The following is a 461373-nucleotide window of genomic DNA, read 5'->3' as shown; positions in this document are numbered from 1 at the left end:
TTCTCGGCGAATTCGCTGAGCACCCGCACCGGACGGTCCCGCGCCACGACGCGTTCGACCGTCACGTCGGGATACCGCTCCTGGTATCCGGCGAGGCGCTCCGACAGAACCACCTCTTCACCCGTCTGGATGCTGCTCCACAGCGGGTCCTCCGGGCTGGCGCCGAGCGACGGCTGCACACTGACATCGCTCCACACATTGACCGCGACCAGGCTCGCACCGCGGGCGGCGGCCTGCTCGAACGCCACTTCCACCGCCGCCTTGCTGCTTTCCGAACCGTCGACGCCGACCACGATCGGCCCCTCGGTCGGCGGCTGACCGTCCATGGTCCGCCCCCGCACGACCACCAGCGGGCAATGGCCGTGCGCGGCGACCGCGGAGGTGGTGGAACCGACCAGCAGACCGGTGAACTCACCGTGCCCGCGCGAACCGAGCACCACCATGTGCGCGTTCGCGGAGAGCTCGATGAGTGTCTGGCTCACCTTGCCCTCGTGCTGTTCGGTAGTGATGTCGAGCGCCTCGTCCACCGTCTGCTTGGCATGGACCCGCGCACTGCCCAGCCGGGACTTCGCCGTGTCCTCGAGTTCTTCCTTGAAACTCTCGGCCAGGTACGGCTCGGTGTAGTAAAAGGCAGGAATGTGCACCACTGTCACGATGTGCAGTGGGAGCGACAGTGCGGCGGCGGCGCGCGCAGCCCACGCCACCGCGGCCGAGGCCGACTCGGATCCGTCCACACCCACGACGATCGGCTTGATTCCGGTCATGGTCACCTTTCCTGATTCTTCCGGCTTGGCACTGCTGGGTTTACGGGGCTACCCGCAGATCTTGCGGAGCTTCTCGACCAACGCGACACGGCCCGCACGATCCGCGGCGAGCGGGGTGACGGTGAGCGTGGTGACCCCGGACTCGGCGAAGGCGGCCACCCGCTCCGCGACGTAGCTCTCCGGACCGATCAGCGACACGGCCCGCACCAGCTCGTCCGGCACCGCGGCGGCGGCCTCGTCCTTCTTACCCGACAGGTAGAGGTCCTGGATGGTCTCGGCTTCCTTCTCGTAGCCGTACCGGACCGCGAGGTCGTTGTAGAAATTCTTGCCCTTCGCGCCCATGCCGCCGATGTACAGCGCCAGGCCCGGGCGAACCCAGTCGAGCATGTGCTCGACGTCGTCACCGATGGCGAGAGCGGGTGATGCGAAGACCTGCAGCTCACCGAGGCTCGGGTCGCGCTTCGCCTTGCCCTTGGCCAACGGCTCTCCCCACACGCTCGCGGCCTTCTCCGGGTGGTAGAAGATGGGTTCCCAGCCTTCGGCGATCTCGGCGGTCAGCTCCACGTTCTTCGGCCCGAGCGAGGCGATGACGATCGGGATGCGATCACGCACAGGGTGGTTGATGATCTTCAGCGGCTTGCCCAGCCCGGTGCCCTTCTCGGCGGGCAGCGGGATCTGGTAGTACTTGCCCTGGAACTCGACCTTCTCGCGGCGCCACACCTTGCGGCAGATCTCGACGACCTCGCGGGTGCGCCCGAGCGGGGCGTCGTACTTGACGCCGTGAAAGCCCTCGATCACCTGCGGGCCGGAGGCGCCGAGACCCATCACGAAGCGGCCGTCCGACACGAAGTCGAGGCCGGCTGCTGTCATGGCGGTCAGGCTGGGCGTGCGGGTGTAGATCTGGAAGATGCCCGAAGCGAGTTCGAGTGTCGTGGTCTTGGCGGCGAGGTAGCCGATCTGGCTCACCGCGTCGAACGAGTAGGCCTCGGGCACGAACGCGATGTCGAGCCCGGCTTTCTCCAGGTCGGCGACCTCGTCGACCGTCTCGGCGAAACCGCCGCTGTAGTTCAAGCCCATACCTATGCGCACGTCGTTCCCCAATCCTGGCGTTACCTGCAACCTGTTCCTGCTTCAACCCCTGACCCTACTGCGAGCAATCGCGTCAGGGGCGTGCAGGCCTCACGACGACTACCGGGCAATGCGCACCACCGACCAGGCTGTTACTGGTCGATCCGAGCAGCATCCCCTTGAACCCTCCGCGCCCCCGGCTGCCGACCACCAGCAGCTGGGCCTTCTTCGACCACTCGAGCAATCGCGCCCTCGGATTGTCGATGTACACCTCCCGGGTGACCCGCACGTCGGGGTACTTCTCCTGCCAGCCGGCGAGGCTCTCGGCGAGAACGGCGTGTTCGTCCTCCTCGAGCCCCTGCGGCACCAGGGCTGCGGCCCGAGGGTCCTCGAACGCTTTCGGTCCGAGGTCGCTCCAGACGTGGACGGCCACCAACGGCGCGTTCCTTAGCGACGCCTCCTGGAAGGCCACCGAGATCGCCCGCTCACTGGTGGGGCTGCCGTCGACGCCGACCACGACGGGCCCGCCTGCGTGGGCGTCACCGCGGACCACGACGACCGGGCAGTGCGCGTGGCTGGTGACGTTGATCGCCGTGTTCCCGAGCAGTGCGGTGGCGGCCGCTCCGGACCCGGACGCGCCGACCACCACGACCCGGGCGTTCTCGGACAGGTCGACGAGCCACTGAGCGCTGCTGCCGATCGACAGTTCGGTGTGGACGTCGATGATGGGATTGACCGCGAACGCCTGCTCCTGCGCCTCGGCGAGAATTGCCTTGCCGCTCGCCTCCACCCACTCGTACACGCCGCCCGAATCCATGTAGGGACCGCCGAACCCGTACGGAGCGAAGTCGAGTGCGTGGATGATCTTCAGGTTCAGTCCACGTTCGGTGGCCAGTTCGGCAGCCACCCGGACAGCGGACTTCGAGGTGTCCGATCCGTCGACACCGACGACGACGCTGTTGCGGTCCCGTGTGCTCATGACTTCACACTATCCCCGGCCTCCGCTTCGCGTCTGCCGCCCTTCGCCTTTCGATGAGGGACTTAAGTCCTTGCAGACTCGGGCTCTCCGCCCGTAGCGGCGGCGGCCGACTTCGGCGATGATGAGAACGTGGGGTCATCTGTCCAACGCGAATATGACTGGGCCACAGCATTTTCCGATTCAGCTTCACCCCAGCGACGTCCGTCACAAATTTGGTATCCGAGATGAGAATTAAAGTACGTTCGGGTCATGCAACTCACACAGTTCACCGACCTCGGACTGCGGGTGGTCATGCGACTGGCCGTTGCCGGGGACGGCGAACGACCGGGGAGCCGGGCGATCGCCGAGGAACTGTCGGTGTCGTACACCCACGCCGCCAAGGTGATTACCCGGCTGGGTGAGCTCGGCATCGTCGACGCACGCCGGGGACGCGCGGGCGGTCTGGCCATCACCGAACTCGGGCGCACCGCGTCCGTCGGCTGGCTCGCCCGCCGACTCGAAGGCAATGCGGAGGTCGTCGACTGCGACGGCGCCCAACCGTGCCCGCTGCGATCGGGGTGCCTGCTGCGGTCGGCTCTCCGACGGGCGCAGAACGCGTTCTTCGAGTCGCTGGACGCCCTCACGATCGAAGACCTCACCCGGTCCCCCACCGGAACCGTGCTGCTCGCCCTCCCGCGAGTTACCGCCGCCACAACCTCCCAGATTTCTCGAACGATCGGAGAATGACATGCTCTCGCCCACCTCGACGGACGTCATCCGCGCCACCCTGCCCGTGGTCGGCGCCGCGATCTCGGACATCACGACGCTGTTCTACCGCAAGATGTTCGACGCGCACCCCGAACTCGAACGTGACCTGTTCAACCGCGGAAATCAGAAGCAGGGCGAGCAGCAGAAAGCGCTGGCCGGCGCAATCGCCGCGTTCGCGGCCCTCCAACTCGAGCCCGATCAGGCGCGCGTCGACCTCATCCTGTCGAGGATCGCGAACAAGCACGCCTCACTGGGAATCGAGCCCTCGCAGTACGCGATCGTGCACACGCACCTGTTCGCGGCCATCGTCGAGGCCCTCGGTGACGCCGTCACTCCCGAGGTCGCTGCAGCCTGGGACGAGGTGTACTGGCTGATGGCGGAGACCCTGATCGCGATGGAGGCCGGCCTCTACGCCTCGGCGGGAGTGGCGGCCGGCGACGTGTGGCGGGACGTGCGGGTCCGCGAGCGCCGCCACGAGTCCGCCGACACGGTGTCGTTCGTGCTCACGTCACTCGACGGCTCGCCGCTTCCGTCCTTCGCTCCGGGCCAGTACCTCTCCGTCGCGGTTCACCTGCCGGACGGCGCGCGCCAGATCCGTCAGTACAGCCTGTCGTCGGCCCCGTCGCGCGGCGACTGGAGGATCTCGGTGAAACGAGCAGGCGAGGTGTCGAACTTCCTGTATCACAATGTCTTCGAAGACGACGTCGTGACGGTGTCGACGCCGTTCGGCGACCTCGTCCTGCAGGACGACGACGCGCCGCTTCTCCTCGTGTCCGCGGGCATCGGATGCACGCCGATGATCGGGATGCTCAGCCACCTCGCCGACACCGAGGACAGCCGACCGATCTCGGTGCTCCACGCCGACCGGTCCGCCAGCAGTCACGCACACCGCGCGGAGCTGACCGAACTGGTGGAACGTCTGCCGTTCGCGGTGATGCACCGCTGGTACGAGGACCTGGGCGCCCGGCGGCCCGAGGGCAGCCTGCGAGAGGGACGCGCGGACCTCGGCGAGGTCACGATCGCGCCCGGCACCCGCGCCTACCTGTGCGGTCCGTTGCCGTTCATGCTCGGAATGCGCGAGGCGCTCCTCGCGAAGGACGTGCCCGCCGAGAACATCCACTACGAGGTGTTCGGCCCCGACAGCTGGTCGGCGACGGTGTGAGAACCGCGGCGGCGCCGTTCACACCGGCCAGGTGTGGACGGGGCTGCCCTCGCGCATGTTCTCCACGTACTGACGCAACATGGCGGCCAGGGCTTCCGGGCGGCTCAGACCGGCGTTCTCGTGCCGGACCACCTGCGCACGCTGCCACGACGCCCCCGTCTGCCGGGTGACGCACCGGCCCTCGATGACGCTGAGGTAGCGGTCGCGGGCCTTCGCGGACAGTCCGAACGCGGCGAGCCCCTCGTCGGCGATCGGCAGCAGCCGCCGCAGGACGAGCTCGTCGGCGCCCGCGAACCCGACACCGGGCCAGTACAACTCGGCGTCCATGCCGTACTTCGCTCCGGCATGCAGGTTCTCCTCGGCCGCGTTGAACGACATCTGCGACCAGACCGGCCGATCCGATTCGACGAGCCCACGCAGCGCGCCGTAGTAGAACGCGGCGTTCGCCATCGTGTCGAGCACCGTCGGGCCCGCGGGCAGCACCCGGTTCTCGATCCGCAGGTGCGGCTTGCCGTCGTCGCTGTCGTACACCGGGCGGTTCCACCGGTAGATGGTGCCGTTGTGCATCTGCAGTTCGCTGAGGTCCGGCACCCGGCCCGCATCGAGCTCGGCCGCCGGATCGACGTCGGAGACCTCCGGCAGCAGCGCCGGGAAGTATCGGGAGTTCTCCTCGAACAGGTCGAAGACCGACGTGATCCATCGCTCCCCGAACCACACCCGGGGCCGCACACCCTGGTTCTTCAGCTCCAGCGGACGCGTGTCCGTCGCCTGCTCGAAGATCGGGATGCGGGATTCGTGCCACAACGCCGTGCCCGCCATGAACGGCGCGTTCGCGGCAAGCGCCACCTGGGCACCGGCCAGGCACTGCGCGGCATTCCAGTGTGCGGCGAATTCGTCCGGCGCGACGCGCAGGTGCAGCTGCAGGGACGTGCACGCGGCTTCCGGGAGCACCGAATTGGCGTCCACCTTCAGCTGTTCGGCGAGCCGGCCCTCGAGCGGCACACCCTCGAGGTCGAGTTCGATGTCCTCCCCGCGCGCGGCGAAGATCTGATCGTTGAGCTGCTCGTAGCGGGGATTCGCGGTGATCCACTCCCGGCCGAGGTGCTCGAGCTGCAGCGTCGGCAGCATGCCGACCATCACCAGCTGGGCGTCGTGCCCGTGGATCCGCGCGTCCGCGACGTGCAGGGACGCCCGCAGGGTGCGTTCGAGCTCGAACGTCCCCTCACCGATCAGGGGACCCGGCCGGACATTCATCTCGACGTTGAACTGACCGAGTTCGGTCTGGAACACGGCGTCGTCGTCGATCGACTCGAGGACTGCGAGATTGGACATCGCGGGCGTCATGTCGGCGTGGACGAGATTGAACTCGATCTCCATGCCCAGCATGGGCCTCGGCGGGTCGACGTCGTCGGCGAACGCGCCCTCCCGCAGCATCCTCTCGAGCGCGTCGACGCACATGAGCACCTTCTGCCGGAACAGGCGCCGGTCTGCTCGGGTGAATGTCCGAGACGTCACTTCGCGACCCATACCACTCCCCAACTGCGCGTCGAACTGCGCTCACGGGGGAGCATATCCGTTCATCCCGCGCGAATGCGGGATGGCGGGCTAACCTCGAACCAGACGCTGGTGAGCGGAAGGACCTGAGATGACGCCTGATACCGACTCCAAGAAGAAACCAGAGTTCTCCGTGGGCACGCGCGTGAAAACGCGGCATTCGGCCGATCACGAACTGGCCGAGAAGAAGTGGCCCCTGGAGGCCGGCGTCATCGTCGACGACTTCGCCGGCGTCCAGGACATCAGCAACGATTCGTACGGCCGGGACTGGGCCGTCTCACGGCGCTGGGCGATCGCCCTCGACAGCGGACCACTCGTGTTCCGCAACGACGACGACCTCGAGCCGGAATAGGCCCTTACGCGTTGGCGCCTGCGTCGCCCCAGGTGACGGACACGCCGCGATCCTGCAGCCAGCGCCCCGGATCGATCTTGTTTCCGCTCGCGTCGTGCACCTCGAAGTGCAGGTGCGGTCCGGTGGACTGGCCGCGGTTACCGACGTGGGCGATTTCCTGCCCGGCGGTGACGCGCTGCCCCACGCTCACGGTGTAATCGTTGACGTGTCCGTAGACGGTGACGGTGCCGTCGTCGTGCAGCAGACGCACCCACAGCCCGAAACCGGACGCTGCTCCGGCGTCGATGACCTGGCCGTCGGCAGCCGCGAGCACCGAGGTGCCGATGGGCGCCGCGATGTCGATGCCGCCGTGGTGCGCTCCCCAGCGGGAACCGAAGTTGGAGGTCAGCTTGCCCGACACCGGCTGCACCGCGTGCGGCTTGACCGGGTTGACGTTGGACAGCCACTGCTGTGCCTGAGCGCCGAGGTCCGGGCCGCCGAGGTTCTGGGCGGCGGCACCGAGGTCGGCGGGCAGTTCGAAGCCGGCGGGAAGGACACCGGCCGGGATCTCGAACGGCAGACCCGGCAGGGTCTGCGCGCCGCTCGTCTCGTGGGAGTCGACGGGGGCGGCAGCAGCGTTTCCGGCGCCCAGCTGGGCTGCACCGACAACGATGGCTCCGGTGGCGGCCGCGACAGTCGCGGCCTTGATGCCCACACCCGCTCCGGTCTGCTGGTTGCGATGGCGCCCGCGCGCCGCGTCCGGATCGATCTCGAAGCGAATGGAAGACCCGTTCGCCCGGTGGTGGGAACCCACAGTAAATACCTCGTCAGTCGTCGGATTGCAGCTCTCCCCATCCGGGGTGGGCTCCTCTGTCTGGCGACGAATGTAACAAAACGATATAGGTCCGCGCCACCGTTACCGAATGTTTATGTTCGGCGCTCCTCGAGCTCGGCCTTGAAAGCGGCGTAGCGAGCGCGGTGCGGGGCACGGCGGCGAATAACCGCCCACGCGATCCCGAGCACGACGAACCATACCGGGGTGACGAGAAGAGCCTCGAGGGTGTCCGCCTCCTGGGTCAACGCCCAGATGAGGAACACGAAGAACGCCAGGACGACCCAGCACATCACCACACCACCGGGCATCTTGAACTTCGACGCCTCGTGCAGTTCGGGCCGGCGCTTCCGGTACACGATGTAGCTGGCCAGAATCATCGTCCACACGAACATGAACAGCACCGATGAGATTGTCGTCACAGTCGTGAACGCCTCGATGACGGAGTCGCCGGAGAACAGCAGCGCGATCGCCGACAGCAGGAAGGCGCACGAGAACATCAGCGCGTTGGCCGGAACCTTGCGGGAGGAGAGCCTGCCGAGCCGGGCGGGGGCGTCACCCTCCTGCGCGAGGCCGTAGACCATCCGGGACGTCGAATAGATTCCCGAGTTCGCCGAGGAGGCCGCGGACGTCAGCACGACGAACTGGATGACTCCGGCCGCGATCCCCAGACCGGCGAGGGTGAACATCGCCGTGAAGGGGCTCTCGCCCGGCACGACCTCACGCCACGGCGTGACCGAGATGATCACGATCAGCGAGACCACGTAGAACAGCAGGATGCGGATCGGGATGGAGTTGATGGCCTTCGGCAGGTTCTTCTCCGGGTCCTTCGCCTCGGCCGCGGTGGTGCCGACGAGCTCGATACCGACGAACGCGAAGACCGCGATCTGGAATCCGGCCACGAAACCCATCGCCCCGGTCGGGAACATGCCGCCGTCGTTCCACAGGTTGTCGAAGCCGGCCTCGGACCCGTTGGGCGACGTGAAGTGCGCGAACACCATCACGAGCCCGACGACGATGAGGCTGACGATCGCGATGATCTTGATCAGCGCGAACCAGAACTCGGTCTCACCGAACGCCCGCACCGTCGGCAGGTTCAGCAGCAGCAGCGCCGCGATGGCCACCAGCGCCGGGATCCACAGCTGGAGGTCGGGCCACCAGTACTGCACGTAACCGGAGATCGCGATGATGTCGGCGATGCCGGTGACGATCCAGCAGAACCAGTACGTCCACCCCGTGAAGAACCCGGCCCACGGGCCGAGCAGGTCGGCGGTGAAGTCGGAGAACGACTTGTAATGCAGGTTGGAGAGCAGCAGCTCACCCATCGCACGCATCACGAAGAACAGCATGAAACCGATGATCATGTAGACGAAGATCACCGACGGTCCGGCCAGCGAGATCGTCTTCCCGGACCCCATGAAGAGTCCCGTGCCGATTGCCCCGCCGATCGCGATCAGCTGGATGTGCCGGTTCGCGAGCTGCCGGGAGAGATGCGGCTCGCCCGCCGATCCTGCCCCCGAGCCATCACCCGGTTCCGATCCGATCGAGCCCGTCGAGGAAGTGCGGTCAGCCATGGAACACCTGCAACCCTTCTCAGTCCTTGCTGTCACCGTCCGAAAGCGTGGGTCACGTTACGCCGGGACCGCTCGCGGACCACGGTCGAGGACGGCATTACGCATCGAGGGACTTGACAGAAGCCGAGTAGCTAAGGCTAACCTCAGTTCGTTACTTCGAGGCGAGGAGCCTGCACATGATCGAGGACCTGATCGAGATCGCGTACGCCCAGGGCGCAGTCACCTGCGTGGCTCAGGCCGCCGACGGCGTCGACGAGTACGAGCTCGCGCGGGTCGATTCGGTCGCGTCCAGCGTCACGGTCACGGTGCGGGCCGACGGCAAATTCGCGAAGGCCACGAGCGTCGAGGGCTACCTCAGCCTCGGGCAGGTCGTCCGGGCATGCGGTCTCGACTACCGGCACGCCACCTCGAGTGCGCGCCAGTACATCCACTGATCAACCCAGGTGCTCACCGAAGAAACCGTCGATCCTCTTCCACGCGTCGGCGGCGGCTTCCGGGTCGGGCACCATCCCCGTGACCTTCGCCAGCGGATGCAGCACCTTCGGGCCGGCCAGTTCGTCGTTCAAGAACGTATGACCGGCGGTCGGGTACTCCTTCACATCGTGAGTCACGCCTGCCTTCGTCAGCGCCGCCTCCAACTTGGCCGCCGCGTTCCGCAGAGCGAAGTCCTTCCCGCCGTAACTGGCGACCACCGGGCACGCACCCGCCACCGCCGCCTCGAGGTCGCGCGGCAGGACCCCGTAGTTCGGGGCCGCCGCGTCGAACCCCGTGTGCAGGGTCATCAGGGCGAACCCGCCGCCCATGCAGAACCCGATGACACCGATCTTTCCCGTGCAGTCCGACGAGCCGGACAACCATTGACGCGCGGCCTCGATGTCCCCGTACGCCCGCCCCTTCCCCGAGAGCATCGCCCGCATCGTCGACACCAGACAGCGTCGCGCCCCGCCCGCACTGAACAAATCCGGCGCCAGCGTCAGAAACCCCGCCGCCGCCAGCCTGTCCGCCTGCCGACGCATCACATCGTCCAAGCCGAACGCCTCGTGCACCATCACCACGCCCGGCCACGGACCCTCACCGGTCGGCCTCGCCAGATAACCGTGCAAGTTCAGCGAACCGTCGTGCCGCGCAGCGAGGTCGGTCAAGTCGATCTCGGACATGTGCGTCTCCCGTTCCGTCGTCACTTCCAGAACATCTGCGACAACCATGCCCTCCCCATCGCGAGCGCACCACCATTCCCGCTACACTCACCTCGGTGTGCGCCCAGCGCGTGCACAGCGCCTTCGTAGCTCAGGGGATAGAGCAACCCTCTCCTAAAGGGTAGGTCGCAGGTTCGAATCCTGCCGAGGGCACTCTCCTGCCTGCGGTAGTCCTCGCCGCACACAGTCCCCGCGCCTCGGGGAGGTAACGCAGGTCACGCCGCAGGCGATACGCCGGGTAGGCCGGGACGACCCGAGGAGAGTCTCATGAACTGGGTGGACATCGACATTTTCCCACCGCCGATCGCCAACCCGCTGCACCTGTTGGCCGCGCTGACGAACAACGGGACGAGATCATGATCGGCATACTGCCCGACCTGCCGTACATGGGATTGGACTGGGAGTTCTTCTTCCCGACCAATCTGTACATCGCGTTCATCAACTGGTGGAATCCTTTCTAGCGCACGGTAGCTCGGCCGGAAGTTATCGAGGACCGTCGCTGACCTCGATAGTTCGTATCGTCGCCCCATGACCACTACAGAGAACCGCCCGGCCGCCCTGCACTCCTACTTCGCCTACCGTGACGCCCCGGCCGCTCTGCGCTGGCTGGAGCGCGCGTTCGGGTTCGAGACCACCCTCGAGTTCCCGGACGACAACGGCGGGATCATGCATTCCGAATTGCGCCGAGGCGACGCCGCCATCATGGTCTTCAGCGACGACGGCAACTACGACCGGCCTGCGCTCCGGGGCGAGACCGTCGGGCACGGCACGTATCTCAGCGTCGGCGCCGACAGCGAAGTCGACGAGGTCTATGCCACCGCCATCGAGGCCGGCGCCACCCCGGTCTGGGAGCCCGCCGACACCCAATGGGGGAACTATCGCTGTCGGGTCCTCGACCTCGAGGGCTTCGAGTGGACGTTCGGCACCCTACGCCCGGGCGAGAGCAGCGGCGACTGGCCGGAGGGCGAATGACGGTGACACGGAACCCGATCGACGCGGCACCCGCACCGGGTTGTCAGTCGATCGCGAAGAGTCGCGCCGCGTTGTCGTGGCACACCGCTCGCAGCCACGGCTCGCCGAGGTCGAATCGGGTGAGTCCCTCGAGTGCGTCGAGGTAGGGATACGGGATGTTGGGGAAGTCGCTGCCGAACACGATGCGTTCCTGCAGATCCGCCAGCCGGTGCACCTGGTCGCGCGGAAACGGTGTGGCCGCTTCGGTGTAGTCCGTGAACGTCATCGTCGTGTCGAGATACACGTTGGTGTACTGGTCGGCCAAGTCCAGGAATTCCCGGTACTCGGGCAGACCCATGTGGGCGATGATCAGGTGCAGCCTCGGGTACCGCGCCAGCAATTCGGCGATCGGGCCGGGGCCCGTGTAGGTGCCGGGCGCCGGCCCCGATCCGCAATGGATGACCACCGGAACACCCGACTCCTGCAGCACACCCCACACGGGGTCGAGGAGCGGATCGTTCGGCGAGTAATCGCCCACCTGGATGTGGGACTTGAAGACGCGCGTGCCCGACTCGACCGCCTCCGCGACATATGTGGCCGCGGACTCCTCGGGGTAGAACGTGGACGTCCGCAGACAATCGGGGGTCTGTTCGGCGAACTCGACCGACCACTGGTTCAGCCACGCGGCCATCTCCGGCTTGTGCGGATAGATCATGGACGTGAACCGCCTGACACCGAACCCGCGCAGGTGTTCGACGCGGACGTCCTCTTCGTGCCGGTAGTGGATGGGCCACTCACGTCCGGTGAGGGGACCGACCGCGTCGAAGTAACCCCACACCTTCTCCATCACGTTCGCGGGCATGAAATGGGTGTGGACGTCGATGATGCCGGGCAGCCCCAGCGCACGCCAGAACTCCTGCACCCGCAGATCCTCGGACAACAATCTTCTCCTCGACGCAGTGCCGGACGCAGAACCCCGGCGGATCAGAACAGGGGCCGCCTCAGAACAGGGTGAACGCGTCCTCGGCCTCGGGGGTGGACGGCGCGACGGCTGCCGGTGTGGGGGCCGGCGCTGTCACCGGTGCAGGCGCGAGCGCACCGGACGCGACGGCGCGCGCCGCCTCGCCGGCGAGGACGTCGGCCATCTCGTTGTAGTGGTTGCCGACGTGACCACGAACCCAGCGGAAACGCACGGGCCCGGGACGTTCGCCGATGGCCCGGTCGATGGACTGCACCAGCGCGAGATTCTTGACAGGAGCACCACCCGCCGTCTTCCAGCCCTTGCGCTTCCAACCGGGCAGCCACTCCGACGCGCACTTGATGGCGTACTGGGAATCGGACTCGATCAGCAGCGGATCGGCCCCGGGATGCGCGGTGATCGCTTCGAGCAAGGCCCGCAGCTCGGCGATCTGATTTGTCCCGGAGGGTTCGCCACCCGATTGGCTGGGACCCTCGTGATTGACCCATGCCCAGCCGATCGCCCCACCGGGGTTGCGGAGGCAGGATCCGTCGGTACTCACGATGATCATGGCTGGGACTTTACGTGCGCGCTCCGACATCCGCCGGTAGCGGTCGCCTTCGGAGTGGATACGCTGCATTCAATGACGGTTTCGCTGGAGGTGGTCGAGACCACCGTGACCGCGCGGCGTCCCCTGGACGTCGCCATGTCGTTGCAGCCGCTGCAACGCGGCAAGGGTGACCCCTGCCACCGCCGGACGGCCGACGGCTCGATCTGGCGGACGTCGGTGCAGAAGTCGGGCCCGGTCACCTATCGCCTCACCCAGACCGACCGCCACTCGGTGCGCTGTCAGGCATGGGGTGCGGGCGCCCACGAGCTGTCCGCCGGACTCGGCCGCCTCGTCGGCGACCACGACGACTGCGCGGACTTCGCCCCCGGCCATCCGATCCTCGTCGAGGCCCACCGCCGATTCCCGCAGCTGCGCCTCGGCCGCACCGACCGGGTGATGGAGGCCCTCGTGCCCGCGATCCTCGAGCAGCGTGTGCACGGCATCGCCGCGTTCGCGTCGTGGCGGCGTCTCGTGTGGAAGTTCGGCGGGCCCGCGCCCGGGCCCGCTCCGGACGGGATGCGGCTGCCCCCGACCGCGGACGTGTGGCGGCGGGTTCCGTCCTGGGAATTCCACCGGGCCAACGTCGACCCGAACCGGTCCCGGACGATCGTCCGCTGTGCGCAGGTAGCCGACCGGCTCGAGAAGATCGTCGACCTCCCCCGCGAGGAAGCGAATCGCCGGCTGATGTCCGTCCCCGGCGTCGGGATCTGGACGGCGGCCGAGGTGTCGCAGCGTGCGCTCGGCGACCCCGACGCCCTGTCGGTCGGCGACTATCACCTCGCCGCGATGGTGGGGTGGTCGCTGCTCGGCAAGCCCCTCGACGACGCCGAGATGGTGGAGTACCTGGCCCCGCTGCAGCCGCACCGCCATCGCGCCGTGCGGCTGCTGGAGGTGAGCGGGCAGGCCGTCAAACCCAAATTCGGGCCCCGCACGGCGCTCGTCGACCACACCTGGCACTGAACCGGCAGTCGCGGAGGCCACACACGCATTTCCCGCACCCATGAACACCTGTTCAAGTGTTCATACGAGAAACTAGACTTCGAAGAATCAGCTGCCGGCCGGAGGAGTCGCCGTGGAACCCGTGGCAATGCACATGAGCGACGGCCTGATCAATGCGCCGACCTCACTGCTGTTCGTCGTCGTCGCGGTGGCGGGACTGTCGATCGCCGCGTGGCGCGCGCGCTCGGAACTCGACGAACGCACCGCACCGATGGCCGGTCTCGTGGCGGCCTTCATCTTCGCGGTCCAAATGGTCAACTTCCCGATCCTTCCCGGTGTGAGCGGACACCTCCTCGGTGGTGCGCTCGCCGCCATCCTCGTCGGCCCCTACACCGGGATGCTGTGCGTCTCGATCGTGCTGATCGTGCAGGCCCTGCTGTTCGCCGACGGTGGGCTGACAGCGCTGGGAGCGAACATCACCAACATGGCGATCATCGGGGTGGTCGTCGGCTACGGCGTCGCGGTGGCCCTGCGTCCGCTCGTCGTGCGACAGCAGCGACTGCGCTTCCGCGTCCTCGGCGGACTCGCATTCGCCGCGGCACTGTGCGGAACGGTGGCGGCGTCGATGGGCTTCGTCCTCGAGTACGCGATCGGCGGTCATGCGACGTCCGGAGATTCGACGTCGCTGGGCGCGGTGGCGGCGTACATGCTCGGGGCGCACGTGCTGATCGGCATCGGCGAAGGCCTCATCACCGCCGTCACGGTGACGGCCGTCGCGAAGGCGCGCCCCGACCTCGTGTACCTGCTGCGGACGGCACCGCGACGAGTAGAGGTGCGGGCATGAGCACGTCGTCGCCGGTCTCGCTGCGCCGATTCCTTCTCGGCTTCGCGCTGGTGGCGCTGCTCGTCGCCGGCGCGGTCTCCTACCTCGCCAGCTCGAGTCCGGACGGTCTGGATGCCGCGACCACTCGCGGGTGCGAAACCGTGGAAACCGATACCGGGGAGACGCTCGTGGGTGACTGCATCGCCCAGAACGCGTCCGCCCATCCGTTGTCGGACTCGCCGCTCGCCGACTACACGGTGGGCGGCCGGTCGCATCTCACCGGGGTCGCGGGCGTGATCGGCGCGACCGCCACGTTCGTCGTCGCGGGTGGACTGTTCTGGTTGCTCGCCCGCGCGCGGCGGAACCGAACGAGCCCCTGACCGTGGGAGCCGGTCACGCCCATCCGCTCTACCTCGACGGCACGTCCCCTCTGCACCGGATGCCCGCCGAGGTCGGGATCGTCTGCGCCGTCGTCTTCGTCTTCGCGGTGGTCGCGACGCCACGCGGGGCGTTCTGGGCGTTCGCGGGGTATCTCGCGATCCTGCTCGTGATCTGGCGGATCGCCGGCATTTCGCTGCGGTGGATCGGGCCGAGGATGCTGATCGAGTTGCCGTTCGTGACGCTCGCGCTTCTGCTGCCGTTCGCCGAGGGCGGCGCACGCGTCACCGCCCTCGGACTGTCGCTGTCGGTCGCGGGCCTGTACGCGGCCTGGGGCATTCTCGTGAAGGGCACGCTCGGCGTCCTGGTCTCGCTGACGCTCGCCGCGACGACGCCCGCGCGGGATCTGCCGTTGGGTCTGGCGCGGCTGCGGGTGCCCGCGATGCTCACCACGATCGTGGTGCTGATGCTGCGCTACCTCGACCTGCTCACCGCCGAGGTCGAGCGGATGCGCACCGCCCGGCTCTCCCGCGGCGACGACCCCCGGACGTTCCGGCAGATCGGTGCCACCGCCCGGGGCGTCGGCGGATTGTTCGTGCGGTCCTACGAGCGCGGCGAGCGCGTCCACCTCGCCATGCTGTCGCGGGGATTCACCGGTTCCGTTCCCACGGCCGGGGCGCCCCCCGCGACCGCCGCGATGTGGCGGGCGGGGCTCGTGCCCGCCGTGTGCGCGGTGGGGATCTGTGTCACGGCGTGGGTGCTCCGATGACCGCGGCCGTGCATCTCGTGGGCGTCTCGTTCGCCTATCCGGACGGCAGGGCCGCGCTGCACCGGATCGATCTCACGGTGGAACCCGGTGAGCGGGTGGCCGTTCTCGGTCCGAACGGGGCCGGGAAGACCACACTGATGTTGCACCTCAACGGCATTCTGACGGCCACCGAGGGCAGTGTCACCGTGGGCGGGCTGGAACTGTCGCGGGGGGCGTCCCGGGACACGGTGCGGGAGGTCCGGCGCCGCGTCGGCATCGTCTTCCAGGACCCCGACGACCAGTTGTTCATGCCGACCGTCGCGCAGGACGTCGCGTTCGGCCCGGTCAATTTCGGGGTCACCGGGACCGCGCTCGACGAGCGGGTGCACGACGCGCTGGCGGCCGTGGACATGACGGCTCATTCGGATCGCAATCCCGCGCACCTCTCGGTGGGGCAGCGCCGCCGCGTCGCGCTGGCGACGGTCCTCGCGTGCGCCCCGGACGTCCTCGTGCTGGACGAGCCGTCGAGCAATCTCGACCCCGTCGCCCGACGGGAACTGGCCGAAGTCCTCCTGGGTATCGACACCACGCAGCTGCTCGTCACGCACGACCTGCCGTACGCCGCCCAGTTGTGCACGCGCGCCGTGATCCTCGACGAGGGACACCTGGTGGCCGACGGTCCGATCCTCGAACTGCTCGGCGACCCCGCGCTGCTCGCCGAGCATCGCCTCGAGTTGCCCTGGGGTTTCCGGCTTCCCGCGACCGACCCTCATTCGCCCGGCGAACGATCCGTGACACCGCAGATCAGGTAGCTCACGATGGGGAGACGAAGCTTCGCCCCGCACTCCCACCGGAGGTCCGCGATGTCCATACCCGAAGCCGACGCCGGGGCCGTGTCCCAGCGCATTTTCGACGCATCGCTCGGGGCGATCGACCTCCTCGCCGTCCATCTGGGCGACCGTCTCGGCTGGTACCGCAGTCTCGCGTCGGACGGTCCGGCGACCGCGGACCAACTGGCGGAACGCACCTCCACCCACCCGCGGTACGCGCGGGAGTGGCTCGAACAGCAGGCCGTGTCGGGACTTCTCACGGTCGACGATTCGGAGCCGCGGACGTTCACGCTTCCGGCCGGCGCCGCCGAAGTGCTCACCGACGAGCAGAGTCTCAACTATCTTGCCCCGCTGGCACGGATCTTCGTCGCCGCGACCTCGCAGATGCCCGAGTTGCTGGAGGCGTACCGCACGGGCGGCGGGGTGGGTTGGGCGCAGTACGGCGCGGATGCCCGTGAGTCGCAGGCCGACATGAATCGTCCGTGGTACGAGCAGGTTCTTCCCGGTGCGCTGGCATCGGTTCCCGAGGTCGACGCACTGCTCCGGACGCCCGGTGCCGCCATCGCCGACGTCGGATGCGGCGGCGCCTGGTCCACGATCGCACTCGCGCGCGCCTACCCGGACGCCCGGCTCCACGGCTACGACATCGACACCGCGACCGTCGAACTCGCGAGGTCCAATGTGCGCGAGCGGCCGGACGTCGCCGATCGGATCACGATCACCGAATCGGATGCGGCGGGAATTCCCGAGAGCAGCTACACGGCCGCGTTCGCGTTCGAATGCATCCACGACATGCCCGCGCCCGTCGAAGTACTGTCCGCGGTACGCAGGGCATTGGTTCCCGGTGGCGCGCTGATCGTGATGGACGAGGCGGTGGACGACGAGTTCTCCGCGCCGGGAAGCGACATCGAGCGTCTGATGTACGGATTCAGCCTCACCGTGTGCCTTCCCGACGGGATGAACCACACACCGAGCGCGGGCACCGGAACGGTCATGCGCCCGAGCACATTGCGCGGCTACGCCGAGGCGGCCGGTTTCGGCACCATGGACGTCCTGCCGATCGAGGATTTCGCGTTCTTCCGGTTCTACCGGCTCACGGTGTAATCCCTGGACCGACACCCCGATACGCACGTATTTTGCGGAAAGGCCGAAAACTGGGGCATCCGAAGGGGGAAGATGTCTGCAGTAGGCAGGTTACGGACGCTTTCGCCGGTCGGGGCAAGTGAAGCGCCAGGTCGAACCAGATTTGTCGTTTGTCATCCGCTACTACGCATGGGAAACACCATGAAACTGCATAGAGTGACAGCACCGGCAGCGCTGCTGATCGCCACCCTGTGTGTCGGAATGGGTACCGCGTATGCCGCCCCCACTCCCGCCGACCAGGCCGTCATCTCGCACACCAGCCTGAGCGCCGACGGCCGATCGGTCGGCACTGCACTCGACGCCGGGCACTTCACCCTGTCGCGGACGGCCGCCGCCGTCGACATCGTCAACGATTCGGGCACCTCGGTGGGCACGATCCCCCTGCGCTATTCGATCGCCGGTGTGCAGTTCGCGATCGATCCGCTCATCACCGACGCCGGCCGGTTCCTGAACCTGACACCCACGACGACCCCTGTCGCGGGAACCCTCGCCCTCACCCCGGTCGACAGGGATTCGGCGTACAACAACATGGTCCAGCAACTACAGATCGGTTGGGACAACGGCGGCGGGACCGCGACCGCGATCGGCGCAGGCATCGGATTCGTCGTCGGGTGCATCTTCCTCATCCTCGGCGGGTGCCTCCCGGGTGCCGCGGTGGGCGCAGCGATCGGCGCCGTCACGGGGATCAGCAACGCGAACCCCGCTGCGCCACCAGCGGTTTACGAATTCCTCGGAACCCCGTAGCGGGGCTTTCCGTCCGACTCCGAAGACGATTTCGGGAGGGCTATGGGTTAGTTCGCACACGGGGAGCATCACCGCGCACCCACATATGCATGTAGCCGTTCCGGTTTTCCAGCGAATATGGTCCACGCACAACGATGTTCGGTGCACTCAGGTGGGGGCCGTGTTCGTCCTACGACATGGTGGGAATTTCCATGAAACTCTTGAAAACTCTGGCATTGTCCATATTCGTCATCTCCGCGATGGCCGTCGGGGCGGGCACTGCGTATGCCGATCCCGCACCTCAGGGAATCGACTGGTCGCAGCCACTGATGACCCCGGCAGCCGACGGCGGCAGCAGCCAGGTAGCCGAACAGTTCTTCCCGGAGAACGAAGTGAAGCAGGACGCCTTCGACAAGATGACCAACGAGATCAATACCGGCTGGAACAACGCGGGCCTGCAGGGCATGGCGATCGGTTCCAACGTGGGCATGGCCATCGGGTGCGTGTCGATCTTCCCCAACTTCATCGCAGGCTGCATTGTCGGCGCAGTGGTCGGCACCATCGCCGGCGCCGTCATCGGTATCGGCGTGGGTAACCCCAATGCCCAGCCTGCCGTCGAGCAGTTCTTCGCCACACCCTGAGCGAAGAGCGAGCTGCAGCCCCGGCCTCACTCGGGCCGGGGCTGCGGCGCGTCGTCAGCCGACGACGCCCTGGACGCGCATCGTCGCGATGTCTTCCGCCGACCACCCCAGTTCACCGAGGATCCGATCGGTGTGCGCGCCGAGTGCGGGCACGTCACCCATCCGCATCTCCACATCGGAGAACGTCATCGGGGGCAGCATCGCCTTGATCGGACCGGCCTCGGTTCCGACGTCGCGCCAGCGGTCGCGCTGGTCCAGCTGCGGGTGCTCGATCAGCCCGCCCATGTCGTTGAGCTCGGCCGCCGGGATCCCGGAGTCCGCGAGCGCCTGGTCGAGAGCCGCGCTCGTGAAACGTTGAGTCTCCTCGGCGACGAGGGCGTCCACCTCCGCCCGGTGCTGCACCCGCAGCATGTTGGTCGCGAACCGGGGATGGTCGGCGAGTTCGGGTCGTTTGAACACGTCGGTCACCAGTTGCCGCCACCCGCGGTCGTTCTGGACACCGATGAGGATCTGCCCGTCGAGGGTGGGATACGAGTCGTACGGGACGATCGCCGCATGACCGAGCCCGACGCGCGGGATCTGCTTGTCGGCGTACATCTTCATGTACATCGGATGGCCCAGCCACTCCGCGGTCGCGTCGAACATCGACACGTCGATCCGCGCCCCCACCCCGGTTCGCGACCGCCGGAACAGGGCGCCGAGGACGGACGTCATCGCGTACATTCCCGCCGCGATGTCGGAGACCGGGACACCCGTCTTGGTTGCGGTGTCGGGGGTGCCGGTCACCGAGATCATCCCCGTTTCGGCCTGGACCAGCATGTCGTACGCCTTGCGTTCGCGCCGCGGTCCCGCCGACCCGTAGCCGGACATGTTCACGACGATCAGTTCCTCGTGTTCGGCGCGTAACTCGTCGGCGCCGAACCCCAGGCGGTCGGCGGCATCGGGGGCGAGATTCTGGATGAAGACGTCGGCCTTCGCAATCAGCTTCGCGACGGTGTCCCGACCCACCTCGGACTTCAGGTCGACGCCGAGCGACTCCTTCGACCGGTTCAGCCACACGAAATGCGAGGCCTGACCGAACACGGCGTCGTCGTAGTTGCGGGCGAAGTCGCCCTCGCCGACGCGCTCGATCTTGATGACCCGCGCACCCATGTCCGCGAGATGGCGGGTGGCGAGCGGAGCGGCCACGGCCTGCTCGAGTGCCACGACGGTGATGCCGTCGAGCGGCAGCAGTCCGGGATCGTTCTCCATGTCGGGATTCACCTTTCCTCTTCGGCTCCCGTGTGATTGTGATAGTGCGTGGCCCCGATCGTGTGCAGCAGTTCGTGCACGGTGTCGTCGGTGAGCCGGTACCGCATCGAGCGGCCGTCCCGCGTCGCCGACACCCACCCCTGGTTGCGGAGCAGTCGCAGCGCGTGCGAGACGGCGGTCCCGGTCATGTCGAGTGCCGCCGCCAGGTCGCCGACGCAGATGTCGGGGGCGTGGTGCAGGCACAGCAGCAGTCGCAGGCGGTTGCCGTCGGACAGCAGTTCGAATCGGTTGGCCCAGCCGTCGATGTCGGGGGTGTGCAGTGCCGCCGCAGCACGCTGAACGTCCTCGGGGTTCAGGGCGGGGGTGGCGGCCATCACGCCAGTCTACAAACGCCGCGAGGCCGCTCGACCTGGCATCCATAGGCGATTCCTCACTGTCCGTTCGGCTCTGTGACTTTGTTTCCGCACTCACACGGGTGGTCGACTGGCAGCACGCGTCACCCGATTCCCGGCGGCGGCGACGAGTCATCGAGGAGCGTGATGTGAGCGGTCTGCATCTTCCCCAGCGTGTGCGGCACCATGCCGCAGAACGGCCCGGAGCACCGGCGGTGACGTGGGGTGACACCACACTGACGTACGCGGCGCTCGACTGGCGGACCAATCGGATCGCAACCGCGCTGTCGGCGTTGACATCCGACGGCGGCCGGGTCGGGGCACTGCTCCGGATGCGCACGGAGGGTGTCGAGACGTTCGTGGCCGCCGCCAAATCGGGACTCGTGTTCGTCCCGCTCAACTGGCGACTCCCGGCCGCCGAGGCCGCCGCGATCGCGGTCGATGCCGAGCTCCGGGTGCTGATCGTCGAATCCGAATTCGCTGCCGCCGCGCACGCCGTCCGCGACGCGCTCCCGAGTGTGGTCGTGGTGGTCGTCGACGCGGCCGACGGCGACGTTCTTCCGCCCGGCACCTGGACGTGGGACCGGCTGGTCACGTCGGGCACCGCCACCGATCCGGGTCTCGGGGACGCCCCCGACGCGGAGGTGCTGCAGCTCTACACATCGGGCACGACGGGCTTCCCGAAGGGTGTGGTCGCGACGCATCGCAACCTGCACAACGAGCCGGAAGGCTTGCTGATCTACCGCTGGAAGCCCGGCTCGGTGGCACTCGACGCGATGCCGCTGTTCCACATCGCGGGTGCCGGCTGGTTGAGCACCTGTCTGTCGGCCGGCGTCCACGTGGTGCTGCTCGGCGCGTTCGACGCACGGCAGGTCGCCGAACTCGTCGAACGGCACCGGATCACCCACGCCTTCCTGGTTCCGTCGACCATTCAGATGCTCCTCGACGTGCCCGACCTCGAACGTTACGACGTGTCGAGCCTCGAACTGGTCGCCTACGGTTCGGCGCCGATCACCACCACTCTGCTCCGGCGAGCGATCGATCGCCTCGGCTGTGGATTCGTGCAGCGCTACGGAATGACGGAGACCACGGGCTCGGTCACCGCCCTCGCCGTCGAGGATCACGACCCGTCCGGGCACCGCGCTCACCTGCTGCGTTCCGCCGGCAAACCCATGCCCGGTGTCGAGGTCGAGATCCGGGACGTGGTGACCGGCGCCCGGCTTCCGGTGGGCGAGTCCGGGGAGATCGTGTGCCGCTCACGCAACAACGTCGCGGGCTACTGGCGGCGGCCGGACGAGACCGCGCAACTCCTCACCCACGACGGTTTCCTGCGCACCGGCGACGCCGGGCACATCGACGAGGAGGGCTATCTGTTCGTCACCGACCGGGTGAAGGACATGATCATCACGGGAGGCGAGAACGTGTACCCGATCGAGGTCGAATCGGTGCTCGCCGAGCATCCGGCGGTCGCCGAGGTTGCGGTGGTCGGCGTGCCGCACCGGACGTGGGGTGAGTCCGTGACGGCGGTCGTCCGGCTCGTCGATCCGGCGAACCAACCGGACGAGCAGGACCTGATCGCGTTCACCGCCGACCGGCTCGCGTCGTACAAGAAGCCGCGGGAGATCGTCTACGTCGCCGAACTTCCGCGAGGGGCGAGCGGCAAGATCCTCAAACGCACCCTGCGCGAACGGCTCCGCGCCACGGAGGTGTCGTCGTGATCGTCACCGAGGACGTGGGTACCGTCCAGCGCGAGGCGTGGGCGCGCGGCGTCCTGCCGCCGGTCGAACAGGTACGCCCCGGATTGTGGTCGATCCCGGTGCCAATGCCACGAAACCCGTTGCGCTACGTCCTGATCTACGCGCTCGCGCTGCCCGACGGACTCGCCCTGATCGACGTCGGCTGGGATTCCGAGGAGTCGTGGCGGGCCCTCGTCGACGGCATCGCCGAGACCGGGCACCACGTCACCGACGTCCGCTACGCCGCGATCACCCACCTGCATCCCGACCACTTCGGTCTCGCGCCCCGGCTGCGCGAGGTCAGCGGGGCCGCGCTCGCGATGCACGGCGCGGATGCCGCACTGCTCGGCCACCATTCACCGACGGACGTCGCCGAAGACGAACAGACGTGGAACACCCAGCTCGCTCAGCTCGGGGCCCCCACCGGCATCCTCGCGGCTGCCCGCGTCGATCTCGTTCGCCTGGGGGCGGGCGAGTCCATGGACGTCGTGCTCGGTGACGGCACCGCCCTGGACCTGCCCGGCTGGGATCTGCGGGCGGTCTGGACCCCCGGGCACACTCCGGGTCATCTGACTTTCGTCGACGACGCCCACGGGCTGATGTTCAGCGGCGACCACATGTTGCCCCGCATCAGTCCGAACATCTCCACGGTCCCCGGCGAGCTGGAGAACCCGCTGCACCGCTATCTGCTGTCGCTGCACGCCACCACCTCGATGCCCGACGGTGAGGTGCTGCCCGCCCACGAGTACCGCTTCCGGGGGATCGCCGACCGCGCCCGGCAGCTGATGGACCATCACGAGGAACGGTTCGCCGAGATCGTCGACGCGCTGGGCGTGCGCCCGGAATCGACGGCGTGGGAGATCTCGCAACACATCTCGTGGTCGCGGCCGTTCGACTCCATGTCCGACCGCCTGCTCCGCCTCGCGGTCCGCGAAACCCATGCCCACCTGCTCGTTCTGGCCGACCGCGGGAGCATCCGCTCACTCGGCGGGCACCCCGAACGCTGGACCCCGACACCGTAAGGAAGACACCCATGAGTGTGGTTCTCACCGAATTCTCCGATGGCGTCGCCGTCATCACCCTGAACCGGCCGGAGGCGAAGAACGCCGTCGACCTCGAGGTCGCCAAAGCGCTCGCCGCCGCGATCGACGAGTTCGAGGCGCGGCCCGACCTGACGATCGCGATCCTCACCGGCGCCGGGGGAACGTTCTGCGCGGGCATGGATCTGAAGGCGTTCACCCGCGGGGAGCGGCCGTCGCTGCCCGGCCGCGGCTTCGGTGGGATCACGGAGGCCCCGCCGACGAAGCCGCTGATCGCCGCGGTCGAGGGATGGGCGCTGGCCGGCGGCTGCGAACTGGCACTGTCGGCCGATCTGATCGTCGCCGCCCGCGACGCCAAGTTCGGCATCCCCGAGGTCAAGCGGGGGCTCGCCGCCGCCGCAGGCGGTCTGCTGCGACTGCCGAAGGTGCTGCCGTACCCGATCGCGATGGAAATGGCGATCACCGGCGATCCCCTCACCGCCGAGGTCGCGCACGCGCACGGACTCGTCAACCGGCTCACCGAGCCCGGGCAGGCTCTCGCCGCCGCCCGCGAACTGGCGGCACGGGTCGCCGCCAACGGTCCCCTCGCCGTGCGCGCCACCAAGCAGGTCGTCGCGATGTCCGCCAACTACACCGACCCCGACGCGTTCGCCGGGCAGCGCCGCTTCCTCGATCCGGTGTTCGCGTCCGAGGACGCCCAGGAGGGTGCGCGCGCCTTCGCGGAGAAGCGCCCACCGGTGTGGCGTGGCCGCTAGCCGCGTGATCGGCACAGCCCGCATCACGGCTTCCGTACGATGACCGCGTGGACCTGCATCTCGTCACCTACTTCGTCGCGGTAGTCGATCACGGCGGGATCACCAGGGCCGCGCAGTCCCTCTACATCTCGCAACCGTCGCTTTCGCAGGCGATTCGCACACTCGAACGCCGCCTCGGTGTCACGCTGTTCGACCGCACCGGGCGGCGTCTCGAGCTGACCGAGGACGGCCGCACCCTCGACGTCGCCGCCCGGCGCATCCTCGCCGACGTCGAGCGGGCCAAGGCCAAGGTCGCCGCGGTGCGCGAACTCGTGTCCGGCCGTGTCGACGTCGTCACCTACGCGGCGTTCTCGATCGATCCGATCGTCGACCTGGTGCGCCGGTTCCGTGAGCAGTACCCCCGCGTGACGGTCCGCATCATCGACGCCGACGGCCCCACCGGCGTCCTCGGCGCCCTGCGCCGCGGCGAGGCCGAACTCGGGGTGATCGACCTGTCCGTCGACCACAGTGCGCTGCGCTCGGTTCCCATCGGCGATCAGGAGCTGGTACTCGCCCTGCCCGGTGCCCTCGCCGAGACCCTTCCCGATCCGGTGCCCCGCTCGGCCGTCCGCACCATTCCGCTCGTTCAGGATCTCGGGGACAAGAGTGACGCGGCGCTGATCACCGACCTCGTCGGTGAGCCCGCGAATGTCGTCATCGACTGCACCCACCCGGGCGCCACGTGGGAGCTGGTGATGCGCGGCGCCGCGGCCACCGTCCTCCCCCGCCTGGTCGCCGAGGAGCAGTTGCGCGGGGTCTCGATCCGGTCGATGACACCGAAACTGACCCGCCCCGTCGGCCTCGTGCAGCGGTCCGGACCGGGATCACCGGCGGCCTCGGCGTTCGTCGCGATCGCGCAGGCCACCCGAACACCGGCACCCGAGTGAGGAACTGAGCACATGGAGTTGCGTCAGGTCGAGTACTTTCTCGCCGTTGTGGAACACGAGGGCATCAACGGGGCCGCCGCGTCGCTCGGCGTCGCACAGCCCACCATCTCGCAGGCTTTGCGCGGGCTCGAGCGGGAACTGGGTGTGCAGTTGTTCCACCGCATCGGCCGGGGCATGGTGCTCAGCGCCGCCGGGCGCAGCATGGTCGGGCCGAGCAGGCAGATCCTCCGCGACGTCACCGCCGTCGAGGACCTCCTCGCCACCTCCGACGGGGCACTCGCAGGCCGACTGGACATCATGGCCTTTCCGGCGTTGGCGATCGGGCCCCTCGTCGACCTCGTCACCGAATTCCGGCGGGCCCACCCGAATGTGACGGTCCGGTTGGGTGAACTGAAAGACGAGGCGCAGGCCGGGTCGCTGATCGAGGACGGCCACTGCGAATTCGTGGTGGCGCACCTCCCGCTCGACGACGCCCGCCTGGACGTCGTCGAACTCGGCGAACAGGAGTACTGGCTCGTGTACCCGCCTGGCACCGACCTGCCGGAAGGTCCCGTTCCGCTCGCAGCGCTCCCCGACATCCCGATGGTCTTCGTCCCCCGCGGCCACTCCGTCGCCAACGAGATCGAGGAATCGATCCGTCATGCCGGGGCACGCCCCATCCTCGCGGCGCTGTCGGATCACCGCGAGGCGCGACTTCCCCTGGTACTCGCGGGAATCGGCGGAACCCTGCTGGAACGGTCGATCGCGGAGGCGGCCCGGGACCGCGCGGTGGTCCGCCGCGCGGAGCCGACGATTGCCCGCACCTTCGGGATCGCATTCGATCCCGACATGCTCTCCCCCGTCGGCCACGCGTTCGTCGAACTCGTGCGGGCAGAAGGCTACAGCGCGAGCAGGTAGTTCTTGGCCGCGGCGTACTCCGCGACCAGGCGGTCGACGAGTTCCGCCGTCGGTTGCACGGAGCGCACGGCGCCGATCCCCTGTCCGGATCCCCAGATGTCGCGCCATGCCTTCGTTTTGGCGGTTCCGCCGCGGAAGCTCATCGCGGACGGGTCCGACACGGCGAGGTCGTGCGGGTCGAGTCCGGCGGCCTCGATGCTGCCGCGCAGGTAGTTGCCGTGCACACCGGTGAACAGGTTGGAGTAGACGATGTCGGACGCGGTGGAGTCGACGATCATCTGCTTGTACCGCTGGTCCGCGTCGGCCTCTTCGGTGGCGATGAACGCGGAGCCGATGTAGGCGAGGTCGGCGCCTGCGGCCTGCGCGGCGAGGACCGAGCGGCCGTGGGCGATGGACCCCGACAACAGGACCGGTCCGTCGAACCACTCGCGGATCTCCTGGATCAACGCGAACGGCGACAGGGTGCCCGCGTGTCCGCCGGCGCCGGCCGCGACGGCGATGAGGCCGTCGGCGCCCTTCTCCACGGCCTTCTTCGCGAACGTGTTGTTGATGACGTCGTGGAGGACGATGCCGCCGTAGCTGTGGATGGCCTCGTTGACGTCGGCGCGGGCGCCGAGGGACGTGATGACGATCGGGACCTCGAACTCGACGACGGTCGCAAGGTCCTCGTCGAGGCGGTCGTTGCTCTTGTGGATGATCAGGTTGACCGCGTAGGGCGCGGACGGTGTCTCGGGGTTGTTGGCGTCGTGCTTGGCGAGGGCTTCGGTGATGCGGGTGAACCATTCGCGCAAGACGGGCTGCGGGCGGGCATTCAGGGAGGGGAAGGAGCCGACGATCCCCGACGTGCACTGGGCGATCACCAGGTCGGGACCCGAGACGAGGAACATCGGGGAGGCGACGGCAGGCAGGCGCAGGCGATCGGACAGGACGGGTGGTAGAGACATCGGTTCTCCTGATGAGGGGGAGTCTTCTGATGCAAGCACTTCCAGTTCCCGAACAGTTCAGCACGCGCGCTGGGCGCGGACAAAGACACATCGCTGATGGTCCGATTAATCGGAACCTATGACGCTCGGCGGTAACCATAGGTTTCACCTCATCCGGTGTATCCCAGAACGACCTTGCGACGGAACGTCCCCGGTGATCGACTGGCTGGGCGGCACGGCGTCGACCACTCCGGCGTTCGCCGAGAACCGCGCCGACGTCTGGAGCCGCGTATGAGCATCGAATCCGTCACCCCGACCACAGACACCGAATCCGCCGAACGCGACGTTCTGATCAGCCGGGACGGTGCGGTCGCGACGATCACCCTGAACCGGCCCACACGGCGCAACGCCATGACCCTCGACTCGTGGATCGCGTTGCGCGAGGCACTCGGCGAACTCGCCCTCGACGACACCACCCGCGTCGTGGTCCTCACCGGCGCGGGCAGCGACTTCTGCACTGGCGCGGACCTCGACAAGCGCACACCCATGCACCCGCTGAACCGCATGCGTCAGATCAACGCGACGGCGCTGGCTGTGGCCGAGTTCCCCAAGCCGCTGATCGCGAAGGTTCGCGGCTACGCCGTGGGAGCCGGCTGGAACCTGGCGCTGCTGTGTGATCTGCTCATCGCCTCACGCGACGCGCAGTTCAGCCAGATCTTCGCCAAGCGCGGCCTGTCGGTGGATTTCGGCGGTTCGTGGCTCCTGCCGCGCATGGTGGGCCTGCACCGCGCGAAACGTCTGGTCATGCTCGCCGAGATGATCGACGCCGAGCAGGCGGATGCGCTGGGACTGGTCAGCGAGCTCGTCGAGCCGGACGAACTGGACGCCACCGTCGCCCAATTCGCCACCCGTCTCGCGGCAGCGCCGACGGTGGCCGTCATGCAGTCGACGCGGCTGATCGAGGACAGCACGACGTCGTCGCTGCGGGACGCACTCGAGAACGAGGCGCGTTCGCAAGCGGTCAATTTCGCAACCGACGCGCCCGCCGCGCTACGCGCATTCGTGGAGAAGCGTCCCCCTGCGTTCAGCGGGGAGTGGCAGGTGCCGCAACCGTGATGGTCGGGCCGTCGATCGCACAGAAGCTGTGGCAGAGCCGAGTGACGATCCGCGGCCCGCGTTCGGGATCGAACCACCGATCTATGTGCGCCCAGTGATAGGGATGTGTCATATACGGCCCGAGTAGCCCGTCCAGGTTCGCGTACTCCTGCTCCCAGACATGGGTCCACCTCGCGGAACCGGCCGATTCGTGCACCCGGCTCAGCTGCGAGGTCCCGATCGTGCGGATATGGTCCGGCATCGCCCGCGTCTCGGATTCGAATCTCTCCACTACCTCCGGGTCGACCGAATCGTCCACTGAGACAAGCAGCGTCCGGTAGACGGTCGGCTCGACATGACGTCGGGCGGGAGTGGGCACACCCGCGTAGCCGACGCTGTCGATGTGCGCGATCTCGGGCGCGCACAGCTGTGCGGTGATGTCTGGTTCGACGGCGCGCCAGTGGCATTCGTCGTCGAAGTGGAGGTGCGCGATCACGTCGCCCCCGTTGATTCCGCCGGGCAGGGTCGGTTTCACGAGAACGCGCCGAGCCCGGGGAACAGCGACCTCGCGCAGCCTGCCGGCCAACGCCGCACCGGTGGAGGCATCCGCGTCGTCGGCGAGGTGAACGAGCTTGGTCACCTTAAACATCGGTCATCGCCTCCACATCCGCCGACGAGCAGGAGACGGTGCGGCGCCGGGTGGTGAGGACCCCGTCCGTGTCGGCCCACCAGCGAAGCACCTCCGCATCGTGGCGTGCGAGAAGGCTCTGATGCCACCACGCGCGAGCACCCCGCAGAATCCAGCTGACGGTCAGGGTGTTCGACTGGTCCTCCAGCCACACCGGCGGGGAGACGAGCACGCGGTCCAGCGTCAGGCCACGCGCAGTCGCCCCGGGCGCATAACGCTCCAGGTAGTCGGCGAGAAACGCGCGAGCCCGCCCGGGCTCGACCACCATCTCGTCGACGATGTACACGATCGACTCGGCCGGCGCCATCTGCGCTCCCTTCTTCCCCCGACCAGGACGGTAGGGGGAAGAAGGGCGCGCCTCACAGAGTTGCGTCCACCCAGCGGGAGAAGACGCTAGGTCGCCGCGGTCGCGAGTTGCTCACGCAGCTTCGTCTTGAGGATCTTCCCGGCCGCCGATGTCGGTAGCTGCTCGACCACCACGACGTCGCGTACCTTCTTGTACGGCAGCACCCGCTCGGCGACGTACGCGGACACCGCATCCGGATCGATCGTCACGTCCGGCATCGGCACCACGAACGCCACCGGCTCCTGACCGACGCTGCCGGCCTCCCTGCCGACGACGGCGGCCGAGGACACGTCCGGGTGCGAGACCAGAATCTCCTCGAGCTCACGCGGATACACGTTGTAGCCCTTGTAGATCAGCATGTCCTTGGTGCGGTCGCAGATGAACAGGTACCCGTCCTCGTCCAGGTAGGCGATGTCGCCGGTGTCGAGCCAGCCGTCGACGTACTGCTGCGCCGTGATCTCCGGATGATTCAGGTAGCCGTCCGTGACCTGCGGGCCGCGGACCCACAACTTGCCGCGGGTGCCGGCCTCAAATACGGCACCGGAGTCGTCCTGGGCGCGGATCTGCACCTCGGTGTCGAACACCGGCAGCCCCACGCTGCCGAGCTTGTACGCGACGGAGCCGGTCAACGGTGCGGAGGCGACCAGGCAGGTGCCCTCGGTCAGCCCGTACCCCTCGACCACGCTCGCCGACGGGAAGGCTCGGCCCAGCGCCTCGAGCGTCACGTGATCGATCGGTGCGGCACCCGAGGAGACGACCCGCACCGAGTCGGTGTCCCGGGCCGCGGCGTCGGGGTGGGTGGCGACGGCATGCCACATCGCCGGGCTGCCGGTGATGTATGTGGCGCGGTGCGTTTCGATCAATTCCAGCATGCGGCCGGGCTCGAACCGTCCGGCGAATATCTGCGTCGCCCCGCACAGCAGGAGGAACGACATGTTGATCAGCGCGTGGGCGTGGAACAGCGGCGACACGACGACGGTCGCTCCGGCGCCGGGCACCACCCCGCGGTCCCCGAGACTCTCGACGGGGCGCAGTTCGATTCCGCCGTCGGCGGTGGCGCGCACCTCGTGGCCCGCCCGCCAAGCGATCATCTGCGTCACGTTGGCGAGGACGTTGCGGTGCAGCACCCGCACACCTTTGGACAACCCGGTGGTGCCGCCCGTGTAGGCGAGGTGGGCCACATCGTCCCCGGACACCTTCGGGGTGGACGGCGCGGTGGCGTACCCGCGGACGAACTCCTCGAACCCGAACTGACCGCGACCTGCGCCTGCGGGGAGTCCGGCCACCACGATCGTGCGGACGGTGGTGCCGCTCGCCGCCTCGGTGAGGGTGTCCAGTTGCCCGGGCTGGGTGACGGCGGCGACCGCCGCCGTGTCGACGATCTGCGAGCGCAGGCCGGGGCCGGGCTGCAGCGGGTTGACCAGGGTGACGGTCGCGCCTGCCCGCAGTGCGCCGTAGTAGGCCACGACGAATTCGATGCAGTTGCCGAGGTGCAGAAGCACCACGTCGCGTTCGGTCACCCCCGCGTCCCGCAGTGCGGCGGCGAACGCGCCCGACCGTTGGTCGAGTTCGCGGTAGGTGCACACCGTCTCGCCGTCGACCACTGCGGCCTTGTCTCCGTACAGGCCCGCCATGCCGGACGGGAACGCCGCCAACGTCAGGTCGGGGTAATGCAGTACCGGTGCAGCAGAATTCACGTTGGGTCCCTTACTCGTCAGCGAGGTGCCATGCGGATGGCACCGTCCAGGCGGATGGTCTCGCCGTTGAGGTAGCCGTTCTCGAGGATCTGGCAGGCGAGCTGCCCGAACTCGCTGGGCTTGCCCAGACGCGACGGGCCCGGCACGGACTTCTCCAGCGACGCACGCACGTCGTCGCGCAACCGGGCGAGGAGCGGGGTGTCCATGATTCCCGGGGCGATCGTGCACACCCGGATGTTGCGGCTGGCGAGGTCGCGGGCCGCGGTGACCGTCATGCCCACGATCCCGGCCTTCGATGCGGTGTAGTTGATCTGGCCGATCTGGCCTTCGAAGGCGGCGACCGACGCCGTCAGCACGACGGCGCCGCGCTCTCCGTCGATCTCCTCCTGCCGCGCCATCCGTTCCGCCCCGAGGCGCAGGGCGTTGAACGAGCCCACGAGGTTGAGCCGGATCACGAACTCGAAGTCCTCGACGGAGCCTGCCTTGCCGTCGGAGTCGAGGATACGCATCCGACGTCCGGCCCCGGCGCAGTGCACGATGCCGCGCAGGCCACCGCTGTCGTCGGCGACGTCGAGGGCGGCCGCGAACTGCTCGGAATCGGTGACGTCGGCGGGAGCGAACTGGGCGGCGCTGCCCAATTCCTTCGCTGCCGCCTCACCGTCGGAGTTCGGAAGGTCGATGAGCGTGACCTGAGCGCCTGCGTCGACGAGGCGGCGTGCCGTCGCGAGACCGAGACCGGACGCGCCGCCGGTGACCGCGGTCGAGATTCCCTTGAGTTCCATCGTGCGGGTGTCCCTTCGAAAAGTGTTGTCGGATCAGAGAAGTTCGAGAATGGTGGCGTTGGCGAGGCCGCCCGCCTCGCACATGGTCTGCAGCCCGTACCGAATGCCGTTGTCCCGCATGTGGTGGACGAGTCGGGTCATGAGGATCGCCCCGGAACCGCCGAGCGGGTGACCGACCGCGATGGCGCCGCCGAGCGGGTTCAGCCGGTCCGTCGCGGCGCCGGTCTCCGCCTGCCACGCCAGCGGGACCGGAGCGAACGCCTCGTTCACCTCGAACGCGCCGATGTCGTCGATCTTCAGTCCGGAGCGGGTCAGTGCCTTCTCCGTCGCGGCGATGGGTCCGGTCAGCATGATCACCGGGTCGTCGCCGGCGACGGCGCAGGTGTGGATGCGGGCCATCGGGGTCAGACCGAGTTGCGCGGCCTTCTCGCTCGTCGTGACGAGCAGTGCACCGGCGCCGTCGGAAATCTGCGAGGAGTTGCCGGCGTGGATCACACCGTCCTCCTTGAACACGGTCTTCAACTTGCCGAGAGACTCGAGCGTGCCGCCGCGGCGGATCCCCTCGTCCCCGGCGAGGACGTCGGAGAGCGGTGCGAGTTGCCCGTCGAACGCGCCCCGGTCCGCGGCGTGCGCCGCGAGTTCGTGGGAGCGCAGCGAGTACTCGTCCAGCACCTGACGGGAGAGCCCCCACTTCGCGGCCATCATCTCGGCGCCGGTGCCCTGGCTGAACCCGTCGACGCCGTACCGGTCGAGGACGGCCGCCGGGAAGTGCTCGCCGTTCTTGCTCGCACTGCCCATGGGAACCCGGCTCATGGACTCCACACCACCGGCGACGACGACGTCCTCGTGTCCGGCGATGACGGCGGCGGCGGCGAAGCTCACGGCCTGCTGGCTCGATCCGCACGCCCGGGTGAGGGTGGTACCCGGAACGGTCTCCGGCCAGCCGGCGGCGAGCACGGCGGTGCGGGCGACGTTGCCTGCCTGCTCGCCCACCTGGCTGACACAGCCCCAGACGACGTCACCGATCTCCTCCGGGGAGAGACCGGTACGCGCCACGAGGGCCTCGAGGACGTGTGCCGACAAATTTGCGGGGTGGATTCCGGACAGGGAACCGCCACGCCGCCCGATGGGCGTGCGGACGGCGTCGACGATCACTGCATCGCGCATGGTGTGTTCCTTCGATCTGAGGGGGTCACTCGAATCAATCACGGGCGATGTCGTCAGCACAACGACTTTCGGCCGATCACAGGGTTAGTTCGTGCCTATGCCCGCGGCGTCGCCCCGGACCAGCTTCTTGTCGCGCTCGGGGTTCGCGAAGACCAGCGCACCGACGGCGCACACGGCGGCGACGAGTCCGAGTGCCTGGAACGCGGTGGCATAGCCCGCGGCGGGCGAGGCCGCCGCGTCGACGATCAGACCCGTCGCATAGGGGGCGACGAGGCCGCCGATCGCCATGACGGCGAGGAAGACGCCCAGGGTGCCCGCGGTCTGGCGGGGCGGGCAGATCTCCGAGATCGCCGCGTTGAGCAGCGGGAACACCGATGCGGCGAAGCCGTAGCCGACGGAGACGACGAGGACGGCGATACCCGGTGCGGTGATGGACGGGAGTGCCAGCAGGATCGCTCCGCAGATCAGCACCCCGACGGCGGGGACGATGACGCGGACGACGCGAGAGGTCGAGCCGCGTGCGAGGAGACGGTCACCGATCACGGACGAGAGCAGCATCAGGATCAACCCGGCGATGCTCGGGAACGCGAACATGGAGCCGGCCTGGAGGCGGCTGTATCCGAGGCCCACCTCGAAGTACGAGGGCAGCCACGTCAGGACCACGGCAACCAGTGCGTACACGCTCATGACGAGGAACGCACCGCTGATGAACGTGCGGGTCCGGAAGATACGACCCCACGGCACCGCCGGTTCGACCACTTCACCGGCAGCGGCGGAATCGGCGCCCTTGCCGCTGCGAATGTACGGGCCCTCGCTCCAGACGGTCAGCCACACGACGCACCACACCACCCCGATGGCCGCCAGCGCGACCAGCGCGTAGCGCCATCCGAACGTGACGGTCACGAATGCGAGAGCAGGTGCGACGGCGATCTTGGCGATGGACGCGGCACCGGCGAGCAGGGCGCTCGGCAGTCCGCGCTTGGCGGGCGCATGCCACGAGTACGCCGCCGTGTGGAGCAGGGCGGAACTCGGACCCTCCGCGAGCCCGAGGAGCAGGCGGCTGACCAGCAGCACCGCGAACGACGCGACGACCACGAGCGGGAGTACCGCGACGGACCAGGCGATCGCGAGCAGCAGCAGCGCCCACCGCAGCGACATCCAGCGGTTGAGCGCACCGGCGAAGAACCCGCCGACGGTGAAGGTCAGGAAGAAGAGGCTTCCCACCAGCCCGATCTGCGAGGCGCTCAGCCCCAGCTCGTGGGCGAGGGGTTGGGCGATGATGCCGAGGACGGCCTTGTCGGCGTAGTTGACGACGTAGAGCAGCACGAGGAGCGCGGTCAGGCCCCAAGCGCGGCTGCGGGACTCGGAACCGGCGGCGACGGTCCGGTCGAGGAGGGCAGTGGAGCGGGTCACGGGGTGATCCCTTCGGAGAGCGTGGTGGCGTGGGTCACAGTGTCACGGTTCATTCAACGGACCGGGATGCCCGCGATCAATACGCACTCGGCGAAGGCACCGGCTACGTCTGCCTATGAGTCGGCAGAGGAGCCTCGCGTGCATTGGAGTGCGCTATCCGACCGATAGCCGAACGCCCCTAGCCGGGCCCCCGTGAATCGGGCATTCTCATCCCATGAGCCGCCTCGCCCAGACTCTCGATCTGACCGAGTTCCAGACCGAGATCGTCGACACCGTGCGCACCTTCGTCGATCGCGAAATAATTCCGGCCGCACAGGAACTCGAACACTCCGACACCTACCCTCAGGCCATCGTCGACAAGATGCGCGAGATGGGCCTGTTCGGGCTGATGATCCCGGAGGAGTACGGCGGCCTGGGCGAATCCCTGCTCACGTACGCGCTGTGCGTCGAGGAACTCGCCCGTGGCTGGATGAGTGTGTCGGGTGTGATCAACACCCACTTCATCGTCGCGTACATGATCCGTCAGCACGGCACCGATGCCCAGAAGAACCACTACCTGCCGCGGATGGCGACCGGTGAGGTGCGCGGCGCGTTCTCGATGTCCGAGCCCGAGCTGGGGTCCGACGTCGCCGCGATCCGCACCCGGGCCAAGCGTGACGCCGACGGCAACTACGTGATCGACGGGCAGAAGATGTGGCTCACCAACGGCGGCAGCTCGACGCTCGTCGCCGCACTGGTGCGCACCGAGGAGGGCGCCGCCAAGCCGCACGCCAACCTCACCACCTTCCTCATCGAGAAGCCCGCCGGTTTCGGCGAGGTCCTCCCCGGCCTCACCATCCCGGGGAAGATCGACAAGATGGGCTACAAGGGCATCGACACCACCGAGCTCCTGTTCGACAACTATCGCGCGGCGGCCGGCGACGTCCTCGGCGGAACCCCCGGTCGCGGGTTCTCCCAGATGATGGACGGCGTCGAGGTCGGCCGGGTCAACGTCTCCGCCCGCGCGTGCGGTGTGGCGATCCGGGCATTCGAGCTGGCCGCCCGATATGCGCAGCAACGCAGCACGTTCGGCAAGCCGATCGCCGAACACCAGGCCGTCGCGTTCAGCCTCGCCGAGATGGCGACGAAAGTGGAAGCCGCGCATCTGATGATGGTCAACGCGGCCCGCCTCAAAGACTCCGGTGAACGCAACGACGTCGCCGCGGGCATGGCCAAGTACCTCGCCAGCGAGTACTGCTCCGAGGTGACGCAGGCCAGCTTCCGCATCCACGGCGGCTACGGCTACTCGAAGGAGTACGAGATCGAGCGCCTGATGCGCGAGGCACCGTTCCTTCTGATCGGCGAGGGCACCAGCGAGATTCAGAAGATGATCATCAGCAAGGGCGTACTACGCAGTTACGCACTGTAATACGAAGGAGAAAACCCGTGCAGCGTACGGTGTTCAACGAAGATCACGACGCGTTCCGGAAGACGATTCGCGACTTCATCGCCAAGGAAGTCGCACCCGTCCACCACGAGTGGGAGGGCGAAGGGCATCCCCCGCGCGACTTCTACCGGCGCCTCGGGGAGCTCGGCGTCCTCGGCATCCAGGTGCCGGAGGAATTCGGCGGCGGCGGCGAGAAGAGTTTCAAGTTCGCCGCGGTGGTCGGCGAGGAGACGGCGGCCGCCGGCGTCACGTTCGGCAGCTACTCCGTGCACACCAACCTGATCCTGCCGTACCTGCTCGAGTACGCGAACGACGAGCAGAAGCAGCGGTGGCTCCCCGGCTTCGCGTCCGGCGACATCATGTTCGCCATCGCGATGACCGAGCCGGGCACCGGTTCGGACCTCGCGAACATCACGACGTCGGCCAAGCTGTCCGCGGACGGGTCCCATTACGTGCTGAACGGTGCGAAGACGTTCATCACCGGTGGTGCGCTCGCCGACCGGATCCTGGTGGTGTGCCGCACCGCGCCCAGCACCCCCGAGGACCGCCGGGCCGGTCTCACCATCCTCGTCGTCGACACGACGTCCGAGGGTTTCGCGGTGGGTCGCAAGATCGAGAAGATCGGCCTGAAGGCCTCGGACACCGCCGAACTGTCCTTCACCGACGTGAAGGTGCCCGTGGCGGACCGCCTCGGCGACGAGGGTGCCGGATTCAGCTACCTCACCCACAACCTCGCCCAGGAACGCCTCTCCATCGCGCTCGGCGGGTCGGCCACCGCGGCCGCGGCGCTGCAGCACGCGATCGCGTACGTCAAGGAGCGCAAGGTGTTCGGCAAGCCCGTCGCGGCGTTCCAGAACACCAAGTTCGTGCTCGCCGAGTGCGCCACCGAGGTCGAGGCGATTCAGCTGATGGCCGACCGCGCGCTCGAACTGCACGACGCCGGCGAACTCACGGTCGCGGATGCCGCGAAGGCGAAGCTGTTCTGCACCGAGGCCGCGGGCCGGGTCATCGACAAGTGCCTGCAACTGCACGGCGGGTACGGCTACATCCTCGAGTACCCCATCGCGCGGCTCTACGCGGACACCCGCGTCTCCCGCATCTACGGCGGCACGAGCGAGGTCATGAAGACGATCATCGCGAAGGATCTCGGCCTCTGACCCCACACACCAACAGTATGGGCGTACTGTTTCAGGCGAGGAGGATGACATGTGGGATCCGGACAAGTACCTCGCCTTCGCGGACCATCGCGGGCGCCCGTTCTACGAGTTGCTGTCGCGAGTCGACGCGCGGTCACCGCGCCGCGTCGTCGACCTCGGCTGCGGCCCGGGAAACCTGACCGTCAGCCTGGCCGAACGATGGCCGGACGCCGTCCTCGAGGCGTCCGACAGCTCACCCGAGATGGTCGAGGCCGCGCGTGAACGCGGCCTCGACGCCGGCAGGCAGGACGTGCGCGACTGGACGCCGCAGCCCGACACGGACGTCGTCATCTCCAATGCCGCCCTGCAGTGGGTGCCCGAACACCGGGAGTTGTTGCGTCGCTGGCCGACCCAACTCCCGTCGGGGGCGTGGGTCGCGGTGCAGGTTCCCGGCAACTTCGACGCGCCGTCGCACACGATCGTCCGGGACCTCGCCAGGAGCGAACGGTGGTCCGGGTCGCTGCCGGACGTGCCGTTCCGCGAGAGCAAGGTCGTCGACGATCCCACCGGGTACGCCGGTCTGCTCGCCGACGCCGGGTGCGCCGTCGACGCGTGGGAAACCACGTACGTGCAGCAACTGACCGGAGAAGACCCGGTTCTGGAGTGGATCACCGGCACCGCGCTCCGCCCCGTCAAGGACGCCCTCTCGGCGCCGGAGTGGGACCGATTCCGCGAAGAGCTCGTCCCGCTCCTCGACGAGGCATACCCCCGGCGACCGGACGGCAGCACGTTCTTCCCGTTCCGGCGCATCTTCGTCGTCGCCCAGGTGCAGTGATCGACCAGGTGCAGTGATCGACCGGCTCAGCCGTGGTGCCTTCGGTACGCCGCGGCCGCTCCGGGGTGCAGCGGCACCCCCGCGGTGACGATCAGCGACTGCCGGTCCAGGAACTGGCTGCCGGTCGCCTGATCCGGCACCAGTTCCGCCGCGTGGTCGATGAGCACCTCGACGATGGCGCCGGCGGCGCTGTCCGAGACGGCGGGATCGGCGAGCAGCAGGTTGGCGAGACCGATCGTCGCGACCGACGTCTGCTGTCCGTACGTGCCGGGCGGAATCAGCACCGGCTCGTAGCGCGGGCCGAACCGCTCCCGCAGCAACTCCAGTTCGGCGGACAGGTCGAGCAGTCGCAGCGGGATCCCGAGATCCGCGAACGACGGCGTGGGCACTCCGCCGGCCCACAGAACCGCGTCGACGGTGCCGTCACGCAGCGCCTGCCCCGCATCGGTCATCGACAGGTGCAGACGCGTCACGTCCCCCGGACCGGCCAGGCCCAGCACCTCGAGGATCCGTTCGCCCGTGAGCTCCGCACCGGAGCCGGTGGCACCCAGGCTGATTCGGGCGCCTCTCAGCTGCGACGTGTCCGTGATCCCAGAATCGGCGCGCACCGCGAGCTGCATGTAGTTCTCGTACACCTTGCCGATGGCGGTGAATCGGGCGCCTGCGTCCAGAGCCGACACGGCGGCGTCGGCGAGGCTCAGTGCCAGTTCCGCGTCTCCGGACGCCAGCGCCGCCAGATTGTCCATCGACCCCGCCGTGCGGACCGCGACGATGCTCATCGGCAGGGCGGCACGCTCCGCGGCCTGGGCCGTCAATTGGGCGAACTCCCAGAAGAATCCACCCTCCTCACCGGCGGCGAGTCGCAGCGGATCGCGACCGTTGTCCGAGCACGCGGCGAGCACCGACCCCGTGGCCGCGGTCGTGCCCGCGGCGACGACGCCGCGCAGAAGTGCACGTCGCGTGATCACGGCGCCACCGCCGGTTCCGGAAGTATCAGCGTCACCCGGAGCCCGTGTGGCTGCTCCGCGGCGATCGTCAGCGCCCCACCGCCGCCCTCGACGAGCGCGGTCGCGATGGACAGCCCGAGCCCGGTGCCCTGGTGCGCCGCCGCGGACCCGCGGAAGAAGCGCGACGACAGTTTGCCGATCTCGTCCTCGCGCACCCCGACCCCGTCGTCGCTCACCCGGATCTCGATTCCCGCGGCGGACCTTCCCGTGTCGATCCGGACCGTCGACCCTCGACCGGCGTAGGCGTGCGCGTTGCTGAGCAGGACGTCCAGGACCTGCGACAGGTGGCTGGACCGGAAGTCGGCGACCAGCGGTTCGGCCGGTTCCCGGAGCACGAGGTCCATCCCCGAGTCCCCGAGGGCCTCCGTCCAGGCGTCGGCGCGGTCCGCGAGGACTGCACCGACGTCGCATCCTCCGTGCGCGGACTCGTCCTCGGCGGATTCCGCGGGCGATTCGGCGACGGCCAGCGCCAGCAGTCCGTCGAGGATCCCGCCGAGCCGATCGACCTCCATCCCGGTCCGGCGGTACGTTTCGGCCCCGGCCTCGGAGACGTGCGGGCCGAGGGAATCCAACCGGATGTGCAGGGCCGCGAGGGGGTTTCGGAGCTGATGGGCGGTGTCGGCGATCAGCTGCCGCTGCGCCTGACCGGACGCCCGGACGGCGCCCGACATGGTGTCGAACGCCCTCGCGAGTTCCTGGACCTCGGGTGGCCCGCTGTAGCTGCCGGACGGCCGGCCGGTGCTGCGACGCACCCGCGGACGCGGCGACGGGACGGCGTCCGTGAGGGCGCCGACCCTGGCCGTGAGCGCCCCGAGCGGACGAACGGTCCACCGGGACAGCGCGATCGCGACCGCGGTGACCGCCGCCAGCGCGGCGAACGCCCCCGCGACGATCACCAGCCACGACGTCCGGATGGACTCACGTGCGGCGCGGGTGGACACGTCCAGGACGACGGCACCGTCCACCTGTGCTCCGGTGCCGACGGGCACGGCCGACAGGACACGGTCCGCCGACCACGGTGTCAGCGAACCGCTGATCCCCAGCTTCTGATTGCGCAGTCCCGCCGTGATCGCCGCCGCGACGTCGGAGTCGTCCGGCGACAGTCCGGCGCCCGCGCGGAGGTTGCCCCGGGCGTCGACGATGAGAACGCCTTCCCCGTACAACTCGTGGTAACGGGCCACCTCCTCCCGCAGCAGGGTGGTACTCCCGGGGGCCTGGGTCTGTCCGGCGAGGCTGGCGAAATGCGTCGCGTCCGCCTCCCTGCTCAGCCGCAGGGCCTGGGTTCTCCCGGCACTGGTGGCCAGCGCCAGCGGGACGGCGAATGCCACCACCGCGACGGCCGCGAACACCAGCAGTACGGCGAGCACACGGCGGCCCACGTCAGGCGCCCCAGCGGTAGCCGTACCCGCGGATGGTCGAGATGAGCCCCGGGCGGCCCAGTTTCGCGCGCAGCCCGGTCATGTGCACGTCGAGGGTGCGTGAGATCGCCACATATGCGTCGCCCCACACGGCATCCATCAACTGCTGTCGGCTCACTGCGGCGCCGGGACGGGTGACGAGTACCTCGAGAAGCTCGAACTCCTTGGCCGTCAACGCCACCGGAGCCCCGCCGACCTCCACTTCGCGTGCCGCCAGATCGACCACCACATCGCCTTCGGTGACCGTCTGCGCAGCCGAGGCCGCGGTCGCGCGGCGGCGCTGCGTCACGACGTCGAGCCGCGCCAGCAATTCCGCGAGCCGCGCCGGTTTGACGAGGTAGTCGTCGGCCCCGCCGCGCAACCCCCGCACCACCGACCGTTCGTCGTCGCGTGCCGTGAGGATCACCACCGGAACGTCGCTGACGGCCCGCAGCTGCCGAAGCACCTGCAGGCCGTCCGCGTCGGGGAGACCGAGGTCGAGGATCACCGCGTCCATACCGCGATGGCCGAGAAGGAGATCGGAGCCGCGCCGCATGCGCACCGCCTCGTGGCCGTGGGTGGCCAGTGCTTCCACGAGTGCGTCGCCGACTCCGTCGTCGTCCTCGACCACCGCGATCTGCACTTCTCTTCCCTTCGATCAGCTCCGCGCGTCGACCAGCTCGACGTCGTCGTCCGGGGTGTCCTCCCGGTTGGACGTCCGGTCGAGCGGCGAACCGTCCGAAGTCTCACGCATGAAGAAGTAGACGACGAGCGAGATCGCGATACACCCGGTCACGTAGTAGAAGAATAGCGATTCGTGCCCGGCCCGCTTCAGGGCGAGGGCGACGGTCTCGACCGTTCCGCCGAAGATCGCCAGCGTGAGGGCGTACGGCAGCCCGACCCCGAGCGCGCGAACCTTCGTCGGGAACAGTTCGGTCTTCACGATCGCGTTCACCGACGTGTATCCGGTGACGACGATCAGTCCCAGCATCATCAGTGCGAACGCCGCGATGGGGTTCGTCGTGGTCCCGAGCACGGTCATCAGCGGCACGGTGAGGACGGTTCCGCCGATCCCGAAGAAGATCAGCAGCTTCCGGCGGCCGATGCGGTCGGACAGTGCGCCGCCGATCGGCTGCAACACGATGAACACCAGCAGGGCCGCGAAGTTGATCCACGCCACCGTGTCCTTGGAGATGCCGGACGTGTTGATCATGTACTTCTGCATGTACGTGGTGTACGTGTAGAACGCCACGCAACCACCGAGCGTCAGGGCGCACACCAGCAGGCACTCGCGGGGGTACTGCAGCAGCATCCGGAGCGAACCTTCCTTCGGCGCATCGTCCGAGGTGTCGGTGTCACGCTTCGCCTCCACCTCGTCGGTGAACGCCTCCGACTCGTCCATCGTGCGTCGGAGCCACATCACCGCGACGGCGCCGGCGGCGCCGATCAGGAACGGGATCCGCCAGCCCCACGACTGCATGGCCTCCGCAGGCAGCGTCAGCTGCAGGATGATCTGCACACCCAGCGCGATCAGCTGCCCGGCGACGAGCGTGACGTACTGGAAGCTCGAGTAGAACCCGCGCCGGCCCGGCGACGCGACCTCGGCCAGGTACGTGGCGCTGGTGGCGTACTCGCCGCCGACCGACAGTCCCTGCAGCATCCGGGCGATCACCAGCAGCACCGGTGCGACGAGCCCGATGCTCGCGTAGGACGGCGTGACGGCGATGACGAGCGAACCCGCCGCCATCACGGTCACCGACAGGGTGAGCGCCGAACGGCGTCCGTGCCGGTCGGCGTACCGTCCCATGATCCAGCCGCCGATCGGCCGCATGAGGAACCCGACCGCGAAAACGGCTGCCGTGGAAAGCAGCTGCGCTGTGGTGTCGCCTTCCGGGAAGAACTCCTTCGCGAAGTACACACTGAACGCCGCGTAGACATACCAGTCGTACCATTCGATCAGGTTGCCGACCGAACCCTTCAAAACATTGCCGATGACTCGGCGCTCACCCGTCGATGTTGTGCTCACGCGGGACTCCTCTCGATGCCCTGGATCTCTGCGTTCACACCACAGTGGGTCACGTCACATCGATACGGAAGGGCCGCGGAGCGTTCCTAACACTCCCTTAGGGAAGAGCCCCCGTGAGTACTTATTAACCGCGGGACGTTAACAAGTACTCACGGCTGGGGTGTCCTCGCCGAGCCGCGGCGGCGCGCTGCGATAGCTCGCCGGGGTGGCGCTGAGCCGGATCGGGTTCGCCACCTGACGCACGGGCCGGTCCCGGCGGGGATCGTCGATCTCGACCACCGGATTCAGCCCGAGCCGCTCGGCGAGCGCCACGGCGTCGGCGATGTCGTTGAGCGGACCGCACGGGACACCCTGTGCGGTCAGCTTCTCGAACCACTCGTCCGCCGAGCCCGCGGACAACGCCTCGGTGATGTCCCGGACCAATTGCTCGCGGTGCGCCACCCGTTGCGTGTTGGTTGCGTACCGCTCGTCGTCGGCGAGTTCGGGAACACCGAGAACCTCGACGAGAGAAGCGAACTGACGGTTGTTCCCCACCGCCAGCACCAGCGGACGGTCGCCGGTCCGGAAGACCTCGTACGGCGCGATGCTGGGGTGCCGGTTGCCCATCGCCTGCGGGACCACTCCGGCGCCCACATACCCCGACGTCTGGTTCGCGAGGGCCGACAGCAGCGACGACAGCAGATTCACCTCGACCCGCTGTCCCTCCCCGGTGCGATCACGGTGACGCAGCGCCGCCAGGATCCCGACCGCGGCGTGCAGTCCGGTGATGATGTCGACGACGGCCACCCCGACCTTCGTCGGAACGCCGGGTTCGGGACCGGTGACGCTCATCAACCCGCCGACGGCCTGGATGAGCAGGTCGTATCCGGGCAGGTTGTTCTGGCCACCGAACCCGGTCACGGAGCAGTAGACGACGTCGGGATTGATCTCCCGTACGGCGTCGTAGCCGAGCCCGAGCCGGTCCATCGTGCCGGGAAGGAAGTTCTCGACCACCACGTCCGCCCGGGCGGCCAGTTCCCGCGCCTGCTGCAGGTCGCCGGGGTCGCGCAGATCCCAGGCGAAGGACCGCTTGTTGCGATTGACGGACTGGAAGTAGGTGGATTCGTCACCCACCCACGGTGGCCCCCACTGCCGGGTGTCGTCGCCGACGCCGGCGCGCTCGATCTTGACGACGTCGGCACCGAGATCGGCGAGCAGCATCGTGGCGTACGGCCCGGCGAGCACCCGTCCGAAGTCGGCGATCAGCAGGCCGTCCAGGGCTGCACTTCTCACCGGAACGCTGCCTCGCCCGTCAGCGCCTTGCCGATCACGAGCTGGTGCACCTCGGACGTTCCCTCGTAGGTGAGCACGGACTCGAGGTTGTTGGCGTGGCGGATCACGGGGTATTCCAGCGTGATTCCGTTGGCACCGAGGATGGTGCGGCACTCGCGGGCGATGGCGATGGCCTCGCGGACGTTGTTCAGCTTGCCCGTGCTGACCTGCTCGGGACGTGCCACGCCGCGGTCCTTCAGCCGTCCGAGGTGGTACGCGAGCAGGTGGCCCTTACCGACCTCGAGGGCCATGTCGGCGATCTTGACCTGCGTGATCTGGTAGGCGGCGAGCGACTTGTCGAAGACCTGACGGTCCTGCGCGTAGGAGATGGCCGATTCCAGGCAGTCGCGGGCGGCGCCGATCGCGCCGAAGATGATGCCGAACCGGGCCTCGTTGAGGCAGCCGAGCGGACCGGACAGCCCCTTGGCCTCCGGCAGCATCGCGGATTCGGGCAGTCTGACGTCCTCGAGCACGAGTTCCGAGGTGACGGACGCCCGCAGTGACATCTTGTGCTTGATCTCGGGCGCCGAGAAGCCGGGGGTGTCGGTGGGGACGACGAATCCGCGGATGCCGTCGTCGGTGCGTGCCCACACGACCGCGACGTCGGCGACGGATCCGTTGGTGATCCACATCTTGGTGCCGTTGAGGATCCAGTCGTCACCGTCCCGCTTGGCGTTGGTGCGCATGCCTGCGGGGTTGGAGCCGAAGTCGGGTTCGGTCAGACCGAAGCAGCCGATCGCCTTGCCGGCGGCCATGCGGGGCAGCCATTCCTGCTTCTGGTCTTCGCTGCCGTAGTGGTGGATCGCGTACATGGCCAGCGAGCCCTGGACGGACACGAGGCTGCGGATGCCGGAGTCGACGGCCTCGAGTTCGAGGCAGGCCAGGCCGTAGGCGGTGGCGCTCATGCCGGCGCAGCCGTACCCCTCGAGGTGCATGCCGAGCACGCCGAGTTCGCCCAGTCCTTCCGCCAGCTCACGCACGGGCAGTGCCGCCGCTTCGAACCATTCGCCGATGTGGGGCCGGATCTTCTCGTCCGAGAATCGGCGCACGGTGTCGCGGATCGCGATCTCCTCGGTGTCGAGCAGCGAGTCGAGGGCGAACAGCTGGGTCAGGGACTGCGGGTCGGACATTGTTCCTCCACGGGGCCGGTGGGGCTGGTGTGCAAACGTTCGCGAGAACGATTGCACGAACGATTTCGTCACGTAGACTAAGGCGCGTTCCGGCGGCCGTCAACCATGAGGCCCGCCGGCCCCCGTCCCCGAGCGCGAGGATTGCCCGTGAACCTGCCGGACCGCCCGACACGCACCTCCGGGCGTCCGCCGACCCTCCGCGAGATCGCCGAACGCGCCGGCGTCCACGTGTCGACGGCGTCCCGGGTGCTCCGTCAGCCCGAACCCGCCGACGGCTGGTCCGAAGCAGCGCTGCGGGTGCGCGAGGTGGCGGTGGAACTCGGCTACCAGCCCAACCTGTGGGCCGCGAGCCTGCGGACCCGGAAGACCACCACCCTCGGCGTCGTCATGCCGCGACTCACCGACGGGGTGGTCGCGACCATGTTCCAGGGCATCGAGGAGACGGCCACGCAGGCCGGCTACTCGGTGTTGCTGTCGAGCCCGCCCGACGATCTCGACGCCCAGCGCCGCGCCATCGAGTTCCTCGTCAGCAGGCAGGTCGACGGCCTGCTGCTCAGCAGCCTGCACAGTCCCGGCCGCGAGTTCGTCGACTCGCTGTCGGTGGGGGCGCTGCCGATGCTGCAGCTCAACCGGCACGCCGACGTCGGTCTGCCGTTCGTGTCCGGTGACGACCACCGGGGCGGCTACCTCGCCGGACGCCATCTCCTCGACCGCGGCTTCACCGAGGTCGCCGTCATCACCGGCCCCGACCACGCGAGCACGTCCCGCGACCGTCTCGCCGGTTTCCGCGACGCGCTGGCCGAGAACGGCATCGAACTCCGACCCGATCGCGTCGTCCGCTCCGACTTCGACGTGTCCGGCGGTGTCGCCGCGGCCACCGTTCTCCTGGAATCGGATTCGCGCCCCGAGGCGATCTTCACCGTCAGCGACACCATCGCGATCGGCGTCCTCGGCGTCGCCCGGGACCTCGGACTGCGGATCCCCGAAGACCTCGCGCTCGTCGGGTACAACGACATTCCGGTGGTCGCCCAGCTGCCGGTGCCGCTGACGACCGTCCGGTCACCCGCCCGCCTGATCGGCGCGACCGGTGTGCGTCATCTCCTGTCGATCATCGCGGGCAACGACGTGGAATCGGTGAAGCTCCCGGTCGAGCTGATCGAGCGGGCGTCGACAAGGAAGTGATCAGAGTGTTGCCCGCAATTCCCGCTTGAGCAGCTTCCCGCTCTGGTTCCGGGGCAGTTCGTCAACGAACACCACCTGCTTGGGCACCTTGAACGGCGCGATGCGCTCCTTGACGTGGGCGATCAACCCGTCCGGTGTCACGCCGGCCGCGTCCTCCCGCAGCACCACCACCGCGGTGATCGCCTCGATCCACTTGTCGTCCGGCGTCCCGATGACGGCCACCTCGGCCACATCCGGATGCGTGTAGACGGCGTCCTCGACCTCCCGCGACGCCACCAGGATGCCGCCGGTGTTGATGACGTCCTTGATGCGGTCGACGACGGTGATGTACCCCTCCGGGTCCCGCTTCACCAGATCGCCCGAGTGGAACCAGCCGTCGCGGAACGCCTCCGCGGTGGCGTCGGGGTTGTCCCAGTACCCCAGGCACAATTGGGGCGAACGGTAGAGCACCTCACCCGGCGTGCCGTCCGGAACGTCGTTGCCGTCCGGGTCCACCACCCGCGTCTCGACGAAGAACACGGCCTTGCCACACGACGACGGCCGCTCCTCGTGTTCCTCGGGCTGCAGCACCGTGGCGAGCGGGCCGATCTCGGACTGTCCGAAGCAGTTGTAGAAGCCGAGGTCGGGGTAGCGTTCGCGCAACCTGTTCAGCACCGTGACCGGCATGATCGACGCGCCGTACTGCGCCTTCTTCAGCGACGACAGGTCGCGGGTCTCGAGATCCGGATGTCCGGCGAGCGGCACCCACACCGTCGGCGCCAGGAACAGCGACCCGATGCGATCCGCCTCGATGCGCCGCAGGATCTCCGGGATGTCCGGGGTCTGCATCAGATTCACCGAGGCACCCACCGACAGGTACGGCAGCATGAACACGTGCATGCCCGCCGAGTGGTACAGCGGCATGCAGATCAGCGGATTGTCGCCGTCGCCCAGCGCGAGGGCGATCACGGACGACACGTACTCGTGCACGAGTCCGCCGTGAGTCATCATGGCGCCCTTCGGCTTCGACGTCGTCCCGGACGTGTACAGCAGCTGCGCCAGGTCGGTGGACGCGACAGGCACGGCGAGCACGGGTACGTCGCCGGAACCGCTGTGCGCGAGAAGCGAGTCTTCTGCGTCGCGCAGGGGAACCACGTGACGCAGGTCGAGCGCGCCCCCGACCGAGTCGAGCGTGCCTTTCAACGCCGGATCGACGAGCACGGCGGCGCTTCCGGACTGCGACACCAGATAGGTCAGCTCTTCGCCCTTCAGCGCATAGTTGACGGGGACGTGCACGAGACCCGCACGCGCGCAGGCCAGGAACCCGATCGTGTACGCGTCCGAGTTGGTGCCGTACGCGGCCACCCGCTCACCGGCCGACAGTCCGAGCGACTGCAGGTACGCGGCGGCGCGGCTGACGGCGTCGTCGAGTTCACGGTACGTCCACGTGCGGTCCTCGAACGTCAGTGCCCTGCGGTCGGGGAACTTGGCTGCCGAGCGCCGCAGCACTCCGTCGACGGTATCGGTGCGCGCATCCAGACTCATGCACGAAGGTTATAGGACGTCCAAGTACCTTGCCAGAGGTTTCGGCGCTACCGGCCGGCCGCCACCAGCATCGGCGAGTGCATGTCGTAGTACGTCACGTCGTCGGTGAGCCTGCCTTCCTCCTCGAACAACGACCGCAGATCGTCCGGCACCTCCAACTTCTCGTGCGAGCGAGCCTCCGCCTCGGACGTGAAGTACACCGCCTCGACATATCCGCCGTCGCCGTAGGTGCACAACGTTCCCCCGAGGATCTCCGGGCGCAGCTGATGAAGCTGGGGTTCGGCCTGTTCCAGCAACTCCCTCATCCGGCTCGCGTCGGTGGTATGGCCCTCCATGACCTGAACGAATGTCGCGTCGTCCGAGCCTCCACCCATCCACTCCATCACGTCCGGGCAGTCCATGAACGACACGGCACCGTCGAAGCACCGCTCGGTCTCCGCCCACCACGCGCCCTGTTCGGGACGCTCACTGTTGCGCCGGGCGGCGTCGGCCGATTCGAACCGCGCGAGCGCGATGAACGTTCCGTCGTCGCACAATCCCTGAGTGCAGCCCAGGAAGCCCGTCGCTCCCGGTCGGACGTCTTCGGTCCAGCGGTCCATGCACCGGCGTAGGCCTGCCTCGTCCGACACCTTTCCCTGAATTACCTGAATGAACATCGATGTCTCCTCCCGCGGGACGTCGCCCCGCAGTGAGAACGATCTCTGGGTGACCGACCCGTCGCGGTCCACCGTCAGCGGGCACCGACGGCCCGCGGCCGCAGCCACTGCACGCTCAATCCTTCGCCGGTTCGCTACACCACGCAATGCAGCCAGGGTCCGCCTGTGCCGCTATTTTCCCTGCCATTGCGGAGTGCGCTTGTCGACGAACGCCTGCATGCCCTCCTGGGCGTCGCACGTGACGGCGTTGGTGGCCATCGTCTCCGCCATCGCCGTGTAGGCCTCGCCCTGAGGAAGCTCGATCTGCCGGTAGAACGCCTGCTTGCCGATCTTCACGGTGAGCGGGCTGGCCTTCGTGATCTTCGCGGCGAGAGCCCGGGTCTGCGCATCGAGCTCCTCGGGTGCGACGACCAGGTTCACCAGCCCCCAGTCCGCGGCGGTCTCCGCCCCGATCGTCTCCCCGGTGAGCAGCATCTGCAGGGCGCGCTTACGTCCGATCGCGCGGCTGAGGGCCACCATCGGGGTGGAGCAGAACAGGCCGATCTTCACCCCCGGCGTCCCGAACACGGCGTTCGACGACGCGACGACGAGGTCGCACGACGCCGCGAGCTGACAGCCCGCCGCGACGGCCGCGCCCTGGACGGACGCGATGACCGGTTGGGGAATGTCCTGCACGGTCTGCATCATCTCGACACAGGTGTCGAAGATGGCCTGCTCGTCCTCGAGTGTGCGGCCGATCATCTCCTTCAGGTCGTGGCCCGCGGAGAACACCGGTCCGGCAGCCCTGATGACGACGACGCGGGTGGTGTCGTCGTCGCCCAGCTTCCGCAGGGCCGCGGTGACGTCCCGCATGGCCTCGGACGACAGCGGATTGCGCTGGTCGGGGCGGTTCAGGGTGAGGAACGCGACGCCGGTGTCCGGCTCGGCACTGATCTCGACGAAGTTCTCGGTCATGACTAATGACTACCATCCGTGAGTACTTGTCAACCGCCCGCGGTTAACAAGTACTCACGGGTGGAGCAATGCGGGCCCGCACCTCACCGAAGCCGATGCGGGTGCCGTTCGGGCCGGGTGCGGTGGCGGAGATGGCGATCTCGTCGCCGTCCTCGAGGAACGTGCGCTTCTCGTCCCCGACGACGACAGGTTCCTGACCACCCCAGGTCAGTTCGATGAACGCGCCGCGCTGGTCCTTCTCCGGTCCGGAGATGGTGCCCGACGCGAACAGGTCGCCCGTGCTGGCGGCGGCGCCGTTGACCGTGGTGTGCGCGAGCATCTGCGCCGGCGACCAGTACATCTGCGCGTACGGCGGTCGCGACACGACGTGTCCGTTCCATTCGACGGCCAGGTCGATGTCCAGGCCCCACTTCTCCTCGCCGCGCAGGTACGGCAGCGGCTGCGGATCCTGCGTCGGGGTGTCGATGCGGGCCGCCTCGAGCGCGTCGAGGGGAACCACCCAGGGTGAGACGGACGTGGCGAAGCTCTTCCCGAGGAACGGGCCGAGCGGCACGTACTCCCAGGCCTGGATGTCGCGTGCGGACCAGTCGTTCACCACGACCGCACCGAACACATACTCCGCGAACTGATCCGGGGTGATGGTCTCCCCCAGCGTCGTCGGGACGCCGACGACGAAACCCATTTCTGCCTCGATGTCGAGGCGGCGGGACGGCCCGAAGTCGGGGGCGTCCTGATCCGGCGACTTGCGCTGTCCGCACGGCCGGATGACGTCGGTGCCCGACACGATGACGGTGCTCGACCGCCCGTGGTATCCGACCGGCAGGTGCTTCCAGTTGGGCATCAGCGGCTCGGAGTCGGGGCGGAACAGTCGTCCGAGGTTGGTGGCGTGATTCTCGGACGCGTAGAAGTCGACGTAGTCGGCGACGGCCACCGGCAGGTGCATCGTCACCTCGTCGACCGCGAACACCGCGGTGTCGGCGACGTCGCCCTGCACGAGTTCGGTGATCTGCCTGCGGACCTCGGTCCAGCGGGCCCTGCCCTGCGCCATGAAGGCGTTGAGGGTGGGCTGCGCGAAGACGTCGTCACCCAGGGTGGCGGCGAGATCTACGACGGAATCTCCCACCCGCACTCCGACCCGGGGGGCCGAGTCTGCGGTCGAGAACACGCCGTACGGCAGGTTCTCGATCCCGAAGAGGGAATCGGCGGGGATGTCGAGGACGGTCATGCGTGGGCTCCTTGATCTGCGGAGGCGAGGGCGGAAGACGGCACGAGATGCAGTGCGACGAGATCCTCGAGGGGTTCGAGGATGCTGCACGTGCCGAAGGATCGGAAGGCGGTGCGAACGGTGCGGACGACGTCGGCCGGGAGGTCGCGCAGTTCGCGGGCGAGCAGTGCGCCGTCACGTTCGGCGAGGGTGGCGGCCACCTCGTCGACACCGGCGCCGCCGAGTGCGTGCCGGGTGGCGAGCAGCACGTTGAGGAAACCGTGCTGTTCGAATCCCGTGCGCGGATCGGTGTTGCGGACGGCGTGGTGCAGCCCGGCCGTGGCCTTGAACGGAACGCCCGACGCGGTGACGGCGGTCAGCGCCGACGCGAGTTCCGCCTCGTCCGGGTAGGCCTCGGCGACAACGCCTCCCGTGCGGAATTTGGCCGCGAACGAGCCACCGACCAGTGCGGCGAGGAAATCGGCCCGGCGCTCGCCGCGCGGCACCTCCACGAACACGTCGAGGCCTGCGGTCTGGGTTTCGACGGCGTCCATCGCGGCGAAGAACTCCGCGGCCGTCTGTTCGGCGGGCGCAGCGATCTCGAGCGCCACCGCGGTGGCACCGCCGATCTGCGCGAGACGGTCGAGTGCGGGTTCGAGCGTGGCCGGACCGCCGGGCAGCGTCAGGCTCAGCTCGAGCGAACCGGGCGTCAGCTCGTCGAGCCTGGCGACCGGAAAGACGAAGGGACCGACGAGATCCGCGTACGGCGCCGACCGGTGCCTGGCATGTGCGGGTAGGGCGTCGGGCAGGGGTACGTTCCCGGGCGGGAAGAGCGCGGCGTCGTCGCAGAGGCCGGCGAAGAGGGCGGAGATCACTGCTTCGGCCCCCGCCCCGCCCACGTCCACGCGTAGCCCGAGTCCTCGCAGGCCAGGGCGCCCTCGCCCAGCTCGAGCGGGCGGAACGTGTCGACCATGACGGCAAGTTCGTCGAAGAACTCGGCGCCGATGCTGCGTTCGTACGCGCCCGGCTGCGGACCGTGCGCATGCCCGCCCGGGTGAATCGAGATCGAACCCTGGCCGATGCCGGAACCCTTGCGCGCCTCGTAGTCCCCGTCGACGTAGAACATGATCTCGTCGGAATCGACGTTCGAGTGGTAGTACGGCACCGGAATCGACAGCGGGTGATAGTCGACCTTGCGGGGCACGAAGTTGCAGATGACGAAGTTGTTGCCCTCGAACGCCTGATGCGCCGGCGGCGGCTGGTGCACGCGCCCGGTGATGGGCTCGTAGTCGGAGATGTTGAACGTGTAGGGGTAGAGGCACCCGTCCCAGCCCACGACGTCGAAGGGGTGCTGCGGGTACACCATTCGCGTGCCGACGATTCCGTGCGACGTGCGGTGCTTGACGAGCACCTCCACGTCGGCGCCCTCGACCTGCAGGGTGCCGGTCGGCCCGTGCAGATCGCGCTCGCAGTAGGGCGCGTTCTCGAGCAGCTGACCGAACCGGGACAGGTAGCGCTTCGGCGGGACGATGTGGCTGTTGGCCTCCATCGCGTAGGCGCGCAACGGTTCCGGACCCTGCGGGATCCAGCGGTGAGTCGTCGACATCGGAATGAGGACGTAGTCGCCCTGCTTCGCCTCGAGCGCGCCGAACACGGTTTCGACAGTGGCGGAACCGGATTCGACGTACACCATCTCGTCGCCGATCGCGTTGCGGTACAGCGGCGACTCCTTTGCGGCGACCACGTAGGAGATGCGGACGTCTGCGTTGCCGAGGATCAACCGGCGCCCGGTGACCACGTCGGTGTCGGCCCAGACCGTGTCCGGGAACAGGTCGTGCAGCTTCAGGTGGCGCGGCTTGAGCGGATGATTGGGAGTCGTGCTCTGGTCGGGCAGCTCCCACACGGTGGCATCGACGATCGCCGACGGGATGTGGCGGTGGTAGAGCAGTGAGGAGTCGGAGGAGAAGCCCTCTTCTCCCATCAATTCCTCGAAGTAGAGCTGACCGTTGTCGTCACGGTGCTGGGTGTGCCGCTTGGGCGGGATGTTGCCCACCTGCCGATAGAACGCCATGACCGGCCTCCCTAGAAGTGCGTGTCCGTAGTAGTAAACACATTAACTAAATTACGGGCGTGATGGCAAGCACAGGTTTTCCGGGAGGCACAGCAGGGTCAGTTACGCCCGCGGACGTCGAACTGGCTGCGATTGGTGATCAGCTTGTCGAGCAGCATGACGAGAATGCGCTGCTCCGGTTCGGTGAGAACGCTTGCCCACGCGTGTTCGCGCTCGTTCTGCTCACGGTAGATCTCACCGATCTCGCTCCGGCCCTTCTCGGTGAGCGACAACTGGACGGACCGGCCGTCCCGCTCATCCGGGGTCCGCTCCATCAAACCACCGCCGACCAGCGTCTTCGTCAGATTCGAGACGGCAGCCCTGCTCATGCCGGTGAGCTTGGCCGCCGTCTTCGACTCGACGGGACCGGCCAGCCAGGTCACGAACATCAACCGGAACGCCGACCACGACAGGCCACGCGGACGGTGGATCGACGACTCCAGGTCGTACGTCACCACGTTCGACGCGCGGTTCAACGTCAGGAGGACCTGGGTGGCGAGTTCGTGCGTCGAGCCGTATTCCGTGCTCAGGCGCCGGTTCGCCAGTTCGATGAACGACCAGAAGTCGAGGCCGTCGGGCACCTCGACGGGCACCGGCGCTGCGTCATCGGTCATGGGGGAACCCTATCGCGAGCGGGTGGCGGGCCCGGTGCCCGCCACCTTCGCTTTTAGTATATCTATGAACTAGTTGATGCTGTTGCTTCTTCCAGTTCGACCGGGGCCTTCTTCGGGATCTTCAGGAACGCGAGCATGACGGCACAGATCAGCAGGCACGCGATCGGGAAGTACAGGCCGATGGTGACGTTGTCGGCGGTGGCGTTCTTTCCGATGACGTAGGGACCGAAGAATCCGCCCATCGCGGCAATGGTGTTGATGGCCGCGAGACCGACGGCTGTCTCGGCGCGGGTGAGCACCTGCGCCGCCATCGCCCAGTACGGCGCCATGTACCCGAGAACACCGACAGCCACCATCGACAGCGACGTCAACGCCAGCACCGGCGAGTGCAGGAAGAGAATGGTGCCGAACAACCCGACAGCGGCAAGAACCATCAGCCCGATGACGAAGAGCTTCCGTTCCCCCGTGCGATCCGAGTAACGGCTGATCAGCAGCATTCCGACAGCACCGACCACGAACGGGACCGCGCCGAGGAATCCGATGTTGGTGGCCGAGTAGCTCGGATCCATCTGCTTGACGATCTGGGGAAGGAAGAACGTGAAGCCGTACAGCCCGCAGGCGGCGAACAGGTTCGCGACGGCGAGGTGCAGGATCTTCCGGTTCTTGATCGCGCCGAGCTGCTCCTTCACACCCGCGTGGGTTTCGGGCTCCTGGTACTCCGCGGTGATCTCGTCCTCGAGCCACTCGGATTCCTGAGTGGTCAGGAACTTCGCCTCACGCGGCCGGTTGGGCAGGTATACGAGGACGATCAGGCCCAGCACGATCGTCGGCGCACCCTGCAGGATGAACACCCAGCGCCAGCCGCTCATGTCGAACCAGGAGATGTGGTCGAGGATCAGACCGCCGGTGAAGGACCCGATGATCATGGCGATCGGCTGCGCCATGGCCATCATTGCGATGGCCCGGGCACGCTCCCCGGAGCGGAACCAGAACGTCAAATACAGCAGCAGACCGGGGAAGAGACCCGCCTCGGCGATGCCGAGGGCAACGCGGGCCACGTAGAGCTGAGTGACACTGTTGACGAATCCCATGATCACGGTGACGATGCCCCACGTGATCGCGATGCGGGCCAGCCAGATGCGCGCGCCGAACTTCTTCAGCGCCATGTTGGAAGGGATCTCGAACACGACGTAGGCCAGGAAGAAGATCGACGCCACCGCGCCGAACGTTCCGACCGTGATGCCGAGTTCGTGCTGCATCCCCAGCTGCGCGTAGCTGATGTTGGTGCGGTCCATGTAGTTGAAGATGTACAGCAGCATGACGAACGGAAGGATCCGGTACGACACCTTCTTCAACGTTCTCGCACCGATTTCGCTGTCGGGGACAGCGGAGCGGGAAACTCCCATGACATTCTCCTATGAGGGGTGGGGACCTTGTGCGGCCTTCGCCGCGTTTCGGCCCGCGATGCGGCCCATGGTCAGAGCGTTGGCCACCGCGTTGCCGCCACCGACATACCTGAGTCCCAGGATGCCTGCTCCGGCTTCGCCCGCTGCGTAGAGGCCCGGAATCGGGCATCCTCGCACGTCGACGACGGCGGCGTTTCCGTCGATTTCCAGGCCCGCGTGGGTGCACACGAGTTCGGCGGGAAGGATCTGCGCGGCGTAGAAGGGGGCCTCGCCGATCGGGTCGGGGTTCTCGTCCGAACCCTTGTTCCGGAGCGTCCGATGCCGCAGGAAGTCCACGTCGACGCCGGCGGGTAGCTGGTCGTTCCACCGGGCGACGGTGGCGTCGAGGGCGTCGGCGGGAACCCCGATCTGCTCCGCGAGGTCCGTCAGGCTGCCGGCGCTGAACGTGCGTCCGGCCGCCACCTCGTCGGCGATCCGTTCGGGTGTCCAGTCGGCGTACCCGGGCGCGAGGTTCACGCGCGCCTTCTCGTCGAAGATCATCCAGGCGTATCCGCCCTGGGCTTCGATGATGCCCGTGGACACCGCGTAGGACGCGTCCTCGTCCATGAACCGCCGGCCGTCCCGGTTGACGTACACCCGCGACTTGGGCGGGAACCCGGACTGCCAGTGATGGAACCGCTGGAAGTAGACGGTCGGGAGCATGAGCCCCCAGCCGTCGCCCGTGACGGCGGCGTCGACGGCCCGCCCGAAACGGAGGTGGTCGCCCCGACTGCCGGGTGCCGCGACCACGAACAGCGAGTCGCCGGCGTTGTTCGCGGCCGGGTAGTAGCGATCGATGAGTTCGGGGTCCTGCGCGAACCCGCCGGACGCGACGACGACGGCGCCTGCCCGGACCTCGATGTCGTCGGCGACGACTCCGACGACTCGGCCGTCCTCCTCGATCAGCTTCTGTACGCGGGTGTTCAGGATCGCCTCGATGCCGTGCTCGCGTCGCGCCCTGTCGAGCACCTGCACGAGACCGTAACCCTGGTCTTTCGGGACGTGGCCCCGCCAGACGTCCTCGACTCCGGCCTGGCACAGGCCGGGCTGGTGAGCGTTGGCGGAGACCACCGCCGGAACCTCGACGCCGAGTTCGATCAGCCATTCGAGGGTGGGGCCGGCGTTCTCGCAGAATGTGCGGATCAATCCGGGCACCAGCATCCACTGGTTGAGGTCCATGTAGTGCTGGAAGAACTTCTCGGCGGAGTCCTCGACACCCAGACCGCGCTGCACGCTGGTGCCGGCCGCGGTGAACAGTCCCGCCGACAGTTGCGTCGAACCGCCGAGTGCGGTCTCCGACTCGAACAGCAGCACCGTGGCACCCTGTTCGGCGGCGGAGACGGCCGCGGCGAGTCCGGCTCCGCCCCCGCCGACGACGATGACGTCGAAGTCGTCGCTCATGAAAGGTTTGCTCCCGTCTCGGCAATGATGCGGTGGTACAGGCCGTTCGACACGAGGCCGCCGTCGATGGTGACCTCGCTTCCGCTCATGTACGTGGAGCGGTCGGACAGCAGGAACAGGACGGCGTCCGTGATCTCGTCCGGGGTGCCCATGCGACCGAAGGGAATGCTGTCGACCGCGGCCCGGACGAAGTCGTCCGCGCCACCGAGCAACGCCGTGCTCACGAGACCCGGATGCACGGAGTTGACGCGGATGCCCCACTGGGCAAAATTCCCGGCCGCCGACTTCGACAGCCCGGTCAGTCCCCACTTGCTCGACGAGTACGCGGGCGAGAAGTAGCCGATCTGCCCGGAGATCGACGAGATGTTGACGATGGAGCCGCCGCCGCTGTCGCGCAGGAGCGGGGCGACTGCCTTCATGCCGTAGAAGGGCCCGAAGAGGTTGATCCTCATGGTCAGTTCCCAGACGTCGTCGGGAGTGTCCATGAATTCCAGTCGGCGCGAGATACCGGCGTTGTTGACCAGTCCACCCAATTCGCCTCGGGTGTTGCGGATCTCGTCGACGACCCGGGCCCAGGCGGCGGTGTCGGTGACGTCGAGTTCGTGTGCGGACGCCGATCCCCCTGCCACCGTGATCTCCTCGACGACGGTCGAGCAATCCGCCACGTCGGCAATACATACGTGTGTTCCCCTGGCCGCGAGGGCGCGGGCGTGATTCGCACCCATGCCGCCGGCGGCTCCGGTGATCAGGACGACGCCGGGGTAGTTCACCGACTCAGACATGACGCGAACCGCCGTCGACGGCGATGCTGTGCCCCGTCACGTAACGCGCGCTGTCCGACAACAGGAACAGCAGCGGGCCGAATACCTCTTCCGGCGAGCCGAGACGGTGCAGCGGGACCACATCGAGGGCGTGCTTCAGTGCGGCGGGGTCGTCCTGCACCCACTGTGTCATCGCCGTGTCGATGTATCCCGGTGCGATGGAGTTCACGCGAATACCCTTGTCCCCGAATTCGACCGCGAGCGATTCGGTGAGGTGCGCGACCGCCGCCTTCGACGTGCAGTACGCGCCGCGTCCCTTCCGGACCCGGAGCGCCGACACGGACGACATGTTGACGATCGCACCGCCGTGTTGCATGTGGCGGGCCGCGGCCTGAGCGCCGAAGAGGACACCCTCGACGTTGACGGACAGCGTGGCACCGATCTGTTCCGGGGAGATCTCCTCCGCCAGGGCGAAGGGGAAGATTCCCGCGTTGTTGATCCAGAAGTCGATGCGGCCGAACTCCTTCAGCGCCACCTGCGCGAGAGCCTCGTGCTCCTCCGCTTTGGTGACGTCGATCCGCGCGCCGACGACGGTCCCGGCCGGATCGGCCAGGGACTTCGACGCGAGAGCGGTCGTGATCTCCTCGGCGGTGAGCTTCATCTGGTCTTCGTTGATGTCGGCGCCGACCACGTGGACGCCGCGGGTGGCGAGGCCGGATGCGAACGCCGCACCCATCCCCTGGGCTGCGCCGGTGACCACCGCGACCTTGCCTTCCATCTCCGGGTACCGCGCGGTCATCTGCGCGGTCACGGTCCGGCCGGGGTTGGTCTGGTCTGCACTTGCGGTCATGGTGTTCTCTTTCTCTGTCATCTCGAAAATGTGTTCTCGGCCCAACGGGCACTACGCAGCGTCGTCGCGCCGGATGTCGCGGCGGGCGATCCGCCACCGGTCACCGACCGGCACCACGCGATCGGTGAGGGTGGTCATCCGCACGAGTCGCGAGTCGCCACCGATCGAGGTGGCAACGATCTGCAGGTAGGCCCGCACGGTGGCGGCGCCGTCGCGAACCTCGTCGATCACGACGTTGGTCATCACGTGGCGGTGGACCTCGTTCGCGGCCCGTGCCCGGGTATGGAACCGTTCCGCGAATGCGATCAACGCGTCCGTGCCCGCCACAGGCTCCGGGTAACTGGGGGAATGGAATTCGCCGTCGTCCGTGAACGTCTGCGCCCACCCTGCGGCGTCGCCACCGTCGATGAGGTGACTCTGCCGCCCGTACAGCTGGTGCAACCGAGCGACGGTCACCGCATCGACGGACCCGGTACTACTGCTCATGGAGTGCTCCCTGGACCTGTTCCGCGTCAGTCGCGGCACTTGCCCTACTCGAAGTGTTTGTGCGATAATCGCACGCACTGTGCGATATGATGAAAGAGTAGGTGTCGCACCTCACAGACGTCAAGGAGGGTGGGCAAGACAGTGAGCACGACCGACGAACGGCCGCCGGAACATTCACGCAAAAGCGCAGTTCAGCTCGATTCGGGAATGTCGAAAACCCTCCACCACGGACTCGAGATTCTCGAGTTGCTGACGGCCCATCCGCACGGACTGTCCGTCACGGAGATAGCCGACGGGATCGACGTCCACCGGACCGTCGCGCATCGGCTGATCCGAACCCTCGAAGCACATCGACTCTGCCGGAAGGACGGATTCAAACGCGTCACGCTCGGTGCGGGACTGGTGACCCTCGCCGAACCCGTCGAGCAGGATCTGCGCACAGTGGCACGACCCGTACTCGAAGAGCTGGCCGACGCAGTCCAGGCCACCGTGCATCTCGTCGTCCGCGAGAACGCGACGGAAGTCCGGGCCCTGATGGTGGTGGAACCGCGCAGCGCGAAGGTTCACGTCGCGTTCCGTCCCGGCCAGGTCGATCCCGTCGACCGCGGTTCGGCGGGACTGGCGATCCTCGCCGCGCTCCCCGCGGTCGAGGGTGAACGCGAAGAGGTGACCGTGGCCCGAGCTAGGGGCTACGCCGTCACCGACGGCGAGGTGATCCCGTCCGTACTCGGTGTCTCCGCGGCCATTCCCGGGCGGCGCGGCGATGCACTCGCGAGCGTGGGCGTGTCGATCTTCGAGATGCCCGACGAGGAGTCGCTGGGTTCAGCGGTCGTGGACGCCGCCCGCAAGCTCGGCAACCTGCTGCGCTGACCTGTGAGTACTTATTAACGCCCGGCGGTTGACAAGTACTCACGGGTGCTCAGCGCTCGTAGCCCTTCCGCATGTCGTCGACGATGCGCGGGCGGTCGAGGGTCGAGGGCTCGAGCTCGCGACGGGGGCGGTCGCGCGGGAAGATCGCGGAGGCGGCGAGGGTCGGCTCGTCGAGGAAGCGCAGTTCGGGGGCGTCGTGGGGCAGGCGCAGGGCCGGCGGTTCGGGTCCGCGCCGGGCAAGGACGTAACCCCAGTCCCCGAAGCTCGGCACCAGCACGTGGTACGGCGTGACGGCCAGACCCGCCGACGCGACGGTCGACGTGGTGCGCCAGTACGCGTCCGGCGTCGAATAGGGGCTTCCCGACTGCACCACCATCAGTCCGCCGGAGTTCAGTGCGGCGGCGGCGAGACCGTAGAACTCGGTGGAGTACAGGCGCCCGAGCGCCGGGGTGTCGGGGTCGGGGAGGTCCACGATGACGGCGTCGAATCCCGAGTCCGGTGCGTCGCGCAACCACCGGAACGCATCGTCGAGGACCACGTGCACGCGCGGGTTCTGCAGCGCTCCCTGGTTCAGCCCGGACAGCCGGGTGTTCGCGAGTTCGATGACCGCAGGATCGAGTTCCACCTGCACGATCTCCTCGACCCCGGGCAGTCGCAGGACCTCTCGGGCGGCGAGGCCATCGCCCCCGCCGAGGATCAGTACCCGTTTCGGGTCGTCCGCCATCGCGGGGTACACCAGGGATTCGGTGTACCGATGTTCGTCGATGCTGGAGAACTGGAGGTCGCCGTCGAGGAAGAGCCGCACGTCTCCCTCACGCTCGGTGACGACGATCTCCTGGTACTGCGACCTCTCCGCGGCGACCACCGGGTCGGTGTAGAGACGTTGCCGCGACGTGGTTTCGATGCCGTCGGCGCGCACCAGCAGTACCGCGATGCAGGCGGCGGCGACGAGCAGCGCCACGACCGCGAGCAATCGGGTGCGCAGACTCAACTGCCACCGCAGCAGGATCAGCGCGACCACTGCGGCGGCGACGAGATTGACGATGCCGGTGATCGCGGCGCCGCGGATCATCCCGGCGATCGGCAGCAGGACGAACGGCCAGAGCAGGCCACCGACCAGGGCGCCTGCGTAGTCGGCGGCGTTGAGGTTTGCCAGCACCTTTCCGGTGCTCTCGGCGTCGGTGTCGCTGCGGCCCGACTGCAGCAGCGTCATCAGCAACGGCACCTCGGCGCCCACCAGCACACCGATCAGCGCGGTGGCGAGCATTAGAACGATTGCGCTGGAACCGAAGAACGTGAACGTCACGTACAGGGTCACTGCACTGAACCCGCCGACGAGTCCGAGGACGATCTCGACGACCACGAACGACGCGGCCGCGGTGGAGAGGAGCGGCTTGGCGGCGAGGGCACCCACCCCGAGTGCGGCCACGAAACCCGCGACGATCAGCGACGTCTGGGTGATTCCGCCGCCGGTCAGACTGACCGACAGTGTCAGCAGCGCGAGTTCGTAGATCAGCCCGCACGCCGCGCACGCGGCCACCGCGGCGAGCAGGAACGCCCTGGCCCGCCCGCCGAGCGCGCGGGTGGTGGAGGAATTCGGCTCTGTCGCTGTGGTGGTCACGAGATCAGGTGAGGGCGGCGGCGTTCACGAGGCCGATGGCGAAGAGGCTCGCACCGACCGCCCACGCGGCACCGCACATCTGCGGGTTCCCCACCAGACCGACGAGTTGCCCCGGCAGCAGCAGATTCATCAGGCGCAGCGCGATGACCTGCAGCAGCACCCCGAAGAGGCCGTAGACCGCGGAATCGGCCAGTCCCTGCGCGAATCCGTCGGAGCTGGTGAGGATCGCCGTGACCACGACGACGGCGAGGGCGAGGTGGTTCGACGCCAGCAGGATTGCCGCGTTGGGGTTCTTGTCGACGTACACCTGGTGCCGGAGATTGCCGGGGGTGGCGAGGTCGAGTACCGCGAAGCCGACTCCGAGGACGGCGATGCCGATGACGAAGTATGCCAGGGTGCCGAGCATGCCGACGGCGAGCAGTCCGACGTCGACCGTGCCGATTTCCGTTGCTGCCGCCGTGTAGGTGGTGTTCACGCGCTTCTCCCGAGTCGAGTGTTCTCTGTCATTTCGCGCTCCCGGATCCGCCGCTGCCGCTGGCGCCGCCCGCAGGCGAACCGGGGTTGAAACCGGGCCCCAGATAGGCGAACCCACCGCTCCGGTAGCGTCCGTCGATGTCTTCGACGCGGACGAGGCTCCCGCCACCCGGTCCGGCGCTGACCGTGACGATGTCGTCGTCGTATCGCAGGTATTCGCTGCCGCCGTCCGCCTTCCGTGCTGCCGGTTCCTCCTCGGCGACGATGTTCGAGACGGTCGTCCCCACCGGGTCGTTCGACGTGTATGTCTTCGCGTCGCCTGCGGTGTTCTGCAGGGCGTACGCGTCGGCGATGTAGTCGCGGACACCGCCTCCGCACGCGGTCGCGGCAAAAACCAGGAGCAGCATCGGGGCGAGCCGCATGCGCGCACTGAACCGGGTCACGGCTGCCACCTGCTTCGAGTTTTCACGATCACCCCACCCTTGTCTCCTGGGTACAGATGCCAGGTCTGCCAGGCCCATCCGCCGGAATGTTCACGCGTCGCGGTGAGCGCGGTCAGTGCGGTGTGGTCGCCGGGGAACGTCCCGCAGATCCACCCGTCCACCTCGGTGGCCTGGCGCCGCAGCCAGTCGGCGGTCTGCTCGAGGTGGGTGCGGTCGACGGTGTCGGTGGTCGAGTCGAACCGGTATCCGCTCGCGCTGTCGGATACCGGCAGCGGCCTGCCGCCGGCCCGGATCGCATCGCACGACACCTGTTCGGTGATCCGGCTTCCCGCGGCGGACGCCGTCACCGCGTGCGACGCCCCGAGAACTGCGAGCGTCACCCGGTCGTCACCGTGCGTGATGGTGAGTTCGGCCAGCGGAAGCGGTGTTTCGGCGTTCACGACGAGACCGAGCGCCTCGGCCGTCACATCACGCGACTCGATGTCGAGGACGTGCAGCGTCACTGCGGCGGACCGGAATGGATCACGGTGAGTTCACCGCGCGTGACGGCGCGGCCCGTCGAGACCTCCCACGACTGCGTCCGCGCCCAGCGCTCGAAGGACAGCAGGCCGGTCTTGTCGGCCGTCTCGTAGTCGGCATAGTCGACGATGCCCTGGGGCGCCGTCCCGGTGGTGCCTTCCGCGGTGAACGAGGCGGTGCCGCGCTCGATCTGCCGGTGCACCCTGTCGTCGAGGATCACGTCACCGTCCGGTTCGAGCCCCGTGCCCTCGCGGCGCATCCACAGCGTCATGTCGAGGTTGCCCTCGTCGTTCTCGACGGTCAGCCACCGCTGACCGGTCGACCCGTCGAGGAGGTGTTCGTGCCAGATGTATCCCTCTTCGTCGAGGGTGATGGTGCCGCGCACGACGTGATCGATTCCGGCGTACGTGATGATGTCGCCGACTCCGATCTTGTACGGGTCGTAGACCTCCGGGTAGTCGGCAAGCGGATCGACCCGGGCAGCGGGAGTGGCGTTCTTCCCGGCCCGATTCCGCAGGATCAGCACGATGCCCACGATCACGACGACGATCAGCAGCAGTATCAGCAGCGTGGTCAACAGTCTCTCCTGGTCAGCGGCTCCGGCACGGGAGACCGGCGCCCGGCCCCCACCGGTCAGTCACCTTACTGTGCGCCGCGCGCCCACACACCTAGCGATTGCAGAGCCAGGTAGCAAAGGCTAGCCTAACCGAACGCGCGAGCGGTGGGGCGGAGCGCTGTCGTTCACCGAGATTCGCGCGGCATACGCCCAGACGTCGACAAGACCGACAGTGAGGAACCATATGGCTATCCCGCCTATTTCGACCTACACGATCCCGGAGATTCACGAGGTCCCCGAATCGAAGGTGTCCTGGCGCCTCGACCCCCGACGTTCCGCACTGCTGGTCCACGACATGCAGAACTACTTCATCGACGCGTACGACGTGCGGTCGGAGCCGATGTCGACTGCGATGGCGAACATGGTCCGGATCCGCGAACTGTGCTCGGAAGCCGGGATTCCCGTGATCTACACGATGCAGCCGGGCGACCAGCACCCGTCGCGCCGCGGCATCCTCGCCGACTTCTGGGGCCCTGGACTGACGTCGGGTCGCGATACCGAGGTCGTCGAGCCGCTCGTCCCCCGCGAGGGCGACATCCAGGTGACCAAATGGCGGTATTCGGCGTTCCAGCGCACCGACCTCCGGCAGTTGCTCGGCCACCACGGCCGCGACCAGTTGATCGTCACGGGCGTCTACACGCACATGGGCTGCATGCTGAGTGCCGCCGAGGCGTTCATGTCGGACGTGCAGCCGTTCCTGGTCTCCGACGCGACCGCGGATTTCAGCCGTGACGAGCACCTCATGGCCCTCACCTATGCGGCGAAGCGCTGCGGTTCGGTGACCACCACGGATGCGCTGGTCTCCGCGCTTTCGCCGCTCGAAGTCGGCTGAGCCGCCCCGAAGACCCCACTCCGGCGCAGCGCTTCGTTCCGAAGCCTGCGCCGGTGTCGGATCACCACAGCCCATGTGGTTAGGCTAACCTGACACGCTGAGTAGCTGAAAGCCCGAAAGCCCCAAGCCCGAAAGCCGAAAGCATCAGGAGTGCCTGTTAGATGTCCCTTTCGATATCGTCGCCGTCCACCCTGCAGACCGGGGAGGACACGGCCGACGTCTGCTTGACCGCCGCCCAGCGCGAGCTGTGGGCCGGGCACCATCTCGACCCCACCCGGTCGGCCTTCACCACGGCCGAATACGTCGAGGTCGCGGCGCCCGTCGACATCGAAGCTCTCGCCGCGACGGTACGCACGGTGATCGTGGAGGCCGAGGTGCTCTCGGTCCGCTTCGAGGCCGAACCCGGTGACGATTCGGCCGATGTCGTCCAGGTGCACGATCGTCGCCACGCACCCGAACTCGAACGTCTCGAACTCGACCGGGCAGCCGCTCTCGAGTGGATGCGCGCGGACGTGCGCCGACCGCTCGATTACGACACGGCTCCCCTGGTGCGCACGGCCCTGATCACGACCGAATCCGGCGTGTTCTGGTACCTCCGCGCCCCGCACGCGCTGCTCGACGCGTACGGGTATTCGCTGCTCACCCGCCGCGTGGCGGCGCTGTACGCGGCCCGGCTCGCGGGCACCGAACCCCGGGCGGCAAAGTTCCCACCATTGCGGGCGCACGTCGGGGCGGCACGGGAATTCGATGCCGCGGCCCCCGACAGCGGCGCGCCGCATGCCGCCTCACGTCCGGTCGGATTCAGCGACACGGTGCGCCGGCCCGTCCCCGACCCGCATCGCTGCACGCTCGCGATCGAGCCCGCGGTGGCGAAGACCCTGCGTGACGCGGCCACCGCGCAGGCAACGACGTGGGCCGAGGCGGTCTATGCGGCCGCGGCCGCCTACCTCGGCGCCCACACGGGAGCGGAAGAAGTCCGGCTCCGCGTGCCGGTTCTGGCCCGGCAGGGCATCGAGCTGACGTCGCCCGTGACGGCCACGAACATTGTGCCGCTCCGCATTCCGCTCGACGCACGACCGACGTTCGCCGACGTGATCGGCCGGGTGGCTGCCGCACTGTCCGAGACGCGACCGTTCCAGCGCGTCCGCGACGCCGGGAGCCGCGCCACCGGCGGAGCGGTGGTGAACGTCAAACCGTTCGCCGCCAGAATCGCTTTCGGTCCCACGTCCGGGGCGGTGCATCAGCTCGCCACCGGTCCGGTGGAGGATGTGGTGATCTCCGTCTCGGGCGCCGGGGACGAGCTCACGCTCGAATGGGCCGGGAATCCCGAGGTCTACACGGACGACGAGATCCGGGACCACGCACACCGATTCGCGCACTACCTCCGAAACATCTCCGTGGCAGCAGAACCCGTCTCCGTGGTGGACGTCTGCGCTCCCGACGAACTGCCCCTGTGGTGGTCCGCCGCCGGCCTCGACCGGGCCACCGGCACGGCAGTTGCGCTTCCGGACAGCATCGTCTCCGCCTTCCTCGCCCAGGCGCGCACCCACCCGGACCGCGTCGCGGTGAACGATCTTTCGTACCGCGAACTCTCGAATCGCAGCGCCGCCCTGGCCCGGCAGCTGAGGTCGGCGGGCGCGGGGCGCGGCACCGTCGTGGCCGTCAGCCTCCCCCGCGGCACCGACCTGATCGTCGCCATCCTCGCGATTCTCCGCAGCGGCGCGACCTACCTGCCGATCGATCCGTCCTCCCCGGCCGAACGCGCGCGGTTCATCGTGCGGGATGCGCAGCCGTCGCTGGGAATCGGATCCGCCGACCTGCTCGGCGGCCTCCCCCGGATCGAGGAGGACGCGGAACAGTCCGCCGGCGGTGAACTCGGGAACGAAGTGTGCGCGGACGACATCGCGTACATCATCTACACGTCCGGATCCACCGGTGTCCCCAAGGGCGTTCCGATTCCCCACCGTAACGTGATGCGACTGTTCGACGTGTCCCGCGAATGGTTCACGTTCACCGAGGACGACTGCTGGCCCCTGCTGCACTCGTACGCGTTCGACTTCTCCGTCTGGGAGATCTGGGGTGCGCTGCTGCACGGCGGCCGCCTCGTCACGGTCGACGAGGCCACCCTGACGTCGCCGGCCGACCTCGCCGCACTTCTCGTCGACGAGGGCGTGACGGTGCTGAACCAGACGCCGTCCGCGTTCGGGCATCTCGTCGACGCTCTCGTCCGCGCGGACTCGTTCGACCGGCTACGACTGCGGTACGTCGTGTTCGGCGGTGAGGCTCTCGATCCCGCCGTCCTGCGATCCTGGTTCGCCGCGACCGGTCCGGATGCGGGAACCGAACTGGTCAACATGTACGGAATCACCGAGACCACCGTGCACGTCACCGCCACGCAGGTCACCGCCGCCGACGTCGTCGACATCGGCGTTCCGCTCGGCGACCTCCGCACGTACGTTCTCGGACCGGGGCTGCGCCCCGTGCCGCCGGGCGTGACCGGCGAGATCTACGTGTCCGGCCCCGGACTGTCCCCGGGCTACCTCGGGCGTCCCGACCTGACGTCGGGACGGTTCGTCGCCGACCCGTTCGCCCCCGGCGGGACGCGCATGTACCGCACCGGCGACCTCGCACGGTACGACGCGACAGGCGCTCTCCACTACCACGGCCGGATCGACGACCAGATCCAATTGCGCGGTTACCGTGTCGAACTCGGCGAAATCAGCGCGGCGATGACTGCGGTGCCCGACGTGCAGGCAGCGGTGGCCACGGTGCACGAGCAGACCGACGGCGACCAGCGGATCGTCGGGTACGTCGTTCCCCGGCCCGGCAGCGAGCACGACGCCATCGAGGAGGAGGTACGCGCGCACCTGGTCCGCTCCCTGCCCGGGTACATGACTCCGTCCGCACTGGTGGTGCTCGACCGATTGCCGTTGACCCACAACGGCAAGGTCGACAAGGATGCGCTGCCCGCCCCCCGTTGGCTCGGACAGGCCGGCGACACTCCGCGGACCGACACCGAAGCCTGGATCCTGCCGCTGTTCACCTCGGTGCTCGGCGCCGAGCAGGTCGGCGTCCACGACGACTTCTTCGCGCTCGGCGGAAACTCTCTGCTCGCCGCTGCTCTCGTGTCCGCGATCACCGCGGAACTGGGTGTGCCGCTGCGGGTTGCGACGGTCTTCGAGAATCCCACCGTGGCCGCCGTGGCCGCGCAGCTGGAGGATGCCGGCGAGCGGGTGTCGGCGAGCAGGCCGTCCCCGCGGGATCTCCCCGAGGGCGCGCCGGTGCCGTTGTCGCCCGCGCAGGAACGCCTGTGGTTCCTCGACAGCGCGGCCGGCGGCGGAACGTACCTGCTGGCGCTGGCCGTCGATTTCGGGGAAGGCCTCGAGCCCGACGCCCTGTCCGCGGCGCTCGCGGACGTCGTGACCCGGCATCAGTCGTTGCGGACGGTGTTTCCCCTCGTCGATGCGGTGCCCCACCAGGTCGTGCTTCCCGCCGGAAACGCGAAGGTCCGGCTCGAACGTGTCGACAACGTCGGCAACATCGAGGGGCACATCGCGGCGATGACGACGGTGGGGCTGGGGCTCACCGACCAGCCGCCGCTGCGCGCGGTGCTGTACGAACCGCAGCACACCCTGGTCCTGTTGATGCACCACATCATCGGCGACGAATGGTCGCAGTCGAAGCTCCTCGACGATCTCGCCTTCGCGTACAACGCCCGCCGCGCCGGACGGGCACCGGAGTTCACGCCGCTGCCGTTGCAGTACCCGGACGTCGCGGTGTGGCAACGCGAACGCATCGGCGCCGGACCCGAAGACGCGACCCCGCTGCTGACCGGCCAGCTCGACTACTGGCGTGGGCAACTCGCCGGTCTGCCGCTCGAGCTGGGCTGGCGCACCGACCGGCCGCGACCGGCCCTGCCCACCAACCGCGGCGCGAGCGTCCACCGTACGCTGTCGCCGTCGCTGCACGCGGCCGTCGAGTCGCTCGCCGCCGAGCGCCGAGCGAGCTTCTTCATGATCGTCCACGCCGCGGTGGCCGTGCTGCTCGAAAGGCTCGGCGCCGGTGAGGACATCGCGCTCGGCGTCCCCGTCGCCGGTCGCAGTCACCCCGACCTCGACGCCATGGTGGGCTGCTTCATCAACACGGTGGTCCTGCGGACCGACGTGTCGGGCGACCCGACGTTCGACGAACTGCTGGACCGGGTCAGGGCCGTCGACCTCGACGCCGTCGACCACGCCGACGTGCCGTTCAACCGCATCGTCGAACTCGTCAATCCCCCACGGTCGTCGGCCCGCCACCCCCTGTTCCAGGTGATGCTCTCGCACTGGAAGCAGGACGGCGCCGCGGAGCGATTCGACGGGACGACCGCCTCCGTGCGGATGCTCGACGCGACATCCGCGAAATTCGATCTGGCGCTGCGCTTCCAGGAACGTCCGGACAGCGGCGGGGTCGACGTGACGTTCGAGTACTCCACCGAACTCTTCGATGCCGCGACCGTCGAATCCTTCGCGGACCGCCTCGGCGTGGTGATCGAGCGGCTCGTCGAGAACCACGAGCAGCGGATCGCCCGGCTCGACATCCTGACCCCGCAGGAGCGGGACCGGGTGCTCGGCGAATGGTCCCATGCGGAGCACTCCATCCCGGCGCGAACCTTCGACGAGTACTTCTCGGCGCAGGTGGCGGAGACACCCGGCGCCGAGGCCCTCGCCGTCGGCGCGGGCGTGCGGCCCGCGGTCTCCCTCACGTACCGGCAGCTCGACGAACGGGCGAACCGGATTGCCCACCTGCTGATCTCGCGTGGCGCCGGCCCCGGCGACGTGGTCGCGCTCGCACTCGACCGCTCCGCCGAGCTGATCGTCAGTGTTCTCGCCGTACTGAAGAGCGGTGCCGCGTACCTGCCCGTCGACCCCACGTACCCGGCCGACCGGATCGCGCACATGCTCGCCGACGGCGCACCGGTCGCGATCCTCACCTCCTCCGTCGGTGTGCCCGACCGCACCCCGCTGGGCACCGCCGTGCCCATACTCGACCTGGACGATCCGGACCTGCAGGCGCTGCTCGCCGACCAACCGGTCACCACGCCCACGGACGCCGACCGGAGCAGGCCGCTGCACCTCGACGACGCCGCGTATCTCATCTACACGTCCGGTTCGACGGGGGTGCCCAAGGGCGTCGTCGTCCCCCACCTGGGCATCGCGGATCTGTTGTCGCTGCAGTCCGACGTCATCGGCATGGACGAGAGCACTCGGGCGCTCCACTTCTCGTCCATCAGCTTCGACCTCGCGTTCTGGCAGATCATGTGGGGTGTGCTCTCCGGTGGAACGCTGGTGGTCGCGACGGACGCCGACCGTGTCCCCGGTGAGCCGCTCGCCCGCGTCATCAACGAACACGACGTGAACTTCGTTGGCGTGCCACCATCTTTCGCCGCCGCGTTCCCGCCGGAACATCCCATCCCGGACGGCGTCGACCTCATGCTGGGCGCCGAGAAGCTCACACCCCAGCTGATCGAACGGTACGCACCGGGACGCCGGCTGTTCAACGCGTACGGACCCACCGAGTGCACGGTCAACGCCACCCTGGCCCTCGTCGAACCGGGACACGAAGGTCCCGTCCCCATCGGCGTCGTCGATCCGGGCAAGCACGCCTACGTCCTGGACCACGCGCTGCGGCCGGTGCCTCCGGGCGTGTCCGGCGAGCTGTATCTCGCGGGCGACAGCGTCACCCGGGGCTACCGCAACCAGAGCCCCAAGACGGCGGAACGTTTCATCGCCGACCCGTTCGCGGAGCCGGGCAGCCGCATGTACCGGACGTCGGATGTGGTGTGGTGGGGCCGCGACGGCCAGATCTACTTCACCGGCCGCGCCGACTCGCAGGTCAAGGTGCGCGGATTCCGCATCGAACTCAACGAGATCGAGGCCGTACTGTCCGGTGACCCGGACGTCGAGCACATCGTCGTCGTGGTCCGCGAGGACCGCCCGGGCGATCAGCGGCTGGTCGCGTACGCCACGTCGGTGCCGGGCGGCCGGATCGACCCCGACCAGTTACACCGCCGTGCCGCCAGCAGGCTGCCCGACTACATGATCCCGGCCGCGTTCATCGCCGTCGACGAGTTCCCCACCCTCCCCAACGGGAAGCTCGACCAGTCGTCGCTTCCCGTTCCGCATCTGTCACTGCAGGTGTCCGAGCGGGGGCCGCGCACGGCGCGCGAAGAGGTGCTGTGCCAGTTGTTCGCCGAGGCTCTCGGTATCGAGCGGGTCGGCATCGACGACAGCTTCTTCGACCTCGGTGGCCACTCGCTGATGGCGGCCGGATTGATGAGTGCGATCTCGAAGCGGCTGTCCGTGAGCGCGACGGTGGCCTCCCTGTTCGCGGCGCCGACGGTGGCCCAGCTGGCCGGCCGTCTCGACGACGATCACGACGCCGACGCGCTGGCCGTCCTGCTGCCGTTCCGCACCGAGGGGTCCCAGCCACCGGTGTTCTGCTTCCACCCCGCAGGCGGAATCAGTTGGGGCTACTCGGGCCTGCTGCGGCACATCGACGACGACTACCCGCTGTACGGCGTGCAGGCCTCCAACCTGTCGACGTCCAAGCGGCCGCCGGAAACGCTCGAGGACATGGCCGCCGAATACATCGAGCACATGCGGACCGTGCAGCCGAAGGGCCCCTACCACCTCCTCGGATGGTCGCTGGGCGGTGTCGTCGCGCACGCCATCGCCGGTGCACTGCAGAACCAGGGGGAGGAACTGGGCATGCTCGTCATGCTCGACTCCTTCCCGTCGGACGCGTGGGCCTCGATGCCGACGGAGCAGGACGCGCTCGCCGCGCTGCTCTACATGGTCGGCTACGACCCGGAACCGCTCCTGGCGGATGGACTCGACCGGCAGCAGGTGATCGACATCCTGCGCGGCGAGGGCAGCGCGCTGGCCGGGATCAACGAGCACACGCCGGCCGCGATGATCGACAACTTCGCGAACGCCGTGCGCCTCGAATCCGAACCCTCACAGATCGTCGTGGACTCCGACATGCTCTTCTTCACTGCGGCCAGGAATCCTGCGACCGCGGCGACGTACGACTTGTGGCGGCCCTACCTGACCGGCACCATCGTCAACCACGACCTCGACTGCGAGCACAAGGACATGACTCAGCCCCGTTGGATCGGCGAAGTCGGCTCCGTCGTGAACGAGGCTCTCGTCTCGTTCGGCTCGCGCATGAACCCCATCAACAAAGAACAGGGAGATCGATGAAAACGTCCGGAAGATACTGGCGTAGAGCCGGAATCGTGATGATGGCGGCAACCGCGCTGTTCGCGGGTGCCTGCAGCGAGTCGACTTCCGACTCGACCGACGCGGCGGGATCCGCCACCGGACAGGCCGACGCGTCGGCCTTCCCCGTGTCGATTCCGTCGGCGCTCGGCACGGCGGAGATCACGGAGGCCCCGGAACGTGTCGTCACGCTCGGCTGGGGCAGCGAGGACGCGGCACTGTCGCTCGGCGTCGTGCCCGTCGCCGTGCAGAACATGAAGTCGGACACGGGAACCGACGACGGCCTGCTGCCGTGGTCGCGGGCGAGGCTCGAAGAGCTCGATCCGAACGCGGAACCCACGTTGCTGACGGCGTCGAGCAAGGAGATGCCGTACGAGCAGATCGCGGCGCTCAACCCCGACGTGATCCTGGCCGTGCACTCGGGCGTGAACCAGGAGCAGTACGACAAGCTGTCGGCCATCGCCCCCACCGTGGCGTACCCGGAGCGTCGCTGGGCGACCAGCTGGGAGGACCAGATCACCACCGTCGGCAAGGCCCTCGGCCGGTCGGCACAGGCCGAGGCACTGGTGACCCAGACTCAGGACACCCTCGCGCAGGCGAAGTCGCAGCACCCCGAGTTCGCCGGGAAAACGGTGGCATTCGGTAGCGGCACCGAGCCGGGATCGTACAACTTCTACTTCGACACCGATCCTCGCCTGAAGATGCTGGCAAGCCTCGGTTTCACGGTCGACCCGCTTGCTCAGCAGTTGCGCGAGAGCAGTGACCAGACCAAGTTCGCGGCTCCCGTCAGCCTGGAACTGCTGCCGACGTACAACCCGGACGTGCTGCTCGCCTGGTACCTGTCGCCCGAGCTGCAGAACGAGGTCCAGTCGAACCCGCTGTTCGCCGGGATGAAGGCCGTGCGCGACAACGCCTACGTCGGCCTTACCGATCCGCCGCTGGTGTTCGCGTCGAGCTCACCGAACGTGCTCAGCATGCCGTGGCTGCTGGACAAACTGCTCCCGCAGCTGTCGCAGGCCGCGAACAACGCTCAGGCCAGCTAATTCCCAGCTGACAGCGTCACTGTGCCGCTGCCGAGAGGTCATCCTCCTCGGCAGCGGCACTGCTGTAGGTGCGCAACCCCTTCAGGGTCAGGGCGAGGACCGCCAGCACCACGATGCCGCCCGCCCCGTAGAGCAGGAACGCCTCACGCGGACCCACCGCGGCTCCGACGGCACCTGCGACGAGCGCTCCGGCAGCCGAGCCCGTGGAGATCTGGGCGCCCCACACACCGGCGACGCGTCCGCGGTATTCCTCGGGCGTCTCGGTCTGGATGACGGCGTACCGGAGGATGTCACCGAGGACGCGGCCGAATCCGTGTGCGGCGAGCCCGAGGAACGTGACCGCGATCAGCGGGACGGCGCCGACGCCGATCAGCCCGGCCGACGCGATCATGGCCGCGAGGAACACGATCAGGCCACCGCGACGAGCAGTTCCCGTCCAGCCACTCGTGAGTGATCCGGTGAGGGCTCCGACCGCGGGGGCGCTGTAGAGCAGTCCGGTCGCCGCCGGGCCGGCGTGGAGGACCTGGCTGGCGTAGGCGGGCAGCAGCACGTTCCAGCCGGTCAGCATCATGGCGCAGAACCCGACCAGCAGCGTCCCGCCGACGACGGAGTCCTTGGCGGCGTAGGTGAAGCCGCTGGCGATCGACCGCAGCGGACTCTCGGTGTTCTTGACCGGCGGCGGCAGCGACGGCAGCCTGGCGATGCAGTACGCGGTGATTCCCGAGGACACCGCGGCCAGAACGTAGTTGGTGCCCACGGACGTTGCCGCGATGATCACACCACCGATGGCTGGTGACGCGACCGTGCCGAGGTCGGCCATCACGGTCATCAGGGCACCGGCGGCGGCCATCTTGTCCTTGGGGAGCAGCGACGGGATCACCGCCATCAGCGCGGTCGCGGAGATGCCGCCGGCGAGCCCCTCGATCACGCCGCACAGGTAGATGATCCACAACTGGGGTGCGGGGAGGAACGCGTTGACCGCGAGAATAGCGAAGGCCACACCCGCTGCGGCGCGGGCGAGCGAGATGACCGGCCTGCGGTCGTACCGGTCGGCGATCACGCCTCCGAACAGGGTGCCGATGAACACCGACGAGCCCACGACGATGCTGGCCGCGCCCACTGCCAGTGTGGAATTCGTCATGTCGTACACCTGCAGCGGCACCGCCACCAGCAGCAGACCCAGACCGAAGATGGAGATTGTGCGGGCAATGAAGATATATCGGAACTCGCGACTCGTCCGTAGAGGCGTCAAGTCTATTGCGTATCGCGATAATCCGGCCATTGTCATCCATTCACATTCGGTTGCAACAGCTCTCCGTTTCGCCGTTCGCGCGGAGAGCAACTATGCTTAGGCTTCACTAACCCAGCAACCTACCCCATGTCGTCGAATCGGCTCAACGGGCCGCGGTTCGACCGACGCACCGGAGGATGACAGTGAGTTCCGCTCCCAGCACAGTTCCGACCCGCGACCGAATCCGCGCCGACGTAGCCGACGTGCTCGACGTCCCGGTCGCCGAGATCGACGATTCCGCGAACCTTCTCGACGAGGGAATGGACTCCGTGCGCGTGATGGCGCTGGTCGAACGATGGCGAGCGGACGGCGTGCAGGTGGATCTCGTGGACCTCGTCGGCGAGCCGACACTCGACGCCTGGTTCGAGGTCACGGCAGCGCGATGAACGGTTCCACCGCCTACTCTTGATCCGGCTGGTCGATCCCAGGGTCGGCCCGGACACGGGAGGATGCGAGGGGACATGGCTCACGAAACCAGCGGTGCAGGCAGGATGAGCGTACTCCGGACACCACGGTTCTGGATCGCTCCCCTACTCCTCGTCTCCGTCGTCATGTCCCTGCTCGCCGCGCTGTACATGGGGGGAATGCTCAATCCCCCCAAGCATCTCAACCACTTCCCCATCGCCCTCGTCAATCAGGACGAGGGCGACACCATGCCCAACTCCGATCCGCCGCAACAGCAGAATTTCGGCGACCAGATCGCCGCAGGGCTCGTCGAGGGTGTCGATCCGAACAAGGTCGACCTCCGGCAGATCGGGATCGCGCAGGCCCAGTCCGCGCTGGACAACGGGGAAATCTACGGCGCGATCGTCATACCGAGCGACTTCACGAAGCGCACCTTCATCCTTGCCCAGGCGAGCGTGATCCCAGGGGACGTCGAACGTCCGGTGATCACGATCTACACGAACCCCCGCGCGGGCACGATCAGCGCGAACCTCGTCCAGAACATCGGTGAGATGGCATTGGACAAGGCCAATCAGACGATGGGCGAGCAGCTCACCACCCAGGTGACGCAGCAACTCCAGGCGACCGCCCCCGACCTCCAACTGTCGGGGGCCAGCCGGCTCGTACTCGACGACCCCATCGACGTGCGGGTCGTGGCCCACAACCCGCTGCCCGACGGCACCGGTTTCGGCCTGGCGGCGTTCTACTACGCGCTCCTGATCGTCCTGGCCGGTTTCACCGGTGCGACCATCGCGAGCACCCTCATCGACGGCATGCTCGGATTCACTCCGACCGAGGTCGGGCCGCTGTACCTGCACAACGAGGCGGTCCCGATCTCACGTTTCAACACCCTGCTGATCAAGTGGGCGGTGATGGTGCTGCTGGCGATGATCGTGTCGGGTCTGTACCTGTGGATCAGCTCCGCCCTGGGCCTGCCGATCACCGACCCGCTCGCCCTGTGGGAGTACGGCGCCTTCGCGATCGCCGCCGTCGGGATCACGGCGATGTCCGTGATGGCCGCATTCGGCAACCTGGGCCTGCTCATCAACCTGCTGGTGTTCGTCGTCCTGGCGTTGCCCTCGTCGGGCGGCACGATCCCACTCGAGGCGGCGCCGCGGCTGTACACCTGGCTCGGCGAGTTCGAACCGATGCACCAGATCTATATCGGGGTTCGCGCCATCATGTTCTTCGGCGCCGCGGGCGACGCAGGGCTCATCCACGCCGTGTGGATGACCCTCGCCGGCCTCGTCATCGGCCTCGTCTTCGGTGCCGTCATCACCCGGTTCTACGACCGCAAGGGTTTGCATCGCCGCCACAAGGCGCAGACCGAACCCGAACCGGTGGACGCAGCAGGGGCGTGAGTCACGCGGGCGTGGACGACCAGGCCGTGCCGAACTGTTCGTACCAGGGATGCGGGGCGGGCATCGCCGCCAGGATCCGTTCGACGAACCGATCGGGGTCGCCGAGTTCGGCGAGTCCGACTCCGCGGCGCTCGTAGTCGGCGAATTTGTCGTGCAGTCCGGCGATCACCTTGTCGGTCACCGTCTGCTCGAACTCTTCGATGGTTGCCATCGGATGCCCCTCCTTCCGGCGAGAAGCGTCTGCGTTTCAGTGTAGTGCCGACCTGCGGGTTTGCCCTCGTCCGGCGGCGGATTATCGACTGTCGGTGGCGCAGAGCAGACTGGGCCGGTGAGAATGGTCCTGGTTCCCGACGCCGATGGTGGCGCGACGACCGTTCGCACCGATCCTGCGGGCGTTCCGATCGAGTCACCCCGTCGCCATTCGGACGTCGTGGCGGCGGTCCGCGACATCGAGCTCACCGAACATCCCCGCTGGGTCTGGACGAGTACCGCGGCCGTCTACCCGGCGCTGATGCGGGCGGGGGTGCGGGTGCGGCGCTGCCAGGACCTCGCGCTCACCCAAGCCATCCTCAGCATGCGCGACGGTGTTCCCGCGCCACCGCCGGACGAACCCGTCGACGAACGCCCCGGCCTGTTCGAAACCACACCCACCACGGATCCGGCGCAGGTGGTGGCGGACTTCGCGGAACAGCGGAAGACGATCGGTGACGATGCACGGCTCGACCTGCTGGTGGCCGCCGAATCCGCGGGAGCGCTGGCCGCCGCAGAGATGAGTTTCGACGGGCTGCCGTTCTCCAGCCGTACCCATCGCACCTTCCTCGAGGCGGCGCTCGGGCCGCGGCCGGCCGGGTACGACCTCCCGCAGCGCATCCAGGACGTGACCGTGGAGATCGGGGCAGCATTCGGCCGTCGCATCAACCCGGCGTCCCACGTCGAGGTCGTCGACGCGTTTCGCCGTGAGGGCATCGAACTCGCGTCGACCCGCAAGCACCTGCTGCGCGAGGTCGATCACCCCGCGGTGCCGCTGCTCCTGCGCCACCGGGATCTGTCGAAGCTGTTCAGCACTAACGGATGGCAGTGGCTGGACAGCTGGGTCCGCGACGACCGTTTCCGGCCCGTGTACGTCCCCGGCGGTGTGGTGTCCGGCCGCTGGGCGAGCCGCGGCGGCGGCGCACTGCAGATTCCGAAACCGCTGCGGTCGAGCGTGATCGCCGACCCCGGTCACACGTTCGTCATCGCCGACGCCGGCCAACTCGAACCCCGCATCCTGGCCGCCATGTCGGGTGACGCCCGCATGGTCGCCGTCGCGGGCGCCGACGACCTGTACGCACCGGTCGCGGCGGAGACGTTCGACGGCGATCGGGGCAAGGCGAAGGTCGCGATCCTCGGTGTCCTGTACGGCGCCACCGCAGGTGAGGCCCGTTCCCTGCTCACCCTGCTGCGCACCCGCTTTCCGGTCGCCGTCGAATATGTGGAAAGGGCGGCCCGCGCCGGAGAACGCGGCGAGGTCGTGCACTCGTGGCTCGGCCGGGCGTGCCCGCCCCCGTCCCCCGATTTCTGGTCGCACGGCGACGCGCGTTCCCGCGGCCGATTCACCCGAAACTTCGTGGTGCAGGCCACGGCATCCGAGTGGGCACTGTGCGTTCTCGCGGACCTGCGGCGCCGACTGGCCGACGACCCGGACAGCGAACTCGTCTTCTTCCAGCACGACGAGGTGATGGTGCATACCCGGGACCCCGAGTCGGCGACGCGGCACGTGCTGGGCGCGGTCGAGGTAGCCACCCGGTTGCTGTTCGGCGAGACGCGGGTGCGGTTCCCGATGGATGTGGCGGTGCGGGACTGCTACGCCGAAACGTCCGACGAGGCCTGACGCGCGCGGATTTCCGGTGTCGCCGGCGCTCTCGACATGGTGTACTGGGACGCACTGCTGGCGGGGGCGGCGAAGGAGAACCCATGACGAAGCTGGATTCGACGGACTCGAGCACCAGCGGCGAGACGCCGCGCAGATTCCGCTGGCCTGCGTTCACCATCGTGGCCATTGCGATCATCGCTTTCTTCGCGGGCGGATTCGGGGGTTCGTTCCAGGGAAAGCTCACCGAGGTCCAGAAGAACGACAACGCCGCCTACCTGTCGAGTTCAGCGGAATCGACGATCGTCACCAACGAATCGTCCAAGTTCCTCACGGTCGAAACGATCCCCGGTTTCGTGCTGTTCCACAGCGACGCTCCGCTCACCGAGCAGGACAAGGCTGCCGTCGCCCAGGCCCGTGAGGTCATCGCGGCGGTAGACGGCGTCGACGCCGAAGGGATGTCCCAGCCACAGTTCTCCGAGGACGGCACCACGGCCTCGGTCTTCGTTCCCCTCGTCGCAAAAGAGGACGGCACCGCGGTTGCCGGCGACGTGCTCGCCGCCACCGAGGAGAACGTCCTCACCGCAGCGAAGGACGCGGCGGCCGGGCTCGAGGTGCTTCCGGCCGGTCCCGGTGGGCTTCTGGTGGCGTTCATCGACGCGTTCGCCGGGCTCGACGGTGCACTGCTGGGCGCCGCTCTGCTCGTGGTCGTCCTGATCCTGCTGGTGGTGTACCGCTCCCCGGTGCTGTGGTTCTTCCCGCTCTTCTCGGCGCTACTCGCGCTCGGCCTGGCGTCGATGGTCATCTACTTCCTCGCCAAGGCGGAGGTGCTCACGCTCACCGGACAGAGTCAGGGCATCCTGTTCGTCCTCGTGATCGGTGCGGGCACCGACTATGCGCTGCTCCTGATCTCCCGATATAGGGAAGAACTGCACTTCTACCCCAGCCGGTTCGACGCCATGGTCAAGGCGTGGAAGGAATCCGCCCCCGCCATCACCGCGTCGGCGGTCACCGTCATCCTCGGCCTGCTGTGCCTGACGTTCTCCGAACTGAACTCCAACAAGAGCCTCGGGCCGGTCGCCGCGATCGGCATCGCGTGCACGTACCTCGTGATGATGACGTTCCTGCCCGTCGCACTGTCCGCGGCGGGACGGTGGGTGTTCTGGCCGCGGAAACCCAAGGTGGACGAGGCCGCGGACCTCACCACGCACGGTCTGTGGGGCAGGATCGCCGCCCAGGTCGGAAGCAAGGACCGCCCCCTCTGGATCGGTACGACGGTGCTGCTGGCCGTGCTGTTCCTCGTCGGCATCGGCAGTCTGAAGACGGACGGGCTGTCGTCGTCGGAGAACTTCACCAACCGACCCGACGCCGTCGTCGGTCAGGAGTTGTACGACTCCAAATTCGATCCGGGTGCAGGCGCGCCCGCCGTCATCGTCACCAATGCCGATCAGACGGATGCGGTCATCGCGGCGGTGAGCGGTGTGGACGGGGTGTCGACGGACCCCGGCGCCGTGTGCCCGCAGGTCGACGTCGAGAAGCTGTCCGCACTCGTCAAGTCGAACCCGGCCGCGGTGGCGTCGGCGGCCGGGCAGGGGTGTGCACCCGACTTCCTCACGGCCGCACCGATCGACGGGCAGATGGTCGTCAACGTGACACTCGCCGACTCGTACGACTCCCCGGAAGCCCTCGAAACGGTGAAACGCCTGCGCGACGCGGCGCACGCCGTGCCCGGTGCCGACGCGCTCGTCGGTGGCAGCACGGCAACCACTCTCGATGTGCAGACGGCGTCGGTGCACGACCGGAACCTGATCATCCCGATCGTTCTCGTCGTCATCTTCGTCGTGCTGGCCCTCCTGCTCCGCGCACTGCTCACGCCCATCATCCTCATCGCCACCGTGGTCCTGTCGTTCGCGGCGACCCTCGGGGTGTGCGGACTCTTCTTCACCCACGTCTTCCATTTCGCGAACGCAGATCCGGCGTTCCCGCTGTTCGCGTTCGTGTTCCTCGTGGCGCTCGGCATCGACTACAACATCTTCCTGATGACCCGGGTCCGCGAGGAAACCGAGGAACACGGCACAAAATCCGGTGTGCTGCGCGGATTGGCGGTGACCGGCGGTGTCATCACGTCGGCCGGTGTCGTGCTCGCCGCGACGTTCGCGGTGCTGGGCGTGCTTCCCCTGGTGTTCCTCGCCGAGGTCGGTTTCGCGGTCGCGTTCGGTGTGCTGCTCGACACGATCATCGTGCGCAGCATCCTCGTCCCGGCGCTCTCCCACGACATCGGCAAGAAGATCTGGTGGCCGTCGGCGCTGGCGAAGGCCAAGGACTAATACGCTTCGGCCGTCCACAGGTGGAACAGCGCGTAGGCCCGCCACGGTCGCCACGACTCGGCGAGTTCCGCTGCCTGCCTGCCGGTCCTGACCCGCAGCGCGCGTTTGAGGACCAGGTCGTCGGGGGTGAACGCGTCCGGGTCGGCCAGCACCCGCACCGTCAGATAGTCCGCCGTCCACGGACCGATGCCGGGGAGTGCGAGCAGACCGGCCCGGAACTCGGCCGGGTCGGTGTCCGCGTCGAGGCGCAGACCGTCGGACGCGGCCTCGGCCAGCGCGAGCACCGTCTTTGCCCGGGCGCCGGTGAGGCCGAGGGTCGAGCGCAACAGTTCGGGTGAGAGCGCAGCGAGCGTCTCCGGTTCGGGGAACGCGAAGAATCCGTCGTGCACCGGCCTGCCGTACGCGTGCACGAGTCGGCTGCCGAACGTCCGGGCCGCCGCCAGCGAAACCTGTTGTCCGAGAACGGTCAGAACCGCGGTTTCGAACCCGTCCACGCTCCCCAGGCGCCGCAGACCCGGTCGTAGTGCCACCAGCGGTGCCAGTTGAGGGTGACGGCTCAATGCGGCATCGATCGGCAGTGGATCTGCGTCGAGGTCGAGCCAGCGCCGGACCGCGGCGGTCAGCGCCTCGACATCTCCCGGATCCGCCGGTGTCAGGTGCGCCTCGACGTACCCGTCGGCGGGACGTACGACGACGGACACCAGCGCGGGCCCCCGCGGACCGTTCACCACCCGGGTGTGGGTTCCGTCGGGGTCGTGTCGCTCGAGCCCGGACACGGTGTGGGCGCGGAGCGCGCCCCACAACGGCGCATGGGTGAACGGATCCCGGTACGGCAGGTGCACTCTCATGTGTCCTCGAGTCCCGTCATCCGCAGCGTGATGTTCAGCCGGCCGGTCGTCAGTCCGCAGTCCGGATCGCTCGTGCCGGGAAACACTTTCGGCACTCCGTGATACGCGAAGCGCGCCTCGCCGCCGAACACGAAGAGGTCGCCCGACAGCAACTCGACGTCGGTGTACGGCTTGGTGCGGGTGGTGGTGTTGCCGAAGCGGAACACACATGTGTCGCCGATGCTCAACGACACGACGGGCGCATCGGACCGCTCCTCCTTGTCCTGGTGCATGCCCATCTTCGCGGTGTCGTCGTAGAAGTTGATCAGCGCGGCATCGGGTGTGTACCCGTCGGCCGGCTGCCCGTAGGCCGCGCTCACCGCCCGCCTGCCGAGTTCGACCAGCCAGTCGGGCACCGGTGCGACACGGCCGCCACCCGCGTCGTCGGCGGTACGCGAGTAGGCATACGGCTTCCAGTGCCAGCCGAGGCACACCGTCTGCACCGACATGCGGTGACCCGTCGGCAGTTGCGCTGCCCGCATCGGGACCGGTGCGGTGGCCCAGCGCCGGCATTCGACCACCAGGTGGCGTTGCTCGGCCGGGGTGAGCCAGTCGGGGACGTGGACGGCGCCGGGCGCCACCACGGTTCGGGGGCGGGGTATCAGGGCGGACATCACGGTCACTCGGCGTCGTGCAGGACCAGGCCGAGCGTCCGGCGGGTGCCCCGCCGGACGGTGCTGACACCGTGCCGTACCGGTCCCGTCGACCAACCGCGGGTCGAGCGCACGGGCCTGTCCCTGGTGGTGAAGATCAGCGCGTGCCCCTGCTGCAGCGTCGTCACCGTGCCCCGGGACTGGGCGCGGGGCCGCTGCTCGACGAGCATGAACTCACCGCCCTCGTGGTCCACTCCCGGACGGTCGAGGCCGATCACCACCTGCAACGGGAACACCAGGTCACCGTAGAGGTCGCGGTGCAGGGCGTTCCAGTCGTTCGCGCGGTAGCTGAGCAGGATCGGTGTGGCCCGTTTCTGACCGGCGTCGTGGCACATGTCCAGCCATTCGTCCAATGTGTCCGGCCACGGCGAGGGCTGCTTCAGCTTGGGGGCCCAGTCCCGAGCCACGGGAAGCAGTTTCGGGTAGAAGGCGGCACGCAGTTCGGCCACGACCTCCGGTAGCGGGTAGCCGAAGTACCGGTACTGTCCCGAGCCGAAGCGGTGCCGGGCCATGTCGACGGTGGACCGGAAACGCTCGACCTCCTCGTACATGTCCGCGATCCGACCGCACTCCTCGGCGGTCAGGATCTGCTCCGATTGCGCGCATCCCGCGGCATCGGTCTCGGCGTGGAGACCCTGCCAATCCAGGTCTTCCACGCGTTGTGTCACGGTAGTCATGCCGCTGCCTCCAATGTCAGCAGTATCGACTTGGCCTCCGGCCCACCCGCGTACTGGCCCATGCTGCCGTCGCTGCGGACAACCCGGTGGCAGGGAACGACGACCGGGAGCGGGTTGAGGGCGCAGGCCGTTCCGACCGCGCGCACTGCTTTCGGACTGCCCGCGGCCGACGCGACTGCGGCGTAACTCGCGGTGTGCCCGTAGTCGATCTCGGGAAGATGGTGAAGAACCTCGAGCCGAAATCCCTTGGACAGCCTGAAGTCCAGCGGGATGTCGAAGCTCGTGCGCTCGCCGAGGAAGTATTCGTCGATCTCGTGGGCCACCCGGTCGAGCCGGGCCGGTGCACGCAGGATCCGGGGGCTGATCTGCTCGGCGAGGGTCTGCAGTACGGCGTCGTGATCCTGGTTGGGGAAGGCGACCCGCACGAGCCCGCGATCGGTGGCGGCGAGCAGGAGCGAACCGACAGGAGTATCGAGTGTCCGGTACGCGACGTCGAGGAGCCCAGCTTCGGCGGCGAGGGCGGCGAGGCGCTCACGCAGATTCTGCTCGACCGCGGAGTCCGACGTGGACAGGGCGTAGACGATGTCGGGGATGTTCATGTGATGTCTCCACTCACAGAGATCGAGAGGGTCTTGCGTAGCGCCGTAATGCCGTCGGCGGCCGCCCGCCGCGACGCGTCCGGGGAATTGCCGAGGATCACCGCGATCTCGGCGTACGGCAGCCCGGCCAGGTAGTGATACGCCACCGCTGCCCGCTGCTTCATCGGCAGGGCGCCGACCGCGTTCCACAACTCGGGGTCGTGACCGCCGGGAAGTCCGCGGTCGGTGGTCTGCTCGGGAAGCTCGTCGGTGGGGACGGGCCGCCGGTCACGCGCGCGGATGTGGTCGAGCGCTTTCCGGTGGGCGATCGTGACCAGCCACGCCTCGACGTTGCTCCCCGGACGCAGCTCGGGGTACGCCCGCATCGCGGCGATGAACGTCTCCGACCAGGCGTCCTCGGCGTCCACCGGACCGACCACGGCCCGGCAGACTCGCAGCACTGTCGGGCCGTGCTCGGCCACGATGTCTTCGAACGGCTTCAGGGTCATCGGCTCAGCCGGAGTCCTGCCCGTTCCGCTTCGCGTTCGAGCAGGAACCGTTTGCGGTCGAGCCCGCCCGCGTACCCCGTCAGGCTGCCGTTGCTCCCGATGACGCGGTGGCACGGAACGATGATGCTGATCGGATTCCTGCCGTTCGCCGCCGCCACCGCGCGAACCGCGGTCGGGGTGCCGAGGGAGTCGGCCAGCTGACCGTACGTCCACGTCTCGCCGTACGGGATGGTGCGCAGGGCGTCCCACACCCGTTGCTGGAACGGGGTGCCTCGCGCGGCGAGCGGGACACTGAAGTCGGTGCGCCGGCCGTCGAAGTATTCGGTGAGCTGGGTGGTGGCCTCGTCGAATCCTGCGGTGTCACGCTCCCCGAACGTCGCGGGATTGGGCTGATGCCGGTGTTCGACCATGTAGATGCCGCTCAGCACCCCGTCGACGCTCACCAGCGTCAGAGGGCCGATCGGTGAATCGATGACTGTGTGTGCTGCGCGGTCGGCATTCACGGTGCCAATCCTTCCAGGTGTGCGGGTCTCTGAAAGGTAGACGTCTGCCACGACCGAAACGTGAGGTGCGAAATGCATCAGGCAGGATGGGCCGATGGCTCTCGTACAACTCGGCACCCGCGACCTCGTGCGTACCCTCACCGGGATCGCCCGGTGGTCGGCGGACACCGCTGAACTCGTCGTCTCCCTTCCCGGCCGGATCGGCGTCCTTCTGGACCAGGTCGAGGTGCTGATTTCCCGCATCGAGGCGATCAGCGACGGCGCCGAGATCGCGGTGGCGAAGGCGAACGCGGTTGCGGAGGCGGCGGCCACCGTGGTCTCCACCGCCGGGCACACGTCCGCGTCGGCGCAGACCCTGATCGGTCTGTACGAGCCGCTGGCGACGAAGGCCGCCCCACTGGCCCAGCGGTTCGTCGACGACCTCACCGAGGAGGAGATTCACGCCGCGATCGGATTGGTGAACCACCTGCCCGAGCTGACCCTGCGTATGGAGGGGCTGATGCCGATCCTGGCGACCCTGGACACCGTGTCGCCGGAGATCCACCAGCTCCTCGAGGAGGTTCAGGGCGTGCGTCAGGCGATCCAGGGCGTGCCCGGTTTCAAGTTCTTCCGCAAGCGGGGCGAGGCGCAGGAGGACGAGGACTAGGCGCGGTAGCCGTCTGTTCCGGCGCGTCCGACGACGATCTTCGGGACCACCGCACGCGACGACAACCGCAGCAGGGCGTCGACGAGTTCGACGATGTCGTTGACCTCGATCATCGCCTCGGGCGGGATCGTGTCGTGGATCCACGCGGACATGTCGGTGTCGACGTACGCCGGGGCGAGCGCGGTCGCGGAGACGCCGTTGCCCGACTCCTCCACGTTCAACGTCTCGGTCAGGGAGATCAGCGCGGCCTTGGTCGCCCCGTAGACGGCGAGCCCCGCTTCGGCGTACACGCCGGTGATCGATGCCAGGGCCACGACCTTGGACCCCCGTCCCGGGTTCTCCGCCGCACCGGTCCGGAGCAGCGGCAGCGACTGCTGCAGCAGGCTGAACGGCGCCCGCAGGTTGACTTCGAGGCTCTTGTCGAATCGGTGCATGGGAAACTCGCCGATGGCGCCTGCGGTTCCCACCCCGGCATTGAGGACCAGTGCGTTCAGTGAGCCGAAGGCGTCGGCGTGCGCCTCGACGACGCGTCCCGCCGACTCCTCGTCGGCGAGGTCACCTGCGACCACGACGACGTCCTTCGCGCCCGCGGTCCGCAGTTCGGCGGCCACCGACTCGAGCCGCTCGCGATCGCGGGCGGTGATCGTCAGCCCGTACCCCTGCTCGGCGAGGCGGGTGGCAATGCCCAGTCCGATGCCACGCGCGGCGCCGGTGATCAGCGCGGTGCGGCTCATACGGTCTGTCCTTTCAAGGCGCGCAGGCCGGCCGCGATGAATTCGGGCACCGCGTCGCCCGCCTTGTCGAAACCCTCACCGACGGTGGCGCCGACCCGGTAGCGGTGGTTGATGCCCTCGGCGATGACGGCGAGTTTGAAGTTCGCGAGCGCCAGGTAGAAGTTCCAGTGGACCAGTTCGCGCCCCGATGCCACGGTGTAGCGCTGCGCGAGATCGTCGGCAGACGGCAGTCGCGGGCTCGTCCAGGCCGCCGGTTCGCCGAGCACCAGGTCGAGAGCCGGATGCCGGTAGACGCACATCAGGGCGACGTCGGTGAGCGGGTCGCCGAGGGTCGAGAGTTCCCAGTCGACGACCGCCGCAACGGTGCTCACGTCGCCGGCCGCGAGGATGGTGTTGTCGATGCGGTAGTCACCGTGCACGATCGACGACTCCGACTGCTGCGGAATCGATTCGACCAGCGCGGCATGCAGTCGGTCGACGTCCGCGGAGTCCGTCGTCTTCACCCGCCCCCACTGACTCGCCCACAACGTGACCTGCCGGGCCACGTAGCCGTCCGGGCGGCCGAGCGCGCCCAGTCCGACGGCGTCGTAGTCGACGTTGTGCAAAGCGCCGAGCACACGGACCAGTTCGTCGGTGCACGCGTCGATGTCGTCGCCGGACAGCGCCTCGAGATCCGACTTGGTCCGGATCACCTGGCCCGTCACGTGTTCCACCACGGTGAACGGCGCGCCCATCACACTGTCGTCCTCGCACAGCGCGACGGTGGCGGCCACCGGGACGTCGGTGCCCTGCAGCGCCGACGTGATGCGGAACTCGCGGGCCACGTCGTGCGCCGAGGGTGTGAGCCCCGCGGTGGGCGGCCTTCGCAGCACCCACCGCGAGGAGTCGTCGAAGATGGCGTACGTGAGGTTGGACTTGCCGCCTGAGATCAGGTCGGCCCGCAACTCACCGTCGAGAGGAACGTCCGACTCGGACAGGAACTTCCGCAGCGCAACGAGGTCGAGCCCCCGATGTTCGCTCATGCGCCTGCCTCCCGTGCGGCCTTCTTCGCGGCACCCACGACACGCTTGGCGATGGCCCAGCGGTGCACCTCGGACGGTCCGTCGTAGACGCGGAACGGTCGCACCTCGCGGGACAGCCGGGCGAGGGGCAGGTCGCCGGACACGCCGAGACCGCCGCACATCTGGATGGAGCGGTCGACGATGCGGAAGATGGCCTCGGACGCGTAGGTCTTCGCGATGGACGTGGAGTTGCTCGCGTGGCCGCCCTGATCGAGTTCCCAGCACGCCCGCGTCAACAGTGCCCGGGTTGCCGCGATGTCGATCTCGTTGTCCGCGACCATCTTCTGGACCATGCCGAGATCACCCAGCTTGCCTCCGAAACCGTCACGTTGCGCGACGTGTGCCACCGCGACGTCGTGGCCGCGGCGCGCCGCGCCGAGCCAGCGCATGACGTGCGTCATCCGCGCGGGCCCGAGCCGGACCTGGGCGTAGGCGAATCCCTGGTCCACCTCGCCGAGAACCCCGCTGTCGGGGACGAACAGATCCTCGAAGAACACCTCGCAGTGCCCACCGATCATTGCCCTGTCGAGGGTGTCGATGTGACGACCCACCGTCAGCCCCTCGGCGTCGGCCGGCGTGAGGAACATCGTGGCGCCGCCGCGGTCGCCGGGCACGCCGGACGTGCGGGCGAAGATGATGAAGAACCCCGCGCCGTCGGCACCGGTGATGAAGTACTTGTGGCCGTTGATCTTCCACCCGCCCGGCACCTTCTCGGCGCGCGTGGTCAGCGCCGAGGGGTCGGAGCCCGCCCCGGGCGACGGCTCGGTCATGGCGAACGCCGACCGCATGTCGCCGTGCGCCAGCGGGGCGAGGAACCGCTCCTTCTGCTCGGGGCTGGCGATGTGCGCGAGCATGTGGACGTTGCCTTCGTCGGGTGCCCCGATGTTCAGGGCCGTCGGACCGAACAGCGAATAGCCCGCAGCCTCGAAGACGGGCGCGCGATCGGTCATGTTCAGACCGTGTCCGCCGTACTCGACGGGTGCGTGGGGGGCGAAGACGCCGGCGTCCTTGGCTGCCTTCTGCAGCTCCACGCGCAGGGTGTCGCCACCGGCCGCTGTGATGTCGCCGCCGTGCTCGTCCTCGATGGGCAGCACGACTTCGCGGGTGAACGCCTCGGTCTTCTCGACGAGCGCGGTCACCTCGGGTGCGTAGGACAGATCGATCGCCACAACTTCCTCCAGTCAGTACGGCGACTCCAGTACCGACCGATCACTCGCTCGGTCGAAGTCGTCCCCGACAATTCCACACCTTCGGAAGCCGGTCAAGACTCAGTCGGACGCGCCGACCGTGCTCCTCGCGATCGCCAGGTACCGCTCGACCAGTTCGTCGGGCGACAGCGGACCGTCCTCCCGGTACCAGGTGGACACCGCGACACACATCGTGACGACGGCACGGCTCGCGTCCTCCGGGAACGGCGTCCGGAACAGCCCGGCGGCGACTCCCTCGCGGACGATGTCGTCCAGCATCTCCTGCTGCTCGTCGCGCAGCGCGATGTACGCCTTCCGGCTCTCCGATTCCATGCTCCGCGTCTCACGGGACGCGACGAAGGCCTGCTCGCGCCGGTACATGTGGAACCGCAGCAGCGACTCGATGACCGCGTCGAATCGCTCCCCCGGTGTCGGGCCCGCCTCGGCCACAGCCGCGTGGCTGCGATCGAGGAGTTCACGCATCACCGCGTTCGTCAGCCCCACCAGCAGCGCCTGCTTGGAGGGGTAATGGTGATAGAGACCGGGGACCGAGAGCCCGGCGCGCGATGCGATCTCACGGATCGACGCGCCGTCGTATCCCTTCTCGACGAACGCCGCCAGCGCCGCGGCCAGAACCTTGGACAACCCCTGGTCGGTGTACTCACGCCAGGAACTGCCACGCTGGGTGCCCTCTACCGTCATGGGTCCTACGGTAGAACAGGTACCCGCCGCTCCCCTGCTGTGGTCGCGGGAGTTGACTAGAGTCGAACGAGGTCGCCCAGATCGACAGCCTTCTCCGACAGAGAGCCAGGGACCACCTGATGATCCACGTCCGTCACTCCGCGATCGCAGCCGTGCCCATCCACGTGGCGTTCGCGTACATCGACGACTACCGGACGGTCCCCGACTGGATGTTCGGAGTCTCGGAGTTCCGTCCGATCGGGGAATTCGACCAGGGGATGGAGTCGACCTTCGACGCCGCGATCCACATCGGCCCCAGCACCCTGCGGTCGCGGCTCGAGGTCACCGAGTGGGAGCAGGACCGGGTCATCACCCTGGCGTCGCTCGACGGCGCCGCCAACTCCTCCACCTGGGAGTTCACCGCTCACGGTGAGGACAAGACCGAGATCAGCGTCGACTTCGCGTACAAACTCCCCGGCGGTATCGCCGGCAAGGCCCTCGGTCTCATCGTCGAACCGTTCGTCGAAACGGCCGTGAAGAACACCGAGGCGACCTTGCGACACAACCTCGAGGAGCTGTACGCGAAGCGCAACCGCTAGCGGCCGGGCAGGAAAGCCAGCCGTCCGACCGTCGTTCCCTCGCCGAGTCGCGCAATGCCGTCCGCGACGTCGGTGAGCCCGAGCCGCTCGCTGATCATCGGCTTGATCTCGCCGGCGGCGGCCATCCTCGTCAGCTCGTCGTGGCACTCCCGGATCGCAGCGGGGTTGTAGGCGTTGTACAGCCCCCAGTGCAGCCCGATGATCGAGTAGTTCTTGATCAGCGCATGGTTCAGCCCCGGTGACGGGATGGTGCCACTCGCGAATCCGATCACGATGATGCGACCCTCGAACGCGATGCACTTCGTCGACTTCGTGTAGGAGTCGCCGCCCACCGGATCGAACACGACGTCGGCACCGCGACCGTCCGTGAAGTCCTTCACGGCCTGGACGAAGTCCTCACTGTGCCGGTCGATCACGAGGTCGGCCCCGAGTTCCCGCGTGTAGGCCGCCTTCTCGGGCCCGCCGACGACGCCGATCACTGTGGCGCCTGCCGCCTTACCCAGCTGCACGGCCGCGCTGCCGACACCGCCTGCCGCAGCATGCACGAGCAGCGTTTCGCCGGGCTGGATCTGCGTTCTGCGGTGCAGCGCAAACCATCCCGTCTGGTACCCGATCGACAGCGCCGACGCCTCGGCGTCGTCGAGCGCCTCCGGGGCGGGAAATGCGGTGGCCGAGGACATGACGGCCAACTCGGCGAACCCGCCGTTCGGCAGGCTCGGCATGCCGATCACCCGGTCGCCGACGGAGAACTCGGTGACACCGTCGCCGAGCCCCACCACCTCGCCGCACAGCTCCACACCGGGAGTGAACGGAAGCGGCGGCTTGATCTGGTACTCACCGCGGCACAACAGCACATCCGGGAAGTTGGCGGCCGCCGAGAGAACCTTGACCAGCAACTCCCCGGGCTTCGGTTCGAGGTCGGGGACGTCCTCGAACGTCAGAACGTCCCTCGGCTGCCCCAATTCGTGTACACGCCACGCCTTCATCGATCAGTCCTTCGGTCCACCGGCGACGTAGACGACCTGACCCGACACGAATCCGGCGCCCTCGCTGACGAAGAACGATGCGGTGTGTGCGATGTCCTCGGGCTGCCCGACGCGGTTCACCGGGATCTGCGACGCCGCCGCCTTCTTGAAGTCCTCGAAGCCGACACCCACCCGCTCGGCGGTGGCGGCGGTCATCTCGGTCTCGATGAAGCCGGGCGCGATCGCGTTCGCCGTGACACCGAACTTGCCGAGCTCGAACGCCAGTGTCTTGGTGAAGCCCTGCATACCGGCCTTGGCGGCCGAGTAGTTGACCTGCCCGCGGTTGCCGAGCGCCGAGGTGCTGGACAGGTTGACGATGCGGCCGAACTTCGCGTCCACCATGTGCTTCTGCACGGCCCGCGACATCAGGAACGCACCGCGCAGGTGCACGTTCATGACCGCATCCCAGTCGTCGACGGTCATCTTGAACAGCAGGTTGTCGCGGGTGATCCCGGCATTGTTGATCAGAATGGTCGGGGCGCCCAGTTCATTCGCCACCCGCTCGACTGCGGCAGCGACCGACGCCTCGTCGGCGACGTTCGCGCCCACGGCCAGCGCTTCGCCACCGGCGGACTTGATCGCGTCGACGGTCCCGGCACATGCCGCCTCGTCGAGGTCGAGGACGGCGACCGCGTAGCCGTCGTCGGCCAGTCGCTTCGCGACGGCGGCACCGATCCCGCGGGCCGATCCGGTGACGATGGCGGTTCTACGTTCCTGACTCACTTGTTTCCTCCATGCTGGTTGTTCTCGGACTTCGTACGGTATTTACGCAGTTCTCTTCTCGCGATGGACATTTTGTGGACCTCGTCCGGTCCGTCCGCGAGACGCAAAGTCCTCAGATGGGCATACATCATGGCGAGCGGGAAGTCGTCGGTGACGCCGGCCCCACCGTGCACCTGAATCGCCCGATCCACAATCTTCAACGCAATATTCGGAGCCGCCACCTTGATCGCCGCGATCTCCGTCCGCGCCTCCTTGTTGCCCACCGTATCCATCAGATACGCCGCCTTCAGCGTCAACAACCGGATCATCTCGATCTCGATCCGCGCCTCCGCAATCCAATCCTGAACATTCGCATTCTCACTGACCGGCTTGCCGAACGTCACCCGCGACGACGCCCGACGACACATCAACTCCAACGCACGCTCCGCCATCCCGATCGCCCGCATGCAATGGTGAATCCGCCCCGGACCCAACCGCGCCTGCGAAATCGCGAAACCCTCCCCCTCCCCCTTCAGCACATCCGCCACCGGCACCCGCACATCCGCGAAATCGATCTCCGCATGCCCCTCACGATCCTGATACCCGAACACCGGCAACCCCCGCATCACCGTCACCCCCGGCGCATCGATCGGCACCACCATCATCGACTGCTGCCGATGCGGCGCCGCCGACGGATCCGTCTTCCCCATCACGATCAACACCTTGCAATTACGATGCAACGCATTCGACGCGAACCACTTCCGGCCGTTGAGCACATACTCCTCACCGTCCCGGACCATCGACAACTCCACATTCGTCGCATCCGAACTCGCCACCGCCGGCTCCGTCATCGCGAACGCCGACGCCATCGTCCCCTCCAGCAACGGCCTCAGATACTTCTCCCTGTGCTCGGCCGTGCCGAACAACTCGAGCACCTCCATGTTGCCCGTATCCGGCGCATTGCAATTACACGCCTCCGACGCAATATGACTGCGCCCCATGATCTCCGCCAACGGCGCATACTCGAGATTCGTCAACCCCGCACCCGTCCCCGGATGCGGATGGAACAAATTCCACAACCCCCGACGCCGCGCCTCCGCCTTCAACTCCTCCAACACCGGCGGCTGGAAATGCGGATCACCCGACTCCCGCATCTGCTCCTCGTACACCGCCTCCGCCGGATACACATGCGAATCCATGAACTCCAGCAGATCGGATTGGTATTGCCGGGCGCGATCGGATAGGTCGAACAGCGACATTCGGACTCCTCGTGCGGTCGGGTCAGGACGGCTGGGCGACGAGCGTGGCCTGGTAGCGGCGCATTCCCCGGATCCATCGGTCGTAGTCGGCGCCCTTGTGCCGGTACATCTCCAGCACTTCGGGGTGCGGAAGGATCAGGAACTGTTCGGCTTCCATTGCGGCGAGCACGCATTCGGCCACCTCGAAGGGTTCGAGCACCGAACCCGCGGTGGTGACGGCGCGTGCGGCGGTGGCCGACAGGGCGGCGTCGTCGGTGAGCAACTTGGTGTTGACGCCCATGGGGCACAGGCAGCTGACGCGGACGCCCTTGTCGCCGTACGTGACGGACAGCCATTCGGCGAATCCGACGGCGGCATGCTTGGTCACCGAGTAGGGGGCCGAACCGATCTGAGTGAGCAGCCCGGCGGCCGAGGCCGTGCTGACGAAGTACCCCTCGCCGCGCTCGATCCAGCCGGGGACCAGGCGGCGTGCGGCCCGGATGTGCGCACGGACGTTCACGTCGAGGGCGAGGTCCCACACGGCGTCGTCGGGCTCGAGGTCATCCCCTGCCGCGACGCCCGCATTGGCGAAGTAGAGGTCGACGGGGCCGAAGGCATTCTCCGCGGCGTCGATGACCGAGGCGATCTGTGCATCGTCGGACGCGTCGGCTTGCACCGCAAGCGCAGCGCCGGGGTGCTCTGCGTCGATTCTTCGGACGATCGATTCCAGCGCGCTGCCGTCGAGATCGGTGACGACGACCCTCGCGCCCTCTGCGGCGAGCCGCTCGGCGAGTGCACCGCCGATTCCACCACCGCCACCGGTGACGATGGCAACCTTCTGCGCAACCTGCACGAGATTCCTCCCTCGAGGGGACACGGACGTGACCCCAGTCTTCCACAGAAATCACCTGAACCCGGTGTCGGATTCAGTTTCGCCGACCTGGTTGTCCCGCGCGCTCACGCCGTCATGTGGCGCTCAGCTCCGCTCGGGGAACCTCAGTCCGTTCGCCCAGATACGTGTCGTGGTGAACACGACGTCGTCGAAGTCGACGGGAGTGCCGTCGGTCCCGTTCACGCTGGCCACGAACACGTTGTACGCCAGCCGGCTGACCATCCCCGACAACGCCCGCGACGCCAGCATCGGGTCGAGTTCCGTGTCGGCGATGCCCCGCGCCTGCAACTCCGCGATGCCCCGCGCGTTGCGCGCGATGAACGCGTCGGCCCGCTGACGCCGTAGGTCCGCGAACGCCGGGTCGATGTGCGCGACCTGCTCGAGCAGCCCCATCAGCTTGGCGTTGCGCCGGTAGGCCTCCAGGTAGGCGCGGTTACTCGCCTCCAGGACGGCGTACGGGTCGTCGGTGTCCTGCACCCGCTTCATGCCCGGGTGCATCATGTCTTCCTGCGCCACCTCGAGCACGGCGGCGAACACCTGCTCCTTGTTGTCGAAGTACGTGTAGAACGACCCCGTCGAGCAGTTGGCTTCCTTCGTGATGTCGGTGAGCCGGGCATCGAGGTACCCGGAGCGCTCGAACACCGTCCGCGCGGCCGCCACCAACGCCGCGCGCGTGCGTGCACCACGCGGGGTCGCCGGAGGCTCCCGCAACAGATCGGTCGCCGCCATCGACGGGGCGGGCTGGTCGTCCCACTCTTCATGGACGGTGCGCGTGGTCATTTCCTACTTATACGCCAGCACGGCAGCCCCGCCCAACCCGACGCTCAGGTGATGGTGATGCCGCCGTCCACCGCGATCGTCTGACCGGTGACGTACGCGGCGGCGTCCGAAGCGAGCCAGACGACGGTCGCGGCCAGCTCCTCCGGATCACCGAGGCGACCGAGAACCAGCCGCGATTTCATCGATTCGAGGTACCCGTCCTGGTACTGGTCCGTCATCTCCGTCTCGAAGAATCCGGGAGCGATCGCGTTCACGCGAATGCCCTTGCGCGCACCCCACTGCTGTGCCAGGTCGCGGGTGAGACCGATGACCCCGGCCTTGCTCGCGGCGTACGCGGCCTGCGGAAGTCCCGCGGTGGTGAGGCCGAGCACGCTCGCGATGTTCACGATCGCGCTGCCCGGCTTCATGACCTTGCCCGCCGCCTGCGCCGCCCAGTAGGAACCGTTCAGGTTGATGTCGACGACCTGCCGGAACTGCTCCGGCGTCTCCCGCGTCGCGGGGACCGCCGTACCGACGCCTGCGTTGTTGACGAGCACGTCCACGCGACCGAACTTCTCCATGGCCTCGTCGATCATGTTCTGCGCCTGAGCCGGGTCGGCGATGTCCGTCGCGACGCACAGCGCCTGACGTCCCGCGGCCCGCACCAGTTCGGCAGTCTTCTCGAGACGGTCGGTGCGGCGTGCTGCCAGCACCACGTCGGCGCCTGCCTCCGCCGCGGCCTGCGCGAACGCGACCCCGAGGCCCGACGACGCACCGGTCACGACGACCACCCGATCGGTCAAGCTGAACTTGTCGAGAACGGACATACGAAGCGACTCCTTTGTCGTCGGGCTACGGGGTACCGGGTTCAGAGGCCGAGGTCGCGGCCGATCAGTTCCTTCATGATCTCGTTGGAACCGGCCCAGATCTTTGTGACACGGGCATCCATCCACGCACGGGCGGCACGATACTCGGTCATGAATCCGTAGCCGCCGTGAAGCTGCACGCAGTGGTCGAGGACCTCGTTCTGCACCTGAGCAGTCCACCACTTGGCCTTGGCGGCGTCCACTGCGGTGAGCTCACCGTCGGCGTGGGCGGCAACGCAGTTGTCGACGTAGGCCTGGGTCACCTCGACGCGGGTGACGAGGTCGGCGAGGAGGAACTTGTTCCACTGCAGCGAGCCGATGGGCTGCCCGAATGCCTTGCGGTCCTTCGCGTACTGGATCGTCTCCTCGAGGATCGGCGCGGCGTGCGCGATGTTCGAGACGGCGGCACCGACACGCTCCTGCGGAAGCATCTCCATCATGTGGATGAATCCGCGGTCGATCTCACCGATGATGTTCGTCGACGGCACACGCACGTTCTCGAAGAACAGCTCGGCGGTGTCGGACTCGTGCTGGCCGACCTTGTCGAGCTTGCGTCCGCGCTCGAAGCCCTCCATGCCGGTCTCGACGGCGAACAGGGTGATGCCCTTGGACTTCTTCTCAGGGCTGGTGCGCGCCGCGACGATCACCAGGTCGGCGTTGTAACCGTTGGTGATGAACGTCTTGGACCCGTTGATGATCCAGTCGTCGCCGTCCTTGACCGCGGTGGTCTTGAGCGAGGCGAGGTCGGAACCGCCGGAGGGCTCGGTCATGCCGATCGCGGTGAGCAGTTCACCGGTGCAGAACTTGGGCAGCCAGCGCTGCTTCTGCTCCTCGGTCGTGAGCTGCACGAGGTACGGCGCGACGACGTCGGCGTGAATGCCGAAGCTCGACGACACGGCGGCGCTCGCCCGCGAAAGCTCCTCGGCGAGCACCGCGTTGAACCGGTAGTCGCCGGCTTCGCTTCCGCCGTATGCCTCGGGGACCTCGAGGCCGAGGAATCCGTTGCGGCCCGCTTCGAGCCAGATCTCGCGGTCGATGAAGCGCTGCTCGATGAGCTTGTCTGCCACCGGCAGGAGGTTGCGGTTCACGAACTCCCGGGCCGATTCGCGGAATGCCTCGTGATCGGGGCCGTACAGGGTGCGTCGCATGACCGCTCCTTTTCGAAATCCAGCTGTGGTGTGTATCCACGCCCATGTAAGCGTGTGCTTATTTTCTAAGCGCTTGCTTATACTGATCGTGCGGCGCGGTATTGTCAACAGCCGCGCAGCCGAGGATGGAGAAAGACATGAGCGAATCACCGAACCAGGTGATCAGCCCGTCGAAGGCTGCCGCCCGCATCCGAGCCGCAGCCGTCGACGCGTTCGCGACCAGCGGTTACGGGGGCACGACCACCCGCGAGATCGCCGCCCGCCTCGACATGAGCCCCGCCGCGATGTACCCGCACTACCGATCCAAGGAAGAGCTGCTCTTCGCGATCAGTTACGAAGGCCACACCGCCGCGCTCGACGTCGTCGTGAGTGCAGACCTCCCCGACGAGGCGCCCTCGACGAGGCTCCAAGCACTGATCGGCGCGTTCGCGAGCTGGCAGGCCACGCACCACGCACAGGCTCGCGTCGTGCAGTACGAACTCAACGCCCTCACGCCCGAGCACTACCGCGACGTGGTCAAACTGCGCCGCGACATCACCCACATCGTCCGCGCCGTCGTCGACGCCGGGGCCGCATCCGGCGAATTCACGGTGCCCGACGGCGAAGGCGTCACCCTCGCCCTCATGTCTTTGTGCGTCGACATCTGCCGCTGGTTCCCGGCAGGCGCCTACACCGAGCCGGAGGCTGTCGCAGACCTGTACGCCGACCTCGCGATGCGCATGGTGGGTGCCGGCTAGGTATTGCCAGCTCCCACAGGGTCGGTTACTGTAGAACATGTGTTCGATTCGGGGGAATCGACAGTAACCGGGGGGTCGGTGTGGATGTAGCAGCGGTGACCGAGTTTCTGGCCGAGTTACCGAAACTCGACCGGGCCATCGACGATGCGACGCGCATCGATGTACTCCGCGCACTCGAAGAGGTGAAAGCCGCCTGCGCGGGTGTCCAAGCCCGGGTGACCGCAGACCTCGACGCCTCCATCCGCGCCGAACGAGCAGACCGCGACGTGCCGGTCGCACAGCGCGGGCGAGGTATCGCCAACCAGGTGGCGTTGGCACGACGGGACTCACCCTTTCGAGGTGGCCGGCATCTCGGCATGGCGACCGCTCTGGTCCACGAGATGCCCTGCACCTTGGCGCTGCTCGAACGAGGGGTGCTCAGCGAGTGGCGGGCAACGATTCTCGTCCGCGAAACGGCGTGCCTGACCCGAGAAGACCGCACCGAACTCGATTACGCGCTGTGCGCCGACCCGGCAACTTTGGACGGACTCGGCGACCAGGCCGTCTGCGCGAAAGTGCGCGCGGCCGCTGCAGAAGTCGACGCCGAGGCCGTCGTACGACGGGCCCGCAAAGCGGTATCGGACAGGCGGGTCACGTCCCGTCCCGCACCGGACACGATGGCCTACGTCAGCGCCCTGCTGCCGGTGGCACAGGGGGTCGCGGTGCACGCGACTCTCGCCCGTGACGCCGATTCGATCCTTGCCGCCGGTGACGAGCGCACGCGGTCGCAGATCATGGCCGACCTCCTCGTTTCTCGAGTGACCGGCGCGCCCCACACCGCGACGGCACCTCCGATCACCGTCAACCTCGTGATCTCCGACCGCGCGCTCCTCGACCGGGGGTCCGAACCCGCCTACGCGCAGGGGTACGGGCCCGTCCCCGCGGCGCTGGCGGGGCATTGGATAAATGAGGCAGTCAAGGCCACGATAGATCCGGAAACCGGTAACGAGGCACGGGTGACTCTGCGCCGCCTGTACGCGAACCCGCACTCCGGAGCCCTGACGGCGACCGAGTCCCAGGCCCGTTGTTTCCCCGCCGGGTTGGCTAGGCTGATCGATCTGCGCGATCGAACCTGCCGGACACCGTGGTGCGATGCGCCGATCCGGCACCACGACCACATCCAACCCCGCGAACACGACGGCCCGACCACCGCACACAACGGCGCCGGCCTGTGCGCGGCCTGCAACTACGCCAAGCAAGGCGCAGGGTGGAACGCCAAGCCCCACCAGCTGCCCGGCGGACTGCACAAGATCGAGATCCACACCCCCACCGGACACCGGTACCGATCAACCGCACCACCACTACCGAAACCGTTGCCGTTCCGCGAGGTTCAGATCAGCTCACCGGTGGAACGCATCCTCATCGAATACCTCCACGCGGCCTGAACATCGGGGCGCTGCGCACTACACCGAGTGACACACCTGTGCGGTAGCATCTCCGCACGCGGCCGTGGGGGTCCTGTCGAGTAGTGGGGGGATGGGAATGAGCAAAACACTGCGTCTGGAAGATGACGCAATCCAACGATGCGTCGGCATCTGCAACACGATGATCGATCAGCTCGATGACGCGCTCAAGAAGACGAACCAGTTAAGCAAAGTCTCGGGCTTCGGTGGGTTCGACTCTGCAGTCGAATTGCAGGACAAGTACCAAGACAAGCTCAATGGCGGCACCGGATCGGGGTCGGTAGTCGAGCGGCTCCGACAATTCCGTGACACCGTCATCGTAATGCGCGACACGTTCGCAGCCGGCGGTGACGCCTTCGCGGACACCGATAGCGCCATCCGGACTGCCCTCAGTACAGTTCGAGGAGACGTCGGCTGATGACCTCGGCGGCTATTAGGATCACGGTTGCGCTGGCAGCTATCGCATTGGCCGGCTGCAGCAGTAAGGCTGAGATCGGTCAATCCGAACCTGCTGCTTCTGCATCGACGACCACGCGCATACCGAGACACATCGACAATTCCGATCGACCTCAAGTCTCATTCGACCCTTGCCTCGATCTTCCCGATGCTGCACTAATGGAGGCGGGTTATGACCCGAAGAGCGAACAGAACGCCGACTTCACGCCCGACTCCTACACATTCCTGGGCTGTAGCTACGACACACCGCAAAGGCGCTACGGCTTGAACGTCCTCTCGGGAAACATCACCTTCGATGAAGAACGAGAAAAGACAAAGTCCTACGCGACCACGACCGAGATCAACGGGCGGCGAGCGCTACTCGAATGGGAACCGCAAAAGAGTGACGAATGCGCGGTTTCTGTAGAGACCTCCGGAGGAGTCTTAATCGTCTCGCGTCTAATTCTCAAAGACACCCCGGGGCCCTCCCCACAGGCGGAATGGTGCGCGGGACTCGAGGACACCGCCCGGATCATTGAGCCGTTTATCCCGAAGGGGGATTGAACGATGGCACCGAAGGACCCGCTCGCCCCCTTTTTCGACGCCGTGCTGCCGAATGGCGCCGGCGATCAGCGCCGCACCAAGCTTCAGAGATCGGCGGAGCAACTCGGGTCAGATGCGATCGACCCGCCATACATCACCACGATGGAGAGTTTCGAGGGCTGGCAGCACTCGGAGATTTATGCGAAGACCCGGGATATGGATCCGAGCATCATCGGGGATCTCGCTCAGGCTTGCCACGCCATCGTCGGTTCACTACCCATCGGCTTCGGGTTCGCCCTTCTCAAGAACACGATTGCCGAAAAATGGGAGGGCGCAGCCGCCGACGCGGCGCTCGCGGCGACAGAAACCCTTGCGGGCGCGAGTGACCAATTGACCTCGGGTGTGCAAGCGATTGGCGTGAAGCTCGACATTCTCAGCAGTGCTGCGCAGGATGTGAAAAACAGCATCCCAGCACCGATGTCGGAGCAACCACTGAGCCTTCTCCCCCTGACACCCACTGCCGCCGAAGCTCGAGAAGCAGCGCGGGATGCGGCAAGGGAAGAGGCCATTCGAAAGCTGCAGAACATCTACGTCCCGAATTACCAGGACGTGGGCACGAATGTGCCCGTCCTGCCGGCACCGCACTCACCCAACGGCAGGGCCGATTTCGTCGATCCGAACGTCGCTGCGCCGAACTCGGGCGGTACCGGTTCCTGGGGCACCACCGACAGCAAGACCTCCTCCGCGTCGGGCGAGGGCGGGGGCGATTCGTCCGCGAACGGCGAGAACCCGGCGGACGGGGAGTTCGCAGCGGATGACGCCGCGACTACATCTGCCGCGAATGCCGAAGCCGCTGCCAATCAGGGCGCCGGGGCCGGGTCCGGCTCAGCCGCACAGACTGCCGCCGCGAATGCGCAGAACGCAGCCGCTGCCGGTTCGCAGTCGGCCACGGGCACGGGGGCTGGCGCCGGGGGTTACGGCGGAGTAGGCGGAGGGTCCGGTGCCGGCGGATTGGGCATCGCCAGCTCGGCGTCGAGCGCGCGCCGCAAGAACGACAAGCGCGAGTCCGAGTCCAACTCGAGCGGTGTGGTTCCGGGTGGCCCGATTCCGTCCGGTGGTGCCGCAGCGGGCGCCGGGGCGGCTGCCGCTGCTGCGGCGGCGGCGACTCCGGTGAAACCGAGCATGAGTCGACCCGGAATGGGTATGGCACCTGGGATGATGGGTGCGCCCGGCCGAGCAGGCGGCAACGGCGACAGCGACACGGAGCACCAGACGCCGAGCTACCTCATCACCGTCGACAACGGCAACGAACTGATCGGCACACTCGACCCCGTCGCACCCCCGGTGATCGGCGCATGAACTGGCGACTGACGTCAGCCCAATTCATGTGTCTCTGGGAGGCAACCGATCTCGACCGGATGCCGTACCCACTGCAATACCGATCGGCGGCTGCGACGGAAGTTCGGTACGCCGTCCAGCAACGCGAGCTGGAGCAGTGGCGGACCGCGCTCGACGAACCGAAACTGGTCGCCGCGATCCAGGCGCTCCGGGATCCGCAACTGTCCGTCACGGTGCTCGCCCCCTCCCCCGAACTCGACTCCGGGCTTCGCCGGAGGGGCAGCATCCGTGGCCGGGTCGCCGTCGTCGCCGAACAGCTGCGCGGAGCACCGGGCCGCGGCGACATCCGGATCGACGCCGGCACCGAGGGCGTCGACTGGCTGACCACCCAACTCCTGAAAGACTTGCCCGACTGTGCGCCCGGACGAACCCCGTCTCTGACCGCGCACCCCGACGACCTCGGGAACCGCAGCAGCGGGAGTTCCGTCCTGCAGAACGCCCGAGCCTCCGACGGCACTCTCCTGCGAAGGATCGTGGGCCGGCCGCGGACCGGAATCGGATACATCTGCATCCGTGGTGCTCGCAGCGGCCTCGACGAGCCCGTTCTGGGTGAATTGACCTGGATCGACGTCGAAGCGGACGGCCGGTATCTCTATCACCAGGACGATCGTGTTCACCTGCGGTCCGCGACAGTCCGGTTGGTTCGCGACGAGCTGTCGAAACGCGTGTCAGCGGCCCTCGCCAACGCTTCGCCGACCCGCGGCTGAGCGTTACCCTTGTCCCATGACCGATCGGGACAGGGACGGGGCGGGGAAACCCCTCAATGCACGCCCCCGCGACGAACTCGGCCGCCCCCTGCCGCACGACGCCGAGGGTGTACCCCGCATCCCCGATGACCTGCGGTTACCACCCGACGAGGCGATCACCGAGGCTCAGCGGCTGCTCGACCACGGCATGCCGTTCCACGCCCACGAGATCCTCGAGGGTACGTGGAAGATCGCCCCCGAGGACGAGCGGGAACTATGGCAGGGGCTCGCACAGCTCGCGGTGGGTCTCACCCACCTGATGCGGGGCAACAAGACCGGCGCGCGGTCGTTGCTGCGCCAAGGCCACGATCGGATCCGGCATTACGAGGTGGAGGCGCCGCACGGCCTCGACATCGCCGGCCTCCTGACGTGGTCGGAACACCTCACGGACGAGATCGATCGCGTCGACCCGTTGCCGGCGACGCCCGTACCCCGATTGAGAATCCCCTGATGACTCTGCTCCCCATGTTCCCGCTGGGCTCGACGATGCTGCCCGGTCAGCAGCTCCCCCTCCACGTCTTCGAACCCCGCTATCAGGAACTGGTCCGCGACTGCCTGGACGCACCGGACGGTCCCCGTTTCGGGGTCGTTCTCATTGCCCGCGGCAACGAGGTGGGTGGCGGCGACGTCCGCCACGATGTCGGCACCATCGCGCGGATCGAATCCCACGCCTCGATCGGCGACGGGCGGTACGAGCTGTTCTGCCGCACGGAGGAACGGATCAAGGTGTCGAAGTGGTTGCCCGACAACCCGTATCCGATCGCCGAGGTGGATGTGTGGCCGGACGAGAACACCGGCACTCAGACAGCGGACTACGAATTCCCGTCCCTCATCGAGAGACTCGAATTCCTGTACGGCCTTCTCCGCCGTCTCGCGACGGAGACCGGCAACGTTCCGCCTGATGTTCCCGTCATCGGCGGTTTCCGCGGGTCGCTCGGCACGAGGCTCTACGAGATCGCCACCTACATTCCGATGGGGGACGCCGACCGCCTGCAGATCCTCGCTGCGGCCGGCGCGGACGAACGCTTGCGCGAGGTCTCCGAGGCGATCGAGAACGCCATCGAAATGGTCCAGTTCCGGCTGATGTGACCTAGCCCTCCCCGGGGTTGGTCAAGAGCACTCCGGGAAGGGTGTAGTGTTATCAATGCAACGCGGGGTGGAGCAGCTCGGTAGCTCGCTGGGCTCATAACCCAGAGGTCGCAGGTTCAAATCCTGTCCCCGCTACCAAGTGGAAACGGCTCCGGAGATTCATTTCTCCGGAGCCGTTTTTCGTTGTTCCACATCCTCCAGGACTAGAACGTATTCTTGTACGTGAGGCCTCAGGAGGGACTGTGCAGCTCGCCGACGTCGATCTCTACAACCCGGACACCTTCGCGAAGGGCGTGCCCCACGAGATGTTCGCCGTGTTGCGGCGGGAGGCACCGGTCTACCGGCACCTCGACGAGCGCGGCGTCCCGTTCTGGTGTGTCACCCGTCATGCCGACATCGTGACGGTGAACCGGGACGCCGAGACGTACTCGTCGTGGCGGGGCGCCACCTATATCGACGACCTGAGCCCGGATGACCTGGCGGGCCAGCAGTTGATGATGCTGAACATGGACCCGCCCGACCACACGGCCCTGCGGAAGATCGTGAGCAAGGGTTTCACGCCCCGCCGCATCGGCCAGCTGCACGAGATTCTCGCGCGGCGGGCCACGACCATCGTCGACGCGGTGATCGAGCGCGGCGAGTGCGACTTCGTCGTCGACGTCGCATCCGAACTCCCGCTTCAGGCGATCGCCGATTTCCTGGGCGTGCCCCAGGAAGATCGCAAGCTGATCTTCGACCTGACGAATCAGATGATCGGCTCGTCCGATCCGGAATTCCATCTCGAGGAAGGGCAGGAACGGGCGGCGGCGGCCCAGATGTTCGCGTACAGCCTGGAGATGTTCGAGGATCGGAAGAAGCACCCGCGCGACGACATCGCGACAGCTCTCATCCAGGCCGACGTGCACGGCGAGAAGTTGGGCGAACTCGATTTCAACATGTTCTTCATGCTCCTGGCGGTCGCGGGCAACGAGACCACCCGCAACGCCATCTCACACACCCAGCTGGCGCTGATGGAGCATCCCGAGGAGCGCAGGAAGGTGCTCGAGGATCCGTCCAAACTCGACGCTCTGATCGAGGAGGGGTTGCGCTGGGCCACACCGGTGATGCAGTTCCGGCGGACGGCGACCACGGACACCGTGCTGCACGACGTCGAGATCTCCGAGGGCGACCGCGTGGTCATCTGGCACATGTCGGGAAACCGCGACGAGGCGGTCTTCGACGACCCCTACACGTTCGACATCGACCGGCCCACCGGCCACTACTCTCAGCACATTGCGTTCGGTGGTGGGGGTCACCATTTCTGCCTCGGCGCCAACCTCGCTCGGGCGGAGATGAAGGTGATGCTGGGTGAGATTCTGCGGCGCATGCCGGACATGGAGCAGACCGCGCCGGCCCAGCGCCTGCGCTCCAACTTCATCAACGGGCTGAAGCACATGCCGGTGACGTTCACGCCCTCGCCCATCTGAGCAGAGCGCCGCCTTTTCTGACAGCCTGGTCGGGTGAACAACGTCGACGCAGTGGTCATCGGATCCGGTCCCAACGGACTCGTCGCGGCCGCGACCCTGGCCGACGCGGGCTGGGACGTCGCGGTCGTGGAGGCGCAGCCGACGCCCGGCGGTGCGGTGAGGTCGGCAGAACTCGTCCCCGGCTTCACCTCGGACCTGTTCAGCGCGTTCTATCCCCTGTCCACCGTGTCGCCCGCGCTCCGCGGTCTCGACCTCGAGTCGCACGGACTGCGGTGGAGTCATGCGCCCAGCGCGCTCGGTCACGCCCGCTCGGCTGCCGACGAGGACGCGCCGGTGATCCACCCGAACCCCGCGGACACGGCCGCCGACCTCGAACGCCGTCAACCTGGTGACGGTGCCGCGTGGACGGCGCTCGTCGAGCAGTGGCACGACGTCAAGGAACCCCTGCTGAGCACCCTGTTCAGCCCGTTCCCGCCCGTGCGGGGTCCGAGCCGACTGCTCCGACAACTGGGCACGGCCGAGTCGCTGCGACTGGCCCGGTTCCTCCTCCTGCCCGCACGGCGGATGGCGCATGAACTGTTCCGCAGCGAGGCGGCTCGACTTCTGTTGCTGGGTAACGCGATGCACGCCGACACCCCGCCGGACGCACCGGGCAGCGGCGTCATGGGTTACATCCTGACGATGCTCGCCCAGGACGGCGGTTACCCCGTTCCGGTGGGCGGGGCGGGCGAGTTGTCGGCCGCGATGGTGCGCCGCGCCGAGCACGCCGGTGCGCACTTCCACTACGGCGACGCCGTGACCGGGATCGACGTCCGGTCGGGTAAAGCTGTGGGTGTTCGGACGGCGTCGGGTGTCCGCTACACGGCTCGTCGGGCGGTGATCGCCGACGTGTCCGCGCCCGCCCTGTACGGGTCGCTGCTTCCGGACCACGCCGTCCCTGCCCGCGTGCGCGCCGACCTCGACCACTTCGAGTGGGACACGCCCGTGCTGAAGGTCAATTACGCCTTGTCGGAGAAGATCCCGTGGCGGTCCCCCAGCCTGAGCGGTGCGGGCACCGTCCACTTGGGCGCCGACGACAACGGGCTCGTCCGCTGGATGGCCGACCTGACCACCGGCACCATTCCGGCCAGCCCGTTCCTGCTGTTCGGGCAGATGACGACCGCGGACCCCAGCAGGTCACCGGAGGGCACCGAAAGCGCCTGGGCGTACACACATCTACCGCGGGACATCACCGACGACGCGTCCGCCGATCTGCTCGCGACGCGCGTCGACGACGTCCTCGAGGCACACGCACCGGGTTTCTCGGAGCGGGTCGTCGGACGCGTCGTACAGCGCCCGTCGGATCTCGAAGCGGCCGACGCGAATCTCGTGGGTGGCGCCGTCAACGGCGGAACGGCGCAACTCCATCAACAACTGGTGTTCCGGCCGGGACCGGGCACGTCCCGTTCGGAGACCCCGGTCCAGGGCCTGTACCTGGGAAGCGCCTCGGCGCACCCGGGTGGGGGCGTACACGGGGTGTCGGGCCTGAACGCCGCCCGCGCCGCGCTGGGCGAGGACGGACCGCGTGGGTGGCTGCGGCGACGTACCTCGCGCGCCGTGATCGACCTGTTGTCTAAGGGACCGATACCCTAATTTGTCCCGTGCCGGGGTACCTCACCGTGCAATGATCTGAGTCGTCGTGTTCGGACCACGAAGGGGCATCATGCAGCATCGAGAATCATCCTTCGCCGGCGTCGGCGGAATTCCCATCGTCTACGACGTGTGGCTCCCCGAGCGGCGCCCGCGCGGCGTGCTGGTTCTGTGCCACGGCTTCGGCGAGCATGCCCGGCGCTACGACCATGTGATCGAGCGGCTCGGGGAACTCGACCTCGCGATCTACGCGCCCGACCACCGCGGGCACGGGCGGTCGGGCGGCAAACGGGTCCATCTGAAGGACTGGACCGAGTTCACCGACGACCTGCACCAGTTGTTCGGCATCGCGTCGACGGACTGGCCCGGCACCGACCGGTTCCTCCTCGGGCACAGCATGGGCGGGTCCATCGCGCTGACCTACGCACTCGACCATCAGCAGGATCTGAAGGCACTCATGCTGTCCGGGCCTGCGGTCGACGTGACGAGCGGCACGCCGCGCATCGTGGTCGAGATCGGCAAGCTGGTGGGGCGCTTCCTCCCCGGGGTGCCCGTCGAGTCGCTCGACGCGAAGCTGGTGTCCCGCGATCCTGCGGTCGTGTCGGCCTACGAGGAGGATCCCCTCGTCCACCATGGCAAGGTCCCGGCCGGGATTGCGCGCGGGATGATCCTCGCCGCCGAACGGTTGCCGGAGCGTCTGCCGTCCTTGACAGTTCCCCTGCTGCTCCAGCACGGCCGGGATGACGGACTCGCGAGTGTGCACGGCACGGAACTCATCGCCGAGTACGTCGGTTCGGAGGATCTCACGGTGGAGATCTACGAAAACCTGTTCCACGAGGTGTTCAACGAACCGGAGAACGAGGAGGTTCTCGACGACCTCGTCGAGTGGTTGCGGCCGCGCGTGCAGGCCTGATTTCGGCGGGGGTGTTCTGCACCCCCGGACGATGGGTGCCAGGATGGGCTGATGAAACGTCACGTCAGCGCCACTCTCGACATCGCGGTCACCGACGCCACCAGTCTCGAATTCAAGATCGCGGTTGCCCGGACGCCCGGTTCGGAGTTGTCGGAATCGTTGACGTTCACCCTCGACGGTAACCGTGTCGAGGCACGGGAGATGGTGGCGGAGCACGGCACTCGCGTCCACCTCCTGGACAGCAAATCCGGATCGCTGCACGTCGAGTACTCGGCTTCGGTTGCGGGTAAAGCTGATTCGCCTCCGGTCACCGACTACGACCTGTCGAAGTATCTGCGCCCGAGCCGATATGCGGAGGCGGACAAGTTCTTCGGCTTCACCGGCGGTGAATTCAATCTGTCCAAGCCGCACCCGGAACTGCTGCAGGACATCACCACGTGGGTGGGGTCGCGGCTGCTGTACCAGGCGGGTTCGAGCAGATCCACCGACAGCGCCGTCGACACGATGCTGTCCGGGGCGGGCGTGTGCCGTGACTTCGCTCACCTCACGGTGGCGCTTCTGCGGGCCGTCACCATTCCGGCGCGGCTGGTGGCCGTGTACGCGCCGGGGTGCGACCCTATGGATTTCCATGCGGTCGTCGAGGCGTTCGTCGATGACGAATGGCGTGTGGTCGACGCGACCCGATTGGCTCCGCGTTCGGCACTGCTGCGGATCGCGACCGGTCGCGACGCCGCGGACACCGCATTCCTGGACAACCACGGAGGGGCGATCACGCTCGAGAACACCGTGGTGACCGCCGTCGTCGACGGCGAGTTCCCGTCCGACGACTACGCGACACCCACCTCGTTGACCTGACGGATCAGGTTGCGTCCGAAAGCCTTTCGGTGAGCACGCCCACCTGAATCTTCTTGGCGTCGGAGTGCACCTCGCGGCCGGCGTCGGTGACGTCGACGAACACGCCTCGCCGGTCCGCCTCACACAGCGCCCGCGCGACCAGGCCCGCCTTCTCCAGCCGGGCCACGCTCCGGGACAGGGCGCTGGGGCTGAGGTACATCTCGGCCGCCAGGTCCTGCATCCGCGGTCGCTCGCAGGTGGCGTCCATCAGTCGGTCGAGTGTCTCGAAATCACTCATGCTCAGGCCGTGAGCGTGTTGCATCTCACGATCCAATTCGCAGGCGATCGAGTTGTATCTGCTCGCGAGCAGCCGCCACGTGCCGCGCAGGTCTGCTTCAGAGCTCATGTCCCGCACCCTAGCGCGCGTACGCAAAAGGTGCAAGCGAATTAAATGCAAACGAAATTAGTGCTTGCGCATTGATTGCACGTGCATCTACATTCTCCCTGTGACTATCAGCGACGCCACCCCGGACCTCGCCCCCTCGTCGGGCGCCACCGCCACCCCGTCGACCGACCAGGCCTGGACACCCCGCCTCTGGGGCGTCCTGGCCGTGCTGTGCCTCGTCATGTTCCTCGACGGTCTCGACGTCTCGATGGTGGGTGTTGCGTTGCCCTCCATCGGAACCGAGTTGGGGCTGTCCACCACCTCGCTCCAATGGATCATCAACGGATACGTACTCGGATTCGGTGGTCTGTTGCTGCTGGGCGGACGCACCGCCGACCTCCTCGGACGCCGCCGCGTCTTCCTGATCGCACTCACCGTGTTCGCGATCGCGTCCCTGGTCGGCGGGCTCGTCGACAACGGCACGCTGCTCATCGCGAGTCGTTTCGTGAAGGGCCTCGCCGCCGCGTTCACCGCGCCTACCGCGATGTCGATCCTCACCACCACGTTCAAGGAAGGGCCCGCCCGTAACCGGGCCCTGTCGATCTTCTCCGTCTTCGGAGCGAGCGGCTACTCGTCCGGCCTGATCCTGGGCGGACTGCTGACCAGCGCCGGGTGGCGCTGGACCTTCCTGATGCCGGTGCCGTTCGCGGTCCTCGCCCTGGTCGCGGGTGCCGTCCTGATCCCCCGCGACCGCGCCGCCGACAACGGCGGACACGACATCGTGGGAGCCGCCACGTTGGTGTCGGGAATGCTGCTCGCCGTCTACACCGTCGTGTCGGCACCGGCCCGCGGCTGGGCCGATCCGCTCACGCTGGGCTCGTTCGCACTGGCCGCGGCCCTGTTGGCGTCGTTCTTCGTCGCGGAGAACCGGGTGGCGCACCCGCTGGTGCGTCTGAGCATCCTCCGGGCCGGGTCGATCGTGCGGGCGAACCTCAGCATCGTCGCGCTGTTCGGCTCCTACCTGAGCTTCCAGTTCATGATGACCATCTTCCTGCAGTCGGTGCTCGGATGGTCGCCGCTGGAGATGGCGCTGGGTCTCCTGCCCGCCGGCATCATCGTGGCGTTCGGATCGCCGTTCGTCGGACGCCTGATCGACGCGTTCGGCACGGCACGCATGATCATCGCGGCACTGACCTCGTTGAGCCTCGGCTACCTGTGGTTCCTCTTCGCGGGGAGCGATCAGCCCCACTACGCGGTCGCGATCCTGCCGAGCGTGCTGCTGCTGGGCGTCGGTTTCGCACTGGGCTTCACGTCGATCATGGCCCAGGCCACGTCGGGCGTCGACGACTCCGAGCAGGGGTTGGCGTCGGGCCTCGTGCAGACGTCCGCGCAGGTGGGCGCCGCGCTCGTGCTGGCACTCACCACCGCGCTCGTCACCGCCGGCTCGCACACGGCCACCGGTGTCAGCGGCGCCGGATTCCACCAGTTCCACTCCGGCCTCGTGCTCGTCACGGGAGTCGCGCTGCTGGGTCTGCTGATCACGGTGTCACCGCTGCTGCGCAGGGTCCTCAACCCCGCATAGGCCCGGAACGGCAGAACGGGTGGGCACGGGCCCACCCGTTCTGCCGTTCAGTCGTTCAGGCCGAGTGCCGCTTCGATTCCGTGAGCGCGCGCGACGCGAAGTCGACGGTGAGCCCGATGATCGTGCGGCTCTCCCGCAGCACCTTGCCGATCACCGGAAATGCGTGGATCTGCCCACTCCAGATGTGGGTCTCGATCTGCCGTCCCTCGCGATCGAACCTGTCCGTGATGATCTCGACGTCGGGCCGCATGATTTCGTATTCGGCGGCGGTGAGGAAGACGGGCGGGAACAGCGCCGGATCCGCGTTCACCGGCGACTGGGCACCCGGAATCTGATCGGGCCCGGCCAGCCAGCGGTCCTTCAGCTTGGCCACCTGCGACATCGGCAGGTACGCATCACGCTTCATGAAATCGGGGTCGTGATCCTCGAGGTCGAGGTTGAGCAGCGGGGAGTATCCGATGACGGCCGCCGGGCGGGTGATGCCCCGCAACGCGGCGACTTCCGCGACCTTCATCGCCAGATATCCGCCCGCCGAGTCCCCCGCGACGATCACCCTGGTGGGGTCGTCGCAGACCTTCAGCACCTCGGTGTACGCGGTCATGGCGTCCACCAGCGACGCCCCGATCGCCCCCTTGGGAAGCTGCCGGTACTCGACGGAGACGACGGGCGCACCCGAACGCGCGGCGAGCAACCCGCACAGTGCGCGGTGGGTGGCGAGCCCGCAGAACACGAATCCACCGCCGTGGAAGTAGAGGATGGTGGCGCCGTCCATCGACGTGACCGTGGGTCGCGGATGAGTGATCTTCTCGCACGGCACCCCGCCGAGCGAGATCGCCTCGATGTCGAGGCCCTTCGGCTTGGGAAGCCGGTCGATCAGCTCGTCGAGGGTCGCCAGCAGTTCGATGCCGCGGTCCGTCGTCGGCCATATCGTGAACAGCGGTTTGACGAAAGCCCTGGCAAACCAGAACGTCATGCGCGCCCGCCGACTGACATCCCAGTGCCACACGATCGATTCACGCGTTCGCATACTGCCCTCCGTTGTATCGGACGCTTGTCCAGCCAACTGGACACCCTAGGGCGATCCGGAGAGAAACGCACCCGAAACCGTCACGTCCGCTCCCCGAGACCTCCCGCCACGGTAGGACGAAGTCGCCCGTTGCCGAGCGACTTCGACGGATTTTCGTCGGATTGCCCAAGGTTCACCGAGCCAGTCGCTCCTCCAGCCGGGCAATGATCTCGGTCGCCACCTGGGTGGGTGATCCGCCCACGTCCACCACGATCGCGTCCTCGTCCGGCTCGATCGGTTCGAGCGTCGAGATCTGTGTGTCCAGCAACGACGGGGGCATGAAGTGGTCGAGCCGGGCCGTCAGCCGTTCCCCGATCTGCGCCCGCGACCCGGCGAGATGCACGAAGACGACGTTGTCGCCCCGCAGCACGTCGCGGTAGCTGCGCTTGAGCGCCGAGCAGGTGATGACCCCGGGCAGACCGTTCTCGGTGTGTTCCCGAATCCACCCCGCGACGACATCGAGCCACGGCCAGCGGTCCTCGTCGGTCAACGGCTGCCCCGACGCCATCTTCGCGACATTCGCGGGTGGGTGCAGGGCGTCTCCCTCCTGCAGGTCCCAGCCCATGGCGCCGGCGATGATTCCCGCGACCGTCGACTTCCCGGACCCGGACACCCCCATCAGCACGAGGACCGGATCCGCGGTCTGCGGCGTGCGTCCTGCAGGTTCGCGCGTACTCACGTGCATCTCACCAACCTCACTCGACATTTCTCAGCCCCCTTTAGATGAATACGCTCAGTGCGAGGACACCGGCCAGACCGGTGACGGAGATGATGCATTCCATCACCGTCCACGTCTTCAGGTTCTGTACCACCGTGACGCCGAGGTATTCCTTCACCAGCCAGAAGCCCGCGTCGTTGACGTGCGACAGGAACAGCGAGCCGGACCCGATCGCCAGCACCATCAGCGAGACGTGCGTGGAGGTCAGTTCGGCGGCGACGGGTGCGAGGATTCCGGACGCGGTGACCGTCGCGACGGTGGCCGATCCGGTGGCGACGCGGATGAGTACGGCCACGAGCCAGGCGAGGAACAGCACGGGAAGGGCGCTGTCCTTGATCGCGTCGGCGATCACGTCGGCGATGCCGGTGTCGATCAGGACCTGCTTGAATCCGCCGCCCGCGCCGACGATGAGGAGGATCCCGGCGATCGGGGGCAGCGAACTTTCGAGCGAGACGGCGATGGCCTTGCGGTCCATGCCGCCACCCCGGCCGAGGAGCGCCATCCCGGCGAGCACCGCGAGTCCGAGGGCCACGACCGGTGTTCCGAGGAAGTCGAGCAGCGCCTTCGCGGGCGACTCCGAGTCGGCGGCGACGACGTCGGCGATCGCCTTGCCCAGCATCAGGACGACAGGCAGCACGATGGCGGACAGGGTGGCCGCGAAGCTGGGCCGGCGACGCTCGGCGGCGGCCTCGGCGCCTTCCCGGTCCTCGACGGTCACGTAGAGCTCGGGGACGGGGACGTCCACCCAGCGTGCCGCCAGCTTGCTGAACAGCGGCCCGGCGATGACGACGGTGGGAATCGCGACGAGGACGCCGAGGGCGAGGGTGAGTCCGAGGTTGGCGTTCAGGGCCGCGACCGCGACCAGTGGCCCGGGGTGCGGCGGAACGAGACCGTGCATGGCCGACAGACCCGCCAGCGTGGGAATCGCGATCCGCATCAGCGACAGTCCCGAACGCCGTGCGACCAGGATGATGACGGGCATCAACAGCACGAGGCCGATCTCGAAGAACATCGGCAGGCCGATCACGGCGCCGACCAGCGCCATCATCCACGGCAGCGACCGCGGGCCCGCTCGTCCGACGAGGGTGTCGACGACGCGGTCGGCGCCACCGGAATCGGCGAGCAACTTGCCGAACATGGCACCGAACCCGATCAGGATTCCGACGCTGCCCATCGTGGCCCCGAAGCCCTCGACGAACGACTTCACCGAGTCTTGCCCACCCAGACCTGCGGCGATGCCGACGCCGACGGCGCCGATCGACAGCGCGAGGAACGGGTGGAGTTTGAGCCAGGTGATCAGCGCGATGATCACGGCGACGCCGACGACGGCGGCCGTGATCAGCCGCGCGTCGTGGCCGGCACTGTCGGCCGCTGCGAGTAGTGACGCGGTACTCATTCTGTTGCTCCAGGGAGATCGGTGATGGAATGACCCTTGTTCGTGACTCAGGTCACTCTGCCTCATAAACCATATGATTTCAAGGCCGAACGCAATTAAGTACTACTTAGAGTCTGAATCGCGCGCCAACGTGTGTTCAATGGGGCTAACCGTGGGAACATCGGCGGATGACCAACGCAGACGGCGGCGAGTACCGGCAATTGCACGAGACGGTGCTCGATCGACTGGGTAGCGACATCGTGGCCGGGGTCGTCGCACCCGGCACCCGGATCTCCGCCGACGACGTGGTCACCCAGTACTCCGTCTCCCGCACCGTCGTCCGCGAGGTGGTCCGCGTCCTCGAATCCCTCGGGCTGCTGGCCGTGCGGCGTCGCGTCGGGATCACCGTACTGGGTGAGGAGCACTGGAATTCGCTGGATCCGAGCGTGATTCGGTGGAAGCTGGCCGGCCCACAGCGATTCGAGCAGCTGTCGAGCCTGAGCGAACTACGGTCGGGCATCGAACCTCTCGCCGCGCGTCTCGCAGCGACGCGGGCGACGCCGGAACAGTGCGGGGCGCTGACGGCGGCCGTCATCGGAATGTCGTCGACGTCCCGCGCGGCGGACACGGACGCCTACCTGGCTCACGACTCCGACTTTCACCGCACACTGCTGACCGCGTCGGGGAATCCGCTGTTGCGCGCGATGTCGCAGATCGTCGTGGAGGTGCTCGAGGGCCGCACCCGGCACTCGTTGATGCCGCACGTCGCCGAGACCGAAGCCATCCGCCTGCACGGCGTGGTGGCGTCGTCCATCCAGATGGGCGATGCCGATGCGGCGGAGGCGGCCATGCGCGCGATCGTGAGCGAATCCGCGACGGCAGTCGAGCAGATGAAGGACGAAGAAGACACCCACGAGTGACGTACTCGCGGGTGCCTCCTTGGTGGCGTGGTCGGTACTACGCGGCCGAATCCGAATGCATCGCTTCGAGTTCCACGCCCTTCGTCTCCTTGACCCAGCGCAACACGAAGACGAGTGACAGCACGGCGCACACAGCGTAGAAGCCGTACGAGATTCCCAGCGAGAAGTCCTTCATGGACGGGAACGTCACAGTGATCAGCCAGTTCGCCGCCCACTGGGCGCCTGCGGCGAGCGACAGGGCGGCGGCCCGGATGCGGTTGGGGAACGCCTCGCCGAGCAGGACCCACACCACAGGACCCCAGGACATTCCGAATGCCACCACGAAGAGGTTGGCGGCGACGAGCGCGATCGGGCCCTGCAGTCCGGTCAGCTGCGGCGTCGTGACACCGTCCACGACGGTGGTGGATGCGGTGCCGAAGATGAACGCCATGGTCGCGAGCGTCACGGCCATGCCGGCGGAGCCGATGATCAGCAGCGGTCGCCGGCCCACCCGGTCGATGTAGGCGATGGCGATGAGGGTGGTGGCGATGTTGACCACCGACGTGATGACCGTGATCTGCAGTGAGCTGCCCTCGTCGAAGCCGACGGCCTGCCACAGGACGCTGGAGTAGTAGAAGATCACGTTGATGCCGACGAACTGCTGAAAGACGGAGAGTCCGATGCCGATCCACACGATCGGCATGAGGCCGAACGCGGAGCCCTTCAGATCACGGATCGACGGTTGTGTCTCACGGGCCAGCGTCGAGCGGATGCTCTCGATCTTGAGGTCCAGACCCTTCTCGCCGAGCAGGACCGCGAGGATGCCGCGAGCCTCACCGAGGCGGCCCTGGGCGATCAGGTAGCGCGGGGATTCGGGAATCGTCAGCGACAGCAGTCCGTAGGCCAGTGCGGGCACGCACATCGCGAGGAACATCCAGCGCCAGGCCTCGAGCCCGAACCACAGTTCTTCCTGCGACCCACCGGCGAGGGCGGCGAGGGCGTAGTCGACCAGGAGCGAGACGAAGATGCCCGTGACGATCGCGAGTTGCTGCAGCGACCCGAGACGTCCGCGCACCCGGGCGGGCGAGATCTCGGCGATGTAGGCGGGTGCGATGACCGAGGCCAGCCCCACACCGATGCCGCCGACGATCCGGAACGTCACCAGCATCTCGACGTTGGCCGCGAATCCGGTGCCGATGGCGCTCAGCAGGAACATCACGGCAGCGGCCCGCATGGTGACGAGGCGTCCGTACCGGTCGGCGATCCGCCCGGCCAGCATCGCTCCCGCCGCGGCGCCCAGCAGTGCCGAGGCGATCGCGAATCCGAGGAGAGCGGAATCGACCTGGAACTTGCCTTCGATCGCCGACACCGCGCCGTTGATCACCGCACTGTCGTAGCCGAACAGCAACCCGCCGAGTGCGGCGACGACCGCGATACGGACGGGAACCGAAGTGCCCTCTGCTGTGTCGCCGGGCGATTCCGCACCGGGCAACAGGACGTTTTCAGTCATGGGACTCCTCGTGAGCAAGGGGGTGATCGAGACTCGGATCGAGCCGAGGCCTGCGCGAGAGCGCATTCGTTGTGGTGTGGAACACAGTAGGCAACGGAATAGGGAACCGTCAAGATGTGAACACAAATACACGAACAACACCGCGCAAATGTTCACTAATGAACGACCTGACCGTCACGAGCGCAGAGTTCACCCCACAAACTGATGTGAGAATTCAGCGGCGAACAGTCAGGCCGGAAGCGCGGATCGCAGACCCAGCGCGACGGCACCGAGCACCTGCGCCCGGGGACCGAGTTCGGCGACGCGGATGTCCAGGGAACGGACCGCGCTGGGCACCGCGTAGCGTCCGACCACCTCACGCATCGGCCCGAGCAGCAGTTCCCCGGCCAGCGCGAGTTCACCGCCGATGACGAGACGTTCGGGATTGACGAGGTTGCACAGGCTCGCTGCGGCGACGCCGACGTGCCGTCCCGTGTCGGCGAGCACCCGGATGCAGGCGGCATCTCCGCCCTCGGCCATCGCGACGATGTCGGCGATGGTGAGGTCGGGGCCGCGGCTCGGTGCGAGCAGGCCGATCACGACGTGCGAGGCGACGAGGGTCTCGAGGCAGCCGCGGTTGCCGCAGCGGCATACCTGACCGAACTCGTCGAGTGTCAGATGGCCGATTTCGCCTGCGGTGCCGCCTCTTCCGCGGTACAGCCGGCCATCGAGGACGAGTCCGGCACCCACTCCGTCGGACAGTTTGATGTAGGCGAGATCGGTGGTTCCCCGGCCCGCTCCCCACATGTGTTCGGCGAGCACGCCGAGGTTCGCATCGTTGTCGACGTGCACCGCGGTGCCGAGATACTCCGACGCGATGGCTGCCGCGTCGACACCGACCCACCCCGGGAGGATCGACGGGCCGCCGACCTCACCGGTATCGGTCTCGAGCGGCGCCGGCAGACCCATGCCGACCGCGAGAACGGACGTACGGTCGCAGCCGAGGCGATCGAGGGCCGCGTCCAGAAGAGCGCCCGCCTGCACCACGCCGTCCTCGGCGCGGTGCCCCGCGCCGAGTTCGACGCGCTCCTCGGCCAGCACTTGGTGGGCCATGTCGGCGACGGCAACGGTGAGATGGCGGTGCCCGAAGTCGATCCCGACCGCGAGCCCCATCTTGCGGGTCAGCTTCACCGCGCGGCCCCGCTGGCCCGGGTGGTCGCCGCCGGGCACGGCGACCATCCCGGCCGCGGTCAATTCCTTGACCATGTTCGAGACGGTGGCGGGGGCCAACCCGGTGCGACGCGCGATCTCCGCCTGGGTGAGCTCACCCGACGTCTGGAGTGCGCGGACCACACGGTGCTGGTTGGCGGACTTCAGCGAGGACTGAGAACCCGGCCGCTGGGAGTCACCGTTGTCACTGTCGCGCACGACATCACCGTACCGCGCCGCTTCCCCCGCTACCGGGCGAGTGCCGCCGCCTCACGCGCGAGTCCGCTGATCCGGTCCCAGTCCTTCAGCTTCACGGCGTCGGCGGGCGTGAGCCAGGATCCGCCGACACAGCCGACGTTGGGCAGCGACAGGTAGTCGCCGACGTTCGACGTCGAGATGCCGCCGGTGGGGCAGAACCGTGCCGCCGGAACGGGTGAGTGGATCGAGCCGAGGAACTTCGCGCCACCCGACGCCTCTGCCGGGAAGAACTTGAGTTCGCGGTAGCCGTGCTCGAGCAGGAAGAGCACCTCGGAGACCGTCGCCGCACCCGGGAGGTGCGGCAGTCCGGTGTCCGTCATGGCCTTCAGCAGAGTTTCGGTGCTCCCCGGTGAGACCAGGAACTGCGCTCCCGCGTCGGCCGCCTGCGCGGCCTGTACCGGTTCCACGATCGTGCCCGCGCCGACGCAGATTTCCGGCACCTCGCTCGCGATCGCCTTGATGGCGTCGAGCGCGCAGGGCGTGCGCAGGGTCAGTTCGATCATCGGGATGCCGCCGGCCACCAGCGCGCGGGCCACCGGCACTGCGTCGCCGAGGTCGTCCACGACGACGACGGGGATGACCGGGACGCGGTCGAGGAGGGAGGGGCTGTTCGTCACTGAATACTCCTTAGACGGGTTGGGGGTGGAAAACGCTGGCGCCCTGGGTCGCCGGTCCGACAGCGGCTCGCAGGCCGGCGAAGAGTTCGCGCCCCGTGCCGACCCATTCGTCGGCACCGAGCGCACGACCGGTCGCCGGGCGGGCGGCCAGTTCCTCGTCGTCGAGGTGCACGTTCACGGATCCGGTCACCGCGTCGACGGTGAGGACGTCGCCGTCACGCACCCGCGCGAGGGGTCCGTCCGCGGCCGCCTCGGGGGTGAGGTGGATGGCCGCGGGAACCTTCCCGGAGGCACCCGACATCCGGCCGTCGGTGACCAGCGCGACCTTCCGGCCCTGATCCTGCAGAACACCGAGTACCGGTGTGAGCTTGTGCAATTCGGGCATGCCGTTGGCGCGCGGGCCCTGGTACCGGAGCACGGCGACGAAATCACCGGTCAACGTGCCCGCCTCGAACGCGGCCAGGAAGTCGAGCTGATCGTCGAAGACCCTGGCCGGAGCGGTCACCACACGGTGGTCCGGGTGGACGGCCGACGTCTTCATCACGCACGAACCAAGGTTTCCGGTCAGCATCTTGAGGCCGCCGTTGACGTCGAACGGATCTTCCGGTCCGCGCAACACGCTGGTGTCGAGGCTGATTCGCGTGCCCGGCTGCCATTCGACGCCTTCGCCGGACAGCTTCGGTTCCTCCGTGTAGCGGCGGAGCCCGGGGCCGACGACGGTCTTCACGTCCTCGTGCAGCAGTCCCGCGTCCAGCATCGACGACACGACGTAGCCGAGGCCGCCGGCCGCGTGGAAGTGGTTCACGTCCGCGGAGCCGTTGGGGTAGATCCGGGCGAGCAGCGGCACCACCGCGGACAGTTCCGACAGGTCGTCCCACGTGAGGGTGATTCCGGCGGCGCGGGCGATGGCCACGAGGTGCATCGTGTGGTTGGTCGAACCGCCGGTGGCGAGCAGCGCCACGCAGCCGTTGACGACGGCCTTCTCGTCCACGACCTCGCCGACCGGCGTGTAGTCGTCGCCGAGCGCGGTGAGACCGGTGACGCGCTTTCCCGCCTCCGACGTGAGAGCCTCGCGCAGCGGGGTCCCCGGGTTCACGAAGCTCGATCCGGGCAGGTGCAGGCCCATGACCTCCATGAGGAGCTGGTTGGAGTTGGCCGTGCCGAAGAACGTGCAGGTGCCTACACCGTGGTAGCTCGCCGCCTCCGCGTCGAGCAGTTCCTCGCGATCGGCCTTGCCCTCCGCGTACAACTGCCGCACGCGCGACTTCTCGTTGTTGGGCAGACCGGACGTCATCGGCCCGGCCGGGACGAAGATCGTCGGGAGGTGACCGAACCCCAGGGCGCCGATGAGCATTCCCGGCACGATCTTGTCGCACACACCGAGCATGAGGGCACCGTCGAACATGTCGTGGGACAGTCCGATCGCCGTCGCCATCGCGATGACGTCGCGGCTGAACAGCGACAGCTGCATGCCGTCGCGTCCCTGGGTGATGCCGTCGCACATCGCGGGGACACCACCGGCGAACTGGGCGATGCCGCCGGCTTCCATGACCGCGGCCTTCAGCTGCCGCGGGAAGTGCTCGAACGGCTGGTGCGCCGACAGCATGTCGTTGTACGACGAGACGATCGCGATGTTGGGCTTGACGAAGCTGCGCAGCGCCTTCTTGTCGGCCGGGCCGGACGCGGCGAAGCCGTGCGCGAGGTTCGCGCAGGCCAGCTTGCCGCGCGCCGGGCCGCGGTCGGCGGCCTGACGGATACGGTCCAGGTAGATCGTGCGCTCGGGCTTGCTGCGCTCGATGATGCGTTCGGTGACGGCGGCGAGGACGGGGTGCACGTCGGCCGTCGGTGTGGGTGCGTCGGTCATGCGGTGACTCCTTCGTGCCAGGCGCGGCCGTCGCGCTCGATCAGGGTGGTTGCGTCGGTGGGTCCGTTGGTGCCCGCCGGGTAGCGGCGCGGGGCGCGCTCGGACTTCTCCCAGCCGACGAGGATCTGCTCGACCCACTCCCAGGCGGCCTCGACCTCGTCGCGGCGCATGAACAGGGTCGGGTTACCCCGGACCACATCCATCAGCAGCCGCTCGTAGGCGTCGGGTGACGGACGCTTGAACGTCTCGATGTAGTTGAGGTCCAACGACACCGGCTTGAGCCGGATACCGCCGGGGCCGGGTTCCTTCGCCGTCATGTGCAGCCGCATGCCCTCGTGGGGCTGCAACTGGATCACCAGGCGGTTGGGTTCGCTGTGGCCCTCGCTGCCGGGGAACATGGGGTGCGGGACGGGCTTGAACTGCACCACGATCTCCGAGCAGCGCCGGTCCATGCGCTTGCCGGTGCGCAGGTAGAACGGCACGCCGGCCCAACGCCAGTTCTGGATCTCGGCCTTGACGGCGATGAACGTCTCGGTGGTGCTCTCCGGGTTCTCGACGTCCTCCTGGTATCCGGGGACGGCGATCCCGTCGGCGAGGCCGGGGCCGTACTGGCCTGCGACGGTGCAGCGTTCGACGTCCTGCGGGCTCATCGGCTTGAGGGCCTGGAGGACCTTGAGCTTCTCGTCTCGCACGGTCTCGCGGTCGACGTAGGTGGGCGGTTCCATCGCGACGAGGCAGAGCATCTGCAGGAGGTGGTTCTGCAGCATGTCGCGCAGGGCACCCGCCGACTCGTAGTAGCCGCCGCGACTGCCGACTCCGAGCGACTCGGCGACGTTGATCTGCACGTGGTCGATCGACGAGGAGTTCCACAGCGGTTCGAGGAACGTGTTGGCGAATCGCGTGACCAGGAGGTTCTGGACGCTCTCCTTGCCGAGGTAGTGGTCGATGCGGAAGATCTGCGACTCCTCGAACACGGCGCCGACCGCGTCGTTGACGGCGCGGGCCGAGGCGAGGTCGTGTCCGATCGGCTTCTCCAGCACGACGCGGGACTGCGCGTCGGCGAGATCGTTCAGGGCGAGGTTCTCACAGATCGGCCCGAACAGACCGGGAGCGCACGCCAGGTAGAAGACCCGGATCGAACCTTCCCGCGCGGCGAGACACTCGCTGAGGCCCGCCCAGTTCGTGGGGTCCGCGGCGTCGACGGAGACGTATTCGAGGCGATTGAGAAATCGCTCACAGGTGTCCGAATCCAGCTGATCGCCGGACACGAACCGCGCGAGTTCGCCTCGCACCTTGTCGCGGTAACCGTCGGTGTCGAGACCGGCTCGCGAGGCACCGATCACGCGGGTTTCGGCGGGCAGCTGGCCGTCCCTGTCGCGCAGGTAGAGCGCGGGAAGCAGCTTACGAACCGCCAGGTCGCCGGTTCCGCCGAACACGACGAAATCGCACGGTTCCACGGTGGTCGCTGGTGACATGTCATCTCCCTCTGAAAGCCGGATGTGTGGGCCGTCACAGACGACAGTAGGCGACCTTTCGCTTTCGATCAATACAGACTTAAGTATTTCGGCGAACAAAGATCCGGGCCTTACGTTGTCAGACGCGTGTCCGGTTGGTTGAATGGCCTGCATGCGGACGCCTCGCTCGACGACCTCCCCGGCGACGGGTGGCGACGTCTTCGCCCTCATTCGCGCAGGGCAAGCAACGACGCGCACCGAGATCGGCACCCTCACCGGCCTCTCCCGCACCGCGGTCGCGGCGCGGGTCTCCTCGCTTCAGGCGTCGGGGCTCGTCGTCGAACGCGAGGAGGGTGTCTCGACCGGGGGTCGGCCGCCGGTGAAGCTCTCGTTTCACGTTCAGGCCGGTGTCGTGCTGTCGGCGGCCATCGGCCGGAGCCGCACTCAGCTGGCCATCTGCGACCTCGCCGGCGACGTCATCGTCGCCGAGGACGTGGAGCAGGAAATCGGCACCAGCCCGGCCGAGCTGATGCCCGTCATCGCGCAACGCCTCATCGCACTGCGCGAGAGTCTGGGCGAGACCGCGGGCAGGACGGTCGGGATCGGGATCAGCCTCCCCGGAACCGTCGACACCGAACGCGGGTGCAGCCTGAACTCCCCCATGATGTCGGGCTGGGACGGCGTCCCCCTCCAGCCGTTCCTCGCCGACGTCACCGACGCACCCGTCTTCGTCGACAACGATGCCAACGTCATGGTGCTGGCGGAGCGGCGCGGAGAACGCCGCGACTTCGCCGACATGCTGCTCATCAAGGCGTCGACTGGTCTGGGCGCCGGCCTCGTGTCCGGTGGCGTCCTCCAGCGTGGCGCCCTCGGCGCGGCAGGCGAGATCGGGCACACGAAAACCGCAGCGGCACAAGGAGTCGTGTGCCGCTGCGGTGATGTCGGGTGTATCGAGGCCGTCGCCGGCGGGTGGGCGCTGGTCCGCAATCTGCAGGAGCAGGGACGCGAAGTCACCCACATCCGCGACGTGATCACCCTCGCCCTGGCCGGGGACGCCGAGGCCCGGCGGATGATCCGCGAGAGCGGACGGCAGATCGGCGAAGTGTTGTCGGGTGCGATCAACCTCCTCAATCCGGAGGTCGTGATCGTCGGCGGTGACATGGCGCAGGCCTACGACACGTTCGTCGCCGGGCTACGCGAAACCCTGTACGGCAACGCCATCGCCGTTGCCACCCAACAGCTTCAGATCCTCCCCTGGACACACGGGGAACTGTCGGGAGTCGTCGGCAGCGCCACCATGGCACTCGACCACGTCCTCAGCGTGCGCGCGGTGGACCAGCTGCTGGCGCAGCAGAAATAGGCGGCTCCGCCGCCTGTGCGTGGTTGACGAGTCCAGAGACTCGCTAACCACGCACGGGCCCGGAGGGCCTACTTGACGTCGGAACCGTGCTTGGTGAGCGGCATGATCTCGATGTTCATGTACGGGAACAGTGGAAGGTTCCACAGGATCTCGTGCAGTTCGTCGGCCGACTCGACGTCGAAGATGCTGATGTTGCTGTACTGCCCGACGATCCGCCAGATCTCGGGCCACTTGCCGGAGCGTTGGAGCTCCTGCGAGTACGCCTTCTCCTTGGCGATGGTCTCGTCCCGGACCTGCGGGTCGAGGTCGCGGGGAATGGCGACGTCCATGCGGACGTGAAAGAGTGCCATCGGGTGGTGTGCTCCTTAGTTCCTGGTCCAGGTCTTGACTGCGTCCATGTTGAGCTCGATTCCGAGGCCGGGCCCTTCGGGCAGGAACACCTGACCGTCGGCGTAGCGGATCGGTTCCTGCAGCAACTCCTCGCTGAACAGCAGCGGCCCGAACAGTTCGGTGCCGAAGTCGATGCCGGGCTCCGCGCACGCGAAGTGGATGGACGCCGCGGTGCCGATCGGGCCTTCGATGGACGTGGCTCCGTGGCAGGCGATTCCGGCTGCCTTCGCGATCGCGACCACCTCGCGGCTCTTCTTCAGGCCGCCACATTTGGTGGTCTTGAGGGCGATGACGTCCGCGGCTCCGCGCCGTGCGACCTCGAGGGCGTCGTGCGGAGTCTGCACGCTCTCGTCCGCCATCACCGGGACGGGGACGAGTCGGTTGAGCTCGGCGAGGACCTCGAGCTGCTCACCGGGCGTGGGCTGCTCGATCAGTTCGACGCCGCCTTCGACGAGGCGGGGCACGTACTTCAGCGCAGTGAGCCTGTCCCAGCGGGCGTTGACGTCGATGCGGACGCCGGCCTTGCCCTGCAGAGCCTGCGCGATCTGGACCACCCGGGCAGTGTCGACCTCGGGATCGAGCGCACCCATCTTCAGTTTGAAACTGAAGTGCCGCTTCGACTCGACGAGCCCGAGCGCCTCCTCGATGATCTCCTCGGCGGGTGCGGCGCCGAGGGCCCACGTGACGTCGACACTCTTCCGGAAGGCGCCGCCGAGCAGCGTGTGCACGGGCACACCCAGGCTGCGGGCCCAGGCGTCGTGCAAAGCGACGTCGACGGCGGCCTTCGCGAAACGGGCATTGGCGACGACTCGTTCGATGTCCGACATGATGCCGGTGATCTCGTCGACACCCCGCCCCAGCAGCACCGGGACGATGTACCGCTCGACGATCGCCTGCATCGTCTCCACCGATTCGCCGCCCCACCACGGGCCGCCGGGGACGACGCCCTCGCCGTAGCCGGTCACGCCGCCCGCGGTCGTGACGGCGACGAGCAGCAGCGGCTGCGCCGTCATCGACGTGGTGGCGAACTTGTGGGGACGCACCAGCGGCACATCGAGGATCGTCGTTTCGACGGAAACGATCGACAGGTCGGTCATCGGATCACTTTCTCTACGGGTGGAACGGGTCACGCGGGGTCGAGCACGAAGTTGTAGGTGACGTAGTTCTTGCCGTCGTCACCGGTCTTCGGGTCGAGGATGAGTTCCGGCTTGGTCGCCGACGCGACGTCGCTGTCGATCCACTCGCCGCCCTTGAAGTACAGCTGCGTGGTCACCGATTCCTTACCGGGCGCGGACACGATGAGGTGCAGGTGCGCGGGACGCCACGGGTGACCGTCCTGCGCCTCGATGAACTGACCGGTCGGGCCGTCGGTCGGGATCTGGTAGGGCGCCGGCTGGATCGTGGTTATCTCGTAGCGGCCCTCCTCGTCGGCGATGATGGTGCCGCGCAGGTTCCACTCGGGCAGGTGCGGGGCGAACTGCGAGTAGTAGCCGTCGTTGTCCGCGTGCCACAGTTCCACCTTGGCGCCTGCGAGGCCGTTGCCGTCGAGATCGGTGACCTGGCCCGAGAAGACGAGCGGGGTGATCTTCTCGTCCTCGGGACGCATCGGCAGGGTGCACTTCGACGGCAGCTCGGGAGAGTTCTCGATGTAGTACGGGCCCTCGATGCTGCCCTTGGTGCCCTTGCGGCTGCGGGCGAGAACCTCTTCGACGGAGTGCTCGATGAACACGTCGAGGAACAGCGGCCACTCGCCGCCCTCGCCGACGTCGATGAGCCACTGCTTGAAGACGCGGTACTCGGGGTAGGTGACGCCGTGCTTCAGGATCACGTCGTTGAGTGCGCCGAGCGCATCCTTGGCAATGGCCGCGAGCCGCTCCGGCGAGGTGTCGGCGGTGACGCGCTCGGCCTTGAACTTGTCGGTCGCGGCGGAGCCGGATCCGGCGGCGGTGGGGCTCTCGGTGGTGGTCATCTGTTTCTCCTTGGGCTGGGAGGGGAGCGGATTGGGCTGTATCGAGTTTTGGGCGGCGCGGTGGGTGTTCACGCGCCGAGAGTCTTGCTTCTGTACGCTCTGCGTACTACTATCACGCTGTGCGTACACCACTACTGTGCGCGCAGTCACATTGAAATGTCAACCCCGAGTCCGAATACGCACACGAATCGCTGGTGGAGGCCGCAATGACCGAGAGCGATCGCGATTACATCCAGAGCATCGAGCGTGGTTTCGCCGTGCTGCTGGCGTTCGACGCCCAACGCCCGAACCCCACGCTCGCCGAACTCGCCACGGAGGCGGGACTGTCGCGCCCCGCCGTCCGCCGGATCCTGCTCACCCTGCAGAAGCTGGGGTACGTCGCCGGCGCGGGCGGGCGGTGGTCTCTCACCCCCCGTGTGCTCAGCATCGGACAGCACTACTCGGAGTCGCACGCGCTGATCGAGGCCGCGATGCCCCGACTGCTCGAGGTGGCCGAGAAGACCCAGGAGTCCGCGTCGCTCGGCGTACTCGACGGCGCCGACGTGGTCTACGCGGCTCGAGTCCCCGTCCGGCGGATCATGAGCATCAACGTCTCCGTCGGCACCCGCGTCCCCGCCTACGCCACATCCATGGGCCGCGCGCTCCTCGCCTGGGCTCCCGCCGACGTGGTCGAGCGGGTGGTCGCCGAGTCCACGTTCCAGAAACTCGGGCCCGAAACCATCGGCACGGCAGCCGAACTCGAGCGGGAACTCGCCAAGGTCCGCGAGCAGGGATTCGCCCTGACGTCCGAGGAACTGGAGAAGGGGCTGATCTCGCTGGCCGCCCCCGTCCGCGACGCAGGCGGCACAGTGGTCGGCGTCGTCGCCTGTTCCACGTCGTCCGCGCGCAACACTCCCGCGCAGTTCCGAGAACAGGCCGTTCCGTGCGTCCTGGCCGCCGCGGCCGCCCTGAGCTCGGACATGGGCTACGCCGGCTGACGGCGTCACGTCGGTCAGACCGGGTCGAGCACGAAGTCGCAGGCGACCTCGCCGCCGGCACTGACGCCGACGAGCGACTCCACGGCGGACGCGCCCACTTCCCGCGACGCGCCCGGCGTCGGAACCAGCCGCGTCTCGAGCGGACGGAAGCCCCGCGCATGCACGATCACGTTGACGTGACCCACGTCGGCTTCGCTCCGGGCGCTGGAGAATTCGCACGGTGCGGGCTGCACGGTCGAGATGTCGAAGCGGCCACCGGCGCACGTGACGACGATGCCGCGCAGGTTGTTGCGCAGAATCTCGACGGAGTACCCGGAGTAGCAGCCGTCGGCGTCCGCGTGCCAGATCTCGAGTTCCGCCCCCGACAGTGGTTCGCCGTCGCGTGAGCGCACGACCCCCGCGATGCGGAGCGGAGTTCCCGGTTCGCCGGGGAGCGCCGCGAGGTTCGCCTTCCATGGCAGCACTCGCTGCGCGGGGAGGTAGAACTCCCGGTCGACGTGGTCGAGGCCTGCCCGGTCCACGTGAGGTGCGGTCGTCGTCGACGTCGAGGTCATCACCTGATCCGATCACTCGTACGCTGTGCGTACATTGAGAACGCTGTGCGGTCGATGTCGAGTGTGCGCGTGGTCACACGCATTCGTCAACCTCCGGTCTGTTCACATCGCGGACGGGTCGGCCGGGTGCATCTGTGGGATAATTTCCCCGCCACCGGCGGACAACGACGTTTCGCCGTCCCCGGTTCGCGCCCTCGTGCCGGCCACGTCGAATTCCCGAGGATCACATCGATGACCACGCCTCCTCGCAGCATCACCCTCCGCTTCCTGGCCGCACCCACCGAGGTGGCGACGCTCGGAGGGGCCGTCCAGGGGGGCCGGATCCTCGAATGGATCGACAAGGCCGCCTACGCCTGCGCGGTCGGCTGGAGCGGGAGCTACTGCGTCACCGCCTACGTGGGAAACATCAAGTTCACCCGGTCCATCGAGTCGGGACACCTCGTCGAGGTCGAAGCGCGGCTCGTCCACACGGGGCGCTCGAGCATGCACATCCAGTGCACCGTGTCGTCGGCCGACCCGCGGACCGGGCAGTTCACCGAGGCCAGCAACTGCCTGATCATCTTCGTGGCCGTCGACGACTCCGGAAAGCCGACGAGTGTGCCGCCGTGGCAGCCCGTCACCGCCACCGACCGAGCGGAGTCCGAAGAAGCGGTCATGCGCATCGGCCTGCGAGCCGACATCGAAGAGGCGATGAGCAAGCAGAATTACACCGACGCGGGCACCGCACCGGAATCGCTCACCCGGTTCCTCGCCGCGCCCACCGACGTCAACTGGGGCGGCAAGACCCACGGCGGAACCGTGATGCGCTGGATCGACGAGGCCGCCTACCTGTGCGGCACGTCGTGGAACGGCACACCGTGCGTGTCCGTCTACGCCGGCGGGGTTCGTTTCTACCGCCCGATCCAGATCGGTCACGTCGTCGAGGTCGACGCCCGCCTGCTGCACACCGGCGCGCAGACCATGCACATCTCGGTGCACGTGCGGTCCGGTGACCCGCGCACCCGGGAGATGAACCTGACCACCCACTGCCTCACCGTGGTCGCCGCCGTCGACGAGGACGGCGCCGCGACGGCGGCGCGGCAGTGGGTTCCGCAGTCCGACGAGGATCGCAAACTGGAGGCGCACGCCCGCGAACTCATCGCACTGCGCGACCGGGCGCGAATCGGCGCCCTGGCCTGACCCGCCCGAGTAGCGTCACGGGAAACGGTCTACCCGCGGAAGGAGCGGGGATGCCTGGGAACCGTCCACTCGACGTGCCGTTGTCCCGGCGACGCGTGCTGCAGTGGGGAGCGGGAGCCGCACTGCTCGGGCTCACCGGGGCCTGCTCCCGCGCCGACGACGCCGAGGCCGCGATCGGGCCCGACTCTCCGGATGTACGCGCGTACGCCGAGGCCGAGGAACGCCGCTTTCCCGGGGGCAGACCGGTCGCCTACGAACTCTCCGCGGCACAATCCGACGTCGACATCGCAGGTACGCGCACTGCTGCGTGGCTGTACAACACTCAACTGCCGGGCCCGATACTGCGGGCGAACGTCGGGGACAGGGTCCAGGTGCGGTGTCGCAACCAGCTCTCGGATTCCACCACGGTGCACTGGCACGGGCTGGCCATCCGCAACGACATGGACGGGGTCCCGGATGTCACACAGGCCCCGATACCGGCGGGCACAGGGTTCGTCTACGACTTCATCCCGCCCGACCCGGGCACCTACTGGTACCACACGCACGGCGATCTCCAGCGCGGCCGAGGGCTGTACGGGGCTCTGATCATCGACGATCCCGGGACACCCGCGAACTACGACACCGAGTTCGTCGTCGTGCTGTCCGACTGGTTGACCGACCGCACGCCGTCGCAGGTCTTCGACGCACTCCGCGGCGGGCGGATGGCGTCCATGCCCGAGATGACGTCGCCCGTGCTCGGCGGTGACTCCGGCGACGTCCGGTACCCCGTGTACCTGCTGAACGGGAAACCACCCGGCGATCCGACCGTGTTCACGGCGCGGCCGGGGCAACGCGCCCGCATCCGGCTGATCAACGCCGGCGACGACACCGCGTTCCGGGTCGCGCTGGGTGGCCACCGGCTGACCGTCACCGACACGGACGGCTTCCCCGTCGAACCGGTCGACACCGACTCGGTGCTGATCGGTATGGGCGAGCGATACGACGCCGTCGTCACCCTGCAGGACGGGGTGTTCCCGCTGGTCGCGGTCGCCGAGGGGAAGGGCGCGCAGGGATTCGCGGTGGTGCGCACCGGCGGCGGCGCCGCCCCCGACCCCACCGTCGCGCCCCGCGAACTGGGCCCTCCCCCACTCACCGTGGCCGACCTGAGGGCCACCGACGCCGTCCGGCTACCCGTCGTCGACCCGGGTGTCACCCTCGAGGCGTCGCTCGGCGGCGACATGAAGCAGTACACGTGGACGGTGAACGGCCAGGCCTATCCCGACCACACGCCGCTGACCGTCCACCGGGACCAGCGGGTACGGCTGGTCTACACGAACCCCACGATGATGTTCCACCCCATGCACCTGCACGGGCACACGTTCGCCGTGGCCCGGCCGGACGGCTCCGGACCGCGGAAGGACACCGTGATCGTGCTCCCCGGACAGACCGTCGCCGCCGACATCGACGCGACCAACCCGGGCCAGTGGATCACGCACTGCCACAACGACTATCACCTTGCCGCCGGAATGGCGACGATCTTCTCCTACGTGAGCTGACGCCGGACCGTCAGCCCCGGAGCGCTTCCGAGGGCGCCACGCCGTACTTCCGCCGGTACGCCGCCGCGAACCGGCCGGTGTGGGTGAAACCCCAGCGCATCGCGACCTCGGCGACCGTCGACGAACCGTCCGCGCGCAGCAGGTCGTCGTGGACGCGTTCGAGCCGGACGTCCAGCAGGTAGTCGCGGGGGCTCACCCCGACGTACTCCTGGAATCCCTCCTGCAGGCGCCGAACCCCGACACCCGCGATCTCGGCCATCTCGGCCGCCGTCCACGCCCGCGCAGGATCGGCGTGGATCTCGTCGATGACGCGCTTGACGATGCGCGGCCGGGTACCGGCACCGGCCGTCTCGTCGTCCGGGACCGCTGCCAGGACCAGCGCCGTGGTGACCGCCCCCGACAGTTGCTCGGCCACGAGAGGGTTCGTGTAGACGCCGTCCGACCGCAGCATCTGGTCCAGCAGCGACCGCACCAGGGCCAGCCAACTGGCACCGTTCTCGCTGGTCAGGTCCAGCTGCGGGGGAAGTCGCAGTCCCGGCCGCGCCAGGATCCGCGCCATCTCGCGGTGCAGGTAGTCACGGTCGATACGCACGCCGATGATCGAGCAGTCCTTGCTCCAGTCGGTGATGAGCGTCGTGGTATCGGGTGGGCAGATCGTTCCGTCCCCGGGCACGGACGACACCTCGTGCTTGCCGGTCACCGATTCCAGATGCCCCGACAGCGGCACGTTGATCGCATACGCGCCGGGATGGTCCGACTGGATCGACACGTCCGCGCCCCAGCCGATATGGGTGATCTTGACCGGCCCGAGTTCCACCGCCTCCGCGACGGTGTTGCGGGCGTTCGATCTGTTCAGCGGGGTCAGCCGATGCGGGAAGTACACGTCCGACACCACGTGCGACGCTTCGTCCCAATCTTCGGGGCGAATCAGCTTGGACGCGGGCTGCATGGCACCAGTGTGACCACGGACACCTTCGATTGCAATTTTCGGCGTGATCCAAGTCACCGCGCAAAGCGGATCACCTCCGCGCTCAGCGGATCGACGCGCCGTTCCCACGGTCGTACCTTCGTCCGTACCTCATCAGCGCCCCGGACAGGAAGGGAGGCTCCGACCATGGAGCAACGCGAACTCCGGAACATTTTCGGGCAGTTTGCCAGCGGAGTCACGGTCATCACGTGCGCCAACTCCGAGGGCCTGCCGCACGGCGCGACGGTCACCGCCTTCACCGCCGTCTCGATCGAACCGAGACTGTGCCAGATCACCCTGACCCGAAAGTCCAAGGCCTGCAACTACTTGAGCAAGGCACCCTTCGCCGTCAACATTCTCGCCGCAGACCAGGTGGACACCGCGATGCATTTCGCCGGGCGACCGCAGAACCCCGAACCCGTGTGGGCCGACGGGCCGACCGCCCCCATCATCTGCGGTGCCGCCGCCACGTTGTCGTGCCGGCCGTGGGCCGAGTACGACGGTGGCGATCACATCATCTTCATCGGTGAGATCGTCGCGGCCGAATCCAGCGGCAAGGACCCGCTGCTGTTCTACCGGAGCACTTTCCACGACCTCGGCTCACCGTCCGCGTCGGCCGCATGGAACGGATCGATGGACGATCCGAACAACGGCTGGTTCGACTCCACCACCTCCTTCACCCCATTCCATCTTCAGCCCGTCAACTGACCGCCCGATCCGAAAGGACATTCCATGACCACCACCGAAAGCGCCCCCGAGACCGCGCTCGACCCGACGAAGGTCAACCCGGCCGCAGACTGCGAGGCCAACCGCACCGCCAACTTCGCGTCGCGGCCGATGACCGGTGACGAGTACATCGAGTCGCTGCGCGACGACCGTGAGATCTGGTTGCACGGCGAGCGCGTCGAGGACGTCACCACGCATCCGGCGTTCCGCAACCCCATCCGGATGACCGCCCGCCTCTACGACTCGATGCACACCGGCGAACACGTCGACAAGGTCACCACCCCCACCGACACCGGCAACGGCGGCGTCACGATGCCGTTCTTCAAGGCACCCACCTCCGCGGACGACCTGCTGAAGGAACGCGACGCCATCGCCACCTGGGCGCGCATGACATACGGCTGGATGGGCCGCTCCCCCGACTACAAGGCCTCCTTCCTCGGCACCCTGCACGCCAACAAGGAGCTGTACTCGCCGTTCCAGGACAACGCCGAACGCTGGTACAAGGAATCGCAGGAAAAGGTCCTCTACTGGAACCACGCCATCATCAACCCGCCCGTCGACCGGCAGCTCCCGCCGGACGAGGTCGGCGACGTATTCATGAAGGTGGAGAAGGAAACCGACGCCGGCCTCATCGTCTCCGGCGCCAAGGTCGTGGCCACCGGATCCGCGATCACCAACTACAACTTCATCGCCCACTACGGCCTGCCGATCAAGAAGAAGGAATTCGCCCTCATCTGCACCGTCCCGATGGACGCGCCAGGTGTGAAGCTGATCTGCCGGTCCTCGTTCACCCAGAACGCGGCCGTGATGGGCACCCCGTTCGACTACCCCCTGTCGAGCCGCATGGACGAGAACGACACCATCTTCATCTTCGACAAGGTGCTGGTGCCGTGGGAGAACGTCTTCATGTACGGCGACGTGGACAAGATCAACGGCTTCTTCCCGCAGTCCGGATTCCTGCCCCGCTTCACGTTCCAGGGCTGCACACGCCTGGCCGTGAAACTCGACTTCATCGCCGGCATGCTGATGAAGGCCCTCGACGCCACCGGAGCCGGCGGCTTCCGCGGCGTGCAGACCCGCGTCGGTGAGGTCATCGGCTGGCGAAACCTGTTCTGGTCACTCACCGAATCCATGGCACGCAATCCCGAGCCGTGGATCGGCGACACCGTCATCCCCAAGCTCGAATACGGCCTCACGTACCGCATGTTCATGATCCAGGGCTACCCGCGCATCAAGGAGATCATCGAACAGGACGTCGCGTCCGGCCTGATCTACCTGCCCTCGAGCGCACGCGACTTCAAGAGCCCCGACGTCCGCCCGTACCTGGACAAGTACGTCCGCGGCTCCGACGGCATGACCGCGGTCGAACGCGTCAAGATCATGAAGGCGCTGTGGGATTCGATCGGCAGCGAGTTCGGTGGCCGCCACGAACTGTACGAGCGCAATTACTCCGGCAACCACGAAAACGTGAAGGCCGAACTGCTGTTCGCCGCCGAGAACCGCGGCGACGTCGCCTCCATGAAGGGCTTCGCCGAGCAGTGCCTGTCCGAGTACGACCTCGACGGCTGGACCGTCCCCGACCTCATCGGCAACGACGACGTCTCGTACTTCGGTAACAAGTAACCGAACACCCGCGCAGTCCCCGTCAGAAGCGAATCAGCTCTGACGGGGATTTGCCGTACCGCCGGCGGTACGCGGCGGAGAACCGGCCCGCATGGGTAAACCCCCATCGGGCAGCGACTTCGGAGACCGTGACACCCGGCTCCAGCGCCCTCAGGTCGGCGTCGGCGCGACTCAGGCGGATGTCGAGGAGGCATTCGGACGGGCTTCGTCCGACGTACTCGCGAAACCCTTCCTGCAACCGGCGCACACTGGTGCCGGCGAGTTCGGCCATGTCGGCCGCCGTCCAGGCCCGCGCCGGGTCGTCGTTCAACCCGTCGAGGACCCGCTTGACGATCCGCGGTCGGGGCGCGCCGCCGCGCACCTCCTCGTCGGGTGTGACGGCGAGGACGAAGGCCGACGTGATCGCGCCGGCGAGTTGCGGGCCGACCACCGGATTGGCAAGGAGGTCGGCCGGCTCCCGCAGCTGCGCGGTCAGCGAGTGGACCAGGCGAAACCAGCTGCTCTCCGATGCACCGGTGAGATCGATCTGGGACGGCAGGCGCAGCCCGAGGCGCAAGTCGGCGCCGAGAATCCGGTCGGCCTCCCGCTGGAGGTAGTCGCTGTCGAACTTGACGCCGAGCACCGTGCAATCGCCGCTCCACCGGCTGATCAGAGTCGGCTCGTCGGCCCGGAAGACCGTGGCCTGCCCCGGACGCGACACCACCGTGTCGCCCTGCGAACAGGATTCCAGTGAACCGGACAGCGGGATGTTGACCTCGTACGCACCCGGGTAGTCGCATTCGATCGACACGTCCGCGCCCCAGTCCAGCCTGCCGAGCGTGACGGGACCGAAGTCGACGGTCCGCATCGACAGCGTCATCGCACCGCCCGACGACAGATCGGTCAGGGTGTGCGGAAAATACGCACCGGCCACCGCTCTCGACGCCGCATCCCAGTCGTGGGTCTCGGTGATCGTCGATGCCATCGTCATGCACCTGCCTCGGTAAGAGTCGTTCCGACCTATTGAAGCTGCGCCGGGACGCCGAGTCGAGGATAACTGAGACCCCGATCACAACTGGTCGCGCACATCGTCCAGACCCCGCGCAGAATGGCTAGACGACCCACCGACCTGCGCAATACGTTCTCCTCCACGCCGCCATGGCCGCGAAAGTTGTTTCCGAAGAGGAGAATTGACATGACCGCCACCCTGTCTTGGATCGACGAGATCACTATGACGGAACTCGAGCGCAACCCGTACCCGGTGTACGAACGGCTGCGCGCCGAGGCGCCGCTGGCGTACGTCCCGGTTCTCGGTTCGTTCGTCGCGACCACCGCCGACCTCTGCCGCACCATCGCCAACAGCCCCGACTTCGAGGGGATCATCACCAAGGCCGGCGGCCGCACGTTCGGTCACCCCGCCGTGATCGGGGTCAACGGCGAGATCCACCGCGACCTCCGCTCGATGGTCGACCCCGCACTGCAGCCGTCGGAGGTGGACCGCTGGGTCGACGGACTCGTCCGCCCCATCGCCCGGCGTTACGTGGAGCAGTTCGAGAACGACGGCAAGGCCGACCTGGTCTCTCAGTACTGCGAGCCCGTCAGCGTCCGCGCACTCGGCGACCTGCTCGGCCTGAACGACGTCAGCTCGGACACGCTACGCGACTGGTTCCACCGGCTGTCGAACTCCTTCACCAACGCCGGGGTGGACGCGAACGGCGAGTTCACCAACCCCGAGGGATTCGTCCAGGGTGACGAGGCGAAAGCCGAGATCCGGGCGATCGTCGATCCGCTGATCGACAACTGGATCGTCAACCCCGACGACAGCGCCATCTCGCACTGGTTGCACGACGGCATGCCCGAGGGCCGGGTTCGCGACCGGGAGTACATCTACCCCACCCTCTTCGTCTATCTGCTGGGCGCGATGCAGGAACCCGGCCACGGCATGGCTTCGACGCTCGTCGGCCTGTTCACCCGGCCCGAGCAATTGGAGGCCGTCGTCGACGAGCCTGCCCTCATTCCGCGGGCCATCTCCGAGGGGATGCGCTGGACGTCCCCGATCTGGTCGGCCACCGCACGCATCAGCACCACGGACGTCACGCTCGGCGACGTGTCCCTCCCCGAGGGGTCCGTCGTCCTGCTGTCGTACGGTTCGGCCAACCACGACGCGGAGGTCTACGACGCCCCCACCCAGTACGACATGACCCGTCCCCCGCTCCCCCACCTCGCATTCGGCTCGGGCAACCACGCGTGCGCGGGAATCTATTTCGCCAACCACGTGTGCCGGATCGGACTGGAGGAACTGTTCGAGGCGATCCCGAACCTCGAGCGCGACACCGCCGCGGACGTCGAGTTCTGGGGCTGGGGCTTCCGCGGCCCCACCGCACTCCAGACCACGTGGGAGGTGTAGCCGTGACCTTCACCGTCTCGGTCGCCGCCGACACCGTGGAGTGCGGACCCGACCAATCTTTGCTGGACGCGTTTCTGCGGGGCGGCGTGTGGATGCCGAACTCCTGCAATCAGGGCACGTGCGGAACGTGCAAGCTGCGGGTCGTGTCGGGGTCCGTCGATCACCGTCGGTCGCCCGACAACACGCTTTCCCAGGCCGAACGCGAGCGGGGGTTTGCGCTGGCCTGCCAGGTGACCCCGTGCAGTGACACGGTGGTGGAACGCCTGGACACGGCGCCGGCGGGCACCGTCCACGCCCTGCGGGACCTCGTCGGCACCGTGAGCGCGATCGAGGACGTCGCCCGTGACACGCGGCGGGTTCTCGTCACGCTCGACAGCCCGCTCGAATTCTCGGCGGGGCAGTACGTCGAATTGCGGGTACCCGGCACCGGCCAGGGTCGTCAGTACTCCATGGCCAATCCACCCGGTGAATCGAAGGTGCTCGAATTCCACATCCGCCGGCAGCCGGGCGGAGTGGCCACGGACGGATGGGTTTTCGGATCGATGTCCGTCGGCGAGCGCGTCGACCTGCTGGGCCCGCTCGGCGACTTCCGCCTCGATCCGGACGACGAGGGTCCGATAGTTCTGCTCGGCGGCGGGACAGGATTGGCGCCGTTGAAAGCCATGGCCCGCCAGGCACTCACGTCGGCTCCGGACCGCGCGATCCACCTGTATCACGGCGTGCGCGAGGAGTCCGACCTCTACGACGTCGACCTGTTCCAGGAGTGGGAACGCGCGCACCCCGGCTTCCGATACGTTCCGTGTCTGAGCGACCAGTCGTGGTCCGGGCGGTCCGGCTACGTCACGGACGCGTTCGTGGAGGACTTCGACACCTGTCGCGGATACTCCGGGTATCTGTGCGGGCCGCCCGCGATGGTCGACGCCGGCGTCAAGGCATTCAAGCGCCGGCGTATGGCTCCGCGGCGAATCTTCCGGGAGAAGTTCACGCCTGCCGTCTGATCGCGGCACCGACGCACACCGGGGTTCTCCGAGACCCCGGTGTGCGCATGCCGAACACGTCCTAGTCAGTACTCGGTAAATGCCTAGTGTGATGCAGCGCACAGGCTGCAAGAGTGGAATTCATTGCCGGACCCGGGCGCCCTCGCAGGGCGCAAGCCCCCCGGAGATCTTGGAGGATCCCATGACTGAAACCCTGTACACAGCGCCGTCCGAAAACGTGCGCGCCAAGCTGGCCGACGCACTCATCGAGGACGCGGAAACCGGCCGCTACCAGGTGCGACGTAGCGTCTTTACAGACGAGGACCTGTTCGAACTCGAGATGAAGCACATCTTCGAGGGCAACTGGATCTACCTGGCCCACGAGAGCCAGATCCCGAACGTCGGCGACTACTTCACCACGTACATGGGCCGCCAGCCGATCGTGATCTCCCGCAACAAGGAGGGCGAACTCAACGCCCTGGTGAACGCGTGCAGCCACCGCGGCGCCATGCTCTGCAGGCGCAAGACGGACAACCGGACCACGTTCACCTGCCCGTTCCACGGCTGGACGTTCAACAACTCCGGCAAGCTCCTCAAGGTCAAGGACCCGCGTGAGGCCGGGTACCCGGAACAGTTCAACAAGGACGGCTCCCACGACCTCACCAAGGTCGCGCGGTTCGAGAATTACCGCGGCTTCCTGTTCGGCAGCCTCAACGCCGACGTCCCGCCGCTCGAGGAACACCTCGGTGACACCACGAAGATCATCGACATGATCGTCGACCAGTCGCCCGACGGCCTCGAGGTCCTGCGCGGCGCGTCCACCTACACCTATGACGGCAACTGGAAGCTGCAGACCGAGAACGGCGCCGACGGCTACCACGTGTCCGCCACCCACTGGAACTACGCCGCGACCACGTCGCGCCGGGAGTCGGGCGAGTCCACCAACGCCACGAAGGCGATGGACGCCGGCAAGTGGTCGAAGCAGCAGGGCGGCTACTACTCGTTCGACAACGGCCATCTGCTGCTGTGGACCAAGTGGGCCGACCCCGCCAACCGTCCGCTGAACGAGCGTCGCGACGAACTCGTCGCCGAGTACGGCGAAGACCGCGCCGACTGGATGATCGGCGTGTCCCGCAACCTGTGCCTGTACCCGAACGTGTACCTCATGGACCAGTTCGGTTCGCAGATTCGGCATTTCCGTCCGATCTCCGTCGACAAGACCGAGGTCACCATCTACTGCATCGCCCCCAAGGGTGAGAGCCGCACCGCACGCGCCGCCCGCATCCGCCAGTACGAGGACTTCTTCAACGCCACCGGCATGGCCACTCCGGACGATCTCGAGGAGTTCCGCTCCTGCCAGAAGACGTACCAGGCCGGCGCCGCACCGTTCAACGACCTCAGCCGCGGTGTCACCCACCAACTCCAGGGCCCCGACGAGGACGCGAAGAAGATCGGCATCAACCCCATCTCCAGCGGCGTGAAGACCGAGGACGAGGGCCTGTACCCGATCCAGCACGGCTACTGGGTGCAAGCGCTCACCAAGGCGCTCGACGCCGACGTTGCCGCGAACAACCGCTGAGGGAGACGAGAAACATGACCGCAGTAGCCGAAAGCACTGTCACCCAGCACGACATCGAGCAGTTTCTCTACCGTGAGGCCCGCTACCTCGACGACCGCGAGTTCGAGAAATGGATCGAGTGCTATCACCCCGACTCCGAGTTCTGGATGCCGGCGTGGGCCGACGACGGTGAACTGACCACCGACCCGATGACCGAGATCTCCCTGATCTACTACGCCAACCGTGGTGGCATCGAGGACCGGGTGTTCCGCATCAAGACCGATCGGTCGAGCGCGACGAGCCTTCCGGAACCCCGCACCGGTCACAACATCTCGAACGTCGAGGTCACCGAGCGTCGCGGCGACGTCGTGGACGTCCGGTTCAACTGGTTCACGCTCTACTTCCGGTACAACACGGTCGACACGTACTTCGGGAATTCGTTCTACACCATCGACTTCTCCGGTGAGCAGCCTCTGATCCGGAAGAAGAAGGTCGTGCTCAAGAACGACTACATCCACCACGTGGTCGACATCTACCACATCTGATTTCTTCCCCATTCTTCGCGAATCGAGCTGTTTTCCATGACTTTCCAAGTTGCACTGAGTTTCGAGGACGGGATCACCCGCTTCATCAAGTGTGACGGCGACGAGACGGTCGCCGACGCGTCCTACCGCGCGCGCATCAACATTCCGCTCGACTGTCGAGACGGGGCGTGCGGCACCTGCAAGTCGCTCTGCGAATCCGGCACGTACGACGGCGGCGACTACATCGAGGAAGCGCTCACCGACGAAGAAGCGGAGCAGGGGTACTGCCTGCCGTGCCAGATGATGCCGGAAAGCGATCTGGTGCTGCAGATCCCGACGACGTCCGACGTCGCGAAGACCGCCGCGGGCACGTTCTCGTCGACGGTCACGGAGATCCGCAAGTTCTCCGACACCACCATCGGGTTCACGATCGAGATCGCGAACCGGGACGACCTCGTCTTCCTCCCCGGCCAGTACGTGAACATCACCGTTCCCGGGACCGAAGCGACGCGCTCGTACTCGTTCAGCACCGGACCCACGTCGAAGGAACTGTCGTTCCTGGTCAAGATCACCGACGGCGGCCTGATGTCGGAGTACCTGCGTAGCCGCGCACAGGTCGGCGACGCGCTCGAGTTCACCGGCCCGATGGGAAGCTTCTTCCTCCGCGAGCAGAAGCGTCGCGCCCTGCTGCTGGCCGGCGGCACCGGGCTGGCCCCGCTGCTGTCGATCCTCGACAAGATGCGCACCGACGCCGCCGACCACCCCGTGCACCTGGTCTACGGCGTCTCGTCCGACGCGGACCTGGTGGAACTGGACAAGCTCGAGGAATACACGAAGTCCCTGCCCCAGTTCACGTTCGACTACTGCGTGTCCGACCCGGCGAGCAGTGCACCGAACAAGGGGTACGTGACCGGGCTGTTCGAGCCCGCCCACCTGAACGACGGCGATGTGGACGTGTACCTGTGCGGTCCGCCTCCCATGGTCGAGGCGGTGCGCGACCACCTGAAGTCGGAAGGTGTCACGCCGGCGAACTTCTACTTCGAGAAGTTCAACAACGCGACGACGCCGAGTGGGTCGGAGGCCTCCGCACCGCCGGCAGCCGACACGGCCGAGGCGGCCCCCGAGTACGAGATCGGCGAGGAACACCAGCCTCTGTCCGAATCGGACGCACAGTTCGACGCCCGCATGGCGCTCGAACTCGGTGCGATGGAACTGACCATCGGCCGGATGACGAAGGAACAGCTGTCCGAGTACCGGATCCTCGCCGAGACCTCGTGCGAATCGATCGAGAACGACCACTTCACGGACGCAGGCGCCTTCACCGACACCAACGCCGCATTCCACGAATTCCTGTTCCGGTGCACCGCCAACGACGTGCTCCTCGAGGCGTACAACCGCCTGGAGGTCACGCAGCTCATGACGAAGGTGCTTCGCACCGCGGACTGGGTGGACGAGCACATCCAGCACGACCACCTCGACATCGTCACCGCGTTCGAGAAGGGTGACCGGGCCGCCGCCCACGACCTGATCGTCAGCCACAGCGCGCACGCCAAGGCCACCATGTGCCGCGCCATCGAGAGGAGTGCCGTCGCATGAGTGGACTCGTCACTCCGCACCGCTTCGACGGCAAGGTCGTCGCGGTCACCGGCGCAGCGCAGGGCATCGGCCTGACGGTCGCCACCCGGCTCGCGGCCGAGGGTGCGTCGCTGATCCTGATCGACCGCGCCGAACTCGTCCACGACGTCGCGAAGGGTTTGCGCGAGAACGGCACCGACGCGCACAGCATCACCGCCGATCTGGAACAGTTCGCCGACGCAGAGGCGGCGATCGACGAGGCGCGGCAGCAGCACGGCCGGCTCGACGTGCTGATCAACAACGTCGGCGGCACCATCTGGGCCAAGCCGTACGAGCACTACACCGCCGAGCAGATCCAGGCGGAGGTGCAGCGGTCGCTGTTCCCGACCCTGTGGACGTGCCGCGCCGTCCTCCCCCACCTCATCGCGCAGGAGTCGGGCACCATCGTCAACGTGTCCTCGGTGGCCACGCGGGGTGTCAACCGCGTGCCCTACGCGGCGTCGAAGGGCGGGGTCAACGCCCTGACCGCCTCTCTCGCTCTCGAGGCCGCACAGTACGGAATCCGCGTGGTGGCCACCGCTCCCGGCGGCACCGAGGCGCCCGCTCGCCGCGTTCCTCGCGGCCCCGGAGCGGAGACCGATCAGGAGAAGGCCTGGTACCAGCAGATCGTCGACCAGACGGTCGACTCGTCCCTGCTGAAGCGGTACGGAACGCTGGACGAGCAGGCCGCGGCCATCGTCTTCCTCGCCTCCGACGAGGCCACCTACATCACCGGGACGGTACTGCCCGTCGCCGGTGGCGACCTCGGCTAGCTGCCCACAGATCTCGACCGCCTCATCGGCGGGGCGCATTGCATCGTCTCGCCGGTGGGGCATTTTTCTACCTGAATTCATTTGTGACACAGCGCACTTATGAGCAAGACCCGGTTCCCCGTCACACCCACCGAGCGGAGATCACCATGAACCCATCCACCACCCCCGACACCTGGGCGAGTCCGAGACACCGCAGTGCCGTCACCTGGGTCGTCGCGATCGCCACGATCGCGATCATCTTCGACGGCTACGACCTGGTGGTCTACGGCACCATCCTCCCGACATTGATGAACGATCCCGGCCAACTCGGCGAGATCTCCGCGCAGCAGGCCGGTGCGCTGGGCTCGTACGCGCTCATCGGTGTCATGGTGGGCGCACTCACCGCCGGCGCCGTGGGCGACTACCTCGGCCGGAGGCGGATGATGCTCGTCAACATCGCCTGGTTCTCCATCGGGATGGGACTCGCCGCATTGGCCACCAACGTCACCATGTTCGGCCTGCTGCGATTCTTCACCGGCATCGGGGTCGGCGGCCTCGTCGCCACGGCCGGGGCGATGGTGGCAGAGTTCGCGCCTCCCGGGAAGCGGAACCTGTACAACGCCATCGTCTACAGCGGCGTCCCCGCCGGTGGGCTGCTCGCGTCCCTCCTCGCCATCGTCCTGCGCGACACGATCGGCTGGCGCGGCCTCTTCTGGATCGGCGCACTGCCCATCGTGATCCTGCTTCCGCTGGCCCTCGTGAAGCTGCCGGAGTCGCCGAAGTGGCTCGTCGCCCGAGGCCACGAGGACAAGGCCCGCCGCATCTCCGAACGCACCGGCATCCCGATGCCCGGCGCCGACGAGATCGCCGCGGAACGGGCCTCGGTCGAGAAGGTCGGCTTCGCCGCACTCGCGACGCGCCGTTACGCCTGGGGCACTGCGCTTCTCGGAATGATGAGCTTCTCCGGCCTCCTGCTCACGTACGGACTCAACACGTGGCTTCCGAAGATCATGGAGGACGCCGGTTTCAACGCGAAGGGTTCGCTGTCGTTCCTGCTCGTCCTCAACGGCGGCGCGATCCTCGGCGGCCTGATCGCCTCCAAGGTCGCCGACGGTATCGGACCGCAGCGCGTCGTCGCCACGACGTTCGGTCTCGCCGCACTCGCCCTGATCCTCCTGACGCTCGGCTTCCCGCTGCCGGTGCTCCTCGCGTCCGTCGCCGTCGCCGGAGTCGGCACCATCGGCACCCAGGTCCTGATATACGGCTTCGTCTCCAACTACTACTCGACGTCCGCGCGCGGCGCCGGGGTGGCCTGGTGCGCCGGATTCGGCCGGCTGGGCGGCATCTTCGGCCCCCTGATCGGCGGAGCACTGATCAGCGCCGGCATCAGCAGCCAGGTGGCGTTCTACGTCTTCGCGGGCATCGCCGTCCTGGGCGGGATCGTGACGTTCTTCGTTCCGCGCGCACGGGTCACCCGCGCTGCGCCTGCGGCCGCCTACTCCACCGTCCAGGTGTCGTGACCGGTCAGCAGGCGCTGCAGCGAGCCGTCGTCGACGGGGTCCTTCTCCCGCGCGATCTCGTTCTGCAGGCGCACCATGTCGTCGTACGTGTCCCGCGTGACGCTGCGGAACACACCGGTCACGGTGTGGGTGAGGTCCTGGTCGGAGAGCCTCGACAGTGCGTACGCGTAGTCGGGGTCGTCGGTGTGGGCGTCGTGCACGACGATGTCGTCCCGGTCGACGTCGGCAGCCGCGACCACCTTCAGGCCGAAACCCGATCGGACGACACAGTATTCGCCTGCTCCGCCGAAGACGATCGGCTCGCCGTGGGTCAGCGGGATGAGGCGCTGCTCGGAACCCTCCTTGCGTAGGACGTCGAACGAGCCGTCGTTGAAGATCGGGCAGTCCTGGTAGATCTCCACGAACGACGTGCCGCGGTGGGCCGCCGCCTGCCGCAGCACCTCCGTCAGCCCCTTGCGGTCCGAGTCCATGGCTCGGGCCGCGAAGGTCGCCTCGGCTCCCAGCGCGAGGGAGAGCGTGTTGAACGGGTGGTCCACCGAACCCAGCGGCGTCGACTTGGTGACCTTGCCGACCTCCGAGGTCGGCGAGTACTGCCCCTTGGTCAGCCCGTAGATCCTGTTGTTGAACAACAGGATCGTCATGTTGAGGTTTCTGCGCAGGGCATGGATGAGATGGTTGCCCCCGATCGACAGTGCGTCGCCGTCGCCGGTCACCACCCATACCGACAGGTCGGGGCGCGTCACCGCGAGACCCGTCGCGATCGCAGGCGCACGACCGTGGATCGAGTGCAGGCCGTACGTATCGAGGTAGTACGGGAACCGGCTCGAGCATCCGATACCGGAGACGAACATCAGGTTCTCGCGTCGGAGTCCCAACTCCGGCAGGAAACTTCGGATCGTGGCGAGGATGACGTAATCGCCGCACCCCGGACACCACCGGACCTCCTGGTCCGATGTGAAGTCCTTGGCCTTCTGCGGTTCGTCGGTCGTGGGCACGTGAGCGGTGGCGCTCAGTCCCAGATCTGCCCCGACACGACTGATCATCTGTGTCACACCGATTCCTCCCACCGGGGTCCGGTCGATCGGTAGGTCGCCGACGCGAGCGCGCCGGTGGTCTTCGCGAGCTCGTGCTCACGCAATGTTCCGGCCAGAGCGGAGTCGATCACGTCGTGCAGTTCGTCGCCGAGGAACGCGAGTCCCCGCACCTTCGTCACCGACTGCACGTCGACGAGGAACCTCGAACGGAGGATCATCGCGAGCTGGCCGAGATTCATCTCCGGTGCGACGACGGTCCCGTAGCTGCGCAGCACCGCACCGAGATTGGCGGGCAGCGGGTTGATGTTGCGCACGTGCACGTGGGCCACCTTCTTGCCCTCGCGGCGGGCCCGCCGGCAGGCCTCACCGATGGGCCCGTACGAGCTGCCCCACCCGACGAGCAGCAGGTCGGCCTCACCCGAGGGGTCGTCGACGACCGCGTCGGGAACGGCGATTCCGTCGATCTTGGCCTGACGCAACCGCACCATGAGGTCGTGGTTGGCGGGATCGTAGGAGATGTCGCCGCTGCCGTCGGCCTTCTCGAGTCCGCCGATGCGGTGTTCGAGCCCGGGCGTTCCCGGTATCGCCATGGCACGGGCGAGCGTCTCCCGGTCGCGCGCGTACGGTGCGAATTCGCCGTCCACCGGTGGTGCCGTGTCGCAGCCGGGGTCGATCCGGTCCAGTTCGGACACGTCCGGGATGGCCCACGGTTCGCTGCCGTTCGCGATGGCGCCGTCCGACAGCAACAGCACCGGTGTGCGGTACGTGAACGCGATCCGGGCGGCCTCGACCGCGGCATCGAAACAGTCTGCGGGTGAGCGCGGCGCGATCACGGCGACCGGCGACTCGCCGTTGCGTCCGTACATTGCCTGCAACAGATCCGACTGCTCGGTCTTCGTCGGGAGCCCGGTGGACGGGCCGCCGCGCTGGACGTCGATGACGAGCAGCGGGACCTCCGTCATCACCGCCAGCCCGATGGCTTCACTCTTCAACGCCAGTCCGGGTCCGGACGTGCTCGTCACACCGAGCGCACCCCCGATCGACGCGCCCAGCGCCGCGCCGATTCCGGCGATCTCGTCCTCGGCCTGGAACGTGGTGACGCCGAGATTCCGGTGCTTGCTCAGCTCGTGCAGGATGTCCGACGCCGGCGTGATCGGATAGGTGCCGAGGAAGACGTCCCGCGACGCCAGCCGTCCCGCGGTCACCACCCCGTAGGCCAGGGCCGTATTCCCGGTGACCTGGCGATACGTTGCCGGTGGGAGCGTCGCCGCCGACACCTCGTACGTGGTCGCGAAGCTCTCCGTCGTCTCCCCGTAGTTCCACCCGGCCTTGAACGCGAGCAGGTTGCCCTCCGCGATCTGCGGCTTCGCTGCGAACTTGGTCTGCAGGAACCGCTCGATGCTGTGGGTGGGGCGGTTGTACATCCACGACAGCAGTCCGAGCGCGAACATGTTCTTCGCCCGCTCGCCGTCCTTCCGGCTCAGTCCGGCGGGTTCGACCGCGCCGACCGTCAACGTCGACATCGCCACCGGATGCACCACGTAGTCCTCGAGGGAGTCGTCGTCGAGGGGGCTCATGGCGTATCCGACCTTCGCGAGATTCCGCTTGGTGAACTCGTCCGTGTTCAGGATGATCATGCCGCCGCGCGGCAGATCGTCCAGGTTCGCCTTCAACGCCGCCGGGTTCATGGCGACCAGGACGTCCGGGCGGTCGCCGGCCGTGAGGATGTCGTAGTCCGCGATCTGGATCTGGAACGACGACACACCGGGGAGCGTGCCCTGAGGCGCCCGGATCTCGGCGGGAAAGTTGGGCTGGGTGGCGAGGTCGTTGCCGAACGCCGCCGCCTCCGACGTGAACCGGTCGCCGGTCAACTGCATGCCGTCGCCGGAGTCTCCGGCAAAGCGGATCGCCACTCGCTCCAACTTCGTGGAGTTCGCCTCCGTCGTCATGAATGCACCGAATCCTTCGACTCGTAGTCGTTCTGACCAGCAGCTTCTAACCTCACGGTACAAGCGTTCCCAGTTTTCGCCAGGAACACGCCGAAATCAGGCGTCGCGATACGGTGAGTGGTGTGAGTGACCCAGGGAACATCGAGCTCGTCGGGCGTTCCCGCGAACTCGCCGAATTGGAGGCGATGCTGCGTGAGGCGGGCGAGAACGCGCCCGTCGTCGTGGTCGTCGAAGGCGTGCCGGGCATCGGCAAGACCACTGTGATGGAACACTTCCTCGCGGTGCATCCCGACCTGCCGGCGTTCTCCGCGGTCTGCGCCCCGTGGGCGTCGGGCCATCCCTTCGGCGTCGCCGAACAGCTGCTCGGTGCCCCCGTGACGTCGAAGGACCCACTGGACGTCGCCCGCGAACTCGTCGCGGCAGTCGATCCGCCTGCCGGTGACGCGCCGTTCGTCTTCGTGCTCGACGATGCGCACTGGGCAGACCTCGCCTCGCTGCAGGCGCTGACCTCCGCCGTGCATCTGCTCGACCGACCCGCGATGATCGTCCTCGTCGCGAACTCGGAACCTCCCGACGGTATTCCCGCGGACGTCCTCGACCTCCTCGACCGGCATCGCCGGCATCGGATCCACGTCCGTCCGCTCGATGCGTCCGGCACCCGCAGACTTGCGAATACCCTTGCGCATATCGACCTTCCGGCCCCGGTGGCCCACCAGCTCGTTCAGCACACTGCGGGAAATCCGCGGCACCTCACGCAACTTCTGCAGGAAGTCGATCCCAGCGCCTGGGACCAGTGGCAGCCAGTGCTCCCGGTGCCCCGCATATTCGCGGCGAAAGTGCAGTCACAACTGTCGGCGTGCTCAGCGCCTGCCCGGGCGCTCGTCGAGTCGGCGGCGGTACTCGCCGGGGATCCCCGATTCGCCGACGCCGCCGCACTCGCCGGAATCGAGAACCCGGTGGAAGCGCTCGACGAAATCCATCGTGCCGGCCTTCTCACCGTCGGCGAGCGTCGCGGCGTGACCGTGCTGACCTTCCCGTCACCGCTCACCCGCGCCGCCGTCTACCGCAGCCTCGGGCCGATCCGACTGCGCGACCTGCACGATCATGCCGCACGGATCGTCGAGGACGAGGGCAGGCGACTGGACCATCGCGCCGCAGCGGCACCGTTCGCCGACCCGGCGCTCGCGGACGAACTGGACACCTACTCTGCGCAGAGGGCAACCGTCGGGGCGTGGTCGGCCGTCGCGGACGCATTGATCAAGTCGAGCCGCCTCACCGCGGACCGCGGCGAACGCGAACAACGCCTCATCCGGGCCGTCGACGCTCTCGTCGGTGCCAGTAACCTTCCCCAGGCACTGGCGTTCGCGCCGGAGATCGAGAGCTTCCCCGAGAGTCCGTTACGCGACGCCGTGCTCGGCTATCTCGCCATCCTCAGGGGACGACCCGCCGAGGCCGATCTGCTGCTCACCCAATCGTGGACCGCATGCGACCCGGATACCGATCCGGGCACGGCCGCACTGATCTGCCAGCGCCGGGTCCTGGACTCACTCGTCCGCTGGCACGGACCGGACCTCGTCGAATGGGCCAGCCGGGCCGTGGCTCTCGTCGATCCGGGCGATCCGTCGGCCGTCGAATCCGCCGCGATCATGGGACTCGGACTCGCTGCCACGGGTCGGATCGTGGAGGCACGAGCCGCCTACGACACGCTGTCCGCGAAGATCGCGCTCGGCGCCCAGTCCCAGCGCTTCGACATGGCCAGGGGTTGGCTCGATCTGGCGCTGGACGATCCCGAATCGGCGCGTCAGGAACTCGAGAGCGCCGTCCCCACGGCCTTCCGGATGGGCTCGACCCGCATCTCGCTGTGGGCGCAGGCCTGGCTGGCGCGAACGCAATTCGCCCTCGGCGACTGGAGCGGCGCCATCGCCACGGTCGACCGCGCGGGACACCAGCTCGAGGACGCCGCGCTCGACCTCGTCCGGCCCCTCGTGCACTGGACCGGGGCGCAGACGCACGCGCTGCGCGGAAACTGGCCCGCTGCGCACGAGCACCTCCGCCTCGCGGCTGCGAGTTCGCACGACTACCCGATGATGTTCATTCCGTCCTCCCTGGCACGCGCCCAGTGCGCCGAAGTGCAGGCCGACTACGCCACCGTCATCAGGGCGCTGGAGCCACTCACCCGTCTGCAACCGCGGGAGGGCATCGACGAGCCCGGCTTCTGGCAGTGGCCCGACGTCTACGCGAACGCGCTCGTGATGGCCGGTCGCGTCGACGACGCGGACGCCTTCCTCACCCCGCACGAGGAACGCGCCGCGGAGCGCGGGCACCGGTCGGCGATGGCTCGTCTCGGTTACGCCCGCGGTCGCGTCGCCGGGGCGCGCGGCGACATCGACGCCGCCCGGGACGTGTTCGAGACGGCTTTGACGCACCTCGATACCCTTCCCCTCCCCTACGATCGCGCCCGGGTGAACTTCGCGTACGGCCAGACCCTGCGCCGGGCAGGCAAGCGACGCGAAGCGGACGCCGTCATGCAGGCCGCCCGGGAGGGGTACTTCGCGCTCGGAGCCACCTCCTACGTGCAGCGGTGCGACCGTGAACTCAAGGCCGGGGGCCTCAACCTCAAACGCAGCCGGTTCACGCTCGAGGAACTGACTCCGCAGGAACGGGCCGTGACCGAACTCGTCGCGGGTGGCGCCAGCAACAAGGAGGCGGCCGGCGAGTTGTTCCTGTCCGTCAAGACCGTGCAGTACCACCTGACCCGGGTCTACGCGAAGCTCGGCATCCGCTCGCGCAGCGAACTCGCGGCGCAGTTCCGCGACCAGGAGTGACGTCCGGGGTGACGGGAACCTACCCCGAGGGTGCCTGTTCGGGGCCTCGTCGTCGGGCCAGGCTGGATCTCGACCGATGCAGCCGACCCACCGGAGTACCGAGATGGATGACACGATCGACGCAGTGCAAGCCGACCGCGACCTGAAGAACAAACACCGCGCCATGTGGGCTCTCGGCGACTACCCCGCCCTCGCCACCGACATCATCGCCGGCCTCGGGCCCGCCCTGGTCCGGGCGAGCCGGATCAGGCCCGGTGACCGTGTTCTCGACGTCGCGGCCGGCTCCGGCAACGCCGCCATCCCTGCGGCGCTGTACGGCGCGAGCGTCGTGGCCGGGGACCTCACCCCCGAACTGTTCGACGCCGGACGCCGCCGGGCCGCCGAACTCGGCGCCGAGGTGGAGTGGCGCGAAGCCGATGCCGAGGCCATGCCGTTCTCCGACAACGAGTTCGACACCGTGATGTCGTGCGTCGGTGTCATGTTCGCCCCGCACCATCAGGCGAGCGCCGACGAACTCGTCCGCGTCTGCCGGCCGGGAGGGACGATCGGCCTGCTCAGCTGGACCCCCGAGGGTTTCATCGGCCAGATGTTCGCAACGATGAAACCGTATGCACCCCCGCCCCCGCCGGGCGCCCAGCCCCCGCCGCTGTGGGGCCGCGAGGAACACGTCCGGGCGTTGTTCGGCCACCGCGTCACCGACATCGTGGCCACCCGGCACACCGTGCGCATCGATCAGTTCCGGTCGCCCGAGGACTTCCGTGACTACTTCAAGACCCGCTACGGTCCGACGATCGCCGTGTACCGGAACATCGCCGACGACCCCGCCCGAGTCGCCGCGCTGGACCACGAACTCGCCGATCTCGCACGTCGTTTCGACCACGGCACCGACGGCACCGTGATGAACTGGGAATACCTCCTCCTCACCGCACGGAAGTGGTAGCGAGGTCGACCACGATCGTGCTCTCGTTGCCCGGGTTGGTAGCGCCGGCCTCCTGCCACCCCGACCATGCACACGTTTCCCAGTCGGCGATTCGGGTATTGCCCGGTCCGAACTCGGTTGCTAGAGTCGAACACAGTTTCGAATAACCTTGGGGGAGGTTGGTTGTGGGGGATGTGATTGCGCCGAATCTGGCCGAGTTGCGTGCGTTCGCGGCCCGGCTGCGAGTGGTTTCCGCCGACGGGGATGCGGGGTTGGGGATCGACCTACTCGATGCGATCGAGATGCTGAAGTCGGTCGGGTGTGCGGCGCAGGCGGTGATCACCGACGACGTCGCCACCCGCATCCGCGCGGACCGGAAGGCGGCGGGGTTGCCGCGAGCGGATTGGGATCGCGGCATCGCCTCGCAGATTGCGTTGGCGCGCAGAGAGTCCCCGAACCGCGGCGGCCGTCACCTCGGTTTCGCGCAGGCTCTGGTGCACGAGATGCCCCACACCCTGGCCCTGTTGCAGACCGGTCGGCTGAACGAATGGCGTGCCACCCTGTTGGTGCGCGAAACGGCATGCCTGTCGGCGCAAGATCGGGGCATCGTGGACCGCCGGTTGTGTTCGGACCCGGCCACTCTCGACGGAGTCGGGGACCGCGGGCTGATCGCACGGGCGAAAGCATTGGCGGTCGAACTCGACGCCGCGGCGGTCGTGGCCCGGCATCGCAAAGCGGTGTCGGAGCGTCGGGTGACGACACGGCCGGCGCCGGACTCGATGGCCTACCTGAGCGTGCTGATGCCGGTCGAGCAGGCGGTGTGCTTGCAGGCCACGCTGGGTCGAGATGCGGACAGTCTCATTGCGACCGGGAACAGTGGTGGTCGTACTCGCAATCAGCTGATGGTGGACTTGTTGTTCGACCGCGGCACCGGGCAGGCGGTGGCGTCGGGGGTTCCGGTGGCGGTGAACCTCGTGCTTTCGGACGAGACACTGCTGGCGGGCGGGCACGAGGCCGCGCAGTTGCAGGGGTTCGGGCCGTTGCCGGCGGGGATCGCGCGGCGACTGGTGGCGGATGCGGTCGGTTCAGACACCGAGACGTCGTTGCGGCGAGTGTATTCGTGTCCGCAGTCGGGGGCGTTGACGGCGATGGAATCGCAGTCGCGCACGTTCCCGAAAAGCCTGAGAACGCTGATCGACCTGCGGGACCGGACGTGTCGTACGCCGTGGTGTGATGCGCCGATCCGGCACCACGACCACATTCGCTCCCGCCGAGAATCCGGTGCCACGACGGCGGACAACGGGTCCGGGCTGTGCGAGGCCTGCAACTACGCGAAGGAAGCGCCGGGCTGGACTGCCCGCCCGGTACACAACCCCGGCGGCACCCACCTCATCGACGTGGGCACCCCGACCGGGCACCACTACCGCTCGGCGGCGCCGCCGCTCCCCGACCCGGCGCATCTGCGCGCGTCATGACAGCGCGATCACGCCTGGACGACGCCGACCACCGGGGCGTAATCACATGGCGGCAACGCCCGGCTGGTGTTGTCGAGGATGCTCCCGAAGACGACGAACACGATTGTGCCCCTGCCTGTCTCGAGGGTGTTGGACAGCGTGACGATGTAATCGGCGGGCCGCTCCTGATACAGCGGCGCTCGCCCCGACTGCATGGTGGTGAGGTTCAGCCAGGCGACCTCGACGAGGTCGGCCTGCAGCGGCGACGACATTGCCGTGTTCATCCCGCTGAAGAAGACATTGACCTTCCCCGGCGGAATGACAGGGACAGGCAGGTTCTCGTCGACGGCGGGGCCGGCTACCGCGCGGGCGATACCGACCGAATCGTTCTGCTCTCCGAAGCCGGCCGGGAGGCAGTCGGCGGCGGTGGTGTCGTACAGGAATGGCTGGGCTGTGCCCTCGACGAGATGAACCGATCGGGGGAAGTAGTTGTAGCGCGGTGTGTCCGCGGCGATGCGCCCGATGGTGGTCGTGATCGACTCCGCGGTGCGGGTGCTGATCGGCATGGCGGCCGACTGGAGGGCGGCTCGCACTGCCGCCACGTCGCCGAGCGGCGGGGGTGCAGCGTGCGCCTCACCGGCTGCTGTGGAGACGAGCACACCGACACACGCCGCAAGTCCAGCAATTCGTCCACGCATGAATGGATGCTAGCGGCCACAGGGACTTGCCGAATCAGCTTCGTGAACGTCCGGCAAGTGCCAGGCTTGAGGTCATGGACAGCATCAACTCGATGGGTGATCGGTAATGGCCCGCCCGGTGCGCGTCGTCGTGCTCGGCGCCGGCTCGTGGGGAACGACGGTGGCAGGTCTCGCCGCCCACAACACACCGACCCTGCTGTGGGCGCGGAACTCGGATACTGCCGACGAGATCAACAACGAGCACCGCAACTCCCGCTATCTCGGCGACCGCCCACTCCCCGACTCCATACGCTCCACATCCGACCTGGTGGAAGCGGCCCAGGAAGCCGACGTCCTCGTGGTCGGGGTTCCGTCGCACGCCGTCCGCAGCACCCTCGCTCAGATCGCCAACGAGGTGCGGGCGTGGGTGCCGGTGCTGTCGCTGGCGAAGGGGCTGGAGCCGGGAACGCGACTGCGACCCACCGAGGTGATCGCCGAGTGCCTGCCCGGTCACCCGGTCGGGCTTCTCGCGGGCCCGAATATTGCGCGGGAGATCGTCGACGGACTCGCCGCGGCGTCGGTCGTCGCCACCCAGGACGTTCGGGTGGCCACCGCGTTGCAGCCGTTGTTCGCGTCCGCCGTGTTCCGCGTGTACCGGAACACCGACGTGCTGGGCTGCGAACTCGGCGGTGTGCTGAAGAACATCGTGGCCATCGCCTCGGGGATGGCCGATGGTCTGGACGTCGGCGACAACACGCGCGCGATGGTCCTGGCACGAGGGTTGGCCGAGATGACCCGGCTGGGTGAGGCGATGGGCGCGAATCCGCGGACATTCGCGGGACTCACCGGGGTGGGAGACCTGATCGCCACGTGCATGGCCCCGAGCTCGCGCAACCGGCGGGTGGGCGAGTTCATCGCCCGCGGCATGACGGTCGACGAGGCGGTCGCCAAGTTGGGGCAGGTGGCCGAGGGTGTGAAGACCGCCCCCACCGTGATGGAGCTGGCCCGCGACTACAACGTGGACATGCCCATCGCCGCCGAGGTCGAGGCGGTGGTCGCGGGTCGGCAGACGCCGGAGGGCGCCTACCGTGGCCTGCGGAAAGTCGCTGCCGGCGGCGAGCATGAGGTGGCGTGACCGCACAACTGCAACCGGCAGTAGCACTATCTAGACGTTTCTAAGCAATCTCCTAGAAAACTGGGGCAGACTCCTGAATGGAGGCACCCCAGCAAGCAGCGTCGTGCGGGGACGTATGCGTGAGAGAAGTAAGCGATGAGTTCACCGACCTCGGTTGGTCCCGGAGACTCGTCGGCGCGCGCGTTCCCCTTGTCACCCGCGCAAACGGGGATGTGGCTCGCGCAGCACGTCGAGCCCACGGTTCCGGTGTCGGTCGCCCAGTACGTCGACATCCACGGCGATCTCGACCGGGGCGTCCTGACGTCCGCGTGTGTCCGGGCGGCGGCCGAGTTCGAGTCGTTCTTCCTGCAGATCTCCGAGGTCGACGGGCAACCGCTGCAATGGGTGGAATCGAGCCTGGACGCTCCCGTCGGCTACCTCGATTTCCGGGATACGCCGGACCCCGAGGTGTCGGCGCACACGTGGATGCGCACCGAAACCGCCGATCCGATCGACATCCAACGTGACCGCCTGACCGTCTCGTTCCTTCTCCACGTCGGGCACCACCACTACTTCTGGTATTCGCGCGCCCACCACATCGCGATGGACGGTTTCGGGTCCGTCACGATGCTCTACCGGATCGCCGCGCTCTACACCGCCGCGGTGCACGGACTGCCGCCACCCGCGAGCAGGCCCGTCGGTCTGCGGCGCATCCAGGAACTCGAGACCGACTACCGCACCTCCGCCCGCCGGGAGTCCGACCGGGACTACTGGACCGAGACGATGCGCGGTGTCACGCACGCGAGCACCCTCGCGCGCGGATCCGCCCCGGCGACCGCCGGTTCCCGGGACGTCAGCGGAACGTTGAGCACCAAGGCCGTCGATCAGCTCGAGAAATGCGCGGCAGCGCACGGCGTCAATCCCGCGACGCTCACCGTCTGCGCGGTCGCGGGCTATCTGGCGCGAATGACCGGAGAGGACGACGTCACGCTCAGCCTGCCCGTGTCGGCCCGCACGACGGCGGCGCTGCGCCGGTCCGGCGGCATGGTGTCCAATGTGGTGCCGCTGCGCATCACGTCCGCGGGGACGGCGACCATCGGCGATCTGGTGTCCCGTACGCGACTCGTGATGTCGGGCGCCCTGCGACATCAGCGGTACCGGCACGAGGACATCCGCGCGGACCTCGGGAACACGGTGTCCGGGCCGCGACTGTTCGGCCCCGCCGTCAACATCATGCTGTTCCCCGAGGAGTTCGAACTCGGTTCGCTGCGGAGCCAATTGCATGTGCTGTCCTCGGGTCCGATCGAAGACCTCCTGGTGAACCTGTATCGGTACGGTCCCCGCGGACGTGTGCACCTAGATTTCAAGGCGAACCCGCGACTGTATTCGCAAGACGAGCTCGCGGGACACCACACGAGATTCCTGCGATACTTCCGGCACTTTCTCGACGCCGATGCCGCCCACCCGATCGGTCGACTCCCTGTCCTCACCGAGAACGAAACCGCGGCGCTGGTCCCCTTCCCCGGACCTCCCGACAGCGTCCCGGTCACGCTCGCCGACGTGTTCCGCGCCTCCGCCGCACAGCATCCGGACGCGACCGCCGTCGTCAGCGCCGGCCGCACGATCAGCTACCGCGAACTCGACGGCCGATCGGATCGAGTCGCTGCGGCGCTGGCGCGGAGTGGCGTCGGGTCCGGCGACATCGTCGCGGTGGCTCTGCCTCGGTCGTCCGACTACGTCTGCGCGGTGTGGGCCGTCGCGAAGACGGGGGCCGCCTTCCTGCCGGTGGATCCGAACTACCCGGTCCCCCGCGTTCAGCACCTGCTCGACGACTCCCACGCGGCAGTCGGGTTGACGTCCGCGGAGTACGCAACCACACTGCCGGACAAACCCGAGTGGCTACTGCTCGATGAGACAGTCGGCTCGAGTGTCCACGATTTCCCTACGCCGGCAATACGACTCGACGACGCCGCCTACCTCATCTACACCTCCGGATCGACGGGAGTTCCCAAGGGAGTCGTGGTCACCCACCGCGGAATCGCCAATCTGGTCTCCACACAGCGAACCCGGCTCGATCTCGACAGCGCGGCAAGGGTACTGCATGTCGCCTCGCCGAGCTTCGACGCCTCCGTCTTCGAGATGCTGATGGCCTTCGGCTCCGGCGCTGCTCTCGTCATCGCCCCACCCGCAGTGTTCGGCGGTGCCCCTCTGGCGCAGCTGATAGCCACCGAACGTGTCACACACGCGGTGATCACCCCGTCGGTCCTGGCGTCGATGGAACCCGGAGGAGGTCTGCGCACCCTCGTCGTCGCCGGTGAGAAGTGTCCACCGGAACTGGTGTCTCGGTGGGCCTCCCGATGCCGGATGATCGACGCGTACGGTCCGGCGGAGACCACGGTCATGGCAACGGTCAGCGAGCCCCTCGCCGAGCTGGGACCGGTCACCATCGGCCGGCCGATCCACGGAACGAGGGCCGTCGTCCTCGACCACCGGCTCCGTCCGGTCCCCGTCGGAGTGGTCGGCGAGCTGTATGTGGCGGGGACCGCCCTGGCCCGCGGCTATCACCGCAATGCCCGGCAGACGTCGGAACGGTTCGTCGCCGATCCGTACGGGCCGCCGGGCACCCGCATGTACCGCACCGGCGACACCGTCCGCTGGACCCGCGACCACGAACTCGAGTACCTCGGACGCAGCGACGAACAGGTGAACCTCCGGGGTCTGCGCGTCGAACCCGGCGAGATCGACGCCACACTCCGCCGGCATCCGGCGGTTCGATTCGCCGTCACCGTGATTCGCACGCAGACGGCCGGCGATCAGCTCGTATCGTATGTGGTGAGCGCCGACACCGTGACCGAGCAGGAGTTGCTGTCGTTCCTCACCGCCGAACTGCCCCCGCATCTCGTGCCGGCCGCCGTCGTCGTGCTCCCCCACATTCCGTTGACCCCATCGGGCAAGCTCGACCACGCCGCTCTCCCCGAGCACAGCCTCCGGTCACGTTCCCGGACCGCGCCCGACACCGAGCGCGAACGGACGCTCCACGCCCTCTTCGCCGACATCCTCGGGACGTCCGAATTCGGTGTGGACGAGTCGTTCTTCGCGCTCGGCGGCGACAGCATCATGGCGATCCAATTGGCCTCCCGAGCGCGGCGTGCGGGATTCTCGTTCACTCCGCGTGACGTGTTCGAGCAGCGGACGATCTCCCGTCTCGGCCAAGTGGCCGGAAACGACGTCGACAGACCCACCCTCGCGGAACTTCCGGGCGGCGGGATCGGCGACATGCCGCTCACCCCGGCCGCCCGATTCCTCCTCGACCGAGCAGGCGTCATCGACCGATACGCCCAGGCCGTGGTGGTGGAACTGCCACGCGCTATCGATCCCGACACGCTGGACTGTGTGATCGGCGCCGTCGTCGATCGGCACGACGCACTGCGGGCGCGCCTCGTGCGCCGCTCGGACGGGACGGCGTTTCTCACCGTGAGCCCGGCAGGCACACCGCTGCCGGAGGGCACGATCCTGCGGGTCCCGCTGTCCGCCCACGCCGACCCGGCGCAGCGGACGCGGGCAGAACACGAGTCCGCGATCCGCCGGTTGAATCCGGTTGCGGGCGTGATGATGCAGTGCGTCTGGCTCGACCCCGGACCGGAAGACACCACCCGCGCCGGGCGGCTCCTCCTCGTCGCCCATCACCTGGTGATCGACGGGGTCTCGTGGCGAATCCTGATCGGTGATCTCGCTGCAGCGTGGGCGCAGGTGGAGGCGGGGGTATCGCCCACTCTCGCACCGGTCGGCACCTCGCTGCGCCGGTGGTCGCACGGCCTGATCGAGGAGGCGCAGCGGACGGGCCGCAGGTCCGAGCTGGCGTTCTGGCGTGAGATGACCGCGTACGAGGATTCGCCGCTCGGCACCCGCCCCCGCGACGCGCGGCGTGACGTGAATTCCACCGTGGAGCGGATCCACACGGAAGTGTCTGCGACCGTCACGCACTCGTTGCTCACCGGACTCCCCGCCGCCTTCCGCTGTGAGGTCAACGACGCACTGCTCACCGCCCTCACCCTTGCCCTCGCGCAGTGGCAGCGCCGGCGGGGACGACCGGCCACCGCGCCGGTGATCCGGCTCGAGGGCCACGGCCGCGAGGAGGCGGTGCTCCCCGGCGCCGACCTTTCCCGCACCGTCGGGTGGTTCACCAGCATCTATCCGATCCGCCTCGACCTCGGGGACGTCGACCTGGACGAGGCGTTCGCGGGCGGCCGCTCCGCGAGCACCGCGATCAAGTTGGTCAAGGAACAGTTGCGTGCGGTGCCCGACAAGGGCGTCGGCTACGGGCTGTTGCGGTATCCGGGGGGCGGCGTCGGCCAGATCGCCTTCAACTACCTGGGTCGTCTCGATACCTCGGAGACCGAACGTGATTGGCGCCCGGTGCGGGACGGCACGACCCTGTTCTCGTCGGCCGAGCCGTCGATGCCGGTCACCGCGCTGATCGACATCACCGCGCTCACCACCCACGGCGTCCTCGACGCCACCTTCGCATACCCGACGGGTGCGATCGGATCCGAGGACGTGCGGGCGCTGGCCGATCTGTGGGAGCAGGCGCTGACGGCGCTCGCCGCGGTGGCGCGTTCTCCGCACGCCGGTGGCCTGACCCCGTCCGATCTGCCGCTCGTCGCCGTGGACCGGAACGACATCGACGAGTGGGAGCGGGACCGTCCAGGTCTGCTCGACGTGTGGCCGCTGACGCCGTTGCAGTCGGGCCTGCTGTTCCACGCGGCGCTCGCGGGCACGGATGTCGATCCGTATGCGATGCAGGTGATCCTGACCCTGTCCGGGCGCCTCGATCAGGATCGGCTCCGGCGCGCGTGCGTCGCTGTCGTCGCGGGACACGCGAACCTGCGCACCGCGTTCGTGCGCGACAGTCGCGGTGTCCCGGTGCAACTCGTGCTCGACGACGTGCCGCTGCGGTGGCGGCACGTCGACCTCACGGACGATGGTGCCGAGGAGATCCTGCTCGACGACCGCACCACCCGCTTCGACATGTCTGCCCCACCGCTGATTCGGTTCATTCTGCTGATGCGCGGGCCGAACCGCGCCGAACTGGCGATCACCGCCCACCACATCGTGTTGGACGGCTGGTCGATGCCGTTGCTGGTGCGCGAACTCTTCACCGCCTACCAACGCGACGAGGTCCGCACCGAGTCGCCGGATTCGAGCCCGTACCGCGACTTCCTGGAATGGCTGGCGGCGAGGGATGCCGCCGCGTCGGCGCGGGCGTGGGTCGCGGAACTCGACGGCATCACCGAGCCTGCCGCCCTGGCCGAGCCCACCCCCAGCACGTCCGAGGCGGTGCTGGATCTGAGCGAGGACGACACCCGCAAGCTGACCGCGCGAGCGACAGAACTCGGCGTCACGATGAGCACCGTGGTGCAGGCGGCCTGGGGAATTGTTCTCGGGCAGGCGACCGCCCGGGGAGACGTCGTGATCGGCGCGACCGTGTCCGGCAGGCCCGCGGACCTCGCCGGTGTGGAGCGTGCGGTGGGGTTGTTCGTCAACACTGTGCCCGTGCGGATTCCGCTGGACCCCGACATCGACACCGCCGCACTGCTCACCCGCCTGCAGGCCGACCACGTCCGTCTCCTCGAACACCAGCACCTGGGTCTGGCGGACATCCAGCAGGCGGTCGGCGTGGCGCCGCTGTTCGACACGCTGGTCGCGTTCGAGTCGTACCCCGTGGACCGCACCGCGCTGCCGGAACCCGTGGACGAACTCTCGCTGGACGGCGTTCGCGCACACGACGCCTCGCACTACGCCGTGACGCTCGCGGTGACGGTGTCCCGGACCCTGCGGCTGACGGCGAAGTGCCGGTCGCGACGGTACGACGAGAAAGCCCTGCTCGCCCGGGCCGGCCGCGTCCTCGAGTGCATCGGCAGGGATCCGCACGTCGTCCTCGGCAGGCTCGACCTCCTCGGCGATCAGGAGCGGGAGCGGGTTCTGCGCACGTGGAACGCGACGGACGCACCGGTGCCCTCGCAGACCCTGGTGGACCTGTTCGACGCGCAGGTCGCGCGTTCCCCGGAGGCCGTTGCGGTGGTCTTCGGCCCGGGTCGACTGACGTACGCGGAGATCGACGCACGGGTGAATCGGCTCGCCCGGTATCTCGTCGCGAAGGGAATCGGACCGGAAACCGTCGTCGGTGTCGCGGCTCCCCGCTCGATTCAGCTTCTCGTCGCGCTGCACGCGGTGTTGAAGGCCGGCGGCGCCTACCTGCCGATGGACCCCGAGCATCCACTCGGGCGAACGGCACTCGTCATCGACGCGGCCGCACCCGCGCTGGTCCTCACGTCCGATTCCCGGAATCGCACGGTCCCGGACGGAGTCGCCGTCGTGGATCTCGATCTGCTCGACCTCACCGGGTACGCCCCCCGATCGATCACGGATTCCGAGCGACGCGCACCGCTGCATCCGGCGAACACCGCGTACCTCATCTACACGTCCGGTTCCACCGGCCGGCCCAAGGGCGTGACGGTGACCCACGAGATGATGGTGAACCAGTTTCGCTGGGCGCAGACGCTGACTCCGCTCGACGGTTCCGATGCGGTACTGCACAAGACCCCGCTCACCTTCGACATTTCCGCGTGGGAACTGCTGTGGCCCCTGCACACCGGTGCACGGGTGGTGATCGCCGAACCCGGCGGCCACCGCGATCCCCGCTACCTCGCCCGCATCATCGCGCAGGAGTCGATCACGACTCTCCATGTCGTTCCGTCGATGCTCGACGCCTTCCTGGACCAGTGCGGGCCGCGGGCGCTCTCGACGCTGCGCCGCGTGTACTCGGCGGGCGAACCTCTGTCCGCGGCGACGGCATCGCGATTCAGGGAACGCAGTACCGCCAGGCTGTACAACTGGTACGGCCCGTGCGAGGCGGCGGCGGCGACCTCGGAGTTGTTCGACAGCAACGAGTTCGGCACCGCGGTCGCGATCGGCCGTCCCGTTCACAACATACGTACGTATGTACTCGACAGCCGGCTCCGACCGGTGCCGGTCGGGACGAGGGGCGAGTTGTACCTCGCCGGTGCGTATGTGGCGCGCGGATATGCCGGGCGCCCCGATCTGACCGCCGAACGCTTCGTGGCCGACCCCTTCGGCGCAACGGGCGGCCGGATGTACCGCACCGGCGACGTGGTGCGGTGGAACGAGTCGGGCCGGCTCGAGTATCTCGGGCGCAGCGACTTCCAGATCAAACTCCGCGGCCAGCGCATCGAACCCGGCGAGATCGAGTCCGCACTCACGTCCGACCCGGCGGTGACACACGCGGCGGTCACGGTGCACCGCGACCCGGAAACGGGAGACCGGCTGATCGCCTACGTCGTGCCCGCGGACGGTGCGGCGCCGGACGAGCGCCGGATCGTCGACCGTCTCGCCGGTCTGCTCCCGGCCTACATGATTCCCTCCGCCGTCGTTCCGCTCCCGGCGATGCCGCTGACGACCAGTGGAAAGCTGGATCGCGCCGCCCTACCGGAACCGGCGCCCGCGCAGACTGCATCCGATCCGCCCGCCACCCCCACCGAGGACGTGGTCGCGTTCGTGTTCGCGGAGGTCACCGGCAGTGGCGGGGTAGGAAGAAACGACAACTTCTTTGCGGCGGGCGGAAACTCGCTGACCGCGGCGCAGGCCGTCGCCCGCGTCGGAGCCGCGCTGGGAACGTCCGTCGACATCCGCGAACTGTTCGACCACCCGACGGTCGCTGAACTGTCCGAGTATCTCGCGAAACGAACACACGAGACCGAGCGGCCGCCCCTCGTCCCCCACGCCCCGACCGCCCACGTGCCGCTGTCCCTCGCCCAGCAGCGAGTGTGGTTCCTGAACCGTCTCGACGGCCGCTCGGCCACCGACAGCATTCCCGTCGTGCTCCGCCTCACCGGCACGCTCGACGAATCGGCCTTGTGTGCGGCGGTGGGTGACGTGATCGAACGGCACGAACCCCTGCGCACCGTCTACCCCGAGCACGACGGAATCCCCTGCCAGCACGTTCTTCCCGCCTCCGCGGTGCCGCCGTGCACGGTGCGGGAGACGACGGACCCGGTCGGCCGGGTGCGCGACCTGCTGTCGGCGGGATTCGACCTCACTGCCGAACCCCCGGTTCGCACCGAACTTCTCGCGGTCAGCGCGGACGAGTGGGTACTGACCCTCGTCGTCCATCACATCAGCGCCGACGGGTTCTCGCTGGGACCGCTCGCCCGGGACGTGATGACGGCGTATCGCGCTCGGGCGCGGGGCGACCTTCCGGTCTGGACGCCCCTTCCCGTCAAATACGCCGACTACGCCCTCTGGCAGCATGAAATGCAGGACGGACAATGGGGCCTCGCGTATTGGACGCAGACCCTGTCCCGGTTGCCCGAACTGCTCCCTCTGCCGTTCGACCGTGTCCGCCCGCCCGTCGCGACGCACCGCGGCGCGAGCGTCGAGTTCACTCTCGACGCCGAGATTCATCGGCGGATTCGTGCTCTCGCGCGCACGAACGACGCCACTCCGTTCATGGTGGTGCACGCGGCGCTGGCCGTCCTCGCGGCCAGGCTCGGCGATACCTCGGACATCGTCGTCGGCACGCCTACCGCGGGACGCGGGCCCCGCGCACTCGACGACCTCGTCGGGATGTTCGTCAACACACTGGTGCTACGGACAGACGTCGCGCTGAACGACACGTTCGCCGACATACTCACCCGCGTGCGCAACGTCGATCTCGCCGCGTACGCCCACGCGGACGTCTCGTTCGAGGAAGTTGTGGAGGCGGTCGCGCCCGCTCGATCCCGTAGTCGCAATCCACTGTTCCAGCTGGCGCTCGCCTATCACAACACGGTGCCGGTCGTGATCGATCTGCCGGAGGTTTCCGCCGAGATCGTCGAGATCGAGACGCACACCGCGAAATTCGACCTGCAGCTGACGGTCACCGAATCGGTCGACGACGCGGGCGACCCGGGACCGTTGTCGTGCGTCTTCACCTACGCCACCGATCTGTTCGACGACGCCACGGTCGCGGGATTCGCGGACCGATTCCAGCGCATTCTGCGGGCCGCGCTGGCACACCCGGCCGTCGTGATCGGCGACGTCGACGTGCGGGACGTCGCGGAGCAGCGGGCGCGGCACGACGGACCGCCGTCGTTGCCGCAACGCACCCTGCCCGACCTGATGTCCGCCGCCGCCCGGCAGAATCCGGGAGGATCGGCGCTGACCGCGGACGGCCGGTCGATGACGTATCGCGAACTCGACGCCGAGTCGAATCGGCTCGCCCGCGCCCTGCTGCTGCGTGGGGTCGGACCCGGGGCACTCGTGGCCCTCGGGGTGCCGCGGTCCGCCCTGTCCGTCGTCTCCGTGTGGGCGGTCGCGAAGACCGGTGCCGCGTTCGTGCCCGTCGACCCGCACTACCCCGCCGCGCGGGTCGAGTATCTGATGGCCGACTCCGGCGCCGCCCTCGGGCTGACCACCGCCGCGGACCGCGAGGCCCTGCCGGACGATACGGACTGGCTGGTGCTCGACGACCCGGACTTCCGAACCGAATGTCGCGGTTACTCTTCGGCCCCGGTCACCGATGCCGACCGTGCTCGGCCGCTGGATGCGCGCCATCCGGCGTACGTGATCTACACGTCCGGTTCGACGGGAAACCCCAAGGGAGTGGTGGTGACCCACACCGGTCTCGCCGACTTCACTGCGGAGCAGCGGGACCGGTATTCGGTGACGGCGTCGTCGCGCACGCTGCACGCTTCGTCTCCCAGCTTCGACGGCGCGGTGCTGGAGATGCTGCTCGCGCTCGGTACGGGCGCCTGCCTGGTGCTCGCACCGCCGACGGTCCGGGGCGACGATCAACTCACGGACCTGCTGGCCCGCGAGCGGGTCAGCCACGTGTTCACCACGCCTACGGTGCTGGCGACCGTCGACCCGCGCGGCCTGCACGACCTGCGGGTCGTCGTGGTGGGCGGCGAACCCTGCCCGCCACAACTCGTTGCGGTGTGGGCGGCGCAGCAACAGATCGCCGTGTACAACGGCTACGGTCCGACCGAGACGACGATCATGACGAGTATCAGTGATCCCATGGCGGCCGGCGAGCCGGTCACGATCGGCCGTCCGGTCCGCGGCGCCGCCGTGCTTCTGCTGGATTCGCGTCTGCACCCGGTGCCGACGGGAGTGGCAGGCGAACTCTACATCTGCGGGCCGGGCGTCGCACGCGGCTACCATCGCAGGCCCGCGCTGACCGCCGCACGCTTCGCCGCCTCCCCGTTCGCCACCTCCGGGGAGCGGATGTACCGGACGGGTGATGTGGGCCGGTGGCGTCGCGACGGGTCGATCGAGTATCTGTACCGCAACGACTCGCAGATCGAACTGCGCGGCGTCCGAATCGAACTCGGCGAGGTCGACGCGACCCTCCTCACCCATCCGGCCGTGCGATTCGCGGCGACCGATGTGCGTGAACTGCGGGACGGCGTCGACGCACTCGTGTCGTACGTGCTCCCGGCACGGAACGAGACAGTCGATCCCGATCAGCTGATCCGCTTCGCGGCGACGCGCCTGCCGACGCCGCTGGTGCCCGCGATGGTGGTCGTGGTGGACGCAGTGCCGCTCACCGTGAACGGGAAGCTGGACCGCTCGGCACTACCCGACCCCGTTCCTGCGGCCACCGAGTTCGAGGCGCCGCACACGCCCGCCGAACGGGTGGTGGCGACAGCGTTCGCCGAGGTGCTCGGACTCGACCTCGTGGGGCGCGACGAAAACTTCTTCGCCCTGGGCGGCAGTTCCCTGTCCGCCACGCGTGCCGCATCCCGGATAGGTGCCGCGCTGGAGACGACGGTGCCGGTGCGCGCGCTGTTCGACACGCCGACCGTTTCCGCGCTCGCGGCGGCCGTCGCCGAGCAGACCGACGGCGCGACGCACGTCGCCCTGACCGTGCGTCCGCGCCCCGCCCGCGTGCCGCTGTCGCCTGCGCAGCAACGACTGTGGTTCCTCGCCCGCCTCGCCCCCGGCTCCCCCGAATACACCATCCCGATGGCATTGCGGCTCACCGGGACACTCGACGTCGATGCCCTCACCGCGGCCGTCGCGGACGTGGTGGGCCGTCACGAACCGCTGCGCACCCTGTATCCCGACAACGACGGCGTCGCGTACCAGCAGTTGGTCCCGGTGTCGCGGGCCGCTCCCACGCTCCGACCGGCACCCGTGCCCCGCGGTGACGTCGGCGCGCGGGTCGCGACGTTCGCGTCGAAGGGTTTCGCGCTGGGCGCCGAACCGCCGATCCGTGCACGGCTGTTCGCCCTCGCCCCCGACGAGTGGGTGCTCGCCGTCATGATCCATCACATCAGCGCGGACGGGTTCTCGGTGCCGCTACTCGTCCGCGATCTGATGACCGCCTACCAGGCGCGGGTCTCGGGCGCGGCGCCGCGGTGGGCCGAACTGCCCGTCCAGTACACGGACTACACCCTGTGGCAGCACGAACTGCTGGGCGACCGCGACGATCCACAGTCCGTTGCCGCGCAGCAACTGTCGTACTGGAAGGACACGTTGTCGGGTGCGCCGGAACAGCTGTCCCTCCCTGCCGACCGGCCGCATCCCGCCATCGCGTCGCACCGCGGCGGCACAGTCGAATTCGCGCTCGACGACGCTCTCTACCGTGCGGTCGAGCACACCGCCACGACCCTTGCCGTCACCCCGTTCATGGTCGTGCACGCGGCGTTCGCGGTGCTCCTCGCGAGGCTCAGCGGATCCACCGACATCGTGATCGGCACTCCCGTCGCGGGACGCGGGGATCAGGCCCTCGACGAACTGGTGGGCATGTTCGTCAACAACCTGGTCCTGCGCACCCAGGTGATTCCCGCGGAAAGCTTCGCGGAACTGCTCGGCCGCGTACGAGAAGGCGACCTGGACGCGTTCGCGCACTCCACCGTTCCGTTCGAAACCGTGGTCGAGGTGCTCGATCCCGCCCGGTCACGCGCACGCAATCCGCTGTTCCAGGTGGCCCTCGCGTTCCAGAACCTCGATCACGCCCAGCTCACCCTGCCCGGACTCCGGGTGTCGGCGATGGCTCCCCCTACCCGGTCGGCCCGATTCGACCTGCAACTCACCGTGACCGCCGATCCGGACCCGTGGACGGAACGTCCCAGGCGCGCAGCCGTATTCACGTACGCCACCGATCTGTTCGACCACCACACCGTCGCGGACATCGGCGAGCGCTTCATCCGGACGTTGAGCGAGGCGGTCGCACAACCGGGTACGGCCGTCGGCGACCTCGCCCTCCTCGATCCGGACCCGGACATCCCCACCTCGGCGCCGTCCTCCGGTGAGACCCTCGTCGATCTGTTCGAGCGGCAGGTCGCCGCCGCACCCGACGCGATCGCCGTCGTCTCCGGAGACCGAACACTCACCTATCGTGAACTAGACGAACAGGTCAATCGCCTCGCCCGGCACCTGATCGGCGCCGGCGTCGGCCCGGAAGCCATGGTGGGCCTGGCGATTCGCCGCTCCGTCGATCTCCTGGTCGGAATGTATGCCGTCGCGAAGGCGGGGGCGGCGTACGTGCCGATCGACCCCGATCAGCCCGCTCAGCGCAACGCCCGGGTCATCCGGTCGTCGGCCGCACGCGCCGTCCTCACCACCGAGCGCGATCGGTTCGACCTCTCCGACGTCCTGCCCACGGAGACGCTGCTCTCCGTCATCGACCGGGTGGACCTCTCCGGTATCGATCCGTCGCCGATCTCCGACCTGGACCGGATCGCGCCCCTGCGGGCGCAGAACCCCGCGTACGTGATCCACACGTCGGGGTCGACGGGCACCCCGAAGGGTGTCGTCGTGACCCATGCGGCCGTCGTGAGCTTCCTGAACTGGCGTCAGGACACCGACCCGCTCGGCGCGGACGACACGGTGATGCTCAAGTTGCAGTACACGTTCGACGCCTCGGTCCGCGAATTCTGGTGGCCGCTGATCGCCGGTGCGCGGCTGGTGATCGCTCGACCGGACGGCCACCGCGACCCGCGGCATCTCGCCGGGCTGATCGGACGGCACCGGGTGACCGCGGGATACTTCCTTCCCTTGATGCTGGCCGAGATCCTGGCGATCCCCGACGCGGACCTCACGTCACTGCGACAGGTGTCCTGCGGCGGGGAGGTCCTGCCGCCCGGCACGGCACACAGTGTCCACGCGCGGTGCCCGGCCGCCGTGCTGTACAACGAGTACGGCCCGACCGAGACGGCGGTCGCCGTGACCCGTACGGTCGTCGAAACCGTGGACGCGACCGTCCCGATCGGCGTGCCGCAGAGGGGCGTCGGCGTGCTCGTCCTGGATTCGCGGCTGCATCCGGTGCCCGTCGGCGTTCCGGGTGAGCTCTACCTGGCGGGTGCCCAGTTGGCGCGCGGCTATCTCGGGCAGCCGGGGGTGACGGCCTCCCGATTCCCGGCAAATCCGTGGGGACCGCCCGGTCACCGGATGTACCGGACCGGCGACGTGGTGAGTCGCCGCAGCGACGGCACGATCGACTACCTCGGCCGGCGCGATCTCCAGGTGAAGATCCGCGGCCAGCGCGTCGAACTGGAGGAGATCGAGACGGCGCTGCGACACAATGCCGCCGTCGCGCAGTCCGCGGCGGCCGTGTACGAATCAGCCGGCACGGGCGCCCGGCTGGTCGGCTACGTGGTGCCGCGTCCGGGCATGGTGGTGGATACCCGTGCCGTGTCGGCGGAACTGGCGCAGCGGCTGCCCCGGTACATGGTGCCCAACCAGATCGTGGTGCTGGCGGCGCTGCCGTCGACACCGCACGGCAAGCTGGATCGGCGGGCGCTTCCGGATCCGGGTGTGCCACGGGCGCAGCGGTTCCGTCCCCCGACGACCCGCACCGAGAAACTGGTCACCGCGGTGTTCGCGGACGTTCTCGGCACAGGCCTGGTGGGCTTGGACGACAATTTCTTCGAACTGGGCGGCAACTCCCTGTCCGCGACCAGGGCGGCGTCACGGCTGCACGCCACGACTCGGGTCGAGGTCCGGCTCGACTGGTTCTTCGCCGACGCGACCGCGGAGAGCATCGCCGCGAGAATCTCGTCGAGTTTCGCCGCGGCCTCCGACACCTCCGCCGGGCTCGGGGTGCTGCTGCCGCTGCATCCGGACGGCAGTCGCGAGCCGCTGTTCTGCATCCATCCGGCCATCGGGTTGGCCTGGTGCTATGCGGGACTGAGTGCGCATCTCGGCCCCGACCGTCCCGTCTGGGGTGTGCAGTCCCCCGCCGTGACCGTGCCCGTCGAACGGTTTTCGTCTATCGCCCAGCGGGCCCATCGATACGTGGAAGAGATTCGCCGTGTGCAGCCGCGGGGGCCGTACCACCTGCTCGGGTACTCGGTCGGGGGCGTGATCGCGCACGCGATGGCCGTCGAGTTGCGCACGGTCGGCGAGGAGGTCGGTGTGCTCGCGATGATCGACAGCTACGCGTCGGCGGAGCGGGACACCCCGGCACCGACACTGCCGGAACTGCTCACGGAATTCGGCGGCGCGGCGTCGGAGCAGCTCGGGCCGGAGCAGCTGACCCGGTTGTACGAGGACTACGTCGACGTCGTCGACGCTGCCGCCGACTTCGTTCCGCGACACTTCGATGGGAGCCTGGTGTTCTTCGGCGCTGCCGGGGACGGATCCCAACCTGTTGCAGCGAGCGGGACGTGGCGACCGTGGATCGGTGGGGACGTGATCGCCCACACCGTCGACCGCCCTCACGCGCGGATGACCGACCCGGAAGCGCTGGCCGTCATCGGGCCGATCCTGGCCGGATACCTCGCGGGCGCCTCAGCCGCCGACGGGACGGAGAATCCACCATCCACCCAGGGCGAGGCAGCTCAGCGTCACGAGTAGGGACAAGGCCACCCAGACGATGCCGGGAACGCGGGTGAGCCGCGCCAGCTGATCCGCATCCGACTCCGGGGCTGCGCCGCGGGCGCGTTGCCGCTGCAGTTCGAGGACCGGGCGCGGCGCGGCGACGAGCATGAACAGGGTGATCAGATATGCCGCGGCCACCTGCTGGTCCTGCGTCCCGAACCACACGAGTCCGAACAGCAGCGCCCCCACCACCGTGAGGGAGAACAAGCCGTACAGGTTCCGGACGAGGATCAGCATGGCCGCGAGAGCCACGACACCGATCCACAGCACCGCGACCGCGTGCTGGGTGCCCAGCACCCAGGCCGCGCCGAGCCCCAGAACGGCGGGACCCACGTAACCGGCGAACGTCATGAGGACCACGCCGAGCCCGGTCGGTTTACCGGACGAGATGGCGACACCCGACGTGTCCGAGTGCAGCCGCACCCCCTTCAGCGTTCGGCCGAACAGCAGGGCGACCACCAGATGCGCGCCCTCGTGCACGATGGTCACCACGTTGCGGGTGAGCCGCCAGGCGTGCGGTTCGAGGACGAGTATCACCGCCACCACCGCCGTGACCTGAACGATCCAGGGAGCCGGCGCGGGGCTGACGGCGCTCATGCGCTCCCACAGCGATTGAATTCCAGTCATCGGCGCCGAGTGTACGGCGACCGGCTGATCACTCCCTGCGTGCCAGCTGTGGAATCAATCCGCCCGCGAGCACGTCGTCGACCTGACGTGGGGACAGCCGGTGACGCACCGGGATCTCCACGTCACGGGTCGAGTCGAACAGGGTCAGGTGGGGGCCGGAACGAATGGCCTCCCGGACCCCGTCGAGGATCAGCACGTCGTCCTGCCGGATCGTGTCGTAATCGTCCGGGTTCTCGAATTCGAGCGCGAGTACACCGAAGTTGGCGAGGTTCTGCCAGTGGATGCGGGCGAACGAGGTGGCGATCACCGCGTGCAACCCCAGGTAGCGCGGGGTGATCGCGGCGTGCTCACGCGAGGAACCCTGCCCGTAGTTGTCACCGCCGACGATGAAATGCCCGGTGGTCTTTGCCGTCTCCTCCGCGCGCGCCGGATAGGTCTCGTCCACCTGGGTGAACGTGAACCGGGACAGCTTGGGAATGTTGGAACGGAACGGCAGGGCCCGCGCCCCGGCCGGAGAGATCTCGTCGGTGGAGATGTTGTCACCGACCTTGAGAAGTACCGGGGCCTCGATGCGGTCGGGCAGGGGCGGAAACTCGGGCAGGGACGAGATGTTGGGCCCCTTCACGAGTTCGACGTGCCGAGCTTCCTCCTCGGGCAGCGGGGCCACCAGCATGGCCGTGTTGACGGTGGCCTCGTCCGGAAGCGTGATCTCCGGGTAGGGCATCCCCACTTTCTCCGCCCAGTCCCGCGGGTCGGTGATCACCCCGGTGAGTGCCGACGCGGCCGCCGTCTCGGGTGAACACAGCCACACGGAATCCTCGCGGGTGCCCGAGCGTCCCGGAAAATTGCGGGGCATCGTCCGGAGAGAATTCCGGCCGGTCGCCGGCGCCTGGCCCATCCCGATACAGCCCATGCAGCCGGATTGATGAATTCGCGCGCCCGCCACGACGAGTTCGAGCGTGGCGCCCATCTTGGTCAGGTCGGAGAGGATCTCCCGCGAACTCGGATTGACGTCGAAGCTCACGCTCGGGTCGGTCTGCCTCCCTGACACCATCGCCGCAGCGATCGCGAAGTCGCGCAGTCCGGGATTGGCGGACGACCCGATCACCACCTGGCTGACGTCCTCACCGGCGACCTCCCGGACGGGCACCACGTTTCCCGGCGAAGACGGTTTCGCGATCAGCGGCTCGATCGTCGACAGGTCGAGGCGTTCGTGCACGTCGTATTCCGCGCCTGCATCGGCGAGCAGTTCCACGAAGTCGTCTTCCCTGCCCTCGGCGCGCAGGAAATCGCGGACGGCGTCGTCGGCGGGAAAGATGGACGTCGTTGCGCCCAGTTCGGCGCCCATGTTCGCGATCACGTGACGATCCATCGCCGTCAACGTCGCGAGCCCCTCACCGTGGTATTCGATGATTCTGTTGAGCCCGCCCTTGACCCCGTGGCGGCGGAGCATTTCGAGGATGACGTCCTTCGCCGAAGTCCAGTCGGGGAGCCTGCCGGTCAACTCCACACCCCAAATCTGAGGCATCCGCAGGTGCAGGGGCTGACCCGCGATCGCCATGGCGACCTCGAGCCCACCGACGCCGATCGCGAGCATGCCCAGCGATCCCGCCGCCGGTGTGTGCGAGTCGGAACCGACCATGGTCTTGCCGGGAACACCGAAGCGCTGCATGTGGGTGGGATGAGAGACCCCGTTGCCCGGCTTCGAGAACCACAACCCGTACCGCAGGGCGGCGGTGCGGAGGAACTCGTGGTCCTCCGCGTTCTTCTCGTCGGTCTGCAGCAGATTGTGGTCGACGTACTGTGCGCTCAACTCGGTCTTGATGCGATCGAGGTGGAGCGCCTCGAGTTCCTGCATGACCAGGGTTCCGGTGGCGTCCTGGGTGAGGGTCTGGTCGATCCGGATCGAGATCTCCTCGCCCGGTTCCATCCGGCCGTCGAGGAGGTGTGCACCGATGACCTTGCGGGCGACATTGTCCGACATCGCTGATCCCTTCGTCGTACCTCCAGGATGCGCCGGAGCCACGGCGAGGGCCAGCGCCCGGAACAGGTCCGGCACTCGACAGGACAATCTTCGACTATCTAGGCAAATTCGTAGAGAGAGCTAGATTCCGCTAGTCGTTCTGCGCGCGGAGATACTTGCCGAAGTGCGGCACAGTGAATCCGATCGATCCGCGCTCGGCCGAATAGATGAGGCCCTTCTTGATCAGCCCGTCCCGCGCCGGTGACAGCGACGCAGGTTTGCGGCCGAGCTCGGAGGCGATCGCCGACGTGGCGACCGGTCCGTCGTCCCCGGAGAGGTCGGCCATCGCCCGCATGTACTCCCGCTCGGCAGGCGTCGCGCGCTCGTACCGCGATCCGAAGAACCCGACCGCGAGTTCCTCCTCCGCGGTCGGCGCGGCCACCCGCACGTCCTCCTCGGTGATCGGGCTGGCCGCGGCCACATCCCACGTCGCCTTGCCGTAGGCCTGGACGAAATAGGGGTAGCCGTCCGCGGCGGCATACAACGCGTCGAGCGCCTCGTCCGTGAACTTCACATCCTCCCGCTCGGCGGGCGCGATCAATGCCCGATCGGCCGACACCCGGTCCAGCCGGTCGATGCGGTGGTAGCTGAACAGCCGCTCCGAATAGCTCTTGGACGCCGAGAGCACCGCGGGCAGGTGCGGAAGTCCGGCTCCGACCACGATCAGCGGCGCCGCGTCCTGGCTGAGCTCGTGGCACGCCCCGCACACCGCCGAGACGTCCGCGGCGCCGAGGTCCTGCATCTCGTCGATGAACAGTGCGATCCCGACCCCGACGTCGCGGGCCAGGGACGACGCGTCGAGCAGCAGTTCCACCAGGTCGATCTCGATGTCCCCGGAATCGGCGCGCCCCTTCACGGCGGGGGCGTCGATGCCCGGCTGCCACCGCTCCCGCATACCCTTGTCGGCCGTCGCGCGCAGGGCGAACGACTTCAGGACGCCGAGGAACTCCTCCACCCGGTCGGGGTCGCGATGCGAGCCCGCGATCTCCCGAACCGCCATGTGCAACGCCGACGACAGCGGCCTCCGCAGATCCTGATCCGGGCGAGCCTCGATCTTCCCCGTGCCCCACCGCCGCGAGATGGCGGCCGACCGCAGGTGGTTCAGCAGAACCGTCTTCCCGACCCCGCGCAGACCCGTGAGCATCACACTGCGTTCCGGGCGGCCGCGCGCGATCCGCTCCAGCACCACATCGAACGCGTCGAGCTGCCTGGTTCGGCCCGCGAGCTCCGGCGGGCGTTGCCCAGCGCCGGGCGCATAGGGGTTACGGACAGGGTCCATGGCCACGAAGGTAACAACCTCTGTTGCCGAATCTGCGCTCATCTAGCGCGTGTCCTAGATCCCGCTATGAAGTCGTAGCGGGGGTGGTGACTTCAGCACCCTTCGGTGCCTATCGACGATCGCGTGTTCCCCCGAGGCTGGATGCAGCACCAGGAACAGGGAGAACACCATGATCGAATTGGACGCCAGAGCCGAGTTGGAACGACTCGCGCCATACGCCGCGACGGGCGACGAAGACGCAGTCGAAGAGGTTCTCCGCATCGCACACCCCCTCGTGCACCGCTACTGCACGAGCCGGCTCGAGTCGGTGGATCACCCGCACGCCACCGCCGACGACGTCACCCAGGATGTGTGCCTCGCGTTGATGAGCTCCCTGCGGACGTACGAGAACCAGGGGAAGTCGTTGCTGTCGTTCATCTTCGGCATCGCCGCGCACAAGGTGTCCGACGCGCGGCGACGCGCCACCCGGTTGTCCGCACCAACCACCGCGCGCGGCGCTGCCGCACATCACGTGGTGGACGTCGAGGACGGCCCCGAGCATCACGTCCTGCGCCGCGAATTGCGCGGCGAGATGGGTCAGCTCGTCGAGACCCTTCCGGTCCGGCATCAGCAGATCCTCTTCATGCGCGTCATCGTGGGAATGTCGGCCGAGCAGACGGCACGGGTCCTCGACACCACACCGGGCGCCGTCCGCGTCGCCCAGCACCGGGCACTGAGCCACCTGCGGGCGCGGATCGGGCACGGGCCCGCCCGCTGAGAGTTCCCGCTCCGTCGTTGCCAACTGCGGGGCCGAGTGGTCCGATGTATTCATGAGCGCACCCGACACAGTCCTGGTCGCGATCGGAACGAAGAAGGGCCTGTGGCTGGCCACCAGCCGCGACCGCGCCACCTGGTCGCTGTCGGGCCCACATTTCCTGATGAACGAGATTCCCAGTATCGGGATCGACACGCGGGGTGGACGCACCCGCATCCTGGTCGGGGTCCGGTCCGAACACTGGGGTCCCACCGTCGCGCACTCCGACGATCTGGGTGCCACCTGGACCGAACCGGACCACGGCGCCATCCGCTTCGGCGACGGTGACGGCGCCGCGCTCGAGCGGGTGTGGCAGCTCCGGCCCGACACGGACGGCCGTCCGGGCGTCGTGTGGGCGGGGTGCGAACCCATCTCGGTGTGGCGGTCGGTCGACGGCGGCGAGCATTTCGACCTCGAACGCGGACTGTGGGACCATCCGCACCGCCCCGAGTGGGGAGCCGGATACGGCGGCGCCGCAGCACATTCCGTCGTACCTCATCCGCACGACGACAACACGGTGCATGTCGCGATGAGCACCGGAGGGGTCTACCGCACCACGGACGGGGGCGCGTCCTGGGAGCCGCGCAACACCGGGATCACGGCCTACTTCCTGCCGGACCCGAACCCGGAGTTCGGCCAGTGCGTCCACAAGATCGCCCGCGACGCCGTCGCCCCCGACCGGTTGTACGCCCAGAACCATCACGGCGTCTACCGCTCCGACGACAGCGGCGACACGTGGAAATCGATCGCGGACGGACTGCCGACGGACTTCGGGTTCGTGATGCTCACCCATCCCCGCCGCGAGGGAACCATCTGGGTCGTTCCGATCGAAGCGGACGGCAAACGGATCCCACCCGACGGCCGGCTGGCCGTCTACCGGAGCGAGGACGCCGGGAACAGCTGGACCCGCCTCGACAGCGGTCTGCCGGAACGCGACTACAACGTGGTGCTCCGCGACGCCGCGGCGGTGGACGCCGCCGACCCGGTCGGGGTGTATTTCGGCACGCGTGGCGGCGAGGTCTACGGGAGCGCCGACGAGGGCGCCTCGTTCGGCACGGTCGCGGCGCACCTGCCCGACGTCCTGTGCGTGCGGGCCGCGGTGATCGCATCATGAGCGAGGGCGTCACCGTGCGGGTTCCGCGGGCGCTGGCGTCGATCGTCGGTGGTGAACGCTCCGTGCATGTGCCCCTCGACACCGCCTCGACGGTGTCCCACGTGCTCGACGTCCTCGCGGGAGACTTCCCGATTCTCGGCCGCCGGATTCGCGACGAGACCGGCGCCCTGCGGCGGTACGTCAACGTCTACGTGGACGGCGAGGACGTCCGGCTCCTCGGCGGTGTCGGCACCGAGGTGACGCCCGGGCAGGAACTGCAGATCCTGCAGTCCGTGGCCGGCGGGTGAGCAGGACTATTCGGCCAGCTCCATCGCCACTGCCCGGGTGGGCGCCCCGTCACCGGCCTCCAGGGCGATCGGCAGGAGGCTGACGAGCGGGTCCGGGAAGTCGATCCGGTCGAGCCCGCACAGATTCTCGCCGATCACTCCGCCGGCGTCCGCGATCAGATGGTGCACCGGGTATCCCGCGTCGGCGTGCTCCCCGGCCGGTGTCTCGTCGATGCTGGGGGCGTCGAGGCAGAACGTCCGCACCCCCCGTTCGAGCAGAAGAGCACACGCCGCGGGGTCCAGGAACGGATGCGTGTAATAGGCATCCGTTCCGTAGTGCCGAGACCACCCGGTATGGAATACGGCGATGTCGCCCGGCCCGACGACCCCAGCCCGGGACATGATCAGTTCGCGGGTAATCCGCTGTCGCGCAACGAGCTCGCGCAGGTCGAACACGACGCCGCGGCCCACGAACAGCTCCGGTGCCAGCTCGTCGACGGTCGCGGCCCCCGCCTTCAGATGCGCCGGGGCGTCGACATGTGTCCCGGACTGCGAACCGATTCTGACGTCCAGCACGTTGTAGCCGTCGCGCTCGAGGGTGCAGTGCCGGATCAGCGTCGGCACCGGGTCGCCGGGATACACCTGCATCCCCGGCCCGATGGTGTGTGACAGATCCACGATTTTCCGCACGTGTGGCATCGCTCGATTGTCCGGCCTCGGGGTCACGCGTACCGCGATATGCTCGATGACGAGCGAAGAGGTGGTGGAATGACCGATTTTGACCCGCTCGCCACCCAGCGTGAGTCGGTGTCGAAGACCCTCGCGGCCGAGCTGTCCGCAGTCGGTCTCGAGGATGCCAGGGAGATCGGGCACGGTGGCTTCGGGGTGGTCTATCGGTGTGCGCAACCGGAACTCGATCGAACCGTGGCGGTCAAGGTCCTCACCGCGGCGCTCGATGCGGAGAACCTCGAACGGTTCCTGCGGGAGCAGCGCGCCATGGGCCGGCTGAGCGGCCACCCGCACATCGTCAACATCATGCAGGTCGGGACGACCGACGCCGGCCGGCCGTACATCGTGATGCAGTTCCATCCCCACGATTCGCTGGACGCGCAGATCCGCAGGCGCGGGCCCATCCCCTGGAGCGACGCCCTGCGGATCGGGGTGAAACTTGCCGGTGCGCTCGAAACCGCGCACCGGGTGGGCATCCTCCACCGCGACGTCAAACCGGGAAACATCCTGCTGACGGAGTACGGCGAACCGCAGCTCACCGATTTCGGGATCGCCCGGATGTCGGGGGCGTTCGAAACGACGGCGGGCACCGTCACCGGCTCCCCCGCCTTCACCGCCCCCGAGGTGCTGTCGGGGCGGACCCCGACGGCCGCCTCCGACGTGTACAGCCTCGGTGCGACCCTGTTCAGCGCGATCACCGGGCACGCGGCCTTCGAACGGCACAACGGGGAGGAGGTGATCGCGCAGTTCCTGCGCATCACCACGCAACCCGTCCCGGACCTGCGGACCGAGGGTTTCCCCGAGGACCTCAGCGCCGTGATCCAGCGGGCGATGTCCGGTAGTCCGGAAGATCGCCCCGCGTCCGCCGCCGCGTTCGGGGACGAGCTGCGGGAAGTCGAACGCCACCACGGATTGGCGGTGGACGAGATGGCGATGCCCGTCGACGCCGGGGTCCACCACCTCGAGGAGTCCTCGCCCGGAGCGGTCTCGACCGTCTCCGGTCCGTTCCGGACCTCCACGACCGGACGGGCGCGATACGCGTCGACGCCGCCGCCCGCGCCGGCCACCCGGTTCCGGCCGCCCGCCGCGACCCGCCAGCTCGTGGAGCGGGGACGGCTGATCGAGCTGCTGCGGGCCGGACGCCGACGCCTGCTGACCGTGATCCACGGCCCCACCGGGTTCGGCAAGAGCACCCTGGCCGCCCAGTGGCGGAACGTCCTCGCCGACGAGGGCGTGGCCGTCGCGTGGCTCACCGTCGACAGCGACGACGACAACGTGGTCTGGTTCGTCGCGCACCTCATCGAGGCGATCCGACGCGTGCGTCCCAACCTGGCCAAGGAACTCGGCCAGGTCCTGGAGGAGCACGACGACGAGGCCGAACGCTACGTGCTCACCTCGCTCGTCAACCAGATCCACGAGAGCGGCGAACGGATCGCCCTGATCATCGACGACTGGCAGCGCGTGTCCGAGCCCGCGACGATCGCCGCCCTGGAGTTCCTCCTCGACAACGGTTGTCACCACCTGCAGGTCGTGGTGACGAGCCGAACCAGGGCCGGGTTGCCGATGAGTCGCATGCGCGTCAAGGACGAACTCGTCGAAATCGACTACTCGGAACTGCGTTTCGACGATTCCGAGGCCCGGTCGTTCCTCGTCGACCTCGGTGGCCTGCCCCTCGACAGCGACGACGTCACGGAACTCCGCGACTCCACCGACGGGTGGGTGGCCGCGCTCCAACTGGCGTCGCTGTCGCTGCGCGGGCGAGCGGACCCCTCGGAGTTGATCGCCGGACTGTCCGGGCGGCACCACGCGATCGGCGAATTTCTCGCCGAGAACGTCCTCGACACCCTCGAACCCGAGATGCTCGACTTCCTGCTGGCGACCTCGATCACCGAACGCACGTGCGGCAGCCTCGCCGGCGCCCTCGCACACACCGCGCGCGGGCAGGCGATGCTCGAGGCCGCCGAGGACCGGGACCTGTTCCTGCGCCACATCGACGACGAGCGAACGTGGTTCCGCTACCACACCCTGTTCGCCGAGTTCCTGCGCCGCCGGCTCGAACGCGACCAACCCGACCGGGTCCGGGAACTGCACCGCGTCGCGTCCCGGTGGTTCTGCGACCACAGCCTGCTCCGCGAGGCCGTCGACCACGCCCTCGCCGGCGGCGAAGAGCAACGCGCCGTGGAACTCGTCGAGGCCGACGGACTGATACTGCTCGAGCAGTCCCAGGCGGCGACGTTGTCGGCGGTGGTCGACAAGCTGCCACCGGCTCTTGTCGCCGCGAGCGCCCGGCTGCAGGTCACGACGGCGTGGGCGCACGCGATGGCGAACCGGACCATGGCCGCCGAACGCTCGCTCGAGCGAGCCGAATGGGCGCTCGAACACAGCGGTGCGAGCGCGAGCGACACAGCGGATCTGCGGGCGGAGGCGGGCGTCGTCCGTGCGGTGGCCGAACTGCGCAACGACCGCAGCGACCGGATCGACGAACTCGCCGCCGACTGCCTGGCGCGGCCGGAGGCGATGGCCCCGTGGGTGGTGTGCGCCGCTTTCAACGTCATCACGTTCGCCGCCGTGTACCGCTTCGACTTCGCCGAGGTGCGCAGGATCCAGGAAGTCGGCAAGCCCTACTACGAACGGAACAAGGGACCGCACAACGTCGTTCACGGCCAGAGCTATCTCGGTGTCGCGTCCTACGAGCAGCTCGACATCGACGACGCCGTCGACCATTTCCGGCGGGCTCGCCGAGCCGCCAGGAAACTGGGCGGTCCGCGAACGCCGTCCGCCCGGCTCGCGGGGTCGCTGCTCGGCGAGGTGCTCTACGAACGCGGGGACGTCGAAGAAGCCGAACGACTCCTCGACGACGGATACACCCTCGCCGTCGAGACCGGCGGGGTGGACTTCAAGGTCGCCCGGTTCGTCACCGGCGCTCACGTCAAGGCGCTGCGGGGCGACCGTGAGGAGGCGACGACACGTCTGCACGCCGGACTCGAGGTGGCCGAGACCTACTCCCTCGCCCGCCTGCGGGCCCGCGTCGAGAACGAACGGAGGCGGCTCGGCATCACCCCGCATCCCACGCTGGGGGCACCGGTCCCGGTCCGGCACGAGGACCGGCGGCGCCCGGTGTCGGGCATCGACGAGATCGTCGCGCAGATCGAGGAGACCACCGCGATTCGGATGCTGCTCGCCACCGGGGCGCACGCGAACATCGAGCTGGCGTGCACCTGGGCGCAGGAGTGGACCGACCGGCTGGCCGGCACCGGCCGCAACCGCGCCTACCTGCTGGCCGAGCGCCTCCGGGTGGCGTGCCTCGCCGCCGCGGGCCGCGACGACGAGGCGAAGCAGGCCCTCGCCTCCATCGCCTCGATCTGCGCGGCGCGCGGACTCCACCGCATACTTCCCGACGGCGGACCCTTCGTCGTCGCCCTGGTCGCGGATCTCCGGGCAGATCAGCTGGCCGGAGAATGGCGGCCGGATTGGGCGACGGTGCCCTCCGACTTTCTCGAGGAGCTACAGAACTCGACCGCTCCGTACACGATGTGACCGCGGTCAGGACGGCGTGGGCGCCCCGTCCAGGATCAGTCCCGCGGCACGCAGGTCATCCCAGAACTCGGCCGGGATCGGGTGTTCGAGCCAGGCCGCGTTCTGCCGCAACTGCTCGCAGTTCCGTGCGCCCAGCAGAAGTTCCCGCACCGCGGGATGCGCGGCCGCGAACTGAATCGATGCGGCCGCCAACGGAACCCGATGACGCTCGCAGACCTTCTCGATGTCGCGCACCCGGCTCAGCACCTCTGCGGATGCGGGCTGGTAATTGAACTTGGCGCCCGGCACCGCACCGGTGGCCAGGATGCCCGAATTGAACACACCCCCGAGGACGATCGCGACATCGCGCTCCACCGCGAGCGGCAGCAGGTCCTTCACCGGATCCTGCTCGAGCAGTGTGTATCTCCCCGCGAGGAGAACGCAGTCGAGATCGACACGTTCGAGGGCATCGACGCAGACGTCGGCCTCGTTGACCCCGACGCCGATTGCCCGGACCACGCCCTCCTCCCGCAACCGGATCAGCGCGGGGAACGCACCCTCGAGCGCTTCCGCGAACCGCGCGGGCTGGGCGTCGCCGTGTGTGTACTTGTCGACGTCGTGCACGTAGAGGATGTCGAATCTGTCCTGGCACATGCGGTGCAGGCTGTCCTCCACCTGCCGCAGGACCGCGTCGTACGAGTAGTCGAAGTCGGCCCGGAACGGCGGGGTGTCCACCCAGATTCCGGTGTCGAACGACCCACGCGGCGCGGGGGTCAACGTGCGCCCCACCTTCGTGGACAACACGTAGTCGTCGCGGTCCCTCGTCAGCAGAGCATGGCCCACCCGGTGCTCGGACAGTCCGTGCCCGTACATGGGTGCGGTGTCGAACGAACGCACCCCCATGTCCCAGGCTTCGGCGATCTGAGCCTGGGCCTCCACCTCGGGGATCGGCCGGAAGATGTTGCCGATGGGCGCACCGCCGTAGCCGAGCAGGGTCACGTCGAACCCTGCGCGCCCGAACGTCCGAGTGTCGTTCACCTTCATGGATTCCCGCTTCCGTTGCCGAGGAACAGAGTGCCCGGGTCGCGCATCACGACGTCCATCTCACGAAGGCACACGACCTTGATCGCCGCGACGACGAGCTCCGAATAGAACTGGTCGTGGAACCACTTGTCGCCGCTGTATGCCACGACCAGCCCGCCCTCGCCCACCGCGCTGCCACCCCACTTTGTCCAACCCTGCTGGTAGAGGTAGGGATGCAGCTGCTGCACGGCATGCGACGGCAGACCGGTGGTCCAGCTGATCCGCGCTTTCGACTCGGCAATCGCGTCGTACGGCCCGGCCCAGTCCTTCCCGTCACCCCAGCTGCGGCGGAAGACGACGGGCAACTCCGCATCGGGGGAAGGGGCGACGCCCGGCCGGAGCACGACGAGATGCCCCGGGGATCCGTGGGAGAGGTTCTCGATCGACGGCCGAGCCAGCTCGACCGCCTCGCGGGCCACGTCCTCGGTCAGTCCGGAAAAATTGGTCATCCGGTCATCCTTCACCACGAATCAGATCGATCGCCTTCTCGGCGATCATCACCGTGGGGGCCTGGGTGTTGGAACTGACGATGCGCGGCATGACGGACGAGTCGATCACCCGCAGCCCCTCGATGCCCATCACCTTCAGTTCCGGTGAGACCACGGCGTCGTCCCCGACACCCATCGCACACGTGCCGACCGGGTGGTACGAGGTGCGGCCGTACGCGCGAACGAACTTCACGTAGTCGTCCTTCGTGTTCACCGACAGACCGCCTGCCAGATGTTCGGCCTTGATGTGCCGGGCCATCGACGACTGCGCCATGATCTCGCGGCTCTGCCGAAGCCCCTCGATGCTCGACTCCAGGTCGAAGTCGGTGGCGAGGAAGTTCGGGTCGATCAGCGGCTGGGCGGTGGGGTCGTTCGACCTGATCTTCACCGAGCCCCGGCTCTCGGGCCGCAGCGAGTACGAGTTCAGGGTGCAGCCGTAGCCCGGGCGGACCGCGGCGACACCGGCCTCGACGCCCGCTGCGGGCAGGAAGTGGAACTGCAGATCCGGGATCGACTCCCCCGCGTGCCCGAAACTGAACCCACCGGCCTCGACGACCGTCGATGCCAACGGTCCCCGCCGGAAGGCCGCGTACTCGAGTCCGGCCTTGGCCGTGGCCGGACGCACGAGGTTCAGGCGGTCGAGGCTCTGGTACTCGCGGAGTTCGTAGATGACGTCGAGGTCGCAGTGGTCGTGCAGGTTCCGGCCGACACCGGGAAGGGCATGGGCCACCTCGACATTCGCGTCGCGAAGGTCGTCGGGATGACCGATCCCCGACAGCTGCAGGATCTTGGGTGATCCGAACGCGCCCGCGGCGACCAGCACCTCGCGGGACGCGCGGAACGTCTCCACACCGTGCGCGGTGAGCACCTCGATCCCGGTGGCGCGGCCGCCGTCGAGCAGCACCCGCGACACGGCGACGTTCTCCCGCACCGTCAGGTTGGGTCGCTTCCTGGCGGGTGCGAGGTACGCGACCGCGGCGCTGCACCGGCGGGCGTTCCTCGTGGTCGTCTGATAGAGGCCGACACCGTACTGGTGCTCGCCGTTGAAGTCGCCGTTGAACGGCAGCCCGAACTCCTGCCCCGCCTGCACGAACGACTTCGACAGCGGATGAGGGTTGACCGGATCGGAGACCCCGAGCGGCCCGTCGGTGCCGTGGTACGGCGCCGACAGCCGTTCGTTGTCCTCGGACCGGAGGAAGTACTTCTGGATCTCCTCGAACGACCATCCCGCGCAGCCGTATTTCAGGGCCCACTCGTCGTAGTCCTCGTGCGCGCCGCGGGTGAACACCTGGGCGTTGATCGAGCCGCCGCCGCCGATGACCTTGCCCTGAGCGAGGGGAATGACCCGGTCGTTGCAGTGTTTCTGTGGAACGCTCGAGAATCCCCAGTCATACTTGCTCGCAGTGAGTTTCGCGAATCCTGCGGGTACGTGGATAAACGGATGCCGGTCGTTGCCGCCGGCCTCGAGCAGGAGAACCCGGACCGTCGGATCCTCCGTCAGCCGTCCGGCCAGCACACAGCCCGCGGTGCCGCCGCCCGCGATGACGTAGTCGTAGGTGGCACTCATCGGTTGCCTCCGGTCCAGTTCGGGAACACGCGCTTGCGTGGTCCGGTGCGGATCTGAATGGTCTTGACGTCGGTGAACTCGTCGAAGCCAGCCTGCCCCATCTCGCGGCCGAACCCGCTCTGCTTCATGCCGCCGGCAGGCAGTTGCGGGGCGCCGTCGATGGTCGTGTTCACCCACACGCGGCCGCTGCGCATCTCCCTCGCCACCCGCAGCGCCTTGTCGATGTTCTTGGTCCAGATCGAGCCGGCGAGTCCGTATTCCGTGGCGTTGGCGAGCCGGATGGCGTGGTCGACGTCGCTGAACCGGGTGACGGTGAGCACGGGACCGAAGATTTCCTCCTGGAAGGCGGCGGACTCTTCGGCCACGCCGTCGAGGATCGTGGGAGCGACGAAATGCCCGCTCCCCCAGTTCTCTCCGCCGAGCCGGCCACCGCCGGTCAGGACGGTGGCACCGTCCCGCCGCGCCGCGTCGATGTGGCCGAGCACCTTCTCCAGGTGGCCGGCGTCGATCATCGGGCCCAGTTCGCTCGCATCGTCGAGCGGTCCGCCCACCGTGATGCGGCCGGCGGCCTCGACGAGGCGGGCGAGGAAGGCGTCCGCGATCGAGTCCTGCACCAGGAGCCGGGCACCCGACACGCAGCACTCACCCTGATTGAAGAACACACCGAACAGGACGCCGTCGAGTGCGTCGTCGAGGTCGGCGTCGTCGAACACGACGCTTGCGGCCTTACCTCCCAGTTCCATCGACAGTCGCTTGACGCTGCCCGCCGAGGCCTCGACGATGCGCTTACCCGTCTCGGTGCTCCCGGTGAACGACAGGATGTCGATCAGGCTGCTCTCCGCGAGCGGAGCACCGACCTCGGCGCCCGCCCCCGTCACCACGTTCACCACACCGTCGGGGACCCCGGCCTCGGTGAGCAACCGGGCCAGCTCGACGGCAGTGCCGGACGTGAACTCGGACGGCTTCACCACCGCCGTGCAGCCCGCGCCGAGCGCGAACGGCAGCTTCTGCGCGAGCAGGAGCAGCGGGAAGTTCCACGGGATGATCATGCCGACCACGCCGGCGGGCTCGCGGACCACCATGGCGGTGCAGTCGTCGCCGAGCGCGGTGTGCGCCTCACCGTGCATCGTCATGGCCAGCGCCGCGGCGTACTCGAACAGCTCGATGCTCGCCCCGACGTCGCCGCGGGCCAGAGTGATCGGTTTGCCCGACTCCTCCGCGTCGATCCGGGCGAGTCGTTCCTCGTTCTCGCGCATCAGGCCCGCGCAGCGCAGCAGCGCCCGGGCGCGGTCCATCGCGGTCCAGTGCGGCCACTCGCCCTCGTCGAAGGCCTCCCGCGCGACCGCGACGGCCAGGGCCGCGTCGGCGCGGGTGCCCGCGGTGAACGTGGCGACCACGCGGCCGTCGGCCGGGCTGACCCGTTCGATGATGTTCTCCGACGGGGGCACGCTGCGCCCGCCGATGAAGTGTCCGTAGCTGCGGATCTGTGTTGCTTCGACTGTCGACATCTTTGGCAATTCCTCGTCAGTGTTCGTGGATCAGGACACCACGCAGGTTGAGCCCCGCGTGCATGTCCACGTATGCGTCGTTCACCTGGTCCAGGGTGTAACGCCGGGTGATCAGTTCGTCCAGCTTCAGTCGCCCCGACTTGTAGTAGTCCAGCAGTGCCGGGATGTCCCGGGTGGGGTTGCAGTTGCCGAACAGGACCCCGCGCAGATGCTTGGCGTAGACCACCAGTTCGAGCGGGCTGATCGGGATCCCGGGTTCGTTCTGGCCGATCGACACGACCGCGACGGTTCCCTCCTTGCGGACGGCGCCGAACGCGTCGGCGATCAGCTGTCCGTCCACCACCCCGACGGTGACGACGGCGCCGTCGGCGCCCTGACCGTTGGTGACCGAGCGGACGAACGGCATGGCCTCGTCGATCGACGCGTACGCGTGGGTGGCGCCGAGTTCGAGGGCTCGTTCGCGCTTGAACGCGACCGGGTCGACGGCGACGACGTGTGCGGCACCCGCGTGGTGGGCACCCTGCACGGCGTTGATCCCCACACCGCCGACACCGACGATCATCGTCGTGTCCCGGGGACGGACGCCCGCGCCGTTCACGGCGGAGCCCCATCCGGTGGCGACCCCGCAGGAGACGAGGCAGGCCACGTCGAACGGGATGTCGTCGTCGATCTTCACGGCCTGGGCCTGCGACGTGACGAGGTAGTTCGCGAACGTGCCGAGGCGTTGCATGGCGCCGATCGGCCGCCCTGACTGCGTGGCGAACCGCGCCGTTCCGTCGAGCATGAAACCAGCCTCCATACCGGCCCCCGTGTCGCAGATATATTGCATCCCCTGCGCGCACCAGGCGCAAGTTCCGCAGGCCGGGAGATAGGCGGTGGCGACGTGATCGCCGACGGCGAGCCGGGTGACACCGGGTCCGACCGCGTCGATCACACCGGCACCCTCGTGTCCGCCGACCAGCGGCAGCGTATTGGGGATGTCACCGGTGACGAGGTGATCGTCGGAGTGACAGAGTCCGGACGCCATCACCTTGATCCGCACTTCTCCGGGACCGGGCTCCGCGAGGACGAGATCGTCGACCTCCCACTTGCCGCCCACTTCGTGAATCACCGCACCGCGTGCCGTCGTACTCATCGTTCTCCTTCGAATCTCACACTCACACTGAGTCTTACTTGATGATCGAGAGCCGGCTGCGGTCGAGGGTCACGGCGACCGCGACGATGACGACCGCGCCGTACACGATCTGCTGGAAACTGGGGTCGATGCCGGCCACCGAGCCGCCGACCCGGAGCACGGTGACCACCAGGGCGCCGACGAGTACCCGCCACGCTCCGCCGATTCCACCGGTGATGGCGCAGCCGCCGACCAGCACGGCCGCGATGGCGGGCAGCAGCAGCGAATCCGCGAGTTGCGGTGCGGCGCTCTGCTGCTGGGCCGACAATACGACACCCGCGGCGCCCGCGAAGAATCCGGACAGGGCGAATGCTCCGATCCGGACGATCCGGGTTCGGACACCGCTCATCATCGCGGCCCTCTCCCCCAGTCCGACGAGGTGAAAGACGTTGCCCCGCGGTGAGAACCGCATCGCGCCGAACACCGCGGCCACCGCCGCCACTGCGGCCCACACCGCCATGGGGAGACCGAGCACCGTCCAGGAACTGAGCCAGAAGATCGCGTCGTAGCCTTCGCTGATGTAGATGGTCGTCGACCCCGAGACCACGAGCGCCACCGCACCCCAGAACCCCAGCGCCCCCAGCGAGACGACGAATGACGGGACCTGCCCGAACACGATCAACAGACCGGTCAGCGCGCCGATCAGAGTGAGCGCCACGAGGGTGACGACGACGGCGAGCGGACCGAGGGAGCCGATCACCGTCGCCAGGATCACGGTGGCCAGCGACGCGAGCGCCGCCACGGACAGGTCGATACCGCCGGTGAGGATGACGAACATCTGCCCCAGCCCGAGCAGCAGAATCGGGACCGCCTGCGCCGAGACCACTGCGAGGGCGTTCATCGACAGGAAATTCGGTTCGGCGAGCGCGACGAGGAGGACGAGCGCGACCAATACGACCGACGGGCCGGCCAGCCGCAACCGGTCCCGGGTCGTCCGGGACACCGCCTGCGCCGCACCCTCGGGTGCGCGCGTCTCGGTGGAAGTCCTCTCGGTGGAAGTTCTTGTTGCCACGGCGATCACATCATCTTCTCGAGGAGTTGGAGTTTGCTGGGCGGGTTTCCGGGCGGCGAGTCGAACGCGCCGGTGATCTCGCCGTCCCGCATGACGATCACGCGGTGGCCGAGGCCGATCGCCTCGTCGAGGGTGTCGGCGAGCACCAGAATCGCCACTCCCCTGCCGGAGAGGTCGCGGAACAGGGCGTAGAGGTCTTCCTTCGCACCGATGTCGAGTCCGCGGGTGGGGTGGTCGAGAACCAGTACCCTCAGGCCGTCGCCGAGGATCCACTTGGCCACCACGGCCTTCTGCTGGTTGCCGCCCGACAGTCGCGCGATGTCGGCGTCCGGGTCGGCGGGCCGGATGCCGAGTTTCTCGATCCAGCCGCGTGCGGTCTCCTCCACCCGGGCACCGGAGGAGATCCGGCCGCCACCGGCCTTCACCGGATGCACCGTCGCAATGTTCTGCGCCACGGTCGCTCCCGCGATCATGCCCTCGACGCGACGCTCGGCGGGAACGTATGCGACACCGGACCGCACGGCGTCCGCGGGTGATCCCGGGGCCGACCGCTGTCCGTCGATCTCGACGGTTCCGGAGTCGATGGGGACGGCGCCGAAGACGGCGCGGGCCACCTCCTCGCGCCCGGAGTCGACTACGCCCACCACCGAGACGATCTCGCCGGCGTGGACGTCCAGCGACACGTCCTTCGCCTTGCCGCCGCAGGTGAGGTTGCGGACCGACAGGGTCGGCGTGCCCGTCCGCGAGACGGCCTGCTTGCGCTCCGACGAGTAGATCTCCTCGGCCGCACCCTTCCCGATCATCAGCTGGTACAGCTCGGATTCTGTTGCTGCCGAGGCGATCCGCTCGCCGACCACTTTGCCGTCGCGCAGCACGTACACGCGGTCGGAGAAGCGGAGGACCTCGTCGAGGCGGTGGGAGACGAAGATGACGGAACCGCGTTCCTTGAGGGCTGTGACCCGGCGGTGGAGTACCTCGACGTCCTCGGGTTCGAGCACCGATGTCGGCTCGTCGAGGATGAGCAGCGGCGGGTGTTCCACCTGCCTGCCGCCGACGGCCCGCGCCACCTCCACCATCTGGCGCTGGGCGAAGCCGAGCGATTCGGTGAGCGCGCCCGGATCGACCGTCGACTCCACCACCGACAACATTTCCTGGGCGCGGGCCCGGATCCGGCGCCTGCGGAGGAACCCGGCACGGGCGGTGTCACCCTCGTGTCCGAGGATCAGGTTCTGGCCGACGGTGAGGTTCGGGAGCAGCGACTGCTCCTGATGCACGACCCCGATTCCGTGGTCGGCGGCGTCGGCCGGGCTTCCGAAGCTCACGTCGCGCCCGCCCAGCACCATCCGGCCGCCGTCCTGGCGGTGCACTCCCGCGAGGATCTTGAGCAGCGTGGACTTTCCGGCACCGTTCTCACCGATCAATCCCACGACCTCGTTCGGGGCGATGGACAGGCTCACGTCGTCGAGGACGGTGTTGGGTCCGAATTTCTTGGTGACATTGCGGAGTTCCAGGAGTGATGTCATTTCACAACCCTCAATCGGCTGCGGGCGGGCCACCCGGTGGCGATCACCGCGACCACGATGATGAGACCCTGCGCGCCCTGCTGGATGTACGGGCTGGCGCCCGACAGGAGAAGTCCGTTGCCGAGGACCACGAGGAGCAGCACACCCACCAGGGAGTGCAGGGGTCCACCGCGACCGCCGCTCAGCAGGGTGCCGCCGACGACCACCGCGGACAGGGTGAGGAAGAGGCTGCCCGATCCGACGCTCACGTCGCCGACGCCGAGCCGGATGGTGGCCAGCACTCCGCCGAGCCCGGACAGCAGTCCGGCCACGGCGAACAGGATGATCTTGGTGCGGCCGACCGGGACGCCCGCCAGGCGGCTGGTCGCCTCGTCGCCGCCGATCGCATAGGTGTGCATGCCGAGCCGGGTTCCCTTGCACAGCAGCACTGTCACGGCCACGGCGGCGAGTGCGAACACCACGACGACGGGAAGCCCGAGCAAGTGGCCGCCGGCCCAGGCCGCGAGCGACGGATCGGCGAGCTGCGGGGTGGCGGTGCCGAAGAGCACGGTCGCGACACCGAGCCCGACGAACCAGGTACCCAGAGTGACGAGGAAGGACGGTACCCGGACGACGACGTGCAGCACGCCGTTGACCACTCCGAAGAGCAGACCGACCCCCAGCGCCAGCAGGACCGCGAGGAGTCCCAGGTCGTTGCCGTTGACACTGTTCGCTGCGAGCAGGACGAACGTCAGCCCACTGGCCGCCATCACGCCCTCGATCGACAGGTCCACGCCGCCCACCAGGACTACCAGCGTGGCGCCCATCGCGAGGACCACGGGAATCGCGGCCTGCTCCACGATCGCCATCGCGTTGCTCGCCGTCGCGAAGCCGGGAGCCAGCGCGGCGAAGACGGCGCACAGTCCCAGCAGGGCGGCGAGCGGGCCGGCGGTAGAGAGGAGCCGGCGCACGCGTGGTCGCGTGCTGCGCACGGGTGTGGCGGGTTCGGCGGGGGTCGTCACCTCCCCGGTCACTTCAGTCGTCGACATCGTCACTCCTTCGGAAGATTGTGTGGTTCGTGAATCGAGAGTGGGCTACCGGGCAACCGGGCCGGTGATGCGGGAGAACGGATCCTGCACTGACCGCACGATCTCCTCGTCACTCGGCACGGCGAGGAACTGGTCGACGTTGTTCGCGGTGATCAGCGACTGGTCGACGAAGAACTCGCGGTTCTCACGGGGCAGCGACTCGACGTCGATTCCGCCGGTCATGGCCTGGTAGCAGATGGCGAGCCCCATTGCACCGTTGAAGTAGGGATCGGTCGTGTAGGTGGAGACCAACTCCCCGTTCGCGATGGCGTCCAGGCCTTCCGGGGTGGCGTCCGCGGCGCTGGCGATCTTGATCTCCCCCGCGCGACCCGCCTCGCGGACCGCCTGCAGAGCGCCCAGCGCCATGGAATCCGTTGCGGCCCAGATACCGTTCACCTGGTCGCCGTACTTGTTGAGCAGGGTCTGCGTGGTGGTGTAGGCCTTGTTGCGGTCGAAGTCGGCGGGCTGGTCGTCGAGCAGGGCGACGCCGGACTGTCCGTCCATGGCCTGCTGGAAGCCCTGGAACCGGGTCTGGCTGATCTCGTTGGCGAGCAAACCCTGGAGCGCGATCACGCCGCCGGTGCCGCCGAGCGAATCGACGAGGGCCTTGCCCGTGTCGGCTCCCTGCTGGACGCCGTCGTAGGCGACGTAGGACGCCCATCCGTTCCCGACGCCCCAGGGATGCAGGTCGGCCGGCTTGCTCCACTGGGTGACCGCGCACCCGCCGCTGTTCTGCACGGCGCGCACGATCGCGGGGGTGTCGGCGCTCGTGTTGGGGTTGATGTTGAGCAGGACGGTCTTGCCCGCCGCGAGCACCGACTGCAACTGCGACAGCGCGTTCTGCGAGTCGCCGCCGTAGACGATCACCTTCAGTTCGATCCCCAGCGATTCGGCGTATGCGCGGCTGCCCTGCACCCACGCGGCCTCGTACGGGTTGGTCAGCGACCGGACCTCGGAGACCATCACCATGTCGCCCCGGTCGACGGCTGCGCCGTCCCGCTCGATCTGTTCCGATCCCGTCGAGCAGGCGATGGCGGAGCTCGCCATGACGGAGACTGCCGCGGCAACGCCGACGGCCCGGGCTGCCGCCCTGATTGATCGTTGCGTCCGTGTCATCGTTCGTCCACTTCCTGAAAAAAGAATGTAAACGCTTTCTTACCGTGATCGGCGTCACAAGTCAAGCGCTGCATGGTCTGGTCAAGGGTCATCCGGATCGACCGGACAGGCGAGAAACCGATTACAAACTGCTGGTGAGCCGCGCGGCCGCGACCGCGCCGGCCACGCGGCACCACATCGTGGGTGCGACGAGTGCCGCTTCGGAGCTTCCCGCCAGGTCGGTCAGCGAGAGCCCGATACCGGGCGGCGACGCCGCGAGACGGCCCGCGACGACCACCGATCGGGTCGCGGTGTCCGCGCACCGCTCCAGCACGGAACCGACGAGTTTGCCGGACAGCGACGTCGCGTCGAACTGGCCTTCACCGGTGACCACGACGTCGGCGCGGCCGAACTCGGCGCTCAGCCCGGTGAGTTCTGCGATGCGGGCGGCGCCCGGCACCAGCCGGCCGCCCCACGCCGACAGTCCGAATCCCGTGCCACCCGCAGCTCCGGCACCGGGTTCGTCGGGAGTGCACGGCAGTCGTGCGCCGAGGCAGGCGGCGAACGTCGCGAGCGCGCGATCCAGGAGGTCGCGCACCGCGGGGTCGGCGCCCTTCTGCGGCCCGAAGACGTGCGCCGCCCCCTGTGGGCCGCACAGGACGGCCGTCGTGTCCGTCAGCAGCTCGACGCCACCGGGTGGGGGCTCGGTCAGCGAGCCCACGTCGATCGCGGCGAGAGCGGCCAGGCCGGCACCCCCGTCGGAGATCTCCCGGCCGTCGCGGTCCAGGAGCTTCGCGCCGAGCGCCCGCAGGGCGCCCGCACCGCCGTCGGTGGACGCGGAACCGCCGAGTCCGATCAGCAGTGCCTTCGCGCCGTCCGCCAGTGCTGCGGCGATCACCTGTCCCAGCCCGGTCGTCGACGCTCCCCCCGGATCCGGCGAGTCCATCAGGGGCAGCCCACTCATCTGGGCGAGTTCGATCACCGCCGTACCGTCCCGGAGCAGCAGCCAGCGTCCGGTCGTGGGACGCCCGTCAGGACCCCGGACACCCGGCACCGCACGCCACACGCCGGTGTCGTGGCAAGACGCGACGGCGTCCACCGTGCCTTCGCCGCCGTCCGCCTGCGGGAGCAGGACCAGCTCGTCGTTCGGCCGGACCGTCGACCAGCCGGCCGCCAGAGCCGCCGCCACCTCCGTCGCCGTCAGTGAGCCCTTGAACGAATCCGGGGCCAGTACCACCCGCATCGAGCCGGCGTCAGTCGACGTCATCGGGGTGGGGTCCCGTGCGCTGATCGCGATTCAGAGCCGAGATCGCGTCCATCTCCGCGGCGGACAGCCGGAAACCGAACACGTTCGCGTTCTGCCGCATCCGGTGCACCGCAGAAGATTTCGGCAGGGGAATCGTCCCGATCTGCAAGTGCCAGCGCAGCACGATCTGCGCGACCGACACCCGATGCCGGGCGGCGAGCGCCGCCAGGAGTGCGTGGTCGTTCAGATGCCCCCTCGCCAGCGGTGCCCACGCCTGGGTGCGGATTCCCATCGACCGGTGTAGATCCGTCAGTGCGGACTGCGTGAGCAGCGGGTGCAGTTCGACCTGATTGACCGCCGGGGTGATCGACGCGATCTCCGCGAGCCGCTCGAGCTGTTCGGGCTGGAAGTTCGACACGCCGATCGCCCGCACCCGTCCGTCGTAGTACAGCTTCTCGAGTGCGCGCCACGTCTCCAGGTACAGTCCGCGGCCCGGTGCCGGCCAGTGGATGAGGCACAGGTCGATGCGGCCGAGTTTCGCCGCGCTCGCCTCGAAGGCGTCCAGTGCCTGCTGGTACCCCTGATCCTCGTTGGAGATCTTGGTGGTCACGAAGATCGCGTCCCGATCGACGTCCGCCCCGGCCAGCGCCGCACCGAGAGACGCCTCGTTGCCGTACATCGGGGCGGTGTCGAACGCACGATAGCCGGCGGCCAGCGCGTGCGACACCGTGGAACCCATGTCCTCGTCGGGGATGGTGAACAGGCCGAACCCGAGTGCGGGCATCGTGACGTCGTTGTTCAACGTGACCGAGGGAACGGTCGCCAGGCTCGTCATGTGATCGAGTACCCGCCGTCGACGGGCAGGACCACGCCGGTGACGTACCGCGCGGCGTCGGAGACCAGGAACAGCACCACGTCGGCGACGTCGTCGCCGTCGGCGAACCGTTGCAACGGGATACGGCTCAGCTTCTGGGCGCGGAAGTCTTCCTGCCCCAGCACGTCCGCCGTCATCGGGGTTTCGATGTAGCCCGGCGAGACGGTGTTGACGCGCACGCCGTGGGGGCCGAGTTCCACGGCCAGACCCTTGCCGAGCTGCGTCAGTGCGGCCTTCGTCGCACCGTAGGGAACGATCCCCGGGACGGCGCGATCCGCGGACAGCGACGCAATGTTCACGATGCTGCCGCGGGCGTCGACGAGCGACTTGGCCGCCTGCCGCGTCAGCCGGTAGGCCGCCGACAGATTGACGTCGAGGAGGCGTTCCCACCCGTCCTCGTCCACGTCGATCGCCGTGGTCCGCAACTGGATCCCGGCCGCGTTGATCAGGATGTCGAGGCGCCCCGACAGCTGCTGGGCGAGATCGACTGCGCGTGCGCCGAACTCGGGGTCGGTGAGGTCGCCGCAGAGACCGTGCCCGCCGAACTCCGCCGCGAGGTCGGTGACCTTCGGGTCGGCGTCGGCCGCGACCACGAGTGCCCCGCTGCGGGCGAGGGCGCGGGCGATCGCCGAACCGATCCCGCCGGCCGCACCGGTCACGATGGCGGTCTTCCCGGACAGATCGACCGAGTTGGTGGATTGTGCAACGCCGCTCATGCCGCGGCTCCCTTCAGTACTGCCCGGCTGATGATGAGCCGCTGCATTTCGCTGGTGCCTTCGTAGATCTTCGTGATGCGGGCGTCGCGGTAGAGGCGCTCGACCTCGTATCCGCGGATGAAGCCGTTGCCGCCGAACACCTGCACGGCGGCGTCGGCGTGGCGCACGCATCCCTCGGACGCGTAGAGCTTGGCCATCGAGCAGAGCGTCTCGGCGTCCGCTGCCCCCGTGTCGAGCGCCCGCGCCGCCTCGACCGACAGCGCGGTGCCGGCCCGCAGCTCGGTGGCGACGGTGGCGAGGGAGAAGGAGATGCCCTGGTTGGCGGAGATCGGCTTGCCGAACTGGCTGCGGTCGAGGGACTGCCGGGTGGCGGCGTCCAGGGCGGCGCGGCTGATGCCTAGGCTCAGGCCCGAGATGCCGAGACGGCCCTTGGCCAGCACCTTCATCATGTAACCGAACGCCTTGCCTTCCTCGCCGAGGAGGGCGTCGGCCGACAGTGGGACGGAGTCGAACACCAGCCCGCCGACCTGCGAGGCCCGCTGGCCCATCTTGTGTTCGTGGTAGGCGCGGCTGACGCCGGGCTGGTCGACGTCCACCAGGAAGACGGAGATGCCGCCGCGCTTCCCGAGTTCGGGGTCGGTGACGGCGAGGACGACCGCGAAGTCCGCGACGGGGGCGTTGTGGATGTAGATCTTCTCGCCGGTGAGCACCCAGCCGTCGCCGCTGCGGACCGCCCGTGTGGTGATCGATCCGAGGTCGGATCCGGATCCCGGCTCGGTGAGCGCGTAGGCGCAGCGCTTCTCGGCGGAGAGCATCGGGCGCAGGTACTGCTCCTGCTGCTCGGGTGTGCCGTAGTTGCCGAGCAGGCTGCCGAGGATCTCGACGAGGCCGCACTGGTCGGCCACCGACGCGTACCCGTAGGACAGGGACTCCATGACGAACAGGTAGTCGAGGGCGGTGCCGCCGAAGCCACCGAACTTCTCGGGCACGGTGATGCCGAAGAGCCCGATCTTGCCCATCTCCCGGTAGATCTCTTCGGGGAATCGTTCGGTCTCGTCCAGTTCGGTGGCGACCGGACGGATCCGTTCGTCGACGAACTCGGCGACGAGCTTGCGTTCGTCGGCGCCGAGCACCGACGAGGGAATGACACTGTTTCCGGTTGACATGCAGTTCTCCTCAGATGTGTACGGCGACGGGGGCGAACAACCCCGCGTCCATCAGGCGTGGGTTCTTGATGATCGGACGGAATCCCATGTGCGGCAGAATGTCCCGATCGATGTCGATGCCGGGTGCGATCTCGACGAGTTCGAGGCCGTCCCGGGTGAGGGCGAAGACGGCGCGTTCGGTGACGTAGACCGCCTCACGTCCCTCGCGGACGGCGAGAGCACCGGAGTAGGTGACCTGATCGACACGGTCGACGAACTTCGGCACCGAGCCTTCGCGCCGGATCACCAGTTCTCCTCCGACGATCTCGACGTCCAGGCCGCGGGCGGTGAACGTTCCGCAGAACACGGCGCGCGGCGAGTTCTGGGAGATGTCGATGAACCCGCCCGGTCCGACGATTCCGCCGCCGATCTTGCTGACGTTGACGGCGCCGGTGGAGTCGACCTCGGCCATGCCGAGGCAGCTGACGTCGAGCATTCCGCCCGAGAACAGGTCGAACTGGGTGGTCGACGAATGCACGACCTTCGGTCCTCGCGCGGCCCCGAACAGATCGCCGGAGACGGGGATGCCGTCAATCAGTCCCTGTTCGATGGCGAGAGTGATGTCGTCCAGGCGATCCTGTTCGGCGAGCGCGTCCACGACCAGGGCGGACACCCCGAAGCCGACGTTGAGGACGTCGCCGTCCCGGACCTCGGCGGCGGCCCGCCGGGCGATCAGCATGCGGATCGGGTCGTGGTTCGTGGCCCCGAATCCGGAGTTCGCAGCGTCGCCGGAGAGTTCCGGGTCGAATTCGCCCGCGTACGTCTGCCATTGGGCCGGTGCGTGGACGACGTCGTCCACCAGGACCGCCGGGATGTGCACGAGCCGCGGATCGATCGGCCGGTCCAGCAGGTTCTTCACCTGCACGATGACCCGGCCGCCGCTCGCCTTCGCCGACTGAGCGACGGCCAGCGCGTCGAGCTGGGCCGCCTCGCCCGAGCACGTGACGTTCCCGGACGGGTCGATGGAATCGCCGCGGACGATGGCCACGTCGACGGGAAACGGCTTGTAGCGCAGGTACTCGCGGCCGTCCAGAGTCAGGAGTTCGACGAGGTCCTCGGTGGCGGACGGCGTGAACTTGCCCCCGCCGTGCCGTGGGTCGACGAAGGTGTCGAGACCGGTCGCGGTGATGAGGCCCGGCCGGCGCGCACCGATCTCCCGCAGCAGCTGACTGATCGCGCCGCCGGGCCACGCGTACGCCTCGATCTCGTCGTTGCGAACGAGGTCGATCATGGTCGGCGACCACGTCCAGTGCCCGCCGATGACCCGCTTGACCATGCCCTTGTGCGCGAGGTGGTTGGTTCCGCGGCTCACCCGGTCGCCGATGCCGAGGGCGTGCACGATCGTGAGTTCCCTCGGCGATCCGGTCGCGAGGAAGCACTCCTCCAGTGCCTTCAGGACGGTGTCCGGTTCGAGGATCCCGCCGCCCGAACCGGTGAGGGCGATGGTCGCTCCTGGCGCGATGTCGCTCACGGCTCGTGTCGCGGTGGTCAGTGTCCAGCGCCTCGAGGCGGCACCCGTTCCAGGCTGTGTCATATCCGCTCCTGTAAATGCTTACATTCTGCCAATCGGCCCATTAACGCTATGGACCTCGGTGATTGACACAGTATATTGTGAGCTGCACAACATCAAGAAAACGATTACAGGAGATTTCATGGCTTCGATCCTGCTGCCCGATCGCCACGGTTCGCCCACGACTCTCGCGTTGAACGCACCCGCCCGACTGGACACCCGGTCCACGCCGCCGAGCAGCAGGGCGGTGTACGCGGCCTCGCACGTGGTGGCCGATCCGCTACGGGCGTCCGCGGAGAATGCCGCGGATCAGATCGACTGGGACGCCACCCTGCAACTGCGCAGCGACCTGTGGTCGCTGGGGCTCGGGGTGGCCGAGTCGATGGACACCGCCCAGCGCGGCATGGGGCTCGATTGGGCCGGTGCCAGGGAACTCGCCGTCCGCACGCTCACCGACGCGAAGGCGGTCGGCGGGAAGGTGGTCGTGGGCGTGGCCACCGATCAACTGAAGACCGACACCCCCACGCTCGACGAGATCCGCGACGCCTACCTCGAGCAGGTCGAGGCGATCGAATCCGCCGGCGGCGAGGTGGTGCTGATGGCGAGTCGGCACCTCGCCCGCGCCGCCACCGGCCCCGACGACTACCTCGCCGTGTACGACGCGGTGCTGTCGGCGGCCACCCGCCCGGTCGTCCTCCATTGGCTGGGCTCGGTGTTCGACCCCGCCCTCGACGGGTACTGGGGCTTCTCGGAGCCGGTTGCCGCGATGGACACCGTCCTGCAGATCATCACCACACATCACGAGCGCGTACGCGGCATCAAGGTCTCCCTGCTCGACCCCGCGCTCGAGATCGCCCTTCGCAACCGGATGCCCGACGACGTTCGGGTGTTCACCGGCGACGACTACAACTACGTCGACCTGATCGCCGGCGACGGCACCCACACCAGCGACGCCCTGCTGGGTGCGTTCGCCGCGCTCGGCCCGTTCGCCTCCGCCGCGTTCGCCCGGCTGGACGACGGCGACGAGCAGGGGTTCCGGAACATCCTGGGCCCCACCGAAACCCTGAGCCGGCTGCTGTTCGCCGCCCCTACGCAGTACTACAAGGTTGGCGTCGCGTGGTTGGCGTACCTGAACGGCAAGCAGGACCACTTCCGGATGATCGGCGGCTTCGAAACCGGTCGCAGCCTCACCCATCTGGCCGAACTGATCCGCGCGGCCGACGCGATCGGCCTGTTCACCGATCCCGACTTCACCGCCGCACGGGCCTCGGCATACTTCGCTGTGCACGGAATCCGCTGATATGGACCTCGCGCAGTGCAGTCTCAACTCCGTCACCGTCAAGGGTGCCGGCTTCACCGAGGTCGCCGAACTCGCTGAGCAGTGGGGGTTCGGCGGAGTCGGCCTGTGGCGGGACGTCCTCGACGGCGTGGACCTGGCGGGCGCGTCGGCCCGGCTCAGAGGGTCGGGGCTGCGCGTCACCAGCGTCTGCCGGGGCGGGATGTTCCCGCAACCGACCGCCGAGCTGCGACGAGAAGCCATGGCCGACAACCGAATGGCGGTCGATCAGGCGCACGCCCTCGGCGCCGACTGCCTCGTCCTGGTCTGCGGCGCCGCCCACGGCGACCTCGCCGGCGCAAGATTGCAGGTCCACGACGGCATCGCCGAACTCGAGCCGTACGCCCGCCAGGCCGGTGTGCGGCTCGCGGTCGAGCCGATGCACCCGATGATGGCGTCGAGCCGGTCGGTGATCACGTCGCTTCAGGAGGCGAATGACCTGATCGAGGCGATCGATTCCGACCTGGTCGGCATCGCCCTCGACTCGTATCACGTGTGGTGGGATGCGGCGCTGCAGCAGCAGATCGCCCGGGCAGGCGAACGCCTGTTCTCGGTGCAACTCGCCGACTGGGTCACCCCGATCCAGGGCGAACTCAGCAGCCGCGGCATGCCCGGCGAAGGCTGCATCGACATGACCGGATTCGTCGCCGACTGCAGAAACGCCGGCTACGCGGGGCTCGTGGAGGTCGAGATCCTCAGCGACCGCTGGTGGGCCGAGGCCGCCCCGCGCGCGGTCCACGCCGCGGCGAACGGCCTCGCCGCCGTCTGAAACCCGGCTCAGCTCGCGGCGGGCCCCGTCGACTCGCGAATGACGACGTCGGCGGGGATCAGCGGCGGAGACGTGGTGGTCTCGTTGTTCAGGGCCGCGCGCATCAGCGACCACGCCTGGTCGCCCAGATCGATTTTCGGGCTCACCACCGTGGTCAGGCGTGGCGCCAGGTGGCGCGCCATGTCGATGTCGTCGAATCCGGTGACCGAAATGTCCTCGGGGACACGGAGTCCGCGCTCACGCAGCTTCGAGATGACGCCCAGCGCGGTCAGGTCGTTGAAACAGACGAGGGCGGTCGGCTCGTGCGTGAGTGCTTCTTCCACCACGTCGTAGCCACCCTCGATGGTTCCGTCCGACGGCACCGCCGTCGCCTCGATTCCGAGCACCTTCGCCATTTCGATGGCGCGCCACCGCTCGCGGTTCTGCCAGGCGAGATCCGACCCCTTCACGTAGACGATCCGGCGGTGGCCCAGCTTCGCGAGGTGTCCGCACAGCTGCATCATGGGGGTGAAGTTGTCGACGGCGACCATGGGGAGATCGACTTCCAGTTCCACCCGGTTGACGAGCAGAACGGGAGTCGACTGCTTGGCGAGGTCCTTCAGACCACTCGTCGGAATCCTCGACGAGAGCAGCACGAGTCCGTCGACCTGACCGAGCAGGTCGAGTGCGGTGGCGAGTTCGTCGGCCGCGTCACCGGAGTAGTCCGCGACGAGCATGCGGTATCCGTCGGCGGTGGCGCCGTGGTGCATCTGCTTGACGACGTCGAAGAAATACGCGTTCGCCAGGTCGGGCAGGATGACGCCCATGTTTCTCAGCGACCCGAGGACGAGTCCGCGGGCCGCGGTGCTGGGCCGGTAGGACAGCTCGTCGGCGACCTTGTGGACCCGGGCCGCGAGGTCCGGGGTGACCGACGAGCTGCCGCTCATGACACGGGAGACGGTGGCGATCGAGACACCGGCCGCCTTGGCTACGGTGTTGATCGTGACGCGACGGCTCGCGGGCACTCGGGTCTGATCAGCCATAGCTGCCTCTACATCTCTCGTCACCATTGCTACCGTCTGCCACCTCGGGGTGGAAACGCTTACAGCGTATCGCGAAGACGGCCCCGGATCACGTGGACATTCACTCCCTGCGCAACAAGGCGCGCGTCCCCAGCAGTTTCCGGGAGGTCAGCAGCACCTTGACGTGCCTGCTGCCGTTCGATTCGAGTTCCTCGACTGCACGGCCGAACTCGTCCAGCGCGAACGTCGCGGTGTGCAGCGGCGACGCGTCCACCCTCCCCGACTCGAGTAGTTCGGCCGCCTCGACGAAGTCCTGCCGGACGTAGTTGCGGCAGGCCACGACGGACAGTTCGCGGGCATAGAGCGCGCTGTAGTCCAGGGTCAGTTCGTGCCCGGGTTTCGCGGACGCGATCGCCACGTAGCGGCCGCCGGGTGCGAGGACCCGCAGCGCCAGCCGAGACGATTCCTCGGTGCACACCGTGTCGTAGACGAGGTCGACCGAGTCCGTCCGCTCCCGGAGCCAGCTCTCGAGCGCGTCCCCCGAGTCGGTCGTGAAGTCGCTCATCCCGCATGCCAGGGCAGGCTGTTCACGTTCCGTGTAGCGATCGACACCGAACACCCGGACGCCGCGACTCCGGGCCACCAGCGTGGTCGCGAGACCGATCGCACCGGTCCCGATGACCAGCGCGGTGTCCCCCTCCGACGCGCCGCCGCGCCGGACCACGTGAACGCCGACGGCGAGCGGTTCGACGAGCGCCCCGAAACGGTCCAGCACCGAGTCGCTCACCGGCACGCACTGCGCCTCGGGAACGACGAATTCCTCGCTGAAGCACCCGCGTGGGTCGGACAATCCGAACACCCGGATGCTCGGGCAGTTGTTGATCCTGCCGTCGCGGCAGGCGCGGCACAGGCCGCACCCCGTTGTCGGGTAGACCATCACCGGCTGACCGACCGTGAGACTCGTGCCCGGACCCACCCGCGACACGCGTCCGGCGCATTCGTGGCCCAGCACCGTCGGATATGCGGCGACGGCGTTCCGGCCACGCAGATGCGACAGGTCGCCGCCGCAGATCCCGGCCGAGTCGAGAGCGACGAGCACCTCCCCCTCGCCTGGCGGCGTGACGTCACCGTGGTCGAGGCGATACTCGTTCGGGCCGTCGACCCGAATACTCAAGACTGACATGCGCTTTCCCTTTCCTCGGAGACGGTGATCGTGATCGGCGTCGCGCCGGCTGCGGCGGACCGGTAGGCGGCGTCGATCACGGACTGCACGGGCAGCCCGGACCGGGCGTCGGACAACGGTGCCGCGCCTGCCGCCCAACTGGTGAAGACGTCGTCGTACAGCGACCGGAACCACGCTGTCATGGACAGCGGGTCCGGCCCGGACGCGTCGACGTGCCCGTCGACGAGTGGGCGGACGCCGTCGCCGATCTGGACGAGCGAATCACCCACCAGCCGTAGCTGTCCCGCGTCGCCGTAGAGGTGGATCGTCTCGGCTCCACCCGGCCACGCCGCCGTGCTCGCCGTCACCGACGCCGTGTGCGTGCCGTGGTCGATCAGGAGGTGAATCGTGTCCTCGGCCTCGAGCCGGCCTCGGCTGGTGGAAGCCGTGGCCACGACACTGCGCGCGGGGCCGGTCAGCGACAGGTAGAGGTCGAGGGTGTGGATGGCCTGGGTGATCAGCACGCCGCCGCCGTCGCGGTTCCAGGTGCCGCGTCCGGCCTCGGCGTAGTAGGAGTCGGGGCGCCACAGCGGGACGGTGACGGTCGCCGAGCGGAGCGCGCCGATCGCGCCGTCCGAGAGTAGCCGCCGCGCGCGACGCGCCGCCTCCTTGTAGCGGTGTTGCAGCGTGACCGCGGCCCGCACGCCGGACCGCTCGGCGACGTCGACGATCGCCTGAGCTTCGTGCAATGACGCCGCCAGCGGTTTGTCGATCACCAGGTCCAGGCCGCGCTCGGCCAGTGCCGACGCGACGGCCAGGTGACTGGACGGCGGCGTGACCACCACCGCCGTGTCGGCGTCCAGGGCTACTGCCGCATCGAGGCTCGGGAGTATCCGTGCCTCCGGTGCCAGCCGGCGTGCGGCCGCCGCCCTCGTCTCGTCGCGCGTCACCACACCGACCACGTCGGCGCCGACAGCCCGGAGAGCCGTGAGATGCGCGGCGCTCGCGAGGCCGGCACCGACCACCACGACACGACGGGTCACGATGCGGCCTCGGCGGTCTGTCGCGAGCCCACGCTCCGGCCGAGGGTCTCGGGAAGCAGGGCGATGCCGATCAGCCCGACCACGCTCAAGCCCATGAGGTAGCTCGCGACGAGCCAGGGCGTTCCGCCCGCGACGGCGACGAGGGCGGTGGCGACCAGCGGGATCGTGCCGCCGACCAAGGCGGCCGGGATCTCCCGGGAGATCGCGATACCGCTCCACCGGATCTTGGTGGGAAACAGTTCGGAGAGCAGCGCACCGCCCGGACCGGACGTCGTGCCCTGGACGAGGCAGATGCCGAGGATCAGCGCCAATCCGACCATCCACGGCGACCGCGTGTCGAGCATCATGAACATCGGGAACGGGAACACGATGCCGAAGACGGCGCCGGACAACAGGACCGGCTTGCGGCCGATCTTGTCGGCCAGTCGGCCGAACCCGATGATGACGGGGATGGCGCAGAACTCGGCGACGATCAATCCGATCAGGGCCTGGGTGGAATCGACGCCGAGGGTCTTGGTCACGAACGAGAGCGCGAAGACCTGCATGACGTAGGCCCACGGGATCACGAAGCTGAACAGGGCCAGCCCGCACAGGATCTGCCGCCAGTGGTTTCGGACCGCCTCGACCAGCGGGGCGCGGTCCACCTCGCCGTGCTGCGCGGCCTCCTCGAACACCGCCGTCTCGTTCACCTTCAGCCGCAGATAGCCGGCCACGAGAACGATGACGGCGCTGGCCAGGAACGGAATTCGCCAGCCCCAGGACAGGAAGAGGTCGTCGGGCATCAGCGTGAGCAACGCGAAGATCATGGTGGCGCCGCCGGTTCCGACGTAGATCGCGGCCCCCGGATACGCACTGGAGAGCGCTCGCCGGGAGCTGTCCGTGGATTCGGTGACCATCGTGATCGCCCCGGCGAACTCGGCGCCCGCGCCCGCACCCTGGAACAGGCGGAGGACGATCAGGAGAATCGGCGCCCAGATACCGATCGAGTCCGCGGTGGGCAGCGCACCGATCAGCGTCGTCGAGGCGCCCATGACGAGCAGGGTCATGAGGAGCATCGGTTTGCGGCCGAGCCGATCGCCGAAGTGGGCGAAGACGAGTCCACCGATCGGGCGGGCGCCGAGCCCGACGGCGAACGTCCCGAAGGCGGCCATCGTGCCGGCGAGGGAACCCGCCCCGGGGAAGTAGAGGGGCCCGAAGACCAGGGCGGCTGCGAGACCGTAGAGCGTGAAGTCGTACCACTCGATCACGGTTCCCGCCGCGCTCGCCTTGATCACCCGGCGGCGTTGCTGCCCTGCCGACCCGTGCGGCACCGCGGTCGACCGCTCGGTGCCGAGTTCGGTCATGCCCATCGAGAACTCCTGACTGTGAAGGGAAACTGCCGGAACCCGACTACTATGACCCACGTCACCGATTTTGTAAACGCTTTCTCGTTGTGCGGCAGGATTCCCGTTTTCACAGTTCACAGCTATGTGCTCGACGTTTAGCGACTAGACCCGGTCAGATACCGCTTTCATTTCGCTGACGGTGCGGCTCGCCACGCGGTCAGGCGGGACCCATGTCCGCCGATCGCCAGTGCTCGGGGCGGAGATAGATGGCGACCTGTTCGCCGAGTTCGGCCCGGGCGAAGTCGAGGTAGGCGTCGACCTTCTCCGGCGCGAGGTAGCGCTCGGTGATCTCCCGCAGCTGGGCGTCGGTTCCCGGGACGCTTCGCGTCACCGAGCCCTCGACGGAGACGTATCGGACGGTGGGGTCGACTCGTTCGACCATCATGGTGAATCGCCCGGCCGCCTCGATGAGGCGCGCCTTCTCCGAACCGGCGCCGGTCAGTACCCACAGATCACCACCCGCGGCGTACTGATACCAGATCGGGACCGTCAGAGGTCCGCGGTTCTCACCAGCGGAGACCGACAGCGCCGCGATGTGCGGCTCGGACAGGAACTGTTCGCGCTCGGACACAGACAATGGCATGACCTCGACGATAGGAGCCCCCACCGACAGGTTCCGGAGCCCCGCAGCGGCGCGGCGGACCGATTGAATGGAACCTGGCGGTTCGAAACGGTTAGATGGGACCTGAGGTTCCGGACAGTGCAGCGTCGTACGTCGAAGTGAACGGAGACACAGATGCCAGGCCCAGTCGCGAGATTGGCACCCCAAGCAGTCCTCACTCCGCCCAGCCCTGCCTCCCTGTTCCTGGTGCTCGTCGCCGGGGACTCCGACGACGACCTCGCGACGGTGTGCGACGTGCTCTCCGGTATCGACGGACCGCTCAAGGCGGTGGGATTCCGCGAACTCGCCGGCTCCCTGTCCTGCGTGGTCGGTGTCGGTGCGCAGTTCTGGGACCGCGTGAGCGCGTCGTCGAGGCCGGCGCGCCTGCATCCGTTCGTCCCGCTGTCCGGACCGGTCCACAGCGCGCCCTCCACGCCGGGTGACGTCCTGTTCCACATCAAGGCCGCCCGCAAGGACCTGTGCTTCGAACTGGGGCGCCAGATCGTCTCCGCACTGGGCTCCGCCGCCACCGTGATCGACGAGGTGCACGGCTTCCGCTACTTCGACTCCCGCGACCTCCTCGGATTCGTCGACGGCACCGAGAATCCCACGGACGACGACGCCGCGGACGCCGCACTGATCGGCGACGAGGATCCCGACTTCCGGGGCGGCAGTTACGTGATCGTGCAGAAGTACCTGCACGACATGAGCGAATGGAACACGCTGAGCACCGAGGAGCAGGAACGCGTCATCGGGCGCACCAAGCTCGAGAACGTCGAACTCGACGACGACGTCCAGCCCAGCAATTCGCACGTCACCCTCAACACCATCGTCGACGACGACGGCGTCGAACACGACATCCTCCGGGACAACATGGCATTCGGCAGCCTCGGCGAGGCTGAATACGGTACCTACTTCATCGGGTACGCCAAGGATCCCGCCGTCACCGAGCTGATGTTGCGACGCATGTTTCTCGGTGAGCCGCCCGGCAATTACGACCGCATCCTCGACTTCTCCACGGCGGCCACCGGCACGTTGTTCTTCGTGCCGAGCCGGGACGTGCTCGAATCGCTCGGCGACGAGCAGGCCGATGCGGAGTCGGCACCCGAAGACCCGGTCGAGCCCGACGCGGCCGGCCCGTACGACCTGTCCCTGAAAATCGGTGGTCTCAAAGGAGTATCGCAATGAGTGATTCGAGCAATCTGCACCGCAACCTGGCACCCGTCACCGAGGTTGCCTGGCAGCAGATCGGCGAAGAGGCCGCCCGCACGTTCAAGCGGCACGTCGCGGGCCGACGCGTCGTCGACGTCGCGGGACCGTTCGGATACTCCTACTCGGCCCACAACCTCGGCCGGGTCACCCCGATCAAGACGTCGGACAGCAGGATCCGCGCGCAGCAGCGGCAGGTCGACCCGCTCGTCGAACTCCGGTTCCCGTTCACCCTCAGCCGCGCCGAGGTCGACGACGTCGCCCGGGGTTCCCTCGATTCCGACTGGCAGCCCGTCAAGGACGCCGCGAAGGCCGTCGCGTTCGCGGAAGACCAGTCGATCTTCCAGGGATTCGACGAGGCGGGCATCCGCGGACTCGGGCCGTCCAGCGACAACCCGGTCCTCAGCCTGCCGGAGGACCCGCTGCTGATCCCCGACGCCGTCGCCTCCGCGCTGTCGGCGCTGCGACTCGCCGGTGTCGAGGGACCGTATTCGGTGGTGCTCGACGCCGACGCGTACACCGCGGTCAGCGAGACCCGCGACGAGGGACATCCCGTGTTCCACCACCTGCGCGACCTGGTCACCGGCGACATCATCTGGGCACCCGCCATCAGCGGCGGGTACGTGCTGTCCACTCGCGGCGGCGACAACCAGCTGACCCTCGGCACGGACCTGTCGATCGGCTACGACAGCCACACCGCCACCGATGTCACGCTCTACCTCGAAGAGACGTTCACGTTCGCCTCGCTCACCGCGGAGGCGGCGGTCGTCCTCGCGCGCTGACGCACGCCGGGGCCGTTAGCCGCCGAACAGCAGGTACAGCCCACCGAAGGTGTACGTGACCATCGTGAACAGCAGTGCCAGCTGCCCGGTGAGCTGATGACCCCGCGGCAGGACCTGCACGGATTTGTCGTGTGCCGCAATCACTCCGAGGACATGTCCCGCGAGGACGCACAGTACCTTGATCGACGCCGTCGCGGCCGGATGCTCGGACAGCACGTACCAGACGTCGGCGTCGCCGAGCCCCAGCGGGTTCCATCCCCGCCCCATCGGGTCGGCCAGCAGGATCACCGTCGCCTGCCCCTTCTCCACCAGATACGTCAGATAGTGGGCGAAGACGTAGCCGATGATGATCGGGATCAGCGAATGCGACAGCAGCCCCGGGAGGGCGGCGCGCTGCTCGGGCCGTAGACCGCCCGTCGCGCGCGCAGCCAACCAGAACGACACCCCGACGAAGCCGATGAACACCAGCAGCCCCGCCGTGCGCGCGAGGGTGGCGCCGATCGGCGAACCGATTCCGTCCACCAGCCGTGACCACCACGGGAACGCCGAGAAACTGTCGAAGGCCGTGGACCCCAGCAGCGTTGCCATCAACGCGACCGAGCCGGCACGGACGGGCATCGATCCCAGGTGGTCCAGCGGATTGCGCAGCACGATCCGGCCGTCGTGCCGATCCCGGCTCAGCGGAGACAACCGCGACGCCAGCGTGCTGTACACCTCGAACGGATCGCCCCGCTCACACCAGCGTTCGCCGCACGCGAAGGCCCCGGCCGTCGTGACCACGACGTAGACCAGCAGCCAGGTGCGCACAGCGGCAACGGAACCCGGGTCGCCGGAGGCGAGTTCGAGCCAGACGAAGGCGAACAGGCCGGCGACCGCGGGCCGGTATCCCCACGAGTTGCGGTACCGCGCAGTGCCTTCCGTCGGCGAGCGGCCGATCACCGCGCACACCGATCGGTGAAGTGTGCGGACCGGGGAGAGCACCCGCCACACCGGTCCGAACGCCAGCGACACCGCGACCAGTCCCACCCAGAGCAGCACGTAGAACACACCCGGCAGTGCATTCTCCGAGGATGCCCCGGGTCCGAAGAAGGCCGCCAGCGCCACCCACACCGCGAACACCACACCGAACGCCGCCAGCACGTTCCGCGTGATCGGCGCATCGGCGAACTGCGTCACCCAGCGCGGCAGCCTGCGACCCGGACTGTCCGGATCCAGCTTCGGCGTGCGCCACGCGAACGCCAGGACCACGAAGGAGACGGTGAGCGCCCAGCTCGCCCCGATCAGCGCATACGTGAACGGGATCGGAAGGTCGGTGGATCCGCCGAGGCCGTGCGCGAGAACAGCGGTCATGGACGCACGAGCAGGGTGGCCACCGTCTTACCCGTGTCGTGCAACTCCATCGCCACCTGGCCCGGAACATCCACGGAGAACTGGGTTTCCTGGGTTCCGGGGTGAATCTCGAACGAATGCTCCGGCACGGCGTGCACGTGCAGTTCGTCGTCGGCGTCGCTCTCGATCCGCACGGTGATGGTCTCCCCCACCGTGGCCTCGATGCGCTCGTTGTCCGGTGTGACCGATCCGCCCCCGATCACGACGTCAATTACGACACCGTCCTCCGTTGCCGGAGTGTCGACGTCGCCACCACATCCCGACACCAGGGCGACCACGACAGCAGGTACCACGACAACTCCGGCCAACCGCCTGATCACCTAATTCTCCTCGTCTTTCTCACTCGGGCCGTGTTTCGCACTCTCGGCATTCTCGGCCGCTTCCGCCTTGCGGTCCCGGACCGCCAGATAGATCACCAGGCCGGCCACCAGGAAGGCCGGGACGAACGCGGGAATCGCCAATAGCACCGAGTGATCGGCGAGATAGACGACGTCCGGGTCGTTCACCGGGTTCATGTCACCTTCACGTCCTCACGGGTTCCGCTGGTCGCCTGCCCCTGCGTGTACTTGCTGATCCGGCCCGCTCCCCACGCCAGCGCGGTGATCAGCGCAAGAGTGCACACGAGCACGACCAGCGACGCGGCACCGAACAGCCAGGACGGGTGATCGAAGTTGCGCTCCCGCTGCAGGATGGTGATCTCCGGGACGAAGTCGCGGGTCGAGGACGCGATGGCGGGGAGTTCCTCGGCGCCGATGCCCGGGTCGCTGGGCAGGTAGATCGGGACGGCCGTCATCGTGCGGCCGTCCTGCACGCGCAGCAACGTCTTCCACGTTCCGTGGACCGGCACCGGTTCGTGAGTCCGGTAGGTGCCGGGCCCGGTGCGTTCGAGTCGGTCGACCGTGAATCCGTTGCCCAGTCCGGGGCCGCCCTGCCAGGACAGAATGGACACCCAGGCGGGATTGTCGCCGGCGAGATCGGGTGGGTCGATGCGAACCTCCGCGTCGACCATCCGGCCGCCGTCGGGGGCGGCCTCCGTCAGAGCGATTGTCGCCGTGGCCTTGTCCGGAACCGTAGCGACGAGGCCGTTGGCCGTGGCCCCGGCGATCACCACGACCGTGGCGACGACGATGGTGCGGCTGATCGCGGGACGCGGAAGCCCCTCGGATCGGAGTACCCGCCCGAGCAGCGCTCCGCAGGCCCCGGCCGCGATGCCCACGGGCACCGCCATGGCCAGCGCCTCCGGCCACATGCTGGTGGGCCAGGGGTAGATGTACACGGCGTCGATCCACAGCGACTCGAGCCACAGCCCGACCGTCGCGACGAGTAGTCCGCCGACGGCACCGAAGGCCACCCGGTTCTTGATCAGCGGTGTCAGGGCGAGCAATTCGATCAGCACTGCGGCGCCGAGGCACAGTTCGAACACGTTCGTGGGGGCGCCGAGAACCGGCCCGACCATCAGTGCCGTGATCGCGCGCACGACGCCGGCCACCGCCACGGCCACGATCGCCGCGAAGGGTCCGAGAACGATGCGGGCCGCCACCAGGGTGAACGCGGCAGCGCCGGCGATCATCATCGGTTGCAGGACGAGGCGGAACTGTTCGACGCCGAAGTCGTATTCGATCTGGAAGACGGACAGGCCGATGAGCAGGCCACCAAATGTGCCGCACCGCAGGAACCAGATCAGCCTGCTGTCCTGCTCGGTGTCGCCGGGGGTCGCCATCCGGCCCTCGTAATCGAGGAGCAGGACGCCGATCAGCGACAGTCCCGCACCGCCGATCAGCATCAGGTGCGTCGGCCCCCACAGCGTGACGTCCTGACCGAAGACGCGATGCCAGACGTCGTCGAGCGGGAAGCCGATGAGGGCGTACAGCCCGGCCCCGGCGACCAGGACGCCGCCGACCGGGACGTACCAGGTGCGGGTGATCTTGATCGCCGCCGGACCGGGCTTCTCGTCGCGCGGCAGGATCATCGCCAACATTCCCGTGATGAACAGCAGGAAGAGTCCGACGAGGATGAAGTAGTGCGCGGGGTTCGCGAGCGGCCCGTCGTCGCGGCCTCGCCCGATGTGCAGGCTGACGTCCCAGATGAAACCGAAGAACGCCGTCAGGATGGTCCCGACGAAGGTCACCAGGGGCAGGGCCACCCACGGGGGCCGGTCGAGCGCGCGCGCCGCCGTGTCGGCGGTCGTCTGCAGCCACGTGATCTTGCGTGTGCGGTGCAGGTACGCGATCCACAGTAGACCGACGGTGATGATCGCCGTCGCCACCGAGATTCCGATGATCTGGTCGAACGCCGCACCGCCACCCTCTCCGCCCGATTGGGCAAGAATGGGTGAACTCGGAGTAACAGTAACTTGGCTCACGTGGTGATTATGTGCGCCTCGTGCCGAAAAGGCCAGACCCCAGAGGCGGAAAGCATCGGTCCGTAGGCAAATCTATTCGGATCTGCGATCAGACGTAGATATGGCTAGATTCCTCTAGCGACGCCTCGACCAGCGATAACTGCCACCGGCCGCACGGGCAGCCGAGGTACGTGACGACCCCCGTGCTCGTCCGGTGCCGAGATACTTCCTGCCAGTCGTGTTCGTGATGTTCGCTCATGCACCCAGCGTGATGTAATGGCATTGTGCATCTCAACCCTTACGGCGAATACGCGGTCACACTCGCCGCCGACCTCGCCAATCACAAGCCCGACTCGACCGGCGAACTCGTCGACCGATGCGTCGACGCCGGCATCATTGTCGACTTCCCCGTTACCGACGACGACCTCGCCGACGTGCTCGCGATGCTCGACCGGTGGGCATCCATCGCGGACACCACCAGCGACGAGGCGCGGGCCGAACAGGTCAACCTCATGCTCACGAAGGCATCCGCCTACCCGCGACTGACCAATCACGCCGGCGACGGCTGGCATCTCCACTACCGCGACGACCAGCAGACGCTCGCGGGCGTGCTCGAGGCGCTTTTCTCCGTCGGCACCGCACTGCACCTCGTCGGCCGCGGCATGCACCGGCTCGGCCGCTGCGCACTCGAGGAGTGCACCGCCATCTACGCCGACACGTCCCGCAACGGCCGCCAGCGGTACTGCTCACCGAAGTGCGCGAACCGGGACGCCGTTCGACGCCACCGGGCGCGCTGACCCGTATCGCTCAGTGCGGGAAGTCCTCTCCGGTGAACTCCCGCTTCTCCACGAGCACCAGCCAGTGCGGGGCGGTCTCACACCATCTCCGCAGGCTGTCACCGTCAGTCCGACGGCCAAAATGTTCTTCGCCGCGTTCACATCCCGGTCGTGGACGGTGCCGCATCGGCACGCCCACTCCCGCACGGTCAGCGGCATCGTCGACGCGAGCACCCCACACACCGAGCAGGTCTTCGACGAGGGATAGAACCGGTCGATCACCACCACCCGCCGCCCGTACCAGTCGGCCTTGTACTCGAGCATCGACCGGAACTCGGACCAACCCGCATCCGAGATCGCCCGAGACAACGACCGATTCTTGACCATGTTCCGCACACTCAGATCCTCGATGGCGATCACTTGGTTTTCGCGCACCAGCCGAGTGGAAAGTTTGTGCAGATGATCGCGACGCCGATCGGCGATCCGACCAAAAATCTTCGCGATCTTCAGTCGGGCCTTGGCCCGGTTACGGGATCCCTTCTCCTTCCTGGCGAGCACCCGCTGCGCCTTCGCCAACCGCGCACGGTCCCTGCGCTCGTGACGCGGGTTGGTGATCTTTTCCCCCGTCGAGAGCGTGTACAGGCTCGTGATCCCGGCATCGAGTCCGACCACCCGATCGGCCGGTTCGAGTTCGGGAATCGTGTCCTCGACGAGAATCGAGACGTGGTATTGACCGCGTGCATTGCGTGACACCGTCACCTGCGACGGCACTGCCCCCTCCGGGAGCGGCCTCGACCACCGAACATCCAGCGGTTCGGTCTGCTTGGCCAACCGGATCTGCCCGCCGCGGTAGGTGAAGCAGTTCGAGAAGTAGGTCGCCGACTCCTTCGACCGCCCCTTCTTCTTGAATTGCGGGTATCCGGTCTGCTTGCGCCAGAACCTGTCGAACGCACCCTGTAACTGTCGCAGCGACTCCTGCAGCGGCCCCTTCGACGGCTCCGACAACCACGCGGTCTCGGTGTCTCGCTTCCAATCGGTGAGCATCTTCGACGTGTCCGCGTAGGTGACCCGTCGCTGCTCCTGCGACCAGGCACGCGTCCGCTCGGCCAATGCCCGGTTGTAGACATACCGGGTGCATCCGAACGTTCGAGCTAGCTGTTCCGCCTGCACCGCGGTCGGATAGAAGCGGTACTTGTACGCCCGCTTCACCACCCTCCCCGCCATGACCGAAGACACTAGCCACACGGTCCGACAAAACCAGATCGGCTATCCCGGACCTGAAGGACCGGGTATGCGCCGAAAGACCCACGGATTACCGCCTCGATGCCGTAATGCCGTCGGCTGCGTGAACTCGACGACCCTGGCGACCAAATCCCGGTACGTCTCGTGACAGTCGGTGGTGATCAACCCGAATCTGCCCATCGTCCCGCTCTCGAGCGACCGGCGGACCGCGTCTGCCGTGTCGGCGTCGAGGGGGCGGCGCTTCTCCGAAATTGCGGCGGTCACCGGCGGTCGCTCAGCCGTGCATGAACACGTGGCACCCAGGATGCGCGGCGCCCCGTGCTCGGCGAACTTCGCCTGACACACCGACGGCGACGCGCCGACCAGCTGACGGAATTTGGCACCGAACGACCCGAGGCTGGTGTACCCGACGAGGCGGCAGATCTCGGTGACCGTCAGGTTCGCGCTCGCCCGACCGCCGCCATGCCCCCAGTCTGACAGCGGCTACCGACTCGAGGACAGGAACGCCGTCGACCCGGACAGGTCGCCGGGGCGGTGACTGCGCGACTGCACCAGCCCCCGTCGTTCGAGGATCGGCCGGACCCCTTCGCCGAAGTTGAAGGCCTCTTCGAGGTGCGGGTAGCCGGAGAGGACGAAGTGATCGAGTCCGAGCGCCGCGTACTCGGCGATGCGGTCGGCGACCTCCTCGTGGGAGCCGACCAGTGCGGTGCCGGCGCCGCCGCGGACCAGCCCGACACCGGACCACAGGTTGGGGGCCACCTCGAGGGCGCGTGCTCCCGCGTCCTTCGAGTAAGCGCTCCCACCGCCGTGCAGTTCACGCATGCGGCGCTGGCCTTCCGACCCCGACCGGGCCAGACTCTGCTGCGCCTGCTCGACCGTTGCCGGGTCGAGGGCGGAGAGCAGCCGGTCGGCCTCGGCCCACGCCTCCTCGGACGTGTCACGGCTGATCACGTGCAGCCGGATGCCGTAATCGAGCGTGCGGCCCTGGACGTCGGCGAGGTCGCGGATCCAGGCGATCTTCCCGGCGACGGCGCTCGGCGGTTCACCCCAGGTGAGGTAGGTGTCGGCGAACTGGGACGCGACGGTGCCCGCGGCCGGCGACGACCCGCCGAAGAAGATCGGCGGCACCGGGTCGGGGATGCGCTGCAACTGGGCGTTCTCCACCCGGATGTAGTCGCCCGCGTAGTCGACCGGTCCGGTTCCCGCCCACAGCTGACGGATGGCGTCGAGGAACTCGCCGCAGCGGGCGTAGCGCTGGTTCTTGTCGAGGTAGTCGCCGTAGGTGCGCTGCTCGTGGTCCTCGCCGCCGGTGACGACGTTGAGCAGCAGCCGCCCCTGCGACTGCCACTGGAACGTGGCCGCCATCTGTGCGGCCAGCGTGGGGCTGAGCAGGCCCGGCCGCAGCGCGACCAGGAACTTCAATGTCTCGGTGGTCTCCAGCATCATGGCCGTGGTGAGCCAGGCGTCCTCGCACCACGCGCCGGTCGGCGTCAGAACCGACTCGAAGCCGTTCGACTCCGCCGCCGCGCCGATCTGATTGAGGTACCGCAGCGTGGCGGGACGGTCTCCTGCCATGGAACTCCCGTGACCACCCGCCATCAGGTTGCGGGAATCACCGTAGGTGGGAAGGAACCAGTGGAAATGCAGAGACACGCGCGATCCTCTTGTCGACGACAGATGGGTATCACACATCAGTTCATCACCACGGGAGCCGGGGCACGAGGGTTTCGATCACCGTGATCCGGAGTAGTGCCCGACCGAAGCGGGCAGGGTTACGGTCGCCGCGCTATGACTACGCTGTCCGACGCCCCGTACGCATCCTCGACCGAATCCGACCTCGAGCGGCGCAAGCGGCTCCGCACCGTCGTCGCCGCCAGCCTCCTGGGGACGACAGTCGAGTGGTACGACTTCTTCCTCTACGCGACGGCCGCCAGCCTGGTGTTCAACCAGCTGTTCTTCCCCGATCAGAGTTCGTTCGTCGGCACCATGCTGGCGTTCGCCACATTCGCGGTCGGTTTCGTGGTCCGGCCGATCGGCGGAGTCGTCTTCGGCCACATCGGCGACCGCATCGGACGCAAGAAGACGCTCGCGCTCACCATGTTCATCATGGGCATCGCCACCGCTCTGATGGGCGTGCTGCCCACCGCCGCGCAGGTCGGGGTGATCGCGCCGATACTGCTGCTCCTGCTGCGCATCCTGCAGGGATTCGCACTGGGCGGTGAATGGGCGGGCGCCGTACTCCTCGCCGTCGAACACAGTCCCGCGAAGAAGCGCGGCATCTTCGGCAGCATCCCCCAGATCGGCCTGGCCCTGGGGCTGGCCCTGGGCACCGGCGTCTTCGCCGCGTTGCAGGTGATCTTCGACGACGCCCAGTTCCTCTCCTACGGGTGGCGGATCGCCTTCCTGCTGAGCCTGATTCTCGTCTTCGTCGGATTCGTGGTCCGGCTGAAGGTCGAGGAGACCCCGGCGTTCCAGGAGGTGCACGACCTCGCGAAGCGCTCCTCCGCTCCGCTGAAGGACGTGTTCCGCGGCCGGGTCCGCCGGGGCACCCTCCTCGGCCTGCTCTCGCGCTGGGGTGAGGGCGCCGCGTTCAACACCTGGGGCGTCTTCGCGATCACGTACGCCACCAAGAATCTGGAGTTCGCGAAGATCCCCGTCCTCCTGGTCGTCACCGTCGCCGCAACGTTCATGGCCGTGCTCCTGCCGTTCTCCGGCCTGCTGGTCGACCGCTACGGCGCCAAGCGGATCTACCTCATCGGGATCGCGGCCTACGGGCTCGCGGTCTTCCCCGCGTTCGCCTTGTTCGGCACGGAGAATCTCATCCTGTTCGGTGTGGCGATGGTGCTCGTGTTCGGCGTCATCCACGCCCTCTTCTACGGCGCGCAGGGCACGCTGTACGCGAGCCTGTACCCCACCGAGATCCGCTACACCGGCCTGTCCGTGGTGTACCAGTTCTCCGGGATCTACGCATCCGGCATCACGCCGATGATCCTTACCGCCCTGATCGCGGCCGGCGGTGGAACTCCCTGGCTGGCCTGCGGATACCTCGTCGCCACGTCGGTGGTCAGCGTCGTGGCGACGGCCCTGATCCGAAAGCAGGACCTCTACCTCTGAGATTGCCCGAACGGGCTCTGACAGTCACGTCCGATACACCGGTGTATCCGATACGCTAGTGTATCGACGGCTGCTGTCGACCCGATCGGAGGAGTGCCCATGCCGACCTCACCGGCCCGCTCCTCCGAGCCTGCCACCGACACACCTCGCCGGGTGACGAAACGGCGAGGCCAGACTCGCCGGCGTCTGCTCGACGCCGCGGTCGAGGTGTTCGCCGAAAACGGCTTCGGACGGTCGACGGTCGAGCAGATCTGCGAACGCGGTGGCTACACCCGCGCGGCGCCTTCTACTCCAACTTCGCCTCGCTGGACGAGATGTTCTTCGCCATGTGGGAACAGCGCTCCAGCGCGATGCTCGCACAGATCCGGCTGGCCGCCGATTCGTCGAGCATCGACCTCTCGGGGCTCACGCCCGCCGAAAAGCTGCGCGCCGGCACCGAACTGGTGCTCGGAGTCGTCCCCGTGGACGACCAGTGGTACCGGATCAACGCGGAATTCACCGCCCACGCCCTGCGCAACCCGTCCCTGAAGAAGGCCCTCGCAGCACGCGAGGGCACGATTCTGGACACGATCGTGCCGATCCTCGAGAAGGCGCTTCACCGCCTCGGGCGGCGCGCCGTCGGCGATCCGCGGGTGCTCGGCCGCGCGCTCGTGGCCCTGCACGACGGCACGAGCGTCCAGTGCCTCATCGAGGACGACGACGCATCCGCCCGGGAACTACGTCTCGAACTGTTCACCCACGTCGTGGCCGCGTACACCGAACCCGACACCACCCACACCCACACACACCGGAAAGAGGGGTCCTCGTGACCGAACAGGCTGATGTGATCGTCGTCGGCGCCGGACTGGCCGGACTCGTCGCCACCTACGAAATGGTCAAGGCGGGCCGGAAGGTCCTCGTCGTCGACCAGGAGAGTTCGGCGAATCTCGGCGGGCAGGCCTTCTGGTCGCTCGGCGGCCTGTTCCTCGTCGACAGCCCCGAACAACGGCGACTCGGCATCAAGGACTCCTACGAACTGGCGATCCAGGACTGGATGGGCACCGCGGCCTTCGACCGCGCCCGCGAGGACCAGTGGCCGCGGCTGTGGGCCCAGGCGTACGTCGAGTTCGCGGCAGGCGAGAAGCGGCAGTACCTCCACGACCTCGGCCTGCGCCTGATGCCGAACGTCGGATGGGCCGAACGCGGACGCGGATCCGCTCTCGGACAGGGCAATTCCGTTCCGCGCTTCCACATCACCTGGGGCACCGGACCGGGTGTCGTCGAAGTCTTCCTCACACGTGTCATGGCCGCGTCGAAGCGGGGCCTCGTCACGTTCAAGCACCGTCACCAGGTCGACGAGATCGTCGTCACCGACGGTGCCGCCACCGGCGTGCGCGGCACCGTCCTGGAACCGTCCACCGAAGCACGCGGCGTCAAGAGTTCGCGAACCGCGGTCGGGGAGTTCGAATTCTCCGCACAGGCAGTAGTCGTCACATCCGGCGGTATCGGCGGCAATCCCGAACTGGTCAAGAAGAACTGGCCCGCGCGCCTCGGTAAGGCTCCCGAGAACATGCTCGCCGGCGTTCCCGCGCACGTCGACGGCCGCATGCTCGAGATCACCGAGAACGCCGGCGGCAACATCGTGAACCGCGACCGCATGTGGCACTACACCGAGGGCATCCAGAACTGGGACCCGATCTGGCCGAACCACGGCATCCGCATCATCCCCGGACCGTCGTCGATGTGGTTCGACGGCAACGGCAAACGCCTCCCCAGCCCCAACTTCCCCGGTTTCGACACCATGGGAACACTCGACCACATCATGAACAGCGGCCACCACCACACGTGGTTCGTCCTCGACCAGAAGATCATCGAGAAGGAGTTCGCACTGTCGGGCTCCGAGCAGAACCCCGACATCACCGGCCGTGATTTCAAACTGCTCGCCGAACGCCTCAAGAAGGGCGCACCCGGGCCCGTCGAGGCGTTCAAGCAGCACGGTGCGGACTTCGTCGTCCGCGACAATCTCCGCGACCTCGTCGACGGCATGAACGCCCTCACCCCCGAGGCACCGCTGAAGTACGAGGACCTCGAACGCGAAATCGTGGCCCGCGACCGGGAGGTGAAGAACAGCTACACCAAGGATTTCCAGATCATGGCGATCCACAACGCACGGAACCTGCTGGCCGACAAGATCACCCGCGTCGTGAGTCCCCACGAGTTGCTCGACCCCAAGAACGGCCCGCTGATCGCGGTCCGGCTGCACCTGCTGACCCGCAAGACCCTCGGTGGCCTCGAGACCAACCTCGACTCGCAGGTGATCAGGCCCGACGGCACACCGTTCGAGGGTCTCTACGCCGCCGGTGAGGTCGCCGGATTCGGCGGCGGCGGCGTCCACGGTTACAGCGCACTCGAGGGCACCTTCCTCGGCGGCTGCATCTTCTCCGGCCGGGCCGCGGGTCGCGCGCTGGCCCGGCACCTGTAGGCGGCTCCGCCGCCCGTGCGCGGTTGACGAGTCCCTGGACTCGCTAACCACTCACGGGCGCGAGCCTCTCGGCAGCCTCGAGTTCGCGGACCAGCGGCAGGACGTTGGCGCCGAAGTACTCGATCTCCTCCTGGAAGTGCAGGAACCCGCCCAGGATGAGGTCGACTCCGCGACGCCGGTATTCGACGATGCGCTCGGCGATCTGCTCCGGCGTCCCGATCAACTGGGAACGGAATCCGTCGTTGTACTGGACGAGATCCTCGAACGTGGAGTCGGCCCACATCCCCGACTTGTCGGCGGTGGACGCGCCGGCCTGCTGGACGGCGGACCTGAATCCCTCGACCGCAGGCTTGTTCGCCTTCTCGATGATTTCGCGGAGGGTGTCGCGCGCTTCCTTCTCGGTGTCGCGGGCAATGATGAATCCGTTGAGCCCGAACTTCACCTCCCGGTTGTGCTCGCGCGCCACCTGTCGCACGTCGACGATCTGTTCCGTGACGCCGTCGTAGTCCTTGCCGTTGCTGAAGTACCAGTCGGAGTACCGGCCCGCGTTCCGCCGTGCGGCGGCGGAATTGCCGCCCTGGAACAGTTCGGGGTTCGGACGGTCGGGCGTGTTCAGCGGCTTCGGCTTGAGGGTGAAGTCGTGGATGCGGTAGAAGTCGCCACGGAAGTCGACATCGTCCTCGGTCCAGATCTTGCGGAGCACCTGCAGGAACTCGGCGCTGCGCCGGTACCGTTCGTCGTGCTCGAGCCACGGCTCGCCGAGATGGGTGAATTCGTCCTTGAACCAGCCGCTCACGACGTTGACGGCGAACCTGCCGTTCGACAGGTGGTCGGCCGTGGCCCCCAGTTTCGCCAGCACCGCGGGCTGCCACAGACCCGGGTGGACGGCGGCGATCACTTTCAACCGTTCGGTGGCCAGCAGCAGTGCGAGGCTGAAGCTGGTCGACTCGTGCTGATACTCGGCCCCGTAGCTGGCCTCGTACCGGACCTGGCTGAGCGCGTACTCGAAACCGTTGTTCTCGGCGGTCTGGGCGAGCTTCTTGTTGTACTCGTAATCCCAGCTGGTCCGCTGTTCGATGTCGGACGTGACGAGCCCGCCACTGACGTTGGGCACCCAGTAGGCGAACTTGATCTGCTCAGCGATGTGTTCGGTTGACATACCCAGCATGCAACCCGCCCACACAGCGCACGCCCACCCTTCCAATCAGTGCGCGTACAACCCTTCACCCCGCTCGTGGGTCCGTGTGAGGTTCGACGGCATGACAGCAGTACAGGGAGGTCAGGCATGACCGCCGTCCAGAGCGCCCACCGCATCACTGACGAGGCCGAAGCCCTCGCCGTTGCTGCCGATCTCGCCGCACAGTTCGCCGAGGAGGCGGCGGCGCGCGATGCCGGCCGGCAACTCCCCTACGAACAGGTCGGCGCTCTCGCCGCGTCCGGACTGCTCGCGCTCGGTGTTCCCCGCGAGCACGGTGGCATCGACGCGCGAACCGAAACCCTCGCCGAAGTCTTCCGTCTTCTCGCCGAGGGCGATCCGAGCATCGCGCAGATCCCGCACAGCCACTACACGTTCCTCGAGGTGCTGCGTCACCAGGGCACGCCGCCGCAGCAGGAGTTCTTCTATTCCGAGGTTCTCGCGGGGCGCCGGTTCGCCAACGCCCAGAGCGAGCGCGGAACCACGACGATCGACATCGACGCCACGACGCTCACCGGGCAGGGCGAAGACTTCGTCGTCGACGGTCGCAAGTTCTACAGCACGGGCGCACTGTTCGCCGATTGGATCGCGGTGCGGGCCACCCTTCCGGGGACGACGACGCCGACGGGGAAAGCCGCCAAGGCCGTCGCGTACCTGCCGCGCAGCGCCGCCGGACTGTCGATCGTCGACGACTGGGACGGCATGGGGCAGAAGACCACGGCGAGCGGAACCGTCACCCTGGACGCCGTCCGGGTGCCCGCGTTCCACGTCGTGCCGTTCTCCCCCATCTTCGACGCACCCACCACGTACGGGTCACAGGCCCAGATCCTGCACGCCGCCATCGACGCCGGGATTGCCGCAGCAGCGCTGAACGAGGGCGTGCGGTCGGCGCGTCAGGCAAGGCCCTATTTCGAGGCGGGCGTCACCGACGCCGTCGACGATCCCCTGCTGATCCAGCTGGCCGGTGAGGCGGCGGTCAGCGTCCGGTCCGCGACGGCACTCCTCCGGGAGGGTGCGCGCAGCATCGACGCAGCGCGTCGCGACCTGACCGAGCAGAGCGCCGCGGTCGCCTCGATCGACGCCGCCGCGGCCAAGGTTGCCGCCGCCCGCGCGTCACTCGAGGCGTCGAGCGTGCTGTTCGAGCTGGGCGGCACCCGCAGTGCGTCGGAAACGTCCAACCTGTCGCGGTACTGGCGGGACGCCCGCACCCACACCCTGCACGACCCGACGCGGTGGAAGATTCAGCACATCGGCCGCTGGACGCTGTCGGGCACCGTCCCGCCACGCCACGGCCTGCTGTAGGCCCTTCGGGCCCGTGCGTGGTTAAGGAGTCCCTGGACTCGTCAACCGCGCACGGGCGCTATGCGCCTATGTCCGCCTTCATGAGGAAGACGTTGTAGTCGGACCACGTCGACATGGTGAAGTACAGCTCGTCGCCGCTCGACCACGGGTGGATGAAGCCGCCGTACAGTTCCGGGTACTCGACGGCGCTGACCATCGGCGCCCCATCCGACCAGACGCCCTGCGGCGAGTCGGACTCCCGGAGAACGATGGCCGCCTTCGACGTGTCGAGGTACGCCATCTGCCACTTGCCGGTGGCCTCCTCGTAGCGCACGGACAATTCGGCGGCGGGGGCGTCCACGATCGGGGTCGCCTCCGTGTAACCACCGACCGGCGTCCAGTTGCCGTTCTGCCAGTACTGGTAGGCGGACGTGTTCAGCACATCGGCGGCCGGGACGCGGGCCAGGCCGATGGCGCCGAGCCTCGTGTTGGGGGTACCGAACATGTACACGAAGTCGCCGGCGGGGACCATCGACGCGACCTGGAATTTGGTGACCCCGAAGATGTTGTCCCACTTCGCGTACGGGTCCTTGGTCCAGGTCGATCCGCCGTCGTCCGAGTAGGCGATGCCGCCGTAGTTCGTCCACCACGTGGCAGGGATGCTGTTCCAGGTGCGGATCGACATGTAGCTCATGTACTGCCGGTTCCCGACGGCGAAACCCGAGGTCGGGATGGTGGTGATCTCGATATTGTCGAGCTTGCGGCTGTCGAGCAGTTCCGCCGCGTGGCACCGGCTGTCCTGAACCATACTGTCGAGGCTCATGCCGTCGGACAGGTTGCGGTCGGAACTGAAACCGAGGACGTTGCTGCGCCAGTCGTCGCCTTGACCACCGGGCGGCTGAAATCCCTTGCCGACGGTGTCGCCGAACGCGACGGCGATCTGGTCGGGGGCGCTCTCCCACATGATGCCGAGGTCGGTGCCGTTGACCTGGTAACGCTTGTCGGTACGACTGACGGAACCGGACCCGGTCACCTTCGCCACGCGGGTCACGTCGCCGATCTTCGGGGTGGCCGGGGCCGCGCTGCGCGGCGCCTCCTCGGTCGCGGGGTGCACGAGGGGCGGCCGCGGGGGCAACTGGATGTCGGCGCCCGGGACGGGAATGCCGAAGTGGAAGGGCGTGAACTTCACGCTGACGTCCGGGATGTTCAGCACGCTCGACAGGTTCCCCGGGGCCTGGTCGGTCTCGTCGGTGAGGTCGGGGCACGGATCGGTGCACGTGTCGGCGGGCAACGCCTGCGACACGCGGACGGGATCCGTGACGGGAGCGGGATACGGCACCGTCGTGATCTTGGGGTACGGGATCGGAATCTCGAGCTTCTCCGGTATCAGCGAGTGCGTCTCGTTCGACACCTCGCTCGCGCAGGGACCGCTGCCGGGTAGGCCGTTGGACACCGGCTCGGGTTCCGCGACGGCAGCGTTCTGGTTCGAATAGGCGATCATGCCCGAGCCGATCGCCACTGCCGCGACCGACGCGACCCACCTCTTCGACATCCCCGACCCCTCCGTCAACTCCGGCCACTCCCGGCGAGGGGAACATAGCATCGCCCCTCTACGCTCGCCGGTTACCACACGCCATACCTGGCGGTAACATTTCCGTCCCGATCCGGAACCAAGGCTGTGACTCCCGCCACGCGACAAGGAAGTTGCTCGTACGCGGAGTCACCGATACCGCAGGTCAACGACTTTCGACCGTGGTGTTCGCGTGCCGAACACCGTCAAGGGATCGGTGAACACCGGATTACATCTGTTGACGCTCCGGATCGCCCGGTATTCACTGATCGTGCGCATCCACCGGGATCCCCGGTCCGCGACGAGACCCCGAGCTCCTCGCCCTCTGCGCTGCGGGCTCGCCCGCGTTCTTCCGCTCCAGCGCGAACCACCGTCTGCACGGGTCACGCATTCCACTGCTCACCGCCGTCGTCGCCCGGCGGCATCGACCCGTGCGAATTCCGCTGTCAACGAAAGGAATCGACATGACCGCCGTCCTGGAACCGACCCTGTCCTATTCGTCCGCCATCCCCCGCGCGCACGTGCACCGCGCCGCGATCTGCGAGGTCTTCCTCACCGACATCATCTGCGAGAGCTACCCACAGTTCCGTCTCGGCGTGCAGCTTCCCAGAGTCCACAGCTACTACAGCGATCACAATATTGTTGTACGACAGTATGATCCGCTGCTTCTGCTCGAAACGTTCCGGCAGGCGTCCATCCTGATCTCGCATCGGCACGTCGACGCTCCGCTCGACGCCAAGTTCGTGTTCAACGCCGGAGCACTCGAGGTCGTCGACCTCGACGCCGTGAAAGTGGGCCCCGCACCTGCCGCGGGGGTTCTGGATGCCACGATCACCGCCGAGAAGAGACGGGGCGCCGACATCGTCGGAATCACGCTCGCCATGACACTCGCGCTGGACGGGTCTGCCGCGGCCACCATGAGCATGACCATCCAGTGGATGCCCGGCGACGCGTGGGACCGCCTCCGGCAGAGGGGTCGAGCACCGCTGCAGCTCGACCCCGCCCGACCGCATCCGTTGCACGAGCGGGTCGAGCCTCGGGAGGTGGCTCGACATTCGTTCGACAACGTGGTGCTGAGCCGGATCGGGGTCGACGGCGACACCGTGCGCAGCCAGGTGCTGGTCGATCAGGCCCACCCCGGCCTGTTCGATCACCCGCTCGACCACGTGCCGGGCGCCCTGATCTTCGAGGCGATGCGTCAGACCGCCCTCATCGCCGCGCACGAATTGTTCGGCCTGTCCCCGCGAATGCTCGTGCTCGTGGGGTGCGACGCCGTCTTCGAGAGCTTCGGTGAGCTGGAGTTGCCGACGGATTGCGCAGCCGTCGCCGAGGCGGAAATCTGCTCCCGCCAGGTCGTCCTGTCCGTCACTCTCGCGCAGGAGGGGCGGCAGATCGCCCACGGCCGGGTCACCCTGCAACGAGTGAGCGCCTCGACTGCCGCTCTCGATCGGATCGTCCGATGACGACGCGGGACGACACCATGGTCTGGTTCGACTTCGGTGGTGTGCTCTCGCCCCCGCTCGCCGAACTCTTCGCGGCGTACGAAACGAAGACGGGCATCTCACCCGCAGCCCTGCAGGCGGCGATGCAGGCCGTCGGCGACGACCTCGGGGCACCTCCTCTCGCCCCGATCGAGTTGGCCCAGATCACCGAGCGCGAGTGGGGTGCGAGGCTGAGGGAGCACCTCGCCGCCGCCGACCCCGGTCTGGACCTCACCAGGGCGCGGCTGGAGACGTTCGGAGAGCAATGGTTCGACGGGATCACCGTGAACACGGCGATAGCCGCGGCCCTGCGCGGCCTGAAGGCTCACGGTCTGCGCGTCGGCGTCCTGTCGAACAACGTAGTCGAGTGGGAGCGGTTCTGGAGGCCGATCATCGAACCCGCCGGCCCGCTCGATGCTGTCGTCGACTCGTGCCTGGTCGGCGCGCGCAAGCCGGACCCCCAGATCTTCGCGATCGCAGAGAAGACCGCCGGCGTCGCCGCCGATCAGTGCATCCTGATCGACGACCTGGAGCAGAACGTACGCGCTGCACGCGAGAGCGGTTGGCGTGCCATTCATTTCCGCACCAACGCCCAGGCGTCGAGTGAGCTGTCCCGGCTGACAAGCGTCGCCGCCGTCCTGTGAATCCCACCAACGTGAAGGAGTACGACGTGACGACCCAGGTTTCGACACTCGCTCCACCTGGACGCCGACGCGGTGTCGCGGTGTCCATCGACGACATTCCCCACCTGGACCCGCCGGTCGCATACACCCCGGTGACCGCGGAGGGGCCCACCGGACTACCGGAGATCACCCTGCCGAGCGGGCACACCGCCCTGCACGTCACACGATATGACGACGTCCTGAAGGTGCTCACGGATCCGTCCTTCGGCCGGAGGGACACCAACGTCGAAGGCGGGCCGAGTTTTCAGCCCACGACGATGCCCCCTGATCTTCTGCTGAATCTGGACACCCCGGATCACGCGCGGATGAAGAGTTTCGTCAACGCGGACTACAGCCCTGCCGGCGTCGAGAAGCTGAAGGGATCGGTCCGTCGCATCCTCGACCGCCGGATCGCACTGCTGCGCAGCGAGGAAAGCCCCGACCTGTTCGCCACGGTGCTCGACCGGCTACCGGTCGAGGTGAACGTCGGCTTCCTCGGGATCCCGGAGTCGGACATCGACTACTTCCGCCCGTCGTCGCGGGTGGTGCAGTTGTCGCACGACACCGACATTCCCGGCCTGCTGGAGAACTTCTGGCTCGTCTACCACTACGTGACCGACCTCGTGCAGCGGAAACGACCCGTCGAACCGGGCGGGCTGATCGACCGCTTCCTGGCGGCGCGGGACGAGGCGGAACCGCCGCTGAGCGACGACGAACTGGTCGCGATCCTGCTCGGCTCCGTCCTCGGCGCCGACCAGAACGTGCTGTCCGTGCTCGCGAAGGCCGTGTACGTGCTGGTGCAGGCGCCTGCGCTGTGGACTCTGCTGGTGGACGAGCCTGCCGCTGCGCCGCAGTTGGTCGAGGAGCTGTTGCGGGTGCTTCCACTGGGAAACATTTCGACGTTTCCCCGGATCGCCACCCGTGAAGTTCAGCTGCGGGACTCCGTGATCCCCGAGGGCGCCCTCGTCTACGCCGACGCGTTCGCCGCGAACCGGGACCCCGACACGTTCCCGCACCCGGAACTGATCGACCCGTTCCGGGACGGGAAACGCCATCTGCAGTTCGGGTACGGCATGCATCACTGCATGGGCGCGTCGCTGGCCCGGATGGAGATCACCACGACACTGGTCCGGTTGGCGGAAGAATTCCCGACCCTCGCTCTCGCCGTCGAACCGGCTGCGGTGCCCTGGGATTCGGGAGTACTCCTCCGGCGTCCGACGTCGCTGCCCGTCCGCTGGTAGGCGCTTCGCGCCCGTGCGCGGTCAACGAGTCCCTGCACTCGTCAACCGCGCACGGGTGGCGGAGCCGCCGAACGTCTCCGCGAGCCGGGCGACGAGTTCGCTGCCGTCTCCCAGTTCCCCCGACCAGGCCACTTCACCGTCTGGGCGCACGAGCACCGTGGTGGGCCCGAGGTTCCGCGCCCGAATCACCCGGACCCGTTCGCCCCAGCAGGGTTCGACGAGTGCGCGGACGGATTCGGATGCGTCCCCGCCCAGCAGGAGACCCCGGTTTCCCGCCGCGACGTGCAACCGGATCAGGTCGGTGACTCCGGTGTCCGTCTCGAGCACGGTGTTCGCGGCGAAGTCGCCGCGCGCCGCATCCTGGAGAGTGCTGGGCGCGGGCTGACTCTGCGCACTGATCACCGAACCCAGCGCCCGATTGCGGTCGCGATCCTCCAGCAGGACATCGAGTTCGTGTCGCAGGCGGTCGCCGTCGACACCGATGCGCATCCGTTCACGCTGATCCGCGACGTTGGCGATCACCCCGGCCGCGCACGCGTGCCGCTCCCGCGAGTACGCGTCCAGCACCGACGGGTCGGCCTGTCCCCGCGCGACGAGGGCGAGGCGCCAGCTGAGGCCGATCGCGTCTCCGATGCCGAGGTTCAACCCCTGCCCGCCGAGCGGAAAGTGCACGTGCGCAGCGTCACCGACGAGCAGGACCCGGCCGAGCCGGTAGTCGTCGACCAGCCGCGAGTAGTCGCTGAACCGGGACAGCGACCGTGCGTTGCGGAACGGAACGGGACGGCCCGCGAATCTGTCGACCGTCTCCTGCAGTTCCTCCGCGGTGAGGGGCCGGCGATGATCCTCGTGCGGACCATCGAGATCGAATGTGATGATACGGCTGAATCCGCCGTGGTTGACGTTGAGGACGGTCCAGCCCCGTTCGGTACGCACCCACCCCCTGGGGGCGGTCGCCGGGTCGTCGAGGACGGCGAGACCCAGGAGCGCCGCGGCGGTCGGAGCAGTCTCCGTCGCCGGGAAGCCCACGCTTCGCCGCACGATGCTGCGGGCGCCGTCCGCGCCGACCACCCAGTCGGCTGTCACCCTCCGGGTGCGTCCCTCGTGGGTGAAGGTCACCGTCGCCCCACCGTCGTCCTGATCGACGCCCGTGACCATCGCGGCCTTCAGCACCGGGGTGCCGAGACCGATCAGCCGTGCGGTGAAGAGTCTTTCGAGATCACTCTGCCCGATACCGGCGATGGCAGGTCCCTCGCCGGGTGGTGCCGTGATCTCCAGACCCCAGACATCGGCGTAGTGGACGGTGGTCGACGCGGCTCCGGCGTCGACGTCCGGCGCCGCGAAATGCCCTCGCCGGGTGAGCAGCTGAATACTGCGTGCGTGGATCGTCCCCGCCTTCGGAACGTCCGTGGTGTGCGGAGCGGCCTCGAGGACGAGTACGTCGATTCCGCTGCGCGCCAGCTCGAGTGCCGTCAGCGATCCCACCGGGCCGCCGCCGACCACCACGATCCGATAGTGCTGTCGCAGGTCGTCCGCCTCCGTCATCGCGCGCCCGCCCCGCGTCGCAGCAGCACCGCGATGACGCCCGACAATCCGGCGACGACGACCGCCAGAACGACCAGCGTCGTGTGGAACGCACTGTTGTAGGCGTCGATCACGAGGGGCGCCACCTGTTCCCGGACGTCCGGTCCGGCCGCCGCCAGGGCCTGCTCGAGGTCACCGCTCGCGGCCTTGCCGACGACCTCCGTGGCATTGCCCACGCCGTCGACGCCGGACAGCGCTTCCTCGCCCCTGCGGGTCACGAGACCGGTGAGCAGCGCCGCGTACACCGCGACGGCGATGGCCTCGCTGCCCAGTCGCATCGTGTTCACCACTCCCGCAGCCATACCCGCCTTCTCCTCGGGGACGAGGGCGAGCGCCTGACCGTCGACGAGACCGGCGGACAGTCCCATTCCGCACCCCGCGAGGAGCAGCGGCACCGCGATGACAGCGACCGCCGTGTCGGGGCCCGCCAACAGAAGTCCCAGGTCACCGGCGATCAACGCTCCCAGGCTGATCCAGATGACCACGAGGGGGTTCACCCCGGCGCCGACCGCGCGGCCTGCGGCGAGCGGTCCCACCACGACCGGAATCGTGAGGAGCACGATCACCAGACCCGCCTTCGCCGAAGACTGGCCGGCCACGAACTGGAGGAAGGTCGGAAAGTAGGTGAGCAACGTGACGAAGCCGAACGACGCGGCCACCGGAACGAGGCACAGGGCCATGAACCGTGCGTGCGTGAGCAGTTCGAGGTCCAGCAGCGGCGCCGGACGTCGCGATTCGACACGGGCGAACCCGACCAGCAGCGCGACCGCGAGGACGAACGACGCCACGACCGCCGGGCTGCCCCAGCCCCACGGTTCGCCTTGGACGATGCCGACCATCGCCGCGAGCAGACCCAGCACCAGGAGGACCGTGCCGAGCAGGTCGAACTTCGCAGCCGCGTCGCCCGCCGGTCGTGCCAGTCCGATCACCGGGGTGGCCGCCAGCACCACGAGCAGCACGGCGGCCTGCACCGCGAAGATGGGTCGCCAGCCGGCCGTGTCGACGAGAAGCCCGGACAGCGTGGGTCCGAGCGCCACACCGATGCCCGCGGTCGTCCCGAACAGGGCGAACGCGCGCAACCGGGCGGGCCCGTCGAAGGCGGAGGACAGGATCGCCGCGCCGCACGAGAAGATGGCGGCGCCACCGAGACCGGCGACACCGCGGGCGATGTCGAGGACCATGATGTTCGGGGCCAGTGCGCTGGCGACACTTCCGACCGCGAACGTGGCGGCACCGGCGGCGAACAGTCGGCCGCGGCCGAGACGGTCCGACAGCGACCCCCAGACCAGGGTGAAGCACGCGAACGACAGGTTGAACGCGTTCACCACCCACTGCTGGCCCGATGCTCCGCCCCCGATGTCGGAGGTGATGGCGGGCAGCGCCACCGCGGTTCCGGAAATCGACATCGGGACGACGAGAACGGCCAGCAGTACGGCGGCGAGGGTGAGGTTCCCGCGTCGCGGGTCGGACGGTGTTGCTTCGGGTGGTGACGTCGGCGTCGTGGCATCCGGCGTGGTCAGCTCCGAGGTCATGTCGATCCTTCCTGAAGAGTGCGTTGCCCCCGTGCACCAGAGGTTCGATACAATACGAACCATGCACCAGAGTGAGGTTCGGTGCAAGACGAACCTTCACTCTGGTGGTCGACGATGCGAACCTGGAGGTGCGCTGTGCCCGACGCCGAGGGACATCCTGCGGTCGACGAGATCGAATTGGTCTCCGTGCTCGCCGCACTCGCCGACCCCCTGCGCCTCGAGGTCGTGCAGAAGCTCATGGCCGAGGCGGACGGGGCGGAACGTCACTGCACCTCGTTCGGGCTGCCGGTGTCCAAATCGACCCGCAGCCACCACTTCAAGGTGCTGCGCGAGGCCGGGCTGATCACACAGGTCGACCGCGGCAATTCCCGGATGGCTCAGCTGCGCAGATCCGACATCGAATCCCGCTTCCCGGGACTCCTGGACGCCGTCGCGACCGCGCCGGACTGAACGCTGTCGCGGCAACCGTCTCGCCGAGCATCCGGATCGCCGCCGTGCGATGATCGTGCGCCAAGAGGGGGCGGTACGAGTGGAACAACGGGGAAGCGGAGACGGCTGGATTCTGGCCGAAATCCTGGGGGACGCACCGACGGTGATCGCGGAGGGTATCAAGCAGCGGCAGTGCCGGCCGCTCGGCAACGTCTACCGCGGCAGGATGCTGACCCTGGTGGCGGGAGCCATCGACACGGTCAGGTCGTCGGGACAGCCGGTGCAGGTGACCCTCGGCGAGACGGTCGGCGACATCGATCTCGTCGTGGCGAAACCGGTACTCGGTCCGGGCGGGGACGTCCTCGCGGTGCAGATCTTCACCGGTCGCGCGGACAGCCCGGTGCCGCAGCCGCACCGGGCCGCAGGATGGGAATGGAACCTGTCCGTGTCGGCGGGTCCGCGACGCACTCGATGGACGCGTGAGTTCCGGAATCTGTACGGGGTGGCGGACACCCGGCCGGAACCCGACCATTTCGGTCTCGCCGACCTGTACCGCAGGGTGCCGCGGATCTCCGACATCGCGGTACTGATGGAACGCGTCGACAACGCGCGGGACGGCGAGTTCCTGTCCGGCGAACTCATCGCCCGGCACGACGACGGAACGCTGCGCCTCGTCCGGTTCGTGCGCCGAGCCGTCGAGACACCCGAGGGGGTGGTGCTGCGGGGCGTCGATCACGACATCACGCACAAGACCGACGTCGGCGAACTAGCCATCCGGGTGATGGATTCCGACATCGCGTCGACCGTGCACGCGGTCGCGGGGGTTCATGCCGCACTGGTCGATTCACAGCACGGGTACGCCATCAAATGGATCACCGCACCACTGACCGGTCTGTCTGCCGCGGCAGAGGGCGGGCAGATCGGACTGCTGCACGGCGAAGACCTCGCGGCAGTGCGGCAACGGATCCCGGCCCGTCTTCCCGCTGTCGCCCGCGTCGCACTGTCGGACGGATCCTGGTCCCGGCACACGGTGCGCACGTTTCCCGTCCCCGGCTACGGTTCCACACCGGTGGTGATGATGACGTTCTCAGGCGCCTGTCCCGAACAGCATGCCCAGCACGTAGGTGGCGGCGGCTGCGCCGTACCCGATTGCCAGCTGGCGTAATGCCCGCTTGACCGGTGGTCCACCCGACAGCAATCCCACCACCAGACCCGTCCCGAGCAGCGCAACGCCGACCAGTGCGGCCGCGACGACGAGAGCGGCGGTGCCTTCCATACCGAAGAGGTACGGCAGCACGGGGATCACCGCACCGGACGCGAAGAAGCAGAAACTCGCGGCGGCCGCACCGAGCCCGGTGCCGATGGCCTCGTGCTCGTCGACGGCTTCCGGACCCGAAACAGGCTCGGGCTGAACGGCTCTCCGCAACACGTCGGCGGCACGTTTCTCGGCGTCCTCCGCGGGCATGCCCCGTGCGCGGTACACGAGTGCGAGTTCGTTCGCGTCGACGTCGAGGAGCGGCACCGCTTCACGGGCGCCCTGCCCCGGCGCCGACGCCTCGAGCAGTTCACGCTGCGACCGCACGGACACGTACTCGCCCGCGCCCATCGACAACGCGCCCGCGAGCAGACCGGCGAGCCCGGTCAGCAGGACGATGTGATTGTCGACGCCGCTACCGCTGATGCCGAGGACGAGGGCGAGGTTGCTGACCAGGCCGTCGTTGGCACCGAACACGGCGGCACGAAACGTGCCGGACAGCCGATTTCGCCCGCGCGCCGCCAGCGCCCGCACCACCTCTTCGTGGATGCGCTCGTCCGCGCCCATGGCGTCGGTGGCGTCGACGTCCGTCGGATACGGCGACCGGGTCTCCGCGCGCTGCGCGAGGGCGAGCACGAACACCGATCCGAACCGCCGGGCCAGCACACCGAGGATGCGCGTGCGGACGTCACCGCGCACGGGCTTGCCGACGTGTTCGCCGAGCAGCTCGCGCCAGTGCGCCTCGTGCCGTCCCTCGGCGTCGGCGAGCGCCAGCAGAATCTCGCGTTCCTCACCGGTCCGGCGTTTCGCGAGGTCGCGGTAGACAGCCGCCTCGGCGCGTTCGTCGGCGAGGTAGCGACGCCATTTCCGGACTTCACGCGGACCGGGATCCGGTCGTGCACCCGAACCCGTCGGAGAAACCATCGTCAGCCTCCCGATCGTCGACGGTGAGAAGCCTACCGACGGGCGCCTCCCCACCGCGGCCGTTCGAGGTCAGCCCTCGGCGGCGAGAGCCTTCCCCAGCGAGTCCTCGGGTTCGGACACCACCACGGGATCGCGCCCGGACAACAGGTCGAGGACGGCCTTCGGCCGGGCCAGCGATTCGCGCACCGTGTTCCTGGCCATCGTGATCGGGCGGCATTCACATCCGGCGTTGACTCCGGCGACGTCGATCCCGGCACCGCGACACAGCGCGACCGCGCGGGGGACGTGGAAACCCTGAGTGACGATCAGCGCTTTGGTCACTCCGTACGTCTGGACGGCCCGCGCGCACGTGTCGTAGGTGTCGAGCCCGTATCGATCTCCGACGATCTTGCTGCGGTCGATGCCCTTCTCCACCAGGTAGTCCGTCATCGCCGCGATCTCGTCGCCGGATCTGCCTGCACCGTCGCCCGAGACGAGGACCGCCCGCGCACGGCCGTCCTGCACGAGACGGACGGCGACGTCGAGGCGTCCGGCCAGGTACTCCCGGGGTTTGCCGTCGCGCACCTGCGCACCGAGGACGATGACGACCGGCGCTTCGGGTGCGTCGTCGACGTCGTAGACGTGGCCGGAGGCCTCGCGCGATATCCACACCGTCGAGGCCGCCACGACGAGGACCGCGAGCGCACCGAGGCCCGCTCCGATGCCGACCAGTCGGCGGACGATCCGTCTTTCCCCCATGCCGCCATCAAACCACAGCGTCAGGCGACGGCCAGTTCTTCCCCGGCGCGCCGCTCACGCAGTCCGGACACCAGGCACAGGCCCAGCCCGAACAGCACCCAGCAGGTCAGCACGAGCACCGCCGCACCGGCTCCGTGTCCGTCGAAGAACGCCGTCGACCGCACCACGGTGCCCGCCGCGCCGGGTGGCAACAGCTGACCGAATGCGCCCCACCCCGAAGGGAGCCACGCCGCGGAGGTCGCCAGGCCGGACAGCGGATTGGCGAGGAAGATCATCGTCACCGCTCCGAGCGCGAACCCCGCTGTGCCCAGCACCGATTCGAGCCCGAGAACGGTCAGCGAGATAGCGGCGATGCCGAGCACGACGGCACCGGTGGTCGTCCAGTAGTTGCCGTCGACGCTGCCGAGACCGAACTGCAGAATTGCCGTCAGCACCAGTCCGGCGCTCGCGGCGAACAGCACCGCCCCGGCCATCCGCCGAGCGAGACTGCGCGGAAAGAGCCGCACGAGCGCGAGCGCGGGGATCATGCCGCCGAAGACCAGGGGTAGCGCCAAGGCACCGAGACCGACGCCGGCGGGGTCGTCGGCCGTCAGCGGAACGACGTCCTCGACCGCAACGGGGTGTCCCGCAGCCGTGCTCATGCCCGCCGCGATGCCGTTCATCGTCTGCGCGATGGGCGCCCCGCCGGCGCCGGCCGACAGGACCTTCATGCCGTCCGGTGTCGCGACGATTCCGCCGACCACCTCCCGGTGTTCGATCGCCGTCCGGACCGCATCGGAGTCGGCGAAGCGCTCGGTGACGAATGCGCCGGGGTGTCCCGCGGCGAGCACGGTGTCGATCCGGGTGACGGCCGCGTCGGGTCCGGCGACGCCCAGCCGGAGGTCGTGGGGGCCGCTGTTGACGGCGGGCAACGCGAACGCCAGCAGCATCAGCGCGATCACCGCGGTGAGTCCCAGCACGACAGCGGTCAGTTTCACGGGATCGGACGGGCCGTGCGCCGATCGCCCGGCGGGCTCCGTGCGCGGCTCGCGTGTCCCGGTATCCGAAGTGCTCATCGGACTCCCCTTCCCACTAAGCGGAGGAAATTCCTCCACTACTTGTGGAGAATATTCCTCCGGTTATGCTGGGTTGTCAACGAATGAGGTGAAATCGTGCGGGCAGACGCGCTGGAACGACGCAACACCCTGATCAAGGCTGCGCGCGCGGTGTTCGCCGACCGCGGGCACGACGCGCCGCTCGACGCCATCGCCGCAGAGGCCGGGGTCGGGATCGCCACCCTCTACCGGAACTTTCCGAGCCGGGACGAACTCGCCCACGCCGTGGCCCGGACGACTTTGGCCGAAGTCCGCGAACTCGCGGTCCGGGGACTGGACGAATGCGGGGACGATCCGGAGGGAGCGTGGTGGCGGTTCGTCGACGCCGTGGTCGAACTGAGGATGGGAGCGTTGGTTCCCGCACTGGTCAACAGCCTCGACGAACTACCGCCCGACGTCCGCGAGTCGAGGGAGCTCACGAAGTCGACGGTCACCGAGTTCATCCGCCGGCTCCAGGACGACGGACTGGTGCGCGAGGACGTCGTGCCGCTCGAGATCATCATGGGAATCGCCATGCTGACCCGGCCCCACGTGCTCATGTTCGACGACACGACAGCCAATCTCGTTCCGCGGCTGATCACGGTGTTCCTCGCCGGGTTGCGCCCGGACGGGGCTCCGCTGCCGCCACCGATACTCCCGGAACCCGCAGTACAGTGACGAACATGCAGCCAGGGGGGCCTCAGTCACATCCATGGAATCACCCGTGTCCGGGTGACGATCAGCCGCGGCTGAACGGCTGGGACGTGGCGGTGTCGGCGGCCGCGCTCGTCGTCGCGGTCGCCGTCGCCAGCATTTCCGCGGTCGCGGGGCTGTTCTGGCTGCTGTTCCTGGACTACTGCCCGCCCGAGACCTGCAGCGCCGAGAACGCGTGGATCGCGGTGTGCGTGGCGCTCGCGGTCGCCGCACTGGTGACCGTGATCGGCGGCGCGGTCACGATCGCACGCATCGCGCGGCGCACGATCGCGTGGCCGGTGGCATGTGGAACCCTGGCCCTCAGCGCAGGCGCGTGCGCGATCGGATTCGCCGGTTACGTCTCCGCGACGGGAATCTGAGCCGCCTCAGTTCACGTGATGGTGGTCGGTCCGGCTGATCGCGACAGCCGAGACGATCACCCCGACCACCACGCCGACGAGCGTGTCGACGACGCGGCTCACCGCGATGTCCGGTGCGACCGCCGACCCGAGTCCGGTGAGCAGCAGAGCCATGGGCGTGATGGCGACGGACGCGAACGCGTAGTTCTTGATGACCACAAGTTCGGTCACGGTCTGCAGCACCACGATGACCACGACGGTCTGCCAGTACCCCATCGCTGCGGCGATCAGTCCGGCGGCGAGGACCGCCCCTGCGACATTGCCGACGAGGCGTTGAATTCCCCGCTGCACGGTCTGACTGAAGTTGAAACCCTGCATCGCGGCCATCGCGCCCATCGACGCCCACAGCGGGTGCTCCAATCCCATTGCCACACAAATCCATCCGGCCAGCGCGGCCGCAGCGGCGATACGGGCCGCGTTGACGATCCCCTCCCGCGACCGCAGCGCCAGGCGACCGTCTGCGAAGAAGCCACCCGGCTTCGGCAGCACCGCGGGCTCCGCACCGAACGCCGAAAGGTCGCTGCGGCGCTTCACCTTACGAAGTTCGGACTCGTGATCGACGAGCGCACGCAGGGTGTCGTGGTCCCTCTCGTGCGCCCACCGATCGACCAGCGTGTCCGCTTCGGCGAGAAGCGCGAACAATTGGTGGGAGTGCCCGTCGCGGCCCCGTCCGCTGTGCGCGATCACGTCACGCGCGTTGTCGATGGCCTTGCGAGCGGACGCGATCGCGGAAGTGTCGTGTGCATGCTCCAGTTCCGCGGCCGCGGCCAGCGCCCGCGCCACCGCCAGCCGGGCGGGCCCGAGGGGAACGAACAGGCAGGGCGTCATGGCGGCGAGCCAGCCCACGACGACACCGACCGCAACGGCCACGACGGCCGGTCCGAGATCGGAGAAATGGGTTGCGTGTCCGACGGCCGCGGTCGCCGCGAAGATCAGGATGACAGGGCCGGGACCGGCGATACGGAACGCCGCCAGCAGCCACGCGGCGACCCCCGACGCCACGGACATGGCCGCTATCTGCAGCCAGAGCGGCAGTCCCGCGGCACCGAGGAGCGCTCCTCCGGCGACGAAGGCGATGAGTGCGACACCGACGAGACCCGCCTTGCGGGCGAGCCGGGGGTACGGCTCGTAGCGACCGAATGCGGCGGTCAGCGCACCGAGCGCCGCGAAGCCCGCGAGGTTGCCGTGCCCGAGAAGACCACCGATGACCAGCACCAGGGCAGTTGCCGCACCCACCCGCAGTGCGGGTGCAATGGTGGCATCCGCATTCCGGACCTCGAACGCACGACGCCACGTCGAGGGCGCCACCGAGTAGGCCAGCGCCCCACGGGAGTGATGGAGCCGGCTGAGGTCGGGTGCGTATCGAGTGGAAGCCTGCATGACCTCAGCGTACCGTATACTTCACTAGTAAAATAGTTCTGAATTAGTGTGAAGTTGGTCGCTACGATGGTTTTCATGAGCACTGCCCCACGTCCGGATGAGGACTTCACCGATCGCGTTCGACGCGAATGGGCCGAGACCCATCCCGAAGTGGACACGTCACCGATCGAAGTGATGGGCCGCATCACCCGGATCGGATCCCAGGCCCTGCAGCAACTCGACCGCGCCCTGGACGCGAGCGGGGTCTCGCGCGGCGAGTTCGACGTCCTGTGTGTACTCGCCCGCAGCGATCGGCCACTGCGGGCCAGCGAAGTCACCGCCGTGACGATGCTCAGCGGCGCATCCACCACCAAGCACGTCGACCGCCTGGCCCGACTGGGCCTCGTGGAACGACTGCCGTTCGAACGCGACGGGCGCGTCGTGCTACTCCATCTGACCGAGCCCGGGCGGCAACTCGTCGACACCGAGTTCCCGCAACGCGTCGAACGGGACCGGCAATTCCTCGCCGGACTCGACGAGGACGAATGCGCGGTGCTGGCCGGGCTGCTCCGGCGGATCGCCGCCAACGTCGAATCCGGGATTCGCCGGTAGCTCCCACCCTCAGGGAATGATCTTCCGGGCCCGAAGGTCGCGGAAGATATCGAGGAACATCCGCTCGGTCTCCACGTGTCGGTGGAAACCCAGCCGGCGCGCCTTGGAACCGTCGGCGATGACGTCGTAGTCCCAGCCGAAGACGAAATCGCCGAACGCCCACGACGAGACGTCCGAGTACGGCGTGGGTTCCAGTCCGTGCTTCGCGACGAGGCGGTCCCACACCGGCGCCTTGTCGGCCATGACGACGTCCATCGACATCGGCAGCGGCGGTGCGACGTCCAGTTCGAAGAAATCCGCGATCTTCGGCAGCATCTCGTCCCAGCGGAAAAGATCTCCGTTGTTGATGTTGAACGCCTGGTTGGCGCACTCGGGGGTGGTCGCGGCCCAGACGGTCGCCTCCGCCAGCAGCCCGGCGTCGGTCATCTCGATCAGACTCGTATACGCGCCGGGCTTCCCCGGAAACCGCAGCGGCACTCCGAGTTCCTTCGACATCGTGGCGTAGACGGCAATCACCAGTGCAAGATTCATCGGATTGCCGAGAGCGAATCCGCAGACGACCGAGGGGCGGATCGCGGACCACGTCCAGCGCTTGCCGCGCTGGCGGTCCTCGAGGAATTGCTGCTGGTCCACGTTGAACTCGGGCGGCATGTGCGGCGGGTCGCTCTCTCGCGCCGGCGTCTTGAACGGTCCGAGGTGGGCGCCGTAGACCTTGTAACCCTGCATCAGGCTGATGTGCTCGAGCCCCTCAGCCACGGGTTCGAGCGCGTTCACCGTGTTGACGAGCATCGCGACGTTGGGCGCGACGAGCTCCGCCCACGACGGACGGTCCTGGTAGGCGGCGTAGAAGATGTGGGTCACGTCGCGCAGTTCGGCCAGCTTCTCGGCGGCGTCGCGCTCGTCGAGCAGATCGACCGCGATGTGCCGCACCCGATCGGTGTCGGATCCGCCTCGGCGCGACAGTCCGACGACGTCCCACTCCCCGGTCGCCTCGAGGTGGTCGATCAGATTGCCGCCGATCACCCCGCGCGCACCGACGACCACTGCCACTCTGCGCTTGGCCATCACTCACTCCTATCGGTATATCGCGAAGTTGCGATATGTCGAGTGAACCATACATATCGGAAAATCGCGATATGGCGGTACGATAGGCCCGTGAGTGAACTTCCGGACTCCACCGACCTGGCCCTGGTCTTCAAAGCGCTGTCGAACCCGACCCGCGTGCGCATCCTGCAGTGGCTGAAAGACCCCGGCAGCTTTCCCCCACAGCTCGAACCCGCGGAAGAGGTAGGCGTGTGCCTGAAGCACATTCAGGCGAGGGCCGAGGTCTCCCAGTCGACGGCCTCGCAGTACATGGCCGCCCTACAGAGCGCCGGACTCGTCACCAGCCATCGGATCGGGCAGTGGACCCACTACCGCCGCGACGAAGACCGGATCGCCCGGCTGGCCGATCACATCCGCACCGAACTCTGAACGAATCAGGGCATCTCGACGGTTTCGGCGCGCGCGATCTCGTCGAGCGCCCGGCGGACGTACCCGTCGGCGGGAACCTCCGCCGCACTCAGCAGATCGGCGATCACCAAAATCGCGGCCTCCACGGCACGCTCCGGTCTGCGCGGGTTCTCCTCGACATCGGCCACGCCGAGTGCACCGGTCAGCACGGTGACCAGCGAATCGACGTCGACGGCCGGAAACCACAGAGCCGCCGCCCGCGCGCACCGGGTGAGAACGTCCTGCACGTCCTCACCCGTCAAACCGTCCGGGTGCAGCGTCTCGAGCAGTTCCCGGACCACTCCCGACAGCACCGCACCCACCTGCTCCGCGGGCAGGGCCGCCAGTTCCTCCGTCGCCTCGGTCAGCGCCGCCGCATCCGACGCACGCGCCGCGACGATGGCGGCATCGAGTGCTTCGGCGATGTCACGTGCGACAGCAGGCCAATGAGTGGGCCACATCCGGTAGATCCTCTTCTCGTCTTCGTCGAACCGAAGCTCACTGTGCCATGGGACACCGACAAGCGGCGCACTCAGTGCAGCCGCTCGATCAGCCGCAGCGCGTCGAACGGCGCGTACCCCTTCATGTCGTTGTCGAAGTACGCGAAACAGTCGAGGCCCTGCCCGAGCCACCGCTCGACCTTGCGGGCCCACTCGTCCAGCGCCTCGTCGGTGTAGCCACTGGCGTACAACTCCTTGTCGCCGTGCAACCGGGCGTAGACGAAATCGCTCGTCACCGCCTCCACGTACGGGAACCGGCCTGCCGTGTCGGCGACGACGAACGCGACGTCGTGCGCGCGGAGCAACTCCCTCGCCTCCTCCGTGTCGAAACTGGGGTGGCGGACCTCGAGCGCGTGGCGGACGGGACGAGCGGCATCCGTTTCGGTCCACGCCCTGTCGCCGGAGAGCTTGTCGTCGTGCCGAGAAGCGAGCGCCGCGGCGTCGGTGGTCGTCCGCGGCAACTGCTCGAAGAACGCCGCGAGACTCGTCGAATCGAACGCGAGCGTCGGGGGCAGTTGCCACAGCAGCGGTCCCAGCTTGGCGCCCAACGCGAGCACCCCGGATGCGAAGAAGTTCGCCAGCGCCGACTCGGCGCCGACCAGCCTCTTCATGTGCGTGATGTAGCGACCGCCCTTGACGGCGAACACGAAACCCTCCGGGGTCTCGTCACGCCACTTCGTATAGCTCGTCGGCCGCTGCAACGAATAAAAGGACCCGTTGATCTCGATCGACGTCAATCGCCCCGCGGCGTACGCCAACTCCTTGCGATGGGCCAGACCTTCCGGGTAGAAGTCGCCGCGCCAACCGGGATACGTCCAGCCGGAGATACCTACGCGGGCCTCGGCCATCTCACGACCCTAGCGCCGGAACCTATTGCATGTGGCCCGTCCCGGGAGAACCATGAGGGGACCCCACAATCGAGGAGGCACTGATGCCGAGATATCTCTGGCAGGTCACGTACTCACCCGAAGGCGCGAAGGGACTACTCGCCGAAGGCGGCACCGCACGACGCGACGCGATCACACAGATGGTCGAAAGCGTCGGGGGCACAGTCGAATCCTGCTACTTCGCGCTGGGTGGCCGGGATCTGTTCGTGATCGGTGACGTGCCGGACGACGTCGCGGCCGCCGCGCTCGGCATCCGCACCACCGCGTCCGGTGCGGCGAGGTCCGAATCGGTGGCGCTGCTGACGCCGGAGCAGGTGGACGACGCGGTGCGCCGGGACGCCGAGTACCGTGCGCCCGGCAGCTGATCGTCTACCCCTGCGGTAGCGAATATCGTTCTGCAGGATGATGTGCGGCGGCGGAATCGGCCGATAGCGTCGAGCCATGTCAACCGACCAGGCCAACTCGACGTCCGTGAACCCGTTCACCACCGAGTCCGTTCGCCGTGCCCTGTTCGCGCTCAGGGCCTTTCCTGCCGGCCTCGTCTCACTCGCCGCCGCGGCGACCGGACGGCACCGCCGGGCCGAGCGGTGGCAAATCGCTGCCGCCGACTCGAGCGCGCCGGCGCGGATCGACGTGCGGTCGCCGTCGTGGCTGCGCGTTGTCGCGCATTCGGTGCTGTCGCTCCTGGTTGGGATGGTGGCGTGGTTCGTCGCGTTTCTCGGTCTGATCGCCGCGGTCCGGGGCCTGTTCTACGGGCTGATCACCGACGGTTCCTACGAGTACAGCTGGGGTGGCCCGACGCTCGCCGGCGCCTGGCTGGTGCATCTCGTCCTCGGACTTTTGCTCGTGCCGGTTGTCCTGTGGATCCTGACGGCCATCGCGTCCCTACTGGCCGGACTCACCCGGCGTCTACTCGGCGACGGCGGTCCGGTGTGGGCCGTTCCCGTCGCGCTCGTGCTCGCCGCCGCGGGCGCGCTCCTGTTCCGCTCCTGGCTGCACCAGGCCTGAGACCACGTACTCGAGAACACCGGAATGAATGACCACGAGGGAAGGTTGCACGCCACATGACGGAGACCACAGCAGAAACCCCGCAGCTCGGACAGTTCGGCGTCTGGCGTCACGCAGGCGGATTGGCCCCCGAGGTGGGTGCGGCGATCGAATCGGCAGGCTACGGCGCGATCTGGATCGGCGGCTCCCCGCCTGCCGACCTCGACGTCGCCGAACGCCTCCTCGACGCGACATCCACCATCACCGTCGCGACCGGAATCGTGAACATCTGGACCGCGCCCGCCGACGAGATCGCGACCTCGTTCCACCGGCTCGACGCCCGTCATCCGGGGCGCTTCCTCCTCGGCATCGGTGTCGGCCATCCCGAGCAGCCCGGACTGAACTACAGCAAGCCGTACGCCGCCCTCGTGGAGTATCTCGACGCCCTCGACGCCGCCGGTGTCCCGGCGGGACGACTCGTCCTCGCCGCGCTCGGACCGAAGGTTCTCGAACTCTCCGCTGCCCGCGCCGCCGGCGCCCATCCGTACCTGACCACGCCGCAGCACACCCGTGAAGCGCGTGAGCTGCTCGGCCCCGGTCCGGTGATCGCACCGGAGCAGAAGGTCGTGCTGGACACCGATCCGGAACGCGCTCGCCCCATCGGACGTTCGGCCGTCGAGAATCCGTACCTGCACCTACGCAATTACGTCAACAACCTGAAACGGCTCGGGTACACCGACGAGCAAATCGCGAACGGCGGCAGCGACGATCTGATCGACGCGCTCGCCGCCCACGGTGACACGCAGTACGTCGCCGGCCGCCTCCGGGAACACCTGGACGCGGGCGCCGATCACGTCGCCATCCAGGTACTCCCGGCAGGCGAAGATCCGGTGCCTGCCCTGCGGGAACTCGCAGGCGCGCTGGGACTCTGAGTTCTGCTAACGAAATGTGTGATGGCGGGTACCGCATACTGAAAGGGGTTCGCCGAAACGGTCGGGGTATGGTCCCCTTCTGAACGGCAGGCAGGACTGAACGCAAGGTAGGAACTGTGCAAGAGCCAACGGCACGTCCGGTCGGCCCGTACGCTTCGGGGCCGCCACCTGCAGCCCTGACCGTGCACTCCGCGAGCCTCGACCATTTCCGCGCCGCGGAGTTGTGGCGGGCGCTGGTCATCGGCGTGGTCGTCGTCGCCTACACACTGTTCGCACTGGTCACCTGGCCCGTCCGACGTCGTGGCCGCACCCTTGCGGACGCGGCGTCGGAGGGCCTGGTCAACGGTTTCGAGGTGCTGGGTCCGACGTTCGTCAAGGTCGGGCAGCTGATGGCGTCGTCTTCCGGCGTGTTCCCCGCCCCGCTGGCCAACGCGTGTCTGCGATGTCTCGACGACGTGCCGCCGGTGCCCGCCGAGGAGGCCCGCCGGGTCATCGAAGCAGACCTGGGGCATCCCGTCGACGCACTGTTCGCGTCGTTCGACGACGTCCCCCTCGCCGCCGCCTCCGTCGCGCAGGTGCACGGCTGCGTTCTCCCCGACGGCAGGGAAGCCGTCATCAAGGTCCAACGCCCCGACATCTTCCGCCGCATGGTGGTGGACCTGCGCACCGCGTACTGGGGCGCACGGATCCTCGAGAAACTCTTCGAGTTCTTCCGCATCGCCAACGCCACCGCCATCATCCGCGACCTCCACGCGGCGACGATGACCGAACTCAACAGCGCGGTCGAGGCCGACCGGCAGGCCCGGTTCAGGACGAACATCGGGGCGTTCGGCGACAACAAGGGCGTCACCACCCCGGAGGTGTACTGGGACTACTGCGGTCCACACGTCATCTGCATGGAACGCATGTACGGGCTGCCACTCGACCGGTTCCCCGACCTCGTCCACATGGACACCCGGATGCTGATCCGCCGCGGCGTCAAGGTGTGGATCGAGTCCGTCATCCTCCACGGCCCGTTCCACGGCGACGTGCACGCGGGGAACCTGTGGGTCCTCGACGACGGACGCATCGCGATGCTCGACTTCGGCATCGTCGGTGAGCTCCCCGAGTCGTGGCGGCAGATCCTGCGCGACATGTTCTACGCCACCCTGATCGACGGCGACTTCTCCCGCATGGCCCGCGGAATCCGCAGCCTCGGCTATGCGACGGACAACGACGCCACCGACGACGAGATCGGCCTCCAGGTGGCCGCCGCCCTCGCGCCCCTGCTGGGCCGGGACCTCGGTGAACTGCGGCTCAGCGAACTCATCATGGCCCTGATCGGCATCGGCAAGAAATGGGGCGTCGCCAGCCCCGAGGAACTCGTCCTGTTCGGGAAGCAGCTCGGCTACTTCGAGCGGTACGCCACCGAACTCGCACCCGGCTGGGTGATCGGGCAGGACCTGTTCCTGTTCCGCAACGTCTTCCCGGACGCCGTCGCCGCGAAGGCCCTCGAACTCGGGGTCGAACTGCCCGACGAGTGACGCGTACTCGCGGCGAGAGATCTATTGCCCGGTCAAAGAATCCAGCACTGACGCCCGGTGGAGGGGGTGGTCCGGGAGCCGGTCGGGTGTGAGGATCCAGTCGTTGCCCGTCCACGGGTCGGAGACGGTGAGGACCCCCGACGTCGGAACCTGTTGCGCGATGCGTTCGAGTACCGCGACGCCCGGATCCGAATCCGCGGCGGCGCCGTCGCCGACGATGATCAGCGATGTACCGACCGCGGGGCCGTGATCGGCGAGGTGCACGATGCGCGCGGCGTCCTCGGCGCCGTACCCGTGTGGGAAGTCGCCCAGGATCACCAGCCGCGGCTCCGGCACGGTGTCGCGGATTCCGCTGCGGGCCGCCATTTCTGCGAGGTCGACGCTCTCGGACAGCGCGGTGAGGCGGGCGGTGATGTCGGAAGCCGAGGACACGACCGGCGCAGCCAGCAGTGCGCCGAGGGGTTCGGTGAATGTGCGCAGCGAGCCGCTGAGGTCGACCACCTCCAACCGTTGTGCCGCCCCAGGAGACGCGACCAGCATGCGCGCCGCCAGCGCCGCCACCACCGGTGCGGCTTCGGCCGGATCGCCGATGATCCACAGCGGACGCCCCACCGGGTAGTGGACACAGAACGGGACCCGCAGCTCACCGAGGTCGGGTGCGGACAACTCGCCGAGCCTGAGCCCGTCCGTCACTGCGCTGCCGGTGACCGGCTTCGTCCAGGCGGCGGATTCGAAGGTGGCCAGCGACCGCGGCAGCAGCGGATCGACGGCGCGGAGTTCGTCGGCCAGTTGAGAAGTCTCACCGTCGAATTTGCGCTGCGCCTCGGCGACGAGGGCATCGCATCGCTCCTGAGCCCTGGCCTGCGAGTGCACGACCGCCGGACTGTTGCGCGTGGACGGGTCGGCCACCGACTCGGACAGTTCGTCGTCCAGCCGCGCCTGCGCGTAGTCGCGCGAGGATCGGAACGAGGCCGCTGACCTGGCGGCGTCCTCGAAGATCATCCACGCCCTCTCGAACGAGTGGGCAGGGTCGAGCGGTATGCCCGCCGGACCGGGTATCGCCGGAATCTCCTGGACGACCGGGTCTGCGGGTTCGTCCACCTCGACGCCGTGCCTGGTGACGAGTTCGGCGAGGCCGCCGTCGTATCCCTGCCCGACGGCCCGCACCTTCCATTCGGTGCCGCGGCGGTAGATCTCGAGGCAGATCGCGGCCGCCTCGGAACCGACCAGCGGGACGCCGAAAACGACCAGGGCACGGTCATTTTCGTCGGTGAGTGTGGCCGACAGACCCTCTCGGGCCAGCGTCGACGAACCGTTCGGGGACGCCGGATCGGCACTGACCACGCAGAGCACGCCCGCCGCAGCGGCGTCCACCTCGTCCAGCCGCAGCCGGACCGTTCCGTCCGCGTCGAGTTCCACCCCGGCGGCGCGCCGCTGGTTGTAGAACACGAAGTGGTCCGAGGACAGCGCGCGGAGATCGCCGTCCACGATCAACGCGGAGACGTCGATCGGCGTCGCATCGACCGCGCGGAAACGCAGTACGCGCGACGGCAGCGGGGCGTTCTGCCCCGGAACGAGGTGGACTGTCACCGCCGCCCCTAGACGCCGAGGAAGCGGCCGAGTTGAGGCGCGGCCTCACCCGCGTGCTTGGCCTGAATGCCCTCACCGATGGCCTGCAGCTTCCACTCGCCGCCGACCCGGTATACCTTGGCCATCACCATTCCGGTGAACGGCATCCCGCCCTGCAGCGTGAACCGGGCGAGTTCGGCCGACGACGTGGTATCCACCAGGCGGCAGAAGGCGTTCTTCACCTGCTCGAACGTGTGCCCGCGGTACGACGTCACGATGAACACGATGGTCGAGATGTGCGGCGGAATGCGGGTGAGATCGACGAGGATCACCTCGTCGTCGCCGGCGCCCTCACCGGTGAGGTTGTCGCCCTGGTGCCGAATCGATCCGTCCTTCGACGCCAGCTGACCGTAGTAGGCGACGTCGACCATGTTGTTGTCCGCGAACAGGACCGCCGACGCATCGAGGTCGACGTTGGCGGAACGGTTTCCGAACATGCCGCGCTTCTCGATCGGGTCCCAGCCGAGTCCCATCTGGATGTACGTCAGCGCAACGCCACCGTCCTTGCGGAGCGTGACCTTCTGGCCCTTGGACAGGCTGACCGGTCGCGCCTTGGTGAGACTGACCTCGGCCGGAGCAGCGGGCGCGGGAGGTGCCGCGGGAGCCGGGGGTGCGGCGGGCGCGACCGGCGGCGGGTAGGCAGCCTGCGGTGCCGGTGCCGGTGCCGGTGCCGGTGCGGGAGCGGGAGCGGGCGGCTGCTGGACGGGAGCGGCGGCGGGTGCGGGAGCGTCGTCGACGGACACGCCGTGATCGGTGACGAGAGCGGCGAACCCGCCGGCGTAGCCCTGCCCGACGGCCCGCACCTTCCAGGCGCCCTGGCGGCGGTACAGCTCGAGCGCGATGACGATCGACTCGGAGTTCAGTCCCTCGATCTTGTACTCGTACAGCGAGTTTCCGGCGCCGTCGGCGATGCGGGCGGTCGGCGGCGCGGAGCGGCCGAAGTTACTGGTGGCGTCGTCGAGGGTGATGACCGCGCGCACCTGGGCGATGTCGGCAGGCACCGCGCCGAGCGACACCTTCAGCGAGGCCGCCTGTCCGGTGGCTCCGGGGACGAGCTGTACCCCGGGACCGGTCGGCTGGTTGAAGAAGACGAAGTCGGCGTCCGAGCGGACCTTCCCCGAGTCGGTGACGAGCAGCGCGGACAGGTCGGCGGCGGCCGTCAGTTCGAGGGAGACGATGACGTCGTCGACGCTCAGCGGGCCGTTCTGACCCTTGGCTAGCGGAGTGGACACTGCGGTGGTTCCTTCACTGTGGGAGCGTCGGGTTTGTCCCGTTTGGCCTGTTTGCCTACAACCTACAAAAGAGCGCCGACGGCCGTCGTCCCCGCACCCCGCGCGACGCAGTCCGCGAACCAGTGCAGGATCTCCTCACCAGCGGCGATACCGCTGCTACCGGTGACCGACAGGGTCGGGTGCTGCCAGTCGAGCGTTTCGAGTTCGCCGTGCCGGGGACGGATGGCGGCGTCGGCGGCACTGAGCATGTTGGCGTCGAGGGCCCCGTCCCCTGCCGCCAGCACGGGGGCTTCCGGCGCGAGCACTCCGTCGTCGACGAGCCTCGAACGGACCTCCGCGACGGCACGGCTCTTGCACACCGCGTCGGGCATCGTGTAGATCTTGCGGCCCTGCCGGGACGCCCCCCATCCCCGGTCCACGCACCAGTCGTTCCACTCCTCCACGAAGCCCACCGGCATCGCGTCGAGGTCCACGACCAGGTAGGAGAACAGTTCGTCGGCCACCCGGGACGAGCGGACCCAGCTGTCGTCGATCCGGCGGCTCAGCTCGGCGCCGACCTCCACCAGCGAGGCTCCACCGTCGGCCATCGCGATGTCGACACCCGACCGCCATCCGCTGTCGGGGACACCGTCGACGAGGATGTTCCCGCCGTTCGTCGTGATCGCGTACCGCCACGGCGCCCCCGGCAGGTCGATGCGCTGGAACTGCGCGACGGTGCGCGTGGTGGCGGGCACGACCACGGCGGACGCGGTGAGCTTCCGCAGCATCGCCTCGGCGGCCGACGTGACATAGGACAGCGGTTTGCCGTCGTACACCTCGACGCACAGCAGGTCCTCGTCGCCGGGCCGCTCGGCCACGTCGCTCTCGGTCACGGTGAGTTCCATGGCCCCGCGCGAATAGATCATGGTGCGGTCGAGGTCGGTCGCGATCAGCGCGGTCATGTCACATCCTTGATCAGGCCCATGCACGAATACGCCAGGGCGGGAACCTCTTCGACGGGGACCGAACGCGCGGCGGCGAGTAGCCGGATGTGCGCGTGCTCCGGCGCCTCGAGGTCGCGGACCAGCACCCGCCACGGCACCCGGCGCAGCAGCACCCGGGTGGTCTCGCCGACACCGGGCTTCACGAAGTTCACACTCGAGATGCCGTACTGCTCCCGGACCTCCTCGACGGACTTCCAGCCGTCCCAGGTGGGGGTGCGGTTCGACCGCAGCAAGTCCTGGACGTCGCCGGGAACGTGCTCGCGCACATCCCCGAAGGACGTGCTGACGGAATCGAGGAGGTGATTGGACACGTCCTCGCCGGCCAGGTGGGCGTAGAACTTGGCGCCGTGGAAGTCGCGGGGTCCGATCAGCGTGTCGTTGAGGACGGTCCGCGACACCAGACCCGACACGGTGGAGTTCAGGCACGCGGAGGCGATCAGGAAGTCGTCGCGGGTGCCGAACGTGCGGACGCAGTGCCCGGGATCGGCGAGGACGGCGAGGTCGTCGTCGAACTGGGCGCCACCGGCGTCGCGGTACTCGACGAGTGCCTGCGACAACTCGCGGGCGATGGCACCCTTGCCCGTCCAGCCGTCGACGAACACCACGTTCGCCGGGTCGTGATGCTGCGCGAGGTAGTCGAGCGCGACGGCGTCGATCCCCCGGTCGCGGACGATGGAGACGGCGTAGTGCGGCAGCGTCAACCCGTGGACGTCGCGCGCCCAGCGGCGCATGAGCACACCCACCGGGGTTCCCGCCCGCGCCAGCGACACGAGTGTGACGTCGCGGCCCCGCTCGGCCAGCACGAGGTCGGTGACCGTCCCCACGGCGCGTGCCAGCCGGATGGAGCTGTCCTGCAGAACCTTCTCGAACAGCTCGCGATACTCCGCGTCGGGCTGGTACTCGATGGGCAGCGTCTCCGCGTAGTGGGCCTCGCCCGACTGGATGCGGTGCTCCCGCTCGGCGACATCGGCTTCGAGGTCCACGTGCGACAGGTCTGTGAGCAGCCAGCCCACCTCGTCGGCCGTGTACGAACCGAACGCCGGGCCGGTCAGCGGCGCCGTCACGTCGGCGCTCCCGGCCGGGTCGTCTTCGGCGCCGCCGTCGCGGCTCGGGCGGCGCGCAGCGACAGCGGGTCGAAGCCGGACACGACGGCCAGGAGCACATCCGTTCCCGACGCGGTGAGCACGTCGAGGAGTCCGCCTGCTGCCGTGAGCCGCTCGGTGTCGGCCGCGGCGTCGATCACCGCGATCACGACAGCGTCCTCGTCCGGCCACTGTGCGTTGTAGACGAAACGCGGCTGCTGTTCACCGTTCTCGGGTGCCGTGAACCGGAATCCGCGGCGCAGCGGGTATCCCGGCCGGTCGAGCACGTAGGCGGGTGACCGCGTCGTCGTCTGGAATCGAACCCGGAAGCCGGACGTGGCGAGCGCGTCCGCGAGTCGCAGCGGGAGGTACATCAGCTCTTCGTGTCCGACGACGATCACCGGGCGCTGCGGGTCGAGTCGGTTGAGGAGCACCGCGGCCGCCGACGTGACGGCCGCATCGAACTCCTCGGTGTCGTCCCGCAGGAACCCGTGCCGACCACCTTCCGGAACCGTTGCGGGCCACGGTATGTCGGCGCGCTCGACGGTCCCGGTCCGCTCACCGACGGGGTTGAGCACCGGTTCGGGAAGGGCACCGACCGAGTCGATCAGTCCGCCGGGAAGCTCGGTGCGACCCACCGCCAGACTCACGCTGTCGATCTGCACACCCAGTTCGGCGGCCGCGGCGTCGACGGCGTCCCGGTGACCCTGCTCGCGCATGTCGACGAGCGAGGCCACGACGTAACGGCTGCGCGGATTCTGCCGGTGGAGCGCGCGGATCGCGTCGACCGCAGTGGCGCCGGTGGAAATCTCGTCGTCCACGAGGACGAGTGGACGATCGCCCGTGAACAACTCGACGGACGTCGGCTGCAACTGGTGACTGGTCGCGTGCGAGTGCCCCTCCTCGAACCCGGCGGACGTTCCGATCTCGGGGACGTCCCGCCGCGTGGAGTGCAGGTAACACCGGGCGCGCAGCCGGGCCGCGACACAATGCCCCAGACCTGTTGCGGTCTCCGCGAATCCGAGCACGACGGGATCTGCATCCGGCCCGAGAACGTCGGCGACCAGATCGCCGAGGCGGTCGCCCGCGCCGATCACGGCACCCGGGTCGGTGGGCACGTGCTTACCGAGGACCGTCGAGACGAGCAGGTGGGCGCGGCGCGGGTTGCGACGCAGGCCGGGCTCGACGAGTTCGGGGATGGTCAGCCCCGTCTCCGAACCCACGTGGGCGAGCGTCAGCCCCAGATGTTCCGTGGCCCAGGGCACCGCGCGCACGGCGGTGGGTGAGCTCATCGGACGGCCAGTGCGGTCAGAAGATCCACGAACGTGATTCCCTCGTTTGTCACGCCGAACACCTTCGCCCGGACGAGTGTCTTCTCGGCCCAGCTGCGGTGCGGGCGCATTTCGTTCATCTTGTTGCGATAGCCCGACGCCTGGACGCCACCGACGCTCTCGGCGCCGAGAATGTCGAGCGCATCGTGATACTCCTCGTGCGTCACCGCGGACAGGGCGTGTACGGCCGCGACGTGCGTCGGGTGGATGACCGTCTTCCCCTGGATGCCGTTGGCACGGTCGAGGGCGATCTCCCGCAGCAGGCCGTCCAGATCCCGGCTGACCAGCTGCTGACGGAACCGCACCTCGTTGTGTTCCTCGAACGGCGTGGCGCGCAGGGTCGGCCGGAACATCCGCTCGTGGTCGGCGAAGTACTCCCACACCGGACCGGTGATGACGTGTCCGGTGTCGTCGGCCCGGCCCAGGAAGTTGACGATGCCGGCAATCGCGTCCGCGACCACCCGCACGTCGTAGATCGTCAGGTCGCGGTCGCGGCGGATGCCGAACGTGGCACACATGTCGGTGGCGCCGATGCGCACGGCGAGGATCCGCTCGCGGTGCTCGACGAGCAGTTCGCCGATCTTCGCGAGTTCGTCGTCGCGGGTCTCCCGGTGCACCAGTGCCGGCGATTCGAGCACCGGCATCGCGTACAGGTGCTTGCCGAGCCGCTCCGACGCTGCGGCCAGCTCGTCGAGGAAGGCACGTCCCGTCGCACTACCGAACTTCGGAATCACGAATCCGGACAACACCTCGACGCCGGTGGTCAGCAGGTCGGCGATTCGCCGAAGGTCCTCGGCGGCCCGTACCCGGACGAACAACTGCATCCGCGCACCACCGTGGACCGCGAGCCGATCGAGCGCGTCGACGGCGTTGAGCAGCGCCGCTTCCACCTGGTCGTCGGCCACCGCGTCCTCGAGGTCCAGGACCATCGAGCACACACCGTCACCGGACCTGCGGAGGATGGTGTCCGCGAGGTCGGACCTCGTCGCAGGCACGTACAGCGTCGCGCCCAGCGCGACGGCCAGCACCGTTCGATCCTCGTCGGGCCCGAGAGCCTGCGGAGCGTGCAGGAACAGCCGGCCGTGCGTCTCGGGATCGAGGTGGTGGAAGTGCCGCACATGCCGCACCGCCGCCGTCTCACCTGGCGGCACCGCCGCCGACATGATCTCTTCGCTAATGCTCATCGTCCCCCCGTGTCATCGCTGTCCTGTGTGTCCTCTCATCTTCTGAACCACCTCGGCAATGAACGCCGACACGGCATCGAGCTGGGCGACGTACGCCCAGTAGTCGGGATGCCTCCCGGTCAGTGTCCCTGCAATCCGGTCGATCCGCTCGAGCTGAGCGTCGAGGACCGACCCCCATTCCCGCACGAGACCACGATTCACAGCCAACATCTGGGCGTCGCGGAGGCGAAATCTGATCTCGTTCTCCTTGGCCCGTGGGTTCTCGCGGACCTCCCGCAGCAACAGCAGGCGATCGGTGACGCCGTCGACGTTCGCCTCGGCGTCGACCAGATGGGTCCGCGCGGCGGCGGTCAGATCCAGCGCACCCTCCGGATTTCCCGCGGTCAAAGCCTTCTGCGCCTGCTGCAGATCGGTTTGCGCCTGCTCGATGTGCCTGCGGCTCTCGCGGTCGTTGTGGACGAGATCCGCCGAACTGGCCGCGTTGAACTCGCGCAGCAGGGCGGAGTAAGCGGGCGCGAGCCGTTCCGCCCGCGTCTGCACCGCGGCGATCCTCGTCGTCACCGACGACACGGCGTGAGCGGCGTCCAGTTCCTTGGACGGGGCCGCGGCCAGCGCCTTCTCGAGCGCCGCCGACTCCTCCCGCACACGCGCTGCCGCTTCGCGGACCGGGTTGGCTCCTCGGGCGCCCTGCAGCGCCACGACCGCGGCGTCGAGTGCCGCTCCCCGGTTGCGCACCGACGGGTAGCCGGCGTACGCGGCGCCCTCGGTCTGCACCCGCTGCTGCGCCGCGGAGGCGACCTGAAGCGCCTGCTGGGCGAGCTGGGGCACGGCCGCCAGCATCGCGGTCGACTCCTCGAGATGGCCCCGATGTGTGCGATAGAACTCGTCGAGGGACTGCGTCGCCGCCACCAACTGCCGCGTCACCTGCTCGTACGCGGCGGCCGCCGCGGGTGACTGCACGTTCTCGAACTGGTCTTCCGCCGCCAGATACGCCGTCGCGGCCTGGTAGCACCCGTCGCGAACCGGTTCCCAGGCCCGCCGGATTCCGCGTTCCGGAGTCAGCTGGTCCGAGGCGTCCACGGCCGCGGCGGCGATGCTCTGCCGGTTGTCCATATCGAGAAACGCTGCGACCATCGTGTCGTGGGCGCGACGGGCCGAGTCGTCGCCCCGGGCTCTTCCTCGGAAGCGTCCTGCCCATCCGCTCGTCACGTCCTGAATCGTACTGGTCGGGCCGACAACACCGAGTGGTCCGGAATTGCCTGTGCACAAACCTGTGGACAGTTCGCGGGATGGGACAAGTCGGACAAATTCATTATCGTGGTGTTGCACGACGAACCCGGAGCTTCGACAGCTGTCGAGGGTCCACCCACCTCCTCTCGAAAGGACCCCTGAATGGGCGTCAGCTTGACCAAGGGCGGCAATGTTTCTCTCACGAAGGAGGCGCCGAACCTGACCGCGGTGGCTGTCGGACTCGGATGGGATGCCCGCTCGACCACCGGCACCGACTTCGACCTCGACGCCAGCGCCATCGGTGCGGGTGCCGACAAGAAGGTCGTGTCGGACCAGCACTTCGTGTTCTTCAACAACCTGCGTTCCCCCGACGGCTCGATCGAGCACATCGGCGACAACACCACCGGTGCGGGCGAGGGCGACGACGAGGTGATCAACGTCAACCTGGCGGCGGTCCCCGCGAACATCGAGAGCATCCTGTTCCCCGTCTCGATCTACGATGCGGAGACGCGTTCGCAGTCGTTCGGTCAGGTGCGCAACGCCTACATCCGCGTCGTCGACCAGGCCAACGGCAACGAGCTCGCCCGCTACGACCTGTCCGAGGATGCGTCGACCGAGACCGCTATGGTCTTCGGCGAGCTGTACCGCAACGGTGCGGAGTGGAAGTTCCGTGCCATCGGCCAGGGCTACGCGTCCGGGCTGGCCGGTATCGCCCGGGACTACGGCGTCAACGTCTGACAGTCGTTTCGTTCTCCAGCCGGGGGAGGGTTTCACGGCCCTGACGTGAAACCCTCCCCCGGTGTTCGTCCACCTGCAGTAGCCACCCTGCATGCCCACTAGAGAAAGGCCACGCTTCGTGGTTCTGCGAATATTCGGTCTCTCCTTCGCCGTGACGGTGATCTCCCTCATCATCGCGGCGATCTACGGAGGCCCCCAGGCCGTCCTCCTCGTGGTGATCCTGTCGATCCTCGAGATCTCGCTGTCCTTCGACAACGCCGTCATCAACGCCACCGTGCTGCGCCGCATGAGCGAGTTCTGGCAGAAGATCTTCCTCACCGTCGGCATCGTCATCGCGGTGTTCGGCATGCGCCTGGTCTTCCCCCTCGTCATCGTGTGGCTCGCGTCCGGCCTCGGCCCCGTCGCCGCCCTCGACCTGGCCCTGAACCCGCCTGCCGACGGCGCCGCGTACTTCCCCGACGGCAGCGCCAGCTACGAAACCCTGCTCACCGACGCGCACCCGCAGATCGCGGCGTTCGGCGGCATGTTCCTGCTGATGCTGTTCCTCGGCTTCATCCTGGAAGAGCGCGAGATCACCTGGCTGTCCTGGCTGGAGAAGCCCCTCGCCCGCGCCGGCAAGCTCGACCAGCTGGCCGTCATCATCGCCGGCGCCCTGCTGCTGATCACCGCCGCGTACATCGCCCCCGAGGACACGGTCTCCACGGTGATGATCGCCGGCGTCCTCGGCATGGTCACCTACATCGCCGTCAACGGTCTCGGTGAGCTGTTCAACACTCCCGAGGAAGACGAAGACGGCGAACCGGTCGCAGGGTCCACGGGCGGACCGACCGAGCTGGCCAAGGCCACCGGTAAGGCCGGGTTCTTCCTGTTCCTCTACCTCGAGGTCCTCGACGCGTCGTTCTCCTTCGACGGTGTGATCGGCGCGTTCGCGATCACGTCCGACCCGATCATCATCGCCCTCGGCCTCGGCTTCGTCGGCGCGATGTTCGTCCGTTCCATCACGGTGTTCCTCGTCCGCAAGGGCACCCTGTCGGACTACGTGTACCTCGAGCACGGCGCCCACTGGGCCATCGGCGCACTGGCCGTGATCCTGCTGGTGTCCATCGGCTACCACGTCAACGAGAACGTCACCGGACTCGTCGGCGTCGCCCTCATCGGTGCCGCCTTCATCTCCAGCATCGTCCGCAACCGCAAGGCCGTCGCGGCGGCCGGCAAAGCGGAAGACGACGTGGACGAGCAGAACCCGGTGTCCGTCGGCTAGGTTCTGCCTGTACTCACATCCAGCGGCAGTGCTCGTGACTCGGTCACGGGCACTGCCGCTCGACACTGGAAAGGGCACCCATGGGGCGGCTGCTCGAGAAGTCCACGAAGGTGGTGGAGGCGCAACTCGCCGGAACCACCATCCGGGCGATACAGGGTTCGATGATCGCTTACGAGGGCAACGTCAACTTCAAGTCGGCGGGTTTCGGCGGCGGTGACGGTGTGCTCGCCGGCATGAAGCGGCGTGCCACCGGCGAGGCGCTGTCGTTGATGGAATGCTCCGGTCACGGTGTCGTGTACCTCGCGGTGGGCGGTCAGTACGTCTCCGTCGTCGACCTGGCGAACGAGACCCTGCAGGTGGAGTCGCAGCAGCTGCTCGCCTTGAGCGGCAACCTGAACACCAACGTCACGTTCACCGGACTGCGCGGCGGGGTCGGCGGTCAGGGCCTGTTCACCACGACCGTCTCCGGCCAGGGGCAGGTGGCACTGCTGTCGGCGGGCGGGCCACTCATACACCTCGAGGTGTCGCCGCAGTACCCGCTGGTGGTCGACCCCGACGCATTCGTCTCGGCGCGCGGGCAGGTCACGCAGTCGTTCGTGACCGACGTGTCGTGGCGTAACGCCGTCGGCCAGGGCAACGGCGAGGCCTTCTCCCTCAAATGGGACGGTCACGGCGTCGTCTCCATTCAACCGGCAGAGCGGTGAGCCCCATGGTCTTCTCGAAAGTGAACTCGAAGGTCGTCAAGGTCGACGTCGGCGCCGCCGGCGGTGTGGTGGCGCGCACGGGTGCGATGCTGTTCTACACAGGCCAGGTCCAGTTCTCGCCGCATCAGGTGCCGGGTTCCCAGTCGATGGCGGGCATGGGTGGATTCACCCGGATGGCCGGACGCATGATGCAGGGCGAGCACGAACGCACGATGCTCGCGCAGGGGCAGGGCGAGGTGCACTACGGTCACGCCGGACTCGAGGTGCACGTCGTCGACATGTCGCAGGGCGGCGCGCTGTGCGTCGAGGCGTCCCGGCTGCTCGCGCACAATGCGGGACTACAGAGTTCGGTGATCTCCGTGACCAGTCAGGGCGGTGGCGGTGGACGCGGCATGCTCGGCGCCCTGCGCGGCGCGGCGGCAGGCGCCCTCTCCGGTACCGGAATGTTCACGACGCAGCTGTCCGGGTACGGGTCGGCGGTCCTCCTCGCGCACGGCGGCTTCATCGAACTGCCTGTGGGCGGCCCGAATCCGGTGTTCGTCGACCCCGACGCGTTCGTCGGCACGTACGGGAGCGTCCAGGTGGAACTGAAATCCGCCGTCGGCTGGCGTGAGGCCATGGGCCGCGGTGTCGGGGAAGCGATGCAATTGCAGTGCACGGGTCAGGGCATCGTCTACGTTCAGGCTTCGGAGGAGAAACTGTGACCGCCATCCACAATCCGTCGACTCTCGGCGCCAGCGACAACATTCCCGACAACAGCTACGCGTTCTGCATCGACCTCACCGCGCCCTGGTTCATCCGCAAGGGTGCGATGATCGCCTACTACGGGCAGATGCAGTTTCAGGCACTGACCCACGGATTGCACGGCGCCGCACTGCACATGGTCGCCAACCAATTCTCGGCGCCGCTGTACATGGGCGACTACGCGGTGGCCGAAGGATTCGGGAAACTGATCCTCGGCGACCGCGGTTACGACATCAACTCGTACGACCTCGACGACGGCAACCTCACCATCCGGGCGTCGAATCTCCTTGCGTTCGAACCGGGTCTGGCCCTGAACCAGTCCATCGTCCCCGGCTTCCTGACACTCATCGGGACGGGCAAGTTCCTGGCGTCGTCCAACGGCCCGGTGATGTTCGCCGAGCCGCCGCTGCGGATCGACCCCGAGGCGCTCGTCGGGTGGGCCGACTGCCCGTCCCCGAGCCACCATTACGACCAGGGGTGGATCAGCAACTTCCTCGCGGCAGGCGCCCACATGATGGGAATCAACTCCGGGGAGGAACGGCAGTTCGACTTCACCGGCGCCGGAACGGTTCTGATCCAGTCGAGCGAGAAGGTTCTCAGCGACACGCATGTCGTGCGCAGCATCGAGGGTCAGATCCACGGCATCACCCCCAGCGGTCTGCAACGGCTCAACGGAGTGATCGCTGCCAAGCTGGCGGAGCAGCCTCGCTGACATCCAGGAGATTGACAGGCTGAGCGAAGAGTTGTGGCAGGGACGGGGAGCAATCTGATCTGTGTCAGGAAGTTCTGACACCGCATCCGATACGTTCCAGGAGGAACCGCATGAAGTCCGTCGTGACCAAGGCCGTCGCAACCGGTGGTATCGCCCTCGCAGCCCTCGGCATCGGAGCCGGCGTTGCCAGCGCCGACCCGGTGGGCCACAACAACCCCGCACCCGCCCAGCAACAGCAACAGGCCCCGCAGCCTCAGCAGCAGCAGCAGCAGCACGCTCCGCAGCAGCAGGCACCCGCGCCGAGCCCGCACGGATTCTGGTTCTTCGGCACCTGGGTTCCCCTGCCCTGATCTGCGTTCCCCTCGCAGGGCGAATGTGCCCTTCGACGCTCCCACGGCGCCGAAGGGCACCTTCGTCTGTCTAGCCGCGATGACTAGCGGGCGGGTCGCATACTCGGATTCGGGCCGAGAGTGATCGTCCGGGTTCTCGGCAGCAGTCCTATTTCCTTCCACCCCGCGGTCAGCGTGATCGTTCCCGACTCCGGGTAGTCGCTGATCCAGTAGTGCGGCGCGGAATGATATTCGGACGCGTCCTCGGCATCGGACTTCGACGTCGAATGCGGGTGCCGGGGATCGGCGACACCCTCCATGTCGTCGACCTGCACGTTCACTGCGAGATACGACCACCGCGCCGACGGGTCGTCGGGATCGTCCAGGGGACGCGTCTCGTGGCGCGCCAGATCAGCGGATCTGCCTCTCGCCGTCAGCTCGACGCGCAGCAGCATGCCCGTCGGGTGCGCGACGACTTCCGACAGGCGCAGGCTCAGGTCGCGGCTCGTCACGAGCTCCACCGGCCCGTGCACCACGATTCCCTCCGTGGCAGGCGGCGGTGCCGCCGGCCACCGTCTCCTGCGCATGACTCAATCGTCCCACCGGCTCCGACCGGCTGCCACAGCTACGTTCGCACACTCAGGGCAACTGGGCCATGCCGTACACGTTCGTCGCGCGGACCCGGAGTACCTGCCGGTGCTCGGACACCATCGCGCGGCGGAACTCCTCCCAGTCGTCGTGCTCCTTTCCGGACGCGAGCCGGAACACGTCGACGAGTTCGTCCGCCGCCGCGTCGTGCGGATCCGCCGCGACCGCACTCAGCTCCGCATCTCCCTCCACGACCGCGTAGCTCCAGAAGTCGGTCGCGCTGACGTGCAGCGACACCCTCGGGTCGCGCGCGGCGTTCCGGGTCTTGGCCCGATCCGCCGTCACCGACACCCTCGCGGTCTGCGTGCCGGGGTCCCAGGCATAGATCACGTTGGACAATTGCGGGCGCCCGTCGCGTTTGATCGTCGCGAGGACCGCACGGTTGTGTGCGGCGACGAGGTCGAGAAGGGGGCGCCGGTCGTCATTCGCATCGAGGCTCATGACTCACCCAACCACTGACGCCGGCGCGGTGTTCCCGCGCGGGGGGCGCGGCTGCCCCCGGTCGCGATCAGGGCGCCCCTACCGACGAGTAGGGCGGTGGAGTCGCAAAATCATTGGCCGATAACGCGTTCCGACTACTCATCGGTAGGCCTTCCCGTGTGGGATCTGCGGTTTTTCTCGGGTACGCTCTCGTGACCCCGAGCCGGAAGGACCACACGTGAACGACTCATATCTCGTCATCGGCGAAACCACCGTGGCCCGACGGGTCTGTGCGTCCCTCCGCGAAAGGGACTTTCACGTACGTCATCTCGTCGCCCCCGACGACGACGAACTCCGCCTGGCAATGGCGGACGAACCTTGCGGGATGGCCGTACTGGTGCGCGACGACGTCGTCGCCCTGCGTTACGCGCTGGCCGCCGCGCACATCTCGGCGTCGATCCCGTTGGTGGTGACGATCTTCGACCGCACGGTCGCGGACCAGCTGTCCCAGCTGCTTCCGCAGTGCGAGGTGACGTCACCGGCAGATCTCGCCGCACCCACGCTCGCCGGTCCGTGCCTGGAACCGGAACTCGTCGCGGCCCGGCACGCGGGCGAGCACATGCTGACTGTCCGGATGATCGACGGACACCCCGAGGGCGCGCACGTCGACCTGCCCCGGCGGAACTGGTGGCGCACCGCGGCGACCGGCGCGACCGGACTGTTGCGGTCGCACGACATCGGCACGCGCATCCTGCTCGGTGGGCTCGCCGGACTTCTCGCGGTCCTGTTCGCCGACTGGTTGTGGCTGATGCTCGGTCAGCACGTGGCACCGCTCGACGCGTTCAACGAGGCGGTGCGGGTGGTGACCACCGTGGGCCCGGGAACCGACACCCACGGCAGCCCCGCCTACGCGGTGTTCGCCTCGGTGGCGATGCTGTTCACCGTGGTGTTCACGGCCATGTTCACCGCCGGGATCATCGAGCGCCTGCTCGGCCCCCGGCTGGTCGGCCTGGTGGGCAGCCGCGTCCTGCCCCGCTCCGGCCACGTCATCGTGGTGGGCCTCGGCCAGGTCGGGCTCCGGCTCTGCCGGGAGTTACAGGCTCTCGGTGTCGCGGTGGTGGGCGTCGAACGCGACCCCCACGCCAAGAACTTGCGGCTCGTGCGGTCGATGAACATCCCGACCGTCGTCGGGCACGGCGGCGACCGTGAACTCCTCGAGCGACTGGGCGTCGGCCGCGCCCTGGCGCTGGCCGCCGTCGGATCCGACGACCTGGACAACATCGCGGTGTCGGTGGCCGCGCAGGCCCTGTCGCCCGGGCTGCGGCTGGTCCTGCGGGCCGGCGAGCAGGAGGCGATCGCCGAGACGCGGTCGCTGCTGCGGCTCGGAATCATCCGCGACGTCACCAGCCTGAGCGCCACGTACGTGGTGGCCAAACTGATCGGCCTGCAACCGCAGGGGGTCGTGGCGGACGGCAGCCACCTCTACCTGGAGGTACCGACGGCGGAATCGTCCGAGCCCGTGTTCACCGAGCTGCCCGTGTCGCCGCGGATGAGCTGCCGGCATCTCGTCACCACGTAGCGACCTAGCCGGTCACTGCCAGCGCGTCGATCTCGACGAGCATGACCTCGTGTGGGAGGTCGACGAACACCGTGGTCCGGCACGGCAGCTGTCCGCTCGGCACGTTCTCCGCGATGAACTCGCCGTACACGTCGTTCATCGCGGTGAAGTCGTCGCGGGTGGTGAGGTAGACGCGGAACATCAGCACGTCCTCCACGCTCGCGCCGCCGGCTTCGAGGATCGCCTTGACGTTCTCGAGAGTACGACGGGTCTGCTCGCGCACGTCGCCCTCCGCGATGTACTTGTTGGTGACGGGGTCCATCGGACCCTGCCCCGACACCTGGAGCATGTTTCCCTTCTTGATGCCCTGGCTGAACGTGTGCGCGGGGGCGGGGGCGCCTTCGGTGCGGATGACGGTGGTGTCGGACATATCGATTCTCCTGTGTGTGGTTACTTTTCGGGTGGACGGGACGGTCAGGGCTGGGCGCGGTATCCGCAGTCGCGGGAGATCCGCGCCCCCACTGCCTGAAGGGGTTCGAGCAGGTCGAGGACGCGTTCGTAGCTGAGCACGACGTCGGGCACCGAGACGGAGACGGCGGCGACGACGCGGCCGGACGCGCCGCGGATGGGCACCCCGATGCAGTTGACGGACGGCTCGTTCTCCTCCTGGTCGTGCGCCCAGCCCTGCTCCCGGACCGTGCGGATCTCGTCGAGGTAGCGTTCGGGCGTCGTGATCGTGTTGGCGGTGCGGGCGGAGAAGTCCATCGAATCGACGAGGGGCCGCAGTTCCGAATCCGGCAGGTCGGCGAGGATCACCTTCGCGACCGCGGTGGAATTGAGGTTGGCGCGCAGTCCGATTCGCGAGTACATCCTGATCTGATCGTGCGATTCGAGTTTGTCGATGTACACCACGTCACCTCCTTCCATCGCCGCGAGGTGCGTGGTGCGCCCGTATTCGCGGTTGAACGCGACGAGGTGCGGTGACGCGATGCGACGGACTTCCCGCTGATCGGTGGCCTGCGCGGCGAGCTCGAAGATGCGGGAACCGAGGTGGTACTGGTTGCTGTTGTCGCGGAAGGTGAACCGCTCGTCGGACAGGGTTCGCAGCAGCCGGAGAACGGTGGTCTTGTGGACACCGGTGGATTCGGCCAGCTGGTCGAGATTGGCGGGACCGTTGCCGAGTTGCACCAGCAGGTGCAGGGCGCGGGAGACACTCTGACTCATCCGTTCACTCCACTTTCTCGGGGGGAGAAGCCGTCGGCGGTGACGCTCGTTGCCGCCCAGTCGGATTCGGAGCACCGGAGCAGCTCGTCCAGCAGTTCGGCGGGCGGCGGGGGCGCCGAGTCCGCGGCCACCGTCAGGGTGGCGGCGGCACCGATGTGCCCGCGGCGCAGGCACCGGGCCTGATCGTCGCCGCGCACCACACCGCTGAGATATCCGGCGGCGAAGGCATCGCCCGCGCCGACGGGCTCGACGACGTCGACGCGGAGCGCGGGAACCGCAACACTGCGTCCACTTCGGTCGACGGCCAGCGCCCGGTGCGCTCCGTCCTTGACGACGACGGTGGCAGGGGCGGGCAGGATGAGCCGCAACTCGTGTGGATCCGCGGTTCCGAGAACGCGCAGGGCCTCGTCCGCGCCGACGAGAACCAGATCGGCGAGATTCGCCAGTTCCACGACCATCCGCGGGTCGCCGTCCGGCCACAGTTGCTCACGCCAGTTGACGTCGAAGCTGACCACACCGGAGATTCCCGGCCGGTCGCGGAGAAGCCTCCGCATCAGCGCGAGGCACGAATCGGACAGGGCCGGTGTGATTCCGCTGCAGTGGACCACGGCGGCGCGGCCGAACAGGTCCGCGACCGCCGGCCTGTCGAGGAATCCGGGATCCATCGCCGATGCCGCCGAACCCGCCCGGGAATACAGGCTGTCGGTCCGCGGCTCGCCGTGGTCGTCGAGGGCGGTGGATTTCGAGTAGTGCCCGGTGGGCCTGCCGGGATCGACCTCGATCGCGCGGACGTCGACACCCCGGGCCTGCAGTTCGGTGCGGATGAGGACGCCGAACTCGTCGTCGCCGAGCCGTCCGACCCAGGCGGCCGGGACACCCAGCGCGGCGAGGCCGGCGGCGACGTTCGCCTCGGCGCCGGCGAGGTGGAGTGTCGAGTCCGGGGCCACCAGAACCATCGCCTCACCGAGGCACGCGACACCGGACTCGGGGGTGGGGGTCGATTCCTGCACTTGTTACCTCTACGACTGCTCGGACGGGCACTGGAGTTGCGTTTCGAGAGCCCTCGCCCCGGCGATGCATGCCACACCGGACCGTTGACGATGACCCAGGCCAATGCTAGACATAGGTGACTCAAAAACGCAATCAACGTTGCATAGAGCGCAACGTAGCACTTCACGGCCCTTCCTCCGATGAAGGCCTGCCCCACAAAATCCGAACGACAGGATCGACGATGACGCTCAGCGGACCGGACACACTCGATTCCGGCGCCTTGGCGGAGCTCGACGAGCTGCGCTTGTCCGACGTGGACAAAGCCCTCCCCTCCGCGGCGAACGGCCTCACCAAGACCGAGTTCCTCGGAACGCAGCCGAGGCTGTCCGCCTTCAGCACCCCCGTGATGGTCCTCGACGAGACGGCCATCGCCGGCAACCTCGACACGATGGCGGCCTGGTGCGAGGCGCACGGAGTCGACCTCGCTCCACACGGGAAGACGACGATGTCCCCGGTGCTGTGGGACCGGCAGATCCGCAGCGGCGCCTGGGGGATCACGCTGGCGAACTTCGGTCAGCTCCGGGTGGCGGTGCGATTCGGCGCGCGCCGGGTGCAGATAGCGAACTCGCTCGTCGACCCGACCGCACTGCGGTGGCTGGCCGAGCAGATGGACGCGAACCCGGAACTCGAAGTCCTCATGTGGGCCGACTCCCCGCAGACGGTCGACGCGATGACCGCGGCGCTCGCGGACGTCACGGTGGTCCGTCCACTGCCCGTGCTCGTCGAACTCGGCGGAGAGGGAGGACGCACCGGCGCACGATCCGTGGCCGAGGCAGTGAAGGTGGCCGAACGGATCGGTGAAAGCCCCGCACTCCGGTTGGCCGGCGTCTCCGGCTACGAGGGGGCCCTCGCACACGACGCCTCCGAGGAGTCCCTCGCACGGGTCCGCACATACCTCCGGTCGATGGCCGAACTGCATCGCCGGCTCGAGGCCGAGGGGCGCTACCCCGAGGGTCGGGACGTGTACGTGACCGCGGGCGGCAGTGCCTACTTCGACGTGGTCGCCGAGGTGCTCGCCGAACTTGCCGGTGGCAGAACCAAAGTGGTGGTCCGCGCCGGCGCGTACATCATCCACGACGACGGCTTCTACACCGGGATCTCACCGTTCGGCCGCGGCGAAGACAGGCAGGCACGTCGTCTCACGTCGGCGATGCACACATGGGCCCGGGTGGTGTCCCGCCCCGAGCCGGGCCTCGCCCTGCTGGACGCCGGCAAGCGCGACGTCCCGTTCGACGAAGGACTCCCCACCGCGCAGGCCGTCGCCGGCCAACTCGGGGCGGCGCCGCGGCCCCTCGTCGGCACCGAAGTGACCGCCGTCAACGACCAGCACGCGTTCCTCCGGCTCGATCCCGCACGGCCGGAACACGATCTGCGTGTCGGGGACGTCGTCCGGCTCGGGCTCTCCCACCCGTGCACCGCGTTCGACAAGTGGCGCTGGATTCCCGTCGTCGGTGACGACTCCGACGATCCTGTCGTCGTCGACCTGATCCGCACCTTCTTCTGATCCCCGGCCGAGGACTCACATCATGACCACTCTGATCCGTTCCGCCACCGTCGTCGACGGTTCGGAGGCGCCGAGGTACCGCGCCGACGTGCTCGTCGACGGAGACCGGATCGCCGAAATCTGGCCCGAAACAGATCACTCCGAGACCGGACGCCCCCGCGCGGATCAGGTGATCGACGCCGACGGCCTGGTGCTCGCGCCCGGTTTCATCGACATGCACGCCCACTCGGACCTGCAGATCCTGCTGAACCCCGAACACCCGTCGCGGATCACCCAGGGCGTCACCACCGAGGTACTCGGACAGGACGGGCTCTCCTACGCGCCCGTCACCGACGACGTGCTCGCGGTGGTCCGGCGCAAGATCGCGGGGTGGAATACCGATCCCGAGGATTTCGACTTCTCCTGGCGGAGCGTGGGCGAATACCTCGACCGGCTCGATCGCGGCATCGCCACCAACGTCGCGTATCTCGTCCCGCACGGGGTCGTCCGGGCGCTGGTGGTCGGCTGGGACGACCGGCCGGCGACGCCGTCGGAGATCGAGGAGATGCAGCGGATCGTGGCGCAGTCCATGGCGGAGGGCGCCGTCGGGTTGTCCGCGGGGCTGACCTACACGCCGGGGATGTACGCGGACAACGAGGAGTTGCTGGCACTGTGCCGGACCGTCGCCGAGTACGGCGGCTACTTCTCCCCGCACCACCGGTCCTACGGCGCCGGCGCCATGGAGGCCTACGCCGAGATGGTCGACCTGACGTCGCGGGCCGGGTGCGCTCTGCATCTCGCCCACGCCACACTGAACTTCGGACCCAACAAGGGCCGCGCCCCGGAACTGCTGGCCCTGCTCGACACGGCCGAAGCCGCCGGCGCGGACATCAGCCTCGACACCTACCCCTACCTTCCCGGCGCCACCACGCTGTCGGCGATCCTGCCCAGCTGGGCGTCGGCGGGGAGCATGGAACAGACGCTCGATCGTCTCCGGGATCCGGTTGCACTCGAACGTATCCGGGAACATCTCGAGGTCACCGGCTCCGACGGCTGCCACGGGGTGATCGCCGAGTGGCACACGCTCGAGATCAGCGGCGTGCAGAACGCGGAACTCGACGACTACGTCGGGAAGACCGTCGCGGACATCGCCGTCGCCGAGAACCGCGACCCCTTCGACGTGTGCATCGACATCCTGATCCGCGACCAACTCGGCAGCGGAATCCTGCAACACGTCGGCCATGAGGAGAACGTGCGCGCGATCATGCAGCACCCCCGGCACACCGGCGGCAGCGACGGACTGCTGGTCGGCGCGAAACCGCACCCACGCGGATGGGGAACGTTCGCGCGCTACCTCGGGCACTACAGCCGCGACCTGGGTCTGATGTCCCTCGAGGAGTGCGTCGGTCACCTCAGCGGCCGAGCCGCGACCCGGTTGCGACTCGTCGACCGCGGATTCGTCCGCCGCGGCTACGCCGCTGACCTCGTGCTCTTCGATCCGGACACGGTCAGCGACACCGCGACCTACGCGCAGCCGCGCCAGGCGGCGGCCGGAATCACCCACGTATTCGTCCGCGGCCGCCTCGCCCTCGAGGACGGCCGCCTCACCGGCGCGACCGCCGGAAGATCATTGCGCCGCGAAGAAGGAGGAGCAGTTCGATGACCGAGATCGACATTCTGCGTGCCGACCGGGTACTGACGGTGGTGCGAGCGGAGACCATCCCCGACGCCGCGGACCTGTGCCACGCCCTCGCCGAGGGCGGAATCCGGACGGTCGAGCTGACGTTCACCACGCCCGACGTGCTCCATCATCTCGGCCGCGCCGCCGACGCCGCAGCCGCGGCAGGCAGCGTCCTCGGCGTCGGAACCGTGATGACCGGCGATCAGGCGGCCGCCGCGATCGACGCAGGCGCCCGGTTCCTCGTCACCCCCGGCATCCGTCCCGACGTCGCGAAAGTCGCTACGGGAAGGTCGATTCCCGTTTTCCTCGGTGCCTTCACCCCCACCGAGGTGGCCATGGCCGTCGACCTCGGCTCTGCCGCGGTCAAGATCTTCCCCGCCAAGCGGCTCGGCCCCGACTACCTGTCGGACCTGCACGGACCGTATCCCGGCGTGGAACTCCTCCCGTCGGGCGGGATCAACGATTCCAACGCCCGCCAGTTCCTCGACGCCGGCGCGCTGGCCGTGTGCGCAGGCACCAGCGTCGTCCCACCGTCCAGCGTCGCGGCAGGCAACTGGACCGACATCACCGACCGCGCACGATCGTTCGTCACCGCGCTCTCGAACTAGCCCCACTCTCGCCCGACCCCACCCACCTCCCCTGGAGACGCAATGACGTCGTTCGTCGACTGGCTGCAGCACGACACAGCCGGACTACTCACTCTCGCAGCGGTATCCATCGCCGTGCTGTTGATCCTCATCATCAAGCTGAAGCTCGAGCCGTTCATCGCACTGATCGTCGTCGGTGTCGGCGTCGCGCTCATCGCGGGAGTGTCGGTGGTCGAACTGGTCGGCACACCGACGTCGGCGGCCGACTCTATTCTGGAGAAGGGCTTCGGCGGCATCCTGGGGCACATCACCCCGATCATCGGCCTGGGCACCGTCCTCGGCGCGATGATGGAACGCTCCGGCGGAGCCGACGTCCTGACCGAACGTCTACTGAAGCTGTTCGGCCCCAAGGGCGCTCCGCTGGCGATGGGTGTCACCGGCCTGGTTCTGGGCATCCCGGTCTTCTTCGACATCGGCATCTTCATCCTCGCCCCGCTCGTGTACGTGGCGGCGAAGCGCGGCGGCAAGTCGCTGGTGATGTACGCGATGCCGATGCTCGCCGGCCTGTCCATGACGCACGCGTTCCTGCCCCCGCACCCCGGACCCGTCGCCGCGGCCGGTCTGCTGCACGTCGACATGGGCTGGATCATCATCATGGGCCTCGCCTGCGGCATCCCCGCCTGGTTCGTCAGTGGCGTCGTCTGGGGTAGCTGGATCGGCAAGCGCGTGATCATCGAGGTCCCGGACGAGTTCATCCCGGAGGAGAAGGAAGCCGACAAGAACCCGCCGCCGCTCTGGCTGATCTCGTTCATCATCCTCGTGCCGATGGTGCTGATCCTCGGTGCGACGGTCGGCAACGTGGTCCTCGAAGAAGGCTCGACGCTGCTGTCGGTCCTCATCTTCCTCGGCACACCCACGATCGCACTGACCATCGCCGTCCTGCTGGCGCTGTACCTGCTGGGTACCCGGCGCGGAATCACGGCGCAGGAGATCGGTGCGATGTCCGCGGCGGCGTTGAAGCCGGTCGGCATGATCCTGCTGGTCGTCGGTGCCGGAGCGTTCTTCGGCGCGGTGCTGCGGGCAACCGGAGTCGGGCAGGCCCTGGCCGACTCGATGGACGCGCTCGGTCTCCCGGTCATCCTGTCCGCGTACCTGATCAGCTGCGCACTCCGCATCGCCCAGGGTTCGGCGACCGTCGCCATCGTCACCACCGCAGGCGTCATCGAACCGTCGATCGCTGCCGGGAATTACTCCTCCCCGCAGATCGCCCTGATCGTGATCGCCGTGTCGGCCGGATCCATCATCGCCAGCCACGTCAACGACGGCGGATTCTGGATCGTGTCACGGTATTTCAACATGTCGGTGAAAGACACCCTGAAGACGTGGACGGTGCTCGAAACCATCCTGTCGGTGGTGGGCTTCGCGATGGCCTCGCTGATCTGGGTGCTCGTCTAGCTCCCGGAGTCCGCATCGCGCAGCACCCGCGCCGCACCGGCGAACGTCCGCACCTGCCGGTCGTCCCAGACATGGGCAGGCACACCACCGCCCAGCAGTGTGCGGACGAGCGCGGGGTCGTCGCCGATCGGCACGTCGCTGCCCGCGATCACGATGTTGCCGTAACGGCGGCCCTTGAGCATGGCGGGGTCGGCGATCACCGTGGTGTGCGGAAACACGCTGCCGATGGTCGCCGCCTCCCGGCGCGCCAGGACGAGGTCGCGGGTGTCGCCGCAGTTGACCGCGTAGATCCCGCCGGGTGCCAGCACTCGTCGCACGTGGCCGGTGAACTCCGACGTCGTCAGCGGCGCCGGGGTCGTGTTGCCCGCGAACACGTCGCGCACGATCAGGTCGCGGCTGGACTCCGTCAACGTCTCGGTGACCGCCCGCGCCTCACCCACCCGCAGTCGCAGCAGTGGCGCCCGGGGCAGGTCGAACCAGTCGCGCACCAACTCCGCGAGTCTGCCGTCGAGTTCGACCACCACCTGCCGGGCGTCCGGATACCGGGCGGCGAGATGGCGGGCAAGTGAGCAGGCGCCGCCACCGAGGTGCAGGGCCCGCACCCGCTGGTCCGTTCCCCAGTGCGACGCGACCAGTTCGGCGATCCACCGCATGTACTCGAAATCGAGGTGCGTGGGATCCGACAGGTCGATGTGGGAACTCTCGACCCCGTTCACCTTCAGCACCCAGCCGTGCGGATTGAGGTGGTCTTCGGTGAGTTCGCACGTGCCCGTGTCGATCGGGTACACGCCGGCGACGGGACCCCCGTCCGTTGTCCGGGCAGCCCGACCGCCGCGCTGCCTGCCCATCGACCGTCTTCCCTACTGCTCGCACCGTCCGCTCGCGTCTGCTGCGAGAATCGTCCTCCCACGATACCGGGACGAGACACGGGTGACCTACCGTGGTGACGCGCACGAGAAGGGAAGACGATGGAACCTCAGGAAGTCGACTTCGCGCACACCGAAGGCGCTGCGAAGCGACGTCGCGAGAAGGCGATGGGACTCGCGCGGTATGTGTGGGATCGCGGAATCAGCGGTCAGGAACTCCTCGACCTCACCGACGGCACGCTGCGGAAACTCGCCCGGGAGGCCGGGTCGAACCCGCCCAGCACCATGGAGACGTGGCTGACCGTGGTCGAGTTGCTCGAGCAGAAATCGGCATGGGCGGAACGCCACCCCGACCATCCCGCCGCCACCCCGGCGCACGGGGACGAGAAGATCATGTGGGTCAAGCCGCCGATCGTCCCCTGGAACTCCTGACCCGTGAGTACTTATTAACCGCGGGCGGTTAACAAGTACTCACGGGCGGAGCATGAGGATGCGGTCGTCGCCCTCCGCCGGATCGCCGCGACCGTCGCGGTTGCTGGTGCTGAACCAGACGGCACCGTCGGGTGTTCCGACGACGGTACGCAGTCGCCCGTACTCGCCTTCGAACAGCGACTGCGGTTCGCCGAGTGAGCCGTCCCCGGCCACCGGGATCCGCCACAGCCGTTCGCCGCGCAGCGCCGCGACCCACAGCGCGCCGTCCTGGAACGCGAGCCCGGACGGGGACGCCTCGCCGGTGGACCATTGGACCACCGGATCGACGAAGCCCGCCTCGTCCGACTGCCCCTCGACTTCCGGCCATCCGTAGTTGCCGCCGGGTTCGATCAGGTTCACCTCGTCCCAGGTGTTCGCCCCGAACTCGGTGGCCCACAGCCGGCCCGCGTCGTCCCACGCGAGGCCCTGCACGTTGCGGTGGCCGAGCGACCACACGGGTGATCCGGGGGTGGGATTGTCGGCCGGGATGGACCCGTCGGGGTTGATCCGCAGGATCTTGCCGCCGAGCGAGGACGGGTCCTGGGCGCGTGGCCGGTCGCCGGCTTCACCGGTGGCGACGTACAGCTTGTCGTCCGGGCCGAACGCGATCCGGCCGCCGTCGTGGATCGATCCGGCGGGGATCCCCGTCAGGATCGGGGCCGGCTCGCCGAGGCTGCGACCGTCGAAACGCAGGGCGACCACCCGGTTGTCGTCGCTCGTGGTGAGGTACGCATAGATCGTCTGGTCCGTTGCGTAGGCCGGTGAGACGGCCAGCCCCAGCAGCCCCGATTCACCCTGCGCCTCCACACCGGGCACCTCACCGATCACGGTCGTGTCGCCGTTCGCCTGCAGGTGCCGGATTGCGCCGCTGTCCCGTTCCGCGATCAGTGCCGTCCCGTCCGGCAGGAGCGCGATCCCCCACGGCACGTCGAGGTCGGCGGCGATCACCGTGGGCTCGGTGTCTGCCGGTGCGGCGACCGCGGTGGTCGTCGACGGCTGCGCGGAACTCCCCTCGGACTGGCATGCCGCCGCGCACGTGACGACCACCAGCAACGCCGCAGCCGAGAAAAGTCGCCGTCCCATGGGTGTCCTCCCGTCGCACGACCGCACCCTGTCCATCCTCCCCCAGGTGAGTGGCAAAGTATCCTCGACCACGCATCGCCACTCACATGAGGAGGTGACGGCGGGTGATCCTTCCGCAGAAGGTCGCGCAGGGGGTGGCGGACGGCACCGTCACGGTCGCCTTCCGCCGCTGGGCCGCACCTCGGGTGCTCGAGGGCTCGGAATTCCACACGGTCTCGGGAATGGTCCGGATCAGCTCGATCACGACTGTCGACCCGGACGGAATCACCGAGGACGACGCCCGCCGCGCCGGTGCCGCCTCCGTCGCCGAGGCGCTGGCTGCGCTGCGCGGCGCCCCCGGACAGCCGGTCTATCGCATCGGACTCGAGTGGGTCGGCGAGGACCCCCGCGTCGCGCTGAGCAGCGACGACGACCTCGCGGACGACACGATCGCGGAGATCGCGCAGAGTCTGGAGCGCCTGGACACGCGGAGCAGTCACGGCCCGTGGACGCGCACGATTCTGCAGCTCGTCGCCGACAACCCGGGCCGCCGCGCACCCGATCTCGCGGAGAGCCTCGGCCGTGAGACGCAACCGTTCAAGCGGGACGTCCGGAAGCTGAAGAACCTGGGGCTGACGCACAGCCTCGACGTCGGGTACCGGATCTCGCCGCGCGGCGCCGCCTACCTCGCGGCAACCGCGCCCGACGACGCCTGATCGGTTATTCGCCGCGCTTACACTGTGCTCCATGGCCACGGCGGGCGATCTGAACCTCGAGCGGTACTTCGAACGGATCGGGTACGACGGCGACCGATCCGCGACCACCGCGACGCTGAACCAGCTTGCCGCACATCACGCCCGGTCGATCCCGTTCGAGAACCTCGACCCGTTCCTCGGCACACCGAATCGGCTCGACCTGCCCTCGCTTCAACACAAATTGGTCGAATCACGAAGAGGCGGTTACTGCTTCGAACAGAATCTCCTGCTGCGGGCGGTCCTGCTCGAAATCGGATTCGACGTCACGCCGCTCGCCGCGCGGGTTCTGTGGGGATCTCCGATCGATGCGGTCACTCCGCGCTCGCACATGCTGTTGCTCGTCGACGTCGCAGGCGAGCGACGGCTCATCGACGTCGGGTTCGGCGGCATGACCCTCAACACCACGTTGCGCCTCGAACTGGGCACGGTGCAGGACACTCCGCTGGAACCGTTCCGGCTGGTCGACGTCGACGGCGATTACGCGATGCAGGCGCTCGTCGGCGACGAGTGGCGGACCGTCTACCGGTTCGATCTCACCAGGCAGTTCCCCGTCGACTACGAGGCGCCCAACTGGTACCTGTCGACCTGGTCCGGTTCGCATTTCGTGACCGGACTGATGGCGGCGCGGGCCACGGAGGACCGCCGCTACGCCCTGGCCGGTACGCGACTGACGGTGCACCACCTCGGCGGTGCGTCCGAGAGGCGCGAACTGGCGTCCGTCGACGAACTCCGGGACAGCCTCGAGACCGATTTCCTCATCGACACGAGCGGACTGCCGTCACTGGGTGCGGCGTTCGGCCGGCTCCGGCACAGCTAGTCGCCCGGTACCATGACGGCGTGTGCGAAACAGGTGGCTGCTGAGGTGGCCGAGCAGCCCGCCTCGGGGGAACGGTATTTCCTCGAGTCCCTGGACCGCGGTCTGAGCGTTCTCGAATGCTTCGACGAGCAGCACCGGGAACGCACACTGAGTGAGGTGGCGCAGGCTGTCGGGATCACCCGGTCCACGGCGCGCCGGATTCTGCTCACCCTGGTGGACAAGGGTTTCCTGCGTCTCGACGGACGCAACTTCTCGCTCACACCCCGGGTGCTGCGGTTCGGCTTCTCGTACCTCGCCGCGCTGCGACTGCCGCAGGTCGCCGACCCGCACATCGAGGCTCTCGCGAAGGAACTGGGCGAGACCATCTCCGTCACCATCCTCGACGGTCCCGACGTGGTGTACGTGGCGCGGGTCCGCTCGCCGAGGATCATTCGCATCTCCATCACGGTGGGCATGCGGTTCCCCGCGTACGCGACATCGACGGGACGGGTTCTGCTGGCGGGACTTTCGGCCGACGCGCTCGACGACTACCTGAAGACCACCGAATTCCAGTCCTTCACCCAGCACACGATCTCCGACGCCGAACAATTGCGCGCCGAGGTCCGGAAGGTGGCCGCGGACGGCTGGTCGATGTCGGAGAACGAGCTCGAGATCGGCATCCGCGGCGCGGCCGTTCCCATCCGGGATCGGACGGGCGCCGTGGTCGCCGCCCTCAACTCGTCGCTGCAGGGCACCCAGTACACGCGGGACGACGTCGCTGTGTCGGTGGTGCCGAAGCTGGTCGCGACCGCGGAGCGGATCGGTTCCGACCTGTCCCTCGGCTGACCGTCTACGCGGCGCGCCTGCTCTGTTTACCCCCACTGCCGCCACACCAACTGCGGCAGCAATATTCAGTGCGCGTTCTCGAGCTTGGCTCGAGTGACGGCATCCGACGTGTCGGCACTCGAATCGGGCTGCAGTCGCCACGCGATGAGCGCGCTGACGATGCAACCACCGGCGAGGTACACGGCCACGAGGTGCCAGGACCCGCCGCTGGCGGTGACCAGGGCCGCCGCGATGAACGGGGTGAAGCCGCCGCCGATCGCGCTGGCCACCTGGTACCCGACGCCCGCGCCGCTGTACCGGTACTCGGCCCCGAACATCTCGGTGAACAGCGGCTGCTGGACGCTGACGACCATGTCGTGGGAGATGTTGACGAGGAGCACGGCGAGGATGACGGTGCCGATCATCGACCCGTTCTCGAGGAAGACGAAGAACGGGAACGCGCACACCGCGCCGATCAGTGCGCCGAGGATGTAGACGCGTCGCCGGCCGTGCTTGTCGGACAGCCACGCGAACAGCGGGATGGTGCCGATTCCCACCGCACCGACGAGCAGGCCGACGTTGAGCATGAAGTTGCGCTCCATCCCCAGTTCCTGAGTGGAGTAGCTCAGCGCGAACGTGGTCACGATGTACATGGAGAACAGTTCGGCGAACCGCAGACCGATGATCTGGAGGAATGCCTTCGGGTGGTTGCGCAGTGCCTCGACGAGCGGAATCCGCTTCTTGTCCTGCGCGGTCTGCTCCTTTTCGATCTTCTCGACCTTCTCGACGAATTCGGGGCTCTCCTGGACTCCGGCGCGGATCCACAGACCGATACCGACCAGGACGACGCTGGCGACGAACGGAACCCGCCAACCCCACTGGCTGAATGCGTCCTCGGTGGTCAGGTTGCTCATGAGCATGACGAATCCGGTGGCGAGGATGAGCCCCACCGAGTAGCCGACCTGCACTCCGCTGCTGTAGAACGCCATCTTCTTCGGCGGCGCGCTCTCGACGGCCATCAACGCGGCCCCACCCCACTCGCCGCCGACGGCGAAGCCCTGGATGGCGCGCAGTGTGACGAGCAGGACCGGTGCCCACCAGCCGATCGACCCGAACGACGGCAGCAGTCCGATCAGGGCCGTGCTCGTGCCCATGATCAGCACGGTGAGGATCAGCATCCGCTTGCGTCCGATGCGATCGCCGTAGTGGCCGAACACCACGCCGCCGAGCGGCCGGAACAGGAATCCGACGCCGAACGTCGCGAACGCGGCGAGCGTGCCGATCGCCGGGCTGACGTTCGGGAAGAACTCCGAGTTGAAGACCAGAGCCGCGACCAACCCGTAGAGCAGGAAGTCGTACCAGTCGATGACCGCGCCGACGAAACTGCTCAGCGCTGCTCGTCGCGCCTGCTTCTCGGCTGCCGGGGTGAAGGCGTGATCGCTCATTCCGATGTCCCGTCCTACGTTGGTGCCGGACACGCTCTGTTCGCATACCGAACGCATGTCCGATGGTTGAATAATGTGACGGTAGCCATAGCGTTTCCGCGTTGTCAAGGCAGACAGTCGAGACCGTGCAGATGCGTGGTACTGCCGTTTCGTCTATCCCTGCCGCGCGAATTTCACCGAATCGGCGGTACCCCGGCCCCCTCGGCTCGTACACACTTTCCGGATCAGCGACGCACATCACACCCGGAGTAGCGCCGAAGGGATTTCTCCATGTCTGGAACCACCGATCCGCAGCTTCAGCACACGCTGAAGAAGCGGCACCTCTCGATGATCGCTATCGCGGGGGTGATCGGCGCAGGCCTCTTCGTGGGCTCCGGGGTCGCGATCCGCGAGACGGGCCCCGGCGTTCTCGTGGCATACGCACTCGCAGGCATCGTCGTCATCCTGGTGATGCGCATGCTCGGCGAAATGTCGACCGCCAACCCCGAGACGGGATCGTTCTCGGCGTACGCCGACCGCGCGATCGGCCGCTGGGCCGGCTTCAGCATCGGCTGGCTCTACGCCTGGTTCTGGATCATCGTCCTCGGCATCGAGGCGACGGCCGGTGCCGTCATCATGAACCGCTGGATCCCCGACGTCCCGCAGTGGAGTTGGGCACTGATCCTGATGGTGCTGCTCACGCTGACGAACATCGCGTCCGTGAAGTCGTTCGGCGAGTTCGAGTTCTGGTTCGCATCGATCAAGGTCGCAGCGATCGTCATCTTCCTGGTGCTGGGTGTCCTCGCGATCTGCGGAGCCCTGCCCGGCGTCGAAGCACCCGGACTCACCAACCTCACCGGTCACGGCGGGTTCTTCCCCAACGGGGCAGGTGCCGTATTCGCGGCAGTGCTCGTCGTCGTGTTCTCGTTCTTCGGCGCCGAGATCGCGACCATCGCCGCCGGCGAATCCGCGAACCCCGTGGCCGCCGTGCGCAACGCCGTGCGCTCGGTCGTGTGGCGGATCCTCATCTTCTACATCGGCTCCATCGCCGTCGTCGTGACGCTGCTCCCCTGGGACGACGCCTCCGTCGCGCTGAGCCCGTACGTCGCCGTCATGGACTCGTTCGGCATTCCCGCGGCCGGCAACATCATGGACGTCGTCGTGCTCACGTCCGTGCTGTCCTGCCTGAACTCCGGCCTGTACACGGCGAGCCGGATGATCTTCTCGCTCTCCCGCCGCGGCGACGCCCCGGCCTCGTTGTCGAAGATCGGATCGTCCGGCGTTCCACGCCAGGCCGTGCTCGTCTCGACGGTCGTGGGATTCCTGACCGTCGGCCTCAACTACCTGTACCCGGACACCGTGTTCCTGTTCCTCGTCAACTCCTCGGGCGCGATCGCCCTGTTCGTGTGGCTGGCGATCTCGGTGTCGCAGCTGCGCATGCGGCGCAGCCTCGAGGCGGAGGGCAAGGACCTGTCGCTGAAGATGTGGCTGTTCCCGTACCTGACGTGGTGCACCATCGCCGCCATCATCGCGCTCTGCGTCGGCATGCTCGTGCTGCCGGAGACCAGGAGCCAGATGTACGTCTCGATGGGACTCGCCGTGGTCGTGGTCGGAATCGGGATCTACCGTCAGCGCACGCGCGGGGCCGTCGACGAGACGCCGGACCCCTCGACCTCCGGCGAAGAGGTCGACGCCCTCCGCCCCTGAGCTCGGACCCCACGCCGCGCTGTTCGCATATCGAACAGTAGTGCGCTCTCGGAACTCGGCGTACAGTCCCGCCGAGGAAAGGCCGGACCCACCGGCCCGAGGAAGGACCGAAGCTCATGAGGTGGGCGATTCTGGGCGCGAGCAACATCGCTGCCACACGCGTGATCCCCGCGTTGCGCGAGTGCGGGCAGACCGCGGCAGTCGTGCTCAGCGGCGACGCGGCACGCGCGGAGGACTACCGGCGGACCCACGACATCGAGGCCGCCACCGGTGACCTGCACGACGCGGTGGGCGGAAACGTCCAGGCGGCCTACATCTCCTCGACCAACGACAAGCACTTCGACCACGCCATGGCCGCGATCGACGCGGGTCTGCACGTGCTGTGCGAGAAGCCGCTCTCCTTCGACGTCACTCAGGCGCAGAAGATGGTCGACGCGGCCGCGGCAGCGGGGGTGGTCTTCGCGACCAACCATCATCTCCGCAATCACCCCGTTCATCGTGCGGCGCGAAAGATGCTGGCGGAGGGCGCGATCGGCGACATCCTGTCGGTGCGCGTCAGCAACGCCATTCTGCTGCGCCAGGCCCTGCGTGGGTGGCGTCTCGACGGTGTCGGCGGCGGAGTCGCCCTCGACCTCGCGGTGCACGACCTCGACACGCTCCGCTTCGTCACCGGAATGGAACCGACCACGGTGACGGCGGTGGGCGTGTGCCAGGGACTCAGCGAGGGTCCGGCGGACGCCGTGATGACGAGCGGCGTCCTCGGCAGTTCCACCCTGTTCTCCCTCCACGACGCGTACACGGTCCCGGGCGCCGTGACCGGTTTCGAGATCCACGGAACCACGGGCACTCTCGTCGCAGGCGACTGCATGCGCCCGGATCCCACCGGAACGCTGCGGATCGTTGCGGACGGTCAGGACACGACCGTCCCGCTCGAGCCCGTCGACAACCTGTACGCACCGGGGATCCGGGCGTTCGTCGACGCCGTCAATGGGGACGGTGAACCCGTGGCGACCGGACACGACGGACTGCGGTCGGTGACCGCCGCACTGGCCGTCCTGCAGTCGATCGACGAGGGCCGGACGGTGCGCCTCTGAGGGGAGGCCGCTACATGATCAGCCCGCTGGGGCGACGCCGCAGCGGGGACTGTTCCTGCACGGGCATCGAATTCGGCGGCACGGGGTAGGGTGCACCGGCGTTGAGCGTCCCCGCGGCCACGTTCGGCCCGCACTGCGCGATCGCCGCCTGCAGGCGTGGCCCGGGGTCGGTCATCGCGGGAACGCCGGCGTTCGGTGCGGACGAGAAGTCGAACGCGGACGTCATGTCGCCGACGGCGCCGCGACGCCAGTCGGTGAGATTGGGGACGGGCACGCCGAACCGCTTCTCCAGCAGCCGGAGCTGCGACGTGTGGTCGAACGTGTCGGACGCGACGAGGCCGCCGCGACTGTACGGCGAGACGATCAGCGACGGCACCCGGAAACCGAGGCCGATCGGACCCGGATTGTTCTCGCTCTCCGACACCGTGTTCAGCGGAACCGTCAGATATTCGCCCGGGGTGCCCGGCGGCGGTGTGGGCGGGGTGACGTGGTCGAAGAAGCCGCCGTTCTCGTCGTAACTGATGATCAGCGCCGTCTTCTCCCAGATCGCCGGGTTCGACGTGAGGATGTCGAGAACCTCGACGATCCCGACCGCGCCCGCGGCCGGGGGCAGCGCCGGATGCTCACAGGTGAAGATGTTGGGCACGATCCAGGACACCGCGGGCAGGGTGCCGTTCGCGACATCGGCCCGGAAGTCGTTGGGGTACGTCGGATCGAGACCGCGGCGAGCGAGTTCCGAATTCGGGTCGCTGTACTGCGTGAAGCAGCCGAGCATCCCGTCGAGCGCGACACTCGACACGGGGCCGAGGTCCTTGTTGGCGTACACCTTCCAGCTGACGCCGGCCTCCTGCAGGTTCTCCGGATAGGTGCGCCACGAGTAGACGAACTTGGGGATCACCGTCGGCGTCTCGACCAGCGGCCCGCCGGCCAGCCCGTCCGGGTCGATCGTGCCCGTCATCCAGTACAGCCGGTTCGGGTCGGTCGGTCCGAGAACCGAGCAGAAGTAGTGATCGCAGATCGTGAAGGCGTCGGCGAGGTCGTAGTGCACCGGGATGTCGGCTCGCGTGTAGTAGCCCATCGTCGCGGGGCCGTTGAGCGGCCCCTCGTGCGCGATGTGCACCGGCATCCACCGGTCCATCGCGCCGCCGTTCCACGCGTCGTGCTGCGGACCCCACGAATGGGTGGGGTCGTTGATGCATTCGCCGTCGAGGTGCGTGCCCTGCGTGGTGTCGAGCCGGAACGGGTTGAGGAACCCGGTCGGGGTGGGCCCGGCACCCGGCGTCCAGCCGTACTGCTGCCACGCCGGTGACGGGTCGTCGAAGCCGCGCACCCCCGACAGCGTGCCGTAGTAGTGGTCGAACGAGCGGTTCTCCTGCATGAGGTAGACGAAGTGCTCGATGTCGTTCAGCGACCCGCTACCGCCCGGGTCCTGTGCGTAGGCGCGGTCGATCACCGGGCCCGCCCACGAGCTGAGGAAGGCGGCGCCGCCGGCCGCTGCGGCGGAGGCGAGGAACTTGCGTCGTGAGATGTCCGATGCCGGGGTCACGGATCGTGACGGTAGTCGCTGTGGACTCCGCCCGCCCGGCGAATGCGGAGGTTGCTCTACTGCGGGCCGAAAGGCACGTCACCTTCCAACGTGATGCGGTGCATGACGCGGTGCTGGGTTCCGTAGTCGCGGTTGGCGTAGTGCGCGGTGCTGCGGTTGTCCCACAGCACGAGGTCGCCGAGACGCCAGCGGTGCCGCACGATGTGCTCGGGTTTGGTCAGGTGTGCATAAAGGAAGTCGAGGATTCCGCGGCTCTCCGCCTCGGACACTCCGGCGATGTGGGACGTGAAGCCCGGGTTCACGAAGATGCCCTTGCGTCCCGTCTCAGGGTGAACCCGGACGACGGGATGCTCGACGGGCACGAGCGCGGTGACTTCCTCACCGTCCCAGACGTTTCCCTTGCCGCCACGCTTCTGCGCGAGGTAGTACCCGAACTCGCGGTTGCCGTCGTGCACCGCGGTCAGCTGGTCGATCATCTGACGGATCGGCAGCGACAGCGACTCGTACGCCAGTTGGCTGTCGGCCCAGTTGGTGTCGCCGCCGTGCGGTGGGAGGACGACGGGGCGGAGGATCGACCCCAGCGGCGGTCGCTTCATGAACGTCACGTCGGTGTGCCACACGTCGGCGAAACCGTTGTCCTGGCTGTCGAGTGCGTACACCTCCTGCGCGACGTCCCCGCTGTCGTGGACGGGGTGCCCGGCGGTCAGCCGGCCGAGACGGCGACCGAACTCGATGTGGCTCGTGTCGTCGAGTGACTGACCCCGCAGGACCAGCACCTTGTGTTCGGTCAACGCCGAACGGATCGCGGCCACCTCGTCGTCGGTGGCGGACGCGACGTCCAGGCCGATGATCTCGGCGCCGAAGTGGGGGCCGAACTTGTCGAGCGTCAGCGACGCCGTTCTGGTTTCGAATGCAGTGCTCATGGTGTCTTTCCGCGAAGGTGATCGAGCCTGGAGACGGGCGCACCGGCCCGGACCTGCGAACGCGGAGAATGCGTGAGGAATGACCGGATGCCGGAGGCTACCGAGGAGTGGACAGCACGCGGTACGCGCGCCGGACCATCAGCAACAACAGATGTTGGCGCACGTACGGCACAGGTCGACGGTGAGGCGTCGCACCAGGTGAGTCGTATGCACGAAGCAATTCCTACCGGATGGGAGGGAAATGAGCAAGCTCGGGGCAACCGGCGGCGATCAGCTCCAGCGCGCCTGACCACCGTCGAGCGGGATGGTGGCACCCGACAGGTAACCGGCGTCGGCGCCCACGAGGAAGACGACGGCACGCCCGATGTCCTGCTCGCAATCACCGATCCGGCCGAGCGGGATCGACTTCACGAACTCGGCGGCCTCCTCGGGGTTGTTCTCCGTCCACCATTTCAGACCTGGGGACAGTGCATGCGGCGCAATCGCGTTGACGCGGATTCCGTCGGGTCCCCATTCGCTGGCCGCGGTCCGGGTGAGCGAGCGCATCGCCTCCTTGGTGGCCGCATAGAGCCCGTATCCGCTGGTGTCCCACCGCACCGCCGAGGAACTGACGAGGTTGATGATCGAGCCGCCGCCGCGCGCCTTCAGGTGCGGGTAACACAGCTGCATGAGGAACAGGGTGGCCACCGGGCCGACGGCCATGGCACGGTCCAATAGTTTCGGAGTGATGTCGAGGAGCGGTCCGAGCGCGCTCGCGTTGGCATTGTTGACGAGGATGTCGATGCCGCCGAACCGGTCCACGACCCGGTCGACCATCGGGCCCAGCTGATCGCGTTTGCTGACGTCGCAGACGATCGGCTCGGCGTCGCCGCCGAAGTCGGCGATGGCGGTGCACGTGTCGACGAGTTTCGCCTCCGTTCGCCCGACCACCGCGATCCGGGCGCCCTCCTTGGCCAGTGCGAACGCCATACCGGCGCCCACGCCCTGACCGGCGCCGGTGATCAGTGCGACCTTGCCGTCCAACGTTCCCATCACGAGTCTCCTTTGCCGGGTTCCGTGTCCGCTGCCCACCGGTTGGACGTGAGCCGGAAGCTGGGAATGTCGGACAGCGACATCACCGCCTCGTAGGTGCGCTCGTATCCGGTGTGGGCGATCCGCCATCGGCCGTCCGGTCCGCGGACGTAGCGGTCGGAGTAGAACGCCGCCCCGCGCAGCACCATGCCGTGTTCCGGGATCAGCACGGTGTCGGACAGGTACCAGCGTCCGGTCGCCGTGTCGCCGTCGACGTCGATCTCCGGGTGACCGCAGTGGTGTTCGGTGATGGTCTGCGGCCCCAGATTCGACTTCATGAAGTCGACCAGCGCGTCCCGCGACTCGAACGCGAGATGCTCACCGTAGTTCGCGGTCGCGTCGGGAAGGAGCGTGTCGGCGAACTCGTCCCAGCATTTCGTGTCCAGGGCCCGCAGATACGCGTATTTGAGCCTGCTGATCGCGGCGACGGCCTCGAGATCCACGGAATTCACCCTTCGTCCGCCCCCGAAACTGACACCTGTTCTACCACGGATCGCCAGGTGTGGGGGCGGACTCGGGGATTACCGGCCGATGCTGCCCGAGGCGGTCATCGGCTGACGCTGCCCGCGTCGACCGGCAGGGCGACGGACGTGATGTACCGCGCCTCGTCCGAGGCCAGGAACAGTGCGGCGTTGGCCACGTCGACCGGCTCGATCCACGGAATCGGCAGCATGTTCATCGTCACGGCGGCCGCCGCGAACTCTTCCCGGGTGGGGTGCTCGAGGTCGGGCCGGAACGCCCGCCGCACCATGTCGTTCTGAATCATGTCCGTGTCCACGTTCGTGGGATGCACGCTGTTGACCCGCACCCGGTGCGGCGCGAGTTCCTTGGCCAGCGACCGCATCAGACCCACCACCCCGTGCTTGGCCGCGGTGTAGTGGGCGACGCCGACGAGCCCGCGCAGACCGGCGATGGAGCTCGTCAGGACCATCGCCCCGCCGCCCCGCTCGATCAGGTGAGGGGCCGCCGCCCTGCACGTCTGCCACACCCCCGTCAGATTGACGTCGAGCATCGTCTGCCACGTCTCGGAGTCGAGGTCCAGCGCGGCACCCGAGGATGTGATGCCTGCCGTGGCGCACACGAAGTCCAGGCCGCCCAGCTCGCCGGCCGCCGCGGTGACCGCCTCGGCGAGCGCCGTTCCGTCACGCACGTCCACCTGCGCGGTCACGATCCGGCGGCCGGTGTCCCGGACCAGTTTCGCGGTCTCCTCGAGATCCTCCGGGCTCGCCGGTGGCGTCACCACCGTGCCGACCGGGCCGCACAGGTCGACGGCGACGACGTCCGCACCCTCCTGTGCGAATCGCAACGCCTGCGCCCGGCCGATCCCGCGTGCGGCACCGGTGACCAGGACGACTCTTCCGTTCACTCGACCTGTCATCTCTACACCTTCTGGGTCAGTCCGGCGTCGACCACGAGTTGTGTGCCGGTGATGTATCGCGATTCGTCCGAGGCCAGGAACAGCAGCGCATTGCTGACGTCCCGCGAGTCCAGCCACGGAACGGGCAGCATGTGGTTCGCCGCGAGGACGGGGACGACGTCGTCCGGGGTCGGATTCTCGAGGTCCGGCCGCAGCCGTGCCATCGTCTCCGGGTTCAGGGTCATGCGGGTGCCGACGGCACCGGGATGCAGCACGTTCACCCGGATGAACTGCGGTCCGAGTTCGTTGGCGAGGGTCCGGGCCAGCCCGACCACGGCGGTCTTGGACGCCGAATAGTGGGCGGCCCCGGCCACCGCCTTGATGCCTGCGGTCGAACTGACGATCACGACGGAACCGCCGCCGTCCCGCATCGCCGGCACCGCGGCCTTCGCCGTGTTCCAGACGCCGGTGAGGTTGACATCGAGCGATCGGTGCCAGACCGCGTCGTCGATCGTCCACGCCGGGCCGGGGTTGTCGCAGACACCCGCGTTCGCGACGACGACGTCGAGGGGGCCCAGTTCCGCGACTCCGGCATCGACGGCCGCCCGCAACGCGGACGGGTCGCGCACATCGGCGTGGGCGGTGACCGCCCGCCGGCCGAGTCTGCCGACCAGCCTTCCGGTTTCGGCGAGATCCGCCTCGGCCGACGGCAGATCGACGACGACGACATCGGCGCCCTCCTCCGCGAGCCGGACCGCGTGACTGCGTCCCATGCCGTTCCCGGCACCGGTGATGAAGGCGACCTTGCCTGCCATCCGTGACATCGGTTGTCCCCTCTAATCCAGGCGGCCGGGAGTCGGGTAACTGCGCAGGGAGAGCCCCACCCGCCCGTCCTCCACCGCATCGTCGATCGATCCGCGGAGCGCACCGCAGGTGGGGACGAACATCGAGTGCTCCCCCTCCTGCGCGCGCCGGGCGAACTCCGGGCAGGTCTGCTCGGCGTCGCCCAGCCACTGCACGCTCGTGTGCGCCTCGCTGTATTTCTCCACGAGTACCGCGTTACCGCAGCGCCGGCATTCGACCGGAAGCACTCAGCTCACCGCCCCGGTCACATTGCGGGGCCCCGCCCCGGCCGCATGCCGAGCGCCGACCCAGCCGAACACCATCGCGGGACCGATCGTCGCGCCCGCACCGGCATAGTCGTTGCCCATCACGGACGCGGACGTGTTGCCGGTGGCGTAGAGCCCGGGGATCGGTTCGCCGCTGCTGCGGCACACCTGGCTGTGTTCGTTGCACACGAGCCCGCCCTTGGTGCCGAGGTCGCCGGCTTCCATCCGCACCGCGTAGTACGGGGCCCTGTCGACCTCGTCCATGGTCGGGTTGGGCAGTCGCGGGTCGCCGTAGTACCGGTCGTAGGCGCTGTCGCCGCGACCGAAGTCGGCGTCGACTCCCGCCCGAGCGAAACCGTTGAACCGGGTGATCTCCGCGGACAGCGAGTCCGCGGGAACGCCCATCTTCTGCGCGAGTTCGCCGAGGGATGCGGCTCGCTGCATCAGCCCCGTCTCGAACCATTCCGCGGGGAACTTCTGCCCGGGCATCACACCACCGAACTGGTAGCGACTCTTGGCCTTCGAGTCGAACACGAACCACACGGGGTCGTGGCCACCGGCGATCTGGTCGTGGACGAACGACACGTACGGGGACGCCTCGTTGGTGAACCTCTTGCCGTGCTGGTCGACGATCAGCGACGGCGGGATCGAGCGCTCCGACACGAGGACGTGCATGACGCCGTCCGGCCGCCGGAACGACGGCATCCACCAGGCGTCGTCCATCAGATCGACGGCGGCGCCGACCTGCTCCCCCGCGACGATTCCGTCTCCGGTGTTGTCGGGTGAGCCGGCGCTGTAGTTGTCCTTGCCGCCTTCCCGGAGGTACTGCTTCCGCATCTCCTCGCTCTGCTCGAATCCGCCGGTGGCCATCATGACGCCGCGGCGGGCGCGGATACGCAGTTCCCGTCCCCCGGACTCGACGACCGCGCCCGTGACAGCTCCTGATTCGTCCGTGATCAGACCCTTCAGCGGGGAGTTCAGCCACAGCGGAACCCCCGCCTCCTGGAGCGTGAGCCGCAGCCGGCCGACGAGGGCCTGCCCCAGGGTCTCCATCCGCCTGCGCCGCAGCATCGCCACGACCGACCGCCAGCCGACACCGAGCGCGGTCCTGCGTCCGGCCCAGGTGCGGAAGACCATGTTGAGGTGGCGGAACTCGGTGGACGTCATGTACAGCCCACCCGGCATCGCGAGCGAGTTCGGCCGCTGCAGGTCGCCGTCGGCGCCGAGCTGGTTCATGTCGAACGGCAACGGCTCGACCGTCCGCCCCTTCGGCCGTCCGCCCACGTTCTCGGGGTGGTAGTCGGAATAGTCCTCGCACCACGAGAACCGGAGATGCGGGCAGTTCTGTTCGAAGAACCGCATCATGGCCGGCCCCTGCTCGATGTACGCGTCGAGGCGCTCGGCCGGCACGCTGTCGCCGACGATCGAGTCCAGGTACTTCCGGACGTCGCCGGGGTCGTCGGCGCGCCCTTCACGGACGAGGATCGGCGAGTTGGGAATCCACAGGGCGCCACCCGACAGTGCCGTCGAACCGCCGTACACCCCGGACTTTTCGACGACGAGGGTGTCGAGTCCTCGCTCGGCCCCGGCGAGGGCGGCGGTCATTCCGCCGGCACCGCTGCCGATCACCAGGAGATCTACCTCCCGGTCCCAGTTCTGCTCGTCTACGCTCATCGTGCACACCTTCCGAAGTGGTCTCGATCACACCCTGCCGGTGTCAATTACTTTTTCCCACAGCCCTTCCCGCGGAGCGGGAGACAGCGGCACCGCCGCCGAGCGGGAGAAAGCGCGGCTATGTGGCCGCGGTGAAGATGCCGAGCCCACCGCGGTACACCAGGAGCGGCGGCGCATCCCTGAGCACGTCCAGGCCGGTGACGCGCGCGACGACGATGGTGTGGTCACCGGCGTCGTGCTCGAATTCGACGGTGGCCTGCACCCTGGCCAGCACGCCGTCGAGTGCCGGGGCACCGTTGCGGGCGTGCGACCACCCGACGTCGGCGAACTTGTCGGCGCCGCTCGTCGCGAACGTCCCGCACACGTCGCGCTGGTCGTGGGCGAGGACGTTGACGCAGATGTGTTCGCTCGCCCGCAGCCGCGGCCAGCTGGTCGACGTCCGTGCGGGGCTGAACGACACGTACGGCGGGTCCAGCGACAGCGACACGAAGGACTGGCACGTGAAGCCGTGGGGGCTCTCGCCGTCGTGTGCGGTGATCACCGTGACGCCGGTGCAGAAGTGCCCGAGCACCGACTTGAGTTCGGCGGGGTCGATGCGTCGTGCCACCGGCGGCACGGGTTCTTCGGTTCGGGTCATCGTGTCTCCTCGGATCGACGGGTTGCGTTCAGCCTGGCCGCGGCGCCTTCCGGCGGGGAATGCCTCGTCCCGCCCAGCGGCAGGGTTTCGCGCTGTCCGGCAACCGGCGCGCGGTTGATAGGCTCGGGAAATGCCATCGTCCGACCCCACACAGAGTTCCGGGTTCGCCGGCCTCCGATCGACGAGCTGGCCGGTACTCGGCATCCTGTCGTTCGGCGAAGAGCTGTCCGGCTACGACCTGAAGAAGTGGGCGTCGTACAGTGTGCGTTTCTTCTACTGGAGCCCGTCGTTCAGTCAGGTGTACTCGGAGCTGAAGAAGCTCGAGGACCTGGGATACGTGACGTCGCGGACCGTCGTGGACGACGAGGCCCGGGTGAAACCCAAGCGGCTGTACAAGATCACGGACGCGGGCATGGACGTCATGCGCAGGTGGGCGCGGGAGGCGCCGATCGATCCGCCCGTCCTCAAGCACGGGGTGATGCTACGCATGTGGCTCGGTCACCTCACCGAGCCGGAGCAGCTCAAAGAAGCACTCGAGGAGCACATCTCGTACGTGGAGGGGATGAGCAGGCAGGCCGCACTCGACGCCCGCGATTCGGACGTCGAACCCACGTGGGCGTTCGCGCACATGGTCAACAAGTGGTCCGAGCGGTACTACGCGGCCGAGAGCGAGCTCGCGAAGCAGATGCTCGCCGACATCGACGAGGCAGTCGAACGGATGCACGGCGAAGGGACGCCGGAACATCCCGGTGTGCCGAAACCGACCGCATCACACTCGATCCGGCGCTCCCGGGCAGCGCAGCAGGAGTACCAGGCCGCGATGAGGGCGGCCCGGGACGCGAACGACGAGGCGGAGCGCGAAGACTAGTCGGACGGGGTGTGCGCCGGTTCCGCCATCAGAGTCCGGAGCTGAGGCCACAGTTCTCCCCGCGCGGTCTGCGCCGCGGCCATCGCGTCGATCGTCAAGAATCCGTGGAACATTCCCTCGACCCGCCGGCACTGGACGGGGACACCGGCGTCGGCGAGTGCCGCGGCGTACTTCTCCCCCTCGTACCGGAGGGGGTCGCGTTCGGCGGTGATCACGATCGCGGGTGGGAGCCCGCCGAGGTCCTCGGCCCGTACCGGGGCGGCATAGGCGGGCACGGCCTCGCGGTGCGTGGGCAGGTACTGATCCCAATACCATTGCATCGCAGAGCGGGTGAGGAAGTGATCTTCCGCGAACTGCTCGTAGGACTCGGTGTCGAAGACCGGTTCGATGACGGGGTAGACGAGTAGCTGTCCGGCGACGGCGGGGGCCTCCCTGTCCCGGGCCATCAGCGCGGCGACGGCCGCGAGGTTGCCCCCGCTGCTGTCGCCTGCGACGAGAAGACGGTCCGGATCGCCGCCGAACTCGCGGGCGTGCTGCGCGACCCAGCACGTCGCTGCGTAGGCGTCGTCTGCTGCGGCGGGAAACTGCGCTTCCGGGGCGAGTCGGTAGTCGACGGAGACGACGACGGCGCCGATCCCGTTGCACATCGCGCGGCAGAAGCCGTCGTGGCTGTCGAGGTCGCAGATCACGAACCCGCCGCCGTGGAAGAAGACGACGACGGGCAGGGGCTCCGCGGGGTGCCCCGCCGGCGAATAGATCCGCACGGCAACCGGTCCGGCCCCACCGGGGATCTCCCGGTCGCGCACACTACCGACCGGCTCGGGGTCGGCGACGGCCTTGCGTCCCGCCTTGGTTGCCGCTCGCGCCTGGGCGCCCGTCATGGTCTCCACCCGGGGAAAGTTCTCGTTCAGTCCCCGGAGGATGGTCTCGGCCTGCTCGTCGAGCGGCATTCGTGCTCCTTCGTCCCGCCTCAGGCGGAGTATCGGTCGGCGCGTCCGGCGGCCGGCGTCGCGGTCGACATGTAGTTACGCCAGGTGCCCTTGGCGGACATGCGAATCGGCGCGGTCAGGCGGTGATCGAGCTTGATCTGACTGCTGGGACCGCACACGGAAATGGCCGCGACCACGTTGTCCTCGGTGCCCACCGGCACGGCGACACAGCTGACGCCGACGAGATCCTCTTCCCGGTCGTAGGCCGCTCCGCGTTCGCGGGTCTTCTGCAACTCGGCGCGGAACGCGGCGGGTGAGTCGATGCTGAATCGTGTGCTGCGCGGCAGGCCCGCTTCGACGACGCGGTCGACCACGGACTCGGGCGAGTGGGCCAGCAGTACCTTGCCGACACTCGTACAGTGCGCGGGCTGGCGGCCGCCGACGCGGGACGGCAGTCCGACTCCGAACCGTCCGGCGATCTTCTCCAGGTAGACGACGTCGATCCCCTCGAGCACCGCGAGGTGCACGGCGTGCCCGGTGAGGCGGTGGAGTTCGTGCAGGAAGGGCAGGGCGGCCCGGTGCAGGCGGTCCTGGTGCACCGCCAGCGACCCGAGTTCGAACAGCCGCATGCCGAGTTCGTAGTCCCGGCCCTCCCGGCGGAGCCACCGCAGCTGGACGAGACGTTCGAGCATCCGGTGCGCGGAGGAGCGCGGAAGCCCCGTCCGGCGCACGATCTGCGCGAGCGTGAGCCTGCCCGGACCGTCGAAGGCGTCGAGGAGAAGGGCGGCGCGATCGAGGCCGGCGGTGGGGGTGGGGCTGAGTGTCGTCGTCATGGGGACCTCCGTAGCGGCGCTGCTCGGTGCGGCGACGCGGTGTGTGACTGGCGACACTTACTATAAATAGGCATATACCTATTTGCAATAGTGCTGGATGACGGGCCCCGAACAGCCCAAAGGTCCGGCGCACGCATCGAGCAGATACGCACACCGGGCCCGGACACCCCTTTACATGGCCGCCAGCGGCTCGCTTCCGGACCAGTCGTGGCCCCAGTAGCTGTCGGCGGTGATCTCCTCCGCGGAGTAGTACTTCTCGTCCACCTTCATACCCTCGGTGCCGAACTCGATGTCCCAGCCGCCGGGGGCCCGCACGTAGAACGACACCATCTTGTCGTTGGTGTGACGGCCGAGGGTCGAGGAGACGGAGAATCCGTCCTTCACGACGCGGTCGAGCGCCTGCCCGACGGCGTCGAGCGTGTCGACCTCCACCATGATGTGCACCAGACCCGGCGCGCCGCCGTGCGGTGCGGGGCACAGCGCCAGGCTGTGGTGACGCTCGTTGACGCCCAGGAAGCGCACCCGCATCGGGCCGAACTCCGGCGGCGCCGGGATGCGGAAGGCGCCGCGGGGCAGGAAGCCGAGCACCTCGGTGTAGAAGTCGAACGCACCACTGAAATCCATCACCGGTAGCACCACATGGCCGAGACCCTGCGGCCCCGTGACGAACTTCGCGCCGAACGGGGTCACCACCGGGCTGTGGTCGAGTACCGCGCCGTGGAAGATCTCGATCGTCGCACCGGTCGGATCCTGGAACGTGACGACCTCTTCGACGCGGCGGGCGTCGGCCTCTTCCACCGACAGCGGTTTGACGGCGATCCCGGCACCCTCGACCGCTTCCTGGACGCGGACCAGGCCTGCGTGATCGCGAACCTCCCACCCGATGGTGACGACCTCGTCCGTCTCGCCCGGCACGATCACGATGCGGGCCGCGCGCTCGTCCATGCGGAGGTACAGGGCGTCCTCGTCCGGGCCCGAACCCTCGGCGAATCCGAGCACGTCGAACGCGAACGTGCGCCACCGCTCCAGGTCGTTGGTCTGGATCTTGACGTAGCCAAGCCCCTTGATATCTGTCATGTGTTGTCCTTCTGCTGTTTTCGAGGTCCGACGGCGGTCAGATCATCGACTTGAGGTTGTCGGCCGGGTCGAGGCCGAGCGAGCTGAGCGCCGAGGCGTGGTAGACGGTGCTCGGCACGTGGATGGCGTGTGCCAGGCCGGCGTGCGCGTCCCGCCAGTACCGCTGCAGCGGCTTGTCCATGCGCAGCGCGTTGCCTCCGGAGCGGGCGAAGATCTGGTCCACGGCGGTGACCGCCCGCCACGCGGCACGCACCTGCGTCCGGCGCCCGGCCGCGCGGTCCTCGAACGTGACTTCCCTGCCCGACTCGACGAGGTCCCAGATCCTGTCGACGTTGGCGAGCAGTTCCTGGCGGGCGGCGTTGATGTCGGCCGCGGCCTCGCCCACGGCGAACAGCACGTAGGGGTCGTCCTTGATCGCAGTGCCCTGCGCTCCGACACGGTCGCGCTGGTAGTCGAGGTGAGCGGCCAGGGCGCCCTCCGCGATTCCCACCACGGCGGAGGAGATTCCGAGCGGGAACATCGTCGACCACGGCATGTTGTACAGCGTCTCGGTGCGCCCGAACTTCTGCACCGCGGTGCCGTTCATGACCTCGTCGGCGTCCATCACCCGGTAGTCGGGGACGAAGGCGTTCCGGACGATGATGTCCTTGGACCCGGTGCCTTTGAGCCCGACGACGTTCCACGAGTCCTCGACGATCTCGTAGTCGCTGCGCGGCAGGATCATGTGCAGCATCTTCGGCGGCAGGGCCATCGCGCCGTCCTTGTCGCCGAGCATCGCGCCGAGGAAGATCCAGTCGCAGTGATCGGTTCCCGACGAGAACTGCCAGCGTCCGCTGAAGAGATAGCCGCCGTCGACCGGGGTCGCGATCCCGGTCGGTGCGTAGGGCGAGGCCATCCAGGTGTCGTTGTCGGCCGCCCACACCTCGTCCTGCACCTTCGGGTCGGCGAACGCCAGCTGCCAGGGGTGCACGCCGACGATGCCGCACACCCAGCCCGTCGCCGGGTCGAGGGACGCGGCGGCCATCACCGTCTCCGCGAACTCGCGGGGGTGAGACTCGTGGCCGCCGTACTTGCCGGGCTGGAGCAGCTTGATCGGTCCGGCCTCGCGGAGCTTCTTCGCCGTGTCGTCGGGCAGCCGGCCGATCCGCTCGGCCTCGGGGGCCTGATCGCGGAGCTGATCCGCGATCGCCATGATGTTGTCGAGAACCTCGTGGGTCATCTGTCGTGTCCTTCTTCTCGGTGCCGGCTCAGGCGTTGGTGTCGAGCGGCACGACGCCGTTGGCGAGGTTGTCGGCGACCTCCGCCTCCCAGCTCTGCACCGCCCTGGTGGTGTCGATCTCGAATTCGAAGCGCTTGGTCATGTCGTCGGTGATGTCCTCGACATCCACGTAGAACTGCTGGTACCAGCGACGCAGCTGGTACACCGGCCCGTCCTCCTCCGACAGCAGCGGGTTGTCGATGCGCGACTTGTTCAGCCAGATGTCGACGTCCTGCTTGAACCCGAGTTCCACGCCCTCGGCGAACTGGGCAGCCATGCCGTTCGCGACCTCGTCCGACAGCCCCTCGGGCTTCTTCACCATGGCGCCCCACTGCAGGACGAACGAATCGGCACTGACCGGGTAGTGGCAGTTGATCAGCACCGTCTCGATCATCATGCCGTTCGCTTCGCTCCACAGCTTGTCGATCATGTACGACGGGCCGAAGTACGACGCGTCCGAACGCAGCGTCGAATTGGGGTCGTCGTAGCTGGTGCCCACCGAGATGTCGTGGCGGGGCGTCGACTGCATGTACTGGGTGGCCACGTGCCCTTCGAAGACGTTCTTGAAGTAGCGCGGGAACGAGAAGTGGACGTAGTAGAAGTGCGCCATGTCGACCACGTTGTCGACGATTTCGCGGCAGTGCGAGCCCTCGACGAGCAGCGAATTCCAGGTCCAGTCGGTCCATTCCGGGGAGCCGAATCCCTCGATCTCGGGAATCGTCACGTCGGCGGGCGGCGGGTTGCCCTGCGGGTCGTTCCACACGTAGAGCTGCCCGTTGCGCTCGATGGTCGTCCAGGCCCGGGTCCGCGCCAACGGCGGGACGCGTCGCGCATACGGGATCCCCGTGCACTTGCCGTTGCCGCCCCAGCGCCAGTCGTGGAACGGGCACGCGATGGAATCGCCCTTCACGGTGCCGTGCGCCAGGTTGCCACCCATGTGGCGGCAGTAGGCGTCGAGCACACTGAGGGTCCCGTCGGACGTCTCGAACACCACCAGCGACGTCCCGAACGCATCGATCTGATGCGGGGCGCCGTCCCGGAAGGTCTTCGCCAGCCCCAGGCAATGCCACCCGCGCGCGAAACGCGTTGGTGCCGATCCCACTTCGATCATCCGGACTTCGTCGCCGTCAACGGCACTGTTGCGCGCCATGTCTACCTCCGCCTCGCTGTACGTCAAGAACACCCTCGGGGTGTGGTGTAGCTCATAGTCGGCGCACGCGGTCCGCTGCGGTACCCGACTCTCCCACTCAGCGAGAGGCTTTCGCATCCACCCGCCACGGCGGTACGTCGGCGTCCCGATCACAGGGACCACACCCCCCGTTTACCGGCCTCGGCGACTACCGTGCGGATCACACACCCGTGAATTGGGAGGAACGATGGCCGCACTCATCTCTTCGCAGTCGTACACAGCGGAGATTCGCCGGCTCTGCGCCGACGCCGTCCCGAGCGGGGTGGTCGTCGCACCCGAACCGGGAACGGCCGTCGAGCAGGACTTCCTCCTGCTACGACCGCACCGGACGTCGGACGACGTCCTCTCCGCGCACGTCCGGAGGGTCGGCGACCACGACCTGCTCGTCCGCTTCCGCAACCGCGACGAACAGCTGGTCTTCGAGTTCTGGACGAACAGCTTCACCGGGACCGTCACGCCCGACGATCAGGCGGTGGACCTGATGGAGCGCTACTGCGCCGAGCAGTTCCCCGGTTCCCTCCGCAGGTTCCGCACCCGCATCCGGCGGGCCGTGCCGTCCGGTGCGGACTTCACCTCGTCGCTGCAACAGACGTACGTCCAGGACGGCGCACGCATGGCGGACGTCACCGTCACGTGCACGCGGGGCGGTGAGGTGCTCGCGCAGGCGTGGGCCACGTACGCGCTGCCCGACTGAGCTCGACTCCGTTCTCCCACGAAATGGTCAGCCGCGCAGGCAATTGCCTGCGCGGCTGACCAATGTCTGGGAAACTATCCCACCGGGTCGGCCAGCCTCGTCCGGGACCGGCTGAACTCGAAACCGCGGAACCCCTCCTCCGCGACGTCCGCGCAGATCCGCCCGTACGCGCCGAAGCCCCCGAGATACGGCATGAACACGCGGGGCTTGCCCGGGATGTTCGCGCCCATGTACCAGGAGTTCGCCAACGGGAACAGCGTTTGCGCGGCCAGCTCGCGGCAGTGCTCCACCCACTGCTCGGTGGCGGGGACGGACGCCTCGATCGCGTCGTGGTCCTTCTCCCACAGGTGCTCGATGCAGTCCGCGATCCAGTCGACGTGCTGTTCGGCGCCGAGCACCATGTTCGCCAGCACCGACGGGCTTCCCGGCCCTGTCACGACGAACAGGTTCGGGAACCCCGGAACACCCAGACCGAGATAGGTTTTCGGTCCCTCACTCCAGTACTCCGACAGCGACACACCGCCGCGCCCGACGATCCGCATGCGGTCGAGGGCACCGGTCATGGCGTCGAATCCGGTGGCGAACACCAACGTGTCGAGGGCGTAGTCGGCGTCGGCGGTGGTGATGCCCGACGCGGTGATCGATTCGATCGGCGCCGCCTTCAGATCCACCAGGGTGACGTTCGGCCGGTTGTACGTTTCGAAATAGTGGGTGTCGGTGACGATCCGCTTGGTCCCGATCGGGTGATCGTTCGGGATCAGCTTGTCCGCGACCGCGGGGTCGTCGACCAGCAGTCGGATCTTCTCCTCCGCGAACTCGCGTGCCGTCGCGTTCGCGGCCTCGGTCTTCGTCTGGTCCGGGAAGGTTTTCGCGAACAGCACCCCGCCGAGCTTCCACCGCGTCTCGTAGGCCTCCCGGCGTTCCTCGTCGGAGACCTCCAGCGCGGACTTCGGGTGCGCGTTGTACGGGGAACCGCCACCGCTCTCCCGGGACAACCGTCGGCGCTCGTCGTATCCCGCCTTGATCGCGCGCCGCATCTCGTCGTCCCACGTCTGGTTACCCGCCGGGACGCTGTAGTTGGCGCTGCGCTGGAACACGTACAGATGTTCGGCCTGCTCCGCGATGAGGGGAATCGACTGAATTCCCGAGGAACCGGTGCCGATGATCCCGACCCGTCTGCCGGTGAAGTCGACACCCTCGTGCGGCCACTGACCGGTGTGATGCGTATCGCCGGTGAACGATTCGCGGCCCGGGATGCTCGGCATGTTCGCGGTGGACAGCGCGCCGGTCGCGAAGATGCAGTACCGGGCGGACAGGACGTCGCCGCGGTCGGTGCGTACCTCCCACCGCAGCGATTCCTCGTCCAGTTCCGCGGACGTCACCCGGGTACCGAACAGGAAGCGGTCGCGCAGGTCGAACCGGTCCGCGACGTGATTGATGTACGCCAGGATCTCGGGCTGGGTGGCGTATTTCTCGCTCCAATCCCATTCCTGCTCGAGTTCCCGCGAGAACGAGTACGAGTAGTCGACGCTCTCCACGTCGCACCGGGCGCCGGGATAGCGGTTCCAGAACCACGTTCCGCCGACGCCTCCCGCCGCCTCCACACCCTGGACGGTCAGACCCAGGCTCCGCAGCTTGTGGACGGCGTACAGACCCGCGAATCCGGCGCCGACGACGACCGCGTCCACGTCGCCGATCCGATTCGCACGAGCATCAACTTCGGTGCGTGCACTCACGGGCGCGCTCCTCTCCCATTCGACAGACACATTCGGCAGCAAAGGCCTGTCTGGGACGGTAGGTCGCGGCACCGGGGCGGCCACAGGTTCGTTCCCGGTGAGCGGTCGGGCAGCGCCTAGCTCGACACGACGGGAGCGAGAGCGGGGTCGATCACGTCGGCCAGGGCGTCCCACGGCACGGTGACGGTGACGAGCCCGATCGCGTGCGGACCCACCTGGTAGTCGTTGAAATGGATTTCCATGCCGGCCGGGGTGGCAAGCCAGTTGGCGAAGTTCGCCTCGGTCGGCTCGATGCCGCTGCGCTCGAAGTCCGGTCCCGCGACCGTCGCGGGGAGCAGTCGCGCGGATTCGTCCGACAGCGCCTGCAGTCCCGCCGGCAGGTCGGGGAAGAGATCGGCGAGCGTGATCGGCGCGGCCGTATCGGCGTTCACCACCACCGTCGCGACGATCGGTGTGGGATGCGCACCGGGTGGATCGGCGTTCCACGACGTCACCAGCAGACCGCTGATCACGTGCTCGCCGATGTGCGCCACGCTGTGCTCCTGGCTGCTCAGCGTGAAGGCGTCGGTGCCCGAGCCGTCGATCTGGTCCTGGAGTGCTGCCCGCATCGATTCGTTGAACTCGGCGGTGACCGCCGGATCCCCGCCCTCGATCTGCGGGATGAGGACGTCGTAGCCGACGCGGCCGGTGGAACCCGTGACCTGCAGTTCAGTCTCCGAGTACGGCAGGCTCGCGGGCGTGGTCGCCTCGGTTCCGGCCGTGTCCGCGGCGGAGACGGTCGTTGTTGTCGACGGCTCGCTCACAGCGGTGCCGGCCTGGTCCGAGCAGGCGGCCAGGGCGAGAACGGCCGCGACGAGCGCCGCTGCCCGACCAGCTCTCCGGATGGCGCTCATGAGCTATCTCTACCACGTCGATTCCCCGGGGTCACCTACCGATCGGGTCGACGATGGTGTGCAGCGTGTCGACGAAACCCTGTGCGGTGGATGCGTCGTAGAGATCGGCGGAATACACCAGTTCGGCATCGATTCCGCCGGGCCGCCCGTCGACGTCGTGACGTTCGGTGAAGTGGAAGTGCAGATCGCACTTGGCGATGTCGAGCGGACGGGGTGTGACCTCGAAGTCGAGCCCGGACACGTTCAGCGCTGCCGGAGCGAAGTTGTTCAGCGACAGCGCAACCTGGAACAGCGGATGCAGGGACGGTGACCTCGGCGGGTCGAGCACCTGGACGAGTCGCTCGAACTGCACGTCGGCGTTCGCCAGAGCCCGAAGCTCCACGCCGCGCGATCGATCGACGATGTCGCACAGCGTCATCGTCGGGTCCACCCGGGTTCGCAGAACCAGCGTGTTGACGAACATTCCCACCACGTCGTCGAGCGCCGGGTCTCCCCTACCCGCGATCGGAGTTCCGATCGCGATGTCGGGATCGCCGCTGACGCGGGCGAGCAGTACCGCCACGGCCGACCTGAGCGCCGTGAACAGGCTGGCGTGGTGCTCGTGCGCGGTGGCCAGCAGGCCACGGTGCGCATGCTCGTCGAGGGAGAACGGAAGTCTGCCCGCTCGATAGGTCCACCGGTGCGGCCGGGGGCGGTCGGTGGGCAGCGCGAGCTCCCCCCGAAGCCCCGACAGTTCCTTCGTCCAGTGGGTGATCTGCTGGGACGCGACACTGTCCGGGTCGTTCTCGTCGCCGAGCAATGCCCGACGCCACACCGTGTAGTCGGCGTAGTGCACGATCGGCGGCTCCCACACGGGCTCACTGCCGTTCGCCCGGGCGCGGTAGGAGTCGGCGAGATCTCGTGCCAAGGGTGCGAGCGACCAGCCGTCGGCGGCGATGTGGTGGATGACGCAGGCCAGAAGATGATCGCCGTCACCGAGCCGGAACAGCCGGGCGCGCAGCGGAGGGTCCCGCCGGACGTCGAATCCCGCGGACAGCAGTTCCGACGTCTGCGCCGCCACGTCCGCGGCGCCGGTCTCCACCGGAGTCAGGTCGGGCAACGCATCGGCCACGTCGAGCACACGCTGGTACGGCCCCGACGGCGAGTCGGGGAACACCGTTCGCAGCGAGCGGTGCCTGCGCAGGACGTCCGCCATCGCCGAGCGGAGGGCGTCGACGTCGAAGGCGCCGCGCACTCGCACCGTGAACGGGATGTTGTGGAGCGCGGGTTTCACGACGGTGCGGTCGATGAAGTACTGCGACGGCGACAGCGGCACCCGGTCCGGCAGTGGTGCGGCGCCCAACTTGGGTCCGCGGGACCGCCCCGCGTTCTGCGGCTGTGCGGCCGCCTCCGCGACCGTCCGCGCGAGCGCCGCGACCGTCGGTGCATCGAAGAGCTCGCGCACGCCCAGTGCCGTGCCCAGCTCGGCGTTGATCGTCGCGACCACGCGGATAGCCGACAGCGAATCGCCGCTGAGGTCGAAGAAGGAATCGTCGGCACCGACCGAATCCACGCCGAGTACCTGCGCGAACACGCGCGCGACGCGGCGCTCGGCCGGGGTCTCGGGGTCGCGGTGAGGCACCGAATCCGAGCCGAACTCCGGCAGCGGGAGCGCCGCCCGGTCCAGCTTTCCCGTCGGTGTCAACGGGATCGAGTTCACGAGCATGATCGATTTCGGGACCATGTAGTCCGGCAGGAACCGTGCCAGGTGCGCCTTCACTGCCTCACGATCGATCGACGCGTCACCCTCGACCATGATGTAGGACACCAGGGTCGGGTCGCCGGCCGAATTCCGTTGCACCACCGTCGCGGCGAAGCCGACACCCGGGTGCGTGTTCAGCGTGGCGTCGATCTCGCCCAGCTCGACACGGAATCCTCGGATCTTGACCTGGTCGTCCGCCCTGTCCAGGAACTCGAGCGTCCCTGCCGCCGTCCACCGCACCACGTCCCCGGTGCGGAACATCCGGGATCCGCTGCGGCCGAACGGGTCGGCGACGAACCGGGAAGCGGTCAGCCCGTGCCGCAGATGGTAGCCCCGGGCGAGTGCCGGGGTGGCGAGGTAGAGCTCACCGACAGCACCCGGAGGAAGCGGACGCAGCCGGTGATCCAGAACCACCGCGTCCACGCCGCGCATGAGCGAGCCGATCGTCATCCGCTCGTCCGGTGACACCGGATCCGTGAGAGTGACGCTGCACGTCGTCTCCGTCGGACCGTACGCGTTCCGCATGGTCCGGCCACCGGCCCACCGCCGCGCCAGCTCCTGCGGACACACCTCCCCACCGACCAGTACCAACTCCAGGTCGTCCAGTGCGCAGGAGTCGAGGGCGGCCAGGGCGGACGGTGTCATCAGGAGGTGAGTGACGTGTTCGTCGCGCAACAGTCGTGACAGTTCCTCACCGCCGAACACCCCGGGCGGGGTGACGACGAGCGTCGCGCCGCCGACACAGGCCGAGAGTACTTCGACGAGCGCGGTGTCGAAGCTCGGTGAGGCGAAATGCAGGACGCGAGAACGCGCGGACACCGCGTACTTGTCCCGAATCTCCTGGGCGAGGTTGGCGAGGCCGCGATGGGTGACGACGACACCCTTCGGCGCTCCCGTCGACCCGGACGTGTAGATCAGATACGCGGGATGGTCTACGAGCAGCGGGCGGGTCCGTTCCGCATCCGGGAGGGTTTCTTCACAGAGGTTTTCGAGGTCGTCGATATCCGTGTTCAGCCATGCGACGGTGCCGGGCAGTCGGGCGCGCTCCGAGTGGACCGTCAGCCCGACTGTCGCGCCGCAATCGTCCAGGGTGTACGCGATGCGAGCGCTCGGGTGCGAGGGGTCGATCGGAGCGTAGGTCGCGCCGGCCTTGGCGACGGCCCACAACGCCAGCACCGACTCGATCGACCGCGGGATGGAGACGGCGACGATGCTCTCGGGTCCGATGCCCCGGCCGGTCAGGAGCCGGACGAGCCGGCCTGCGAGCCGGTCCAGGTCGCCGTAGGACAGTTCACGTCCGCGGTCGCGGATCGCGATCGCCTCCGGGTGCTCTGCGACGGTCCCCGCGAGGAGGCGGTCGAGGGTGCGGGGCTCGGCATCCGGAAGCCCCTGCGCGGGAGCGAATTCTTCGCGTTCGCCGGAGAGGAAGACGTCGAGGTCGGCGACCGGTCCATCCGACTCGATCGCTGCGGTGAACCTGTCGAGGTAGGCGAGGAAACGCGCGTGATGTCCGGTCAGTTCGGCGTGGTCGTACAGTGCCGGATTTCCCTCGAAGTCGATGCGGGCGGCACTGCCCTCGGCCCCGGGGTAGATGTTGACGGCGAGGTCGGCGACGGGACCGGTGGTGAGTACCCGCACCGTCCCGTGCACGGCGCCCAGCGTGATCTCCTTCGTGAACATCATGACGTTGACCACCGGACCGAAATGCAGGAGTTCGACACCGCCCGTGGCGAGGTCCCGGCCGATGTCCTCGCGGCGGTAACGTTGACGGCGCAGTGCCGCCGTCAACGCCGCCTCGGCGGTTCCGACCGCATGACGGACGGTGGCAGAGCCGATTCCTCTCAGCCGCAACGGAATCACATTGGAGACCGAACCGCCCGAATACCTGAGGCGGGCCGTCGTTCTCGCCGACACCGGAAGCGACAGCACCACGTCGTCGACACCGGTCATCCTGGCGAGGTAGGCGGCGAAGGCGGCGACCGTCACGGCCGTCGAATTCCGTGAGTTCCCGTTCGGGCTCGTGTGCCCGGTCGCCGTCCGGGCGTCGGTGTCCGGTCGCGCCGTGCGACCGCTGAGGCTGAGGACCGAAGCCAGGTCGCCGCCGGTTTCGCGCCAATAGTCGCGGTCCCGGGCGAACCGGGTGGAGGCACGGTAGGTCGCGTCTTCCCGCACGAGAGCTTCCGGTCCCACGATCCGGCTGTCCGGCGGTTCGCTGCCCTCGAGGGCAGCGACATACAGTTCGGCCGTGCGGCTCATCAGCATCATCGCGGCGTACCCGTCCGACACGATGTGGTGAGCGCGGGAGTACCAGTAGTAGTGATCGTCGCCCAGCTGCAGAATGTGCGAGACGAGGAGCGGTCCGTCGTACATGTCGGTGCGTGCGCTCCGGTCGTTCCGCATCCAGCGATGGGCAGCGTCGACGGGATCGTCCTCGCCGCGAAGGTCGGTGGTGGGTACCCGATCGTCGACGGCCGGGTCCACGACCTGATGCGGCTGTCCGTCGATGTCCACCAGGCGCACCGATCCCCAGCCGAATTCGAGATTCGCGCGACGGGTGGCGTCACGCAGAACGGCAAGCTCGACCGGACCGCGCAGATCGACGTAGTGGGCGATGACGTACGGGGTCTCCGGCGTGAGCTGTTGCGCGAACCAGATGGATCGCTGCGCCGCGGTCAGCGGGAAGGCGCCCACGGTCGATCGCGTCGGGTGCCCGAGCGGGCGTTCCACGATGGCGACGCCGAGCCGGACAGGCGCGGGCCTTTCCGGGCAGGCGCACGCCGTGCCGCCGGATTGCTGCGAATCGAAATCGAAAATCATCTTTCCCCCCTCGGGCTGCGCTCTGCACTCCATCACCCCACTGCGCAGAGTCGTCGCGGATGTCGGATCGGCGACTGCTATGGCACCAACCATCAGCCTCCTCGCCCCGCACCGCCTTCACCAGGCACCCCAGGGTGCGCACCTGCCTACCCTCGAATTCGGGGAGGTGCCGAGGCGTCCATCCGAGTAGCGTCGAACGGGTGACTATTCGCCTTGGATATCAGATGCCGAATTTCAGTTACTCCACCCCCGTCGCGGACCTGTTCCCGACCGTCGTCGCGCAGGCCCGTGAGGCCGAATCCGCGGGCTTCGACACCGCATTCGTGATGGACCACTTCTATCAGCTGCCGGGCATCGGTGCGCCCGACGAACCGATGCTCGAGGCGTACACCGCCCTCGGCGCCCTCGCCACGGCCACCGAGAACATCCAGCTGTCCGCGCTGGTCACCGGCAACACCTACCGCAACCCGCCCATGCTCGCCAAGGCGGTGACCACCCTGGACGTCGCCAGCGGCGGACGGGCCGTCCTCGGGATCGGCGCCGGCTGGTTCGAACTCGAGCACCAGCAATACGGCTACGAGTTCGGCACGTTCACCGACCGATTCGAACGACTCGACGAGGCACTGCAGATCATCGCGCCGATGCTGCACGGCGAACGTCCGACGTTCGACGGCAAGTGGTATCACGTCGAGAACGCGATCAACGAGCCGCGGATCCGCGACGACCTGCCGATCATGCTCGGGGGTGGGGGTGAGAAGAAGACGTTCGGTCTCGCCGCCCGGTTCGCGGACCACCTGAACATCATCTGCAACGCCCGCGAACTGCCGCGCAAGCTCGAGGCTCTCGACGCCCGGTGCTCGGAGATCGGTCGCGACCGGTCCACGCTGGAGACCAGCTACCTGGCCTTCGTCATCATCGACGAGGACGGCGACCGTGCCCGGCAGCTTCAGCACGACTTCCTGCTCACGCAGGGCGTCGACCTGTCGACGGCGTCGGACGAGGAACGCGCCGCCGCCACCGACCGGCAGTTCTGCGGTGCCCCCGACGAGGTGGCCGAGCAGCTGAAGACCCGTGTCCTCGACGCGGGAATCGACGGCATCGTCCTCAATCTCGTCGCCAACGGGCACGAACCCGGCATCGTCGAACTCACCGGGCGCACGTTACGTCCACTCGTCGACGCCTGACCGTTCCGGCAGCCCGGAATACGCGCACTACCTCTGCGGTTGCACCCAGAGGTAGTGCGCGAGGCTAACCTCTCGCGCCGGTTCTTGGTGACGAAAGGTACGAAACCCGTGAGCGCTGTTCTGTCGATTCTGGATCTGGCCTACATCCGCGAGGGCGACACGGCGCGGGACAGTTTCGATGCGAGTGTGAAGCTCGCACAACTCGCGGAGACCCGCGGGTACCGCCGCATCTGGTACGCGGAGCACCACAACATGCCGTCGATCGGTTCGTCCGCGACGAGCGTTCTCATCGCGCACGTCGCCGCACACACCGAGAGCATCCGGCTCGGCGCCGGCGGCATCATGCTGCCCAACCACGCCCCGCTCACGATCGCCGAGCAGTTCGGCACCCTCGCGACACTGCACCCCGGCCGCATCGACCTCGGACTCGGACGCGCCCCCGGCAGCGACCAGAAGACGATGTACGCGCTGCGCCGCGACCCCGCGTCCGCGGACCGGTTCCCGCAGGACGTGCTGGAACTCCAGGCATACCTCAGAGGTGTGTCACGGGTTCCCGGCGTCGACGCCATCCCCGGCAAGGGCACCGACGTTCCCCTCTACATCCTCGGGTCGTCGCTGTTCGGCGCGCAGCTCGCCGCGAAGCTCGGCCTCCCCTACGCCAACGCGTCCCACTTCTCCCCCGATTCGCTCGTCGACGCCGTCACGCTGTACCGGGAGCGGTTCGAGCCGTCCGAGAATCTGTCCGAGCCCTACGTGATCGCCGGCGTCAACGCCATCGCCGCGGACACCACCGAGGACGCGCACCGGCAGTTCGAAGCGTCCCTGCGGCGGCGGGTGGTGCAGATGGTCGGCCGCGGGCAGAAGTTCACCCCCGAGGAGGTCGACCTCATCATGACGTCCCCGGCGGGTCAGCAGGTCGCGCAGATGGTGCGCTACTCCGCCGTCGGCACCCCTACCGAGGTCAAGACGTACCTCGACGAGTTCGCCGAGCACGCGCAGGCCGACGAGCTGATCGTCGCCTCCCACGCCGAGAACACCGAGTCCTGGCTGAAGACGTACGACCTGCTCGCCGACGTGTGGCGCGGAGCGCCCGTGCGCGGTTAGCGAGTCTCTGGACTCGTCAACCGCGCACGGGCGGCGAAGCCGCCTACTGCTGGTGGACGATCACGCCACGCAGGTTCTTTCCGTCCCGCAGATCCTGGTAACCCTCGTTCACCTGCTCGAGGGTGTACTTGGTGGTGATCAGCTCGTCGAGCTTGAGCTGACCCGCGTCGTACAGGCGTAGCAGGCGGACGATGTCGTACTGCGGGTTGGCCGAGCCGAACAGCGAACCCTTGATCGTCTTCTGGTTCAGGGTCAGGTCGGTTCCCGAGATGTGCACGGTGAGCTTCGCGGGGTCGGCGAGGCCGGTGATGACGACGGTGCCGCCCTTGCCGATGACGGCGGTCGCGTTCTGCACCACCTCTTCGTCGACGGTGCCCACCAGGATGAGGGCCTGATCGGCGCCCTGCCCCCAGGTCAGTTCGTTGACCTTCTCCGCCGCGGTCGCCGCGTCCGCGAACGCGTGGGTGGCGCCGAACTTCAGCGCGGCCTCCCGCTTCATGGCCACCGGATCCACCACCACGACGTACTTGGCGCCGGAGCTGACCGCGCCCTGCACGGCGTTGATGCCGAGTCCGCCGATGCCGTAGATGACGACGGTGTCACCCGCGCGCACCCCGCCGGCGTACACCGCGGTGCCCCAACCGGACGGCACACCGCAGCCGACGAGGACGGCGGTCTCCAGCGGGAGCCAGTCGTCCACCTTCACCACCGAGTGCTGCGAGATGGTGGCGCGCTCCGCGAACGTGCCGAGCATGCACATCGCACCGAAATCCTGCTTGCCCGAGTGGAACCGGAACGACCCGTCGGGCATCGAACCCTCGAGGATGGTGGCGCCCATGTCACACAGGTTCTGGCGGCCGGTGGCACAGTACCGACACGTGCCGCAGTTCGGGATGAAGCTGCAGACCACGTGGTCGCCGGGCTTCACCTTGGTGACACCGGGGCCGACTTCCTCGATGATGCCGGAGCCCTCGTGCCCGCCGACGATGGGGAAACGCGGCGGCAGATCGCCGTCGGTGAGGTGCAGGTCCGAGTGGCACAGCCCTGCCGCGACATACTTGATGAGCACTTCCCCGGGACCCGGACCGTCCAGTTCGAGTTCGATGATCTCGAACGGCTTGTGCGTTTCGAACAGAACCGCTGCTTTGGTCTTCATGTCTTCTCCTCGTTGAGTGACGGTCAGAGTGCGATGTTGACGGCTTTGGTCTGGGTGTAGAGATCGATGGCGGTCGCCCCGAGCTCACGTCCCCAACCGGACTGCTTGTATCCGCCGAACGGCATGGCGGTGTCGAACCCGTTGTACTGGTTGATCCACACCGAACCGGCCTTGAGCTGACGGGCCGTGAGGTGCGCCTTGGACAGGTCCTTCGTCCAGATCCCGGCGGCGAGGCCGTAGATGCTGCTGTTCGCCGCCTTCGCGACTCCCTCCTCCGCGTTGAACGGGAGCGCTGCGACGACGGGGCCGAAGATCTCCTCCTCGACGATGCTGAATTCGGGCTTCACGTCCACGAACACCGTCGGCTCGACGTAGAAACCGGTGTCGCCCCAGCGCTTTCCGCCGGTGAGGGCGCGGGCGCCGTCGGCGAGTCCGGCGGCCAGGTAGCCGGTGACCTTGTCGAACTGCTCCTGCGACACCAGCGGTCCGAGCTGGGTGGTGGGGTCGAGTCCGGGACCGATCTTGACCTGGCTCGCAGCCTCGGCGACCGCCGCCGTGAAGTCGTCGAAGATGCTGTCCTCGACGAACATCCGGGTGCCCGCGACGCAGCACTGGCCGTGGTTGAACAGCCAGGCGTTGAGCGATCCGGTGACGGCGGCGTCGAAGTCCGCGTCCGCGAACACGACGTTGGCGCTCTTGCCGCCGAGTTCGAGCGACACCTTCTTCAGGTTGCCCCTGGCGGCGTCGACGATCTTCTTCCCGACCTCGGTGGAACCGGTGAACGCGATCTTGTCGACGTGGTCGTGAGCCGACAGTGCGGCCCCGGCGTCTCCGTAACCGGTGACGATGTTGACGACGCCGGGCGGGAAGCCGGCCTCCTCGAACACCCCGCCGAGCAGAAGTGCGGTCAGCGGGGTCTGCTCCGCGGGCTTGAGGATCACCGTGTTGCCTGCGGCGAGCGCGGGGGCCAGCTTGAACGCGGCCATGAGCAGCGGGAAGTTCCAGGGAACGATCAGTCCGCAGACGCCGACGGGTTCACGCAGCGTGTACGCGTGGAACTGGCCGCCGGGAACGAACGGCATGCTCACGTTGACCGTGCTGCCCTCGATTTTGGTGGCCCAGCCCGCGAAGTAGCGGAAGATGTCGGCCGACCACGCGACGTCGACAGCGGCGGCGATGCCCGCCGACTTGCCGTTGTCCAGCGCCTCCAGTTGGCCGAATTCCTCGGCGCGCTCGGAGAGGATGTCGCCGACCCGCCAGATCAGCCGTTCCCGCTCGTTGGGCTTCATGGTCGACCACGGGCCCTCGTCGAAGGCGGTGCGTGCGGCCCGGACCGCACGGTCGACGTCTTCGGCGCCACCGCGTGCGACGGTGGTCAGCACCTGCCCGTTGGCGGGGTCGATCGTCTCGAACGTCGCGCCGCTCGCCGATTCCACCCACTGCCCTCCGACGAGGAATCGCTTGGTGCCGGACAGAAAGTTCCGTACCGACGGCAAGAGTTCCGCTTGGCTGGGTTCGATCGTCGCTGTCATCAAAACCTCCGAAGTTGTGAATGTGACGTGGCTCATAGTGCACTGGTTGCCATATCACTAACTGTCCTGACTTCGGACACCTCCGGACGGTCGCGGATCGGTGGATGAAACTGCAGCTAGACGGTGATATCGAGGGCTCGGATCCGGACATACAGCGTGCTGCGGCTGATGCCGAGCGCGGCCGCGGCGTGCACCTTGTTGCCGCCGCATTCCTGCAATGCGTCGACGATGGCCTGGCGTTCGGCGCGCTCGCGGCCCGCCAGCCTGGACACCCGCGTCGGCGTCCGATACTGGTCGGGTAGATCCGCGACGGCGATGTTCGCGCTGGTGCGCCTGCCCGCGGCCGCCTGCAGCACGACGGACAGTTCCGCGATGTTGCCCGGCCAGTCGCGGGCGATCAGAGCGTCGAGTGCGCTCGCGGTGAGCCGGAGGCCGGGATCGACGGAATCGAGGATCCCCTGCGCGATGTCCGCGAATTCGCGGCTGCGTTGCCGCAGCGGCGGAAGCACCACCTGTCCGGGGCAGCGGCCGACCAGACCCGCAACGCCCGGCGGCAGGTCACCGAGGGGCGAACTCGTCATCACGATTCGTGGCCCCGCGTCGGCCGCCAGCATCTTCACGACCAGCGGCAGCATCGACTCGGGCAGGAGTTGCACTTCCTCGATCGCCAGGACCGCGGAGGGTCCCGCCGCCAGCGAGAGAAGTCGGTCGATCCAGGCCTCGGTTCCATCGAGGGCGATGGCGGCCGCGTCCATACATACGAGCGACTGGTCGCCGGCCAGATCACGGACCGCCGTCGTCCTGCCTGCCCCCGGTTCACCGCTGATCACCACCGGCTCCCGCGTCTCGCGTAACCGCGACAACTCCGACCTGCTGCGTTCGACGACGGAACTCGACGGCGACTTGCCCCGTCGAATGGGGGCGCTGGTCCGGCGGTCCGGTCGGACGACGAACACGGCCCCACCGTCCGTGCCTGCCACGCGGTCGGCCCGGACCAACGCCGGTTCGCCCGAAGACAATTGGATCCGCGCCGTCTTCGACTGCTCCGGACGCAGGTCCGCGGCAAGCCCCCGCAGCGTCGCATGATCGGACACCTGGAGCAGGTCGAGCGCCACCCGGTTGCTGAGCAGGATGTCCTCGCCGATCGCGGTGACCGCCATCTGATTCTGCGGCGACACCCGCTGGAACGCGTCCACGAGCCGCTGCTGCGACACCCGGGACCCCTCGAGCAGCCGTCGTTCGATGTCCCCGGCCGCACGGGCCAGGAACGGGGCGAACAGCGGGTTGGCCCGCGACGCGACGCCCGTCATGTCGAGGATGCCCTCGACGCGGCGCGTCACCGGATGGACGATCGGGTGTCCGTAGCAGCTGAGGTCCTTGAACCGCTCGAGGTAGTGCTCCTCGCCGTGGATCACGACACCGCGCCGGACCTCCATCGGAGTCCCCAGCGCGGTGGTCCCGACGCAGTCCTCGCCGAAACTCGATCCCAGCACCGCGCCGGCGCCGTCGATCAGGCGTTCGAGTCTGGGGCCGTCGAAGAGCCGGGCGACGATGCGGCAGTCGCGGTCGGCGAGCAGGACGCAGAATCCGGTGCCCTGAATCTGCTGTTCCATCTCGTCGAGGACGGGCCGGGCCGCCTGCAGCAGCCGACTGGACGTGTCCAGGTCGGAGCAGGGGTCACCGCTCGGCGTCGAACTCGGTTCCAGGCCGCTGAGCGCCGAACGCTTCCAGGACAACGCGATCTCCGGCCGCATCGCCGCGTGCCCGGTCATGCCGCCAAACTCCAACCTCGACTCCTTGCCGCGCGCGCATCCGGTCGTGCACCGGTGCACGACTCACATCCGAACGTACCCACACAGTGTGACCCACGCCATAGTGCCTGTGGGCGCGGCGAGCAACTGTCCGGATTTTGGACAGTGCCGCGTTCGCTCAGTCGAACAGCCCCCGCACGAACGGGATGGTGTCGGCCTGCGAATCGACGAGTGTGCCGCTGTGGTCAGTGGGATAGGTCTGGAACGTGACCGGCTCACCGTTGGCGGTCAGTGCCGCGACCAGCGACAACGCCGAGGGCGCGGGCACGTCGATGTCGGTGAGCCCCTGCCCGATGAACAGGGGACGGTCGTAGCCACTCGTCGGGACGCCCATGTAGTCCACGAGCAGCCCGTGGAAGTTCGGGATCTGGTTCAGCGGCTTGCTGAAAAGGTCGCCGACCACCACACCTTCCGCGGCATCGTGAAGGTCGTTGACACACAGCTGCTCCGCGGCGTTCACGTAGTGGGCACCGAGCGGCGTGAGATACGAGTCGAGGTCGATCTCGGGGTGCGCCGACCGCAGTCCCGCGAGGATGTAGAACAGGTACGACGTGAGGCCGGCGGGGATCGCCGTGGGCGGCACCCCGGGACCCAGCGGCAGCAGTGTCAGTTCGATGTTCGCGGGCACCCCTGTTCCCACGGCCCCCCGGTAGTCGAGCGTCTCGCCGCCGTACTCGGTGGCATAGCGGGCGGTGGTGATCGCGGCGCCGCCGCCCTGCGACTGGCCGACCACGACCCACTTGTTCGACAGGGACTCGTCGACGGCGCGGGCGGCCTTCACCGAGTCGACGACGCTGTGCGCCTCGACCTTTCCGTCGAGGTACGGCATCACGCCGGGCGTGCCGAGGCCCACGTAGTCGGTGGAGACGACGGCGTACCCCTGCTCGAGCCAGCGTCCGAGGTACGGGAAGTCGCGCTCGGGGAGCGCGGGCCCGACGAGTGAGGGCGCGCAGTCGTCCGCGAGACCGGACGTGCCGTGCGCCCACGCGACCACCGGCCAGCCCCCGTCGGGCGCCTCCCCCGGTGGCACGTACACGGCGCCGCTGCTGAGTGCGGGACTTCCGTCGGACCCGATCGACCAGTAGGTGATTCGCTGCGCGTCGGCGGCGCCGGGGAGCCAGAGGTCGACGGGCAGCGGCTCGACCTCCACGACACTCCCCGGCGCGCGTTCGGCCTCGTCGGCGAACGCGGCCGGGGAGGCGAGGCAGGTGCCGCCCACCGTCAGGGATGCGATCGCGACACCTGCCGCGGCTCGCGCCATCCGTACCGAGTGTGTCTTCACCGCTTCAAGATAGAGCGTCCCCCGCACGTGAGTGGCAAAGCGCACCGGAGCACGCTTTGCCACTCACGTGCGCTACGTCTGGGAGGCGAGATCCCGTCCCCGGGTCTCGGGGATCGTGATCAGTGCGGCGATCGAGACCGCGACCAGCGCGAGCGCGTACCACTCGAACAGTTCCGGCGTACCGCGGTCGGCGAAGAACGTCTGGACGTACGCGGCCGTCCCACCGAACGCCGCGACACCGATCGAGTACGGCACTCCGACACCGGCGGCACGCAACCCGGTCGGGAACAGTTCGGCCATCATCGCCGGCATCACCGACAGGATCGCGCCCATCACGAACAGGGCGATCGCCATCGCGAAGAACAGCGTGACCGCGCTGTGCCCGATCATGGCGTTGAGCGGAAACAGCAGGGCAGCGATACCGACGTTGCCGATGTACAGCACCGGTTTGCGCCCGATCCGGTCCGACAACGCACCCCAGAACGGCAGCGACGCAATCAGTACGAGGTTGGCGCCGACCCCCGCCCACAGTGCGCCGGACGGATCGATGCCCCGGACGGCGATCGCGTACGCCGGCGCCGACACAGCCCACACGTAGTAGACGACGGTGCCGCCGACCGTGAAGAACAGGATCTGGAACACCTGCCGCCGGTGCGCGAGGAACAGCTGCCACATCGACTGCTTCGCGGTCTCGTCACCCGACTCCTCGTAGACTTCGGTCTCGCTCATCCGGGACCGCATCCACAACACGAACAGTCCGAGCACGCCGCCCAGCAGGAACGGCACCCGCCAACCCCAGTCGGCCATCTGCTCCGAACTCAGCGTCGTCGTGAGCAGCGCGCCGAGAAGCGTGCCGACGACGACCCCGGTGGTGTTGGAGATGTAGATGAGACTTGACCAGAGTCCACGCCGGGCCGTCGGCGCGAATTCGACGATGTAGGTCTGCGCGGACGGCAACTCGCCGCCGTGCGCGACGCCCTGCGCGAGCCGTGCCACGACAAGCACCACCGCCGCCGCGACGCCGATCGTCTGATGGGTCGGGGTCAGACCGATGACCAGGCTGCCGATCGCCGCGAGTCCGACGGCGAGCGTCATCGACAGCTTGCGTCCCCGCCGGTCCGACAGCCAGCCGAACAGCAGACCGCCGAACGGCCTGGCGACGAATCCGACGGCGAAGACGCCGAACGACGCGAGCAGGTCGGAGACGGCGGAGCCGGTGTGGAAGAACTGCGGGGCGAAGAACGCGGCGAACGTCGCGTAGACGGTCCAGTCGAAGTACTCGATCCCGTTGCCGGTGCCCACGCCGACGATCGCGCGGGCCTTCTCCCAGCGCTCGGATCTCTGCCGGACGGTGGGCGGGCCGGCGTTCACGGACCTGCTCTCGGTGGCGATCTCGATCATCGTGCGTCACTCCCCGCTGCCACAGCAGCATTGTCGGACCGCGCCTTGTCCAGCCGTCGAACGGCCAGTCCGGCGTAGATGGTGGCGGCGTCGGCGAGCACCGCGTCGTCGAATTGCGCTCGGGGCGAATGGTTCATGGGAGCGGCGGCGGGATCGGCGCCGGGCATGCACGCGCCCAGTCCGATGAACGCTCCGGGCACTTCCTGCAGGACGTAGGAGAAGTCCTCGGACCCGGCCATCGGATGGGTGACGGTCTCGTAGCGATCCTCGCCCATGAGGTCGCTGACCACTTCGGCGCCGAACGCGACCTCGTCCCCGTCGTTGATTGTCATCGGGAACTCGGGGGCCACGGTGACGTCGACCTCGACCCGTTGCGCGGACGCCACCCCTTCGAGCACCCGGCGCAGCGCCGCAGGCACCTTCTCGTACGTGGCGGGCGAATAGCACCGGACCGTCGCCTCGAACCGCGCGTCGTCGGGAATGATGTTGTGCCGCGACCCGGCCTGCACGTTCGCGACCGTCACGACGACGGGATCGAACACGTCGAACGTCCGGGTGATCATGGTCTGCAGCGACGTGATCATCTCGGCCATCGCGGTGATCGGATCGCGGGCGGTCGACGGGGACGATCCGTGTCCGCCCGCCCCGCGCACCGTGACGGTCAGTTTGTACGACGCCGCGAGCAGCGTGCCCGCCTTGGAGAAGAACCGTCCCTGCGGCTTCTGGCAGGAGAAGACGTGCATGCCGTAGGCGGTGTCGGCGCGGCGGCCGGCGGCGTCGAGCACACCCTCGTCCACCATCACCTTGGCGCCGTCCCAGCCCTCCTCGCCGGGCTGGAACATCAGGACGACGTCGCCCGCCAACTGGTCGCGGTGACGGCTGAGCAGTTGCGCGGCGCCGACGAGCGCAGCGGTGTGCAGATCGTGCCCGCATCCGTGCATGGCGCCGTTCTGCGCCGCGAAGTCGAGTCCGGTCTGTTCGGTGACCGGGAGTCCGTCCATGTCGGCGCGCAGCAGCACCGTCTGCGCGGCGTCGACCGAACGCCTGCCGCCGCGGAGCACCGCGGTCACGGACGTCGTGCGGGTTCCCGTCGAGATCTCGAGCGGCAGGCCGTCCAACGCCTCGAGAACACGCTCCTGCGTGCGCGGCAGGTCCAGTCCGACCTCGGGTTCGCGGTGCAATACGCGACGCAACTGCACGAGGTCGCCTTGTAGTGCGCGGGCGTCGTCCAAGAGATCCATTGCTCTCCCTTATGTCGGTGGTCACGTTTTCGACCGAATGCGTCGGTGGTCATATGCTGTGATCCGCCGGGCGACGGACCGCCGAGAACGTCGAAAACGATCATCCGAACCGACTCAGGATGTGTTCTATGAGTGAAATGCTGACAGAATCCGAACTTTCGCTCATTCATGCGTTGCAGATCCGGCCCCGGGCGACGTGGGCCGAGCTGGCCCCGATCCTCCGGACGACGTCCGCGACGCTGGCGAGGAGGTGGGAGTCGATCACCGCACGCGGACTGGCCTGGATCACCGCGTACCCCGCGCCGATGACGGGCGCCGGTGCGTTCACCGCCATGATCGAGGTGACGTGCGATCTCAGCGGCACGAAGGCCCTGGTCGAGGCGCTCACCCGCGACCCGCGGGTGGCGTCGATCGAACACGCGGCGCGCGGGCGGGACCTCATCCTGACGGTGCAGACGGGATCCCTGCACGAGTTGTCGGACCTGGTGCTCGAGGAACTGCCCGGCCACCCGAGCGTCAATTCGACCCGGACCCACACGTGCACCGCACTCCACGCGGAGGGCAGCCGCTGGCGCCTCGATTCCCTCGACACGGCACAGTCCGCCGCGATCGCCGCACTGGAGAACACCCCTCCGCAGTCCGGATCGGCTCGGCCGGAAAGCCTGACGGACGAGGTCGCCCGCGCGCTCGTCCGCGAACTCACCCGGAACGGCCGGGCGTCCGCGCGCGAGATCGCCTCGGTCATCGACCGGCCCGCGTCGTCGGTTCGCAGGCAGCTCGCGGGGTTGCTGCGCTCCCGGGCGGTGGTGCTGCGCTGCGACGTGGCCCAGGACGCGACGCGGTGGCCGATCACCGTCACATGGTGGTGCCGCCTGCCCGTGCGCGCACACCGGGAAGTCGTCGAAGTCGTCAACACCCGGCCCGAACTGAGGTTGTGCATGTCGCTCACCGGGCCCGCGAACTTCCTCGTCAGCATGTGGGTGTCTTCGCTGCCCGACCTGTTGCGGGTGCAGGAGTGGCTGGAGAGCCGGGCCCCCAGCCTGGAGATCATCGACTCGTCGGTGACGCTCCGGTCCCGGAAGCGGATGGGGTGGGAACTCGACACCCACGGCCGCGCGACCGGTTACGTCACCGCGCACGGCGGCTGACCGCTACGGTCGAATGCGCCATCATCGGACCGGCTGGAGCAGGTGATCACCGTGACCTCTACCGCGAGAACGTCGACGACCGGCGAGCGTGCCGACTTGCTGGAGTCGCTGGCCAAGCACCGCTACTTCCTTCGCTACACCGTCCGGGACCTCACCGACGAACAGGCGGCCCAGCGCACGACGGTGAGCGAACTGTGTCTGGGCGGACTCGTCAAACACGTGTCGGACGTCGAACGGGTGTGGGCCGACTTCATCGTGCGCGGCACCGACGCCGTGCGTGGCGGTCCCGCGGACGGCACCGGCACCGACAATCGCGAGAAGGAGTTCACCCTCCGCGACGACGAGACGCTGGCCGACGTCCTCGACCGGTACGCGAAGGTGGCGCACCGGACCGACGAGATCGTGGCCTCGCTGCCCGACCTCGACATCTCGCACCCACTGCCGAAGGCGCCGTGGTTCGAACCGGGATCACGCTGGTCCGCGCGCCGGGTCCTGCTCCACATCATCGGCGAGACCGCGCAGCACGCCGGGCACGCCGACATCATCAGGGAGGCTCTCGACGGGTCGAAGTCGATGGGCTGAGTCAGCCGCGTTTGCGGGCCTCGATGAGGAAGCGGGTCGAGTGGGCCACGAACGGCCCCTGCGCCTCGATCAGATCGTGGAGTTCCCGCAGACGTTCGCGGTACTCCGCGACGGTGAAGCCGGGCACCATCCAGATCACTTTGCGCAGGAAGTAGATGACGGCGCCGATGTCGAAGAACTCGATCCGCAGGGATTCGAAGCGGAGGTCGACGACGTCGAGACCGGCGGCCTGCGCGTCCGCGGTCTCGTCCTCGTAGTGGCGGCCACGCCGCACCTTCTCGGGTTGGGGCCCGAGGAAGTACTCGACGAGTTCGAACACGCTCACATGCCCGACGTGCTGTGAGAAGTACGTGCCTCCGGGTTGCAGGACGCGGGCGATCTCGTCCCACCACACCGTGGCGGGGTGCCTGCTCGTCACCAGGTCGAAGGCGCCGTCGGCGAAGGGCAGCGGCGGCTCGTCCGTGTCGGCTACCACGACCGCACCGAGCGGGTGCAGCAGTGCCGTCGCCTTCGCGACGTTCGGCGGCCACGATTCCGTCGCCACCATCACGGGAGGCATCGTCGTTGCACCGGCGAGGACCTCCCCTCCCCCGGTCTGGATGTCCAGAGCGGCGTCCGCGCGCGCGAGCCGTTCACCCATCAGGCGCTGATACCCCCACGACGGCCGCTGTTCGGTGGCCCGGCCGTCCAGCCAGGAGAAATCCCAGCCGTCCACCGACACGGATTCCGCCTCGGCCACCAACTCCTCGAATGTGCGTGCCATGCCGGGAAGCCTGACAGAAAGTTCCGGATCGATCGAGCGGATTACCCGGGGGGAAGCACCGGACCGTCACCGATGTTGAAGGGGAGATGACCCTCCCGGAACAGCATCGCACCCGCATCGCCGAGGAGCGAGCCGACGCCGAGCGCCGCATCGCATCGCTGACCGGCCGATTCACCGCCATCGTGGAGGGTTCGGAATTCACCACGGACGACGACGAACACGACCCCGAGGGCTCGACCATCGCGTTCGAGCGGGCGCAGGTGTCGGCACTGCTGGCGGACGCACGGCGTGAGGTGGAGGATCTGGCGGAGGCGCAGCAGCGACTCGACAATGGGACGTACGGCCTCTGCATTCGGTGCGGCCTGCCGATCGCCGAGGTCCGACTCGACGCGCTACCTGCGGCGCAGACCTGTATCGACTGCGCCGGTTAGCCGGTGTTGCCGGACAGGAGGGCTCCCCATTCCCGGGTGGCCACGTCCCGTGCCCGACGGTGATCGTCGGCACCGGGATGGATGCCGTCGGCGAGATCGGCGAGAGCTTCCGCCAGATCTCCGACATCGACCTGATGCCGCATGGAGGAGTCGAGTAGTTCGTCGAAGGCCTGGTCCGCGCTGTACGAGTTTCCGCGCGCGGTGGTCAGGATCTGAATTGCAGCGTCCAAAGCGGACAGGTGCCGGGTCGCGCGGGTGTCACGGTGAGCTTCGATCGTCAATATTCCGCCTCTGAGGTGTCGCCACTGGGCGTTGCCGGTCTCTTGTCACCACATCACATCACGATCCGGCCGTCCGTGTTGCCGAATCGAGACCGTGTCCGAAAGTTGTTTCTCGACAGCAGGATACGAACTCCGGCAAGATACTTGTAACTCTCGTTACTACTGTGGGGTTCTACCCGCGAGTACGACTCCGCGGAGTAGCGCATTTCTGAATGGCTCCAGAACAGCGGATCGAAACCGAACAGTCCGGCCATTCCGCAATACTGATCTCCGGGTGGAGGTCTCCGCCCGACGCGATCGGACGGCCGTGCGCCGCGCAGCCCCAGTGGACCCGTGTGACCAGAACTGTTCAGAATCGGGATGATTGACGTGAAACTCGTCGTCGACCTCAATCGGTGCCAGGGTTACGCGCAGTGCGTGTTCCTCGCACCCGACGTCTTCACCCTGCACGGAGAAGAGGCTCTGCTCTACGACGCGGGCCCCACCGACGACGAGCGCGACCGCGTGTCGCAAGCCGCCGCGGCGTGCCCGGTGCACGCCATCACTACGGACATCCCCGACCACCGCAATGGGCAGTGACGTGCGGATCGTCATCGTCGGTGCGTCGCTCGCGGGTGTGCGCGCGGCGGAGGCACTGCGGGGGCAGGGCTTCGACGGCTCCCTCACCCTCATCGGCGACGAACCCTACGAGCCGTACGACAGGCCCCCGCTGTCGAAGGCTGTGCTCCTCGGCATCATGCCGCCCGACCACGCGGCGCTGCCGTTCCGTCCGGACCTCGATGCGCAGTGGCGGCTCGGCGTGCGGGCCACCAGTCTCGACCTGGAGAACAACCGGGTGGTTCTGAGCGACGGCGCCGCCGTCGAGTTCGACAAGGTGCTGATCGCGACCGGCGTCCGCGCCCGGCCGTGGTCGAACTCGTCCGAGGCCGCCCTCGACGGCGTCTTCACCATCCGAACCTGCGACGACTCGCGTCGGCTGAACGGGCGACTGTCCGCCGGTCCACGTCACGTCCTGGTGATCGGGGCCGGGTTCACGGGCTCGGAGATCGCGTCGGTGTGCCGGGAGCGTGGACTGTCGGTGACGGTCACCGAGCGGGGTCCGGCACCGCTGGTCGGTGCGCTCGGCGGAGTGGTGGCGGCGGTCGCGGCCGACATGCAACGCGACCACGGCGTCGACCTGCGCACCGGGGTCACCGTGACCGGGCTCGACGGGGACGGCAACGGGCAGCTGTGCCGTGCGCATCTGTCGGACGGGACCACACTCGACGCCGACGTGGCGATCGTCGCGCAGGGCAGTATCCGCAACACCGACTGGTTGTTCGGCTCCGGGCTCGCCGCCGGACCCCGGGGAGTCACCTGCGACGCCGGCTGCCGTGCGTTCGACATCAACGGCATCGTCACCGACAACGTGTTCGTCGCCGGCGACGTTGCGCGGCAACCGCATCCGCTCTACGACTACCAGCTGCTGGCGCTGGAGCACTGGGGCAACGCGGTCGGTCAGGCCGAGGTGGCGGCCCACAACATGATCCACGACGGCCTCCGTCGGCGACCGCACCTGGAGATTCCGGCGTTCTGGTCCAGCCAGTTCGGCGTCAACATCAAGTCCGTGGGTATCCCCACCTACTCCGATCAGGTGGTGATCACGCAGGGTTCCGTCGCCGATCGGCGATTCGTGGCGGCGTACGGCTTCCGCGGACGCGTCACAGCCGCGGTGGCGTTCAATCAGGGTAAGTGGCTCGACTTCTACCGGGGACTGATCGAGTCGGCGGCCGCGTTCCCCCCGGACTTCGACGTCATGGACCGGGCGGAACCGTTCGAGGTCCGTGCGTCGGAATTGCCGGACCCTGCCGTTCTCAGCCACGGCCCCACCGTCGCCGTGACCGGCCATCTGCCCACCGAACGTCGCGTCGAGTTCGTCTCGCTACCGAAGTAACAGGGAGAGTGTCCATGTCGCGTGCGCAGCTGTTCCAGCGGATCACCGACCAGGCGAGCCGGCCGAATCCGTATCCGCTGTACGAGGAACTTCGTGAGACGCGGGTGGCGCCGCAGGACAACGGTTCCTACCTCGTCGGACGGTACTACGAGGTCATGGCGCTCCTCCACGACCCGAGGATCAGCTCCGACCTGCACAACCGTGGGCCAGGGCTCCCCGGCGCGGATCGTGCCGGGGACGGGCCGGAGTCCTTCCTGAAACTCGATCCGCCCGAGCACGATCGGTTACGCAGACTGACGACGCGGCAGTTCGGTCCGCCGCACAGCCCCGGCCGAATCGACTCCATGCGAGGCGAACTCGCCACACTCGTCACGAAACTGGTCGACGGACTCGATGGTAGGGAGCGCATCGACATCGTCGACGACTTCGCCTACCCCTTCCCCGTCACCGTCATCTGCCGGCTACTCGGGGTACCCCACGAGGAGGAACCCAGGTTCCACGCCTGGGCCGACGCGCTGGTGGCCGCCATCGACCCGCGGCGTGCCGGCGCCGACACCGAGCAGGTGAAGGTGGCGAAGCAGGCCCAGATGGAGATGGCCATGTTCATGGCCGGTCTCATCGAAGACCGTCGCCGCGATCCCGGTGACGACATGCTGTCGGGGCTGGCCAACGATTCGGGGCCCGACGGTCAGTTGAACACCGTCGAGTTGGTCACCAACTCCATCCTGCTGTTCATCGCCGGGCACGAGACCACCGTCAACCTCATCACCAACGGCATGCTGACCTTGCTCCGCAACCCCGAAGCTCTCGAACGTCTTCGCGCCGAACCGGACCTGATGCCGCAGGCTGTGGAGGAACTGCTCCGCTTCGAACCGCCCGTGCATCTCCTGGGCCAGCGAACGCCGATCGTGGACATCGAAATCGACGGTGTCACCGTCCCGAAGGGTTCGCCCCTCGTCCTCGCGTTGGCGTCGGCGAATCGTGATCCCGAACGCTTCGTCGACGCCGACCGGTTCGTCCCCGACCGCGCGGACAACCAGCACGTGGGTCTGGGCAGCGGCATCCACAGTTGCTTCGGCGCTCCCCTGGCCCGCCTCGAAGGGCAGATGGCGCTCGCCGAACTCATCCGCCGTCTCCCCAATCCGCGCCTCGTCGAGGACCCGCCGCCTTACCGTCCGAACCCGGTGCTGCGAGGTCCCCGGCACCTGCTGGTGGACTGTGGGTGACGGGGCTTACCGAGAACTACTCGAGAATTACGTCGATACGGATGCTCGCGCCGAGCACAGTTCGGAGCACGTGCTTAAACGCGACTAGCGGTCATCGATCGCTGAGCGACGGTGAAACCTTTGTAACTACGGAATCGCCCACCGCGGCCGGCCACCGAGCCAGGACCGATTGACGGTCACCGATAGCGGACCCTATGCGGTGTCACTGAGGAGAACCGCTCCAGTGATGCCCGAATGTCATCCTTGTAGGAGCGCAAAACTGTGCAGCGCCGCCCGGCTGGAGGATGCGACGTGTCGGTGACCGGGTGGCTTCAGTCTTTCGAGGGCCTAACGACCAGTGACATCGAGGGCTGACGGGAGGACTATCAAAACGACCGGTCTCGTCTTGGCTGGCCATGGAAACACGATTCGTTTGGCCGGTGGCGGATCATGTCCCGATGGACGACGCGAACTCGGGGCGGCGAGTGTTCAGCGAATGCGAAAGTGTCGCACCGGCTCCAGCGCGTGCCCCTCGCGGTGCAGCAAGAAGACCGCACCTCGAGTCAGAAGCGTGGTAATGAGAACGGACGCTTGAGAAGGACCTGCCATGAACGGCTTCAGAACCGGGCTGATGGACGGTGCATTGCACGTTCGATTCGCCCCCGATTTGCTGCTCCGCACTACCCGACAGATCGCCGCCGCTGGTGGGGCAGACTCGATGTGGATACCCGATCACCTCAACGGCGTGTTTCCGTCGTCAATCTGGAACCCGAAATACCTCGGCGTGGCCAAACTCGCGCCGCGAGCGGACGCAATCTACGAACCCTGGACCACCCTGGGCTACATCGCCGCACAGAACCGGATCACCCGACTGAGACTCGGCGTGGGGGTTACCGACGCCGGAAGGCGAAACCCCGCCGTGACGGCGCAGGCCGCCGCCACTCTTCATCACCTCAGCCGCGGGCGGACCATACTCGGTATCGGCCCCGGCGAACGGGAAGGCAACGAGCCGTACGGGGTTGACTGGGCAAAGCCGGTAGCACGATTCGACGAGGCGATCGCGACCATCCGCGCTCTGTGGGACTCGGGCGGCGCGCCGGTGACCCGGGAATCGCAATTCTTCCCGCTCCACGACGCCGTGTTCGACATCCCGCCGCACAAGGGCGGGTGGCCGGAGATCTGGGTCGCGGCGCACGGCCCGCGGATGCTGGGCATCGCCGGCAGGTACGCCGACGCCTGGTTCCCCTCCTATCCGCAGCAGCCGAAGCAGTACTCCGAAAAGCTCGCCGTGATCAGGTCGGCGGCAGAGGGCGCCGGACGCGATCCGTTGGCCATTACGCCGGCGGTGTTGTTCTTCGTTTTGACCGCGAGCAGCAGCGCACAGGTCGACGAGATGGTCGGATCGACCACGGCCCGGGCATTCGCACTGTCCGCATCCGCCGAGGTGTGGGCACGCCACGGCGTCGAGCACCCGATGGGCCCTACATTTTCCGGTATTCAAGACTTGTTGCCGCAGACCATCGATGAACACACCGCCCTCAGCTATGTCGAACGTGTGCCGCCGTCGTTGGTCCGTGAAACGTGTCTGGCCGGGACCCCGTCGGAAATACTCGATCAATTGAGCGAATGGCGCGACCACGGTGTCCGATACGCCGTCATTGCCAATATCAGCCCTGTTCACCCCAAACTCCGTATTGGCCTCGGCTCTTCACTCTCACTCGTGCAACTTCTCCGCGGTATGCGCCGACTGTGACCAACGTCGGTGTCTCCCCGTTGTTGTCACGGCGCCCGGGCCTCCCGCCGCGCATGCTCGATCAACTCACCGGGGTGGTGTCGGTGGTTGATGCGCGGTCTTCGGGTGGGGTCGATGTGTGGTGGCGGGATCCACTCGGTCCGGCCCGCGAATGTGGAGTGCACAGGCGCGGACCTCGTCGCCCACCCGGCCGGGCCGTCGTTGACCTGGCCGTGGCAGGCGTCGCAGACCAGGGCCAGACCCTCGATGTCGGTGCGTCCGCCCTTGTGCCAATCCGTGACATGGTGCACCGCACACAGACTCGGCGGCGCCGAACACCCCGGCCGGGTGCAACCCCCGTCCGAGGCGATCAGGGCGAGCCGCTGATCGGCGCCGGCCAGACGACGACGCCGCCCCAGGTGGAGCGGACGACCTGCATGATCGAACAGCGCGAGCACCGGATGCGCCTTCTCTGCCAGCGCTAATGCGTCCGCGATCGGGAGCAACCCACCGGTGGCCGTCGTGGCCAGACCCCCGACCGCCTGCTCCAACTGTTCGAGTGTCATCGTGACGATCACTGTGGCCGGTAGTCCCCGGTGCCGGCCGAGCACCCCCGACTCGAGCAGCGCCCGAAATACCGCGCTGAACGCGTCGTGATTGCGCTGCGCCGCGGTACGGGTATCGCGGACGGCCGCCGCCGCCAACAGGTCACGATCGATAGAGGGGTCTTCGCCGTCACCGGCCGGTGAGTCGGGATCGTCCGGATTGTTCATTCCGGGCCGCGCCCATTTTGCGAGGATCGGATCGAGCATCGCCCGCGCGACAGGGTCGAGTTCACCGGAGATTCTCGACATCAGTTCGGTGTCTTGCCTGCCGATCGAAATGCCCCGCCGGCGTTTCCGGTCGCGGTCGTCGCCGAGGTTCCCGTCCGGATTCAGATATGCCAGCAGCCGATGCCCCGCCTGCTCCACATCCTCCGGGGTACCGCTTCTCGCCAAGTTGGCGAGCACGGCCTCGGCCTCGACCACCGCGTCGTTGTCGACGACGTGGGGAATCTTGCGCATCACCTTCGCGATCGCCCGCACATGATCCGCGCCGATGTCGCCGTCACGTTGCGCCGCAGCAGTTTCCGGCAAGACCGGTGACATCGACTCGCCGGCCAGGGTGTGCCACACGCCCAGTTCGCGGGCAGCGGTGACACGGGCGGACGCATCCGCACCCCAGATCCGGAGCACGTCGATCAGGAGTTTCTTCGGCGAGGTATACCCCAGACGCGCCGAGACCGAGCGTTCGACGCTCTCCACGACCAATCGGTGTGAGACCGCCTCCGCGCGGCGAAGCGACTGCTCCATCCCGCGCATCACCTCGACGACCTCGGTGTCCGACAACTCGGTGAGCCCGGCATCGAGCAGCCCGTCGACCGCGGCAGCGAGCATCGACAGATGCTCCGCCGCACGGCTACCCACCGACCCCCAAGTCGAACTCATGTGCGAATACTACCGCGGGGGTCCGACACGTTTCGGAGGCGAAACCGACCTCGCCACCGAACCGATCAGAGCCCGCGATCGCGCAGTGACTCGGACGGTGTCACGCCGTACTTGCGGCGGTAGGCGGCGGCGAATCTGCCGGTGTGCATGATTCCCCAGCGCGTCGCGACTTCGGAAATGGTTGCGCAGGAACCACTTCCGGTGAGTTCGGCATGGACACCCGCGAGGCGCACATCGGCGAGGTACTCCATCGGCGTCATGCCCACGTACTCGCGGAACCCCTGCTGCATACGCCGGACGCTCACGCCGACGAGTTCGGCCATCTCCCCCGCGGTCCATGGGCGGGCCGGGTCCTGCTGGATCGCGTCGATGACCCGCTTGACGATGCGCGGCCGGATTCCCGCGGCACCCGCGTCGTCGTCCGGCATGGCGGTGAGCACGAGCGCGGTGGTCAGCGCTCCGCACAGTTGTTGCGACACCTGGTCGCTGTGCAGAAGAACGCTGTCGCGCAATGCTTGGTCGGCGACGGCACGGACGAACCTCAGCCACTCGGCGCCGGCGCCGGCGCGCAGGTCGAGTTGCCGCGGCAACTTCTGCCCGGGCCTGGCGAGCACGCGGTCCATTTCGCGCTGCAGGTAGTCCCGGTCCACCTTGAATCCGATGATCTCGCAGGAACTACTCCAGTTGGTGATGACGGTCCGGGTGTCGGGCGGGCAGATGGTGGCCAGACCCGGCGTCGAGGTCACTTCCGTGCCGCCGGTGACCGACACGATGCGGCCGGTCAAGGGGATGTTGATGCCGTACGCACCCGGATGGTCGGACTCGATCGACACGGGCGCCCCGAAACCGATCCGGGCGAGCCTGGACGCGCCCATCTGCGAGGACTCCAGCGAAGACCGCGCCGCGGTGTCCCGCGACAGCGGACGCAGCTCGTGAGGGAAGTACGCGTCCGCGACCACCTCGTGAACCTCGTCCCAGTCGGTGAAACCGGGACCTTCCAACTGTCCTCGCATGCGCCTACCAGACCTCTCACCTCGCGCAACGACCGCGCACGGGCAACTCCCGACCTTAGCATCGCCTGTGACTCACATCACCGGCAAGTGCCGGCGGCCCCCGTCCGGCAATCCCGTTTCGCGTTCCGGATCGAGCCTTCGCAATGCGGATCGACGGATTGTGACGCCCGTCATACGTTGTGCAGGTCCCCATCGCAGGGGTTATCGCACGAATCGTGCAGAAAGGCGGTCAGGAGAAATGGACCAGCGCACTCTGCGTAATATTTTCGGCCAGTTCGCCAGTGGCGTCACCGTCATCACGTGTGCCAACGGCGACGGCGAGCCGCACGGGGCGACCGTCACCGCCTTCACCGCCGTCTCGATCGAACCGCGGCTGTGCCAGGTGACGCTGACCCGGAAGTCGAAGGCGTGCAGCTACCTGGATGGTGCGCCGTTCGCGGTGAACATTCTGGCCGCCGATCAGCTCGACACGGCGATGCACTTCGCGGGCAAACCGCAACGGACGGAACCGGCGTGGGATTCCGCCGGCATCGCTCCCGCGCTGTCCGGCAACGCGGCCACGCTCACGTGCTCACCCTGGGCTTCCTACGACGGCGGTGACCACATCATCTTCATCGGCGAGATCGTCGACGCGTCCGTCGACGCGACCAAGGACCCACTGCTGTTCTACCGCAGCACCTTCCACGATCTGGGTGCCGCCTCGGGCACCACGGCGTGGAACGGCTGCCTCGACGACCCCCACAGCGGATGGTTCGACGCCGCCGCGTCGTTCACCCCGCTTCACCTGCAGCTCGCCCAGGCTGCCTCGTAATCCTGACCGAAGGGAACACCATGACCACCACCGAATCCGCCCCCGAGACCGCCGTCGACCGCACGAAGGTCAACGTCGCCGCAGACTGCGAGGCCAACCGCACGAAGAACTTCGCGTCGCGGCCCATGACGGGCGACGAGTACATCGAGTCGCTGCGCGACGACCGCGAGATCTACCTGCACGGCGAGCGTGTCAAGGACGTCACCACGCATCCGGCGTTTCGCAACCCCATCCGGATGACCGCCCGCCTCTACGACGCCATGCACACCGGCGAGCACGTCGAGACCCTGACGACGCCCACCGACACCGGCAACGGCGGCGTCACGATGCCGTTCTTCCGGGCGTCGAAGAACTCCGACGATCTGTTGAAGGATCGTGACGCCATCGCCACCTGGGCGCGCATGACATACGGCTGGATGGGCCGCTCCCCCGACTACAAGGCCTCCTTCCTCGGCACCCTGCACGCCAACAAGGAGCTGTACTCGCCGTTCCAGGACAACGCCGAACGCTGGTACAAGGAATCGCAGGAAAAGGTCCTCTACTGGAACCACGCCATCATCAACCCGCCCGTCGACCGGCAGCTCCCGCCGGACGAGGTCGGCGATGTCTTCATGAAGGTGGAGAAGGAAACCGACGCCGGCCTCATCGTCTCCGGCGCCAAGGTCGTGGCCACCGGATCCGCGATCACCAACTACAACTTCATCGCCCACTACGGCCTGCCGATCAAGAAGAAGCAGTTCGCCCTCATCTGCACCGTCCCGATGGACGCACCGGGCGTGAAGCTGATCTGCCGCACGTCCTACACGCAGAACGCGGCCGTGATGGGCTCCCCGTTCGACTACCCGCTGTCCTCGCGGATGGACGAGAACGACACCATCTTCGTCTTCGACAAGGTGCTGGTGCCGTGGGAGAACGTGTTCATGTACGGCGACGTGGACAAGATCAACGCCTTCTTCCCGCAGTCCGGGTTCCTGCCCCGCTTCACCCTGCAGGGCTGCACCCGCCTGGCCGTGAAACTCGACTTCATCGCCGGCCTGCTGATGAAGGCCCTCGACGCCACCGGAGCCGGCGGCTTCCGTGGCGTGCAGACCCGAGTCGGTGAGGTGATCGGCTGGCGGAACCTGTTCTGGTCACTGACCGAATCGATGGTCCGCGATCCCGAGCCGTGGGTAGGCGACACGGTCATCCCGAAGCTCGAATACGGCCTGACGTACCGCATGTTCATGCAGCAGGGTTACCCGCGGATCAAGGAGATCATCGAGCAGGACGTCGCGTCCGGTCTGATCTACCTGCCGTCCTCGGCCGCCGACTTCAAGAGTCCCGACGTCCGCCCGTACCTGGACAAGTACGTCCGCGGCTCGGAGGGCATGACCGCTGTCGAACGCGTCAAGATCATGAAGGCGCTGTGGGATTCGATCGGCAGCGAGTTCGGTGGCCGCCACGAGCTGTACGAGCGCAACTACGCAGGCAACCACGAGGGCGTGAAGGCGGAGCTGCTCATGTTCGCCGAGAACCGCGGAACCGTCAGCTCCATGAAGGGTCTGGCCGAACAGTGCCTCGCCGAGTACGACCTCGACGGCTGGACCGTGCCCGACCTGATCGGCAACGACGACGTGTCCTACTTCGGCCGCAGCTAGCCCCTCAGACCAGGAGAAACCATGACCACTATCGACAGCCCTACCGCGGTCGGCTCCGGCAACGCCGCCACCGACAAGTTCAAGGGCGCCCGGTTCACCGCCGACACGTCACCCGAGCGCCTGTCCGCGATCGCCACCGAGGCGCTCGCCGGATTGAGCGCGCTGATCCACAGGCACGCCGTCACCTACCCGGAATACCGGGTTCTCAAGCAGTGGCTCATCGAGGTGGGTGAGGGCGGCGAGTGGCCGCTGCTCCTCGACGTGTTCGTCGAGCACGACATCGAAGAGGTGAACTCCACCAGGTTCCGGGGCACCAAGGGAAGCATCGAGGGACCGTACTACGTCCCCGGTGCCCCGGAACTCCCCGCACAGTGCACCCTGCCGATGCGCGACGAGGACCGGGCACACACCGCTCTCGTCCTCAGCGGCCGGGTGACCGACCTGGACGGTGCCGGACTCGGCGGCGCAATCATCGAACTCTGGCACGCCGACGACGAGGGTTACTACTCGCAGTTCGCTCCTCATCTTCCTGAATGGAACCTCCGCGGGACCATCGTCACCGATTCGGAGGGACGGTACGAGATCACCACCATTCAGCCTGCCCCGTACCAGATTCCGACCGACGGCCCGACCGGACAGTTCATCGAAGGGGCGGGCTGGCACCCGTGGCGTCCGGCGCACCTGCACCTGCGGGTGACCTCCCCGGGCAAGCAACCGATCATCACTCAGCTCTACTTCGCGGGGGGCGACTGGATCGACGACGACGTCGCCACCGCGACCAAACCCGAACTCCTCCTCGATCCCCGGCTCGACGACACCGGGCGTAAGGTTGTCAGCTACGACTTCGCGCTCGATCCCGAAGCGGACTGACACACCGTCAATTTCCCCGGGCGACGCGAAAGATCGTGTCGCCCGGGGCTTCAACGTTTACGGAGGAATCATCATGCCGAGCACGCCACAGGCGCGGACGACGGAATTCGTCCACACGGCTGCGGCCGTGATCGAGGTCGTCGTCGAGGGCAGTGGTCCGTCGGTGATCCTGCTGCCCTCGCTCGGGCGCGAATCGTACGACTACGACGACGTCGCGGACGGTCTCGCGCAGAACGGGTTCCGGGTATCCCGTCCGCAGCCGCGTGGCATCGGCCGGAGCACGGGACCGCTGGAGAACATCACGTTGCACGATCTGGCCGCCGACGTCGGAGCGGTGATCGAGGCGCAGGACAACGGTCCGGCCGTGGTGGTCGGTCATGCCTTCGGGCACTACGTGGCACGAATGCTGGCCGCCGACCGGCCCGACCTGGTGCGCGGCATCGTCGTGGCCGCCGCAGGCGCCCGCAATTACCCGGCCGAGCTGACAGCGCTGGCGGTGAAGTGCTCGGACTCCACGCTGCCCGACGAAGAGCGGATCGGCTACCTGCAGACCGGCTTCTTCGCCCCCGGCAACGATCCGGCGGAGTGGCTCACCGGCTGGTACCCGGAGGTGTCGAAGCGCCAGCTCGCCGCATCGGCCGCCACACCCAAGGAGGAGTGGTGGGATGTCGCGCACCAGCCGATCCTGGACCTGCAGTCCGCTCTCGACCCGTTCCGTCCGCGTGAGACGGAGAACGAATTGCGGGATCGGTTCGGCGAATTGGTCACCGTGACCGTCGTCCCGAATGCCAGCCACGCACTGATGCCGGAAGCGCCCGCACACGTTGTGCGGGCGCTCACCGACTGGATTCGGGCTCTCGACAGCTGAGCGGTCAGACCCGCTCGAAGATCGCGCTCAGCCCCTGGCCGCCGCCGATGCACATCGTCTCGAGACCGTAACGGGCTCCGCGGCGGTCCATCTCGCGCAGCAAGGTGGTGAGGATTCGCACTCCCGTCGCGCCGACGGGGTGTCCGAGCGAGATCCCCGAGCCGTTGACGTTGGTGCGGTCGAAATCCCGCGCACCGAAGTTCCATTCGCGCGTAACTGCCAGCGCCTGCGCCGCGAATGCCTCGTTCAGTTCGATCAGGTCGATGTCGGCGAGAGTCAGCCCGGCGCGTTTCAGGGCCCGTTCGGTGGACGGCACCGGTCCGATACCCATCTCGGACGGCTCCACACCCGCGACCGCCCAGGTGACCAGGCGGGCGAGCGGCTGAAGCCCGAGACGCTCCGCCTGTGCCCGGGTAGTGACGAGGCACGCTGCCGCACCGTCGTTCTGTCCGCTGGCGTTGCCTGCGGTGACGGTCGCGTCGGGGTCGGTGCTGCCGACGATGGGCCGCAGCCGAGCGAGTGACTCGATCGTCGTGTCGGCTCGGGGGTGCTCGTCCCGATCGACGACCTGCGGATCGCCCCTGCGGACGGGCACGTCCACCGGGACGATCTCCTCGGCGAACTTTCCGGAGTCGATCGCAGCGACAGCCCGCTGATGGGAACTCACCGCGAGCTCGTCCTGCTCCCGACGGCTGATGCCGTACTTGCGGCGCAGGTTCTCCGCCGTCTCGAGCATGCCGCCCGGCACCGGATAATTGCGTCCGCCCGCGGTGACGCGGCCGCGGGCGAGTCTGTCGTGGAGCGCTGCCGGCGCACCTTTGGCTCCCCAGCGCATCGACTCGGTGTAGTACTCGGCGCGGCTCATCGATTCCACGCCGCCGGCGATCACCAGTTCGGCGACCCCCGTCTGTACCCGCATCGCCGCGTCGAGCACGGCCTGCAGACCGGATCCGCAGCGGCGGTCGAGTTGCTGACCGGGAACCGTCACCGGCAGTCCCGCATCGAGGGCCACGACCCGCCCGATAGCGGGCGCCTCGCCGTTCGGGTAGCACTGACCGAAGATCACGTCGTCGATGCTGCCCGGATCCACCTTGGTGCGAACGAGCAGTTCGGACACCACCCACGCGCCGAGGTCGGCGGCGGGAACGTCCTTGAACTGTCCGCCGTATCGGCCGACGGGGGTGCGGAGGGGCTCACAGACGACGACATCGCTGCCCTGGGCGTTCGAATTCTCAGGCACTGCGGAAATCCCTTTCGTAATCGGTCCACCGCTGCGCCCATTCGCGCAGTTCGACCGCTCGGATCTTGGTTCCGTTACCGCCCACCGTGGTCGGCATCTGCTCGATCATGTGCACGGCGGCCGGGACCTTGAAGGCCGCCAACGACTCTGCGCACCAAGCCTTGAGATCTGCGGCATCCGCCGATGTGCCCTCGGTGGGAACGACGAACGCCACCGCCTCGGTGTATCCGCCGGTGCCGGTGATCCCCACGACCTTCGTCAGGTGCACGGCCTCGTGTTCCGCCAGCCGGTGCTCGATCTCGGCGGGATCCACCAGGAACCCGCGCAGCCGGAGCACGTCACCCATCCGGCATACATACGTATAGCCGCCGTCGCCGGTCGCGACGGCCAGGTCGCCGCTGCGGAACCAGCCGTCCCGCGTGAATGCTCGCGCGGCCGCATCCGGATTGCCGAGGTAGGCGTCGACGACGTTCGGTCCGCGTACCTGAAGCTCGCCCTGCTCGCCGTCCGGAAGGGCCGAGTCGTCCAGTGGGTCGACAATGCGCACCTCGATGCCGGGTTCGACCGGACGTCCGCCGCCGTTCCAGCGCAGGGATTCCGGATCCGCGGCATCCCACAGCAGCATCAGCGCGAACACCTCGGAAGACCCGAAGACGCCCGTCGTGACGGCGTCGAACTCGTCACGCACCCACGCCGCCACCTCGTGCGAACGCCCGAGGAAGTCGGCGATCCCGAGGCGCTTCAACGACGACAGGTCGGCGCGGTCGCCCCCGTGCCACGTGTCGTACAGCCGCGCGAAGAGGTCGTCGCCGCCGACCACGTGCGTGACCTTCAGCGACGCCATGCGGGCCAGCGTGTCCGCGGCGTCGAAAACCGGTTCCATCAGCAGGGCGCCGCCGCCGGCGAGAGTCGCCAGGGCGGTGCTGTATCCGAACACCCCGGACACCGGCAGCACGCACAGGGTGACGTCGCCGGGTTCGACGCCGAGGACGACGGCGTCTGCTCGCGCGTGCCGAACCACCGCGGATTCGCGATGGGCGGCGAGTTTGGGGACGCCGGTGGATCCGGACGTCGTGAACGCGACCGCGAGCACGTCGTCCGGCGCCGCCCGCTCGCCCGCCGCGGTGGTGGTGGCCATGTCGGGTGTCTCCGGCACCTGGACGGTGCCGGTGTCCGTGCTGCCGGCTGCCCAGGCGCCACCGCCGAGGTCGAATCGCGCCGGGTCGGGGGCGTCGCCCGTCGTTCCGGGACCGCGCACCACGGCGACCGCCGGGGCCGGGACGTCGAGGGAGCGCTGTGCCTCGTCGAGCCGCCCGAACAGGTCGAGACCGTGGAAGTGGTCGGCCACGGCCACCACCGCGGGACGCGCCGACGTGAGGATGTGCGCGATCTCGTGCGTGTTGTAGCGGGTGTTGACGCCGATGACGTGCGCACCCACCGCGGACGCGGCGAGTTGCCAGACGATCGCGTCCGACCAGTTCGGCAGCAAGACAGCCACACACTGGCCGCGCCGGACGCCGACGCCGACGAGTTCCGACGTCAGCGCGTCGACGCGGGCACGGAGTTCGGCTCGACTGGTGACGATCGGCTCGCCGTCGACGACGTCGAGGGTGGCGGCGGCATCCGGGTCGGCCGTCACGAGTTCGCCGAGCAACGCGGCGAGTGTGTCACGGCGCGTGGCCGCGGTGTGCGCTGTCACGAGAGCACCACCGCCGCACGCAGTTCGGTCAACCACTCGTCCGTCACCGCGGCGAAGTCGTCGACCTCCTCCATCGGGTAGTGGCCGACACCCTCGAGCAGGGTGAACGTCGCACGTCCCGGCTGGGCGGCGTCGAGTGCCGACGCGGCCTGCTCGACGACTGCGGCATCGATCCACGGGTCCTGCGCTCCGGCGACGAGCCTGATGGGGCAGGTGATGTCGGCGAGTCGGTCGCGCACGTCGTGCGTTCCCCACGCGATCAGGTCGGAGGACGAGATCTCCGGGTCCTCACGTTTGTGCATGGTGGCGATCAGCTGCGCCGTGGGCTCGGGCACGGTGTCTCCGATCGAGGCGAGCGTGCCCAGGTACGTGCGGTCGGAGCGGCTGGGTCCGGCGACGTCCTCGAGTTCGCGGCGCAGCCCAGCCACGTTGACGCGGCCGGGACCGGCCTCCGCTGCCATCGCGATCGCTCCGGCCAGCGGCCTCGACGACCGCGTGGCGAGTTCGAGTGTCAGCTTGCCTCCGATGGAACATCCCATGACGAAGGGACGTTCGACGGCGAGTGCGTCGAGTACCTTCCAGAGCCAGTCGCCGAACGTGACGATGCTGGTGACGGGCCCGTCGACCGCGGGCTCGGAACGTCCGTGCCCCGGAAGGTCGGGGACGATCACCCGGTGGCCGCGGTCTGCCAGTTCGGACGCGACGTGCCGCCACTGGACTCCGCTCTGGCCCGCGGTGTGCAGGCACAGCACGGTGGGCACGTCGGTGTCCGGGTGATTGTCGGGGGTGATGATCTCGACGAAGCCGAGCGCTCCGTCGATCTCCAGGTAGCGGGCCTCGATCATGGCCGGGCCTCCCTTCCGCACGTGAGTGGCAAAGTGTGCCCCGGCAAGCTTTGCCACTCACGTGCGGCGCTGCGGGCATGGGCGATGATGATGTCGAGCGGTTTGGTGAGTCGCAGGTATTCGTACCCGTCACCGCTGGAGGAGAATTCGCCCCGGATGGCGCGGCGCAGAAAGTCGTTCCGTTCGGCGAACACCAGGTCGACCCAGGTGACGGCCGGAGCGATGAGCGTGAACGTGGCCCCACCCGGGACCCGGCGGGCGACGTCGATGATCGTTCCGCGATAGATCCGCAGGTGCAGTTCGCGGGCCCGGCCCGAGGAGTCGGTGCAACGCAGGCCCACGGTGCCGTCCCACGACGACAGTGACGACGAAAAGGCCGGATCGGCGGAGAGGGATTCGCGGAGACGCTCTCCCCAGGCCGGTGTGCAGAAATCGACAGCGGGATCGAATCGGACGTCGGACGGTTCGGGCGAACTCCACGTCTCGATTCCCTGTTCACGTACCGAGCCGCCGTCGTCGACGAGCCGCACGTGGCGATCGAACACGGCTCCGTCCTTCGACTGTTCGACACGCGTGACGACGGACTCGACGTGGACGACATCGTCACCTGTCACCGCGAACTGCGAATTCCATTGCAGCCCGGTACGTGTGGCACCGGACGTCGCCGGCGGCGCGAGTATTCCTGCCGCGACGATCCCCGTCAGCGATGCGTCCGGCAGGGACAGTCCGAGTTCGGAGACGCGCCAGGCGTCGCTCACAGTGCGATCGCCGACAGCGATGCTCATGGTGAGTGTGCTCATTCTGCAGTCCTTCCCAGCAGTTCGTCGGAGATGATCCGCATCTGGATCTCGCTGGTGCCCTCGAAGATCTTCGTGAGCCGCGCATCCCGCCAATGCCGTTCCACCTGGAAATCTGTGGTGTACCCGGCGCCGCCGTGAATCTGCACCGCCTCACTGGTCACGCGTTCGGCCATCTCCGTGGCCACCAGCTTGCACATCGACGCTTCCAGCGAGCACCGCCGCCCGGTATCGATATCCGTCGCCACCGAATACATCAACTGCCGGGCGGCCTCGATGTCGGCGGCCATCTTCGCCACTTTGAACCGCAGATGCTGGAAATCGGCCAACTCGTGCCCGAACTGACGGCGGGTATGCAGGTACGCGATCGAATCCTCCAAGGCGCCCCGCGCCAGACCGATCGCCCGGGCCGCGGTATGCGCCCGCCCCACCTCGAGACCGGACACCGCCAGGTAGAAGCCCTTGCCCTCCTCCCCGAGCATCGACGTGGCCGGCACCCGGAAACCGTCGAACGACAACTCCCACGTGCTCCACCCGAAATACCCGATCTTGCGGATCTTCGTCCCGCTGATCCCCTCGGGGAAACCCCCGCGGTCCTTCTCGATCAGGAACGCGCTGATCCCGCGGTGCGGCTTCGCCGGATCCTTGTTCGGATCGGTGCGGGCGAACAGCACCAGGTAATCGGCCTCATCGGCGTACGTGCACCACATCTTCGTGCCGCTGATCACCCAGTCGTCACCGTCCCGGGTCGCGCGGCAGGAGATGTTCGCGACGTCCGATCCGGCCTCGGCCTCCGACAGGGCGTACGCGCCGAGGTACTCGCCGCGGGCGACCTTCGGCAGCAACGCCGCCTCCTGCTCCGGGGTGAACCCGCCGCCCATCCCGTTACCGCGGGCCAGCAGTCCCGACACACTCATCCACGCCCGCGACAACTCCTCCGCGACCAGGCAGTACTCGAACACACCGAGACCGAGACCGCCGTGCTCCTCCGGGATCATGATCCCGAAGAAGCCGACCTCGGCCATCGCCTTCTTCAGGGTGTCGGGAATGGTGCCCTGCACCGGGTCGAGTTCGTTGGCGACCGGGAGCACCTGCTTCATCGCGAAATCGCGAGCCAGGTCGCGGATCGCCAATCGGTCCTCGGTCAGATACCGGGGTGAATCGGTACGCGGCTGCGACGGCCGGTGAGTCATGGACACTCCTCATCCATTCGAACTACGGGGCGCGCGACCCGGGAGAACTCGTAGTTCTGCACTCGGATCACATTAACGCTTGTTCACCCAGTAGAGCATGTCCGGACCGCAGCGTCAATGCTGAACCGCCGACTCAGGCCGGACGATATCCGACCAGGTTGAGCGCGTAGATGCCGTACGAGTCCGCAACCGCCTGAGCGGACAGTGGTCCGTCCGGCCGGTACCAGAGCGCGATGCCCGCGCACATCGTCAGCACGGCAGTCACCGCCTGGTGAACGTGGGGGACGTCGAAGTCGCCGGCGGCCACACCCGCCTCCGCGATGGTGACGAACAGGTGCTCCTGCGCATCACGCGAGCCCACGACCCGTTTGCGATCCACCTCATCCAGATAGCGCAGTTCGGTGTTCGCCACGAGGCAGGCCTGCTGATTGCGGGCGGTATACAGCGAATGCGCGACCACCGCGGCAGTCCACTGCTCCGACGGTGCGGACCCCGCCTTCCGCAGAGCGGTCCGGGTGGCGGTGAACTGCTCGTCACTGGCCGACCGCAGAATCTCGACCAGGAGCTCGTCCTTGTTCTCGAAATGGTTGTACACGTTGGCGGCGCTGCAGCCCGCACGCTTGGCGATGGTGCGCATCGTCGCCGCATGAAAGCCGGCGGTATAGAACTCCTCCAGCGCCGCGTCCAGGATCCGCTGCCGGACGGAGGGAATCACCGCACCACTTGACCGAGTGTTCATCCCTCGGAGGGTAGGTGCCGCGCGAGGCGCGGGCAACACACCCTGCAGAAAATGCAGTTCACCAGCCTTTACGCACGTCGAACGGGGTGAACGGCGCACGGTGTTGACCGACGGTAGCGCGTCCGTTATGGTCCAGATCACGTGAACGTTTGTTAATGGCTAGTTCGCGCATTCCGCTCCTCACACCGTGGAGGTATGCCACCTTGAGCACCCTCGAAGAACGAATCCGCCGCCTCGAAGACCTGGAGGCCATCCGGTACCTCGACGCCCAGTACTGCCGCCATCTCGACGACGGCAACTGGGACGCCCTGATGGATCTGTTCACCGACGACGGCGAATTCGACGGGCTGTCCAACCCGAAGGGCAAGAGCGAGATGCGGGCGTTCTTCGCCGGCCTCGCCCCCGGCGGGCTCACCGCGTTCTGGCACTTCATCACCAACCTGGAGATCGACCTCGACGGCGATCGGGCCACCGTCCGCTCGTTCCTCTGGCAGCCCTGCGTATCCGACGGCAACGCCTCCATCGCCGCCGGCCGGTACACGGACGAAGCCGTCAAAGTCGACGGCCGCTGGTTGTACCGCGTCAAGCAGGTGCGCTTCCACTACTTCGGGCCGCTCTCGGAGGGCTGGGACGAGAACCGTTTCGCCCTCGAGTCGGCGCGACGCGCGGCGGTGAACGCGTGACCACCGAGTCCCCTGCCACCGCGGCGAGCGCAGCCGTCTGGTCACCGATTCTCGCGTTGCCGGAGTTCGTGGAACTGCGACGCCGCCGACGCGCCGTCACCACCGGACTCGGCCTGATCGCGATCGCACTGTTCTCGGGGTTTCTGGTCGGATTCGCCTACTTCCCCGAATTCCTCGGCGATAACACAGCATTCGGTGTTCCGCTGTCGCTGTGGGTGGTGTTCTCCCAATTCGCCGGCACCTGGGTACTCGTGTACGCGTATTTCCGACTGTCCCGTGCCTACATCCAACCCGCCGCCGATGACGCCGTCCGGGCCATCGCGCAACGTGATCAGGAGCATGTCTCATGACCGGCGACGCCGACTTCCTCGCCATCGGCATCTGCGCCGCCGTCATCTCGCTCACGCTGTGGGTGACGTTCGCCGCATCGCGCCGAAGCCGCAGCGCCACCGGTTTCTTCGCCGCGGGCCGCTCGATCAAGGGCTGGCAGAACGGTTTCGCGATCGCCGGCGAGTTCATTTCGGCGGGCAGCTTCCTGGGCACCACGGGTTTGATCTTCTACAAGGGCGTCGACGGCGCCGTCATTCTGTGCACGTCGGTGGTCTCCTTCCTCCCCGTCCTCTTCCTCCTCGCCGAGAAGATGCGGAACGTCGGAAAGTTCACGCTCGCCGATGTTCTGGTGTTCCGGACCGGTGCACGTCGCGTGCGGGTGGTGGTCGCTCTCAGCACCATCGTCACCGGAACCTTCGTGCTGCTCGCCCAGCTCGTGGCGGCGGGCGTCCTGCTCGAGTCCGTCTCGGGCATCCCGTTCGGCCTGTCCGTCGTGGTGGCCGGATCACTCATGGGTATCTACGTCTTCGTCGGCGGAATGCTGGCGACCACGTGGGTTCAGGTGATCAAGTCGTCCATCCTGTCGATCCTGGCAATCGTGGTGTGCCTCGGGATCCTGGCGAAATTCGGCTTCAGCCTCCCCGGCATGCTCGGGGCGGCGACGTCGAACGCGGCAGCCGGGGATGCGATCCTCTCCCCGGGCCTGATCTTCGGGCAGACCGGCGCGATCAACCTGATCTCGTACTCCCTCGCGTTCGCGCTCGGCACGGCCGGTATGGCGCACATCCTGATTCGCTTCTTCACCGTCCCCGAGGCCGCGACGGCACGGAAGTCGCTCGGCTGGACCGTCGCACTGTGCAGCATCTTCTACCTGATCGTCATCGTCATGGGCTTCGGCACCGCGGCGCTCCTCGGCCCGGACGGGGCGGATCGTGTCGGCGCAGGCGGCAATCTCGCGGCACCCACGCTGGTCACGGAACTCGGCGGAGGCGTCGGCACCATCGGCGGATCGATCGCGCTGGCCATGGTGGCAGCCGTCGCGTTCGCGAGCATCGTCGCCGTCGTCGCGGGCGTCGTGATCTCCGCGGCGGGAACGTTCGCCCACGACGTGTGGCCCACCCTCACCCGCAGGAAGGCTGCGGACGCCGACACGGAGACCGCGGATGCCCGCGAGGCGAAGGTCGCCCGGTACGCGGCCGTCGGTTTCAGCGTGGTCGCGATCGGACTGACGATGGCGATCGGCGATACCACCAACATCACGTATTTCATGGGAATGGCGTTCATGGTCGCAGGCAGTGCGCACCTGCCGAGCCTGCTGCTCAGCCTCAACTGGCGACGGTTCAACAGCACCGGCGCCGTGTGGGGCATCTCCGTGGGATTGACATCCACCGTGGTCAGCCTGATGTTCACGGAAGCGCTCTGGCTGGGTAGCGGACCGGCGCCGCTGACCATTCAGTTGCCGGTGATCATCACGATGCCGCTCGGGTGTGCCGCCGCCGTGATCGGCTCCCTCGCCGGCGAACGCCTTCACGGACGTTCGGCGGATCGAGACGAGAAATTCGCCGAGATGCTGGTGCGCGCCGAGACCGGCATCGGCGCGGAACTCGCCGAAACGCACTAGTTTTCACGATCAGCTGATGCCCTCGCCGTCACGGCGGGGGCATCAGCCGTCAACTGAGTGCGGCGCGACCCTGGACAGCGCTTGTACCTATCGGTACAGTCTGTACTGAAAGGTACAAGCCCCTCTCCGAAAAGGAGCGCTCACCATGTCCGTCCGCCCACTCGTTCCACCATTCACGCTCGACACCGCGAGCGCGAAGGTCCGCGCCGCCGAGGACGGCTGGAATTCCCGTGATCCGGAGAAGGTCGCGCAGGCGTACACCGAGGACAGTTGGTGGCGCAATCGGTCCACCTTTCTCCAGGGGCGCCGCGAGATCGTCGACTTCCTCGCCGGGAAGTGGGACCGCGAACTGGAATACCGTCTGATCAAGGAGCTGTGGGCGCACGACGGGAATCGGATCGCGGTCCGGTTCGCGTACGAGTTCCACACCACCGACGGGCAGTGGTTCCGCGCGTACGGCAACGAGAACTGGCAGTTCGACGACGACGGTCTCATGCGGTGGCGGCATGCCAGCATCAACGACGTGCCGATCGACGAATCCGACCGCAAGTTCTTCTGGGACATGTCCGGCGTGCGACCGTCGGATCATCCCGGGCTGAGTGATCTCGGCCTCTGACCGGCACACGAGGAGTAGTCATGCCCCGAGCAGTAGCCGAGCGCGGCGACGTCGTCCCCGTGCTGGCCGAGGTGTTCCGATCCCACGGGTTCGACGGCGCGAGTCTGGCCGTCATCACCGAGCACACCGGACTCGGCAAAGGGAGCCTGTACAACTTCTTCCCCCGCGGCAAGGACGAGATGGCCGAGGCCGTCCTCGACGAGGTCGACGCCTGGTTCCAGACCGCCGTGTACCGGCCGCTGCGCGGGTCCGAGCCCGCCGTCGCCCGCCTCGAGCGGATGTTCGACGAGGTCGAGACGTACTTCCGGTCGGGTCGCCGTATCTGCCTGTTCGGCGCGTTCGCGCTCGGCCTCGAACGTGACCGCTTCGCCCACCGGGTCCGCGCCTACTTCACCGACTGGGTCGATTCGCTCGCCGGCGCCCTCGCCGACGCCGGCCACCGCACGCAGTCGCGTCCACTCGCCGAGGAGGTCGTTGCAGGAATCCAGGGCGCGCTCGTTCTCGCTCGTGCCCTGGACGACCCCGACAGCTTCACGCGCATCCTCACCCGGCTACGGCGTTCGGTCGAGGATCCGGCGGAATCGCGCGCGTAGGATTCGTCACGGAATGCGGGAACTCGAGAAGTGAGGCAGCCGTGATCTTCATCGTCGTCAACTTCACCGTGAAACCGGACCACGCGGACGGCTGGCTCGACCGGGTGCAGCCGTTCACCGACGCGACCCGAAACGAACCGGGCAACCTGTGGTTCTACTGGTCGCGCGCGGTGGAGGATCCGAACCTGTACGTCCTCGTCGAAGCGTTCCGTGACGACGACGCCGCGGTCGCCCACGTGCAGAGCGAGCATTTCCAGAATGCGATGCGCGAATTGAAGCCCGCCCTCGCGCAGACGCCGCGAATCATCAACACCACGATCGACGGCACCGACTGGTCACTGATGGGTGAACTCGAAGTCGACTGACCCCCGGCCGGCTTCACCCTGAAGTCGCGCGCACCGCGCGTTAGCCTGGAAAACGTGGCTTCCGATCTCACCGAATTCGACGCAGTGATCTTCGACTTCTCCGGCACGCTGTTCCGGTTGGAGGAGGACGAGAGCTGGATGTCCGACCTCACCGACCACGAAGGTGAACCGTTCGACCTCCACCAGCAGGCCGAGCTTATGCGGCGCATGACGGCGCCGGTCGGTCAGACCGTCGAGATGGACGCGGCCGAGCACCACGCGTGGACCAACCGCGACCTCGACCCCCGGTTTCACCGGCAGGCGTACCTCGACGTGCTCCGCAAGTCCGGGGTCGCACACGAGGACCAGGCGGTCGGGCTGTACGAGCGGGTGATCGACCCGGGATGCTGGAGCGCATACCCCGATACCGCGGAAGTGCTTGCGTCACTGAAGGACCGTGGAATCAAGGTCGCGGTGCTGAGCAACATCGCGTTCGACATCCGGCCCGCGTTCGCGGATCTGGGAGTGGAGCATCTCGTCGACGCGTTCGTGCTGTCATTCGAGGTGGGTGCGATCAAACCGGACCCGAAGATCTTCGAGCACGCCCTCGCCGCACTCGGTTCCGAGCCCGAACGGACTCTGATGATCGGCGACAGCGAGGAAGCCGACGGTGCGGCGAGAAAGGTGGGCTGCGCGTTCGCACTCGTCGAACCCGTTCCACTCGCGGAGCGCCCCGACGGTCTCCGAAATGCGCTCAGTGCCTTCGGCCTGTGAGTACTTATCAACCACGGGCGGTTAATAAGTACTCACGGGCGCGAAGCGCATAATCCGCGACCGGTGACGAGGGGCAGGTCGACTGCGGTCACGAGCCCGGGCTTCGCTTCGACCACCGCGTGCACCGAATTCACCAGCCGCATCGCGGTGACGATCATCCCCGACACGTTGTGGTCGCCGTGCTCGCCGTGGTGGTTGAACTCGACGGTCATCATCGGCTCGCCCGTGATGTCGATGCGGTAGCACCCGTCGCCGCGTGTGGGTTTCGGCCAGTCCGGTTTCTGTTCGGGGTGGGTGCGGGTGACATGCTCGAGGACCACGCGCGGCACCCCGTCGACCGTGCCGACGACTTCGAACCGCACCGCCGCCGCCGTGCCCTTTGCGATGTGGCACGACAGAATGTCCAGATCCTCCTCGGCGGGGATGCGTTCGAACTTCTCCACCAGCGGTTCGTCGAGCGTGAGGTCCAGTCCCGCGGCGATCTGGCGGACGACGCTCCCCCACGCCAGCGACAGCACGCCCGGCTGGAACAGCATCGGCGTCTCCTCGACGGGTTTGCCGAATCCGAAGATCTCACTCATCACCACCGGCTGGTAGTAGGTGGAGTAGTCGGCGATCTCGGAGCAGCGCACCTGGTCGATCCGCTGCGACAGGCTCGTCATGGCCAGCGGCAGAACGTCGTTCGCGAATCCGGGGTCGATGCCGTTCACGTGGAGGCTTGCGCCTCCCTGTTCGCCGGCGCGGCGGATGCGGTCGACGAGTTCGTCCGGGACCACACCGATCGGGTACTGCAACAGAACGGGTCCCGAGGACACGACGTTGATGCCCGCTTCGAGGAACGAGATCAGGTCCTCGATCGCGTCGAAGATGCGGTCGTCCGTCATCGCGGTGTGCACGATGCAGTCCGGCTTCAGGGCGAGAAGTGCCGCCTTGTCGTCGGTCGCCGTCACCCCGAGTTCTCGGCCGAGGCCGGCCAGCTCCCCGGCGTCCTTCCCGACCTTCTCCGGGTTGGACACCCACACGCCGACCAATTCGAGGTCGTCGCGGGCGTCGATGCCTGCGATGGCGTGACGCCCGACCGTACCGGTGGACCATTCGACGACGCGGTAGCTCATGAGTTCTCTCCGAGTTCCAGAAGTAGTACCCCTCCCGCGAATGTAACAGGTTCTAGTTTACCCGGGTAGACGATCGCCGAAGCGTGCTGTCGCGGTTCGGCGTCAGGGAGAATCCATACGTATGACACCCACCGACGTCTACCGCGCACCGATGCGTTCCCGTCGCGACGGCGTGGACCCAGGGCTCGCGGTGCAGCGCGCGCTCGCGATGGACGTGTGTGGAATCGGCGGGTTGCTGGCCCCACCTCCCGTCGATCTGAGTGAGGCGCTCGACGCGACCGAGCGCACCTACGGTGATCCGGCCGCACGCCGGCTCGAACGCTTCACGCAGGTGCTGGACGGATCGTTCGTCTGGTCGCGTGACGCCGACGGGCTCTACCTCCTCGGCCGGATCGACGGTCCGTGGCGCTACGACTCGAGTCCGGAGGCCGCGGCTGTGGATCTGGTGCACCTCCGAGACTGCGAGTGGCTCGACGCACCCGTCGCCGAGTTCGACGTACCGCCCGCGACCGTGCACACCTTCGCCCGCGGTGGACGCAACTTCCAGCAGACCCACCACCCTGACATCGCCGAGCAGACGCAGCGCGTGTGGGACCGCGGAAGGCGGTGACCCGACGACCTGCGAGGCACAATGCGGGTGTGCCGGATCTTGAACTGCCGACGAACCTCGTGCGTGAGATGGCCGAGTACGACGCTCCCGACGCGCCGCGCCGAACGTGGCTGGCCGACCTCCCCGCCGTCGTCGCGACGGTGAGCCGGGAGTGGTCGCTGGACGTCGGGCGCCCGTTCCAGCCGGGCGGCGTGACGTCCTGGACGGCGCCCGCACGCACCGCCGCCGGCGAACGGGTGGTACTGAAGGTCGGCTGGCGACACGACGAGGCACTGCACGAGGCGGACGGACTCGCGGCGTGGAACGGTGACGGCGCCGTCCGACTGCTCGACCACCGCGTGCTCGACCACACCACGGCGCTGCTCCTCGAAGCCTGCGAACCCGGCACCCCGCTGTCCGACGTCCGGCCGCCCGAGGAACAGGACGTCGTGATCGCGGGGTTGCTGCGCAGACTGTGGATCGAACCCCCTGCCGGCACTCCGTTCCGCCCACTCACCGGCATGTGCGACGTATGGGCCGACGAGTTCGAGGAGAAACTCGCACGCACGCCGCGCCTGGATCCGGGCCTCGCGCGAGCCGGGATGGAACTGTTCCGCGAGCTACCGAGGACGGCAACGCAGCCGCGGTTGCTGTGCACCGATCTGCACCCCGACAACGTGCTGTCGGCCGCCCGCGAGCCGTGGCTGGTGATCGATCCCAAACCGTATGTCGGCGATCCGACGTACGACGTGCTGCAGCACATGCTCGACCATGTCGACCGCCTCGCCGCCGACCCGGTCGGATTCCCGAACCGGATGGCGGGCCTGCTCGGCCTCGACGTCGGGCGGCTACAGCTGTGGCTGTTCGCGCGCTGCGTGGAGGGGTCGATCGACCAGCCCCGGCTCGGGCACATTGCCGCGATGCTTCGCCTGTGAGTACTTATTAACCGCCCGTGGTTAATAAGTACTCACAGGCGAAGCAGGGCAACCGAACGACTGTCCGAACTGTAGCCCGTCGATCTTCTCCTCCGCCGTACCGGGATCCGAATCGAGCACGGCCTGCAGTGCGTCGTACGATGCGTTGACGCCACCGAGATCGGCAATGTTCTCGCCGAGGGGCAGGTTGCCGTTGACGTGGACGTCGAGTCGGCCGGGGATCGGGGTGTAGGCGTCGAACTGGTCGGCGAGTTTCTGCGTCCGGGCCGCGAACTGCTCTCGGTCCGCGGGTGTCCACCAGTTCACGTTGTTGCCGTTGCCGTCGAATTGGCTTCGCTGGTCGTCGAACCCGTGCGGTGCCTCGTGTCCGATGACGGAGCCGATGCCACCGAAGACCTTGCCGGCCCCGATCTGCACCAGTCTCTCTTCCGTCGTCCCGTGTTCGGCCTCCCTTCCAACGTACGCATCTAAGCTGGGTCGATGAGCGAAGCCGGCGTGCCACGAGTGGGTGTTCTCGACGTCGTGGCTTTCGCCTGCGAGATCGCGATGCTGGTCCTGCTCGCCGGCGCGGGCTGGTCGCTCGCGAACTCGACGGTCGTTCAGGTGGTACTGGCGACGCTCCTCCCAGTGGCCGCGGCCGTGCTCTGGGGCGTCACCATGGCACCGAAATCGTCTCGGCGACTACACAATCCCGCACGACTGTTCGCTCAGACCGCGCTGTTCGCGGTGACCGGCGTGCTCGTCGCAGTCGCCGGTCACCCGTGGTGGGGGCTGGTGTTCGCCGTCGTGGCGACAGGGACGTTCGCGGCGCGCTCGCGGACGCCGGAGTAGACGACTTACCAGCGGTACCCGAGCAGGCCGAGGACGAATTCGAGCCAGTCGGGAAGTCCGGGGTCACGGAACATCGAAGGCCTCCTCAGCAGTGGAACAGTGTCGAACTCTCTATCGGTGGCGAAGCCCCCGGCGTTAGAGCACCGCAGCTAATTTACAAATCCTCCTATTTGTCTAGACTCTGGATCCATATCCATGTACTGTCCAATGCAGAGTGAGCTGGTTCATACCGCGACAGCTACTGGACGAGGAGGTTCGGACCGTGACGACGTCGGATATCGGCAGGACGACAGAGGAAGCACCACCGGAAGCCTGGCGCGACCGCAAGCGCTACCTGTGGCTGATGGGGTTGATACCCCCGACCGCGCTGTTCCTCGCCGCGGGGCTGGTGTGGGCCTTCAACCGACTCGGATGGTCGGCGGTGGCTCCGGTGTGGTGGTGGATCGGCGCCCTGTTGCTGTTCATCGCGCTCCCGATCCTCGACAGGTTCTTCGGGCCCGACGGCCAGAACCCTCCCGAGGAAGTGATGGAACAGCTCGAGAACGACAGGTACTACCGGTACTGCACGTACGTGTTCATCCCGTTCCAGCTGGCGAGCCTGGTGTTCGCGTGCTACCTCTGGTCGGCGGACAACCTCTCCTGGCTCGGCATCGACGGCGGCCTCGGGCTGGTGTCGAAGGTCGGCGTCGCGTTCAGCGTCGCCGTCATGGGCGGCATCGGCATCAACACCGCACACGAGATGGGCCACAAGAAGACCGAGCTCGAACGGTGGCTGGCAAAGATCACTCTCGCGCAGACCTTCTACGGCCACTTCTACATCGAGCACAATCGGGGCCATCACGTCCGGGTCGCCACCCCGGAGGATCCGGCGAGTTCACGTTTCGGAGAAAGCTTCTGGACGTTCCTGCCCCGCAGCGTCTGGGGAAGCCTGACGTCGTCCTGGGAACTCGAGAAGACCCGGATGCAGCGACTCGGCAAGAGCACGTGGAGCATTCACAACGATGTGCTCAATGCCTGGCTCATGTCGGTGGTGCTGTTCGGCGCACTCATCGCCATCTTCGGTCCGGTCGTCATCCCGTTCCTGATCATTCAGGCGATCTACGGTTTCTCTCTCCTCGAGACGGTCAACTACCTCGAGCACTACGGCCTGATGCGTCAGAAGACTGCCAGTGGCCGCTACGAGCGCTGCGCGCCCTCACACAGCTGGAATTCCGACCATATCGTGACCAACATCTTCCTGTACCACCTGCAGCGCCACAGCGACCATCACGCGAACCCGACCCGGCGCTACCAGACGCTGCGGAGCATGGACGGTGCTCCCAACCTGCCCAGCGGCTACGCCAGCATGATCACGCTCGCGTATTTCCCGCCGCTCTGGCGCAAGGTGATGGATCACCGCGTGCTCGACCACTACGACGGCGACATCACCCGCGTGAACATCCAACCCGGCAAGCGCGAGAAGGTGCTGGCCAAGTACAGCGGCGGAGTTCGGTGATGGCCGCCTACCAGTGCCCGGTCTGCGACTACGTCTACGACGAGGCGTCCGGCGCACCGCGTGAGGGATTCCCCGCCGGCACCTCGTGGGCCGATGTGCCCGACGACTGGTGCTGCCCCGACTGCGGGGTCCGCGAAAAGATCGATTTCGACCCGAAGGTGGCGTGACATGAGTACCGATTTCAAGCTTTTCCGCTGCGTCCAATGCGGGTTCGAGTACGACGAGGCCGAGGGCTGGCCGGAGGACGGCATCGAGCCGGGCACCAGATGGGACGACATTCCCGAGGACTGGTCGTGCCCCGACTGCGGGGCCGCCAAGGCGGACTTCGACATGGTCGAGGTCAGCCGGGCGTGAGCGCAATGCCGAATCTCTCCGCGGAACTGTCGACGGTGGTTATCGTCGGGTCCGGTATCGCAGGGGCGAGCGCCGCGCAGACGCTCCGCTCGGAAGGCTTCCGCGGGCGCGTCGTCCTGATCGGAGACGAACCCGCACTGCCGTATCGGCGCCCGACGGTGTCGAAAGACTTCCTGTCGGGTGCCACAGCCGCGGAGAAGACCGCGCTGAAGCCCGACTCTTTCTGGGAGGAGAGGGAGATCGAATTGATCACCGGTGCAACGGCCGTCGGACTCGATACCGGCGGGAAACGCCTGACACTCTCCTCGGGGGAAACTCTGCAGTTCAGTGCCCTGCTGCTCGCGACCGGTGGAAAGGCCCGCCGACTCGACGGTGTCTCCGGTGCGAACGTCTTCACTCTGCGCTCGATGGCCGATGCCGATTCCCTTCGCGCGTCGATTCGACGCACCGGTTCCCTGCTCGTGATCGGCGGCGGTCTCATCGGATGTGAGGTCGCTGCGACGGCGCGGTCGCTCGGCGCGGAGGTCACCGTTCTCGAACGCGACCCGGCGCTCCTCAGTCGAATTGTGCCCCCGGAAGTCTCGACGATGATCGCGTCCCTGCACGCCGAGAACGATGTCGACGTCTGCACGGATGTCGCACTGTCGTCGCTCGACGTGAGCGACGACGGCTCCGCCCGCGCCGTCGCGGACGACGGTCGCAGCTGGGATGCCGGAACCGTCCTCGTCTCGGTCGGCACCGTCCCGGAGGTGACGCTCGCGGTCGCGGCGGGACTGCGCGTCCACAACGGCATCACCGTCGATGGGCAGTTCCGCACCTCGGCCGACGGCGTCTACGCGGCCGGAGACGCCGCCAACATCCCCGGTGCGCGTGACGACGAGCGATATCGTTCCGAACACTGGAACGGCGCTCAGGCACAGGGAATTGCCGCCGCGCAGTCCATCCTCGGGAAGCCCACACCGTTCACCGACGTTCCGTGGGGGTGGTCCAACCAGTACGGCCACACCGTGCAGTTCGCCGGCGCGACCCGTTTCGACGACGACTACGTGATCCGCGGTTCGATCGCCGATCGCGATTTCACAGCGGTCGCGGTGCGTGAGGGCACGCCGGTCGGGGTCATCGCCGTGGGCCGCCCGAAAGACCTCCGCACCGTGCGCACGATGATCGCCCGGGGCGGCGCCGTCGACCGCGCCGCGTTGGCGGACGAGTCGGTTGCTCTGACCGACGTGCTCGCCGGCGAGCGGGAGGGTCGGGTCGCGGCCGCCCGCTAGCATCGAGGTCATGCCAGCAGACGACCGCACCGACCGACCGAGTCGGTACCGGCTGGCCGCAACGTCGCTGATGCGGGAGACAACCCTCGATGCGCTCCGGGAACTGCTGCTGGAACGTCCGTGGCCGACAATCACCATGACCGACGTCGCGGTCGCCGCGGGGCTGAGCAGGCAGACGATCTACAAAGAGTTCCGATCGCGGCGCGGCCTGGCGGAGGGGTACGCCCTTCGGCTGACCGACAGCCTCGTCACCGTCATCGAATCCGCTCTGTACGAGAACCCCGGCGACGCGACAACTGCTCTGCGGGAAGGTTATGCGACGTTCTTCGAACTCAGCGGAGCCGATCCCCTGGTGATGTCGCTGCACCAGGGGAAGGCACCCGAGGATCTGCTGCGCCTGATCACGACGGACAGCAACATCATCATCCAACCGGCGGCCGAACGGCTCGCCCAGACGTTGCAACGGTCGTGGGTGAACTCCTCCCCGGACGACGCCGGGATCATCGCGCACGCGATCGTCCGGCTCGCCTTGAGTTTCATCGCCAACCCACCCGAGGACACCGCGGCGGCGTCCGCGAACACTGCCCGACTGTTCGCCCCGTTCGTTGCGGCTCCGCCACCCGTGAGTACTTCTTAACCTGGATCCACCGATGTGGTGTCGGGGTAGGTGAGTCGAAACGGCGAGATGCCCTTGCGTGCTGAAAGAATTGGACTTCTCACAGAACCAGTTCGATCGACACGAAGGGCATCTCTAGGGTGCAACTATCCCACACCCACCCGGTGACGGCCTCGGCGTTCGACGACCGCAATCTCCTCGCCGCGGCCGGACTGGTTCCGGTCCTGGGGTTGGCTCAGGACTGCGGCCTCGATGACCTGGCAGACGAGCATCTGACGCTGCCCACCGACAAGGGCGCACACGCGGGCCGGAAGGTGACCGCACTGGTAGCGGGCATGGTCGCCGGCGCCGACAGCATCGATGACATGGCATTGTTGCGGCACGGCGCCATGCCCACGGTATTCGACCACCCGTACGCCCCGTCGACGCTGGGCTCCTTCCTGCGGACGTTCTCCTTCGGGCACGTCCGCCAACTCGACGCCGTCGCCACCCGATTCCTGCAAGGCCTGGCCGAACGAACACCGCTGGTCGATGGGCCCGAATCAGGTGGGCGGATCCTCGTCGACCTCGACGACACCATCGTCGAGGTGCACGGGCACGCCAAGCAGGGTTCGGGCTACGGATATACAGGGGTCCGGGGGTTGAACGCGCTGATCGCCACCGCCACCACCGACGGGCGGGCACCGGTGATCGTCGGCCAACGCCTGCGCCGCGGCGGCTGCGGATCCCCACGCGGGGCATCCCGGATGGTCAGCGACGCCCTCGCCACACTCGGCCGCCTGCGCCCGCAGCTGTCACCGGGGTCTGTGCTGGTGCGGGCCGACTCGGCCTTCTACGGGCACCCGACCGTGTCCGCGGCACTGCGCTCCGGCGCCGACGTCTCGGTCACGGTGCGGATGACCGCGACGGTGAAGGCGGCGATCGCCGCCATCGACGAGGATGCGTGGACCCCGATCGAATACACCGACGCCGTCTACGACGAACAGGCCGGCCGGTGGATCTCCCGCGCCGAGGTCGCCGAGATCGACTTCACCGCGTTCACCCGACTCGCCTCCGAGCGGACACCGGGCCGGTTGGTGGTGCGCCGCATCCCCGACCTGCGGGAACACACCGATGGTCAGGGCACGTTGTTCGACGCCTGGCGGTTCCACGCGTTCTTCACCACCACCGACCCCGCCGTCCTGGACACCGTGGCCGCGGACAAGATCCACCGCGGGCACGCGATCATCGAGCAGGTCCACGCCGACCTGAAGAACTCCGCGCTCGCGCACCTGCCGTCGGGGCGGTTCGCCGCCAATAGTGCCTGGCTGGTGCTTGCGGTGATGGCGTTCAATCTCACCCGCGCCGCCGCCACCCTCACCGGGGCCCGCCTGGCCAAGGCGACGACCGCCACCATCCGCCGGACCCTGATCTCGGTTCCGGCGCGGATCGCGTCCTCGGCCCGCCGCCTCACCCTGCACCTGCCGCGGCGCTGGCCCTGGGAATCCGAATGGAACCAACTCTTCACCCACACCCGGCATCGAAGACCCCAGGTCACCTAATCCGCCCGGCCACCCCCGGCCCCGACCCGAAAGACCCAGTGGAACAACCCGACACATCGGTCGGGCGATCACCCACACCCCTGACAGCCCATCAACGGCCGCAACCGAACCCATCAGCCGACCCGCCCCTATCGGTGGATCCAGGCTTAACCCAATACCGTTTAGTTAGTGAACAAGGATGGTGCATTTCGGCGGTTGGGTGGGTTGTGGATGGTGTTGGTGGTGTGCGCGTTTGGCGGCCCATTTGAGGACTTTGCGTTTGACGACGCGGGGGTTTGATCGGGGTCGGCGTGCTGGGTTGATGCGGCGCAGGATTTTGGCGATGCCCTGATTCCACAATCTGGTGGCGGCGTGGTGGTTATGAGGGGGAAAAAGAGCTGTGGGACAGGGATCGTCGGGTGATCCGCAGGGCGGCGACGAAGGACATCCGATCCGGGTCGTGACCGCCGGCGGTCGCGGCGTCGCGCATCAGCGTGCGGATGGCGTAGTGGCAGCACAGGTGCCCCCAGATTTCCTGCTGAACCAGCGGTGGGGATTTCGACCGCAGCACGGCGCGTGGTCCGCGTTGGTGGGTCTTGAGTTCGTCGAAGGTGTTCTCGATTTCCCAGCGTTGGGCGTAGGCGAGGGCGAGATCTTCCGCGGGTGCGTCGGAGGGGTCGAGGATGGTGGTCAGCAGTCGGTACTGTTCGGGGGTTTCCCGCCCGTCGTCGAGGGTGTAGTCGATCACGCGCACCGTCAGTGGTGTGCGCTGCTGCCGATTCTTCCCGGAGGTGGGGATGATCTGTGCCAGCCAGGATCCGTCGTCGAGGGTCTCGAGGTGGCGGGGTGAGAGCGTCGATTTGACCCTCCACAGCAGATCGGCGCCGGTGGCGGCGGCCCGGGTCCAGATGTCGAATCCGTACAGGCCGCGGTCGGCGAGCAGCAGCATTCCCGGTTCGAGGGTGTCGAACAGATCGTGCGTCAACTCCCGCTCGGAGGTGCGGCACGGTCCGATCGCGGCGTCGAAAACCGCGTGGGTGCCGCATTCGGCGAGGGCCACCAATCGTGCCTGCGGGAACGCGGACTTCTCGCCGCGACTCGATCCGGGCCGGCCGAAATGCTCGGCGTTGGCCGGGGTGTCGGGCAGGTCGAGGCAGGTCCCGTCGAGGGCCACCAACCGGCGCCCCGCGAGCCAGGATCCGGGTGTATCCGCGTCGGCGAGCGGTCGTGCGACACGGCGGAACAGCTCCCGCACCGGTTCGTGCCCCAGCCGGGACCGGGCCTGGAAGATCGCCGATTTCGTCGGCGACGACCAGGACTGCGACCATCCCGACGACCACGACAAACCGTCGGTGAGCTGCTCGAAGACCTCCTCATAGGAGCCTTGCGAATTCAATGCCATCCCGATCGAGAAATACGCCGTCACGCGAGCGGTCAACGACCTACTGCGCTGCTCGGTCCGCCCGCATTCCGCGATCACCTCATCAACCAAGGACGCGGGAAACACCCTGGTCAACAACCCCACCGACACCACATCCGACAACCGCCGATCCGAGACCGGCTTCACCCATCCACTCCGAGGCACACCTCATCGTAACGCAACCCGCACTAACTGAACGGTATTGAGGCTTAACCGCCCGACGTTAATAAGTACTCACGGGGGCGTCAGCCCAAAGGGGTGCCGACATAGTTCTCGGCGATGAGGGTGCGGCCGGCGACGGAGCGGGTGACCATGTCCAGTTCGGCGACCTGCCGCTTGTGGCCGAATCCGGTGTCGTCGGGGAGTCGATGCAGCATCGAGGACATCCACCAGGAGAAGTGCTGGGTCCGCCACACGCGTGGGAGGACGCTGTCGGTGTAGCCCTCGAGCCCGGCCCGGCTGCGGGTGGCGAAGAACTCGGCCATCGCCTTGGACAGGAAGTACACGTCGGCGATCGCCAGGTTCATGCCCTTCGCGCCGGTGGGCGGCACGGTGTGGGCGGCGTCGCCGGCGAGGAAGAGGTTGCCGTGCTGCATGGGCTCGCACACGAAGCTGCGGAACTGCAGGATCGACTTCTGGAAGATCTTGCCGTCCTTGATCTCCGCGCCCTCGCCGTCGACGCGGGCGTGCAGTTCCGACCAGATGCGGTCGTCGGACCAGTTGTCGACGGAGTCGTCCGGGTCGACCTGCAGGTAATGCCGCTGGACCTCCGGCGTGCGGGTGCTGATGAGCGCGAAGCCGCGAGGGTGGTTGGCGTAGATCAGTTCCTCGGACGACGGCGGGGCCTCGGCGAGGATGCCGAACCAGGCGAACGGGTACTGGCGGAAGTGGTCGGTGCGCACGGTGGTCTCGGGGATGAGACCGCGGGTCGTGGTGCGCGATCCGTCGCAGCCGGCGACGAGCGCGCAGGTGAGCGTCTGCTCGTTGCCGTCGGCGTCGAGGTAGGTGATTTTCGGGTTGTCGGACGTGTGGTGCAGAACCTGCACGTCGGAGACGCCGAATCGGATGTCGCCGCCGTCTTCGAGGCGCCGGGCGATGAGGTCCTTGAGGACCTCGTGCTGCGGGTAGACGGTGACGGCGCGACCGCCCGTCAGTTCGTCGAAGTCGATGCGGTGGCCGCGGCCGCCGAACCGTAGTTCGATGCCGTGGTGGGTGAGTCCTTCACGCTTGACGCGGTCGCCGAGTCCGGTGTCGACCATCAGGTCGACGGTGTTCTGTTCGAGCACACCGGCCCGGATCGTGCCCTCCACCTCCTCGCGGGTGCGGCATTCGAGCACGACGGAATCGATGCCCTTCAGGTGCAGGAGATGGGACAGCATCAGCCCTGCGGGACCCCCGCCGACGATCCCGACCTGTGTGTTCATGAGCAGACTCCTCGCGTAGTTCGTGACACCAGTCACTGTGCTGCCCACCGCGTGATCGCAACACCCCCTCTTTCACTGAGTGAAAGACGAGCTACGCGACGCCGCGGGAGATGCCCCGCGCAGCCGCCCGCACCGCCGGGATCAGGGGTGCGGGATCCTTCTCCGCCGGAACCACGACCGACACCGCTGCCACCACCTCACCCGTCGACCGCGACACCGGCGCGGCCACGGCCAGCGTCCCGACGTTGAGGTGTTCGCGGCACGTGACCCAGCCGGTCCGGCGGATGTCGTCGAGGGTGCTGCGCAGGCGATGTTCGGTGGTGATGGTCGACGGCGTGAAGCGTTCCAGGCCCGCCGCGAGGACCTCGTCGAGCAGGGCTTTGCCGCCGAACGCCAGCAACACGAGACCGCCGCTGGACGCGTGCAGCGGCAGCCTGCCGCCGGCCCTCCCGACGACGGTCACGGCGCCGCGCGCCGACAGCCGTTCGAGGTAGAGAGCCTCGAGATCTTCCCGGACCACGAGCTGGACGTTCTCGCGCGTCGCCTCGTACAGGTCCTCGAGATAGGGCAACGCCACCTGCCGCAATCCGTGAGCGCGGGGCGCGAGCGCACCCAGCTCCCACACCCGCACCCCGATCTCGTAGTGCCCGTCGTCGACGCGTTCGAGGGCGCCGTTGTCGACCAGCTGACGGCACAGCCGGTGCACCGTCGGCAGCGGCAGTCCGGTGCGCCGGCTCAGCTCCGACTGCGACAGCCGCGGACGCTCCGACGTGAACGAACCCAGCACCAGGAAGGCGCGTCCCAGCATGCTGCGATCGTTTTCGGACATGCCGCAAGTATCCCGGTCACCACCAGCGGGTGGCCATGCCGATCTGCCGGTCGAGTTCGGGGACGAGGCTCCGGACGTATGTCGCCGAGAGATGATGCGAATCGTGATAGACGAGGATGTTTCCCTGCACCGCACGGCAGATCGCCACGTCACACACGGCGTCCGTGAGGTCGAGCGGATACACCGACGGCAGGTCGCGGGCCGCGTCGAGCGTGGGGTTGTCCGGGGCGAGCACGTCGTCCCGGGGCATGCCGCAGCTGTCGGCGTCGCCGCCGTCGGCGAGGCAGTCGACGACCGAATACGGGACGCCGTCGTTGTGCAGCCACGGCGTGTCGCGGATGCCGAGGAACGGCAGCCCGAAATCCGCGAGCCGCGCCCACAGGCCCACGTAGTCTTCGGGCGTGACGTCGCCTGCGCCCTCCTCGTTGGGACGCGAGGACGTCGAGAACACCCAGTCCGGCCGGTGATCCCGGAGACGGTCGAGGACGTCGCGGGACCAGTCGCCGCAGTCGGGATACGGCTCGCCGGCGAGCAGCGGGACGTCCGCGACGGTCAGCGGGCACCCCATCTTGAGGTACGTCTCGACCCGGATACCGCGCTGCTGCCCGATGCGATCGAGCGCGGGCACCCAGTGCTCGGCGTGGGAACTGCCCACCACGGCGATCGTCCGCTCCGCGCTGAGGTCGCCGTACACGCAGGTGACGACGTCGCGGGTGGTCAGGTCGGAGATGCAGCGGTCGAGGGTCGGCTGCGGAAGATCTCCCGACGCCTCGAGCAGGGTGGGTCGCATGTCCGTGCGCGGCGCGAATGCGCCGTCGGTCAGCGACGCCGCGCCCGGGTATAGCCACGGGTCCAGCTCACCGACCCGGGCGGTCGTCTCGGGGTTGCGGACCAGATACACGTGCCAGCCGGACGCGGTTCCCACCACGGCGACGCCGAGGATCGCGACCAGCGCGGTCAGCAACCGCCGCGGACGGGCCGACCCCGTCTGGAACCGCACTTCGATCAGCCGCTGGGTGAGCCACGCCAGCACCAGCGACACGAGGATCACCGCGAGTCCACCGAGCGCGCCGACCGCGGGCCGCTCGCGCCACGTGAGGTAGAAGATGAGGATCGGCCAGTGCCACAGGTACAGCGAATAGGCCAGGCCACCGAGTTCGACGAACGGCCGCGACGCCATCATCGTCACGATCCCCGGTTGCTCGGAGGGGCCGACGCCCGCGAGGATCAGCGCCACCGCCGCACCGACCGGAATCAGGGCCGCCGGACCGGGGAACAAGGCGGCGCCGTCGACGAGGAACCCGCACCCGAGGACCACGGCGAACCCCGACACCGCGAGGACGGTGCGCCACCACCGAGACAGCGCGACGCGGTGCACGACGAGCGCGAGCAGCGCACCCGCGAGCAGCTCCCACAGTCGCGCGAACGTGTCGAAATACGCCCACGACTGCCGGTCCTGCGACAGCACCGCGGCATAGACGAACGACGCCACGAACCCCGCACCGAGCACGCCGCCGAGGAGGGGTCGCACGAGACCGATCCGGCGGCGGCACGTCCAGGCCACACCCGCGACGACCGCGAGCGCGAGCACGTAGAACTGCCCCTGCACGGACATCGACCACAGGTGCTGCAGCGGACTGACCGACGCGTCGGCGGCGGCGTAATCGGACGCGGTCCGGGCCAGCTGCCAGTTCTGCACGTACAGCAGTGAGGCGAGGAGTTGGTCCGCGATCCCCGACCACTGCGTGAACGGCCGCTGGATCACGGTCGCGACCGCGGTCGCGGCCGACACCACCACCAGCGCGGGCAGCAGGCGGCGGGCGGTGCGCCGCAGGACTGCGGGGACCGACGGACCCGAGCCCGCAGACGCGCGTCGCACGAGCATGCCGGTGAAGAAGAATCCCGAGAGCACCAGGAAGATGTCGACGCCGCCGGACACCCGGCCGAACCACACGTGATAGACCACGACCAGCGCGATCGCGATTCCGCGCAGACCGTCGAGGTCGTACCGGTAACCGCTCGCAGCCGACGGTGGCGTCGCGGCGTGGCTCGGACGGCTCGCGGCCACCTGGGGGTTGGGTCTCACAGTCCGTCCTGGCTCATCAACTCGGTACCCGATCGATTATCCACACAGGGTTTACCAGTTCTTGACCAACCCGAGCGCGGCCGAATGTCACAGCGGTCTGCATGGACGGCACCGAGGTGACATTGGGCGAGCGCCCAGGAGCGGCGGATCGCCTGGGTGTGGAGTAGCCGATGTTTGACAGGCAACTATGGCGCGCCACACAATAAGTGCGCGTATAGAACTAGGGTTCGCATTGCGAACGCCCGCGCACATCACCGTCGAACGTCGAGGACACCATGACCACTTCCCAACGAAGCGCCGCCCGCGCCTCCACCGCCCTCTGGGTCGCGCCCCTCTGCTGGGTAGCCGTGCTGCTCGACGGCTTCGACCTGGTCGTCCTCGGCGCCGTCATCCCTTCCCTCCTCGACTACGAGGACTGGGGTCTGACCACGGGAACGATCACGTTCATCTCGACATTCGGCCTGGTCGGCATGACGATCGGCGCGCTGGTCATCGGCACGCTCACCGACGTCGTCGGACGCAGGCGTGCACTCCTGTTCGCCGTTGCGGCGTTCTCCATTCTCACGCTTCTCTGCGCGGTGGCACCCAACCCGTTCTTCTTCGGACTGTTCCGCTTCCTTGCGGGGGTCGGGCTCGGCGGCGCACTACCGACGGCGCTGGCCCTGGTCAACGAGTTCTCGAAGAGGCAGGGCGGCGGCTCCGCGTCGACGCTGCTGATGACCGGCTACCACGTGGGTGCCGTCGCGACCGCTGCGCTGGCGATCGTCCTGATCGAACCGTTCGGCTGGCGTTCGATGTTCGTCGTCGGCGCCCTGCCCGCCGTGGTCCTGATTCCGCTGATGCTGCGGTACCTCCCCGAGTCCCCGTCGTACCTGCTGGCGCACGGCAAGCGCGCCGAAGCCGAGGCCATCGCGAAGCAGTACGGCCTGGAACTGGAGGCGGCACCGGCCGCCGACGCTCCCGTCGCGGCCTCGGCCAACCCGGTGCGCGCCCTGTTCTCGCGCCCGTTCCTGCGCAACAGCATCGCCATCTGGGTCACCTCGTTCATGGGACTGCTCCTCGTTTACGGTCTCAACACGTGGCTGCCGACGATCATGCGCGAGGCGGGCTACGACCTCGGCGCGTCACTGACGTTCCTGCTGATCCTCAACGCCGGCGCTGTGGTGGGACTGCTGATCGCGGGCGGCGTCGCCAACAAGATCGGCCCGCGCACGGCGGCCATCATCTGGTTCGCGGGCGCCGCGGTGTTCCTCGCCCTGCTCAGCGTCAAGGTGTCGTTCGGCATCTACGCGCTGGTGTTCCTCGCCGGCTGCTTCGTGTTCAGCGCACAGGTCCTCGTCTACGCGTTCACGAGCGCCAACCACCCGCCGCAGATCCGTGCGACCGCTCTCGGCTGGTCGGCCGGTGTGGGCCGGGTGGGCGCGATCTGCGGACCGATCCTCGGCGGCGTCCTGCTCGGTGCGGGCTATGCGGTCCCGTGGGGCTTCTACGCATTCGCCCTGGTCGGGCTGCTCGGCGCGATCGCCATCTCGTCCACCCGGACGGTGCGCTGAACTCCTGACAGCCGTCCGATGAGTTTCGGGCATGGGCGCGGTCTATATCGGCGAGGATGAATCGACGAGGACCTGCGAGAGGAACTGCGCCATGAAACCCATCACCCCCTGCCTCTGGTTCGACACCGAAGGTGAAGAGGCCGCGAAGTTCTACACGTCACTGTTTCCGAATTCGCGGATCACGGAGGTCACCCACTACGGCCCCGACACTCCCGGCCCCGAGGGGACGGTGCTGACGGTGTCGTTCGAGATCAACGGGCAGCCGTTCATCGCGCTCAACGGCGGCCCGCAGTTCACGTTCGACGAGGCCGTCTCTTTCGAGATCCTCTGTAAGGATCAGGCGGAAGTGGACCGGTATTGGGACGCCCTCACCGGCGACGGCGGCGAGGAAAGCCAATGCGGTTGGGTCAAGGATCGTTTCGGGGTCTCCTGGCAGGTGGTCCCCGAGCGGTTGTACGAACTCATGCGCGACCCGGACACCGAGAAGGCGCAGCGCGCCATGCAGGCCATGCTGAAGATGCGCAAACTCGACGTCGCCGAACTCGAGAAGGCGTTCGAGCAGGCGTGACGCCTGCCGACGGGGAGGTGGACGGCATGGCCGAGGACGGTAAGACGCACATCAACGGGGTGCACACGGTGGCGGTCCCTGTCACCGATCAGGATCGGGCGCTCGAATTCTATGTGGGCACACTCGGTTTCGAGCGTCGTATGGATGCGGAGTTCAGCCCCGGACAGCGGTGGGTGGAGGTGGCGCCACCGGGATCGGCAACGTCGATCGCGCTCGTGCCGACCCGTGACGGCGTCCCCGCGGGCGTCGAGACGGGTATCCGCCTCACCACCTCGGACGCTGACGCCGACCATGCGACGCTGTCGGCGAACGGCGTCGACGTGGACGCGGAGGTCCTGCGGATGGGCGACTACGTGCCGCCGATGTTCTACTTCCGAGACCCGGACGGCAACAAGCTCGTCATCGTCGAAGTGGGGTGAGCTGCACCCCCGACGACAGGGCCAGCACCTGGTCGGCGCGTTCCGCGTCGCGGGATTCGTGCGTGGCCACGACGACGATCGCACCCCGCGCGGCCTCTTCGGAGACGACGTTTCCGATCACCGCGCGGGCTTCGGCGTCGAGACCGGTGGTGGGCTCGTCGAGGAGCAGTAAGTCGCCGCGTTGCACGAGCGCCTGCGCGAGCAGGGCGCGTTGACGCTGCCCGCCCGACAGGGTGCCGATCCGCCGCCGGCCGAGGTCCGCGAGACCGAGCCTGTCCAGCGCCGTGTCGACGGCGGCACGGTCGCCGGGAGTGAGCCGGCGCCACAATCCGCGTCGGTTCCAGGCTCCCATGGCCGCCACCTCGCGCACGCTCAGCGGGAGCTGATCGCTCACCGCATTGCGTTGCGGCACATATGCCGTGCCCAGCCCCTTCGTGCCGTCGATCCGTCCCGCCGTCGGTCGCGCGATGCCGGCCAGGCACTGCAGGAGCGTCGACTTCCCCGAACCGTTGTGCCCCACGACGGCCGTGACGGTGCCCGGTGCGAGCCGCACGCTCACACCGTTCAACGCCGTGGTCGGGCCGTACCGGACCGCGATTTCGCTTACGACAATCATTATCGTTAGATTAGCAGAGTGCAGTGGCTACTCGACCCCCTGATGGTGTCCTTCGTCCGGCGCGCGCTCTTCGCGGGAATGCTGGTGTCCGTCCTCTGCGGCCTGGTGGGCACGTGGGTCGTGTTGCGCGGCATGGCCTTCATGAGCGAGGCCATCTCACACGGGATGCTGCCCGGGGTGGCCGTCGCCTATCTCGCCGGCGCGAACCTCCTCGTCGGCGCGGCCGCGAGTGCGGTCGTCATGATCCTCGGCGTCGCCTGGGTGTCGAAGAATTCGCGCCTGTCCGAGGACACCGGGATCGGCCTGCTGTTCGTCGGCATGCTCGCGCTAGGTGTCGTGATCGTCTCGCGTGCACGGTCGTTCGCGGTCGATCTCACCGCCTTCCTGTTCGGTGACGTCCTGTCGGCGACGCGGGAAGACCTGATCGGGCTCGCGGCGGCGGCCGCGGTCGCCGGGATCGTCTCGGTGATCGCGTACCGCCCCTTCGTCGCCCTCGTCTTCGACGAACGCAAGGCCCACACCCTGGGTCTGCAGCCTCGGTGGGCGCTCCTCGCGCTCCTCGCACTGGTGGTCCTCGCCGTGGTCGCCTCGTTCCGCATCGTCGGCACCCTGCTCGTGTTCGGTCTCCTCGTCGCCCCGTCCGCCACCGCAGCGTTGTTCGGCAGGTCGATCGGCGCGACGATGGCGATTGCCGTGCTCCTCGGCTGGTCCGCCACCTTCGCCGGGCTGATCGTGTCGTGGAATGCCGACACCGCCGCGGGCGCGACGATCGCCGGAATCGCCGTGCTCCAGTTCTTCGTCGCGGCCCTGGCCCGGTCGGCGGCGCGACGACTTCGGCCTGCCCGCTTGCCGACCCCGATACCCGTTCGATAGATGGAGACCCTGAATGCCCAACACGACCCTCGCCCGCGCAGCAATTGCCGCGGTCGCCGCGCTGACCCTCGGCGGTTGCGGATCTCCACAGGAGGAGGCCGCGTCCCCCGACAGCCGGAGCCAACCGGGTAGCGACCTTGCCGCCGAGGCCGGATCCACCGAGGTCGAGGGGCCCGAACCTCGGCTCGTCGTGTCGGATGCCGATTCCGGCCGCGTGGACGTGCTCGACCTCGCGACCGCCGAGACTCTCCACTCGTTCGAGTTCGACAACCCGGCGCGGGTGACGACGGTGAAGGACCGCTACGCGTTCGCCGTGGACGGCGCGGGCGGCGCGGTGCATGTGGTGGACGCCGGTTCCTGGACCATCGACCACGGTGACCACACCCACTCGTACACCAAGCCACCGGTCGAACTCGGCGTCCTCGAGGGCGGCACCCCGGCGCACGTGATCGAAGGTGACGACAAGGTGGCGACGTTCTTCGACGGCGACGGCGTCGCCCGCGTGATCGATTTCGCCGCGCTCCGCAAGGACAGCATCGACGTCGGGGCCGTCGTGGACGCCGACGCACCGCACCACGGCGTCGCGCTGCCGATCGCCAACGGTTTCGTGGTGTCGCACTCGGCCGCGAACGGAACCGATTCCCGCTCCGGCACGTTCGAGGTCCACACCGCGGACGGGGAGGTCGAGCATGGCTTCGACACCGCCTGCCCGAACATGCACGGCACGGCGGTGTCCGACACGGACGCACTGGCCGCGTGCGACGACGGACTGTTCCTCGCGACCACCGCCGCCGGCGCGTGGACGTCGCAGAAGGTTCCGTACCCGGCAGGCATCGGCGCCGCCACCCGACCCATGTCGTTCCGCGGACACGACGGCCTGCCGATCCAGGTCGCCGCCGCCGGACCCACCGCCACCAATGACGGGGTGCTGGTCTTCGATGCCCGCACCCGCGGGTGGACGCACGTCCGGACCGCGGATCGCGCGCTGGATGTCGCGCTGTCGGGCGACGGCCGCTCCGTGTTCGCGGTCCTCGCGGACGGCACCTTCCGCGTGTACGACACGGCGTCCGGCGCGGAGACCGCTTCCTCGCACGTCCTGGCCGCCCCCTACGACTGGAGCGACGAGTCGGCGACTCCGCCTGCCGTCGTCGTCGGCGGCACCCGCGCGTACGTCTCGGATCCCGCGTCGAAGACGGTGACCGAGATCGACTTCCGGGACGATGCGCGGGTCGCGCGCACTCTCGATGTCGGGGTCGCCGCGTCCACCCTCGGCGTGGTCGGGCTGTGAGCGGGATGCGGCGCCTGCTGCCGGCGGCCCTGCTGGCCGCACTCACGACGCTGTCCGTGACGGCGTGCTCCCCGGGCGCCTCCGACGGACCGGTCGTGGTCGTGACCACGAACATTCTGGGTGATGTGGTGCAGAACGTCGTCGGCGACCAGGCCGACGTGATGGTGCTGATGCCGAGAGGCGCCGATCCCCATTCGTTCGAGATCTCCGCATCGGACGCCGCGCGGGTGGAGCGTGCCGACCTGCTCGTCTCGAACGGTCTCGGACTCGAGGAGGGAATCGGCAAAACCGTCGACACCGCACGCTCCGAGGGCGTCCCGATCCTGCACGTCGGTGAGGCCGTGCGGCCGATCGAGTACCGTTCCGGAAAGTCCACGGGCACCCTGGATCCGCACATCTGGACCGATCCGGACCGGGTACGCGAGGCTGTTGCACTGATCCGCGACGCGGTGATCGACCACGTGCCGGAGATCGACGCGGGAGCCGTCCGCACGAACTCGGACAGCTACGCCCGGCAACTCGGGGAACTCACTGCCCGGATGACGGACAGATTCGCGACCGTCCCCGCAGATCGGCGAAAGCTGGTGACCAATCATCACGTCTTCGGTTATCTGGCCGAACGTTTCGGCTTCGACACCGTGGGGGCGGTGATTCCCAGCGGGACCACCCTGGCGTCGCCCAGCGCGTCGGACCTCTCGGACCTCGCCGCGACGATCACTGCGGCGCGGGTTCCCGCGATCTTCGTCGACTCCTCCCAGCCCGATCGGCTCGCGCAGGTCTTGGCCTCGGAGGCCGGTGTTCCCGTCGACGTCGTCTCGCTGTTCACGGAATCGCTGGGCGAGATCGGCTCGGGCGCGGGCACGTACATCGAGATGATGGATTCGAATTCCCTGGCGATCGCGGAGGGGCTGACGTAGCGACGCATTCACACATGCACACTTCCGACTTTGACAACCGTTTGCAATAAGAGTTAATTCTCCCGAGTGACCCTTATGCGTAGACCTCTCCCCACCGCCGTTGCCGCCGTGGCACTCTCGGCGACACTGCTCACGTCCTGCTCCACCGACTCCGGCACGGCCGAAGCGACCACCACCGACTCGGCCACACCGCGGCTGGCACTCACCTACGACGGCGGCGTGCTGGTTCTCGACGCGCAGAGCCTCGACGTGGTCGGTTCGGCCGAGGTGGACGGCTTCACCCGGCTCAACCCCGCAGGCGACGACCGGCACGTACTGGTCAGCACCGGAAACAGCTTCACCGCCCTCGACACCGCCGAACCCGCCCTCACCGACGTCACGTTCGAGGCGAAGACGCCCGGCCACGTGGTCCGGCACGACGGCAAGACCGTGCTGTTCGACGACGGCACCGGACTCGTGCGCGTGTTCGATCCCGCCGGACTCTCCGAAGGCACACCCGACACCACCGAGTTCACGACGCCGGAGGCGCATCACGGAGTGGCCGTGGAACTCTCGGACGGCAGCCTGCTCACCACCATCGGCAACGAGGACGAACGCACCGGCATCGTCGTACTCGACCGCGACCGCAAGGAGATCGTGCGCAACGAGGACTGCCCCGGCGTGCACGGTGAGGCCGTCGCCGCCGGCGAGACGGTGGTCGTGGGATGCCAGAACGGCCTGCTGATCTACCGGGACGGCGTCATCACCAAGGTCACCAGCCCGGACCCCTACGGGCGAATCGGAAACCAGGCCGGCGACGAGGATTCACCGATAATCCTGGGCGACTACAAGACCGATCCCGACGCCGAACTCGAACGCCCCGAACGAGTCTCGCTCACCGACACCGCCACCGGACAACTCACCCTCGTCGACCTGGGCACCAGCTACACGTTCCGCTCGCTCGGACGAGCCCCGCACGGTGAGGCCCTCGTCCTCGGCACCGACGGCGCCGTGCACGTGATCGACCCGAACAGCAAGGCGGTGAGCCGCACCGTCGACGTCATCGATCCGTGGACCGAGCCGGACAAGTGGCAGTCGCCGAGGCCCGCGCTGTACGTGCAGGACCACACCGCCTACGTGACCGACCCCGCGAACAAGAAGATCCACACGATCGACCTCGACACCTGGGCAGTGTCCGGGCAGGCCGACCTGCCGGAGACCCCGAACGAGATCACCGGCGCCGCCGGCTGATTCGCGTACGCAGCGTCAGTCTTCGGCTTCCAGCGGTCCCAGTTCCGCGTCGAGCGCCTCCTGCACCACCGCCATCGCCGACAACCCGGCGGGGGCGCCGCAGTAGGCGCTCGCGTGGATCACCGCTTCGACGACCTCGGTGCGGGTCAGACCGTTGCGCAAGGCACCCCGCACGTGACCCTTCAGCTCACCGTGCGCACGCAGCGCGATGAGCATGCCGAGGTTGAGGAGGCTGCGGCTGCGCCGATCCAACCCCGGCCGGTTCCACACGGCGTCCCAGACGTGCTCGGTGACGAACTCCTGCAGCTGCTCACTGTCGGTCCCCGCTGTGCGAGTGAGCGCCCGCTCGACGAAGTCGGCGCCCATCACCTCACGCCGCACCGTCAGCCCCGCCTCGACGGCCGGACTCCGCTTCCCGGGTTCTTCACTGGTCATCGGTTCACTCCTGTTCACAGCGCCTACGTGCTCGGGAGTCACTCTACGAGTCGACGCGATCGGCGCGGGTGAGGGCGACGACGTCGCGGACGGAGTAGGCGTGCGGGACATCCTCCAGCCCACCCTCGTACCGCAGCCGCCGCGGGAGCAGTCCGTCGGCCGGGTTGACCGACATCTGGGTCCGCGAGCGGGAAATCTTCGATCGCCATCGTCCCGGCCGCGACACGCGCTCGGTCGCGTCGCCGACCCTCACCACCAGCGGAATGGCACCGAACCGGATCCGGGCGTAGCCGAGGGCAACCGCCAGGGCGTCGTTCACCCCGGCCGCCGTCACACGACCTCGCTTCCCCGTGCTCAACCCGTGTCCGGGGAGGTCCACGACGACGACGTCGACGCCGTTCTCCGCCAGTTCCGCGGCGAAGGGGGTGAGGTACCGCGCGTGGAGTCCGGGTGGCGCGGGCAGGACCACGGTGGCTGCGCCGCCCGACTCCACGGTGGCTGCGCCGCCCGACCGCGCCGCGTGAACCTCGGCGTGCACGGCCCCGGTCGCCGCGGGAATCTGGACGTGCTCGATCCCGCGGCCGTCGACGCCGACGAATTCGGATGCCGGCTCCAGCGCCGCCTCGCAGGCGATGCGGCGTTCCAGGGCATCTTCCCTGCGCAGCAGGGGTTTCCCCTGCAGCAGGATCATGACGGCCGCCGACTCCCGGGCCGTCAGCGTCGGCGCCCAGCCGGTCGCCTCGGTCAGGCGCGTCGAATCGACGACGGTCTCCCCCGCGGTCACCCACTGGCCGGAGAACGCGGTGAGTCCCAGCCGGAACGCGACGTTCGCCGCCACGATCGCCGAGCGTTCGGGCACGTCGAACATCCGCTGTCCCTGCATCGCCGCGAGGTCGCGGACACCCACCCAGTCCCGCGGTCCGAGGTTGAACGGGCCCACCAGGTCCTGCTTCGCGGCGCGGTGAAACGCATCCGCCATGTCCCGCTGGTGCAGGAATTGATACGCGGCGTCGTCGGCCCGCGGAAAGGCCCCGACCGGGCCGGTGAGCTGGTCGATGCCGTCGTTGGAGAAGTCCGGTCCGATGATGTAGGTGGGCCGCAGCATCGAGATCGCCATCTCCCCCGGGTGGCGGCGCAGCCACCACTCGGCGTAATGCTCGACCTCGGCCTTGTCGTGGAAATAGTATCGGTCGGGATCGCCTGCGGGATAGACGTCTTCGTTCACCGGCTTCGGACGCAGCTCGGGGCCGTACGCGTTGATGCTCGACGCGATCACGACGCGCAGCACGCCTGCCCGGTAAGCGGAGTCGATGACGTTGCGGGAACCCCTCAGGTTGATGTCGTGGGTCTCCGCCTTGTCCCGGATCTCCTCCACCACGAACGCCAGGTGGACCACGGCCTCGCAGCCACGGAACACCTCCTCGATGCCCGGATCACGAATGTCCATCCGGACGGACTCGAGTTTCGGATGTTCGATCGGCAGTTCCCGCCTGGCGAGCCCGATCACCGTGTCGATGTCCGGATCCGCCAGCAGCACAGGCAGGATCGCAGCACCGAAGTCGCTCGTCGCGCCGGTGACGGCCACCTTCATCACGCCGCGGCCTCCGTGACGGTCTCGGAGATCACGTCGACCGCCCGCCGCAACTGTGTGTCCGTGTGGGTGGCCATGACGCACAGCCGGAGCATCGCCCCCGAGCGGGGAACGGCGGGATAGAGTGCCGCACTGGTGAACACACCCCTGTCGAACAGGGCGCGCCAGAGGTTCATCGCCTCGAGGTCGTCGCCGACGTGGACGGACACGATGGGCGTCACGGTCTCACCACCGCCGGGCAGGGGCGACAACGCACCCACGTCGAGTCCGTTGTCCGCCAGTCCGGACCGCAGGACCGCGGCGTTGTCCAGCGCGCGTCGTGCGCGCTGTTCCCCCTCCTCGCTGCGGATCAGTCGCACCGCGGCGAGGGACGCCCCCACCGCGGCGGGAACACCGGACGTCGTGAACAGGAAGGCACGGGCATTCACCCGCAGCGAGTCGAGCAGGTCACGGGACCCCGCGATGAATCCTCCTGTGGAGCTGGGACTCTTGGACAGCGAGACCATCCGGATGTCGGTGTCGCCGTCGATGCCGAGCAGTTCGGCGGCGCCGGTCCTCTGCTTGCCGAAGATGCCGAGACTGTGCGCCTCGTCCACCATCAGGGCCGCACCGTAGCGGTCGCAGAGTTCGGAGACCGCGCCGAGTGGGGCGAGATCGCCCTCCATCGAATACAACCCGTCCACGATCACCAGCACCGCGCCGTCCCCGTCTGCGGTGTCCCCGAGAATGCTCTCCAGGTCGGCGACGTCGTTGTGACGGAATTTGCGGATCGTCGCACCGGACAGAGCACATCCGTCTCGAATCGACGCGTGGGCGGCAGAGTCGACGGCGACGACGTCGCCCACGCCGACGACGGCACTGATGGTGCCGAGATTCGTTTGATAGCCGGTGGTGAAGACCATGGCGTCCTCGGTGCCGTGCCATTCGGCGATTTCCGATTCGAGGTCGAGGTGCAGGTCCATGGTGCCGTTCAGGAGGCGGCTTCCGGTGATCGCGCCGCCGAACGTATCGAGGGCGTCCTGCGCTCCCTGACGGATGGCGGGGTGATCGGCCAGCCCGAGATAGTTGTTGGAACCGAGCATGATCCGGTCGGCGCCCTCCACCTGGACGATGGGCGCGGTGGCGGACTCCATCACCCGGAAGTACGGACTCACGTCGGACTCACGAACTGCCCGGAGCAGATCTACCCGGTCGTCGCCGCCCAGCCTCTGGATCAATCTGTTCACAGCCATCGATACCAATCTCCTCGCGGTGTGCATGATCGGAATTTCTCCGTTGATTCGGAGCGGCCGCCGATGCGGTTTGGTGGCACCGACCAAACCGGATTACTCCTCACTCCGAATATCCCTATGGATTTCCCTGGAGATCCGGAATTTCCGCGAACACATTCGAGGAGTGTCATGACCGCATTGATGGCCCGTGAACACGCAGCGCTGAAGTCGTATCTGCCCGACCTCGCCACCTACCTGGACGAGACACCACTGCTGACGCTGGAGGGCCGGGACAGCGGGACGATCGGGCGCTTCCGGGACGCGGGCGGTACCGCTCTGACCATTCCGAAGGAGTCCGGCGGGCTGGGCGCCTCCGCCCTGGACTCCGTGCGGGTCCAACGGGCGATCGGGAGCAGGTCGCCGTCTCTCGGCGCCGCCACCACCATGCACCATCTGTCGCTCGCCACTCTCAACGAGTTCGCGCAGGAGGGTACGGACGAGGACCGCGCTCTGATCACGAGCCTGGTGGAACAACGCGCCGTCGTCGCCTCCGGCTTCTCCGAGGGCGTCACCGGCGGCAACGTCTTCATCCCCACGATGACCGCCACCAGGACCGGGTCGAGCTACCTCGTCAACGGCAGCAAGAAGCCGTGCAGTCTGTCGAGTTCGATGGACCTGCTCACCGCCAGCGTGGAGGTCGACACCGGTGAGCGGGCGATCGCGCTGATCCCCGCCGGCACGCCGGGCATTTCGGTGCGCCCGTTCTGGGAGAGCTGGATCCTCGCGGGAGCCGAGAGCGACGAGGTGCACCTCGAGGACGTCGAGGTGCCCGCCGACCTCGTCCTCCTCAATGGCGCCGACGACCCCGACGGCCGACACGAGATGACCGGGTACCTGTGGTTCGGCATGCTCGTCACCGCGAATTACCTGGGCGCGGCGAGCGCGCTGCTCGAGCGGCTACTGGCGGCAGGCAAGGACGACTACGAGGGTTACGTGCGCGCCGCCGCCGACGTGGAGAACGCGATGGCCGCGATCGAGAACATCGCCCGCGCCGTCGACGAAGGCGAACGCGGACAAGACATCTCGGTGCGGCTATTGTTCTCGCGCATCGCGATTCGCGACGCACTCGTCCGCGCGTCCGCGGCGGCCGTCGAGTCGCTCGGCGGGATCGCGTTCATCACGTCCTCCGATATCGGCTACCTCGCCGCCGCCGTCCACGCATTCGCCTTCCACCCGCCGTCACGGCGTTCGGTCTCCGAATCGCTCGCCAAGTTCCACGCCGGAGACGAGTTCGCCTTCGTCTGACCCCGCCGCGGTCCGGGCTGTCGGTGGCCGGGGATATAAAGGTCCCCGGACCACCGACCGCCCGACCAGGAGCTGTGATGCCCACCGAACACGACGTGCGCGCGATGATGCTGGCGTTGCCGGAGGCGCACGAGGTCGTGATCGCCAACTGGGGTGATCAGCCGACCTTCCGCGTGCGCAAGAAGATGTTCGGTCTCGTCGGGTACGGCGCCCCCACCGTGTGCCTCAAAGCGACGAAGGAAACGCAGGCGGCTCTGCTGCAGGAGGATCCCGACGTCTTCCTGGTCGCGCCGTTCTTCGGCCGGTGGGGCTGGATCGACGTCGTCCTCGACCGTGTCGACGCCGATGAACTGGCCGAGCTCGTCGAGGAGGCGTGGCGTCTCACCGCCCCGAAGCGCGTCGTAGCGGCGTACGACGCCGGGGGGCACCCCTAGTCCGTCGTGAACCGCCCGAGCTGGTGGCGCAGCGCCGTGTCGAGGTCGGGGCGCCGGAACCGGTGACCGCGGTCGAGGAGCTTGCCCGGGGTGACGCGCTGATCGGCGAGGGCGAGTTCGCGCGCGCCCTGCTCGCCGAGCAGGAGCTTCGGGCCGAAATCGGGGACCGGGAGGAACGCCGGCCGGTGCAGCACCGACGCCAGGACTGCGGTGTACTCCTCGTTGCGAACCGGGTTCGGCGCCACCGCGTTGACCGGACCGCTCAACCCCGCATCGACGACGGCGCGGTGGTAGACGTCGATCAGATCGTCGATGTCGATCCACGACAACCACTGCGTTCCGGCACCGAGACGACCTCCGAGTCCGACCTCGAACAGCGGCCGTTGCAGGCGCAGAACGCCGCCGCTCGGCGACTGGACGATCCCCGTGCGGACGTGGACCACCCGCAGTCCGGCGTCGGCGGCCGGCTTCGCTGCGTCCTCCCAGTCCGCCACGACATCGGCGAGGAAGCCGTCGCCCCGCGGGTCCTGCTCGTGGAGCACCTCGTCGCCCCGGTCGGGGCCGTAGTACCCGATCGCCGACGCACCGACGAAGATCTTCGGTCCCTGCCCGGACGCTGCGGCGACTTCCGCCAGCCTTCGGGTGGGCTCGATGCGACTGTCCCTGATCGCCCGGCGATGACCGTCGGTGAACCGTCCCGCGATGGATGCGCCGGCGAGGTGAATCACGGCGTCGACTCCGTCGAGCAGGTCCGCGGCAGGAGCGTCCGGGTTCCAGCGCCGCTCGTCGGGTGTGCGGGGAGCGCGGCGCACTAAGCGAACCACCCGGTGCCCGCCGGTGCTCAGGAACGCGGTGAGGGCGGAGCCGACGAGACCGGAGCTCCCCGTCACCGCGACGGTGAGGGGACCGGGCAGGAGGGTGGACGCCCAGTGGTGCCGGTCCATGTCGTCGGCGAGCTGGCGATGGCGGTAGACGAACGTCGATCGGAGGAAGTGGCCGGGCACGATGGTGTCGACCCGGTCGGTGACCCGGGTCCGGCCCTCGGACACGACGTCGAACGTGTGCGTGTGCCGCCACGGCACCAGCAGTCGCAGCGGCAGGGCAGCCGAATAGTCGACGAACCGGTGCGGAGGGTCGTACTCCTTCGCGTCGTGCTGCGCGATCCACGTCAGGCCGCCGGGCAGGCGCAGTTCGGCACGACCCGATTCCAGAGACTCGGATTCCTTCGCGAGACTCAGTGGCTGCCAGGGTGGTGACAGCCGGGTGAACGCCCCGGCCCTCGTGTGCCAGGCGAACAACTCGTCCCGCGAGGCCTCGACCACACTCGAATGCACGATGCCCATGACCCGACCTTAGTCGCCACAGCGGGCGAGGCGGTGACAACGACGAGTAGCGTGTGGGAATGACACAGTTACGTGTACTGGTCACCGGCGCCACCGGATACATCGGCGGACGCCTCGCACCCCGGCTCGCGGAAGCCGGCTACCGGGTGCGGGTGCTGGTGCGTTCACCCGAAAAACTCACCGACGTTCCCTGGGCCTCCGACGTCGAGATCGCTCGCGGCGACCTGAGCGATCCCGAATCCCTTTCTGCCGCTTTCACGGACGTGGACGTCGTCTACTACCTCGTGCATTCGATGGGCGGGTCGGACGAGTTCGAGGAGGCCGAACGCGTCAGCGCGGAGAACGTGGCCGAGGCCGCCCGCACGTCCGGTGTCGGCCGGATCGTCTACCTCGGCGGCCTGCATCCCGACTCGGTCGACCTTTCGCCGCACCTGCGCTCCCGCACCCAGGTGGGCCAGATCCTCGTCGACTCCGGTGTTCCCACAATGGTTCTGCAGGCCGGGGTGGTCATCGGCTCCGGTTCGGCGTCGTTCGAGATGATCCGCCACCTCACCAACCGGCTCCCCGTGATGACCACCCCGCGGTGGGTGAACAACAGGATCCAGCCGATCGCCGTCCGCGACGTTCTGCACTACCTCGTCGCCGCGGCCGAGGCACCGTTGCCGCGCAGCCGCACCTTCGACATCGGCGGTCCCGACGTCATCCGCTACGGCGAGATGATGCAGACGTACGCCGAGGTCGCCGGTCTGCGTCAGCGTCGCATCCTCGTCCTCCCGGTGCTGACCCCGAAGCTCGCCGGTCTGTGGATCGGTCTGGTCACCCCGATCCCCCGCTCGCTCGGGCGGGCCCTGATCGAATCGCTGCAGAACGACGCGGTCGCCTCCGAGCACGACATCGACGATGTCATCCCGCCGCCGAAGGCAGGCCTGACCACGTACCGGGATGCCGTGCGATTGGCGTTGCGGCGCATCGACAACGGCGAGGTGGAGACGACATGGGCGAGTGCGTCCCCGGTCGGCGCCCCGTCCGATCCGCTCCCGTCCGATCCCGATTGGGCCGGTGAGGTCGTCTACACCGACGAACGCACCAAGGACTGCGACGCGAACGCCGGAACGCTGTGGAGCGTCGTCGAGAGCATCGGCGGGGAAAACGGCTGGTACTCGTTCCCACTCGCGTGGTCGGTGCGCGGCTGGCTCGACCGCGTGGTCGGTGGTGTCGGACTCACCCGTGGACGCCGGAACCCGAAGCAGCTCAACACCGGCGACCCCCTGGATTTCTGGCGGGTCGAACGCATCGACCGGGGGTCGCTGCTACGACTGCGCGCCGAGATGCGGGCGCCGGGCGGGGCGTGGCTCGAATGGCGCGTCCACAGTGTGGATCCCGACCGGTCCCGACTCGATCAGCGGGCCATCTTCTTCCCGAAAGGCCTCGCCGGACGGCTGTATTGGTACTCCATCATGCCGTTCCACGGAATCATCTTCAAAGGCATGATGGAGAACATCACCGGCTCCGCGGCCCGTCAGACCGTGCAGAGTGGCTGAATTCCTTCTCGGCCACCGGTGGTCGGGGACGTCAGCAACAGGCACGAGTTGTAGCCACTCGATTCCACCACCTGCCGGATCTGCGTCCATTCCGCGTCGTCGACCGCCGGGTTGCGGGACAGGACGAAACCCGAAGCCCGTGCCGGGTCACCGACAAGCGCCCACGAGTAGTCGTCGGCGATGTAAGTGACCACATAGTTGGTGGGACCGTCTAGTGAACTCTGAAACGGCACGTCCGGGAAACTCACGTGGAGTTGCGCATTGGTGACCGGGTCGGTGACACGCGCATTGCCGTTGATGCCGTTCGTCCCGCCCGACCAGGTGGTGCACGAGTTTGCGACGCTGACGTTCGACGGGTCGACGAGCCCGTACGTCGCCCTCGTGTCCCGCGCACAGTCCAGGTTGAACGGCTGTGGCACAGCGGCCAACTGATACCACGTGCCGAGGTACCTCTGGACGTCGAGGGACGGGACGGGTGCGAGCGCACCGGGCTGAGCCTGTGCCGGGTTCGCCAGCACCACGGCCGCAGCGACGGTCAGCAGTCCTGCGGCGAATCCACGTGCCTTCGAGAGTGTCATCTCGAGTCCTTTCACGATCTCTTGCGTCGACGAAACGGGCAGCCTGAACAGAGGGCCTGCGCAGCACCCTCTCTCGGGGCATTCGACGCCTCTTCCGGATCGGATGGGTCGATCCGCGAAAACCTTCGACCCATCCGTTCGGGAGACCGCTCCGAATGCCTGTCGATGGTGCTCTTCCGCACCCACACCGGAGAGAGGCAATAACCCATGAACATCACCACACGAGTTCTGGCAGTCGCAGCGAGCACGTCCCTCGTCCTGCTGGGCGCAGCGTGTTCGTCGGACGACAGCGACTCGTCGAGCAGCGGCTCGGCTTCGGAGGCGATGACGTCCGAGTCGATGTCGTCCGGTTCGATGACCTCGTCCGCCATGGCCGATCCCGCCGCAAACCTGGTCGGTCCGGGCTGCGCCGAGTACGCGAAGACGGTGCCGGACGGCGCCGGTTCGGTCAGCGGCATGGCGCAGGATCCGGTCGCGACGGCTGCGTCCAACAACCCGCTGCTCACCACCCTCACCGCCGCCGTATCCGGTCAGCTCAACCCGCAGGTCAACCTGGTGGACACGCTGAACAGCGGACAGTTCACGGTGTTCGCGCCGGTGGATGCCGCGTTCGCGAAGGTCGACCCGGCCACCATCGAGACCCTCAAGACCGACCCGGCGCTGCTCACCAAGGTCCTGACGTACCACGTGGTCCCCGGCCAGATCGCGCCGAGTGACATCGACGGCCAGCACACGACCGTCGAGGGTGGCACGGTCACCGTCACCGGTTCGGGCGACGACCTGAAGGTCAACGACGCCGGCGTCATCTGCGGCGGCGTCCAGACCGCCAACGCCACGGTGTACCTGGTCGACTCCGTCCTGATGCCCCAGTAAACGCCCTCCTCTCACAGTTCTCCCGCGCCCGGCGGCATCGGTCCCACACCGATGCCGCCGGGCTGTCGCGTGCCCCCACGTGAGTGCCATGGTGTGCTCGGGCACGCTTCGCCACTCACGTGAGCGGGTGCGGGTCCGCCCATCCGGCGCAAAGTCAGCTCCGAATAACGGTTATGGAGAAAGGCTCACCCACCGCCCCGGCGTACGTGCTCGTACTGCCCGGCGGCAAACCACGCAGCCAGGCACCCTCGCGGTTCTGGCACCTGTCGAATCTGCGCATGACCTGGATGGCCTGGTCTCTGCGGTCCACGCTCGGGAGGCAGGGAATCGTCGTGGAGCGCCTGCAGTACCGGCTCCGCGGATGGAACGCCCCCGAGGCCAGCCCCGTGCACGACGCCCGGGTCGCTCTCGAGCGGGCCCGGCAGCGGTTCGGGGACGTCCCCGTCGCCGTCGTCGGGCATTCGATGGGCGGCCGCGTCGCCGCTCACCTCGCCGCCCTCGACAACGTCCGGGCGATCGCCGCGCTCGCACCCTGGTGGCCCGAATCCGACGGCGAACTGGTGCCCGCCGACCGCAGCCTGATGGTCGCGCACGGAACCGCCGACCGCTGGACGAATTCCACCTCTTCCCGGGTCCAGACCGAGCAGGCGCTGGCTCGTGGGGTGAACGCGTCGTGGACTCCCCTGACGGGAGCCGGACACTTCATGCTCACCCGGCCTCGCCGGTGGCATCGCATCACCGCCGATTTCGTTCTCGACACCTTCGCTGCCGAAGGTGTCGTCGCCGCACCGACTGACCGGAAAGCAGGTCGCCATGCATGATTCGGAGACGCTCGAACGCAGGAACGTCGCGGTGATCGGTAGCGGCGTCGCAGGGTTGACCGCCGCCCACGTTCTGTCCCGCCACGACCGCGTCACCCTCTACGAGGCCGACGCCCGTCTCGGCGGTCACGCCCACACCCACCACCTGACGCTCGACTCGGGCGCAGAAGTGGACGTCGACACGGGGTTCATCGTGCACAACGACCGCACCTACCCCACCCTGCTGCGCCTGTTCGCCGAACTCGACGTGGCAACCCAGGATTCGGACATGTCGATGTCGATCCGATCCGATGCGAGCGGGCTCGAATATGCAGGCGCGAAGGGGATCCGCGGGCTGTTCCCCACCGCGCGCACCCTGGCCCGGCCGCGGTACTGGCGGATGCTCGGCGAGGTTCTCCGGTTCCACCGTTGCGCCCGCACCGTGCTCGACACTCCCGCCGACGACGTCGGCGCGCGCGAACCGCTGGGCGAGTTCCTGAGCCGCAACGGTTTCAGCCCGTACTTCGTCGAGCATTTCATGACTCCGCTCGTCGCGGCGGTGTGGTCGTGTGACCCCACGACGGCCGAGCACTACCCGGCCCGCTACCTGTTCACGTTTCTCGAGCACCACGGAATGCTCACCGTCTTCGGGTCACCCACCTGGCGCACCGTGACCGGCGGCTCCGCCCGCTACGTCGAGAAGGTGGCGGCACACCTCGACGAGATACTTCTCGAGACCCCCGTCCAGCAGGTGGAACGCACCCCGGACGGCGGCGCGTGCGTCGTCGACGGCCGCGGCGACGTGCGGTACTTCGACGCCGTGGTGGTGGCCGTTCACCCCCGTCAGGCGCTCGCCGTGCTCGGCGACGCCTCGGACCTCGAGACCGAGATCCTGGGTGATATGCCGTACTCGGTGAATCACGCTCAGCTGCACACCGACGAGTCGCTGCTCCCCCGCGCGGAGAACGCCTGGGCCTCCTGGAACTACCTGACTCCCGCCGACGGCACGGACGCGACCGGCGTGATCGTCACCTACGACATGACCCGGCTCATGCGCCTGGATACCGTGCGCGACCGGCGGTTCCTCGTCACACTCGGCGGGAAGCACCTCGTCGACCCGTCGAAGGTCGTCGCCGAGATGACGTACGAGCACCCCGTCTACACCCCCGATTCCGTGGCCGCGCAGTCGCGGTTGCGCGAACTCGGTTCCGGCACCTTCGCTTTCGCGGGCGCCTACCACGGCTGGGGGTTCCACGAGGACGGGGCGCTCTCGGGTCTGCGCGCCGCCGAACGGATCGGCGGATCGTGGGACACGCACACCGGACGACACCGCGAACGGGAGACGGTGTCGTGACCGCGCCGGCGATCTACTCGACGACGATCCGGCACGCGCGCACCGAACCGGTCCGCAACAGTTTCGAGTATTCGAGCTACAGCTGGTACGTCGACGTCGACGACCTTCCCGGCTGGCTCGGTCCGTTCGCCCGCTTCCGCGCCGAGGACCACTTCGAACCGGGCCCCGGCGCCGGCGCGGACACGCTGCGCGCCAGGGTGGATGCGTTCCTCGCCACCCACGGAGTCGACCTGCGCGGTGGCACGGTGACGGCGCTACTCAACGCGCGGGTGCTCGGCTACGTGTTCAACCCGCTCAGCGTGTACTGGTGCCACGACATCGCCGGCGGCCTCCGCTGTGTGATCGCCGAGGTGCACAACACCTATGGTCAGCGGCACAGCTACCTGATCCGGCCCGACGGCAACGACCGCGCCGAGGTGGACAAGCAGTTCTACGTCTCACCGTTCAACGACGTGAGCGGCCGTTACGAGATGCGGTTTCCCGAGCCCGGCGACACGCTCTCCCTGAACGTGGTGCTCCACCGGGACGGGCACGCCCCGTTCACCGCGACGGTGCGGGGGATGCGGCAGCCGGCCACCCGCCGCACGGTCCTGAGAACTCAACTACGCACTCCCCTGGCACCTCTCGTGGTGTCGGCTCGCATTCGCATCCAGGGAATCACTTTGTGGGCCCGTGGACTCCCCGTCACGGCCCGGCCCGACGGCCGGCAGAAGGAGACAGTTCAGTGAGAAGGAACAAGGACACCGACATGGACGGATCGCCTGCCCTGAGTACGGCCGACCTCGCGTTCACCGGCGAGGATCCGCGGATCGACAACCGGATCTGGCCCGGGCTGGCCGACGTGCCGACCGGTGCGCGCGCCTCGGTGTCGGCGAAGGTCGCCGACCGTCTGTTCCGCCGCGCGGCCGCCGACCTCGACGTCCGCATCGAGTACCCCGACGGCACCCTGGTGGGGGCACGCCGGGAGCAGGAAATCCTGCCGCGCATGATCATCCGGAATCCCGACGCGTTCGCCCGGCGGGTCGGGACGAGCGGCCTCATCGGCTTCGGCGAGTCCTACATGGCCGGCGATTGGACGTCGCCGGATCTGGCCGCGGTGTTGAGCGTGTTCGCCTCACGGATGGCGACCCTCATTCCCCGCCCGCTGCAACGGTTGCGCGCACTCTACGTCGCCAAACATCCCGCCCAGGAACGAAACACCGAGCAGAACACCCGCTCCAACATCTCCCGGCACTACGACCTGTCCAACGAGATGTTCGAGACGTTCCTCGACGAGACGCTGACGTACTCGAGCGCACTGTTCTCGTCGACCCCGACCCGCGTGGGGCAGGTCCGGGACGTGACGGTCCTGCGGGCACCCGTCCCACAGATCAGCCCGAAGTGGGAGGACTTCGCGGACGCGCAGCGCCGCAAGATCGATCGGCTGCTCGACGAGGCCGGCGTCGGTGCGGGCACCAGGCTGCTCGAGGTCGGGACGGGCTGGGGAGAGCTGTGCATCCGGGCGGCGGAACGCGGTGCCGTGGTCCGTTCGGTGACTCTGTCCAGCGAACAGCAGAGCCTGGCCCGTCTGCGCGTCGCCGAGGCCGGACACTCGGAGTCCGTGCAGATCGACCTGCTCGACTATCGCAACGTGGACGGCGAGTACGACGCCATCGTGTCCGTCGAGATGATCGAGGCCGTCGGACATCAGTTCTGGGCCACCTACTTCCGGGTGCTCGACAAGCTTCTCGCACCGGGCGGAAAGGTTGCGCTGCAGGCGATCACCATGCCACATGATCGGATGCTGCAGACCCGCAACACCTACACCTGGGTGCACAAGTACATCTTCCCGGGCGGGTTCCTCCCGTCGACCGAGGCGATCGAATCGATCACCGCCGAACACACCGCACTACGGGTGCGGGAACGCCTGAGCATGGGACAGCACTACGCGGAGACGCTGCGCCTGTGGAAGGAACGGTTCGCCGCGCACAGCGCGCAGGCCGAGGCACTCGGATTCGACGAGACGTTCCGCCGCATGTGGCATTTCTACCTCTGCTATTCGGAGGCCGGGTTCCGCTCGGGCTACATCGACGTCCAGCAGCTCGTCCTCGACAAGACGGGAGCATGACCGTGACCGTTGCCGCCGAACTCGACAAGGCGTTGCGTCCGCTCGTCCGCGGCGAACTGCCCGTGCATCTGACCGCGTGGGACGGCAGCACCGCAGGCCCGGTCACGGCGCCGAAGGTGGTGCTGCGCAGCCCGGACGCCCTGCGCCGATTGCTGTGGAACCCCGGGGAACTCGGGGCCGCGCAGGCCTACGTGACGGGTGAGATCGACGTCGAGGGCGACCTGGGCGAGGCCCTGGCACACGTGTGGGCGGTGGCCCGTGAGCGAGGGCTCGGCGGAGTCCGGCCGAGCCCGTCCACGGTTGCGAAGGTGCTGCGTGTCGCGGCGAAGCTGGGGGTCGCGGGCGGACCGCTCCCCGCGCCTGCCACACAGGCGAACATCCGCGGCCGGCTGCACAGCCTGCTGCGTGACCGCGCCGCGATCAGTCACCACTACGACCTGTCCAACGATTTCTACGCCCTGATCCTCGACCCGCAGATGGCCTACTCGTGCGCCTACTTCACCCGGAATGCGCCGGGAACGCCGCAGGATTCGGACTACGGACTCGAGGACGCCCAGCGGGACAAGCTCGACCTGGTGTGCCGCAAGATCGGACTCGAACCGGGCATGCGACTGCTCGACGTCGGTTGCGGCTGGGGATCGCTGAGCCTCCACGCCGCAGCCGCCTACGACGCACAGGTGGTCGGTGTCACCATCTCCCGCGAGCAGAAGACGTTCATCGACAAGCGGATCGCCGAGCGAGGGTTGCAGGACCGCGTCGAGATCCGTCTGCAGGATTACCGCGAGGTCCCCGACGGCCCGTTCGACGCCGTCGCCTCCCTCGAAATGGGTGAGCACGTGGGCGAGAAGAACTACGCCCGGTACGCGCAGGCCCTCTACGACAACGCGAAACCCGGTGCGCGGGTGCTGATCCAGCAGATGTCGCGCACCGGACGCCATCCCGGCGGCGGCCCGTTCATCGAGTCGTTCATAGCTCCCGACATGACCATGCGTCCCGTCGGTGAGAGCGTCGCGTACCTCGAACGAGCCGGGCTCGAGGTGCGCGACGTGCATGGTCTTCGCGAGCATTACGTCTGGACCGTCGACGCCTGGCTGGAGAAGTTCGAGTCCCGCTGGGACGACGTCGTCGAGATGGTCGGGCTCGAGATGGCCCGGGTGTGGCGGCTGTATCTCGTCGGCGGCGGGATGAGCTTCGAGCAGGGCCGCATGGGTGTCGATCAGATCCTGGCCGTGAAGCCGACAGCCGCGGGTCGGTCGCTGATGCCTGCCGTGCGGGTCGACTCCGCGGGATCCGACGTGCTCCGATGAACGGATTCGACTGGTCGGACTTCGGCGCCGTCACCGCGGCGAGCGTTCTGGTGCTCGCCGTCCTCCAGGCCGCGACGTTCCTCGTCGGCCGGCGGATCGGACGCTACAACGTCGTCGACGTGTCCTGGGGCCTCGGTTTCGTCCTGGTGGCGCTCGTGGCCGCCGTCATCGGCGACGGCGACACACTGCGCCGCTGGCTGGTGGTGGTGCTCGTCGCCGTGTGGGGTCTGCGACTGACCTGGCACATGTACGCCAAGTCCGCGGGCAAAGGCGAGGACCCGCGGTACGTGGAGATGCTCGACCGGGCCGGCGGCGACTCGCCCGGTGTCGTCGTCAGGAAGATCTTTCTCACCCAGGGACTCGCGCAGTGGTTCATCTCGCTGCCGCTGCAGGTGTCGGCCGTCCTCGGTCCCGCATCCGGCCTCGGCACGGTCGTCGGGGTGCTCGGAGTGCTCCTGTGGGTGGTCGGCGTCGTGTTCGAATCGGTCGGCGACCACCAGTTGAAGGCGTTCAAGGCGGACCCGTCCAACAAGGGCGAGATCATGGACGTCGGCCTGTGGGCGTGGACGCGGCACCCGAACTACTTCGGCGATTCCTGCGTGTGGTGGGGACTGTGGCTCATCGCGGCGAGCGTGTGGCCCGGCGCCGTCACCGTGCTGTCTCCCGTGGTCATGACGTACTTCCTGGTGTTCGCGACCGGGGCCAGGCTGCTCGAGAAGTCGATGTCGCAGCGTCCCGGCTACCCCGAATACCAGCAGCGAACCAGCTACTTCCTCCCCTTGCCGCCGAAGCGGTGAGCGCCATGCCGGCATCGCTCGCTCCCCGTCGGGTCCCATCGTGGCCACACCGGCCGCAACCTGCTATTAGGCTGTGGATCGATGAACGGAATGGGCCGATGACCGGTGTCGACAGGGACACGGAGAACGTGACGCTGACGGCGTTGCTGGCGCGTATCGCTCAGGGCGAGCGGGATGCCTTCAGCGACTTCTACGAACGCACCAGCGCGCGGGTGTACGGCATGGTGCTGCGGGTCCTGCGCGATCCCGGATACAGCGAGGAAACCACCCAAGAGGTGTACCTGCAGGTTTGGAACAACGCGGAGAAATTCGATCCGAAGCAGGGGTCGCCGCTGTCGTGGCTGATCACCCTCGCCCATCGCCGTGCCGTCGACCGGGTGCGGTCGGAGCAGTCCGGCACCGAACGGGAAGCCGCCTACGGCGCCTCGAGTTGGTACGGACCGTTCGACGCGGTGTCGGAAGAGGTCACCCGACGCGGCGACACCAGCGACGTCGTCGACTGCCTCGGCACGCTCACCGAAGTCCAGCAGAGAACCGTGGTCCTCGCCTATTACGGGGGGCTGACGTACCGAGAGGTGTCGGAACGGCTGTCGGTGGCGCTTCCCACGGTGAAATCACGAATTCGAGACGGATTGATCAGGCTCAAGCAATGTCTGGGGGTGCAGTTCGATGGATGAGTCCCAGCACGACATCCTCGACCTCGCTCAGGTGTACGCCCTCGACGCCGTCGACGATCAGCAGCGCCGCGAGATCGACACCGCGGTCCAGAGCGCACCGCCCGACGTCCGCCTCGACTTCGACACCGCCGTCCGCGGCGTGCACGAGACGATGGCCGCCCAGTCCGCGTCCACCGCGGTCGAGCCGCCCGACTACCTGCTCGGGCGCATCCTCGATGCGTTGCCCGGCACTGCCGCTGCGCCCGCACCGATAGCGCTGGACGAGGTTCGTGCGCGCAAGCGCAGGCGTCTGGTGGCGGCGCTGAGTGCGGCGGCCGCGGTGATCGTCCTCGCCGTGGGTGGCATCACCGTCGCTCAGCAGTTGCAGAGCGAGGACGGCCAACCCGTGCCCGCGCAGATCCTCGCGGCCGACGACGTCCGCACTGCGGTGGCACCGATTGCCGGTGGCGGTTCGGCCACCGTCGTGTACTCCAAGGACGTCGACGCCGGCGTGCTGGTGATGAACGACGTCCCACCGCCCGAGTCCGGTTCCGTCTATCAGATGTGGCTGCTCGGACCGTCGCACGAACCGGTGTCCGCCGGAATCATGGAAGCCGATGACGTGTCGCCGTCGACCACCGCGGTCGTGAACGACATCGACCAGTCCACGGCGCTCGGATTCAGTGTGGAACCGCCCGGCGGTTCCACCCAGCCGACCGGCGACATCTTCGCGACGGTGAACCTCACCTGACACGTGAGTGGCGAAGTGTGCCGGGGCACGCTTCGCCACTCACGTGGGGGGCTGTCGGTCAGGCGTTGGCGGCTTTGTATTCGCGGCGGCGGCGGTGCAGGATCGGTTCGGTGTAGCCGGACGGCTGGTGGGTGCCGTCGAGGATGAGTTCCTTGGCGGCTTGGAAGGCGATGTTGGTGTCGAAGTCCGGGGCCAGCGGCCGGTAGGTGGGGTCGTTCTGGTTCTGCCGGTCCACGACCGGGGCCATCCGTTGCAGCGACTGCACCACCTGGTCGGCGGTGACGACGCCGTGCCGGATCCAGTTCGCCAGCAGCTGGGAGGAGATGCGGAGGGTGGCGCGGTCCTCCATCAGGGCGACGTCGTGGATGTCGGGGACCTTGGAGCAGCCGACGCCGGCGTCGATCCACCGGACCACGTACCCGAGGATGGACTGGCAGTTGTTGTCGAGTTCTTCCTGCTTCTCGGCCTCGGACCAGTCGGTGTTCGGGGCGAGGGGGATGGTGAGGATCTCGTCGAGGGTGGCCCGCCGGGTGCCGGTCAGCCGGTTCTGGACGGCGACCACGTCGACCTGGTGGTAGTGGGTGGCGTGCAGGGTGGCCCCGGTCGGGGACGGCACCCACGCGGTGTTCGCGCCGGCCTTGGGGTGGCCGATCTTCTGCTCGAGCATCTCGGCCATCAGCTCGGTCATCGCCCACATGCCCTTGCCGATCTGCGCCCGCCCCTGCAACCCGCACGCCAGGCCGACGTCGACGTTCCAGTCCTCGTAGGCGGTGATCCAGGTCTGCTTCTTCATCTCGGCCTTGCGGATCATCGGCCCGGCCTCCATCGAGGTGTGGATCTCGTCGCCGGTGCGGTCGAGGAACCCGGTGTTGATGAACACCACCCGCTCCGACGCCTCCCGGATGCAGGCGGCGAGGTTGACGGTGGTGCGGCGTTCCTCGTCCATGATGCCGACCTTGAGGGTGTTGCCGGGCAGGCCCAACACCTGCTCGACGCGGCCGAACAGTTCGGTGGTGAACGCGACCTCGTCGGGGCCGTGCTGCTTGGGTTTGACGATGTAGATCGACCCGGTGCGGGAGTTGACCAGCGGGCCGGTCGCCTCGGAGGTGCCGAGCCCGTGGACGGCGCACAGGGACGTGATCAGGGCGTCAAGGATGCCCTCGGGGATTTCGGTGCCGTCCGGGTGCAGGATCGCCGGGGTGGTCATCAGATGGCCGACGTTGCGGACGAACAGCAGCGACCGCCCGTGCAGGGTCAGTTCGGACCCGTCCGGGGCGGTGTACACCCGGTCGGGGTTGAGGCGGCGGGTGAACGCCTTCCCGCCCTTGGTCATCTCCTCGGCCAGGTCGCCGCGGTTCAGCCCGAGCCAGTTGCGGTAGCCGATCACCTTGTCGTCGGCGTCGACGGCGGCGACGGAGTCCTCGAAGTCCATGATGGTGGTGACCGCGGACTCGAGCACCACATCCTTGACCCCGGCCGCGTCCGTCCGGCCGATCGGGGAGGTGGGGTCGATCTGGATTTCCGCGTGCAATCCGTGATTGCGCAGCAGCACACCGGTCGGGGCGTCGGGGGTGCCGAGGTAGCCGACGAACTTGCCCGGCTCGGCGAGGGTGGTGATCGTGCCGTCGGCGAGCTGCACCCGCAGGGCGGTGCCGTCGACGGTGTAGCGGGCGGCGTCGGCGTGCGAGCCGGTGGTGAGGGGGGCGGCGGTGTCGAGGAACTGCCGGGCCCAGGCGATGACCCTGTCGCCGCGGACCTTGTTGTAGGTGTCGCCCGCCTCCGCGCCGCCGTCGTCGGGGATGGCGTTGGTGCCGTACAGGGCGTCGTACAGCGACCCCCAGCGGGCGTTGGAGGCGTTCAGCGCGAAGCGGGCGTTGAGGACCGGGACCACCAGCTGCGGGCCGGCGGTGGCGGTGATCTCGGTGTCCACGTTCGCCGTGGACACCGCGAACGGGGCCGGTTCGGGCACCAGGTACCCGATCTCGGTGAGGAACGCCGTGTACTCGGCCGGGTCGATCGCGGTGCCGGCCCGGTCCCGGTGCCAGGCGTCGATCCGGGCCTGCAGGTCGTCGCGGGTGGCGAGCAGCGCCTGGTTCTTCGGCGCCAGATCCCCGATCACCGTGGCCGCGCCCGACCAGAACCCGTCCACCGACACCCCGGTCCCGGGCAGTGCCTCCTCGTTCACGAAGTCGTAGAGCACCTTCGCGACCTGCAGACCGCCGACCTCAACACGCTCAGTCATGAAATGACTCACCTTCCGCACTTGGCAAAACTTCCACGATGCGAAAACACAGTTTCGTATCTTGACATTAAGAAAACCGTGTCCATCGAGTTCTGTCAATAGCGGACGGGCGTACGGTTACGGCGTCACATCCGATCAGTGGTCTTCGTCGCCGATGCGGTGGACGTGGATCAGGTTGGTCGAGCCGACGGTGCCCGGAGGCGATCCCGCGACGATGACCACGAGGTCGCCCCGCTGGTACCGGCCCAGGCCGAGGAGCGCGTGGTCGACCTGGTGGATCATCTGGTCGGTCGACTCCACGGGGTCGACGAGGAACGTCTCGGTGCCCCACGTCAGCGCGAGTTGAGCGCGCACCGCCGGGAGCGGGGTGAACGCCAGCAACGGCAGCGGAGTGTGCAGCCGCGCGAGCCGCCGCACGGTGTCCCCGGATTGGGTGAACGCGACGAGCGCCGCGGCGCCCAATCGTTCCCCGATGTCGCGCGCCGCGTAGGACAGCACACCGCCCTTCGTGCGGGGCACGTGCGCCAGCGGCGGAACGTGCGTGGACTTCTCCTCCACGGCACTGATGATCCGGCCCATGGTGCGGACCGTCTCCATCACGTGCTTCCCGACGGACGTTTCACCCGACAGCATGACGGCGTCGGCGCCGTCGAGGACGGCGTTGGCCACGTCGGACGCCTCGGCGCGGGTGGGCCGCGAGTTCTCGATCATCGACTCGAGCATCTGCGTCGCGACGATCACCGGCTTCGCGTTCTCGCGGGCGACCTGGATGGCCCGTTTCTGCGCGAGCGGCACCTGTTCGAGGGGAAGTTCGACGCCCAGATCGCCGCGGGCGACCATCACGGCGTCGAACGCCAGCACGATCGCCTCGAGGTTGTCGATCGCCTCCGGTTTCTCGAGCTTCGCGATCACGGGGACCCGGCGGCCGACCCGGTCCATCACGGCATGGACGAGTTCGATGTCTGCCGCAGATCGCACGAACGACAGGGCGATGAGGTCGACACCGAGACGCAGTGCGAACTCGAGATCGGCGATGTCCTTGTCCGACAGGGCGGGAACCGACACGTTCATCCCCGGCAGCGACACACCCTTGTTGTTGCTGACCGGGCCGCCCTCGGTGACCCGGCACACGACGTCGTTGCCGTCGACGCCGGTGACGACCAAACCGATCTTGCCGTCGTCGACGAGCAACCGGTCACCGGGCTCGGCGTCCTCGGCCAGTTGCCTGTAGGTGGTCGACACACGGTCGTGGGTGCCGTCGCACTCGTCGACGGTGATCCGCACGACGTCGCCGTCCGACCAGACGGTGCTGCCTTCGGCGAAGCGCCCCAACCTGATCTTCGGGCCCTGGAGGTCGGCGAGGACACCGACCGCCCGGCCGGTGAGTTCGGACGCGTCCCGCACCCGGAGGTAGTTCTCCTCGTGGTCGGCGTGTTCGCCGTGGCTGAAGTTGAGCCGTGCGATATCCATTCCGCAGTCGACGAGTTCGCGTATGCGGTCGCCGGTGGCCGTTGCGGGCCCGAGGGTGCACACGATCTTCGCGCGCCTCGCCGACGCGGGCGCCTCCCGGACGGGTGTGAGGAGTTGTTCGGAAACTGTTGCTGTCATCGGTTTTTCGATTCCGTTCTATGCACTGCCGGTGTCGGCGTAGGAGATGGCGGCGGCGCGGACGTCGTCGATGCGGTACCGGTTGGCGGCCTCGACGGCCTTGGAGCGGTCGAGGGTTCCTTCGCCGGCGAGGGCGGACAGCACGGCGACGACGATGGATTCGGCGTCGACGTTGAAGTACCGGCGGGCGGCGGGGCGGGTGTCGGAGAACCCGAACCCGTCGGTGCCGAGGGTGGTGTACGAGCCGGGGACCCACTGGCGGATCTGGTCGGCGACGGCGCGCATCCAGTCCGAGGCCGCCACGAACGGGCCGGCGGCGTCGGACAACGCCTGCGTGACGTACGGCAGCGGGGCGTCGGTGCCGGGGTCGCGCAGCGCCTGCTGCTCCCGTTCGATGCCCTCGCGGCGCAGCTCACCCCAGGAGGTGACCGACCACACGTCCGCCGCCACACCCCAGTCGTCGGCCAGCAGCTGCTGGGCGCGCAGGCCCTCGGGCATGGTGACACCGGAGACCAGGATCTGGGCCCTAGGCGCGGAGCCTGCGGAGTGCCCATTTTCTGGCGCGGAGCCGCCGGATGCCTCGGACTTCTTGAACAGGTACATGCCCTTGAGCAGGCCCTCGACGTTCAGGTCGGCGGGCTCGGCGGGCTGGGTGTAGGGCTCGTTGTAGAGGGTGATGTAGTAGAAGATGTCCTCGCCACCGAACCCGTCCACCCCCTCGGTGCCGCCGTACATCCGGCGCAGCCCGTCCTTGACGATGTGCGCGATCTCGTAGGAGAACGCCGGGTCGTAGGCGACGGCGGCCGGGTTCGTCGACGCCAGCAGCAGCGAGTGCCCGTCGGCGTGCTGGAGTCCCTCGCCGGTGAGGGTGGTGCGGCCGGCGGTGGCGCCGAGGACGAACCCGCGGGCCATCTGATCCGCCGCCGCCCACAGGCCGTCGCCGGTGCGTTGGAACCCGAACATCGAGTAGAAGATGTACAGCGGGATCATCGGCTCACCGTGGGTGGCATAGGAGGTGCCGACCGCGGTGAACGAGGCGGTCGAGCCGGCCTCGTTGATGCCCTCGTGCAGGATCTGCCCGATCTCCGACTCCTTGTAGGCCAGCATCAGATCGGCGTCGACCGCGGTGTACAACTGCCCGTTGCGGTTGTAGATCTTCAACGACGGGAACCAGGAGTCCATCCCGAAGGTGCGGGCCTCGTCCGGGATGATCGGCACGATCCGCTTGCCGATCTCCTTGTCCCGCAACAACTCCTTCATGATCCGCACCAACGCCATGGTGGTCGCGACCTGCTGCTTACCGGAGCCCTTGCGGACCACGTCGTAGGTCGAGTCCGCCGGCTGCGGCAACGGCGCCGGGCTGGTGCGGCGCTGCGGCAGGAACCCACCCAACGCCTTCCGCCGGTCGAGCATGTACCGGATTTCCGGGGCGTCCGTGCCGGGGTGGTAGTACGGCGGCATCTTCGGGTCCTTCTCCAACTCTTCGTCGGAGATCGGGATGCGCTGCAGGTCCCGGAAATTCTTCAGATCATCCAGGGTCAGCTTCTTCATCTGGTGGGTGGCGTTGCGGCCCTCGAAATGCTTGCCCAGGGTGTAGCCCTTGATGGTGTGCGCCAGGATCACCGTCGGCTGCCCCTTGTGCGCCATCGCCGCCGCGTACGCGGCGTAGATCTTGCGGTAGTCGTGGCCGCCGCGCTTGAGGTTCCAGATGTCCTGATCGGACAGGTTCGCGACCAGTTCCTTCGTCCGCGGATCCCTCCCGAAGAAGTGCTCCCGCACGTACCCGCCGTCGTTGGCCTTATACGTTTGGTAGTCGCCGTCCGGGGTGACGTTCATCAGGTTGACCAGGGCACCGTCCCGGTCCGCGTGCAACAACGCGTCCCACTCGCGGCCCCAGACCACCTTGATCACGTTCCAGCCGGCGCCGCGGAAGAACGACTCCAACTCCTGGATGATCTTGCCGTTGCCGCGGACCGGGCCGTCGAGGCGCTGCAGGTTGCAGTTCACCACGAACGTCAAATTGTCCAGACCTTCGGTGGCCGCCACATGCGCCAGACCCCGCGATTCCGGTTCGTCCATCTCCCCGTCCCCGAGGAACGCCCACACGTGCTGATCGGCGGTGTCCTTGATGCCGCGGTCGTGCAGGTAATGGTTGAACCGGGCCTGGTAGATCGCGTTCATCGGGCCCAACCCCATCGACACGGTCGGGAACTCCCAGAAATCCGGCAGCAGCCGGGGGTGCGGGTACGACGGCAACCCACCGCCCTGATCGGCGTGCGAGTGCTCCTGCCGGAACCCGTCCATCCGCTCCGCCGGGATCCGCCCCTCCAAAAAGGCGCGGGCGTAGATGCCCGGCGAGGCATGGCCCTGGATGAAGATCTGATCCCCACCACCGGGATGGTCCTTGCCGCGGAAGAAGTGATTGAACCCCACCTCGTACAGCGCCGCCGACGACGCATACGTCGAGATGTGGCCACCGACCCCGACCCCCGGCCGTTGCGCGCGGGTCACCATCACCGCCGCGTTCCACCGGATGAACGCCCGGTACCGGCGCTCGGTCTCCTCGTCGCCGGGGAACCACGGCTCGTTCTCCGTCGGGATGGTGTTCACATAATCGGTCGACGTCAACGCCGGCAAGGCGACGTGCTTCTCCCCGGCCCGCTCGAGCATCCGCAACATCAGATACCGGGCACGGGTCGGTCCGGACCGGTCCAACAGTCCGTCGAACGATTCCAACCACTCCGTGGTCTCGTCCGGGTCGATATCCGGCAGATAAGACGCAACACCCTCACGGATGACGCGAACCGAACCGGCGCGGCCGGGGTCTACGGAGGTCGTGGTCTGTTCGAGCAAAGGGATACTCCATCGTTGCGGGCGCGGGATAGGGCGCCGTGGTGGCCGTCCGGGGTGAGGACGACGCTGTGCGACTCACTGCACAGGTGACTACCGCGGTTTCGCGAGCGGCCATCCTGTGATCTGCTTGGGACGTGGGGGCGCGTAGGTGCGCACCTTCGAGGTCGAGAGTCCCAACCCTACAAGAGATTCCGCCAATTTGACAGCCGCACTGACGCCGTCGACCACCGGAACGCCGGTGCGGTCACGGATTCGGTCGTCGAGGCCGGCCATTCCGCCGCAGCCGAGGCAGATCACCTCGGCCTTGTCTTCGCGCACAGCAGCTTCGGCCTCGTCGACGATCGCCTCGATCGCGGCCTCGGGGTCGGATTCCAGCGCGAGGACGGGCAGACCGCTCGCGCGTACACTCGCGCACTTGGCGTCGAGGCCGGCGAGCCGGAGCCGGTCTTCGATGAGCGGTACGGTGCGGTCGAGGGTGGTGACCACGGAGTACTTGTGTCCCAGCATCATTGCGACACTGGCGGACGCCTCGGTGATGTCGACGACGGGTACGTCGAGCAGTTCCTGCAGGCCCTCCCGGCCGTGTTCGCCGTACCCGGCCTGGATCACCGCGTCATACGGTTCCGGGTACGACCGCACCCGGTCCATCACCGCGATCGCGGCGAGGTAGCTTTCGAAGTTCCCTTCCACGGATTCCGCACCGATCTCCGGTGTGAGCCCGACGATCTCGGTACCGGGTGCCGCCACGGCCTCGGCCTGCTTGGCGATGGCGTCCGTGATGGACGTGGTGGTGTTGACGTTGACGACGAGAATACGCATCGAAAGCTCCTGTCAGTGGTCGCCGTGGCCGCTGTCCACGGCGATGGACTCGCCGGACACGTCCACGTACTGCCGGGTGCGGTCGCCGACGACCGCGTAGATTGCTGCCGCCAGACCCGCTCCGATGAACCAGGAGAACGGGGCGACGAGATGGAAGGCGGGGACGATCGCGAACAGGGTGCCGACGAGCGCGGCGGGAACGAGGGCATAGATCGCCCGAAGGTTGAACCCCTTGCGGTAGTAGTAGGTTCCGGTCGGACTGTCCGAGTAGAGGGCGGGTACGTCGACCTTCGTGCGGCGGATGAACCAGTAGTCGACGAAGATGATGCCGAACAGCGGGCCGAGGACGGCACCGAGGCCACCGAGGAAGTAGTTGATCACCACCGGGCTGTCGTAGAGATTCCACGGCAGCAGGACCACGCCGATGCAGGCGCTGATGATGCCGGCCTTGCGGAAGCTGATCTTCTCGGGGGCGAGGTTCGACAGCACGTACGACGGTGCCACGAAGTTCGCCATGACGTTGACGGCCATCGTCACGATCACGAGGGCGAGGCAGGCCAGCGACAGGAACAGGGTGTTCGGGATTGCCGCGACGATGTCGGTGGGGCTGTCGATGATCGTCCCGTCGATCTGGAACTGGGCGCCGCACAGAATGAACGCGATGACGGCGAACGCGAGGACGTTGACGAACAGACCCCAGAAGTTGCCGCGCACGACGGCGGTCTTCGACGGGGAGCGCCGCGAGAAGTCGCAGAAGTTGAGGATCAGGGTGCCGTAGATCGACATCCACAGGGCCGCCCCGGCGAAGACCTGCCGCCACATCTCCCCACCCGAGGCGGGCTGATCGGACGTCCACGCGATCGAGAAGTCGGTGCGGAACAGCATCCACAGGGCAAGCGAGCCGACCGTGACCAGGATCAGCGGACCGGCCAGGCTCTCGAATCGGCGCACGGCCTCCATTCCGTAGACGAGGACGACGATCTGGATCGCCCAGATCCCGATGAAGCAGATCCATCCAAGGCTGGAGAGTCCGAGGATCGAGTTCTGGTCGAAGCGGTCGAGCGACGGTGCCACGGCGACGAGGAAGATCCGGAAGACGATCGACGCGAGGTAGGTCTGGATTCCGAACCAGACGATCGCGATGACCGCGCGGACGATGGCGGGAATCTGGGCGCCGCGGATTCCGAAACTGATCCGGCTCATCACGGGGAAGGGCACGCCCGTCTTCTGGCCCATGAACCCGGCGTAGGTCATCGCGGCGCAGACGATGACCGCGCCGATCATGAGCGACAGGATCATGTGGCCGCCGCCCAGCCCGAGCGCGAACAGGCCGATGGCGAACGAGTAGTTGGCGATGTTGTGGACGTCGTTGGTCCACAGCGTGAAGATGCTGTAGCTACCCCAGCGGCGACCCGAGGCCTTCGTGGGTGCCAGGTCCAGGTTGTAGAGTGTGGTACTCGTCTCGGCCGCTGGCGGCGTCGGTGTCGCGACGGTGGTGGTGTGCCGCGAGACTGTGTCGTCTATGAGCATGTGCCTGTCCTTGCGTGGCGGCGAACAATATTCCGTATCACGGAAATCTTGTTCCATTGGTCCCTCCAAGTGTGAGCCAGGCAACACTGGCCGGTCAATGATTTCCGCAGGATATATCTTGGTGCCGCATCGCCCCGAACACGACAAACCCCCTGTAGCACTAAATATTTCGGATCCAGCGCTACAGGGGGTGAGGTCGGGGCACGGTCAGGCCAGTCCGCGGCTGAGCAGCCGTCCCCGGGGCGCCTCGTCGAGGTCGATCCGCTTGCCGGCCAGCCAGGTACTGCGCACGACGCCGGCGAGGGCACGCCGATCGTAGGCGGAGACGGGATTCTTGTGCTGCAGGGTTGCCACGTCGACGACGAACGCCTCCTCGGGCGCGAACACGGCGAAATCCGCCGCGTACCCCAGCGCGATGTGCCCTTTCGTGTTCAGCCCGACCTGCTCGGCCGGGTTCTCCGCCATCCACCGGACCACGTCGTTCAGGCTGTGCCCGCGACGTTTGGCCTCCGACCACACCGCGGACAGCGACACCTGCAGCGAGGCGATGCCGCCCCACGCGACACCGAAGTCGCCGATGTCGAATCTTTTGAGGTCGACCGTGCACGGGGAGTGATCGGTGACGACGCAGTCGATCACGCCGTCGGCCAGGCCCTGCCACAGCAGCTCACGGTTCCCGGCCTCACGGATCGGCGGACAGCACTTGAATTGCGTTGCACCCGAGGGTATCTCTTCGGATACGAACGATAGATAGTGCGGGCACGTCTCCACGGTGAGCTTCACGCCGTCCTTGCGTGCGGACGCGATCATCGGCAACGCATCGGAGCTCGACAGGTGCAGGATGTGCACCCGGCACCCGGTCCACCGGGCCAGCTCGATAACCTCCGCGATGGCGAGATTCTCGGCACCGCGCGGCCGCGAGTCGAGGAAGTCCGCATAGTTCTCGCCACCGGGTGACGTCGCGCGGTCGATCGCGTGCGCGTCTTCCGCGTGCACGATCATCATGGCGCCGAACCCGGCGATCTCCTTCAGCGCCAGTTCGAGCTCGGCCGGATCCAGCGGCGGAAACTCGTCGACGCCGGAGTGCAGCAGGAAGCACTTGAACCCGAACACGCCCGCGTCGTGCAGGGCTCGCAGGTCCGGGACGTTGCCGGGTACGGCGCCGCCCCAGAACCCGACGTCGCCGTACGCCTGATCGGTGGCGACCCGGCGTTTCACGTCCAGTGCCGCGACGTCGACGGTCGGCGGGATGCTGTTGAGCGGCATGTCGACGATCGTGGTCACCCCGCCGGCGGCCGCGGCCCGGGTCGCGCTCGCGAACCCCTCCCACTCGGTGCGGCCCGGTTCGTTGACGTGCACGTGCGTGTCGACGAGACCGGGGATCAGCACCTCGTCGTCGCCCAACTCGACGACGACGTCGGCGTCGAGCTGCGCACCGAACGGTTCGATGACGACGATCCGGCCGTCCCGCACACCCACGCAGCGGGCGACCTCTCCCGCCGCGGTGATCACCCGCGGGGCACGGAACAGCAGGTCGAGCCGGTCAGACATCGTCTTCACGCCCCACACCCGCCGCGCCGCGCACCGCGGCCGCCACGGCCGGGGCGACTGCGGCGTCGAACACACTCGGCACGATGTAGGTGGGGTTGAGTTCCGACGGAGACACCGAATCGGAGATCGCGCGGGCGGCGGCGATGAGCATGTCGTCGGTGATCTCGACGGCGTGCGCGTCGAGCAGGCCACGGAACACGCCCGGGAACGCGAGCACGTTGTTGATCTGGTTCGGGAAGTCGGAGCGCCCGGTCGCGACGACCGCCGCGTGCCTGCCTGCCGCGACCGGGTCGACCTCGGGCACGGGGTTGGCCAGTGCGAACACGATCGAGTCGGGACCCATCGTCTCGATGTCGTCGCCGGTCAGGATGTCCGGCGCCGAGACACCGATGAACACGTCCGCGCCGACCAGTGCGTCCCGCAGCGATCCGGACCGCGCGTCCGGGTTGGTGTTGTTCGCGATCCAGGACCGGAACGAGTCGGACGTGTCGTCGGGCGAGAGGATTCCGTTCCGCCCGCACGCCACGATGTTCGTCGCTCCCTGCGCGACCAGCAGTCGGATGATCGCGTGTCCGGCGGCTCCGACACCCGAGACCACGATCTTCACCGTGTCGAGGCTCTTCTCGACCACCCGCAGCGCGTTGGTCAGTGCGGCGAGAACCACGATGGCGGTGCCGTGCTGATCGTCGTGGAACACCGGGATGTCCAGCATGTCGCGGAGCCGTGCCTCGATCTCGAAGCAGCGGGGGGCGGAGATGTCCTCGAGGTTGATTCCGCCGTACACCGGTGCGAGGGCCCGGACGATCTCGACGATCGCGTCCGTGTCCTGGGTGTCCAGGCAGACCGGCCACGCGTCGACGTCGGCGAACTGCTTGAACAGTGCCGCCTTGCCCTCCATCACGGGAATCGACGCGGCGGCACCGATGTTGCCCAGCCCCAGCACGGCCGAGCCGTCGGTGACGACCGCGACGGTGTTGCGCTTGATCGTCAGCCGCCGGACGTCCTCGGGGTTCTCCGCGATGGCGGTGCAGACCCGGGCGACACCGGGCGTGTACGCGCGGGACAGGTCGTCGCGGTGCTTGAGCGGAACCTTCGGCACGACTTCGAGTTTCCCGCCGAGGTGGAGCAGGAACGTGCGGTCACTGACCTTGCCCACCACGACGCCGGGCACGTCGGCGATTGCCGATGCGATCTGCTCGGCGTGCTCGACGTCGGAGGCGTCGCACGTCACGTCGATGACCATGTGGTCGGGGTGGCTCTCCACCACGTCCAACGCGGTCATGGCGCCTTTCACGGAGGCCACCGCCCCCGCGAGAGTCGAAGTGGTGCCTGCCCCGACCGGGGCCGTGACGCGAACGGTGATGGAGTAACCGGGACTGGGATTGGGCATGCGTGTTTCCTCGGGTTCGTCAGGTAGGGGCTCGGACTAGCGCGGCGCCTGGTCGGCGACGAGCGCTTGATGGCTCTGGGGAAGGGCTTCCCACCAGGTGCGTCGCGTCTCCGACAGCGCTGTCGCGTCGAGGTCGCCGAACAGCCGCAGCCGGGACAGGCCGCCGTCGGGGTAGACGTCGAGTCGCAGGTGCGTGGCCGCGTCGGTGGCGTCCAGGACGAACCGGTGCCTCGTGTCGGGCTGCACGGCCGTGCGGGACAGCAGTTCGGTCCACGCGCCCTCGTCCGTGATGTCGGCGGTCCGCGCGTCGGCGGTGCTCAACCGCACCCAGCCGGGCGCGTTCCCCACGTAGTAGCTGGTGTCGATCTCGACGTGCCGGGGAATGCCGGCCGCGGCGAGCGAGAACACCGCGAAATCGTTGCCGCCGCCACGACGCCGGGAGTTCTCCCAGCCCTCCCCCATGTTCCGGGCCCGCCCGGGAAGGATGATGTTCGCGGGCGAGGCGTAGAACGCGTCGGAGCAGCCGACGAGGCGTCCGCCGTTCTCCGCGGCCAGCAGGTCCACCGTCCCGTCCAGGAACCGGGGGTCGGGCACGACCTCACCGTGCACACGCAACCGCGCGACGCCGCCGTCGGGGTAGATCGACAGCCGCACGTGTGTCCACCGGTGCCGGTCGGCGACGGCGTAGGCGTTCGCGGCGTGACCCTCGGCCGTGGACTTCTCGACGATGGTCTGCCAGTCCGCCTTCATGACCTCCTCGATGGACGGGTAGCCCTCGATCGACGCCGCCTCGATGGAGATGAAGGGCGGGTAGTTGCCCTTGAAGTGCGCGGTGTCCACGACGATCCCGTGGATGATGCCCGCGGCCCCGAGCCGGACGATCGCGTAGTCGTGGCCGTCGTCGCGGCGGCGGCGGGTCTCCCACCCGTCGTACACCTTGCCCTTGTGCCCGAAATCGGCCGGGTCGAAGAACGGGGCCTCCGCCTTGATGAGGTTCTCCCGCTGGGCGAACAGTTCGTCGTTGGCCGCGGATACGCTTCCGCCGAGGGCGCGTGAGGCGAGGTCGGGTAGTGCGGTGAAGTCGGTGGACGTCATGATTCTCCTCGTGTGCTGAGTGGTGCGAGTTCGGCAGTCGATGCCGCGATCGTGCAGCCGATCCGGCGCAGTAGTTCCGCCGCGTCTCTGATCGATCGGTGAAGGTCCGGTTCCAGGTCCGCGAGCGCGTATGCCGCGGAGATGCCGGCGCTGTGCAATTGGATGTCGCTGAGCAGGTTTCGGCCGCACACGGCCAGGACGGGGATCCCGGCCCTGCGCGCCTCGGTCGCGACGCCGATCGGTGCCTTACCGTGGAGACTCTGCTCGTCGAGTGACCCCTCGCCGGTGATGACGAGGTCCGCCCCGGCGAGCCTCCCGGGGAAGTCGACGAGCCCGAGGACGGTGTCGATGCCGGGCCGGGTGTCGGCTCCCAGCACCGAGATCGCGCCGAACGCCGCGCCTCCCGCAGCGCCCGCCCCCGCGACCCGGCTGTCGTCGCGGCCGGTCGCGGCGCGCACGACCTGCGCCCACCGGGTCATGGCGTCCTCGAGCACAACCAGTTCTTCTGCGGCCGCGCCCTTCTGGCTTGCGTACACCGCGGTGGCCCCGGTCGGGCCGAGGAGCGGATTGTCGACGTCGCAGGCGAGTCGGAAATGCGCCTCACACGCCGCCGGGTGGAGGCCGGTCAGGTCGACCCGGGCTGCCTGGCGCAGCGTCGCTCCCCCCTGCGCGACCTCGGTGCCGTCGGCGCCGAGGACACGCACGCCGAGAGCCTGTAACAAGCCGGCACCGCCGTCGGTTGACGCGCTGCCCCCGAGACCGACGATGATCTCGCGGGCTCCCCCCTCCAGCGCGTGCCTGACGACGGTGCCGAGTCCGAATGTACTGGCACCCAAGGGGTCCGCCACACCGTCCGGGAGCAGTACCAAGCCCACGGCCGATGCCAGTTCGACCACCGCGGTCGAGCCGCGCACCGCGTAGGACGAGGTGACGGGCCGACCCGTCGGCCCGGTGGTGGCCACGGCGACCGGCGACCATCCTGCGGCGACGGCCGCCGCGACGGTGCCGTCGCCGCCGTCCGCGACCGGAACACGATCGATCACCCAGGACGGATCACCGGCGACGAGTCCGTCGGCGAGGGCGTCCGCCACTTCCGCGGCGGTGAGGGATCCCTTGAACTTGTCGGGTGCGACCAGTACACGTGTCACGGTGCCCCCTAGTCCAGCAGCATGAGGGCTGTGGGAGCGTGCTCCCAGCTCTCCGCCAGATCCTCGAACTCGGCGACGTTGTCGAGTTCGGTGCCCATCGCGATGTTGGTGACCCGCTCGAGGAAGACCTCGACCACCACCGGCACCTTGTGCTCACCGGCGAGTTCACGCGCCTTCTCGAGGGCGCCGGCGATCTCACCGGGCTCGGTGACCCGCAGCGCCTTGCAGCCCAGGCCCTCGGCGACCTTGACGTGATCGACGCCGTACCCCTTCGGGACCGCGGGCAGCACATCGTGTTCGGTGGCTTCCTGGGTGTTGATGTTGTCGAAGCCCAGTTGCACGCAGAAGTCCATGTCGAATGCGCGCTGCGCCTGACGGATCAGTCCCAGGTAGGAGTTGTTCACCACGACGTGGATGTACGGCAGGTTGAACTGGGCGCCCACCGCCAGTTCCTCGATCATGAACTGGAAGTCGTAGTCACCCGACAGCGCCACGACGGGCGTCTCCGGTTCCGCGGCAACCACTCCGAGAGCGGCGGGGATGGTCCAGCCCAGTGGGCCGGCCTGCCCGCAGTTGATCCAGTTGCGCGCCTTGTAGACGTGCAGGAACTGGCCGCCGGCGATCTGCGAGAGCCCGATCGTGCTGACGTACCGGGTGTTGCGCCCGAAGACGCGGTTCATCTCCTCGTACACCCGCTGCGGTTTGACCGGGACGTCGTCGAAGTGGGTCTTGCGCTGCATGGTCCGCTTCCGGGTGGCACAGTCCTCGACCCAGGTGCTGCGGTCCGCCAGGGTTCCGGCGGCCTTGCGCTCCTTCGCGACGGCGACGAACAGCTCGAGCGCGGCCTTGGCGTCGGAGACGATCCCGTAGTCCGGTGCGAACACGCGCCCGATCTGGGTGGGTTCGATGTCGACGTGAACGAACTTGCGCCCCTTGCGGTAGGTGTCGAGTCCGCCCGTGTGCCGGTTGGCCCAGCGGTTGCCGATGCCCAGGACGAAGTCCGACGCCAGCATGGTGGCGTTGCCGTACCGGTGGGCGGTCTGCAGACCGACCATGCCCGCGGCGAGGCGGTGGTCGTCCGGGATGGTGCCCCAGCCCATCAGCGTCGGGACCACCGGAACGTCCAGCAGTTCGGCCAGTTCCACGAGCAGATCCGCGGCGTCGGCGTTGATGATGCCGCCGCCTGCGACGATCAGCGGGCGGTCGGCGGCCTCCAGCATGTCGAGGGCCTTCTCCGCCTGCGCCCGGGACGCGGCCGGCTTGTACACGGGCAGCGGCTGGTACGTGTCCGGGTCGAACTCGATCTCCGCCAGTTGCACGTCGATCGGCAGGTCGATGAGAACAGGTCCGGGCCGACCGGACCGCATCAGGTGAAATGCCTGCGCGAACGCACCCGGAACCTGGGCCGGCTCGAGCACCGTCATCGCCATCTTCGTGACCGGACCCGCGATCGCGGCGATGTCGACGGCCTGGAAGTCTTCCTTGTGCAGACGCGCGACCGGGGCCTGCCCGGTGATCGCGAGGATCGGGATCGAGTCCGCCATCGCCGAGTACAGGCCGGTGATCATGTCGGTCCCGGCCGGCCCGGACGTCCCGATGCAGACACCGATGTTTCCGGCCTTGGCGCGGGTGAATCCCTCGGCCATGTGGGATGCGCCCTCGACGTGGCGGGCGAGGACGTGCTTGATCCCACCGTGGTCACGCATTGCTGCGTAGAACGGGTTGATCGCCGCACCGGGGAGGCCGAAGGCCTGGGTGGCACCTTCGAGTTCCAGAATCTTGACCGCTGCATCAGCGGCGCGCATACGAGGCATATCAGTTCTCCATCGAGGATTACGAGTTGAGGCGGGTCACTGGGAGGGGCGGCCGGACAGCCGCTCCACTCCGCGCAGCAGGCCCGAATGATCCAGGCCACCATCACCGTTCGCACGGGCGGAGGCCATCAGCTGGGCGACGACGGCGCCGAGGGGTGTCACGACGCCGGCCTCACGGGCAGCGCTGGTCACGATGCCGAGATCCTTGTGGTGCAGGTCGATACGGAATCCGGGTTCGAACGACCGGTCCAGCATCTTCTGCGCCTTCTGGTTCAGGACGGCAGATCCGGCGAGCCCGCCGCCGAGTACCTCCACCGCGGCCGCGGTGTCGACACCGTAGGCCTCGAGGAAGATGATCGCCTCGGCGAGGAGCTGGATGTTGCCGGCGACGATCAGCTGGTTCGCTGCCTTCACCGTCTGCCCGGATCCGTTCGGGCCCACGTGGACCACCGTCTTCCCGACGACGTCGAGGATCGGCCTGGCCGACTCGAAGTCTTCCGGGGCGCCGCCGACCATGATCGACAGTGCGGCGTTGACCGCCCCGGCCTCGCCACCCGATACCGGGGCGTCGATCAGCCGGAATCCACGCTCGGCCGCCTGCGCGGCGAGTGCGGTGGTGACGTCGGGCCGGATGCTGGAGAAGTCGATGATCAGAGCGCCTGCCGGGGCGTGGTCGAAGACTCCGTCCTCACCGGCGAGTACGGCCTGCACGTCGGGCGAGTCGGGGACCATCACGGCCACGACGTCGGCGACGGCGACGGCCTTGGCGATGGAGTCCGCCGCGGTGCCCCCGGCTTCGACGAGTGCCGCGGTGCGCTCGGGCGAGCGGTTGTATCCGACCACCTGGTGGCCGGCCTTGGCGAGATGAACGGCCATGGGGCTACCCATGATTCCGAGTCCGATGAATGCGATAGTGCTCACGAGTCTCCTCGATTCCGTCGAAAGTGGTGGTGTGTCAGTGGGCGGCGCGGGACGCGCGCTGTTCGCGGGGCAACCAGTCGAAGGTGTCCGGCCGCGTGGACTTGTACTCGAGCCCGACGTATCCGCGGTAGCCGTGTCCGGCGAGCCTCTTCAGGTAGCCGTCGATGTCGAGCGTTCCGGTGCCGGGTTCTCCGCGACCCGGAGCATCCGCGATCTGCACGTGCCCGATGCGGTCGGCGTAGGCGTCGATCGCGGCGCCGACGTCGTCGCCGTTGACCTCGAGGTGGTAGAGGTCCGCGAGGAGCCGGAGCGAATCGACACCGTGTTCGGCCTTCACCCGGTCGATGACGGCGATCGCCTCGGCGGCAGTCTTCAGCGGGTACGCCGGCGTGCCGCTGACCGGTTCGACGAGCACGACCGCACCGATGCGATCCGCCGCCTTGCCCGCCTGGGCGAGGTTGTCGGTGGCCGTGTCGTCCTGAATCTTCGGATCCGTGCCGTCGATACGATTACCATACAGGGCGTTGAAAGCTCTGGTGCCCAGCCGTTCTCCGATTCCGACGGTGATGTCGATGTTGTCGCGGAACGCCGAGACCTGCGCCGGGTCGGACAGCAGTCCGCGGTCACCCGCCGGCATGTTGCCCGCCGCGAAGTTCAACCCGGTGAGCTGCACTCCGGCGTTCTCGATCGCGGCCACGAACGCGTCGACGTCGCTGTCCCGCGGTACGGCGGTGTCGAAGGGCCACCAGAATTCGACGGCGTCGAATCCGGCGTCGCGGGCAGCCTGCGGGCGTTGCAGGAGCGGCACGTCGGTGAGCAGGATCGAGCAGTTCAGTGTGTAGGCCAAGGTATCCATCGGTTGTTCTTTCACTGTCGGGGTGTTCAGGAGACGGTGGTGTTGTCGGGCTCGGGCAGGCCGCGATAGCGTCGCCAGCCGCCGTGATCGGTGATCTCGGTGAGCTCGCCGGCTCTGCTCTCGAGGAGGCCCGGTCGCAGGCCTACCGCCAGAACCGAACGGCCGTCCGACAGTTCGATCACGGTGAGCTCGAGTTCCTCAGGCTCCTCGGGGAGGAAGTCGGTGCGAATGTCACCGATCGGCACGTCGTAGAGCTCGCCCTCGATCGAGGCTCCCCCGGTCTCCGCCAGCAGCAGTGCGGGGAATTCGTCGCGTACGGAGAAGAATCGGTACTTCGGTGCGGTCCGGACCGTGCCGAGGAACGTGTGTGCAGACACGTTGTGATGCAGGTTTCCGCCACGCATCGCTCCACCGTTGCAGAACAATTCGGCCATCTTGTCAGCTCCTTCTTCCGTGGGCAGGTTTCGCCGGTTCGGGCTTGCCTGCCAGTTCGATCGCTACCTGAAGCAGCGCTTCGCGTAGTCGTTTGGTGTTGGCGTCCAGACCTTCGCGCACCAGGTCCTGGGTGACCGGCCACGGGGTGTCGCTGATGACGTCGTGATCGGTGACCAGGGCGATGCAGGTGTAGGACATGCCCAGTTCACGGGCCAGCGCCGCCTCGGGGTACGGGGTCATGCTGATCAGGTCCCATCCCTGGGCCGCGTACCAGCGGGATTCGGCCCGGGTCGAGAATCGGGGGCCGCGGATCGCCACCATGACGCCGCCGTCGTTGACCACCCATCCGCTCCGGCGGAGCGTCGAGACCACCGCCTGGCGTCCGCGGACGCAGAACGGATCCGCGAAGGACACGTGGACGTCGTCGTCGTGGAAGGTGTCGTCGGTGCGGCCGGTGCGGTCGACGAGCTGGTCGGGCACGACGACCGAGCCGACGCCGATCGCCGGTCGCAGCGAGCCGGACGGGGTGGGCGCGAGGATCGTTCGCACGCCCAGGCTGTGCAGGGCCCAGATGTTCGCGCGGGCATTGATGCGGTGGGGCGGGATGTCGCGGTGCCGTCCGGTGCGGGTCAGGTAGGCGAGCCGGCGGCCCCCTGACGACCCGAGGACGATACTATCCGACGTCGGCCCGTACGGGGTGTCGACCTGAACCTGCTCGGCGTCGTCGAGGAGTCCGTAGTAACCCCAGGTGCCGAGCACTGCGACGGTGGGCTGGGTGTCAGGCATGGTGGTTCACCGTTCCTTCCGAGGCCCCGTTCGTGGTCAGCGCTTCGCGCCTCTCGATCGCCGGCCGTGCCGGGGCGTCCTGGAGGTGTTCGTGCCCCGGGTGCGGGTGGATGGTGACGTCGTCCGGGTCGTCGGGCGTGACCTTCCCGTCGAGAACCGCTCGCATCTTGTCCTTGTCGAGCATGCCCTCCCAGTTCGCGACCACGAACGTGGCGAGGCAGTTACCGAGCAGGTTCGTGAACACGCGCATGGAGTCCATGAGCCGGTCGGCGCCGAGCAGCAACGCGACGGCGGCCACGGGGAACGCGCCGATCGCGGCAGCGGTCGCGGACAGGGCGACGAAGGCCGACCCCGGCACACCCGCCATACCCTTGGAACTGAGAATGAGGATGCCCATGATCGCGAGCTGCTCGCCGAAGCCGAGGTCCACCCCGACCGCCTGCGCCAGGAACATCATCGCCAGCGACAGGTAGATCGCGGCTCCGTCGAGGTTGAACGAGTAGCCGGTAGGGATCACCAGACCGACGACGGCGCGGTCGCATCCCGCGTTGTCCAACTTCTTGATGATGCGGGGCATGACCGCCTCGGACGATCCGGTGCCCAGGGCGAGCATGAATTCTTCGCGGCAGTACTTGATGAACTTCCATGCGTTCACTCCGGTGATCAGCTTGACCACGATCGACAGGACGACGATGAAGACCAGTGCAGCGCCGTAGCACGCCAGGATGAGTACTCCGAAGGATTTGAGGGAGCCGGCACCATAATTGCCGACGGTGAATGCCATCGCACCGAACGCGCCGAGAGGCGCCAGGTACATGATGTAGCCGACGATGCGGAAGATGACGTGCAGAGTCTGGTCGATCACATCCATCAGGATCGGCGGAGCCGATTCGCTGAAGGACGCCAGCGCGACGCCGAACAGGATCGCGAACAACAGCACCTGAAGCAGGTTGTTCTGCGCGAACGCATCGAACACGCTGGTCGGGATGATGTGCATGACGAACTCGACGCCACCCGGTAGGTGGCCGCCCTGCGTCTTCTCGTCCAGGGCGCTGGTGTCCAGCGTGGCCGGGTCGATGTTGAGCCCGCTACCCGGCTTGACGAGGTTTCCGACGAGCAGGCCGAGCCCGAGCGCGAAGGTGGTCGCGGCCGTGAACCAGAGCAGCGCCTTGCCGCCGATCTTTCCGAGCGCTTTCATGCTGCCGACCTTGGCGATGCCGGTGACGATCACCAGGAAGATCAGCGGCGACACGACCATTTTGATCAGCTTGATGAAGCCCTCACCCAGCGGCGCCAGGTGATGGGAGAACTCCGGAAACAGGATTCCGGTGGCGATGCCCAGGGCAATTCCGATCAGGACCTGGACGAAAAGTGATCTGTACCAACGCTGCTTTGTGGGTTTCGCAGCGATTTCGACTTCAGACACGGGGCCCTCCCTCGGGGCTTGGCGTTTTCCATATTATGGAAGTTGTATTTCGTATCTCGATATAGTGAACGCCGTCACACCCGGGTTTGTCAACCGATGTAACGAAGGAATCGTCGCGATCCGTCACTCCCGCGCTATCGTCATACGGAGCGCCCTTTCCGTCTGACGGAAAGAATGTGGAGGCTCGCGGGCAGTCAGAGGATGGAGACAGACATGACGAACGGTCAGAGTCCGGCCGGTGGCGTGCAGTCGGTCGAGCGCGCATTCGACATACTCGAGATCATGGCGAGCGCCGGCGGGTCCATCGGGGTCAGCGAACTCGCCGACCTGGCCGGACTCCCCCTCCCGACCATCCACCGGCTCATCCGCACGCTGATGAACCGCGGATATGTCCGGCAGCTACCCACCCGGCGGTACGCGCTCGGGCCCAAGCTCATTCGCCTCGGCGAGAGCGCCACCCAGCTGATCGGCGCCTGGTCGCGACCGCACCTGTCCGAACTGGTGCGCGGAACCGGCGAGACCGCGAACATGGCCGTTCTCGACGGCACCATGGCCGTCTATGTCGCGCAGGTGCCGTCCGAGCACGCGATGCGGATGTTCACCGAGGTCGGCCGACGCGTCTACCCGCACTGCACCGGCGTCGGCAAAGCCATCCTCATGCAACTGTCGAATGACGCCGTGCGCTCGTTGGTCAGCCGGACCGGCATGACGACGTACACCGAGAACTCCCTGACCAACCCCGACATGCTGATCGCCGATCTCGAATTGAGCAGAAACCGCGGGTTCGCGATCGACGAGGGCGAGCAGGAGATCGGCGTCCGTTGCTTCTCGGTGCCGGTGCCGAACGCTCCGACCCCCACCGCCATCTCCGTCTCCGGGCCCGCGGCCCGCGTCACCCTCGAGTCGGCCGACCAGATCGTGCCGCTACTCAAGCGCGTCGCGAAGGAACTCGGCACCGAGTTCGACAAGAACGCCGCTCTCTGAATCCGGGCGACTCATCAACAAAGGTTGACGGATCCGCCGCATCAACTTAAGTTGATAGCGTGAGTGACGATCCGAACCCGGCGACCGCTTTCGCCGCCGTCGTCGCGCTGCGGCGTCAGGCCGACCAGCTCGAGCGTGACGCCGTCGCACACGCACTGTCCGCCGACTGGACCTGGGCGGACATCGGTCAGGCTCTCGGCGTCTCGGGTCAGGCGGCACACAAACGCCTCGGTCCCGGACGATCCTCCGACAAGAAGACGAGGGGCACACGATGAAGTTCACCCGGGCATGGCGCGACATGCGGACGATGAAGACGCTGTTCTCCGAAACAGAGGCCGAGGCCGACCGGCTGGGCGACCGGGAACCGGGCCTCGAGCACCTGCTGCTCGCATCGTTCACGCTGCCGGACGGTACGGCCCGCCGGGTCTTCGAGCGTCTCGGATCGAACCGGGACGCACTGCGCGAGGCGGTCATTCGCGTGCACGGGGAAGCCCTCGCGGCAGCAGGCATGACGGACGCGGGCGTCGCCACCAGCGCACTGAGCCGCCCCCGCACCGGGCCGCTGCGGCTGACCGAACCGGCCCAGGCCGCGTTCCGCAATGCGGTGGCTCTCGCGAAGTCGGAACGGCGACCGATCGTCGGCGCCGACATCGTCGCAGCCGTCGCCACCATCACGCACGGCACCGCGGCGCGGGCCCTGGAATCACTGGGGCTCGTCCGGTCCGACGTCGTCGACGCCGCCCGGGCCGAGCCGGCATCGTGAGCGGACGGCCCAGGCCCGGTGTTCGCCGCCTGCGCGGATAGGCTCGACACGTGGCTCTTCCCAGCTCGACTTCTGTGTCCCCTGCAGATGTTCTCGGTTCCATGCGGGACGTCATCGACGGTCCGCTGCCCGACATCGCCGTCCGCTTCTCCAAGTTCCTCGCCGACATCTGGCCGCACACCGCGCTGGTGATCTTCACCCGGGAATGCACGGGACGTCCCCGCAAGGTCAGCGGTGATCCGTCGGTGGTCGAACGCGTCACCATCGCCGAACTGGACGCGCTGCGCACCCGCATGACGGAAGGCACCCCGTTCGACGACCAAACCGTGATTGCCGGCGCGAAGCGGAAAGTGTGGGCGCTGCTGGACGCGACGGGCACCCTCCTCCTCGTTCTCCCGAAGCCGCGGCAGCGCATTCGGGAGGTTCCGCTGGTGGCGGGTGCCTTCGGCGTCGTCGCAGTGTCGATCCGGCATCAGGTGGCGCAGGCGAGCCCGGCATACCTAGCGGAGTCGCGGGCGGCGTCGAGCGAGCGGGCCAGGACCATCGTGGAGCTGACGGACCTGCACGCGGCGACGCTCGAATCGATCCTGTCGACGCTCCGGTCCAAGGACCTGGACGACCGCCGGTCGCGGATCACAGCGAGCGAGACGGCGTCCTCGGCGCTGGTGACTCTGCGTTCCGCGGGCGAATCCGACCGCAACCTCGCGGAGGAAGCCGTCACCACCGCGTTCGCCCGGCTGCAGGGCGAACTGCGGCCGCTGCTCCAGCACCGGCCTGTGCGCGTCGACTACGTCGATCCGCCGGTGGACGGTCGCGCGCTGCCCGGCGAGGTCGCCAGCGCCGCGCGGGCCGTCGTGCGGAGCGCCGTCCTGGCGTTCGCGGCGCAGGCCGCCCTGGAGCGAATCCGCATCGCCTGGGACTGCGACGGCGCGAACCTCCTCGTCGAAGTCCGCGACGACGGCGACGGCGGTCTCGACACCGACGCGCTGGTGCGGCAACTCTCCGGCCGGGTGCACACACTCGGTGGCCGGATCGACGTCGAGTCGGTCGACGGGTGGGGGTCCCGGGTGGCCGTCGCGATCCCCCTCGACGTGCCGGTGGCGCGACCGGACGAACAGCAACTCGGCGACCTCAACCCCCGCGAACTCGAGGTCCTCGGCCACCTCGCGACCGGCAAGCGGAACAAGGCGATCGCCGACAGCCTCGGCATCAGCGAGAGCACGGTCAAATTCCACGTCGCGGGTGTGCTGAAGAAGCTCGGTGTGGCGTCCCGAGGTGAGGCGGGCGCGATCGCCCTCGAGGCCGGCATCCGCGCCGACACCACCAGCAGGCATGCATGAGCGTCGCGACGCTGCCGATCCGTCACTGACCCCCATGTGAGTGGCAAAGTGTGCGGGCGCACGCTTTGCCACTCACGTCAGGTAATGCGGTCGGGGTGGGTGTAGATGTTCATGGTGGTGCCGCGGAGGAACCCGATGAGGGTGAGCCCGGTGTCGTGGGCGAGGTCGATCGCCAGCGAGGAGGGCGCGGACACGGCGGCGAGGATCGGGATGCCGGCCATCACCGCCTTCTGCGCCAGCTCGAACGACGCCCGGCCGGACATGAGCAGGACGCTGCCGCGCAGCGGGACCCGGTTCTGCTCGGTGGCCCAGCCGATCAGCTTGTCGACGGCGTTGTGCCGTCCCACGTCCTCCTTGATCGCGAGCAGTTCCCCGGTCCGGGTGAACAATCCGGCCGCGTGCAGACCGCCGGTGGTCTCGAACACCCGTTGCGCGGCCCGCAATCGGTCGGGCAGCTCCGCGATCGTCGCGGCCGGCACCCGCACCGTGTCGGTGGCCGGTGAATGCTTCGTGCGTTGCCGGATCGCATCGAGCGACGCCTTCCCGCACACCCCGCACGAGGAGGTGGTGTAGAAGTTGCGTTCGATACCGGTGTCGGGCAGGAACACCCCGGGTGCGAGGTCGACGTCGAGGACGTTGTAGGTGTTGACACCGTGCTCGTCGACGCTGTTGCAGTAGCGGATCGACGCGATGTCCGCGCGGTCGGCGATGATGCCCTCGGTCAGCAGGAAACCCTGCGCCAGTTCGACATCGGAGCCGGGGGTGCGCATGGTGACCGCCAGTGGTGTCCCGTTCACCCGGATCTCGAGAGGCTCCTCCACCACCACGGTGTCGGGGCGGGTGGACTGCCGGGTGTCGGTGATCCGGGTGACCGGGGTCCGGGTGGTCACACGCCCCATCACAGACGCCGTTCGAGACGGATCGTGATCGCCTTCGACACCGGGGTGTTCGACTTGCGGGCCACGTGATCGAGCGGGATCAGTGGATTCGTCTCCGGGTAGTAGGCGGCGACGTTCCCCCGCGGCGTGGGGTACGGCACCAACCGGAAGTCGTCGGCGCGGCGCTCCTGCACCGTCCCGTCCGGGGCCTCCCATTCGGAGATCAGGTCCACCCGGTCCCCGTCGGTGTACCCGAGTGCGGCGATGTCGTCGGGGGCGATGAACAGCACCCGCCGTCCGCCCTTGACACCGCGATAGCGGTCGTCGAGACCGTAGATGGTGGTGTTGTACTGATCGTGCGAGCGCATCGTCTGCAACATCAACCGGCCCTCGGGTACCGGCAGCCAGGACAGCTCGTTGACCGTGAAATTGGCCTTCCCCGTGTCCGTCACGAACCGGCGCTCGTCCCGGGGTGGGTGCGGCAGCCCGAACCCGTCCGGCCCGCGGACCTTGCGGTTGAAGTCCTCGAACCCGGGGATCACCCGGGCGATGGAATCGCGGATGCGGTCGTAGTCGGCGGTGAACTCCCGCCACGGCACCGAATGGTCGGGACCGAACAGCGCCTGCGCGATCCCGCACACGATCGCGATCTCACTACGCAACTGGTCGCCGGCCGGCTTCAGGCTGCCGCGGGACAGGTGCACCATCGACATCGAGTCCTCGACCGTGACCTGCTGTTTCTTACCGTTCTGGACGTCCTTGTCGGTGCGGCCCAACGAGGGCAGGATCAGCGCGGTCCGCCCGGTGACGAGGTGGGAGCGGTTCAGTTTCGTCGACACCTGCACCGTCAGCGCACACCCCCGCAGCGCGGCCTCGGTGGTCTCGGTGTCCGGCGTCGCCGAGACGAAGTTGCCGCCCATCCCGACGAACACCGACGCCTTCCCGTCCCGCATCGCCCGGATCGAGTCGACCGCGTCCAGGCCGTGCTCCCGCGGCGAGCGGATGCCGAATTCGGCGTCCAACGCGGCGAGGAACGACTCGGGCATCTTCTCCCAGATCCCCATCGTCCGGTCGCCCTGGACGTTCGAGTGCCCGCGGACCGGGCACACCCCGGCCCCGGGTTTGCCGATCATCCCCTGCAACAGCAGCAGGTTCACCGCGTCCTGGATGGTCGCGACCCCGTGCGTCTGCTGGGTCAACCCCATCGCCCAGCAGATGATGGTCTTCTTCGAGGCGATCAACGCGTTCGCGGTGGCCTGGATCTGTTCGAGCGTCAGCCCGGTCGCCCGGACCACCGTGCCCAGATCGACCTGCCGCAGATGCGCCGCGCACTCCTCGAAGCCCGCGGTGTGCCGGTCGATGAACTCCCGGTCCAGCACCGTCCCGGGATTGCGGTCCTCCGCCTCGAGCAGCAACCGGCCCAGCCCCTGGAACAGGGCCTGGTCGCCGCCGATCCGGATCTGCAGGAACTCGTCCGCGATCTGCACACCGTCGCCGACCACCCCGTGCACCTTCTGCGGGTCCTTGAACCGCATCAGCCCGGCCTCCGGCAGCGGGTTGATCGCGATCACCTTCGCCCCGTTGCCCTTCGCCTTCTCCAGGGTCGAGAGCATCCGCGGGTGGTTGGTGCCCGGGTTCTGCCCGGCGATCAGGATCAGGTCGGCGTTCTCGAGGTCGGGAACCGACACCGACCCCTTCCCGATCCCGATCGTCTCCACCAGCGCACTGCCGGACGATTCGTGGCACATGTTCGAGCAGTCCGGCAGGTTGTTCGTCCCGAACGCCCGGATCATCAACTGGTACACGAACGCCGCCTCGTTCGACGTGCGCCCGGACGTGTAGAACACCGCCTCGTGCGGCGACGCCAACGCCCGCAACTCGCCGGCGATCATCGCGAACGCCGCGTCCCAGCCGATCGGCTCGTAATGCGACGATCCCGGCAACAACACCATCGGATGCGTCAGCCGGCCCTGCTGCCCCAACCAGAACTCGGTACGACCCAGCAGATCCGACACCGAATGCGCGGCGAAGAACTCCGGGCCGACCGTGCGGGTGGTCGCCTCCTCCGCCACCGCCTTCGCCCCGTTCTCACAGAACTCCGCGTGCTTGCGGTGCCCCGGAGTCTCGGGCCACGCACACCCCGGACAGTCGAACCCCTCCCGCTGGTTCAACTTCATCAACGTCCGGGCCGTGCGCACCGGGCCCATCTGTTCGATCCCACGACGCAACGACACCAACACCGCAGGAACACCTGCCGCATAGGATTTCTCGTGCGTGACGACGACATCGTGCTCGTCGAAGGTGTACCTGTCGGTGGTGTCGGTCATGGAGTCAGTTTCCTCGTGCAATCCATTCGGCGAGGTGCGGGGCCTCGGTGCCGATCGTGGTTCCGTCACCGTGACCGGTGTGGACGAGCGTGTCTTCGGGAAGAGCGAACAGCCGGTCGCGGATCGACCCGATGATGGTCGGGAAATCCGAGTACGAACGGCCCGTGGCGCCGGGGCCACCCGAGAACAGGGTGTCGCCGGAGAACAGCGCCCCGGCCTCGGGCAGGTACAGGCACACCGACCCCGGCGAGTGGCCCGGTGAGTGGATCACCTGGAGCTCGGTGCCCGCGATGGCGATCCGCTGCTCGTCCTCGAGATTCCAGTACTTCGAGTCGGGGTGGCTCATCTTCCACAGCACGTCGTCGCCCGGGTGGAGCAGCACCGGTGCATGCAGACGCTCAGCGAGTTCGGGGGCGACGGTGACGTGGTCGTTGTGACCGTGCGTGCAGATCACGGCGTTCACGTGCCGGTCCCCCACCGCGTCGATGATCGGCTGCGCGGCGTGGGCGGCGTCGACGATCACGACGTCGGTGTCGTCACCGATCAGCCAGATGTTGTTGTCGACGTTCCACTCTCCGCCGTCGAGGGCGAAGGTTCCCTCGGTGACGACCCGCTCGATCCGCAGCTGCCCGCTCACAGGACGACCACCGAACGCAGCACCTCGCCGGCGTGCATGCTGTGGAACGCCGCTTCCACCTCGTCGATCTTGATGCGTTCGGTGACGAACTTCTCCAGCGGCAGCCGGCCCTGCTGGTACAGGTCGACGAGCATCGGGAAGTCACGCTCGGGCAGGCAGTCGCCGTACCACGACGACTTCAGGGATCCGCCGCGGGAGAAGAAGTCGATCAGCGGCATCTCGAGGGTCATGTCGGGGGTCGGGACACCGACCAGTACGACGGTGCCGGCGAGGTCGCGGGCGTAGAACGCCTGCTTCCATGTCTCCGGTCGGCCGACCGCATCGATCACGACGTCGGCGCCGAAACCGCCGGTGAGTTCCTGTACGGCCTCGACGGCGTCCACCTGGCCGCCGTTGATCGTGTGCGTCGCACCCAGGTCCTTCGCCCATTCGAGTTTCTTGTCGTCCCGGTCGATCGCGATGATCTTCACGGCGCCCGCCAGGCGGGCGCCCATGATCGCGGCGTCGCCGACACCACCGCAGCCGATGACGGCGACGGTGTCTCCGCGGGAGACGTTGCCGGTGTTCACGGCGGCACCGAGGCCGGCCATCACGCCGCAGCCGAGCAGCCCGACGACTGCCGGGTCCGCGGAGGCATCCACCTTGGTGCACTGCCCGGCATGGACGAGCGTCTTGTCGGCGAACGCGCCGATCCCCAGGGCGGGCGTGAGTTCGGTGCCGTCCTCGAGCGTCATCTTCTGCGCAGCGTTGTGCGTGTCGAAGCAGTACTGCGGGCGGCCGCGCTTACAGGCGCGGCACTGACCGCAGACGGCGCGCCAGTTCAGGACGACGAAGTCGCCGACCGCCACAGAGGTGACGCCTTCGCCGACACTCTCGACGATGCCGGAAGCCTCGTGGCCGAGCAGGAACGGGAACTCGTCGTTGATCCCGCCGTCGCGGTAGGTCAGGTCCGTGTGGCACACACCGCATGCCGCGATGTCGACTACCACCTCTCCGGGACCGGGGTCCGGAATGTTGACGGTCGCGATCTCGACGGGGGCACCCTTGGAGCGGGCGATGACGCCTCGTACCTGCTGCGGCATTGGACTCATTCCTTCGGTCGATCAGTCATAGCGGGATCGATGCATGGCCATATATGCACCTCTCCCGAGACCCTACGTTCCCGAAGATCACGGAGGGACTGATCGAAGTGAGAGGTTGACCTAGCCGGAATGCCAGCCCCTCGCTGCGGTATCGCGACAGAGGTCATGACAGGAAACTGACGGTTGACACGCTCCGGTATATACAGGACTATACATCTCGAAGAGTGAGGCACACCACATCGATCACGGAGTTCTGATGACCCGGAGAGATTCCAGCTCGACCGAGGAACCGCACCCGCCCCTTCCGGTGGTACTCGACGGTGCCCAGCTCACCGTCGATCAGCTCACGGCGCTCGCCCGGGAGCCCGTCGTGGTCGAGCCCGACCCCGCAGCGCTCGACCACGCACGCCGTTCGTGGGAGACCGCGGTGCGCATCGCCGAACGGCAGCCCATCTACGGACGCACCACGGGCGTCGGGGGCAACCGGGACACCTCCGTCTCCGACGGTGTCGACCAGGACCTTCGACTTCTCCGCAGCCACGCCACGGGCTCGGGCCCCTCGCTGCCGGATCACGTCGTCCGAGCCGCCATGATCATTCGCATCAACCAAATTCTCAACGGCGGATCCGGTCTGCACCCCGACATCGTGACCGCGCTGATCGATGCCGTCGCGGCGGACGAACAGCCCACCGTGCACGCTCGCGGGGCGATCGGCACCGGCGACCTCAGCGCGTTCTCCGAGATCGCGCTCGGGTTGATGGGCGAGGCACCGCTGCGGGACGGCCGGCACGTCACCCGGTGGACCGCACACCAGGGTGACGCACTCCCGCTGATCTCGACGAACGCGATGACGGTCGCGCTCGCGGCGACGGCCACCGACAGCGTGGCGAACTGGCTGGAGCACTCACTGATCGTCGGCGTGCTGTCGCTGCTGGCGACGCGCAGTTCCGTCGAGCCGTTCGCGGCGCGGGTGCAGGCAGCCCGCAGGCACCTCGGTCAGGAGGAGGTGGCCGGCCGCGTCCGGGAACTCCTCGCGGGCCAGCACGTACAGGCTGCCCGCGTGCAGGATTCGTACGGATTCCGCGCCCTGCCGCAGATCCTCGGGGCGACCTGGCAGGCGCTGCAGAGGTTGCGGGGGACGCTCGCGATCGAGATGAACTCGTCCTCCGAGAACCCCCTCATCTCCGTCGAGGACGACGCCGTGTACCACAACGGGAACTTCCACGGAATGCCGATCGCCCTCGCGGTGGACGAGGCGAAACTCGCGCTGTCGAGCGCAGCGCTGTTGTCGCAGTGCAGGCTTGCCAATCTCTCGGATCCGGTGGTCACCGGTCTCCGGCCGTTCCTGGCCGACGGTCCGGCGGGCAGCAGCGGCACCATGCTGCTGGAGTACACGACGTCCGCGGCCATCGCCGAGATCCGGATGGCCGCGGCGCCGGGGTCTCTCGGACACACCGTGATCTCCCGCGGAACCGAGGACCACGCGAGCTTCGCATCGCAGGCCGCCACTCAGCTCACCGACATCCTCGCCCAGTCTCGCATCGTGCTCGCGTGCGAACTGATCTCGGCGGTGCGCGCCCTCGGCCAGCAGAACCACGACCCCGACACGAGCACCGAACTCGGCGCGTACCTGGACCGGGCGCGCAGGTGCCTGGACCCGCGGACGACCGACCGTCCTCTGAGCGACGACCTGAAAGCAGCGGTGAAGTTTCTGGAACAGATGCCGAATCCGGAGAAAGACGCAACTCGGTAAAGCAGTCCCACGACACCGAACTTCCGAGTGTGTCACCACTCGGATTACACGAAAGTAGCTCGCGAATGATCACATTCGACAAAGTCACCAAGGCGTACCCGGACGGCACGACAGCGGTGAACGAACTCGACCTCGAGTGCCCGAGCGGGAAGATCACCGCACTCGTCGGCCCGTCGGGGTGCGGCAAGACGACGTCGCTTCGCATGATCAACAGGCTGATCGAACCGACGTCCGGAACCATCTCCCTCGACGGCGAATCCACGGCGGACATGGATCCGGCACTGTTGCGCAGGCGCATCGGATACGTCATCCAGCACGCCGGACTGTTCCCGCATCGCACCATCGTGGACAACGTCGCGACGATGCCGAAATTGCTGGGAAAGACGAAGAAGGAAGCGCGAACCCGGGCGATGGAGCTGCTCGAGACGGTCGGTCTCGCGGCGAACTTCGCGGACCGGTACCCCTGGCAGCTCTCGGGTGGCCAGCAGCAGCGAGTGGGGGTCGCGCGCGCCCTCGCCGCGGACCCGGCCTTCATGCTGATGGACGAACCGTTCAGCGCTGTCGACCCGGTGGTCCGGAGCCAGCTCCAGGACGAATTCCTGAGGCTGCAGAAGGACATCGGCAAGACGATCATCATCGTCACGCACGACATCGACGAGGCCCTCAAACTCGGCGACCAGGTCGTCGTGTTGCGGACCGGCGGAATCCTGGCGCAGGCGGCGACGCCGCTGGAGTTGCTGACCGAACCCGCCGACGAGTTCGTCGCCGACTTCGTCGGACGCGACCGCGGCTACCGTTCGCTGGGCTTCTCGAACCTCGGCGGCCGCGTGGAGACGGTTGCCGAACCCGTTGCCCGTCTCGGTGATTCGGCGTCCGACGCCCTCACCCGGACCACGGACGACTGGTTACTCGTCGTCGACTCGGCGAACAAGCCGATCGGCTGGGTGCAACCGGCGAAGGTCGTCGACCGTATCCGCCCGGGCGACGTGAATCTCAGCGGGACGGTCGCCGATGCGCACGGGACGATGCGGGCGCTGCTCGACGCCGCCCTGTCCGCGCCCAGCAAGCGCGGTGTCGTCGTCGACGGCGACGGCGTGCTCGTGGGGACCGTGACGGCACACGCGGCGGTGGCGGCGATCGAGTCGGCGGATCTCGTGGCCGCGGAGGCGATGGCCCGATGAACATCGAATGGCTCGGCCGCCAGTCCGACCGCATCGCCGAACTGGTCGGCTGGCACATCCTGCTCTCGCTCGTGCCGCTCGTCGTCGGTGTGATCGTCGCGTTGCCGATCGGCTGGCTGGCGCATCGCAGTCGCCGGATCAACCCCTACGTGGTGGGGACCGCAGGCCTGCTCTACACGATCCCGTCGCTGGCGCTGTTCGTCCTGCTCCCGCCGATCCTCGGAACGAAGATCCTCGATCCGATGAACATCGTCGTCGCGCTGACGATCTACACCGTCGCCCTGCTCGTCCGCGTCATCGCCGACGCCCTGGATTCGGTGCCGCAGGAGACGGTGCTCGCCGCCACGGCAATGGGCTACCGGCCGTACCAGACCCTGCTGAAAGTGCAGCTGCCGGTGGGTGTTCCCGTCATCTGCGCCGGGCTGCGCGTCGCTGTCGTGTCGAACGTCAGCCTGGTCTCTCTCGCCGCGCTGCTCGGGATCCCGCAGATCGGGTCACTGTTCACCCAGGGCTTCCAGTTGCGTTTCTACACACCCATCATCACCGGTATCGCGCTGTGCCTGCTGCTGGCGCTGGTTCTCGACCTGCTCATCGTGCTCGCCAATCGGTTACTCACGCCGTGGACCCCGAAGGTGGTCGCATCATGATCGACTTTCTGCTCGACGGTGCTCATTGGACCGGGCCCGAAGGCATTCCCGCTCTCCTCCTGCAGCACCTGATGTACACGTTCCTCGCCCTGTTCGCGGCGGCGCTGATCGCGGTTCCACTCGGTCTGTACATCGGGCACACCGGCCGCGGAGCGGTCGTCGTCGCGGGCCTGGCCAACTCGCTGCGCGCCCTTCCGACGATCGGTTTGCTGATCCTGCTGGTGCTGGTCATCGCGCCGTCGTTCACGACCAAGCTGGCCTATCTGATTCCCAGCCTGATCGTGCTGGTGCTGCTGGCCATCCCGCCGATTCTCACCAACACGTACGCGGGCATTCGCTCGGTCGACCCGGCCGCCGTGGACGCTGCGCGGGGCATGGGGTTCCGGTCGATGCGCATCCTCACCGAGGTGGAGATGCCGTGCGCACTGCCGCTGATGCTGTCGGGTGTGCGCAGCGCCGTGCTGCAGATCGTCTCGACGGCGACCGTCGCCGCCTACATCTCGCTGGGCGGACTGGGACGTCTCCTCATCGACGGCAAGGCGCAGAGCGACTACGCGCAGATGGCCGCCGGAGCGGTCCTGGTGTCCCTCCTCGCGCTCGCATTCGACCTGGCGATCGGATTCCTCACGGTGCGGGTCGTCTCACCCGGTCTGACGCGACGCGTCCGGAGCGGCGCGAAGCAGCGATCCGGTGCCGACGACACCGCCGTCGCGGCCCGACCTACATCCGCTCCCGAGCCCTCGCTGATCTGAAGGACATCATCATGAAGAAGGCATTGATCGTCGCGCTGACCGGCGCCACCCTGATGTCGTTGACGGCATGCGGGATCGGCAAGGACCCGTTGGCGTCCGATGACGGCGGAAGCAGTGACGGCGCCATCGTCGTCGGCTCCGCGGATTTCCCCGAAAGCCAGCTGATCGCGACGATCTACGCGGAGGCGCTGCGCGCGAACGGCATCGACGTCACCGAGAAGCTCAACATCGGAAGCCGGGAGGTGTATGTCCCGGCCATCCGGGACGGCTCCATCGACCTGCTGCCCGAATACTCGGGTGCGTTGCTCCAATATCTCGACAGCGCCACCACCGCGACCGCGTCGGACGAGGTGACCGCGGAGATCAAGGCCAAGCTGCCCGCCGGACTCGTCGCACTGGAACCGTCCCCCGCCGAGGACAAGGACGTTCTCGCGGTGCGGCAGGAGACGGCGGACGAGTACTCGCTGGAGACGATCGAGGACCTCGTGCCCCACGCCGACGAGCTGACCCTCGGCGGCCCGCCCGAGTGGAAGACCCGGGAGAACGGCGTCGCAGGCCTGCGGGACAAGTACGGCCTGACGTTCAAGGAGTTCCTGGCACTGGACGCGGGCGGCCCCCTCACGCTCAACGCCCTGCTCAGCGGTCAGATCGAAGTGGCGGACGTGTTCAGCACCGACCCGGCGATGCGTTCGGAGAACCTCGTGGCGCTCGAGGACACCAAGCACCTGTTCCTGGCGGAGAACATCACCCCGATCATCAACGAGAACAAGGCAGGCGACGACGTCCGCGGCGTCCTGGCCGACGTGTCGGCCGCATTGACGACCGAGGATCTCATCGAGATGAATCAGCGGGTGGCCGACCTCGAGGACATGGGCGACATCGCCCGGGAATGGCTGCAGGACAAGGGCCTGGCGTCCTGATCATGCCCCGGCGTGAAATTGCCGGTGCAGTGCGTGGATCGCCTCCTCGAGTTCGGGAATCGGACCCTCCACCTCGACGTCGGGCGCCCCGAGGTCGCTCGCCCGTGACTCCTTGCATGGTGCCACGGACGGGCGCGTCAGCTCAGCGCATCGAACGTCGCCGTCGCATATTGGGCGGTCCGGTCGGAGCCGAGAAGTCCCGGCCCCATCTTGTTCATCACGTACGTCATGGTCATTCGTCGTTCGGTGTCGACGACGACCTGCGAGCCGCCCCAGCCACCCCAGAAGCAGATGCGCCCCTCGGGGACGAACGGCACGGACACGGGCGTCGGCAGACCGTACCCGATGCCGAATCGAATCGGTTGCCCCAGAGCCAGATCCACGCCGTTGGACTGCTCCTCGAAGATCAGGGAGATGGTGTCCGGCGACAGCAGGCGGACACCGTCGAGTTCTCCCCCGCAGGCCACGACGGACTGGATCCGGGCGAGCGACCGGGCGTTGCCCTGACCACCGGCCGCGCCGTTCTCCGCCGTGCGCCACTCGTCGGACCAGGACGCGGACGCATCCGGTCCGGGGCCGGTGAACGTCCTGACGATGACGCTGGACGGGTCGAGGGAGGCCAGGTCGATCGGCAACGGCGGCGGCGGGACCACGTTCGACACGCGGCCGAACTCCGATGGGTCCAATCCGATGTGGAAGTCCGCCCCCAGCGGCCCGGCGATCTCCTCCGCGACGAAACGGCCGAGTGTGCGCCCGTCGATTCGGCGGACGACCTCACCGATCAGATGGCCGTAGTTCAGCGCGTGGTATCCGGACGCCGTGCCCGGCTCCCACCACGGCGCCTGGGCCGCAAGTCGTTTTGTGGACTCGGCGAGGTCGAACGTGTCCTCGACCGTGATCGGCTGATCCCACCCCGAGACACCCGACGTGTGCGAAAGCAGATGGCGGACCTCGACGCGCTCCTTGCCTGCCGCGGCGAATTCCGGCCAGTACTTTGCGACGGGCGCGTACACGTCCAGCAGTCCTCGATCGACGAGCATCAGTGCGGCGAGCGCGGTGACCGTCTTGGTGCACGACCACACGTTGGTGATGGTGTCGCGTTCCCATTCGGTGGTGTGATCGGTGTCGGACCATCCGCCCCACATGTCGACCACCGGCTCTCCGTCGAGGGTGACGACGATCGACGCGCCGAGTTCCTCACCGGAGTCGAGATTGTCCTTCAGTGCCTCCTGCAACGCCGTGAAGCGCTTGTCGCACACTCCTCCGAGCTTGGTCACCTGTGGTTCCTCTCCACCAGCCGACGCAATATTGATCTTGACATCGGGTTCAATTGAGGGTTTCAGTGTGGGCCAGGGCCTCCTGTGATGTCAATCACTTCGATGTCCATCCTCGCGAGGTCCGCCACGGTCGGGGCTCACCGGGTTCACCCGTGTCGGGTGAGGTTCGCGACGGCGCGGCGGCCGACGCTGAACCCAGGACTACCGGTGAGGAGACATGCCATGGGCAAACCATTTCGGGGTGTCGTCAACGTCGACATCCGCGACTCGGTTCCGGATTGGGCCCCGTTCGAGCCACCCCAGGCTCCCGCCGATGCACCCAACGTCGTCTATGTCGTCCTCGACGACGTCGGCTTCTCCGCGATGCGCTGCTACGGCGGGCCGATCGAAACGCCGAACATCGACCGGATCGCCGCCAACGGTGTTCGCTACACCCAGTGGCACACCACCGCGCTGTGCTCGCCCACGCGTTCCTGCCTGCTGACGGGACGCAACCACACGCGCAACAGCATGGCCTGCATCACCGAGGCTGCGATCGGATTCCCCAACGCGAGTGGCACCATCCCACCGGAGAACGGCATGCTCTCGGAGATACTCGCCGAGCGCGGCTGGAACACGTACATGGTGGGTAAATGGCACCTGTGCCCGACCGATGAGATGAACCTGGCCGCCACCCGCCGGAATTGGCCGAGCGGGCGAGGCTTCGAACGCTGGTACGGCTTCCTCGGCGCGGAGACCAACCAGTGGTATCCGGATCTGGTCTACGACAACCACCCCGTCGACCAGCCGCGGACACCGGAGGCGGGCTACCACCTCACCGAGGACATCACGGACAAGGCGCTCGAGTTCATCAAGGACGCCAAGGTGATCGCGCCGGACAAACCGTTCTTCCTCTACTACGCGCCCGGCGCGTGCCATGCCCCGCATCACGCCCCGAAGGAATGGATCGAGAAGTTCGCGGGCAAGTTCGACATGGGCTACGACGCGATCCGTGAACAGACACTCGCCCGGCAGAAGGAGTTGGGCATCGTCGCGGCGGACACCGAACTTCCGCCGATCAATCCGATCGGCACCCCCGAGACGCGATCGGGACCCGAAGGCGAACCGTTCCCGGAACTCGATTTCACCCGACCGTGGGACACGCTGAACGACGACGAAAAACGCCTCTTTGCGCGGATGGCCGAGGTCTACGCAGGCTTCCTGGCCCATGCCGACCATCACATCGGGCGTTTGCTCGATTATCTCGAGCAGAACGATCAGATGGAGAACACGGTCATCGTGGTCGTCTCCGACAACGGCGCGAGCGGGGAGGGTGGCCCGAACGGCTCCGTCAACGAGATGAAGTTCGCCAACGGCATCCCGGACGACCTCGCGGAGAACCTCGCGAAACTCGACGATCTGGGCGGGCCCAAGACATACAACCACTACCCCAACGGCTGGGCGATGGCATTCAACACCCCGTTCAAGATGTGGAAGCGCTACGAGTTCAACGGCGGGACTGCCGACCCCTGCATCATCTCGTGGCCGGCGGGAACCAAGGCGCGGAACGAGATCCGGGACCAGTACCATCACGCGATCGACCTCGTACCGACGGTCCTCGACCTGCTCGGGGTCGATGCTCCCGAGACCATCAAGGGTCACGTCCAGCGCCCGTTCGACGGCGTCAGTATGCGGAGCAGCATCGACGACAAGTCCGCGCCGTCGGAGCGGAAGTCTCAGTTCTACTCGATGCTCGGCTCGCGGTCGATTTGGCACGAAGGATGGAAGGCCGTCACGACACATCCGACCATCGCAGGCTGGGGGCACTTCAACGACGACGAATGGGAGCTCTACCACACCGACGTGGACCGCGCCGAAGTGCACAACCTGGCAGCGGAGCATCCCGGCAAGCTGCGGGAGTTGGTGAACATCTGGTTCGCAGAAGCGGGTGCGAACGGAGCGTTCCCCCTGGACGATCGATCGGCCGTCGAGATCATGGGCACACCCCGTCCTCAACTGACAGCGGCCCGAAACCGATATGTGTATTACCCGGACGTCGCCGCCGTGTCCGAATGGCAAGCAGTCAGTACCCGCGGCCGATCGTTCGTGATCGGTGCGCTCGTCGACATCCCGGCACCGGGAGCCGAGGGCGTCCTCTTCGCGATCGGTTCCCGCTTCGGGGGCCACGCGCTGTACGTGAAGGACAACCGGCTGCACTACGTCAACAACTTCGTGGGCAGCGAAGAACAGATGATCGTCGGCTCCGAGGACATCCCCACCGGAACGGACCTGATCCTGTCCGCCTCGTTCGACAAGGACGGGCAGGAGCCCACGTCTACCGAGGGAATCCTGTCTCTCTTCCACGCGGATCGAAAGGTGGGAGAAGGCCGGATCAAAACCCAGATGGGGGCGTTCGCGATCGCGGGTGCGGGGCTGTACGTCGGTCGACACCCGGGCGAGCCGATCACCGAGGACTACCCCGGCGAATCACCTCACCGCTTCACCGGTGGCACGATCAATCGGGTCGCGGTCGACGTCAGCGGCGAACCGTATCTCGATCTCGAGCGGGAGGCCGCCCTGATGCTCATGCGCGAGTGATTCCGTCGGCACGCGACGCGCAGTGCTGCCCTCCACCTCAGCCGGTCACGGGCAGCACCAGCGCCTGTCCCGGATCACCCGAGGCGATGGTGACCTGGTGCGGCACCAGACTTCCGCGGAAGCTCGGGTCTCCCCCGGCCACCACGAGGCGAACGCGGTGCCCCTCGTCGAAGCGGTGGACGATGGCCGGCATCGTGACCTGGACGGGCTCACCGGGTGCCACGATGCGCACCGGAGCGACCTGCCCGTTGATCAGCGTTTCGGTGCCGTCGGGAGCCACGTCGTACAGCTTCGCGAAGACCACGACCGAGTCCTCGACACCGGCGACCGCGGGTGCGGCCGTGACGCGGACGTCGAGCGTCGGGGCTCCGACCACGTCCACCGGGGCGTCGAGGATGCCGGACGACCATTCGGCCTGGGTGCCGGGGATCAAACCCTGCGAGACCTGGTTCTCCGGCCGGGTGTCCGGCGCTTCCCGGTCGGTGGGGAGACCGCCGGGCAGCGTGTTCAGCGTCTGCGCGCCGGGAACGATGCCGTCGAGGCGGTCGGTCAGCGCACCGTTGCCGGAGAGGTAGAGCGAATAGTCCTGGCCCACCGAGACATCCGTGGATTCGGCGTACGCGGGCGCGGCGTTGCCGGTGTAGTCGACCCAGTTCCGGAAATAGCTGAATACCGGTCCGGTGTCGACCGCGCTGTCCTTCAGGTAGTGGTCGAACCAATCGACCATCCGGCCCGTCTCGTACTGGGTGTCGGGGTTCGGATCCTTCATGCTGATCTCGCCCTCGGCGGGAGTGAGATCGGAGTGCCCCCAGCTGTGCCAGATCATCTTCACGTCGTTGCCCTGCGCCTGCAGGGTCTCGAACGTGGCCTTCGACTCGTTGAGGTCGAACAGGGTGTCCTGCTGGCCCTGCATGATCAACACCGGAATCTTCACCCGGTCCGCGTACGACACCACGGACGACTGGCGCAGGAAGTCTACGGACCCCGGGTCCGGGTAGCCCTGCACCGCGGCCTGCGCCAGTGCGGCGCAGGCGGGGTCGGCGAAATTGGGGCAACCCAATGCCCGCACAGGGTCCTGCGTGTAGCCCTCGACCCGGGGGTTGGTCACGCCGATGGCCCCGAACATGAGCGACCACACCACCTTCGACGCTCCGGGAACCGACGTGCTGACCCCGGTCGTCTGGTCGGTGCCATTGGGTGCGAGCGAGTAACTGAGGTCGTTCCACGTGATCATCGGGATGATCGTGTCGATCCGGGGGTCCACCGAGGCCGCGGCGAACTGCACGGCCCCGCCGTAGGAGCCGCCGACCATGCCGACCCGCGGGTCGTGCGCCTCGGCGGCGCCGTGGTGAGCGGTCGCGTCCTGCACCACGTAGTCGAGACCGGGGACGGGAACGGTGTGCGCGGGATCGACGAACGCCATCCCGTCGCGTCCGCCGAGGAAGCTCACCAGTTCACTGGCCGCGCGCCCGTCGTAATCGGGGTTGTCCATGTGAATCTTGCAGCCGGAACCGCCGAAGCCCAGCCCGGAATACGCGAGCACCGCGTAGCCGCGGGACGCGAGGAACGAGGCGATACCGGCCTGATCGTTCTTGGAACCGCCGAAGCCGTTGGTGGTGAGGACGGCGGGCACCCGATTCGACGCCGACGCCGAGTCGGGCTTGTACACGTCGCCGATCACGTCGCACGGCTCGTCCCGGTTCGGCCCGACGAGAACCTGGAAGTGGAGCGTGGTCTTGGTGAACCCGGCCGGATCGGCTGTCGCCGGCCCCGACGCCGCGATCGGTGTCAGTACCGCGGCGGCCGCCATCACCACCGCCAGCGTTGATCTACGCGCCCTGTGTTTCACAGCCCACCCGCCGTCCGTCACTCCGCCCCGAGCACCTGCGACGAGCGTAAACGCTCTGGACGCACGACCAACTCAGGCTGCCGGTGTGTCGCGGCACCGGTGTGGGGCGCGGCTCGCAGACTCGCGCAGGTCGTCCGGCACCCGGCTGCGCCCCTCGTGCGGTTTATATTTGAGCTGTGGTCATGACCAAGCGCGCCGAAACGTCCCTGTTGACCGATCAGGTCTACGAGACGATGCACGAGGCGATCATGAACGGTGATCTGCCTGCCGGCTCCCGCCTGCGCATTCGCGACATTGCCGCGCAGGTCGGCACCAGCGTGATGCCGGTGCGCGAGGCGATCCGGCGTCTGGAGGAAGCCGGTTTGGCCGAGCGTGTCCCCCACAAGGGCGCGGTTGTGAAAGGCCTGACCCTGGCCGAACTGGTGCATGTCTACGATGTGCGCCGGCTGCTCGAGGTGGAGGCCGCACGATTGGGCGCCCAGCAGATCAGCTCAGCGGACGTCGACCGGATGCAGACCGAGTACGAGCTCATGCTGGCCGCCATCGCCGAACGGCGGGTGGTGGCGCTTCTCGACCACGACGAGGCGCTGTTGACCATTCTCTACGAAGCAGCAGCGAACCCCGTGCTCGTCGATTCCATCCGTAACCTGTGGCAGCACTGCCGTGCCTACAAGATCGTCGGTGCCCAGGGCACCCTGGACACGCCGGAAGACGACTCGTTGTGGAGGTACCAGGAACGTCTCGTCGAGGCCGCCCGCAAGGGCGACGCCGACGCTGCGGCCGCCGTCAACAACGAGTCGTTGATCAACGCGACGTCGCGGATCAGGGTGCAGCTCGCCGCCCAAGAGGACGCGGGTTAGCCTCGGCAACAACGACTTTCGCGGCTATTCTCGTAAGCGGTACCCGACGAGGAAGTCATCGCCGCGCTCACCGCCGACGCAGCCGACGTCCGCGAGTGTCAGTTCTGCCGCGATGAGTGATCGAGCCGATCCAACCAGTCGCCGAACAACGCGGCGAGCAGTTCGGGCCGCTCGTGCATGAGCGCATGGCCGACATCCTCGACGACCGCCAGGGTGGCGTGCGGGTAGCGCTCGAGCAATTCGGCCACGTCGGCGTACCCGACGACCGAATCGCGGCGGCCCGCCACGATCAAGGTCGGCCCCGAGAACGCGCTCGACGCGACGTCGACCGTCCACCCGGCGAAGATGCGCCCGAGGGCATCCTCGTCGACGAGCGTCGTACCCGGCACGACATGGTCGCGGTAGCGGCGAGCGGTGGCCGCCGTGCGCACGACGAAATACTCGTCGAATCCCGCCCACTGCGCGCGTTCGAGTTCGTCGTAGGCATCGGCGTCCTGGCGAACCACGCCGTGGTCGGGCACGTGTCGTGACCGCTCGGTGACCGGACACAACAACGCCAGGCCGAGCACCGTGTCCGGTCGCTGTGCGGCCACCCCACGGGCCAGGTAGGCGCCGTAGGAATGTCCCACCAGCATCACCGGGCCCGCGCCCAAGCTGTGGATGAAGTCACCGAGCAGCGACACCACATCGTCGTTGCAGGTCAGGCCGCCGGTTGTCGAGAGGCCCATCCCCGGCAGGTCCGGGTAGATCCGTCGGTATCCCGTGCCCGGAACGATGGCTTCGATCGCCGCCTCGACCTCCCGGTGATCCACGCCGGCGCCGTGCAGTGCCACGAGCGGCACGCCGGTGCCGCGCTCGACGTAATGGACCAGGGCTTCGTTGATCCGGCGCTCCATGTCGACACCTTATCGATCCACGCGACCACACGAGCCGCGCTCGACCAATTGCCCGATTCCCCGTCGACAACTGAAATATGCTGCGTGAGGTGGACATTGTCGATGCTCATCATCACTTCATCAACCTGCCCGAACTCGAGTACCCGTGGATCGACAGTCGCCCGCCCGCGCTCACCGCCCTGCTGCCGAACTACTATGACGCTGCGCACCGGTACCTGCCGAGCGACTATCGGGCACAGGTCGAGGGGATGCCCGTCACGGCCTCGGTCGCGTGCGAGTTCGGCGCCGCAGACGGTGTCGCGGAGGCTATCTGGGTTCAGCACTGCGCCGACCGTTTCGGAGTTCCGAACGCCTTCATCGCGGCCGTGCAGCTCGATTCGGTCGATCTGGCAGGCGTTCTCGCGCGATACCGGGATCTTCCGGTTGTCCGGGCTGTGCGTCAGCCGCTGTACTGGGCGGCCGACCCGATCAAGCGCCTGGGTGCGCGCGGCGACTACCTGTCGGACCCGGCGTGGCTGCGTGGATTCGAGCAGGTCGCCGATGCCGGGCTGGTATGGGATCTGCTCGTCTACGACGAGCAGCTACCCGCCACGCACGACCTCATCACCGCGTTTCCCGACACCACCTTCGTGTTGGAGGCGGCCGGGTGGCCGGTCGACCTCACTGCCGAGGGCTTCACCCGTTGGGAGGAACGCCTCACGGCAGTGAGTCAGTTTCCGAATGTCGTCCTCAAGTTGCAGGGAATCGCCCTCATTTTCGGAACATCCCCGGAAGCGATCAGTCGGTGGGTACGGACGGCCATCAGCATCTTCGGTGCCGGGCGGTGCATGTTCGCCTCGCATTATCCGATCGACCACCTGCTGTGGGATACCGAAACCATGGTGTCCACCGTCCAGGCAGCACTCGGCGACGTGCCGTCGACAGAACAATCGCTCTTCTTCGGCGAAACCGCACGACGGGTGTACCGCCTGCCCGCCGGTGACGCTTAGTATGAGGGAGATCGGAGTACCTGCAGTTTCGACGCCGCCAATCCACTTTCGGCGTCCGGCCAACGCTGTGAGGAGTCCACGTGACGCGCGAGGGCAGTATCCGGGTCGGCGACCGGACCATCACGTATCTCGAAGCCGGTGACCCGGGCGGACCGCTCGTCCTGCACAACCACGGAGGACCCTCGAGCCGCCTGGAGGCCGAGCTGTTCGATTCGCATGCGAAGGCCAATGGCCTGAGATTCGTGTGCGCGGACAGGCCGGGCATGGGCGGGTCCGATCTTCAGCCGGGCCGCACCTTCGAAGGCTGGACCGATGACCTCCTGCTGCTGGCCGACTCCTTCGGCGCACAGCGATTCGCGGTGACCGGCTGGTCCGAGGGTGGACCGTGGGCCCTGGCGGCCGCCGCGTATCTGGACCCCGCGCGTCTCGTCAATGTCGTGTGCATCGCCGGTGGCAATTACGGAACGTTCGGATCGAACTGGGCCGCGAAGTATCTCAGCAGCGTCGACGCGCTGGGCGGCCGCCTGGCACTTCACTTCCACCCCGGTTTCACACTGATGTACGACGTGCTCGGTATCAGTGCCACCCACTTCGCGGATCGCTACGCGAAGGCGATCACGCAGTCGGCGTGCACCGCGGATCGGGAGGTGCTGGCCGACGAGAAGGTCCTCGACGCGTTCCTGAGGGCAGGGCGCGAATGCTTTCGACATGGTGCGGACGGACTCGTCGTCGACGCCACGATGCTCTACAAGGCCTGGCCGTTCGACATGACGACAGTGACGCGCCCCGTACACTTCTGGCAGGGCAGCGCCGACACCCTGGTGCCTGAGATCATCAACAAGACAGTAGCGGACAAGACCCCGGGCGCCGTCTGGCACCCGATCAGCGGCGGTGGTCATTTCATTGCCGTCAGTCACGCGAACGACATTCTCGCACTGGTGGCGAACGATCTTGCACCAGTGCAACACTGACATTCTCCGTCAGTCCAGGACTTCTCGGGCGTCGAACCGAGTCTTGTAGAACAGCACCGTCACGGCGACGACCGCTTCCAGTGCGGCCGTCGCGAGTGCCGCCGCCATCGGAGCCGACATCGAATGACCCATCGGGGCCGACGCCGCTGCGTGCATCGCGTGCCCGTGGTGGCCGCCGCCACCGGAACCGGGACTCATCACGGTGACGTGCAACGCGATCATGCCGACGTTCATCAGCGCGACGAGACCCCAATCCCGGTGCGAACCACGCATCCACAGGTGCCGCGCGCAGTACAGGCATCCGAAGATCATCGCGATGGTCACCAGTCCGAGCATCGGCGACGACGTCGCATGCTCACCGAGCGACGCGGCGTGGAGCCCTGCCGCGGCCACCGCGAGGGCCGCGGCCGCCCGCCGCAACCAATGACTGGTGCGGTGGGCGGCCGGAGAAAAGACGGCGGACACGACTTCTAGCCTTCGCAGCAGTGCTTCGCGGTGCTCGCCGGCACGTCGAGCGCGGGGTTGCGGTCGAAGAATCCGACCGGCTTGAGCTTGAACCCGGCATAGTCGACCGGCATGACCGGCCAGTCCTCGGGCCGGGGGAAGTGTGTCAGCCCGAACGTGTGCCACAGCACCAGGTCTTCGCCCTCGATGTCCCGGTTGCCCGCCACGAACGTCGGCAGACCCGCCTGGCCCGGATGCTGGTTGACGAAGTCGCCTGCGGGATAACGCTCGGACTCGTCGTATTGCGTGACCCACAGATGCTTGGTCGCGAACGCGGCGCGGGAGGCGATCGAACTGGACGGGTCCGCCAGGAGCACCGGCTGACCTTCGGGGTGCAGCGCGTACCCGACGTCCTGCCCCAGCCGGTTCTGCTTGGTGGGATTGGTGATGTGCCAGACCCGGGCCTTGAGGTTGTCGGCGGTGCGTTGCCCCTCTGATTCGGTGGTCAACTTGGTCTTCTGGCAGCGGAAGGCATTGCCCCACGGGTTCTCCGGACCCATCGGGACGGGCACGGCATCCACTTCCTCGACGGTGTTCACGTTGCCGTCGACGGCCATGTCGAGCCTGGCGGAGAAGAGGTGCTGGTGGAACGGGGCGCCGAGCCCGGGTGCCATCTGGGTGGAGAATCCCTCGGCACCGCGGTAGGCGGACGTGAAGACGATTCCGGTGGCCTTCGCCTCGAGTTCGATGGTGCCGTCGAGGTAGAGGTACCAGTAGAAGCCGTAGTCGTAGTTGCCGATGGTGAGGAAGAACGAGATGACGAGGCGGCGCGAGCGGCGGGTCTCGGTCATGCCGTTGAACATGTCCGTGTGCTTCCACAGGACGCCGTAATCCTCCTCGTGGAGGCAGATCGCGTTCTTCATGACGCGCGGGTCACCGGACTCGTCGGCGATCGTGACGTCGAAGTACTGGATTTCACCGAGGCAGTCGCAGCCGAGTTCGAGCGAGTTGGTGTACCGGCCGAACAGGTACTCACCCTGGTCGAAGTAGTTCTGCCAGTAGCGAACCGGGGACGGATCGGCGTAGGGAACCACCATCTCGGCGATCGAGGCACGATAGATCACGGGACGTTCGACTCCCCCGTCGTCGAACGAGAGCTGGTGCAGCGTCAGACCTTCGCGCACATCGAAACCGAAGCGGAACTTCCAGTCGGCCCACGTGATCTCGTTGCCGTCGACGGAGAAGCTGGCACCCTCGGGCTGAGTGATCTCGATCGGCTTGAGGTCCGTGCGGGTGGGTGTGGCGTGCGGTTCGGCGTTCCATTCGCCGCGCTCGGCGGGCACGGGAAGCTCGATCTCGTCGACCACCTTGACGACGCGACGCTCGGTGAGATCGACGTAGGCGACGACCCCGTCGATGGGGTGCGCCCACGGCAGATCCGCGTTGTCCTCCTGGTGGAAGGCGAGGACGCGGACGATGCGGTGCCCGACCTCGTCCTCGTGACCGAACACGCCCGCCGACAGGGGAACCGCACGGACCTTCGACGGTTCGATGCCGCGCTCGGCCATCGCCGCGAGCCAGTCGGAGCTGCCGAGCAGGAACGCCTCGATGTCCTCGAACTCCTCGTCGAGGATCGGCACGTGGCCGTCGGTGGCGGAATCGACGGTGGTCGAGCTGATCACACGGTTCTCCGTCACCGACACGACGAGGTCGGTGCCGATGCCGGTGGATCGGTCGAGCAGCAGGATCCGGGCGCGTCGCTCGATCGGGTCGCCCGCGGTGAACGCAAGGACCGTCGACTTGTGCGGCTCGGCGAGCGCAACGAAGACGAAGCGCACGTTCTCGCCGATCAGCCCCTCGTCGGTGACGAGTGTCTTCGCCGAACGGATCTCGTCCGCAGACAACGGAGTGAGCGGATGATCCGGGGCGGCGGAACCGACGGTGGCCGGGGTCTCGGTGGTGGCGGTACTCATCGTGCGATCTCCTTGTCGATGATGGTGTCGTTCGTGTCGTGCTGCGGTAGGGCGGTGTCGTGGCGTGCGGCGTGGGGTCGGAGAACGGCGACGGCTGCTCCGCCGGCGAAGGTTCCGACGAGCAGGACCCCGATGACGGCGGCGAGAGTGCTCGACCCGCCGACGAGAAGGGGAAGGTTGGCGACGGTCATGATCAGGAGCCCGGCCAGGCCGACGAGGCCGAGCAGGGGTGCGATGACGGTGTTCCACACCCGCCGGTCCGCTCGCGTCCTGCCGAAGTAGACGAGGACGGCCACGGAGGTCAGAGTCATCAGTGCGACGATGCCGACCGAGGACACGCCGGCGAACCAGGCGAACACCTCGGTCACCGGGTCGAGTCCGGCAACGGCGGACGCGACGATCAGGACGAGAGCGGACGCCGTCTGCACGACCGACGCGATGTACGGCGACGCGTGCTTGGCGTGCGAGCGGCCGCATCCCGCGGGCAGGGCAGCGCTGTTCCCGAGGGAGAAGATGTACCGGGACAGCACGTTGTGGAAGGACAGCAGGGCCGCGAACAGGCTCGTGATCAAAAAGATCTGGACGAGGTCGCCGGCGATCGCGCCCACGTAGCGGGTGGCGGTCTCGGTGATCATCCCTTCCGGATTCTCGGTCGCGATGGCCACGGCGCCCTCGTCGCCCCACGCACTGACCATCGCCCAGCTCGACAGTGCGTAGAAACCGCCGATGACCAGCAACGCCAGGTAGGTGGCCCGGGGGATGGTGCGGCCCGGGTCGCGGGCCTCGTCACGGAAGACGGCGGTGGCCTCGAATCCGATGTACCCGGCGATGGCGAAGATCAGTGCGATGCCGGGTGCTCCGGAGAAGAACTCGGCGGGGTGGAACGCCGCCGTCGAGAATCCCTCGTCGCCGCCGCCCCGGACGATGACGGCGGCGTCGATGACGAGGACGATCCCGACCTCGCAGACGAGCAGTACGCCGAGCACCTTGCCGGACAGGTCGATGTGCCGGTATCCGAGGATCGCGACCACGGCCGTCACGGCCAGGGCCCACACGTACCAGGGAAGTTCGGGGCCACCGTGAGCGGTGACGAAATCGTTGACTGCGGCTCCGATGTATCCGTACACCGCGCCCTGGACCGCGGTGTAGGACAACAGCGCGAGGAATGCGGAGCCGAGACCGGCATGCCGGCCCAGGCCCTGCGTGATGTAGGTGTAGAACGCGCCGGCGCCGGGGAGGTGCTTGGCCATCGCCGTGAATCCGACGGCGAAGAACAGCAGCACCACCGTGCAGACGATGTACGACGCGGGATAGGCGGCGCCGTTGCCCGCTGCGATGCCCAGGGGCACGGTTCCGGCGATCACGGTCAACGGGGCCGCCGCTGCGACGACCATGAACACGATGGCACCCGGACCGAGGGTGCCTGCCAGTCTGCGAGGGCCGACGTCGCTGACCGCACTCGAGTGCGTGGGGGCGTTGGTTGTCATGGCTTCCTTCGACTTTCACGAGGAGAGGGTCTGCGTGGAGGCTCCGCGGTGAGCTCTGGAACGAGCATGCGACTGCGGGTTGTCGGCGCAGTTGCCGCAGCGTCACAGTCCGTCGACAGCAAATGAGAACGCACGCAGGACGATTCTCATTCGGGTCCGGTCGAGGAATCTAGAGTGCGATGTTGACGGACTTGCTCTGGGTGTATTCGGCGATGGCGCCTTCACCGAGTTCCCGTCCCCACCCGGACTGCTTGTAGCCGCCGAACGGAAGCGCCGTGTCGAACGCATTGTGGCAGTTCACCCACACCGTGCCCGCCTTGATCTCGGCGGCCACCTCGTGGGCGCGGGACACGTCCCGTGTCCACACGCTGGCGGCGAGGCCGTACGGGGTGTCGTTGGCGGCCGCGCGGACGCCTTCCTCCCGGTTGAACGGCACCGCCACCGCGACGGGCCCGAAGATCTCCTCCTGGTACACGCTGAAGTTCCGGTTCACGTCGACCAGCAGGGTGGGCTCGACGTAGAAGCCGGTGTCGCCGTGCCGCTGCCCACCGGAGAGGGCGCGGGCACCGTCGGCGAGTCCGGCGTCGATGTATCCGGTGACCTTGCCCAACTGCTCCTGGGAGATCAGCGGGCCGATGTCGTTGGTGGGGTCGAGTCCGGGACCGATCTTCTGCGCCTTCGCGAAATCGGCTACACCGGATGTGAATTCGTCGAAGATCCGGTCTTCGACGAGCAGGCGCGTTCCGGCGGTGCAGGCCTGGCCGTGGTTGAACAGGAATCCGCCTGCCACGCCCGGGATCGCCGCCTCGAGGTCGGCGTCGGAGAAGATCACCTGCGGGCTCTTGCCACCGAGTTCGAGGGACACCTTCTTCAGGTTCCCCGACGCGGCATTGACGATCTTCTTTCCGACCTCGGTCGAACCGGTGAACGCGACCTTGTCGACGTCGTCGTGGCTCGACAGCGCGGCGCCGATGTCACCGAAGCCGGTGAGCACGTTGAACACGCCGTCCGGGACGCCGGCCTCGGCGACCACCTCGGCGAGGAGCAGCGCGGTGAGCGGGGTCTGCTCCGCAGGCTTGAGGATCATGGTGTTCGAGCAGGTCAGCGCGGGCGCCACCTTGAACGCGGCCATCACCAGCGGGAAGTTCCACGGGATGATCTGGGCGCACACACCGACCGGTTCACGGGTGGTGAAGGCGTGGAAGCGGGCTCCGGGCGCCCACGGCACCGACACGGGAATGGTGCGGCCTTCGATCTTGGTGGCCCAGCCGGCGTAGTAGAAGAAGATCTCCGCCGCCCACGTCACGTCGACAGCCTTCGCGACGGCCACGGACTTGCCGTTGTCGATCGACTCGAGCTGCGCGAACTGGTCGGCCCGGGCCAGAATCCCCTCGCCGATCTTCCAGAGGATCCGCTGACGTTCCGCGGGGGTGAGCGAGCGCCACGGCCCGGACTCGAAGGCCCGCCGGGCCGCCGCTACCGCCCTGTCCACGTCTTCGATGCCGGCGTGCGGCACTGTCGTGATCACCTGTCCGGTGGCGGGATCGACCGTCTCGAACGTCCTGCCCGACGCCGAGTCCACCCATCGGCCGTCGACGAACATGCGCTTCGGCGATGAAACGAAGTCGACGACCCGGGGGTCGAGTCCGGCTGGGGTGTGAACGACTGCAGTCATCATGTCCTCTTCGATGGAGTGAATGAATCTGTGGATGAATCCGGCTTCGGCAGAACACTTTTGGCGGTAGTTTTCGCCTCGTCGTGCTGCGGCCTGAACCCACGATAAACCCCGGATGTGTCGCCGGTCACTACTAAATCCGGATGGGAATCAGCGACTGCGGCATTCTCATTCGACTTTTCCGGCCGCGGCGGCGCCGATTCTCATTCCGGCTTTTCGGGTCGGTGCAGCTGATCCGCGGTGCGCGCAGGCGCAGGCTCCGGAATCGGGAACGAATTCTCCGGCCATTCTCATTCGAGGTGATCGAAAATTAATTCCGATCGGCGCATCGCGCTCGTCTCCTGCGCTAGCGTGCAACTCATGCAGCCCCGGGTTGATCACTCGCGCGGGGCCGGCCGGAAAGTGTGGAGAGCAGGTGCGTGGTGTCCGGTACACCGAGAATCAGAAGTAGATCACCGGTCGCCGGTCTCGAGCGGGCGCGTCTGAGTTTCGTCCAGGTGCTGGGGCAGTCCGTTTCCGCGGTCGCACCGTCGGCCGTGATGGTCACGCTGCCCGCTCTCGTCATACCCGATGCGGGCCGGGCGACCATCGCGGTATTCGTCGCGGCGGCGATTCTGATGACGGCGGTCGGCTACTGCATCGGACAGTTCGCCACCCGGATGGTGGCCGTCAGTGGTCTCTACAGTTACATCGTGAAGGGCCTCGGCCCGGTACCCGGTTTCGGCGGGGGCTGGTCACTGCTCGTCGGCTACGCCGCCGCGGCCATGGCGAGCACGCTCGGTGCCGCGAGTTACCTCGCCGCGCTGCTCGGGCGAGTCGGGCTTCCGGCGGGGACGCCTCTCATCGCGGTCCTCGCGGCGATCGTCGGACTGCTCGCCCTTCTGCTCATGGTCCGGGGAGTGCAATTGTCGGCGCGGATCATGCTCGCCATCGAGGTCTTCGCCATCGTGGCGGCCTCCGCCGCGCTGGTGGTCGCATTCGTGCAATCGGTCCGCGAGGGCGCCACCCCGTCCGCGGGCGGCGCGAAATCGGGGTCCGCGGTCGGGTTCGCCGTGCTGCTCGCGATCACGTCGTTCGTCGGATTCGAGAGCGCGGGCACGGTAGCGCGGGAAGCCCGCAACCCGTTCGTCGCCGTCCCGCGCGCGATCCGGTGGACCCCGATCGCCCTGGGGGTTCTGTATGTGTTCGCGGCCGCCCTGCAATTGCCGGAGCCGGTGCGGCAGGGAGTCGACTCGCTGCCGATCGTCCTCACCTTGCCCGACACGTCGGGCGCCGGTTCGTCGGCGTTGTCGATCGTCATGGAACTCGGCATCACCGCCTCCTGGTTCGCGTGTGTCCTCGGATCGACGACGGCGCTGTCGCGCACCCTGTTCGCGATGGGCCGCGAAGGGGTGGTTCCGAGTGTGTTCGGCCGGACGCACCACCGGTTCCACACCCCGCACGTGGCGCTGACGGCCGCGATGCCGGTCGTCGTCGCGGTGCCCGTCGTCTATCTGTTCGTCAGCGGTTCGAGCCGCGACGTCCTGATCGGACTCCTCGCCGTGTCCGCGCACGGCTACGTCCTGGCGTACGTCCTGCTGTGCGTCGCGACGCCGGCATTCCTGCGGCGGATCGGCGAATTGACTCGGCTTCCCCTGATCATCGGCGTGCTGACGGCGACGGCGATGGTCGCACTGGTCGGGTGGGCGGCGTTCTCGCGCACGTATGTCGCGGGCGCGGCGACGGCCGTCTACGTGCTCCTGATGATTGTCGGCGCCGCGGTCTTCGCGATCCGCGCCAGGAGATCCCCCGGAATCGGAGAACGGATGGGTGTGTACGACGAGGCCGTGGCCGAAGACCTGCTCGGCCGGTACCGACCGTGGGAGGTCCGCCGGTGAGTGCCGACGACAGAGCCCTGTCGGGGCGGCAGCCGAAGGCCGTCACCAGCGCGCTGCGGGTGCTCGAGGAGGTCGCCCGGGCCGGCTCGGGTGTCACAGCGAAAGACATCGCGGCCCGCCTGTCGATGCCGTCGGCGACCACGTACCGACTGCTCAACATCCTCGTGGGCGAAGGCTATGTGGTGCGGCTCCCCGACCTGTCCGGGTTCGCGCTGGGCCAGAAGATCGGGATCCTCGTCGACGCCGCCGTCGTGCCCACAGTATGTGCGGCGGCGCGTGAGGTTCTCGCCGAACTGCGACTGTCGGTGCGCTTCGGGGTCCACCTGTTCTTCTACACCAACGTCGCCGTCCGCACGGCCGACGCCGACCCCGAATACCCGCCGCCGGAGGACGAGTCGTTCCTCAACCAGCACCTCTACGCGTGCGCCGTCGGCAAGCTCCTTCTCGCGGAGAAGTCGGAACTCGAATCCGTGCTTCCCCGGTGGGAGCCACGGGCGCTGACGGCCCGCACGATCGTCGCGAGGAGCGAGCTGCTCGCGAATCTGGACCTGATCCGAAGCCAGGGCTTCGCCACCCAACTCGCGGAACTCCGGGACGCGTCGGCCTGCGTCGCCGTCCCCGTCCGGTCCGGAACGGGGGCCCTCGTCGGCAGTCTCGCACTGTCGGGACATGTCGATCACGAACACCTCATGCTGCGCCACGTCCCGTCACTGCGCGAGCACGCGGAACGGCTGGCCCCGCTGATGGCCTAGCGCTACGGCGTCTGCGACTGGCGGGCGAGCCGGCGGTCGTAGTCGGCCCGCCCGGCGGGGTCGACGGCAGTGAGCGCCCGCCGGTCGTCGATCAGACGGCGGCCGAGATCGAGGAGACGCTCGGGGACCACGGCGTCGATCAGATCCCATCCGGCGAGGTAGCGGGGCACGGCGGTTTCGGCGCGACGATGGTCGAGCGTTCGGACGATGGCGTTCGCCACGTCCTCGGGGTCGACGGTCGGCATCCCGCCTCCCAGCGGCACACCGGACGACAGACCGGTGCGCACCGCGCTGGGAAGAATGGTGCTCACGCTGACTCCGGCGGGAGCGAACTCGGCCCGGACGGCGGCGGAGAGCCCCACCGCCCCGAACTTGCTGGCGTTGTAGACGGCCATCCCGGGCACGGGCAGTTTGCCTGCCATGGATGCGACGTTGACGATGTGACCACGCCCGCGCTCGATCATGCCGGGCAACACCGTTCGCATCCCGTGCAGCGGACCCCACACGTTGACGTTCATCGTCATCCGGCTGGTCGAGTCGGGTTGCTCGAGGAACCCACCGAGCGGCATGACGCCGGCGTTGTTGACCAGCACGTCGATGCGGTCGCAGTCCGCCAGCACCGCGTCGACGAACCGCCGCCACGACTCCGCGGACGCGACGTCCACCGTGTACGCACGGGCGCCGATCGCGGCCGCGGCCTCGTCGGCGACCGCACGATCGAGGTCACCGATGCACACGGTCGCGCCCCTGGCCGCGAACAGTTCGGCGGTGGCGCGCCCGATGCCCCGTCCTCCTCCGGTCACGACGACGACAGCGTCGTCGAGGTCGATCACGGGATAGTTCCGACCGCTGAAGATGCCCATATTTCGGAGACTAACAGTATCCGAGTTACGTCGGTAGCCCGAATTCCCTCCTGGAGGTATCGCTCGACCAGCGGACGTCAGGCGCCGACGGCCACTCCGCGCGGTGCGGGAGTGAGGCTCGCGCCGCCGAGACCGAGGTGGTCGCGCAGGGTGCTTCCGGTGTAGTCGGTGCGGAAGAGTCCACGCCGCTGCAGCTCGGGGACGACGAGGTCGACGAAGTCGTCGAACGTTCCCGGTGCCTGGGCCGCGGACAGGATGTACCCGTCCGCCTCCCCGCCGAGGAATCCTTCCTCGATCTGATCGGCGATCTGCGACGCCGTCCCGACGAACTGCGGCAGCAGCACACCCTGGGCGTAGAGCTTGCCGATGTCGCGCAACGTGAGGTCGTCCTCGACGCTGAGCCGGCGCGCGACGTCGAACAGTCCCTGGGTGCCCGGCACGACGACATCCTCGATCGGTGCGTCGAGGTCGTACTGCGAGAAGTCGTGATCGGTGTGCACCGACAGCGTGATCAGGCCGGAGACGGGGTCGGCGAGTTCGTTGTGGAACGCCTGCTTCTCCCGCGCGATCGACTCGGTCTCACCCACGAACGGCACGAAGGACGGGAAGATTTTGATGTCGTCGGGGTTTCGGCCGAAGTTCGATGCACGCGACTTCACGTCGTCGTAGTAGGCCTTACGGCCCTCACTGGTCGGGTCGATCTCGAAGATCGCCTCGGCCCAGCGGGCGGCGAAGTCCTTACCGACCGAGGAGGACCCGGCCTGGATGATCACGGGACGGCTCTGCGGTGAGTGCGGCACCGTCAACGGTCCGCGCGTCTTGAACCACTCGCCCTCGTGGTCGACGGTGCGCACCTTGTCGGGATCGGCGAACACACCCGACGCCTTGTCCTGCACCAGGGCGTCGCGATCCCAGCTGCCCCAGAGCTTGAATGCGACCTCGAGGAATTCCTGGGCGCGGTCGTACCGCTCGTCGTGACCGAGGTGGTTCTCGATGCCGAAGTTCTGGGCCTCCGCCTGATTGAGCGAGGTGACGACGTTCCAGCCCGCCCGGCCCCGGGACAGGTGGTCGAGGGTGGCGAAGATCCGCGCCACCTCGTACGGGTGGAAGTAGGTGGTGGACTTGGTGATCGCCAGACCGATCTTCTCGGTCACATTGGCCAGGCCCGCCGCCACCAGCGAGGGGTCGATGGTCGCCGACGCCTGCGTTCCGCTGCTCAGCGGAACACGGATGTCGTTACCGTACCGAACGGGTGTGGCGAGGAGATCGGCGAAGAACAGGAAGTCGAACTTTCCGCGTTCGAGTGTCTGCGCCACGCGCCGGTAGTAGTCGGGTCCGAGGTAGTCGGTCTCCGACGCCGGATGCCGCCACGCGGCGTGGGAGTGGGTGACGTGCGAGGCGATGAGGAAGCCGGCGAGGTGCAGTTCACGAGACATGGTGTGGCTCCTTGATCGGTCGGAAGTCTTAGTTCAGCCTTCAACAACGCGGCGATGGATGTCACCGATTGGACTCAGCGTGACGCGAAGTCCGCGACATTCGCAGACTCGCATGGAGCCGAGTCCGTCGAAGTCAGGTCGATATCCGGTGCACCGCAATATGATGAGTGATGACGAAAAACCCGCCGGTCCCCCACGATCCGGTCGTCCTCGAAGCGTTCCCGTGAGGTCGGCTCTGTCGGCGGTCCTCGCCGGGTGCGTAGTGGCGCTCGCGCTCCCGTGGTCGCATGTCGCCATGGCCGACGCCGCGCCCGATTCCGCCATCCGGTACGTCGCGTTGGGCGATTCGCGGGCCACCGGGTCGCCTCACGACCCGCTGTCGATTCGAGACGGGTGCTTCCGCACCTCCGACGCGTACCCGCAGATCGTCGCCGACACCCTGGGCGCGGCATCCTACGTCAGCCGGGCGTGCGCCGGGGCGAAGACCGAAAATATCACGGATACACCACAATTCACCATCACCGGCCGGCAGCCACCGCAGATCGGCGCACTCCAGCCGGACACGACGCTCGTCACCGTCAGCATCGGGGGAAACGACATCGCGTGGTCGTCGTTGGTGGAACCCTGCTACACGCTCGTCCCGGGACTCGACGCGAACTGTCGTTCCGACGCCACCACTGCCCGGCGCATGAACGACGCTCTCACCGTGCTCGGCCCGAAGGTGTCCGCCACCCTGGCTGCGATCACCGGGAAGTCCCCCGCCGCAACGGTGCTCGTGGTGGGGCACGGGGGCATCTTCGGCGACCGCGGTTGCTGGCCGTACATCCCCACGAGCGACGCCGACGCCGCCTTCGTCGTGCAATTCTTCGTGAGAATGAACAACGTTCTCGCCGACGCGGCACGCACGAACGGCGCCTACTTCGTCGACGTGGCCGCGGCCGCAGTAGGGCACGATGCGTGTGCCGGATCCGATCGACGGTGGTTCGAAGGCCTCGTCCCCCAATCGTTCACGATGCCCCTGCACCCCACCCACGAAGGACTGAGGGCGATGGCGTCGCTCGTCGTTGCCACCCGTCCATGATCCGCTTCGTGGAAACCGACTGGCGCCACTCCAGCCCAGGTCAGCACTGAGCTACTTGCCGACCCCCGGCTGGATATCCGACCCGGTGGCGCAGGCGTGAGGTCGTCCGGTATACCTTTGAAACGGGCCGTCCGGTTTGTTACTGGAAACCACCAGTAACCGATACCGACGCTCACACGAAGTACATCGATATCTGTTTCCCGACACGTGGATCTGTCCACGAGCCGGGAACGGAAGGACCGCAGTGCTGTTGGCAGAAACGTCACGAACACCGGCCCCCGTGGCCGCACCCGATGCCGAGGACTGGCGCGAGCTGGCCTCATGCCGCGGGGTCGCATCATCGGTGTTCTTCTCCCCCGACGGCGAGCGCGGTCATGCCCGCGCCCGTCGCGAAGCGAACGCCCAGCAGATCTGCCAGGACTGCCCTGTGCTCGCCCAGTGCCGCGACCACGCCCTGACAGAGGACGAACCGTACGGAATCTGGGGCGGGATGACCGAAGCCGACCGCCGACGGCACGCCCGCCGACTCCGTTCCGGCGAGCGCCGCTGATCAGTTCCGCCGAACAACTCGGTACCGGATCACCGTGCCTCCAGCTTGTCGATATCGGCGAGGACTTTCTTGTGCCACGCGATCTCGGTCTGGATGCGCATCTTGGCGTGGGCGACGATGAGATCGTCGGCGGTGCTCTGGTCGGGCCATCGACGATCGAGCTGGTGATCGAACTGCAGCTCGCGTGCCGCGAGGACCGCGATGCGGTCTTCGACGTAGCCGCGAAGTACGTCTCGGTCCAGATCGGCACTGACGGCCAGGGCGAGGTCGACGGGGTCCGGTTTGAGTTCGAACTCGGTGAACGCCTCATCGCGGAGCGCTCGAAGTTCCCTGATTCCTTCCGCCGTGATCTCGTACACAGTTCTGGCGGGCAGCGCACCGTCCTGCTCTGTCCGCAACGGCCGGATCAGGCCCTCGTCTTCGAGCCGATGCAACGCACCATAGAGCGACCCGGGCTTCACCTGTGACCACAGTTCGGCCCGATCCACACGCGCGTCGCGACGCAGTTGGTGACCGTGCATCGGTCCCCGCTTGGAGAGAGCGCCGAGGACGAACAGCCGCGTGGGATTCATGCCGTCAGTTCTACCCGAGTACTCACATTTGAGTACTCTCCTTCGCATGGCCATTCGACCAATACTCATTGCCGGAGACACCAGACTGACCACACCAGCGGTGACGGTCACCGCGTTCGACAGCGAACTCGCCGCCTTCGTCGACGACCTCTACGAGACCAACACCGCAGCTCACGGCGCCGGCCTGGCGGCCAACCAAGTCGGAGACCCGAGGGCGATCTTCGTGTACGACCTGATCGACGACACCCGGCGACATCGAGGGCACGTCATCAACCCGACACTCGAGACTTCACCGCTGCCCGAGACCATGCCCGACCCCGACGACCTCGAAGGGTGCCTCTCCGTTCCGGGCGAGCGTTACCCGACGGGCCGAGCCGAATGGGCGCGAGTGGTCGGCGTGGACATCGCCAACAACCCGATCTCCGTCGAAGGCACCGGCTATCTGGCCCGGTGCCTGCAGCACGAAACCGATCACCTTGCCGGCCATCTCTATCTGGACCGGCTCGTCGGACGCAATCACCGCGCCGCCCGCAAGATGATCAAACGGCGTCAGTGGACCGACCCCGGCAATGCGTGGGTACCCGGAGCGGATCGTGATCCGTTCGGTTGGTGAGAGGCGTGGCGCCGTAGATCCCGTGCGGAGCTCCCGGATACACCTCGAGCGTGCCGTCCTTCGCGCCCTGCTCGGTGTAGTAGATCTCGGTTCCATCGGACGTGGTGATGTACGGCATGACTGACGCCCCTCGGGTGTGGGGTGTTCGGCGACGGGTCGAAGTACTCGGGGTCAGACCCGGCACGGCGGACGATGCGAGCGGACTCCTGGCGCTCGAAGCGCTCGAACGACGATGCGGCCAAGTCGAATACAGTGCCGAGCACCGCTCATCGCAGTGCCGGAATCGAGTTGGGTGTGTTTCCGAACTCGTTCTCAAACACGCTGTTCTCGTTGACGAGGGCACCGACGTCCGCGGCTAGAAACCATGTCCACCGAAGCCACCGAAGTGGCCGAAGTGCCCGAAACCTCCGAAGCCGCCGAACTCCCCATGGAAAGGCCCGACATCCTGCCGTCCGGGTCCGAAAGGCCCCGTCGTTCCCGGCCAGCCCCAGGGGAAACCCGAATCCGGAAGGTCCGTCACGGGACCCGCATCCGGCACGACGCGGGCGGCAGGAGTAGTCACTCCATCGGGTACCGTTGCGGCGGAAGCAGTTCCGGCACTCAGGGCGATAAGCGGTGCGATTGCGGCCACGGCGACCGCCGCGCGGATTGCGAACTTGTTCATTGTTCTCACCTTCATTTTCTTTCTGTGCTGCGCCGATTTGCGCGGAGCAGGTGATGGGTTGATGATCGAACGACCATTGATGTAAATCGTCGCGGAATCGGGGCCCGGCGTCGCCACTGCCAGCAGGAGCTTGCGGATGCAACCAGCCGCAATCTCTCTCTTCCAGGTAGCTGCAATTCCATGATTGTTCGATGTGTGCATGCCGGCGTCACGGCGTGTCGAGCCGGGCGCCGATGACGTATTGTCGAAGTCGATCACCTCGACGGTGATCGGGCTTTTTTCTCACGGACGGGGAAGCTCGGGGTCGACGATGGCCGAATTCCATCCTCCGGCGACGCGGTCTGATTCGCTCGGGGCGATTGCGGTCGAGCTGGCCGCGGCCGGGTTCGATGACGCTCAGGAAGTCGGACGTGGCGGTTTCGGGGCGGTCTTTCGCTGCCGGCAGCGCTCACTCGAGCGCACTGTGGCCGTCAAGGTGCTCACTGCCGCCGCACTCGACTCGGACAATCTCGACCGATTCCTCCGCGAACAGCACGCCATGGGCAAACTGTCCGGGCATCCCAATATCGTCAGCATCTTCCAGAGCGGCACCACCGAATCGGGGGTGCCCTACATCGTGATGCAGTACCACCCGCGGGACTCCCTCAACGCGCTGATCCGCGAGGCGGGTCCCCTGAGCTGGCAGGATTCGCTGCACATCGGGGTCAAGATTGCCGGGGCGCTCGAGACGGCGCACCGGCGGGCCACCCTCCACCGGGACATCAAACCCGCGAACATCCTGCTCACCGAATACGGGGAGCCTCAGTTGACCGACTTCGGTATCGCACGAATCGCGGGTGGCTTCGAGACCGCCACCGGCCTCATCTCCGGTTCCCCCGCGTTCACCGCGCCCGAGGTACTCCAGGGCGAGACGCCCACACCGGCCTCGGATCTCTACAGCCTCGGCGCCACGCTCCTGTGCGCGCTCAACGGGCACGCGGGCACCGAACGCCCCCGCACCGACCAGACGGCCACCCAGCTTCCCCAGACCACCGACGCGACGCCGCCCGATACGACGTTGTCCGACGTTCCCGCCGACGTCCGCTCCGCCATCAACCATGCGATGGCGGGCAACGTCGAGGATCGGCCCGCGACCGCCGCCGAGTTCGGGGAGGAATTGCGGCGGATTCAGCGCCGCCACGGCCTGACCGTCGACGACATGGCCGTGCCCACCGACAACGGCGACGACCACGCCCGCGAACACCCGCAGTCGGCGCGGGCACGGGCGAACTCCGACAGCAGCCCGGTGACGACACGGCTGCGGGTGATCCTGGCCGAGGACGACGTCCTGCTCCGCGAGGGTGTGGCGAGCCTGCTCACCCGCTCCGGCTTCGACGTCCTGGAACAGGCCGGCGACGCAACCACACTCCTCGAACTGGTCCGCGCGCGAGCCCCCGACCTGGTGATGGTCGATATCCGGATGCCCCCGACCCACACCACCGAAGGCCTCGACGCGGCCCGGGCGATTCGCGAGGAATTCCCCGCCGTCGGCATCCTGGTCCTGTCGGCGCACGCCGACGTCGAACACGCGATGGAGCTACTGGCCAGCGGCCGGGGCATCGGCTATCTGCTCAAGAGCCGCATCACCGACGTGGAGGATTTCATCGATACCCTCCAGCGCATCGCCGCGGGGGCCTCCGTCGTCGACCCCGCGCTGGTTCAGGAGTTGGTCTCCGTCCGGCGGCGCAACGACCCGCTCGCCGCGCTCAGCGCGCGGGAGCGGGAGGTATTGGCTCTCATGGCGGAGGGACGTTCCAACTCCGGCATCGCCCGCCGACTGTGGGTCACCGAGGGCACCGTCGAGAAACACGTACGCAGCATCCTCACCAAGCTGAACCTCCCGGAGACCGGAGACGATCACCGGCGAGTTCTCGCGGTCGTCACCTTCCTCGAGGCCCACTGACCGGAGCCACAGGTTTCCCCCCGGTTCCGTCACCGGCGCGGAGCAGATCCCGGATTGCGTCGGACGACAGCTCGGACTTCGACAGGAAACCCACCGCGGGGCTCCCCGAGATCACCTCGGCCAGGTCCTGCTCGGCGTGCGTGGAAATCAGGATCACCGCCGACGGGAAAGCCTCGTCGTCGAGTCGCTCCGCGAGGTCGAATCCACTCTCTTCACCGAGTTCGACGTCGACCAGGATGACATCGGGTTGCAAATCCGCGGCCGCCAGGACCGCGTCGGCGCTAGTGGACACCATGCCGACGACCGTGATGCCCTGCTGCTCGAGCAAACGCCGAGCAGTATCCGAATAACCTGGGTTGTCATCGACGATCAGGCACCGTAGACGACCGAATTGCAACACCATGGCTTCCATGGTTGACCCCATACTCCCCGGTACGCATTCCCGCTAGCAGGAAGATACCGCGTCACGGGCGGCGCGTTCCCCGTCGGTCACCCGCCGTCGACCGGGATGGTGATGTCCAGCGTGGTCCCGTGACCGGGCGGACTCGTGATCTGCATGTGGCCGCCGAGTGCCTCGACACGGTCCTGCAATCCGATGAGCCCGGAGCCCGCACCGGACGAGGCACCGCCGACACCGTCGTCCCCGATCACCAGGTGCACAGTGCCGTCCGCCGCCCCCAGGGACACATCCACCTCCGAGGCGTGGGCGTGTTTGGCGACATTGGTGAGCGCCTCGGCGACCACATAGTAGGTGGCCACCTCGACCGATTCGGTGAACCGGCCATCCAGCGCCACATCGAGGGACACGGGGACTGCCGAACGGCGAGCCAGCGTCCGCACGGCCGATCCCAGCCCGCCCTTCGACAGGATTGCCGGATGGATCCCGTGCGAGAGTTCCCGCAGATCCTCCGACACCCCCGTGAGCCCCGAGGCGATCGCCGACAGCTGCTCCTTCACGTCCACCCACTCGGCCGGCACCGACGCCTCCGCCATCCGCACCTCCAGTCCCAGCGACACCAGCCGCTGCTGGGCCCCGTCGTGCAGGTCACGTTCCAGGCGACGGCGCGCCTCGTCGCCGGCTGCGACGATCCTGGCCCGCGAGGCGATCAATTCGGCGCGGGTCGCCGCGTTGGCGATCGCGGTCGCGACCAGGTCGGCGAAGTCACCGAGGCGGGCTTCGGTGTCCGCGGGCAGCGGCTCGGTGCGCCGCGATCCGACGATCGCCGCGCCCCACACCCGTTTGTCCACGACGATCGGGACTCCCACGATCGATCCGAAGCCCTCGGCGCGAATGCGCGTGGCGATTGCTCCACCGACGTGTGCGTGGTTGTCGATCCTGGCACCTCGGCCGGTGCGTAATACGATCGCTCCGACGTCGTCGCCCGCCGTCGAAATCCGGTCACCGGTGACGGGCAGCAGAGTGACCCCGGGCTCATATCGGACGGCGACCAACGTCCCGGTGCCGTCCCCTTCGTAGCGAAGCAACGCGGCATTGACCACATGCAGCCAGAGGGCCAGTTCTTCGGCCACCGCCGTGAACACCTCCGACGGGCTCACCCCACGCGCCGCCAAAGTTGCCACCCGGCGCAGTGCGGCTTGGTGTTCGGCGAGGATCGCGAGCTCGTCCCGGCTCGCCTCCGCCTCCCGGCGGCGCAGAACCGCCTCCGCGGTGCGCAATCTGGCCTGCCCTGCCATGAGATTGGCGACCAGCGCGACGGGCAGGAAGACCACGACGGCCACCCAGTCGCCGGGTTTGGCCGGAAGCAGGGTCCCCTCCACCTGGAGGTGAAAGTAGACATAGACGATGGCGCTCACCAAAGTCGTCATCACCGACAGCGCGAATCCCCACCGAGCCGAGACCACCAGAACCCCGAGCAAGAACACGGCGCCGAATGCGTTCTGCGGCGCGACCTTGTTCAGCTGGTGCACCACAACGGTTTCCACCGCAATCACGGTGAAGGCGACCACGATCCCCAACCACAACGGCGGGGTGGTCGGACGCACCAGGAGCGATATCAGACGCGCAGGCATCCGGTGCGCGTCCGCATCGAAAGCACCCCACGGGGACGCTGCGCCGCGCCGGGACAGCGCTCCGATTGACCGCCGTGACCACTGTCGCGTCATCGTGCATGCTCGGATCAGTCGTGGAGTTCTCGGACAGACCTCGTGAGCATCATATCGAGGTGCCGGTCCGGTCTCATGCGATCGAGCTCCCGTCACCCGGCTGACCCCCGCCGATGTCGCTACGCTGGGCACAGGCCGATGCAGTAGACCTTGGGAGGAAGCGGTGGTAGCCGTACAGATACAGGTAGGTGATCTGGTGCAGGCGTCCGGTCACGCCGGTCCCTGGCTGGTGGTCGAGCTCAGCAAGGGCATGGCGTCGCTGCAGCATCCCGACGGCCATCGACTCTCGGTCCGGACAACGGCCCTGTCCGTGGTGCACAAGGCGACGAGCCCCGCAGGCGAGGTCGAACCGGCCGACCGCGAACAGCCGGGAGAGGCCCCCACCCTCTTCGACTAGTCGTCGATCGTGGTGACGATCGATGTGGCGGCCGGTGCGCGCGGGGTCGAGCCGAACCCGAATCGGACGGGCGGATCCACGGGCCGCAACGGGCCGAGATCCCGGCCCCGCCAGGATCCGGACATTCCCACCAGCCGCCGCTGATCGACGGCGCCGTAGTACTCGCGACGTCCGTTGCCCGCGGTGCCACGGGTGCGCACACCGTCGAGAGCGAGACGGGCGATCGGGTCGCTGACCACACAGAACCACGGCGCGCTCGCGACACCCCGCGGGATCAGGTGCAGCAGGCGTCCGAGTGCGGTGCGGGCGCCGACCTCGAAACTCACGTCCAGGTCCCCGGCCTCGACGGTCCGGCTGCCACCGGACCGCGAGCATCGGACAGGCGTGATCACGGTCTCGTCGAAGACGTACGTCGCGGTCACGAAGTCGCAGACCGCGGCCGACGGGGCGAGCAGTACCCGGTGACCGTCGGCGAGTTCGACCATGACATCGGTGAACTCACCGAGCGGCGATCGCGACCAACGTCCGACGACGATGCGCACGCCCGCGCCGGTGCCCAGGCCCGTGATCTCCCCCTCGAACCGCCATCTGGTCATCCGGCCAGCGTATGCGCGGTCACTCCGTCAGGTGCCGGTACGCGGCGGTGCTCCGGTCCGACAGCACGGTACGGAGGATGAATCGTGTTTGCGCCGTGATGTATTGGTCCACCGTGTAGCGGGTCGCGAAATGCCAGTGCTTGAGCGCCCACCCGTGCGCGAGCATCATCATGTCGAAGGTCGTCAGGTCGACGTCGAGATCGCTCGCGATGCCCGCGGCGATCGCGGCGTCGAGGGCGTCGTGGAGCGGCTTGGACGTCGCGACCTCGAGTTCCTTGATCCGCTCACGCCCGTCCTGGTCGAGTGTCCGACTCTCCCGGTACGTCAGCACGACGGCATCCAGATTCTCGTCGACGATCTCGACATAGCGCCGGAACCCGGCCACGAGCCGCTCGACGGGGTCGTGTCCCGCTGCGTCCATCGCGGGCTCGAGCTGATCGCGGAATGCGTCGAGGATGTCGACGATCGTGGCGAGGAGGATGTCTTCCTTGCCGCCGAAGTACTTGTAGATCAGCCCGACACTCACCTCGGCCTCGTCGGCCAGCGCCTGCATGGACATCTGGTGGAAGCCGGTCCGCTGCATCACAGTGACGGCGGCGTCGAGCACCTGACGTCGCCTCGAGCTGACGCGGACGGCGCGGACGGCTTCCTCGAGTGGAAGGGCGGACGTGTCCTTCGCCATGACAGATGACCTCTCCTTGCTGGCAGAACCTGCGGTGAATGAGTATTCACAGTATCCCGCGCGGGGCCGGAACTGCAGTCCGGCCCGCGTCAGATACCGAGATCCTTCGCGACGATGGTCTTCATGATCTCGGTGGTACCGCCGTAGATCGTCTGGATCCGAGCGTCCACGAACGCGCGCGCCACCGCGTATTCACGCATGTATCCGTACCCGCCGTGCAACTGCAGGCACCGGTCGGCGACGCGAACCTGCAGTTCGGTGGTCCACCACTTGAGCCGGGCCGCACGGGCCGGGGTCAGCTCGCCGCGGACGTGCTGCCGGATGCAGTCGTCGAGATAGGTCCGGGCCAGATCGAGTTCCGTGGCCAGTTCCGCGAGAACGAACTGGGTGTTCTGGAAACCGGCGATCGGACTTCCGAAGGCGCTGCGTTCCTTCACGTACTCCAGCGTCTGCTCGAGCACTCCCTCGGCGGCCGAGACCGCGCCGACGGACAACGAGAGGCGCTCCTGTGGCAGATTGTGGACGAGCTGATAGAAACCCTGCCCCTCCTCGCCGAGGAGGTTGGCCACCGGCACGCGCATGTCGGTGAACGTCAGCTCGCTCGTGTCCTGGGCGTGCAGCCCGATCTTCTCCAGGTTTCGGCCACGGGAGAATCCCGGTGTGTCGGACTCGACGACGAGCAGGGACAATCCCTTGTGCTTGTCTGCCGACGTACGCACGGCGACGACGAAGAGCGTGCCGTTCTGGCCGTTGGAGATGAACGTCTTGCTGCCGTTCACCACGTAGTGGTCGCCGTCGCGCACTGCCGTGGTGCGGATGCCGGTGAGGTCGCTCCCGGTGCCCGGCTCGGTCATCGCGATGCCGAGAATCGTCTCACCGGTGACGGTTCCGGGAAGCCAGCGCGCCTTCTGCTCCTCGGTCGTCATGTCCGTGAGGTACGGCAGCACGACGTCGTTCTGCAGAGAGAATGCGATGCCCGCGGCGGCGGCGCCCGCCCGATTGACCTCGTCGACGACGATCGCGTTGTAGCGGAAGTCCTCGACGCCGGGGCCGCCGTAGGCTTCGGGAACCGGGAAGCCGAGCAGCCCCTGCTTACCCGCGTCCGTGAACAGTGTCGGGTCCAGGCAGCTTTCGCTCTCCCACTGCTCGTGCCGCGGGACGATCCGCTCGCGCACGAAGCTGCGGACACTGTCTCGGAACTGGTGGTGCTCGGACTCGAATTCGATGGTCATGACGGTGTCCTTTACGAGCTGATGGTGCGGGATCCGCGGGCACTCGGAACGACGAACGCCCCGCTCTCGAACTCCCGGCGCGCGGTGTCGGTGGCCTTGTAGTGCAACTTCTTTCCCGTCGCCGACACGGGGAGTGACTCCACGAAACGGTAGGCCCGGGGGCGCTTGAACTGCGACAGCATCGGGTGTCTGCGGCAGAAGTCGTCCAGATCGTCCGCGGACGGGACCGGTGCGGTGGTGACGACGTACGCGACGACGATCTGCCCCCACTTGTCGTCGGGAACCCCGACCACCAGCGAATCCGTGACCGACGGGTGCCCGCCCAGTGCTTCCTCGATCTGCACCGGGTGCACGTTCTCGCCGCCGGACAGGAGCATGTCGTCCTTGCGGCCGACGATCGTCACGAACTCCTTGTCGTCCCAGGTGGCCAGGTCGCCGATGTGGAGCCAGCCGTTCCGGAACTTCCGTTTCTCCTGCTCCGGGGCATCGAAATAGGCATTGGCGCCTTTCGGTGAGCGGACGATGACCTCACCGATCTCGGTTCCGTCCTTGGCGACCGTCTCGTGCGCGTCGGCGAGGCGGTCGTCGAACAGCCTGACCACGGCGACGTCGTCGTCGATGCAGGCCCGCCCGGCGGTCCCGGCCATCTCCGGCAGATCGGTCGGCCGGAGGAACGTATTCCAGAATCCTTCGGTGCTGCCGTACCCGTTGAAGATGCGGGGATTCAGCACCTTCTGGTAATGCAGTGCCGCCTGCCGATCGAGGGGCGCGCCCATCGTCACGATGCCGTTGAGGGTGGACAGGTCACGGGGCTTCTCCTCCTGTGCGCGAGCGAGCATCGCCAGGTTGGTGGGGGCACCGATCAGGAACGTCAGCCCGTATTCCTCGACGTGGTCGAGGGTGACCTCGGCGTCGAAGCTGCGCTGCGCCACCAGCGAGGCGCCGAGATAGAACGTGGGATTCGGTCCGGCGCAGTACAGTCCGCCGCGGTGGAACCACGGCGTCATGTTCAGGGTCTTGTCTTCCGCGGTCAGCGGGAAGTGCATGATCACGTCGTGGGCGCTGAAGATCTCGATCATGCTGTTCAGCGGAACACCTTTGGGCATGCCGGTGGTTCCGGACGTGAACAGCCGGGTGGTCTCGTCCCACACCGTGCGCGTCACCTCCGGCGGCGACGCCGACTCGGCCACGAGTTCCTCGAACCGTATCACCTCGAAGCCATTGCTCGGCAGCGGTTCTCCCGGCCCGACGGCGACGACGAGGGCGGGCTTGTACGTGGAACGTGCCAACGCGTCCCGCACCATGTCACTGATCTCGGTGTCGTAGACGAACACCGTGGGGCGGTTCGCGTCGAGGATGACCGCCGTCTCCCCGGACGCGAGCCGGAAGTTCATCGGCGAGCCGACCGCACCGCAGGCCTGCCCGGCGAGGTACAGCTGGGCGAACTCGGGACCATTGAACAACTGGTAGGCGACGACGTCGCCCGGTGCGACTCCGGCGCGGGCAAGCCCGGTGGCGAGCCGGTCGACGCGATCGCCGAGTTCGGCGTACGTCCAGCTCTCGCCGGTCGACGGGGACTGCATCGCGAGTCGATCGGCGTACCGGTGGGTGTTGCGCCGGAAGCCGTTCAGATAGGTGAAATCGTGCTCGAAGTACTGACGATAGGCGTGGGCATCGTATGTGTACATCATGATGAGTCCTCCGTCCGGTGCCGGTCAGCCGGCCATGGTGAGGCCACCGCTGACGCTGATCACCTGGCCCGTGATGAACGATGCGGATTCGGACGCGAAGAACAGGACCGGCGCCGCCACTTCCTCCGGGCGCGCGAGCCGCCGGAACGGAATGGCCTTCACGAGAGCCTCTTTGAGCTTCTCGGCCTGCGCCTGGAACAGCGGAGTGTCGGTCGGGCCGGGGCACACGCAATTGACGTTGATCCGGTACCGGGCCATCTCCCGGGCGAGCGACTTCGACAGCGCGATCACGCCGCCCTTCGCACCGGCGTAGATGCTCTCCCCCGCACTGCCGACACGGCCGGCATCGCTCGCGAGGTTGACGACGCGCCCGCCGTTCCCCGCCTCCACCATGCCGGGGAGGAACGCACTGCACATGTGCACCGGCCCGAGGTAGTTGATGGCGACGACCTTCTCGGCGAATTCTGTAGTGGCGTTGAGGAACTGGTCGGTGCGGTCCCACCCCGCCGCGTTGACGAGAACGTTCGCGACGCCGACCTCGGCGGTCACCCGGTCGCGCAGGGCGTCGACCTGCGCCCGGTCGGCGACGTCGACGGTCATCGGAAAGAGCCGGTCGGGCCGTTCGGCTGCCGTCTTCTCCGCGGCCTGCAGGTCGAGGTCGGCGACGACCACCGTGTCGCCCTGCTCGGCGAGGGCGAGGGCGATGGCGCGGCCGATGCCGGAGCCTGCGCCGGTAACCACTGCGATGGTGTTGCTCATGGTTTTTCCCACTTTCCGTGCTGTCGGACTCAGGCGTTCACGTATTTGCTGAAATCGGGCTTGCGCTTCTCCGCGAACGCCGCCGCCCCCTCGAGACCCTCGGGCGAGTGTGTGAACAGGTCCAGCGCCGACATCGCGAGGTTGCTCAGTCCGGCCTGGTGATCGGTGTCGGCGTTGAACGACTGCTTCAGAAATCGCAATGTGGTGGGGCTCTTCTCGGCGATCTCGGCGGCAACGGCCTTGGCCTCGTCGAGCAGACGGTCGGCGGGGACCACCCAGTTGACCAGTCCCCAGCGTTCGGCGGTGACCGCGTCGTACTGGCGGCAGAGGTACCAGATCTCCCGGGCGCGCTTCTCGCCGACCACTCGGGCCAGGAACGCGGACCCGAAGCCCGCGTCGAAGGAACCGACACGCGGACCCGCCTGGCCGAACTTCGCGGTCTCGGACGCGATGGTGAGGTCGCAGAGAACGTGGAGGACGTGGCCGCCGCCGACCGCGATGCCGTTCACGGCGGCAATGACAGGCTTGGGGACGTCGCGGATCAGCTTGTGCAGGTTGCCGATCTCGAACATTCCACTCTCGGTCGGGCCGTAGTCGCCCGTCTCGGCGCGCTGCTTGACGTCGCCGCCGGTGCAGAACGCCTTTTCCCCCGCACCGGTGAGGATGATCGCCTGCACCGCGTCGTCGGCCCACGCCGAGCGGAAGGCCTTGATCAGCTCCTCGACGGTCTTGCCACGGAAGGCGTTGTAGCGCGCAGGGCGGTTGATCGTCACGACCGCAGCCGGGCCGTCGACCTCGTAGGTGATGTCTTCGTAATCGGTCACGGTAATTCCTCTCTCTGGAGTCTGCAATGAGGGCCTGTTCAAGAGTTATGAACAATGATTCGATGAGAATGAACGTATATTCACATTGGAGGTTGTGTCAAGGGTCACTCGGCGCCCGGTGGCGCTAGAGGAAGGCGCTGACCCCGGTCTCCGCCCGGCCGATCAGCAGCTTCTGAATCTGGCTCGTGCCCTCGTACAGCGTCATCACACGCGCGTCGCGCATGTACTTCGCGACGGGATATTCGTCGACGTACCCGTAGCCACCGAAGATCTGTATTGCATTGTTGGCGGCGCGAACCGCGGCCTCACTGCAGAAGTACTTCGCCTTCGACGCGGCCGTCCCGAAGGGTTCACCGCGCTCGATCAGGTCGGCCGCCCGCCAGGTGAGCAACCTCCCGGCGTCGGCGTCGACCGACATGTCGGCGATCAGGTCCTGCACGAGTTGGAACGAGGCGAGCGGACGGTCGAACTGCGTGCGCTCGCGGGAGTAGTCGACGGCGGCCTCGAGGCAGCCCTGGATGATTCCGACGCAACCCGCACCCACCGAGACGCGCCCCTTGTCCAGTGAGTGCATCGCGATGGAGAAACCCTGCCCCTCGGATCCGAGCAGGCAACCCGCCGGTACGCGCACGTCCGTGAAGGACAATTCGGCCGTCGCCTGCCCGCGCAATCCGAGCTTCCCGTGGATCTCGCGCGATTCGAATCCCGGAGTGTCCGTCGGAACGAGAAAGGCCGAAACCCCCTTGGGCCCCGGACCTCCGGTGCGCGCGAACACCAGGCACAACTTCGCCCACGTGCCGTTGGTGATGAAGATCTTGGAACCGTTGATGACGTAGTCGTCGCCGCTGCGTACCGCCTTGGTCTTCAGGTTGCCGGGGTCGGAACCGTTGTCGGGCTCGGTGAGCCCGAAACAGGCGAGCGCCTCGCCGGACGCGATGCGGGGAAGCCATTCGTGCTTCTGGTCCTCGGTGCCGTGCGACAGGATCACCTTGCCCACGAGCCCCATCGACACCGACACGATGCCCCGGACCGCGGAGTCCGCCCGGCCGAGTTCCTCCATGCCGAGGCAGTACGTGACGTAGTCGCCGCCGAGCCCGCCGTACTCCTCCGGAATCGTCATGCCGAAGAAGCCGATGTCGGCCAGTTTCTCGACGATCGCGGTGTCCACCGATTCGGCGCGGTCCCACGCGGCGCGGTGCGGGACGACCTCCTTGTTCAAGAAGTCGCGGGCCAGCTGCCGGAACTCCTTCTGCTCCTCGGTCAGTGTCAGGTCCATGGATGCTCCTCGATGCCGTGATGAATGCACGATCACAATTTGTGAGTGACTACTCACTTGAAGTGAAGCTATATTCACACCAAGGTGTCGTCAACCCCGGGCACTGGCCCGGTTCCGCATCGGCTGAGAAGGCTCGACTCATGCCGGTCACCTGGTCGGACGAGGTAGATGACGTCATCGGCGGCGATCTGACCTGCGGGTTCGCGTACATCACGCCCGCAGGCGGGGCCGTGGTGACGGCGGTGGCGCCCCTCGGGCTGCGCGACCGCGAGCGGGGGACAGTCGGCTTCACCACCTCGCTGGGGTTCGGCCGCAAGCTCGATCGCATCAAGGGTGAACCCCGGGTGGCGCTCGCCTACCACGCCCGCGAGCACGGGATCGGCGACTCCACCAATCAGCGCTATGTGCTCGTGCAGGGAGACGCGACGTTCGATCCCACCCCCGACCCGGAACTGCTCGACGAGATCGGCCGACGCTCGGTCCCCTACGCGGGCGAGCCACGCCGAGGCGTGTTCTGGGACCGGTGGCTCAGCGCGTACTACTCCGACCGGGTACCGGTGACGGTCACGGTGACACGTGTCATCGCCTGGCCCGACCTGCACCTGACCGGCCCGCCCGAGGTGTTCGGCGCACCGTTACCCGCGGTGGACGCGGAACCCCAGACCCCGCCGAAGAAGGGCATCGGCCCCCGCGTGGATGCGGCCAAGACCGGGGAGCGCGCGGCGAAGCTGTCGCACCGGCTGCTCGCCTACCGTCAGGCGGATGGATATCCGGCCGTCGTACCGGTCGACGTGAGTTCTGCGAGCAGCGAGGGCGTGCGCCTGACGGTGCCCGCAGGAGTGCCGCAGGGCGGCCGCCGCGCAGGGCTGCTCGCCCACGCCTATCGCGCCCAGCTCGTCGGACTCGAGTCGCGTCAGAACTCCGGCTGGATCGAGGTCACGGGCACCGAGGCGCTGTACGCACCCCATACCCAGACCGGGTTCGCGGCGCCGCCGAACAAGACCCTCCTGCTCCTCGCCAACGGTTTTCTGGCCCGGCGGGGGTTGGCGAAGGCCCGCAAGGAGGGCCGGACCCAGGCCACCGGCGCCTGATTCGGACGTCATACGTGGTTCACCGCCGACGCGTCCGTCGCGGTATTCTCGCCTCAACCGAACCTTCGGTCGGCTCCGTGTATGTCGGCGCACCGATGCGGTGGAGTTCTGCACCTGGAAGGATTGCGCGCATGACTACGGCACGCCCCGCACGGAAGACCGGATCGCCCGGACGTCCCGGCTACGACCTCGACTCACTGCTCGCTGTCGCCGTGAAGGTGTTCAACGACAAGGGCTACGACGGCACCAGCATGGAGGTGCTGGCCCAGCGCCTGGGAATCACGAAGTCGTCGATCTATCACCACGTGTCCGGGAAGTCGGAGCTGCTCGAACTGGCACTGTCGCGTGCGCTCAACGCCCTCTTCGCGGTCACCACCGAGGAGAAGGCGACGAGCGGACGGTACATCGACCGTCTCGAGTACCTCGTCCGCCGCAGTGTGGAGGTTCTCGCCGCCGAGCTTCCCTACGTGACGCTCCTGCTGCGCGTTCGGGGCAACACCGCGGTGGAGCGTCGCGCGCTCGCCCGCCGCCGCGAGTTCGACGCGTTCGTCAGCGACCTCGTCGTCGCGGCGGCGGAAGAGGGAGACCTGCGGCCCGGCATCGATCCCGCGCTCACCAGCCGGCTCGTGTTCGGCACGGTCAACTCGCTGATCGAGTGGTACCGCCCGCGCACCGGCGGGACGGTCGCCGACCTGGCGGACGCCGTCGTCGAGCTGACGTTCGACGGGCTGCGCCGCACCTGACCACCGTGCCGCCGCACGCCTTCCTCGCGACCGGCGTCATCGCACTCACCATCGAGGCTCATGCGCCGGCGAACAGCACCCCCTAGACGTTCGCAGCGCGAAGCAGGGGTCGCCGCATCGCTTCCAGGCCCGCGACGACCGCCACGGCGATCACCACGTGCATGACCGAAAGCGCGATGGTGCTGGCGGTGTCGAAGTCGGCCTGAATGGTGAGGGCGATCGTCGCGAGCGGCAGCAGGGCGCCGATCACTTCGGCCGGCCGGATGACGGCTACCCATTTCAGCGACATCAGCGCGGCCAGTGTCATCCCGAGCAGTATCGGAACGACCGTCAGCATGACGACACCGCCGGGCGCCACACTGCTGGTCTTACCGGCGTCCGTCATCTCGAAGGAACCGCCGGCCGCCAATCCCAGCAACCAGATCACCAGGTTGGGGACGAGCGCGCCGATCGCTGTCGCGGCGATCGCCCAGGGGCGGCTCAGTTCGAGCGTCGCAGGGTTGAGGCGTGAGGTCGTGGTTGCAGAAGTGGTGGTTCCAGTGCTGGACATGTTCGTTACTCCCCTGTCGAGTGGACTTCGAATTGCTACTGACCGATCCTGCAACCTCAACCATTGTTTGGGTCAAGGCCTGAAATCGAGGTCTTTTCGGTGAGACCTGACAGGTAGACCCGAGAGGAACCGAAAACTCATCGCGGTCGGCCCCGATCGGCAACCTGAGGGATGATGGCGGCTATGAACGCAGCCCCCACGACGCCACCCCGATCGCGGCGGCTCCGCAACCCACTCCGCATTCTCGCGCGCTGGCTCGGCACCCGCGAGTGGATGATGCGCATGGCACCGGTGATCATCTGGCTGGAGTCGCACCTGCGCGCCTGGACCGGCAACCGGGTGAGCCTCGTCGGCATCGGCGGACTGCAGTCTCTGCAGGTGACGGTCCCAGGCCGCAAGAGCGGCACCCCGCGGACGACGGCCCTGCTCTGCATTCCCTACGGCGACGGATACATCGTGACCGGTTCCAACTGGGGACGTCCCGAGCACCCGGCGTGGTCGGCGAACCTGCGTGCCGCCGACGAAGCACTCGTCAAGGCCGGGGCACACGAGTCCCGGATGCGCGTGCACATGGCCACCGGCGACGAACGCGAGAACCTCTGGAAGCTGGTGGTCGACTACTGGCCCGGCTACCTCATGGAGCATCGGCGGTCCGGAGGACGCGAATTCCGGCTCTTCGTACTGGAGCCCACCGGATCGGCTACGACGACTCGCGAATCCTGAAGACGGGCTCCACGAAGCGTTCGACGGCGCGACGCTCCGCGGTCGCGTCGGGCAACGGCCAGGTCAACAGAGCCAGGACGACACGCACGATCCATCCCGCAGCCTCCTCGTCGGGCGCAATGCGGGTCAGTGAGATCGCCACCCGGCCGAGTTCGGGTGCGCGGGCCAGGTACTCGTCCGTACTTCTCGACCGTGCCCCGGTGAACCACCGCGCCAGCGTCGGCTCCGCGCGGATCTCCACCACCGCAGCGAGAATTGCCTCGACGATCCGCTCCGACGTTTCGAACGGTTCCAGCGTCTGCTCGATGCGTTCGGCCACGGTGTCGGCGGCGCGTGACATCACGGCGTCGACGAGTGCCCGCTTGCCCCCGACATACCGGTAGAGCGTGGCGCGTGAGCACCCGGCACGCGCCGCGACCTGGTCGACATCCACCCCGTCGATTCCGCGTTCGCGGATGAGGTCGGCCGCGGCGGCGTGAATCCTCTCGACGGCGAGCACCCGCCGGCTGCCGCCGGTCAACCAATCCGCGTGTTCCACCCGCTCCACCGTTCGAGACCTCGTTGCCATTTTGTCTCAGCGTGAGACGAATACACGAGAGATTCTAGAACATGTTTTCTTGTTTGGGTCCGTGATCAGCGACGATGGATCCGGATCCACTCGCGCTGAAACACCGGCAAAATTGCCGTTGAACAGCGATGTCTCAGTCTTCCGGCCACCCTTGACAGCACCCTCCTCCGACGCGAACTGTGGTGATCCATAACAGGTTCTTGTCAACAAGGAGTTGCTCGATGGCCCACTCGCCGACCCGCGGAATCGACATCTTCGATCCCGTCCATCTCGACGAACCGAACGAGCTCTATCGGACACTCCGCGAGCACTCCCCCGTCCACCACATCGCCGGCACCGACTTCTTTCTGGTGTCCACGTGGGATCTCGTGACCGAGGCGGCGAACCGCACCGACGTCTTCTCGTCGAACCTCACCGGCGTGCTGGTGCAGCAACCGTCGGGACCGCCCGCGACGTTCGACCTGGACGGCGGCGGTCAGGCCGTGCACGTACTGGCCACCGCCGACGACCCGACTCACCTGCACCATCGCAAGCTCGTCCTGCCCACGCTCGGCCGCCGCATCCGCGCGCTGACCCCGACCGTGCACTCGCTCGTCGGCACTCTGTGGAACGAGGGACTGCGCGACAGGCAGATCGACTGGGCGTCCGCGATGGCCGACCGGCTGCCGCTCGCGATGGTCGCGCAACTCATCGGCCTGCCCGAGTCGGACGTACCGCAGCTACTCACGTGGGCTTACGACAGCACGGAGATGCTCGGCGGGGTCGTCGCCGCGGATCGACTCGGTCCCCTCGTCGCCTCCGCGGCCGAATTGGCTACCTACCTGCGGGCCGAACTCGTGCGGGCGAGGACGAACCCCCGCGACGACATCCTGGGGGTCCTCGCGCACGCATGCAGTGCCGGCGAACTCTCCGAGGACGTGGCGACACTCGTTCTGGTCCAGCTGGTCGGCGCCGGCGGCGAATCGACCGCGGGGCTGATCGCCAACGCGGCCCGCATCCTCGCCACCCGCCCCGGACTACAGACCCGGCTCCGGCAGCAACCCGCACTCGTCGACGCGTTCCTCGACGAGGCGCTCCGTCTCGAGTCGCCGTTCCGCGGCCACCACCGTCACGTCGTCGCGGACACCACGCTCGGGGGCGTCGATCTGCCCGCCGGCAAGCACCTGCTCCTGCTGTGGGGCGCGGCCAACCGGGATCCGGCCGTGTTCGAGCGTCCGGACGAGATAGTGGTCGACCGGCCGCACATCCGTTCCCATCTCGCGTTCGGCAAGGGCGTCCACTTCTGCGTCGGATCGGCGCTGGCCCGCATGGAGGCCCTCGCGGCCACCACCGCACTGCTCGCGCGCACCGACAATTTCTCCCTCGCCGCCGACGCCGAGCCCAGTTGGGTCCCCAGCCTGTTCGTGCGCCGTCACAGCGCGCTCCCGCTCCGGATCGGGCAGGCGACACGCCCTGATTGACATTGACGTCAACATCAACACATACTGTGACCGTGACCACAAGTGAGGCTCAGGAGCGGGCGCGGTCGGCGCGGAAAGACAACGACGGTCCCCGCCGCCGCGAACTCCTGTGCGCCGCGAGCGCCTGCTTCGCCGAACTCGGCTACGACCGGACGACCGTCGAAGTGATCACCACCCGGGCCGAAGTGTCGCGGGCAACGTTCTACGCCTACTTCTCGTCGAAGGACGAGGTGTTCCACGCCGTCGCCGCCGACGTGTGCGAGGAGTTCCTCGAGGCCCAGCACGTGGAAGGACCGGCCGGCGAGGACCTGCGAGAGGTGCTGCGCACCACCACGAAAGCGTTCGTGGAAGCCGTATACACCAACGGGCGCGTCCTCGAACTGATCAGGCACCGCGCCCGGCTCGACCCCGAGGTCGGCCGAAGCTGGACCACCGTGCAGACCCGGCTCATCCGCCGCTACACCCGGTTCATCGAGCGCATCAACGCCTCGTGCGACGTCACACCGTGCGCGCCGCCCGCCCGCATCGCGCAGACCCTCGCCGACGCCCAGCTCGCGGGCGCCGCCCGGCTGGTGGACGCGACGGCCCGTGAACAACGCCGGTACACCGCCGACCTGACCGCCATCTCCGAAAGACTCATCGGCTTCGCCTAGCAACGACAATCCGCACAGAATCGGGAGTTCGGTATGCCCACTTCGCCTTCGAGCGACCCCACGGCACTGGAATCGGCCCTCGCCGAGATACGCGAACTCCAGGACGCCGCGTGGCCACCGCAGGTACCGCGGACGGTCGAGTACCCGATCGAGGGCCGCACCGTGATCGACTACCTGCGGCACTGGGCATCGGAGCGACCGCAGACCGTCGCGATCGACTTCTACGGTCGTGCCATCACGTACGCCGAACTCGACGAACTGTCCGACCGCTTCGCCGGCTGGCTCCGGAGGCGGGGCGCGGCCGCCGGCGACCGCGTCGGCGTCCATCTCACCAACTGTCCGCAGTTCCATGTCGCCATGCTCGGGATCCTGAAGATCGGCGCCGTCCACGCCCCGATCAACCCGTTGTTCCGGGAGCACGAACTCGCATACGAACTCGTGGACGCCGGTGTGGAGATCCTGCTGACCCAGAATTCTTTCGCGGACATGGTCGACTCCGTGCGCGACCAGACGGCGCTGCGGCACGTCGCGGTCACGGCGCTGTCGGACATGCTGCCGGACGAACCCAGCGTGGCACCACCTTTCCCCCACGCCTCCGCAGTCACCGACTGGGCGGAGATCATGAACACCCCACGCGCCGAGCCGATTCCGATGGATCCCGACGCGCTGGCGGCACTGAACTACACCGGGGGCACCACCGGGATGCCGAAGGGCTGCGAACACACGCAGGCGCACATGGTCTACACCGCCGCCACCGCGACGCTGGCAGGCGGCAGGCAGGTGGGCGAGGCTCCCCCGGTGGTCCTCGGATTCCTGCCCATCTTCTGGATCGCCGGCGAGGACTTCGGCATCCTGTATCCGCTGATCAACGGCGGCACCGTCGTGCTCCTCAACCGCTGGGACCCGGACGCCGCGGCGACGCTCGTCGAAAGTCGTGGGGTGACGTCGATGGTGGGGACGGTCGACAACTTTGTGGAACTGATGGACCTGCCCGGCTTCCGCGACAGAGACTTCTCCACCCTCGACAACGCGATGGCCGTGTCGTTCGTGCTCAAACTCGACCCCGCGATTCGCGGGCGCTGGCGCGACGCCACCGGTCACGTGCTGCGGGAAGCGAGCTACGGTATGACGGAGACGCACACCGCAGACACCATCACGCTCGGTTTCCAGACCGGCGACGAAGACCTGCTCAGCCAACCCGTGTTCTGCGGACTCCCGGTTCCGGGCACCGACGTGTTGATCGTCGACGAGGCCGGTGCGCCCGTGCCGGTGGGGCAACCCGGACAGATCATCGTCCGCAGTCCGTCTCTGCTCACCGGTTACTACGGCAAACCCGATGCCACCGCCGCCGCGCTCCGCGACGGCTGGCTCCAGACCGGCGATGTCGGCAAGCTGAACGGCAAAGGCGCACTGCACTATCTGGCGCGCAACAAGGAAATGATCAAGACCAACGGAATGAGCGTGTTCCCCTCCGAGGTGGAGGCACTGCTCCTGCTGCATCCCGACATCCAGTCGGCCGCGGTCGTCCCGAAGCCCGATCTGGGCAAGGGTCAGGTGCCGTTCGCCTTCGTCCAGCTCCTGCCCGACCGCCAGGTTTCCGCAGAGGAACTGCGGGAGTGGGCGGCCCGGAACATGGCCACCTACAAGGTCCCCACCGTCGAGGTCCTCGACGCCCTGCCCATGACGGCGACCGGGAAGGTCCGCAAGGCCGACCTGTTCGCTCTGGCCGAGGAGTACAAGTGACCCTGCTGGTCGCCAATCGTGGCGAGATCGCGCTCCGCATCATCCGCACCGCCGAGGAGATGTCTGTCGACACCGTCGCCGTCTACGCGGAGGACGACGCGGACAGCCCCCACGTGCGCGCCGCGACCGAAGCGGTCGCACTCCACGGTTCCGGCCCGTCCGCCTACCTGGACACTCGGGCCATCCTCGACGCGGCCGCGGAGTTCGGTGCCACGGCAGTGCATCCCGGGTACGGCTTCCTCAGCGAGAACGCCGACTTCGCACGTGCGTGCGCCGGGGCCGGGCTGACCTTCGTGGGACCGAGCCCCGAGGTGCTCGACATCTTCGGCGACAAGTCGTCCGCACGCGAGGCCGCGGTCGCCGCGAAGGTACCGGTGCTCGCCGCGACCACCGGTCCCACCGACCTCGACGGCGTCCGCACGTTCTTCGCGGAACACCCGGGCGGCATCATGATCAAGGCGCTCGCGGGCGGCGGCGGTCGCGGCATCCGTGCCGTCCGCAGCGCAGACCGGATCGACGAGGCCTACCGGCTCTGCGCGTCCGAGGCGCAACTCGGATTCGGCAACCCCGCACTGTTCGCCGAGGCACTGCTCGACGGCGCCCGGCACGTCGAGGTGCAGGTGGTGGCGGCGCAGCAGGCGGGCGCGACGAGGGCCCTGGCCGTCGGGGACCGCGACTGCAGCGTGCAGCGTCGCCACCAGAAACTCGTCGAGATCGCCCCCGCGCAGGGGCTCGATCCCGGACTGCGCAGCGACCTGCACGAGGCCGCGGCCCGGCTGTGCGCCAGTGTCGGATACCGGGGACTCGCCACCGTCGAATTCCTGGTGTCCCGGGACGGCTTCGTGTTCCTGGAGGTCAATCCCCGAATCCAGGTGGAACACACGGTCACCGAGGAGGTGACGGGTATCGACCTCGTCGCCGTGCAGATCGACATCGCGCGGGGAGCGGATTTCGGGGACCTTGTGCTGCCGGACGGGATCAGCGCCGTGGGGCTCGACACGTCGGGCGTCCCCGCCGTCGCGCGCGGGATCGCCGTCCAGGCGCGCGTGAACATGGAAACGATGCGCCCCGACGGTCAGGCCGTCCCCGCAGCGGGCACCCTGTCGGTCTTCTCGCCGCCGGCGGGACCGGGTGTGCGGGTGGACACCTACGGCCGGCCCGGGCTGTCGCCGAGCCCGCGGTACGACTCGCTGCTCGCGAAGGTGATCGTGCATTCGCGGGGCCCGTCGTTCTCGGCCGCGGTGCGCAAGACGGATGCGGCGCTCGCCGAGTTCGTCGTCGAGGGCGTTCCCACCAATATCGGCTTCCTCCGGGCGATTCTGGCCGATCCCGGCTTCGCCGACGGCGTCGTCGGCACCGACCATCTCGCCGAGCGGATGAGTGCGCTCGTCGACGCCGCGCACGTGCACCAGCCGGCGGAGGTGGCGTCGGAGGCACTCGAGTTGCGGGCCGGCGAGGACGTGTTGCGCGCCCACATGGCCGGGACGGTCGTGGAGTCGACCGGAGAAGGGGCGACCGTGGAGTCGGGTGCCCAACTCGTCGTGCTCGAGGCCATGAAGATGCAGCACGTGATCGCCGCCCCCGCGGGCGCGGTGGTCGAGCGGAATCTGGTGTCGCCCGGGCAGACCGTCAACGCCGGTGACCCGTTGGTCGTGATCCGCCACACCGGATCAGAGGCAGGCGACGTCGCCGACAGCGCAACCGATCTGGATCGTGAGCGCGCTGATCTGGCAGAGATCCGGCAGCGGCACGACGTGACCCTCGACGCCGCCCGGCCCGCCGCAATCGCGAAGCGCACGAAACTCGGGAGACGCAGCGCACGCGCCAACATCGACGATCTGGTCGACCCCGGCAGCTTCGTCGAATACGGACCCTTGGTCCTGGCCGCGCAGCGCAGCCGCCGCTCCGAGCAGGATCTGATCGAGAACACCCCCGCCGACGGTCTCGTCGCCGGACTCGCCACCGTCAACGGTGACGTGTTCGGCCCGCGCGACGCCCAGGCGGTAGTCCTGTCGTACGACTACACGGTGCTCGCCGGAACCCAGGGCATGCGCAACCACGCGAAGACGGACCGGGTGATCGAACTCGCCGGCCGCAAGCAGGTTCCGGTCGTCCTGTTCGCCGAGGGTGGCGGCGGACGGCCCGGCGACACCGACGCCGGCCCGGCAGCGGGCCTGGACCTGAACACCTTCCGGTCGCTGGCGGCGCTGAACGGGAAGGTCCCGCTGGTGTCGGTCGTGTCCGGTCGCTGCTTCGCGGGCAACGCCGCCCTGGCCGGAGTCTGCGACGTCCTCATCGCCACGCCCGACGCGAACATCGGCATGGGCGGCCCGGCGATGGTGGAGGGCGGCGGGCTGGGCGTGTACCGGCCGGAGGACATCGGGCCCGTCGACGTGCAGCGACGCAACGGCGTCATCGACCTGCTCGCCCGGGACGAGGCGCACGCGGTCGAATTGGCGAAGAAATACCTCTCGTACTTCCAGGGCGCGCTCCCCGACTGGGAGGCCCCCGACGAACGGCTGGCACGCCACGTCGTCCCGGAGAACCGGTTGCGCGCCTACGACGTGCGCAGTGCCGTGGAATCCATCGCCGATGTCGGCTCGGTCCTCGAACTACGCCGCGACCACGGCGTCGGCATCGTCACCGCGCTGATCCGGGTCGAGGGAGCCCCGTACGGTCTCGTCGCGAACAGCAGCCACCACCTCGGCGGCGCGATCGACGCGGTCGCGGCGGACAAGATGGCCCGCTTCCTGGAGCTGTGCGAATCGTTCGGTCTGCCCGTCGTCTCACTGTGTGACACACCGGGATTCATGGTCGGACCCGACTCGGAGAAGGAGGCCACGGTTCGCCGGTTCGGGAAACTGTTCGTCGCGGGCGCGCGGATGACCGTGCCGTACGGGACCATCATCCTGCGCAAGGGGTACGGCCTCGGCGCGATGGCCATGGCGGGCGGCTCCTTCCACGCGTCCGAGTTCACGGTCGCGTGGCCGACCGGCGAGATCGGGGCGATGGGACTGGAAGGCGCAGTGCGGCTCGGCTTCCGGAAGGAACTCGAGGCCATCGACGACCCCGCCGAGCGCGACACCGCGTTCGCGCACCTCGTCGACGCCGCCTACCAGCACGGGAAGGCCCTCAACGCGGCGACGATCTTCGAACTGGACGACGTGATCGACCCGGCCGACTCCCGTGCCTGGATCGTGCGCCTCCGGCGCCCGTGAGTACTTGTTAACCGCGGGACGTTAATAAGTACTCACGGGGCGACAGCCACGACGGCCCGGCCCGAGTAGGTGCCGGCTCGCACCTGGTCGATCACCGAGACGACATCCGCGATCGGAACGTCGTGGGTGATCGACTCGAGCCGGGACGGCGCGAGGTCGGACGCGAGACGGCCCCACAGCCGGCGCCGCTGGTCGATCGGGTACTGCACCGAATCGATCCCGAGCAGGCTGACACCACGCAGGATGAACGGCAGGACCGTGGTCTCCAACTTCGGTCCGCCGGTCAGCCCGCTCGCCGCGACCGCGCCGCCGTACTCGATGGTGCTGAGCACGTGTGCGAGGGTGGCGCCGCCGACGCAGTCGACCGCGGCGGACCACTGGGCCTTGCCGAGCGGACGCGGTTTCGTGTCGGGCTCCGGGAGTCGTCCGATCACCGTGCTCGCGCCCAGTTCGGTGAGCAGTTCCGCCTTCTCCGGCTTTCCGCTCGACGCGACCACCTCGAAGCCCGCCGCCGACAGCAGGTCGACGGCGACGGTGCCGACGCCGCCACTGGCACCGGTCACGAGCACCGGACCGTTGCCCGGCGCGACTCCACGGGACAGCAGTGCCTCCACGCTCATCGCGGCCGTGAAGCCGGCGGTCCCGATCGCGGCGGCGGTGCGGGTGGACATGCCGTCGAGTTTCACCACCCAGTCGGCCGGAACGCGGGCGAACTGCGCGTACCCGCCGTGCCGGGCGGTGCCGATGTCGTAGCCGTGCGCGACGACCGTGTCGCCGACGGAGAACTCCGGGGACTGCGATTCGACGACGGTGCCTGCCACATCGATGCCGGGCACGATGGGGTACTCGCGGACCACTCCACCCTTCGGCGTGAGCGCCAGCGCGTCCTTGAAGTTCACGCTGGAGTACTCGACCTGGATCGTCACCTCGCCCTGCGGGAGGAACGACTCGCCGACCGTCTCCTGGGAGAGGCCGATGGCACCCTCGTTCTCGCGAGCGATCCAGGCGGTGAATTCCTTCATCAGCTTGCTCTCCTGACCTCGGGGGTGCGTCGAGACCATCATGCGACAGCCGTGCCCCGCAGACGAGGCCGGGGCGAAGTTCCCCGGATCAGAACCTGAGGAGCACCTTGCTCGACGACGACGCATCCCTGGCCGCCGCGAAGGCGGTGATCGCATCGGCGACGTCGTACTCGGCCGTGACGATCGGATCGACCACCAGCGAACCGTCGGCGAGGGCGGCCACCACCTCGTCGATCTCGTCGTTGAACCGGAACGAGCCGACCAGGTCCAGTTCCCGGGTGATTGCAATCGACACGGGTACCGGCTGATCACCGGACGGAAGCAATCCGACCATCACGACCCGGCCGCCGCGGGCCGTTCCGTGTATCGCCGATGCCAGACCGCGATGGTTGCCCGAGCATTCGATGGTGACGTCCGCTGCCACGGCCGCGACTGCGTCGGCATCGGTTGCGGTGAGTGTCTCGTCCGCACCCACGGCGCGCGCGATCCTCAGCGGGTACTCGTGCATGTCCACCGCCGTGATCTTCCCGGCGCCCGCTCGCTTCAGTACCGCCACCACGAGCGCGCCGATGGGTCCGGCACCGATGACGAGGACCGACCTGCCCTTCACGTCCCCTGCTCGCGCGACCGCGTGCCACGCGACGCTCGCCGGCTCGGCCAGTGAGGCGAGACGAAGGTCGAGGCCGTCGGGAAGAACCCGGAGCATGCGCGTCGGGACGGCGACATGGCTGACGAACAACCCGTCCGCGTGCGGGAAATGCGCCGCACTGCCCAGGTATGTGCATCCGGGGGAAATATTGGGGCGATCGGCCGGATACTTCGCGCTGTCGCCGCCGGGGGTCGCGGGATGGATGGTGACGGGGGTGCCTGCGCCGGGACCGCTTCCGTCCGTCGCGCCGATCAGGACGGTGCCCGATGCCTCGTGTCCGAGCCGCATCGGTGCGCGAAGGATCGATTCGCCGGCGGCGCCGTGCTGCCAGTAGTGGAGGTCGGATCCGCAGATCCCGCCGTAGGCGATGCGGATCACCGCTTCGTCGGCCTTCGGTGCGGCGATCGGCACCTCCTCCACGCGCAGGTCCTGCGCACCGTGGGCGACGACCGCCTGCGCGTGCGTCGGAACCTCGGTGGCTTCGGAGGCGGTGGTCGGGCTGGTGTTCATCGGTGACATCCAGTTCTGTCGGAGGTCGGAGCTCGTCATCTGGTGACGGGTTCCGTGGTGGTGAGGAGTCCGAGTTCGTCCCGGCGCGGCATGCCCTCCCAGTCGCCGGACACGGTGCATGCGAATGCCCCCACCGTCACAGCGGTTTTCAGTCGGTCGGCGGGTGCCTTCCCGGCCAGGCGTTCCGCGAGGTAGCCGGCGACGAAACCGTCTCCCGCCCCGACGGAGTCCACCACGCTCACCGGCACCGCGGGGAGGGAGTACGTCTCTCCGTCGACCATCGCCAGGCATCCCTGGTCGCCCAGCTTCAGGATGCTCTCGCGTGGTCCGAGGTCGCGGACACGGGCGACGAGTTCGGCGGGGGTGCCCTCGCCCACCGCGATCGCGGCCTCGTCCTCACCTGCGAAGACGATGTCCGACAACGCGATCAGCTCACGGAAGACGGGGCCCGCGTCGTCCGGCGACCACAGCGCGCGGCGATAGTTGAGATCGAACGACACCGGAATACCCAGTGCGCGTGCCCGTTCGACGCAATGCAGGGTGGTCTTCCTGGCAGAGTCGGACAAGGCTGGGGTGATGCCGGTGACGTGCAGCAGGGACGCCGACTCGAGGCGGGCGTCCGCGATGTCCGACGTCGTCAGCCGCGACCCCGCGCTGCCGGTCCGGTAGTACCAGACGCGGGTGGCGGTGGCGGTTCGCCGCTCCTTCACCATCAGTCCGGTCGGAGCATCCGGATCGCGGATGACATCGGCGGTAATTCCCTCGGCCCGGAGTTCCCGTTCGATCAGGTCGCCCAGGCTGTCCTGGCCGACGCGACCGATCCAGGTGACGTCGACGCCGAGTCGCCGCAAGGCGATCGCGAAGTTCGATTCGGCGCCGCCGATTCCCAGGTGGAGCGTCGATGTGTGGGCGAGTGCACCGGTGTCCACAGCCCGGGTGAGGGCCATCGTCTCGCCGAATGTCAGCACCGCCATCACACGACCTCCAGTTCGGCGACGACGTCGCCGAGGCGCCGGCATCGTTCGGCCAGCTGACCGAGGTCGCCGCCGCGGAGTGCGTCACCGATCAGCGGGCCGCCGAGGCTGACCGCCGCCGCTCCGGCGGCGACCCACGCGGGGACGTCCTCGATGCTCACCCCACCCGAAGGGACGACCTGGATGTCGGGGAAGGGTCCGCGCAGGTGCCCGATGTACTCCGGTCCGACTACCGATGCCGGGAACAGTTTCACGGCAGTCGCACCGGCGTTCCATCCGTTCCACAGTTCGGTCGGGGTGAATCCGCCCGGATAGATGGGGATTCCGGCACGGACAGCCGTGGCGATGACCTCGAGGTTGGTCGTCGGCGTCACGAGGAAGTCGGCTCCCACATCGAGGGCGGCGCGGGCCTGGTCGACGGTGGTGACCGTCCCGACCCCGATCTCGACGCCGTCGGGTGCGTCGCGCCGGATGCTGCTCAGGGACTCGAGGGTGCCCGGCGTGCTCATCGTCAGCTCGACGGCGCGCACGCCGTTCTCGGCGAGGACGTTGACGACGGGGGCGTACCGGTCGGCGTGCGCGGCGCGCAGCACCGCGATGACGGAGGAGGTCATGCCGCCGTCACCTCACGGTCGGTGGCATTGGCGGCCAGCGTGAGGTCGCGGTCCCGGGTTTCCGGTGCCATCGCCGAGGCGATCAGAACGGTCACGGCCATCACGATCATGTAGACGGCCACGGGGATCCACGAGCCGGAGAAGGCCGTGACGAGGGCCGCACAGATCAGCGGTGCGACACCGCCCCCGAAGATCGAGGCGAATTCACGGCCGAGAGTGACGCCGGCGTAGCGGTAGCGGGAGCCGAAGATCTCCGGGAAGTAGCTCATGGTGACGCCGACGGCGCCCTGGCAGGCCAGGATGAAGCCGACGATCATCGCCATCGTGATCAGCAGGTGTGAGCCGGTGTTCAGGGCCAGGAAGGTCGGGACGGGCAGGATGATGAGAGCGATCACGATCGAGATGTACACCGGCTTGCGGCCCACCCGGTCGGAGAGACGGCCGAACCCGTAGGCGGCGATGCCGCCGCAGATGGCGCCGACCAGGAGCACCTTGGGAATGAAGGTGGGGTCGACGTGGACGTCGTTCTTGAGGTACGACGCCATGAACACCTGGTAGGTGTACGACTGCGCGCTGATGCCGATCGTCATGAACATGACGATGAACAGCGGCTTCTTGCCGTTCGCGAAGATTTCCTTGACGGGTGTCTTCGGAACCTGGTGCTGCTCCTTGAGTTCCTGGAACACCGGGCTCTCGGTCAGCTCGCGGCGGATGACGAACGCGGCGACGGTGACGAGCAGACTGCTGATGAAGACCAGACGCCAACCCCAGGACATGAGCTGCTCTTCCGGCAGGAGCTGCGCGGCGATCCACGCGACTGCGCCGAGAGCAGTGCCCAGCGCGGCCCCGGTCATCACCAGAGCTGCGAGACGACCTCGCCTGCCTATCTGCGCCGTCTCCGTCAGAAGGGTTGCACCGCCGGACTGTTCGGCTCCCGCGCCGAAGCCCTGGAAGAACCGGCAGGCGACGAGGAGAGCGGGTGCGAGCAGCCCGACCTGACTGTAGGTGGGCAGCAGGCCGATACCCAGTGTTGCGCCGCCCATCAGCATCAGCGTCGCGACGAGCACCCACTTGCGGCCGAGACGTTCTCCGTAACGCGAGAAGAACAAGCCGCCGAGCGGCCGGGCGAGAAACCCGACGGCGTAGGCGCTGAAGCTCGCGAGGATGCCCGCCGCGGGCGAGATGTTCGGAAAGAACAGTGTGTTGAAGATCAGCGCCGAGGCGGTGCCGTAGATGACGAAGTCGTACTGTTCGAGCGTGGTGCCGATGAGTCCCGCCCACGCCGCCCGGCGGACCGCGGACGGGTCTGCCTCGGGTGTGCCGCCTGCGCGGCCGGGAGTTTGCGGGTTCACCGTGGGGTCGAGTGTAGTGTCCATGGATTCCTCCATTGGTGGTTCCCGGACTTGTCCGGGCAGGGGTGAGGGAGTCAGATGGTCGCTCTGGACTGCAGCGAGGTGATCGTCCCGAGGTCCGGGTCGGATGCTTCGGCGGCGGCGACTGCCGGCCCGTGGCGGACGATGATGTCGACGAAGTCGGCGATCCGCGAGACGAACTCGGTGTGCGAAGCGAGAGTGCTGGGAAACAGACCTCCGTCGACGAAGACGGAGCGAACGAATTCGGTAGTGGAAGCGGCGTTGTCGGCCATTCCTGCCAGGCGCGGTCGAGCGGGGTCGGTCATGGATCGTGCGTGGGGGCCGGGATCGAACCCGGGCAGTGGGGCAATGCAGCAGAGGTATGCCGCGACCGTGAGAGACAGGTACTGCGGGACGGTACCGCGGCCGAGATGTTCGAGTGCGGGGATCGGGATGCGCTGCGCCAGCTTGACCGATCCGTCGGAGCCGACCTGCGAGGTACGGTGCCCCAGAGCGGTATTGGACCAGCGCGAGAACAGTTGTCGGATGTAGTCGTCCGTGTCCACCGATTCGGGAACGGTGACCGTCGGCAGGTACTCGTCGCACAGGATCCGCCGCGCGGCGGCCTCGACGAACGGTTGCGCCACGGACTCGGGGATGGTGGCGCGCCCGTCGAGAGCGCCGAGGTAGGCGATGAGCGAATGCGTTCCGTTGAGCAGTCGGACCTTCATCAGCTCGTAGGGCTCGACGTCGTCGGTGAACAGCGCGCCGCCGTGCTCCCAGACGGGACGGCCGGCGGCGAACCGCTCCTCCATGACCCACATCGTGAACGGCTCGGCGGGGACGGCGATCGTGTCCCGCACGCCGAGGTGTGCCAGTGCCGCCTCGTTGTAGCGGTCCGCACCGGACGGCACGATCCGGTCCACCATCGAGTTGGGGAACGTCACGGACGAGGTCATCCAGGACAGCATGTCGTCGCGGAGCGGCGGCGCGAAGGTGCCGACGAACTCGCGTACGAGCCTCTCGGTCTGACGCCCGTTGGACAGCAGGTTGTCGCAGCTGAGGATCGTGATCGGGGCGGCGTGTGTGCTCGCCCGCCGGGCCAGTCCGCGGGCGATCTGCCCGATCGTGGTGCGGGGCGTCCGCACCTCGGCGAGGTCGCGGCGCACGGCGTCGGAGTCGAGGTCGAGGGAACCGGTCTCGGGTGAGACCGTGTACCCGTGTTCGGTCACCGTGATCGTGACAATTTTCGTCGCCGGGTCCGCGATGGCGCGGACGACGGACTCCGGGTCCTGTTCGGCCACCAGGGTTCCGGTGTGCGAACCCGGGACGCTCACACGAGAACCCTCCGGCGAGATCTCGACGACGCTGTACAGGAGGTCCTGCGCGTTCATCGCATCGGCGACGGCGCGCGAACGGCTCGCCACACCGAGAATGCCCCAGGGTCCGGGTTCGTGTTCCATCGCGAGCGCGGTGTACACCGCCTGGTGCGCGCGGTGGAAGTTGCCCAGGCCCAGGTGCACGATCCCGGTGCCTTCCGGCACCCGCCGGTGGATCAATGCCGCAGAGGGAACGTGTCGGCGAGAGAGTGTCGGTTCGGACATGCCCGTCACCAATCCGTCATGGAGCCGTCGCGGCGCCGGGCAACCGGGAGATACGCCTGCTCGTACGGATACTTTTCCGCGAGTTCCTCGTTCATGTTCACTCCGATACCCGGAACGTCGCCGGGGGTGAGGTGACCGTCCGAGAACGACCACGCGTGGGGGAAGACCTCGCTGACGAGCGGGTCGTAACCCATGTACTCCTGGATTCCGAAGTTCGGTGTCGCGAGCCCGAGGTGCAGGCTCGCGCCCAGGGAGATCGGTGAGACGTCCGACGGGCCGTGCGGTCCGCCGCGAACCTGGTACACCTCGGCGAGCGCGAAGATCTTGCGGACGTGGCTGATTCCGCCTGCGTGGACGATGCCCACGCGGATGAAGTCGATCAACTGCTCGGTGATCAGGTGCTGGCAGTCCCAGATCGTGTTGAAGACCTCGCCGATCGCCAGGGGTGTCGTGGTGTGGTTGCGCACCAGACGCAGCGCATCCTGGTTCTCGGCCGGCGTGACGTCCTCGAGCCAGAACAGGTCCACGTGCTCGACCGACTTCCCCAGCCGCGCGGCCTGCTGCGGGGTGAGCCGATGGTGGGCGTCGTGCAGCAATTTGAGTTCGGGACCGACGTGTTCGCGAACGGCCTCGAGGATCCGGGGGGCATGGTTGAGGTACGCGTCCGTGTCCCACACTTCTTCGACCGGGAGGGCGCCGCGGCTCGCGGGCTCGTATCCGGCGGCGCCCTGGTGAACGCCGTACACCGAATCCAGGCCGGGAACCCCGGACTGCACTCGAATCGCCTGAAAGCCCTTCTCACGCTTCGCGTCGACGGAGTCGAGCAGCGCGGGCGCGTCCCACCCGGTCGCGTGGGTGTAGGAGAGCACCCGGTCGCGGACGGCACCGCCGAGCAACTGGTAGACGGGCTGGCCGAGGGTCTTGCCCTTGATGTCCCAGAGGGCGACGTCGACGGCGCCGATCGCGGCCATCGTGACCGGCCCGCGCCGCCAGTACACGCCGCGGTAGAGGTATTGCCAGGTGTCCTCGATCCGCGCCGGGTCGCGTCCGATCAGCAAGGGAGCGACATGGTCCCGGAGGTACGACGCGACGGACAGTTCACGGCCGTTGAGCGTGGCGTCACCGTAACCGACGACGCCGTCGGCCGTGGTGATCTTCAGGGTGACGAAGTTGCGGGTGGGGCTGCAGACCAGTACGTCCGCGGAAATGATCTTGTCGGTCATGCTCGTGATCCTTTCGAGCCGACGGCGGGAGCGACGACGTTGCGCAGTTGCTCGCCGCGGGCGAGTCGAGTGATGTTGTCGGCGATGTCGTCGACGCGGCCGACGAAAGTCTGTCGTGACACCCCGGAAGAGTGCGGTGTCATCAGGATGTTGGGGAGTTCGGAGAACGGCAGAGCGCTGGGCGTCCCGCGACCGTCGGGTCCGGGATAGTCGTACCAGACGTCGATGGCCGCAGCCGCGATGGTCGACGAGGACAGTGCGTCGAACAGTGCCTGCTCCTGGACGAGTGGTCCGCGGCCCACATTGACCAGCACACCGTCGCTGCCGAGTGCGCGCAGTTCGTCGGCGCCGATCATGCCCCGCGTCCGGTCGTCGAGTGGTGCGGACACGACGACGACATCGGATTCGACGAGGAGACGCCCGAGCTGGGAAACGTCCGCCGCCCAGTCCAATCCCGCACTCGGGGCGTCGACGTTGCCACGGCCGGTCACGGCCGCTCCCGTCGCGCCGAATGCTCGGAACAGATTCCACGTGGCGTGGCCGATGTGGCCGAACCCCACGAAACCCACTTTCGCGTCCTGCAGCGAATTCGACTGTGTGAGACGGTCGTCGTAGACCGAGGTCGCCCAGACCCCCTGCCGGAGCGCCTTGTCCTGAGCCACGAAACCGCGCCGGAGCATCACCGCGGTCGCCACGACGTACTCGGCGATCGACTTCTCGTGGTGGAAGGTGTTCGCCACCAGCACATCCGGCGCCAGGGCGTCGAAGGCGATGTTGTCCGTTCCTGCACCGGCGACGTGGACGAGGCGCAGCCGCTCTGCAGACGACGCCAGGGATGATGTGAACTTTCCCCCGACGTAGACGTCGGCATCGCGAAGATCCTCGGCCAGGGCCGCTTCGTCGAAGCCGTCGTGCCAGGACAGCCGCGAATCGGACGGAACCGTGGCCTCGAGCCGGGATCGGTGCGGAATCAGGTTGCGGTCAGCAACAACGATTTTCATCTAGCGGCTCTCTTTTCCGGGGCGAAACACCCGATCGTGCGCCGGTCCGGCCGAAGCACGGACGACCAGTTGAGTGGGGAGGTGGATTTCTCGGGTATCGGAGTCCGGCTCGTTCGCGCGCTGGAACACCAGGTCCAGACTCAGCACGCCGGCTCGTGCCATCGGCACGTTGATGCTCGTGAGCGCGGGGCTGGCGAGTTCGGCCAGCGGCGAGTCGTCGATGCCGACGACGCTCAGGTCCGCCGGCACCGAGAAGCCCATTGCGCGGACGCCGTTCATCACTCCGATGGCCATCGGATCGTTGTGCGTGATCACGGCGCTCGCGCCCGTCGCGATCACGCTCGCAGCCGCGGCATGACCGCCGGCGAGGGTTTCCTGCTGCCAGCCGAGCAGGCTCAGCTGCACATCCCGGGCCTTGCAGAGTTCCTCGACCGCGGCGACGCGACGCTGGTTCGACCAGGACTGCGGCGAGCCCTGGACGTAGGCGAGGTGCTCGTGCCCGAGGGCGACGAGGTAGTCGACGGCCTGACGAATTCCGTCCTCGGAGTCCGCCACGATGCAATCGCATTCGGGTGACGAGCGGTTGACGAGCACCAAGGGGGTGTCACCGGCGAGCTGCACGATGTCCGATGCGGGCAGCCGCGGAGCGCAGACCACGAGCGAGTCGACGCGTGACTGCAACTCGCCGAGAACCTCACGCTCACGGTCGGCGCTGCCGTCGGTGTCGGTGAGGAGCACCGTCTGGCGCCGGTGCCACCCCTGAGCCTGCGCCGCCTTCACGAAGCTCGCGAACACCGTGTGCCCGATGTCGGGCACCACGACCGCGACGGTGGTGGCGGTGGGGCGCACCACGTCGGTGCGCGTCGGTGACGCCGCCCTGTAGCCGATCTCGTCGGCGACCGCGATGATCCGCGCGAGCGTGTCGGGTCCGATCCGGTCCGGGGCACTGAAGGCCCGCGACGCGGTGGACAGGGATACCCCTGCGCGTTGAGCGACCTCGGTCAAGGTGGGTGCCACGGTGCTACCGCCTCGCTGTTCGTTGTGACTGCCGACACACACTATCCACCGTCTTGCGCAAGATTGTCAATACTTGCGCAAGGCTTGCGGCAACCGTGGGCGTCGTGCGCGTTCACACGTCCAGGATCGACAACAGCCGGTCGGATTCGAACAGCGCCGCCCGGTCGAACGTCGACGTCGAGGCCAGGAGTTCGTCCGCGCCGGTGCGCGCGGCCAGCGCGTCGAGCGCGACCGTGACCTGCTCGGCGGTGCCGTGGATCGACGTCGCGATCGAGGCGTCGACCTGTTCGCGCAGCCGCGAAGTCCACGCCCGACCCCGGATGTCCGCGACCGATTCGAGCGGCGGGAACTCGCCGGTCCGACTCGACTGCGCCAGCGCCCACGCCTCCGGAAGTAGCAGCTCACGCGCCCGGTCTTCGTCCTCGGCGATCATCACCTCGAGCGAGATCATCACGTACGGGGACCGATTTCCGGCGGACGGGACGAAGCTGTCGCGGTACCGGTCGAGTTCCGGGACGCGGGTACCCGACCCTCCGAGGACCGGCCCACCGACCACCACCGGCAGACCGGCCTTCGCAGCGAAGTCGAGCCCCCGCCGGGTGGCGAGAACGAATATCGGCGGCGGACTCGTCACCTGGGGACGGGCCGTCACGGCGCCCTTGCCCTCGAGATAGCTCCGCACCTCGTCGAGGTCGTCGGCGAACGTGTCGGGGGCGTCGCGGTCACGGCGCAGCGCCTCGCGCACCGGCTTCGTGAACCCGAGCGACCGTCCGACCCCCAGATCGATCCGGCCCGGGTACATCGCCTCGAGCATCAGGAACTGCTCGGCCACCACGAGAGGCTGGTGATTCGGCAGCATCACACCCCCCGAGCCCAGCCGGATCCGGTCGGTGCGGGCGCCGAGGGCAGCGAGCAGCACGGGCGGCGACCCACTCGCGATGCCCGGCACGGCATGATGCTCGGCCACCCAGAACCGATGGAAACCCAGCTGCTCGGCACGCACCGCCCGCTCGATCGTCCCGGTCAGCGCGGCAGAGTCGGGCACACCCCGTCGCGTGCGGGACCGGTCCAGAATCGAGAGCTTCACCTCCGAGGCAACGGTCCGCCGGCCGACGGTATTTCCTCACCCCGCCCGCACTCGGTGGACGAGTGTGCCCGCTTCGCTGACATACTGACCGCCGCAGGATCCACGATCGCCGGGAGGTCAATGGTGAGCAGCACAGGGACTATGTCGTACTCGCTGGACGTCACGTCGCGGTCCGCAGCGCAGATGCGGGAGTGCGCAGAGTTCTTCAGCGAGCCCGAGCTGGCCCACCTGCCCACGGCCCGCCTCGCGGACGCACTGGAGTCGCTGGCGGAGACGGGCCGCTACGAGCACACCGTGGAGGAACTGGAAGTCGGCTCGCAGCTGGCCTGGCGCAACCACGCCCGGTGCGTCGGTCGCAAGCACTGGCGCACGCTGAAGCTGATCGATGCCCGGCACGTCACCACCGCGGACGAGATTGCGGAGGCGTGCTGGGAGCACCTGCGGGTCGCGACGAACGGCGGCGCCCTGCGCTCGGTCATCACGGTCGGTCCCCTACCGCTGGCGGACGGACGCGAGTACAAGATCGTCAGCCCGCAACTGATCCGGTACGCGGGCTACCGCCACGCGGACGGGACGGTGACCGGGGACCCCGCCCAGGTCGGAATCACCGAGGCGGTGACGAAGATGGGGTGGCGGGGCGCAGGCACGCCGTTCGACGTGCTGCCGCTGCTGGTCAGCACACCCGACGAGACGCTGCGCTGGTACGAGATTCCATCCGAGCTGGTGCTCGAGGTCGAGATCGAGCACCCGGACTACGCCTGGTTCGCCGATCTCGGTCTCAAGTGGCATGCCGTTCCCGCCGTGTCGAACATGAGCTTCTCGGTCGGCGGGCTGACCTACCCGCTCGCCCCGTTCAGCGGGTGGTACGTGAGCACGGAGGTCGGGGCCCGCAACCTCAGCGACGAGGATCGGTACGACATGCTGCCCGCGATCGCCGAACGGCTGTGCCTGGACACGACATCGGAGCGGACGCTGTGGCGCGACCGCGGACTGGTCGAACTGAACCGCGCGGTGATCCACAGTTACCGGCAGGCCGGCGTGCACATGGTCGATCATCACACCGTTGCCAAGCAGTTCATCAGCCACGTCGAACGCGAAGCGTCACTCGGCCGGAAGTGCCCGACCGACTGGTCGTGGATCAACCCGCCGATGTCGGCGGCACTCACCCCCACGTTCCACCGGCTCTACGACGCACCCGACATGGACATCCGCCCGAACTTTCTCCCGGCCGCCAGCTCGGGTTGCCCGATCTCCGGTCAGCCGCGGTAGGGCGGGGCGACGCCCCAACCCCAGTGCGGTACGGGTGCGTGCTCGACCACCTCGGCGCCAGGGCTCGAGTTCTGCAACGCGAGCCTGGTGCCCCACTCGACGTATGCCATGAAGGCCGAGCGGAATTCGGGGTCGGACGGCAGCCCGGCGTCGTCGGCGGCAAGACTCATCGTCGCGGCGAAGCGGTGCCGCTGCTCCCGGCTGATGTCCAGACCGATGTGGTGTCGCAACATCCGTTCGTAGCCACCGAGTCGGTCGGTGTAGCCGGGTGGACCGCCGAACACCTCGCACCACCACAGCGTCACGTTGCGGCGATGCTCCTCGTGCACTCCGCCGGGGAACATCGGGGACAGCAGGTCGTCGCGCTCCACCCGGTCGTAGAAGGCATCGATCAGCCGCCGGAACGACTGCTCACCGCCTGCCCATTCGTACAGGGACGGTGTTTCCTGATCACCCATGGGAGCTCCTCATCTCCGTCTTCTCCATTACGATACACACCAGCATTGGATTGAAACGAGGATCGAGCATGACTGTGACCGGGCGCAGCCGCGACACCGACATCGACACTCGCGTGCTGAAAGTGGCGGGCAGGCAATTGTCCCGGGCCGGATACGACGCGATGTCGATCGCCGCGATCGCCGCGGAGGCCGGCACCACCCGGCAGGCGCTGTACCGGCGGTGGGCGTCGAAGTCGGAGCTCGCCGCCGCCGTCGTGGCGCAGTTGGCCGACGAACGGTCGGGGCGGTCCTCGGCCGATCCCTTCGGGGATCTGGTGCGCGAGCTGACCGACTTCCAGCGCGGGGTGTCGCGGAGCGGCCGGTTGTCGCTGGTCGGCACGATGCTGCAGGACACGACGGACGCCGACGTCCGCGCGCAGTACCGCGCCCGGGTGGTGGCGCCGCGCCGGCGTCGAATCCGCGCCATCCTGGACCGCGCCGCCGAACTGAAGCTGATCGACGCCGACGCCGATCTCGACGTCGCCGTCTCGATGACCACCGGCAGTTGGTACGGCCGGGCGTTGGCCGGTGATCGCCCACCCGCCGATTGGCCGGCCCGGACCGCGACATTGATCTGGCGGGCCGTCGGCGGGACGCCGCCTGCCTGACGCGGTTGCTACGCCGTCGACGCGTTCGTCGACCGCCGGTCCCCCATGTTCCGTGACATCAGGACACCGATGAGGAGGAGGACACCCGCGACGGCGATGAACCAGCCCGTGCGGTGCAGTCCGTCGTCGCCGATCACATGACCGGCGGTGGTCTGCAGCACGACGGCGGACAGGTTCGCTCCGATGTACTGCACGGTGCGGTACATCCCGATCGCCGTGCCCACTTCCTCCACGGACGTGACCGAGCTGATCAGATTCTGATTGCCGATATTGTTGAATCCATTGGGAATTCCCAGCACCGCGGCCACCAGGAGAAGCACGACGATCGGGGCCGTACTGCTCTCCACCGACGCCAGGAGCAGCCCGCCCACCAGGAGCGCACATGTCCCGACGGTGAGCGTTCGGCGCACCCCGTACCGCCGATACGTCCGTGACGCGAACAACGTGGAGCCGATACCGACGACGGCGACGGGCAGCATCGTCAGACCCGCCTCGGTGGCGCTCATTCCGCGGGAGTACTGCAACCATTGCGGGATGCCGAAGAAGACACAGTAGAACGCGGTGTAGGTGAGGAGGGTGCGGGCGAGTGTGGCGCTCAGCGCACGGTTTCGGGCCAGGGCCCGAACGTCGATGAACGGCTCGTCCGCCCGCCGTTCCCATTGGACGAACAGGGCCAGCACCAGCACCCACACGGGGATCAGCCACCACACGGGGTCGGTGGTGAGCGACAGCAGGAACAGCATCGTCGACGAGACGAGCCCGAGGAACAGGACGACCCCGGCCACGTCGAGCGCGTGCAGCAGTTGCCGGCCGCTGACCGAGATGCCGCCGACGAAGCCGACCTTCGCGAATTTCGTGACCGCGACCGCGCTGAACGCGACGATCGGGAGGTTGATCCACATGATCGACTGCCAGCCGAACGCCCCGACGAGCAGTCCGCCGAGCGTCGGGCCCAGTGCCACGACCGCCTGGCTGCAGATCGCGAGGGTCGTGATCGCGGTGCGCGGTTGCGCGCCATGTCGCTCCGCGTACCCGCGAATCATCGTCATCGCATTGGGATACTGTGTCGCGGTTCCGATTCCGACGAGGATGCGGGAAAAGATGAGCCAGCCGACGCTGGGTGCGAGCAGACCGGCGATCGAGCCCAGCGCTACCAGGGCGAGGCCCCCGAGGTAGACCTTCCGGGCTCCGAGCAGCGCGCCGAGCTTGCCTGCCATCGGGGCGGTGACGGCCGTGGCGATGTAGAGCCCCGAGATCACCCACGTGATCCCGGACGAGGAGCCGAACTGGGCGGCGATGCCGACGATCGCCACCGCGATCATCGACGAGTTCAGCGGCTGGAGGATGCTTCCCGTGGCGACGGAACCGCTCACCCGGAACGGGACGGACGGGGACTTCTGGGCGAGGCCGGTATCGGCGACGGTCGCGCTCACGAGTTCATCAGTGACTCCTGCGGCGCCGGTTCGGGAGTTCCGGCGAGCCGGCGGAGTAGCCGTCCGGCGATGAAGAGGAGGTCACGTTCGGCGTCGGTGCATTCGGCGGCCAGCGCGGCCGTCAGCCACTCGCTACGCCGCGACCGGTCGTCGACGAGCGTCTGCAACCCCAGCGCGGTGATCGCGACGATGCTCGCTCGCGCGTCCTGGGGATCCACGGTCCGGGTAACCATGCCAGATTCCTCGAGTATCGAGACGGTCCGCGCGATGGACTGCGGCGCCACCTGCTCGAGATCGGCGAGAGCGCGTGCGCTCATCGGACCTTCCCGGTCGAGATGCGCAAGGGCCTGGAGCTGAGAGGGGGTGAGCAGGTGCCCCGCTCGCTGGGTCCGGATACGTCGGTTGAACAGAACGACGTCCTCGCGGAGCTGATCGACCTTGCGGTCCATTGCGGCCTCCCTCTCACAGTCAGGTTCATTAGCCAGTCTAGCTGTTTTATTTCCGGTCTTCAATGAACGTAATCGTCCTGATATCGACGAAACGGACAGTAATTTTCATCAGCACTGCTGTCTAATACACCGAGGGGAGGCGCCACGCGCTCGAATTCCTGCAGGTAGGGCGAGCGGGGCGGGTGTCTCACAGGAACCTCCGAGGCGATCGCTGGCAGTATGAGGACGGCGAGCGCTGATCCAGATCCGAAAGAAGGTGGTCGTGACTCTTCGCACACGGACAGCCGGCATTGTCGCGGTGGTGGCCATGACGTTCCTGGCCACGGCATGCACCATCGGAGACACCGGCACCTCGGAACCCCCGACCACCTCCCAGTCCGCGCCCGCCTCGATTGCCGTCCCCGCCGCCGACGGGGCGCCGATCAACCCGACCACCCCGATCGTGGTCACCGCGACGGGCGGCCGGCTGACGGCCGTGACCGTCACGAATCCCGCGGAGCAGAACACACCGGTCGCCGGACACCTCACTCCCGACGGCACGAACTGGACGAGCAGCCAACCGCTGGGCTACGGCTCCACGTACACAGTCGTCGCGGACGCGGTCAACCCCGACGGCGCCCCGGTCGAGCAGACCTTCACCGTCACGACGTTGACGCCCGGCACCACCGCGTACGCGAACGTCGTCCCGGCACCCGAGGTCGTCGCGGACACCGGGATCGGCGTCGGCCAGCCGATGGTCTTCCAATTCACCGCACCGGTCGTGAACAAGGCCGAGGTGCAGCAGCGACTGCAGGTGACGACGACACCGCCGCAGCCCGGCGCCTGGTATTGGACCGACGACCAGAACGCGCACTACCGAGCGGCGGGATACTGGGCGCCCGGCACCAAGATCCACATCGAGGCCGACGTGTACGGCGTCGATCTGGGCGACGGGATCTTCGGCGCCGAGAACAACGCTGCCGACTACACCGTGCACGACTCGTGGGTGGCCAAGGCGGACGGGGCGAGCAAGATGCTCACCGTGTTCCACAACGGCGTCCAGGAGAACGCGATGCCGATGAGTCTCGGCACCCCCGACCACCCCTCGCACGAGGGTCCGCACGTGATCTCCGACAAGCAGCAGAGCATCATCATGGACTCCTGCACGTACGGGGTCTGCGCCGGCGACCCCGACTACTACCGCGAAAAGGTCGATCTCAACCTGCGGATCTCCAACGACGGCGAGTTCGTCCAC

The 461373-nt window shown here is 67.8% G+C and carries 418 protein-coding genes, 2 tRNA genes and 3 pseudogenes (2 of these 423 running past the window's edge); 190 read left to right on the top strand and 233 right to left on the bottom strand.

Translation table 11 applies throughout. The annotated features are described in order from the left end of the window. The 3 genes from OYT95_RS27380 to OYT95_RS27370 all read right to left on the bottom strand — a co-directional run. Nucleotides 1-764 carry the 5' portion of a universal stress protein gene (locus OYT95_RS27380; RefSeq protein ID WP_037230765.1) on the bottom strand. The gene continues 127 nt to the left of window position 1, outside the view, so the window shows 764 of its 891 coding nt (coding positions 1-764); the start codon lies at nucleotides 762-764; its stop codon lies off the left edge, out of view. A gap of 48 nt (nucleotides 765-812) precedes the next feature. Beyond that, nucleotides 813-1853, bottom strand: a complete 1041-nt coding sequence (locus OYT95_RS27375) for an LLM class F420-dependent oxidoreductase (protein WP_268789637.1) — start codon at nucleotides 1851-1853, stop codon at nucleotides 813-815. A 73-nt stretch (nucleotides 1854-1926) separates the two neighbouring features. Further along, nucleotides 1927-2811 carry a universal stress protein gene (locus OYT95_RS27370; protein WP_037230767.1) on the bottom strand — a complete coding sequence of 295 codons (885 nt, stop codon included), beginning with the start codon at nucleotides 2809-2811 and terminating at the stop codon, nucleotides 1927-1929. Between the two features lie 249 nt (nucleotides 2812-3060). Here OYT95_RS27370 and OYT95_RS27365 point away from each other — a divergent pair, with 249 nt between their 5' ends. Both OYT95_RS27365 and OYT95_RS27360 read left to right on the top strand, forming a co-directional pair. Next, the gene (locus tag OYT95_RS27365) at nucleotides 3061-3537 is read left to right on the top strand and encodes an RrF2 family transcriptional regulator (protein WP_037230768.1); all 477 of its coding nucleotides are present in this window, start codon (nucleotides 3061-3063) and stop codon (nucleotides 3535-3537) included. Nucleotide 3538: 1 nt separating this feature from the next. Further along, nucleotides 3539-4720 (top strand): globin domain-containing protein, encoded by a 1182-nt coding sequence (locus tag OYT95_RS27360; RefSeq protein WP_268789636.1) that lies wholly within the window; start codon nucleotides 3539-3541, stop codon nucleotides 4718-4720. Between the two features lie 18 nt (nucleotides 4721-4738). Here OYT95_RS27360 and OYT95_RS27355 read toward each other — a convergent pair whose 3' ends face one another. After that, nucleotides 4739-6247 carry a glutamate--cysteine ligase gene (locus OYT95_RS27355; RefSeq protein ID WP_112300953.1) on the bottom strand — a complete coding sequence of 503 codons (1509 nt, stop codon included), beginning with the start codon at nucleotides 6245-6247 and terminating at the stop codon, nucleotides 4739-4741. 118 nt (nucleotides 6248-6365) lie between these two features. Here OYT95_RS27355 and OYT95_RS27350 point away from each other — a divergent pair, with 118 nt between their 5' ends. Then, nucleotides 6366-6626, top strand: a complete 261-nt coding sequence (locus OYT95_RS27350) for a hypothetical protein (protein ID WP_005251602.1) — start codon at nucleotides 6366-6368, stop codon at nucleotides 6624-6626. A 4-nt stretch (nucleotides 6627-6630) separates the two neighbouring features. On the opposite strand, the gene OYT95_RS27345 is transcribed toward OYT95_RS27350, so the two are convergent. Together OYT95_RS27345 and cycA are read right to left on the bottom strand one after the other, a co-directional pair. Beyond that, nucleotides 6631-7419 carry a M23 family metallopeptidase gene (locus OYT95_RS27345; protein ID WP_037230771.1) on the bottom strand — a complete coding sequence of 263 codons (789 nt, stop codon included), beginning with the start codon at nucleotides 7417-7419 and terminating at the stop codon, nucleotides 6631-6633. A gap of 113 nt (nucleotides 7420-7532) precedes the next feature. Then, the gene (cycA, locus tag OYT95_RS27340; protein WP_037230772.1) at nucleotides 7533-9011 is read right to left on the bottom strand and encodes a D-serine/D-alanine/glycine transporter; all 1479 of its coding nucleotides are present in this window, start codon (nucleotides 9009-9011) and stop codon (nucleotides 7533-7535) included. A gap of 176 nt (nucleotides 9012-9187) precedes the next feature. Between cycA and OYT95_RS27335 the strand changes: the two genes are divergently transcribed. Beyond that, nucleotides 9188-9445 carry a hypothetical protein gene (locus tag OYT95_RS27335; protein WP_105415257.1) on the top strand — a complete coding sequence of 86 codons (258 nt, stop codon included), beginning with the start codon at nucleotides 9188-9190 and terminating at the stop codon, nucleotides 9443-9445. Here the strand turns inward: OYT95_RS27335 and OYT95_RS27330 are convergent, their stop codons facing one another. Beyond that, on the bottom strand, nucleotides 9446-10216 hold the full coding sequence (locus OYT95_RS27330; protein ID WP_037230774.1) for a dienelactone hydrolase family protein: 771 nt from the start codon (nucleotides 10214-10216) through the stop codon (nucleotides 9446-9448). It lies immediately after the preceding gene. Between the two features lie 71 nt (nucleotides 10217-10287). Here OYT95_RS27330 and OYT95_RS27325 point away from each other — a divergent pair. Both OYT95_RS27325 and OYT95_RS27320 read left to right on the top strand, forming a co-directional pair. After that, nucleotides 10288-10360 (top strand) — tRNA-Arg (locus OYT95_RS27325). 375 nt (nucleotides 10361-10735) lie between these two features. Next, complete coding sequence (locus OYT95_RS27320; protein WP_037230775.1) at nucleotides 10736-11179, top strand: VOC family protein; 444 nt, start codon at nucleotides 10736-10738, stop codon at nucleotides 11177-11179. A 43-nt stretch (nucleotides 11180-11222) separates the two neighbouring features. On the opposite strand, the gene OYT95_RS27315 is transcribed toward OYT95_RS27320, so the two are convergent. Continuing rightward, nucleotides 11223-12098: an amidohydrolase family protein gene (locus OYT95_RS27315; protein ID WP_037231023.1), complete on the bottom strand. Its 876-nt coding sequence runs from the start codon at nucleotides 12096-12098 to the stop codon at nucleotides 11223-11225. Nucleotides 12099-12159: 61 nt separating this feature from the next. Beyond that, a complete protein-coding gene (locus OYT95_RS27310) occupies nucleotides 12160-12687 on the bottom strand; it encodes a ribonuclease H family protein (RefSeq protein ID WP_268789635.1) in 528 nt (175 codons plus the stop codon). A 72-nt stretch (nucleotides 12688-12759) separates the two neighbouring features. Here OYT95_RS27310 and OYT95_RS27305 point away from each other — a divergent pair, with 72 nt between their 5' ends. The 8 genes from OYT95_RS27305 (at nucleotide 12760) to OYT95_RS27270 (ending at nucleotide 18951) form a co-directional block, all read left to right on the top strand. Beyond that, nucleotides 12760-13686: a DNA-3-methyladenine glycosylase family protein gene (locus OYT95_RS27305; RefSeq protein WP_128641465.1), complete on the top strand. Its 927-nt coding sequence runs from the start codon at nucleotides 12760-12762 to the stop codon at nucleotides 13684-13686. Between the two features lie 127 nt (nucleotides 13687-13813). Further along, complete coding sequence (locus OYT95_RS27300) at nucleotides 13814-14509, top strand: energy-coupling factor ABC transporter permease (protein ID WP_268792283.1); 696 nt, start codon at nucleotides 13814-13816, stop codon at nucleotides 14507-14509. Further along, a complete protein-coding gene (locus tag OYT95_RS27295; protein WP_112300958.1) occupies nucleotides 14506-14868 on the top strand; it encodes a PDGLE domain-containing protein in 363 nt (120 codons plus the stop codon). The genes OYT95_RS27300 and OYT95_RS27295 overlap by 4 nt, the downstream gene beginning before the upstream one ends. Nucleotides 14869-14870: 2 nt before the next feature. After that, nucleotides 14871-15635: a cobalt ECF transporter T component CbiQ gene (gene cbiQ / locus OYT95_RS27290; RefSeq protein ID WP_268789634.1), complete on the top strand. Its 765-nt coding sequence runs from the start codon at nucleotides 14871-14873 to the stop codon at nucleotides 15633-15635. Next, nucleotides 15632-16426: an energy-coupling factor ABC transporter ATP-binding protein gene (locus tag OYT95_RS27285; RefSeq protein WP_268789633.1), complete on the top strand. Its 795-nt coding sequence runs from the start codon at nucleotides 15632-15634 to the stop codon at nucleotides 16424-16426. The genes cbiQ and OYT95_RS27285 overlap by 4 nt, the downstream gene beginning before the upstream one ends. A 51-nt stretch (nucleotides 16427-16477) precedes the next feature. Then, nucleotides 16478-17548, top strand: a complete 1071-nt coding sequence (locus OYT95_RS27280; protein WP_128641463.1) for a class I SAM-dependent methyltransferase — start codon at nucleotides 16478-16480, stop codon at nucleotides 17546-17548. A gap of 180 nt (nucleotides 17549-17728) precedes the next feature. Beyond that, nucleotides 17729-18331: a hypothetical protein gene (locus OYT95_RS27275; protein ID WP_037231025.1), complete on the top strand. Its 603-nt coding sequence runs from the start codon at nucleotides 17729-17731 to the stop codon at nucleotides 18329-18331. 191 nt (nucleotides 18332-18522) lie between these two features. Further along, nucleotides 18523-18951, top strand: coding sequence for a hypothetical protein (locus OYT95_RS27270; RefSeq protein ID WP_037231028.1), 429 nt, complete (start codon nucleotides 18523-18525; stop codon nucleotides 18949-18951). Between the two features lie 54 nt (nucleotides 18952-19005). On the opposite strand, the gene OYT95_RS27265 is transcribed toward OYT95_RS27270, so the two are convergent. After that, a complete protein-coding gene (locus tag OYT95_RS27265; RefSeq protein ID WP_037231030.1) occupies nucleotides 19006-20202 on the bottom strand; it encodes a CaiB/BaiF CoA transferase family protein in 1197 nt (398 codons plus the stop codon). 8 nt (nucleotides 20203-20210) lie between these two features. Continuing rightward, a complete protein-coding gene (locus tag OYT95_RS27260; RefSeq protein WP_005251569.1) occupies nucleotides 20211-20576 on the bottom strand; it encodes an ArsR/SmtB family transcription factor in 366 nt (121 codons plus the stop codon). Between the two features lie 167 nt (nucleotides 20577-20743). Between OYT95_RS27260 and OYT95_RS27255 the strand changes: the two genes are divergently transcribed. From OYT95_RS27255 to OYT95_RS27235, 5 genes are read left to right on the top strand one after another with little or no spacing between them, the layout of a single operon-like run. After that, nucleotides 20744-22312, top strand: a complete 1569-nt coding sequence (locus OYT95_RS27255) for a long-chain-fatty-acid--CoA ligase (protein WP_268789632.1) — start codon at nucleotides 20744-20746, stop codon at nucleotides 22310-22312. After that, nucleotides 22309-23352 carry an MBL fold metallo-hydrolase gene (locus OYT95_RS27250; RefSeq protein ID WP_037230783.1) on the top strand — a complete coding sequence of 348 codons (1044 nt, stop codon included), beginning with the start codon at nucleotides 22309-22311 and terminating at the stop codon, nucleotides 23350-23352. Before OYT95_RS27255 ends, OYT95_RS27250 begins: the two co-directional genes overlap by 4 nt. Nucleotides 23353-23363: 11 nt before the next feature. Continuing rightward, on the top strand, nucleotides 23364-24125 hold the full coding sequence (locus OYT95_RS27245) for a crotonase/enoyl-CoA hydratase family protein (RefSeq protein WP_037230784.1): 762 nt from the start codon (nucleotides 23364-23366) through the stop codon (nucleotides 24123-24125). A gap of 47 nt (nucleotides 24126-24172) precedes the next feature. Next, nucleotides 24173-25051, top strand: a complete 879-nt coding sequence (locus OYT95_RS27240; protein ID WP_037230785.1) for a LysR family transcriptional regulator — start codon at nucleotides 24173-24175, stop codon at nucleotides 25049-25051. 12 nt (nucleotides 25052-25063) lie between these two features. Then, complete coding sequence (locus OYT95_RS27235; protein WP_112300963.1) at nucleotides 25064-25948, top strand: LysR family transcriptional regulator; 885 nt, start codon at nucleotides 25064-25066, stop codon at nucleotides 25946-25948. Here the strand turns inward: OYT95_RS27235 and OYT95_RS27230 are convergent. Further along, nucleotides 25930-26892, bottom strand: coding sequence for an NAD(P)H-dependent flavin oxidoreductase (locus tag OYT95_RS27230; protein WP_268789631.1), 963 nt, complete (start codon nucleotides 26890-26892; stop codon nucleotides 25930-25932). The genes OYT95_RS27235 and OYT95_RS27230 overlap by 19 nt on opposite strands. A 270-nt stretch (nucleotides 26893-27162) precedes the next feature. Between OYT95_RS27230 and OYT95_RS27225 the strand changes: the two genes are divergently transcribed. Continuing rightward, the gene (locus tag OYT95_RS27225) at nucleotides 27163-27987 is read left to right on the top strand and encodes an enoyl-CoA hydratase/isomerase family protein (RefSeq protein WP_037230789.1); all 825 of its coding nucleotides are present in this window, start codon (nucleotides 27163-27165) and stop codon (nucleotides 27985-27987) included. Here the strand turns inward: OYT95_RS27225 and OYT95_RS27220 are convergent. From OYT95_RS27220 to OYT95_RS27195, 6 genes are all read right to left on the bottom strand, one after another. After that, on the bottom strand, nucleotides 27956-28615 hold the full coding sequence (locus tag OYT95_RS27220) for a Dabb family protein (RefSeq protein ID WP_268789630.1): 660 nt from the start codon (nucleotides 28613-28615) through the stop codon (nucleotides 27956-27958). The genes OYT95_RS27225 and OYT95_RS27220 overlap by 32 nt on opposite strands. After that, entirely contained in the window at nucleotides 28608-28961 is a 354-nt protein-coding gene (locus OYT95_RS27215; RefSeq protein ID WP_268789629.1) for a hypothetical protein, read from the bottom strand. Before OYT95_RS27215 ends, OYT95_RS27220 begins: the two co-directional genes overlap by 8 nt. A gap of 86 nt (nucleotides 28962-29047) precedes the next feature. Continuing rightward, complete coding sequence (locus OYT95_RS27210; RefSeq protein ID WP_268789628.1) at nucleotides 29048-30697, bottom strand: class I adenylate-forming enzyme family protein; 1650 nt, start codon at nucleotides 30695-30697, stop codon at nucleotides 29048-29050. A gap of 17 nt (nucleotides 30698-30714) precedes the next feature. Beyond that, nucleotides 30715-31479 carry an SDR family NAD(P)-dependent oxidoreductase gene (locus OYT95_RS27205; RefSeq protein ID WP_268789627.1) on the bottom strand — a complete coding sequence of 255 codons (765 nt, stop codon included), beginning with the start codon at nucleotides 31477-31479 and terminating at the stop codon, nucleotides 30715-30717. A gap of 33 nt (nucleotides 31480-31512) precedes the next feature. Continuing rightward, the gene (locus OYT95_RS27200) at nucleotides 31513-32646 is read right to left on the bottom strand and encodes a thiolase family protein (protein WP_037230799.1); all 1134 of its coding nucleotides are present in this window, start codon (nucleotides 32644-32646) and stop codon (nucleotides 31513-31515) included. Between the two features lie 84 nt (nucleotides 32647-32730). Continuing rightward, on the bottom strand, nucleotides 32731-34059 hold the full coding sequence (locus OYT95_RS27195) for an MFS transporter (protein ID WP_037230802.1): 1329 nt from the start codon (nucleotides 34057-34059) through the stop codon (nucleotides 32731-32733). A 214-nt stretch (nucleotides 34060-34273) separates the two neighbouring features. On the opposite strand from OYT95_RS27195, the gene OYT95_RS27190 reads away from it, so the two are divergent. Genes OYT95_RS27190 through OYT95_RS27180 form a run of 3 tightly spaced genes read left to right on the top strand, consistent with a single transcriptional unit; the run spans nucleotide 34274 to nucleotide 37456 of the window. Continuing rightward, nucleotides 34274-35467: an acyl-CoA dehydrogenase family protein gene (locus tag OYT95_RS27190; protein WP_112300969.1), complete on the top strand. Its 1194-nt coding sequence runs from the start codon at nucleotides 34274-34276 to the stop codon at nucleotides 35465-35467. Between the two features lie 17 nt (nucleotides 35468-35484). After that, nucleotides 35485-36642, top strand: coding sequence for an acyl-CoA dehydrogenase family protein (locus OYT95_RS27185; protein WP_112300970.1), 1158 nt, complete (start codon nucleotides 35485-35487; stop codon nucleotides 36640-36642). A 49-nt stretch (nucleotides 36643-36691) separates the two neighbouring features. Next, the gene (locus OYT95_RS27180; RefSeq protein ID WP_268789626.1) at nucleotides 36692-37456 is read left to right on the top strand and encodes a trans-aconitate 2-methyltransferase; all 765 of its coding nucleotides are present in this window, start codon (nucleotides 36692-36694) and stop codon (nucleotides 37454-37456) included. Between the two features lie 26 nt (nucleotides 37457-37482). On the opposite strand, the gene OYT95_RS27175 is transcribed toward OYT95_RS27180, so the two are convergent. The 6 genes from OYT95_RS27175 to OYT95_RS27150 all read right to left on the bottom strand — a co-directional run bounded on the left by OYT95_RS27175 (nucleotide 37483) and on the right by OYT95_RS27150 (nucleotide 44327). Then, nucleotides 37483-38424: a TAXI family TRAP transporter solute-binding subunit gene (locus OYT95_RS27175; protein WP_268789625.1), complete on the bottom strand. Its 942-nt coding sequence runs from the start codon at nucleotides 38422-38424 to the stop codon at nucleotides 37483-37485. Beyond that, complete coding sequence (locus OYT95_RS27170) at nucleotides 38421-39842, bottom strand: sensor histidine kinase (RefSeq protein WP_268789624.1); 1422 nt, start codon at nucleotides 39840-39842, stop codon at nucleotides 38421-38423. The genes OYT95_RS27175 and OYT95_RS27170 overlap by 4 nt, the downstream gene beginning before the upstream one ends. Before the next feature lies 1 nt (nucleotide 39843). Further along, nucleotides 39844-40503, bottom strand: a complete 660-nt coding sequence (locus OYT95_RS27165) for a response regulator transcription factor (RefSeq protein WP_037230808.1) — start codon at nucleotides 40501-40503, stop codon at nucleotides 39844-39846. Nucleotides 40504-40518: 15 nt separating this feature from the next. After that, entirely contained in the window at nucleotides 40519-41886 is a 1368-nt protein-coding gene (locus OYT95_RS27160) for an MFS transporter (protein WP_112300974.1), read from the bottom strand. Between the two features lie 138 nt (nucleotides 41887-42024). Next, nucleotides 42025-43158, bottom strand: a complete 1134-nt coding sequence (locus OYT95_RS27155; RefSeq protein WP_037230813.1) for a CaiB/BaiF CoA transferase family protein — start codon at nucleotides 43156-43158, stop codon at nucleotides 42025-42027. Continuing rightward, complete coding sequence (locus OYT95_RS27150) at nucleotides 43155-44327, bottom strand: acyl-CoA dehydrogenase family protein (RefSeq protein ID WP_037230814.1); 1173 nt, start codon at nucleotides 44325-44327, stop codon at nucleotides 43155-43157. Before OYT95_RS27150 ends, OYT95_RS27155 begins: the two co-directional genes overlap by 4 nt. Before the next feature lie 147 nt (nucleotides 44328-44474). On the opposite strand from OYT95_RS27150, the gene OYT95_RS27145 reads away from it, so the two are divergent. Next, a complete protein-coding gene (locus OYT95_RS27145; protein WP_268789623.1) occupies nucleotides 44475-45509 on the top strand; it encodes a LacI family DNA-binding transcriptional regulator in 1035 nt (344 codons plus the stop codon). On the opposite strand, the gene OYT95_RS27140 is transcribed toward OYT95_RS27145, so the two are convergent. The 12 genes from OYT95_RS27140 to OYT95_RS27085 form a co-directional block, all read right to left on the bottom strand. Further along, the gene (locus OYT95_RS27140) at nucleotides 45510-47033 is read right to left on the bottom strand and encodes an acyl-CoA synthetase (RefSeq protein ID WP_268789622.1); all 1524 of its coding nucleotides are present in this window, start codon (nucleotides 47031-47033) and stop codon (nucleotides 45510-45512) included. Nucleotides 47034-47080: 47 nt separating this feature from the next. Beyond that, nucleotides 47081-47689 carry a hypothetical protein gene (locus tag OYT95_RS27135; RefSeq protein ID WP_037231031.1) on the bottom strand — a complete coding sequence of 203 codons (609 nt, stop codon included), beginning with the start codon at nucleotides 47687-47689 and terminating at the stop codon, nucleotides 47081-47083. Between the two features lie 171 nt (nucleotides 47690-47860). Then, nucleotides 47861-48643 carry an enoyl-CoA hydratase gene (locus tag OYT95_RS27130; RefSeq protein ID WP_037230821.1) on the bottom strand — a complete coding sequence of 261 codons (783 nt, stop codon included), beginning with the start codon at nucleotides 48641-48643 and terminating at the stop codon, nucleotides 47861-47863. 43 nt (nucleotides 48644-48686) lie between these two features. Beyond that, a complete protein-coding gene (fahA, locus tag OYT95_RS27125) occupies nucleotides 48687-49868 on the bottom strand; it encodes a fumarylacetoacetase (RefSeq protein ID WP_268789621.1) in 1182 nt (393 codons plus the stop codon). Next, entirely contained in the window at nucleotides 49865-50722 is an 858-nt protein-coding gene (locus OYT95_RS27120) for a hypothetical protein (protein WP_268792282.1), read from the bottom strand. Before OYT95_RS27120 ends, fahA begins: the two co-directional genes overlap by 4 nt. Then, nucleotides 50719-51918 (bottom strand): homogentisate 1,2-dioxygenase, encoded by a 1200-nt coding sequence (locus tag OYT95_RS27115; protein WP_268789620.1) that lies wholly within the window; start codon nucleotides 51916-51918, stop codon nucleotides 50719-50721. The genes OYT95_RS27120 and OYT95_RS27115 overlap by 4 nt, the downstream gene beginning before the upstream one ends. A 98-nt stretch (nucleotides 51919-52016) precedes the next feature. Continuing rightward, the gene (locus OYT95_RS27110; RefSeq protein ID WP_005261372.1) at nucleotides 52017-52571 is read right to left on the bottom strand and encodes a MarR family winged helix-turn-helix transcriptional regulator; all 555 of its coding nucleotides are present in this window, start codon (nucleotides 52569-52571) and stop codon (nucleotides 52017-52019) included. A gap of 62 nt (nucleotides 52572-52633) precedes the next feature. Next, the gene (locus OYT95_RS27105; RefSeq protein WP_268789619.1) at nucleotides 52634-53977 is read right to left on the bottom strand and encodes an MFS transporter; all 1344 of its coding nucleotides are present in this window, start codon (nucleotides 53975-53977) and stop codon (nucleotides 52634-52636) included. A gap of 9 nt (nucleotides 53978-53986) precedes the next feature. After that, entirely contained in the window at nucleotides 53987-55417 is a 1431-nt protein-coding gene (locus OYT95_RS27100; protein ID WP_268789618.1) for an FAD-dependent oxidoreductase, read from the bottom strand. Further along, nucleotides 55414-56199, bottom strand: a complete 786-nt coding sequence (locus OYT95_RS27095) for an SDR family NAD(P)-dependent oxidoreductase (RefSeq protein WP_037230831.1) — start codon at nucleotides 56197-56199, stop codon at nucleotides 55414-55416. The genes OYT95_RS27100 and OYT95_RS27095 overlap by 4 nt, the downstream gene beginning before the upstream one ends. After that, complete coding sequence (locus OYT95_RS27090; RefSeq protein WP_268789617.1) at nucleotides 56192-57028, bottom strand: SDR family NAD(P)-dependent oxidoreductase; 837 nt, start codon at nucleotides 57026-57028, stop codon at nucleotides 56192-56194. The genes OYT95_RS27095 and OYT95_RS27090 overlap by 8 nt, the downstream gene beginning before the upstream one ends. A 51-nt stretch (nucleotides 57029-57079) precedes the next feature. Next, nucleotides 57080-57514, bottom strand: a complete 435-nt coding sequence (locus OYT95_RS27085; RefSeq protein WP_037230833.1) for a nuclear transport factor 2 family protein — start codon at nucleotides 57512-57514, stop codon at nucleotides 57080-57082. 207 nt (nucleotides 57515-57721) lie between these two features. Here OYT95_RS27085 and OYT95_RS27080 point away from each other — a divergent pair, with 207 nt between their 5' ends. Continuing rightward, a complete protein-coding gene (locus OYT95_RS27080) occupies nucleotides 57722-58384 on the top strand; it encodes an IclR family transcriptional regulator (RefSeq protein WP_268792281.1) in 663 nt (220 codons plus the stop codon). Between the two features lie 49 nt (nucleotides 58385-58433). Here the strand turns inward: OYT95_RS27080 and OYT95_RS27075 are convergent, their stop codons facing one another. From OYT95_RS27075 to OYT95_RS27055, 5 genes are read right to left on the bottom strand one after another with little or no spacing between them, the layout of a single operon-like run. Next, nucleotides 58434-60005 (bottom strand): polyamine aminopropyltransferase, encoded by a 1572-nt coding sequence (locus OYT95_RS27075; RefSeq protein WP_268789616.1) that lies wholly within the window; start codon nucleotides 60003-60005, stop codon nucleotides 58434-58436. Between the two features lie 4 nt (nucleotides 60006-60009). Further along, entirely contained in the window at nucleotides 60010-60480 is a 471-nt protein-coding gene (locus OYT95_RS27070) for a DUF350 domain-containing protein (protein WP_037230847.1), read from the bottom strand. A gap of 28 nt (nucleotides 60481-60508) precedes the next feature. Continuing rightward, the gene (locus OYT95_RS27065; protein ID WP_037230853.1) at nucleotides 60509-60931 is read right to left on the bottom strand and encodes a DUF4247 domain-containing protein; all 423 of its coding nucleotides are present in this window, start codon (nucleotides 60929-60931) and stop codon (nucleotides 60509-60511) included. Beyond that, on the bottom strand, nucleotides 60919-61425 hold the full coding sequence (locus OYT95_RS27060) for a DUF2617 family protein (protein WP_037230855.1): 507 nt from the start codon (nucleotides 61423-61425) through the stop codon (nucleotides 60919-60921). The genes OYT95_RS27065 and OYT95_RS27060 overlap by 13 nt, the downstream gene beginning before the upstream one ends. After that, nucleotides 61422-62018 carry a DUF4178 domain-containing protein gene (locus OYT95_RS27055; protein ID WP_037230858.1) on the bottom strand — a complete coding sequence of 199 codons (597 nt, stop codon included), beginning with the start codon at nucleotides 62016-62018 and terminating at the stop codon, nucleotides 61422-61424. Before OYT95_RS27055 ends, OYT95_RS27060 begins: the two co-directional genes overlap by 4 nt. 223 nt (nucleotides 62019-62241) lie before the next feature. Here OYT95_RS27055 and OYT95_RS27050 point away from each other — a divergent pair, with 223 nt between their 5' ends. The 3 genes from OYT95_RS27050 (at nucleotide 62242) to OYT95_RS27040 (ending at nucleotide 71194) form a co-directional block, all read left to right on the top strand. Further along, nucleotides 62242-62889, top strand: coding sequence for an isochorismatase family protein (locus tag OYT95_RS27050; RefSeq protein ID WP_037230861.1), 648 nt, complete (start codon nucleotides 62242-62244; stop codon nucleotides 62887-62889). Nucleotides 62890-63050: 161 nt separating this feature from the next. Next, nucleotides 63051-70133: an amino acid adenylation domain-containing protein gene (locus OYT95_RS27045; protein ID WP_268789615.1), complete on the top strand. Its 7083-nt coding sequence runs from the start codon at nucleotides 63051-63053 to the stop codon at nucleotides 70131-70133. Then, nucleotides 70130-71194, top strand: coding sequence for an iron-siderophore ABC transporter substrate-binding protein (locus OYT95_RS27040; RefSeq protein WP_268789614.1), 1065 nt, complete (start codon nucleotides 70130-70132; stop codon nucleotides 71192-71194). Before OYT95_RS27045 ends, OYT95_RS27040 begins: the two co-directional genes overlap by 4 nt. Before the next feature lie 16 nt (nucleotides 71195-71210). Here OYT95_RS27040 and entS read toward each other — a convergent pair whose 3' ends face one another. Next, nucleotides 71211-72476, bottom strand: coding sequence for an enterobactin transporter EntS (gene entS / locus OYT95_RS27035; protein ID WP_037230872.1), 1266 nt, complete (start codon nucleotides 72474-72476; stop codon nucleotides 71211-71213). Nucleotides 72477-72622: 146 nt separating this feature from the next. Between entS and OYT95_RS27030 the strand changes: the two genes are divergently transcribed. Both OYT95_RS27030 and OYT95_RS27025 read left to right on the top strand, forming a co-directional pair. After that, complete coding sequence (locus tag OYT95_RS27030) at nucleotides 72623-72871, top strand: phosphopantetheine-binding protein (protein ID WP_037230874.1); 249 nt, start codon at nucleotides 72623-72625, stop codon at nucleotides 72869-72871. Nucleotides 72872-72946: 75 nt separating this feature from the next. Then, nucleotides 72947-74290, top strand: coding sequence for a YhgE/Pip domain-containing protein (locus OYT95_RS27025; protein ID WP_112302542.1), 1344 nt, complete (start codon nucleotides 72947-72949; stop codon nucleotides 74288-74290). Nucleotide 74291: 1 nt separating this feature from the next. Here OYT95_RS27025 and OYT95_RS27020 read toward each other — a convergent pair whose 3' ends face one another. Further along, nucleotides 74292-74501, bottom strand: coding sequence for a hypothetical protein (locus OYT95_RS27020; RefSeq protein WP_128641443.1), 210 nt, complete (start codon nucleotides 74499-74501; stop codon nucleotides 74292-74294). Between the two features lie 123 nt (nucleotides 74502-74624). Here OYT95_RS27020 and OYT95_RS27015 point away from each other — a divergent pair, with 123 nt between their 5' ends. Beyond that, a complete protein-coding gene (locus OYT95_RS27015) occupies nucleotides 74625-76160 on the top strand; it encodes a bifunctional 3'-5' exonuclease/DNA polymerase (RefSeq protein WP_268792280.1) in 1536 nt (511 codons plus the stop codon). 83 nt (nucleotides 76161-76243) lie between these two features. Beyond that, nucleotides 76244-78466, top strand: a complete 2223-nt coding sequence (locus tag OYT95_RS27010) for an MMPL family transporter (RefSeq protein WP_268789613.1) — start codon at nucleotides 76244-76246, stop codon at nucleotides 78464-78466. Here the strand turns inward: OYT95_RS27010 and OYT95_RS27005 are convergent. Genes OYT95_RS27005 through OYT95_RS26980 form a run of 6 tightly spaced genes read right to left on the bottom strand, consistent with a single transcriptional unit; the run spans nucleotide 78463 to nucleotide 82273 of the window. Further along, nucleotides 78463-79314: a DNA-3-methyladenine glycosylase family protein gene (locus tag OYT95_RS27005; protein WP_037230890.1), complete on the bottom strand. Its 852-nt coding sequence runs from the start codon at nucleotides 79312-79314 to the stop codon at nucleotides 78463-78465. The two genes, OYT95_RS27010 and OYT95_RS27005, sit on opposite strands and share 4 nt — an antisense overlap. Further along, the gene (locus OYT95_RS27000) at nucleotides 79311-79967 is read right to left on the bottom strand and encodes an alpha-ketoglutarate-dependent dioxygenase AlkB family protein (RefSeq protein WP_037231036.1); all 657 of its coding nucleotides are present in this window, start codon (nucleotides 79965-79967) and stop codon (nucleotides 79311-79313) included. The genes OYT95_RS27005 and OYT95_RS27000 overlap by 4 nt, the downstream gene beginning before the upstream one ends. Before the next feature lie 5 nt (nucleotides 79968-79972). After that, nucleotides 79973-80683 (bottom strand): 2OG-Fe(II) oxygenase, encoded by a 711-nt coding sequence (locus tag OYT95_RS26995; RefSeq protein ID WP_268789612.1) that lies wholly within the window; start codon nucleotides 80681-80683, stop codon nucleotides 79973-79975. Then, nucleotides 80680-81282 carry a methylated-DNA--[protein]-cysteine S-methyltransferase gene (locus OYT95_RS26990; protein ID WP_112302537.1) on the bottom strand — a complete coding sequence of 201 codons (603 nt, stop codon included), beginning with the start codon at nucleotides 81280-81282 and terminating at the stop codon, nucleotides 80680-80682. The genes OYT95_RS26995 and OYT95_RS26990 overlap by 4 nt, the downstream gene beginning before the upstream one ends. Next, entirely contained in the window at nucleotides 81279-81770 is a 492-nt protein-coding gene (locus OYT95_RS26985) for an RNA polymerase sigma factor (protein ID WP_112302536.1), read from the bottom strand. The genes OYT95_RS26990 and OYT95_RS26985 overlap by 4 nt, the downstream gene beginning before the upstream one ends. Beyond that, on the bottom strand, nucleotides 81767-82273 hold the full coding sequence (locus tag OYT95_RS26980) for a methylated-DNA--[protein]-cysteine S-methyltransferase (RefSeq protein ID WP_112302535.1): 507 nt from the start codon (nucleotides 82271-82273) through the stop codon (nucleotides 81767-81769). Before OYT95_RS26980 ends, OYT95_RS26985 begins: the two co-directional genes overlap by 4 nt. A gap of 94 nt (nucleotides 82274-82367) precedes the next feature. Here OYT95_RS26980 and OYT95_RS26975 point away from each other — a divergent pair, with 94 nt between their 5' ends. After that, a complete protein-coding gene (locus tag OYT95_RS26975) occupies nucleotides 82368-82919 on the top strand; it encodes a hypothetical protein (RefSeq protein ID WP_037230905.1) in 552 nt (183 codons plus the stop codon). Here the strand turns inward: OYT95_RS26975 and OYT95_RS26970 are convergent. The 4 genes from OYT95_RS26970 to OYT95_RS26955 form a co-directional block, all read right to left on the bottom strand. After that, nucleotides 82916-83653 carry an SDR family NAD(P)-dependent oxidoreductase gene (locus OYT95_RS26970; RefSeq protein WP_268789611.1) on the bottom strand — a complete coding sequence of 246 codons (738 nt, stop codon included), beginning with the start codon at nucleotides 83651-83653 and terminating at the stop codon, nucleotides 82916-82918. The two genes, OYT95_RS26975 and OYT95_RS26970, sit on opposite strands and share 4 nt — an antisense overlap. Next, nucleotides 83650-84675 carry a phosphotransferase family protein gene (locus tag OYT95_RS26965; RefSeq protein ID WP_268789610.1) on the bottom strand — a complete coding sequence of 342 codons (1026 nt, stop codon included), beginning with the start codon at nucleotides 84673-84675 and terminating at the stop codon, nucleotides 83650-83652. Before OYT95_RS26965 ends, OYT95_RS26970 begins: the two co-directional genes overlap by 4 nt. Next, entirely contained in the window at nucleotides 84672-85883 is a 1212-nt protein-coding gene (locus tag OYT95_RS26960; protein WP_037230915.1) for an acyl-CoA dehydrogenase family protein, read from the bottom strand. The genes OYT95_RS26965 and OYT95_RS26960 overlap by 4 nt, the downstream gene beginning before the upstream one ends. Before the next feature lie 99 nt (nucleotides 85884-85982). Next, nucleotides 85983-86603 carry a TetR/AcrR family transcriptional regulator gene (locus OYT95_RS26955; protein ID WP_112302531.1) on the bottom strand — a complete coding sequence of 207 codons (621 nt, stop codon included), beginning with the start codon at nucleotides 86601-86603 and terminating at the stop codon, nucleotides 85983-85985. Nucleotides 86604-86722: 119 nt separating this feature from the next. Between OYT95_RS26955 and OYT95_RS26950 the strand changes: the two genes are divergently transcribed. Beyond that, a complete protein-coding gene (locus tag OYT95_RS26950) occupies nucleotides 86723-87181 on the top strand; it encodes an SRPBCC family protein (protein WP_037230919.1) in 459 nt (152 codons plus the stop codon). Here the strand turns inward: OYT95_RS26950 and OYT95_RS26945 are convergent. The 7 genes from OYT95_RS26945 to OYT95_RS26915 all read right to left on the bottom strand — a co-directional run bounded on the left by OYT95_RS26945 (nucleotide 87178) and on the right by OYT95_RS26915 (nucleotide 93811). Next, nucleotides 87178-88167 carry an NADPH:quinone oxidoreductase family protein gene (locus OYT95_RS26945; RefSeq protein ID WP_112302530.1) on the bottom strand — a complete coding sequence of 330 codons (990 nt, stop codon included), beginning with the start codon at nucleotides 88165-88167 and terminating at the stop codon, nucleotides 87178-87180. The two genes, OYT95_RS26950 and OYT95_RS26945, sit on opposite strands and share 4 nt — an antisense overlap. Before the next feature lie 3 nt (nucleotides 88168-88170). Beyond that, complete coding sequence (gene fabG, locus OYT95_RS26940; protein ID WP_037230925.1) at nucleotides 88171-88929, bottom strand: 3-oxoacyl-ACP reductase FabG; 759 nt, start codon at nucleotides 88927-88929, stop codon at nucleotides 88171-88173. Further along, nucleotides 88926-90167 carry an acyl-CoA dehydrogenase family protein gene (locus tag OYT95_RS26935; protein WP_268789609.1) on the bottom strand — a complete coding sequence of 414 codons (1242 nt, stop codon included), beginning with the start codon at nucleotides 90165-90167 and terminating at the stop codon, nucleotides 88926-88928. Before OYT95_RS26935 ends, fabG begins: the two co-directional genes overlap by 4 nt. Before the next feature lie 22 nt (nucleotides 90168-90189). Beyond that, nucleotides 90190-90999 carry an SDR family oxidoreductase gene (locus OYT95_RS26930; protein ID WP_268789608.1) on the bottom strand — a complete coding sequence of 270 codons (810 nt, stop codon included), beginning with the start codon at nucleotides 90997-90999 and terminating at the stop codon, nucleotides 90190-90192. A 123-nt stretch (nucleotides 91000-91122) separates the two neighbouring features. Next, nucleotides 91123-91818 (bottom strand): TetR/AcrR family transcriptional regulator, encoded by a 696-nt coding sequence (locus tag OYT95_RS26925; protein WP_037230932.1) that lies wholly within the window; start codon nucleotides 91816-91818, stop codon nucleotides 91123-91125. Nucleotides 91819-91862: 44 nt separating this feature from the next. Then, nucleotides 91863-92624: an SDR family NAD(P)-dependent oxidoreductase gene (locus OYT95_RS26920; protein WP_037230934.1), complete on the bottom strand. Its 762-nt coding sequence runs from the start codon at nucleotides 92622-92624 to the stop codon at nucleotides 91863-91865. Nucleotides 92625-92665: 41 nt separating this feature from the next. Further along, nucleotides 92666-93811: an acyl-CoA dehydrogenase family protein gene (locus OYT95_RS26915; protein WP_005251441.1), complete on the bottom strand. Its 1146-nt coding sequence runs from the start codon at nucleotides 93809-93811 to the stop codon at nucleotides 92666-92668. 137 nt (nucleotides 93812-93948) lie between these two features. Here OYT95_RS26915 and OYT95_RS26910 point away from each other — a divergent pair, with 137 nt between their 5' ends. The 13 genes from OYT95_RS26910 to OYT95_RS26850 all read left to right on the top strand — a co-directional run bounded on the left by OYT95_RS26910 (nucleotide 93949) and on the right by OYT95_RS26850 (nucleotide 105064). Beyond that, nucleotides 93949-94548, top strand: coding sequence for a TetR/AcrR family transcriptional regulator (locus tag OYT95_RS26910; protein ID WP_037182564.1), 600 nt, complete (start codon nucleotides 93949-93951; stop codon nucleotides 94546-94548). An 80-nt stretch (nucleotides 94549-94628) separates the two neighbouring features. Continuing rightward, the gene (locus tag OYT95_RS26905; protein WP_370182613.1) at nucleotides 94629-95972 is read left to right on the top strand and encodes a DUF222 domain-containing protein; all 1344 of its coding nucleotides are present in this window, start codon (nucleotides 94629-94631) and stop codon (nucleotides 95970-95972) included. A 97-nt stretch (nucleotides 95973-96069) separates the two neighbouring features. Continuing rightward, nucleotides 96070-96408, top strand: a complete 339-nt coding sequence (locus OYT95_RS26900) for a hypothetical protein (protein ID WP_328286513.1) — start codon at nucleotides 96070-96072, stop codon at nucleotides 96406-96408. Further along, a complete protein-coding gene (locus tag OYT95_RS26895; RefSeq protein WP_268789605.1) occupies nucleotides 96408-96989 on the top strand; it encodes a DUF3558 domain-containing protein in 582 nt (193 codons plus the stop codon). Before OYT95_RS26900 ends, OYT95_RS26895 begins: the two co-directional genes overlap by 1 nt. Before the next feature lie 3 nt (nucleotides 96990-96992). Next, nucleotides 96993-98327, top strand: coding sequence for a hypothetical protein (locus OYT95_RS26890; RefSeq protein WP_268789604.1), 1335 nt, complete (start codon nucleotides 96993-96995; stop codon nucleotides 98325-98327). Beyond that, a complete protein-coding gene (locus OYT95_RS26885) occupies nucleotides 98324-99073 on the top strand; it encodes an ESX secretion-associated protein EspG (protein WP_268789603.1) in 750 nt (249 codons plus the stop codon). Before OYT95_RS26890 ends, OYT95_RS26885 begins: the two co-directional genes overlap by 4 nt. 16 nt (nucleotides 99074-99089) lie before the next feature. Beyond that, entirely contained in the window at nucleotides 99090-99563 is a 474-nt protein-coding gene (locus OYT95_RS26880; protein WP_037230957.1) for a DUF309 domain-containing protein, read from the top strand. Continuing rightward, on the top strand, nucleotides 99563-100201 hold the full coding sequence (locus OYT95_RS26875) for an LON peptidase substrate-binding domain-containing protein (RefSeq protein WP_037230959.1): 639 nt from the start codon (nucleotides 99563-99565) through the stop codon (nucleotides 100199-100201). Before OYT95_RS26880 ends, OYT95_RS26875 begins: the two co-directional genes overlap by 1 nt. 61 nt (nucleotides 100202-100262) lie before the next feature. After that, nucleotides 100263-100339 (top strand) — tRNA-Met (locus tag OYT95_RS26870). A gap of 104 nt (nucleotides 100340-100443) precedes the next feature. Continuing rightward, nucleotides 100444-101667 carry a cytochrome P450 gene (locus tag OYT95_RS26865; protein WP_128641432.1) on the top strand — a complete coding sequence of 408 codons (1224 nt, stop codon included), beginning with the start codon at nucleotides 100444-100446 and terminating at the stop codon, nucleotides 101665-101667. A 33-nt stretch (nucleotides 101668-101700) separates the two neighbouring features. Then, on the top strand, nucleotides 101701-103299 hold the full coding sequence (locus OYT95_RS26860) for a phytoene desaturase family protein (RefSeq protein ID WP_037230966.1): 1599 nt from the start codon (nucleotides 101701-101703) through the stop codon (nucleotides 103297-103299). A gap of 70 nt (nucleotides 103300-103369) precedes the next feature. Next, the gene (locus OYT95_RS26855) at nucleotides 103370-104209 is read left to right on the top strand and encodes an alpha/beta hydrolase (protein ID WP_037230968.1); all 840 of its coding nucleotides are present in this window, start codon (nucleotides 103370-103372) and stop codon (nucleotides 104207-104209) included. 51 nt (nucleotides 104210-104260) lie between these two features. Beyond that, nucleotides 104261-105064: a transglutaminase-like domain-containing protein gene (locus OYT95_RS26850; RefSeq protein ID WP_268789602.1), complete on the top strand. Its 804-nt coding sequence runs from the start codon at nucleotides 104261-104263 to the stop codon at nucleotides 105062-105064. Between the two features lie 4 nt (nucleotides 105065-105068). Here the strand turns inward: OYT95_RS26850 and OYT95_RS26845 are convergent, their stop codons facing one another. Next, a complete protein-coding gene (locus tag OYT95_RS26845; protein WP_112302520.1) occupies nucleotides 105069-105449 on the bottom strand; it encodes a MarR family winged helix-turn-helix transcriptional regulator in 381 nt (126 codons plus the stop codon). A gap of 64 nt (nucleotides 105450-105513) precedes the next feature. Here OYT95_RS26845 and OYT95_RS26840 point away from each other — a divergent pair, with 64 nt between their 5' ends. Then, the gene (locus tag OYT95_RS26840) at nucleotides 105514-107010 is read left to right on the top strand and encodes an MFS transporter (protein WP_112302519.1); all 1497 of its coding nucleotides are present in this window, start codon (nucleotides 105514-105516) and stop codon (nucleotides 107008-107010) included. 55 nt (nucleotides 107011-107065) lie between these two features. On the opposite strand, the gene OYT95_RS26835 is transcribed toward OYT95_RS26840, so the two are convergent. The 3 genes from OYT95_RS26835 to OYT95_RS26825 all read right to left on the bottom strand — a co-directional run bounded on the left by OYT95_RS26835 (nucleotide 107066) and on the right by OYT95_RS26825 (nucleotide 110190). Then, nucleotides 107066-108037 (bottom strand): alpha/beta hydrolase, encoded by a 972-nt coding sequence (locus OYT95_RS26835; protein WP_037230973.1) that lies wholly within the window; start codon nucleotides 108035-108037, stop codon nucleotides 107066-107068. A 172-nt stretch (nucleotides 108038-108209) separates the two neighbouring features. Continuing rightward, a complete protein-coding gene (locus tag OYT95_RS26830) occupies nucleotides 108210-108761 on the bottom strand; it encodes a gluconokinase (RefSeq protein WP_037230974.1) in 552 nt (183 codons plus the stop codon). Nucleotides 108762-108795: 34 nt separating this feature from the next. Beyond that, complete coding sequence (locus OYT95_RS26825) at nucleotides 108796-110190, bottom strand: GntP family permease (RefSeq protein WP_268789601.1); 1395 nt, start codon at nucleotides 110188-110190, stop codon at nucleotides 108796-108798. 167 nt (nucleotides 110191-110357) lie between these two features. Between OYT95_RS26825 and OYT95_RS26820 the strand changes: the two genes are divergently transcribed. Further along, nucleotides 110358-111089, top strand: a complete 732-nt coding sequence (locus OYT95_RS26820; protein WP_005251406.1) for a FadR/GntR family transcriptional regulator — start codon at nucleotides 110358-110360, stop codon at nucleotides 111087-111089. A 37-nt stretch (nucleotides 111090-111126) separates the two neighbouring features. On the opposite strand, the gene OYT95_RS26815 is transcribed toward OYT95_RS26820, so the two are convergent. From OYT95_RS26815 to zwf, 5 genes are all read right to left on the bottom strand, one after another. Beyond that, complete coding sequence (locus tag OYT95_RS26815; protein WP_268789600.1) at nucleotides 111127-112578, bottom strand: sugar porter family MFS transporter; 1452 nt, start codon at nucleotides 112576-112578, stop codon at nucleotides 111127-111129. A 228-nt stretch (nucleotides 112579-112806) separates the two neighbouring features. Then, nucleotides 112807-113985: an ROK family transcriptional regulator gene (locus OYT95_RS26810; protein ID WP_037230981.1), complete on the bottom strand. Its 1179-nt coding sequence runs from the start codon at nucleotides 113983-113985 to the stop codon at nucleotides 112807-112809. A gap of 29 nt (nucleotides 113986-114014) precedes the next feature. Next, a complete protein-coding gene (eda, locus tag OYT95_RS26805) occupies nucleotides 114015-114641 on the bottom strand; it encodes a bifunctional 4-hydroxy-2-oxoglutarate aldolase/2-dehydro-3-deoxy-phosphogluconate aldolase (protein ID WP_037230984.1) in 627 nt (208 codons plus the stop codon). Nucleotides 114642-114651: 10 nt separating this feature from the next. Next, a complete protein-coding gene (gene edd / locus OYT95_RS26800; RefSeq protein ID WP_037230986.1) occupies nucleotides 114652-116505 on the bottom strand; it encodes a phosphogluconate dehydratase in 1854 nt (617 codons plus the stop codon). Then, nucleotides 116502-117980, bottom strand: a complete 1479-nt coding sequence (gene zwf / locus OYT95_RS26795; protein ID WP_128641425.1) for a glucose-6-phosphate dehydrogenase — start codon at nucleotides 117978-117980, stop codon at nucleotides 116502-116504. The genes edd and zwf overlap by 4 nt, the downstream gene beginning before the upstream one ends. Before the next feature lie 151 nt (nucleotides 117981-118131). Here zwf and OYT95_RS26790 point away from each other — a divergent pair, with 151 nt between their 5' ends. After that, nucleotides 118132-119319 carry an ROK family transcriptional regulator gene (locus OYT95_RS26790; RefSeq protein ID WP_037230991.1) on the top strand — a complete coding sequence of 396 codons (1188 nt, stop codon included), beginning with the start codon at nucleotides 118132-118134 and terminating at the stop codon, nucleotides 119317-119319. A gap of 68 nt (nucleotides 119320-119387) precedes the next feature. On the opposite strand, the gene catC is transcribed toward OYT95_RS26790, so the two are convergent. The 3 genes from catC to catA (OYT95_RS26775) are packed head-to-tail and all read right to left on the bottom strand — an operon-like array spanning nucleotide 119388 to nucleotide 121678. Continuing rightward, nucleotides 119388-119669 carry a muconolactone Delta-isomerase gene (gene catC / locus OYT95_RS26785; RefSeq protein ID WP_037230994.1) on the bottom strand — a complete coding sequence of 94 codons (282 nt, stop codon included), beginning with the start codon at nucleotides 119667-119669 and terminating at the stop codon, nucleotides 119388-119390. A 15-nt stretch (nucleotides 119670-119684) separates the two neighbouring features. Beyond that, the gene (locus OYT95_RS26780) at nucleotides 119685-120806 is read right to left on the bottom strand and encodes a muconate/chloromuconate family cycloisomerase (protein WP_037231037.1); all 1122 of its coding nucleotides are present in this window, start codon (nucleotides 120804-120806) and stop codon (nucleotides 119685-119687) included. A gap of 29 nt (nucleotides 120807-120835) precedes the next feature. Beyond that, nucleotides 120836-121678, bottom strand: coding sequence for a catechol 1,2-dioxygenase (gene catA, locus OYT95_RS26775; protein ID WP_037230996.1), 843 nt, complete (start codon nucleotides 121676-121678; stop codon nucleotides 120836-120838). 206 nt (nucleotides 121679-121884) lie between these two features. Here catA (OYT95_RS26775) and OYT95_RS26770 point away from each other — a divergent pair, with 206 nt between their 5' ends. After that, nucleotides 121885-122655, top strand: coding sequence for an IclR family transcriptional regulator domain-containing protein (locus OYT95_RS26770; RefSeq protein WP_037231039.1), 771 nt, complete (start codon nucleotides 121885-121887; stop codon nucleotides 122653-122655). 14 nt (nucleotides 122656-122669) lie between these two features. On the opposite strand, the gene OYT95_RS26765 is transcribed toward OYT95_RS26770, so the two are convergent. Then, nucleotides 122670-123209 carry a dioxygenase family protein gene (locus OYT95_RS26765; protein WP_268789599.1) on the bottom strand — a complete coding sequence of 180 codons (540 nt, stop codon included), beginning with the start codon at nucleotides 123207-123209 and terminating at the stop codon, nucleotides 122670-122672. A 231-nt stretch (nucleotides 123210-123440) separates the two neighbouring features. Between OYT95_RS26765 and OYT95_RS26760 the strand changes: the two genes are divergently transcribed. Continuing rightward, nucleotides 123441-124388: an acyl-CoA thioesterase gene (locus tag OYT95_RS26760; RefSeq protein WP_112302512.1), complete on the top strand. Its 948-nt coding sequence runs from the start codon at nucleotides 123441-123443 to the stop codon at nucleotides 124386-124388. A 50-nt stretch (nucleotides 124389-124438) separates the two neighbouring features. Next, the gene (locus tag OYT95_RS26755; protein WP_268789598.1) at nucleotides 124439-125923 is read left to right on the top strand and encodes a multicopper oxidase family protein; all 1485 of its coding nucleotides are present in this window, start codon (nucleotides 124439-124441) and stop codon (nucleotides 125921-125923) included. Nucleotides 125924-125933: 10 nt separating this feature from the next. On the opposite strand, the gene OYT95_RS26750 is transcribed toward OYT95_RS26755, so the two are convergent. Continuing rightward, nucleotides 125934-126872 (bottom strand): AraC family transcriptional regulator, encoded by a 939-nt coding sequence (locus tag OYT95_RS26750; protein WP_268789597.1) that lies wholly within the window; start codon nucleotides 126870-126872, stop codon nucleotides 125934-125936. A 165-nt stretch (nucleotides 126873-127037) separates the two neighbouring features. Here OYT95_RS26750 and OYT95_RS26745 point away from each other — a divergent pair, with 165 nt between their 5' ends. Together OYT95_RS26745 and OYT95_RS26740 are read left to right on the top strand one after the other, a co-directional pair. Beyond that, complete coding sequence (locus OYT95_RS26745) at nucleotides 127038-127598, top strand: flavin reductase family protein (protein WP_037231006.1); 561 nt, start codon at nucleotides 127038-127040, stop codon at nucleotides 127596-127598. A gap of 24 nt (nucleotides 127599-127622) precedes the next feature. Then, nucleotides 127623-129239, top strand: a complete 1617-nt coding sequence (locus tag OYT95_RS26740) for a 4-hydroxyphenylacetate 3-hydroxylase family protein (RefSeq protein WP_268789596.1) — start codon at nucleotides 127623-127625, stop codon at nucleotides 129237-129239. A gap of 22 nt (nucleotides 129240-129261) precedes the next feature. On the opposite strand, the gene OYT95_RS26735 is transcribed toward OYT95_RS26740, so the two are convergent. Then, nucleotides 129262-130209, bottom strand: a complete 948-nt coding sequence (locus OYT95_RS26735) for an AraC family transcriptional regulator (protein WP_268789595.1) — start codon at nucleotides 130207-130209, stop codon at nucleotides 129262-129264. Nucleotides 130210-130413: 204 nt separating this feature from the next. Here OYT95_RS26735 and OYT95_RS26730 point away from each other — a divergent pair, with 204 nt between their 5' ends. From OYT95_RS26730 to OYT95_RS26700, 7 genes are all read left to right on the top strand, one after another. Next, entirely contained in the window at nucleotides 130414-131625 is a 1212-nt protein-coding gene (locus tag OYT95_RS26730; RefSeq protein WP_268789594.1) for a cytochrome P450, read from the top strand. A gap of 2 nt (nucleotides 131626-131627) precedes the next feature. Next, complete coding sequence (locus tag OYT95_RS26725; RefSeq protein WP_268789593.1) at nucleotides 131628-132623, top strand: 2Fe-2S iron-sulfur cluster-binding protein; 996 nt, start codon at nucleotides 131628-131630, stop codon at nucleotides 132621-132623. 181 nt (nucleotides 132624-132804) lie between these two features. Continuing rightward, nucleotides 132805-134181: a benzoate 1,2-dioxygenase large subunit gene (gene benA, locus OYT95_RS26720; protein ID WP_037225713.1), complete on the top strand. Its 1377-nt coding sequence runs from the start codon at nucleotides 132805-132807 to the stop codon at nucleotides 134179-134181. Nucleotides 134182-134195: 14 nt separating this feature from the next. Further along, on the top strand, nucleotides 134196-134705 hold the full coding sequence (gene benB / locus OYT95_RS26715) for a benzoate 1,2-dioxygenase small subunit (RefSeq protein WP_112302505.1): 510 nt from the start codon (nucleotides 134196-134198) through the stop codon (nucleotides 134703-134705). Nucleotides 134706-134741: 36 nt separating this feature from the next. After that, nucleotides 134742-136280, top strand: coding sequence for a benzoate 1,2-dioxygenase electron transfer component BenC (gene benC / locus OYT95_RS26710; protein WP_268789592.1), 1539 nt, complete (start codon nucleotides 134742-134744; stop codon nucleotides 136278-136280). Continuing rightward, nucleotides 136277-137071 (top strand): 1,6-dihydroxycyclohexa-2,4-diene-1-carboxylate dehydrogenase, encoded by a 795-nt coding sequence (locus OYT95_RS26705; protein ID WP_037225722.1) that lies wholly within the window; start codon nucleotides 136277-136279, stop codon nucleotides 137069-137071. The genes benC and OYT95_RS26705 overlap by 4 nt, the downstream gene beginning before the upstream one ends. Before the next feature lie 146 nt (nucleotides 137072-137217). Beyond that, nucleotides 137218-138570, top strand: a complete 1353-nt coding sequence (locus OYT95_RS26700) for an MFS transporter (RefSeq protein ID WP_268789591.1) — start codon at nucleotides 137218-137220, stop codon at nucleotides 138568-138570. Here OYT95_RS26700 and OYT95_RS26695 read toward each other — a convergent pair. Both OYT95_RS26695 and OYT95_RS26690 read right to left on the bottom strand, forming a co-directional pair. Further along, entirely contained in the window at nucleotides 138546-139613 is a 1068-nt protein-coding gene (locus tag OYT95_RS26695) for a 2-oxoacid:ferredoxin oxidoreductase subunit beta (RefSeq protein WP_268792279.1), read from the bottom strand. The genes OYT95_RS26700 and OYT95_RS26695 overlap by 25 nt on opposite strands. Before the next feature lie 5 nt (nucleotides 139614-139618). Then, on the bottom strand, nucleotides 139619-141553 hold the full coding sequence (locus OYT95_RS26690; protein WP_268789590.1) for a 2-oxoacid:acceptor oxidoreductase subunit alpha: 1935 nt from the start codon (nucleotides 141551-141553) through the stop codon (nucleotides 139619-139621). Nucleotides 141554-141675: 122 nt separating this feature from the next. On the opposite strand from OYT95_RS26690, the gene OYT95_RS26685 reads away from it, so the two are divergent. The 3 genes from OYT95_RS26685 to OYT95_RS26675 all read left to right on the top strand — a co-directional run bounded on the left by OYT95_RS26685 (nucleotide 141676) and on the right by OYT95_RS26675 (nucleotide 146772). Further along, nucleotides 141676-144378, top strand: coding sequence for a helix-turn-helix transcriptional regulator (locus OYT95_RS26685; RefSeq protein WP_268789589.1), 2703 nt, complete (start codon nucleotides 141676-141678; stop codon nucleotides 144376-144378). A 103-nt stretch (nucleotides 144379-144481) separates the two neighbouring features. Continuing rightward, the gene (locus OYT95_RS26680; RefSeq protein ID WP_268789588.1) at nucleotides 144482-145318 is read left to right on the top strand and encodes a class I SAM-dependent methyltransferase; all 837 of its coding nucleotides are present in this window, start codon (nucleotides 144482-144484) and stop codon (nucleotides 145316-145318) included. Between the two features lie 164 nt (nucleotides 145319-145482). Then, complete coding sequence (locus tag OYT95_RS26675) at nucleotides 145483-146772, top strand: HNH endonuclease (RefSeq protein WP_268789587.1); 1290 nt, start codon at nucleotides 145483-145485, stop codon at nucleotides 146770-146772. A gap of 8 nt (nucleotides 146773-146780) precedes the next feature. Here OYT95_RS26675 and OYT95_RS26670 read toward each other — a convergent pair whose 3' ends face one another. Continuing rightward, complete coding sequence (locus OYT95_RS26670) at nucleotides 146781-147449, bottom strand: Rv1157c family protein (RefSeq protein WP_268789586.1); 669 nt, start codon at nucleotides 147447-147449, stop codon at nucleotides 146781-146783. A gap of 106 nt (nucleotides 147450-147555) precedes the next feature. Here OYT95_RS26670 and OYT95_RS26665 point away from each other — a divergent pair, with 106 nt between their 5' ends. After that, nucleotides 147556-148563, top strand: coding sequence for an NAD(P)H-dependent glycerol-3-phosphate dehydrogenase (locus OYT95_RS26665; RefSeq protein WP_037225735.1), 1008 nt, complete (start codon nucleotides 147556-147558; stop codon nucleotides 148561-148563). A gap of 135 nt (nucleotides 148564-148698) precedes the next feature. After that, complete coding sequence (locus OYT95_RS26660; protein ID WP_268789585.1) at nucleotides 148699-163404, top strand: non-ribosomal peptide synthetase; 14706 nt, start codon at nucleotides 148699-148701, stop codon at nucleotides 163402-163404. Here the strand turns inward: OYT95_RS26660 and OYT95_RS26655 are convergent. From OYT95_RS26655 to OYT95_RS26645, 3 genes are all read right to left on the bottom strand, one after another. Next, nucleotides 163339-164055 (bottom strand): M50 family metallopeptidase, encoded by a 717-nt coding sequence (locus tag OYT95_RS26655; protein ID WP_112302496.1) that lies wholly within the window; start codon nucleotides 164053-164055, stop codon nucleotides 163339-163341. The two genes, OYT95_RS26660 and OYT95_RS26655, sit on opposite strands and share 66 nt — an antisense overlap. 28 nt (nucleotides 164056-164083) lie before the next feature. Further along, a complete protein-coding gene (locus tag OYT95_RS26650; protein ID WP_268789584.1) occupies nucleotides 164084-166039 on the bottom strand; it encodes an aconitate hydratase in 1956 nt (651 codons plus the stop codon). A 130-nt stretch (nucleotides 166040-166169) separates the two neighbouring features. Next, on the bottom strand, nucleotides 166170-167357 hold the full coding sequence (locus tag OYT95_RS26645; protein ID WP_029539211.1) for an AAA family ATPase: 1188 nt from the start codon (nucleotides 167355-167357) through the stop codon (nucleotides 166170-166172). A gap of 169 nt (nucleotides 167358-167526) precedes the next feature. On the opposite strand from OYT95_RS26645, the gene shbA reads away from it, so the two are divergent. From shbA to OYT95_RS26630, 3 genes are read left to right on the top strand one after another with little or no spacing between them, the layout of a single operon-like run. Beyond that, entirely contained in the window at nucleotides 167527-168114 is a 588-nt protein-coding gene (gene shbA / locus OYT95_RS26640) for an RNA polymerase sigma factor ShbA (protein ID WP_009475065.1), read from the top strand. Nucleotides 168115-168166: 52 nt separating this feature from the next. Beyond that, complete coding sequence (locus tag OYT95_RS26635; RefSeq protein WP_037225746.1) at nucleotides 168167-169264, top strand: WD40/YVTN/BNR-like repeat-containing protein; 1098 nt, start codon at nucleotides 168167-168169, stop codon at nucleotides 169262-169264. Continuing rightward, nucleotides 169261-169551, top strand: coding sequence for a MoaD/ThiS family protein (locus OYT95_RS26630; RefSeq protein WP_112302560.1), 291 nt, complete (start codon nucleotides 169261-169263; stop codon nucleotides 169549-169551). The genes OYT95_RS26635 and OYT95_RS26630 overlap by 4 nt, the downstream gene beginning before the upstream one ends. Nucleotides 169552-169557: 6 nt before the next feature. Here the strand turns inward: OYT95_RS26630 and OYT95_RS26625 are convergent, their stop codons facing one another. After that, entirely contained in the window at nucleotides 169558-170229 is a 672-nt protein-coding gene (locus OYT95_RS26625) for a cyclase family protein (RefSeq protein ID WP_268789583.1), read from the bottom strand. Between the two features lie 69 nt (nucleotides 170230-170298). On the opposite strand from OYT95_RS26625, the gene OYT95_RS26620 reads away from it, so the two are divergent. Next, nucleotides 170299-173796 (top strand): serine/threonine-protein kinase, encoded by a 3498-nt coding sequence (locus tag OYT95_RS26620; protein WP_268789582.1) that lies wholly within the window; start codon nucleotides 170299-170301, stop codon nucleotides 173794-173796. A 6-nt stretch (nucleotides 173797-173802) separates the two neighbouring features. Here OYT95_RS26620 and OYT95_RS26615 read toward each other — a convergent pair whose 3' ends face one another. The 14 genes from OYT95_RS26615 to OYT95_RS26550 form a co-directional block, all read right to left on the bottom strand. After that, entirely contained in the window at nucleotides 173803-174819 is a 1017-nt protein-coding gene (locus tag OYT95_RS26615; RefSeq protein WP_268789581.1) for an aldo/keto reductase, read from the bottom strand. Further along, nucleotides 174816-175307, bottom strand: a complete 492-nt coding sequence (locus OYT95_RS26610) for a hypothetical protein (RefSeq protein WP_268789580.1) — start codon at nucleotides 175305-175307, stop codon at nucleotides 174816-174818. Before OYT95_RS26610 ends, OYT95_RS26615 begins: the two co-directional genes overlap by 4 nt. A 4-nt stretch (nucleotides 175308-175311) precedes the next feature. Beyond that, a complete protein-coding gene (locus OYT95_RS26605; RefSeq protein ID WP_268789579.1) occupies nucleotides 175312-176913 on the bottom strand; it encodes a GMC family oxidoreductase in 1602 nt (533 codons plus the stop codon). Further along, nucleotides 176910-178421, bottom strand: a complete 1512-nt coding sequence (locus tag OYT95_RS26600) for an aldehyde dehydrogenase family protein (RefSeq protein ID WP_112302492.1) — start codon at nucleotides 178419-178421, stop codon at nucleotides 176910-176912. The genes OYT95_RS26605 and OYT95_RS26600 overlap by 4 nt, the downstream gene beginning before the upstream one ends. Before the next feature lie 16 nt (nucleotides 178422-178437). After that, complete coding sequence (locus OYT95_RS26595) at nucleotides 178438-179556, bottom strand: Zn-dependent alcohol dehydrogenase (protein WP_112302491.1); 1119 nt, start codon at nucleotides 179554-179556, stop codon at nucleotides 178438-178440. Between the two features lie 34 nt (nucleotides 179557-179590). Then, on the bottom strand, nucleotides 179591-180616 hold the full coding sequence (locus OYT95_RS26590) for an ABC transporter permease (RefSeq protein WP_268789578.1): 1026 nt from the start codon (nucleotides 180614-180616) through the stop codon (nucleotides 179591-179593). Further along, nucleotides 180613-182130 carry a sugar ABC transporter ATP-binding protein gene (locus OYT95_RS26585; RefSeq protein WP_268789577.1) on the bottom strand — a complete coding sequence of 506 codons (1518 nt, stop codon included), beginning with the start codon at nucleotides 182128-182130 and terminating at the stop codon, nucleotides 180613-180615. Before OYT95_RS26585 ends, OYT95_RS26590 begins: the two co-directional genes overlap by 4 nt. Then, on the bottom strand, nucleotides 182127-183158 hold the full coding sequence (locus tag OYT95_RS26580; RefSeq protein ID WP_037225772.1) for an ABC transporter permease: 1032 nt from the start codon (nucleotides 183156-183158) through the stop codon (nucleotides 182127-182129). Before OYT95_RS26580 ends, OYT95_RS26585 begins: the two co-directional genes overlap by 4 nt. Nucleotides 183159-183203: 45 nt before the next feature. Next, nucleotides 183204-184313, bottom strand: a complete 1110-nt coding sequence (locus OYT95_RS26575) for a sugar ABC transporter substrate-binding protein (protein WP_268789576.1) — start codon at nucleotides 184311-184313, stop codon at nucleotides 183204-183206. A 121-nt stretch (nucleotides 184314-184434) separates the two neighbouring features. Next, nucleotides 184435-185559, bottom strand: a complete 1125-nt coding sequence (locus OYT95_RS26570) for a glycerate kinase (RefSeq protein ID WP_268789575.1) — start codon at nucleotides 185557-185559, stop codon at nucleotides 184435-184437. Further along, on the bottom strand, nucleotides 185546-186373 hold the full coding sequence (locus tag OYT95_RS26565; protein ID WP_268789574.1) for an aldo/keto reductase: 828 nt from the start codon (nucleotides 186371-186373) through the stop codon (nucleotides 185546-185548). Before OYT95_RS26565 ends, OYT95_RS26570 begins: the two co-directional genes overlap by 14 nt. Further along, the gene (locus tag OYT95_RS26560) at nucleotides 186370-187128 is read right to left on the bottom strand and encodes an SDR family NAD(P)-dependent oxidoreductase (RefSeq protein ID WP_037225777.1); all 759 of its coding nucleotides are present in this window, start codon (nucleotides 187126-187128) and stop codon (nucleotides 186370-186372) included. The genes OYT95_RS26565 and OYT95_RS26560 overlap by 4 nt, the downstream gene beginning before the upstream one ends. After that, nucleotides 187125-188294 carry an acyl-CoA dehydrogenase family protein gene (locus OYT95_RS26555; RefSeq protein ID WP_037225780.1) on the bottom strand — a complete coding sequence of 390 codons (1170 nt, stop codon included), beginning with the start codon at nucleotides 188292-188294 and terminating at the stop codon, nucleotides 187125-187127. The genes OYT95_RS26560 and OYT95_RS26555 overlap by 4 nt, the downstream gene beginning before the upstream one ends. Nucleotides 188295-188304: 10 nt before the next feature. Further along, nucleotides 188305-189867: an acyl CoA:acetate/3-ketoacid CoA transferase gene (locus OYT95_RS26550; RefSeq protein WP_268789573.1), complete on the bottom strand. Its 1563-nt coding sequence runs from the start codon at nucleotides 189865-189867 to the stop codon at nucleotides 188305-188307. Nucleotides 189868-189985: 118 nt separating this feature from the next. Between OYT95_RS26550 and OYT95_RS26545 the strand changes: the two genes are divergently transcribed. Together OYT95_RS26545 and OYT95_RS26540 are read left to right on the top strand one after the other, a co-directional pair. Next, entirely contained in the window at nucleotides 189986-191143 is a 1158-nt protein-coding gene (locus OYT95_RS26545; protein ID WP_268789572.1) for a dihydrodipicolinate synthase family protein, read from the top strand. Nucleotide 191144: 1 nt separating this feature from the next. Next, nucleotides 191145-191948, top strand: coding sequence for a sugar phosphate isomerase/epimerase family protein (locus OYT95_RS26540; protein WP_268789571.1), 804 nt, complete (start codon nucleotides 191145-191147; stop codon nucleotides 191946-191948). A gap of 8 nt (nucleotides 191949-191956) precedes the next feature. Here OYT95_RS26540 and OYT95_RS26535 read toward each other — a convergent pair whose 3' ends face one another. From OYT95_RS26535 to OYT95_RS26515, 5 genes are all read right to left on the bottom strand, one after another. After that, nucleotides 191957-192970, bottom strand: a complete 1014-nt coding sequence (locus OYT95_RS26535; protein ID WP_128641401.1) for a LacI family DNA-binding transcriptional regulator — start codon at nucleotides 192968-192970, stop codon at nucleotides 191957-191959. Nucleotides 192971-193070: 100 nt separating this feature from the next. Next, nucleotides 193071-194123, bottom strand: coding sequence for an alcohol dehydrogenase catalytic domain-containing protein (locus OYT95_RS26530; RefSeq protein WP_037226229.1), 1053 nt, complete (start codon nucleotides 194121-194123; stop codon nucleotides 193071-193073). Continuing rightward, nucleotides 194120-195154 (bottom strand): Gfo/Idh/MocA family protein, encoded by a 1035-nt coding sequence (locus OYT95_RS26525; protein WP_268789570.1) that lies wholly within the window; start codon nucleotides 195152-195154, stop codon nucleotides 194120-194122. Before OYT95_RS26525 ends, OYT95_RS26530 begins: the two co-directional genes overlap by 4 nt. Beyond that, complete coding sequence (locus tag OYT95_RS26520; RefSeq protein ID WP_268789569.1) at nucleotides 195151-196503, bottom strand: MFS transporter; 1353 nt, start codon at nucleotides 196501-196503, stop codon at nucleotides 195151-195153. The genes OYT95_RS26525 and OYT95_RS26520 overlap by 4 nt, the downstream gene beginning before the upstream one ends. 193 nt (nucleotides 196504-196696) lie before the next feature. Further along, a complete protein-coding gene (locus OYT95_RS26515) occupies nucleotides 196697-197122 on the bottom strand; it encodes a pyridoxamine 5'-phosphate oxidase family protein (protein WP_112302481.1) in 426 nt (141 codons plus the stop codon). A 153-nt stretch (nucleotides 197123-197275) separates the two neighbouring features. Between OYT95_RS26515 and OYT95_RS26510 the strand changes: the two genes are divergently transcribed. Both OYT95_RS26510 and OYT95_RS26505 read left to right on the top strand, forming a co-directional pair. Continuing rightward, nucleotides 197276-198328: a Dyp-type peroxidase gene (locus OYT95_RS26510; protein ID WP_112302480.1), complete on the top strand. Its 1053-nt coding sequence runs from the start codon at nucleotides 197276-197278 to the stop codon at nucleotides 198326-198328. Continuing rightward, a complete protein-coding gene (locus OYT95_RS26505; RefSeq protein ID WP_005251300.1) occupies nucleotides 198325-199131 on the top strand; it encodes a family 1 encapsulin nanocompartment shell protein in 807 nt (268 codons plus the stop codon). The genes OYT95_RS26510 and OYT95_RS26505 overlap by 4 nt, the downstream gene beginning before the upstream one ends. 15 nt (nucleotides 199132-199146) lie before the next feature. On the opposite strand, the gene OYT95_RS26500 is transcribed toward OYT95_RS26505, so the two are convergent. From OYT95_RS26500 to OYT95_RS26485, 4 genes are read right to left on the bottom strand one after another with little or no spacing between them, the layout of a single operon-like run. Continuing rightward, the gene (locus OYT95_RS26500) at nucleotides 199147-200481 is read right to left on the bottom strand and encodes a hypothetical protein (RefSeq protein WP_268789568.1); all 1335 of its coding nucleotides are present in this window, start codon (nucleotides 200479-200481) and stop codon (nucleotides 199147-199149) included. Next, nucleotides 200478-200840, bottom strand: a complete 363-nt coding sequence (locus OYT95_RS26495) for a hypothetical protein (protein ID WP_037225801.1) — start codon at nucleotides 200838-200840, stop codon at nucleotides 200478-200480. Before OYT95_RS26495 ends, OYT95_RS26500 begins: the two co-directional genes overlap by 4 nt. Continuing rightward, nucleotides 200841-201035: a hypothetical protein gene (locus OYT95_RS26490; RefSeq protein ID WP_037225804.1), complete on the bottom strand. Its 195-nt coding sequence runs from the start codon at nucleotides 201033-201035 to the stop codon at nucleotides 200841-200843. Beyond that, nucleotides 201032-202882 (bottom strand): hypothetical protein, encoded by a 1851-nt coding sequence (locus OYT95_RS26485; protein ID WP_268789567.1) that lies wholly within the window; start codon nucleotides 202880-202882, stop codon nucleotides 201032-201034. The genes OYT95_RS26490 and OYT95_RS26485 overlap by 4 nt, the downstream gene beginning before the upstream one ends. A gap of 263 nt (nucleotides 202883-203145) precedes the next feature. On the opposite strand from OYT95_RS26485, the gene OYT95_RS26480 reads away from it, so the two are divergent. After that, the gene (locus OYT95_RS26480; protein WP_037225807.1) at nucleotides 203146-203658 is read left to right on the top strand and encodes a CGNR zinc finger domain-containing protein; all 513 of its coding nucleotides are present in this window, start codon (nucleotides 203146-203148) and stop codon (nucleotides 203656-203658) included. Here OYT95_RS26480 and OYT95_RS26475 read toward each other — a convergent pair. The 3 genes and pseudogenes from OYT95_RS26475 to OYT95_RS26465 all read right to left on the bottom strand — a co-directional run bounded on the left by OYT95_RS26475 (nucleotide 203608) and on the right by OYT95_RS26465 (nucleotide 206532). Continuing rightward, nucleotides 203608-204861, bottom strand: coding sequence for an RNA-guided endonuclease InsQ/TnpB family protein (locus OYT95_RS26475; protein WP_268789566.1), 1254 nt, complete (start codon nucleotides 204859-204861; stop codon nucleotides 203608-203610). The genes OYT95_RS26480 and OYT95_RS26475 overlap by 51 nt on opposite strands. Before the next feature lie 292 nt (nucleotides 204862-205153). Then, nucleotides 205154-205326, bottom strand: a pseudogene (locus OYT95_RS26470) (AraC family transcriptional regulator); the annotation flags it as partial. 36 nt (nucleotides 205327-205362) lie between these two features. Next, nucleotides 205363-206532 (bottom strand): LLM class flavin-dependent oxidoreductase, encoded by a 1170-nt coding sequence (locus OYT95_RS26465; RefSeq protein WP_268789565.1) that lies wholly within the window; start codon nucleotides 206530-206532, stop codon nucleotides 205363-205365. Between the two features lie 135 nt (nucleotides 206533-206667). Between OYT95_RS26465 and OYT95_RS26460 the strand changes: the two genes are divergently transcribed. The 3 genes and pseudogenes from OYT95_RS26460 to OYT95_RS26450 all read left to right on the top strand — a co-directional run bounded on the left by OYT95_RS26460 (nucleotide 206668) and on the right by OYT95_RS26450 (nucleotide 210454). Continuing rightward, on the top strand, nucleotides 206668-207993 hold the full coding sequence (locus tag OYT95_RS26460; RefSeq protein ID WP_268789564.1) for an MFS transporter: 1326 nt from the start codon (nucleotides 206668-206670) through the stop codon (nucleotides 207991-207993). Between the two features lie 99 nt (nucleotides 207994-208092). Next, nucleotides 208093-208802: pseudogene (locus OYT95_RS26455) on the top strand (TetR/AcrR family transcriptional regulator). Beyond that, nucleotides 208799-210454: an FAD-binding dehydrogenase gene (locus OYT95_RS26450; RefSeq protein WP_037225814.1), complete on the top strand. Its 1656-nt coding sequence runs from the start codon at nucleotides 208799-208801 to the stop codon at nucleotides 210452-210454. The pseudogene OYT95_RS26455 and the gene OYT95_RS26450 overlap by 4 nt, the downstream one beginning before the upstream one ends. A 43-nt stretch (nucleotides 210455-210497) precedes the next feature. On the opposite strand, the gene sfnG is transcribed toward OYT95_RS26450, so the two are convergent. Beyond that, complete coding sequence (gene sfnG, locus OYT95_RS26445; protein WP_112302557.1) at nucleotides 210498-211613, bottom strand: dimethylsulfone monooxygenase SfnG; 1116 nt, start codon at nucleotides 211611-211613, stop codon at nucleotides 210498-210500. A 126-nt stretch (nucleotides 211614-211739) separates the two neighbouring features. On the opposite strand from sfnG, the gene OYT95_RS26440 reads away from it, so the two are divergent. Beyond that, nucleotides 211740-212951, top strand: a complete 1212-nt coding sequence (locus OYT95_RS26440; protein WP_128641392.1) for an SfnB family sulfur acquisition oxidoreductase — start codon at nucleotides 211740-211742, stop codon at nucleotides 212949-212951. 58 nt (nucleotides 212952-213009) lie between these two features. On the opposite strand, the gene OYT95_RS26435 is transcribed toward OYT95_RS26440, so the two are convergent. Then, the gene (locus OYT95_RS26435; protein WP_037225819.1) at nucleotides 213010-214482 is read right to left on the bottom strand and encodes a DUF4185 domain-containing protein; all 1473 of its coding nucleotides are present in this window, start codon (nucleotides 214480-214482) and stop codon (nucleotides 213010-213012) included. 482 nt (nucleotides 214483-214964) lie between these two features. On the opposite strand from OYT95_RS26435, the gene OYT95_RS26430 reads away from it, so the two are divergent. From OYT95_RS26430 to OYT95_RS26420, 3 genes are read left to right on the top strand one after another with little or no spacing between them, the layout of a single operon-like run. Beyond that, nucleotides 214965-215963, top strand: coding sequence for a ScbA/BarX family gamma-butyrolactone biosynthesis protein (locus OYT95_RS26430; RefSeq protein ID WP_268789563.1), 999 nt, complete (start codon nucleotides 214965-214967; stop codon nucleotides 215961-215963). After that, nucleotides 215960-216625 (top strand): HAD family hydrolase, encoded by a 666-nt coding sequence (locus tag OYT95_RS26425; protein WP_112302473.1) that lies wholly within the window; start codon nucleotides 215960-215962, stop codon nucleotides 216623-216625. Before OYT95_RS26430 ends, OYT95_RS26425 begins: the two co-directional genes overlap by 4 nt. Before the next feature lie 26 nt (nucleotides 216626-216651). Then, the gene (locus OYT95_RS26420; RefSeq protein WP_268789562.1) at nucleotides 216652-217884 is read left to right on the top strand and encodes a cytochrome P450; all 1233 of its coding nucleotides are present in this window, start codon (nucleotides 216652-216654) and stop codon (nucleotides 217882-217884) included. 21 nt (nucleotides 217885-217905) lie between these two features. On the opposite strand, the gene OYT95_RS26415 is transcribed toward OYT95_RS26420, so the two are convergent. Both OYT95_RS26415 and OYT95_RS26410 read right to left on the bottom strand, forming a co-directional pair. Beyond that, nucleotides 217906-219426 carry an FAD-dependent oxidoreductase gene (locus tag OYT95_RS26415; protein WP_268789561.1) on the bottom strand — a complete coding sequence of 507 codons (1521 nt, stop codon included), beginning with the start codon at nucleotides 219424-219426 and terminating at the stop codon, nucleotides 217906-217908. Beyond that, nucleotides 219423-220997 carry an MFS transporter gene (locus OYT95_RS26410; protein WP_268789560.1) on the bottom strand — a complete coding sequence of 525 codons (1575 nt, stop codon included), beginning with the start codon at nucleotides 220995-220997 and terminating at the stop codon, nucleotides 219423-219425. Before OYT95_RS26410 ends, OYT95_RS26415 begins: the two co-directional genes overlap by 4 nt. 135 nt (nucleotides 220998-221132) lie before the next feature. Between OYT95_RS26410 and OYT95_RS26405 the strand changes: the two genes are divergently transcribed. Both OYT95_RS26405 and OYT95_RS26400 read left to right on the top strand, forming a co-directional pair. After that, nucleotides 221133-221447 (top strand): ArsR/SmtB family transcription factor, encoded by a 315-nt coding sequence (locus OYT95_RS26405; protein WP_037225829.1) that lies wholly within the window; start codon nucleotides 221133-221135, stop codon nucleotides 221445-221447. A 79-nt stretch (nucleotides 221448-221526) separates the two neighbouring features. Further along, a complete protein-coding gene (locus tag OYT95_RS26400; RefSeq protein WP_268789559.1) occupies nucleotides 221527-222591 on the top strand; it encodes a GAF domain-containing protein in 1065 nt (354 codons plus the stop codon). Here OYT95_RS26400 and OYT95_RS26395 read toward each other — a convergent pair. The 3 genes from OYT95_RS26395 to OYT95_RS26385 all read right to left on the bottom strand — a co-directional run bounded on the left by OYT95_RS26395 (nucleotide 222514) and on the right by OYT95_RS26385 (nucleotide 225398). Beyond that, nucleotides 222514-223605 carry a VIT1/CCC1 transporter family protein gene (locus OYT95_RS26395; protein ID WP_037225832.1) on the bottom strand — a complete coding sequence of 364 codons (1092 nt, stop codon included), beginning with the start codon at nucleotides 223603-223605 and terminating at the stop codon, nucleotides 222514-222516. The two genes, OYT95_RS26400 and OYT95_RS26395, sit on opposite strands and share 78 nt — an antisense overlap. Before the next feature lie 69 nt (nucleotides 223606-223674). Continuing rightward, nucleotides 223675-224343 carry a SanA/YdcF family protein gene (locus OYT95_RS26390; RefSeq protein WP_037225835.1) on the bottom strand — a complete coding sequence of 223 codons (669 nt, stop codon included), beginning with the start codon at nucleotides 224341-224343 and terminating at the stop codon, nucleotides 223675-223677. Between the two features lie 20 nt (nucleotides 224344-224363). Beyond that, nucleotides 224364-225398 carry an ABC transporter permease gene (locus tag OYT95_RS26385; RefSeq protein WP_268789558.1) on the bottom strand — a complete coding sequence of 345 codons (1035 nt, stop codon included), beginning with the start codon at nucleotides 225396-225398 and terminating at the stop codon, nucleotides 224364-224366. A gap of 96 nt (nucleotides 225399-225494) precedes the next feature. On the opposite strand from OYT95_RS26385, the gene OYT95_RS26380 reads away from it, so the two are divergent. Together OYT95_RS26380 and OYT95_RS26375 are read left to right on the top strand one after the other, a co-directional pair. Beyond that, nucleotides 225495-226094, top strand: coding sequence for a TetR/AcrR family transcriptional regulator (locus OYT95_RS26380; protein ID WP_037225840.1), 600 nt, complete (start codon nucleotides 225495-225497; stop codon nucleotides 226092-226094). Nucleotides 226095-226099: 5 nt separating this feature from the next. Next, nucleotides 226100-226489, top strand: a complete 390-nt coding sequence (locus tag OYT95_RS26375; protein ID WP_235214669.1) for a hypothetical protein — start codon at nucleotides 226100-226102, stop codon at nucleotides 226487-226489. A gap of 6 nt (nucleotides 226490-226495) precedes the next feature. Here the strand turns inward: OYT95_RS26375 and OYT95_RS26370 are convergent, their stop codons facing one another. Beyond that, nucleotides 226496-227908, bottom strand: coding sequence for an FUSC family protein (locus OYT95_RS26370; protein WP_037225842.1), 1413 nt, complete (start codon nucleotides 227906-227908; stop codon nucleotides 226496-226498). A gap of 66 nt (nucleotides 227909-227974) precedes the next feature. Here OYT95_RS26370 and OYT95_RS26365 point away from each other — a divergent pair, with 66 nt between their 5' ends. Next, on the top strand, nucleotides 227975-228499 hold the full coding sequence (locus OYT95_RS26365; RefSeq protein ID WP_268792278.1) for a MarR family winged helix-turn-helix transcriptional regulator: 525 nt from the start codon (nucleotides 227975-227977) through the stop codon (nucleotides 228497-228499). 9 nt (nucleotides 228500-228508) lie between these two features. Here OYT95_RS26365 and OYT95_RS26360 read toward each other — a convergent pair whose 3' ends face one another. Then, complete coding sequence (locus OYT95_RS26360) at nucleotides 228509-229564, bottom strand: SDR family oxidoreductase (RefSeq protein ID WP_442972523.1); 1056 nt, start codon at nucleotides 229562-229564, stop codon at nucleotides 228509-228511. Nucleotides 229565-229654: 90 nt separating this feature from the next. On the opposite strand from OYT95_RS26360, the gene OYT95_RS26355 reads away from it, so the two are divergent. Then, the gene (locus tag OYT95_RS26355; protein WP_037225846.1) at nucleotides 229655-229972 is read left to right on the top strand and encodes an ArsR/SmtB family transcription factor; all 318 of its coding nucleotides are present in this window, start codon (nucleotides 229655-229657) and stop codon (nucleotides 229970-229972) included. Nucleotides 229973-229977: 5 nt separating this feature from the next. Here the strand turns inward: OYT95_RS26355 and OYT95_RS26350 are convergent, their stop codons facing one another. Both OYT95_RS26350 and OYT95_RS26345 read right to left on the bottom strand, forming a co-directional pair. Then, the gene (locus OYT95_RS26350; RefSeq protein WP_112300039.1) at nucleotides 229978-230451 is read right to left on the bottom strand and encodes a hypothetical protein; all 474 of its coding nucleotides are present in this window, start codon (nucleotides 230449-230451) and stop codon (nucleotides 229978-229980) included. Nucleotides 230452-230522: 71 nt separating this feature from the next. Continuing rightward, nucleotides 230523-231338: a DUF72 domain-containing protein gene (locus tag OYT95_RS26345; protein ID WP_268789556.1), complete on the bottom strand. Its 816-nt coding sequence runs from the start codon at nucleotides 231336-231338 to the stop codon at nucleotides 230523-230525. A gap of 83 nt (nucleotides 231339-231421) precedes the next feature. On the opposite strand from OYT95_RS26345, the gene OYT95_RS26340 reads away from it, so the two are divergent. From OYT95_RS26340 to OYT95_RS26325, 4 genes are all read left to right on the top strand, one after another. After that, nucleotides 231422-231742, top strand: a complete 321-nt coding sequence (locus OYT95_RS26340) for a GYD domain-containing protein (RefSeq protein WP_005251258.1) — start codon at nucleotides 231422-231424, stop codon at nucleotides 231740-231742. A gap of 76 nt (nucleotides 231743-231818) precedes the next feature. Further along, nucleotides 231819-232385 (top strand): hypothetical protein, encoded by a 567-nt coding sequence (locus tag OYT95_RS26335; protein WP_268789555.1) that lies wholly within the window; start codon nucleotides 231819-231821, stop codon nucleotides 232383-232385. 56 nt (nucleotides 232386-232441) lie between these two features. Beyond that, nucleotides 232442-233296: an LLM class F420-dependent oxidoreductase gene (locus tag OYT95_RS26330; protein WP_268789554.1), complete on the top strand. Its 855-nt coding sequence runs from the start codon at nucleotides 232442-232444 to the stop codon at nucleotides 233294-233296. A 116-nt stretch (nucleotides 233297-233412) separates the two neighbouring features. Beyond that, nucleotides 233413-234819 carry an ABC1 kinase family protein gene (locus OYT95_RS26325; protein WP_268789553.1) on the top strand — a complete coding sequence of 469 codons (1407 nt, stop codon included), beginning with the start codon at nucleotides 233413-233415 and terminating at the stop codon, nucleotides 234817-234819. A gap of 21 nt (nucleotides 234820-234840) precedes the next feature. On the opposite strand, the gene OYT95_RS26320 is transcribed toward OYT95_RS26325, so the two are convergent. The 7 genes from OYT95_RS26320 to OYT95_RS26290 form a co-directional block, all read right to left on the bottom strand. Next, nucleotides 234841-236409, bottom strand: coding sequence for a TerD family protein (locus tag OYT95_RS26320; protein ID WP_268789552.1), 1569 nt, complete (start codon nucleotides 236407-236409; stop codon nucleotides 234841-234843). 8 nt (nucleotides 236410-236417) lie between these two features. Beyond that, complete coding sequence (locus OYT95_RS26315; RefSeq protein WP_268789551.1) at nucleotides 236418-237680, bottom strand: TerD family protein; 1263 nt, start codon at nucleotides 237678-237680, stop codon at nucleotides 236418-236420. A gap of 62 nt (nucleotides 237681-237742) precedes the next feature. Then, nucleotides 237743-238621, bottom strand: coding sequence for an HAD family hydrolase (locus tag OYT95_RS26310; RefSeq protein ID WP_268789550.1), 879 nt, complete (start codon nucleotides 238619-238621; stop codon nucleotides 237743-237745). Further along, nucleotides 238618-239727, bottom strand: coding sequence for a cysteine protease StiP family protein (locus OYT95_RS26305; protein ID WP_268789549.1), 1110 nt, complete (start codon nucleotides 239725-239727; stop codon nucleotides 238618-238620). The genes OYT95_RS26310 and OYT95_RS26305 overlap by 4 nt, the downstream gene beginning before the upstream one ends. Further along, nucleotides 239724-241037 (bottom strand): phosphoribosyltransferase family protein, encoded by a 1314-nt coding sequence (locus OYT95_RS26300; RefSeq protein WP_268789548.1) that lies wholly within the window; start codon nucleotides 241035-241037, stop codon nucleotides 239724-239726. Before OYT95_RS26300 ends, OYT95_RS26305 begins: the two co-directional genes overlap by 4 nt. Further along, the gene (locus tag OYT95_RS26295; protein WP_081792170.1) at nucleotides 241034-242260 is read right to left on the bottom strand and encodes an HpcH/HpaI aldolase/citrate lyase family protein; all 1227 of its coding nucleotides are present in this window, start codon (nucleotides 242258-242260) and stop codon (nucleotides 241034-241036) included. Before OYT95_RS26295 ends, OYT95_RS26300 begins: the two co-directional genes overlap by 4 nt. Nucleotides 242261-242272: 12 nt before the next feature. Continuing rightward, complete coding sequence (locus tag OYT95_RS26290; protein WP_037225871.1) at nucleotides 242273-243394, bottom strand: hypothetical protein; 1122 nt, start codon at nucleotides 243392-243394, stop codon at nucleotides 242273-242275. 258 nt (nucleotides 243395-243652) lie between these two features. Here OYT95_RS26290 and OYT95_RS26285 point away from each other — a divergent pair, with 258 nt between their 5' ends. From OYT95_RS26285 to OYT95_RS26260, 6 genes are all read left to right on the top strand, one after another. Then, nucleotides 243653-244228 carry a TerD family protein gene (locus OYT95_RS26285; protein WP_009475137.1) on the top strand — a complete coding sequence of 192 codons (576 nt, stop codon included), beginning with the start codon at nucleotides 243653-243655 and terminating at the stop codon, nucleotides 244226-244228. Nucleotides 244229-244346: 118 nt separating this feature from the next. Then, nucleotides 244347-245489 carry a DUF475 domain-containing protein gene (locus OYT95_RS26280; RefSeq protein ID WP_128641374.1) on the top strand — a complete coding sequence of 381 codons (1143 nt, stop codon included), beginning with the start codon at nucleotides 244347-244349 and terminating at the stop codon, nucleotides 245487-245489. A gap of 80 nt (nucleotides 245490-245569) precedes the next feature. Further along, nucleotides 245570-246193: an AIM24 family protein gene (locus OYT95_RS26275; RefSeq protein WP_037225874.1), complete on the top strand. Its 624-nt coding sequence runs from the start codon at nucleotides 245570-245572 to the stop codon at nucleotides 246191-246193. A 5-nt stretch (nucleotides 246194-246198) separates the two neighbouring features. Next, nucleotides 246199-246897 carry an AIM24 family protein gene (locus OYT95_RS26270; RefSeq protein WP_037225876.1) on the top strand — a complete coding sequence of 233 codons (699 nt, stop codon included), beginning with the start codon at nucleotides 246199-246201 and terminating at the stop codon, nucleotides 246895-246897. After that, complete coding sequence (locus OYT95_RS26265) at nucleotides 246894-247649, top strand: AIM24 family protein (protein ID WP_268789547.1); 756 nt, start codon at nucleotides 246894-246896, stop codon at nucleotides 247647-247649. Before OYT95_RS26270 ends, OYT95_RS26265 begins: the two co-directional genes overlap by 4 nt. 110 nt (nucleotides 247650-247759) lie before the next feature. Beyond that, entirely contained in the window at nucleotides 247760-247999 is a 240-nt protein-coding gene (locus tag OYT95_RS26260) for a hypothetical protein (RefSeq protein WP_268789546.1), read from the top strand. A gap of 83 nt (nucleotides 248000-248082) precedes the next feature. On the opposite strand, the gene OYT95_RS26255 is transcribed toward OYT95_RS26260, so the two are convergent. After that, nucleotides 248083-248565, bottom strand: a complete 483-nt coding sequence (locus tag OYT95_RS26255; protein ID WP_037225883.1) for a hypothetical protein — start codon at nucleotides 248563-248565, stop codon at nucleotides 248083-248085. 52 nt (nucleotides 248566-248617) lie between these two features. Then, nucleotides 248618-249067, bottom strand: a complete 450-nt coding sequence (locus tag OYT95_RS26250) for a PPOX class F420-dependent oxidoreductase (RefSeq protein WP_037225885.1) — start codon at nucleotides 249065-249067, stop codon at nucleotides 248618-248620. Between the two features lie 217 nt (nucleotides 249068-249284). On the opposite strand from OYT95_RS26250, the gene OYT95_RS26245 reads away from it, so the two are divergent. Next, on the top strand, nucleotides 249285-250625 hold the full coding sequence (locus OYT95_RS26245) for a potassium channel family protein (protein WP_268789545.1): 1341 nt from the start codon (nucleotides 249285-249287) through the stop codon (nucleotides 250623-250625). A gap of 4 nt (nucleotides 250626-250629) precedes the next feature. Here OYT95_RS26245 and OYT95_RS26240 read toward each other — a convergent pair whose 3' ends face one another. Genes OYT95_RS26240 through OYT95_RS26230 form a run of 3 tightly spaced genes read right to left on the bottom strand, consistent with a single transcriptional unit; the run spans nucleotide 250630 to nucleotide 252838 of the window. Then, nucleotides 250630-251034 (bottom strand): RidA family protein, encoded by a 405-nt coding sequence (locus tag OYT95_RS26240; protein WP_268789543.1) that lies wholly within the window; start codon nucleotides 251032-251034, stop codon nucleotides 250630-250632. Nucleotides 251035-251078: 44 nt separating this feature from the next. After that, nucleotides 251079-251828: an IclR family transcriptional regulator gene (locus tag OYT95_RS26235; RefSeq protein ID WP_037225888.1), complete on the bottom strand. Its 750-nt coding sequence runs from the start codon at nucleotides 251826-251828 to the stop codon at nucleotides 251079-251081. Beyond that, a complete protein-coding gene (locus OYT95_RS26230; RefSeq protein ID WP_112300053.1) occupies nucleotides 251825-252838 on the bottom strand; it encodes a sugar kinase in 1014 nt (337 codons plus the stop codon). The genes OYT95_RS26235 and OYT95_RS26230 overlap by 4 nt, the downstream gene beginning before the upstream one ends. A 221-nt stretch (nucleotides 252839-253059) precedes the next feature. Here OYT95_RS26230 and OYT95_RS26225 point away from each other — a divergent pair, with 221 nt between their 5' ends. From OYT95_RS26225 to OYT95_RS26210, 4 genes are read left to right on the top strand one after another with little or no spacing between them, the layout of a single operon-like run. Beyond that, the gene (locus OYT95_RS26225) at nucleotides 253060-254382 is read left to right on the top strand and encodes an amino acid deaminase (RefSeq protein ID WP_037225890.1); all 1323 of its coding nucleotides are present in this window, start codon (nucleotides 253060-253062) and stop codon (nucleotides 254380-254382) included. Between the two features lie 22 nt (nucleotides 254383-254404). Beyond that, nucleotides 254405-256024 carry an N-acyl-D-amino-acid deacylase family protein gene (locus OYT95_RS26220; protein WP_112300055.1) on the top strand — a complete coding sequence of 540 codons (1620 nt, stop codon included), beginning with the start codon at nucleotides 254405-254407 and terminating at the stop codon, nucleotides 256022-256024. Continuing rightward, nucleotides 256021-256650, top strand: coding sequence for a bifunctional 4-hydroxy-2-oxoglutarate aldolase/2-dehydro-3-deoxy-phosphogluconate aldolase (locus tag OYT95_RS26215; RefSeq protein ID WP_037225894.1), 630 nt, complete (start codon nucleotides 256021-256023; stop codon nucleotides 256648-256650). Before OYT95_RS26220 ends, OYT95_RS26215 begins: the two co-directional genes overlap by 4 nt. A gap of 42 nt (nucleotides 256651-256692) precedes the next feature. Beyond that, nucleotides 256693-258084 carry a GntP family permease gene (locus OYT95_RS26210; protein ID WP_009475153.1) on the top strand — a complete coding sequence of 464 codons (1392 nt, stop codon included), beginning with the start codon at nucleotides 256693-256695 and terminating at the stop codon, nucleotides 258082-258084. Here the strand turns inward: OYT95_RS26210 and OYT95_RS26205 are convergent. Beyond that, nucleotides 258081-258932, bottom strand: a complete 852-nt coding sequence (locus OYT95_RS26205) for a spermidine synthase (protein ID WP_268789542.1) — start codon at nucleotides 258930-258932, stop codon at nucleotides 258081-258083. The two genes, OYT95_RS26210 and OYT95_RS26205, sit on opposite strands and share 4 nt — an antisense overlap. Before the next feature lie 120 nt (nucleotides 258933-259052). Between OYT95_RS26205 and OYT95_RS26200 the strand changes: the two genes are divergently transcribed. After that, nucleotides 259053-259382 carry a hypothetical protein gene (locus tag OYT95_RS26200; RefSeq protein WP_268789541.1) on the top strand — a complete coding sequence of 110 codons (330 nt, stop codon included), beginning with the start codon at nucleotides 259053-259055 and terminating at the stop codon, nucleotides 259380-259382. Nucleotides 259383-259421: 39 nt separating this feature from the next. Here OYT95_RS26200 and OYT95_RS26195 read toward each other — a convergent pair whose 3' ends face one another. Further along, nucleotides 259422-260504: a PQQ-dependent sugar dehydrogenase gene (locus tag OYT95_RS26195; RefSeq protein ID WP_268789540.1), complete on the bottom strand. Its 1083-nt coding sequence runs from the start codon at nucleotides 260502-260504 to the stop codon at nucleotides 259422-259424. A gap of 104 nt (nucleotides 260505-260608) precedes the next feature. Here OYT95_RS26195 and OYT95_RS26190 point away from each other — a divergent pair, with 104 nt between their 5' ends. The 3 genes from OYT95_RS26190 to OYT95_RS26180 are packed head-to-tail and all read left to right on the top strand — an operon-like array spanning nucleotide 260609 to nucleotide 262880. Further along, nucleotides 260609-261199 (top strand): hypothetical protein, encoded by a 591-nt coding sequence (locus tag OYT95_RS26190; RefSeq protein WP_268789539.1) that lies wholly within the window; start codon nucleotides 260609-260611, stop codon nucleotides 261197-261199. Nucleotides 261200-261230: 31 nt separating this feature from the next. Continuing rightward, nucleotides 261231-262055 carry an arylamine N-acetyltransferase family protein gene (locus OYT95_RS26185; RefSeq protein WP_268789538.1) on the top strand — a complete coding sequence of 275 codons (825 nt, stop codon included), beginning with the start codon at nucleotides 261231-261233 and terminating at the stop codon, nucleotides 262053-262055. 45 nt (nucleotides 262056-262100) lie between these two features. Further along, the gene (locus OYT95_RS26180) at nucleotides 262101-262880 is read left to right on the top strand and encodes an IclR family transcriptional regulator domain-containing protein (RefSeq protein ID WP_112300063.1); all 780 of its coding nucleotides are present in this window, start codon (nucleotides 262101-262103) and stop codon (nucleotides 262878-262880) included. A 65-nt stretch (nucleotides 262881-262945) separates the two neighbouring features. Here the strand turns inward: OYT95_RS26180 and shiA are convergent, their stop codons facing one another. After that, a complete protein-coding gene (gene shiA, locus OYT95_RS26175) occupies nucleotides 262946-264304 on the bottom strand; it encodes a shikimate transporter (protein WP_268789537.1) in 1359 nt (452 codons plus the stop codon). A gap of 270 nt (nucleotides 264305-264574) precedes the next feature. On the opposite strand from shiA, the gene OYT95_RS26170 reads away from it, so the two are divergent. Both OYT95_RS26170 and OYT95_RS26165 read left to right on the top strand, forming a co-directional pair. Next, nucleotides 264575-265990 (top strand): amino acid permease, encoded by a 1416-nt coding sequence (locus tag OYT95_RS26170; RefSeq protein WP_037225908.1) that lies wholly within the window; start codon nucleotides 264575-264577, stop codon nucleotides 265988-265990. A gap of 116 nt (nucleotides 265991-266106) precedes the next feature. Then, nucleotides 266107-267084, top strand: a complete 978-nt coding sequence (locus tag OYT95_RS26165; RefSeq protein WP_037225910.1) for a Gfo/Idh/MocA family protein — start codon at nucleotides 266107-266109, stop codon at nucleotides 267082-267084. A gap of 10 nt (nucleotides 267085-267094) precedes the next feature. On the opposite strand, the gene OYT95_RS26160 is transcribed toward OYT95_RS26165, so the two are convergent. The 9 genes from OYT95_RS26160 to OYT95_RS26120 form a co-directional block, all read right to left on the bottom strand. Then, on the bottom strand, nucleotides 267095-268630 hold the full coding sequence (locus OYT95_RS26160) for a phospholipase C (protein ID WP_037225912.1): 1536 nt from the start codon (nucleotides 268628-268630) through the stop codon (nucleotides 267095-267097). Nucleotides 268631-268686: 56 nt separating this feature from the next. After that, on the bottom strand, nucleotides 268687-269553 hold the full coding sequence (locus tag OYT95_RS26155) for a TauD/TfdA dioxygenase family protein (RefSeq protein ID WP_005258949.1): 867 nt from the start codon (nucleotides 269551-269553) through the stop codon (nucleotides 268687-268689). Nucleotides 269554-269823: 270 nt separating this feature from the next. Beyond that, nucleotides 269824-270585, bottom strand: coding sequence for an SDR family NAD(P)-dependent oxidoreductase (locus tag OYT95_RS26150; protein ID WP_037225914.1), 762 nt, complete (start codon nucleotides 270583-270585; stop codon nucleotides 269824-269826). Next, nucleotides 270585-271067, bottom strand: coding sequence for a nuclear transport factor 2 family protein (locus OYT95_RS26145; RefSeq protein WP_037225917.1), 483 nt, complete (start codon nucleotides 271065-271067; stop codon nucleotides 270585-270587). The genes OYT95_RS26150 and OYT95_RS26145 overlap by 1 nt, the downstream gene beginning before the upstream one ends. 104 nt (nucleotides 271068-271171) lie before the next feature. Continuing rightward, on the bottom strand, nucleotides 271172-272002 hold the full coding sequence (locus tag OYT95_RS26140; protein WP_128641357.1) for a mycofactocin-coupled SDR family oxidoreductase: 831 nt from the start codon (nucleotides 272000-272002) through the stop codon (nucleotides 271172-271174). Between the two features lie 2 nt (nucleotides 272003-272004). Next, a complete protein-coding gene (locus OYT95_RS26135) occupies nucleotides 272005-272805 on the bottom strand; it encodes a mycofactocin-coupled SDR family oxidoreductase (protein WP_268789536.1) in 801 nt (266 codons plus the stop codon). Between the two features lie 12 nt (nucleotides 272806-272817). Next, nucleotides 272818-273072, bottom strand: a complete 255-nt coding sequence (locus tag OYT95_RS26130; RefSeq protein WP_005258959.1) for a hypothetical protein — start codon at nucleotides 273070-273072, stop codon at nucleotides 272818-272820. Further along, nucleotides 273073-274764 (bottom strand): FAD-binding protein, encoded by a 1692-nt coding sequence (locus tag OYT95_RS26125; protein WP_112300069.1) that lies wholly within the window; start codon nucleotides 274762-274764, stop codon nucleotides 273073-273075. A 118-nt stretch (nucleotides 274765-274882) separates the two neighbouring features. Then, a complete protein-coding gene (locus tag OYT95_RS26120) occupies nucleotides 274883-275401 on the bottom strand; it encodes a flavin reductase family protein (RefSeq protein ID WP_037225927.1) in 519 nt (172 codons plus the stop codon). A gap of 130 nt (nucleotides 275402-275531) precedes the next feature. On the opposite strand from OYT95_RS26120, the gene OYT95_RS26115 reads away from it, so the two are divergent. Continuing rightward, the gene (locus OYT95_RS26115; protein WP_268789535.1) at nucleotides 275532-276269 is read left to right on the top strand and encodes a PadR family transcriptional regulator; all 738 of its coding nucleotides are present in this window, start codon (nucleotides 275532-275534) and stop codon (nucleotides 276267-276269) included. Here OYT95_RS26115 and OYT95_RS26110 read toward each other — a convergent pair. From OYT95_RS26110 to OYT95_RS26090, 5 genes are all read right to left on the bottom strand, one after another. After that, entirely contained in the window at nucleotides 276266-277219 is a 954-nt protein-coding gene (locus OYT95_RS26110) for an alpha/beta hydrolase (RefSeq protein WP_268789534.1), read from the bottom strand. The genes OYT95_RS26115 and OYT95_RS26110 overlap by 4 nt on opposite strands. A 20-nt stretch (nucleotides 277220-277239) precedes the next feature. After that, nucleotides 277240-278031, bottom strand: a complete 792-nt coding sequence (locus OYT95_RS26105; protein WP_007297613.1) for an IclR family transcriptional regulator — start codon at nucleotides 278029-278031, stop codon at nucleotides 277240-277242. Nucleotides 278032-278202: 171 nt separating this feature from the next. Further along, nucleotides 278203-279108 carry a biphenyl-2,3-diol 1,2-dioxygenase gene (gene bphC / locus OYT95_RS26100; protein WP_268789533.1) on the bottom strand — a complete coding sequence of 302 codons (906 nt, stop codon included), beginning with the start codon at nucleotides 279106-279108 and terminating at the stop codon, nucleotides 278203-278205. Between the two features lie 37 nt (nucleotides 279109-279145). Next, entirely contained in the window at nucleotides 279146-280327 is a 1182-nt protein-coding gene (locus OYT95_RS26095; protein ID WP_268789532.1) for an acyl-CoA dehydrogenase family protein, read from the bottom strand. 28 nt (nucleotides 280328-280355) lie between these two features. Continuing rightward, complete coding sequence (locus OYT95_RS26090) at nucleotides 280356-281516, bottom strand: Rieske 2Fe-2S domain-containing protein (RefSeq protein ID WP_112300074.1); 1161 nt, start codon at nucleotides 281514-281516, stop codon at nucleotides 280356-280358. A 226-nt stretch (nucleotides 281517-281742) separates the two neighbouring features. On the opposite strand from OYT95_RS26090, the gene OYT95_RS26085 reads away from it, so the two are divergent. Next, on the top strand, nucleotides 281743-282249 hold the full coding sequence (locus tag OYT95_RS26085; protein WP_268789531.1) for a hypothetical protein: 507 nt from the start codon (nucleotides 281743-281745) through the stop codon (nucleotides 282247-282249). A 74-nt stretch (nucleotides 282250-282323) separates the two neighbouring features. Here OYT95_RS26085 and OYT95_RS26080 read toward each other — a convergent pair whose 3' ends face one another. The 3 genes from OYT95_RS26080 to OYT95_RS26070 form a co-directional block, all read right to left on the bottom strand. Further along, a complete protein-coding gene (locus OYT95_RS26080) occupies nucleotides 282324-283946 on the bottom strand; it encodes a flavin-containing monooxygenase (RefSeq protein ID WP_037226244.1) in 1623 nt (540 codons plus the stop codon). 155 nt (nucleotides 283947-284101) lie between these two features. Then, complete coding sequence (locus OYT95_RS26075; protein WP_037225944.1) at nucleotides 284102-284878, bottom strand: RsiV family protein; 777 nt, start codon at nucleotides 284876-284878, stop codon at nucleotides 284102-284104. 31 nt (nucleotides 284879-284909) lie between these two features. Continuing rightward, entirely contained in the window at nucleotides 284910-289436 is a 4527-nt protein-coding gene (locus OYT95_RS26070; RefSeq protein WP_268789530.1) for a non-ribosomal peptide synthetase, read from the bottom strand. A gap of 200 nt (nucleotides 289437-289636) precedes the next feature. Between OYT95_RS26070 and OYT95_RS26065 the strand changes: the two genes are divergently transcribed. After that, on the top strand, nucleotides 289637-290620 hold the full coding sequence (locus tag OYT95_RS26065; protein ID WP_268789529.1) for an LLM class F420-dependent oxidoreductase: 984 nt from the start codon (nucleotides 289637-289639) through the stop codon (nucleotides 290618-290620). Nucleotides 290621-290728: 108 nt separating this feature from the next. Then, the gene (locus tag OYT95_RS26060) at nucleotides 290729-291724 is read left to right on the top strand and encodes an LLM class flavin-dependent oxidoreductase (RefSeq protein WP_268789528.1); all 996 of its coding nucleotides are present in this window, start codon (nucleotides 290729-290731) and stop codon (nucleotides 291722-291724) included. Nucleotides 291725-291767: 43 nt separating this feature from the next. On the opposite strand, the gene OYT95_RS26055 is transcribed toward OYT95_RS26060, so the two are convergent. The 6 genes from OYT95_RS26055 to OYT95_RS26030 form a co-directional block, all read right to left on the bottom strand. Then, on the bottom strand, nucleotides 291768-292880 hold the full coding sequence (locus OYT95_RS26055; protein ID WP_268789527.1) for an NDMA-dependent alcohol dehydrogenase: 1113 nt from the start codon (nucleotides 292878-292880) through the stop codon (nucleotides 291768-291770). 23 nt (nucleotides 292881-292903) lie between these two features. Next, a complete protein-coding gene (locus tag OYT95_RS26050) occupies nucleotides 292904-294412 on the bottom strand; it encodes an aldehyde dehydrogenase family protein (protein WP_268789526.1) in 1509 nt (502 codons plus the stop codon). Between the two features lie 116 nt (nucleotides 294413-294528). Further along, on the bottom strand, nucleotides 294529-296184 hold the full coding sequence (locus OYT95_RS26045) for a sigma-54-dependent Fis family transcriptional regulator (RefSeq protein WP_268789525.1): 1656 nt from the start codon (nucleotides 296182-296184) through the stop codon (nucleotides 294529-294531). A gap of 157 nt (nucleotides 296185-296341) precedes the next feature. Further along, nucleotides 296342-297484 carry a lipase family protein gene (locus OYT95_RS26040; protein ID WP_268792277.1) on the bottom strand — a complete coding sequence of 381 codons (1143 nt, stop codon included), beginning with the start codon at nucleotides 297482-297484 and terminating at the stop codon, nucleotides 296342-296344. A gap of 93 nt (nucleotides 297485-297577) precedes the next feature. Next, complete coding sequence (locus OYT95_RS26035; protein WP_268789524.1) at nucleotides 297578-298906, bottom strand: MFS transporter; 1329 nt, start codon at nucleotides 298904-298906, stop codon at nucleotides 297578-297580. Continuing rightward, nucleotides 298903-300147: a M20 metallopeptidase family protein gene (locus OYT95_RS26030; RefSeq protein WP_268789523.1), complete on the bottom strand. Its 1245-nt coding sequence runs from the start codon at nucleotides 300145-300147 to the stop codon at nucleotides 298903-298905. Before OYT95_RS26030 ends, OYT95_RS26035 begins: the two co-directional genes overlap by 4 nt. 128 nt (nucleotides 300148-300275) lie before the next feature. On the opposite strand from OYT95_RS26030, the gene OYT95_RS26025 reads away from it, so the two are divergent. Continuing rightward, on the top strand, nucleotides 300276-301295 hold the full coding sequence (locus OYT95_RS26025) for an Lrp/AsnC family transcriptional regulator (protein WP_112300086.1): 1020 nt from the start codon (nucleotides 300276-300278) through the stop codon (nucleotides 301293-301295). Between the two features lie 42 nt (nucleotides 301296-301337). Then, nucleotides 301338-301877 (top strand): DinB family protein, encoded by a 540-nt coding sequence (locus OYT95_RS26020; protein WP_268789522.1) that lies wholly within the window; start codon nucleotides 301338-301340, stop codon nucleotides 301875-301877. A gap of 1 nt (nucleotide 301878) precedes the next feature. Here the strand turns inward: OYT95_RS26020 and OYT95_RS26015 are convergent, their stop codons facing one another. Then, nucleotides 301879-302640, bottom strand: coding sequence for a class I SAM-dependent methyltransferase (locus OYT95_RS26015; RefSeq protein ID WP_268789521.1), 762 nt, complete (start codon nucleotides 302638-302640; stop codon nucleotides 301879-301881). A gap of 86 nt (nucleotides 302641-302726) precedes the next feature. Between OYT95_RS26015 and OYT95_RS26010 the strand changes: the two genes are divergently transcribed. Next, nucleotides 302727-303071: a TraR/DksA family transcriptional regulator gene (locus tag OYT95_RS26010; protein WP_037225970.1), complete on the top strand. Its 345-nt coding sequence runs from the start codon at nucleotides 302727-302729 to the stop codon at nucleotides 303069-303071. On the opposite strand, the gene OYT95_RS26005 is transcribed toward OYT95_RS26010, so the two are convergent. Further along, the gene (locus OYT95_RS26005) at nucleotides 303068-303352 is read right to left on the bottom strand and encodes an ANTAR domain-containing protein (RefSeq protein ID WP_268789520.1); all 285 of its coding nucleotides are present in this window, start codon (nucleotides 303350-303352) and stop codon (nucleotides 303068-303070) included. The genes OYT95_RS26010 and OYT95_RS26005 overlap by 4 nt on opposite strands. Before the next feature lie 360 nt (nucleotides 303353-303712). On the opposite strand from OYT95_RS26005, the gene OYT95_RS26000 reads away from it, so the two are divergent. From OYT95_RS26000 to OYT95_RS25985, 4 genes are all read left to right on the top strand, one after another. Continuing rightward, nucleotides 303713-303931: a ferredoxin gene (locus OYT95_RS26000; protein ID WP_037225977.1), complete on the top strand. Its 219-nt coding sequence runs from the start codon at nucleotides 303713-303715 to the stop codon at nucleotides 303929-303931. Beyond that, nucleotides 303921-305285, top strand: coding sequence for an NAD(P)/FAD-dependent oxidoreductase (locus tag OYT95_RS25995; RefSeq protein ID WP_268789519.1), 1365 nt, complete (start codon nucleotides 303921-303923; stop codon nucleotides 305283-305285). The genes OYT95_RS26000 and OYT95_RS25995 overlap by 11 nt, the downstream gene beginning before the upstream one ends. Before the next feature lie 14 nt (nucleotides 305286-305299). Further along, nucleotides 305300-306511, top strand: coding sequence for a cytochrome P450 (locus OYT95_RS25990; protein WP_268789518.1), 1212 nt, complete (start codon nucleotides 305300-305302; stop codon nucleotides 306509-306511). Nucleotides 306512-307097: 586 nt separating this feature from the next. After that, complete coding sequence (locus tag OYT95_RS25985; RefSeq protein WP_268789517.1) at nucleotides 307098-308243, top strand: LLM class flavin-dependent oxidoreductase; 1146 nt, start codon at nucleotides 307098-307100, stop codon at nucleotides 308241-308243. 26 nt (nucleotides 308244-308269) lie between these two features. Here OYT95_RS25985 and OYT95_RS25980 read toward each other — a convergent pair whose 3' ends face one another. Continuing rightward, the gene (locus tag OYT95_RS25980) at nucleotides 308270-309709 is read right to left on the bottom strand and encodes an HNH endonuclease signature motif containing protein (protein ID WP_268789516.1); all 1440 of its coding nucleotides are present in this window, start codon (nucleotides 309707-309709) and stop codon (nucleotides 308270-308272) included. 65 nt (nucleotides 309710-309774) lie between these two features. Beyond that, entirely contained in the window at nucleotides 309775-310722 is a 948-nt protein-coding gene (locus tag OYT95_RS25975) for an AraC family transcriptional regulator (protein WP_037225984.1), read from the bottom strand. Nucleotides 310723-310960: 238 nt separating this feature from the next. Here OYT95_RS25975 and OYT95_RS25970 point away from each other — a divergent pair, with 238 nt between their 5' ends. From OYT95_RS25970 to OYT95_RS25955, 4 genes are all read left to right on the top strand, one after another. Continuing rightward, nucleotides 310961-311533 carry a flavin reductase family protein gene (locus tag OYT95_RS25970; protein ID WP_112300093.1) on the top strand — a complete coding sequence of 191 codons (573 nt, stop codon included), beginning with the start codon at nucleotides 310961-310963 and terminating at the stop codon, nucleotides 311531-311533. A 20-nt stretch (nucleotides 311534-311553) separates the two neighbouring features. Next, the gene (locus tag OYT95_RS25965) at nucleotides 311554-313170 is read left to right on the top strand and encodes a 4-hydroxyphenylacetate 3-hydroxylase family protein (RefSeq protein WP_037225988.1); all 1617 of its coding nucleotides are present in this window, start codon (nucleotides 311554-311556) and stop codon (nucleotides 313168-313170) included. Between the two features lie 21 nt (nucleotides 313171-313191). Next, nucleotides 313192-314040, top strand: a complete 849-nt coding sequence (gene catA / locus OYT95_RS25960; RefSeq protein WP_268789515.1) for a catechol 1,2-dioxygenase — start codon at nucleotides 313192-313194, stop codon at nucleotides 314038-314040. Between the two features lie 73 nt (nucleotides 314041-314113). Further along, the gene (locus OYT95_RS25955; protein WP_268789514.1) at nucleotides 314114-314908 is read left to right on the top strand and encodes an alpha/beta fold hydrolase; all 795 of its coding nucleotides are present in this window, start codon (nucleotides 314114-314116) and stop codon (nucleotides 314906-314908) included. A gap of 4 nt (nucleotides 314909-314912) precedes the next feature. Here OYT95_RS25955 and OYT95_RS25950 read toward each other — a convergent pair whose 3' ends face one another. The 6 genes from OYT95_RS25950 to OYT95_RS25925 all read right to left on the bottom strand — a co-directional run bounded on the left by OYT95_RS25950 (nucleotide 314913) and on the right by OYT95_RS25925 (nucleotide 321421). Further along, nucleotides 314913-316148, bottom strand: coding sequence for an acetyl-CoA C-acetyltransferase (locus tag OYT95_RS25950; RefSeq protein ID WP_268789513.1), 1236 nt, complete (start codon nucleotides 316146-316148; stop codon nucleotides 314913-314915). After that, a complete protein-coding gene (locus tag OYT95_RS25945) occupies nucleotides 316141-317847 on the bottom strand; it encodes an AMP-binding protein (protein ID WP_268789512.1) in 1707 nt (568 codons plus the stop codon). Before OYT95_RS25945 ends, OYT95_RS25950 begins: the two co-directional genes overlap by 8 nt. Next, nucleotides 317844-318692, bottom strand: a complete 849-nt coding sequence (locus OYT95_RS25940) for an alpha/beta fold hydrolase (RefSeq protein WP_268789511.1) — start codon at nucleotides 318690-318692, stop codon at nucleotides 317844-317846. Before OYT95_RS25940 ends, OYT95_RS25945 begins: the two co-directional genes overlap by 4 nt. Then, nucleotides 318689-319492 carry a hypothetical protein gene (locus tag OYT95_RS25935; protein WP_268789510.1) on the bottom strand — a complete coding sequence of 268 codons (804 nt, stop codon included), beginning with the start codon at nucleotides 319490-319492 and terminating at the stop codon, nucleotides 318689-318691. The genes OYT95_RS25940 and OYT95_RS25935 overlap by 4 nt, the downstream gene beginning before the upstream one ends. Then, the gene (locus tag OYT95_RS25930) at nucleotides 319489-320682 is read right to left on the bottom strand and encodes an acyl-CoA dehydrogenase family protein (protein ID WP_037226001.1); all 1194 of its coding nucleotides are present in this window, start codon (nucleotides 320680-320682) and stop codon (nucleotides 319489-319491) included. The genes OYT95_RS25935 and OYT95_RS25930 overlap by 4 nt, the downstream gene beginning before the upstream one ends. A gap of 133 nt (nucleotides 320683-320815) precedes the next feature. Beyond that, entirely contained in the window at nucleotides 320816-321421 is a 606-nt protein-coding gene (locus OYT95_RS25925) for a TetR/AcrR family transcriptional regulator (protein ID WP_268789509.1), read from the bottom strand. Between the two features lie 203 nt (nucleotides 321422-321624). Here OYT95_RS25925 and OYT95_RS25920 point away from each other — a divergent pair, with 203 nt between their 5' ends. From OYT95_RS25920 to OYT95_RS25890, 7 genes are all read left to right on the top strand, one after another. Then, a complete protein-coding gene (locus OYT95_RS25920) occupies nucleotides 321625-322104 on the top strand; it encodes a nuclear transport factor 2 family protein (protein ID WP_268789508.1) in 480 nt (159 codons plus the stop codon). Beyond that, nucleotides 322101-322454, top strand: a complete 354-nt coding sequence (locus OYT95_RS25915) for a DUF485 domain-containing protein (protein ID WP_037226006.1) — start codon at nucleotides 322101-322103, stop codon at nucleotides 322452-322454. The genes OYT95_RS25920 and OYT95_RS25915 overlap by 4 nt, the downstream gene beginning before the upstream one ends. Further along, on the top strand, nucleotides 322451-324055 hold the full coding sequence (locus tag OYT95_RS25910; RefSeq protein WP_268789507.1) for a solute symporter family protein: 1605 nt from the start codon (nucleotides 322451-322453) through the stop codon (nucleotides 324053-324055). The genes OYT95_RS25915 and OYT95_RS25910 overlap by 4 nt, the downstream gene beginning before the upstream one ends. Before the next feature lie 145 nt (nucleotides 324056-324200). Further along, nucleotides 324201-324671 (top strand): nuclear transport factor 2 family protein, encoded by a 471-nt coding sequence (locus OYT95_RS25905; RefSeq protein ID WP_268789506.1) that lies wholly within the window; start codon nucleotides 324201-324203, stop codon nucleotides 324669-324671. Between the two features lie 20 nt (nucleotides 324672-324691). Next, the gene (locus tag OYT95_RS25900) at nucleotides 324692-325264 is read left to right on the top strand and encodes a TetR/AcrR family transcriptional regulator (RefSeq protein WP_112300104.1); all 573 of its coding nucleotides are present in this window, start codon (nucleotides 324692-324694) and stop codon (nucleotides 325262-325264) included. A gap of 41 nt (nucleotides 325265-325305) precedes the next feature. Next, a complete protein-coding gene (locus OYT95_RS25895; protein ID WP_037226013.1) occupies nucleotides 325306-325629 on the top strand; it encodes a putative quinol monooxygenase in 324 nt (107 codons plus the stop codon). Nucleotides 325630-325683: 54 nt separating this feature from the next. Further along, nucleotides 325684-326382, top strand: coding sequence for an HAD family hydrolase (locus OYT95_RS25890; protein WP_037226017.1), 699 nt, complete (start codon nucleotides 325684-325686; stop codon nucleotides 326380-326382). Nucleotides 326383-326414: 32 nt separating this feature from the next. On the opposite strand, the gene OYT95_RS25885 is transcribed toward OYT95_RS25890, so the two are convergent. After that, nucleotides 326415-327497: an NAD(P)H-dependent amine dehydrogenase family protein gene (locus OYT95_RS25885; protein ID WP_128641323.1), complete on the bottom strand. Its 1083-nt coding sequence runs from the start codon at nucleotides 327495-327497 to the stop codon at nucleotides 326415-326417. 121 nt (nucleotides 327498-327618) lie between these two features. On the opposite strand from OYT95_RS25885, the gene OYT95_RS25880 reads away from it, so the two are divergent. Further along, nucleotides 327619-328107, top strand: a complete 489-nt coding sequence (locus OYT95_RS25880; protein WP_268789505.1) for a GAF domain-containing protein — start codon at nucleotides 327619-327621, stop codon at nucleotides 328105-328107. A 29-nt stretch (nucleotides 328108-328136) separates the two neighbouring features. Further along, nucleotides 328137-329021, top strand: a complete 885-nt coding sequence (locus OYT95_RS25875; protein WP_268789504.1) for an aminoglycoside phosphotransferase family protein — start codon at nucleotides 328137-328139, stop codon at nucleotides 329019-329021. A 114-nt stretch (nucleotides 329022-329135) separates the two neighbouring features. On the opposite strand, the pseudogene OYT95_RS25870 reads toward OYT95_RS25875, so the two are convergent. Further along, nucleotides 329136-329414, bottom strand: a pseudogene (locus OYT95_RS25870) (M13-type metalloendopeptidase); the annotation flags it as partial. Nucleotides 329415-329501: 87 nt separating this feature from the next. Here OYT95_RS25870 and OYT95_RS25865 point away from each other — a divergent pair. The 7 genes from OYT95_RS25865 to OYT95_RS25835 all read left to right on the top strand — a co-directional run bounded on the left by OYT95_RS25865 (nucleotide 329502) and on the right by OYT95_RS25835 (nucleotide 335129). Beyond that, nucleotides 329502-329852 carry a YrdB family protein gene (locus OYT95_RS25865; RefSeq protein ID WP_128641320.1) on the top strand — a complete coding sequence of 117 codons (351 nt, stop codon included), beginning with the start codon at nucleotides 329502-329504 and terminating at the stop codon, nucleotides 329850-329852. Between the two features lie 262 nt (nucleotides 329853-330114). Then, nucleotides 330115-331347 carry an alkane 1-monooxygenase gene (locus tag OYT95_RS25860; protein WP_037226253.1) on the top strand — a complete coding sequence of 411 codons (1233 nt, stop codon included), beginning with the start codon at nucleotides 330115-330117 and terminating at the stop codon, nucleotides 331345-331347. After that, complete coding sequence (locus tag OYT95_RS25855; RefSeq protein ID WP_112300111.1) at nucleotides 331347-331514, top strand: rubredoxin; 168 nt, start codon at nucleotides 331347-331349, stop codon at nucleotides 331512-331514. Before OYT95_RS25860 ends, OYT95_RS25855 begins: the two co-directional genes overlap by 1 nt. A 1-nt stretch (nucleotide 331515) precedes the next feature. Next, on the top strand, nucleotides 331516-331701 hold the full coding sequence (locus tag OYT95_RS25850; RefSeq protein WP_037226029.1) for a rubredoxin: 186 nt from the start codon (nucleotides 331516-331518) through the stop codon (nucleotides 331699-331701). Nucleotides 331702-331706: 5 nt separating this feature from the next. After that, nucleotides 331707-332972: an NAD(P)/FAD-dependent oxidoreductase gene (locus OYT95_RS25845; RefSeq protein ID WP_268792276.1), complete on the top strand. Its 1266-nt coding sequence runs from the start codon at nucleotides 331707-331709 to the stop codon at nucleotides 332970-332972. 10 nt (nucleotides 332973-332982) lie between these two features. Continuing rightward, a complete protein-coding gene (locus tag OYT95_RS25840; protein WP_037226033.1) occupies nucleotides 332983-333609 on the top strand; it encodes a TetR family transcriptional regulator in 627 nt (208 codons plus the stop codon). A 119-nt stretch (nucleotides 333610-333728) separates the two neighbouring features. Continuing rightward, nucleotides 333729-335129 (top strand): IS1380-like element ISRop1 family transposase, encoded by a 1401-nt coding sequence (locus OYT95_RS25835; RefSeq protein ID WP_268789503.1) that lies wholly within the window; start codon nucleotides 333729-333731, stop codon nucleotides 335127-335129. 358 nt (nucleotides 335130-335487) lie between these two features. On the opposite strand, the gene OYT95_RS25830 is transcribed toward OYT95_RS25835, so the two are convergent. The 4 genes from OYT95_RS25830 to OYT95_RS25815 all read right to left on the bottom strand — a co-directional run bounded on the left by OYT95_RS25830 (nucleotide 335488) and on the right by OYT95_RS25815 (nucleotide 340867). Then, complete coding sequence (locus OYT95_RS25830; RefSeq protein ID WP_268789502.1) at nucleotides 335488-336693, bottom strand: IS4 family transposase; 1206 nt, start codon at nucleotides 336691-336693, stop codon at nucleotides 335488-335490. Between the two features lie 80 nt (nucleotides 336694-336773). Then, the gene (locus OYT95_RS25825) at nucleotides 336774-337952 is read right to left on the bottom strand and encodes a 4-hydroxybenzoate 3-monooxygenase (protein ID WP_268789501.1); all 1179 of its coding nucleotides are present in this window, start codon (nucleotides 337950-337952) and stop codon (nucleotides 336774-336776) included. Nucleotides 337953-338043: 91 nt separating this feature from the next. Next, entirely contained in the window at nucleotides 338044-338781 is a 738-nt protein-coding gene (locus OYT95_RS25820) for an IclR family transcriptional regulator (RefSeq protein WP_268789500.1), read from the bottom strand. A 16-nt stretch (nucleotides 338782-338797) separates the two neighbouring features. Beyond that, the gene (locus OYT95_RS25815) at nucleotides 338798-340867 is read right to left on the bottom strand and encodes an acyltransferase family protein (protein ID WP_268789499.1); all 2070 of its coding nucleotides are present in this window, start codon (nucleotides 340865-340867) and stop codon (nucleotides 338798-338800) included. Nucleotides 340868-341142: 275 nt separating this feature from the next. Here OYT95_RS25815 and OYT95_RS25810 point away from each other — a divergent pair, with 275 nt between their 5' ends. From OYT95_RS25810 to OYT95_RS25800, 3 genes are all read left to right on the top strand, one after another. Next, nucleotides 341143-342420 (top strand): MFS transporter, encoded by a 1278-nt coding sequence (locus OYT95_RS25810; RefSeq protein ID WP_037226040.1) that lies wholly within the window; start codon nucleotides 341143-341145, stop codon nucleotides 342418-342420. Nucleotides 342421-342511: 91 nt separating this feature from the next. Beyond that, nucleotides 342512-342988 (top strand): VOC family protein, encoded by a 477-nt coding sequence (locus tag OYT95_RS25805; protein ID WP_037226042.1) that lies wholly within the window; start codon nucleotides 342512-342514, stop codon nucleotides 342986-342988. A gap of 26 nt (nucleotides 342989-343014) precedes the next feature. Continuing rightward, nucleotides 343015-343407, top strand: coding sequence for a VOC family protein (locus OYT95_RS25800; protein ID WP_037226255.1), 393 nt, complete (start codon nucleotides 343015-343017; stop codon nucleotides 343405-343407). On the opposite strand, the gene aztA is transcribed toward OYT95_RS25800, so the two are convergent. After that, complete coding sequence (gene aztA, locus OYT95_RS25795; protein ID WP_037226044.1) at nucleotides 343388-344023, bottom strand: zinc ABC transporter ATP-binding protein AztA; 636 nt, start codon at nucleotides 344021-344023, stop codon at nucleotides 343388-343390. The two genes, OYT95_RS25800 and aztA, sit on opposite strands and share 20 nt — an antisense overlap. An 18-nt stretch (nucleotides 344024-344041) precedes the next feature. On the opposite strand from aztA, the gene aztB reads away from it, so the two are divergent. The 4 genes from aztB to aztD all read left to right on the top strand — a co-directional run bounded on the left by aztB (nucleotide 344042) and on the right by aztD (nucleotide 348331). After that, nucleotides 344042-344896, top strand: coding sequence for a zinc ABC transporter permease AztB (gene aztB / locus OYT95_RS25790; protein WP_268789498.1), 855 nt, complete (start codon nucleotides 344042-344044; stop codon nucleotides 344894-344896). 13 nt (nucleotides 344897-344909) lie between these two features. Continuing rightward, nucleotides 344910-346184 (top strand): ABC transporter, encoded by a 1275-nt coding sequence (locus OYT95_RS25785; RefSeq protein ID WP_268789497.1) that lies wholly within the window; start codon nucleotides 344910-344912, stop codon nucleotides 346182-346184. Nucleotides 346185-346189: 5 nt separating this feature from the next. Then, nucleotides 346190-347101 carry a zinc ABC transporter substrate-binding protein AztC gene (gene aztC, locus OYT95_RS25780; protein WP_268792275.1) on the top strand — a complete coding sequence of 304 codons (912 nt, stop codon included), beginning with the start codon at nucleotides 346190-346192 and terminating at the stop codon, nucleotides 347099-347101. Nucleotides 347102-347176: 75 nt separating this feature from the next. Continuing rightward, complete coding sequence (gene aztD / locus OYT95_RS25775) at nucleotides 347177-348331, top strand: zinc metallochaperone AztD (protein WP_268789496.1); 1155 nt, start codon at nucleotides 347177-347179, stop codon at nucleotides 348329-348331. 15 nt (nucleotides 348332-348346) lie between these two features. Here aztD and OYT95_RS25770 read toward each other — a convergent pair whose 3' ends face one another. From OYT95_RS25770 to OYT95_RS25760, 3 genes are read right to left on the bottom strand one after another with little or no spacing between them, the layout of a single operon-like run. Continuing rightward, nucleotides 348347-348766, bottom strand: coding sequence for a carboxymuconolactone decarboxylase family protein (locus OYT95_RS25770; protein WP_037226052.1), 420 nt, complete (start codon nucleotides 348764-348766; stop codon nucleotides 348347-348349). A 43-nt stretch (nucleotides 348767-348809) separates the two neighbouring features. Continuing rightward, the gene (locus tag OYT95_RS25765) at nucleotides 348810-350357 is read right to left on the bottom strand and encodes an NAD-dependent epimerase/dehydratase family protein (RefSeq protein WP_268792274.1); all 1548 of its coding nucleotides are present in this window, start codon (nucleotides 350355-350357) and stop codon (nucleotides 348810-348812) included. Further along, entirely contained in the window at nucleotides 350357-351589 is a 1233-nt protein-coding gene (locus OYT95_RS25760) for an aminotransferase class I/II-fold pyridoxal phosphate-dependent enzyme (protein ID WP_268789495.1), read from the bottom strand. Before OYT95_RS25760 ends, OYT95_RS25765 begins: the two co-directional genes overlap by 1 nt. A gap of 168 nt (nucleotides 351590-351757) precedes the next feature. Between OYT95_RS25760 and OYT95_RS25755 the strand changes: the two genes are divergently transcribed. Further along, nucleotides 351758-352873, top strand: coding sequence for an acyl-CoA dehydrogenase family protein (locus OYT95_RS25755; RefSeq protein WP_112300124.1), 1116 nt, complete (start codon nucleotides 351758-351760; stop codon nucleotides 352871-352873). A 77-nt stretch (nucleotides 352874-352950) separates the two neighbouring features. Next, nucleotides 352951-353307 carry an MmcQ/YjbR family DNA-binding protein gene (locus OYT95_RS25750; protein WP_268789494.1) on the top strand — a complete coding sequence of 119 codons (357 nt, stop codon included), beginning with the start codon at nucleotides 352951-352953 and terminating at the stop codon, nucleotides 353305-353307. Here OYT95_RS25750 and OYT95_RS25745 read toward each other — a convergent pair. Then, entirely contained in the window at nucleotides 353304-354650 is a 1347-nt protein-coding gene (locus tag OYT95_RS25745) for a TIGR01777 family oxidoreductase (RefSeq protein WP_268789493.1), read from the bottom strand. The genes OYT95_RS25750 and OYT95_RS25745 overlap by 4 nt on opposite strands. Before the next feature lie 59 nt (nucleotides 354651-354709). On the opposite strand from OYT95_RS25745, the gene OYT95_RS25740 reads away from it, so the two are divergent. Next, nucleotides 354710-356191, top strand: a complete 1482-nt coding sequence (locus tag OYT95_RS25740) for an SDR family oxidoreductase (protein ID WP_112300125.1) — start codon at nucleotides 354710-354712, stop codon at nucleotides 356189-356191. Here the strand turns inward: OYT95_RS25740 and OYT95_RS25735 are convergent. Then, on the bottom strand, nucleotides 356170-356769 hold the full coding sequence (locus OYT95_RS25735) for a lipocalin family protein (protein WP_268789492.1): 600 nt from the start codon (nucleotides 356767-356769) through the stop codon (nucleotides 356170-356172). The two genes, OYT95_RS25740 and OYT95_RS25735, sit on opposite strands and share 22 nt — an antisense overlap. Nucleotides 356770-356976: 207 nt before the next feature. On the opposite strand from OYT95_RS25735, the gene OYT95_RS25730 reads away from it, so the two are divergent. From OYT95_RS25730 to OYT95_RS25690, 9 genes are all read left to right on the top strand, one after another. Then, on the top strand, nucleotides 356977-357642 hold the full coding sequence (locus OYT95_RS25730; RefSeq protein WP_037226061.1) for a fasciclin domain-containing protein: 666 nt from the start codon (nucleotides 356977-356979) through the stop codon (nucleotides 357640-357642). 173 nt (nucleotides 357643-357815) lie between these two features. Continuing rightward, nucleotides 357816-358463 (top strand): alpha/beta hydrolase family protein, encoded by a 648-nt coding sequence (locus tag OYT95_RS25725; protein ID WP_268789491.1) that lies wholly within the window; start codon nucleotides 357816-357818, stop codon nucleotides 358461-358463. Next, nucleotides 358456-359796: an NAD(P)/FAD-dependent oxidoreductase gene (locus OYT95_RS25720; protein WP_268789490.1), complete on the top strand. Its 1341-nt coding sequence runs from the start codon at nucleotides 358456-358458 to the stop codon at nucleotides 359794-359796. The genes OYT95_RS25725 and OYT95_RS25720 overlap by 8 nt, the downstream gene beginning before the upstream one ends. Beyond that, on the top strand, nucleotides 359793-360524 hold the full coding sequence (locus OYT95_RS25715) for a DUF1365 domain-containing protein (protein WP_128641306.1): 732 nt from the start codon (nucleotides 359793-359795) through the stop codon (nucleotides 360522-360524). Before OYT95_RS25720 ends, OYT95_RS25715 begins: the two co-directional genes overlap by 4 nt. Continuing rightward, on the top strand, nucleotides 360521-361903 hold the full coding sequence (locus OYT95_RS25710; protein WP_268789489.1) for a class I SAM-dependent methyltransferase: 1383 nt from the start codon (nucleotides 360521-360523) through the stop codon (nucleotides 361901-361903). Before OYT95_RS25715 ends, OYT95_RS25710 begins: the two co-directional genes overlap by 4 nt. Next, nucleotides 361900-363210: a class I SAM-dependent methyltransferase gene (locus OYT95_RS25705; protein WP_112300131.1), complete on the top strand. Its 1311-nt coding sequence runs from the start codon at nucleotides 361900-361902 to the stop codon at nucleotides 363208-363210. The genes OYT95_RS25710 and OYT95_RS25705 overlap by 4 nt, the downstream gene beginning before the upstream one ends. After that, nucleotides 363207-364007 carry a DUF1295 domain-containing protein gene (locus tag OYT95_RS25700; protein ID WP_037226068.1) on the top strand — a complete coding sequence of 267 codons (801 nt, stop codon included), beginning with the start codon at nucleotides 363207-363209 and terminating at the stop codon, nucleotides 364005-364007. The genes OYT95_RS25705 and OYT95_RS25700 overlap by 4 nt, the downstream gene beginning before the upstream one ends. Nucleotides 364008-364105: 98 nt before the next feature. Beyond that, nucleotides 364106-364684, top strand: a complete 579-nt coding sequence (locus OYT95_RS25695) for a sigma-70 family RNA polymerase sigma factor (protein WP_005259110.1) — start codon at nucleotides 364106-364108, stop codon at nucleotides 364682-364684. Further along, nucleotides 364677-365414 (top strand): anti-sigma factor, encoded by a 738-nt coding sequence (locus OYT95_RS25690; RefSeq protein ID WP_268789488.1) that lies wholly within the window; start codon nucleotides 364677-364679, stop codon nucleotides 365412-365414. Before OYT95_RS25695 ends, OYT95_RS25690 begins: the two co-directional genes overlap by 8 nt. A gap of 58 nt (nucleotides 365415-365472) precedes the next feature. On the opposite strand, the gene OYT95_RS25685 is transcribed toward OYT95_RS25690, so the two are convergent. The 15 genes from OYT95_RS25685 to dctA all read right to left on the bottom strand — a co-directional run bounded on the left by OYT95_RS25685 (nucleotide 365473) and on the right by dctA (nucleotide 385888). Further along, nucleotides 365473-367656, bottom strand: a complete 2184-nt coding sequence (locus tag OYT95_RS25685; RefSeq protein WP_268789487.1) for a malate synthase G — start codon at nucleotides 367654-367656, stop codon at nucleotides 365473-365475. Between the two features lie 135 nt (nucleotides 367657-367791). Further along, on the bottom strand, nucleotides 367792-369264 hold the full coding sequence (gene pyk, locus OYT95_RS25680) for a pyruvate kinase (RefSeq protein WP_268789486.1): 1473 nt from the start codon (nucleotides 369262-369264) through the stop codon (nucleotides 367792-367794). A gap of 18 nt (nucleotides 369265-369282) precedes the next feature. Further along, entirely contained in the window at nucleotides 369283-372123 is a 2841-nt protein-coding gene (gene aceE, locus OYT95_RS25675; RefSeq protein ID WP_268792273.1) for a pyruvate dehydrogenase (acetyl-transferring), homodimeric type, read from the bottom strand. An 84-nt stretch (nucleotides 372124-372207) separates the two neighbouring features. Then, on the bottom strand, nucleotides 372208-372936 hold the full coding sequence (locus OYT95_RS25670; protein WP_128641300.1) for an aspartate/glutamate racemase family protein: 729 nt from the start codon (nucleotides 372934-372936) through the stop codon (nucleotides 372208-372210). Nucleotides 372937-372948: 12 nt separating this feature from the next. Then, nucleotides 372949-374466, bottom strand: coding sequence for an NCS1 family nucleobase:cation symporter-1 (locus OYT95_RS25665; RefSeq protein ID WP_268789485.1), 1518 nt, complete (start codon nucleotides 374464-374466; stop codon nucleotides 372949-372951). A 207-nt stretch (nucleotides 374467-374673) separates the two neighbouring features. Then, nucleotides 374674-376017 (bottom strand): allantoinase AllB, encoded by a 1344-nt coding sequence (gene allB, locus OYT95_RS25660; protein ID WP_268792272.1) that lies wholly within the window; start codon nucleotides 376015-376017, stop codon nucleotides 374674-374676. Continuing rightward, nucleotides 376010-377407 (bottom strand): NAD-dependent malic enzyme, encoded by a 1398-nt coding sequence (locus OYT95_RS25655; protein ID WP_268789484.1) that lies wholly within the window; start codon nucleotides 377405-377407, stop codon nucleotides 376010-376012. The genes allB and OYT95_RS25655 overlap by 8 nt, the downstream gene beginning before the upstream one ends. A 36-nt stretch (nucleotides 377408-377443) precedes the next feature. Beyond that, entirely contained in the window at nucleotides 377444-378502 is a 1059-nt protein-coding gene (gene alc / locus OYT95_RS25650) for an allantoicase (RefSeq protein ID WP_268789483.1), read from the bottom strand. Next, complete coding sequence (locus tag OYT95_RS25645) at nucleotides 378499-379650, bottom strand: glycerate kinase (RefSeq protein WP_268789482.1); 1152 nt, start codon at nucleotides 379648-379650, stop codon at nucleotides 378499-378501. Before OYT95_RS25645 ends, alc begins: the two co-directional genes overlap by 4 nt. A gap of 8 nt (nucleotides 379651-379658) precedes the next feature. Then, entirely contained in the window at nucleotides 379659-381464 is a 1806-nt protein-coding gene (gcl, locus tag OYT95_RS25640; RefSeq protein ID WP_037226084.1) for a glyoxylate carboligase, read from the bottom strand. A gap of 36 nt (nucleotides 381465-381500) precedes the next feature. Continuing rightward, nucleotides 381501-382385, bottom strand: a complete 885-nt coding sequence (locus OYT95_RS25635) for a 2-hydroxy-3-oxopropionate reductase (protein ID WP_268789481.1) — start codon at nucleotides 382383-382385, stop codon at nucleotides 381501-381503. A gap of 34 nt (nucleotides 382386-382419) precedes the next feature. Beyond that, a complete protein-coding gene (locus tag OYT95_RS25630) occupies nucleotides 382420-383241 on the bottom strand; it encodes a hydroxypyruvate isomerase family protein (RefSeq protein ID WP_268789480.1) in 822 nt (273 codons plus the stop codon). 26 nt (nucleotides 383242-383267) lie between these two features. After that, nucleotides 383268-383675 carry an allophanate hydrolase-related protein gene (locus OYT95_RS25625; protein WP_009475269.1) on the bottom strand — a complete coding sequence of 136 codons (408 nt, stop codon included), beginning with the start codon at nucleotides 383673-383675 and terminating at the stop codon, nucleotides 383268-383270. 4 nt (nucleotides 383676-383679) lie between these two features. After that, on the bottom strand, nucleotides 383680-384462 hold the full coding sequence (locus tag OYT95_RS25620; RefSeq protein WP_268789479.1) for an MTAP family purine nucleoside phosphorylase: 783 nt from the start codon (nucleotides 384460-384462) through the stop codon (nucleotides 383680-383682). Further along, on the bottom strand, nucleotides 384455-385888 hold the full coding sequence (gene dctA / locus OYT95_RS25615; RefSeq protein ID WP_037226088.1) for a C4-dicarboxylate transporter DctA: 1434 nt from the start codon (nucleotides 385886-385888) through the stop codon (nucleotides 384455-384457). The genes OYT95_RS25620 and dctA overlap by 8 nt, the downstream gene beginning before the upstream one ends. Before the next feature lie 213 nt (nucleotides 385889-386101). Between dctA and OYT95_RS25610 the strand changes: the two genes are divergently transcribed. The 4 genes from OYT95_RS25610 to OYT95_RS25595 all read left to right on the top strand — a co-directional run bounded on the left by OYT95_RS25610 (nucleotide 386102) and on the right by OYT95_RS25595 (nucleotide 388975). Continuing rightward, complete coding sequence (locus OYT95_RS25610) at nucleotides 386102-386872, top strand: IclR family transcriptional regulator (RefSeq protein WP_268789478.1); 771 nt, start codon at nucleotides 386102-386104, stop codon at nucleotides 386870-386872. Between the two features lie 59 nt (nucleotides 386873-386931). Then, nucleotides 386932-387147 (top strand): hypothetical protein, encoded by a 216-nt coding sequence (locus OYT95_RS25605; RefSeq protein WP_268789477.1) that lies wholly within the window; start codon nucleotides 386932-386934, stop codon nucleotides 387145-387147. Continuing rightward, nucleotides 387144-387635, top strand: a complete 492-nt coding sequence (locus OYT95_RS25600; RefSeq protein ID WP_268789476.1) for a Clp protease N-terminal domain-containing protein — start codon at nucleotides 387144-387146, stop codon at nucleotides 387633-387635. Before OYT95_RS25605 ends, OYT95_RS25600 begins: the two co-directional genes overlap by 4 nt. Nucleotides 387636-387736: 101 nt before the next feature. Continuing rightward, nucleotides 387737-388975 (top strand): helix-turn-helix transcriptional regulator, encoded by a 1239-nt coding sequence (locus OYT95_RS25595; RefSeq protein ID WP_061046191.1) that lies wholly within the window; start codon nucleotides 387737-387739, stop codon nucleotides 388973-388975. Between the two features lie 77 nt (nucleotides 388976-389052). Here the strand turns inward: OYT95_RS25595 and fdhD are convergent, their stop codons facing one another. Genes fdhD through OYT95_RS25575 form a run of 4 tightly spaced genes read right to left on the bottom strand, consistent with a single transcriptional unit; the run spans nucleotide 389053 to nucleotide 393899 of the window. Beyond that, complete coding sequence (fdhD, locus tag OYT95_RS25590) at nucleotides 389053-389874, bottom strand: formate dehydrogenase accessory sulfurtransferase FdhD (protein ID WP_268789475.1); 822 nt, start codon at nucleotides 389872-389874, stop codon at nucleotides 389053-389055. After that, nucleotides 389874-392180: an FdhF/YdeP family oxidoreductase gene (locus OYT95_RS25585; protein WP_268789474.1), complete on the bottom strand. Its 2307-nt coding sequence runs from the start codon at nucleotides 392178-392180 to the stop codon at nucleotides 389874-389876. Before OYT95_RS25585 ends, fdhD begins: the two co-directional genes overlap by 1 nt. 4 nt (nucleotides 392181-392184) lie before the next feature. Beyond that, the gene (locus tag OYT95_RS25580) at nucleotides 392185-392817 is read right to left on the bottom strand and encodes an MBL fold metallo-hydrolase (RefSeq protein ID WP_037226096.1); all 633 of its coding nucleotides are present in this window, start codon (nucleotides 392815-392817) and stop codon (nucleotides 392185-392187) included. After that, nucleotides 392814-393899, bottom strand: a complete 1086-nt coding sequence (locus OYT95_RS25575; protein WP_037226097.1) for an S-(hydroxymethyl)mycothiol dehydrogenase — start codon at nucleotides 393897-393899, stop codon at nucleotides 392814-392816. Before OYT95_RS25575 ends, OYT95_RS25580 begins: the two co-directional genes overlap by 4 nt. Nucleotides 393900-394155: 256 nt before the next feature. Between OYT95_RS25575 and OYT95_RS25570 the strand changes: the two genes are divergently transcribed. The 5 genes from OYT95_RS25570 (at nucleotide 394156) to OYT95_RS25550 (ending at nucleotide 399152) form a co-directional block, all read left to right on the top strand. Next, on the top strand, nucleotides 394156-395652 hold the full coding sequence (locus tag OYT95_RS25570; RefSeq protein WP_268789473.1) for an aromatic amino acid ammonia-lyase: 1497 nt from the start codon (nucleotides 394156-394158) through the stop codon (nucleotides 395650-395652). A 65-nt stretch (nucleotides 395653-395717) separates the two neighbouring features. Further along, complete coding sequence (locus OYT95_RS25565) at nucleotides 395718-396833, top strand: ABC transporter ATP-binding protein (protein WP_268789472.1); 1116 nt, start codon at nucleotides 395718-395720, stop codon at nucleotides 396831-396833. After that, nucleotides 396830-397480 carry an ABC transporter permease gene (locus OYT95_RS25560; RefSeq protein ID WP_005250988.1) on the top strand — a complete coding sequence of 217 codons (651 nt, stop codon included), beginning with the start codon at nucleotides 396830-396832 and terminating at the stop codon, nucleotides 397478-397480. The genes OYT95_RS25565 and OYT95_RS25560 overlap by 4 nt, the downstream gene beginning before the upstream one ends. Beyond that, nucleotides 397477-398232 carry an ABC transporter permease gene (locus OYT95_RS25555; RefSeq protein ID WP_037226101.1) on the top strand — a complete coding sequence of 252 codons (756 nt, stop codon included), beginning with the start codon at nucleotides 397477-397479 and terminating at the stop codon, nucleotides 398230-398232. Before OYT95_RS25560 ends, OYT95_RS25555 begins: the two co-directional genes overlap by 4 nt. An 11-nt stretch (nucleotides 398233-398243) precedes the next feature. Beyond that, nucleotides 398244-399152, top strand: a complete 909-nt coding sequence (locus OYT95_RS25550; RefSeq protein WP_112300149.1) for an ABC transporter substrate-binding protein — start codon at nucleotides 398244-398246, stop codon at nucleotides 399150-399152. A 137-nt stretch (nucleotides 399153-399289) separates the two neighbouring features. Here OYT95_RS25550 and OYT95_RS25545 read toward each other — a convergent pair whose 3' ends face one another. Then, on the bottom strand, nucleotides 399290-400429 hold the full coding sequence (locus OYT95_RS25545) for a serine hydrolase domain-containing protein (protein WP_268789471.1): 1140 nt from the start codon (nucleotides 400427-400429) through the stop codon (nucleotides 399290-399292). 222 nt (nucleotides 400430-400651) lie between these two features. Here OYT95_RS25545 and OYT95_RS25540 point away from each other — a divergent pair, with 222 nt between their 5' ends. Next, entirely contained in the window at nucleotides 400652-403006 is a 2355-nt protein-coding gene (locus OYT95_RS25540; RefSeq protein WP_268789470.1) for an arylsulfatase, read from the top strand. A gap of 37 nt (nucleotides 403007-403043) precedes the next feature. Here OYT95_RS25540 and OYT95_RS25535 read toward each other — a convergent pair whose 3' ends face one another. Next, nucleotides 403044-404816, bottom strand: a complete 1773-nt coding sequence (locus OYT95_RS25535; protein WP_268792271.1) for a CocE/NonD family hydrolase — start codon at nucleotides 404814-404816, stop codon at nucleotides 403044-403046. A 221-nt stretch (nucleotides 404817-405037) separates the two neighbouring features. Between OYT95_RS25535 and OYT95_RS25530 the strand changes: the two genes are divergently transcribed. Next, nucleotides 405038-405715, top strand: a complete 678-nt coding sequence (locus OYT95_RS25530; RefSeq protein WP_037226111.1) for a GntR family transcriptional regulator — start codon at nucleotides 405038-405040, stop codon at nucleotides 405713-405715. A gap of 98 nt (nucleotides 405716-405813) precedes the next feature. Here OYT95_RS25530 and OYT95_RS25525 read toward each other — a convergent pair whose 3' ends face one another. Continuing rightward, entirely contained in the window at nucleotides 405814-406611 is a 798-nt protein-coding gene (locus OYT95_RS25525) for an alpha/beta fold hydrolase (RefSeq protein WP_268789469.1), read from the bottom strand. 77 nt (nucleotides 406612-406688) lie between these two features. Here OYT95_RS25525 and OYT95_RS25520 point away from each other — a divergent pair, with 77 nt between their 5' ends. Further along, entirely contained in the window at nucleotides 406689-407600 is a 912-nt protein-coding gene (locus OYT95_RS25520) for an amidohydrolase family protein (RefSeq protein ID WP_112300154.1), read from the top strand. A gap of 80 nt (nucleotides 407601-407680) precedes the next feature. Then, on the top strand, nucleotides 407681-408571 hold the full coding sequence (locus OYT95_RS25515) for an alpha/beta fold hydrolase (RefSeq protein WP_112300155.1): 891 nt from the start codon (nucleotides 407681-407683) through the stop codon (nucleotides 408569-408571). Between the two features lie 9 nt (nucleotides 408572-408580). On the opposite strand, the gene OYT95_RS25510 is transcribed toward OYT95_RS25515, so the two are convergent. The 4 genes from OYT95_RS25510 to OYT95_RS25495 form a co-directional block, all read right to left on the bottom strand. Continuing rightward, nucleotides 408581-409036, bottom strand: a complete 456-nt coding sequence (locus tag OYT95_RS25510; RefSeq protein ID WP_268789468.1) for a hypothetical protein — start codon at nucleotides 409034-409036, stop codon at nucleotides 408581-408583. A gap of 5 nt (nucleotides 409037-409041) precedes the next feature. After that, nucleotides 409042-410988, bottom strand: a complete 1947-nt coding sequence (locus OYT95_RS25505; RefSeq protein WP_268789467.1) for a primary-amine oxidase — start codon at nucleotides 410986-410988, stop codon at nucleotides 409042-409044. Further along, nucleotides 410985-412475, bottom strand: a complete 1491-nt coding sequence (locus OYT95_RS25500; protein WP_268789466.1) for an APC family permease — start codon at nucleotides 412473-412475, stop codon at nucleotides 410985-410987. The genes OYT95_RS25505 and OYT95_RS25500 overlap by 4 nt, the downstream gene beginning before the upstream one ends. 169 nt (nucleotides 412476-412644) lie before the next feature. After that, complete coding sequence (locus OYT95_RS25495) at nucleotides 412645-414150, bottom strand: aldehyde dehydrogenase family protein (RefSeq protein WP_037226274.1); 1506 nt, start codon at nucleotides 414148-414150, stop codon at nucleotides 412645-412647. A 422-nt stretch (nucleotides 414151-414572) separates the two neighbouring features. Here OYT95_RS25495 and OYT95_RS25490 point away from each other — a divergent pair, with 422 nt between their 5' ends. Together OYT95_RS25490 and OYT95_RS25485 are read left to right on the top strand one after the other, a co-directional pair. After that, on the top strand, nucleotides 414573-416027 hold the full coding sequence (locus OYT95_RS25490) for an APC family permease (RefSeq protein WP_174233820.1): 1455 nt from the start codon (nucleotides 414573-414575) through the stop codon (nucleotides 416025-416027). Beyond that, nucleotides 416024-416779, top strand: coding sequence for an IclR family transcriptional regulator (locus OYT95_RS25485; protein WP_268789465.1), 756 nt, complete (start codon nucleotides 416024-416026; stop codon nucleotides 416777-416779). The genes OYT95_RS25490 and OYT95_RS25485 overlap by 4 nt, the downstream gene beginning before the upstream one ends. 2 nt (nucleotides 416780-416781) lie before the next feature. On the opposite strand, the gene OYT95_RS25480 is transcribed toward OYT95_RS25485, so the two are convergent. Then, the gene (locus tag OYT95_RS25480; protein WP_268789464.1) at nucleotides 416782-417642 is read right to left on the bottom strand and encodes an SDR family oxidoreductase; all 861 of its coding nucleotides are present in this window, start codon (nucleotides 417640-417642) and stop codon (nucleotides 416782-416784) included. 77 nt (nucleotides 417643-417719) lie between these two features. Further along, a complete protein-coding gene (locus tag OYT95_RS25475; protein ID WP_112300159.1) occupies nucleotides 417720-419078 on the bottom strand; it encodes an LLM class flavin-dependent oxidoreductase in 1359 nt (452 codons plus the stop codon). 223 nt (nucleotides 419079-419301) lie between these two features. On the opposite strand from OYT95_RS25475, the gene OYT95_RS25470 reads away from it, so the two are divergent. Together OYT95_RS25470 and OYT95_RS25465 are read left to right on the top strand one after the other, a co-directional pair. Then, a complete protein-coding gene (locus OYT95_RS25470) occupies nucleotides 419302-420159 on the top strand; it encodes an SGNH/GDSL hydrolase family protein (protein ID WP_268789463.1) in 858 nt (285 codons plus the stop codon). A 244-nt stretch (nucleotides 420160-420403) separates the two neighbouring features. Beyond that, a complete protein-coding gene (locus OYT95_RS25465) occupies nucleotides 420404-420709 on the top strand; it encodes a WhiB family transcriptional regulator (RefSeq protein WP_037226136.1) in 306 nt (101 codons plus the stop codon). A gap of 29 nt (nucleotides 420710-420738) precedes the next feature. Here the strand turns inward: OYT95_RS25465 and OYT95_RS25460 are convergent, their stop codons facing one another. Beyond that, nucleotides 420739-421281, bottom strand: coding sequence for a PadR family transcriptional regulator (locus tag OYT95_RS25460; RefSeq protein ID WP_268789462.1), 543 nt, complete (start codon nucleotides 421279-421281; stop codon nucleotides 420739-420741). 46 nt (nucleotides 421282-421327) lie between these two features. On the opposite strand from OYT95_RS25460, the gene OYT95_RS25455 reads away from it, so the two are divergent. Further along, on the top strand, nucleotides 421328-421894 hold the full coding sequence (locus OYT95_RS25455; RefSeq protein WP_037226140.1) for a peptide deformylase: 567 nt from the start codon (nucleotides 421328-421330) through the stop codon (nucleotides 421892-421894). 355 nt (nucleotides 421895-422249) lie between these two features. On the opposite strand, the gene OYT95_RS25450 is transcribed toward OYT95_RS25455, so the two are convergent. Next, nucleotides 422250-422816 carry a hypothetical protein gene (locus OYT95_RS25450; protein ID WP_245973415.1) on the bottom strand — a complete coding sequence of 189 codons (567 nt, stop codon included), beginning with the start codon at nucleotides 422814-422816 and terminating at the stop codon, nucleotides 422250-422252. Between the two features lie 52 nt (nucleotides 422817-422868). On the opposite strand from OYT95_RS25450, the gene OYT95_RS44485 reads away from it, so the two are divergent. Continuing rightward, nucleotides 422869-424500, top strand: a complete 1632-nt coding sequence (locus tag OYT95_RS44485; RefSeq protein WP_328286512.1) for a protein kinase domain-containing protein — start codon at nucleotides 422869-422871, stop codon at nucleotides 424498-424500. On the opposite strand, the gene OYT95_RS25435 is transcribed toward OYT95_RS44485, so the two are convergent. Both OYT95_RS25435 and OYT95_RS25430 read right to left on the bottom strand, forming a co-directional pair. Further along, entirely contained in the window at nucleotides 424478-424912 is a 435-nt protein-coding gene (locus OYT95_RS25435; protein ID WP_268789461.1) for a LytR/AlgR family response regulator transcription factor, read from the bottom strand. The genes OYT95_RS44485 and OYT95_RS25435 overlap by 23 nt on opposite strands. 77 nt (nucleotides 424913-424989) lie before the next feature. Beyond that, on the bottom strand, nucleotides 424990-426531 hold the full coding sequence (locus OYT95_RS25430; RefSeq protein ID WP_268789460.1) for a GAF domain-containing sensor histidine kinase: 1542 nt from the start codon (nucleotides 426529-426531) through the stop codon (nucleotides 424990-424992). A gap of 256 nt (nucleotides 426532-426787) precedes the next feature. Here OYT95_RS25430 and OYT95_RS25425 point away from each other — a divergent pair, with 256 nt between their 5' ends. Further along, the gene (locus OYT95_RS25425) at nucleotides 426788-427021 is read left to right on the top strand and encodes a hypothetical protein (RefSeq protein ID WP_005250954.1); all 234 of its coding nucleotides are present in this window, start codon (nucleotides 426788-426790) and stop codon (nucleotides 427019-427021) included. Here the strand turns inward: OYT95_RS25425 and OYT95_RS25420 are convergent. From OYT95_RS25420 to OYT95_RS25390, 7 genes are all read right to left on the bottom strand, one after another. Further along, entirely contained in the window at nucleotides 427018-427617 is a 600-nt protein-coding gene (locus OYT95_RS25420) for a hypothetical protein (protein WP_268789459.1), read from the bottom strand. The two genes, OYT95_RS25425 and OYT95_RS25420, sit on opposite strands and share 4 nt — an antisense overlap. 19 nt (nucleotides 427618-427636) lie before the next feature. After that, the gene (locus tag OYT95_RS25415) at nucleotides 427637-428299 is read right to left on the bottom strand and encodes a TetR/AcrR family transcriptional regulator (RefSeq protein WP_268789458.1); all 663 of its coding nucleotides are present in this window, start codon (nucleotides 428297-428299) and stop codon (nucleotides 427637-427639) included. Nucleotides 428300-428388: 89 nt separating this feature from the next. Further along, complete coding sequence (locus tag OYT95_RS25410) at nucleotides 428389-429531, bottom strand: acyl-CoA dehydrogenase family protein (protein WP_112300164.1); 1143 nt, start codon at nucleotides 429529-429531, stop codon at nucleotides 428389-428391. Between the two features lie 11 nt (nucleotides 429532-429542). Next, complete coding sequence (locus OYT95_RS25405) at nucleotides 429543-431222, bottom strand: class I adenylate-forming enzyme family protein (protein WP_268789457.1); 1680 nt, start codon at nucleotides 431220-431222, stop codon at nucleotides 429543-429545. Nucleotides 431223-431246: 24 nt separating this feature from the next. Continuing rightward, the gene (locus OYT95_RS25400; protein WP_037226161.1) at nucleotides 431247-431981 is read right to left on the bottom strand and encodes an SDR family NAD(P)-dependent oxidoreductase; all 735 of its coding nucleotides are present in this window, start codon (nucleotides 431979-431981) and stop codon (nucleotides 431247-431249) included. A 29-nt stretch (nucleotides 431982-432010) separates the two neighbouring features. Then, nucleotides 432011-432805, bottom strand: coding sequence for an enoyl-CoA hydratase-related protein (locus OYT95_RS25395; RefSeq protein WP_037226164.1), 795 nt, complete (start codon nucleotides 432803-432805; stop codon nucleotides 432011-432013). A gap of 124 nt (nucleotides 432806-432929) precedes the next feature. Then, nucleotides 432930-434081, bottom strand: coding sequence for an acyl-CoA dehydrogenase family protein (locus tag OYT95_RS25390; protein WP_112300166.1), 1152 nt, complete (start codon nucleotides 434079-434081; stop codon nucleotides 432930-432932). A gap of 140 nt (nucleotides 434082-434221) precedes the next feature. Between OYT95_RS25390 and OYT95_RS25385 the strand changes: the two genes are divergently transcribed. Both OYT95_RS25385 and OYT95_RS25380 read left to right on the top strand, forming a co-directional pair. Next, complete coding sequence (locus OYT95_RS25385) at nucleotides 434222-435172, top strand: hypothetical protein (protein WP_268789456.1); 951 nt, start codon at nucleotides 434222-434224, stop codon at nucleotides 435170-435172. A 131-nt stretch (nucleotides 435173-435303) separates the two neighbouring features. Beyond that, nucleotides 435304-435915, top strand: coding sequence for a TetR/AcrR family transcriptional regulator (locus OYT95_RS25380; RefSeq protein ID WP_005250938.1), 612 nt, complete (start codon nucleotides 435304-435306; stop codon nucleotides 435913-435915). 82 nt (nucleotides 435916-435997) lie between these two features. Here the strand turns inward: OYT95_RS25380 and OYT95_RS25375 are convergent, their stop codons facing one another. Then, entirely contained in the window at nucleotides 435998-436465 is a 468-nt protein-coding gene (locus OYT95_RS25375; RefSeq protein WP_268789455.1) for a DUF6069 family protein, read from the bottom strand. 183 nt (nucleotides 436466-436648) lie between these two features. Here OYT95_RS25375 and OYT95_RS25370 point away from each other — a divergent pair, with 183 nt between their 5' ends. Next, a complete protein-coding gene (locus OYT95_RS25370; protein ID WP_128641277.1) occupies nucleotides 436649-437188 on the top strand; it encodes a nitroreductase family deazaflavin-dependent oxidoreductase in 540 nt (179 codons plus the stop codon). Here the strand turns inward: OYT95_RS25370 and OYT95_RS25365 are convergent. After that, nucleotides 437166-437726, bottom strand: a complete 561-nt coding sequence (locus OYT95_RS25365; protein ID WP_112300390.1) for a TetR/AcrR family transcriptional regulator — start codon at nucleotides 437724-437726, stop codon at nucleotides 437166-437168. The two genes, OYT95_RS25370 and OYT95_RS25365, sit on opposite strands and share 23 nt — an antisense overlap. Nucleotides 437727-437977: 251 nt before the next feature. Here OYT95_RS25365 and OYT95_RS25360 point away from each other — a divergent pair, with 251 nt between their 5' ends. The 4 genes from OYT95_RS25360 to OYT95_RS25345 are packed head-to-tail and all read left to right on the top strand — an operon-like array spanning nucleotide 437978 to nucleotide 444830. Further along, entirely contained in the window at nucleotides 437978-439216 is a 1239-nt protein-coding gene (locus OYT95_RS25360; protein ID WP_268789454.1) for a cytochrome P450, read from the top strand. Between the two features lie 26 nt (nucleotides 439217-439242). Further along, nucleotides 439243-439869 (top strand): TetR/AcrR family transcriptional regulator, encoded by a 627-nt coding sequence (locus tag OYT95_RS25355; RefSeq protein ID WP_268789453.1) that lies wholly within the window; start codon nucleotides 439243-439245, stop codon nucleotides 439867-439869. 33 nt (nucleotides 439870-439902) lie between these two features. Then, the gene (locus OYT95_RS25350) at nucleotides 439903-441612 is read left to right on the top strand and encodes an AMP-binding protein (protein WP_268789452.1); all 1710 of its coding nucleotides are present in this window, start codon (nucleotides 439903-439905) and stop codon (nucleotides 441610-441612) included. Next, nucleotides 441609-444830, top strand: a complete 3222-nt coding sequence (locus OYT95_RS25345; RefSeq protein ID WP_268789451.1) for an acetyl-CoA carboxylase family protein — start codon at nucleotides 441609-441611, stop codon at nucleotides 444828-444830. The genes OYT95_RS25350 and OYT95_RS25345 overlap by 4 nt, the downstream gene beginning before the upstream one ends. A 32-nt stretch (nucleotides 444831-444862) precedes the next feature. On the opposite strand, the gene OYT95_RS25340 is transcribed toward OYT95_RS25345, so the two are convergent. The 10 genes from OYT95_RS25340 to OYT95_RS25295 all read right to left on the bottom strand — a co-directional run bounded on the left by OYT95_RS25340 (nucleotide 444863) and on the right by OYT95_RS25295 (nucleotide 455883). Beyond that, a complete protein-coding gene (locus OYT95_RS25340) occupies nucleotides 444863-445852 on the bottom strand; it encodes an MDR family oxidoreductase (protein WP_268789450.1) in 990 nt (329 codons plus the stop codon). An 88-nt stretch (nucleotides 445853-445940) separates the two neighbouring features. Next, nucleotides 445941-447011, bottom strand: coding sequence for an L-idonate 5-dehydrogenase (locus OYT95_RS25335; protein ID WP_268789449.1), 1071 nt, complete (start codon nucleotides 447009-447011; stop codon nucleotides 445941-445943). Between the two features lie 35 nt (nucleotides 447012-447046). Further along, nucleotides 447047-447985, bottom strand: coding sequence for a sugar kinase (locus OYT95_RS25330; protein WP_128641271.1), 939 nt, complete (start codon nucleotides 447983-447985; stop codon nucleotides 447047-447049). Then, nucleotides 447985-448599 carry a bifunctional 4-hydroxy-2-oxoglutarate aldolase/2-dehydro-3-deoxy-phosphogluconate aldolase gene (locus tag OYT95_RS25325; protein ID WP_037226187.1) on the bottom strand — a complete coding sequence of 205 codons (615 nt, stop codon included), beginning with the start codon at nucleotides 448597-448599 and terminating at the stop codon, nucleotides 447985-447987. Before OYT95_RS25325 ends, OYT95_RS25330 begins: the two co-directional genes overlap by 1 nt. Continuing rightward, a complete protein-coding gene (locus OYT95_RS25320; RefSeq protein ID WP_268789448.1) occupies nucleotides 448596-449975 on the bottom strand; it encodes an MFS transporter in 1380 nt (459 codons plus the stop codon). Before OYT95_RS25320 ends, OYT95_RS25325 begins: the two co-directional genes overlap by 4 nt. Before the next feature lie 50 nt (nucleotides 449976-450025). Continuing rightward, complete coding sequence (locus OYT95_RS25315) at nucleotides 450026-451555, bottom strand: mannitol dehydrogenase family protein (protein ID WP_268789447.1); 1530 nt, start codon at nucleotides 451553-451555, stop codon at nucleotides 450026-450028. Between the two features lie 5 nt (nucleotides 451556-451560). Then, nucleotides 451561-452778 (bottom strand): D-mannonate dehydratase ManD, encoded by a 1218-nt coding sequence (manD, locus tag OYT95_RS25310; protein ID WP_268789446.1) that lies wholly within the window; start codon nucleotides 452776-452778, stop codon nucleotides 451561-451563. Beyond that, a complete protein-coding gene (locus OYT95_RS25305; RefSeq protein WP_037226196.1) occupies nucleotides 452775-453779 on the bottom strand; it encodes a 2-hydroxyacid dehydrogenase in 1005 nt (334 codons plus the stop codon). Before OYT95_RS25305 ends, manD begins: the two co-directional genes overlap by 4 nt. Then, nucleotides 453780-454796: a LacI family DNA-binding transcriptional regulator gene (locus tag OYT95_RS25300; protein WP_268789445.1), complete on the bottom strand. Its 1017-nt coding sequence runs from the start codon at nucleotides 454794-454796 to the stop codon at nucleotides 453780-453782. Nucleotides 454797-454908: 112 nt separating this feature from the next. Next, entirely contained in the window at nucleotides 454909-455883 is a 975-nt protein-coding gene (locus OYT95_RS25295; RefSeq protein WP_268789444.1) for an MsnO8 family LLM class oxidoreductase, read from the bottom strand. A 141-nt stretch (nucleotides 455884-456024) separates the two neighbouring features. On the opposite strand from OYT95_RS25295, the gene OYT95_RS25290 reads away from it, so the two are divergent. Beyond that, nucleotides 456025-457152, top strand: coding sequence for a nitric oxide synthase oxygenase (locus tag OYT95_RS25290; RefSeq protein WP_268789443.1), 1128 nt, complete (start codon nucleotides 456025-456027; stop codon nucleotides 457150-457152). On the opposite strand, the gene OYT95_RS25285 is transcribed toward OYT95_RS25290, so the two are convergent. Next, nucleotides 457140-457610, bottom strand: a complete 471-nt coding sequence (locus OYT95_RS25285; protein ID WP_009475460.1) for a group II truncated hemoglobin — start codon at nucleotides 457608-457610, stop codon at nucleotides 457140-457142. The genes OYT95_RS25290 and OYT95_RS25285 overlap by 13 nt on opposite strands. 68 nt (nucleotides 457611-457678) lie before the next feature. On the opposite strand from OYT95_RS25285, the gene OYT95_RS25280 reads away from it, so the two are divergent. Beyond that, the gene (locus OYT95_RS25280) at nucleotides 457679-458257 is read left to right on the top strand and encodes a TetR/AcrR family transcriptional regulator (RefSeq protein WP_268789442.1); all 579 of its coding nucleotides are present in this window, start codon (nucleotides 457679-457681) and stop codon (nucleotides 458255-458257) included. A gap of 8 nt (nucleotides 458258-458265) precedes the next feature. On the opposite strand, the gene OYT95_RS25275 is transcribed toward OYT95_RS25280, so the two are convergent. Both OYT95_RS25275 and OYT95_RS25270 read right to left on the bottom strand, forming a co-directional pair. Then, a complete protein-coding gene (locus OYT95_RS25275) occupies nucleotides 458266-459690 on the bottom strand; it encodes an MFS transporter (RefSeq protein WP_112300185.1) in 1425 nt (474 codons plus the stop codon). Beyond that, a complete protein-coding gene (locus OYT95_RS25270; protein ID WP_037226211.1) occupies nucleotides 459687-460139 on the bottom strand; it encodes a MarR family winged helix-turn-helix transcriptional regulator in 453 nt (150 codons plus the stop codon). Before OYT95_RS25270 ends, OYT95_RS25275 begins: the two co-directional genes overlap by 4 nt. Nucleotides 460140-460395: 256 nt before the next feature. On the opposite strand from OYT95_RS25270, the gene OYT95_RS25265 reads away from it, so the two are divergent. Further along, nucleotides 460396-461373 carry the 5' portion of a L,D-transpeptidase gene (locus tag OYT95_RS25265; RefSeq protein WP_268789441.1) on the top strand. Its footprint extends 219 nt past the window's final position, so 978 of the gene's 1197 nt are visible here — the first part of the coding sequence; the start codon lies at nucleotides 460396-460398; its stop codon lies beyond the right edge, outside the window.

Source organism: Rhodococcus sp. JS3073, assembly GCF_026810085.1.
Taxonomy (GTDB): domain Bacteria; phylum Actinomycetota; class Actinomycetes; order Mycobacteriales; family Mycobacteriaceae; genus Rhodococcus_F; species Rhodococcus_F wratislaviensis.
The sequence above is the reverse complement of the archived record's forward strand: the minus strand, read 5'-3'. Positions and strand labels throughout refer to the sequence as shown.

Excerpts from the sequence above, each read along its gene's own strand:
- OYT95_RS25755 (WP_112300124.1), top strand. The coding sequence starts at position 351,758 with ATGACCGCATTGATGGCCCGTGAACACGCAGCGCTGAAGTCGTATCTG.
- OYT95_RS25725 (WP_268789491.1), top strand. The coding sequence starts at position 357,816 with ATGGAGAAAGGCTCACCCACCGCCCCGGCGTACGTGCTCGTACTGCCC.
- OYT95_RS27110 (WP_005261372.1), bottom strand. The coding sequence starts at position 52,571 with ATGACCGATGACGCAGCGCCGGTGCCCGTCGAGGTGCCCGACGGCCTC.
- OYT95_RS44485 (WP_328286512.1), top strand. The coding sequence starts at position 422,869 with ATGGCCGAATTCCATCCTCCGGCGACGCGGTCTGATTCGCTCGGGGCG.
- OYT95_RS25410 (WP_112300164.1), bottom strand. The coding sequence starts at position 429,531 with ATGACCATCGAATTCGAGTCCGAGCACCACCAGTTCCGAGACAGTGTC.
- OYT95_RS26505 (WP_005251300.1), top strand. The coding sequence starts at position 198,325 with ATGAGTGATTCGAGCAATCTGCACCGCAACCTGGCACCCGTCACCGAG.
- OYT95_RS27350 (WP_005251602.1), top strand. The coding sequence starts at position 6,366 with ATGACGCCTGATACCGACTCCAAGAAGAAACCAGAGTTCTCCGTGGGC.
- OYT95_RS26735 (WP_268789595.1), bottom strand. The coding sequence starts at position 130,209 with ATGACGATGGCATCGACGATCACCGAGACCCACGACTGGGATGCGGCG.
- OYT95_RS26135 (WP_268789536.1), bottom strand. The coding sequence starts at position 272,805 with ATGTCACGGATGGCAGGCAAGGTCGCCTTCATCACCGGTGCCGGGAAC.
- OYT95_RS27270 (WP_037231028.1), top strand. The coding sequence starts at position 18,523 with ATGAAACTCTTGAAAACTCTGGCATTGTCCATATTCGTCATCTCCGCG.
- OYT95_RS26890 (WP_268789604.1), top strand. The coding sequence starts at position 96,993 with ATGGCACCGAAGGACCCGCTCGCCCCCTTTTTCGACGCCGTGCTGCCG.
- OYT95_RS27265 (WP_037231030.1), bottom strand. The coding sequence starts at position 20,202 with ATGGAGAACGATCCCGGACTGCTGCCGCTCGACGGCATCACCGTCGTG.
- OYT95_RS26185 (WP_268789538.1), top strand. The coding sequence starts at position 261,231 with ATGGCCACGGCGGGCGATCTGAACCTCGAGCGGTACTTCGAACGGATC.
- OYT95_RS26925 (WP_037230932.1), bottom strand. The coding sequence starts at position 91,818 with ATGACCACGCGCACCGTCCATGAAGAGTGGGACGACCAGCCCGCCCCG.
- OYT95_RS25270 (WP_037226211.1), bottom strand. The coding sequence starts at position 460,139 with ATGGACCGCAAGGTCGATCAGCTCCGCGAGGACGTCGTTCTGTTCAAC.
- OYT95_RS25480 (WP_268789464.1), bottom strand. The coding sequence starts at position 417,642 with ATGGGCATCTTCAGCGGTCGGAACTATCCCGTGATCGACCTCGACGAC.
- OYT95_RS26765 (WP_268789599.1), bottom strand. The coding sequence starts at position 123,209 with ATGACCTCGACGTCGACGACGACCGCACCTCACGTGGACCGGGCAGGC.
- OYT95_RS27005 (WP_037230890.1), bottom strand. The coding sequence starts at position 79,314 with ATGAGAGTGCACCTGCCGTACCGGGATCCGTTCACCCATGCGCCGTTG.
- OYT95_RS25925 (WP_268789509.1), bottom strand. The coding sequence starts at position 321,421 with ATGAACACTCGGTCAAGTGGTGCGGTGATTCCCTCCGTCCGGCAGCGG.
- OYT95_RS26110 (WP_268789534.1), bottom strand. The coding sequence starts at position 277,219 with ATGCCGCTCGACGAGCAGGCCGAGACCATCCTCCGGGGACTGAACGAG.
- catA (WP_037230996.1), bottom strand. The coding sequence starts at position 121,678 with ATGACCACCACCGAGAGCCCCACCGCCGCCGGATCCGGCTCCGCCGCG.
- OYT95_RS26500 (WP_268789568.1), bottom strand. The coding sequence starts at position 200,481 with ATGACCGCTGTTCTCGCGCACGGCCTCGGCGGATCCACCGACCTTCCG.
- edd (WP_037230986.1), bottom strand. The coding sequence starts at position 116,505 with ATGACCGACGCACCCACACCGACGGCCGACGTGCACCCCGTCCTCGCC.
- OYT95_RS26970 (WP_268789611.1), bottom strand. The coding sequence starts at position 83,653 with ATGAGCCGCACCGCGCTGATCACCGGCGCCGCGCGTGGCATCGGACTG.
- OYT95_RS26670 (WP_268789586.1), bottom strand. The coding sequence starts at position 147,449 with ATGCGTGGACGAATTGCTGGACTTGCGGCGTGTGTCGGTGTGCTCGTC.
- OYT95_RS26790 (WP_037230991.1), top strand. The coding sequence starts at position 118,132 with ATGCGGACGCCTCGCTCGACGACCTCCCCGGCGACGGGTGGCGACGTC.
- OYT95_RS26595 (WP_112302491.1), bottom strand. The coding sequence starts at position 179,556 with ATGAGTACGACGGCACGCGGTGCGGTGATTCACGAAGTGGGCGGCAAG.
- OYT95_RS26140 (WP_128641357.1), bottom strand. The coding sequence starts at position 272,002 with ATGACAGGTCGAGTGAACGGAAGAGTCGTCCTGGTCACCGGTGCCGCA.
- OYT95_RS27365 (WP_037230768.1), top strand. The coding sequence starts at position 3,061 with ATGCAACTCACACAGTTCACCGACCTCGGACTGCGGGTGGTCATGCGA.
- OYT95_RS26075 (WP_037225944.1), bottom strand. The coding sequence starts at position 284,878 with ATGAGCGCCATCCGGAGAGCTGGTCGGGCAGCGGCGCTCGTCGCGGCC.
- OYT95_RS26520 (WP_268789569.1), bottom strand. The coding sequence starts at position 196,503 with ATGGGCATGACCGAACTCGGCACCGAGCGGTCGACCGCGGTGCCGCAC.
- OYT95_RS26745 (WP_037231006.1), top strand. The coding sequence starts at position 127,038 with ATGGAGCAACGCGAACTCCGGAACATTTTCGGGCAGTTTGCCAGCGGA.
- OYT95_RS27030 (WP_037230874.1), top strand. The coding sequence starts at position 72,623 with ATGACAGTGAGTTCCGCTCCCAGCACAGTTCCGACCCGCGACCGAATC.
- OYT95_RS25975 (WP_037225984.1), bottom strand. The coding sequence starts at position 310,722 with ATGCGAGGACAGTTGGAAGGTCCCGGTTTCACCGACTGGGACGAGGTT.
- OYT95_RS27275 (WP_037231025.1), top strand. The coding sequence starts at position 17,729 with ATGAAACTGCATAGAGTGACAGCACCGGCAGCGCTGCTGATCGCCACC.
- OYT95_RS26965 (WP_268789610.1), bottom strand. The coding sequence starts at position 84,675 with ATGAGCGAACATCGGGGGCTCGACCTCGTTGCGCTGCGGAAGTTCCTG.
- OYT95_RS25805 (WP_037226042.1), top strand. The coding sequence starts at position 342,512 with ATGAAACCCATCACCCCCTGCCTCTGGTTCGACACCGAAGGTGAAGAG.
- OYT95_RS25905 (WP_268789506.1), top strand. The coding sequence starts at position 324,201 with ATGTCCGTCCGCCCACTCGTTCCACCATTCACGCTCGACACCGCGAGC.
- alc (WP_268789483.1), bottom strand. The coding sequence starts at position 378,502 with ATGACGTCCACCGACTTCACCGCACTACCCGACCTCGCCTCACGCGCC.
- OYT95_RS26425 (WP_112302473.1), top strand. The coding sequence starts at position 215,960 with ATGACGACGCGGGACGACACCATGGTCTGGTTCGACTTCGGTGGTGTG.
- OYT95_RS26950 (WP_037230919.1), top strand. The coding sequence starts at position 86,723 with ATGATCCACGTCCGTCACTCCGCGATCGCAGCCGTGCCCATCCACGTG.
- OYT95_RS27135 (WP_037231031.1), bottom strand. The coding sequence starts at position 47,689 with ATGTTCATTCAGGTAATTCAGGGAAAGGTGTCGGACGAGGCAGGCCTA.
- OYT95_RS27190 (WP_112300969.1), top strand. The coding sequence starts at position 34,274 with ATGAGCCGCCTCGCCCAGACTCTCGATCTGACCGAGTTCCAGACCGAG.
- OYT95_RS26540 (WP_268789571.1), top strand. The coding sequence starts at position 191,145 with ATGGACCTCGCGCAGTGCAGTCTCAACTCCGTCACCGTCAAGGGTGCC.
- OYT95_RS27140 (WP_268789622.1), bottom strand. The coding sequence starts at position 47,033 with ATGAGTCTGGATGCGCGCACCGATACCGTCGACGGAGTGCTGCGGCGC.
- OYT95_RS25455 (WP_037226140.1), top strand. The coding sequence starts at position 421,328 with ATGGCCATTCGACCAATACTCATTGCCGGAGACACCAGACTGACCACA.
- OYT95_RS26900 (WP_328286513.1), top strand. The coding sequence starts at position 96,070 with ATGAGCAAAACACTGCGTCTGGAAGATGACGCAATCCAACGATGCGTC.
- OYT95_RS26205 (WP_268789542.1), bottom strand. The coding sequence starts at position 258,932 with ATGGGCAGGCAGCGCGGCGGTCGGGCTGCCCGGACAACGGACGGGGGT.
- OYT95_RS27370 (WP_037230767.1), bottom strand. The coding sequence starts at position 2,811 with ATGAGCACACGGGACCGCAACAGCGTCGTCGTCGGTGTCGACGGATCG.
- OYT95_RS26620 (WP_268789582.1), top strand. The coding sequence starts at position 170,299 with ATGACCGATTTTGACCCGCTCGCCACCCAGCGTGAGTCGGTGTCGAAG.
- OYT95_RS26850 (WP_268789602.1), top strand. The coding sequence starts at position 104,261 with ATGAAACGTCACGTCAGCGCCACTCTCGACATCGCGGTCACCGACGCC.
- manD (WP_268789446.1), bottom strand. The coding sequence starts at position 452,778 with ATGACCGACAAGATCATTTCCGCGGACGTACTGGTCTGCAGCCCCACC.
- OYT95_RS26440 (WP_128641392.1), top strand. The coding sequence starts at position 211,740 with ATGACCGCCGTCCAGAGCGCCCACCGCATCACTGACGAGGCCGAAGCC.
- OYT95_RS25825 (WP_268789501.1), bottom strand. The coding sequence starts at position 337,952 with ATGAACACACAGGTCGGGATCGTCGGCGGGGGTCCCGCAGGGCTGATG.
- benB (WP_112302505.1), top strand. The coding sequence starts at position 134,196 with ATGACCGCAGTAGCCGAAAGCACTGTCACCCAGCACGACATCGAGCAG.
- OYT95_RS26560 (WP_037225777.1), bottom strand. The coding sequence starts at position 187,128 with ATGAGCGGCGTTGCACAATCCACCAACTCGGTCGATCTGTCCGGGAAG.
- OYT95_RS26035 (WP_268789524.1), bottom strand. The coding sequence starts at position 298,906 with ATGATCGAGATCGCCACCGAGAGCAGGTCCGTGAACGCCGGCCCGCCC.
- OYT95_RS26370 (WP_037225842.1), bottom strand. The coding sequence starts at position 227,908 with ATGCAGGCTTCCACTCGATACGCACCCGACCTCAGCCGGCTCCATCAC.
- OYT95_RS25435 (WP_268789461.1), bottom strand. The coding sequence starts at position 424,912 with ATGGAAGCCATGGTGTTGCAATTCGGTCGTCTACGGTGCCTGATCGTC.
- OYT95_RS26410 (WP_268789560.1), bottom strand. The coding sequence starts at position 220,997 with ATGACCTCGGAGCTGACCACGCCGGATGCCACGACGCCGACGTCACCA.
- OYT95_RS25565 (WP_268789472.1), top strand. The coding sequence starts at position 395,718 with ATGATCACATTCGACAAAGTCACCAAGGCGTACCCGGACGGCACGACA.
- OYT95_RS25350 (WP_268789452.1), top strand. The coding sequence starts at position 439,903 with ATGCCCACTTCGCCTTCGAGCGACCCCACGGCACTGGAATCGGCCCTC.
- OYT95_RS25885 (WP_128641323.1), bottom strand. The coding sequence starts at position 327,497 with ATGAGCTACCGCGTCGTCGAATGGTCCACCGGTACGGTCGGGCGTCAC.
- OYT95_RS26330 (WP_268789554.1), top strand. The coding sequence starts at position 232,442 with ATGACGGAGACCACAGCAGAAACCCCGCAGCTCGGACAGTTCGGCGTC.
- OYT95_RS25540 (WP_268789470.1), top strand. The coding sequence starts at position 400,652 with ATGGGCAAACCATTTCGGGGTGTCGTCAACGTCGACATCCGCGACTCG.
- OYT95_RS27020 (WP_128641443.1), bottom strand. The coding sequence starts at position 74,501 with ATGGCAACCATCGAAGAGTTCGAGCAGACGGTGACCGACAAGGTGATC.
- OYT95_RS27180 (WP_268789626.1), top strand. The coding sequence starts at position 36,692 with ATGTGGGATCCGGACAAGTACCTCGCCTTCGCGGACCATCGCGGGCGC.
- OYT95_RS26915 (WP_005251441.1), bottom strand. The coding sequence starts at position 93,811 with ATGCGACGCACCCTGTACGGCCCCGATCACGAGGCATTCCGCGAATCG.
- OYT95_RS25535 (WP_268792271.1), bottom strand. The coding sequence starts at position 404,816 with ATGGCGGCCGCCGCGGTACTGACACCGATCGCGGCGTCGGGGCCGGCG.
- OYT95_RS26880 (WP_037230957.1), top strand. The coding sequence starts at position 99,090 with ATGACCGATCGGGACAGGGACGGGGCGGGGAAACCCCTCAATGCACGC.
- OYT95_RS25375 (WP_268789455.1), bottom strand. The coding sequence starts at position 436,465 with ATGTCCAGCACTGGAACCACCACTTCTGCAACCACGACCTCACGCCTC.
- OYT95_RS25695 (WP_005259110.1), top strand. The coding sequence starts at position 364,106 with ATGACCGGTGTCGACAGGGACACGGAGAACGTGACGCTGACGGCGTTG.
- OYT95_RS26300 (WP_268789548.1), bottom strand. The coding sequence starts at position 241,037 with ATGAGCTCACCCACCGCCGTGCGCGCGGTGCCCTGGGCCACGGAACAT.
- OYT95_RS27235 (WP_112300963.1), top strand. The coding sequence starts at position 25,064 with ATGGAGTTGCGTCAGGTCGAGTACTTTCTCGCCGTTGTGGAACACGAG.
- OYT95_RS26345 (WP_268789556.1), bottom strand. The coding sequence starts at position 231,338 with ATGGCCGAGGCCCGCGTAGGTATCTCCGGCTGGACGTATCCCGGTTGG.
- OYT95_RS25290 (WP_268789443.1), top strand. The coding sequence starts at position 456,025 with ATGTCGTACTCGCTGGACGTCACGTCGCGGTCCGCAGCGCAGATGCGG.
- OYT95_RS26605 (WP_268789579.1), bottom strand. The coding sequence starts at position 176,913 with ATGAGTGCCACCTACGACTACGTCATCGCGGGCGGCGGCACCGCGGGC.
- OYT95_RS25305 (WP_037226196.1), bottom strand. The coding sequence starts at position 453,779 with ATGAAAATCGTTGTTGCTGACCGCAACCTGATTCCGCACCGATCCCGG.
- OYT95_RS26195 (WP_268789540.1), bottom strand. The coding sequence starts at position 260,504 with ATGGGACGGCGACTTTTCTCGGCTGCGGCGTTGCTGGTGGTCGTCACG.
- OYT95_RS25940 (WP_268789511.1), bottom strand. The coding sequence starts at position 318,692 with ATGATCGAGGCCCGCTACCTGGAGATCGACGGAGCGCTCGGCTTCGTC.
- OYT95_RS26115 (WP_268789535.1), top strand. The coding sequence starts at position 275,532 with ATGCCATCGTCCGACCCCACACAGAGTTCCGGGTTCGCCGGCCTCCGA.
- OYT95_RS25420 (WP_268789459.1), bottom strand. The coding sequence starts at position 427,617 with ATGACCAGATGGCGGTTCGAGGGGGAGATCACGGGCCTGGGCACCGGC.
- OYT95_RS25315 (WP_268789447.1), bottom strand. The coding sequence starts at position 451,555 with ATGTCCGAACCGACACTCTCTCGCCGACACGTTCCCTCTGCGGCATTG.
- OYT95_RS27335 (WP_105415257.1), top strand. The coding sequence starts at position 9,188 with ATGATCGAGGACCTGATCGAGATCGCGTACGCCCAGGGCGCAGTCACC.
- OYT95_RS25685 (WP_268789487.1), bottom strand. The coding sequence starts at position 367,656 with ATGACTGAGCGTGTTGAGGTCGGCGGTCTGCAGGTCGCGAAGGTGCTC.
- OYT95_RS25595 (WP_061046191.1), top strand. The coding sequence starts at position 387,737 with ATGCGGGACGTCATCGACGGTCCGCTGCCCGACATCGCCGTCCGCTTC.
- OYT95_RS26415 (WP_268789561.1), bottom strand. The coding sequence starts at position 219,426 with ATGACGGAGGCGGACGACCTGCGACAGCACTATCGGATCGTGGTGGTC.
- OYT95_RS26475 (WP_268789566.1), bottom strand. The coding sequence starts at position 204,861 with ATGGCGGGGAGGGTGGTGAAGCGGGCGTACAAGTACCGCTTCTATCCG.
- OYT95_RS27085 (WP_037230833.1), bottom strand. The coding sequence starts at position 57,514 with ATGAGCAGTAGTACCGGGTCCGTCGATGCGGTGACCGTCGCTCGGTTG.
- OYT95_RS27105 (WP_268789619.1), bottom strand. The coding sequence starts at position 53,977 with ATGGGAGTTTCCCGCTCCGCTGTCCCCGACAGCGAAATCGGTGCGAGA.
- shiA (WP_268789537.1), bottom strand. The coding sequence starts at position 264,304 with ATGAGCGATCACGCCTTCACCCCGGCAGCCGAGAAGCAGGCGCGACGA.
- OYT95_RS26435 (WP_037225819.1), bottom strand. The coding sequence starts at position 214,482 with ATGTCGAAGAGGTGGGTCGCGTCGGTCGCGGCAGTGGCGATCGGCTCG.
- OYT95_RS26375 (WP_235214669.1), top strand. The coding sequence starts at position 226,100 with ATGCAGCCAGGGGGGCCTCAGTCACATCCATGGAATCACCCGTGTCCG.
- OYT95_RS26690 (WP_268789590.1), bottom strand. The coding sequence starts at position 141,553 with ATGACGACGGAGGCGAACTCCACGAAGTTGGAGCGAGTGGCGATCCGC.
- OYT95_RS26855 (WP_037230968.1), top strand. The coding sequence starts at position 103,370 with ATGCAGCATCGAGAATCATCCTTCGCCGGCGTCGGCGGAATTCCCATC.
- OYT95_RS25765 (WP_268792274.1), bottom strand. The coding sequence starts at position 350,357 with ATGAAGGTGGCCGTCACCGGCGCGACGAGCGACTTCGGTGCTGCGATC.
- OYT95_RS26885 (WP_268789603.1), top strand. The coding sequence starts at position 98,324 with ATGAACTGGCGACTGACGTCAGCCCAATTCATGTGTCTCTGGGAGGCA.
- OYT95_RS25610 (WP_268789478.1), top strand. The coding sequence starts at position 386,102 with ATGACGAACGGTCAGAGTCCGGCCGGTGGCGTGCAGTCGGTCGAGCGC.
- OYT95_RS27355 (WP_112300953.1), bottom strand. The coding sequence starts at position 6,247 with ATGGGTCGCGAAGTGACGTCTCGGACATTCACCCGAGCAGACCGGCGC.
- OYT95_RS26955 (WP_112302531.1), bottom strand. The coding sequence starts at position 86,603 with ATGACGGTAGAGGGCACCCAGCGTGGCAGTTCCTGGCGTGAGTACACC.
- OYT95_RS26975 (WP_037230905.1), top strand. The coding sequence starts at position 82,368 with ATGGCTCTCGTACAACTCGGCACCCGCGACCTCGTGCGTACCCTCACC.
- OYT95_RS26490 (WP_037225804.1), bottom strand. The coding sequence starts at position 201,035 with ATGAACCCGGTGAACGACCCGGACGTCGTCTATCTCGCCGATCACTCG.
- OYT95_RS25845 (WP_268792276.1), top strand. The coding sequence starts at position 331,707 with ATGCCGAATCTCTCCGCGGAACTGTCGACGGTGGTTATCGTCGGGTCC.
- OYT95_RS25360 (WP_268789454.1), top strand. The coding sequence starts at position 437,978 with ATGGCCCACTCGCCGACCCGCGGAATCGACATCTTCGATCCCGTCCAT.
- OYT95_RS26045 (WP_268789525.1), bottom strand. The coding sequence starts at position 296,184 with ATGACCGGGCACGCGGCGATGCGGCCGGAGATCGCGTTGTCCTGGAAG.
- OYT95_RS26200 (WP_268789541.1), top strand. The coding sequence starts at position 259,053 with ATGGAACCTCAGGAAGTCGACTTCGCGCACACCGAAGGCGCTGCGAAG.
- OYT95_RS26255 (WP_037225883.1), bottom strand. The coding sequence starts at position 248,565 with ATGCGCAGGAGACGGTGGCCGGCGGCACCGCCGCCTGCCACGGAGGGA.
- zwf (WP_128641425.1), bottom strand. The coding sequence starts at position 117,980 with ATGTCACCAGCGACCACCGTGGAACCGTGCGATTTCGTCGTGTTCGGC.
- OYT95_RS26150 (WP_037225914.1), bottom strand. The coding sequence starts at position 270,585 with ATGGGAACGTTGGACGGCAAGGTCGCACTGATCACCGGCGCCGGTCAG.
- OYT95_RS25325 (WP_037226187.1), bottom strand. The coding sequence starts at position 448,599 with ATGACCTCCTCCGTCATCGCGGTGCTGCGCGCCGCGCACGCCGACCGG.
- OYT95_RS27150 (WP_037230814.1), bottom strand. The coding sequence starts at position 44,327 with ATGTCCGACCCGCAGTCCCTGACCCAGCTGTTCGCCCTCGACTCGCTG.
- aztD (WP_268789496.1), top strand. The coding sequence starts at position 347,177 with ATGCGTAGACCTCTCCCCACCGCCGTTGCCGCCGTGGCACTCTCGGCG.
- OYT95_RS25740 (WP_112300125.1), top strand. The coding sequence starts at position 354,710 with ATGACACAGTTACGTGTACTGGTCACCGGCGCCACCGGATACATCGGC.
- OYT95_RS25750 (WP_268789494.1), top strand. The coding sequence starts at position 352,951 with ATGCCCACCGAACACGACGTGCGCGCGATGATGCTGGCGTTGCCGGAG.
- OYT95_RS25530 (WP_037226111.1), top strand. The coding sequence starts at position 405,038 with ATGACCAAGCGCGCCGAAACGTCCCTGTTGACCGATCAGGTCTACGAG.
- OYT95_RS27045 (WP_268789615.1), top strand. The coding sequence starts at position 63,051 with ATGTCCCTTTCGATATCGTCGCCGTCCACCCTGCAGACCGGGGAGGAC.
- OYT95_RS25415 (WP_268789458.1), bottom strand. The coding sequence starts at position 428,299 with ATGGCGAAGGACACGTCCGCCCTTCCACTCGAGGAAGCCGTCCGCGCC.
- OYT95_RS26555 (WP_037225780.1), bottom strand. The coding sequence starts at position 188,294 with ATGTCAACCGGAAACAGTGTCATTCCCTCGTCGGTGCTCGGCGCCGAC.
- OYT95_RS27015 (WP_268792280.1), top strand. The coding sequence starts at position 74,625 with ATGGTCCTGGTTCCCGACGCCGATGGTGGCGCGACGACCGTTCGCACC.
- OYT95_RS27305 (WP_128641465.1), top strand. The coding sequence starts at position 12,760 with ATGACGGTTTCGCTGGAGGTGGTCGAGACCACCGTGACCGCGCGGCGT.
- OYT95_RS26740 (WP_268789596.1), top strand. The coding sequence starts at position 127,623 with ATGACCACCACCGAAAGCGCCCCCGAGACCGCGCTCGACCCGACGAAG.
- OYT95_RS26895 (WP_268789605.1), top strand. The coding sequence starts at position 96,408 with ATGACCTCGGCGGCTATTAGGATCACGGTTGCGCTGGCAGCTATCGCA.
- OYT95_RS26015 (WP_268789521.1), bottom strand. The coding sequence starts at position 302,640 with ATGGCACGCACATTCGAGGAGTTGGTGGCCGAGGCGGAATCCGTGTCG.
- OYT95_RS27100 (WP_268789618.1), bottom strand. The coding sequence starts at position 55,417 with ATGAGCGACGACTTCGACGTCATCGTCGTCGGCGGGGGCGGAGCCGGA.
- OYT95_RS26360 (WP_442972523.1), bottom strand. The coding sequence starts at position 229,564 with ATGGCCAAGCGCAGAGTGGCAGTGGTCGTCGGTGCGCGCGGGGTGATC.
- OYT95_RS26650 (WP_268789584.1), bottom strand. The coding sequence starts at position 166,039 with ATGTCGGACAATGTCGCCCGCAAGGTCATCGGTGCACACCTCCTCGAC.
- catA (WP_268789515.1), top strand. The coding sequence starts at position 313,192 with ATGACCACTATCGACAGCCCTACCGCGGTCGGCTCCGGCAACGCCGCC.
- OYT95_RS25625 (WP_009475269.1), bottom strand. The coding sequence starts at position 383,675 with ATGGCCGAATTGTTCTGCAACGGTGGAGCGATGCGTGGCGGAAACCTG.
- benA (WP_037225713.1), top strand. The coding sequence starts at position 132,805 with ATGACTGAAACCCTGTACACAGCGCCGTCCGAAAACGTGCGCGCCAAG.
- OYT95_RS26460 (WP_268789564.1), top strand. The coding sequence starts at position 206,668 with ATGACTACGCTGTCCGACGCCCCGTACGCATCCTCGACCGAATCCGAC.
- OYT95_RS27245 (WP_037230784.1), top strand. The coding sequence starts at position 23,364 with ATGAGTGTGGTTCTCACCGAATTCTCCGATGGCGTCGCCGTCATCACC.
- OYT95_RS27200 (WP_037230799.1), bottom strand. The coding sequence starts at position 32,646 with ATGCGCGATGCAGTGATCGTCGACGCCGTCCGCACGCCCATCGGGCGG.
- OYT95_RS25285 (WP_009475460.1), bottom strand. The coding sequence starts at position 457,610 with ATGGGTGATCAGGAAACACCGTCCCTGTACGAATGGGCAGGCGGTGAG.
- OYT95_RS26250 (WP_037225885.1), bottom strand. The coding sequence starts at position 249,067 with ATGAGCCTCGATGCGAATGACGACCGGCGCCCCCTTCTCGACCTCGTC.
- OYT95_RS25785 (WP_268789497.1), top strand. The coding sequence starts at position 344,910 with ATGCCCAACACGACCCTCGCCCGCGCAGCAATTGCCGCGGTCGCCGCG.
- OYT95_RS26665 (WP_037225735.1), top strand. The coding sequence starts at position 147,556 with ATGGCCCGCCCGGTGCGCGTCGTCGTGCTCGGCGCCGGCTCGTGGGGA.
- OYT95_RS26390 (WP_037225835.1), bottom strand. The coding sequence starts at position 224,343 with ATGGGGGAAAGACGGATCGTCCGCCGACTGGTCGGCATCGGAGCGGGC.
- OYT95_RS25720 (WP_268789490.1), top strand. The coding sequence starts at position 358,456 with ATGCATGATTCGGAGACGCTCGAACGCAGGAACGTCGCGGTGATCGGT.
- OYT95_RS26220 (WP_112300055.1), top strand. The coding sequence starts at position 254,405 with ATGACCACTCTGATCCGTTCCGCCACCGTCGTCGACGGTTCGGAGGCG.
- OYT95_RS27280 (WP_128641463.1), top strand. The coding sequence starts at position 16,478 with ATGTCCATACCCGAAGCCGACGCCGGGGCCGTGTCCCAGCGCATTTTC.
- OYT95_RS25655 (WP_268789484.1), bottom strand. The coding sequence starts at position 377,407 with ATGCCCAATCCCAGTCCCGGTTACTCCATCACCGTTCGCGTCACGGCC.
- OYT95_RS26285 (WP_009475137.1), top strand. The coding sequence starts at position 243,653 with ATGGGCGTCAGCTTGACCAAGGGCGGCAATGTTTCTCTCACGAAGGAG.
- OYT95_RS26700 (WP_268789591.1), top strand. The coding sequence starts at position 137,218 with ATGAACCCATCCACCACCCCCGACACCTGGGCGAGTCCGAGACACCGC.
- OYT95_RS25380 (WP_005250938.1), top strand. The coding sequence starts at position 435,304 with ATGACTACGGCACGCCCCGCACGGAAGACCGGATCGCCCGGACGTCCC.
- OYT95_RS26845 (WP_112302520.1), bottom strand. The coding sequence starts at position 105,449 with ATGAGCTCTGAAGCAGACCTGCGCGGCACGTGGCGGCTGCTCGCGAGC.
- OYT95_RS26760 (WP_112302512.1), top strand. The coding sequence starts at position 123,441 with ATGACCACGCCTCCTCGCAGCATCACCCTCCGCTTCCTGGCCGCACCC.
- OYT95_RS26875 (WP_037230959.1), top strand. The coding sequence starts at position 99,563 with ATGACTCTGCTCCCCATGTTCCCGCTGGGCTCGACGATGCTGCCCGGT.
- OYT95_RS25500 (WP_268789466.1), bottom strand. The coding sequence starts at position 412,475 with ATGACAACCAACGCCCCCACGCACTCGAGTGCGGTCAGCGACGTCGGC.
- OYT95_RS25855 (WP_112300111.1), top strand. The coding sequence starts at position 331,347 with ATGGCCGCCTACCAGTGCCCGGTCTGCGACTACGTCTACGACGAGGCG.
- OYT95_RS26780 (WP_037231037.1), bottom strand. The coding sequence starts at position 120,806 with ATGACCGACCTGTCGATCGTTTCCGTCGAAACGACGATCCTCGATGTG.
- bphC (WP_268789533.1), bottom strand. The coding sequence starts at position 279,108 with ATGACAGATATCAAGGGGCTTGGCTACGTCAAGATCCAGACCAACGAC.
- OYT95_RS25330 (WP_128641271.1), bottom strand. The coding sequence starts at position 447,985 with ATGGCGGTGCTGACATTCGGCGAGACGATGGCCCTCACCCGGGCTGTG.
- OYT95_RS26025 (WP_112300086.1), top strand. The coding sequence starts at position 300,276 with ATGAGTGAAATGCTGACAGAATCCGAACTTTCGCTCATTCATGCGTTG.
- OYT95_RS25620 (WP_268789479.1), bottom strand. The coding sequence starts at position 384,462 with ATGCCTGACACCCAGCCCACCGTCGCAGTGCTCGGCACCTGGGGTTAC.
- fdhD (WP_268789475.1), bottom strand. The coding sequence starts at position 389,874 with ATGGGGCGTGTGACCACCCGGACCCCGGTCACCCGGATCACCGACACC.
- OYT95_RS26610 (WP_268789580.1), bottom strand. The coding sequence starts at position 175,307 with ATGACCAATTTTTCCGGACTGACCGAGGACGTGGCCCGCGAGGCGGTC.
- allB (WP_268792272.1), bottom strand. The coding sequence starts at position 376,017 with ATGTCTGACCGGCTCGACCTGCTGTTCCGTGCCCCGCGGGTGATCACC.
- OYT95_RS26585 (WP_268789577.1), bottom strand. The coding sequence starts at position 182,130 with ATGACATCACTCCTGGAACTCCGCAATGTCACCAAGAAATTCGGACCC.
- OYT95_RS26310 (WP_268789550.1), bottom strand. The coding sequence starts at position 238,621 with ATGACCGCGCTGATCGCGACCGACCTCGACCGCACCATGATCTATTCG.
- OYT95_RS27090 (WP_268789617.1), bottom strand. The coding sequence starts at position 57,028 with ATGACCGCAAGTGCAGACCAGACCAACCCCGGCCGGACCGTGACCGCG.
- OYT95_RS26235 (WP_037225888.1), bottom strand. The coding sequence starts at position 251,828 with ATGAGTCAGAGTGTCTCCCGCGCCCTGCACCTGCTGGTGCAACTCGGC.
- OYT95_RS25390 (WP_112300166.1), bottom strand. The coding sequence starts at position 434,081 with ATGGACCTGACACTGACCGAGGAGCAGAAGGAGTTCCGGCAGCTGGCC.
- OYT95_RS26695 (WP_268792279.1), bottom strand. The coding sequence starts at position 139,613 with ATGATCAGTCGTGTCGGGGCAGATCTGGGACTGAGCGCCACCGCTCAC.
- OYT95_RS27025 (WP_112302542.1), top strand. The coding sequence starts at position 72,947 with ATGGCTCACGAAACCAGCGGTGCAGGCAGGATGAGCGTACTCCGGACA.
- OYT95_RS25980 (WP_268789516.1), bottom strand. The coding sequence starts at position 309,709 with ATGAGTTCGACTTGGGGGTCGGTGGGTAGCCGTGCGGCGGAGCATCTG.
- OYT95_RS26680 (WP_268789588.1), top strand. The coding sequence starts at position 144,482 with ATGGATGACACGATCGACGCAGTGCAAGCCGACCGCGACCTGAAGAAC.
- OYT95_RS25400 (WP_037226161.1), bottom strand. The coding sequence starts at position 431,981 with ATGAGCAACACCATCGCAGTGGTTACCGGCGCAGGCTCCGGCATCGGC.
- OYT95_RS26275 (WP_037225874.1), top strand. The coding sequence starts at position 245,570 with ATGGGGCGGCTGCTCGAGAAGTCCACGAAGGTGGTGGAGGCGCAACTC.
- OYT95_RS26600 (WP_112302492.1), bottom strand. The coding sequence starts at position 178,421 with ATGTCGACAGTCGAAGCAACACAGATCCGCAGCTACGGACACTTCATC.
- OYT95_RS26945 (WP_112302530.1), bottom strand. The coding sequence starts at position 88,167 with ATGAAGGCGTGGCGTGTACACGAATTGGGGCAGCCGAGGGACGTTCTG.
- OYT95_RS25405 (WP_268789457.1), bottom strand. The coding sequence starts at position 431,222 with ATGATGTACACATACGATGCCCACGCCTATCGTCAGTACTTCGAGCAC.
- shbA (WP_009475065.1), top strand. The coding sequence starts at position 167,527 with ATGATCGAATTGGACGCCAGAGCCGAGTTGGAACGACTCGCGCCATAC.
- OYT95_RS26995 (WP_268789612.1), bottom strand. The coding sequence starts at position 80,683 with ATGACTACCGTGACACAACGCGTGGAAGACCTGGATTGGCAGGGTCTC.
- OYT95_RS26040 (WP_268792277.1), bottom strand. The coding sequence starts at position 297,484 with ATGGCGCGAGCCGCGGCAGGTGTCGCGATCGCATCCCTGACGGTGGGC.
- OYT95_RS26515 (WP_112302481.1), bottom strand. The coding sequence starts at position 197,122 with ATGCCATTGTCTGTGTCCGAGCGCGAACAGTTCCTGTCCGAGCCGCAC.
- OYT95_RS25630 (WP_268789480.1), bottom strand. The coding sequence starts at position 383,241 with ATGGATACCTTGGCCTACACACTGAACTGCTCGATCCTGCTCACCGAC.
- OYT95_RS26215 (WP_037225894.1), top strand. The coding sequence starts at position 256,021 with ATGACCGAGATCGACATTCTGCGTGCCGACCGGGTACTGACGGTGGTG.
- OYT95_RS26535 (WP_128641401.1), bottom strand. The coding sequence starts at position 192,970 with ATGGCTGATCAGACCCGAGTGCCCGCGAGCCGTCGCGTCACGATCAAC.
- benC (WP_268789592.1), top strand. The coding sequence starts at position 134,742 with ATGACTTTCCAAGTTGCACTGAGTTTCGAGGACGGGATCACCCGCTTC.
- OYT95_RS26105 (WP_007297613.1), bottom strand. The coding sequence starts at position 278,031 with ATGACGACGACACTCAGCCCCACCCCCACCGCCGGCCTCGATCGCGCC.
- OYT95_RS25690 (WP_268789488.1), top strand. The coding sequence starts at position 364,677 with ATGGATGAGTCCCAGCACGACATCCTCGACCTCGCTCAGGTGTACGCC.
- OYT95_RS25335 (WP_268789449.1), bottom strand. The coding sequence starts at position 447,011 with ATGAACACCAGCCCGACCACCGCCTCCGAAGCCACCGAGGTTCCGACG.
- OYT95_RS26510 (WP_112302480.1), top strand. The coding sequence starts at position 197,276 with ATGCCAGGCCCAGTCGCGAGATTGGCACCCCAAGCAGTCCTCACTCCG.
- OYT95_RS25850 (WP_037226029.1), top strand. The coding sequence starts at position 331,516 with ATGAGTACCGATTTCAAGCTTTTCCGCTGCGTCCAATGCGGGTTCGAG.
- OYT95_RS27215 (WP_268789629.1), bottom strand. The coding sequence starts at position 28,961 with ATGGCGCCGGCCGAGTCGATCGTGTACATCGTCGACGAGATGGTGGTC.
- OYT95_RS25880 (WP_268789505.1), top strand. The coding sequence starts at position 327,619 with ATGACACCCACCGACGTCTACCGCGCACCGATGCGTTCCCGTCGCGAC.
- OYT95_RS26155 (WP_005258949.1), bottom strand. The coding sequence starts at position 269,553 with ATGAGCACTGCATTCGAAACCAGAACGGCGTCGCTGACGCTCGACAAG.
- OYT95_RS26430 (WP_268789563.1), top strand. The coding sequence starts at position 214,965 with ATGACCGCCGTCCTGGAACCGACCCTGTCCTATTCGTCCGCCATCCCC.
- OYT95_RS27285 (WP_268789633.1), top strand. The coding sequence starts at position 15,632 with ATGACCGCGGCCGTGCATCTCGTGGGCGTCTCGTTCGCCTATCCGGAC.
- OYT95_RS26395 (WP_037225832.1), bottom strand. The coding sequence starts at position 223,605 with ATGGTTTCTCCGACGGGTTCGGGTGCACGACCGGATCCCGGTCCGCGT.
- cycA (WP_037230772.1), bottom strand. The coding sequence starts at position 9,011 with ATGGCTGACCGCACTTCCTCGACGGGCTCGATCGGATCGGAACCGGGT.
- OYT95_RS25385 (WP_268789456.1), top strand. The coding sequence starts at position 434,222 with ATGCCGGTCACCTGGTCGGACGAGGTAGATGACGTCATCGGCGGCGAT.
- OYT95_RS26210 (WP_009475153.1), top strand. The coding sequence starts at position 256,693 with ATGACGTCGTTCGTCGACTGGCTGCAGCACGACACAGCCGGACTACTC.
- OYT95_RS26635 (WP_037225746.1), top strand. The coding sequence starts at position 168,167 with ATGAGCGCACCCGACACAGTCCTGGTCGCGATCGGAACGAAGAAGGGC.
- OYT95_RS26835 (WP_037230973.1), bottom strand. The coding sequence starts at position 108,037 with ATGCGAACGCGTGAATCGATCGTGTGGCACTGGGATGTCAGTCGGCGG.
- OYT95_RS26645 (WP_029539211.1), bottom strand. The coding sequence starts at position 167,357 with ATGGACCCTGTCCGTAACCCCTATGCGCCCGGCGCTGGGCAACGCCCG.
- OYT95_RS27320 (WP_037230775.1), top strand. The coding sequence starts at position 10,736 with ATGACCACTACAGAGAACCGCCCGGCCGCCCTGCACTCCTACTTCGCC.
- OYT95_RS27080 (WP_268792281.1), top strand. The coding sequence starts at position 57,722 with ATGTCGAAAACCCTCCACCACGGACTCGAGATTCTCGAGTTGCTGACG.
- OYT95_RS26985 (WP_112302536.1), bottom strand. The coding sequence starts at position 81,770 with ATGACCCTGAAGCCGTTCGAAGACATCGTGGCCGAGCACGGCCCGACA.
- OYT95_RS26125 (WP_112300069.1), bottom strand. The coding sequence starts at position 274,764 with ATGAGCGTAGACGAGCAGAACTGGGACCGGGAGGTAGATCTCCTGGTG.
- OYT95_RS26825 (WP_268789601.1), bottom strand. The coding sequence starts at position 110,190 with ATGAGTACCGCGTCACTACTCGCAGCGGCCGACAGTGCCGGCCACGAC.
- OYT95_RS27310 (WP_268789635.1), bottom strand. The coding sequence starts at position 12,687 with ATGATCATCGTGAGTACCGACGGATCCTGCCTCCGCAACCCCGGTGGG.
- OYT95_RS25430 (WP_268789460.1), bottom strand. The coding sequence starts at position 426,531 with ATGCCTGCGCGTCTGATATCGCTCCTGGTGCGTCCGACCACCCCGCCG.
- OYT95_RS26550 (WP_268789573.1), bottom strand. The coding sequence starts at position 189,867 with ATGACACAGCCTGGAACGGGTGCCGCCTCGAGGCGCTGGACACTGACC.
- OYT95_RS26120 (WP_037225927.1), bottom strand. The coding sequence starts at position 275,401 with ATGACCCGAACCGAAGAACCCGTGCCGCCGGTGGCACGACGCATCGAC.
- OYT95_RS25745 (WP_268789493.1), bottom strand. The coding sequence starts at position 354,650 with ATGGGCATCGTGCATTCGAGTGTGGTCGAGGCCTCGCGGGACGAGTTG.
- OYT95_RS25810 (WP_037226040.1), top strand. The coding sequence starts at position 341,143 with ATGACCACTTCCCAACGAAGCGCCGCCCGCGCCTCCACCGCCCTCTGG.
- OYT95_RS25995 (WP_268789519.1), top strand. The coding sequence starts at position 303,921 with ATGGGCAGTGACGTGCGGATCGTCATCGTCGGTGCGTCGCTCGCGGGT.
- gcl (WP_037226084.1), bottom strand. The coding sequence starts at position 381,464 with ATGCCTCGTATGCGCGCCGCTGATGCAGCGGTCAAGATTCTGGAACTC.
- OYT95_RS25935 (WP_268789510.1), bottom strand. The coding sequence starts at position 319,492 with ATGAGCACACTCACCATGAGCATCGCTGTCGGCGATCGCACTGTGAGC.
- OYT95_RS25320 (WP_268789448.1), bottom strand. The coding sequence starts at position 449,975 with ATGGACACTACACTCGACCCCACGGTGAACCCGCAAACTCCCGGCCGC.
- OYT95_RS26350 (WP_112300039.1), bottom strand. The coding sequence starts at position 230,451 with ATGTGGCCCACTCATTGGCCTGCTGTCGCACGTGACATCGCCGAAGCA.
- OYT95_RS26170 (WP_037225908.1), top strand. The coding sequence starts at position 264,575 with ATGTCTGGAACCACCGATCCGCAGCTTCAGCACACGCTGAAGAAGCGG.
- OYT95_RS25865 (WP_128641320.1), top strand. The coding sequence starts at position 329,502 with ATGAGCGAAGCCGGCGTGCCACGAGTGGGTGTTCTCGACGTCGTGGCT.
- OYT95_RS26910 (WP_037182564.1), top strand. The coding sequence starts at position 93,949 with ATGAGCGAATCACCGAACCAGGTGATCAGCCCGTCGAAGGCTGCCGCC.
- OYT95_RS25585 (WP_268789474.1), bottom strand. The coding sequence starts at position 392,180 with ATGACCGACACCACCGACAGGTACACCTTCGACGAGCACGATGTCGTC.
- OYT95_RS26240 (WP_268789543.1), bottom strand. The coding sequence starts at position 251,034 with ATGTCCGACACCACCGTCATCCGCACCGAAGGCGCCCCCGCCCCCGCG.
- OYT95_RS26615 (WP_268789581.1), bottom strand. The coding sequence starts at position 174,819 with ATGAAGGTGAACGACACTCGGACGTTCGGGCGCGCAGGGTTCGACGTG.
- sfnG (WP_112302557.1), bottom strand. The coding sequence starts at position 211,613 with ATGTCAACCGAACACATCGCTGAGCAGATCAAGTTCGCCTACTGGGTG.
- OYT95_RS26070 (WP_268789530.1), bottom strand. The coding sequence starts at position 289,436 with ATGATTTTCGATTTCGATTCGCAGCAATCCGGCGGCACGGCGTGCGCC.
- OYT95_RS27205 (WP_268789627.1), bottom strand. The coding sequence starts at position 31,479 with ATGGAACTCAAGGGAATCTCGACCGCGGTCACCGGCGGCGCGTCCGGT.
- OYT95_RS26050 (WP_268789526.1), bottom strand. The coding sequence starts at position 294,412 with ATGACAGCGACGATCGAACCCAGCCAAGCGGAACTCTTGCCGTCGGTA.
- OYT95_RS25700 (WP_037226068.1), top strand. The coding sequence starts at position 363,207 with ATGAACGGATTCGACTGGTCGGACTTCGGCGCCGTCACCGCGGCGAGC.
- OYT95_RS25575 (WP_037226097.1), bottom strand. The coding sequence starts at position 393,899 with ATGCCGCAGCAGGTACGAGGCGTCATCGCCCGCTCCAAGGGTGCCCCC.
- OYT95_RS25600 (WP_268789476.1), top strand. The coding sequence starts at position 387,144 with ATGAAGTTCACCCGGGCATGGCGCGACATGCGGACGATGAAGACGCTG.
- OYT95_RS26705 (WP_037225722.1), top strand. The coding sequence starts at position 136,277 with ATGAGTGGACTCGTCACTCCGCACCGCTTCGACGGCAAGGTCGTCGCG.
- OYT95_RS25760 (WP_268789495.1), bottom strand. The coding sequence starts at position 351,589 with ATGGCTGTGAACAGATTGATCCAGAGGCTGGGCGGCGACGACCGGGTA.
- OYT95_RS27040 (WP_268789614.1), top strand. The coding sequence starts at position 70,130 with ATGAAAACGTCCGGAAGATACTGGCGTAGAGCCGGAATCGTGATGATG.
- OYT95_RS25525 (WP_268789469.1), bottom strand. The coding sequence starts at position 406,611 with ATGGAGCGCCGGATCAACGAAGCCCTGGTCCATTACGTCGAGCGCGGC.
- OYT95_RS26935 (WP_268789609.1), bottom strand. The coding sequence starts at position 90,167 with ATGTCGCTGTTCGACCTATCCGATCGCGCCCGGCAATACCAATCCGAT.
- OYT95_RS27010 (WP_268789613.1), top strand. The coding sequence starts at position 76,244 with ATGACGAAGCTGGATTCGACGGACTCGAGCACCAGCGGCGAGACGCCG.
- OYT95_RS26630 (WP_112302560.1), top strand. The coding sequence starts at position 169,261 with ATGAGCGAGGGCGTCACCGTGCGGGTTCCGCGGGCGCTGGCGTCGATC.
- OYT95_RS25340 (WP_268789450.1), bottom strand. The coding sequence starts at position 445,852 with ATGAAGGAATTCACCGCCTGGATCGCTCGCGAGAACGAGGGTGCCATC.
- OYT95_RS27095 (WP_037230831.1), bottom strand. The coding sequence starts at position 56,199 with ATGTCTGAGTCGGTGAACTACCCCGGCGTCGTCCTGATCACCGGAGCC.
- OYT95_RS26570 (WP_268789575.1), bottom strand. The coding sequence starts at position 185,559 with ATGACGTCGACTGACGCCGGCTCGATGCGGGTGGTACTGGCCCCGGAT.
- OYT95_RS26770 (WP_037231039.1), top strand. The coding sequence starts at position 121,885 with ATGACCGAGAGCGATCGCGATTACATCCAGAGCATCGAGCGTGGTTTC.
- OYT95_RS25990 (WP_268789518.1), top strand. The coding sequence starts at position 305,300 with ATGTCGCGTGCGCAGCTGTTCCAGCGGATCACCGACCAGGCGAGCCGG.
- OYT95_RS25970 (WP_112300093.1), top strand. The coding sequence starts at position 310,961 with ATGGACCAGCGCACTCTGCGTAATATTTTCGGCCAGTTCGCCAGTGGC.
- OYT95_RS26625 (WP_268789583.1), bottom strand. The coding sequence starts at position 170,229 with ATGCCACACGTGCGGAAAATCGTGGATCTGTCACACACCATCGGGCCG.
- OYT95_RS25820 (WP_268789500.1), bottom strand. The coding sequence starts at position 338,781 with ATGTCCGAAAACGATCGCAGCATGCTGGGACGCGCCTTCCTGGTGCTG.
- OYT95_RS25985 (WP_268789517.1), top strand. The coding sequence starts at position 307,098 with ATGAACGGCTTCAGAACCGGGCTGATGGACGGTGCATTGCACGTTCGA.
- OYT95_RS26225 (WP_037225890.1), top strand. The coding sequence starts at position 253,060 with ATGACGCTCAGCGGACCGGACACACTCGATTCCGGCGCCTTGGCGGAG.
- OYT95_RS26820 (WP_005251406.1), top strand. The coding sequence starts at position 110,358 with ATGACCAACGCAGACGGCGGCGAGTACCGGCAATTGCACGAGACGGTG.
- OYT95_RS25560 (WP_005250988.1), top strand. The coding sequence starts at position 396,830 with ATGAACATCGAATGGCTCGGCCGCCAGTCCGACCGCATCGCCGAACTG.
- OYT95_RS26010 (WP_037225970.1), top strand. The coding sequence starts at position 302,727 with ATGACCCTCCCGGAACAGCATCGCACCCGCATCGCCGAGGAGCGAGCC.
- OYT95_RS25965 (WP_037225988.1), top strand. The coding sequence starts at position 311,554 with ATGACCACCACCGAATCCGCCCCCGAGACCGCCGTCGACCGCACGAAG.
- aztC (WP_268792275.1), top strand. The coding sequence starts at position 346,190 with ATGCGGCGCCTGCTGCCGGCGGCCCTGCTGGCCGCACTCACGACGCTG.
- OYT95_RS26365 (WP_268792278.1), top strand. The coding sequence starts at position 227,975 with ATGGTTTTCATGAGCACTGCCCCACGTCCGGATGAGGACTTCACCGAT.
- OYT95_RS27220 (WP_268789630.1), bottom strand. The coding sequence starts at position 28,615 with ATGTTTAAGGTGACCAAGCTCGTTCACCTCGCCGACGACGCGGATGCC.
- OYT95_RS26990 (WP_112302537.1), bottom strand. The coding sequence starts at position 81,282 with ATGAACATCCCCGACATCGTCTACGCCCTGTCCACGTCGGACTCCGCG.
- OYT95_RS25730 (WP_037226061.1), top strand. The coding sequence starts at position 356,977 with ATGAACATCACCACACGAGTTCTGGCAGTCGCAGCGAGCACGTCCCTC.
- OYT95_RS26340 (WP_005251258.1), top strand. The coding sequence starts at position 231,422 with ATGCCGAGATATCTCTGGCAGGTCACGTACTCACCCGAAGGCGCGAAG.
- OYT95_RS25665 (WP_268789485.1), bottom strand. The coding sequence starts at position 374,466 with ATGCTCATAGACGACACAGTCTCGCGGCACACCACCACCGTCGCGACA.
- OYT95_RS26385 (WP_268789558.1), bottom strand. The coding sequence starts at position 225,398 with ATGAGCACTTCGGATACCGGGACACGCGAGCCGCGCACGGAGCCCGCC.
- OYT95_RS26920 (WP_037230934.1), bottom strand. The coding sequence starts at position 92,624 with ATGTCCGTTCTCGACAAGTTCAGCTTGACCGATCGGGTGGTCGTCGTG.
- OYT95_RS26730 (WP_268789594.1), top strand. The coding sequence starts at position 130,414 with ATGACCGCCACCCTGTCTTGGATCGACGAGATCACTATGACGGAACTC.
- OYT95_RS26260 (WP_268789546.1), top strand. The coding sequence starts at position 247,760 with ATGAAGTCCGTCGTGACCAAGGCCGTCGCAACCGGTGGTATCGCCCTC.
- OYT95_RS25505 (WP_268789467.1), bottom strand. The coding sequence starts at position 410,988 with ATGAGTACCGCCACCACCGAGACCCCGGCCACCGTCGGTTCCGCCGCC.
- OYT95_RS26270 (WP_037225876.1), top strand. The coding sequence starts at position 246,199 with ATGGTCTTCTCGAAAGTGAACTCGAAGGTCGTCAAGGTCGACGTCGGC.
- aztA (WP_037226044.1), bottom strand. The coding sequence starts at position 344,023 with ATGATTGTCGTAAGCGAAATCGCGGTCCGGTACGGCCCGACCACGGCG.
- OYT95_RS27130 (WP_037230821.1), bottom strand. The coding sequence starts at position 48,643 with ATGACCGAGAACTTCGTCGAGATCAGTGCCGAGCCGGACACCGGCGTC.
- OYT95_RS27330 (WP_037230774.1), bottom strand. The coding sequence starts at position 10,216 with ATGGTTGTCGCAGATGTTCTGGAAGTGACGACGGAACGGGAGACGCAC.
- OYT95_RS25955 (WP_268789514.1), top strand. The coding sequence starts at position 314,114 with ATGCCGAGCACGCCACAGGCGCGGACGACGGAATTCGTCCACACGGCT.
- OYT95_RS25840 (WP_037226033.1), top strand. The coding sequence starts at position 332,983 with ATGCCAGCAGACGACCGCACCGACCGACCGAGTCGGTACCGGCTGGCC.
- OYT95_RS27225 (WP_037230789.1), top strand. The coding sequence starts at position 27,163 with ATGAGCATCGAATCCGTCACCCCGACCACAGACACCGAATCCGCCGAA.
- OYT95_RS27260 (WP_005251569.1), bottom strand. The coding sequence starts at position 20,576 with ATGGCCGCCACCCCCGCCCTGAACCCCGAGGACGTTCAGCGTGCTGCG.
- OYT95_RS26090 (WP_112300074.1), bottom strand. The coding sequence starts at position 281,516 with ATGGCGCGCAACAGTGCCGTTGACGGCGACGAAGTCCGGATGATCGAA.
- OYT95_RS26755 (WP_268789598.1), top strand. The coding sequence starts at position 124,439 with ATGCCTGGGAACCGTCCACTCGACGTGCCGTTGTCCCGGCGACGCGTG.
- OYT95_RS26565 (WP_268789574.1), bottom strand. The coding sequence starts at position 186,373 with ATGACGAGCCTGGCGACCGTTCCCTCGGTCACGTTGAACAACGACGTC.
- OYT95_RS25800 (WP_037226255.1), top strand. The coding sequence starts at position 343,015 with ATGGCCGAGGACGGTAAGACGCACATCAACGGGGTGCACACGGTGGCG.
- OYT95_RS25280 (WP_268789442.1), top strand. The coding sequence starts at position 457,679 with ATGACTGTGACCGGGCGCAGCCGCGACACCGACATCGACACTCGCGTG.
- OYT95_RS27050 (WP_037230861.1), top strand. The coding sequence starts at position 62,242 with ATGGCTATCCCGCCTATTTCGACCTACACGATCCCGGAGATTCACGAG.
- OYT95_RS27230 (WP_268789631.1), bottom strand. The coding sequence starts at position 26,892 with ATGTCTCTACCACCCGTCCTGTCCGATCGCCTGCGCCTGCCTGCCGTC.
- pyk (WP_268789486.1), bottom strand. The coding sequence starts at position 369,264 with ATGACAGCAACAGTTTCCGAACAACTCCTCACACCCGTCCGGGAGGCG.
- OYT95_RS25930 (WP_037226001.1), bottom strand. The coding sequence starts at position 320,682 with ATGACTCACCGGCCGTCGCAGCCGCGTACCGATTCACCCCGGTATCTG.
- OYT95_RS25705 (WP_112300131.1), top strand. The coding sequence starts at position 361,900 with ATGACCGTGACCGTTGCCGCCGAACTCGACAAGGCGTTGCGTCCGCTC.
- OYT95_RS26055 (WP_268789527.1), bottom strand. The coding sequence starts at position 292,880 with ATGAAGACCAAAGCAGCGGTTCTGTTCGAAACGCACAAGCCGTTCGAG.
- OYT95_RS25495 (WP_037226274.1), bottom strand. The coding sequence starts at position 414,150 with ATGACTGCAGTCGTTCACACCCCAGCCGGACTCGACCCCCGGGTCGTC.
- fahA (WP_268789621.1), bottom strand. The coding sequence starts at position 49,868 with ATGACCGTCCTCGACATCCCCGCCGATTCCCTCTTCGGGATCGAGAAC.
- OYT95_RS25520 (WP_112300154.1), top strand. The coding sequence starts at position 406,689 with ATGCTGCGTGAGGTGGACATTGTCGATGCTCATCATCACTTCATCAAC.
- OYT95_RS26335 (WP_268789555.1), top strand. The coding sequence starts at position 231,819 with ATGTCAACCGACCAGGCCAACTCGACGTCCGTGAACCCGTTCACCACC.
- OYT95_RS26030 (WP_268789523.1), bottom strand. The coding sequence starts at position 300,147 with ATGGATCTCTTGGACGACGCCCGCGCACTACAAGGCGACCTCGTGCAG.
- OYT95_RS25475 (WP_112300159.1), bottom strand. The coding sequence starts at position 419,078 with ATGTCTCGTGAACTGCACCTCGCCGGCTTCCTCATCGCCTCGCACGTC.
- OYT95_RS26750 (WP_268789597.1), bottom strand. The coding sequence starts at position 126,872 with ATGCAGCCCGCGTCCAAGCTGATTCGCCCCGAAGATTGGGACGAAGCG.
- OYT95_RS25900 (WP_112300104.1), top strand. The coding sequence starts at position 324,692 with ATGCCCCGAGCAGTAGCCGAGCGCGGCGACGTCGTCCCCGTGCTGGCC.
- OYT95_RS26575 (WP_268789576.1), bottom strand. The coding sequence starts at position 184,313 with ATGACACGGACGCAACGATCAATCAGGGCGGCAGCCCGGGCCGTCGGC.
- OYT95_RS27000 (WP_037231036.1), bottom strand. The coding sequence starts at position 79,967 with ATGTCCGCCCTGATACCCCGCCCCCGAACCGTGGTGGCGCCCGGCGCC.
- OYT95_RS26580 (WP_037225772.1), bottom strand. The coding sequence starts at position 183,158 with ATGTCGACGACTGAAGTGACCGGGGAGGTGACGACCCCCGCCGAACCC.
- OYT95_RS27295 (WP_112300958.1), top strand. The coding sequence starts at position 14,506 with ATGAGCACGTCGTCGCCGGTCTCGCTGCGCCGATTCCTTCTCGGCTTC.
- OYT95_RS25735 (WP_268789492.1), bottom strand. The coding sequence starts at position 356,769 with ATGACACTCTCGAAGGCACGTGGATTCGCCGCAGGACTGCTGACCGTC.
- OYT95_RS26295 (WP_081792170.1), bottom strand. The coding sequence starts at position 242,260 with ATGAGCATTAGCGAAGAGATCATGTCGGCGGCGGTGCCGCCAGGTGAG.
- OYT95_RS26095 (WP_268789532.1), bottom strand. The coding sequence starts at position 280,327 with ATGACCCACGAGGTTCTCGACAACATCATGGCGATCGCGGATCAGCTC.
- OYT95_RS25570 (WP_268789473.1), top strand. The coding sequence starts at position 394,156 with ATGACCCGGAGAGATTCCAGCTCGACCGAGGAACCGCACCCGCCCCTT.
- OYT95_RS25460 (WP_268789462.1), bottom strand. The coding sequence starts at position 421,281 with ATGAATCCCACGCGGCTGTTCGTCCTCGGCGCTCTCTCCAAGCGGGGA.
- OYT95_RS26085 (WP_268789531.1), top strand. The coding sequence starts at position 281,743 with ATGGCCGCACTCATCTCTTCGCAGTCGTACACAGCGGAGATTCGCCGG.
- OYT95_RS26165 (WP_037225910.1), top strand. The coding sequence starts at position 266,107 with ATGAGGTGGGCGATTCTGGGCGCGAGCAACATCGCTGCCACACGCGTG.
- OYT95_RS26660 (WP_268789585.1), top strand. The coding sequence starts at position 148,699 with ATGAGTTCACCGACCTCGGTTGGTCCCGGAGACTCGTCGGCGCGCGCG.
- catC (WP_037230994.1), bottom strand. The coding sequence starts at position 119,669 with ATGGCACTCTTTCACGTCCGCATGGACGTCGCCATTCCCCGCGACCTC.
- OYT95_RS26290 (WP_037225871.1), bottom strand. The coding sequence starts at position 243,394 with ATGGTCGCAGCGTTTCTCGATATGGACAACCGGCAGAGCATCGCCGCC.
- OYT95_RS25550 (WP_112300149.1), top strand. The coding sequence starts at position 398,244 with ATGAAGAAGGCATTGATCGTCGCGCTGACCGGCGCCACCCTGATGTCG.
- OYT95_RS27300 (WP_268792283.1), top strand. The coding sequence starts at position 13,814 with ATGCACATGAGCGACGGCCTGATCAATGCGCCGACCTCACTGCTGTTC.
- OYT95_RS26000 (WP_037225977.1), top strand. The coding sequence starts at position 303,713 with ATGATTGACGTGAAACTCGTCGTCGACCTCAATCGGTGCCAGGGTTAC.
- OYT95_RS25555 (WP_037226101.1), top strand. The coding sequence starts at position 397,477 with ATGATCGACTTTCTGCTCGACGGTGCTCATTGGACCGGGCCCGAAGGC.
- OYT95_RS26545 (WP_268789572.1), top strand. The coding sequence starts at position 189,986 with ATGGCTTCGATCCTGCTGCCCGATCGCCACGGTTCGCCCACGACTCTC.
- OYT95_RS25910 (WP_268789507.1), top strand. The coding sequence starts at position 322,451 with ATGACCGGCGACGCCGACTTCCTCGCCATCGGCATCTGCGCCGCCGTC.
- OYT95_RS27115 (WP_268789620.1), bottom strand. The coding sequence starts at position 51,918 with ATGGCGTTCTATCGGCAGGTGGGCAACATCCCGCCCAAGCGGCACACC.
- OYT95_RS27360 (WP_268789636.1), top strand. The coding sequence starts at position 3,539 with ATGCTCTCGCCCACCTCGACGGACGTCATCCGCGCCACCCTGCCCGTG.
- OYT95_RS25670 (WP_128641300.1), bottom strand. The coding sequence starts at position 372,936 with ATGCGTATTCTCGTCGTCAACGTCAACACCACCACGTCCATCACGGAC.
- OYT95_RS26815 (WP_268789600.1), bottom strand. The coding sequence starts at position 112,578 with ATGACTGAAAACGTCCTGTTGCCCGGTGCGGAATCGCCCGGCGACACA.
- OYT95_RS25370 (WP_128641277.1), top strand. The coding sequence starts at position 436,649 with ATGAACGCAGCCCCCACGACGCCACCCCGATCGCGGCGGCTCCGCAAC.
- OYT95_RS26655 (WP_112302496.1), bottom strand. The coding sequence starts at position 164,055 with ATGACTGGAATTCAATCGCTGTGGGAGCGCATGAGCGCCGTCAGCCCC.
- entS (WP_037230872.1), bottom strand. The coding sequence starts at position 72,476 with ATGGCCGGATTATCGCGATACGCAATAGACTTGACGCCTCTACGGACG.
- OYT95_RS25770 (WP_037226052.1), bottom strand. The coding sequence starts at position 348,766 with ATGACCAGTGAAGAACCCGGGAAGCGGAGTCCGGCCGTCGAGGCGGGG.
- OYT95_RS26830 (WP_037230974.1), bottom strand. The coding sequence starts at position 108,761 with ATGCACGTGAGTACGCGCGAACCTGCAGGACGCACGCCGCAGACCGCG.